At 65.8% G+C, this 442,453-nt stretch carries 423 protein-coding genes, 2 tRNA genes and 7 pseudogenes (1 of these 432 cut by a window edge); 188 read left to right on the forward strand and 244 right to left on the reverse strand.

Going from position 1 to position 442,453, the window contains the following annotated elements; all coding sequences use genetic code 11:
* The 13 genes from AC1DDA_RS08080 to AC1DDA_RS08140 all read right to left on the reverse strand — a co-directional run.
* On the reverse strand, positions 1–556 hold the 5' portion of the coding sequence (locus tag AC1DDA_RS08080; protein ID WP_476795366.1) for a glycine betaine ABC transporter substrate-binding protein. 332 nt of this gene lie to the left of the window's left edge; the window shows 556 of its 888 coding nt (coding positions 1–556); the start codon lies at positions 554–556; its stop codon lies off the left edge, out of view.
* 107 nt (positions 557–663) lie between these two features.
* Positions 664–2,178 (reverse strand): HAL/PAL/TAL family ammonia-lyase, encoded by a 1,515-nt coding sequence (locus AC1DDA_RS08085; protein WP_476795367.1) that lies wholly within the window; start codon positions 2,176–2,178, stop codon positions 664–666.
* Between the two features lie 95 nt (positions 2,179–2,273).
* Positions 2,274–3,125 carry a MaoC/PaaZ C-terminal domain-containing protein gene (locus tag AC1DDA_RS08090; RefSeq protein WP_476795368.1) on the reverse strand — a complete coding sequence of 284 codons (852 nt, stop codon included), beginning with the start codon at positions 3,123–3,125 and terminating at the stop codon, positions 2,274–2,276.
* Entirely contained in the window at positions 3,122–3,928 is an 807-nt protein-coding gene (locus AC1DDA_RS08095; RefSeq protein WP_476795369.1) for an SDR family NAD(P)-dependent oxidoreductase, read from the reverse strand. Before AC1DDA_RS08095 ends, AC1DDA_RS08090 begins: the two co-directional genes overlap by 4 nt.
* The gene (locus AC1DDA_RS08100) at positions 3,925–5,475 is read right to left on the reverse strand and encodes an acyl CoA:acetate/3-ketoacid CoA transferase (RefSeq protein ID WP_476795370.1); all 1,551 of its coding nucleotides are present in this window, start codon (positions 5,473–5,475) and stop codon (positions 3,925–3,927) included. Before AC1DDA_RS08100 ends, AC1DDA_RS08095 begins: the two co-directional genes overlap by 4 nt.
* 341 nt (positions 5,476–5,816) lie before the next feature.
* Positions 5,817–7,001: a LysR family transcriptional regulator gene (locus tag AC1DDA_RS08105; protein WP_476795371.1), complete on the reverse strand. Its 1,185-nt coding sequence runs from the start codon at positions 6,999–7,001 to the stop codon at positions 5,817–5,819.
* A gap of 314 nt (positions 7,002–7,315) precedes the next feature.
* Positions 7,316–8,131, reverse strand: a complete 816-nt coding sequence (locus tag AC1DDA_RS08110; RefSeq protein WP_441513157.1) for an ABC transporter permease — start codon at positions 8,129–8,131, stop codon at positions 7,316–7,318.
* A gap of 1 nt (position 8,132) precedes the next feature.
* Positions 8,133–9,047, reverse strand: coding sequence for an ABC transporter permease (locus AC1DDA_RS08115; RefSeq protein WP_476795372.1), 915 nt, complete (start codon positions 9,045–9,047; stop codon positions 8,133–8,135).
* Positions 9,044–10,183: an ABC transporter ATP-binding protein gene (locus tag AC1DDA_RS08120; protein ID WP_476795373.1), complete on the reverse strand. Its 1,140-nt coding sequence runs from the start codon at positions 10,181–10,183 to the stop codon at positions 9,044–9,046. Before AC1DDA_RS08120 ends, AC1DDA_RS08115 begins: the two co-directional genes overlap by 4 nt.
* Positions 10,180–11,235, reverse strand: a complete 1,056-nt coding sequence (locus AC1DDA_RS08125; RefSeq protein WP_476795374.1) for an ABC transporter substrate-binding protein — start codon at positions 11,233–11,235, stop codon at positions 10,180–10,182. The genes AC1DDA_RS08120 and AC1DDA_RS08125 overlap by 4 nt, the downstream gene beginning before the upstream one ends.
* A 171-nt stretch (positions 11,236–11,406) precedes the next feature.
* Positions 11,407–12,717 (reverse strand): NAD(P)/FAD-dependent oxidoreductase, encoded by a 1,311-nt coding sequence (locus AC1DDA_RS08130; protein ID WP_476795375.1) that lies wholly within the window; start codon positions 12,715–12,717, stop codon positions 11,407–11,409.
* A 9-nt stretch (positions 12,718–12,726) separates the two neighbouring features.
* A complete protein-coding gene (locus AC1DDA_RS08135) occupies positions 12,727–14,220 on the reverse strand; it encodes an aldehyde dehydrogenase family protein (protein ID WP_476795376.1) in 1,494 nt (497 codons plus the stop codon).
* Positions 14,217–15,323 carry a mandelate racemase/muconate lactonizing enzyme family protein gene (locus AC1DDA_RS08140; RefSeq protein WP_476795377.1) on the reverse strand — a complete coding sequence of 369 codons (1,107 nt, stop codon included), beginning with the start codon at positions 15,321–15,323 and terminating at the stop codon, positions 14,217–14,219. The genes AC1DDA_RS08135 and AC1DDA_RS08140 overlap by 4 nt, the downstream gene beginning before the upstream one ends.
* Positions 15,324–15,456: 133 nt before the next feature.
* Between AC1DDA_RS08140 and pdxR the strand changes: the two genes are divergently transcribed.
* The 5 genes from pdxR to arsB all read left to right on the forward strand — a co-directional run bounded on the left by pdxR (position 15,457) and on the right by arsB (position 20,702).
* Positions 15,457–16,998: a MocR-like pyridoxine biosynthesis transcription factor PdxR gene (gene pdxR / locus AC1DDA_RS08145; protein ID WP_476795378.1), complete on the forward strand. Its 1,542-nt coding sequence runs from the start codon at positions 15,457–15,459 to the stop codon at positions 16,996–16,998.
* Between the two features lie 57 nt (positions 16,999–17,055).
* Entirely contained in the window at positions 17,056–18,666 is a 1,611-nt protein-coding gene (locus AC1DDA_RS08150) for a GMC family oxidoreductase (protein ID WP_476795379.1), read from the forward strand.
* Between the two features lie 81 nt (positions 18,667–18,747).
* Positions 18,748–19,119, forward strand: coding sequence for an ArsR/SmtB family transcription factor (locus AC1DDA_RS08155; protein WP_476795380.1), 372 nt, complete (start codon positions 18,748–18,750; stop codon positions 19,117–19,119).
* Between the two features lie 93 nt (positions 19,120–19,212).
* Positions 19,213–19,626 carry an arsenate reductase (glutaredoxin) gene (arsC, locus tag AC1DDA_RS08160; protein WP_476795381.1) on the forward strand — a complete coding sequence of 138 codons (414 nt, stop codon included), beginning with the start codon at positions 19,213–19,215 and terminating at the stop codon, positions 19,624–19,626.
* A 5-nt stretch (positions 19,627–19,631) separates the two neighbouring features.
* Positions 19,632–20,702 carry an ACR3 family arsenite efflux transporter gene (gene arsB / locus AC1DDA_RS08165; protein WP_476795382.1) on the forward strand — a complete coding sequence of 357 codons (1,071 nt, stop codon included), beginning with the start codon at positions 19,632–19,634 and terminating at the stop codon, positions 20,700–20,702.
* A 122-nt stretch (positions 20,703–20,824) separates the two neighbouring features.
* Here the strand turns inward: arsB and AC1DDA_RS08170 are convergent, their stop codons facing one another.
* Entirely contained in the window at positions 20,825–21,733 is a 909-nt protein-coding gene (locus tag AC1DDA_RS08170) for a LysR family transcriptional regulator (RefSeq protein WP_476795383.1), read from the reverse strand.
* A 136-nt stretch (positions 21,734–21,869) separates the two neighbouring features.
* Here AC1DDA_RS08170 and AC1DDA_RS08175 point away from each other — a divergent pair, with 136 nt between their 5' ends.
* The 6 genes from AC1DDA_RS08175 to AC1DDA_RS08200 are packed head-to-tail and all read left to right on the forward strand — an operon-like array spanning position 21,870 to position 26,750.
* Positions 21,870–22,529, forward strand: a complete 660-nt coding sequence (locus tag AC1DDA_RS08175; RefSeq protein WP_476795384.1) for an RraA family protein — start codon at positions 21,870–21,872, stop codon at positions 22,527–22,529.
* On the forward strand, positions 22,526–23,746 hold the full coding sequence (locus AC1DDA_RS08180; protein ID WP_476795385.1) for an aspartate transaminase: 1,221 nt from the start codon (positions 22,526–22,528) through the stop codon (positions 23,744–23,746). The genes AC1DDA_RS08175 and AC1DDA_RS08180 overlap by 4 nt, the downstream gene beginning before the upstream one ends.
* Positions 23,747–23,761: 15 nt before the next feature.
* On the forward strand, positions 23,762–24,574 hold the full coding sequence (locus tag AC1DDA_RS08185) for an ABC transporter substrate-binding protein (RefSeq protein WP_476795386.1): 813 nt from the start codon (positions 23,762–23,764) through the stop codon (positions 24,572–24,574).
* 28 nt (positions 24,575–24,602) lie between these two features.
* Positions 24,603–25,301: an amino acid ABC transporter permease gene (locus tag AC1DDA_RS08190; RefSeq protein WP_476795387.1), complete on the forward strand. Its 699-nt coding sequence runs from the start codon at positions 24,603–24,605 to the stop codon at positions 25,299–25,301.
* On the forward strand, positions 25,301–26,011 hold the full coding sequence (locus AC1DDA_RS08195) for an amino acid ABC transporter permease (protein WP_476795388.1): 711 nt from the start codon (positions 25,301–25,303) through the stop codon (positions 26,009–26,011). Before AC1DDA_RS08190 ends, AC1DDA_RS08195 begins: the two co-directional genes overlap by 1 nt.
* 7 nt (positions 26,012–26,018) lie before the next feature.
* Positions 26,019–26,750 (forward strand): amino acid ABC transporter ATP-binding protein, encoded by a 732-nt coding sequence (locus AC1DDA_RS08200; RefSeq protein WP_476795389.1) that lies wholly within the window; start codon positions 26,019–26,021, stop codon positions 26,748–26,750.
* A gap of 203 nt (positions 26,751–26,953) precedes the next feature.
* On the opposite strand, the gene ligD is transcribed toward AC1DDA_RS08200, so the two are convergent.
* Positions 26,954–27,898 (reverse strand): non-homologous end-joining DNA ligase, encoded by a 945-nt coding sequence (gene ligD, locus AC1DDA_RS08205; protein ID WP_476795390.1) that lies wholly within the window; start codon positions 27,896–27,898, stop codon positions 26,954–26,956.
* Between the two features lie 408 nt (positions 27,899–28,306).
* On the opposite strand from ligD, the gene AC1DDA_RS08210 reads away from it, so the two are divergent.
* Complete coding sequence (locus AC1DDA_RS08210) at positions 28,307–29,005, forward strand: L,D-transpeptidase (RefSeq protein WP_441513144.1); 699 nt, start codon at positions 28,307–28,309, stop codon at positions 29,003–29,005.
* 421 nt (positions 29,006–29,426) lie between these two features.
* Here AC1DDA_RS08210 and AC1DDA_RS08215 read toward each other — a convergent pair whose 3' ends face one another.
* The 4 genes from AC1DDA_RS08215 to AC1DDA_RS08230 all read right to left on the reverse strand — a co-directional run bounded on the left by AC1DDA_RS08215 (position 29,427) and on the right by AC1DDA_RS08230 (position 42,557).
* Positions 29,427–30,773 (reverse strand): HlyD family type I secretion periplasmic adaptor subunit, encoded by a 1,347-nt coding sequence (locus AC1DDA_RS08215; protein ID WP_476795391.1) that lies wholly within the window; start codon positions 30,771–30,773, stop codon positions 29,427–29,429.
* A gap of 48 nt (positions 30,774–30,821) precedes the next feature.
* A complete protein-coding gene (locus AC1DDA_RS08220) occupies positions 30,822–32,990 on the reverse strand; it encodes a cadherin-like domain-containing protein (RefSeq protein WP_476795392.1) in 2,169 nt (722 codons plus the stop codon).
* The gene (locus AC1DDA_RS08225; protein ID WP_476795393.1) at positions 32,987–34,807 is read right to left on the reverse strand and encodes a type I secretion system permease/ATPase; all 1,821 of its coding nucleotides are present in this window, start codon (positions 34,805–34,807) and stop codon (positions 32,987–32,989) included. Before AC1DDA_RS08225 ends, AC1DDA_RS08220 begins: the two co-directional genes overlap by 4 nt.
* A 91-nt stretch (positions 34,808–34,898) precedes the next feature.
* A complete protein-coding gene (locus AC1DDA_RS08230) occupies positions 34,899–42,557 on the reverse strand; it encodes a peroxidase family protein (protein WP_476795394.1) in 7,659 nt (2,552 codons plus the stop codon).
* 262 nt (positions 42,558–42,819) lie between these two features.
* On the opposite strand from AC1DDA_RS08230, the gene AC1DDA_RS08235 reads away from it, so the two are divergent.
* On the forward strand, positions 42,820–44,229 hold the full coding sequence (locus AC1DDA_RS08235) for a sensor histidine kinase (protein WP_476795395.1): 1,410 nt from the start codon (positions 42,820–42,822) through the stop codon (positions 44,227–44,229).
* Between the two features lie 49 nt (positions 44,230–44,278).
* Here the strand turns inward: AC1DDA_RS08235 and AC1DDA_RS08240 are convergent, their stop codons facing one another.
* Together AC1DDA_RS08240 and AC1DDA_RS08245 are read right to left on the reverse strand one after the other, a co-directional pair.
* Positions 44,279–44,956 carry a response regulator gene (locus tag AC1DDA_RS08240; RefSeq protein WP_476795396.1) on the reverse strand — a complete coding sequence of 226 codons (678 nt, stop codon included), beginning with the start codon at positions 44,954–44,956 and terminating at the stop codon, positions 44,279–44,281.
* Positions 44,957–45,366: 410 nt separating this feature from the next.
* Positions 45,367–46,299 (reverse strand): LysR substrate-binding domain-containing protein, encoded by a 933-nt coding sequence (locus AC1DDA_RS08245; protein WP_476795397.1) that lies wholly within the window; start codon positions 46,297–46,299, stop codon positions 45,367–45,369.
* Positions 46,300–46,455: 156 nt separating this feature from the next.
* On the opposite strand from AC1DDA_RS08245, the gene AC1DDA_RS08250 reads away from it, so the two are divergent.
* The 8 genes from AC1DDA_RS08250 to AC1DDA_RS08285 all read left to right on the forward strand — a co-directional run bounded on the left by AC1DDA_RS08250 (position 46,456) and on the right by AC1DDA_RS08285 (position 55,078).
* Positions 46,456–47,412, forward strand: coding sequence for a hydroxymethylglutaryl-CoA lyase (locus AC1DDA_RS08250; RefSeq protein ID WP_476795398.1), 957 nt, complete (start codon positions 46,456–46,458; stop codon positions 47,410–47,412).
* Positions 47,412–48,668 carry a CaiB/BaiF CoA transferase family protein gene (locus AC1DDA_RS08255; protein ID WP_476795399.1) on the forward strand — a complete coding sequence of 419 codons (1,257 nt, stop codon included), beginning with the start codon at positions 47,412–47,414 and terminating at the stop codon, positions 48,666–48,668. Before AC1DDA_RS08250 ends, AC1DDA_RS08255 begins: the two co-directional genes overlap by 1 nt.
* Entirely contained in the window at positions 48,665–49,387 is a 723-nt protein-coding gene (locus AC1DDA_RS08260) for a PIG-L deacetylase family protein (RefSeq protein ID WP_476795400.1), read from the forward strand. Before AC1DDA_RS08255 ends, AC1DDA_RS08260 begins: the two co-directional genes overlap by 4 nt.
* Positions 49,384–50,082 carry a 4-carboxy-4-hydroxy-2-oxoadipate aldolase/oxaloacetate decarboxylase gene (locus tag AC1DDA_RS08265; protein WP_476795401.1) on the forward strand — a complete coding sequence of 233 codons (699 nt, stop codon included), beginning with the start codon at positions 49,384–49,386 and terminating at the stop codon, positions 50,080–50,082. Before AC1DDA_RS08260 ends, AC1DDA_RS08265 begins: the two co-directional genes overlap by 4 nt.
* A 52-nt stretch (positions 50,083–50,134) precedes the next feature.
* A complete protein-coding gene (locus AC1DDA_RS08270; protein ID WP_476795402.1) occupies positions 50,135–51,244 on the forward strand; it encodes an ABC transporter substrate-binding protein in 1,110 nt (369 codons plus the stop codon).
* Between the two features lie 28 nt (positions 51,245–51,272).
* Positions 51,273–53,030, forward strand: a complete 1,758-nt coding sequence (locus tag AC1DDA_RS08275) for an ABC transporter permease (RefSeq protein ID WP_476795403.1) — start codon at positions 51,273–51,275, stop codon at positions 53,028–53,030.
* Positions 53,023–54,108 carry an ABC transporter ATP-binding protein gene (locus AC1DDA_RS08280; RefSeq protein WP_441513130.1) on the forward strand — a complete coding sequence of 362 codons (1,086 nt, stop codon included), beginning with the start codon at positions 53,023–53,025 and terminating at the stop codon, positions 54,106–54,108. Before AC1DDA_RS08275 ends, AC1DDA_RS08280 begins: the two co-directional genes overlap by 8 nt.
* A gap of 79 nt (positions 54,109–54,187) precedes the next feature.
* Positions 54,188–55,078 (forward strand): type 2 periplasmic-binding domain-containing protein, encoded by an 891-nt coding sequence (locus AC1DDA_RS08285; protein ID WP_476795404.1) that lies wholly within the window; start codon positions 54,188–54,190, stop codon positions 55,076–55,078.
* A 197-nt stretch (positions 55,079–55,275) separates the two neighbouring features.
* Here the strand turns inward: AC1DDA_RS08285 and AC1DDA_RS08290 are convergent, their stop codons facing one another.
* Together AC1DDA_RS08290 and AC1DDA_RS08295 are read right to left on the reverse strand one after the other, a co-directional pair.
* A complete protein-coding gene (locus AC1DDA_RS08290; protein WP_441513128.1) occupies positions 55,276–56,268 on the reverse strand; it encodes a substrate-binding domain-containing protein in 993 nt (330 codons plus the stop codon).
* 56 nt (positions 56,269–56,324) lie between these two features.
* Positions 56,325–57,368 (reverse strand): Gfo/Idh/MocA family protein, encoded by a 1,044-nt coding sequence (locus tag AC1DDA_RS08295; RefSeq protein WP_476795405.1) that lies wholly within the window; start codon positions 57,366–57,368, stop codon positions 56,325–56,327.
* 333 nt (positions 57,369–57,701) lie between these two features.
* Between AC1DDA_RS08295 and AC1DDA_RS08300 the strand changes: the two genes are divergently transcribed.
* The 10 genes from AC1DDA_RS08300 (at position 57,702) to AC1DDA_RS08345 (ending at position 67,108) form a co-directional block, all read left to right on the forward strand.
* On the forward strand, positions 57,702–58,745 hold the full coding sequence (locus AC1DDA_RS08300) for a cupin domain-containing protein (protein ID WP_441513126.1): 1,044 nt from the start codon (positions 57,702–57,704) through the stop codon (positions 58,743–58,745).
* 45 nt (positions 58,746–58,790) lie between these two features.
* Positions 58,791–60,056 carry a flavin-dependent oxidoreductase gene (locus AC1DDA_RS08305; RefSeq protein WP_476795406.1) on the forward strand — a complete coding sequence of 422 codons (1,266 nt, stop codon included), beginning with the start codon at positions 58,791–58,793 and terminating at the stop codon, positions 60,054–60,056.
* Positions 60,057–60,203: 147 nt separating this feature from the next.
* Positions 60,204–61,172, forward strand: a complete 969-nt coding sequence (locus tag AC1DDA_RS08310) for a Bug family tripartite tricarboxylate transporter substrate binding protein (protein WP_476795407.1) — start codon at positions 60,204–60,206, stop codon at positions 61,170–61,172.
* 62 nt (positions 61,173–61,234) lie between these two features.
* Complete coding sequence (locus tag AC1DDA_RS08315) at positions 61,235–62,023, forward strand: hypothetical protein (protein ID WP_476795408.1); 789 nt, start codon at positions 61,235–61,237, stop codon at positions 62,021–62,023.
* A 2-nt stretch (positions 62,024–62,025) separates the two neighbouring features.
* Positions 62,026–62,475: a tripartite tricarboxylate transporter TctB family protein gene (locus AC1DDA_RS08320; RefSeq protein WP_476778488.1), complete on the forward strand. Its 450-nt coding sequence runs from the start codon at positions 62,026–62,028 to the stop codon at positions 62,473–62,475.
* Between the two features lie 5 nt (positions 62,476–62,480).
* A complete protein-coding gene (locus tag AC1DDA_RS08325; protein ID WP_441513121.1) occupies positions 62,481–63,980 on the forward strand; it encodes a tripartite tricarboxylate transporter permease in 1,500 nt (499 codons plus the stop codon).
* Between the two features lie 26 nt (positions 63,981–64,006).
* Positions 64,007–64,711: a protocatechuate 3,4-dioxygenase subunit beta gene (pcaH, locus tag AC1DDA_RS08330; RefSeq protein ID WP_476795409.1), complete on the forward strand. Its 705-nt coding sequence runs from the start codon at positions 64,007–64,009 to the stop codon at positions 64,709–64,711.
* Between the two features lie 18 nt (positions 64,712–64,729).
* Entirely contained in the window at positions 64,730–65,293 is a 564-nt protein-coding gene (pcaG, locus tag AC1DDA_RS08335; RefSeq protein WP_476795657.1) for a protocatechuate 3,4-dioxygenase subunit alpha, read from the forward strand.
* A 118-nt stretch (positions 65,294–65,411) separates the two neighbouring features.
* Positions 65,412–66,050 carry a MarR family winged helix-turn-helix transcriptional regulator gene (locus AC1DDA_RS08340; RefSeq protein ID WP_476795410.1) on the forward strand — a complete coding sequence of 213 codons (639 nt, stop codon included), beginning with the start codon at positions 65,412–65,414 and terminating at the stop codon, positions 66,048–66,050.
* A 182-nt stretch (positions 66,051–66,232) separates the two neighbouring features.
* On the forward strand, positions 66,233–67,108 hold the full coding sequence (locus tag AC1DDA_RS08345; protein ID WP_476795411.1) for a fumarylacetoacetate hydrolase family protein: 876 nt from the start codon (positions 66,233–66,235) through the stop codon (positions 67,106–67,108).
* Between the two features lie 265 nt (positions 67,109–67,373).
* Here AC1DDA_RS08345 and AC1DDA_RS08350 read toward each other — a convergent pair whose 3' ends face one another.
* From AC1DDA_RS08350 to AC1DDA_RS08380, 7 genes are read right to left on the reverse strand one after another with little or no spacing between them, the layout of a single operon-like run.
* Positions 67,374–68,177, reverse strand: a complete 804-nt coding sequence (locus tag AC1DDA_RS08350) for an MBL fold metallo-hydrolase (RefSeq protein WP_476795412.1) — start codon at positions 68,175–68,177, stop codon at positions 67,374–67,376.
* A gap of 9 nt (positions 68,178–68,186) precedes the next feature.
* Positions 68,187–68,987 (reverse strand): TatD family hydrolase, encoded by an 801-nt coding sequence (locus tag AC1DDA_RS08355; RefSeq protein WP_476795413.1) that lies wholly within the window; start codon positions 68,985–68,987, stop codon positions 68,187–68,189.
* Complete coding sequence (metG, locus tag AC1DDA_RS08360) at positions 68,987–70,546, reverse strand: methionine--tRNA ligase (RefSeq protein ID WP_476795414.1); 1,560 nt, start codon at positions 70,544–70,546, stop codon at positions 68,987–68,989. The genes AC1DDA_RS08355 and metG overlap by 1 nt, the downstream gene beginning before the upstream one ends.
* A gap of 21 nt (positions 70,547–70,567) precedes the next feature.
* A complete protein-coding gene (locus AC1DDA_RS08365; RefSeq protein WP_476795415.1) occupies positions 70,568–71,638 on the reverse strand; it encodes a DNA polymerase III subunit delta' in 1,071 nt (356 codons plus the stop codon).
* Positions 71,638–72,288 carry a dTMP kinase gene (tmk, locus tag AC1DDA_RS08370; protein WP_476795416.1) on the reverse strand — a complete coding sequence of 217 codons (651 nt, stop codon included), beginning with the start codon at positions 72,286–72,288 and terminating at the stop codon, positions 71,638–71,640. Before tmk ends, AC1DDA_RS08365 begins: the two co-directional genes overlap by 1 nt.
* Positions 72,289–72,298: 10 nt before the next feature.
* A complete protein-coding gene (locus tag AC1DDA_RS08375) occupies positions 72,299–73,519 on the reverse strand; it encodes a D-alanyl-D-alanine carboxypeptidase family protein (RefSeq protein ID WP_476795417.1) in 1,221 nt (406 codons plus the stop codon).
* Between the two features lie 48 nt (positions 73,520–73,567).
* Entirely contained in the window at positions 73,568–74,707 is a 1,140-nt protein-coding gene (locus AC1DDA_RS08380; protein ID WP_476795418.1) for a septal ring lytic transglycosylase RlpA family protein, read from the reverse strand.
* Between the two features lie 370 nt (positions 74,708–75,077).
* Here AC1DDA_RS08380 and AC1DDA_RS08385 point away from each other — a divergent pair.
* Positions 75,078–75,167, forward strand: a tRNA-Ser gene (locus tag AC1DDA_RS08385).
* 75 nt (positions 75,168–75,242) lie between these two features.
* On the opposite strand, the gene AC1DDA_RS08390 is transcribed toward AC1DDA_RS08385, so the two are convergent.
* From AC1DDA_RS08390 to AC1DDA_RS08400, 3 genes are all read right to left on the reverse strand, one after another.
* Positions 75,243–75,923, reverse strand: a complete 681-nt coding sequence (locus AC1DDA_RS08390) for a DUF4145 domain-containing protein (protein ID WP_476765184.1) — start codon at positions 75,921–75,923, stop codon at positions 75,243–75,245.
* Between the two features lie 417 nt (positions 75,924–76,340).
* Positions 76,341–76,691, reverse strand: coding sequence for a hypothetical protein (locus AC1DDA_RS08395; RefSeq protein WP_476778498.1), 351 nt, complete (start codon positions 76,689–76,691; stop codon positions 76,341–76,343).
* A gap of 440 nt (positions 76,692–77,131) precedes the next feature.
* On the reverse strand, positions 77,132–78,136 hold the full coding sequence (locus AC1DDA_RS08400) for an AraC family transcriptional regulator (RefSeq protein ID WP_476778499.1): 1,005 nt from the start codon (positions 78,134–78,136) through the stop codon (positions 77,132–77,134).
* 155 nt (positions 78,137–78,291) lie between these two features.
* On the opposite strand from AC1DDA_RS08400, the gene AC1DDA_RS08405 reads away from it, so the two are divergent.
* From AC1DDA_RS08405 to AC1DDA_RS08425, 5 genes are all read left to right on the forward strand, one after another.
* Positions 78,292–79,116: a hypothetical protein gene (locus tag AC1DDA_RS08405; RefSeq protein ID WP_476795419.1), complete on the forward strand. Its 825-nt coding sequence runs from the start codon at positions 78,292–78,294 to the stop codon at positions 79,114–79,116.
* A 179-nt stretch (positions 79,117–79,295) separates the two neighbouring features.
* Entirely contained in the window at positions 79,296–80,747 is a 1,452-nt protein-coding gene (locus tag AC1DDA_RS08410; protein WP_476795420.1) for a DUF1254 domain-containing protein, read from the forward strand.
* A 204-nt stretch (positions 80,748–80,951) separates the two neighbouring features.
* Entirely contained in the window at positions 80,952–81,308 is a 357-nt protein-coding gene (locus AC1DDA_RS08415) for an HdeA/HdeB family chaperone (RefSeq protein WP_476765189.1), read from the forward strand.
* Positions 81,309–81,367: 59 nt separating this feature from the next.
* The gene (locus tag AC1DDA_RS08420; protein ID WP_476765190.1) at positions 81,368–81,589 is read left to right on the forward strand and encodes a hypothetical protein; all 222 of its coding nucleotides are present in this window, start codon (positions 81,368–81,370) and stop codon (positions 81,587–81,589) included.
* Between the two features lie 112 nt (positions 81,590–81,701).
* Positions 81,702–82,427: an outer membrane protein gene (locus AC1DDA_RS08425; RefSeq protein ID WP_476765191.1), complete on the forward strand. Its 726-nt coding sequence runs from the start codon at positions 81,702–81,704 to the stop codon at positions 82,425–82,427.
* 57 nt (positions 82,428–82,484) lie between these two features.
* Here the strand turns inward: AC1DDA_RS08425 and AC1DDA_RS08430 are convergent.
* The 10 genes and pseudogenes from AC1DDA_RS08430 to AC1DDA_RS08475 form a co-directional block, all read right to left on the reverse strand.
* Positions 82,485–82,888, reverse strand: a pseudogene (locus tag AC1DDA_RS08430) (transposase); the annotation flags it as partial.
* Positions 82,889–83,467: 579 nt separating this feature from the next.
* The gene (locus AC1DDA_RS08435; protein WP_476778502.1) at positions 83,468–84,175 is read right to left on the reverse strand and encodes a hypothetical protein; all 708 of its coding nucleotides are present in this window, start codon (positions 84,173–84,175) and stop codon (positions 83,468–83,470) included.
* A 564-nt stretch (positions 84,176–84,739) separates the two neighbouring features.
* The gene (locus tag AC1DDA_RS08440; protein ID WP_476795421.1) at positions 84,740–86,404 is read right to left on the reverse strand and encodes a hypothetical protein; all 1,665 of its coding nucleotides are present in this window, start codon (positions 86,402–86,404) and stop codon (positions 84,740–84,742) included.
* Between the two features lie 97 nt (positions 86,405–86,501).
* On the reverse strand, positions 86,502–86,783 hold the full coding sequence (locus AC1DDA_RS08445; protein WP_476778504.1) for a hypothetical protein: 282 nt from the start codon (positions 86,781–86,783) through the stop codon (positions 86,502–86,504).
* A 154-nt stretch (positions 86,784–86,937) separates the two neighbouring features.
* Positions 86,938–87,297: a hypothetical protein gene (locus AC1DDA_RS08450; protein ID WP_476778505.1), complete on the reverse strand. Its 360-nt coding sequence runs from the start codon at positions 87,295–87,297 to the stop codon at positions 86,938–86,940.
* 63 nt (positions 87,298–87,360) lie between these two features.
* Positions 87,361–88,485, reverse strand: coding sequence for a hypothetical protein (locus AC1DDA_RS08455; protein ID WP_476778506.1), 1,125 nt, complete (start codon positions 88,483–88,485; stop codon positions 87,361–87,363).
* On the reverse strand, positions 88,482–88,811 hold the full coding sequence (locus AC1DDA_RS08460; protein ID WP_476778507.1) for a helix-turn-helix transcriptional regulator: 330 nt from the start codon (positions 88,809–88,811) through the stop codon (positions 88,482–88,484). Before AC1DDA_RS08460 ends, AC1DDA_RS08455 begins: the two co-directional genes overlap by 4 nt.
* 319 nt (positions 88,812–89,130) lie before the next feature.
* Entirely contained in the window at positions 89,131–90,369 is a 1,239-nt protein-coding gene (locus tag AC1DDA_RS08465; RefSeq protein ID WP_476795422.1) for a tyrosine-type recombinase/integrase, read from the reverse strand.
* 499 nt (positions 90,370–90,868) lie between these two features.
* Positions 90,869–92,101, reverse strand: a complete 1,233-nt coding sequence (locus AC1DDA_RS08470; protein ID WP_476795423.1) for an anion transporter — start codon at positions 92,099–92,101, stop codon at positions 90,869–90,871.
* A gap of 4 nt (positions 92,102–92,105) precedes the next feature.
* A complete protein-coding gene (locus AC1DDA_RS08475; RefSeq protein ID WP_476795424.1) occupies positions 92,106–93,416 on the reverse strand; it encodes an MFS transporter in 1,311 nt (436 codons plus the stop codon).
* A 357-nt stretch (positions 93,417–93,773) separates the two neighbouring features.
* On the opposite strand from AC1DDA_RS08475, the gene AC1DDA_RS08480 reads away from it, so the two are divergent.
* From AC1DDA_RS08480 to AC1DDA_RS08500, 5 genes are all read left to right on the forward strand, one after another.
* Complete coding sequence (locus tag AC1DDA_RS08480; protein WP_476778511.1) at positions 93,774–94,523, forward strand: Crp/Fnr family transcriptional regulator; 750 nt, start codon at positions 93,774–93,776, stop codon at positions 94,521–94,523.
* 33 nt (positions 94,524–94,556) lie between these two features.
* Positions 94,557–94,814, forward strand: coding sequence for a DUF6894 family protein (locus tag AC1DDA_RS08485; protein ID WP_441513108.1), 258 nt, complete (start codon positions 94,557–94,559; stop codon positions 94,812–94,814).
* A 168-nt stretch (positions 94,815–94,982) separates the two neighbouring features.
* Entirely contained in the window at positions 94,983–96,479 is a 1,497-nt protein-coding gene (locus AC1DDA_RS08490) for a sensor histidine kinase (protein WP_476795425.1), read from the forward strand.
* A 26-nt stretch (positions 96,480–96,505) separates the two neighbouring features.
* Complete coding sequence (locus tag AC1DDA_RS08495) at positions 96,506–96,919, forward strand: response regulator (protein WP_441513506.1); 414 nt, start codon at positions 96,506–96,508, stop codon at positions 96,917–96,919.
* Between the two features lie 22 nt (positions 96,920–96,941).
* Positions 96,942–98,009: a histidine kinase dimerization/phosphoacceptor domain -containing protein gene (locus AC1DDA_RS08500; protein ID WP_476795426.1), complete on the forward strand. Its 1,068-nt coding sequence runs from the start codon at positions 96,942–96,944 to the stop codon at positions 98,007–98,009.
* A gap of 21 nt (positions 98,010–98,030) precedes the next feature.
* Here the strand turns inward: AC1DDA_RS08500 and AC1DDA_RS08505 are convergent, their stop codons facing one another.
* Both AC1DDA_RS08505 and AC1DDA_RS08510 read right to left on the reverse strand, forming a co-directional pair.
* Positions 98,031–100,565: an HWE histidine kinase domain-containing protein gene (locus tag AC1DDA_RS08505; protein ID WP_476795427.1), complete on the reverse strand. Its 2,535-nt coding sequence runs from the start codon at positions 100,563–100,565 to the stop codon at positions 98,031–98,033.
* Entirely contained in the window at positions 100,562–101,107 is a 546-nt protein-coding gene (locus AC1DDA_RS08510) for a biliverdin-producing heme oxygenase (protein ID WP_476795428.1), read from the reverse strand. Before AC1DDA_RS08510 ends, AC1DDA_RS08505 begins: the two co-directional genes overlap by 4 nt.
* Before the next feature lie 182 nt (positions 101,108–101,289).
* On the opposite strand from AC1DDA_RS08510, the gene AC1DDA_RS08515 reads away from it, so the two are divergent.
* The 13 genes and pseudogenes from AC1DDA_RS08515 (at position 101,290) to AC1DDA_RS08575 (ending at position 116,129) form a co-directional block, all read left to right on the forward strand.
* Complete coding sequence (locus AC1DDA_RS08515; RefSeq protein ID WP_476795429.1) at positions 101,290–102,522, forward strand: putative DNA modification/repair radical SAM protein; 1,233 nt, start codon at positions 101,290–101,292, stop codon at positions 102,520–102,522.
* On the forward strand, positions 102,519–103,961 hold the full coding sequence (locus AC1DDA_RS08520) for a UdgX family uracil-DNA binding protein (protein ID WP_476795430.1): 1,443 nt from the start codon (positions 102,519–102,521) through the stop codon (positions 103,959–103,961). The genes AC1DDA_RS08515 and AC1DDA_RS08520 overlap by 4 nt, the downstream gene beginning before the upstream one ends.
* A 151-nt stretch (positions 103,962–104,112) precedes the next feature.
* Positions 104,113–104,376 (forward strand): annotated as a pseudogene (locus tag AC1DDA_RS08525) (PAS domain-containing protein); the annotation flags it as partial.
* Positions 104,377–104,562: 186 nt separating this feature from the next.
* A pseudogene (locus tag AC1DDA_RS08530) lies at positions 104,563–106,455 on the forward strand (response regulator); the annotation flags it as partial.
* 98 nt (positions 106,456–106,553) lie between these two features.
* Positions 106,554–106,757: a hypothetical protein gene (locus AC1DDA_RS08535; RefSeq protein ID WP_476795431.1), complete on the forward strand. Its 204-nt coding sequence runs from the start codon at positions 106,554–106,556 to the stop codon at positions 106,755–106,757.
* Between the two features lie 9 nt (positions 106,758–106,766).
* Positions 106,767–107,636, forward strand: coding sequence for a hypothetical protein (locus tag AC1DDA_RS08540; RefSeq protein WP_476795432.1), 870 nt, complete (start codon positions 106,767–106,769; stop codon positions 107,634–107,636).
* Between the two features lie 430 nt (positions 107,637–108,066).
* Positions 108,067–109,134 (forward strand): LacI family DNA-binding transcriptional regulator, encoded by a 1,068-nt coding sequence (locus AC1DDA_RS08545; protein ID WP_476795433.1) that lies wholly within the window; start codon positions 108,067–108,069, stop codon positions 109,132–109,134.
* 79 nt (positions 109,135–109,213) lie between these two features.
* Entirely contained in the window at positions 109,214–110,089 is an 876-nt protein-coding gene (locus tag AC1DDA_RS08550; protein WP_476795434.1) for a carbohydrate ABC transporter permease, read from the forward strand.
* A complete protein-coding gene (locus tag AC1DDA_RS08555; protein WP_476795435.1) occupies positions 110,079–110,912 on the forward strand; it encodes a carbohydrate ABC transporter permease in 834 nt (277 codons plus the stop codon). The genes AC1DDA_RS08550 and AC1DDA_RS08555 overlap by 11 nt, the downstream gene beginning before the upstream one ends.
* Before the next feature lie 24 nt (positions 110,913–110,936).
* Positions 110,937–112,232, forward strand: a complete 1,296-nt coding sequence (locus AC1DDA_RS08560; protein WP_476795436.1) for an ABC transporter substrate-binding protein — start codon at positions 110,937–110,939, stop codon at positions 112,230–112,232.
* Between the two features lie 75 nt (positions 112,233–112,307).
* Positions 112,308–113,747: an FAD-dependent oxidoreductase gene (locus AC1DDA_RS08565; protein WP_476795437.1), complete on the forward strand. Its 1,440-nt coding sequence runs from the start codon at positions 112,308–112,310 to the stop codon at positions 113,745–113,747.
* A gap of 1 nt (position 113,748) precedes the next feature.
* A complete protein-coding gene (locus AC1DDA_RS08570; RefSeq protein ID WP_476795438.1) occupies positions 113,749–115,404 on the forward strand; it encodes an FGGY-family carbohydrate kinase in 1,656 nt (551 codons plus the stop codon).
* Positions 115,401–116,129 (forward strand): SDR family oxidoreductase, encoded by a 729-nt coding sequence (locus tag AC1DDA_RS08575; RefSeq protein WP_476795439.1) that lies wholly within the window; start codon positions 115,401–115,403, stop codon positions 116,127–116,129. Before AC1DDA_RS08570 ends, AC1DDA_RS08575 begins: the two co-directional genes overlap by 4 nt.
* Positions 116,130–116,228: 99 nt before the next feature.
* Here AC1DDA_RS08575 and AC1DDA_RS08580 read toward each other — a convergent pair whose 3' ends face one another.
* Entirely contained in the window at positions 116,229–117,554 is a 1,326-nt protein-coding gene (locus AC1DDA_RS08580; RefSeq protein ID WP_476795440.1) for an aspartate aminotransferase family protein, read from the reverse strand.
* Between the two features lie 131 nt (positions 117,555–117,685).
* Here AC1DDA_RS08580 and AC1DDA_RS08585 point away from each other — a divergent pair, with 131 nt between their 5' ends.
* From AC1DDA_RS08585 to AC1DDA_RS08605, 5 genes are all read left to right on the forward strand, one after another.
* The gene (locus tag AC1DDA_RS08585; protein ID WP_476795441.1) at positions 117,686–118,477 is read left to right on the forward strand and encodes an IclR family transcriptional regulator; all 792 of its coding nucleotides are present in this window, start codon (positions 117,686–117,688) and stop codon (positions 118,475–118,477) included.
* Positions 118,478–118,919: 442 nt separating this feature from the next.
* Positions 118,920–119,765: a transporter substrate-binding domain-containing protein gene (locus AC1DDA_RS08590; RefSeq protein ID WP_476795442.1), complete on the forward strand. Its 846-nt coding sequence runs from the start codon at positions 118,920–118,922 to the stop codon at positions 119,763–119,765.
* A gap of 18 nt (positions 119,766–119,783) precedes the next feature.
* A complete protein-coding gene (locus AC1DDA_RS08595) occupies positions 119,784–120,443 on the forward strand; it encodes an amino acid ABC transporter permease (RefSeq protein ID WP_476795443.1) in 660 nt (219 codons plus the stop codon).
* A gap of 7 nt (positions 120,444–120,450) precedes the next feature.
* Complete coding sequence (locus tag AC1DDA_RS08600; RefSeq protein WP_476795444.1) at positions 120,451–121,104, forward strand: amino acid ABC transporter permease; 654 nt, start codon at positions 120,451–120,453, stop codon at positions 121,102–121,104.
* Positions 121,104–121,877, forward strand: a complete 774-nt coding sequence (locus tag AC1DDA_RS08605; protein ID WP_476795445.1) for an amino acid ABC transporter ATP-binding protein — start codon at positions 121,104–121,106, stop codon at positions 121,875–121,877. The genes AC1DDA_RS08600 and AC1DDA_RS08605 overlap by 1 nt, the downstream gene beginning before the upstream one ends.
* A 125-nt stretch (positions 121,878–122,002) precedes the next feature.
* Here AC1DDA_RS08605 and AC1DDA_RS08610 read toward each other — a convergent pair whose 3' ends face one another.
* Both AC1DDA_RS08610 and AC1DDA_RS08615 read right to left on the reverse strand, forming a co-directional pair.
* Positions 122,003–122,473, reverse strand: a complete 471-nt coding sequence (locus AC1DDA_RS08610; protein ID WP_476795446.1) for a chromate resistance protein ChrB domain-containing protein — start codon at positions 122,471–122,473, stop codon at positions 122,003–122,005.
* Positions 122,470–123,441, reverse strand: a complete 972-nt coding sequence (locus AC1DDA_RS08615; RefSeq protein WP_476795447.1) for a Fe-Mn family superoxide dismutase — start codon at positions 123,439–123,441, stop codon at positions 122,470–122,472. Before AC1DDA_RS08615 ends, AC1DDA_RS08610 begins: the two co-directional genes overlap by 4 nt.
* Before the next feature lie 99 nt (positions 123,442–123,540).
* On the opposite strand from AC1DDA_RS08615, the gene AC1DDA_RS08620 reads away from it, so the two are divergent.
* Together AC1DDA_RS08620 and chrA are read left to right on the forward strand one after the other, a co-directional pair.
* Positions 123,541–124,527, forward strand: a complete 987-nt coding sequence (locus AC1DDA_RS08620; RefSeq protein WP_476795448.1) for a chromate resistance protein ChrB domain-containing protein — start codon at positions 123,541–123,543, stop codon at positions 124,525–124,527.
* A gap of 15 nt (positions 124,528–124,542) precedes the next feature.
* Positions 124,543–125,958, forward strand: coding sequence for a chromate efflux transporter (chrA, locus tag AC1DDA_RS08625; protein ID WP_476795449.1), 1,416 nt, complete (start codon positions 124,543–124,545; stop codon positions 125,956–125,958).
* A 141-nt stretch (positions 125,959–126,099) separates the two neighbouring features.
* On the opposite strand, the gene AC1DDA_RS08630 is transcribed toward chrA, so the two are convergent.
* The 8 genes from AC1DDA_RS08630 to AC1DDA_RS08665 form a co-directional block, all read right to left on the reverse strand.
* The gene (locus tag AC1DDA_RS08630; RefSeq protein WP_476795450.1) at positions 126,100–127,020 is read right to left on the reverse strand and encodes a ribokinase; all 921 of its coding nucleotides are present in this window, start codon (positions 127,018–127,020) and stop codon (positions 126,100–126,102) included.
* 17 nt (positions 127,021–127,037) lie between these two features.
* A complete protein-coding gene (gene rpiB, locus AC1DDA_RS08635) occupies positions 127,038–127,484 on the reverse strand; it encodes a ribose 5-phosphate isomerase B (RefSeq protein WP_441512569.1) in 447 nt (148 codons plus the stop codon).
* Between the two features lie 62 nt (positions 127,485–127,546).
* A complete protein-coding gene (locus AC1DDA_RS08640; RefSeq protein WP_441512570.1) occupies positions 127,547–128,335 on the reverse strand; it encodes a transporter substrate-binding domain-containing protein in 789 nt (262 codons plus the stop codon).
* A gap of 26 nt (positions 128,336–128,361) precedes the next feature.
* Complete coding sequence (locus AC1DDA_RS08645; protein WP_476795451.1) at positions 128,362–129,132, reverse strand: amino acid ABC transporter ATP-binding protein; 771 nt, start codon at positions 129,130–129,132, stop codon at positions 128,362–128,364.
* A gap of 15 nt (positions 129,133–129,147) precedes the next feature.
* Entirely contained in the window at positions 129,148–129,816 is a 669-nt protein-coding gene (locus tag AC1DDA_RS08650) for an amino acid ABC transporter permease (RefSeq protein ID WP_476795452.1), read from the reverse strand.
* 9 nt (positions 129,817–129,825) lie between these two features.
* Positions 129,826–130,509 carry an amino acid ABC transporter permease gene (locus AC1DDA_RS08655; RefSeq protein ID WP_476795453.1) on the reverse strand — a complete coding sequence of 228 codons (684 nt, stop codon included), beginning with the start codon at positions 130,507–130,509 and terminating at the stop codon, positions 129,826–129,828.
* A gap of 8 nt (positions 130,510–130,517) precedes the next feature.
* Positions 130,518–131,411 (reverse strand): NAD(P)-dependent oxidoreductase, encoded by an 894-nt coding sequence (locus AC1DDA_RS08660; RefSeq protein ID WP_476795454.1) that lies wholly within the window; start codon positions 131,409–131,411, stop codon positions 130,518–130,520.
* Positions 131,412–131,451: 40 nt separating this feature from the next.
* The gene (locus AC1DDA_RS08665) at positions 131,452–132,201 is read right to left on the reverse strand and encodes a FadR/GntR family transcriptional regulator (protein ID WP_476795455.1); all 750 of its coding nucleotides are present in this window, start codon (positions 132,199–132,201) and stop codon (positions 131,452–131,454) included.
* Between the two features lie 606 nt (positions 132,202–132,807).
* Between AC1DDA_RS08665 and AC1DDA_RS08670 the strand changes: the two genes are divergently transcribed.
* On the forward strand, positions 132,808–133,707 hold the full coding sequence (locus AC1DDA_RS08670; protein WP_476795456.1) for a LysR family transcriptional regulator: 900 nt from the start codon (positions 132,808–132,810) through the stop codon (positions 133,705–133,707).
* Between the two features lie 39 nt (positions 133,708–133,746).
* On the opposite strand, the gene AC1DDA_RS08675 is transcribed toward AC1DDA_RS08670, so the two are convergent.
* Together AC1DDA_RS08675 and AC1DDA_RS08680 are read right to left on the reverse strand one after the other, a co-directional pair.
* The gene (locus AC1DDA_RS08675) at positions 133,747–135,111 is read right to left on the reverse strand and encodes an HlyD family type I secretion periplasmic adaptor subunit (protein ID WP_441512576.1); all 1,365 of its coding nucleotides are present in this window, start codon (positions 135,109–135,111) and stop codon (positions 133,747–133,749) included.
* The gene (locus AC1DDA_RS08680; RefSeq protein WP_476795457.1) at positions 135,098–136,840 is read right to left on the reverse strand and encodes a type I secretion system permease/ATPase; all 1,743 of its coding nucleotides are present in this window, start codon (positions 136,838–136,840) and stop codon (positions 135,098–135,100) included. The genes AC1DDA_RS08675 and AC1DDA_RS08680 overlap by 14 nt, the downstream gene beginning before the upstream one ends.
* A 651-nt stretch (positions 136,841–137,491) precedes the next feature.
* Here AC1DDA_RS08680 and AC1DDA_RS08685 point away from each other — a divergent pair.
* The 16 genes and pseudogenes from AC1DDA_RS08685 to rimO all read left to right on the forward strand — a co-directional run bounded on the left by AC1DDA_RS08685 (position 137,492) and on the right by rimO (position 153,987).
* Positions 137,492–140,389 carry a hypothetical protein gene (locus AC1DDA_RS08685; RefSeq protein ID WP_476795458.1) on the forward strand — a complete coding sequence of 966 codons (2,898 nt, stop codon included), beginning with the start codon at positions 137,492–137,494 and terminating at the stop codon, positions 140,387–140,389.
* A 12-nt stretch (positions 140,390–140,401) separates the two neighbouring features.
* Positions 140,402–140,896: pseudogene (locus AC1DDA_RS08690) on the forward strand (calcium-binding protein); the annotation flags it as partial.
* Entirely contained in the window at positions 140,882–141,217 is a 336-nt protein-coding gene (locus tag AC1DDA_RS08695; RefSeq protein ID WP_476795658.1) for a calcium-binding protein, read from the forward strand. The pseudogene AC1DDA_RS08690 and the gene AC1DDA_RS08695, both read left to right, overlap by 15 nt.
* Positions 141,218–141,552: 335 nt before the next feature.
* Positions 141,553–142,527 (forward strand): Gfo/Idh/MocA family protein, encoded by a 975-nt coding sequence (locus AC1DDA_RS08700; protein ID WP_476795459.1) that lies wholly within the window; start codon positions 141,553–141,555, stop codon positions 142,525–142,527.
* A 276-nt stretch (positions 142,528–142,803) separates the two neighbouring features.
* On the forward strand, positions 142,804–143,160 hold the full coding sequence (locus AC1DDA_RS08705) for a DUF2849 domain-containing protein (protein ID WP_476795460.1): 357 nt from the start codon (positions 142,804–142,806) through the stop codon (positions 143,158–143,160).
* Between the two features lie 3 nt (positions 143,161–143,163).
* Positions 143,164–144,834, forward strand: a complete 1,671-nt coding sequence (locus AC1DDA_RS08710; protein WP_476795461.1) for a nitrite/sulfite reductase — start codon at positions 143,164–143,166, stop codon at positions 144,832–144,834.
* Complete coding sequence (locus AC1DDA_RS08715) at positions 144,821–145,345, forward strand: DUF934 domain-containing protein (RefSeq protein WP_476795462.1); 525 nt, start codon at positions 144,821–144,823, stop codon at positions 145,343–145,345. Before AC1DDA_RS08710 ends, AC1DDA_RS08715 begins: the two co-directional genes overlap by 14 nt.
* A 2-nt stretch (positions 145,346–145,347) precedes the next feature.
* Entirely contained in the window at positions 145,348–145,599 is a 252-nt protein-coding gene (locus AC1DDA_RS08720; RefSeq protein ID WP_441512582.1) for a hypothetical protein, read from the forward strand.
* Complete coding sequence (cysG, locus tag AC1DDA_RS08725) at positions 145,596–147,053, forward strand: siroheme synthase CysG (RefSeq protein ID WP_476795463.1); 1,458 nt, start codon at positions 145,596–145,598, stop codon at positions 147,051–147,053. Before AC1DDA_RS08720 ends, cysG begins: the two co-directional genes overlap by 4 nt.
* 194 nt (positions 147,054–147,247) lie before the next feature.
* Complete coding sequence (locus AC1DDA_RS08730) at positions 147,248–148,288, forward strand: sulfate ABC transporter substrate-binding protein (RefSeq protein ID WP_476795464.1); 1,041 nt, start codon at positions 147,248–147,250, stop codon at positions 148,286–148,288.
* Between the two features lie 4 nt (positions 148,289–148,292).
* A complete protein-coding gene (cysT, locus tag AC1DDA_RS08735) occupies positions 148,293–149,186 on the forward strand; it encodes a sulfate ABC transporter permease subunit CysT (RefSeq protein ID WP_476795465.1) in 894 nt (297 codons plus the stop codon).
* Positions 149,179–150,069 carry a sulfate ABC transporter permease subunit CysW gene (cysW, locus tag AC1DDA_RS08740; protein WP_476795466.1) on the forward strand — a complete coding sequence of 297 codons (891 nt, stop codon included), beginning with the start codon at positions 149,179–149,181 and terminating at the stop codon, positions 150,067–150,069. Before cysT ends, cysW begins: the two co-directional genes overlap by 8 nt.
* Positions 150,070–150,093: 24 nt before the next feature.
* Positions 150,094–151,140 carry a sulfate/molybdate ABC transporter ATP-binding protein gene (locus AC1DDA_RS08745; RefSeq protein ID WP_476795467.1) on the forward strand — a complete coding sequence of 349 codons (1,047 nt, stop codon included), beginning with the start codon at positions 150,094–150,096 and terminating at the stop codon, positions 151,138–151,140.
* 126 nt (positions 151,141–151,266) lie between these two features.
* Positions 151,267–151,704, forward strand: a complete 438-nt coding sequence (locus AC1DDA_RS08750; RefSeq protein WP_441512588.1) for an OsmC family protein — start codon at positions 151,267–151,269, stop codon at positions 151,702–151,704.
* Entirely contained in the window at positions 151,701–152,567 is an 867-nt protein-coding gene (locus AC1DDA_RS08755; RefSeq protein WP_476795468.1) for a sulfurtransferase, read from the forward strand. Before AC1DDA_RS08750 ends, AC1DDA_RS08755 begins: the two co-directional genes overlap by 4 nt.
* A gap of 100 nt (positions 152,568–152,667) precedes the next feature.
* Positions 152,668–153,987, forward strand: coding sequence for a 30S ribosomal protein S12 methylthiotransferase RimO (rimO, locus tag AC1DDA_RS08760; protein WP_476795469.1), 1,320 nt, complete (start codon positions 152,668–152,670; stop codon positions 153,985–153,987).
* Between the two features lie 12 nt (positions 153,988–153,999).
* Here rimO and AC1DDA_RS08765 read toward each other — a convergent pair whose 3' ends face one another.
* Together AC1DDA_RS08765 and AC1DDA_RS08770 are read right to left on the reverse strand one after the other, a co-directional pair.
* A complete protein-coding gene (locus tag AC1DDA_RS08765) occupies positions 154,000–154,329 on the reverse strand; it encodes a hypothetical protein (protein WP_476795470.1) in 330 nt (109 codons plus the stop codon).
* Between the two features lie 234 nt (positions 154,330–154,563).
* Entirely contained in the window at positions 154,564–155,538 is a 975-nt protein-coding gene (locus AC1DDA_RS08770) for a quinone oxidoreductase family protein (protein WP_476795471.1), read from the reverse strand.
* A 135-nt stretch (positions 155,539–155,673) separates the two neighbouring features.
* On the opposite strand from AC1DDA_RS08770, the gene AC1DDA_RS08775 reads away from it, so the two are divergent.
* Positions 155,674–156,849: a UbiH/UbiF family hydroxylase gene (locus tag AC1DDA_RS08775; protein ID WP_476795472.1), complete on the forward strand. Its 1,176-nt coding sequence runs from the start codon at positions 155,674–155,676 to the stop codon at positions 156,847–156,849.
* Between the two features lie 165 nt (positions 156,850–157,014).
* On the opposite strand, the gene AC1DDA_RS08780 is transcribed toward AC1DDA_RS08775, so the two are convergent.
* The gene (locus AC1DDA_RS08780) at positions 157,015–158,130 is read right to left on the reverse strand and encodes a CaiB/BaiF CoA transferase family protein (protein ID WP_476795473.1); all 1,116 of its coding nucleotides are present in this window, start codon (positions 158,128–158,130) and stop codon (positions 157,015–157,017) included.
* A gap of 9 nt (positions 158,131–158,139) precedes the next feature.
* Positions 158,140–159,111 (reverse strand): AEC family transporter, encoded by a 972-nt coding sequence (locus tag AC1DDA_RS08785; protein ID WP_476795474.1) that lies wholly within the window; start codon positions 159,109–159,111, stop codon positions 158,140–158,142.
* Positions 159,112–159,369: 258 nt separating this feature from the next.
* On the opposite strand from AC1DDA_RS08785, the gene AC1DDA_RS08790 reads away from it, so the two are divergent.
* Together AC1DDA_RS08790 and hspQ are read left to right on the forward strand one after the other, a co-directional pair.
* The gene (locus tag AC1DDA_RS08790; RefSeq protein WP_476795475.1) at positions 159,370–160,419 is read left to right on the forward strand and encodes an HpcH/HpaI aldolase/citrate lyase family protein; all 1,050 of its coding nucleotides are present in this window, start codon (positions 159,370–159,372) and stop codon (positions 160,417–160,419) included.
* Positions 160,420–160,532: 113 nt separating this feature from the next.
* Positions 160,533–160,862 carry a heat shock protein HspQ gene (gene hspQ / locus AC1DDA_RS08795; protein ID WP_441512597.1) on the forward strand — a complete coding sequence of 110 codons (330 nt, stop codon included), beginning with the start codon at positions 160,533–160,535 and terminating at the stop codon, positions 160,860–160,862.
* Between the two features lie 105 nt (positions 160,863–160,967).
* Here the strand turns inward: hspQ and AC1DDA_RS08800 are convergent, their stop codons facing one another.
* Positions 160,968–161,744, reverse strand: coding sequence for an invasion associated locus B family protein (locus tag AC1DDA_RS08800; protein ID WP_441512598.1), 777 nt, complete (start codon positions 161,742–161,744; stop codon positions 160,968–160,970).
* Between the two features lie 268 nt (positions 161,745–162,012).
* Between AC1DDA_RS08800 and AC1DDA_RS08805 the strand changes: the two genes are divergently transcribed.
* From AC1DDA_RS08805 to AC1DDA_RS08815, 3 genes are read left to right on the forward strand one after another with little or no spacing between them, the layout of a single operon-like run.
* On the forward strand, positions 162,013–163,839 hold the full coding sequence (locus AC1DDA_RS08805; RefSeq protein ID WP_476795476.1) for an extracellular solute-binding protein: 1,827 nt from the start codon (positions 162,013–162,015) through the stop codon (positions 163,837–163,839).
* Between the two features lie 10 nt (positions 163,840–163,849).
* A complete protein-coding gene (locus AC1DDA_RS08810) occupies positions 163,850–164,881 on the forward strand; it encodes an AMP-binding protein (RefSeq protein WP_476795477.1) in 1,032 nt (343 codons plus the stop codon).
* Positions 164,882–164,926: 45 nt separating this feature from the next.
* Positions 164,927–165,226 (forward strand): hypothetical protein, encoded by a 300-nt coding sequence (locus AC1DDA_RS08815; protein ID WP_441512601.1) that lies wholly within the window; start codon positions 164,927–164,929, stop codon positions 165,224–165,226.
* Here AC1DDA_RS08815 and AC1DDA_RS08820 read toward each other — a convergent pair.
* A complete protein-coding gene (locus AC1DDA_RS08820) occupies positions 165,198–165,872 on the reverse strand; it encodes a ceramidase domain-containing protein (protein ID WP_476795478.1) in 675 nt (224 codons plus the stop codon). The two genes, AC1DDA_RS08815 and AC1DDA_RS08820, sit on opposite strands and share 29 nt — an antisense overlap.
* Before the next feature lie 122 nt (positions 165,873–165,994).
* Between AC1DDA_RS08820 and AC1DDA_RS08825 the strand changes: the two genes are divergently transcribed.
* The 9 genes from AC1DDA_RS08825 (at position 165,995) to lexA (ending at position 174,266) form a co-directional block, all read left to right on the forward strand.
* Positions 165,995–166,276, forward strand: coding sequence for a YARHG domain-containing protein (locus AC1DDA_RS08825; RefSeq protein ID WP_476795479.1), 282 nt, complete (start codon positions 165,995–165,997; stop codon positions 166,274–166,276).
* A gap of 126 nt (positions 166,277–166,402) precedes the next feature.
* On the forward strand, positions 166,403–167,914 hold the full coding sequence (locus AC1DDA_RS08830) for a helicase HerA domain-containing protein (RefSeq protein ID WP_476795480.1): 1,512 nt from the start codon (positions 166,403–166,405) through the stop codon (positions 167,912–167,914).
* A gap of 269 nt (positions 167,915–168,183) precedes the next feature.
* Positions 168,184–169,218, forward strand: coding sequence for an aldo/keto reductase (locus AC1DDA_RS08835; RefSeq protein WP_476778564.1), 1,035 nt, complete (start codon positions 168,184–168,186; stop codon positions 169,216–169,218).
* Positions 169,219–169,298: 80 nt separating this feature from the next.
* Positions 169,299–169,916 carry an anthranilate synthase component II gene (locus AC1DDA_RS08840; RefSeq protein WP_476778565.1) on the forward strand — a complete coding sequence of 206 codons (618 nt, stop codon included), beginning with the start codon at positions 169,299–169,301 and terminating at the stop codon, positions 169,914–169,916.
* 16 nt (positions 169,917–169,932) lie between these two features.
* Positions 169,933–170,946, forward strand: coding sequence for an anthranilate phosphoribosyltransferase (gene trpD, locus AC1DDA_RS08845; protein ID WP_476778566.1), 1,014 nt, complete (start codon positions 169,933–169,935; stop codon positions 170,944–170,946).
* 7 nt (positions 170,947–170,953) lie between these two features.
* Positions 170,954–171,766: an indole-3-glycerol phosphate synthase TrpC gene (trpC, locus tag AC1DDA_RS08850; RefSeq protein ID WP_476778567.1), complete on the forward strand. Its 813-nt coding sequence runs from the start codon at positions 170,954–170,956 to the stop codon at positions 171,764–171,766.
* The gene (moaC, locus tag AC1DDA_RS08855; protein WP_476795481.1) at positions 171,763–172,245 is read left to right on the forward strand and encodes a cyclic pyranopterin monophosphate synthase MoaC; all 483 of its coding nucleotides are present in this window, start codon (positions 171,763–171,765) and stop codon (positions 172,243–172,245) included. Before trpC ends, moaC begins: the two co-directional genes overlap by 4 nt.
* Positions 172,245–173,456 (forward strand): molybdopterin molybdotransferase MoeA, encoded by a 1,212-nt coding sequence (locus AC1DDA_RS08860; protein WP_476795482.1) that lies wholly within the window; start codon positions 172,245–172,247, stop codon positions 173,454–173,456. The genes moaC and AC1DDA_RS08860 overlap by 1 nt, the downstream gene beginning before the upstream one ends.
* A gap of 99 nt (positions 173,457–173,555) precedes the next feature.
* Positions 173,556–174,266 (forward strand): transcriptional repressor LexA, encoded by a 711-nt coding sequence (lexA, locus tag AC1DDA_RS08865; RefSeq protein ID WP_441512610.1) that lies wholly within the window; start codon positions 173,556–173,558, stop codon positions 174,264–174,266.
* Here lexA and AC1DDA_RS08870 read toward each other — a convergent pair.
* Positions 174,260–176,521, reverse strand: a complete 2,262-nt coding sequence (locus AC1DDA_RS08870) for a ComEC/Rec2 family competence protein (protein ID WP_476795483.1) — start codon at positions 176,519–176,521, stop codon at positions 174,260–174,262. The genes lexA and AC1DDA_RS08870 overlap by 7 nt on opposite strands.
* Positions 176,522–176,675: 154 nt before the next feature.
* Between AC1DDA_RS08870 and gltX the strand changes: the two genes are divergently transcribed.
* The 3 genes and pseudogenes from gltX to AC1DDA_RS08885 form a co-directional block, all read left to right on the forward strand.
* Positions 176,676–178,094, forward strand: coding sequence for a glutamate--tRNA ligase (gltX, locus tag AC1DDA_RS08875; RefSeq protein ID WP_476795484.1), 1,419 nt, complete (start codon positions 176,676–176,678; stop codon positions 178,092–178,094).
* A 374-nt stretch (positions 178,095–178,468) separates the two neighbouring features.
* Positions 178,469–179,758, forward strand: coding sequence for a citrate synthase (gene gltA, locus AC1DDA_RS08880; RefSeq protein WP_149128843.1), 1,290 nt, complete (start codon positions 178,469–178,471; stop codon positions 179,756–179,758).
* A gap of 119 nt (positions 179,759–179,877) precedes the next feature.
* Positions 179,878–180,382: pseudogene (locus tag AC1DDA_RS08885) on the forward strand (Bug family tripartite tricarboxylate transporter substrate binding protein); the annotation flags it as partial.
* A gap of 2 nt (positions 180,383–180,384) precedes the next feature.
* Here AC1DDA_RS08885 and lpxB read toward each other — a convergent pair.
* The 11 genes from lpxB to frr all read right to left on the reverse strand — a co-directional run bounded on the left by lpxB (position 180,385) and on the right by frr (position 192,291).
* Positions 180,385–181,563, reverse strand: a complete 1,179-nt coding sequence (gene lpxB / locus AC1DDA_RS08890) for a lipid-A-disaccharide synthase (protein ID WP_476795485.1) — start codon at positions 181,561–181,563, stop codon at positions 180,385–180,387.
* Positions 181,563–182,414, reverse strand: a complete 852-nt coding sequence (locus tag AC1DDA_RS08895; protein WP_476795486.1) for an LpxI family protein — start codon at positions 182,412–182,414, stop codon at positions 181,563–181,565. Before AC1DDA_RS08895 ends, lpxB begins: the two co-directional genes overlap by 1 nt.
* A complete protein-coding gene (lpxA, locus tag AC1DDA_RS08900) occupies positions 182,411–183,220 on the reverse strand; it encodes an acyl-ACP--UDP-N-acetylglucosamine O-acyltransferase (RefSeq protein WP_476795487.1) in 810 nt (269 codons plus the stop codon). Before lpxA ends, AC1DDA_RS08895 begins: the two co-directional genes overlap by 4 nt.
* A gap of 34 nt (positions 183,221–183,254) precedes the next feature.
* Positions 183,255–183,713 carry a 3-hydroxyacyl-ACP dehydratase FabZ gene (fabZ, locus tag AC1DDA_RS08905; RefSeq protein WP_441512617.1) on the reverse strand — a complete coding sequence of 153 codons (459 nt, stop codon included), beginning with the start codon at positions 183,711–183,713 and terminating at the stop codon, positions 183,255–183,257.
* A 206-nt stretch (positions 183,714–183,919) separates the two neighbouring features.
* Positions 183,920–184,981: a UDP-3-O-(3-hydroxymyristoyl)glucosamine N-acyltransferase gene (gene lpxD / locus AC1DDA_RS08910; protein WP_476795488.1), complete on the reverse strand. Its 1,062-nt coding sequence runs from the start codon at positions 184,979–184,981 to the stop codon at positions 183,920–183,922.
* A gap of 36 nt (positions 184,982–185,017) precedes the next feature.
* The gene (gene bamA / locus AC1DDA_RS08915) at positions 185,018–187,516 is read right to left on the reverse strand and encodes an outer membrane protein assembly factor BamA (protein WP_476795489.1); all 2,499 of its coding nucleotides are present in this window, start codon (positions 187,514–187,516) and stop codon (positions 185,018–185,020) included.
* Between the two features lie 216 nt (positions 187,517–187,732).
* On the reverse strand, positions 187,733–188,881 hold the full coding sequence (gene rseP / locus AC1DDA_RS08920) for an RIP metalloprotease RseP (RefSeq protein WP_441512620.1): 1,149 nt from the start codon (positions 188,879–188,881) through the stop codon (positions 187,733–187,735).
* Between the two features lie 22 nt (positions 188,882–188,903).
* The gene (gene dxr, locus AC1DDA_RS08925; protein ID WP_476795490.1) at positions 188,904–190,085 is read right to left on the reverse strand and encodes a 1-deoxy-D-xylulose-5-phosphate reductoisomerase; all 1,182 of its coding nucleotides are present in this window, start codon (positions 190,083–190,085) and stop codon (positions 188,904–188,906) included.
* 4 nt (positions 190,086–190,089) lie between these two features.
* Positions 190,090–190,920: a phosphatidate cytidylyltransferase gene (locus tag AC1DDA_RS08930; protein WP_476795491.1), complete on the reverse strand. Its 831-nt coding sequence runs from the start codon at positions 190,918–190,920 to the stop codon at positions 190,090–190,092.
* Positions 190,917–191,675: an isoprenyl transferase gene (locus AC1DDA_RS08935; protein ID WP_476778580.1), complete on the reverse strand. Its 759-nt coding sequence runs from the start codon at positions 191,673–191,675 to the stop codon at positions 190,917–190,919. The genes AC1DDA_RS08930 and AC1DDA_RS08935 overlap by 4 nt, the downstream gene beginning before the upstream one ends.
* A gap of 52 nt (positions 191,676–191,727) precedes the next feature.
* A complete protein-coding gene (frr, locus tag AC1DDA_RS08940) occupies positions 191,728–192,291 on the reverse strand; it encodes a ribosome recycling factor (RefSeq protein ID WP_441512624.1) in 564 nt (187 codons plus the stop codon).
* Positions 192,292–192,536: 245 nt separating this feature from the next.
* Between frr and AC1DDA_RS08945 the strand changes: the two genes are divergently transcribed.
* A complete protein-coding gene (locus AC1DDA_RS08945; protein ID WP_476795492.1) occupies positions 192,537–192,950 on the forward strand; it encodes a VOC family protein in 414 nt (137 codons plus the stop codon).
* A 7-nt stretch (positions 192,951–192,957) separates the two neighbouring features.
* On the opposite strand, the gene pyrH is transcribed toward AC1DDA_RS08945, so the two are convergent.
* The 4 genes from pyrH to AC1DDA_RS08965 all read right to left on the reverse strand — a co-directional run bounded on the left by pyrH (position 192,958) and on the right by AC1DDA_RS08965 (position 196,543).
* On the reverse strand, positions 192,958–193,665 hold the full coding sequence (gene pyrH / locus AC1DDA_RS08950) for a UMP kinase (RefSeq protein WP_441512626.1): 708 nt from the start codon (positions 193,663–193,665) through the stop codon (positions 192,958–192,960).
* A gap of 109 nt (positions 193,666–193,774) precedes the next feature.
* Positions 193,775–194,698 carry a translation elongation factor Ts gene (gene tsf, locus AC1DDA_RS08955; RefSeq protein WP_476795493.1) on the reverse strand — a complete coding sequence of 308 codons (924 nt, stop codon included), beginning with the start codon at positions 194,696–194,698 and terminating at the stop codon, positions 193,775–193,777.
* A gap of 197 nt (positions 194,699–194,895) precedes the next feature.
* Positions 194,896–195,897: a 30S ribosomal protein S2 gene (locus AC1DDA_RS08960; protein ID WP_441512628.1), complete on the reverse strand. Its 1,002-nt coding sequence runs from the start codon at positions 195,895–195,897 to the stop codon at positions 194,896–194,898.
* A gap of 256 nt (positions 195,898–196,153) precedes the next feature.
* A complete protein-coding gene (locus AC1DDA_RS08965; RefSeq protein WP_476795494.1) occupies positions 196,154–196,543 on the reverse strand; it encodes a pore-forming ESAT-6 family protein in 390 nt (129 codons plus the stop codon).
* A gap of 196 nt (positions 196,544–196,739) precedes the next feature.
* Between AC1DDA_RS08965 and AC1DDA_RS08970 the strand changes: the two genes are divergently transcribed.
* Positions 196,740–197,909: a GGDEF domain-containing protein gene (locus AC1DDA_RS08970; protein ID WP_441512630.1), complete on the forward strand. Its 1,170-nt coding sequence runs from the start codon at positions 196,740–196,742 to the stop codon at positions 197,907–197,909.
* A gap of 19 nt (positions 197,910–197,928) precedes the next feature.
* Here AC1DDA_RS08970 and AC1DDA_RS08975 read toward each other — a convergent pair whose 3' ends face one another.
* From AC1DDA_RS08975 to coaD, 8 genes are all read right to left on the reverse strand, one after another.
* Positions 197,929–198,312: a VOC family protein gene (locus AC1DDA_RS08975; RefSeq protein WP_476795495.1), complete on the reverse strand. Its 384-nt coding sequence runs from the start codon at positions 198,310–198,312 to the stop codon at positions 197,929–197,931.
* Positions 198,313–198,381: 69 nt separating this feature from the next.
* The gene (locus tag AC1DDA_RS08980; RefSeq protein WP_441512632.1) at positions 198,382–199,077 is read right to left on the reverse strand and encodes a helix-turn-helix transcriptional regulator; all 696 of its coding nucleotides are present in this window, start codon (positions 199,075–199,077) and stop codon (positions 198,382–198,384) included.
* 11 nt (positions 199,078–199,088) lie between these two features.
* Positions 199,089–199,817 (reverse strand): bifunctional nicotinamidase/pyrazinamidase, encoded by a 729-nt coding sequence (gene pncA, locus AC1DDA_RS08985; RefSeq protein WP_476795496.1) that lies wholly within the window; start codon positions 199,815–199,817, stop codon positions 199,089–199,091.
* A 77-nt stretch (positions 199,818–199,894) separates the two neighbouring features.
* Positions 199,895–203,368, reverse strand: a complete 3,474-nt coding sequence (gene dnaE, locus AC1DDA_RS08990; RefSeq protein ID WP_476795497.1) for a DNA polymerase III subunit alpha — start codon at positions 203,366–203,368, stop codon at positions 199,895–199,897.
* A gap of 549 nt (positions 203,369–203,917) precedes the next feature.
* The gene (locus AC1DDA_RS08995; protein WP_441512635.1) at positions 203,918–204,607 is read right to left on the reverse strand and encodes an ABC transporter ATP-binding protein; all 690 of its coding nucleotides are present in this window, start codon (positions 204,605–204,607) and stop codon (positions 203,918–203,920) included.
* 4 nt (positions 204,608–204,611) lie between these two features.
* Positions 204,612–205,904, reverse strand: a complete 1,293-nt coding sequence (locus tag AC1DDA_RS09000; protein WP_441512636.1) for a lipoprotein-releasing ABC transporter permease subunit — start codon at positions 205,902–205,904, stop codon at positions 204,612–204,614.
* 43 nt (positions 205,905–205,947) lie between these two features.
* Positions 205,948–207,279 (reverse strand): proline--tRNA ligase, encoded by a 1,332-nt coding sequence (proS, locus tag AC1DDA_RS09005; RefSeq protein ID WP_441512637.1) that lies wholly within the window; start codon positions 207,277–207,279, stop codon positions 205,948–205,950.
* A gap of 173 nt (positions 207,280–207,452) precedes the next feature.
* Positions 207,453–207,953 carry a pantetheine-phosphate adenylyltransferase gene (gene coaD / locus AC1DDA_RS09010; RefSeq protein WP_441512638.1) on the reverse strand — a complete coding sequence of 167 codons (501 nt, stop codon included), beginning with the start codon at positions 207,951–207,953 and terminating at the stop codon, positions 207,453–207,455.
* 373 nt (positions 207,954–208,326) lie between these two features.
* On the opposite strand from coaD, the gene AC1DDA_RS09015 reads away from it, so the two are divergent.
* Positions 208,327–210,201: an ABC-F family ATP-binding cassette domain-containing protein gene (locus AC1DDA_RS09015; RefSeq protein ID WP_476795659.1), complete on the forward strand. Its 1,875-nt coding sequence runs from the start codon at positions 208,327–208,329 to the stop codon at positions 210,199–210,201.
* Between the two features lie 155 nt (positions 210,202–210,356).
* Positions 210,357–211,043: a DUF2161 domain-containing phosphodiesterase gene (locus AC1DDA_RS09020; protein WP_476795498.1), complete on the forward strand. Its 687-nt coding sequence runs from the start codon at positions 210,357–210,359 to the stop codon at positions 211,041–211,043.
* 177 nt (positions 211,044–211,220) lie between these two features.
* Here AC1DDA_RS09020 and AC1DDA_RS09025 read toward each other — a convergent pair whose 3' ends face one another.
* Genes AC1DDA_RS09025 through AC1DDA_RS09035 form a run of 3 tightly spaced genes read right to left on the reverse strand, consistent with a single transcriptional unit; the run spans position 211,221 to position 213,623 of the window.
* Positions 211,221–211,631, reverse strand: coding sequence for a hypothetical protein (locus AC1DDA_RS09025; protein WP_476795499.1), 411 nt, complete (start codon positions 211,629–211,631; stop codon positions 211,221–211,223).
* A complete protein-coding gene (locus AC1DDA_RS09030) occupies positions 211,628–212,080 on the reverse strand; it encodes a DNA polymerase III subunit chi (RefSeq protein ID WP_441512641.1) in 453 nt (150 codons plus the stop codon). Before AC1DDA_RS09030 ends, AC1DDA_RS09025 begins: the two co-directional genes overlap by 4 nt.
* Before the next feature lie 49 nt (positions 212,081–212,129).
* The gene (locus AC1DDA_RS09035) at positions 212,130–213,623 is read right to left on the reverse strand and encodes a leucyl aminopeptidase (RefSeq protein WP_476795500.1); all 1,494 of its coding nucleotides are present in this window, start codon (positions 213,621–213,623) and stop codon (positions 212,130–212,132) included.
* Between the two features lie 155 nt (positions 213,624–213,778).
* On the opposite strand from AC1DDA_RS09035, the gene lptF reads away from it, so the two are divergent.
* Genes lptF through rsmA form a run of 5 tightly spaced genes read left to right on the forward strand, consistent with a single transcriptional unit; the run spans position 213,779 to position 220,580 of the window.
* Positions 213,779–214,972 (forward strand): LPS export ABC transporter permease LptF, encoded by a 1,194-nt coding sequence (gene lptF, locus AC1DDA_RS09040; protein WP_441512643.1) that lies wholly within the window; start codon positions 213,779–213,781, stop codon positions 214,970–214,972.
* Entirely contained in the window at positions 214,972–216,063 is a 1,092-nt protein-coding gene (gene lptG, locus AC1DDA_RS09045) for an LPS export ABC transporter permease LptG (protein WP_476795501.1), read from the forward strand. The genes lptF and lptG overlap by 1 nt, the downstream gene beginning before the upstream one ends.
* 49 nt (positions 216,064–216,112) lie before the next feature.
* Entirely contained in the window at positions 216,113–218,662 is a 2,550-nt protein-coding gene (locus AC1DDA_RS09050) for an LPS-assembly protein LptD (RefSeq protein ID WP_476795502.1), read from the forward strand.
* Positions 218,663–218,715: 53 nt separating this feature from the next.
* Positions 218,716–219,735 carry a 4-hydroxythreonine-4-phosphate dehydrogenase PdxA gene (gene pdxA / locus AC1DDA_RS09055; RefSeq protein ID WP_476795503.1) on the forward strand — a complete coding sequence of 340 codons (1,020 nt, stop codon included), beginning with the start codon at positions 218,716–218,718 and terminating at the stop codon, positions 219,733–219,735.
* Complete coding sequence (rsmA, locus tag AC1DDA_RS09060) at positions 219,732–220,580, forward strand: 16S rRNA (adenine(1518)-N(6)/adenine(1519)-N(6))-dimethyltransferase RsmA (protein WP_476795504.1); 849 nt, start codon at positions 219,732–219,734, stop codon at positions 220,578–220,580. The genes pdxA and rsmA overlap by 4 nt, the downstream gene beginning before the upstream one ends.
* A gap of 43 nt (positions 220,581–220,623) precedes the next feature.
* Here rsmA and gmk read toward each other — a convergent pair whose 3' ends face one another.
* From gmk to fabD, 7 genes are all read right to left on the reverse strand, one after another.
* Positions 220,624–221,271: a guanylate kinase gene (gmk, locus tag AC1DDA_RS09065; RefSeq protein ID WP_476795505.1), complete on the reverse strand. Its 648-nt coding sequence runs from the start codon at positions 221,269–221,271 to the stop codon at positions 220,624–220,626.
* Between the two features lie 6 nt (positions 221,272–221,277).
* Positions 221,278–222,159, reverse strand: a complete 882-nt coding sequence (locus tag AC1DDA_RS09070; protein WP_476795506.1) for a YicC/YloC family endoribonuclease — start codon at positions 222,157–222,159, stop codon at positions 221,278–221,280.
* Positions 222,160–222,372: 213 nt separating this feature from the next.
* On the reverse strand, positions 222,373–223,701 hold the full coding sequence (gene mltG, locus AC1DDA_RS09075; protein ID WP_476778597.1) for an endolytic transglycosylase MltG: 1,329 nt from the start codon (positions 223,699–223,701) through the stop codon (positions 222,373–222,375).
* 200 nt (positions 223,702–223,901) lie between these two features.
* The gene (gene fabF / locus AC1DDA_RS09080; protein ID WP_476795660.1) at positions 223,902–225,173 is read right to left on the reverse strand and encodes a beta-ketoacyl-ACP synthase II; all 1,272 of its coding nucleotides are present in this window, start codon (positions 225,171–225,173) and stop codon (positions 223,902–223,904) included.
* 55 nt (positions 225,174–225,228) lie between these two features.
* The gene (locus AC1DDA_RS09085) at positions 225,229–225,465 is read right to left on the reverse strand and encodes an acyl carrier protein (RefSeq protein ID WP_149128804.1); all 237 of its coding nucleotides are present in this window, start codon (positions 225,463–225,465) and stop codon (positions 225,229–225,231) included.
* Between the two features lie 259 nt (positions 225,466–225,724).
* Positions 225,725–226,462, reverse strand: a complete 738-nt coding sequence (fabG, locus tag AC1DDA_RS09090) for a 3-oxoacyl-[acyl-carrier-protein] reductase (protein WP_476795507.1) — start codon at positions 226,460–226,462, stop codon at positions 225,725–225,727.
* Between the two features lie 53 nt (positions 226,463–226,515).
* Positions 226,516–227,460, reverse strand: a complete 945-nt coding sequence (gene fabD / locus AC1DDA_RS09095; RefSeq protein ID WP_476795508.1) for an ACP S-malonyltransferase — start codon at positions 227,458–227,460, stop codon at positions 226,516–226,518.
* A 335-nt stretch (positions 227,461–227,795) separates the two neighbouring features.
* Between fabD and rpsF the strand changes: the two genes are divergently transcribed.
* The 10 genes from rpsF (at position 227,796) to AC1DDA_RS09145 (ending at position 237,427) form a co-directional block, all read left to right on the forward strand.
* The gene (gene rpsF / locus AC1DDA_RS09100) at positions 227,796–228,227 is read left to right on the forward strand and encodes a 30S ribosomal protein S6 (RefSeq protein ID WP_441512653.1); all 432 of its coding nucleotides are present in this window, start codon (positions 227,796–227,798) and stop codon (positions 228,225–228,227) included.
* Positions 228,228–228,229: 2 nt separating this feature from the next.
* A complete protein-coding gene (gene rpsR, locus AC1DDA_RS09105; RefSeq protein ID WP_038367644.1) occupies positions 228,230–228,475 on the forward strand; it encodes a 30S ribosomal protein S18 in 246 nt (81 codons plus the stop codon).
* A gap of 180 nt (positions 228,476–228,655) precedes the next feature.
* Positions 228,656–229,603, forward strand: coding sequence for a DUF2232 domain-containing protein (locus tag AC1DDA_RS09110; RefSeq protein WP_441512654.1), 948 nt, complete (start codon positions 228,656–228,658; stop codon positions 229,601–229,603).
* Positions 229,604–229,635: 32 nt separating this feature from the next.
* Positions 229,636–230,199, forward strand: a complete 564-nt coding sequence (rplI, locus tag AC1DDA_RS09115) for a 50S ribosomal protein L9 (RefSeq protein ID WP_441512655.1) — start codon at positions 229,636–229,638, stop codon at positions 230,197–230,199.
* Between the two features lie 220 nt (positions 230,200–230,419).
* Entirely contained in the window at positions 230,420–231,907 is a 1,488-nt protein-coding gene (locus AC1DDA_RS09120) for a replicative DNA helicase (protein WP_441512656.1), read from the forward strand.
* Positions 231,907–233,034, forward strand: a complete 1,128-nt coding sequence (alr, locus tag AC1DDA_RS09125) for an alanine racemase (protein WP_476795509.1) — start codon at positions 231,907–231,909, stop codon at positions 233,032–233,034. The genes AC1DDA_RS09120 and alr overlap by 1 nt, the downstream gene beginning before the upstream one ends.
* Positions 233,034–234,434, forward strand: a complete 1,401-nt coding sequence (gene radA / locus AC1DDA_RS09130) for a DNA repair protein RadA (protein ID WP_476795510.1) — start codon at positions 233,034–233,036, stop codon at positions 234,432–234,434. Before alr ends, radA begins: the two co-directional genes overlap by 1 nt.
* A gap of 106 nt (positions 234,435–234,540) precedes the next feature.
* The gene (locus tag AC1DDA_RS09135; RefSeq protein ID WP_476795511.1) at positions 234,541–235,158 is read left to right on the forward strand and encodes a CvpA family protein; all 618 of its coding nucleotides are present in this window, start codon (positions 234,541–234,543) and stop codon (positions 235,156–235,158) included.
* Between the two features lie 39 nt (positions 235,159–235,197).
* Positions 235,198–236,670 carry an amidophosphoribosyltransferase gene (gene purF, locus AC1DDA_RS09140; RefSeq protein ID WP_441512659.1) on the forward strand — a complete coding sequence of 491 codons (1,473 nt, stop codon included), beginning with the start codon at positions 235,198–235,200 and terminating at the stop codon, positions 236,668–236,670.
* Positions 236,671–236,686: 16 nt separating this feature from the next.
* Positions 236,687–237,427, forward strand: coding sequence for an SDR family NAD(P)-dependent oxidoreductase (locus AC1DDA_RS09145; protein WP_441512660.1), 741 nt, complete (start codon positions 236,687–236,689; stop codon positions 237,425–237,427).
* A gap of 10 nt (positions 237,428–237,437) precedes the next feature.
* Here the strand turns inward: AC1DDA_RS09145 and AC1DDA_RS09150 are convergent, their stop codons facing one another.
* The 30 genes from AC1DDA_RS09150 to AC1DDA_RS09295 all read right to left on the reverse strand — a co-directional run bounded on the left by AC1DDA_RS09150 (position 237,438) and on the right by AC1DDA_RS09295 (position 264,708).
* Positions 237,438–237,842 carry an NUDIX hydrolase gene (locus AC1DDA_RS09150; protein ID WP_476795512.1) on the reverse strand — a complete coding sequence of 135 codons (405 nt, stop codon included), beginning with the start codon at positions 237,840–237,842 and terminating at the stop codon, positions 237,438–237,440.
* Between the two features lie 16 nt (positions 237,843–237,858).
* Positions 237,859–238,956, reverse strand: coding sequence for an NAD(P)/FAD-dependent oxidoreductase (locus tag AC1DDA_RS09155; RefSeq protein WP_476795513.1), 1,098 nt, complete (start codon positions 238,954–238,956; stop codon positions 237,859–237,861).
* Entirely contained in the window at positions 238,956–240,344 is a 1,389-nt protein-coding gene (der, locus tag AC1DDA_RS09160; protein ID WP_476795514.1) for a ribosome biogenesis GTPase Der, read from the reverse strand. Before der ends, AC1DDA_RS09155 begins: the two co-directional genes overlap by 1 nt.
* An 82-nt stretch (positions 240,345–240,426) precedes the next feature.
* Positions 240,427–241,089, reverse strand: a complete 663-nt coding sequence (locus tag AC1DDA_RS09165; protein WP_476795515.1) for a tetratricopeptide repeat protein — start codon at positions 241,087–241,089, stop codon at positions 240,427–240,429.
* A gap of 254 nt (positions 241,090–241,343) precedes the next feature.
* Positions 241,344–242,435 carry a tRNA preQ1(34) S-adenosylmethionine ribosyltransferase-isomerase QueA gene (queA, locus tag AC1DDA_RS09170; protein WP_476795516.1) on the reverse strand — a complete coding sequence of 364 codons (1,092 nt, stop codon included), beginning with the start codon at positions 242,433–242,435 and terminating at the stop codon, positions 241,344–241,346.
* 155 nt (positions 242,436–242,590) lie between these two features.
* Positions 242,591–243,061: a peptidylprolyl isomerase gene (locus AC1DDA_RS09175; RefSeq protein WP_441512666.1), complete on the reverse strand. Its 471-nt coding sequence runs from the start codon at positions 243,059–243,061 to the stop codon at positions 242,591–242,593.
* Entirely contained in the window at positions 243,061–243,711 is a 651-nt protein-coding gene (locus AC1DDA_RS09180; RefSeq protein ID WP_441512667.1) for a hypothetical protein, read from the reverse strand. The genes AC1DDA_RS09175 and AC1DDA_RS09180 overlap by 1 nt, the downstream gene beginning before the upstream one ends.
* Before the next feature lie 25 nt (positions 243,712–243,736).
* Positions 243,737–244,285: a peptidylprolyl isomerase gene (locus AC1DDA_RS09185; RefSeq protein WP_441512668.1), complete on the reverse strand. Its 549-nt coding sequence runs from the start codon at positions 244,283–244,285 to the stop codon at positions 243,737–243,739.
* A gap of 521 nt (positions 244,286–244,806) precedes the next feature.
* Positions 244,807–245,037, reverse strand: coding sequence for a DUF1467 family protein (locus AC1DDA_RS09190; protein ID WP_441512669.1), 231 nt, complete (start codon positions 245,035–245,037; stop codon positions 244,807–244,809).
* Positions 245,034–245,426 (reverse strand): RidA family protein, encoded by a 393-nt coding sequence (locus AC1DDA_RS09195; protein WP_476795517.1) that lies wholly within the window; start codon positions 245,424–245,426, stop codon positions 245,034–245,036. The genes AC1DDA_RS09190 and AC1DDA_RS09195 overlap by 4 nt, the downstream gene beginning before the upstream one ends.
* Before the next feature lie 5 nt (positions 245,427–245,431).
* Positions 245,432–245,836 carry a methylmalonyl-CoA epimerase gene (gene mce / locus AC1DDA_RS09200; protein WP_441512671.1) on the reverse strand — a complete coding sequence of 135 codons (405 nt, stop codon included), beginning with the start codon at positions 245,834–245,836 and terminating at the stop codon, positions 245,432–245,434.
* 36 nt (positions 245,837–245,872) lie between these two features.
* The gene (locus tag AC1DDA_RS09205) at positions 245,873–247,543 is read right to left on the reverse strand and encodes a ribonuclease J (RefSeq protein ID WP_476795518.1); all 1,671 of its coding nucleotides are present in this window, start codon (positions 247,541–247,543) and stop codon (positions 245,873–245,875) included.
* Positions 247,544–247,802: 259 nt separating this feature from the next.
* Complete coding sequence (locus AC1DDA_RS09210; protein ID WP_476795519.1) at positions 247,803–248,558, reverse strand: biotin--[acetyl-CoA-carboxylase] ligase; 756 nt, start codon at positions 248,556–248,558, stop codon at positions 247,803–247,805.
* A gap of 11 nt (positions 248,559–248,569) precedes the next feature.
* On the reverse strand, positions 248,570–249,997 hold the full coding sequence (nuoN, locus tag AC1DDA_RS09215) for an NADH-quinone oxidoreductase subunit NuoN (protein WP_441512674.1): 1,428 nt from the start codon (positions 249,995–249,997) through the stop codon (positions 248,570–248,572).
* A 9-nt stretch (positions 249,998–250,006) separates the two neighbouring features.
* Positions 250,007–251,521, reverse strand: a complete 1,515-nt coding sequence (locus AC1DDA_RS09220; protein WP_441470614.1) for an NADH-quinone oxidoreductase subunit M — start codon at positions 251,519–251,521, stop codon at positions 250,007–250,009.
* Positions 251,522–251,525: 4 nt separating this feature from the next.
* Positions 251,526–253,568: an NADH-quinone oxidoreductase subunit L gene (gene nuoL, locus AC1DDA_RS09225; RefSeq protein WP_476795520.1), complete on the reverse strand. Its 2,043-nt coding sequence runs from the start codon at positions 253,566–253,568 to the stop codon at positions 251,526–251,528.
* 29 nt (positions 253,569–253,597) lie between these two features.
* Positions 253,598–253,906 carry an NADH-quinone oxidoreductase subunit NuoK gene (gene nuoK / locus AC1DDA_RS09230; protein WP_061968159.1) on the reverse strand — a complete coding sequence of 103 codons (309 nt, stop codon included), beginning with the start codon at positions 253,904–253,906 and terminating at the stop codon, positions 253,598–253,600.
* Positions 253,906–254,529 (reverse strand): NADH-quinone oxidoreductase subunit J, encoded by a 624-nt coding sequence (locus AC1DDA_RS09235; RefSeq protein ID WP_476795521.1) that lies wholly within the window; start codon positions 254,527–254,529, stop codon positions 253,906–253,908. Before AC1DDA_RS09235 ends, nuoK begins: the two co-directional genes overlap by 1 nt.
* Positions 254,530–254,784: 255 nt before the next feature.
* A complete protein-coding gene (gene nuoI, locus AC1DDA_RS09240; RefSeq protein ID WP_038367698.1) occupies positions 254,785–255,273 on the reverse strand; it encodes an NADH-quinone oxidoreductase subunit NuoI in 489 nt (162 codons plus the stop codon).
* 19 nt (positions 255,274–255,292) lie between these two features.
* Complete coding sequence (locus tag AC1DDA_RS09245; protein WP_476795522.1) at positions 255,293–255,523, reverse strand: hypothetical protein; 231 nt, start codon at positions 255,521–255,523, stop codon at positions 255,293–255,295.
* 2 nt (positions 255,524–255,525) lie between these two features.
* Complete coding sequence (locus tag AC1DDA_RS09250; protein ID WP_476795523.1) at positions 255,526–255,690, reverse strand: hypothetical protein; 165 nt, start codon at positions 255,688–255,690, stop codon at positions 255,526–255,528.
* Between the two features lie 32 nt (positions 255,691–255,722).
* On the reverse strand, positions 255,723–256,775 hold the full coding sequence (nuoH, locus tag AC1DDA_RS09255; protein ID WP_441512679.1) for an NADH-quinone oxidoreductase subunit NuoH: 1,053 nt from the start codon (positions 256,773–256,775) through the stop codon (positions 255,723–255,725).
* A gap of 6 nt (positions 256,776–256,781) precedes the next feature.
* Positions 256,782–258,860, reverse strand: coding sequence for an NADH-quinone oxidoreductase subunit NuoG (nuoG, locus tag AC1DDA_RS09260; protein ID WP_476795524.1), 2,079 nt, complete (start codon positions 258,858–258,860; stop codon positions 256,782–256,784).
* Between the two features lie 4 nt (positions 258,861–258,864).
* Positions 258,865–260,169 (reverse strand): NADH-quinone oxidoreductase subunit NuoF, encoded by a 1,305-nt coding sequence (gene nuoF / locus AC1DDA_RS09265; protein WP_476795525.1) that lies wholly within the window; start codon positions 260,167–260,169, stop codon positions 258,865–258,867.
* 11 nt (positions 260,170–260,180) lie between these two features.
* Positions 260,181–261,401 (reverse strand): NADH-quinone oxidoreductase subunit NuoE, encoded by a 1,221-nt coding sequence (gene nuoE / locus AC1DDA_RS09270; RefSeq protein WP_476795526.1) that lies wholly within the window; start codon positions 261,399–261,401, stop codon positions 260,181–260,183.
* On the reverse strand, positions 261,401–262,591 hold the full coding sequence (locus tag AC1DDA_RS09275) for an NADH-quinone oxidoreductase subunit D (RefSeq protein ID WP_476795527.1): 1,191 nt from the start codon (positions 262,589–262,591) through the stop codon (positions 261,401–261,403). Before AC1DDA_RS09275 ends, nuoE begins: the two co-directional genes overlap by 1 nt.
* On the reverse strand, positions 262,588–263,031 hold the full coding sequence (locus AC1DDA_RS09280; RefSeq protein ID WP_476795528.1) for a GFA family protein: 444 nt from the start codon (positions 263,029–263,031) through the stop codon (positions 262,588–262,590). Before AC1DDA_RS09280 ends, AC1DDA_RS09275 begins: the two co-directional genes overlap by 4 nt.
* Complete coding sequence (locus tag AC1DDA_RS09285; RefSeq protein WP_476795529.1) at positions 263,031–263,636, reverse strand: NADH-quinone oxidoreductase subunit C; 606 nt, start codon at positions 263,634–263,636, stop codon at positions 263,031–263,033. Before AC1DDA_RS09285 ends, AC1DDA_RS09280 begins: the two co-directional genes overlap by 1 nt.
* Before the next feature lie 41 nt (positions 263,637–263,677).
* Positions 263,678–264,262, reverse strand: a complete 585-nt coding sequence (locus AC1DDA_RS09290) for a NuoB/complex I 20 kDa subunit family protein (RefSeq protein WP_441470626.1) — start codon at positions 264,260–264,262, stop codon at positions 263,678–263,680.
* Between the two features lie 65 nt (positions 264,263–264,327).
* On the reverse strand, positions 264,328–264,708 hold the full coding sequence (locus AC1DDA_RS09295; RefSeq protein WP_441512687.1) for an NADH-quinone oxidoreductase subunit A: 381 nt from the start codon (positions 264,706–264,708) through the stop codon (positions 264,328–264,330).
* Positions 264,709–265,116: 408 nt separating this feature from the next.
* On the opposite strand from AC1DDA_RS09295, the gene AC1DDA_RS09300 reads away from it, so the two are divergent.
* Positions 265,117–265,755 (forward strand): YcbK family protein, encoded by a 639-nt coding sequence (locus AC1DDA_RS09300; protein ID WP_476795530.1) that lies wholly within the window; start codon positions 265,117–265,119, stop codon positions 265,753–265,755.
* Between the two features lie 72 nt (positions 265,756–265,827).
* Here AC1DDA_RS09300 and AC1DDA_RS09305 read toward each other — a convergent pair whose 3' ends face one another.
* Entirely contained in the window at positions 265,828–268,389 is a 2,562-nt protein-coding gene (locus AC1DDA_RS09305) for a bifunctional acetate--CoA ligase family protein/GNAT family N-acetyltransferase (protein ID WP_476795531.1), read from the reverse strand.
* A gap of 179 nt (positions 268,390–268,568) precedes the next feature.
* On the reverse strand, positions 268,569–269,342 hold the full coding sequence (gene pcaD / locus AC1DDA_RS09310; RefSeq protein ID WP_476795532.1) for a 3-oxoadipate enol-lactonase: 774 nt from the start codon (positions 269,340–269,342) through the stop codon (positions 268,569–268,571).
* Positions 269,343–269,459: 117 nt separating this feature from the next.
* Between pcaD and AC1DDA_RS09315 the strand changes: the two genes are divergently transcribed.
* From AC1DDA_RS09315 to AC1DDA_RS09345, 7 genes are all read left to right on the forward strand, one after another.
* Positions 269,460–270,128 carry a TetR/AcrR family transcriptional regulator gene (locus AC1DDA_RS09315; RefSeq protein WP_476795533.1) on the forward strand — a complete coding sequence of 223 codons (669 nt, stop codon included), beginning with the start codon at positions 269,460–269,462 and terminating at the stop codon, positions 270,126–270,128.
* On the forward strand, positions 270,125–271,363 hold the full coding sequence (locus AC1DDA_RS09320) for a metal-dependent hydrolase family protein (protein WP_476795534.1): 1,239 nt from the start codon (positions 270,125–270,127) through the stop codon (positions 271,361–271,363). The genes AC1DDA_RS09315 and AC1DDA_RS09320 overlap by 4 nt, the downstream gene beginning before the upstream one ends.
* An 18-nt stretch (positions 271,364–271,381) precedes the next feature.
* Positions 271,382–272,602 (forward strand): ABC transporter substrate-binding protein, encoded by a 1,221-nt coding sequence (locus AC1DDA_RS09325; RefSeq protein WP_476778626.1) that lies wholly within the window; start codon positions 271,382–271,384, stop codon positions 272,600–272,602.
* Between the two features lie 74 nt (positions 272,603–272,676).
* Complete coding sequence (locus AC1DDA_RS09330; RefSeq protein ID WP_441512694.1) at positions 272,677–273,540, forward strand: branched-chain amino acid ABC transporter permease; 864 nt, start codon at positions 272,677–272,679, stop codon at positions 273,538–273,540.
* Positions 273,540–274,424 (forward strand): branched-chain amino acid ABC transporter permease, encoded by an 885-nt coding sequence (locus AC1DDA_RS09335; protein ID WP_476795535.1) that lies wholly within the window; start codon positions 273,540–273,542, stop codon positions 274,422–274,424. The genes AC1DDA_RS09330 and AC1DDA_RS09335 overlap by 1 nt, the downstream gene beginning before the upstream one ends.
* Positions 274,421–275,179 (forward strand): ABC transporter ATP-binding protein, encoded by a 759-nt coding sequence (locus AC1DDA_RS09340; protein ID WP_476795536.1) that lies wholly within the window; start codon positions 274,421–274,423, stop codon positions 275,177–275,179. The genes AC1DDA_RS09335 and AC1DDA_RS09340 overlap by 4 nt, the downstream gene beginning before the upstream one ends.
* Positions 275,176–275,877: an ABC transporter ATP-binding protein gene (locus AC1DDA_RS09345; protein WP_476795537.1), complete on the forward strand. Its 702-nt coding sequence runs from the start codon at positions 275,176–275,178 to the stop codon at positions 275,875–275,877. Before AC1DDA_RS09340 ends, AC1DDA_RS09345 begins: the two co-directional genes overlap by 4 nt.
* A 66-nt stretch (positions 275,878–275,943) precedes the next feature.
* Here the strand turns inward: AC1DDA_RS09345 and AC1DDA_RS09350 are convergent, their stop codons facing one another.
* From AC1DDA_RS09350 to AC1DDA_RS09360, 3 genes are read right to left on the reverse strand one after another with little or no spacing between them, the layout of a single operon-like run.
* Complete coding sequence (locus AC1DDA_RS09350; RefSeq protein ID WP_476795538.1) at positions 275,944–277,416, reverse strand: protein adenylyltransferase SelO; 1,473 nt, start codon at positions 277,414–277,416, stop codon at positions 275,944–275,946.
* A 40-nt stretch (positions 277,417–277,456) separates the two neighbouring features.
* Positions 277,457–278,773 (reverse strand): MFS transporter, encoded by a 1,317-nt coding sequence (locus AC1DDA_RS09355; protein WP_476795539.1) that lies wholly within the window; start codon positions 278,771–278,773, stop codon positions 277,457–277,459.
* 45 nt (positions 278,774–278,818) lie between these two features.
* Entirely contained in the window at positions 278,819–279,181 is a 363-nt protein-coding gene (locus AC1DDA_RS09360) for a MarR family winged helix-turn-helix transcriptional regulator (protein ID WP_441512700.1), read from the reverse strand.
* Positions 279,182–279,451: 270 nt separating this feature from the next.
* On the opposite strand from AC1DDA_RS09360, the gene AC1DDA_RS09365 reads away from it, so the two are divergent.
* The 6 genes and pseudogenes from AC1DDA_RS09365 to AC1DDA_RS09390 form a co-directional block, all read left to right on the forward strand.
* Positions 279,452–280,297, forward strand: coding sequence for a VOC family protein (locus tag AC1DDA_RS09365; RefSeq protein ID WP_476795540.1), 846 nt, complete (start codon positions 279,452–279,454; stop codon positions 280,295–280,297).
* Positions 280,298–280,356: 59 nt separating this feature from the next.
* Positions 280,357–281,961 (forward strand): ABC transporter substrate-binding protein, encoded by a 1,605-nt coding sequence (locus tag AC1DDA_RS09370; RefSeq protein WP_476795541.1) that lies wholly within the window; start codon positions 280,357–280,359, stop codon positions 281,959–281,961.
* A gap of 57 nt (positions 281,962–282,018) precedes the next feature.
* Positions 282,019–282,996 (forward strand): ABC transporter permease, encoded by a 978-nt coding sequence (locus AC1DDA_RS09375; protein ID WP_441512703.1) that lies wholly within the window; start codon positions 282,019–282,021, stop codon positions 282,994–282,996.
* A gap of 3 nt (positions 282,997–282,999) precedes the next feature.
* The gene (locus AC1DDA_RS09380) at positions 283,000–283,830 is read left to right on the forward strand and encodes an ABC transporter permease (RefSeq protein ID WP_476778634.1); all 831 of its coding nucleotides are present in this window, start codon (positions 283,000–283,002) and stop codon (positions 283,828–283,830) included.
* The gene (locus AC1DDA_RS09385) at positions 283,827–285,461 is read left to right on the forward strand and encodes an ABC transporter ATP-binding protein (RefSeq protein ID WP_476795542.1); all 1,635 of its coding nucleotides are present in this window, start codon (positions 283,827–283,829) and stop codon (positions 285,459–285,461) included. Before AC1DDA_RS09380 ends, AC1DDA_RS09385 begins: the two co-directional genes overlap by 4 nt.
* A pseudogene (locus tag AC1DDA_RS09390) lies at positions 285,461–286,549 on the forward strand (NAD(P)-binding domain-containing protein); the annotation flags it as partial. The gene AC1DDA_RS09385 and the pseudogene AC1DDA_RS09390, both read left to right, overlap by 1 nt.
* 405 nt (positions 286,550–286,954) lie before the next feature.
* Here AC1DDA_RS09390 and AC1DDA_RS09395 read toward each other — a convergent pair.
* The gene (locus AC1DDA_RS09395; RefSeq protein WP_476795543.1) at positions 286,955–288,241 is read right to left on the reverse strand and encodes an NAD(P)/FAD-dependent oxidoreductase; all 1,287 of its coding nucleotides are present in this window, start codon (positions 288,239–288,241) and stop codon (positions 286,955–286,957) included.
* A 190-nt stretch (positions 288,242–288,431) separates the two neighbouring features.
* Positions 288,432–289,616: a MalY/PatB family protein gene (locus tag AC1DDA_RS09400; RefSeq protein WP_476795544.1), complete on the reverse strand. Its 1,185-nt coding sequence runs from the start codon at positions 289,614–289,616 to the stop codon at positions 288,432–288,434.
* Positions 289,617–289,941: 325 nt separating this feature from the next.
* On the opposite strand from AC1DDA_RS09400, the gene AC1DDA_RS09405 reads away from it, so the two are divergent.
* A complete protein-coding gene (locus AC1DDA_RS09405) occupies positions 289,942–291,321 on the forward strand; it encodes a M20/M25/M40 family metallo-hydrolase (RefSeq protein ID WP_476795545.1) in 1,380 nt (459 codons plus the stop codon).
* 11 nt (positions 291,322–291,332) lie between these two features.
* On the opposite strand, the gene AC1DDA_RS09410 is transcribed toward AC1DDA_RS09405, so the two are convergent.
* The 5 genes from AC1DDA_RS09410 to cyoA are packed head-to-tail and all read right to left on the reverse strand — an operon-like array spanning position 291,333 to position 296,267.
* A complete protein-coding gene (locus AC1DDA_RS09410) occupies positions 291,333–292,082 on the reverse strand; it encodes an SURF1 family protein (RefSeq protein WP_476795546.1) in 750 nt (249 codons plus the stop codon).
* Positions 292,083–292,090: 8 nt separating this feature from the next.
* Positions 292,091–292,465: a cytochrome o ubiquinol oxidase subunit IV gene (gene cyoD / locus AC1DDA_RS09415; RefSeq protein ID WP_476795547.1), complete on the reverse strand. Its 375-nt coding sequence runs from the start codon at positions 292,463–292,465 to the stop codon at positions 292,091–292,093.
* Complete coding sequence (gene cyoC, locus AC1DDA_RS09420) at positions 292,462–293,097, reverse strand: cytochrome o ubiquinol oxidase subunit III (protein WP_476795548.1); 636 nt, start codon at positions 293,095–293,097, stop codon at positions 292,462–292,464. The genes cyoD and cyoC overlap by 4 nt, the downstream gene beginning before the upstream one ends.
* A 9-nt stretch (positions 293,098–293,106) precedes the next feature.
* Positions 293,107–295,107, reverse strand: a complete 2,001-nt coding sequence (gene cyoB / locus AC1DDA_RS09425) for a cytochrome o ubiquinol oxidase subunit I (RefSeq protein WP_441512712.1) — start codon at positions 295,105–295,107, stop codon at positions 293,107–293,109.
* A gap of 29 nt (positions 295,108–295,136) precedes the next feature.
* Positions 295,137–296,267, reverse strand: a complete 1,131-nt coding sequence (cyoA, locus tag AC1DDA_RS09430; RefSeq protein ID WP_441512713.1) for a ubiquinol oxidase subunit II — start codon at positions 296,265–296,267, stop codon at positions 295,137–295,139.
* Between the two features lie 136 nt (positions 296,268–296,403).
* Between cyoA and AC1DDA_RS09435 the strand changes: the two genes are divergently transcribed.
* Positions 296,404–297,729 carry an MFS transporter gene (locus AC1DDA_RS09435; RefSeq protein ID WP_476778643.1) on the forward strand — a complete coding sequence of 442 codons (1,326 nt, stop codon included), beginning with the start codon at positions 296,404–296,406 and terminating at the stop codon, positions 297,727–297,729.
* 131 nt (positions 297,730–297,860) lie between these two features.
* Here the strand turns inward: AC1DDA_RS09435 and AC1DDA_RS09440 are convergent, their stop codons facing one another.
* Both AC1DDA_RS09440 and AC1DDA_RS09445 read right to left on the reverse strand, forming a co-directional pair.
* Positions 297,861–298,655 (reverse strand): enoyl-CoA hydratase/isomerase family protein, encoded by a 795-nt coding sequence (locus AC1DDA_RS09440; protein WP_476795549.1) that lies wholly within the window; start codon positions 298,653–298,655, stop codon positions 297,861–297,863.
* Positions 298,655–299,848 (reverse strand): CaiB/BaiF CoA transferase family protein, encoded by a 1,194-nt coding sequence (locus AC1DDA_RS09445; RefSeq protein WP_476795550.1) that lies wholly within the window; start codon positions 299,846–299,848, stop codon positions 298,655–298,657. The genes AC1DDA_RS09440 and AC1DDA_RS09445 overlap by 1 nt, the downstream gene beginning before the upstream one ends.
* A 244-nt stretch (positions 299,849–300,092) precedes the next feature.
* Here AC1DDA_RS09445 and AC1DDA_RS09450 point away from each other — a divergent pair, with 244 nt between their 5' ends.
* Positions 300,093–302,471 (forward strand): heavy metal translocating P-type ATPase, encoded by a 2,379-nt coding sequence (locus tag AC1DDA_RS09450; protein WP_476795551.1) that lies wholly within the window; start codon positions 300,093–300,095, stop codon positions 302,469–302,471.
* 78 nt (positions 302,472–302,549) lie between these two features.
* Here the strand turns inward: AC1DDA_RS09450 and AC1DDA_RS09455 are convergent, their stop codons facing one another.
* Positions 302,550–302,903 (reverse strand): hypothetical protein, encoded by a 354-nt coding sequence (locus tag AC1DDA_RS09455; protein ID WP_476795552.1) that lies wholly within the window; start codon positions 302,901–302,903, stop codon positions 302,550–302,552.
* Positions 302,904–303,464: 561 nt separating this feature from the next.
* Between AC1DDA_RS09455 and AC1DDA_RS09460 the strand changes: the two genes are divergently transcribed.
* Both AC1DDA_RS09460 and trmFO read left to right on the forward strand, forming a co-directional pair.
* Positions 303,465–303,620, forward strand: coding sequence for a DUF1127 domain-containing protein (locus AC1DDA_RS09460; protein ID WP_441512719.1), 156 nt, complete (start codon positions 303,465–303,467; stop codon positions 303,618–303,620).
* 234 nt (positions 303,621–303,854) lie between these two features.
* Entirely contained in the window at positions 303,855–305,261 is a 1,407-nt protein-coding gene (gene trmFO / locus AC1DDA_RS09465; protein ID WP_476795553.1) for a methylenetetrahydrofolate--tRNA-(uracil(54)-C(5))-methyltransferase (FADH(2)-oxidizing) TrmFO, read from the forward strand.
* Between the two features lie 114 nt (positions 305,262–305,375).
* On the opposite strand, the gene AC1DDA_RS09470 is transcribed toward trmFO, so the two are convergent.
* From AC1DDA_RS09470 to yajC, 5 genes are all read right to left on the reverse strand, one after another.
* Complete coding sequence (locus AC1DDA_RS09470) at positions 305,376–306,263, reverse strand: phytoene/squalene synthase family protein (RefSeq protein ID WP_476795554.1); 888 nt, start codon at positions 306,261–306,263, stop codon at positions 305,376–305,378.
* Positions 306,264–306,363: 100 nt separating this feature from the next.
* The gene (locus AC1DDA_RS09475) at positions 306,364–306,741 is read right to left on the reverse strand and encodes an Mth938-like domain-containing protein (RefSeq protein WP_476778649.1); all 378 of its coding nucleotides are present in this window, start codon (positions 306,739–306,741) and stop codon (positions 306,364–306,366) included.
* An 8-nt stretch (positions 306,742–306,749) separates the two neighbouring features.
* Positions 306,750–307,709 carry a protein translocase subunit SecF gene (gene secF, locus AC1DDA_RS09480; protein ID WP_441513075.1) on the reverse strand — a complete coding sequence of 320 codons (960 nt, stop codon included), beginning with the start codon at positions 307,707–307,709 and terminating at the stop codon, positions 306,750–306,752.
* A gap of 33 nt (positions 307,710–307,742) precedes the next feature.
* The gene (gene secD / locus AC1DDA_RS09485) at positions 307,743–309,353 is read right to left on the reverse strand and encodes a protein translocase subunit SecD (RefSeq protein WP_441512723.1); all 1,611 of its coding nucleotides are present in this window, start codon (positions 309,351–309,353) and stop codon (positions 307,743–307,745) included.
* Positions 309,354–309,441: 88 nt separating this feature from the next.
* A complete protein-coding gene (gene yajC / locus AC1DDA_RS09490) occupies positions 309,442–309,768 on the reverse strand; it encodes a preprotein translocase subunit YajC (protein WP_441512724.1) in 327 nt (108 codons plus the stop codon).
* Between the two features lie 272 nt (positions 309,769–310,040).
* Between yajC and AC1DDA_RS09495 the strand changes: the two genes are divergently transcribed.
* Positions 310,041–310,925, forward strand: coding sequence for an ATP-binding protein (locus tag AC1DDA_RS09495; protein ID WP_476778650.1), 885 nt, complete (start codon positions 310,041–310,043; stop codon positions 310,923–310,925).
* A 223-nt stretch (positions 310,926–311,148) separates the two neighbouring features.
* On the opposite strand, the gene AC1DDA_RS09500 is transcribed toward AC1DDA_RS09495, so the two are convergent.
* The 15 genes from AC1DDA_RS09500 to AC1DDA_RS09570 form a co-directional block, all read right to left on the reverse strand.
* Complete coding sequence (locus tag AC1DDA_RS09500; protein WP_476795555.1) at positions 311,149–312,513, reverse strand: peptidoglycan DD-metalloendopeptidase family protein; 1,365 nt, start codon at positions 312,511–312,513, stop codon at positions 311,149–311,151.
* A 169-nt stretch (positions 312,514–312,682) separates the two neighbouring features.
* Entirely contained in the window at positions 312,683–313,345 is a 663-nt protein-coding gene (locus AC1DDA_RS09505) for a protein-L-isoaspartate O-methyltransferase family protein (protein ID WP_476795556.1), read from the reverse strand.
* A 19-nt stretch (positions 313,346–313,364) separates the two neighbouring features.
* Positions 313,365–314,126, reverse strand: a complete 762-nt coding sequence (gene surE / locus AC1DDA_RS09510) for a 5'/3'-nucleotidase SurE (RefSeq protein ID WP_476795557.1) — start codon at positions 314,124–314,126, stop codon at positions 313,365–313,367.
* Between the two features lies 1 nt (position 314,127).
* Positions 314,128–315,687 carry a serine--tRNA ligase gene (gene serS / locus AC1DDA_RS09515; RefSeq protein ID WP_476795558.1) on the reverse strand — a complete coding sequence of 520 codons (1,560 nt, stop codon included), beginning with the start codon at positions 315,685–315,687 and terminating at the stop codon, positions 314,128–314,130.
* Positions 315,688–315,888: 201 nt separating this feature from the next.
* Positions 315,889–316,701: a twin-arginine translocase subunit TatC gene (tatC, locus tag AC1DDA_RS09520; RefSeq protein WP_476795559.1), complete on the reverse strand. Its 813-nt coding sequence runs from the start codon at positions 316,699–316,701 to the stop codon at positions 315,889–315,891.
* A complete protein-coding gene (gene tatB, locus AC1DDA_RS09525; RefSeq protein ID WP_476795560.1) occupies positions 316,698–317,399 on the reverse strand; it encodes a Sec-independent protein translocase protein TatB in 702 nt (233 codons plus the stop codon). Before tatB ends, tatC begins: the two co-directional genes overlap by 4 nt.
* 99 nt (positions 317,400–317,498) lie before the next feature.
* A complete protein-coding gene (locus AC1DDA_RS09530; protein ID WP_441470671.1) occupies positions 317,499–317,744 on the reverse strand; it encodes a twin-arginine translocase TatA/TatE family subunit in 246 nt (81 codons plus the stop codon).
* Between the two features lie 81 nt (positions 317,745–317,825).
* A complete protein-coding gene (locus AC1DDA_RS09535; protein WP_476795661.1) occupies positions 317,826–318,866 on the reverse strand; it encodes an ABC transporter ATP-binding protein in 1,041 nt (346 codons plus the stop codon).
* Between the two features lie 230 nt (positions 318,867–319,096).
* The gene (scpB, locus tag AC1DDA_RS09540) at positions 319,097–319,795 is read right to left on the reverse strand and encodes an SMC-Scp complex subunit ScpB (protein ID WP_476795561.1); all 699 of its coding nucleotides are present in this window, start codon (positions 319,793–319,795) and stop codon (positions 319,097–319,099) included.
* Positions 319,792–320,622 carry a segregation and condensation protein A gene (locus AC1DDA_RS09545; RefSeq protein WP_441512732.1) on the reverse strand — a complete coding sequence of 277 codons (831 nt, stop codon included), beginning with the start codon at positions 320,620–320,622 and terminating at the stop codon, positions 319,792–319,794. Before AC1DDA_RS09545 ends, scpB begins: the two co-directional genes overlap by 4 nt.
* A 184-nt stretch (positions 320,623–320,806) precedes the next feature.
* Positions 320,807–321,817 carry a beta-N-acetylhexosaminidase gene (gene nagZ, locus AC1DDA_RS09550; protein ID WP_476795562.1) on the reverse strand — a complete coding sequence of 337 codons (1,011 nt, stop codon included), beginning with the start codon at positions 321,815–321,817 and terminating at the stop codon, positions 320,807–320,809.
* 60 nt (positions 321,818–321,877) lie between these two features.
* A complete protein-coding gene (locus AC1DDA_RS09555) occupies positions 321,878–322,972 on the reverse strand; it encodes a TRAP transporter substrate-binding protein (protein ID WP_441470675.1) in 1,095 nt (364 codons plus the stop codon).
* Between the two features lie 187 nt (positions 322,973–323,159).
* Entirely contained in the window at positions 323,160–324,743 is a 1,584-nt protein-coding gene (locus tag AC1DDA_RS09560; protein WP_476795563.1) for an SPOR domain-containing protein, read from the reverse strand.
* 96 nt (positions 324,744–324,839) lie between these two features.
* On the reverse strand, positions 324,840–326,606 hold the full coding sequence (gene argS, locus AC1DDA_RS09565; RefSeq protein WP_476795564.1) for an arginine--tRNA ligase: 1,767 nt from the start codon (positions 326,604–326,606) through the stop codon (positions 324,840–324,842).
* 34 nt (positions 326,607–326,640) lie between these two features.
* A complete protein-coding gene (locus AC1DDA_RS09570) occupies positions 326,641–327,894 on the reverse strand; it encodes a deoxyguanosinetriphosphate triphosphohydrolase (protein ID WP_476795565.1) in 1,254 nt (417 codons plus the stop codon).
* A gap of 86 nt (positions 327,895–327,980) precedes the next feature.
* Here AC1DDA_RS09570 and AC1DDA_RS09575 point away from each other — a divergent pair, with 86 nt between their 5' ends.
* Positions 327,981–328,331 (forward strand): HesB/IscA family protein, encoded by a 351-nt coding sequence (locus AC1DDA_RS09575; protein WP_441512737.1) that lies wholly within the window; start codon positions 327,981–327,983, stop codon positions 328,329–328,331.
* Between the two features lie 4 nt (positions 328,332–328,335).
* Here the strand turns inward: AC1DDA_RS09575 and AC1DDA_RS09580 are convergent, their stop codons facing one another.
* From AC1DDA_RS09580 to AC1DDA_RS09590, 3 genes are all read right to left on the reverse strand, one after another.
* Entirely contained in the window at positions 328,336–329,217 is an 882-nt protein-coding gene (locus AC1DDA_RS09580) for an HD-GYP domain-containing protein (RefSeq protein ID WP_476795566.1), read from the reverse strand.
* 379 nt (positions 329,218–329,596) lie between these two features.
* Complete coding sequence (locus AC1DDA_RS09585; RefSeq protein WP_476795567.1) at positions 329,597–330,211, reverse strand: cold-shock protein; 615 nt, start codon at positions 330,209–330,211, stop codon at positions 329,597–329,599.
* A gap of 182 nt (positions 330,212–330,393) precedes the next feature.
* Positions 330,394–331,149, reverse strand: a complete 756-nt coding sequence (locus AC1DDA_RS09590; protein WP_476795568.1) for an SIR2 family NAD-dependent protein deacylase — start codon at positions 331,147–331,149, stop codon at positions 330,394–330,396.
* A 107-nt stretch (positions 331,150–331,256) separates the two neighbouring features.
* Here AC1DDA_RS09590 and AC1DDA_RS09595 point away from each other — a divergent pair, with 107 nt between their 5' ends.
* Positions 331,257–332,441 (forward strand): aminotransferase, encoded by a 1,185-nt coding sequence (locus AC1DDA_RS09595; RefSeq protein ID WP_476795569.1) that lies wholly within the window; start codon positions 331,257–331,259, stop codon positions 332,439–332,441.
* Between the two features lie 156 nt (positions 332,442–332,597).
* Here AC1DDA_RS09595 and AC1DDA_RS09600 read toward each other — a convergent pair whose 3' ends face one another.
* Positions 332,598–332,990: a hypothetical protein gene (locus AC1DDA_RS09600; protein ID WP_476795570.1), complete on the reverse strand. Its 393-nt coding sequence runs from the start codon at positions 332,988–332,990 to the stop codon at positions 332,598–332,600.
* A 239-nt stretch (positions 332,991–333,229) separates the two neighbouring features.
* Here AC1DDA_RS09600 and AC1DDA_RS09605 point away from each other — a divergent pair, with 239 nt between their 5' ends.
* Positions 333,230–334,204: a VOC family protein gene (locus AC1DDA_RS09605; RefSeq protein ID WP_476795571.1), complete on the forward strand. Its 975-nt coding sequence runs from the start codon at positions 333,230–333,232 to the stop codon at positions 334,202–334,204.
* A gap of 22 nt (positions 334,205–334,226) precedes the next feature.
* Here AC1DDA_RS09605 and AC1DDA_RS09610 read toward each other — a convergent pair whose 3' ends face one another.
* Positions 334,227–335,756, reverse strand: a complete 1,530-nt coding sequence (locus AC1DDA_RS09610; RefSeq protein WP_476795572.1) for a UxaA family hydrolase — start codon at positions 335,754–335,756, stop codon at positions 334,227–334,229.
* 305 nt (positions 335,757–336,061) lie between these two features.
* On the opposite strand from AC1DDA_RS09610, the gene AC1DDA_RS09615 reads away from it, so the two are divergent.
* Positions 336,062–336,448 (forward strand): ACT domain-containing protein, encoded by a 387-nt coding sequence (locus AC1DDA_RS09615; RefSeq protein ID WP_476795573.1) that lies wholly within the window; start codon positions 336,062–336,064, stop codon positions 336,446–336,448.
* A gap of 145 nt (positions 336,449–336,593) precedes the next feature.
* Here the strand turns inward: AC1DDA_RS09615 and AC1DDA_RS09620 are convergent, their stop codons facing one another.
* Positions 336,594–336,941 carry a phasin family protein gene (locus tag AC1DDA_RS09620; protein ID WP_441512746.1) on the reverse strand — a complete coding sequence of 116 codons (348 nt, stop codon included), beginning with the start codon at positions 336,939–336,941 and terminating at the stop codon, positions 336,594–336,596.
* A gap of 295 nt (positions 336,942–337,236) precedes the next feature.
* Here AC1DDA_RS09620 and AC1DDA_RS09625 point away from each other — a divergent pair, with 295 nt between their 5' ends.
* The gene (locus tag AC1DDA_RS09625; RefSeq protein WP_476795574.1) at positions 337,237–338,892 is read left to right on the forward strand and encodes a D-alanyl-D-alanine carboxypeptidase; all 1,656 of its coding nucleotides are present in this window, start codon (positions 337,237–337,239) and stop codon (positions 338,890–338,892) included.
* Between the two features lie 157 nt (positions 338,893–339,049).
* Here AC1DDA_RS09625 and AC1DDA_RS09630 read toward each other — a convergent pair whose 3' ends face one another.
* Positions 339,050–339,769, reverse strand: coding sequence for a DnaJ domain-containing protein (locus tag AC1DDA_RS09630; RefSeq protein WP_476795575.1), 720 nt, complete (start codon positions 339,767–339,769; stop codon positions 339,050–339,052).
* Positions 339,766–340,506: a VWA domain-containing protein gene (locus AC1DDA_RS09635; protein ID WP_476795576.1), complete on the reverse strand. Its 741-nt coding sequence runs from the start codon at positions 340,504–340,506 to the stop codon at positions 339,766–339,768. The genes AC1DDA_RS09630 and AC1DDA_RS09635 overlap by 4 nt, the downstream gene beginning before the upstream one ends.
* Positions 340,507–340,755: 249 nt before the next feature.
* On the opposite strand from AC1DDA_RS09635, the gene panC reads away from it, so the two are divergent.
* Both panC and AC1DDA_RS09645 read left to right on the forward strand, forming a co-directional pair.
* Complete coding sequence (panC, locus tag AC1DDA_RS09640; RefSeq protein WP_476795577.1) at positions 340,756–341,604, forward strand: pantoate--beta-alanine ligase; 849 nt, start codon at positions 340,756–340,758, stop codon at positions 341,602–341,604.
* 117 nt (positions 341,605–341,721) lie between these two features.
* The gene (locus AC1DDA_RS09645) at positions 341,722–342,816 is read left to right on the forward strand and encodes a linear amide C-N hydrolase (protein ID WP_476795578.1); all 1,095 of its coding nucleotides are present in this window, start codon (positions 341,722–341,724) and stop codon (positions 342,814–342,816) included.
* Between the two features lie 9 nt (positions 342,817–342,825).
* Here the strand turns inward: AC1DDA_RS09645 and AC1DDA_RS09650 are convergent, their stop codons facing one another.
* Together AC1DDA_RS09650 and AC1DDA_RS09655 are read right to left on the reverse strand one after the other, a co-directional pair.
* Positions 342,826–343,263 (reverse strand): DUF1489 family protein, encoded by a 438-nt coding sequence (locus AC1DDA_RS09650; protein ID WP_441512752.1) that lies wholly within the window; start codon positions 343,261–343,263, stop codon positions 342,826–342,828.
* Between the two features lie 65 nt (positions 343,264–343,328).
* Positions 343,329–343,685: a VOC family protein gene (locus AC1DDA_RS09655; RefSeq protein WP_476795579.1), complete on the reverse strand. Its 357-nt coding sequence runs from the start codon at positions 343,683–343,685 to the stop codon at positions 343,329–343,331.
* 33 nt (positions 343,686–343,718) lie between these two features.
* Between AC1DDA_RS09655 and AC1DDA_RS09660 the strand changes: the two genes are divergently transcribed.
* Both AC1DDA_RS09660 and AC1DDA_RS09665 read left to right on the forward strand, forming a co-directional pair.
* Positions 343,719–344,486 (forward strand): SDR family NAD(P)-dependent oxidoreductase, encoded by a 768-nt coding sequence (locus tag AC1DDA_RS09660; RefSeq protein ID WP_441512754.1) that lies wholly within the window; start codon positions 343,719–343,721, stop codon positions 344,484–344,486.
* On the forward strand, positions 344,483–345,328 hold the full coding sequence (locus tag AC1DDA_RS09665; RefSeq protein ID WP_476795580.1) for an aminoglycoside phosphotransferase family protein: 846 nt from the start codon (positions 344,483–344,485) through the stop codon (positions 345,326–345,328). Before AC1DDA_RS09660 ends, AC1DDA_RS09665 begins: the two co-directional genes overlap by 4 nt.
* 150 nt (positions 345,329–345,478) lie before the next feature.
* Here AC1DDA_RS09665 and AC1DDA_RS09670 read toward each other — a convergent pair whose 3' ends face one another.
* From AC1DDA_RS09670 to AC1DDA_RS09680, 3 genes are all read right to left on the reverse strand, one after another.
* Positions 345,479–347,464, reverse strand: coding sequence for an acetyl/propionyl/methylcrotonyl-CoA carboxylase subunit alpha (locus AC1DDA_RS09670; RefSeq protein WP_476795581.1), 1,986 nt, complete (start codon positions 347,462–347,464; stop codon positions 345,479–345,481).
* A 36-nt stretch (positions 347,465–347,500) separates the two neighbouring features.
* Positions 347,501–348,187: a cation efflux transmembrane domain-containing protein gene (locus AC1DDA_RS09675; protein WP_476795582.1), complete on the reverse strand. Its 687-nt coding sequence runs from the start codon at positions 348,185–348,187 to the stop codon at positions 347,501–347,503.
* Between the two features lie 142 nt (positions 348,188–348,329).
* Entirely contained in the window at positions 348,330–349,091 is a 762-nt protein-coding gene (locus tag AC1DDA_RS09680; protein ID WP_476795583.1) for an SDR family oxidoreductase, read from the reverse strand.
* A 153-nt stretch (positions 349,092–349,244) separates the two neighbouring features.
* On the opposite strand from AC1DDA_RS09680, the gene AC1DDA_RS09685 reads away from it, so the two are divergent.
* Entirely contained in the window at positions 349,245–350,330 is a 1,086-nt protein-coding gene (locus AC1DDA_RS09685) for a Kelch repeat-containing protein (RefSeq protein WP_476795584.1), read from the forward strand.
* 184 nt (positions 350,331–350,514) lie between these two features.
* Positions 350,515–351,180 (forward strand): hypothetical protein, encoded by a 666-nt coding sequence (locus tag AC1DDA_RS09690; protein WP_476795585.1) that lies wholly within the window; start codon positions 350,515–350,517, stop codon positions 351,178–351,180.
* A 120-nt stretch (positions 351,181–351,300) separates the two neighbouring features.
* Here AC1DDA_RS09690 and AC1DDA_RS09695 read toward each other — a convergent pair whose 3' ends face one another.
* Positions 351,301–351,693 carry a GFA family protein gene (locus AC1DDA_RS09695; RefSeq protein ID WP_476795586.1) on the reverse strand — a complete coding sequence of 131 codons (393 nt, stop codon included), beginning with the start codon at positions 351,691–351,693 and terminating at the stop codon, positions 351,301–351,303.
* A gap of 159 nt (positions 351,694–351,852) precedes the next feature.
* Here AC1DDA_RS09695 and AC1DDA_RS09700 point away from each other — a divergent pair, with 159 nt between their 5' ends.
* Positions 351,853–352,323 (forward strand): hypothetical protein, encoded by a 471-nt coding sequence (locus tag AC1DDA_RS09700; RefSeq protein ID WP_476795587.1) that lies wholly within the window; start codon positions 351,853–351,855, stop codon positions 352,321–352,323.
* Between the two features lie 15 nt (positions 352,324–352,338).
* Here AC1DDA_RS09700 and AC1DDA_RS09705 read toward each other — a convergent pair whose 3' ends face one another.
* The 3 genes from AC1DDA_RS09705 to lipB form a co-directional block, all read right to left on the reverse strand.
* Positions 352,339–353,946: a carboxyl transferase domain-containing protein gene (locus tag AC1DDA_RS09705; RefSeq protein WP_441512763.1), complete on the reverse strand. Its 1,608-nt coding sequence runs from the start codon at positions 353,944–353,946 to the stop codon at positions 352,339–352,341.
* Positions 353,947–354,057: 111 nt separating this feature from the next.
* Positions 354,058–354,258, reverse strand: a complete 201-nt coding sequence (locus AC1DDA_RS09710; RefSeq protein WP_441512764.1) for a hypothetical protein — start codon at positions 354,256–354,258, stop codon at positions 354,058–354,060.
* A gap of 70 nt (positions 354,259–354,328) precedes the next feature.
* Positions 354,329–355,033, reverse strand: coding sequence for a lipoyl(octanoyl) transferase LipB (lipB, locus tag AC1DDA_RS09715; protein ID WP_476778684.1), 705 nt, complete (start codon positions 355,031–355,033; stop codon positions 354,329–354,331).
* 135 nt (positions 355,034–355,168) lie between these two features.
* Between lipB and AC1DDA_RS09720 the strand changes: the two genes are divergently transcribed.
* From AC1DDA_RS09720 to AC1DDA_RS09740, 5 genes and pseudogenes are all read left to right on the forward strand, one after another.
* Positions 355,169–355,438 (forward strand): FliM/FliN family flagellar motor switch protein, encoded by a 270-nt coding sequence (locus tag AC1DDA_RS09720; protein ID WP_149128694.1) that lies wholly within the window; start codon positions 355,169–355,171, stop codon positions 355,436–355,438.
* 126 nt (positions 355,439–355,564) lie between these two features.
* Positions 355,565–355,649: transfer RNA gene (locus tag AC1DDA_RS09725), tRNA-Leu, on the forward strand.
* 218 nt (positions 355,650–355,867) lie between these two features.
* Positions 355,868–356,641 (forward strand): annotated as a pseudogene (locus AC1DDA_RS09730) (glycoside hydrolase family 25 protein); the annotation flags it as partial.
* Between the two features lie 353 nt (positions 356,642–356,994).
* Positions 356,995–357,933, forward strand: a complete 939-nt coding sequence (locus AC1DDA_RS09735) for a glycoside hydrolase family 25 protein (RefSeq protein WP_441512766.1) — start codon at positions 356,995–356,997, stop codon at positions 357,931–357,933.
* A gap of 89 nt (positions 357,934–358,022) precedes the next feature.
* The gene (locus tag AC1DDA_RS09740; RefSeq protein ID WP_441512767.1) at positions 358,023–359,015 is read left to right on the forward strand and encodes a CorA family divalent cation transporter; all 993 of its coding nucleotides are present in this window, start codon (positions 358,023–358,025) and stop codon (positions 359,013–359,015) included.
* 8 nt (positions 359,016–359,023) lie between these two features.
* Here the strand turns inward: AC1DDA_RS09740 and dmeF are convergent, their stop codons facing one another.
* Together dmeF and AC1DDA_RS09750 are read right to left on the reverse strand one after the other, a co-directional pair.
* Positions 359,024–360,007 carry a CDF family Co(II)/Ni(II) efflux transporter DmeF gene (gene dmeF, locus AC1DDA_RS09745; protein WP_476795588.1) on the reverse strand — a complete coding sequence of 328 codons (984 nt, stop codon included), beginning with the start codon at positions 360,005–360,007 and terminating at the stop codon, positions 359,024–359,026.
* An 18-nt stretch (positions 360,008–360,025) separates the two neighbouring features.
* Positions 360,026–360,292 (reverse strand): metal-sensing transcriptional repressor, encoded by a 267-nt coding sequence (locus AC1DDA_RS09750; protein WP_476795589.1) that lies wholly within the window; start codon positions 360,290–360,292, stop codon positions 360,026–360,028.
* A gap of 208 nt (positions 360,293–360,500) precedes the next feature.
* Between AC1DDA_RS09750 and AC1DDA_RS09755 the strand changes: the two genes are divergently transcribed.
* Positions 360,501–361,673 carry an isovaleryl-CoA dehydrogenase gene (locus tag AC1DDA_RS09755; protein ID WP_476795590.1) on the forward strand — a complete coding sequence of 391 codons (1,173 nt, stop codon included), beginning with the start codon at positions 360,501–360,503 and terminating at the stop codon, positions 361,671–361,673.
* A 134-nt stretch (positions 361,674–361,807) separates the two neighbouring features.
* Positions 361,808–362,278 carry a gamma-glutamylcyclotransferase family protein gene (locus AC1DDA_RS09760; protein ID WP_476795591.1) on the forward strand — a complete coding sequence of 157 codons (471 nt, stop codon included), beginning with the start codon at positions 361,808–361,810 and terminating at the stop codon, positions 362,276–362,278.
* Positions 362,279–362,352: 74 nt separating this feature from the next.
* Here AC1DDA_RS09760 and AC1DDA_RS09765 read toward each other — a convergent pair whose 3' ends face one another.
* The 7 genes from AC1DDA_RS09765 to AC1DDA_RS09795 all read right to left on the reverse strand — a co-directional run bounded on the left by AC1DDA_RS09765 (position 362,353) and on the right by AC1DDA_RS09795 (position 368,946).
* Positions 362,353–363,456: an ABC transporter ATP-binding protein gene (locus AC1DDA_RS09765; protein ID WP_476795592.1), complete on the reverse strand. Its 1,104-nt coding sequence runs from the start codon at positions 363,454–363,456 to the stop codon at positions 362,353–362,355.
* Between the two features lie 16 nt (positions 363,457–363,472).
* Positions 363,473–364,300: a carbohydrate ABC transporter permease gene (locus AC1DDA_RS09770; protein WP_441512773.1), complete on the reverse strand. Its 828-nt coding sequence runs from the start codon at positions 364,298–364,300 to the stop codon at positions 363,473–363,475.
* Positions 364,290–365,126, reverse strand: coding sequence for a carbohydrate ABC transporter permease (locus AC1DDA_RS09775; protein ID WP_476795593.1), 837 nt, complete (start codon positions 365,124–365,126; stop codon positions 364,290–364,292). The genes AC1DDA_RS09770 and AC1DDA_RS09775 overlap by 11 nt, the downstream gene beginning before the upstream one ends.
* Positions 365,127–365,244: 118 nt before the next feature.
* Positions 365,245–365,982, reverse strand: coding sequence for a tyrosine-protein phosphatase (locus tag AC1DDA_RS09780; protein ID WP_476795594.1), 738 nt, complete (start codon positions 365,980–365,982; stop codon positions 365,245–365,247).
* A 71-nt stretch (positions 365,983–366,053) separates the two neighbouring features.
* Positions 366,054–367,349 (reverse strand): ABC transporter substrate-binding protein, encoded by a 1,296-nt coding sequence (locus AC1DDA_RS09785; RefSeq protein WP_476795595.1) that lies wholly within the window; start codon positions 367,347–367,349, stop codon positions 366,054–366,056.
* A 31-nt stretch (positions 367,350–367,380) separates the two neighbouring features.
* Positions 367,381–368,238, reverse strand: coding sequence for a metallophosphoesterase (locus AC1DDA_RS09790; protein WP_476795596.1), 858 nt, complete (start codon positions 368,236–368,238; stop codon positions 367,381–367,383).
* Between the two features lie 78 nt (positions 368,239–368,316).
* Positions 368,317–368,946, reverse strand: a complete 630-nt coding sequence (locus tag AC1DDA_RS09795; protein WP_476795597.1) for a TetR/AcrR family transcriptional regulator — start codon at positions 368,944–368,946, stop codon at positions 368,317–368,319.
* A 378-nt stretch (positions 368,947–369,324) separates the two neighbouring features.
* On the opposite strand from AC1DDA_RS09795, the gene AC1DDA_RS09800 reads away from it, so the two are divergent.
* The 6 genes from AC1DDA_RS09800 to AC1DDA_RS09825 all read left to right on the forward strand — a co-directional run bounded on the left by AC1DDA_RS09800 (position 369,325) and on the right by AC1DDA_RS09825 (position 373,423).
* A complete protein-coding gene (locus tag AC1DDA_RS09800; protein ID WP_476795662.1) occupies positions 369,325–369,813 on the forward strand; it encodes an autotransporter outer membrane beta-barrel domain-containing protein in 489 nt (162 codons plus the stop codon).
* A 235-nt stretch (positions 369,814–370,048) separates the two neighbouring features.
* A complete protein-coding gene (locus AC1DDA_RS09805) occupies positions 370,049–370,351 on the forward strand; it encodes a hypothetical protein (RefSeq protein ID WP_476795598.1) in 303 nt (100 codons plus the stop codon).
* Positions 370,352–370,433: 82 nt separating this feature from the next.
* Positions 370,434–371,603 (forward strand): beta-keto acid cleavage family enzyme, encoded by a 1,170-nt coding sequence (locus AC1DDA_RS09810; protein WP_476795599.1) that lies wholly within the window; start codon positions 370,434–370,436, stop codon positions 371,601–371,603.
* Between the two features lie 82 nt (positions 371,604–371,685).
* Positions 371,686–372,075 (forward strand): VOC family protein, encoded by a 390-nt coding sequence (locus AC1DDA_RS09815; protein WP_441512783.1) that lies wholly within the window; start codon positions 371,686–371,688, stop codon positions 372,073–372,075.
* A gap of 12 nt (positions 372,076–372,087) precedes the next feature.
* Positions 372,088–372,849 carry a carboxymuconolactone decarboxylase family protein gene (locus AC1DDA_RS09820; RefSeq protein WP_476795600.1) on the forward strand — a complete coding sequence of 254 codons (762 nt, stop codon included), beginning with the start codon at positions 372,088–372,090 and terminating at the stop codon, positions 372,847–372,849.
* The gene (locus tag AC1DDA_RS09825; protein WP_476795601.1) at positions 372,836–373,423 is read left to right on the forward strand and encodes a hypothetical protein; all 588 of its coding nucleotides are present in this window, start codon (positions 372,836–372,838) and stop codon (positions 373,421–373,423) included. Before AC1DDA_RS09820 ends, AC1DDA_RS09825 begins: the two co-directional genes overlap by 14 nt.
* Positions 373,424–373,431: 8 nt before the next feature.
* Here AC1DDA_RS09825 and AC1DDA_RS09830 read toward each other — a convergent pair whose 3' ends face one another.
* Positions 373,432–373,983: a tetratricopeptide repeat protein gene (locus tag AC1DDA_RS09830; RefSeq protein WP_476795602.1), complete on the reverse strand. Its 552-nt coding sequence runs from the start codon at positions 373,981–373,983 to the stop codon at positions 373,432–373,434.
* Positions 373,872–375,200 (reverse strand): hypothetical protein, encoded by a 1,329-nt coding sequence (locus AC1DDA_RS09835; RefSeq protein WP_476795603.1) that lies wholly within the window; start codon positions 375,198–375,200, stop codon positions 373,872–373,874. Before AC1DDA_RS09835 ends, AC1DDA_RS09830 begins: the two co-directional genes overlap by 112 nt.
* 480 nt (positions 375,201–375,680) lie before the next feature.
* Here AC1DDA_RS09835 and AC1DDA_RS09840 point away from each other — a divergent pair, with 480 nt between their 5' ends.
* A complete protein-coding gene (locus AC1DDA_RS09840) occupies positions 375,681–376,622 on the forward strand; it encodes a LysR family transcriptional regulator (RefSeq protein WP_476795604.1) in 942 nt (313 codons plus the stop codon).
* On the opposite strand, the gene AC1DDA_RS09845 is transcribed toward AC1DDA_RS09840, so the two are convergent.
* Positions 376,573–377,310, reverse strand: a complete 738-nt coding sequence (locus AC1DDA_RS09845; RefSeq protein WP_476795663.1) for an SDR family oxidoreductase — start codon at positions 377,308–377,310, stop codon at positions 376,573–376,575. The genes AC1DDA_RS09840 and AC1DDA_RS09845 overlap by 50 nt on opposite strands.
* 336 nt (positions 377,311–377,646) lie before the next feature.
* On the opposite strand from AC1DDA_RS09845, the gene AC1DDA_RS09850 reads away from it, so the two are divergent.
* The 7 genes from AC1DDA_RS09850 (at position 377,647) to AC1DDA_RS09880 (ending at position 384,632) form a co-directional block, all read left to right on the forward strand.
* On the forward strand, positions 377,647–378,468 hold the full coding sequence (locus tag AC1DDA_RS09850) for a metallophosphoesterase family protein (protein ID WP_476795605.1): 822 nt from the start codon (positions 377,647–377,649) through the stop codon (positions 378,466–378,468).
* Between the two features lie 95 nt (positions 378,469–378,563).
* Positions 378,564–379,751, forward strand: a complete 1,188-nt coding sequence (locus AC1DDA_RS09855) for an ABC transporter ATP-binding protein (RefSeq protein WP_476795606.1) — start codon at positions 378,564–378,566, stop codon at positions 379,749–379,751.
* A 2-nt stretch (positions 379,752–379,753) separates the two neighbouring features.
* Positions 379,754–380,677, forward strand: a complete 924-nt coding sequence (locus AC1DDA_RS09860) for a carbohydrate ABC transporter permease (protein WP_476795607.1) — start codon at positions 379,754–379,756, stop codon at positions 380,675–380,677.
* Entirely contained in the window at positions 380,677–381,552 is an 876-nt protein-coding gene (locus AC1DDA_RS09865) for a carbohydrate ABC transporter permease (RefSeq protein WP_476778707.1), read from the forward strand. Before AC1DDA_RS09860 ends, AC1DDA_RS09865 begins: the two co-directional genes overlap by 1 nt.
* Before the next feature lie 90 nt (positions 381,553–381,642).
* Positions 381,643–382,914 carry an extracellular solute-binding protein gene (locus AC1DDA_RS09870; RefSeq protein ID WP_476795608.1) on the forward strand — a complete coding sequence of 424 codons (1,272 nt, stop codon included), beginning with the start codon at positions 381,643–381,645 and terminating at the stop codon, positions 382,912–382,914.
* An 87-nt stretch (positions 382,915–383,001) separates the two neighbouring features.
* Positions 383,002–383,844 (forward strand): phosphodiesterase, encoded by an 843-nt coding sequence (locus tag AC1DDA_RS09875; RefSeq protein WP_476795609.1) that lies wholly within the window; start codon positions 383,002–383,004, stop codon positions 383,842–383,844.
* Positions 383,841–384,632, forward strand: a complete 792-nt coding sequence (locus AC1DDA_RS09880) for an inositol monophosphatase family protein (RefSeq protein ID WP_476795610.1) — start codon at positions 383,841–383,843, stop codon at positions 384,630–384,632. Before AC1DDA_RS09875 ends, AC1DDA_RS09880 begins: the two co-directional genes overlap by 4 nt.
* A gap of 11 nt (positions 384,633–384,643) precedes the next feature.
* Here AC1DDA_RS09880 and AC1DDA_RS09885 read toward each other — a convergent pair whose 3' ends face one another.
* The gene (locus tag AC1DDA_RS09885; RefSeq protein ID WP_476795611.1) at positions 384,644–385,594 is read right to left on the reverse strand and encodes a sugar-binding transcriptional regulator; all 951 of its coding nucleotides are present in this window, start codon (positions 385,592–385,594) and stop codon (positions 384,644–384,646) included.
* A 196-nt stretch (positions 385,595–385,790) separates the two neighbouring features.
* Between AC1DDA_RS09885 and AC1DDA_RS09890 the strand changes: the two genes are divergently transcribed.
* The 9 genes from AC1DDA_RS09890 to AC1DDA_RS09930 all read left to right on the forward strand — a co-directional run bounded on the left by AC1DDA_RS09890 (position 385,791) and on the right by AC1DDA_RS09930 (position 395,633).
* Positions 385,791–386,831: a zinc-dependent alcohol dehydrogenase gene (locus AC1DDA_RS09890; protein ID WP_476795612.1), complete on the forward strand. Its 1,041-nt coding sequence runs from the start codon at positions 385,791–385,793 to the stop codon at positions 386,829–386,831.
* Between the two features lie 15 nt (positions 386,832–386,846).
* A complete protein-coding gene (xylB, locus tag AC1DDA_RS09895) occupies positions 386,847–388,307 on the forward strand; it encodes a xylulokinase (RefSeq protein ID WP_476795613.1) in 1,461 nt (486 codons plus the stop codon).
* Positions 388,308–388,379: 72 nt separating this feature from the next.
* Positions 388,380–389,057, forward strand: coding sequence for an HAD family hydrolase (locus AC1DDA_RS09900; RefSeq protein WP_476778714.1), 678 nt, complete (start codon positions 388,380–388,382; stop codon positions 389,055–389,057).
* A gap of 7 nt (positions 389,058–389,064) precedes the next feature.
* Positions 389,065–390,012 carry a sugar-binding transcriptional regulator gene (locus AC1DDA_RS09905; protein ID WP_476795614.1) on the forward strand — a complete coding sequence of 316 codons (948 nt, stop codon included), beginning with the start codon at positions 389,065–389,067 and terminating at the stop codon, positions 390,010–390,012.
* Positions 390,013–390,168: 156 nt separating this feature from the next.
* Positions 390,169–391,482, forward strand: coding sequence for an extracellular solute-binding protein (locus AC1DDA_RS09910; protein ID WP_476795615.1), 1,314 nt, complete (start codon positions 390,169–390,171; stop codon positions 391,480–391,482).
* A complete protein-coding gene (locus AC1DDA_RS09915; protein WP_476795616.1) occupies positions 391,466–392,473 on the forward strand; it encodes an ABC transporter permease subunit in 1,008 nt (335 codons plus the stop codon). Before AC1DDA_RS09910 ends, AC1DDA_RS09915 begins: the two co-directional genes overlap by 17 nt.
* Positions 392,474–392,480: 7 nt before the next feature.
* On the forward strand, positions 392,481–393,371 hold the full coding sequence (locus tag AC1DDA_RS09920; RefSeq protein ID WP_476795617.1) for an ABC transporter permease subunit: 891 nt from the start codon (positions 392,481–392,483) through the stop codon (positions 393,369–393,371).
* A gap of 30 nt (positions 393,372–393,401) precedes the next feature.
* Positions 393,402–394,142: a glycerophosphodiester phosphodiesterase family protein gene (locus tag AC1DDA_RS09925; protein WP_476795618.1), complete on the forward strand. Its 741-nt coding sequence runs from the start codon at positions 393,402–393,404 to the stop codon at positions 394,140–394,142.
* A 3-nt stretch (positions 394,143–394,145) separates the two neighbouring features.
* The gene (locus AC1DDA_RS09930; RefSeq protein ID WP_476795619.1) at positions 394,146–395,633 is read left to right on the forward strand and encodes a mannitol dehydrogenase family protein; all 1,488 of its coding nucleotides are present in this window, start codon (positions 394,146–394,148) and stop codon (positions 395,631–395,633) included.
* Between the two features lie 239 nt (positions 395,634–395,872).
* Here the strand turns inward: AC1DDA_RS09930 and AC1DDA_RS09935 are convergent, their stop codons facing one another.
* Complete coding sequence (locus AC1DDA_RS09935) at positions 395,873–397,327, reverse strand: aromatic amino acid lyase (RefSeq protein ID WP_476795620.1); 1,455 nt, start codon at positions 397,325–397,327, stop codon at positions 395,873–395,875.
* Between the two features lie 174 nt (positions 397,328–397,501).
* Between AC1DDA_RS09935 and AC1DDA_RS09940 the strand changes: the two genes are divergently transcribed.
* Complete coding sequence (locus AC1DDA_RS09940) at positions 397,502–398,251, forward strand: GntR family transcriptional regulator (protein WP_476778722.1); 750 nt, start codon at positions 397,502–397,504, stop codon at positions 398,249–398,251.
* Between the two features lie 3 nt (positions 398,252–398,254).
* Here the strand turns inward: AC1DDA_RS09940 and AC1DDA_RS09945 are convergent, their stop codons facing one another.
* From AC1DDA_RS09945 to AC1DDA_RS09970, 6 genes are read right to left on the reverse strand one after another with little or no spacing between them, the layout of a single operon-like run.
* Positions 398,255–399,034: an enoyl-CoA hydratase-related protein gene (locus AC1DDA_RS09945; RefSeq protein ID WP_476795621.1), complete on the reverse strand. Its 780-nt coding sequence runs from the start codon at positions 399,032–399,034 to the stop codon at positions 398,255–398,257.
* Complete coding sequence (locus AC1DDA_RS09950) at positions 399,035–399,814, reverse strand: enoyl-CoA hydratase/isomerase family protein (RefSeq protein WP_476795622.1); 780 nt, start codon at positions 399,812–399,814, stop codon at positions 399,035–399,037.
* A gap of 36 nt (positions 399,815–399,850) precedes the next feature.
* The gene (locus AC1DDA_RS09955) at positions 399,851–400,726 is read right to left on the reverse strand and encodes an amidohydrolase family protein (RefSeq protein WP_476795623.1); all 876 of its coding nucleotides are present in this window, start codon (positions 400,724–400,726) and stop codon (positions 399,851–399,853) included.
* Entirely contained in the window at positions 400,719–401,333 is a 615-nt protein-coding gene (locus AC1DDA_RS09960) for a carboxymuconolactone decarboxylase family protein (protein ID WP_476778726.1), read from the reverse strand. The genes AC1DDA_RS09955 and AC1DDA_RS09960 overlap by 8 nt, the downstream gene beginning before the upstream one ends.
* Before the next feature lie 11 nt (positions 401,334–401,344).
* Positions 401,345–402,550: a CaiB/BaiF CoA transferase family protein gene (locus AC1DDA_RS09965; protein WP_476795624.1), complete on the reverse strand. Its 1,206-nt coding sequence runs from the start codon at positions 402,548–402,550 to the stop codon at positions 401,345–401,347.
* A complete protein-coding gene (locus tag AC1DDA_RS09970; protein ID WP_441512811.1) occupies positions 402,543–403,169 on the reverse strand; it encodes a glutathione S-transferase family protein in 627 nt (208 codons plus the stop codon). Before AC1DDA_RS09970 ends, AC1DDA_RS09965 begins: the two co-directional genes overlap by 8 nt.
* A 268-nt stretch (positions 403,170–403,437) precedes the next feature.
* On the opposite strand from AC1DDA_RS09970, the gene AC1DDA_RS09975 reads away from it, so the two are divergent.
* Together AC1DDA_RS09975 and AC1DDA_RS09980 are read left to right on the forward strand one after the other, a co-directional pair.
* Positions 403,438–404,451, forward strand: a complete 1,014-nt coding sequence (locus tag AC1DDA_RS09975) for an amino acid ABC transporter substrate-binding protein (protein WP_476795625.1) — start codon at positions 403,438–403,440, stop codon at positions 404,449–404,451.
* A 131-nt stretch (positions 404,452–404,582) separates the two neighbouring features.
* Positions 404,583–405,560: a Bug family tripartite tricarboxylate transporter substrate binding protein gene (locus AC1DDA_RS09980; protein WP_476795626.1), complete on the forward strand. Its 978-nt coding sequence runs from the start codon at positions 404,583–404,585 to the stop codon at positions 405,558–405,560.
* Here the strand turns inward: AC1DDA_RS09980 and AC1DDA_RS09985 are convergent, their stop codons facing one another.
* Entirely contained in the window at positions 405,561–406,640 is a 1,080-nt protein-coding gene (locus AC1DDA_RS09985) for a mandelate racemase/muconate lactonizing enzyme family protein (RefSeq protein ID WP_476795627.1), read from the reverse strand.
* A 123-nt stretch (positions 406,641–406,763) separates the two neighbouring features.
* Here AC1DDA_RS09985 and AC1DDA_RS09990 point away from each other — a divergent pair, with 123 nt between their 5' ends.
* The 4 genes from AC1DDA_RS09990 to AC1DDA_RS10005 all read left to right on the forward strand — a co-directional run bounded on the left by AC1DDA_RS09990 (position 406,764) and on the right by AC1DDA_RS10005 (position 410,209).
* Positions 406,764–407,258, forward strand: coding sequence for a tripartite tricarboxylate transporter TctB family protein (locus AC1DDA_RS09990; RefSeq protein ID WP_476795628.1), 495 nt, complete (start codon positions 406,764–406,766; stop codon positions 407,256–407,258).
* On the forward strand, positions 407,255–408,754 hold the full coding sequence (locus AC1DDA_RS09995) for a tripartite tricarboxylate transporter permease (protein ID WP_476795629.1): 1,500 nt from the start codon (positions 407,255–407,257) through the stop codon (positions 408,752–408,754). Before AC1DDA_RS09990 ends, AC1DDA_RS09995 begins: the two co-directional genes overlap by 4 nt.
* Positions 408,755–408,888: 134 nt before the next feature.
* Positions 408,889–409,518: a protocatechuate 3,4-dioxygenase subunit alpha gene (gene pcaG, locus AC1DDA_RS10000; RefSeq protein ID WP_476795630.1), complete on the forward strand. Its 630-nt coding sequence runs from the start codon at positions 408,889–408,891 to the stop codon at positions 409,516–409,518.
* Positions 409,519–409,537: 19 nt separating this feature from the next.
* Positions 409,538–410,209 (forward strand): dioxygenase family protein, encoded by a 672-nt coding sequence (locus tag AC1DDA_RS10005; protein WP_476795631.1) that lies wholly within the window; start codon positions 409,538–409,540, stop codon positions 410,207–410,209.
* Between the two features lie 159 nt (positions 410,210–410,368).
* Here the strand turns inward: AC1DDA_RS10005 and AC1DDA_RS10010 are convergent, their stop codons facing one another.
* The 3 genes from AC1DDA_RS10010 to AC1DDA_RS10020 form a co-directional block, all read right to left on the reverse strand.
* Positions 410,369–412,162, reverse strand: a complete 1,794-nt coding sequence (locus tag AC1DDA_RS10010; protein ID WP_476795632.1) for an ABC transporter ATP-binding protein — start codon at positions 412,160–412,162, stop codon at positions 410,369–410,371.
* A gap of 317 nt (positions 412,163–412,479) precedes the next feature.
* On the reverse strand, positions 412,480–412,653 hold the full coding sequence (locus AC1DDA_RS10015) for a hypothetical protein (RefSeq protein ID WP_476778736.1): 174 nt from the start codon (positions 412,651–412,653) through the stop codon (positions 412,480–412,482).
* 10 nt (positions 412,654–412,663) lie between these two features.
* On the reverse strand, positions 412,664–413,077 hold the full coding sequence (locus AC1DDA_RS10020) for a rhodanese-like domain-containing protein (RefSeq protein ID WP_441512820.1): 414 nt from the start codon (positions 413,075–413,077) through the stop codon (positions 412,664–412,666).
* Positions 413,078–413,210: 133 nt separating this feature from the next.
* Between AC1DDA_RS10020 and AC1DDA_RS10025 the strand changes: the two genes are divergently transcribed.
* Positions 413,211–413,903 (forward strand): DUF599 domain-containing protein, encoded by a 693-nt coding sequence (locus AC1DDA_RS10025; RefSeq protein WP_441512821.1) that lies wholly within the window; start codon positions 413,211–413,213, stop codon positions 413,901–413,903.
* The gene (locus tag AC1DDA_RS10030) at positions 413,900–414,169 is read left to right on the forward strand and encodes a DUF3253 domain-containing protein (RefSeq protein WP_476795633.1); all 270 of its coding nucleotides are present in this window, start codon (positions 413,900–413,902) and stop codon (positions 414,167–414,169) included. Before AC1DDA_RS10025 ends, AC1DDA_RS10030 begins: the two co-directional genes overlap by 4 nt.
* 2 nt (positions 414,170–414,171) lie before the next feature.
* On the opposite strand, the gene AC1DDA_RS10035 is transcribed toward AC1DDA_RS10030, so the two are convergent.
* The 9 genes from AC1DDA_RS10035 to crcB form a co-directional block, all read right to left on the reverse strand.
* Positions 414,172–414,960: a YdcF family protein gene (locus AC1DDA_RS10035; protein WP_476795634.1), complete on the reverse strand. Its 789-nt coding sequence runs from the start codon at positions 414,958–414,960 to the stop codon at positions 414,172–414,174.
* Between the two features lie 137 nt (positions 414,961–415,097).
* On the reverse strand, positions 415,098–415,601 hold the full coding sequence (locus AC1DDA_RS10040) for a lysozyme inhibitor LprI family protein (RefSeq protein WP_441512824.1): 504 nt from the start codon (positions 415,599–415,601) through the stop codon (positions 415,098–415,100).
* 51 nt (positions 415,602–415,652) lie between these two features.
* Entirely contained in the window at positions 415,653–416,273 is a 621-nt protein-coding gene (locus AC1DDA_RS10045) for a glutathione S-transferase family protein (RefSeq protein WP_441512825.1), read from the reverse strand.
* Positions 416,274–416,287: 14 nt separating this feature from the next.
* Entirely contained in the window at positions 416,288–418,288 is a 2,001-nt protein-coding gene (locus AC1DDA_RS10050) for an acetyl-CoA carboxylase biotin carboxylase subunit (RefSeq protein WP_441512826.1), read from the reverse strand.
* Positions 418,289–418,503: 215 nt separating this feature from the next.
* Positions 418,504–418,953 (reverse strand): hypothetical protein, encoded by a 450-nt coding sequence (locus AC1DDA_RS10055; RefSeq protein ID WP_476795635.1) that lies wholly within the window; start codon positions 418,951–418,953, stop codon positions 418,504–418,506.
* A gap of 465 nt (positions 418,954–419,418) precedes the next feature.
* Positions 419,419–420,096 (reverse strand): HAD-IA family hydrolase, encoded by a 678-nt coding sequence (locus AC1DDA_RS10060; protein WP_476795636.1) that lies wholly within the window; start codon positions 420,094–420,096, stop codon positions 419,419–419,421.
* An 87-nt stretch (positions 420,097–420,183) separates the two neighbouring features.
* Positions 420,184–420,687 (reverse strand): hypothetical protein, encoded by a 504-nt coding sequence (locus tag AC1DDA_RS10065; protein ID WP_476795637.1) that lies wholly within the window; start codon positions 420,685–420,687, stop codon positions 420,184–420,186.
* Positions 420,688–420,779: 92 nt separating this feature from the next.
* Positions 420,780–422,054, reverse strand: coding sequence for an RluA family pseudouridine synthase (locus AC1DDA_RS10070; RefSeq protein ID WP_476795664.1), 1,275 nt, complete (start codon positions 422,052–422,054; stop codon positions 420,780–420,782).
* The gene (gene crcB / locus AC1DDA_RS10075; RefSeq protein ID WP_476795665.1) at positions 421,991–422,374 is read right to left on the reverse strand and encodes a fluoride efflux transporter CrcB; all 384 of its coding nucleotides are present in this window, start codon (positions 422,372–422,374) and stop codon (positions 421,991–421,993) included. Before crcB ends, AC1DDA_RS10070 begins: the two co-directional genes overlap by 64 nt.
* Before the next feature lie 104 nt (positions 422,375–422,478).
* Here crcB and AC1DDA_RS10080 point away from each other — a divergent pair, with 104 nt between their 5' ends.
* Complete coding sequence (locus AC1DDA_RS10080) at positions 422,479–422,853, forward strand: hypothetical protein (protein ID WP_476795638.1); 375 nt, start codon at positions 422,479–422,481, stop codon at positions 422,851–422,853.
* A 39-nt stretch (positions 422,854–422,892) separates the two neighbouring features.
* Here the strand turns inward: AC1DDA_RS10080 and AC1DDA_RS10085 are convergent, their stop codons facing one another.
* The 31 genes from AC1DDA_RS10085 to AC1DDA_RS10235 all read right to left on the reverse strand — a co-directional run.
* Complete coding sequence (locus tag AC1DDA_RS10085; RefSeq protein WP_476795639.1) at positions 422,893–424,203, reverse strand: replication-associated recombination protein A; 1,311 nt, start codon at positions 424,201–424,203, stop codon at positions 422,893–422,895.
* Positions 424,200–425,639: a DegQ family serine endoprotease gene (locus AC1DDA_RS10090; protein WP_441512833.1), complete on the reverse strand. Its 1,440-nt coding sequence runs from the start codon at positions 425,637–425,639 to the stop codon at positions 424,200–424,202. Before AC1DDA_RS10090 ends, AC1DDA_RS10085 begins: the two co-directional genes overlap by 4 nt.
* 251 nt (positions 425,640–425,890) lie before the next feature.
* Positions 425,891–426,307, reverse strand: coding sequence for a 50S ribosomal protein L17 (gene rplQ / locus AC1DDA_RS10095; RefSeq protein WP_441512834.1), 417 nt, complete (start codon positions 426,305–426,307; stop codon positions 425,891–425,893).
* A gap of 114 nt (positions 426,308–426,421) precedes the next feature.
* Positions 426,422–427,438 (reverse strand): DNA-directed RNA polymerase subunit alpha, encoded by a 1,017-nt coding sequence (locus AC1DDA_RS10100; RefSeq protein ID WP_441512835.1) that lies wholly within the window; start codon positions 427,436–427,438, stop codon positions 426,422–426,424.
* A 91-nt stretch (positions 427,439–427,529) separates the two neighbouring features.
* Complete coding sequence (rpsK, locus tag AC1DDA_RS10105; protein ID WP_043237079.1) at positions 427,530–427,919, reverse strand: 30S ribosomal protein S11; 390 nt, start codon at positions 427,917–427,919, stop codon at positions 427,530–427,532.
* A 115-nt stretch (positions 427,920–428,034) separates the two neighbouring features.
* Positions 428,035–428,403: a 30S ribosomal protein S13 gene (gene rpsM / locus AC1DDA_RS10110; protein ID WP_112581136.1), complete on the reverse strand. Its 369-nt coding sequence runs from the start codon at positions 428,401–428,403 to the stop codon at positions 428,035–428,037.
* A gap of 380 nt (positions 428,404–428,783) precedes the next feature.
* Entirely contained in the window at positions 428,784–429,983 is a 1,200-nt protein-coding gene (locus tag AC1DDA_RS10115) for an ABC transporter substrate-binding protein (RefSeq protein ID WP_476795640.1), read from the reverse strand.
* A 235-nt stretch (positions 429,984–430,218) separates the two neighbouring features.
* Positions 430,219–430,812 (reverse strand): adenylate kinase, encoded by a 594-nt coding sequence (locus AC1DDA_RS10120; RefSeq protein WP_476795641.1) that lies wholly within the window; start codon positions 430,810–430,812, stop codon positions 430,219–430,221.
* Complete coding sequence (gene secY / locus AC1DDA_RS10125; RefSeq protein ID WP_441512837.1) at positions 430,813–432,150, reverse strand: preprotein translocase subunit SecY; 1,338 nt, start codon at positions 432,148–432,150, stop codon at positions 430,813–430,815. It lies immediately after the preceding gene.
* 279 nt (positions 432,151–432,429) lie between these two features.
* Positions 432,430–432,906, reverse strand: a complete 477-nt coding sequence (rplO, locus tag AC1DDA_RS10130) for a 50S ribosomal protein L15 (protein WP_476795642.1) — start codon at positions 432,904–432,906, stop codon at positions 432,430–432,432.
* A gap of 12 nt (positions 432,907–432,918) precedes the next feature.
* Positions 432,919–433,113 (reverse strand): 50S ribosomal protein L30, encoded by a 195-nt coding sequence (gene rpmD, locus AC1DDA_RS10135; protein WP_441512839.1) that lies wholly within the window; start codon positions 433,111–433,113, stop codon positions 432,919–432,921.
* 10 nt (positions 433,114–433,123) lie between these two features.
* Positions 433,124–433,687, reverse strand: coding sequence for a 30S ribosomal protein S5 (gene rpsE / locus AC1DDA_RS10140; protein ID WP_262333094.1), 564 nt, complete (start codon positions 433,685–433,687; stop codon positions 433,124–433,126).
* 144 nt (positions 433,688–433,831) lie between these two features.
* A complete protein-coding gene (gene rplR, locus AC1DDA_RS10145; protein WP_441512840.1) occupies positions 433,832–434,194 on the reverse strand; it encodes a 50S ribosomal protein L18 in 363 nt (120 codons plus the stop codon).
* A gap of 11 nt (positions 434,195–434,205) precedes the next feature.
* Positions 434,206–434,739, reverse strand: a complete 534-nt coding sequence (gene rplF, locus AC1DDA_RS10150; protein ID WP_476795643.1) for a 50S ribosomal protein L6 — start codon at positions 434,737–434,739, stop codon at positions 434,206–434,208.
* Positions 434,740–434,774: 35 nt separating this feature from the next.
* The gene (gene rpsH / locus AC1DDA_RS10155; RefSeq protein ID WP_400506018.1) at positions 434,775–435,173 is read right to left on the reverse strand and encodes a 30S ribosomal protein S8; all 399 of its coding nucleotides are present in this window, start codon (positions 435,171–435,173) and stop codon (positions 434,775–434,777) included.
* Positions 435,174–435,186: 13 nt separating this feature from the next.
* Positions 435,187–435,492, reverse strand: coding sequence for a 30S ribosomal protein S14 (rpsN, locus tag AC1DDA_RS10160; protein WP_199085556.1), 306 nt, complete (start codon positions 435,490–435,492; stop codon positions 435,187–435,189).
* Between the two features lie 36 nt (positions 435,493–435,528).
* Complete coding sequence (gene rplE / locus AC1DDA_RS10165; RefSeq protein ID WP_476778751.1) at positions 435,529–436,095, reverse strand: 50S ribosomal protein L5; 567 nt, start codon at positions 436,093–436,095, stop codon at positions 435,529–435,531.
* A complete protein-coding gene (gene rplX / locus AC1DDA_RS10170; protein WP_377838317.1) occupies positions 436,088–436,405 on the reverse strand; it encodes a 50S ribosomal protein L24 in 318 nt (105 codons plus the stop codon). The genes rplE and rplX overlap by 8 nt, the downstream gene beginning before the upstream one ends.
* Positions 436,405–436,773 carry a 50S ribosomal protein L14 gene (gene rplN / locus AC1DDA_RS10175; protein WP_055730187.1) on the reverse strand — a complete coding sequence of 123 codons (369 nt, stop codon included), beginning with the start codon at positions 436,771–436,773 and terminating at the stop codon, positions 436,405–436,407. The genes rplX and rplN overlap by 1 nt, the downstream gene beginning before the upstream one ends.
* A 211-nt stretch (positions 436,774–436,984) precedes the next feature.
* Positions 436,985–437,227: a 30S ribosomal protein S17 gene (gene rpsQ, locus AC1DDA_RS10180; RefSeq protein WP_441512842.1), complete on the reverse strand. Its 243-nt coding sequence runs from the start codon at positions 437,225–437,227 to the stop codon at positions 436,985–436,987.
* 10 nt (positions 437,228–437,237) lie between these two features.
* Positions 437,238–437,450: a 50S ribosomal protein L29 gene (gene rpmC / locus AC1DDA_RS10185; protein WP_400506013.1), complete on the reverse strand. Its 213-nt coding sequence runs from the start codon at positions 437,448–437,450 to the stop codon at positions 437,238–437,240.
* Positions 437,451–437,461: 11 nt separating this feature from the next.
* Complete coding sequence (rplP, locus tag AC1DDA_RS10190; RefSeq protein ID WP_112581124.1) at positions 437,462–437,875, reverse strand: 50S ribosomal protein L16; 414 nt, start codon at positions 437,873–437,875, stop codon at positions 437,462–437,464.
* 18 nt (positions 437,876–437,893) lie between these two features.
* Positions 437,894–438,625, reverse strand: a complete 732-nt coding sequence (gene rpsC, locus AC1DDA_RS10195; protein WP_441512843.1) for a 30S ribosomal protein S3 — start codon at positions 438,623–438,625, stop codon at positions 437,894–437,896.
* Between the two features lie 10 nt (positions 438,626–438,635).
* Positions 438,636–439,016, reverse strand: coding sequence for a 50S ribosomal protein L22 (rplV, locus tag AC1DDA_RS10200; RefSeq protein WP_441512844.1), 381 nt, complete (start codon positions 439,014–439,016; stop codon positions 438,636–438,638).
* Positions 439,017–439,019: 3 nt separating this feature from the next.
* The gene (rpsS, locus tag AC1DDA_RS10205) at positions 439,020–439,298 is read right to left on the reverse strand and encodes a 30S ribosomal protein S19 (protein ID WP_441470739.1); all 279 of its coding nucleotides are present in this window, start codon (positions 439,296–439,298) and stop codon (positions 439,020–439,022) included.
* 8 nt (positions 439,299–439,306) lie between these two features.
* Entirely contained in the window at positions 439,307–440,149 is an 843-nt protein-coding gene (gene rplB / locus AC1DDA_RS10210) for a 50S ribosomal protein L2 (RefSeq protein WP_441512845.1), read from the reverse strand.
* Positions 440,150–440,165: 16 nt separating this feature from the next.
* Positions 440,166–440,477, reverse strand: coding sequence for a 50S ribosomal protein L23 (locus tag AC1DDA_RS10215; RefSeq protein ID WP_149128651.1), 312 nt, complete (start codon positions 440,475–440,477; stop codon positions 440,166–440,168).
* The gene (rplD, locus tag AC1DDA_RS10220; RefSeq protein WP_441512846.1) at positions 440,474–441,094 is read right to left on the reverse strand and encodes a 50S ribosomal protein L4; all 621 of its coding nucleotides are present in this window, start codon (positions 441,092–441,094) and stop codon (positions 440,474–440,476) included. The genes AC1DDA_RS10215 and rplD overlap by 4 nt, the downstream gene beginning before the upstream one ends.
* Positions 441,094–441,822, reverse strand: a complete 729-nt coding sequence (rplC, locus tag AC1DDA_RS10225; RefSeq protein WP_476795644.1) for a 50S ribosomal protein L3 — start codon at positions 441,820–441,822, stop codon at positions 441,094–441,096. Before rplC ends, rplD begins: the two co-directional genes overlap by 1 nt.
* A gap of 69 nt (positions 441,823–441,891) precedes the next feature.
* Positions 441,892–442,200 (reverse strand): 30S ribosomal protein S10, encoded by a 309-nt coding sequence (gene rpsJ, locus AC1DDA_RS10230; protein ID WP_043237115.1) that lies wholly within the window; start codon positions 442,198–442,200, stop codon positions 441,892–441,894.
* Positions 442,201–442,267: 67 nt separating this feature from the next.
* The coding region (locus tag AC1DDA_RS10235; protein ID WP_465247133.1) for an EF-Tu C-terminal domain-related protein at positions 442,268–442,453 on the reverse strand (186 nt) is incomplete at its 5' end.

The following is a 442,453-nucleotide window of genomic DNA, read 5'->3' on the forward strand; positions in this document are numbered from 1 at the left end:
TGAATTCCTTGAATACCGCACCGTAGACCAGCTTCAGGCCGGGCAGGCCGTCCTTGCGCTCGGGGAATTCGGGCCCGCCGCCGAAGACCATCGAACCGGACACCTTGGCGAGGTCGGAAAGGCTCTTGAGCTGGTTCTGCTGAGCCGTCTCGCGGCGCACGACGATGACGTAGCCGTTGTTGACCCCGGTCGGCTTCAACCAGGTGAGGTTGAATTTCTTGGCGTAGAAATCCTTGACCTCGTCATAGACCTTCTGCGGGTCGGTCGATGTCTCGCCCTTCACCACGGCCGACAGCGCCGTGCCGGTATATTCAGGATAGAGATCGATCTGACCTGTGGTCAGCGCCTGGTGGGCGATGAGGGTGCCGCCGAGATTGATCTTGCGCTCAACCTTGAAACCGGCCTTTTCCAGCACGGCGGCATACATTTCGGCCAGGATGTACTGCTCGGTGAAATTCTTGCTGCCGACTTTGATTGGTTCCGCCGCAGCCAGCTGCAGTGTCGCTGCCGCCATCGCGATGGTTGCGACGATAGCCTTCGTGGTCCACTTCTTCATTGTTGTTTCCCTCTGTATTGCAGCGTTGGGTAGGCGTCTCCATTGGACCGGCCGGCTGCGCCTGGCCGTCTTCCTCCCGGGTCTTGCGGCTTCGTTCGGCCGCCCTGTCAGTCACTCCCCGCCGGAGCGGCGTGCGAGATGGCGTCCCCGAGGCACATGAAATCCGGCCCCTGCGCCCGGTCCTCTCCCAGCGGCTCGACCAGGCTGCGCACGAAGCGGTAGGCATCGCCCGACCCGGCGCCGAGCTCGTCTTGCACGCCCCGGAGATCGACCGCCTGGGCGGAGGCTATGAGTTCGATCGCCACGAGGTAGCGCAGCCGCTCGACGATGGTCGCCGTCTTCGCCAGAACGCTCGGCGCCATCGAGGCCTGGTCCTCGACGCCGTCGGCGACAGGGATCGGCGTGAGCGAGACCGGCGCGGCAAGATGGCGGATTTCCGCCTCCAATGCCGACACGGTCTTCTGGACGGTGGCGAAGCCGGAGCGGTTCTGGCCCATCGAGGTCAGGAAGCGCGGCAAGTCCGACATGCCGGGCGACATGATCTTCATGGTCCGGTAGGCCGTCGCCGCGGCACAATGCGCCAGCGCCTGCCCCAGCCGTTCCCAGGCCAGAACGAAGGCCGTCAGGTCGAAGTTGGCGTGCGAGAGGATGAGCCCCTCCGATGTCAGGACCACGGGGTTGTCGCCCGAGCTGGAGAGCTCGATCTCGGTCGCTTCCCTGGCCTCCGCCATAGCATGCGACAGCGCCCCCCAGACCTGCGGCGCGCAGCGATAGCTGAGCGGGTCCTGCAGGCGCCGCGCCGCCCCCTCCGCGAGCAGCGAACTGCCTGAAAGGAGTTCGCGCAGGCGCGCCGCGACGGCCCGCTGGCCGAAGGCGGGCCGTGCCGCAAGGGCGCGGTCGTCGAAGGCAGTCGTATTGGCGCGAAAGCCTTCGAAGTTCAGCGCAACCGACAGCAGCGACCACTCGAACAGGCGTTCGATGTCATGGAGGACGAGGCAAGCCTGGGAGACCGACAGGCTGTTGGCGACGACGATCGCATGGCCGTCCTTCGGCCCAAGCGCGAGCGGCTCCAGGCCCGCCCTTTTCAGTGCTTCGAGGGCCGGCATCACCTCGCCGCCGAACTCCGCCTCGCCATAGCCGAGAAGCGCCCGTCCCATATGCGCGAGCGGGGCGAGGTCGGCGGCGCCGATCGACCCGAGCGAGGGAACGACCGGATGGAAGCCGGCGTTCAGCGCCGCGACCATCGATCCGACGATGCGCGGCGAGACGCCCGAGCCACCCGCCGCCATGCCGGCGACCCGGACTGCCATCATCGCCCGGACAGCCTCGCGCGGCAAAGCCGCTCCGACGCCGACGGCGCGCGCCTGCGGCACCCTGATCTGGAAAGTGACGAGATCGTCGGCCGCGAGGCGCGTGTCCACACCGGCGCCGAGCCCGGTCGTCAGCCCATAGGCGGGCAGGTTCAGCTCGGCATAACGGTCGACGACAGCCCGCGCGGCAGCCATGCGCTGCTCGACTTCGGGCGAGATTTCGATGCGGGCATCATGGCGCGCGATCGCGACGATGTCCCCGATCGTCGCCGGAGGGGTCTTCAACACCACGGTTTCGGGCGCGCTGTTCATGCTCTCGTTTCTTTCCGCCGGAGGCTGCCGCCGTCCGTCTTCGCTGAATGGGCTCGGAGGCGGCGCTTCTCGAACCGAATAGGGAAATTGGCTGGTCATGCGAGCCGCGCCACGCCGTTGTCGAGAACCGTCGCGCCGCGCGACGACGCGATGCATCGGAAGCGGATGTCCTGGCCGGAGCGCCACATCTGGAATTCCAGCGTGTCCCCCGGAAACGCCGGTGCCGTGAAGCGGGCGGCAATCGCGGCGAGCGCGGCAAGCCCGGAGCCGGAGGCCATCCGCGACAGCGCGTAGCCGGCATGTCCGAACGTGCATAGCCCGTGCAGGATGGGCCGGCGGAAACCGCCCCTTTCGGCCGCCGCGGGATCGACGTGCAAGGGATTGAGATCGCCGTTCAGCCGGTAGAGAAGCGCCGCGTCCTCGGCAACGGCCAACTGGCAGGAGACGTCGGGTTGCCGATTGGGCACCGGCGGCAGCGGTTCGGGCGGCGTACCGGCGGAGCCACAGCCGCCATCGCCCCGGCAGGCGTTGGTCTGCACGATCGACGCCACCGCCTCGCCGGTCGCCTCGTTCGACACGACGCGTTCGAATGCCGCGAACATGCCCTTGCCGGCACCCCGGTCGACCACCGACAGGCTGCTCGAATGCGACACCAGCGGCGTGTCGAGCGGCATCGGGCGATGGATGGTCAGGCGGTGCTCGGCGTGCACGACCTGGCTCCAGTCGACGCCCACCTGCTTCATCCATGGGCCCGCATGCGCCACGACGTTGGCGAGCGTCGGCGCCGTCGCCAGATCGGCCTCGTAAAGGAAGCGCAGATGCGCCGGGTCCAGCGGTGCGCCGCCGTAACCCACGGACAGGGCGTAGAGGATCGCGTCCCTCGCCGTGACCGTCTGGCGCGTCTCGGGGATGGCGAAATCCAGGATCGAGCCGGCAGGAAGGCTCACGAACCGTCACCCATGCGCGGCGCCTGCTTGCGCACGCCGCCGCCCAGCCGCACCCCGCCATCGACCGACAGCAATTCTCCGGTGACGAAGCCGGCGCCCTCGACCAGCCACACCACGGCGCCGGCGACATCGTCGGGCGTGGCGACGCGGCCCAGTGGCGCCGTCTCGGAAAACCGCTGTGCCAGCGCCGAATAGGCCTCCGTGCCGAGCGTCTGGCGCATCCAGCGCGTGTCGATCACGCCGGGGCAGACCGCGTTGACCCGGATGTCCGGCCCACAGGTGCGCGCCAGCGCCAGGGTCAGCGCATTCAGCGCACCCTTCGACGCGGTGTAGGCGAGCGAGCTGCCGCCCCCGGTGAAGGCGACATTGGAGGAGACGTTGACGATGGCGCCGCCGCCGCTGGCCCGCATCGGCGGGATCGCCGCCCTGCACATCTGGTAGGCACCGATGACGTTGACGGCGAAGACGTCGTGGAAGTCGCCGGCGGACAGGGTTTCCAGGTCGAAGGGATTCGACTTCACCGTCATGGCGGCGTTGTTGACCAGTGCGTCCAGCCGACCCCAGCGCTCTACGACCGCGCCGACCATGGCCCGGCAGGCGCCGTCATCGGCGACGTCACCCTGCACCACGATGACCTCGGAGCCGAGCGCCCGGCAGGCATCGGCGGTCTCGTCGGCCTCGGCCTTGCTGCGGTTGTAGTTGACCGCGACGCGCGCGCCCCGCTCGGCGAACTGCCGGACGGCGGCCGCGCCGACGCCCGTGGCCGAACCGGTGACGATGACAACTGCCTCGCGAATGTTCATGCGGCGAAGTCCTTCATTGCACGCGTCGAGTAGAGACGGGCATCCATCGTTGCGAGGTGATCGGCGATCGCGACGCCGTCCGGCAGCCGCTCGAGGACATGCTTCCTGACGTCGATGCCGGGCGCCACTTCGGTCAGGGTCAGCCGGCCGTCCAGGACCTTTAAGACCGCCCGTTCGGTGACGACGATCTGTGCCTGCCCGGCGGGCGCGAAGGTTGGGTCGGAGCTGACCTGCGCCACCCGGTCGACGATCTTGCACAGCCGCCCGTCGTTCACGATGGCGAGCCTGCCGTCGCGGATCTCGATCTCGGTGCCGCCGGTCGAGAACGCGCCGACATAGACGATGCGGCGCGCCGTCTGTGAAATGTTGGTGAAACCACCGACGCCGACGATCGACTTGCCGAAGCGGCTGACGTTGACCGCTCCGCGCACGTCCACTTCGGCCATGCCGAGGAAAGCGATGTCGAGGCCGCCGCCGTCGTAGAAGTCGAACTGGGATGCCTGCGGGATCACCGACGATGGATTGATCGCAGCGCCGAACGACAGTTCCTCGGCGGGCACGCCGCCGATGACACCGGATTCGATGGTGACCGTATAGCCGTCGAGCCCCTCTTCGCTGGCGATCCGTCCGATGCCAGCCGGGATGCCGATGCCGAGATTGATGACCGGGCGATCGAGCCCGAGCAGTTCCTGGAAGGCGCGGCGTTGGATGACCTTGTCCACCGACAGCGCAAGCGGCTCGAGACTGCCGGCGGCGGCTTGCAACCGGCCGGTATAGGAGGGGTTGTCGGTCTCGCCGAAGCTGATGCCGTGCTGGGCCGGATCCTCGCAAACCACGACATAGTCGACCAGGGTGCCGGGAATGCGCACATCGCCGGGCGCCAGCGAACCGCGCCGGGCGACCTGCTTGACCTGCACCATCACGACGCCGCCGGAATTGCGCCCTGCCTGGGCCATCGCCAGCACGTCGAGCGGAAACGCTTCGTCCTCCATCGTAACGTTCCCGTCCTCGTCGGCCGTCGTGCCACGCAGCATCACGCAGTCGAGTGGCATGGACGGGTAGAGCAGCCAGTCCCGGCCGCGCAGGGACACGCGCTCGACGAGGGTCTCGCGCGTCGAGGCGTTCATCCGCCCGCCGCCGCTGTTCGGGTCCATGAACGAGCCCAGCCCGATATGGGTGATGACGCCCGGCTGGCCGGCGGCAATCGCCCGATACAGCTGGGCGATGACCCCTTGGGGCCAGCAATAGGCTTCGATCTTCTCTTCGAGGGCGAGATTGCCGAGACGCGGGGTTCCGCGCCAGCCGCCGGCTATGACGCGCTTGACCAGCCCCTCATAGCCAAAATGGCCCATCCCGCGGGTCTTGCGGTCGCCGGCACTGGCGGCAAAAAGCAGGGTCAGGTTGCGAGGCGCGGCTTCGGCGAGGAACCTGTCCTCGACCGCGGCGGTGATCGCCTCGGGATGGCAGCATCCTCCGAAACCGGAGACAGCAACGCTCATCCCATCGCGCAGCCGAGCGGCCGCCTCGCGGGCAGTTATGATACGCATTGGTTCCCCTGAAGGTCTTCTTATCGGGGTAGCCAAGCACAGCTTCCGACCGCTGAGAAGGCCCCTATGACCTCGCGTCAAGGTGTATATGTTTTGGGATATCCCAGAATCTGCAGACTAGCGTACGGTATGCACCATCGCGGCCCATGTTTCGATTCATTTTCGAGCAATATCAGCTACTTAGATGAAAAGAGTATAGTTCGGCGCAGCATTGGGAAAAATTTCGAAAATCGCCAATTGGAAGGGAAGATCGTTCTAATCACTATGTCCGAACGATAGGGCGAAATGCGCAGCCGTCCGCTCCCACGGCGATGCCGATCGTACCTCCCAAACTGCTGGCGCTATTTCGCCTTGTCGCCATAGCCCAGCCCCGCGAGCACCTTCAGGATGGCGCGGGCGGTCTGGCGTCCACTCTCGTTCTTGCCGCAGACGAGCCAATAAGGCAGAGCCAATTCGGAAGGCAGCGGGATTTGGCGCAAGTCGCCGCGGATTCGGGCGACCGATTCCGACGGCAGGACCGAAACAGCCCCGTGATGCAGAACCAGATTGATGATGACGGGCATCGAATCCAGCTCGATCACCTTCAGCCTGTCGAGCTCGGTTTCGGTGAGGGTTTCAGCCAGCAGGCGATTGATGATCTGGCGTAGCCCGCTCCTTGGGCTCGGGACGGCGATGGGTGAGCCAAGCACGATCCTGGCCAGGTCGTCCCTGCCCTCCCCCAGTTCGATGACCTCCGACGGACCAACGAGCGACAGCGGCGACCGGGCGATCAGATAGCTATCGAAATCCGTCGGGACGGTGACGCTGTTCAGGAGAACCGCATCGTAGGTGCCGCTCTTCAGGCCGGCGATGAGCCCTTCGGTCGTCGTGCTGGCCACCAGCAGGGGTTGGCGGGGCTTGTCGTTCATCCAGGTCGCGACGAGCGAGGCGAGCAGCGTGGCGACGAAGCTGTCGTGGCCCATGGGGATGATCGAGCCGAGCCGGATCGTCGCGGCACTGCGGCGGGAACGTCCGGCGGCCGAATGTGCAAGTTCGCTCCATATCGCTTCGAGAGCGCGTGTCGACCTTACCAGCCGCTTTCCCGCCTCCGTCATCGTCGAGCCGGCGACGTGGCGATTGAGCAGACGACAGCCGAGCGTCGCTTCGACATGCGCGATCTGGCGGGCAAGCTGGGGTTGGCCCAGCCCAAGAGACTTGGCCGCCCGGCGGATGCTGCCGGTTTCGGCGACATGCGCAAAGCGGGTCAACGCGCTCAGGCTCAGCGAAATGTCGCGCCGATTGCCGATCGCCATGATGTCCTGGACGTGGTCGGCGAGCTGCTTGATGGCAGGAGAAAGCCTCTCAGCCTCGAGGGTCAGGACAACGCTCGTCCCGGCCTTCTGCACAAGCGGCACCGAAATCTCGCTCTCAAGCCGGTCGACCGCCGCGGCAATGCTCGAAACCGGCTTCCTCATCACCCGGGCAGTGCCCCGGATGCTCCGTTCGCTCATCACCCTATGGACAATTTGAAGCGTAGAAGTATCCATCCCTAGACCTGTCAGCGCCTGTGTTGCCGAGAATAGCCCCTGCTGCTCAATCTTGTTTTAGGCCGGACCAGGTTCTGGAATCACACTGGCGCACGAACGGGAGTGATCCGGGTTTGACCCGCCCCCCACCCGACCGGCCCGATGCGATTGTTAGTGGACGGTCTGCCTCGGCGCCAGGGCCGGTCTCGCGGCCGGCAGTTCTCGATCGAGGACGGCTTCGGAGCGAATTCTCGCCTTCCGATGGGATGACGTCGACCATGCGGATGTGAAGGGATCGCGGACAGGCATGCGGTTTCGCACGAGCCGCACGATCGCTAGACGTCCCGTTTGCCGACGAACTGCGACACGGCCAGCAGCAGCGACGTCATCACGATCATGATCGTCGAGATCGCCGCGATGGTCGGGTCGATCTGATCGCGCAGCGCCAAAAACATCATCCGCGTCAGAGTCGCATTGTCGCCGCCCGAGACGAACAGCGCAACGACGACCTCGTCGAAGGAGGTCAGGAACGACAGGACCGCGGAGGTGACGAGGGCGAAACCGATCTGGGGGGCGGTCACCTGCAGGAAGGCCTGCGTCCGCGTGGCGCCAAGACTGCGCGCGACGCGCTCCTGATCGAGATCGAAGCTCTTCAGGGCCGAGCCCACGATCATCATGACGATCGGCACCGCCAGCATCGTATGCGCCAGCACGATGCCGAGGAAAGAATTGACCATCTTGAGCTGCACATAGGCATAGAACAGCGCGATGCCGACGAGGATGACCGGCACGATCGTCGGCGTCAGCAGCGCAAGGATCGCAAGCCCGGCGAAGCGCAGTCGCGAGGCGTGCAGGCCATAGGCCGCGAGCGTGCCTAGTGGCGTCGCAAGCAGCGCCGTGCAGAAGCCGGCCTTGAAGGAGGTCGCGGTCGCCGCCATCCAGCTCGATGAGGAGAAATAAGCCTCGTACCAGCGCAGCGACCATTCCCGCGGCGGGAACTCCAGATATTGCGACTGGGAGAAGGACATCGGGATGACGATCAGCGTCGGTATGGCCAGGAAGGCCAGGACCAGCGCGCCGAGCCCATAGAGCCAGAGGCGCGCGCGATGGCTGATCTGCGTGTCGCTGGCGGGACGATCGAGCCAGCTCATCTCAGTGCCCTGCCCCGAACAGGCCGGCACCGCGCGACAGGCGCGCCGCCAGCACCAGCGCGGCGAGCGTGATCACCAGGAGCACGACGCCGAGCGCGCTCGCAGCACCCCAATTGAAGAAGAGTTCGATATCGTTGGCGATGCGGTTCGAGACCATCGTTACCTTGCCGCCGCCGAGCATGGCGGGCGTCACGTAGAAGCCGAGGCAGAGCACGAAGACGAGCGAGGCGCCAGCCGCGAGCCCCGGCAGCGAGAGCGGAAAGAACACCGTCCAGAAGCCATGGACCGGCGTCGAGCCGAGGCTGGCGGCAGCGCGCAGCAGGTTGCGGTCGATCGCGCGCATCGTGCCGTAGAGCGGCAGGACCATGAAGGGCAGCATGATATGGACCATGCCGATCAGAGTTCCGCCGAGATTGTGCACGAGTTGCAAAGGTTCGCTCCAGAGGCCGAGCTTCATGCCCCATGTGTTCACCAGCCCGCTGCGCTGGAGCAGCACGAGCCAGGCATAGGTACGCACCAGAAGCGACGTCCAGAACGGCAGGAGCACCGCGATCATGCAGAGATTGGCGGCCCGTCGCGGCAGCTGCGACAGGAAATAGGCCAGGGGATAGCCGAGCATGATGCAGATCAGCGTGGTTGCGAGGCTGATCTCGAAGGTGGTCAGGAAGGTCCGGCCATAGGAGGGCTCGGCCAGCATGCGCCGGTAATTCTCAAGGCTCAGCGCGCCGCTATCGTCGAGGAATGACAGGCCGAACAGCCAGCCGACCGGAACGAGCATGGTGATGGTGACGAGCAGGAGCGCGGGCGCGGCCAGGCCCGCCAGCCCCATGCGCTCGCGCCACTGGTCGCGCCGCAAGCCTGCGGCGTGGTCATCCCCGGCCGGGCCGGCGGACGCGAAAGTGCCAGCGGTCGTCACGGCGCGCCCCGCGCCTCGCCCGGCAGCAGCACGGTGTCGGAGACGGCGATGCCGATGCGGATGGGCGTCCCGGGTGCAGGCGGCGGCCCCTCGCCGCCGCGCGTCGTCAGGCGCAGCGCAACCGGGCTGCCGTCGCCGAGCGCCGCCTGCAGCAGCAGCGTGTCGCCTTGGTAGACGGCGCCGGTCACGCGGCCGTCGAAGCAGTTCATCCCCTCGCCCTCCCCTGGCCCCAGCCGATGCAGACGCTCCGGCCGCAGCACCATCGTGCAGCGCCCGTGCTGCATCGGCAGGTTCTTGGCGCGGATGGTCGCACCGCCGGCTCTGGCGGCGCCGTCGGTCACCGCGACGTCGAGGAAGGAGGATTCGCCGATGAACTCGGCGACGAAGCGGCTGCGGGGATCGTCATAGATCGCGCGCGGCGTATCGATGCGCGCGATGCGGCCGCGGTCGAGGATGGCGACGCGGTCCGACATGGTCAACGCCTCGCGCTGGTCGTGCGTGACATAGACGGTGGTCGTGCCAAGGCGCTCATGGAGCTGGCGCAACTCGATCTGCATGCGCTCGCGCAACTGCTTGTCCAAAGCCGAGAGCGGTTCGTCCATCAGGATGATGCGCGGCTCGAAGACGATGGCGCGGGCGAGCGCGACGCGCTGGCGCTGGCCGCCGGAGAGCTGGTCGATACGGCGGCTGCCGAAGCCCCCGAGCTGGAACATCTCCAGCGCCGCCTCGACCCGACGCGCGGTCTCGGCCGCCGGCAGGCGCCGCAGCCGCAAGGGGAAGCCGACATTACCAGCGACATCCATATGCGGGAACAGCGCGTAGTTCTGGAAGACCATGCCGATCTCGCGCTTGTGCGGCGCGAGACGAACGACCTCACGCTCGCCGAAGCGGATGCTGCCCTTGTCGGGCCGCAGGAAGCCGGCGATCGCCATCAGCAGTGTCGTCTTGCCCGAGCCGGACGGGCCGAGCAGGGTCAGGAACTCGCCGGGCCGGACATCGAGATCGATCTCGTCCAGAACCGGCACGGCGCCATAGGCCTTGCTCAACCGGCGGACCGCGATCGGCAGGGCCGTCGCGGAACCCGGTACTGGAGCGGCCGCATCGCGCGGCCGCTCGCGATCGCCGGCCAGCCTCATTCGGTCAGCATGTTCTGGTAGGCGGAGGAGGCCTGGGCTTCGTACTTGATGTACCAGTCCAGATCGATCGTCAGCTGCTTGCCGGCATTGTCTGGATGGGACGGCAGCGTCTTGGCATAGGCCGCGTCGATCGCGCCGCCCTCATAGGCCTTGTTGTTGGTCGGGCCGTAGGTGATGTATTTCGTGAACTCGGCCTGGTATTGCGGTTTGCTGATCTCGGCGAGGAATTTCATCGCCAGATTCTTGTTCGGCGCGCCTTTGGCGACCGCGAAACAGTCATAGTCGAGCAGGCCCTGGTTGAAGGTATAGGCGACCTTTGCGCCGTCCTTGGCGGCGACGTCGAAACGGCCGTTCCAGCCGGTGATCATGTCGACCTCGCCGTCCTTCATCAGCTGGGCATGCTGCGCGCCCGAACTCCACCAGACCGCAATATGGGGCTTGAGCTCGCGGATCTTCTTGATCGCGCGCTCGATGCCGCCGGGCTGGGACAGGACCTCGTAGACCTTGTCCGCGGGAACGCCATCGGCCATCAGCGCCGGCTCCAGCGCGCCGGCGACGCCCTTGCGATAGGAACGCTTGCCGGGGAATTTCTTGACGTCCCAGAAATCGGCCCAGCTCTGCGGGCCGTTCTGGCCATAGGTCTTGGTGTTCCAGGCGAGCACGGTCGAGAACACGTCACCGCCCACGCAATAATCCTGCGCCGTGCCGGGCAGGAAATTCGAGGTGTCGATCACCTTGTAGTCGAGCTTCTCCAGGATGCCCTCGGCGCCGGCGCGGGCCGCGCTGCCCGAGCCGCTGGCGACGACGTCCCAGGTCACGGCGCCGGCCTTCACCTTGAGGCGCAGATCGGCGATGCTGGTATAGGTCTCCTCCTTGATCTTGATGCCCAGCGCCTTGGCGGCGGGCTGGAACAACGCCTTGCTCTGCCCCTCCTGATAGGAGCCGCCGAAGGAGACGACGGTCAGTTCCTGCGCCAAAGCGGGCGCAGCGCTCAGCAGGCCCAGGATGAGGGCCAGGGCGGTTCTCGTCGGCGTCATCGGCTGGCGCGGCATGTGTCGGTTCTCCCTTTGAACGATGCGTTCTTGTTCAGTGCGTTCCCTGGCAATGTGAGCGCGGTTGGCCCGGCAAACGGCGTCCACCCTCCCTGCCTTATGCAGAGTTCGGCAAAATTGGTCTGGCGATAAGGTCCACTCTGAGAATTCGGGGCGGCCACTCCAGCTGCGTCAGCGGGCCATTCGATCGAGCAGGTTGTAGTAGAGCACCGAAGGCGCGAGGAACCACGGATTGCCGCTGTAGAAGGGGCGCGTCTGGAAGGGCAGGCCGTCGAAGGCGGTCTTGCCTTCGGCCAGGCCGAGCACCTGCTGGCCGAGCCGCATGCCGAGATAGCTCGCCATGCCGACGCCCGAGCCGCAATAGCCCATCGCATAGTGCATCCCGTCATGGCGGCCGATATGCATCAGCTCGTCGAAGCTGTAGGCGACGAAGCCGCACCAGGAATGGCTGATCTTGCTGACCGCGAGCTCCGGGAATATCCCGCTCATGGCGGCGTGCAATTTCGGCCCGCTGCGGCGCGGATCGGTCTCGCTCAGCGAGACGCGGCCGCCGAAGATGATCCGCCGCCTGTCCGGCGAGGCGCGATAGTAATAGACCACCTTGCGGGTGTCGCTGACGATGCGGTTGCGCGGGATCAGCCTGTCGACCAGCCCCGGATCCAGCGCCTCGGTCGCGATGACATAGCTGCCGATCGGGATGACGCGGCGGCGCAGCCAGCCGGTCAGCGGCCCCGTATACCCGTTGGTGGCGATGACGACGTCGCGGGTGCGGATCATGCCGCGCGGCGTCTGGACCAGGAAATCCTCCCCGATCCGCTCGATGCCCGTCGCCGGGCAATACGGCACGAGTTCGGCACCGGCCGCGACGACGCGCTGCAACAGCCCCTGATGGTAGCGGGCCGGGTTGATCGAGGCGTGGCTCTCATAGACGACGCCACCATGGTAGAGATCGGAGCCGATCTCCGTGCGCTGCTCTGAACGCGGCACGACATGGCAGGCGACTTCGAGCCCCTTCGGCTGGGTTGCGGCACTGCGGGCCAGCTCCTCATATTTGCCCGGCGCATGCGCCGCGTGGAAACGGCCAACGACGCCGAAATCGCAGTCGATCTCCTCGTCGCGGACGAAGTCGCCAATGAAGCGCAAGGAGTTCCGGCCCTCCTGCATGATCGCGAAGGCGCGCTTCTCGCCATGGCGCCGAACCAGCTCGGCATGGCCGGGCTTCACGCTGGTGGAGATCTGCCCGCCATTGCGGGTACTACAGCCGAAGCCGGCGGCCTCCGCGTCGAGCACGACGGTACGACGCCCGCCACGCGTCGTCTGGAGCGCCGCCTGCAGGCCGGTATAGCCGGAGCCGACGATGACGACCTCCGCCTGTGCAGGGGGCTCGGTCCGCGGCAGGTCGGGCCGGGGCACCTCATCCCACCAATAGGGCGCAGCCTTGAAATCGCTCGCGAACAGATCGCTCGGCATCGTCTTCGTCATCCCCCCGGATCAGACTCGCGCCACTACACTCTTGAGCTTGCAGTAGCTGCGCAAGCCCGCCATGCCTTTGGCGCGACCGAAGCCGGACTTGCGATTGCCGCCGAAAGGCATCGCGATGCCGCCGGCAAAGAACTCGTTGATGTAGACCTGGCCAGCATCGACCGCCCTTGCGAAACGCCAGGCCTTGGCGTGATCGCGCGTGTAGATGCCCGCCACCAGCGCATAGGAGGTGGCATTGGCGGCGGCGATCGCTGCCTCGACATCCGCAACGATCTGGACCGTCAGCACCGGGCCGAAGATTTCCTCCTGCACCAAGGGATCGTCAGGGCCATCAGCGAGCACGATGGTCGGCTGATAGAACCAGCCGCCACCGCAATCCTCCGGCGGCACTATTGCGCCTCCGGTCAGGATGCGGTTGCCGGCGGCGCGGGCGCGGCCGACATGGGCATCGACGCGCGCCAGTTGCACCGGCGAGTTGATCGGCCCGATCCCGGCATCGCTCAGGCCATGGCCCGGCCGCAACGCCTGCGCGCTTGCGACGAGGCGTTCGAGCAGGGGCTGCGCAATCGCTTCCTCGACAATCAGGCGCGAGCCGGCCGAGCAGATCTGCCCGGCATTCTCGAAGATCGCTTCCATGACCCCGGCAACGGCCGCGTCGATATCGCAATCGGCGAGCACGACGAGGGGAGACTTTCCGCCAAGCTCCAGCACGAGCCGGGTGACATGCTCGGCCGCGGCGCGCATCACGCGCTGCCCGGTCGCAACCGAGCCGGTGAAGGTGATGTGATCGATGCCGGGATGGGCGACGAGGGCTGCGCCCGCCTCAGTGCCGGTCCCGGCGACGACATTGAGCACGCCTTCCGGCAGACCGGCCTCATCAAGCAACTGCGCCAGCATGAGCGTGGTGAAAGGCGTCTGCTCGGCTGGCTTGACCACGAGTGAGCAGCCGGCGGCGAGCGCCGGCGCAATCCCGCGCGCGGCAGTCGAGAGCGGGTAGTTCCAGGGCACGATCTGGGCGGCGACGCCGACCGGCTCCTCGATCGTCAGCCCGACATGGTCGGGGCCGAGCGGCATACTCTCGCCATGCAGCTTGTCGGCCGCGCCGGCATAATAGGCGAAGGCCTTCACGACGCCGCCGACATCGCCCTCGGCCTCAACGAGCCGCTTGCCGCAATCGAGGGTCTCGACCACGGCGAAGTGGGCCGAGCTCTCCGCGATCAGGCGGCTTGCGCGCATCAGAATTTCGCCCCGCGCGGCCGGGCCGAGACGCGACCACGGGCCGGAGAGAGCCCTACGCGCCGCCGCCACCGCACGGTCGATATCCTCGGCACCACCGGCTGCGACCGAGGCGAAAACCTTGCCCCGACCGGGATCGAAGCTCTCCATCCGCCGCCCGGAGACGGACTCGGCGAAGCGCCCGGCGATGAAATGCCCGCTCGGCAGGCCGGCGAGCGTACCCGTCCGCTGGGCTTCGCCGATGAGCTCGGCGCGGTCCACGATCACGTGCCGATCTCCGTGACCTGATAGGCGGCCTTGTCGAGCCAGGACGGCTCGATCTCGACGCCCCAGCCCGGCCCGTCGGGGATCGCGACCATGCCGTCGCGCGCCTGCGGCGGGTTGCGCAGAAGGCCCTGCTCCCAGGGGTAATAATCCGGTCCCTCGATGGAGAACTCGATATAGGGCCCGGCATTGGCGAGCGCGCCCATGACGTGCAGCGTGAACACCGTCACCAGAGACTGATTGGCCGAATGCGGCGTCACCGGCAGGCCGGCGGCCTCGGCCCAGCGCGCCACTTTCAGCATCCGCCCGACGCCGCCGATATAGCAGATGTCCGGCTGCACGACGTCGACCACGCCGCCGTCGATCATGGCGCGCCAGACGGCGAGGTCGCAGTCCTGCTCGCCGCCGGTCACGTCGAGATCGAGGGCGTCGCGGACCTCGCACGTCCAGGCATGCTCCCAATAGGGGCAAGGCTCCTCGAAATGGACGATGCCGTGATCCTGCAGCATCTTGCCCACAGCAATGGCCTTGGCCGGCGAATAGCCGCTGTTGGCATCGACGAGCAGCGTCGCCTCGGCGCCGAGCGCCCGCCTGATCTGCGGCACGATCGCGTCCGTCCGCCCCGGCCATTCGTCGATATCGCGGCCGCATTCCCGCCCGACCCGGAACTTGAAGGCGCGATAGCCGTGGGCGTCGCGCAGGCGCCGGAAGCGCTCGGCCTCCGCCTCCGGCGTGATCTCGCCGCGCTTCATGCTGGAGGCGTAGACCGGGAAGGGACGCGGCGTGCCGCCGAGCAGTTCGCAGACGCTCTTCCGCTCGATCCGCCCGCGCAGGTCCCATAGGGCCGTATCGAGCCCCGTCATGGCGCGGCAAAGATAGGAGCCGGGGAACTTGTGCTCGCGCTCGCCGATGGTCGCGACGAGTTCGTCGACGGCGAAGGCGCCTTCGCCGACGGCCCAGCGCGCCACCTGCCGGTGGAAGACGGTCGCGGTGATGTCGGCATTATAGGGCGAGAACTGGCCCCAGCCCTGGCTGCCATCCTCGCATGTCGCACGGACGAAGCCGACGTCCTGGGTCGAGAAGCTTTCGAGCCGGGTGATCTTCATCGCTGCCGCTGTCCCGTTTCGCGATCGCCGACCGGCGAACCGCGGACAGCTTCGGCGCAAGGAGGGACTTGAATTGGCCTGATCCCAAGGTCCATTCTCGTCAAACTGACAGTCCACTCTCAAACGAGGCGCCATGGTCAAACGCGAGGAAGGCGCCCTGCTCCAGTCGATCGTGCTCGACCGCGCGGGCGAGCATGGGCTCAGCGTCCAGATCTGCGCGGGCTTGCGCGAACTGATCCTCGGCGGCACCCTCAAGGTCGGCGAGCGCCTGCCGGCGACGCGCACGCTGGCGCAGGAATTCAGGGTTGCCCGCACCACCATCGTCGAGAGTTTTGAGCGGCTCGCCGCCGAAGGGCTGATCGAGACTCGCGTCGGCTCCGGCACCTATGTCAGCCAGGCGCTGGCGAACGAGCGCCCTGCTCCGGCCGCCGCGGCCGTTGCGGCGCCCACCGCACGGGTCAAACTGGCGCAGGCGATGAACACGGCATCCAAGCTGTTCGGCACGCGCCTGCCGCACCAGCCGCGCGCCTTCACCACGGCGATGCCGGCCTTCGACGCCTTCCCGATGGCGCAATGGGCGCGGCTTTCCGGGAAGCACTGGCGCAAGGCGCGCCATCAGGTGCTCGGCTATCCCGATCCGCACGGTGCACGGCCCCTGCGCCAGGCCATCGCCGCGCATCTGCGGCTCAACCGCGGCATCGCCTGCGAATGGCAGCAGGTCTTCGTGGTGGCGGGAGCTCAGCAAGCTTTCCACCTGATCGCGGCCACGCTGCTCGATCCCGGCGACAAGGTCTGGTTCGAGGATCCCGGCGCGATCGGCGCGCGCAACAGCATGATCCAGTCGGGAGTCGAGATCGTGCCCGTTCCGGTCGACGAGGCCGGCCTCGTGGTCGAGGAGGGACTGCGCCGCGCGCCCGAATTCAGGCTCGCCTTCGTGACGCCTGCGCATCAGCAGCCGCTTGGCGCCAAGATGAGCCTGGAGCGGCGCCTCGCCTTGCTCGACGCCGCCGAGGCCAACGGAGCCTGGATCATCGAGGACGATTGGGACGGCGAATTCTGCTTCCAGGGCGCTCCGATGGCAACGCTGACCAGCATCGACCGGAGCGGCCGGGTGATCTATGTCGGGACCTTCTCGAAGACGCTGTTTCCCTCGCTGCGGCTCGGCTTCCTCGTCGCGCCGCCGCATCTGGTCGAGCAGATCGGCATCTGCCTCGAGGCCTTCTCGCCGGGCGTGCCGACGGCGCTGCAAGGCATCGTTGCGGACTTCATCGTCGAGGGGCATTTCGCCACGCATGTGAGACGCATGCGCAAGCTCTATCAGGAGCGCTACCAGGCGCTGGAACAAGCGGCGCGCGAATATCTGGCGCCGGACCTGCAGGTGGTGCCCACGCAGACCGGCATGCATACTGTCGCCCACCTCCGCGATGGGCTCGATGCCGTCGTACTGACACAGGCAGCGGCCCGTCGCGGCGTGACGGTCGCGCCGATCAGTCGCTTCTGCCTCGAACCCGTCGCGCGGGACGGTCTCGTGCTCGGCTTCAGCGGCTTCACGCCGGCGGAAATCCGGGCCGGTGCGCGCGACCTGCGCGGCAGCATCGACAGCCTCGCCGCAGGCGAGAACTGGACTGGCGTTTCAGCGGGAATGGCCCTTAGCGAGAGACCCAATTCTTCCTAGGAGCGGAGGCGGAAACGCTGGCCAATACGCCCTCAAAGCATCGGTAGGACGAGCATCTTGACGGAATGGGACGTGATCATCGTCGGGGCGGGCTCGGCCGGGTGCGTGCTCGCCGGCCGGCTGGCGGAGGCCGGCCAAGGTTCGGTCCTGGTGATCGAGGCCGGGCCGCGCGATCTCAGCCCCTGGGTCCATCTGCCGATCGGCTACGGCAAGACCTTCTACCATCCCCGCCTGAACTGGATGTACCGGACCACGGCGCAGCCGGAACTGAACGGACGCGAAATCTACCAGCCGCGGGGCAAGATCGTCGGCGGCTCCAGCGCGATCAATGCCATGGTCTATGCTCGTGGCCAGGCCGAGGATTTCGACGCCTGGGAACGGCTCGGCAACCCCGGCTGGGGCTGGACCGAGGTGCTCGCCGCCTACAAGCGCATCGAGGACCATGCGCTGGGCGCCTCCGACTGGCATGGCGCAGGCGGGCCGCTCCATGTCGAGGATGTCGCCGGAGAAGTCCATCCGCTCACACCCCTTTTCGTCAGGGCCGCCGGCGAAGCAGGCCTTCGCTTCAATCCGGACCTGAACGGCGCGACCAGCGAGGGCGCGGGCTTCTACCAGATCACGACGCGCGCGGGCCGACGCGAATCGGCGGCACGCGCCTTCCTGCATCCGGCGCGGCGGCGCGGGCGCGTGAAGCTGCAAACCGACACCCATGTCACGCGCATCCTGTTCGACGGCCGGCGCGCCGTCGGCGTCGAGGCCCGGCGCGGCGGCGAAACCCTGCGCTTTCGCGCCCGCCGGGAAGTCGTCCTGTCCGGCGGTGCCTTCAACACGCCGCAACTCCTGCAACTGTCGGGGATCGGCCCGGCGGAACTGTTGAAGCAAAACGGCATCATGCCGCTGCTCGACCTGCCAGCCGTCGGCCGCAACCTGCAGGACCATCTCTGCTACGATCACGTCTACCGCTCGAAGCTTCCGAGCCTGAACGACGCGCTCTTATCCTGGCCGGCCCGCATCGGCATGGCCGCGAACTACCTGCTGCGGCGGCGCGGGCCCCTCGCGCTCAGCGTCAACCAGGGCGGCGGCTTCTTCCGCACCAAACCCGAGCTGCCACGGCCGGACATGCAGCTCTATTTCTCGCCGCTGAGCTATGAGCGCGCGATCCCCGGTGTGCGCGCCCTGATGAAGCCCGACCTCTTTCCCGGTTTCAGCCTCAGCGTTTCGCCCTGCCGGCCACTCAGCCGCGGCCATGTCGCGATCCGCTCGCCCGATCCCCACGTCGCACCGGAGATCGCGCCGAACTACCTCGCCGAGCCACCGGATCTCGGCGAACTTCTTGCGGGCGCCCGCTACCTGCACCGGCTCGCGGCGACCCCCACACTCTCCGCCGTGATCGATTCCGCAATCCGGCCGGGGCCGGAGGCCATCGACGCGCAGGCGCATGTCGCCGACATCCGCGCGAACGCCTACTCGGTCTTCCACCCCTGCGGGACCTGTCGGATGGGCCCCGACCCACGCGATGCAGTCGTCGATGCCCGGTTGCGGCTGCACGGCATCGACGCCTTGCGCGTCGCGGATGCCTCGATCTTCCCGACCATCCCCTCCGGCAACATCAACGCGCCGGCCATGATGGTCGGCGAGCGCGCCGCCGCCTTGATGTCGGACGCCTGAACACGAATTCCCCTGCCCCGCCCGACCGCGGTCGAGCGGCGGCGGCTTGCAGAACATCCATATATCCACTAACCTCGATTTATGGAATCACCGCAGATCGTTCTGGCCCTTGCAGCTCTCGCGCAGCAGACCCGCCTCGACGTGTTTCGCTTGCTGGTGAAGCATGAGCCGGAAGGTCTGCCCGCGGGAGAAATAGCGCGGCGCCTTGCCGTGCCGCAGAACACCATGTCGTCGCATCTGGGTGTCCTGGCGCGGGCCGGGCTGGTCCGCACCGAACGCCGGAGCCGCTCCATCATCTATCGCGCCAACCTCGAAGCGGTGCAGCGCCTCGTCACCTTTCTGCTGCACGATTGCTGCGGCGGACGGACGGAGATCTGCGCACCGCTGGGCGCGGCGGTCTCGGCCTGCGGCGCGACCTCGCCGACGGCGAACGAAATCGAGGAAACCGCCTAGACCGCTGCGGATCGGCGCCGCTCCCTTCCCTCGCTGCACAGCTTGCGCCTTGCGGCCTGAGCACGGAAAACGTCTGTGCCGGAGTCATTTCAGATGGATGTCGTCATCTACCACAACCCGAATTGCGGGACCTCCCGCAACACGCTCGCGATGATCCGGAATGCAGGTGTCGAGCCGCACGTCATCGAGTACCTGACGACACCGCCCTCGCGCGGAATGGTGCGCGAGCTCGTCGATCGCGCCGGTCTCACGCTGCGCCAGGCGCTACGCGAAAAGGGAACGCCTTATGCCGAGCTTGGCCTGGACGATCTCTCGCTCGGCGATGAAGCCCTGCTCGACGCAATCGAAGCCCACCCCATTCTCCTGAATCGACCATTCGTCGTGACGCCGAGGGGCGTGCGGCTGTGTCGCCCGTCCGAGCGGGTGCTCGACCTCTTGTCCCCGCAGCTCGGCGAGTTCCGCAAGGAAGACGGTGAGTTGGTCGTCGATTCATCCCGCCCCGCCTGAGAGCCATGTCGACTTTCGAACGCTATCTTACCCTCTGGGTCGGCCTTTGCATCGTCGCGGGCATCGCGCTGGGCCACGCTGTGCCCGGCGTCTTCCAGGCGATCGGCGCGGCTGAGATCGCCAAGGTCAACCTGCCGGTGGCGGTGCTGATCTGGCTGATGATCGTGCCGATGCTGCTGAAGATCGATTTCGCGGCGCTGGGCGAGGTCGGGCGCCACTGGCGCGGCATCGGCGTCACCCTCTTCGTCAACTGGGCGGTCAAACCCTTCTCGATGGCCGCGCTCGGCTGGATCTTCATCTCCTGCCTCTTCCGGCCTTACCTTCCGGCGGATCAGATCAACAGCTACATCGCAGGCCTGATCATCCTCGCTGCGGCGCCCTGCACGGCGATGGTCTTCGTCTGGTCGAATCTGACAAAGGGCGAGCCCCTGTTCACGCTCAGCCAGGTGGCCCTCAACGACGCGATCATGATCGTAGCCTTCGCGCCGATCGTGGCCCTGTTGCTCGGCCTCTCGGCCATCACCGTGCCTTGGGACACCCTGCTGCTATCGGTCGCTCTCTATATCGTCATCCCGGTGATCGTGGCCCAGTTCGTGAGGCGACAGCTCCTCGCGCGCGGTGGACCGGCCACGCTAGACCGCCTCCTCGGCATTCTCGCGCCGATCTCGCTGGTGGCATTGCTGGCGACGCTGGTGCTGCTCTTCGGCTTCCAAGGCGAGCAGATCCTGGCACAGCCGCTCATCATCGCGATGCTCGCGGTGCCGATCCTGATCCAGGTGTATTTCAACTCGGGCCTGGCCTACCTGCTCAACCGAATGAGCGGCGAGGCGCATTGCGTCGCCGGACCTTCCGCGCTGATCGGCGCGAGCAACTTCTTTGAACTCGCCGTCGCAGCCGCAATCAGCCTCTTCGGCTTCAACTCGGGCGCGGCGCTCGCGACCGTCGTCGGAGTTCTCATCGAGGTGCCGGTGATGCTGTCGGTGGTCGCGATCGTCAACCGGAGCAAGGGTTGGTACGAGCGCCACCCGGCGGTCATCCGTGGGACGACCAAGCACGACGTGTCGGCGTCGGCCTGAACCGCTGGGCAGCCTCTGGCCGGCCACGCCGCTGGAATCGGCAGCAGGCGTGGTTATCGAAGCCCAGCTCAAGCCGGCCTCCGCAGGATGCGGGCACGCCATGCCGGCGCGCGGTCCAAGGGCTAATCCCTCGGCAGGCTGCGCGCCGTGAAATCGCATGACTGCTGGGCGATCGCGGCAACGCGTGCGGCGAGTGGCGAGATATCTCCCCTGCGGTGCACGGCGTAGTAGCGCAGCGGCGGGATCGGCGGCTCCGTCTTGATGATGCGCAGCCGGCCGCGAGCGATCTCCGAGCCGAAATGGCTGGCGGTCAGGAAGGTGACGCCGAGCCCGGCCGCGGCGAGCGCCGCCAGGACGTTGAGGCTGTTGCACTGGACGACCCGATTGATCGCAAGGCCGTTGGCCACCGCCCAGTCGAGGACCAGCTTCTGCAGGCCCGATCCCTGCGTCTGGGTCAGGATCGGGTACTTCGCCATCTCGCCAAGCGGGATCTCGTTCTCTTCGGGGCCGAATCCCGGCGCCGACACCCATTCGAGCTGGACGCTGTCGAGCGGAAGACCGGCAAACTCGAGGCGCTGCGGCGGGTCGAGGCCGATGACGAGGTCGAGCTCGCTATTGGCGAGCTTGCCGAACAGGTCGACGCTGGCCGCGACCTCGGGGACCGGCACGACATTGGGATACTCCCGCTTCATCGCGACGATCAGCCTGGGAAGCCACGTCAGCGCGACGAGCTCCGTCGTGCCGAACCGGAACGGCCCCGAGAAGGTCGCGGCGCCGCCCGCCGCCTCCCGGAAACGCGGCTCCAACGCCAGCATCTCGGCAGCAATCGGCAGGCTGGCCTCGCCGGCCCGCGTCAGGCGCAAGGCGTGACTGGACCGGTCGAAAAGCGGGCCGCCGACGGCGGTTTCCAGTTCGATGATGCGCTTCGACACCGTCGATTGCGCCAGATGAAGATGCCGTGACGCCTCTGTGAAGCCGCCGAGCCTGGCAGTCCAGTAGAACGCCTCGATCTGCCTCAGGCTCGCCGGCATCGCTTCCCCCTGCCCCGCCAGCTCCCTCCCTGCGTGATGAAGAAAAGCGATGGCGCGCGAGAAATATATTCGCTTTCTGTCATTGACGCCATGTCACATAATTTCTCCGCCAACGCCCTCCGAGACAGAATCTTCCATGTCGTTGATCGGTCATCGCCACAATCCAAGCAGCCCTGCCGTCCCCGGAACAGTCCTCGATGCATTCCGCAGCGCTCCGGTCTCGATCATCTCGGATGTGATGAACCGCCTGCACGGGACCCGGGCGCTGCGGCCCTATCATCGCTCCGGCCGGCTCCTCGGCACGGCGGTTACAGTGAAGACCAGGCCGGGCGACAACCAGACCCTGCATCACGCCTATGAGCTGCTGCGCGCCGGCGACGTGCTTGTGGTCGATGGCGGCGGCGACCTGACCCAGGCGCTTGTCGGCGAGATCATGATGAGCCGGGCGCGGGCGATGGGCGTGGCCGGCTTCGTCATCGACGGCGCGATCCGCGATGTCGACGCGTTCCGGCAGGCGGACTTTCCCTGCTACGCCCGCGGCGTGACCCATCGCGGCCCTTACAAGAGCGGGCCGGGCGAAATCAACGTGCCGGTCGCGGTCGACGGAATGGTTGTGATGCCGGGCGACGTCATTGTCGGCGATGCCGACGGCATCGTCGCCTTCGACCGCGCCGACGCAGCCGAGCTTCTTCAGCTGGTGCGCCAGCAGGAAGAGCGTGAGGCAAACGCCCTCGCCGCGATCGCCGAAGGCCGCGTCGACGGCTTCTACATGAACGCCGGAAAGGCTGCGTCTTGAACGCGCCCACGATCTCCCTCTCCGCTCGCGTCAGCCGGATCAAGCCTTCGCCCAGCATGATGGCGCGCCTGCGCGCCCAGGAGCTCCAGGCGCAGGGCCGCGACATCATCGACCTGACCATAGGCGAGCCGGATTTCGACACGCCGGCCCACATCCAGCAGGCGACGACCGCAGCGATGGCAGCCGGCGAGACGCGCTATGCACCGGTCAACGGCACGATGCGCTTGCGCGAGGCGATCGTCGCCAAGTTCGCGCGCGAGAATGGGGCGAGCTACGCCCTCGACGAGATCGTCGTCGGCAGCGGCGCCAAGCAGGTGATCTTCAACGCGCTGGCAGCGACGATCGGCGACGGCGACGAGGTCATCGTCCCCGCACCCTATTGGGTGTCCTATCCCGACATGGTGCTGGCCTGCGACGGCTCGCCGATTGTCGTCACCTGCGGCGAGAACGCCGGTTTCAAACTCACCGCGCAAGCGCTCGAAGGCGCGATCACGCCGCGCACGCGCTGGCTGATCCTGAACACGCCGTCAAACCCGACCGGCGCCTTCTATTCCGCCGCAGAGATGGTTGCGCTGCTTGAGGTGCTGAAGCACCATCCGCGCGTCGCACTGATGACCGACGACATCTACGAGCATATCCGGTTCGACGATGGCGCGCCGGTCTGCCCGATCGCCATCGCGCCGGAGCTGCGCGAGCGCACCCTCCTCGTCAATGGCGTCTCCAAGACCTATGCGATGACCGGCTTCCGCATCGGCTACGGCGCCGGGCCGCGGGCGCTGGTCAAGGCGATGAACATCATCCAGTCGCAGACGACGTCGGGCGCCGCGTCGATGTGCATGGCGGCCGCAGCGGCAGCGCTCGAAGGCGACCAGAGCTTCGTCGACCGGGCGCGTGCCGCCTATCGGCAGCGGCGGGACCGCGCGGTCGAACTGCTCGAAGCGATCGATGGGATGAGCTGCCGCAGGCCCGACGGCGCCTTCTATGTCTATCCGAGCTGCGCCGGGCTGATCGGCCGGCGCCGGCCGGATGGACGCGTGCTCCAGAGCGACCTCGATGTCGCGCTCTACTTTCTTGAGGAAGCGGGCGTCGCCGTCCTCGACGGCTCCGCCTATGGGCTCTCGCCCTATCTGCGCCTGTCGATCGCAACCTCGCTCGGGGCGATCGAGGAGGCCTGCGCCCGTCTGAAGCGGGCGAGCGAAGCACTCCAGCAATCATAAAAACAGGGGATATCGATGAAGCTCTTTTCGGTTCTCGGCCTGACGGCGGTCCTCGCCGCCGGCCTTTCCAACTTTGCGCAGGCCGACCAGCTCGCCGACATCAAGGCGCGCGGCAAGCTCATCTGCGGCACGCTCGGCACCTCCGAGCCGTTCTCCTTCCAGCATCCGCAGACCCGCGAGATCGTCGGCTACGATGTCGACATCTGCAAGAAGGTTGCGGAGGCGGTCGGCGTACCGCTCGAGCTGAAGACGATCGCGGTCGAGGCCCGCATCCCGGAACTGCTGCAGGGCCGGGTCGACATTCTCGCCGCCAATCTCGGCTATACGCCCGAGCGCGCCCAGCAGATCGACTTCTCCTATTCCTATTTCGTCAGCCAGCAGAAGCTGCTGACCATGAAGGAGTCGGGTATTGCGACGATCGAAGGGTTTGGGGGCAAGAAGATCACCGCGCTCAAGGGCTCCACCTCCGAGCAGGGCGTGCGTCGGCTGATCCCGACTGCCGAGACCGTGACCTTCCAGGACACCTCCGCCGCCTTCCTGGCCCTGACGCAGGACAAGGTTGACGCCTTCTGCGCCTCCGAACTGATCCTGGTGAAGCTCGCCAAGCAGTCGAAGGTGCCGATGATCGTGGTCGAGAAGTCGCTCTTCGTCGAGCCGTGGGGGCTCGGCCTGCGCAAGGGCGAGACGGCCTTCAAGGCTCTGGTCAACGAGACCCTCGCGAAGGCCACCGGGTCGGGCGAGATCGACAAGACCTTCTCGAAGTGGTTCGGACCGGACACCGCCTTCAACATCCAGCGCGACTACAAGATCGAAGAGATCAAGGGCTGATCCGAAGCGGCGCCTCGGGGACCAGTCGATGGCCTATGCTTTCGATCTCGGCAGCGTGCTGAGCGGGAAATATCTCGACTGGTTCCTGACCGGGCTTGCCACCACCCTGGCTCTGACGGCGGTGGCCTGGTGCCTCGCCATGACGATGGGGATCGTCCTTACCCTGATCAGGATGATCCCGTTCCCGCCGCTCGGCTGGTTCGTGGCGCTCTATGTCGAGTACCACCGCAACGTGCCGCTCCTGGTCCAGCTTTTCGTCTGGTATTTCGGCGTGCCTTCGCTGCTGCCACGCCCGGCCCGGCAATGGATCAACGCCCATCACGGCGAATTCCTGCTGGCTGCGATCGCCCTCGGCCTCGCCGCGGCGGCCTATGTCGCCGAGGATATCCGCAGCGGCATCCGCTCGATCCCGAAGGCGCAGTACGAGGCCGCCCGCTCGATCGGCTTCGGCTATCTCGGCGCGATGGGGTATGTCGTGCTGCCGCAGGCGCTGCGCATCGCCGTGCCGCCGCTGATCAACCAGACCCTGCTGTTGTTCAAGAACACCAGCCTCGCCATGGCGATCGGCGTCGGCGAACTGACCTATCGGACCCGCGAGGTCGACAGCTACACCTTCAAGACCTTCGAGGCATTCGCTGTCGCCACGGTGATCTATCTCGCCATCTCCTTCGGCATCATGGCGCTGGGCAGTTGGGCCGGCCGCCGCCTCAAGCTCGAGACGCGCTGATGGTCGAGATCCTGCAGAACAATTGGCTGCTCTTCCTCGTCGGGCAATATCCGCACGGGCCGATCGGCGGCCTCACCATGACGCTGTTCATGGCATCGATCTCGTTGGCACTGTGCTTTCCCTTCGCCATCGCGTTGGCGCTCGCCCGCTTGAGCCCCTATCGCTGGCTGCAGCTGCCGGCGACCGCGATCGTGCATACGGTGCGCGGCCTGCCGCTGGTCATGTTCATCTTCTGGGCCTATTTCGTCTCGCCGCTGGTCATCGGCCGTGCGGTCGGCGGCGTCGAAACGCTGGTGATCGCGCTCGTCGTCTACGAGGCCGCCTATCTCTCCGAGATCATCCGGGCGGGCATCGAGGGACTGCCCAAGGGCCAGGTCGAGGCTGCGACCTCGCTTGGCCTGCGCTACTGGCCGACGACCTTCAAGATCGTGCTTCCCCAGGCGCTGCACAACATGCTGCCGAGCATGGTCAGCCAGTTCGTCTCGACCATCAAGGAGACCTCGCTCGGCTATGTCATCAGCGCACACGAGCTCACCTTCGCGGCAGCCCAGGTCAACAACGTCCTGCTGACCCAGCCCTTCGAGGTCTACGGCATCCTGGCGCTGACCTACTTCGCCCTCTGCTTCGCGCTGACGTCGCTGGCGCGCCTGATCGAGCGGCGCATCTCCGCCGGCCGCGATGGCACGCCCGGCGTCTTGGTCGCGACGTGAGGCAAGCATGATCCGCTTCGAGAACGTCGACAAATGGTTCGGGGCACTGCAGGTCCTGGCCGATGTCTCCGGCGAAGTCCGGCGCGGCGAGGTCAAAGTCCTGGTCGGCCCGTCGGGTTCGGGCAAGTCGACCCTGATCCGCACCGTCACGCGGCTCGAGCGAATCCAGGGCGGGCGCGTGCTGATCGGCGGCGCCGATATCGCGGCCCGCAGCCTTGACATCAACCGGTTGCGCCAGCGGGTCGGCTTCGTCTTCCAGGCGTACAACCTGTTCCCGCATCTCTCCGCGCTCGATAATATCACGCTCGGCCTGACCAAGCTGCGCGGCATGTCGAAGGCGGCCGCGCGCGAGCGCGCTATGGAGGAGTTGGCCCGGGTCGGCCTGACCGAAAAGGCCAACGCGATGCCCGGCATGCTCTCGGGCGGGCAGAAGCAGCGCATCGCCATAGCGCGCTCCCTGGCCATGGATCCCGAGATGATGCTGTTCGACGAGCCGACCTCGGCGCTCGATCCGGAGATGGTCGGCGAGGTTCTGGCTGCGATGAAGCGGCTTGCGGCGGCCGGCATGACCATGATCTGCGTCACGCATGAGATCGGCTTCGCCCGCGAGGTCGCCGACGAGATCTGGTTCATGGAAGCCGGCCGGGTGATCGAGCGCGGCAGGCCAGGGGAGCTGGCGAACGCTGCGGCCCATCCAAGGCTCGCGGCCTTTCTGCGCATGGTCGGTCATCAAGCGTAGTTCGGACCTGTCCCGGGCAAAGGCGCGTGTCTCATGAGGGCAGGAGCGAACGGCCGCGAGAAACGAGGGGGCCTCATTCTTCGATGATCGGCTCCCTCATGGTGAGACGTCACCGGGCAGCGCGCTCCGACGCCGCCTCAGATCGCGGATGCGCTCGGCTCGTCGACGCGCCAGATGACCGCGCCGCCAGCGGGCCGGAGCGGCTACTGATCCGACAGCTCGTAGATCGATGCCTCGTCGGCGCGCTCACGCAACCCCTTGAACGATGCGTGGCGCAGCTTGCCATCGTCGGTCCAGGCCCGGAATTCGATCTCCGCGACCAGCTCCGGCTTGATCCAACGATATGCCTTGCTCCGGCCGGTCATGTTCACCGCTGGCTTTTCGGTGAGAATCCGGTCCATCTGCCTCCGCAGGGCCGTTGCGCTGGCTTCGGAAAAACCAGCCAGCACGCTTCCGACATAGACGAGATGGCCATCCTCGCGAGCCGCGACCAGTATGCGGCCGACGCCGCCGAGAGCCTCGTTCGAAGGCTCATAGCCGATGATGACGAAGCTCTCCGACTGGACGCACTTGATCTTGAGCCAATCTCCGCCTCGCCCGGATCGATAGGGAGCGGAGCGCCGCTTCGCAATGATGCCCTCCAGCCCCATCTCGCCGGCCAGGCGCAGCAGTGCCGGCCCATCCGCGTTGATGTCCTCGCTCAGATGGACGGAATTGTGAGGGGAATCGCCCAGAATATCCTCAAGAATGCCCCGTCGCTCCTCGCAGCTGAGCGCACGGATATCATGGCCGTTCAGATAAAGCAGGTCGAAGGCATAGAAGATTGCCCGGGAAGCGCTTTGCGTGCCGCCGAGGCTGCCAAGAGCCTTCTGCAGCGCGCCGAAATCCGGGGCGCCGCGGTCGTCGACGATGACCGCCTCCCCGTCCATGATGGCACTGCCGACACCAAGTTGCAGGGCGTCGCGAGCAATGACGGGAAAACGCGACGTCCAGTCATAACCGCCGCGCGTGATGATCCGAACCCGCTGGTCGGGCTCGATGTGGACCGCGAGGCGGTAGCCGTCCCACTTGATCTCGTAGGACCAGTCGCGCCCCGTCGGCGCCTTGCTGCTCAGCAGGGCGAGACAGGGCTCGACACGCTCAGGCATGGGATCGGTGAAGAGGCGCTCTAGCTTCCGTCGTCGGGTAAGCGGCCCCTGAAGCGTATGTCCGCTCAGTCCGGCTCTGAGAATGCGCCGCGCACACATGGCCCCAACTCCACACGCACGACTCTAAACGTGTGACGCGCGGAATCGTTCCAGGGCAACCGCCTCCCGGCGGGGCCAATCCGATCCGCCGCGGAAGGCCTCACGGGGGCACGCCGCGCTATCGCAGCCTCCTCCGATCGCGCCGGGCCGGGTGCCGCGCGGGTCGAGATTGAGCGATCGCATCGACTTTTGCGGTGCCGGCGAAAGCCCGGCGCAGCGAAAGCCACGCTTGCCAGCCGCGCCATGTGACGGCAATGTCGGGCCAGCAAGACGTTCAGCGGGTAACGGGACATGGAAAACGGCCAGATCATGATCACGCGCGGTGGGAATGCCGATGTCGGCGAGACGCGAAGGATGGCGGGGCCTGGACTTCTCGATCGCCGATCGTTTCTGGTCGGATCGGCCGTTGGCGTCGGCGCGCTCGGGCTCGGCGGTTGCGCGGTCTCTGACGGCATGAGCTTCGCCGAAGCGCAGAGACTCTACGGGCCGGCGCCTGAGGAGAAATTCCCGATCCCGGCGGCGGATATTAGCAAGGTCGATCCGAAATATTATCGCCGGACGGTGCGCTATGACACCAAGGAAGCGCCCGGCACGATTATCGTCGATCCCGGCAACTACTATGTTTACCGCGTCGAGGAGGGTGGAAACGCCACCCGCTACGGTGCGAATGTCGGCCGCGACGGGTTCCGGTGGAGCGGTGACGCCTATGTCGGGCGCAAGGCCGAATGGGCGACCTGGACACCGCCCAAGGAAATGATCAAGCGCCAGCCCGAGGCGGCAAAATACGCCCGCGGCATGCCGGGCGGCCTCGAAAATCCGCTCGGTGCCCGCACGCTCTATCTCTATCAGAACGGCGCCTATACGCTCTACACGATCTATGCCAGCAGCGAGCCCGAATCGATCGGCTCAGGCATCACGAGCGGCTGTGTCGGCCTGCTCAGCCAGGACATGATCCACCTCTATTCGCAAACGCCGGTCAAGACGAAGGTGGTCGTCCTGCCGGCCTAGGCGGCGGCATCGCCCCCCGGTCCAGGCGCTGCCCGTGCGGGCAGTCCAAAGGACAAATGGTGTCCTGGCGATTATGCGCGTGACGATATCTGGAAGGTCGATGCGACCTTCCAGGCCGGCGGCCGCCCCGGGCGACGCCGGCATCCAGATTGCTGAAGAGCGCAGTCCGGTCGGCAGGGACCTGGAAATTGGCGGCCCAGCTCGCTGCCTTGGCCAGCTTGCTCCCGGTGTCGGCCAGCCGGTGTCTCAACCTCTCGCGGCCCGCCCCGATCCCGCGCACTGGCGCACCTAACGGACCCCGAAAGCAGGCACGAACTTGACCTCGAGGCCTTCGGGCAGCGCGTGGAAGGAGACACCCGTCGACATCCGAATAGCCGGCGGCGGTTTCCAGCGCGCGCATCCGGCTCCGAATCCCGAAATCCTAGCGTTCTCGGAACACCCGTTCCGCATGGTCCATGAGTGGTTTGATCAGATATGACAATGCCGTGCGATCTCCCGTCGAAATGAAGACCTCGACAGGCATGCCGGGCAGCAATTGCCGGTCGCCGAGGGCGATCGCCGCGTCTTGGATCTGGACCTCCCCGATATAGAAGCTCTGCCCGCTCACCGGGTCCTTCGTTGTTGCCGGCGAGAGATGGACCAGCTTTCCGGACACCTCCGGCGTGGTGTTGCGATTGAAGGCGGAGAAGCGCATGCGCGCCGTCTGGCCGACATGAACCTGGTCGATATCGTTCGGCGCGACGCGCACTTCGACCATCAGCGTCGAGTTCCGTGGCACGACAGTCGCAAGCCGCGCTGCCGGCGTGATGACGCCTCCCACGGTGAAGATCATCAGCTCATTGACGGTGCCCGCGATCGGCGCCCGGATCTCCATGCGCGCGAGCCGATCCTCGTTGGCAACGCGGCGGTCGCTCAGCTCGGACAGCTTGGCCTCGACCTGGCGCAATTCGCGCTGGGCTTCAGTCCTTGCCGTCTCGTCGATCGCGATGATCTGCAGGCGGGCATCGCTGATGCGCAGCTTGGCGCGGGCGAGCGTCGCGTCGATCTCGCCGCGCTCGCCTAGCAGACGGGCCCATTCGCGGTTGATGTTGAAGACCTTCACGCCATCGATGAAACCTTTCTGGAAAAGGCTGAGATATTTGGCGCGCTCCAGCTCGACGAGGCGGATTTCCTCGACCTTCGCGACCTGGCGCGCCTCCAAGCCCCGGATCTCCTCGCCGGACTGGACGATCGAGATTTCCAGCTGTTCCTTGCGGCTGTCCCGGTTGGCCTTGTTACCGGTGAACAGACGCGTCTCGCCTTCCAGGATATGGTCGACCTCGTCGGAGAGCCGCGCGATCTCCGGCGAATAGGCGACGCTTGCAAGATTGTCGCGCTCGGCGAGCAACCTGGCCTTGCGGCCGAGATTCTCGGCGAGCTGCGAATGGATGATCGAAAGCTCGGCGCGCGTGTGGACATCGTCGAGCCGGAAAAGCACCTGGCCCTCCGCGACACGATCGCCCTGCCGCACGGCGATCGACTGGACGATGCCGCCGTCACGGTGCTGCACCTCCTTGAGATTCTGGTCGATCTTGACCGTTCCTTGCGTCACGACAGCGCCATTCAGCGCGGCAGTCGCGGCCCAGCCGCCGCAGCCGAGCACGAGAAGCAAGGCGAGCGCCGAACCGACGACGACATGGCTGCGCAGCCGGAAATTCAGGCGGGCATCCTGCGTCTCGTGCGGGGACTTTGCGAAAGCAGCGGTGAAATCGTGATTATGGGCGTTCATCGGCGCGCTCCCCACGCCGGCCGTTCAATGCGGCCGGCTATTCTGCCTTCAGACGTAATAGAGCTTGTGACTGCCGTAGATTTCGATCGAGAAATCCTTCACCTCCGCCTGCTCGACATAGACGTCGACATAGGTGCGCTCGTGCTCGCCGATCTTTTCGATGCGGAAGCGGAAGGGGCGGCTGTCGTTGCAGTCGCCATAGGCTTGGCCGAAACCGTCGCCATCCTGATCATCATCGCCGTCATCATCGTCATCGCGTGAGCGAAGCTGGTACTGCTTGATGACGATGCGGTCGCCGGCCTCGAGATCGAGGATCTGATGGACGAGATCGTCGGTCCGCTCGGGGTCGTCCTCGACCGCAAAGACGAAACGGTCATCACCATCCCCGCCGCTCAACGTGACGGCCTTTTCCCCGACGATCAGGCAATCGTTGCCGCTGCCGCCGAGAATGGTCTCGAAATCGACCACCGTGTCGGAGCCGATCTCGATGCCAAGCGCCTTGCCACGCTTCAGATCGACGGTGACGCCGTGCTCGGTGGCGGAGAGATCCAGCGTGTCCTGCCCCTCCCCGCCATCATAGCAATCGGCGGCGGCATCGCTCGTCGCCACGATCCAGTCGTTGCCCGCCCCGCCTGAGACACGATCGCTGCCGGCGCCACCGTCGAGCACGTCGTTGCCGGCGTCTCCGAATAGTTGGTCGCAGCCCTCGTCGCCGAAGACGCGATCGTCGCCGCCGCCTGCGCTGACATGGTCGTTGCCCGTCCCGGCGCGGACGACATCGTTGCCCCCACCGAGCATCACCCGGTCGTCGCCGGCTTCGGCGAGCACGATGTTGTTGCCGCCATCGGCCGTCACGATATCGTCGCCCGGCCCCGCGTGGACGGTGTTGTCGCCGGGGCCGGCATCGATCGTATCGTTGCCCGGCCCGGCATCGATGATGTCGTTGCCGGCGCCACCGGTGATCACGTCGTCACCGTCTTCGCCATAGATCGTGTCGTCGCCGTCGCCGCCGTGCAGGCTGTCGTTGCCGGCACCGCCGCGGATGACGTCGTTCCCGGCGCCACCGAAGACGATATCGTTGCCCGCTCCCGCGTCGATCTGGTCGCTGCCGGCCCCGCCGACGATGTGATCATCGCCCACTCCGGTCACGATGACGTCGTTCCCGCCGCGTGCGTCGACGATATCGTTGCCGCCGAGCCCCGTGATCCGGTCGGCACAGTCGCTGCCGAGCAGCGTGTCATCGCCGGCGGTGCCGGCCAGATCGAGGAATTCGAGCACGCGAAGCGTGGCCGTCTGCTGCACATAAGCCTCGCCGTCGCTGATCCAGTAGGTCAGCGTGACCGTGCCGTACCAGCCGGCTTGCGGCTTGAAGACCCAACCAGCTTCGGCCGCGGTGAGTTGACCATAGGAAGCCTTGAGGCCAACCACCACGAGCGGATCGGCATCGGCATCGGTCGCTCCCGCGAGCAGAGCGAGGCTCGCGATCATCAGGGTCTGGCAACCGCCGATATCGGCGAGCTGGACAGGGCCGGCTATGCGCGGGGCGCGGTTGCGCGGTTCTTCCGGCGTGTCGTCGCCGTCATCATCGCCAGGCCCGGGCTTCGGTCGCAGGTCGCCAGGCCCCTCCCAGTCCTCGGTGCCGGAGCGTGCGGATTGGCCGCCACCGTCCGTGCCCGCGCGCGCCGGCGCGCCGCCACCGGAAATCGCAGCCAACGAAAAGCTGCGCCAGCCATTGTCGTTGTTCGCAGAAAACCCCAGTCCGAACTCGAAGATCGGCGAGGGATAGCGCGGCAGGGGTAGCAGCTCGTAGTCGATCAGTCGCGAGTCGATATTGAGGAAATCGGGCAGGCCGGGCACATCAGGCCCCGCCGCCCCCGAACCGACGGCCCTGGCAGCGGCCGGCTCGTTGCCCAGCGCCCCCGTTTCGTCGACCTGCTCGCCCGAGGCCGGCGACGCCTCATCCCCTTCAGCCAGGGATGGCCTGCGGGGCGCTTCCCCAGCCTGCGCGTCATCTTTCGCAGCGGGGGGCGCCGAGGCGTCGGTTCTCGCCTCGCCTGGGAACAGGCTTTTCAGATAGAGCACGACCGCCGTCACGGCGAGAGCGAGCACGCCGGGCCAGCGCGGCGCCGCAATGGCCGCATCCTGCGCCTTGCGGTAGATCTGGGCGGAGTCGGGAAGCGGTTGTTCCGCCGGTTTTGCAGCCTTGATCGAGATCATGCCGTCACCCGTCCGTGAAGAGCTGCCGGATGTTCGCCGATCCCCACCGCCCGCGGCATGAAGGCGGCGCGCTCGGCTGTTGCCTGAACCGCAGCCGGGGCGCTGGGCGAAGCGGGGGTACGCGGCTGAGCCGGCGCGAGGATCTTGTCACGCGGGCCGAAGGCGACGAGCTTGCCGGCCTGGATCAGTCCGACATCGTCCACGGCCTGAAGCGCGCTGGGGCGGTGGGCGACGATGACGACGATCCCGCCGCGCGCCTTCACCTGCCCGATCGCGGCGGTCAAGGCGGCCTCGCCTTCCCCGTCGAGATTGGAGTTGGGCTCGTCCATGACGACAAGGAAGGGATTGCCATAGAGGGCGCGGGCAAGCCCGATGCGCTGGCGCTGGCCGGCGGATAGCGCGGTGCCCTGCGGTCCGAGCTGGGTCTTGTAGCCCTGGGGAAGACGCAGGATCATCTCGTGGATGCCAGCGGCCATCGCCGCCTCGACGACCTCTGCCGGATCGGCATTCTCGGCCAGGCGCGCGATGTTCTCCTCGACAGTGGCGTCGAGCAGCGCGACCTCCTGCGGCAGATAGCCGAGATGGCGGCCGATCGTCTCCTCCGGCCACTGCTCCAGCTCCGCGCCGTCGAGGCGCACCGCGCCGCGCAGGATCGGCCAGATGCCGGTGATCGCCCGGACGAGCGTGGTCTTGCCGCCGCCGCTCGGGCCGATGATGCCGACGGCCGTGCCGGCCTGAACATCGAAGCTCGCCTCGCTCAGCAACACCTGGCCGCTGCCCGGTGCGGCGACCGTGATCTTGTCGATCTTCAGCGTCCGGCGCGGGGCCGGCAGCTCCATCGGCTCGACCGCCTTGCTCAGCGCGGTCATGGTCTCGCGCAACCGCTGGAAGGCCATGCGCGCGGCGACGAAGGGCTTCCAGTTGGCGATTGCCTGATCGACCGGCGCAAGCGCGCGGGCCGATGCGACCGAGGCGGCGATGATGGCACCGGCGGAGAGCTCGCCCTTGATGGTGAGATAGGCGCCGAGCCCCAGCGTCGCCGATTGCAGGACCATGCGCAGTACGCGCGAGATGGCGCCGAAGGTGCCACCGAGATCGCTGGAACGGGTCTGGAGCAGCAGGTGCTCGCGATTCACTGCGTCGAAACGCTCGACTGCACGCGGCGCGAAGCCCATCGCCTTGAGCACCTCGGCGTTGCGGGCATTGCTGTCGGCGATTGCCCCGCGCGCGATCGCCGCCTGCCGGGTCTCGTTGTTGATGCGCCGGGTCGTCACCTCGCTGAGCAGCGTCAGCATCGTCAGCACGACCGCTCCCGCCAGCGTCAGCGCACCGAGCCAGGGGTGCAGCAAATAGACGAAGGCGAGGTAGAGCGGGATCCAGGGCAGGTCGAACAAGGCGCCGGGCCCCTGCCCGCCGAGGAAGCTGCGCACGGTGTCGACGTCGCGGCCCCTCTCCGTGGCCTCCACCGTCGAGAAGCCGAAGCGCGGCATATCGATCGTGACGCGATGCGCGATCGGCGCGATCTCGTTATCGAAGCGCGCACCGACACGCACCAACACCTGCGAGCGGATGATGTCGAAGCAGCCCTGGAAAAGGTAGAGTCCGATGGCGAGTGCCGAGAGCGCCGCCAGGGTCTGGATGCTGCCGCTGGTGAGCGCCCTGTCGTAGACCTGCATCATGTAGAATGAGCCGGTCAGCGCCAGCACGTTGATGAGGCCGGAGACGGCGAACAAGAAGAGCGCGACGCGGCGCAACCCGTGCGTCAGCCGGGCGGCATCGCGCTTGCGGGCGGAGGAAAGCGTCTTGGACGGTGCCATTATGGCCCCCGAAAATGCGAGTGCGAGGACTATCGAGTAAAGAAGGATCGGGCGGGCGGCCCCCCGGTCCGCCCGCCCGCCGCCGGTTCGATCAGACGATGAAGCTGCCGGCTGTCAGGTTGTGACTACCCTTCAGGTTGATCTGGAACTCGGCATCCGTCGCCGCATCGACATTGCCCTTGACGATGGTGTAGTCGCCATCCGCACGGGTCTCGTAGGTAACCGTAAGCTGGGCCGAGGCGGTGAAGCTTCCGCCGTTGGCCAGAGTGAAGCTCTGGTTGCCGGCCTGGCTCGCATCCGCGTCGATCGCGCTGAGATCGAGCCGGTCTCCGGGCTGGAAGTCGAGGATGGTGTCGCCATCCGCGCCCTGCGTGCTGAGGAAGCGGAAGGTGTCGTTGCCCGAGCCGCCTTCCATCACATTCACCGCATCGCTCGCCGTGATCGTGTCGTTGCCCGAGCCGGTCGCCACATTCTCGATGCTCCACAGCGTGTCGGTGCCGGTCTGGCTGCTGACCGCGCTGCCGCGACCAAGCGCGCCGTTCCCAAGATCGACGGTCAGATTCGCCGTGATCGTCGAGAAATCGAGCGTATCCGAACCGTTGCCGCCGTCGATCTCGTCACCGAAATAGGTGTCGTCGTCGTCGCCGGCCGTGCCGATCATGAGGTCGTCCCCACTCCCCCCGACCACGGTGTCCTTGCCGGCGCCGGCATCGATCAGGTCGTTGCCCGCCCCGCCGAAGATCCGGTCGTTGCCGGCCTCGCCATAGAGCATGTCGGCCCCGCCACCGCCGAAGACCTGATCGTCGCCCGCTCCGGCGAAGACCACGTCGCGGCCGTCGCCAGCATCGACGAAATCAGCCCCTTCCCCTGCCGAGATCGCATCGGCGCCGGCCTCGCCGGTCAGCGTGTCGTCGCCGCCGAGGCCGATGATGTTGTCGGCACCCGCCGTGCCGATCAGGACATCGGCCGCCGCTGTTCCGCTGCGCAACGTGCCGCCGCTCGCAGGGTTCGGATTGGGCGCCGGCGTCCCCGGGCCGTCGTCATCATCGTCGCAGCCGCAGGACGGATCGTCATCGTCGTCATCGTCGTCGTCATCGCCGCCGGAGCCGACAGGATCCCCATCGTCGTCTTCGTCGTCGTCGCCGGGATAGGTCGGCCCGTCGTCATCATCGTCCTCATCGTCCGGGTGATTGCCGGAGCCGAACTGGGGCAAACCCTCGTCGCCCGCCGTAAAGCAGATGCTGTGCGTCGCGCTCGTCATCGTCGTGACGCCGTTCTCGTCCGTCGCGAATTCATAGTCCTCCGGCACGGCGCCGCCGGGGAGCTCGATCACGTCCTGCGGCCGCAAAGTCCCGACAATCGTGTCGTTGCCGCCATTCGACCGGAACACGATGCGGTGTGCCGAGGCCAGCGTCGAGATGTCGACGGTGTCGTCGCCCCCGTCGCCGTTGATGGTGATCGTGTTGAAGTTGAGGCTGGTGGGCGAGAAGTCGCCGACTGCCTGGACGGTATCCGCGCCCAGGCCCGTATTGATGGTGATCTCCTCGATATTATCGAGCTCCGCGATCACCGCGCCGTTGCGCGTGATCACGATCTCGGTCTCGGGGCGCAGCGTCGCGACGATGGCGGCGGGCGCCGCAGCGCGGGCATAGACCACGAAGGTCTCGGCCAGGATGCTGCCATTGACCACGAAACGATCGAGCGTCCCGGCGCCGCCATCGACGAAATCGCGGCCGTCATTGGTGAGGACGCCCGCCGACCAATTGATCGTGTCGTTGCCTGCTCCGGCCAGGATGACGTCGTTGCCGCCGCCGCCGACGAAAGTGCTGTTGCCGCCGTCCCCGATCAGGATGTTCGCCGCAGCCGTGCCGTCGATCGTGCCGGTGGTGTCGCGGGTGATCGTGACCTGGGCGGTATCGGTCGCGGTACCGTCGCTGGCAGTATAGGTGAAGGTGCCGCCCGCCTGGGCGTTGTCCGTCACCGTGACGGAGCCAGGATTCGCCGTCAGGCTGATCGCAGCCAGGCTGGCATTGTTGATCTGGGCCGCCGTGATGTCGAGCGCAGCGCTGTCGGCATCGGTGTCGTTCGCAAGCAGCGCCCATTCGGGGATAGCGAAAGGCACGGTGGCGAAGTTGGTGATGACCGTGTCGTTCGAAGCCACGGGGGCGTCGTTGACAGGCACCACATGGATCGTGCTGACCGCGACATTGCTGCTGAGCAGCGTGTCCGTGACACTCACATGGACGACGCGGTCGACAGCGCCCGGATCCTGCGAGCTGTTGCTGAAGGTGACCATCTGAATGGCCGCCTGGTAGTTCGCGACCGAAGCGGCGCCCGTCATCCGGATCGTGACGACACCGGGAACGGAGGTGTCGATCGTGCGCGTGATGCCGCCCGGCAAGGTCGCAGGCGCGGAGAGAGAATCGCCGGCCTGCGCATTGGTGAGCGTGACTGTGGCCGCGTTGATCGTGCCGCTGTCCTCCGTGATCCCAGGCAAGGACGCGATTGCCACGCCGGCGCCACCTTCGGTGAAGGTCGCCTGGTGATTGACCGTCGGGGTGACCGCCGGGCGCTGCAGATCGATCGACAGGTTGTCGATCGACACCAGCTCGTTGGCGGCGCTGATGTTCGAGGCCACGAAGCGCAAGGCTGCCGTCGCGGTGAACGGCCCCGCCAGCTCAAAAGAGTGCTGCGTCGCGCCGCCATCGCCTGTGATGGTGGCGAGTTCGACGAAGTTGACGCCGTCAGCGGCGAAGAAGACCGCGACCTGCTCGCCCGCATCCAGATTGTCGGGATTTGCCTGGAAGCTCAGCCTGGCGAAGGAAGCCGCACTCAGGTCGACCGCACGCTCCAGCGTGGCGCCGTTTCCGGCATCGAACTGCAGGGTTCCGCCGTTGATGCGGATCTGCCCGTTCGCACTCGTCGCGCTGCCGTCATCGCCGGTCTCGACCCAGTCCGGTCCCCAGTTCAGGCTGCCATTGGAGTTGCCGTAGTTGGCGGTGCCGAAATTATCCGCGTAGTTGCCGCCGGGATCGTAGGCGTTGAGGCTCAGTTGCGGCGCCGACAGGCTGACGGTCCGATCGGCAAATCGCAGTTGCTCGATGTTCCAGAGTTTGTCCGTTCCGTCGGAGGTGAGGCCGACCGTCACTGTGTCGTGGCTGACGAGCAGAGAGCCGTCGCTGTCGCGGGTAATGGTGTAGTTGGCGAAGTTGTCGCTGAAGACCGCCGTATCGACGTCGCCCGCGCCATTCGTCGCCCGAATTTCGCGGACGATGTTGAGCTGGACCGGGTTGATCGCGCCGGACAGCATCAGCGTGTGGAGGGGCTCGCCGGCCCAGCCCTGGTAGCCGAGCGCCAGCCCGGCCTCGGTCAGCGAGATCGGCTTGGCGAGGCCGTCGGTCGTGGCGATCTCGACGCCGTTGGTGTCGCGGATCGCGATGCGCACGTTGAGCCAGGCGTCGCCGTCGATCACGTCGTTGCCGCCGCGGCCTTCGATGGTGTCGCTGCCGCCGCCGCCGAGCAGGATATTGCCGTCGTCGAAGGCGACGATCTGCTCGCGCTGCTCCGCGGTCGAGCCGGCCGGCGCGGCGGCCACCCAGTTGCCGAGCACGTCCCTCAACCCCGCGATGCGGTCGACGCCCGCCTGGGTGAGCTGGTGGCCGGTCATCGTATTCTCGGCGCCGGCAAGCCCGCCGCCCCCCTCGCCGCCCAGCGCAGGATCGGCGCGGTTGTCGCCCTTCAGCGTGTCGTTTTTGTCCCAGCCCGAAAGCGCTTCGACTGCGTCAAAGCGGTCGCGAAGGATGTCTTGCTGGTCGGTTGTGAAAATCGGGACGAGGAGATCCGATTCCGCATTCTGATTGTTGCCCTTGTGGATCGCCCAATCGAAGCCGAGCATGCCCTCGTTGCGCATGACGCTTTCGCCCTGGACCATGATGTCGTCGCCGGATTCGGCGTCGAAATCATGCTCGTCGGTCCCGGCGAACATCACGTCGTGGCCGATGATCGTCGAGTTGAAGAACAGTTCGGAGTTGTCGCCGGCTGTGGTGTCGAAGCCGCCGCCGCCTTCGATCCAGTCGTCGCCCTCGTTGCCGAGCAGGAAGTCGCCGCCCTCGCCGCCGAGAATGAAGTCGTCTCCCAGGCCGCCGAAAGCCTCCTTGCCGTCGGGCCCGGCGATGAGGACATCCTTGCCCTCGTTGCCGAAGAGCAGGGCAAGGCCGCTGCCGCCATGGATGACGTCGTTGCCGGCTTCGCCGTGCAGCATGTCGACTTCGCCGATATCGGTGCCGCTGTTGGTGATGATGTCGTCACCGTCGCCGCCATGGATCTTGTCGACGCCGTAGCCGGCCTCGATGCGGTCGTTGCCCCCACGTCCCCAGACGCTGTCGTCGCCGCCGCCCGCGATGATGACGTCGTTGCCGTTCGTGCCCTGGATGAGGACGTGGTCGTTGCTGTTGACGCGCAGATGGGCAGCGATCTGGCCGGCCCCCTGGCTCCCGGCCGCGACGATGACGTTGCCGGCCTGATCACGCACGAAGGTGCCGTCGGGGTTGCGCTCGTACTCGATCAGGTTTCCGGCGGCGTCCCGGCGCTCGACGAAGCTCGACAGCGCCTCGAGGAAGGGATCGTCGTTCTCCGGTTCGGCGATGCCGAATTTCGCCTGCTCCCTGGCGTCCAGGTAGATGACATGGTCCGGCACCGAGAAGATGTCGCCCGGCACCGCGTAGCCCTGCGCACCGAGATCGGTATTGGCGAGAACCATCTTGGCGAAGGAGTTGTTCTCCAGCTCGTTCAGGAAATTGAGCCCCTGGACGCGCGACAGGTAATAGAACCGGTCGCCATTCTGCAGGTTCTCTAGCTGCAGCTCGAAGATGAAGGAGAAGGTCGAGCCGAGCATGCCTCCGAACGCCATCTTCTTCTCGGCGAGGCCCCCGACCCAGAGATCGACATCGTTCAGGCCGCCGAGGCTGCCGCCGGCATAGGCTCCCTTTGCATTGAGGAAATCGAGCCGGTCGGCGGGAGCCCCGGTGCCGCCGAAGACCAGCTTCATCGCGGCATCGCGCTTGGCGTCCGTCGTGGTGGCGGCGACGATCGTGGAATGCGTGCCATAGGCCGCAATGAAGTTCACGATCGAGGCCGGATTCTTCAGGTTGAGCGCGAAGTCGGTCCAGCTCGTGTAGGGGTCCAGCTGGGTGTCGCCGTTGGCGACCTCCTTGAATTGTGCGCGCGCCTCGTTCAGCGATGGAATGCCGGCCTCCCGGCCGCGGGCGATGTTCAGCGCCGCCAGATCGAGCGGAATGCCGACGAGCTGGTTGCGCAGCACATGGGTGACGAATTCGTCGATCTCGTTGCCGACCTGGCTGGTCATGCCGCGCACGATCGCGCCTGCGGCAGCCGCATGATCCACCGTCGCAGAACCGAAGGCGAGCGGGTTCAGGAAGGCATCGAACAGCGCGAGACTGCCGTCCGAACCGTCGGCGTTGGTGACGGCGATCTCCTCGCGCAGCATCGAGTGGCCGAAGCGGTAAACGACATGCGCGAACTCGGCGAAGATCGCGGGATTGATATCCGTCGACGGGTTGAAGACGAAGGCGTCCACATCCGGCTGGATCTTGCGGGCGAACTCCTCGAAGACGAGGTGCTGGTACTGCATTTCCGTCGAGAAGCGGGCAGCCTGGAACAGCCGTTCGCCGTCCCACTGCAGCGCGGCGATCGCTTGCGGGTTCGTCGGCAGCGCGGCGACGTCGGTGAGCAGCMATTCGTTCAGGAAGGCAAGGTCCGCGGCGGCCAGCGCCTTCTCCTTGATCTGCTGGACCGTACGGTTGTGCTCGGAGTGGAAGATGTGGTGCACCGCCGACAGGCCGATATTCTCGTTTCCGCGCCCGTCGCCGGTGATGTAGTGCGCGTCGAGGAGTTCGTTGTCATAGGTGACGGCGACGCCGAATTCGTTCACCGGGATCTCGTTGCCCGCAGCGTTATCGGTGTCCGCCGTCTTCAGGATCATCGGGGTCGCCGGATTGCGGTCATGGTCCACCAGACCCGGYACGGCGGCGTGCGCGATGTCGTCGAGGAAGGCGTGCCCGGTGCGGACAGCGCCTGCCGTGGAGATCGGGGCGGCAGGGTTTCCTTCGACGACCGCGTCGGCATCTGCGCCGCTGCCGCCGAACTTGTTGTCGGCCCCCAGGCTCGTGACCATCTGCGGGAAGCCGTTCGGGCCACGAACGAACTGACCGTAATCGTCCATCACGAAGAGCGGCACATTGAGCACATCGCTATCGGCCAGCTCGATGCCGAGAACGGCCCTGGCCTGTGCCTTGACGTCGGCCCAGGTCGCCAGGCCGCCGTGCTCGCCCTGCGGCTGGCCACGCGTGCCTTCCAGCAGCTTGCCGGTCGCGACCGGAACCAGCCCCGGGAAATCCGGGTCCGAGACCATCGCGTATTCGCGCAGGAAGAGCTGGTGCGAGCCGGAGGAGGTGTAGGTCTGGTTCTGATCCACCCAAGGGGTCGTCAGATTGGTCGCGTTCGTCGGCGCCCTCGTGAGCACCATGAAATTGGTTTCCGGGTGCGCCGGATCATAGAGCGGGTCATCCGGCTGCAGCGGGATGTAGATCGTGCCGTTGCCGCCCTTCTGGACCAGATCGAGGCCGTGATCGAAGAACTGGCCAAACAGCGTGAACCAGGAATTGTAGGGCGCCGACAGCCCCTCGTCGGGTGCGACATTCGGGATGATGACGGTGTGGCCCTCCATCTCGACGCCATGCGTCTGGAGCAGCGTATCGAGCTGCGTCTCGGCCAACTCGACATGCTGGGCGGCCGCGAGATTGGCCTGCGCCGTGGCGAGCGCGGCCGTCGCTGCGAGCACGGCGGCATTTGCCTGAACCACGACGGATTGTGCGCCGGCCACGGCTGATGCTGCGGCATTCGCCTCGGCCTCGGCCTGATCCTCGGCGAGTTGGGCGGCCTGCCAGGCAGCCAATGCCGCCTGCTCCGCAGCCTGGCCCGCGGGCGAGTTGTCGCCATCCGCCATCAGAGCGCTGAAAGTCGCCTCCGCTTGCGCGGTGGACTGCTGTGCGGCGGCGAGTTCATCCTGCTCGACAGCGCTCGCGGCCGCAGCGGCCTGAAGAGCTGCGGCGGCATCGGCGGCATCGGCCTGGGCGTCGGTGAGCGCACCGCCAGCGGTGGTGACCTCGGCCTGGAGCGCGGCGATGGTGGCCGCCTGGCCGGGTCCAGCCGCGATCGCCGCATCGAGCGCGGCCTTGGCCTGGACGATGGCCTGGAGTGCAGCGTTGAGTGCGCCGCCGGACAGGCCGGCATAGACGAGAGCCGCATAGATGGCGGCCGGATTGTCCAGCGTCTGGTCGACGATCAGGTTGGAGATGATGCGCGGATCCGCATCGGCAACCGAACCGGTCGGACCGTAGTTCCCGCCGACGGTCGCACCAGGGCCGAAGCTGATGCTGTCATCGCCTTCGGCGCGATAGGACGGCGTCGTGATCCGCGGGAAGCTGTTGTCGGCCGCCCCCCACTCCTCGCGTCCCGCGACGAGGTTGTTGTAGCTGCCATCCACCGTCCTGAGGCCGTAGGGCGCGAGCGGATGGCTGATCGCCAGCACGGCGCCGGCCGTTCCTTCCGGAACGATATCGCCCTGATCATTGACGTAGATCTGGTCGAGCGGCGTTCCGCTCGAATGCGCCTCGGCGATCTTGATCTGCCGCAGGATGAACTCGAGATCGTGCCTGACGATATTGACCATAGCCGGGATCTCCCAAATCGGCGCGCGAAAGCCCAACTGCGGAAACCACCTTCCGCAGCGTTAACCTAAAGACAAATTTCGCGATCTAATGTAGATTTTGCCGATCGACGCCGTCTTGCCTCGCGTCTTCGTACAAAACAGACCGCAGACATCCCCGATTTAATACTTTGTTAAGCAACAGAGTGCCTGACGGATGCTCAACCCGGTAGATGGAAAGGTCGAGAAAGATTTAGGGCCCGAAGTCGGGGGCGATACATCGACCTTGGATGGCGCCGAGTACCGACGAAAGTCCGTATCCGCTCTCGACAGGCTGCGGCGGCGATGGACCGCGCAAAGCCTGGAGCGTCGCTTCACCATCGCCGCCTCGCTCGTCGTCGGGCTGTCGATGATTACCCTTGGCTATTGGGTCGAGCGCCGCATTCGCAATGGCTGGGAGCAGGGCATGGCCGAGATCGGGGCCCATTACCTCGAAGCCCTTCTCGCCCCCCATGTCCTCGAACTCGAGCATGCCGACGCGCTGACGGAAGAGAGCAAGCAGAGAATCCAGGCGTTGATCGCCGATAGCCGGCTCGGCCAGCGCGTGACCATGATCAAGATCTGGAGCCGATCCGGTCAGCTCGTCTACAGCACCGGCCAGGCGAAGGAGGCGGCGCGACTTCAACCTTCGCGGCTCGCCACGCTCCTGGAAGGCCGGGTTCTGGTGTCCATCCAGAACGACAGCCACGGCGATGGTCGGGACGACCCGGGGCTGCTCGAAAGCTACGCGCCGATCTACAAGCCCGGCACCCGGACAATCGTTGCCATCGGCGAATTCTATGAGGTGAGCCACTCGCTCGACCGCGAAGTCGTGCAGCTGCGCTACGCGACCTGGTTCTTGATTCTCAACGTCGCGATCATCATCGGTTTCCTGCTCTACCTCACGATCAGGCGCGCCAGCCGGACCATCAGCTCGCAGCAATCGCTCCTGGCAGCCAATCTGGCGCGTGCCTCCGCACTGGCCAGACGGAACAACATGCTCCGCCGTGCTGCGGACCGGGCCCGGCTCGACTCGGCCGTCTCGAACGAGGTCTATCTCGCCCGCATCGGCGCCGACCTCCATGACGGGCCGATCCAGATGCTCAGCCTGCTGATGCTCCGGCTCCCCGACAAGCCTCCGGAGCTGCGGGCACAGCTGGAGCGCCTCATCCAGCAGACGCTGGCCGAGCTGCGCAATCTTTCCGCAGGGCTGGTCCTGCCCGAAATCCGCGACCTCTCGCCGTCTGACACGATCGAGGCCGCGATCAAACGACATGAGCAGCAGACCGGTACGGCCGTCGGCCGCAACCTCGTCGATCTCCCCGAGCAGATGCCGGAGGCGATCCGCTTCTGCGCTTTCCGCGTCGTTCAGGAGGCTTTGATGAACGGATACAAGCACGCACAGGGACGCGGCCAGCATGTCGCGACGCGCTTTGCTGCCGAAACGCTGGAGATCGTGATTTCCGACGACGGTCCCGGAAGCGAGGCCCAGCAGCCCGAGCCCACCCTGCAGCGGCCGCGGCTCGGCCTGCGGGGGCTGGAAACCCGGGTGAAAGCCCTGCGCGGCAGCCTGACCATCACGCCGCAACCGCAGGGCGGACTGCAGCTCAGGGCGCTGCTGCCGGTGCGCCGGCGCTCACCGACGACGGGGCTCTAGCGGGCAGAGACGAGCAAGCTGGGTCCAAGCAAGCTCGGTCGAAGCCGCCTCAGCGCCCCGCCGAGGAGAAATCGCCCGGCTTCATCTTCTGGGCGGCGATGACGACCTCGAGCCGGTTGCGTGCCCTGAGTTTGGTCATCAGATTGGTCATGTAGCTTTTGACCGTCTTCTCGCTCAGCGCGAGGCTCCGGGCGATCTCGCGGTTCTGCTTGCCGCATAGCAGCAGGCGAACGATCTGCTCCTCGCGCACGCTCAGTTTCGTGCTGATCACCGCTTGCTTCTCGGCGGCCTTGCTGTTCAGGGCGCTGATCACCTTCGCCGCGAAGGCGGGAGTAATGTAGACTTCGCCGCGCAGTGCAGCCTCCACCGCGTCGAGCAACTCGCTCGCGCTGCTGCCCTTCAGCACATATCCGGCGGCTCCGGCACCAAGAGCCCTGACTGCATGATCGGTGTCGGTCGAGGCTGTAAAGACGACGACGCGACAAGCAGGCGCGATGTCACGCAGCGCGGCCAACGCACCGAAGACGTCGCCGGGCATGTTGAGATCGACGATCAGCACGTCGCAGATCCGCCGGTCGACGATATCAATAATGTCGGCCGCGCTCGCGCCGATCTCTGCCACGACAAAATCGTCGCGGCGCGACAGAACGGTCGCGATCCCTTCCGCCAGCAGCGGATGGTCGTCGACGATCGCTATCGATATCCGGGGACGGGACTTATCCTGCATGCCCCAATACTCTGCCAGTTTAGAGACTCAGTAAACAAGCGAATTAACATACGGTTAAATCAGCAAGACGATGCTTCCACTACGTCAGCTATGTGGGACACGAGGCGCATCGGGAGCCGGCACCTATCCAGTCTCCGGCGTTTTTTTCGATCGCTCGGTGCTCCGATCGGCCGGGGGCGTTGGTCTGCACTCTCAGGCGCCGCATTTTTAGCGGGGCTCAAGCGCATTCTGTCCGCCTCGGCCCAAAGCCGGAAGACAGCGCGTCGGCAGAGAACGCGCGCAGCGTCAGAAACGTCTTCGCGGTCCCCTTCCTCAGGGCCAAATCGGCAGAAGAGCTCCCTGAGCAGATAGCGTGGAACGTCGTGCGGATCATCCGTTTCAAAGCAAGGGTTATCGACCCGGATCGTAGCTCAGTCAGAGGGTGGCTTCACCCGATCATCCGAGCCCGCATCACGAACCTCTTCCACGAGACGAAGGAAACGCTCCGCGAGAGGCGCCGTCTTGTTCAAGGTCTTCGCCAGGGCTATTCCGGTATTCGCATCGCGCGCGCGCAACTCGCGATGGTCGATCCCCGGCAACCCTTTGGAAGCGTAAACCCGCGGCAGGATCGCGATGCCCAGGCCCGCGCCGACGAAGCCGAGCAACGCGCCGCCATCGCTGCTCTGCTGCACCACCCGGGGCACGAAACCCGCACGTCTGCAGAGTGCCAGCGTGTGCTCGAACAGGCCGCTGCCGACCTGCCGCTTGAACGCGACGAAGTCCTCATCCGCGAGGGCGTCGAGCTCGACCGGGCCGTCGCGGCGGGAAAGAGGATGATCTGCCGAGAAGAAGACCTCGAGCCGGTCGCGCCATAACTCGATCATCTGGATGCTCCGGAGCGGCGAGCTTGGCACGAGCGGGCGCAGAAAGCCGAGATCGAGCTGATCATTCGCCAGCATCTGCAGCTGGGTCCCGGTCGGCAGGTGAGACATGTCGAGCGCAACATTGGGATAGCGCTGGCGGAACGCTCTCAGAATGCGCGGGAACATCTCATGCATCGGAACCGACGCCAGAAAGCCGATGCGAAGCCGGCCGGCTTCTCCGCGGCCCGCGGATTTCGCCAAGGCGAGCGTGTCGTTGAAGCGATCGAGAAGGTCCCGGAACGGCTCGAGCAGAAACTTCCCGGAGGTCGTCAATTCCACACCATGCGTGGTGCGGTGAAACAGCGTCGTCCCGAACTCCTTCTCAAGGTCGCGGATCTGGCTGCTCAGCGGGGGCTGACTGATGTTCAGCCGCTCCGCTGCACGGCGAAAACTTGCTTCCTCCGCCACCGCCAGAAAATAGCGCACATGCCGGATTTCCATGGGAATCTGCCTCGATGATGTCGGCCCAGTGATACGTTCAGGATTTCACGGGGCCCCTTAAAATATATTGGACGATATCGCTCCCGGCACGCAACTTGGCGCCAACGAACTCGCGGCACCACTGACCGCCGAGTCTTACGGGAGGTTTCCGGGCGCATGGCTGATCTTCCAGCCTCCATCGAGATTCACGAGGAAGGCCCGCGCGAGGGCTTCCAGATCGAGCCGGGGCCGATCGCAACAGCCGATAAGGTGCGGCTGATCGAGGCGCTGGCCGAAACCGGCCTCAAGCGCATTCAGGTCTGCTCCTTCGTCAATCCACGGGTCGTTCCGGGCTGGGCCGATGCCGACGACGTCGTCGCACGGATGAAGCCCAAAGACGGCGTCAGCTATACGGCGCTGTGGTTCAACGAGAAGGGCCTCGACCGCGCCCTCGCCGCTGCCGACAAGCTCACGCTCTACGGTTCGATCTCGCTGACGGCTTCGGAAGCGTTCACGCGCAGAAATCTCAATCGCAGCCATGCCGAGCAGGTCGAGGCGAGCCGCCGGCAGACGGCTCTCCACATCGCGCGTGGCGTACCGCTCAAGCGGGTCGGCGTGATGGCCGCCTTCGGCTGCAACTATCAGGGAGACGTGCCGCGCGAGCAGGTGATCGCGACGTTGCAGGACGGCTTCGGCGTCGCCGCCGAGGCCGGTGTCGAGATCGAGCGGATCTCGCTGTCGGATACGATGGGCTGGGCGACGCCGCCGCGCGTCGAGGCGCTTGTCGGCGAGGTCCGCGCGAAATGGCCCGACAAGCGCATCACGCTGCATCTCCACGACACCCGGGGTCTCGCGGTCGCGAACGCCTATGCAGGCCTGAAAATGGGCGTCGACTTTTTCGACTCCACGGTCGGCGGGCTCGGTGGCTGCCCCTTCGCCGGCCAGAAGGGCGCGGCCGGCAACATCAGCACCGAGGAACTCGTCCTTCTCTGTCACGAAATCGGCGTCGAAACGGGCGTCGACCTGGATGCCCTGATCGAGGTGGGGCGGATGGCCGAAGCCATCGTCGGCCACACCCTCCCCAGCGAACTGATCCATGCCGGTTCGCTCGACGCCCTGCGAGGTTCCGCCTGATGTCCGCCAAGCCGTTGCGAGGGCTCAAGGTCCTCGAATTCAGCCATATGATCATGGGGCCGACGGCAGGTCTCCTGTTTGCCGACCTCGGAGCGGACGTCGTCAAGATCGAGCCCGCGCCGGAAGGCGACCACACCCGCAGCCTGCCGGGATTTGGCGCGGGGTTCTTTCCGGGCTTCAACCGCAACAAGCGCAGTCTCGCGATCGACCTGAAGAAGCCGGAGGGACGCCGGGCCGTCCACCGTCTCGTCGCCGGTGCCGATATCGTCATCGAAAACTACGGTCCCGGAACGATGGAGCGGCTGGGCTGCGGCTATGAAGAGCTGAGCGCGGTCAATCCGCGCCTGCTTTATCTCGCCTTGAAGGGCTTTCTCGGCGGCCCCTACGAGAGGCGGCCGGCACTCGACGAGGTCATCCAGTTCCAGACCGGCCTCGCCTATATGACCGGGCCGCCCGGAAGGCCGCTTCGGGCGGGATCGTCGATCACCGACATTCTTGGAGGGATCTTCGGGGTCACCGCCGTCCTCGCCGCGCTCTCGGAGCGCAATCGCACCGGCAAGGGCCAGAAGGTCGGCAGCGCCCTGTTCGAAACCGGCGCCTTCCTGATGCTGACGCATATGGCGGGTTTCGCCGCGACGGGCAACGACCCTCGCCCGATGCCGATCAGGCACGGGGCGTGGGCCATCTACAACGTGTTCGACGTCGCCCGCGGCGAGCAGGTCTTCATCGGCGTGACCAGCAACATGCAATGGAGCCGCTTCATCGAGATGTTCGGCCTGCAGGAACTCGCGGGCGATCCGCGGCTGGCGAGCAACGCGTTGCGCAACGCCGAACGGAGCTGGTTGCTGCCGCGCATCCAGGAAGCGCTGCTGCCGCTTGCGCGCGACACCGTGCAGGAGCGCTGCGTGGCCGCCTCGATTCCCTTCGCCCCGGTCGGCAAGCCCACCGATCTCTTCGATGACGCGCATCTGCTCGCAAGCGGAGGCTTGCTCGACGTGGCCGTCACCACACTCAGCGGGGATGCCAGGACCTTCGGCCTCCCTGCCCTGCCGGTCGGCTTCGATGGCGCACGCCCCGGCATCGAGCGCCAACCGCCGACGCTCGGCGAGCACACCGTCGAGATCCTGACGGAGATCGGGCACACGGCCCAGGAAATCGCCCTCATGGACAAGGCAGGCGTGATCGCGGGCCCTGACCTCAACCGGCTTTTGTCTTCGGCCGATCTCATCGGCGCAGTTTTGGAGAGCAAGACGTGACGGCACCTGCAAGCGGATTGGTGGTCAGCGCCCACCCCGGCGATTTCGTCTGGCGCGCCGGTGGCGCAATCGCCCTGCACGCCCGCCGCGGCGTGCGAATGAAGATCGTCTGCCTCTCCTTCGGCGAGCGGGGCGAGAGCCAGGGCGCATGGAAGCAGCCCGGCATGACGCTCGAAGCCTGCAAGCACGCGCGGCAGGCGGAAGCCGAGGCTGCCGCGGCCGTGCTCGGCGCCGAGATCGAGTTCTTCGACGCCGGCGATTACCCGCTGCATCTGACCTCCGCGATGCTCGACCGGATGATCGACATCTATCGCGAACTCATGCCCTCCTTCGTGCTCACGCATGCCGATGCCGACCCCTACAATGTCGACCATCCGGAGGCCGCCCGCTTTGCCCGCGAGGCACGCATCGTGGCGCAGGCGGCCGGTCACAAGCCCGGTCCGTCAGTCAGCTACAATGCGCCCCAGCTCTACGCCTTCGAACCGCATCAGCCCGAGCAATGCGGCTTCCGGCCCGACCGGATTCTCAACATCACCGAGGTCTGGGAGGTGAAGCGCAGGGCTTTCGAGGCCCTGCCGGCTCAGCGGCATCTCTGGGACTATTATGAGCGCGTGGCCCTCAACCGCGGTATGCAGGGCGGGCGCAATTCCGGGCGGCCGATGACCTATGGCGAGGCCTACAGCTCCGCCTATCCAGAGGCCGTGGAGGCCTTCGCATGAGCGAGCTCGGGATCGTCGTCACGGATATCGAGCGCGCCGCCGGAGCGATCATCGACGAGCTCGGCAAATGCGGCGTCGCGACGTCGCATGAGGCAGCCGGCCGCGCGCCGGGCTTGATGGACCCCTATCTGGGGCCGATCTTTCCGGGAGTCGCGATTGCCGGCTCGGCCGTGACGGTTCTGGCCCAGCCCGGCGACAACTGGATGCTGCATGTCGCCGTCGAGCAATGCCAGCCCGGGGACATCCTCGTGGTCGCCTGCACCGCCGCGAATAGCGATGGCATGTTCGGCGATCTGCTTGCGACCTCGCTTCAGGCGCGGGGCGTGAGAGGGCTCGTCATCGACGGCGGCGTCCGGGACGTCAGCTCGCTGACGGAGATGGGTTTCCCGGTGTGGTCCCGCGTCATCTCGGCCCGCGGCACGGTCAAGGCGACGCTGGGTTCGGTGAATGTGCCGGTGGTCTGCGCCGGAGCTCATGTGCAGCCCGGAGACGACGTCGTGGCGGATGACGACGGGGTTCTGGTGCTGCCGCTTCAGCGTGCCGAAGCGGTGCTGGCGGCGGCGCGCAAACGGATCGCCGGCGAAAGCCAGCGCCGCGCGCGCCTCGCGGCCGGCGAACTGGGTCTCGACATCTACGAGATGAGGCCGGCGCTGGCGCGGGCGGGTTTGAAATACGTTTCCGCGAAGGAGCGATGAGCTCCCGATCCTACTAAACGTCTCCAACGATAAAAAAATGGGAGGGTGACCAATGATGGACAGGCGTGGTTTCTTGCGGATGGGTGCGGCCGGACTGGCCATATCCGCGACAAGGGCTTCGGCGCAGAACATACCTGCGAACTATCCGCCCGATTACGCGAGGCTCATCGAGGCCTCGCGTGCCGAACCGGATCTCATCGCGTACTCGAACATGTCGCCGGGCCAATGGCGCCCGACGCTTGAGGCCTTCAAGGCGGCGTATCCCTGGATCTCCGTCCAGACATTGGACATCAACGCCAACGAAGCCATGGAGCGCTACTTCGCGGAATCCGCGACCGGCAGCCGCACGGCGGATCTCATCGTCACCGTGGCGCCCGACGCCTGGATCGACATGATCGATCGCAACCAGATCCTGGCTTACGCCTCGCCGGAAGCCGGTGCCTATCCGGTCTGGAGTCGTCCGAGCCCCGGACTCTACACAGCCGCTCTCGATCCGCTCGTCTTCCTCTGGAACAAGGCGCTTCTGCCGGAGAAGCTCTGGCCGACCAGTTTCGCCGATCTCGTCGAGAAGGTGAAAGCCAATCCTGGCATATTTCGCCGCAAGCTCACGAGCTACAGCGCCAACCTGACATCCTACGGCTACAACGCCCACTACTTTTTCGCCAGGCACCATGGCGACAAGGTCTGGGACTGGTACCGCACTCTCGGGCCGGAGACGCGGTTCGAGCGCTCGGCCGGTCCGATGGTCGAGAAGGTGACCACCGGCGAATACGTTCTGGCTTATTTCTGCGGATCTTCGGCCGCCCGCATGGCAGTCCGCGATCCCGCGCGCGCGCGCATCGTCGGCATGAGTTATATCAGCGACGGCACGCCGATGGTCTTCCGGGGCCTCGGCATTCCGATCAAGTCGGCGCGCCCGAATTCGGCGAAGCTGCTTCTCGACTTCATGCTGTCGGAGACCGGGCAAAAGGCGCTGGCGGCAGGCTCGCGCACGCCGGTCAGGCCATCCGTCACGTCCGAGAGCGTCGGCGGCGCCGAGACTTTCTCGCAGATCGAACGGGAAATCGGCACGGAAAATGCGATCCTGGTCAATTACGACCGCGGCCTGGTGAACGACCACGAAGCCTTCGTGCGGAAATGGCGCGAAGCCAACCGCGCCTGACCGACGGTACGAAACGAATGGAACCGTCATGAGCCAGCTGGACATCCCCGCATTCGACGCGCGCGCGATGCAGCGCCGGACCGGGCTCGCCTCGGGGCTGGCGAACCACCCCGCGCGCAGCGTCATCCTGCAATACGTCATCGCCGTCATGGCGCTGGTCCTGGTCGCAGGGCCGATCCTGCCGCTGTTGTACCAATCCGTGCTGGACCGGCCGCTCTATGACGAGCAGGCGCAGCTCAGCATCAGGAACTACTCCGATCTGTTCGGCTCGGAAGGCTTCGGCACGATCATCTACAACACGCTGGTCTTCGCCTTCATCTCGACGATCGTGTCACAGGTCCTGGGCGTGGTCAGCGCCGTCCTGATCGGCCGCACGAATGTGCCCGGGCGCCGCCTTTTCGGGAGCATGCTGCTTTGGCCCCTGTTCATCTCCCATCTGATCCTGTCGTTCGGCTGGTTCCTGATGTACGGGCCGGCCGGGTACATCACCTTGTGGGTGCAGGGGATCGTCGGCGAGCAGCCTTGGAATCTGTATTCGCTAGGCGGCATGGCGCTCGTCGCCGGCATCTCGCAATCCCCCCTGGCGGCGCTCTATTGCCTGGGCTCGACCAAGCTCGCCGATCCCGCGCTGGAAGACGCGGCACGCAGTTGCGGCGCGGGTGCGGCACGCACCCTTTTCTCGATCACATTGCCGCTGCTCACGCCGGCGATCCTCTACGGCAGCGTGCTCAACTTCACCAGCTCGCTGGAAATGCTGTCGATACCCCTGATCTTCGGCGAGCCGGGCGGCATCACGCTTCTGACGACCTATCTCTATTCCCAGGGCGTCGCGGCGCCCCGCCCGAACTACGGCCTGGTCGCGACGGCGGCGACGCTTCTGCTGGTCATCGTGTCCATCCTGGTCTTCCTTCAAGGACGGATGCTGCGCAATGCGCGGCGATACGTCACCGTCGGCGGCAAGGCCTCGCGCAAGCGGCTCTTCGATCTCGGCGCGGTGCGCTGGATCGCCTTCGGCTTCCTCTTCACCTATACGACGCTGTTCATCGTGCTTCCGCTCGGCGTGCTGGTGCTGCGTGCGTTTACGCGCTTCCTCAGCCCGCTCGTGCCGATGGCGGACGTCCTGACGCTCGACAATTTCGCCGCTGTCTTCTCGTCGGAAGCCAATCTCCGCGCGATCGGCAACACCCTCGTCATCGCGATCGTCGGCAGCGCCGTGGCGATTGCCTTCATCGCTGCATTGACCCTTGTCGTTCACCGCTCCGACTTCCGCTTCCGGCGCGCGCTTGAATATGTCGCGCTATTCCCGCGCGCGATCCCCGGCCTGATCGCCGGCATCGGCTTCTTCTATGCGATGGTCTTCATTCCGCCGCTCGGCTGGCTGCGCAACAGCATCGTCGTCCTGATGGTGGCCTACACGATGCGCTATATTCCTACGGCCTTCGCGAGCCTCTCGCCTGCCCTCCTTCAGATCGGCCCGGATCTCGATCGGGCCGCCCGCGTCGTCGGCGCGGACTGGCTGACGACGGTCCGCGCCATCGTCCTGCGCCTCATCAAGCCAGCGATGTTCTCGGGCTTCGCGATCCTCTTCATCCACTTCCTCAAGGAATACTCCATCGCCATCTTCCTGATCGCGCCCGGCAGCGAGGTCATCGGAACGACGCTCCTCCAATACTGGGTCCTCGGCGAGATGGGCACATTGTCGGCTCTGGCAACGGTCCAGATCCTGCTGACGGTGCTGTTCATCTTCGCTGCGCGGACGCTCTTCAAGGTCAAGCTTTATGACTGAGCTCATCATCCAGGGACTGACCAAGCGCTTCGGCGCCGTGACGGCCCTCAGCGACTTCGACCTTCACATTGCCGATGGCGAATTCGTGACCCTTCTCGGCCCGTCGGGCTGCGGCAAGTCGACGACCCTTGCGGCGGTTGCGGGGCTCGACCAGCCGACGGATGGTTCGATCCGCACCGGCGAGACCGTGCTGTTCGATGGACAAAACGGCTTTTCTCTGCCGGCGGAACAGCGCAATTTCGGGCTCGTCTTCCAGTCCTATGCGTTGTGGCCCCATATGAGCGTGCGCGACAACGTCGCCTTTCCGCTCAAGCTCAGGAAGGTCAAGGGCGCCGAGAAGGACCGGCGGGTGACCGAGGCGCTCGGACTCGTGGAAATGGAAAGCTATGCCGATCGCTATCCGCATGAGCTTTCCGGCGGACAGCAGCAGCGCGTCGCGCTCGCCCGCACGCTGGTCTACAAGCCGGACGTCCTGCTCCTCGACGAGCCGCTCTCCAATCTCGACGCCAAGCTGCGCGAGCGCGCTCGCGTCTGGCTCGGCCAGCTCAAGGATCAGGTTCGGCTGACCACGATCTATGTCACCCATGACCAGAGCGAGGCGCTCGCGCTCAGCGACCGCATCGTGGTCATGAACAAGGGCCGCATCGTCCAGATCGGCACCCCGCATGAGATCTACGCCAGCCCCGCCGACCCCTTCGTGGCCGACTTCATCGGCACCAGCAGCTTCTTCCCGGGCCGGGTCGTCGGAAACGACACCGCCGACGGCAACGTCGTCAGCATCGGCGAAGACCAGTTCCTGCGCCTGAAAAGCCACCGGACCCTGCCGCTGGAAAGTTCGGTTCGCATTTCGGTTCGCCCGGACAGGATGCGGTTGCTGCAGTCGAAGGAACAGCGTCCGGGAGAAGATGGCGCCGTCCTGTCGGCCCGCGTGCTGTCATGCAGCTATCTGGGCGCTCGTTTCCAATATGAACTCGACGTCGCTGGATCGATCGCGAAGGTGGAATCGCAGGCCGACGTCGCGTCCTCGCAGGTCTATCTCTGGGTCCCCTCGGAAGGAGCCGTGTTGTTCGCGGCCTAGGATCGAGCGCGACACCTGCCTCGTGCATGCGCGCAATTCGCGCTGGCAGGCCAGCGTTCAGACAGGAGTCCAAACGATCATGATCTCACAACCGCCACGGTGGCGGCCCGTCCTGCAGGCGCTGTTGGATGACACGCCGCGCACAAAGGCCCTCAAGAGCGGCGCGCTCCGCTCCGACCTGTTCGACATCTCCTATGTCCAGGCCCAACCGATCCAGGATGGCTTCAAGCAATTCCTGAACGATCCGGGCTTCGCCTTCGGCGAACTTGCGCTGGTGACCTTCCTGCAGGCGCATGAGGCCGGCCTGCCTCTCAGCCTCCTGCCGATCACGCTCAACCACCGCGTTCAGCACCCTGCCCTGGTCCATGATCCGCGCCGAGCCCAGCTGTCGCCCGGGCAACTCGCCGGCAAACGCATCGGCGTCAGAGCCTATGCGCAGACGAGCCCGGCCTGGGTCCGCGGCCTGCTTGACGAACTCTGGGATCTTCCGGCCGACGCCGTCGAATGGGTCACGGTCGAGGAGCCCCACCTGCCCTCGGCCAATCCTCCGGCGACGGTACGGCGCGCTCCCGCCACATCCGGGCTGCGGGACATGCTGCTCGCCGGAGAGCTCGATGCGGCGCTCCTCGTGCCCTCCGAGCGCGCCGGTCTCTCGGCCGTCATCGACAATGGCCTGCCTCGCGATCCCGCGGCCTGGCACCAGTGCTTCGGCCACTACCAGATCAACCATGTCGCCGTCGTATCCGACCGGCTCGTCGCGGATGAGCCGGGTGCGGTCCAGGAGATCGTGCGCCTCCTGAATCAGAGCGCGGATGCTGCGCCGGCCGACCCGAATACGCCAAACATCAATGGCGCGGAAGCGATGCGCTCATCCATCGAGAAAATGATGGAATACTGCGTTCGGCAAGGAATTATATCAAAATTACACGCGGTAGACGCTCTCTACAAGGGCGCTCTCAAGCTCATTTGAAATAAAGCCGGCGACGATGAACTGAGTGCCCCGGCCCTGTATCGTTGTTTGACATCGTCCAGCTTTCTTACCCCCGACGTGCCGCAGTTCCGCGCGCTTGATGGGAGCCTCATGCGCGCGGAACGGTGTGCTGCCCTGGCCGGGACCGGCGCAGGAGCCGATGCCGCGGCCGACCGCCGGGTAATTGCCGGTTCGGGCTAGATCTTATGGGCGTCCAGGGTCGAGGGATGGAACACCTCCTCCAGCGCTACCCGTCGCGACGAGAGCCCCTGCCTGTGGTGATGGTCGAGGAACGCCTCGATGGTAGGGCGGTTCGACGCGACGCCATAAGGCCAGAAATCCGGCCCCATCAGATCCCGCGCAGCCTTGAGCTGTTCCTCGACGAATGGCAGGGTGACTTTCGTCGCCGACGTGTCCGTCAACTTCAGGATCGCGGCATTCTTGGAGCTCTCGAAGGCCTTGAGGCAGGCCGCCGGCAACCAGGGCTGGGCCTCGACCAGCTCGCGACGGACGCCGATGACGTGCATGATCGGGAAGATGCGCGTGTGCCTGAAATAGCTGATCGCCGCGGCCGTCGGATCGGCGAACAGCCGCGTGACCAAGGGGTTCCCCTGGTCATATGACGACGGAGCGCGAGGGCCGATGAAGGCGTCGATCTCGCCGCTGAGGAGGAGACTGTTGAGCGATCGTCCTTCGGGAGCGTTCTCGATACGGATCTGCGAGGGGAGATCGAGTCTGATCTTCTCCGGCCGCCCCGGCTCTTCGATGCCTCCTCGCACCCAGACGACATCGGACGGTTTCACGCCGAAATCGTCCTCGAGGAACGCGCGGGCCCAGACGCAGGCAGTGAGCTGATACTCGGGGATGCCGATGCGGCGGCCGATCAGGTCGCGCGGTTCCCGGATGCCTCGGTCGGACCGGACGTAAATCGACGTGTGGCGAAAGGCACGCGACACGAAGGCGGGCACCCCCACATACCGGCTGGTTCCCTGAGCCAGCTTGACCACGTGGCTGCTGAAGGACAGCTCGCAGATGTCGAACTCCGTATGACGGAAAGCGCGGAAGAAGATCTCCTCCGGATCGAGCGTCATGAAGACCGGGTCCACCCCGTCAATCTTGACCTCGCCATCGATCAGGGGGCGGTTGCGATCATAACCTCCGATCGCGACGGACAATCGTAGTTTACTCAAGACATGTCTCCCGGGAACGTCTTTATGTCGTTTGGCAGGGTCGCGCCAACGGCGCGTTATCCATGCAGCTCGGCGACACGGTAAGCTTCGTCGATGAGCTTTACGGCCCGATAGCAGTCGTAGACATCCACCGAGGGACGATCGCCGGATTTCCAACGGCGGAGTGCTTCGGCAATGACCTCGTAGCTCGGATTTGTCGTCGGAGTACTCGGGGCGGTCTCTTCATCGTCCGACGTGACGAGGCGCAGCGCTCCGTCTTTCGACATGAGCAGCGCATCCCGGCCCGAAACCTTCCACTCGCCATCCGCACCGTCCAGAAACTTGTCGCGGCTCGGCCCGTTGTACGGGCCGCCTTCCGCGGTGCGACGCGGATAGGCGTTGCCGACCTCCAATGTCCCGAGCACACCGCTTTTCGAGCGAATCAGCACAGACGCGTAATCGTCGACCGAGGTTCCCAAGGCACGCCGGCTGATCTGGGCACCGGTGATCTCGGCGTCCTCCCCGGTCAGATGCAAGAAGGCATCGAAGCCATGGGCGCCCAGATTGCGCAGCGCGCCGCCGTTCGACTGGGACGGGTCGAGCATCCAGGCCGAATTCCACGCGACATAGCGAGCCGATGAGAAGCGGTTCATACGCATGTAGATATGCGACAGCGGGCCGAACCTGCCCTCGTCGATCATCCCCCTTGCCTTGCGCACGAATGCGGAATTGCGCTGCGGCATCGGCACGGCGGCAAAGCCGCCCTTCGCTCGTGTCTTCTCCGCCAGCGCAAGCACCTCCCGGGCATCGAAACCCATCGGCTTTTCCATGAGGAAAGGAAGCCCCTCGTCGAGAAGGTGATGCCCGACCTCCGCCATCGCGCTGTGGCGCCCGAGCGCGATCACGAAATCAGGCTTCACCGCGCGCAGCATCTCGCGATAGTCGGTGAAAACCAGCACTCCGCCGCCCAGTTGCGCCGCTGTCCATGCGGCGACGTTCGGGTCGGGATCCTGCAAGCCGACGAGTTGGACGTCCGGCATCTGATGAATCTGCCGCAGATAGGCGGCATCATAAAGCGCATGCCAATGACTGACTTCAATGGCGGCGACACGGATTGTCATTGCTTTGCCCCCTCAGTGCTTCCGGGCGAGATTGATTGTAGCGCGCAAGCTGTCGGCCTTCCCGCGCATGACAAGGATGCCCTGATGTGTGCCGGCCCCTCGCAGGCCGATGATCCGACATCGCTCCTGGGATTCGGCCTGCGCCCGCGAACGGTCGGCCTCCATTCGCTTCGCGGTCGGGCACCGATCGCGACTCTGTGACATTGGCGTGACCCCCAGCTTTTCTTTCGGCTCGAAGAACCGCTTGACAAATTAGTTGGTACGCCAATTATTGGTGATAGTCCATACTGAGGCAAGCCCGGCGACACAAAAAGCCGGATCGGAGGAAGAGCGATGAGCGAGCGACGTGGTTTGGCCGAGCGGCCCGATAGCGCGGACAGCAAGTCCGGTCTCCTGGAGGCGATGGAGGCTGTGAACGTTCAACCGCTTTGGGACCGCTACATGCGTCTCAACACGCGGGAGCCGCAGTACTACGAACCCATCATCTGGCCGTGGGCATCGATGTCGGAGCTGATCGAGAGGTCGGCCCGCGAGATCAGCATGCAGGAGGCTGAACGCCGGGTGCTGCTCCTCACCCACCCCGCCTTCCCGGGAACCGTATTCTCGACGCCGACGCTATCGGGCGGCCTTCAGATTCTCGAGCCGGGAGAATCGGCGCACGCTCACCGCCATACCCTCGCCGCGCTGCGGCTTGCCATGATGGGAGACGGCGCGGTCACGGTCGTGGACGGCAAGCCCTGCCCGATGGAGCCGGGCGACCTCATTCTCACGCCTGCCTGGAGCTGGCACGAGCACCATCACTCGGGAAAGACCCGGGCCGTCTGGTTCGATGGACTCGACTACCCGCTCGCGCGCCAGCTCGGCACCGTCTTCTTCGAGGTGGGGCCTGGCCCGATCCCCGATCGCGGCCTTGCACAGATGGACGATGCAAGTCTGTGCGAAGGCGGCGTGCTGCCCGAGGGCGACGTCACCGTCCCCTACTCGCCACTCTACCGTTACTCGTGGAGCCGTGTGTCGGGAGCCCTGAAGGCAATGCCGCCCGCGGCGGACGGGTCACGTCGCTTGCGTTATATCAACCCGGTCGATGGCGGTCCGATCATGCCGACCCTCGATTGCTTCGCCCTCGGCCTGACGCCGGGTAGTGCGACGGTGCCGATGCGCACGACCGCGACGGCCATGGTCGTCGTCATCGAGGGCGAGGGCGTCAGCCAGATCGGCGATACCCGCTTCGAGTGGAAACAGCATGACGTCTTCACGCTGCCGCGCTGGCAGTGGATCGAGCACAACGCCACCTCCGGCCCCGCGACACTCTTCCTGATGACGGATCGCGCGCTGACCGACCGTATTGGCCACCTGCGAGAAGAAACGCGTCGGTGAGCGCTGGTCATCACTGGCTGCTGTCGACCTGAAACGGGGGGAAGAATGGCTCAAAAACAGGATCTGGACGTCCTGATCATTGGAGCGGGCATTGGTGGGTTGACGCTCGCCTTGGCGCTGCACAGGGTGGGGATCAGGTGTCGGCTCTATGAGGGCGCACCTGAGTTCAAGCCCTTGGGCGTAGGGTTGAATTTGCTCCCGCATGCCATCCGGGAGCTGGGTGAGCTCGGGATCGTCGAGCGCCTCGTCGAAAAAGGGATTCCGACGCAGGAATACTGCTTTTACACCAGCCGCGGTCAACATGTTTACTCTGAACCTCGCGGCAAATTCGCGGGCTACGAATGGCCGCAGGTTTCCATCCATCGTGCGGATCTTCATACGGTCCTCGTAGAGGCGGTCCTGGACCGTCTCGGTCACGATGCGATCGTCTTCGGCCACCGTTGTGTCGCGGTGGATCAGGATGGTGACGAGGCCATCGTGCATTTCGGAGATGCCGCGGGGGCCATCATGAAGACGGTGCGGGCCAGCATCGCCATTGCCTGCGACGGCGTTCACTCCGTTGCGCGCAGGCAATTCCACCCGGAAGAGGCGAAGCCGCGTTATCAGGGAACCACGCAGTACCGCGGCGCAACCCGGTGGAAGCCGTTCCTGAGCGGCGCCAGCATGGTCTATATGGGGACCTATGAGACGGGCAAGCTCATTACCTATCCCATTCGCAACAACATCGACGGCGAAGGCAGGCAGCTCATCAATTGGGTGATCGAACTGTCACGCCCGAATGAGCAGACGCGCGACTGGAACCGGGAGAGCAGCGTCGAGGAATTCATAGGCCATTTCGAACATGCGCGGTTCGATTGGCTGGATATTCCCGCGATGCTCCGTGCCGCCGACGTGATCCTGGAATATCCGATGGTGGATCAGGATCCTCTGCGGTTCTGGACTGCCGGGCGCATTACCCTTCTCGGCGATGCCGCTCACCCCATGATGCCACGCGGCTCCAATGGCGCTGCCCAGGCGATCATCGACGCCAACACGATCGCCGTTCTCCTGTCCGGCGGGGACGATCCGCTCGCCGCCCTCAAGGAGTACGAGTCGAAGCGCCTGAAGGCCACCGGCGACGTCGTCATCGCCAATCGCAGCCAGGCGCCGGACGCCATCCTCCGTGTCGTCGAGGAACGGACAGGCGGAAAGCGCTTCGACCACATCAACGACGTCATATCGCAGACAGAACTCGTGGCCTGGCAGGATCGCTATCGCAAATTGGCGGGCTTCTCCGCGGAAGACCTGCAGTCGCCCCGCAAATCCGCGTGAAATCATCGCGAAAGGCAATCAGGAAGCACGACACCTCAGTTCATCTCGGGGCGATCCACTGAATGTGGCGCAAAGGATTCGAAGGCCCCGCCGGCATCGGATCGAAAAAAAAGGCGGACTTATTCCAGTTGGGAGAGAAACCACATCATGTCAAAGCATCGGGGACTAGCGCTCCTTACCACCCTTGTGCTCGCCGCAGGCATCGCCTCCGCAGCGGCACAGGATTTCCCGTCAAAGCCGATCACGATCGTCGTGCCGTTTCCTCCGGGAGGCGTCGCTGACCAAGCAACGCGGCTTGTCGCGGCCAAAGTATCCGACAGCATTGGCCAGCCGGTGGTGATCGACAACCGGCCGGGCGGCGGCGGTCAGGTCGGCGCGATGGTGGTCAAGCAGGCCAAGCCGGATGGCTATACTCTGTTCTTGGCAAATATCGGCAGCCACGCCATCAACCAATCCCTCTATGCCAAGCTCTCTTACGACCCGGTGAAGGATTTCTCGCCGGTCACTGAAATCTTCAGCATGTCGCATGTGCTGGCTGTGCCGAAAAACAGCCCGGCCAAGACACCGGCTGATCTTGTCGCGTTGTCCAAAGCGAAGCCCCTCTCCTTCGCTTCGCAAGGCATCGGCAGCGGCGGCCATTTGCTCGGAGAGATGTTCAAGTCCGGGACGGGAAGCAATGTCGTCCATGTGCCGTACAAGGGCACGGCACAGATCCTTCCCGACCTGCTGGCCGGCCGGCTCGATCTCATCTTCGACGGTATTCCCGGCTCTGGTCCGCTGGTCCGCGACGGCAATCTCAAGGGGCTGGCCGTCACCGACAGCAAGCGCTCGGCGATGCTGCCGGACGTGCCGACCATGGCCGAGGCGGGATTTCCTGGCTATGAGCTCAGTGCCTGGTTCGGCATCGCGGCGCCGGCGAATACGCCCGCGCCGGTGATCAACAAGCTCAATGCCGAATTCATCAAAGCACTGAAGCATCCCGATGTCGTCGCTCGCATGACGGAATTCGGAGTGAACATCATCGGCAACTCGCCCGAAGAGTTTGCCGCCGTCATGGCGTCTGAAACCACGCGTCTTGGCCAGGTCGTCAAGGCCTCTGGCGCGCGCGCCGAGTAACGTCTCGGCGCAGCCTGCTGCGCCGTTCTCCCAAACCTCAGCTCGATGAGATGGAGCATGTCATGCCTTTGCTGGGCAAGGGTGCGCTCGTCATGTGGTGCGACATCGCGCCGGAACACCATGCTGCGCATGACGAGTGGCATTCGAACGAACACTTCCCGGAACGCCTTGGTATTCCAGGCTTCCTGCGCGCCAGACGGGGCGTCTCGATGCGTGGCGACGCCCCGCGATACTTCGTTCTCTACGAAGTCGACCAACTCGCGACAATCGCCTCACCCGCCTATCTGGCCCGCCTGAACAATCCCTCCGTGTGGACTCGTTCCATCATGGCGTTGGTCCAACGCCTGAGCCGCACCCCGAGCCAGGTGACCGCGAGCCACGGCTCGGGAATCGGCGCCTATGTTCAGGCCGTTCGGCTGACCCCGCGCGACGATGGCGCGGGCTCAAGCGAACTTCGCCGGTGGCTCGTCGAAACCGCATTGCCGTCGCTCATGTCGCAACCAGGCGTCGTCGGCGCGCATCTCCTCGAGCATGCGCCCGCTTGGGCGCCGCAAGCTACGCATGAGCAGGCGCTGCGCGGTCGCGCCGACGACACCGCGGATTGGGTCCTTGTCGTCGAAGGCTATAGCGCCGCGAACCTGGAAAGCGCGACCGCCAGATTGCTTTCGCCGGACGAGGTGATCCGGCGCGGCGCCGCCGGTTCACCCGTCTCAGGTTTCTATCAGATCGTCCACATGGTGACGCCTGCGGATCTGCCCCCTTCGGAACCCACCGTGGGGAACGCAGACGAAGGCGAGGTCCGCAATCACCGGCGGTCCCAACAATTCGCAGCCATCGCGGAAGGAGCATGAGCATGCGGCTTCATCTGAATCAGGAAGTCCTCGCCGGCCTCATCTTCGCCTCATTGGGGGGGCTCGGCCTCTGGCTTGGAAGCAACTATCCGGTCGGCTCCGCGCTGCGCATGGGGCCGGGATATTTGCCAACGCTGTTGTGCTGGCTCCTCGTCGGATTGGGGGCGACCATCGCGATCCGCGGCGTGGCGATCGGCGGCGAACCGATTACCCATTTCAACATTCGCTCTTTGATCCTGATCGTCGCGGGTGTCCTCGCCTTCGCGGCCCTGGTCGACCGTCTCGGCCTGGCCATCGGCACAATCGCCGTGATCATGATCGGCGCCCTCGCCGGCCACGAATTCAAGTTCCGGGAGATGGCCGCCCTCTCCATCGGCCTCGCAATCGCAGCCTCGGTTCTGTTCGTCTTTGTTCTCGGGCTGCCGATCAAAATCCTTGCGGGTTGGAGGTAGAACCCATGGAAATCTTCGACAACCTGGCCCTCGGCCTCTCCGTCGCCTTCACCCCCATGAATCTTCTCTTCTGCTTCGTTGGCGTTCTGATCGGAACGCTCATCGGCGTCCTGCCGGGCATCGGCCCCGTGGCGACGATGGCGATGTTGCTGCCGATCACGTTCTATCTGACTCCGACGGCGGCGCTCATCATGCTGGCGGGGATCTACTACGGGGCTCAGTACGGCGGTTCCACCACGGCGATTCTGATCAATACGCCCGGTGAATCCACCTCGGTCGTCACCTGTCTAGACGGGCACGCCATGGCACGTCGCGGTCGCGCTGGCGCTGCGCTTGCGGTCGCCGCAATCGGCTCCTTCTTCGCCGGCACCGTCTCGACGCTGCTCATAGCGCTGGCCAGCCCGCCTCTGACCCGCGTCGCGCTGCAGTTCGGCCCGGCAGAGTACTTTTCCTTGATGGTGCTGGGTCTCGTCGGAGCCGTCGTGCTCGCGCAGGGCTCGCTCCTGAAAGCCCTCGCCATGACTTGTCTCGGCCTGCTCCTGGGACTTGTCGGAACCGACCTCAATACGGGCGACCTTCGTTACACCTTCGACATTCCCGAATTGATCGACGGCATCGGCTTCATGCCGATTGCGATGGGGCTTTTCGGCATGTTCGAGATCATCAGCAATCTCGAGCATCGGCACGACCGGTCCGCGAGCAGGGTCATCGGCTCGCTGATGCCGTCGCGCGATGAAATGCGCGCGTCGATCATGCCCATCCTGCGTGGCACGGGCATTGGCGCGATCCTCGGCGTTCTGCCTGGTGGCGGCGCCTTGCTGAGTTCCTTTGCGGCCTACGCCATCGAAAAGAAGATCGCCAAGGATCCGTCCCGTTTTGGACATGGCGCGATCGAGGGCGTCGCGAGCCCTGAATCGGCCAACAATGCCGGTGCGCAGACCTCGTTCATCCCGATGCTGACGCTCGGCATCCCTTCGAACCCCGTCATGGCGATGATGCTGGGCGCGCTGATGATCCAGGGCGTGGCACCGGGCCCGAGCGTCATGACCCAGCAGCCCAGCCTGTTCTGGGGCGTCATCGCCAGCATGTGGGTCGGAAACCTGATGCTCGTGGTGATCAATCTGCCACTCGTCGGCATCTGGGTCCGGTTGCTGACAGTTCCCTATCGCTTCCTGTTTCCCTGCATTCTCTTCTTCTGCGTCATCGGCGTCTATACCGTGAACAACTCCGCGTTCGAGGTCGTACTCGCCGCGATTTTCGCCACGCTCGGATACGTCTTCTTCAAGGTTGGCTGCGAGCCCGCGCCGATGCTGCTCGGGTTCATCCTCGGGCCGATGATGGAAGAGAATCTGCGCCGGGCGATGATCCTTTCCCACGGCGACCCGACCGTGTTCACGACCGAACCTATCAGCCTCGGTCTGTTGATCGTCTCGGCCGCGTTGCTCGCCGCCGTCGTGCTCCCCGCCCTGCGCCGGACACGAGAAGAAGCATTCAAGGAAGCCTGACGGCGCCAAGACGGAGATCACTCACAATGACCACGCTCGTCCGCTATCGCCGGCCATCGGCCGGAATTCACCCGCCTCACCTCTACCCGGACTACACATCCACCATAAAGCGGGCCCCCAAGCAGCCTCTCGTGCTGATCCCGCACCAGCTTTCGGAGATCACCGGCCCTGTCTTCGGTCATGGACGCATTCGCGCCGAAGACCACGATCTGACCCGCATGCATGCGGCCGAGCCTCTCGGAGAGCGGATCATCGTGACCGGCCGCGTGCTCGACGAGGATGGGCGCCCTGTCCCTCACACGCTCGTCGAATTGTGGCAGGCCAACGCCGCCGGCCGGTATCTCCACAAAAATGACCAGCATGCCGCACCGCTCGATCCGAATTTCAGCGGCGCCGGGCGCACGGTCACCGACGCAACTGGGCAATACCGCTTCGTGACGATCAAGCCGGGCTCCTATCCCTGGAAGAACCACGCCAATGCCTGGCGCCCCCAACATCTGCACTTCTCCGTCTTCGGGCCGAGCTTTCTCACCCGCATTGTCACGCAGATGTATTTTCCCGGTGACCCGCTGATGGCCTATGACCCGATCTACAACAGCATCCATGACGAGAAGGCGCGTGACCGCCTGATCGCGCGATTTGACCTCGACGTGACCGAACCCGACTGGGCCCTGGGCTACCGCTTCGACATCGTTCTGCGCGGGCGCGACGCGACCCCCGAGCACCACTGAAGGAAGCCGCTCGTGACCATGACGCTGACAGCATCCCAAACCGTTGGGCCGTACTTCCACATCGGGTTCGAAGCCCTTTACACGACCGACCTGACCCTTGCGGCGGCGCAGGGGCAGAGCATCACGGTGACCGGGACGATACTGGACGGAGACGGCCAACCGATTCCCGATGCGGTTCTGGAGCTCTGGCAGGCGGATGCGACCGGACGCTACCATCATCCCGAAGACCGACGAAACGAAGAGCCGGATCAGTCCTTTTTCGGGTTCGGCCGGATTCCCATGCGTGACGATGGCTCCTTCCGCTTCAAGACGATCAAGCCCGGGCGCCCAGAAAGTACCGACGGTCGCCATCAAGCTCCGCACATCAACGTGACCCTGTTCATGAGAGGGCAGCTCACGCATCTCGTGACGCGCATCTACTTCGGCGACGAGGACGCGAACGAGCAGGACCATGTTCTGGGATTGGTCGATCCACAACGGCGCCACACGCTGGTCGCGCGCCTGTCGTCAACGACGTCAGACGAGTACCGATGGGACGTTCACATGCAAGGTGCAGCAGAAACCGTCTTTTTCGATGTGTGATGGCGGCATGGCTTGACGGACCGGAGCGGGCTCGGCGCCGATTGGTCGATATCGGGCCCGAGCATAGTCCTGCCTGAGCCTAGTCCTCTGCGACGTTGAACGATAACATTCGCGATTCTTGGGTCGCCTTGAAGGCGGCTTCCGCTGCAAAGATTGTCCGAAGCTTGTTCAGGCACGTTCCGAAATGACGCTTGAAGTTTTCTACTCGCGAGCCGGCCACCTGATCCGCCGCATGAACCAGATTGCCGTCGCGATCTTTCTTGAGGAGACGAGCGAGCTCGGTCTGACAACCGTGCAATATGCAGCACTGCATATGATCGACGAGATCCCCAACGTCGATCAGGCCAGTCTGAGCAGCATGATCGCCTTCGACAAGACGACGATCGTCAAGGTCTTGGACCGCCTCGAGGAAAAAGGTCTCATCACGCGAGAGCGTTCCGAAACGGATCGACGGCGCCAGCTCCTGAACGCCACGAAGCGCGGCCAGGAGGTCGTCAGGCAGATCGAGCCCATGATCAATCGCTGCGAGGAGCGCATTCTCGCCCCTCTCAGCGCGCCGGATAAGCGCCGCTTTATGGAAATGTTGACCCAGATCGTTCGGGTCAACAACACGTTCAGCCGCGCGCCGCTCAATGACGAGCTGCTCGAGGATTTCGCGGCACGCAAGAACATCTCGCGGCCTAAAAAGCCGATCGACGTGAAGGTCGCCAAGCCGAGCAAAACCTCTCGAAAGCGCGGCGCGTCCGGGCCCGCTTGACGCTCTGATCGACGCGAGAGCGCGCCGCTCGTGCGGGGGCGGCGCACATAAGTCGCGCGCCAATTGACAGTATACCAATTATCGGTATGCTTACATTTATCCGGTTCGCCATCGCATGCGCTGAGCACCATCCTGGGCAATTTCGGCCCGGCATACGGCGGCACGCAAAGAAGAAGGGTTGAATGATGAAGCTGTGCCGCTTTAATGACGACAATGTCGGCGTGGTATCGGACGGCAGGGTTTTCGACGTTACCGAACTGGCCGAGAGCTTGTCATCCAGAATTGCCGCTGATGATTTGGGTGATCCTTTCGTATGGAGCATACGAGACCTTCGCAAAGCATTGCCGGACAGCCTGACGAGCTTTCGTTCCTTTTCGCTGGACAAGGTCGATTTCCTGTCTCCGGTGAGGTTTCCCGGCAAGATTGTCGCGGCTCCGGTCAACTACATGGCCCATATCCTGGAGATGCAGGCGAGCAACATTTCGCCAGGCCATAATATTCCCGAGATCGGAAAGGCGGGTCTCTTTCTGAAGGCAACGTCTTCTCTTGTCGGCCCCTCGCAGGGGATCGCCCTTCGTTTTCCTGATCGACGCACGGATCATGAAATCGAACTCGTCGCCATCATCGGCAAGACGGCGAGCTGTGTTTCGCGCATGGACGCTCTTGACCATGTTGCCGGATATTGTCTCGGCCTGGATATCACCGTCCGCGGAACGGAGGACCGCAGCTTCAGGAAGTCGATCGATTCCTACTCTGTTCTTGGCCCGTGGCTGACCACGGCCGACGAAATTCCCAGCCCGAACGATCTTGAACTGACCTTGCGGCGGAATGGCGATATCAAGCAGCACACTTCGACGGCCGACATGATCTACGATGTCGCGCGCATCATCGAATTCGCATCCTCATTCTATACGCTCTATCCCGGCGACATCGTTTATACCGGGACACCCCAAGGAGTTGGACCTATCGAGCCGGGCGATCGCCTCCATGCGGAATGCCCGGCTTTGGGTGCCATGAGCGTGACGGTTCGCGCATATTCGGAGCAAAGACCCGTGTAGGATAAGATGGCGCCTCGGGCTACCACGCTGCGCCGGACAATTGCGATGTGACGCTGCAGCCGAGCGCCTCCGACCTCATCTTGCCCGATGTGCAGCTTCGCCCGGTGCCGAGGCCGGCCATCGCGTGGCATTGCTGCCCCAGAAATGCCCAGCAAGCCTCGGCCATATCCTCGGCGGCCACCACGCCGCCGGGAGAGCCCGGTGTCGGCCCATTCCGAGGACGCACCTCACCATTTGGGATCGCTTGAGCGCCGGGATGATTGCCCTATTCGGCAATCGTCAGCGTCATTCCATCGAATGCCACTGCGATATTGTCCGCCAAGCGGCTGGCGAGGCTCGCATAATCCAGATCGACATGGAGATTGGTCAGGACCGCGCGTCGCGGCTTCAGCGCGGCGATGGCATCGAGCGACTGAGCCAGATGGAAATGGCTGGGATGCGGCGTCTCGCGCAGGCAGTCGAGAATCAGGATATCGAGGCCGGCCATGGCTTCCATTGCTGCCGGCGGGATCAGGCTGACATCAGGCAGATAGGCCAATGAGCCGAAACGGAAGCCGAGCGCTTCGTAATTCGGCCCGTGCTCGACCCGGAATGGCAGCGCTTCGATCAGTCCGCCGGCGCCGTCGATTGTCTGGCTACGTCCGGCAGTGATCTGGTCGAGATCGAGGATCGGCGGGTAGTAACTGCCCGCCGGCGTCTCGAAGAGATAGCCGAAGCGTGTGCGCAGCGAGGCTTGTGTGGTCGTATCGGCATAGATGCGGATGCGCTGGCGCATATGCAGGACAAGCGCGCGCAAATCGTCGATGCCATGGCTATGGTCGGCATGGTCATGCGTCATCAGCACGCCGTCGAGCGCCTCCACCTCGGCGGACAAGAGCTGTTCACGAAGGTCTGGAGAAGTATCGACGAGAACCCGGGTCGTGCCGTCCGGTCCCGAACGCGTCAGCAGAATCGAGCAGCGGCGCCGGCGATTCTTTGGATTGCTCGGGTCGCACGCACCCCAACCGGAGCCAGGCCTTGGCACACCACCCGAAGAACCGCAGCCGAGGATCGTAGCCGTCAGCGTCATGGCGCGGGATCAGGCGACCCGCGCAACCGGCGCGGCGTGGTCCATCTTCCAGTAGCAGCGCCGGGCGTTCTCGGTGGTGATCCGAGCGGCCTCGTCGAAGGGCACGCCGATCGCATCCGCCAGAACCTTCGCCGTTTCAACGACATAGGCCGGTTCATTGCGTTTGCCTCTGAACGGGACGGGAGCCAGATAGGGCGCATCCGTCTCGACCAGCAGGCGCTCGCGCGGCACCATCCGCGCGATGCGGCGCAGGTTCTCCGAGGTCTTGAAGGTCAGGATGCCGGAGAAGGATACGTAGAAGCCGAGTTCGACACCGGCCATGGCGAGCGCCTCTCCCGCCGTGAAGCAGTGCAGAATCGCCGGGAAAGCGCCCTTCTCGGTTTCCTCCCGCAGAATCGCGATCATGTCGTCATCCGCTTCGCGGGCGTGGATGACGAGCGGCAACTGCGTCATCCGGGCGGCGGCGATATGGGTGCGCAGCCCCTGCGCCTGCGCGTCGCGGGGGCTGGAATCGTAATGGTAGTCGAGGCCGGCTTCGCCGATCGCGACGCAGCGCGGATGGCCCGACAGTTCTGCCAGCCGCTCGGCCGTGATGTCGAGTTCCTCATGCGCCTGATGCGGATGGGTGCCGACCGAGAACCAGACCGACGGGAAGCGCTCCGCGATCGCAGCATAATCCGCGAAGCGCGCGACGCGGGTCGAGATCGTGACCATCCGGCCGACGCCCGCGGCTTCGGCCCGCGCGATATAGGCCGGCAGCTCCGCTGCGAAGTCCGGAAAGTCGAGATGGCAGTGTGTGTCGATGACCATCACGCCACCTGACCATCCTCGGGCTCGACATAGCGCGGGAACACCGCGCTCGGCGCCGGCAGCGGTGTCCCGCTGGCCAGACGTCCGATCTCGCCGAGCGCAGCAAAGCTGCGAGCCTCAGCAGGCACGCCGAGCAGGTCAAGCAGTTTGCCCGCTGCCTGCGGCATCACCGGCTGCACCAGGATCGCGACTTGCCGGATCACCTCGATCGTAACGTAAAGCACGGTGTCGCGGCGCGCCGGATCTGTCTTGGTCAGGCGCCAGGGCTCGTTGGCAGCGAAATAGCGGTTCGCCTCCGCCACCACCGCCCAGATATCGGCCAGCAGGCTATGCAGGGCGAAATCCTTCATCATGTCGCGGGCCTTGGCGAGCGCGCCATCGGCCATGGCGAGCATGGCTTGGTCGGCGTCGGTCAGCGTCCCGCAAGGCGGCACCCTGCCCTCGCAGTTCTTGGCGATCATCGACAGCGAGCGCTGCGCCAGATTGCCGAGGTCGTTGGCGAGGTCGGCATTGATCCGCCCGACAATGGCATCGTGGCTGTAATTGCCGTCCTGGCCGAAGGAAACCTCGCGCAGGAAGAAATAGCGCAGCTGGTCGACGCCATAGGTCTCGGCGAGGTCGAAGGGATCGACCACGTTGCCCAGCGACTTCGACATCTTCGTGCCCTTGTTCAGCAGGAAGCCGTGGCCGAAGACGCGCTTCGGCAGCGGCAGCCCCGCCGACATCAGGAAGGCCGGCCAGTAAACCGCATGGAAGCGCACGATGTCCTTGCCGATGATGTGGACATCGGCCGGCCAATAATGCGCGCGGGAACTCGCGGGATCGGGGAAGCCCGTCCCGGTGAGGTAGTTGTTGAGCGCGTCGACCCAGACATACATGACGTGCTTCGGGGCGCCCGGCACCGGCAGGCCCCAGTCGAAGGTCGTGCGGCTGATCGAGAGATCCTCGAGTCCTCCCTTGACGAAGGAGACGACCTCGTTCCTGCGCGTCTCCGGCGAAATGAAGTCCGGGACCTCATCGTAGAGCTTCAGCAGGGCGTCCTGGTACTTGGCGAGGCGGAAGAAGTAACTCTCTTCCTCCACCCACTCGACCGGCGTCCCCTGCCCCCCCAGGCGCGTGCCGTCGGGCTGGAGAGTCGTCTCCTCCTCCCCGTAGAAGGCCTCGTCGCGCACCGAATACCAGCCGGAATACTCGGCGAGATAGATGTCGCCATTGGCCTCCATGCGCCGCCAAAGCTCGTCGGTCGAGACCTCGTGGTCGGGGTCGGTCGTGCGGATGAAGCGGTCGAAAGAGCAGCCGAGGCGCTGCTCCATCTCCTGGAACCGCGCCGCGATCTTGTCGACGAACTCCTTCGCCGACAGGCCGTTCTGGGCCGCCGTGCGCTGAACCTTCTGGCCGTGCTCGTCCGTGCCGGTCATGGCGAAGACGTCGTAGCCATCCAGCCGCTTGAACCGCGCGATCGCGTCGGCCGCCACCATCTCATAGGCGTGGCCGATATGCGGCGGCCCGTTGGTGTAATGGATCGCGGTCGTCAGGTAGAATTTCGGGGCGGTTGCCATCATCTGTCCGAGAGCTTCGCTTCACGCTGCGCGCGAGCGGGAAACCGCAGCCGACAGATCATGAAACATCGTCATCACCAGCGGTCGACGGTCGAGATTGTACGTCTCGACCTCTCGCGCCTGCTGTCCAAGCTTTTCCCATACCTCCGCAAGTGGTGCAAGACGCGCCGGTTGCGCTGCAGCATGCGCGTGCAGGTGGTCGGAGATCCAGCCCTGCACCGTCTCGATCATCACCGCGAAATCGCGCTCGCCGGCCTTGCCGGCGACATCCTCGGCCAGCGTCAGCAGCGCCGGGATGTCGACATGCGGCAACGCGTCGAGGCGCGCCCTCACCGCTTCGACCAGGGCGAGCGTCTCGGGATCGACATAGGTCAGCGCCCGCCGCACCGAGCCTTCGGCAAGACTCGCGGCTCGCCGCAATGCCGAGCGGTCGAGCGGCGCCTGCATCCGCTCCAGCGCCAGGCTTCCGGCCTCCATCACTCCGGCTTCATCGAGCGGAGCGAAGGTCAGGAGGCGGCATCGCGAGCGGATCGTCGGCAGCATGCGGCCCGGCGCATGGGCGACGATCAGGAACAGCGCCCGCGGCGGCGGCTCCTCCAGCAGCTTCAGCAGCGCATTCGCGGCGGAGCGCTCCATATCCTCGGCGGAATCGACGATGCAGACGCGCCATCCGCCCTCGGCAGCGCTCGCGCCGAAGCGGTCGATGACCCGTCGCACCGCATCGACCGGGATATTGCTTGTGTAGCTCTTGCCGTCCGGCTTGGGCACCCGCCTCAGCACATGCAGATCGGGATGCGACTGCGCCATGACGCGCCGCGAGGCGGGGTCGCTCTCGGGCATGGCGAGATTGCCCTTCTGCGCGGCGCGCATCCGCGGATCGCCGGCAGCGAGCATGAAGCGCGCCGCCCGATAGGCGAAGCTCGCCTTGCCGATGCCTTCCGGCCCGCCGAGCAGCCACGCGTGATGCATCCGGCCGGAAGAGACGGCATCGAGAAAGGCCCGCTCCTGCGCCTCGTGGCCGATCAGGCTCAGCGTCTCGCGCGGATGCGGCGCGATCGGCAGCCGGTCGGGTTCGTCGCTGGTCTCTCGCATCACGCTTCCGGTCTGGTTTGCAGGCGCTCGCCCACCGCCTTCCACGCCGCTTCCGCAAGCGCCTCGGGCGGCAGCGTCGCATCGAGCAGGACGCAGCGCCGTGGCTCCCGGGCGGCAATGTCGCGATAGGCTTGGCGCAGATTGCGGTGGAAGGCCAGCGCTTCGCCCTCAAATCGATCGATCGCCTCTCCGGGCCGGCGCCGTTTTGCGGCACGGGCGAGGCCGATCTCGGGATCGAGATCGAGGATCAGGGTGAGATCCGGCATCAGCCCGGCGACGGTCACGGATTCGAGCGCGGCCAGCAGAGCTGGGTCGATCTTGCCCAGCACGCCCTGATAGACCCGCGTCGAATCGATGAAGCGATCGCAGATCACCCATTCGCCACCTTCGAGCGCAGGGCGGATCAGGCTGTCGATATGGTCGATCCGTGCTGCCGAGAACATCAGGGCCTCGGCGAAGGCGCCATAGTCCTTGGCCTGCCCCGCCAGGATCATCTCGCGAATAGCCTCGGCCTTGGGCGAGCCGCCAGGCTCGCGCGTCGTCCGGGTCGTGAAGCCGGCCTCGCCGAGCCGCCCCGCCAATGCGCGCGCCAGCGTCGATTTGCCGGCGCCCTCGCCGCCCTCGAGGGTGATGAATCGTCCCTTGTCCATGTCGATCCGCTCAGCTCCGGCCCAGCGCCTTGCGGACCCAGCCGGTCGTGGCCTCGAACAGCGCATCGAGCGCGCGGCTCTGCAGCGTGCCGGCCTGCACCGTTTCGGCTGCATAGAGGGGCACGTCCAGCGTTTTGATATCGCCGCGCGTCACGATGAGACGGCCCACCTCCGCCCCCTCCTCGACGGGAACCATAAGCGGGCCGCGATAGACGATGCGCGCGGTGAGGCGCTCTGTGCTGCCCCGCGGCAGGGGGAGGCTGATGGCCCCCTTGCTGCGCAGCGCGACGCGCCCCTTCTCGCCGCCATAGACGCTCGCCTCGCCGACGGTCTCGCCATTGGCGAAGAGCTGCCGCCGCTCGAAGGCGCGGAAGCCCCATTCCAGGAGCTTGCGGGCCTCGGCCGCCCGGTCCCGCGCTGTCTTGAGGCCGTTGACGACGACGATGAGGCGCTGGCCGTTCTGGACAGCCGAGCCGACGAGGCCAAAGCCCGACTCGTCGATATTCCCCGTCTTCAGCCCGTCGGCGCCGATATCCATCGTCAACAGCGGGTTGCGGTTCTGCTGTCTGATCTTGTTCCAGGTGAACTCGCGCTGGCCGAAGATCTTGTAGAGTTCCGGATAGGTCTTGATGATGTGGTCCGCGAGCAGGGCGAGCTCGCGCGCCGTCACCCGTTGCTGCGGATCAGCCATGCCGGTTGCATTGCGGAAGACGGATTTGGTGAGCCCCAGCGCACGCACGCGCTCCGTCATGATCCGTCCAAAGGTCGCCTCGTCGCCGGCGATCGCTTCGGCCAGGGCGATCGAAGCGTCGTTGCCGGACTGAACGATGATGCCCTGCAGGATATCGGACAGCTTGATGCGGCTGTTGACGATGGCGAACATCGCAGAGCCACCCGAAGGCGCCCCGCCCTTGCGCCAGGCGTTCTCGGAGATGCCGATCTCGCTGTCGAGCGACAGGCGGCCGGCGCTGATGTCCTGAAAGGCGACCAGCACCGTCGCGAGCTTCGCCATGCTCGCCGGGACCATCAATTCGTCGGCCGATTTCTCGTAGAGGACGGCGCCGGTATCCGAATCGAGCAAGACCGCAAAAGGCGCCTGCGACTGGAAGTTCTGGGCACGAACCGGAGCGGCAAGAATGAGAGCCCAGAGCAGGACAACCACGCCTGCTCCCCACCACCGAACCGGCGGCAGAGCCGCAGCAGACAGGTTCGCATAACGAAAGGCGCTCATGCCTCGATGTGAAGCAGAGCGCCCGGCATCAGGTCAAGAAAATTGGCTTCAGTTGCGCGTCGGCGGCAACACGGCCTGGAAAGCGAGCCGGTTGACCGGCTGGGTCCTGGCGAGCCCTTTCTCGGGCACGTTCAGCAAGCTTGCGGACGTGCCGCGCGGCGGCGGCAGCGTGGAGCGCAGCGCAGCGGGAACCGCAACCGGCTTTCCGGCGTTGGCGATGGTATCGAGATCGAAAGGCCGGCTCGGCGGCAGCGGGGCGGCACGGACCGGCGTGGCTGCGGAAGCCGCGGGACCGGCGGATGCAAGCGTCGCCATGACCGGCGACGACGGCGAGATCACACGCGTCGTTTGAGGAGCATAGGCCTGCGCGACGGGCTGGCTGACCTCGGGAGCGACGGGCTCCGGCTCCGCCACCTGGGCGGGGGCGTCGATATCGGCGCTGCGCGTGCGCGTCGTGGCGACCCCTTCTGTGCTGGCAACCATCGTCCGTGCGCTGGTGCCCGGAATCGGCGCCTGGCTGCCGTCGGTGCGGAGCGTTGCAAGCAGGAGATTGTCGTCAGAGCCGGCGAGCGAGGCCTGGCCGAGATATTCCATCTTGATGCGCGCCGTCCCGAGATGGCGGAAGGCAAGCGCATCGGCAGTCTTCTGCGAAACGTCCATCAGGCGATTGCCGTGATAGGGGCCGCGATCGTTGACGCGTACGATGATCGAGCGATTGTTCAGAAGGTTCGTGACACGCGCATAGGCCGGCAGCGGCATCGTCGGGTGCGCGGCGGAAATGCTGTTGCGGTCATAGACCTCGCCATTGGCCGTGCGGCGACCGTGGAAGGCCTCGCCATACCACGAGGCCAGGCCGACAGCGGCATAGCCGACAGGCTTTTCATAGGGCACGTAGCGTTTGCCGGCGACCGAATAGGCCTTGCCGACGAGTTGGCGACCGCCGCCCTTCGGCACCTCCTCGCCATCCGCGACCACGCGCGGGCTGGCGGGGCCGTATTTCCACTGCGGGAAAGCGCCGATCTCCTTTGAACGACGCCCGGCGGTCTGATTGCCGGCGCAGTTGGCGACGAACAGGCCAGCCAGCACGACGCAGCCGAGACGCGCAATGGACGAGACGGAAGAAGACGCTGGCGGCGATCCGGTCACGCTGGAGGAGAGCTCCTTGGCCGAAAAGCTAGCGTCCCGCATCGTTTTGCTCTTCCGCTTTCTGCGCCAAAAACCACGGCTTCGCCCAAGCCGCACGCGCGGCTTGACCGAGTTTTCGGTCAATTCCTTTAAGGGATCGTTAAACAGCGAAATACCTGCACCGAGGATTCGCCGAACAGGAGTCCCTGTCTTTGAGCGGGCACAAAGGTGTCCGAACAGTGGCGCATGTCAACCTGCGCGACAGACCTTCGCCATCTTTTCCACCGGGCGTGACCTTAACGCCACTATTGCCGCACGGAGCCAGGCGCATCGGCTTCGTCTGGGAACTATGGCTCGTTTCATCCGAAAACTGCGGTCTAAACCTGACAGCCCCCTTGCAAATCGGCGGCCCCGATTGCATTGAACCATGGCCGGAAGGGTGGCCGAGTGGTTTAAGGCAGCGGTCTTGAAAACCGCCGTGGGTGCAAGCCCACCGTGGGTTCGAATCCCACCCCTTCCGCCAGAATCCCATATTTCATAGGATTATCTGGGCATCTGACCCACGAACCCACGTTCTACCCACAACGCGAATCAGGGCCTACGGCTGGGTTTTGCCGACGATCTGCCGTGGTGGGATGGCGCTAGACAGCTTCGCAGCGCTTCGCTCGTGAAAATATATCGCTGCCACCAAGCCCTCGGTGATGTCGAGCAGGGTCGATAAATGCTCAGTGGTCGGCTTAAAGCCACGATGCATGGCGGCGTGCCCGGCTTCGATTAGCGCTGCCTTGAAGCTAGGCTGTTGATGTAGCGCGACATATCCGAGCTGAAAGAATTGAGTGATATTGCCGGTGAAAGAGCCGGTGTCGCCGCCGATTTTGTCGATCATCATTATCTCGACAACGGCGCGAATGCCCATCGCAGCTAGTCGGTTCGATCCGTTCTGAAGGGCCGTATAGACCTCGTTCAGGAGCTGACCGATGTCGGTTTCAAGCATCCAGATTGCATTCGGGAAACCCGACATCCAGTCCGGTCGTCGACGCGACAATGGCGGCGGGTAGTAGACTGTGTCGACGATCGGGTTTCCGTCGCCGTCCGACATCTGCGTATAGTCGGTTTCGTGCTGAAGATGAATTCGATCGCAACCCGCGCACTTGATGAGTCTATAGGTGGAGATCAACACCCATTCATCATCGTCACTCACGTCAACTTCGGTGTGAAGAACCAGATGGTTCTTCCTCCCGCCGCAGGTGTTGCAGTGCGCCTTGATCTTCTCGTCCATCCGACACGTGCCCTAAAGTCGATCGCCGGAAGCTATCACGCAACAATCGATCGCGACACGGCACCGATGGCGCCAACCACAAGCTATTGGATGGGCGCTCGACGTCTGCGGTTCTCCCGACTGCTCTCAGCTTTCGGAAAGCTCAGAAGGGTACCCGGCACGCCGTACTTCACCCTTTTCCACTTCCCTGTAAGACCATTGTCGATGCGAATCAGCCGCCCCTCGCTGGCGAGATATTCGCAGACGGCCAGCACGTAGGCGCGTTGACGTTCCTCGGTCAGACCGCTGTTCGTCCAAGGGATAGCGTGGCGGACGTAATCCATCGCGACAGCACCACTCTTATGCTTGGAGGCGTAGGCCAGCACTGCGGATGGCGGTCGAGTTCAACGCGGTCGATCGGGTTCATGATTCGCGCCCCTAATGACGGACGGAGCTGCCACCGGGGGCCGTCATCACAGCCGGGGGAACGCCGAGCTGCACAAGGGAGAGCGTGTCGACCGGGGGCACGAGAAACCGCTTACCGTCCGGCGACATCATCAGGAGGTTCAGCTTATCGGCGACGTAGAGAGCTTCTGGGTTCGCAGCGCCGAGGGCGTCGACCATCTGACCTAGGCTGACAGTGCGGTCCGCTGCGTCGTCACCCTTACGAGCCGACACGATCTCAAGCGCGAAGCAGTATGCTTTCAGCGCTAGCGCCTGCTGTGTGCGCAGCGTCTCTTCGGCAATCATGCTGACGAGCAGTTCGGTCCGGTCGATGTTCATGTGCATTTTCGTGCTCCTGTGGCGCTGAACGGGGTGCTTTTTCGTGGGTCATCCGGGCGGTAGTCGCCAAATCGCCTAGCGGGGATAGGCGTTCGGGCGGAGGATCACGCAGTTTTGCGGGCGAGCGAGATCAGCCACTCCAGTTCCGACAGCGGGAGGTCATTCAGGGGCGGCTGCCAGCGCTGCATTTGTGGTGAGCGCGCGGCGCTCGTGGCATGGTCTGAGCCCGGGTCAATTGTTCGCGCCGGTCAGGAGCGCCTACACACTTGCCTCCTGATGAGGTCAAGGGTGTCTGCGCCGGAGGCGAACGCCGGTTGCCTCGGTCACTTCGGTACTGTGGTGCTTGAGGCGCAAATCGTTGCAGATGGCCCAAGCGCGTAGGTCGCATACCAATCGCCGAGTTTCGGCAATGCCGGCAGGCTTGGACATGCCCGGAACTCTTTATGCTAGATTTTCGAGCGAAACGCCCGGGGTGTTCGGCCGGTCGCCTTTTGGAAGGCGCGCGCGAAATTGGCTGGAGAGGAATATCCCATCTCTGCCGACACACGGGTGATCGAGCCATTCGTGTGCCTGAGCAACTCGGTGGCCCGCTGCACCCTTGCCGCATTCGCCAGGCTGCGAAAGTCGGTGCCAGCCTGACTTAGCTCACGTTGCAGCGTTCGGACGCTGGTAGCCATCGGTCGCGCCACGCGATCGATCGATACGCTGCCGGTGAGGACCTGAGCCCGGACCTGCTCCATGACGACGTCGAGCAGATCGCGTGGAGCGCCGCCGGGCCGGTCTCGGGCCACGTCCTCGATGGTGACGATGGGCCATGCCCCACGGTTGGGAGCAGCCGACAAGAGGTCGCGTTCCATGACGATCGTCACGGCGGGCGCGTTGAACAGGACGGGGCACTGGAAGAGATCTTCGAACAGCCCGATCTGGCGCGGCCTACTGATATTGAGCTCGACGCGCAGTGGCCGCCAGTCAAAAGGCAAATAAGCCCTGAGGACGCTGAGCAGAACGCCGGCAGCCGCTCCGGCGATCATGTCGTAGCCCGCGTGGCCAGCCAAGGCAAAGACGTAGCTATAGCGTGCCTCGTCGCCGACGATGGCGACGGACATCCTGTCATGGGTGCTGTGATAAGGCAGCGCCACAATGGCCCGCTGGATGGATTGGCCGAGGGTATCGCCCCCCAGAACGTAGCGCCCGAAGCTGCCGTAATTGCCTGCGCTCATCATCGGCGCGATCAGAAGCCCGAGATTGGGCTCGCCGGCCGCCCTTGCCGCAGCATTCACGAAGCCGAGGACTGCGGCATGCGGGATGAAACAATTGCGGCCTTCGGTCAGCTCCAGATCGAAGCCTGCTGCGCGGTTTGCCCGTAGGAGCGCGCTTTCCCCGATTGCATGACGCAGGAATGCCGGCAGGCCGTGCAGGATGTGGCTCGAGATGACTGGGATCTCAGCCACGCGCTGGACGCTCCGGAATGCTTGCAAGGTTGGCGCAAAATGAGTGGTCCCGAAACCCGATTGCTGCTTTGTCGCACAGTATAAGTGCCGCCGGCAAACGGGAAAACCGGCCTTCGTCGTCGTCAATTTTATTATAGTTGGGGGAATTTCGGGCCGTGAGCGCGAGGACGTTGATCAGGCTAGCCATACTGACACTCTTCGCGACCTTGTCGTGCTCAGGAGTGGTGCTGGCGGAAGATTCAACGGGCAGCCCTGGCGATCTGGCTAAAGCAGCGCAGAACCCCGTTGCCGACATGATCAGCGTGCCGTTCCAGAACAACTTCAACTTCCATGTCGGTCCGCACAAGCAGCTGCAGAATGTCCTCAACATCCAGCCGGTGATCCCGATCACGCTCAGCAAGGATTGGAACCTGATCACGCGCTGGATCACGCCTGTGATCTCGCAGCCGGCCCTGACGGTGAATGGCGATCGCGAGTTCGGCCTGGGCGACATCAATCCCAGCTTCTTCTTCTCGCCGAAGCAGCCAACTCACGGCATCATCTGGGGCATCGGGCCGACCGTCGTACTCCCCACCGGCACCGACAAGACCCTCACGTCCGGCAAGTACTCGGCGGGGCCGGCCTTCGTAGCCTTGGCAATCGAGGGACCCTGGGTTGTCGGCGTCCTCGTCAACAATGTCTGGTCCTTCGCGGGCAAGAGTACCCGCAGCACGGTCAATGCAATGACGCTGCAGCCGTTTGTGAACTACAACTTCCACGGCGGCTGGTACCTGACATCGTCCCCCGTCATCACCGCCAACTGGGAGGCCGGCCAGGGCGACCGCTGGACGGTGCCCATCGGAGGCGGTTTTGGGCGCGTATTCAAGATTGGCCATCAGCCCGTCAATGCGCAGCTCGCAGCCTACTACAATGTCGCAAAGCCCAGCGGGGCCGCCGATTGGCAGCTGAGGGCCCAGCTCCAGTTCCTGTTCCCGAAATGATGGGCGAACAAGCCGCTCACGGGGCGCCTCTCGGATGTCGTGTTCGCGCCAAACGCCGACATAGAGGGGGCTCTGAATTGGCCGTTCCTGCATTGTCAATCATCGCCGACGTCGCGTAACTTCATCTTGCTACCTATGCGCGCTCAGCCACGAGTTGTGAACCCGAAGGAAGTGTTCAAATGATCACGAAACGCGATCTGCTTGGCTCTGCTGCGCTGGCGGCGCTCACCGCCACGATGGCAAAGGCCGACATCGTCTCCCCCCCGGTCATTGAGCAGAACAGTGTCGAATGGCCCAGCCTGTTCGAGGCCAAGGACATCGCCGAAGAAGGCTTCATCTACGGCCTGCCGCTGGTGATGTATTATGCGGTGATGCAGGAGTTCGCCGTCGACAGGAACTCGGGACAGTTCAAGGCCCCATTCAACGAAATCAAAAACCTGAACCATGTCGCCACCCCGGCGGACACGGCAATCATCACGCCCAATAGCGATACGCCTTACTCGTTCATCTGGATGGATTTGCGGGCTGAACCGATGGTGATCTCGGTGCCGGCGATCGAAAAGGAGCGCTATTACTCGGTCCAGCTCATCGACGGCAACACTTACAACTTCGGCTATATCGGCACGCGCGCCACGGGGACCGAGCCGGGCGACTATCTGGTCGTCGGGCCGGACTGGAAAGGTGGAACGCCCGCTGGGATCAAGAAGGTCTTCTCATCGACGACGCCGTTCCCGCTCGCGATTTTCCGCACCCAGCTTTTCAATCCCGGCGACATGCCGAACGTTGAGAAGGTCCAGGCCGGCTACAAGGGGCAACCGCTTTCCGCCTTCCTCAAGCAGCCCGCCCCGCCCGCCGCGCCCAAGCTCACCTTCGTTCCCGCCAGCACCGCCGGGATCAGGCATAACTTCTTCGAGTATCTCGACGCCGCCCTGCAATTCGTCCCCGAGACGGCAAGGGACAAGGCGGTTCGCGCGAAGCTTGCGAAAATAGGCATCGGCCCCGCCAAGACCTTTGCGTTCAAGGATTTGTCGTTCGAGCACAAGGCCGAAATCCTGGTGGCCATGAAGCAAGGCAATGGCAAAGTCGACAAATGGCTGGCCGGTGGAAACAAGAACATCAACGGCTGGAACATCGGCTCGTTCTTCGGCGACGAGGTCTTCTATAACGGCGATTGGGTGATGCGGGCCGGGTCTGCAAAGGGCGGTCTCCTCGGCAATGACGCTGTAGAAGCCATGTACCCCTACACGCGAACGGACGCGACCGCTGAGCCGCTCGACGGCAGCAAGCACAAATACACCATCACCTTCGCGCCTGGCCAGTTGCCGCCAGTGAATGCGTTCTGGTCGGTTACGATGTATGATGGAAAGAGCCAGTTTCTGGTGAAGAATCCGATCGATCGCTACCTAATCAACTCTCCGATGTTGTCCGCGATGAAAAAGGACGCGGATGGTTCGCTGACGCTGTACCTGCAGAAGGACAGCCCTGGCGCCGACAAGGAGGCAAACTGGCTTCCGGCGCCGGATGACAAGATCTATCTCGTGATGCGCCTCTATTGGCCGAAGCCTGCACCGCCTTCGATCCTGCCGGCGGGCACAGGAACATGGCAGCCACCGGGCGTGAAGCGGGTCTGATAGTAGACGAAAGACTTGGTGCACGCTCCCTAGTCGCAAGGTCATTGCGATAACGCGGTTGTCTACCGTGCCGTCTACAAATTTCGGCATAATATTCAATCGGAATTATCGCCAAGGCGACCCGAAACTGGGTCGCCTAATATGATCGGCTTGCCATTTTCGCTCAATACCTGCGGCTCTTACACTTTCAAACAGGAGATCATTATGTCCAAAACTTTCGCTGCCGTGGCGCTTTCGCTCGTCTGCGCAGCCTCGTCTTCGGCGACGGCCCAGGTTCCGCTCACGAGCTATGTCGACGCCAAAGGCTTCATCGATGTTCAGGCCCTGACCTGCGCGCAACTCGCCGCGACCTTCCAGGAGGACGCCGACGCACTTTCTGCCTGGTATAGCGGTTGGTATAACGGCCTCGCCAAGAAGCATTTCCTTGACCTGAAGAAGGGCAAGGTCGTCGAGCACGAGCTCATCGTCTACTGCAAAGCCAATCCCGATAAGAAGATAATCGAGGCGCTTGCGGTCGTGTTCAAGGATGAGCGCGCCAAGCTCGGAATTCACCTGAAGTAAATATTTGAAGCATCGGCAATCATTTCGGGCAGCTCCAATCTCAGCCAGGATAGAACGTCATGAGCCCATATATCTCAGTCGGGATTGCGCTATCACTCGGACTGATCCTTGCAGGCTGCCAAACTTCGCAATCAAGGCAAGAGCAGCTTGCCGCGATTTGTGCTGATCCGGCCAACCGGCAGCCCAATACCTTCTACTGGGCAGAATGTCAGTCGCTTTATCCGTCGACGAGCCGGCAGTTGCAAAAGGATTACGCGCTTGGCGCTCCGACAGGCGACTGAGGTCGGGACCGGGCCGTGCTGAAAGAGAACGAGCGCGAGCCAGAAAAACCTCGCGAGCATATCAATATTGCATAGCCCCAGTCTCTCCACCCTCTCAAAGGATTCATTCGATATGCCACTCCGCACTATAAAAATCTTTGCCGGAATTGCCTTCGCAGCATGCTCGATCACCGCGCAGGCCGCCGACCTGCCGTCTCGGCGGATCGTACCTGTTGCTCCTTTGCCGCCCGCCTTCACCTGGACCGGTTTCTATGTCGGTGCCCAGGCCGGCTGGGCGCAGACCAGAACCGAACTGACGCCGGGCGCCGTGATCGCCGGGCGGGCTGCCGTTGCTTCATTGCCGAGTCTGAACCGGGACGGCGCTGCGGTCGGCCTGCTGGCGGGCTACAACTACCAGATCGGTCAGCTGGTCCTCGGCGGCGAGATCGACGGCGCAGCCCTCATCACCGGCAAGCAGCGCTTCACCGCGCTAACCGGCGATTTCATCACCGCGCATACCAATTGGGTAGGCTCGGCCAGGCTGCGAGTCGGTTATGCCTTTGATCGCTTCATGATCTACGCAACTGGCGGCCTGGCATTGGCCGAGGCCAAGTCGACGGTGACGGGGACAGGTTATTCCTATGGCGCGGGTGACGGCGCCCGTGTTGGCTGGACGCTTGGTGCAGGCGCCGAATATGCCATCACGAACAATTGGATCGCCGGTCTGGAGTATCGGTACTCGCAGTTCGAGGAGGATACCTACACCTATCCGGTCGGCGTTGGCGGACTCGGGATCATCGGCTTCAAGCAGCAACTGAGCACCAATCAGGTTGTCGGGCGGCTGCTCTACAAGTTCTAGCCCTCTCGGACACACGGCGTCGTGCCGACCGAGCCATCGGCGGACCTTCGGACTCTAATGGGCGGCGTGGTCGTCGAGGATCACGGGGACGATATTGCCGGCCGGCCCCTCAGCCTCGATGGCGTTGAGGAAGCGGATGTACTCCTGGTGCCGATGGCGCTGCATGTTGCGGTCGACGGTGCCGTCGAGGACGTTTAACGCGGCGAACAGGTCGCGGTGCCATGGCGTTTGTATTCGTGGGTCATGGTGCCGGGCCGGCCCTTCTTCAGAGGTAGGCCCGGCTCCGTGAGGTCGAGCGCATGGATCTGGCTCTTCTCATAGACGGACATCACGATGGCATGGGCTTGCGGCTCAACGTAGAGGCCGACCACGTCGCGCAGCTTCCGCAGAAAATTCGGATCTTTGGACAGCTTGAACTGCCGACAGCGATGCGACTGCAGCCTGTGCGCCTTCCAGATGCGCGGCACCGTGCTGGCGCTGGACCATCGGTCGGAGCATGAGGCTTCAGGCGGCATCAGGGTGTGACCAATCATATCTGCCGCGCGTAATCCTTAGCGGGCGCCGGTCTCTGCTGGCAGTCCACGATCAGCGCCCCCTCGTTGACGATTACGCTCGTCTAACTCGGTAGGTTCGCCGGCCGGGCGCTTGGCGCCGAATAATCTGAACATGGTCACATCCCGTATTTGGCAAGAAAGGCGGCGTCTGGGTCTTCCGGGGGCTGCCACCGGGGCGCCTCCTGGGTGACCGCTGTCGGCGCCGAGCGTTCGGGCACCGGACTTGGCGGGGCGTCGACTAGCTTCGGGCGCCGGGGCGGGCTGATCGGACCTGACCGGGGGACCGGCTCAAGCGGCCGGAACAGGAACTTGCCTGACGGGACCGCAGCGACGGTGAGAACATGCTGCGCTGTAGCCGGGTCGCCATGTGTCGGCAGTTGCCCGCCGTCCGCACCGAAGAGCCGGATATGAACGCCGCTCGCGTTCAAGCGGGCGTGCTCAACTGCGAGACTGGTACGCAGTGACTTCTGTGCAGTAGGATTCAGGTTAATCTTCATACCCGTCAGCCTCGTAAGGGTCTTTCGCCGTCTCGGCAGGCTTCCCGGTGACGGTACCGAGATACTTGCTAGCCAGATCGACGTTGACGGCTGCTGTGCGGTAGTCGAGCGCCTTCAGGGCGTAGTCAGCCTGTTCGCGGGTCAACATACCGGTCAGTGTCAGTTCAGCGACGCGGGCGTAAGCGTCGGTCAGAGGCAAGGCCAGGATTTCGTCTGTCGTCTCTTTCGTCAGGTTCGGGTCGCGATTGCGCATGCTGTCGAGCAGCTTTTGTGCTGCCAGTTGTCTGTCGGGATCGTATACCGGGCTGATCGCCTTAATCGCCAGCAACTGCACCACGCTTGCGTTAGTGATACGCAGGGTCTTGCGTGCGAGACGCTTGCCAAGCTGTTCGGCATGCTTCGTTGCCTTGTCGAGCAACATTCGCTCAAACGGGTCGAGCACTTCGCCGTCGTCGACCTTACGCCGCACGCCAGCTAGCTTTAGCTTCTCATCAGCGGTCAGGGCATTCAGACCTTCTTCCGCCGCGACGGCCTGCCCTAACTGGCGCATACCCTGCTCGTAAATATCAAGCTCGGCCATGCGTGTCGTGAAGTACGCACGCTTGGTGCGCTCTGCCAATCGCAACTGTTCGCGAAGTTCGTCCTGCTGCTGGTGGTAATTGCGATCATGGCGCAGCGTAATGTTTGCAGGTACCATCGGGAGGTCCGTTCATAGGTTGCGACAGGCCATCTGCGAATTGTGATAGGACGGCTAAGTTGTCGGTCGGAATAGTCGTCCGCCTGTTCAGTATTCGCCTCGCGACCGTTTCGATCAATCGCGCTGGCGGACTGCCACCGGGTGGTCGCCCCCGGTGGTCAGATCACTAACAGGTCTTCACGCATCCGCCGAATAAACTCGGTGACCACTCTTTCGCTGATGTTTGTTGGTTGAAATCCTAGCGCTGCTAGGTTTTGCGGGGGTCTGGCGGGGGTCTGTCCGAGACAACCCCCGCGAGAATCTGCCTTATTTTGCAGTGACTTGCGGTGGTTAGCGGGGGTTGCGGGGGTTAGTTTTGGTGTCTTTTGCGAGCGGGAGTGTGTGCGTGTGTGCGTGTGCGCTTGCTGGCTAAGGAGGGGAACCACAACCCCCGCAACCCCCGCGAAACCCCGCGAAGGGTACCAGCGCTGGCGGTTTGGTGGCGGGTGTCCGTACGTACCGTCCCCCGCACCACCCACGCACCTACCCCCGCGAATTTCATGTCGAGCCATGTTGACGGGATCATCATGTCTCAATTTTCTCCAGTTTCCAGACTTGTGTCTTCTTGTGCGCATCCATTTTGCTTGTGATTTTCAGCTCATCCGAAGGTATATCCTTATTGCGACCAAGCCATTGCCCGAACTTCAACTTCCACTTGTCCGGATGGTCGTTTACAATCTCAGACATTGCTTCGTTGAGCTGGGGAAACATAAGTCGCCATGGCGCCGTGCTTGTCTGGTCACGCGCTTTAGTGACCAACTCGGCTGTTGACAACGACGTATCAATGCCGATGCACTCCGCCCACGCGCCGATCAACTTCTGACGCTGAATTCGCTTCGGGTCGTTACTGTGCATGCCTTCCATCGATGTTACGGGATCGGCGCAACCAAGCCAGACTAGTGCAGAACGAACGCTGTCAGACCAGCCTTCAAAACTGGCGAGGGGCGGCAATTTACCCGGCTGCCCGGCGAGCAAGTACGCCCGCACGATGATTAGGGCTGCGGTGATATATAGCTTCCGGTTGGCTAATATCGTATCGACCGGACGGCTGGCGAATTCACGCAATTCCGGGCGTTCAACCTTGGCGTCAAGGTTGCACAGAATTGAGCGTCGGATAAGGTCTTGTGAGATCGAGACGTTATTACCGTTGGCAAACATCGTTGCCCGATTGTCGATGGTGATCATTTCACTAGCGCCGAGTCGACGCACCTGAACTGTCGGGCGCTCAATGTATTGGCACAGCGACGCGCCGTTGATCATACCATTCATGTTGTCGATCGACACGATCGGCTGACCGAGCATCAGCAGGGCGCCCAGTCTCTTTTCTGCTTCCTCTTCCGTGTTGCCGTAGTTCATGACCGGACAAGCTTGTCCGCTGGCTACGGCTGTAATCGTGTCCATCAAATAGCTTTTGCCGGTACCGGGGGTAGCTGCGTTGGTGACATGCATCGGTGCTGTACTGAACAGACCGCGCACAACTGGTGTCAGGATACCAGACAGCGCTACCGACTTACTTACTTCGTCAACGAACGGAAATTCGTGCAGCAGATCGCGAAACAACTTGATCGCAAATTCCGCGTCCCAGCGGGTAGGCGCTTCTGGCATATTAGGTAGCGCGGGCGGGTTCATCAAGAACAGGCGCGTTGCTGCGTCGTAGCCGGGTTCGTTCAACAAGCTTCCGTCCGGACGCAAGGTCGGCGTGGTAAGCACACCTGACACGCGACGGAAGCGCCATTCACCGAACCGTGATTGAAGGATTTGTGCGGCCTGTATCGGCGGGTCGACAGGTTCTGCGCCCCGGTTACCGACCTTAGCCCAGGATGCAACACGAGACATATGGTCAAGCAGAACATGCATCGTCACTTCTTTAAGCTGTGCGACTTGTGTGGTGCGGCCCTTGGCTGCTTCCACTTCCTGCATGATCGGAGTAACAAGGCGCGGCCCGTTGGCATATAGCGGCGCCTCTTGTTCAATCAACACCGTCTCAACTGTCGTGGCTAGTTCGTGCAGTGGTGCCCCTACCGCAACGATCGGTCGTAGCGGGTCTGATGACTGTCCCCCGGATTCAGCCAGCGCGACCTGCTCGGCTGCTGCTGCTGCCAGATCGGCGCCCGAAGTCAGGGCCGGCTCGTGGGTTTCGGCTGGCTCGGCGCCGAGAAGATCGGCGGGGGTAAGCAGATGGGCGGTCATGACAGCAACTTTCGGGCTTGAGATATCGCCGGAAGCGCCTCAAAAGCTTGACCTGCTTGGGGTCGCTTTCGGGTGACGCACTTCCTGTTAGTACAACTCAGAGCGTCCCGCTGTCGCAAGCGGGGCGCTCTTCTCGTTTCTGGGTATCGGACGGCTGGTCCGAGACCTTGTACAGCCCGAAGGCATATCCGGGCATCACTTCAGCGACCAGCTTAGCCAAAGTATCAGCAGCTAAGTCTTCAGACTCACCGTTGATAAACCGGTGAATTGTCTGCGGAGCGCGCCCGATGTTCACAGCGATCCTATGACCCTTCAGCGGTGAATTGATGACCGCTTGCCGGATCGTCTCGATATCGGGGTGTCTCGAATTACGTTTCATTATAAGCCTCTTGCGCTGCACTTGCCCGGCGCTGGCCTTAACTTTCCGAAATCTGGCGCCACAAGCAAACGCCTAATTCTGCTAGGGAAAAACATGAGTTCGCCAGCCGGGTCAGGGCTGGCGAGAGGGCTGGTCGAGCTGCGACCGGGGGTGATCAGGGCACTAATGACAGCGCCACGGCGAAACACGCGAACCACACCAGCAACGGCGCGGAGCCAGTATTCGTCACCTTGATGCGATGAAATATGTACAGCGGGACGAAGATCAGACCGGCTACCCAATTGGGTTCAAACCCGGCCTCGCGACAGCGGCGAGTATCGGCGTAGCACAACGCCACGTATATCACCAAATTCACGACTGTTTGCAGCATAAAGAGCTTGTCGGCTGGCATACCGATGACCAGTTTTTCGGTGATCCGGTCGGCAAGGAGTCCGAAGATAGGCGATACCGCCAGTGCAAAGAAGAATGAATTGTCGATGGTGGTCGTGGTCTTGGTCTCGGTGATCGTGGTCATGGTGTGATTTCCTTGGTTGATGTTAGTTGGTTGCTTCAGGGGTCGCCCCCGGTGGTCAATTCGTCAGCACATTCCGTTTTGCCTCCGCGCTTCGCAGATCGCAGCACTAACGCGCTCGCGCTCTTCAAGTACTGGCTGATTACGTTCACGAGACAGCGTCAGTTCTTCATCAAACCGACGAATGCAGCGTTCATTGCGGTCCCTGCCCCGATCAGTAAAACCAGCGTTCTCTAAGCACGGAGACTCGATCAGGATGCGCTTTACCTGTTCCGGGTCGCCGCTGATCTTGTCTAGGTCGCCGAGTAGGTCGAGATAGTCTTCTGACCAGTTACCCTTCCGACCAGGACCGGCCATCAGGAACCGGTATGAGTGCCTGTTGATCCGCAGGAGCATGGCGACCACTTCGGCGTCAGTCAGGTCGAGCCGGCGCCCTAGCTCCGTCGTGCGGCCGAGAACGCTGAGCGCGCTGGTCAGCCGTTCAGCCTTGCCCCGCAGCACGCCGCGCCGCTCAAGATCGACCATCAGCGCAGGCAGAGCGTCGCCGACCAGCGGCAGGTCGCGGCCCGAACCGGGTAGCCGCCGACCGGTCAGCGCAACGAACTGGCGAGCACCATAAAACGACCCGCCGAACGCCAGTTCGTAACGCGGGAATGGCATGTGGCCACGTACGAAGATATGTACGCCGTTGCCGGACATGCTGGTTTCCATCCATGCGCCGACTTCGCACGCCCAGCGATAAATGCGGTTCATGAACTGATGCGCCGCTGACAGGCGCTCGGCCTGCACTTCGGGCGTAGCCTCTGCCCACCACCATGTTTTCGGTAGGGTGCGGGTCGGGTTGTCGAGGTCGATACAGACGATGTCGTCTTCGGGCGTGATGAAGAACCCCGGACCAACGAAATACTCGTTGGCTGGCGCAGCGCGTAGGTCGTCCCACGAACACCACGTTGTCGGGTCGTTGACCTTGGCCGGGTTGCGCGCGTCGGGCTGCTTGTACGGCGCCCACTTGTTACGTGCAGCGTACACCGAGAACGGGAATTTCTTCGTGGTGTAAAAGCACCACTGCGGGAGGGCACGCAGAGAAGCCGGGATGTTGTCCCACTGCGTAGCGCGCGCTGCGGCATTCACAGCGTCTTGCTCGGCTTGCGCCACCATCGCCAGCGCAGCCGCGTTCAGGTCCGTGCTCATGACTGCGGCTCGGTCCCGTCGACCTGAGCGATCAGGGCGCGGGCGGCAGCGATCAGCGCAGGCGGGACGACAGGCGCGGCGAGCGCAGCCTTAACGGTGTCCTTGATCAGGTCCGGTTGATAAGCCGCGCAAGCCCCGCGCTGCTTCTCGGCTCTGGCCGCTGACCACGCGTCAACTTCATGCTCAACCCAGCCGACCCGACGCGGCGACAAAACCACCTGTGCCGGGAATTGCTTCCGCTGCATGAGTTCGTACAGCGTGGTGCGAGTTAGCGCTGTGCGACGAAGCACTTCGGGTAAGCGAATAAAGGTATTCTGTTGCGACATGGCGTGGCTCCGTTGCGTTGGAGCCATAAATGGTCCGGGAAGGCTCGGGAAGTCAAGTTGAGTACCGGCGCTATGGAAGCAACGCGAGGTCTAATACTCTTTCTGCACTTTGCGGCGATACGTCTCTTTGCTGAAATATCGTGCCTAATACTACTTCACGGAAGCCCGATCGATACGCATCACGATGCAGGATCGAAGCGATACGCCTAAACGCAAACGGGCCGCCCGATAGGACGACCCGTGTGAATGCTGCCTCTATGTCTTCCCGGCTGATTAGCGCCGATACGTCTTCCGTGTGGTCATCATCCGAGACCCCCGTTCAAGCCCGGATCGCTACGACATTGCCACCGGGGGCAGCAGTGTCAGCCGTCGGGGCGCTAAGGAAATCTTCCCACGACTGCATCAGCCTGCGCCGCTTTTCGAGGGCGTCTGAGCGCCTGTAGGCTGCTTCAGTCTTGTCCTTCAGCCCGTGCGCCAAGGCAGCTTCGATCACTTCGCGAGGGAACGAAGTCCGGTCACCGGCCCAATCTCTGAACGACGACCGGAACCCGTGCACGGTGAGACCCGGCGCCATACCCTTCAGAAGCTCAAGCAGGGCCATGTTGCTCAGCCCGCGTGTCGCCTTCGCACCGCAGAAGAGATGCGCATTGCCGGCCTCCCTCGGGACCGTAGCCAGGATTTCGAGCGCCCGGTGGCAGAGCGGCACTCGGTGTTCCCTGCCCGCCTTCATACGGTTCGCAGGTATCACCCAGACGCTCGCGTTCCTGTCGATCTCGCTTTCCGTCGCGCCGATGACTTCGCCCGTGCGAGCGCCTGTCAGGATGCAGAATTCAAGCGCCCGCGCCGAGACGCTGGTCAGCTCTCGCAGCTTGGCGATAAACGCCGGCAGGTCGTCGACATTCATCGCCTCGTGATGCTTCACCTTCGCGATCTTCGCGCGGCTCGGCAGGATGTGGTCTAGGTGACCCTTCAGCCTCGCAGGGTTCTCGCCCGTGCGGAGATGCCTAGCCTTCGCCCAATCGAGCACCGATTCAATCCGACCCCTGACGCGTCCTGCGGTCTCGGATTTCGTCGTCCAAATCGGTTCGAGAATTTTCAGGACGTGCGACGTTTCAATATGCGCCACGTCAAGCGAACCGATCACCGGAAACGCGTAAGTGGTCAGCGTCGCTAGCCACTGCGCCCCGTGCTTCACGGATTTCCAGCCCGCCGAATGTGCGGAGATGTACTTCTCCGTCGCCTGCTTGAACGTCGTCGCCTTGATGACGTTCGCTACAGCTAGGCTGCGCGTGATCGCCCTCTCGTCAATCGGGTCAAATCCGTCTGCAACCTTCTGACGCGCCAGCCGGGCGCGCTCGCGTGCTTCTGCGAGCCCGAAGTCGATGAACCGGCCAAGCCCCATCTGACGCGCCCGGCCGTTAAGCTGGTACTTGAGTGACCATGACTTGGCGCCTGTCGGACCTACCTGTAGGTATAGTCCCGAACCGTCGTGATACATGCCCGGCTCAAGCGCCTTGGTTATCTTCGTCACTGACAGTCGATTGATTGTCTTAGCCATGTTGTCCCCCGGTCTGACCCATAAAGCACCCTCGGTTTTTGTCGGACGTTGCCGGACGACTCAAGTACTAATCTGAACCGAGAGTGCTTATGTTTGCTGGCCTTTTCAGACGTGACCGGACGTTACCGGATGAACACCATGACGCCACCCCTTCCGCCAGCACGCCTCCAGATCTTGGTGCCACCCTAAGGGTGTCGCAAGGAAAATCCCGCAGGCACGCCGATGGCAAAACGAGGTGCGTGAACGCCTCCTGGAACATCGTCGACGGCCTCCCGCCCCTCTGCCGCGCATTCTGCGGGCATGCGCGCATCTGCCCGCACTGCACCTCCCCGCATCCGCGCGAGAACCACCGGCCGGCTGGGAATGCGTCTAAGCCATCGGCAGCAGCCAAAGCGATGCTGAGTTCAGATGCGGTCCCGCGCTATGAGCGGGACCTGGTTCTCGGCCCGAAAGCAGACCTCGGCACATCGCGACGTCGGCGCTGCAGCCGGCGGCGCCGTTACGAAAGCAAGAGTATTCCAACGGTCATCGTGACGAGGGTCAGCGGCGCGCCAATTCTGAAATAGGTCCAGAAATCGATCGTGATACCCTCCTTGGCCGCGCGCTCGGCGACGATCAGGTTCGCCACGGATCCCAGCAGGGTGAAGTTGCCGGCAAGCGTCGAAGCCATTGCCACGACGATCCAGGCTCTCTGTGGCTCCTGCAACTGCTCGATGAAGGGTTTCAACACGAGCACGGCCGGAACATTGCTGACGAGATTCGACAGCACGGCAGTGACGCCGGTCAATACCGCGACATTGCCGAGGTCGAAATGCGCCGCCTGGGCGACGACATCCTTCGTCAGCACTGCATGTTCCAGCCCGCGCACGACGACGAAGAGGCCGGCGAACATAAGCAGCAGCGGACCGTCGATTTCGGCATAAACCTTTCTCGGTGCGATCCGGCGGGTGAGGAGAAGCAGCGCGGCTGCGCAGATCGCCACCTTTGCGACGGGCTGGCCCAGGAAGAACAACACGATCATCCCGAGCGCGACGAGCGCCGATTTGGCGGCCAGCCAGTTATGATAATGCGCCGGCACCGATACGCTCGGCAGCGTCTGCCTGGTGACGTATTCGCTGGGGTTGAGAGCTACGACGAGCAAGATCGTCAGGAGGAGGCCGAGCGCGGCGACCGGCGCCAACGCTCCCGCAAAAGCGCCATAGGAGATCCCCGACAGGTTGCCGATGATCATATTTTGGGGGTTGCCGGTGATCGTCGCCGTCGATCCGACATTCGAGGCGAGCGCCACGGCCACGAGATAGGGAACGGGGTTGCGGCCGAGTGCGCGTGTCAAGGTGATCACTATCGGCGTCATCACCAGGCAGATGGCGTCGTTGACCAGGAAGGCGGAGAGGACGCCCGTCGTCACCACGACCGCCGCCAGCAGCAGCGCCGGGTGGTGGGCCCTTCCGACCGCCCAGCCGGTGGCCATGCGGAAGAAGCCGGAGAGCCGCAGATTGGCGACGACGATCATCATGCCGAGGAGCAGCGCGATGGTGTCGAGATCGACGGCGCGGTAGGCCTCCTCCAAAGGGAGCACTCCGCAAGCGACCATGAGAGCGGCGCCGATGAGGGCCGCACCCGCCCGGTCGACGCGCAAGCCTGGCATCCGGCCGATGGCGATCGCGACATAGGTGACGATAAAGATCGCTATCGCTGCGATTTGCGTCGCGCCGAGGCCCCAGCCGGTCATCCGCTTACACTGCCCTTTCGCTGATCGCAGCCCCGGACGGAGCTGCGCCACGGTCGGTTGGAGGCTGATAGCTGCGTGTCTCGGGCATGGCCAGGAGATAGAGGACAAAGCCGCAACCGGCTATCGTGGCCAGCGTCAGGAAAGCTGCCGAATAGCTGGCCTCGACAATGATGACGCCCGCGAGCGAGGCCGAAAGCGAGGCGCCGACACCCTGGAACGTCGCGACCGCGCCCTGAGACACGTTGAAGCGGCCGGTACCGCGGGTGAGATCTGCCACGACGACCGGAAAGAGCGCGCCGAAGATGCCGGCTCCCACTCCATCGAGCGCCTGAACCGCGACCAGCCAGAACGGATCGTCGGAGACGACATAGAGCGCGCCGCGCAGGGCGAGAACGCCGAAAGCGGCGAGGAAGATCGGCTTGCGGCCCCAGGCGTCGGCCTTGGCGCCGACCATCATCGCCATCGGCACCATGACGCATTGCGCGATGACGATGCAGATGGCGATCAGGGACGTCGCCTGCTCCTTGCCGACCACATGTGTCAGCAACTGGCCGACGGAGGTCAGCATCGCGGCATTGGACAGGTGGAAGATGGCACAGAGCAAGGCGAACAGCATCAGGTGGCGGTTCTGCAGAAGCGCCTTCAGCCCGGAGGGCTGCTCGTCGTCGACCGTCTCGTCAAAGCCACGCGCGACATCATCGTCGATCTCTTTCTGCGGTACCAGCAGCATGGCGCCAATACTGAAGACGGCGAGCACGGCCATCAGCCAAAACACCACGATCGGGCCGAAGACATAGGCCGTCGCCCCGGCGATCGCCGCCGACACGGCGTTGCCGAGATGGTTGAAAGCTTCGTTTCGGCCGATGCGCCTGGAAAACAGCTTCGGCCCGACGAGGCCCAGCGTGATCGCGGCCAATGCTGGCGGAAAGACCGCACCCGCCACCGCCGCGACCGATTGCGTGCCGATCACGAGATAGAAATTGCCGATGAACGGCAAGGCCAGGCAAGACAGCGTCACCGCTACGGCCGAGGCGATGATGATCGCCGGCTTGTTGCGGCTACTGTCGATGAGCGCGCCAGCCGGCGTCTGAGCGATGAGCCCGACAATGCCGGCAATGGTCATGACGAGCCCGGTCGTCGCCTCGTTCCAGCCTTGTGCGGGGCCTCGCACGGCGATGAGATAGATCGCGAGATAAGGCCCCAGCCCGTCGCGCACGTCGGCGAGGAAGAAGTTCAGGGCGTCCAGGCCGAAGAGTGCCCGATGGGACGGCGAATGCTCAGCCGATTTTTCCGTATTGCCTGCCGGACTTCGCATGGGCACCGCTCGCTAGTGGAGAATCCGGGTGACAGCGCCGGCGCGAGGCGGCGATACAGCGCTCCCATCGGAAGGCGCCGCTTTAACATCGTGACCGCGCAATGGTTCCGACAGGCGCCGATATCGCTGAAAAAGCCGTCGCCGCGCCCGGTGCGAGGCCCTGATTCAGTCGTCTCGAGGCGGCGGACAGGGGACGCCGTCCGGAGGCCCCAAGGGCGGTGTGGGATCAGGATGCCGGACATGTGGCGGTGCTGGACAAGGAGTATGGTTGCGTTCCGCTAGGCGCGGAATTTGACGTGCACATGAAACTGAATGGATATGTCTTGGCATAGCGCCACCTGAAACGGCAGGGAGCGAATGGAGAAGCGGCAATATCTGGAACGGCTCGTTCTGAAGCTTGAAACGCATGTCCCCCTGCCTGCTGTCGAGAGGGAGAAGCTGCTGGATTTGCCGCTCACCTTGAAACGCTTCGAAGCCAGCCAGGACATCGTCAGTGAAGGAGAGGTCACGAAGCAGTGCTGCCTCGTCGCCGAAGGGCTCGTTTGCCGCTACAAGATTGTCGGCGATGGTGCGCGTCAGATCTTGTCGCTCCACCTCCCGGGCGACATTCCCGATATCCATTCGCTGCTCATCGAGCGCATGGATCACTGCCTGGGAGCGCTCACGCCGGCGATCGTCGGCCTGATCCCTCACGATGCCGTCCGAGCGCTCACGCGGGCATCTTATCGAATTTCCGAAGCGTTCTGGCGCGAAACGCTGATCGAAGCCTCGATTTACCGCGAATGGATGGTCGGCATTGGGCGCCGCTCGGCACCCAGCCGCATCGCCCACCTGTTCTGCGAGTTCATCACCAAGATGACAGCCATCGGCTTGTCAGACGGCGTGACCTGCAATCTGCCTTTGACGCAGCCGGAAATCGCCGATGCACTCGGCCTCTCCACAGTTCACATGAACAAGAAGCTTCGAGAAATCCGGGAGGCCAGGCTTGTCCGCATCCGGGCAAATCGCCTGACGGTTCTGGACTGGAAGGGGCTCTGCCGCTTGGCGGATTTTGATCCGGACTATCTTCATCTCCAGCCGGGCGCCGCCAAAATCGAGGGCGATTGAGGAACAGGTTGGCCTCGGCTGAATTAGGCAGGCATGCCGAGCTACTTCTTTCATACGCGCGACGGAGAGAAGCTCGAAATCGACGAGGAAGGCACCGATTTGCCCGATGACCAGTCCGCGCGAAATGCAGCCAAGGAACTGCTCGCCGCCTTGAACCGCGAAAAGCTGCCAAATGGCGACCACATGTCGCTTTCGGTCACCGTCGAGGATGCGGAGGGGACGGAAATCTACATGGCCAGTTTGCGCCTGGAGGGTCTTCCCGCGGCCTCAGATCCCAAGAGACGAGGTTGAAGGGCAGGCTCTGTACGCGGCCGCGCTCCAAGCCGATGCTCTCTTGTTGCGATCGCCACATCCACCTCTGCGCGATGCACAAGGATGAAGGCGTGGCAATGTCATTTGATATTGCTCTTGGCACTTTGATTGGCGCAGAGAGGTGAACCTCTCCCGCTGGTCCTCTGCATGCCTATCTCCCAGGCGTTCTTCCAACGCTCGAACGCCCTGCTTCTGGCCATCGGCATCGCCGTATTGGTCGTCATCGTCGCAACGTCGCTTTGGCTGACGACGGCAAGCGAGCGCTATTTCGGCGAGGTGACCGCGGCGCGCGCGGTGCGGAGCGCCACCGCCGATCTGCTGTCTCTGGTGCAGGACGCGGAGACGGGTCAGCGCGGCTACCTGCTGACGCGCGACGAGAGCTATCTTGCTCCCTACAACACGGCGTTCTCCCGGCTTCCGGACCAGCGCGCCCGGCTTGAACGGGCTGCAGCCAGGCTGCCCGAGATCGGCCCGATCCTGCAGCGGGTCGACAACGAGCTCGACCAGAAGATGACGGAACTTGCCGCCACGGTCGACGCGACCCGCAAGGGCGACACCGAGACGGCGCTGAGCCTGGTCCGCAGCGGCACGGGCAAGCGTTTGATGGATGATTTGCGCTCCGATCTCGCCGCGATTCTGGCGGTTTCGGAAACGGAACTCAGGGAGGCGATCGACGCGCAGGTCACGGCCTCGACCCGGCTGCGCTGGACCACGATCGTCGGGGCGCTTCTCATCCTGGCGATGGCTGGCGCGGCGAGCTGGACGATCATCAGCTACACGCGCGAACTTGTCGCCGCGCGCCGGGAAGTCGAGCTTCTCAATGCCGGCCTCGAGGAGCGCGTGCGCGAACGTACCGATGCGCTCGTCAAGGCGAACGAGGAGGTCCAGCGCTTCGCCTATATCGTAACGCATGACCTTCGGGCGCCACTGGTGAACATCATGGGCTTCACCAGCGAGCTGGAAGCGATGTTCAAGCCGATCGATGCCTATCTCACGGCCGGAAACGCAGCCTCCCCGGAGCAGAAGGCCGCGGCGCAAGAGGCGCTGAGCATCGATGTCGCCGAGGCGATCGGCTTCATCCGCTCATCGACGCGCAAGATGGACGGGCTCATCAACGCGATCCTCAAGATCTCGCGCGAGGGCGGGCGCGAATTGCGGGCCGAGAGCGTCGACCTCACCGCGCTCATCGAGACGGCGGCAGCCGCGGTCCACCATCAGGCCAGCGCGGAGGAAGGCGGCGGGATCGAGATCGATTCACAGGTTCCCCGCCTCGTCAGCGATCGCCTGTCGCTCGATCAGATCATGGGCAACCTTCTGGACAATGCCATCAAATACCGGGCTCCGGATCGCCCGATCCGGATATCCGTGCGGAGCCGACGGGAGCGCCGCGGCTGGGTGAAGATCGAAATCGAGGATAATGGACGCGGCATCGCGGGGACCGATCACGAGCGCATCTTTGAGCTCTTTCGCCGCTCCGGCGCGCAAAATACGGCTGGCGAAGGCATCGGCCTCGCCCATGTCCGCACGATGGTGCGCAATCTCGGCGGCGACATTGCCGTGCGCTCAGAACTTGGAAAGGGCACGACCTTTACCGTGACCCTGCCCCCCGACCTTGCGGCCTACAGACGGAGTGCCAAAGCGTGACCAATGGAACGCCCGTCTCGATCATCATGATCGAGGACGATGAAGGCCATGCCCGCCTCATCGAGAAGAACATCCGCCGCGCCGGCGTCAGCAACGAGATCATCCCCTTCGCCAACGGGACGGATGCGCTGAACTACCTGTTCGGCGCCGACGGCTCCGGCGCCGTCAGCGCCGGCCGCCAGTTGCTCATCCTGCTCGATCTCAACCTGCCGGACATGGGCGGCGTCGACATCCTCGAGAAGGTGAAGGCGAATGCCCATACCAGGCGCTCGCCGGTCGTCGTGCTCACCACCACCGACGACAGCCGCGAGATCCAGCGCTGCTACGACCTTGGCGCCAACGTCTACATCACCAAGCCCGTCGACTATGACGGCTTCGCCCATGCGATCCGCCAGCTCGGGCTGTTCTTCTCCGTAATCCAGGTTCCGGAAACACCATGACCCGCTTGCGTGGCCGCCGCTGATGCCGAACCGGCCGATCAACGTTCTCTATATCGACGACGACGCGACCCTGGGGCGGCTCGTGCAGCGAATGCTCGCGCGCCACAACTATGTCGTCGAGCATGTTGAGACTGCCGAGGCAGGCCTCTCGCGCGCAGAAGCCGGCGGGATCGATGTCATCATCCTCGACCACGATCTCGGCACGGCTTCCGGCCTCGATGTCCTCGCAGCGCTTTCCACCGACGCCGCTTCTCCGGCGATCATCTACGTTACGGCATCGTCGGAGCTGTCGATCGCGGTGACCGCGCTCAAGGCCGGCGCCATGGACTATGTCGTCAAGACGGTCGGCGATGATTTCGAGGTGCTGCTGCGGGCAGCGCTGGAACATGCCGTCGTCAAGACGCGCCTGACTCGCGCCCGCGAACAGGCGGAGCAGGAAGTCCGGGCGGCGCGCGACCGGGCGGTGACGCTGCTGGCCGAGGTCAATCACCGCGTTGCCAACAGCCTGTCATTGGTCGGCTCGCTCGTGCGGATGCAGGCCAACTCGGTCGAGGACCTCGGCGCCAAGGCAGCGCTCGCCGAGACGCAGGCCCGGATCACTGCGATCGGCAACCTCCATCGCAGCCTCTACACCTCCGACGATGTCCGCTCCGTCGATCTCGCCGGCTATCTCCGCTCCCTGCTGGAGGAATTCGCGCAGTCGCTGGCAGGCTCGGGCCAGATGCCGACGATCCGCTTCGAGGCGGAACCCGTGCTGGCGAAAACCGACAAGGCGATCTCGATCGGGCTGATCGCGACCGAGCTGGTCACCAACGCACTGAAATACGCGTATCCGAGCGGCAACGGCGAGGTTCGGGTGAGCCTCTCTGGCGACGGCGACAAGGTCACGCTCACGGTCGTCGACGACGGCGTGGGCTGGAGCGGTACGGGTCCGATCAGGGGAACCGGTCTCGGCAGCAAGATCGTCCGCGCGATGGCCAAGAGCCTCGCCACCGAGCTGCGCTACGAGGATACCGGCGGCCGTGGCACCCGTGCCGTCATGGACCTCTCGCTGGCCGAGCTGGCGCCTCCGCATTCCGACGCGGCCTGAGCCGCGCCGAACGCCCGCAAGCTAGACGCCTCCCGAAAGCTTGCGGAGCGCGGCCTCGAGCGAGGCGACATTGTACGGCTTGCGCAGCGTCGCCGCTTCGGCGACCCCGAGGGTCGCGAGATCGTCATAGCCTGTCGCGAAGAGGAAGCGCACGCCGAGCTCGCGCAGGCGATTGCCGATCGGCTCCGAGGTTTCGGAACCGAGATTGACGTCGAGGATCGCCAGATCCGGCACCGTCCGGCTCAGGAACGACAAGGCCTCGGAGACGTTCGCACAGACCTCGACCTGCCTGGCGCCCAGCCTCGCCAGCATGTCCTCGCAATCCATCGCGATGATGAACTGGTCCTCGACCAGCAGCACGCATTTGCCTTCGAGCGGCCGGCCGGGCTTGCCGCGGACAGGCGCAGGAGCATCGACCGGTACGGTCGTGTCCTCGGTCCAGCGGACGAATTTGGCGGGAATGCAGAACTTGGCCGTGATGCCCTCGGGCTCGAAGGTCAAATCGCTGCGACCGCCGAGGTCGAACGGAATGCTGCGATCGATCAGGATGCTGCCGAAGCCCTGACGCGACGGCGGCTTGACCGGCGGCCCACCGCGCTCCTTCCAGACGATCTCGCAATCGCCTCCGGCGCTGGCCGACCAATCGACGGTGAGCTCGCCGGTCTTGACGGAAAGAGCGCCATACTTCGCGGCGTTGGTGATCAATTCATGGATCACGAGAGCGACGACCGAGAAGGCGCGAGCGTCCAGGGAGGCGGCCGGACCGCGAACCGCGATCGTGCCGCCGCTTGTCCGGTAGGGCGAGGCTTCCGCATTGACGAGATCGAGCAGCACCCCTCCCCCGCTCGCTCTCATAGCCTGGTCATGGGCGATGGCGAGCGCTTCAATGCGCCCCTTCAGCGAGGTCACATAGGCTTCGATCGTCGCCCCCTCAGCGAGCGGATGGGCGACGATCGACCTGATCAGGGCGAGGATATTCTTGACCCGGTGGTTGAGCTCCTGATTGAGCATCTTCTGGCGGATCTCGGCCTTGTTCCGCTCGTCGGCGAGAAGCTCGCTCTGTCGCAATACGACTTCGATCAGGGTCCGGCGCGCCGATTCGGCCAGCTCGCGCTCGACCGGCGTCCAGACCTTGGAATGGCCGGCCACCGTCTCCTTCCAGACCGCGAAGCTCTGCCGCGGCGTCAGACGGTCGCCATGGGGGCCGGTCGTGTAGGTCTTGTTGGGGTCGCCGCCCCATTCGATCGTATGGACCAGCTCCCGGCGAAAAAAGAAGAGATAGTCGCGCGGTATCTGGGAGAGCGGAATGGCGAGAATGCCGGCAAAACGATCGGCATGGGCGCGCGCGGCGGGCAGCGCCTCGGCCAGCGCCGTCGTTGCCCAGATGCGCCCTTCGCAGACCTCGCCGGCGAAGGCTGCGAGTTCGTCCGCGAATTCGGCCGGTGGCGCGCTCCCTTCGGCACGCCACTCGCCCTGCACCCAGACACCGACGCCGTCGCTTTCCACCAGATTGCGGAATTCGGCGAGATGCTGGCCGAGGAAGCCCGAGGCGTCGGTCACATGCGCGGCGGACGAGAGCAGGCCATTGAGAAAATCCCGCGCCCGTTCAGCTGCGAGCAGCATCTGCTTCTGTGTGAGCGCACCGAGCTGGAGCGCGAAGAACTCGCCGAAGATCTCCGCCGCTATCCGGCGGTTCATCGAGAGCGAGCGCGGGCGATAATGGTGACAGGCGATCAGTCCCCAGAGCGCGCCGTCGACGATGATCGACACCGACATCGAGGCCGAGACGCCCATGTTCCGCAGGTACTCGCAATGGATCGGCGAGACGCTGCGCAGATGGGCATAGGAGAGGTCGAGCGGTTCCCCGGCCGCATCGAGCACCGGAGTGATCGGGAAGCGTTCGCCGCTCGAATCCGAAACGACGCGGATGGGATTGAGGATATAGAGCTGCCGGGCCTGCTGCGGGATGTCGCTCGCTGGGAAATGCTGGCCGAGGAAGCTCTCCAGGTCCGGTCGCTTCGCCTCGCTGACGACCTTGCCGGAACCATCGTGCGCGAACTGATAGATCATCACCCGGTCGTACTGGAGCACGGCCCTGAGCAGACGCGCCGCATTCTTGATGAGCTGGGCCGGGTTCGTGACATCGGAGAGCCGCCCGACCAATGTCCGCGCGAATTCGAGCGGCGAGCTCGGCCCGGCCGGGACGCTCGCCTCGAACTCGATGATGGCGTTGCCTTTGAAGGAATGGATCGAGATGTCCAGTTCGCGATCCAGCGCGGCCAGGCGATAGCGCGGCATCAGCCCAGCCCGCGACGGCACCCCGGAGCGGGCGAGCGCATTGCGCATCTCGTGCACGACCGGCCCACCGAGGATTTCTTCGAGCTTGCGCCCGACGAGCTCGAACTCCCTGAGGCCGAGGAAGGCGCTCGCATTGGTCGAATGGCGCCTGATCGTCACCACCTCGGCATCGCAAACGATCATGCAGCCATGAGGCTGCACGCTACCGGGAATATGGATCGGCTCGCGATCGCAGTTCGTCAGGTCAACGGTCGTCATGCGGGAGAGAGTTCTTCCGATCTGAAGGCCTGGATGGCGTGCAGGAAGACGGCTCTGGCCGATTGCGCTGCAGCACCCCATCCCTGCCGGTCGAGCCCCTCGAGCGCCGCCAAAAGTTCGCGCCAGCTATCGAGCGAGGCGGCCTGGGCCGAGAGATAGCGTGCGCCAAATTCAGGTCCGAACCCGAGGCCCTCCACTCCCTTCACGAGCACGCGAGCCCCCAGAGCCGAGCCTTCGAGAACATAGGCAGCCCCCAGGAACGCAGCCATGTCATTTGACAGATGGAAAGGTTCGGTCGTCGGCAAGGGGATGGACAGGCCGGCGAGGTCCGCCTTCAGCTCGGGCAGGAGCGTGCGGGGCCACCGGGAGGAAGGCTGCGCGGTGCAGCCTAGCAATGCGGCCTCGACCGGCGCGCGATGGCAAAACGTGCCTTGCAGGAAGCGGGCGTATTCGGCGCGGTTCGAGAATCCTCCGACGATGGCGTCGAGTTCACGATGAAGCTCGTTGGTCTCGTCGCGTAGGAAACGTCTGATCTCAATCATTCCGCGAGCATCCAGAATCGTACCGTATCGATACCGCCATAATGCAAAATCCGCGGATGCGGCGCTGCCTTCAATGCTGATTTGTTTGGCTGCCCCGATCCAGCGATACGCTCATCCGCCAGGTTGGCTTGAATCCAGATTCGGGGCACGCTAAGAACATATAGGGAACAAAAGGAAAGACGATGGCGCAGCTCTCGGTTCTGGAGAAGCTCGAAATCCTCAGCGACGCCGCGAAATATGACGCATCCTGCGCATCGAGCAGCACCACCAAACGGGATTCGCGTGACGGGAAGGGCCTGGGCTCGACCACGGGTTCCGGCATCTGCCACTCCTACGCGCCCGACGGCCGCTGCATCTCGCTGCTCAAGATCCTGCTGACGAATTTCTGCAGCTTCGACTGCGTCTTCTGCATCAACCGTTCGTCGAGCAATGTCCGCCGCGCCCGCTTTTCGGTCGAGGAAGTCGTCGCGCTGACCCTGAATTTCTACCGCCGCAATTATATCGAAGGTCTCTTTCTGTCCTCGGGCATCATCCGCTCGGCCGATTACACGATGGCGGAACTGATCCGCGTTGCCGAAACGCTGCGCCGGCGCCATGCGTTCCGCGGCTATATCCATCTCAAGCTGATCCCCGGCGCGAGCCGCGATCTGATCGAGCGCGCCGGGCTTTTCGCCGACCGGGTGTCGATCAATGTCGAATTGCCGAGCGAGGCGGCTTTGACGCGCTTCGCCCCCGAAAAGCGCGCGGCCGAGATCAAGAGTGCGATGGGCAGCCTTAAGCTGAAGATCGACGAAGCCCGCGAGGAGCGCGACAAGGGTACGAAGGCCCCGGCCTTCTCGCCTGCCGGGCAAAGCACGCAGATGATCGTCGGCGCCGACGGCGCGAGCGACGCCGCCATCCTGAAGCGCAGCGCCTGGCTCTATGGCAGCTTCGGCCTGAAGCGCGTCTATTATTCGGCCTTCAGCCCGATCCCGGACGCCTCGCGCCAATTGCCGCTCCAGCCGCCGCCCCTGATGCGGGAGCACCGGCTCTATCAGGCCGATTGGCTGACGCGATTCTATGGCTTCGAGACCGAAGAAATCCTCGGGCGCAGCGAGATGCTCGATCTCGATATCGACCCGAAGCTTGCCTGGGCGCTGCGCGAACGCGGCCGCTTCCCCGTCGATGTGAACCGGGCCGGCCGCGAAACCTTGCTGCGCGTGCCGGGGCTCGGCGCGCGCAGTGTCGATCGCATCCTGGCCTCGCGCCGTTTCCGCCGACTGCGGCTGGAGGATGTCGCGCGGCTGACGCGTTCGCTCGCGACGGTCCGGCATTTCATCCTGGCGGAGGGCTGGCAACCAAGCAGCGCGCTCGAAGCTCCCAATCTGCGCGCCCGGTTGATGCCGCCGCCGCGGCAGCTGACGCTGTTCCCGTGATCGCGGCCCGGCTGAACGGGCCTGCCGACTTTGCGGGATGGCGCCGCGAGGCGCGCCGGCTGGCGCTTGCCGGCATCCGGCCGGAGGCCGTCGCTTGGCTGACGGGTGAAGACGGTGCCGACTTGTTCGCGACGGAGCGCATCCCGCCGGCCGATGCCGAATCTGCCGCGCTTACCGTACCCCGCCGCTTCATTGAGCTTGCCGAGAGTGTCATCTGCCACCGGGATGCCGGGCGTTTCGCCCTGCTTCACCGCCTGCTGTTATGCCTGCAGCGAGAGCCGCGCCTGCTGGAAGACAGTGTCGATCCCGATGTCGCGCGCGCCGACGCGATGGCCCGTTCGGTTCGTCGTGACCTGCACAAGATGACGGCCTTCGTGCGCTTCCGCGCCGTATCGGGTGCGGGCGAGAACGGACCCTTCATCGCCTGGTTCGAGCCGGAGCACTTCATCCTCGAACGGGCGGCGGCATTCTTCACGGCGCGCTTCGGCACGATGATCTGGTCGATCATGACGCCGCAGGGATCGCTGCATTGGGATGGCACGGTCCTGCAACTCGGCGCAGCCGCCTGCAAAGCCGATGCTCCGGACGGCGATGCCATGGAGACCTACTGGCTCACCTACTACGCCAATATCTTCAACCCGGCCCGCCTCAAGCCGAAGGCGATGAAAAACGAAATGCCTGCAAAATACTGGCGGAACCTACCTGAGGCCGAACTGATTGTGCCTCTGATTGCGAGCGCAACCCGGCGAGCAGAGGATATGGTCATGCGCGCCCCGACGCAGCCACCCGAACGATATGTCAGGCAGCTTCGGCGCCGGCCCGAGCTTTCCCCCGATGAATCGGCCATCACGTCCTGGCAAGAAGCAGCCATGGCGGCGCAACGATGCAGGCGCTGCGATCTTCATTGCAACGCCACGCAGACGGTTTTCGGCGAAGGCCCGCTGGACGCGCCCGTCCTCTTCGTCGGAGAGCAGCCGGGTGACCAGGAGGACCTTGCGGGTCGTCCGTTCGTCGGGCCCGCGGGGCAGTTGTTCGATCGGGCGATGCGCGAGGCTGGCCTTGAGCGCAGCCGCGCCTACGTCACCAATGCGGTGAAGCACTTCAAATTCCAGCTGCGCGGCAAGCGCCGCATTCACGAGAAGCCCAATGTCGGGGAGATCAGCGCTTGCCGCTTCTGGCTCGATCTCGAATTGCAGTTCGTAAAGCCCCCGCTCGTCGTGGCGCTGGGCGCTACGGCTCTGCGATCGCTAACGGGGCATGCCGGCTCGCTGGCGAGCGCCCGGGATCGCGAGATCGCGCTTCAAGACGGCACGCCGCTGCTGGCGACCGTTCATCCGTCCTTTCTTCTCCGCCTGCCGGATGAGGAAGCCCGATCTCGTGAGTATGCGCGCTTCGTTGCCGATCTGGAGCGTGTCGGGCCACGGATACTCCGGCACTAGACTATCTCGATCGGGCTGAGGCGCTTTGCCGGGGCTCGCAGATACCGTACGACCGATCAACCACTCTGCTTTCAGGAAAACGGCCTTGCCCGCCAGCGACGTCAATATCGCCTCGCTCCTCTCCGAGATGTTCGATCAGGCGCCGACCTTCATGGCGCTGCTGCAGGGGCCGGACCATCGCTTTCAGCTGGCGAATCCGAGCTATCTGGAATTGGCGGGTGGTCGCGATCTTATCGGCAAGACCGTCGCCGAAGCGCTTCCCGAAGCGGACGCGCAAGGCTTCGTCCGGATCCTCGACGCGGTTTATCGATCGGGCAAGGCGTATACGGCGTCTGGCGCAAGATTCGTGATTCAGGCTCGGCCTGGCGGCCCGATTTCGGAGCGTTTTCTCGATTTCGTCTATCAGCCGCTCGTCGGTCCGCAGGGCAATGTGACCGGCATTTTCGTGCAGGGAAGCGACACGACGGAGCGAAGCCTGGCCGAGCGCCTTCTGTCCGAGAGCACTGCCCTCTACAAGGGCCTTTTCGACGCGATCGACGAAGGCTTCTGCATCATCGAGTTCTTCGATGGACCGCACGGGCCCGACAGCGACTACATTCATATCGAGGCTAATGCCGCCTATGCCCGGCATGCCGGGATTCCGAATGTCGTCGGTCAGAAGCTGCGCGAGATGGTCGGAGCTGAAGCCGATGCATGGGTGGAGCGCTATGGCGCCGTCCTCCGAACGGGCACGCCCATTCGCTTTCAGCAGGAGCTCGTCGCCACCGGACGCTTCCTGGAGCTGGCAGCGATCCGGATCGAGCCGGCCAGCAAACGACAGGTCGCGGTTCTCTTTCAGGATATTACGGCGCGTCGCCAGGCCGAGCTGGCTTTGGCCAAGCTGAACGAGACGCTCGAACAGATCGTTGCGGAACGCACGCAGAAGCTGATCGCTGCGGAAGAGGCCTTGCGCCACAGCCAGAAAATGGAAGCGATCGGCCAGCTGACCGGCGGGGTGGCGCATGACTTCAACAATCTGCTGCAGGTGATTTCGGGCAACTTGCAGCTCCTGGCCAAGGATGTCGCCGGGGACGAAAAGGCCGAGCGCCGCATCGCCAATGCCATGACGGGCGTTGCCCGCGGTTCGAAGCTCGCTTCGCAATTGCTCGCTTTCGGCCGGCGGCAGCCGCTCGAACCCAAGGTCGTCAATCTCGGGCGTCTCGTTCGCGGCATGGACGACATGCTCAGCCGCACCCTCGGCGAGGGCATCGAGGTGGAGACGGTCGTGGGCGGAGGGCTGTGGAATTCCCTGATCGACCCGACGCAGGTCGAGAACGCGCTGCTCAACCTGGCGATCAACGCCCGCGATGCCATGAACGGTTCGGGGAAGCTGACGATCGACCTTGCCAATGCGCATCTCGATGACAGCTACGCCGCCAGGCACCGCGACGTGGCGGCAGGTCAGTATGTCATGCTCGCCGTGAGCGACACCGGCTCCGGCATGTCGCCCGAGGTGTTGGCGAAAGCCTTCGACCCGTTTTTCTCGACGAAACCGGAGGGAAAAGGCACCGGGCTCGGCCTCTCGATGGTCTATGGCTTCGTCAAGCAGTCTGGCGGCCACGTCAAAATCTATTCGGAACTCGATCACGGAACCACGGTCAGGCTCTACCTGCCCCGATCGTTCCAGAAGGAGGCCGTCGAAACGGCCGTCGACAACAGCCCGATTGCCGGGGGCACCGAGACGGTTCTGGTGGTCGAGGATGACGAGCAGGTTCGCGGCACGGTGATCGAGCTGCTGACCGATCTCGGCTATCGCGTTTTGCGGGCCAGCGACGCGACAAGCGCGCTTCACGTCATCGAAAGCGGCGTCCCCATCGATCTGCTGTTCACCGATGTGGTGATGCCCGGACAATTGAAGAGCCCCGAGCTCGCCAGGCTCGCGCGCGAACGCCTTCCGCATCTCGCCGTGCTGTTCACGTCGGGCTACACGGAGAACTCCATCGTTCATGGCGGCCGTCTGGATGCGGGCGTGGAGCTCCTGTCCAAGCCGTATACGCGGGAAGCATTGGCGCGAAAGATCCGCCTGGTGCTGTCGAGCCAGAAGGCACGTACTCCACAAAAGACGGATCAGGCGCCACGTGAGGGCGGCGGAGCAGAACCTGCCGCACCGAAACCTGCGAGCGTCCTGATCGTCGAGGACGACGCGCTGATCCGCATGAACACCTCCGACATCCTTGAGGATGCTGGCTTCTCGATTCTGGAGGCGAGCAGCGCCGAAGAGGCCCTGTCCATTCTGCAGGATCGTCCGGTCGATGTGCTCGTCACCGATGTGAAGCTGCCCGGCGCGTCGGGCGTCGAACTCGCTCGAGAGGCGAGAGAGCAGATCAGCTCGCTCTGCGTGGTGTTTGCGACAGGCGACATCTCGGAGGTGGGCGCCAATGGCGAAGTGGTCGTGTCCAAGCCCTACAGTCCATCAGCAATCATCAATGCGATCGCACGGGCGCGGGGCACATAGATCTGCGCCGTGATCGGCGCAGCGATCAAATCGCATATGCAAATTCTTGGGCCTGAAGGTCGAGAGGTGGCGAGTCTCGGGCAAGGGCCCTGTCGTCGATGGCGATGCATCGCGATGCGCCACGGCTCGTCGACCACCCGACAATCCTTCCAAAGCGCGTTCTTCCGGAACCTATCCGCAGCGCCAACCGTTTCGCCCTCACTTTCGCTCGCCTGCAGGAGGGGTTCATGGATGGCATTATTTATCTCGTCGGTCTCGTGGTGGTCATCATGGCCATCCTGTCGTTCCTCGGTCTTCGATAGGAATTCGCCATGTCCATGTCTGGAACGGACGTCGTCGTCGCCCCCGTGACCGTCAACAAGGAGAACCGCTCCTATGTGCAGTGGGGGCCGATCATCGGCGGCGCGGTGATCGCGACTGCCATCTCGACCATCATGACGGTCTTCGGCTCGGCGATCGGCCTTTCGATGGTCTCCGCCGATTTCGAGAAGAGCTCCAGTGCCACCGCTCTGGCGGTCGCAGCAGCACTCTGGGCACTCTGGGTCATGGCTTCGGCGACAATGGCCGGCGGCTATCTCGCCGGCCGCATGCGCCAGCCGAGCTTCGACGCCAACGACGACGAGCGCAAGGTGCGCGACGCCACCCATGGCCTGCTCGTCTGGGCGACGGGCGCGCTCCTGATCACCTTCGTCGCGACCTCCTCGCTGTTCGGCGCCGCCAAGACGGCCGCCAGTGGCATCGCCAGCGCAAGCTCGGGCGTGGGATCGCTGGTGTCCCAGAATGTCGATCCGCTCGCGATGGCGCTCGACAACGTCATGCGCGCCAACGGTCAGCAGCAGCCGACGGCCCAGGAGCGCGACGAAGCCTCCCGGATATTCGTCAACGCGCTCAAGAACGGCAAGATCGAGCCGAGCGACCGGGACTATCTGGCATCGCGGCTGGCCGCGCGGTCGGGCATCAGCGAACAGGAGGCGCAAAAGCGCATCGACGATGCCTATACCCGGCTCTCGCAGGCCAAGGAAACGGCCAAGCAGGTGGCGGAGCACGCGCGAAAGATCGCGGTTCTGACCGCGTTCCTGACTGCGGCTGCTCTGTTGGTGGGAGCGGCCGCCGCGGCCTGGGCGGCGACGCTCGGCGGCGAACATCGGGACCAGAACCTGCGTGTCGAACCGACGCCCTGATTGATCGCAGCACGGCCCGGCTCCACTTCGGTGGGCCGGGCACTTTTTCGTGTCACCGAGACGATTGGATCGCGCGGCGGCGCTGGTCCAGCGGCACCCAGCGATATGCGACGATCGAGCCTCCAACCAGCTTGATCCAAATCGCACGCGTCACGGCGGGTGAGTACCGACCCTGGCGTCAGCCTGTCCCGCTCACCACCTAAACACGCCCTCCGGACCCCGAGCGAAACAGAGCCTCGTGCGCGTCCCATCAGGATCGTGGCAACAATCCTGGACCAGGCGCACATCATAAGTCGGCATCGCATCTGACCGCGATCCCGCCGACCGCAGCAGAAACGCTCTTGCAGTCGAGCCTCGAACCCGTTAAACGTTTTACTGTAAAACGTTTAACGGGGCGAGAATGCAAGGTGGACGCGTAACGATCCGGGAGGTGGCAGCCCGCGCTGGCGTGTCCATCGCGACCGTCTCGAACGTCTTTAGCGGCAACAAGCCGGTGAATGCCGATCTGCGCGAGCGCGTGCTGAAAGCCGCGGAAGAACTCGCCTATCAGGTCGACCGGGCAGCATCGCAATTGCGCTCGGGCCAGGCCCGCGTGGTCGGCGTGCTCGTGCCCGATCTCGACGACGTCTTCTTCACTTCGCTGGTCTCGCAGCTTGAAATTCTCGCGCAGAAAGACGGCTACGACATTCTTGTCGCGAGCTCCCGCGACGATCTCGGGCTGGAGCAATCGCGGCTGCGCACCTTGCTGGCCTGGCGCCCCTCGGGACTGATCGCAGTCCCCTGCTCCGATGCGGTTCCGGAAGTGCTGCGCAGCGAAGTCGGCCGGCTGCCGATCGTTTTCGCCGACCGCGTACAGCCAGAGGGATCGGTCGTCGATACCGTGGCGATCGACAACCGCGAGGCGGGCGAGATCGCGGCGCGGCATCTCCTCGCAAAGGGACATCGCGATATTCTCGTCGCCGCCTCCAGCCTCGGCATCTCGCCGATCCGCGAGCGTGTCCGCGGCGCCTGCGACCTGATCGGGAGCGTGCTTGGCCGAGAGCCGACGGTCGTCGAACTCGGCTCGAACGCCGACCGCGGCGCCACGGCTTTCCTGCACTGGCTCGAACGGCATGCGCAACCGAGCGCCGTCATCGCACTCACCAACGTCACCACGTTGAGCACGCTTTCGGCGCTGGCGCGGCTGCGGGTCGACATTCCCGATCCGGTCTCGGTCGTCGGCTTCGACGACTATCCCTGGATGAGCGCGCGCAAGACCGGCCTCACCGCGATCCGCCAGCCGATTGACGAGATCGCCGCAGTCGCCTGGCGGCGCCTGCGTGCACGCATGTCCGGAGACCTGGCGCCCCCCGGGCATTCGGTGTTGCAAGCCAGCCTGCAAATCCGCGACTCCGTGCGCGATCTCACCGCCCTCGCGGCGGCTGGCGGCCACGCCGGCGCTCCCGATCCACTTCCGGACACGGAGAGACCGACCGCCTCCCCAAAGCTGGTGCACTGACCGACATCCACTGCGGACGCCCCCGTCCGAGCCACCGGGCCGACAGAGCCCGGAGCGAAAAAAGTTTTGGAGGAAATGCGTGCAACTACAGAGAACGGCACGGATATTGCCGCTGCTTGCGCCGGTGCATCTGCTCATCCTGAGCGTGATCGTGCTGCCGTCGCTCTATGTCGTCTGGTTGAGCCTGAACACCTCGAGCTTCGGCCAGGCGCCGAGCTTCGTCGGTCTGCAGAACTACTGGCGCGTCCTCACCGATCCCGCCTTCCACAGCGCGTTGTTCAATACGGTCGTCCTCGTCGTCGTGGCCGTACACCTGGAACTCGCTATCGGCCTCGGCATGGCCCTGCTCTTCGCCAGCGGCCTGCCCTTTCGGCGCTTCCTGCTTGTCGCCGTGCTCGCGCCCTATGCCGTCAGCGAGGTCACCGCGGTGGTGATGTGGCGCTTCCTGTTCGATCCCGACGCCGGGCCGGTCACGCTCGCTCTCCGGGCACTTAGCCTGCCGACGCTCGATTGGTCCTTCGAGCCCTCGCACGCGATGATCCTGATCGGCCTGCTGACGATCTGGCTGCACCTGCCCTTCACTTTCGTCATCGTCTATGCGGCGCGCCTCGCCATCCCCGCCGAGCTCTACGAAGCCGCCAGGATCGACGGCGCGACGCGCTGGCAAGCCTTTCGCCGCGTGACGCTGCCGCTGCTCGGCCCTGCCATGCTGATCGCCCTGCTTTTCCGCTACATCTTCGCCTTCCGCCTGTTCTCGGAGGCCTGGCTGCTGACCAAGGGCGGCCCGGCGCGCTCGACCGAGGTGGTCGCGATCTACCTTTATCAGGAGGCCTTCAGCTTCAACGCCTTCGGCTCGGCCGCGGCGACCGCCTGGATCATGGTCGTGATCTCGCTCCTGCTCGCCGGCGCCTACGTCTTCCTGCTCAAGCGCGGAGGCGTGGCTCATGCGCACTGAGCGTCTCCTCATCGGTGGCGGCAAGGCGCTCGCCGTCGCCGCGATCCTGTTCTGGTCGCTGTTCCCGATCCTGTTCATCGCCCTGTCGTCGCTGAAGCCGGGGCAGGACATCTTCGCCGTGCCGCCAAAATGGCTGTTCACGCCGACATTCAAGCACTACGTCGAGCTCTGGCGTTCGTGGGGCGTGTTCTTCGAGGGGCTGCTCAACAGCCTGCTGATCACGGTCGGCGCGACGCTGCTCGCCATCGCCGCCAGCGCCTGCGCCGGCTATGTTTATTCGCGGAATTCCGGCCGCTGGCTCAACGCCAGCATGGGCGGCCTGATCATCGTCAGACTGATCCCGCCGATCGTAGTGACGCTGCCGCTCTTCCCGATCGTGAACTGGCTCGGGCTCAGCGACACTCATCTCGTGTTGATCCTGCTCTACGCGACCTTCTTCGTCTCGCTCGGCACGGTGCTGATGCGCACATTCATGGACCAGATCCCGCGCGAGCTGGACGAGGCGGCTTCCATCGATGGCGCCAGCCGCATGACCATCCTGCGCCAGGTCATCATGCCGCTGGCGATGCCGGGCGTGCTCGCGGTCGCGGTCTTCGTCATCGTGTTCTCGTGGAACGAATTCCTCTTCGCCTTCATCTTCACGGCGACGAAGGCCAAGACCGCCCCGCTCGTGATCTCAGAGATGATCGGCTCCATCGATGGGGTCGACTGGGGGATCCTCTTCGCGGCCGCGACGGTGCAGCTCGTGCCCGTCCTCATCTTCGTCGTCTTCATGAACCGCTACCTCGTGGCCGGACTCACAGCCGGTTCGACGAAGGGATAGCCAACCAAAAAGAGGGAGGAAAAAATGTCGAACAAGCCTGAAACCAAGCTCACACGCCGTGCCTTCGTCGCCAGCACAGCAGGTGCCGCCGCTGCGCTCGCAATCGCCCCGGCATTCGCCGTCGGCAAGACGCTGAACGTGCTCAGCCACAAGGTCCACCAGACCGTGCTCGGCAGCGGCGACGGCGACCTGATGGCGGGCTGGCGCAAGGCCAACGAGGCCGAGACCGCCTTCACGACCTTCGACTCCAATCCTTTGCAGGACCGGCTCTTCCGCGAGGCCAGCCTGAAGGAGACCGAGTACGGTGTCGGCTATCTCATCGACAACCGACCGACCCCGCAGATCGCCGCGCTGTTCGAGCCACTCGACGCCTATCAGAAACAGGACGCCATCGAGGATTTCGGCGACATCGCGCCCGGCCTCGTCCAGGGCATGACGGTCGACGGCAAGCTGATCGGCATCCCCGTCCGCCATGCGACGCAAGGCCTGTTCTACAACGAGGCGCTGCTGGAGGAGGCCGGCATTTCCGCCCCGCCAACGACTTTGGAAGAGCTGATCGAGCAGGGGAAGAAGACGAGTTTCACCTCCAAGGCCGGCACGCCTGTCACCGGCATGGTGCTGGCGAGCGACCTCGCCGTCTTCCCGGTGATGTTCGCCCGCGCCTATGGAGGCGACTTCATCAGCCCCGACCTCAAGCTGGTGCCGAACCGCGAGGCGCTGGAGCAGGGATTGGCGGCACTGCGTGGTATGTTCGAAGCCGGCAGCCTGCCGCGCAGCTATGCCACGACCAAGAACGACGATCAGGTCACATGGCTCCAGCAGGGCCGCGCCGCCTTCACCGTGCTGCCCTTCGCCCGTGGCGCGCAGCTCAACAATGCCGAGCAGAGCAAATTCCCCGGCAAGATCAAGGCCGTCCCCTTCCCCGGCTCCGCCGCGATCCAGGGCAAGATGCCAATGGCTTCCGTGGTCGAGGCCTGGGCGATGTCGATCCCGAAGAACGCCAAGGACAAGGCTCTGGCCTGGAGCTTCATCAGGGAAGTCTCCAGCAAGCGCGTGACGCTCGGCATGGCGCTCAACGGCAACGGCCCTGTGCGGGTCTCGACCTATGCCGACGAGAAGCTGAAGGCCGGCAACGCGCTCGCCGCAATCGAGGCGAAGGTGCTGGCGACGGCGCGCGGCGCCTTCCCGCCCTTCCCGGAAGCGGCCCGCGCCCAGGCGACCTTCCTCGAGGAGGTCCAGCTCGCCGTGCTCGGCCGCAAGCCGGTCAAGGATGCGGTCTCCGCCATCATCGAGCGCGTCAAGCCGATGATGCCGGCCTGATCGATCTTCCGACCTGCGGGGCAAGGCGCCCCGCAGGCGCATCGCATATCGTCGAACTCTGAAGGACATATCGTCATGTCGACCGCATCGCCCCGCTTCATCGAGGAGCCGGCCCGCTCCATCCCCGTCTCGGCCGAGTACGACGTGCTCGTCGTCGGCGGCGGCCCATCTGGAATCACCGCTGCACTGGCGGCGGCCGAGGACGGCCTGCGCGTCGGGCTGATCGAAAGCCGCAGCTTCGTCGGCGGCAACATGACGATCGGCCTGCCGGTGCTCGGTTTCCTCGGCCAGAAGGGCAACCAGATCATCGATGGGCTGCCGCAGAAATTCATCGAGCGCCTGCGCCGGAAGCGTCAGGGCGCCAGCGAGCACAGGCCCTGCCCGCTCCATATGGGCATCACGCTGGTCGAGCCCGAGGCGGTGAAGACCGTCGCGCTGGAAATGCTGACGGAAGCCGGCGTCGATGTCCTCTTCTACACCTTCTTCGCCGGGGCGCTGGTCGAGAACGACACGATCCGCGGCGTCATCGCTGAGAGCAAGAGCGGCCGTACCGCGATCCTCGCCAAGGTCGTGATCGACTGCAGCGGCGACGCCGACGTTGCCTACAGCGCCGGGGTGCCGACCGAGAAGGGCAATGCTGAAGGCGGCATGCAGCCGCCGACGCTGATGTTCTGCCTCGCCGGGGTCGACACCGATGCGCTCAGGCTCTCGATCGCCAATGCGCCACCAGCAGCGCGCACCTATCTCACCGATTTCATCCCGGCGGAATATTTCGGCCAGAACCACCAGTTCATCGTCGTCGGCATGCGCGAGCTGATGGCCAAGGCCAAGGCCGAGCGCGGCCTGAAGATCCCGAACGAGCGCACGATCATCATCACCGGCCTGAAGAAGGGCGAGGTCTGGATAAACATGACCCGCGTCAAGGGCACTGATGGCACCGACGCCCGCAGCTTGACCAAGGGCGAGATCGAGGGCCGCGCCCAGATCGACGACATCGTCACCTATCTCGTGAACTACGTGCCGGGCTTCGAGAAGGCCTATTTCACCAAGACGGCGCCCTTCCTCGGCATTCGCGAAACGCGCCGCATCCTCGGCCAATACGTGATGACGCAGGAGGATGTGCTCGCCTGCACGCATTTCGACGACGCCATCGCGGTCGCCAGCTACCCGATCGACATCCACCGCCCATCCGATGACGGCTGCACGCTGATCTGGTGCGGCGACTGCTACGACATTCCCTATCGCTCGCTGGTGCCGCAGAAGATCGGCAACCTGCTGGTGGCGGGGCGCAGCATCTCGGCGACGCATGAGGCGATGGGCGCGATCCGCGTCATGGCGACCTGCATGGCGATGGGCGAGGCCGCCGGCCGCGCCGCCAAGATTTCGGTGCGCGGCAACCGGCCGCCGGCCGATATCGATGTCGGGGAACTGCGCCGCCAGCAGCTCGAGCGCGGGGTCTATCTGCGCAATCCCGACGGCACCCGCGCCGGGCCCCCGAACTGCGCCGCCGCCTGACATGACCGGGCATTTCATCGGCATCGATGTTGGCACCGGCAGTGCCCGGGCCGGCATCTTCGACCGGGACGGGCGCATGGTCGCGACGGCCAAGCGCGACATTGCGCTCTACCGGGACGGGCCTGATATCGCCGAGCAGTCGAGCGCGGATATCTGGCAGGCCGTCTGCGCCAGTGTGCGCGAGGCTATGGGCCAAACCGGGCTTAGTCCCAACGCGATCGCCGGCATCGGCTTCGATGCGACCTGCTCGCTGGTCGTGCTGGGGCCGGGCGGCAAGCCCCTCCCCGTCGGGCCGCATGGCGACGCGAGCCGCGACATCATCGTCTGGATGGACCACCGCGCCATCGAGCAGGCCGAGCGCATCAACACGACCAAGCATCCGGTCCTCGCCTACGTCGGCGGCACGATCTCGCCGGAGATGGAGACGCCGAAGCTGCTCTGGCTCAAGGAGAACCTGCCGGCGACCTATGATGCGGCCTGGCAGTTCTTCGACCTCGCCGATTTCCTGACCTGGCGCGCGAGCGGCTCGCTCTCGCGCTCGACCTGTACCGTGACCTGCAAATGGACCTATCTCGCCCATGAGGAGCGATGGGATGCCGGCTATTTCCGCCAGATCGGCCTCAGTGACCTCCCGGATGATGAATTCAAGCGGATCGGCACCGAGATCGTTCCGGGCGGCACGGCACTCGGCAACGGGCTCACCGAACATGCCGCCGCCGAACTCGGCCTGAACGCCGGCACTGCCGTCGCGACCGGTTTGATCGACGCCCATGCCGGTGGTGTCGGTTCGGTCGGTGTGCGCTCGCCGCATGGTACGGCGCTGACGCGCATGGCCTATGTCTTCGGCACTTCTGCCTGCACCATGGCCAGCAGCCGCGAGCCGATCTTCATCCCCGGCATCTGGGGGCCGTATTTCTCGGCGATGGCGCCGGGCCTTTGGCTGAGCGAGGGTGGCCAATCCGGCGCAGGCGCCGCCATCGAGCAGCTCATCGACTTCCATCCCGCGACGCCCGAGGCACGGCACTGGGCCGAGATGCAGGGCGTCTCGCTCCCCGATTGGCTCGCCGCCCGCGTCGCGCAGCATGTCGCCAATCCCTCGGAGGCCGCACGTCTCGCCCAGGGCATCGTCGTCGTGCCGGATTTCCTCGGCAACCGCTCGCCCCATGCCGATCCCCATGCGCGAGCGCTGATCGCCGGGCTCGGCATGGAGCACGACCTCGATCATCTCGCCGCCCTCTATATCGCCGGGCTCTCCGGCATCGGCTACGGCCTGCGCCAGATCGTCGAGGCCAGCCGGGCCAAGGGCGCCGTCGTCGAGGCCATCGTGCTCAGCGGCGGCGCCGGCCGCCAACCCCTGATCCGGCAGCTCCTGGCTGATTGCGCCGGGCTGCCGGTGCTGGTGCCTGATGATGTCGACCCCGTCCTGCTCGGCTCGGCCATGCTTGCCGCAACCGCTGCCGGGGTGTTTCCCGACCTGGCTATGGCCATGACCGGAATGGCGCGCGCCGCCACCGTCTTCATGCCGGCCCGCGGTGAGATCGCACGGATTCACGATCGACGCTTCACTGCATTCGAAACGCTGCAAGGGGCCGCGCGCCAGGCTCGCGAGCTCATCTCGCCCGCCCGGACTCAAGCCTTATCGGAGACCCCGTCGTGACCCAGGAACTGACCGGACAAGTCGCCGCAATCACCGGCGCAGCCTCGGGAATCGGCCTTGCCTGCGCGAAACGGCTGCTCGCCGCCGGTGCCCGCGTCGTCCTCGTCGATCGCGACAGCAAGGCTCTCGCGCAGGTTTGCGAGCCCCTCGGCTCGGCGGCGATCCCGCTCGTCGTCGACCTCAGCGATCCCGCCTCCGTCGCCAGCATGCTGCCTGGTATCCTCGACAAGGCCGGCCCGCTCGACATCTTCCATGCCAATGCCGGCGCCTATGTCGGCGGCCCCGTCAGCGAGGGCGATCCCGATGCCTGGGACCGCATGCTGAACCTCAACGTCAATGCGGTCTTCCGCAGCATCCATGCCGTGCTGCCGCACATGATCGCGCGCAAGACCGGCGACATCCTCGTCACCAGCTCGGTGGCAGGGGTCGTGCCGGTGGTGTGGGAGCCGGTCTATACGGCCTCGAAACATGCGGTGCAGGCCTTCGTCCACACCCTACGCCGCCAGGTCATCCCGCACGGCCTGCGCGTCGGCGCGGTGCTGCCTGGCCCGGTGGTGACGGCGCTGATCGCTGACTGGCCACAGGAAAAGCTCGACGCCGAGCGCGCTCGCGGCGGGTTGATCGAAGCCGAGGAGGTGGCCGAAGCCGTGCATTTCATGCTGACGCGGCCGCGCAACGTCACGATCCGCGACCTCGTCATTCTTCCCCAGAGCACTGATCTCTAAGGGAATGCCAAGATCTGCGCGCTCCACCCCCTCGGGGCCGCGCAGCGCAGGACGCGTCGAACAAGCGCGCCACCGGCCAGCAACTCGCCAGTATCAGGCTCACTGATACTGGACGACTTCGCGCGCAGCAGCCCGGACCGCGTCCAAAGTCCGCTCGACGATCTCGTCGTCGTGCTCCGACGACACGAACCAGGCACCGCGCTCCAGCACGCGCACGCCGCGCTTGAGCAGCGCATGAGCGAAGCGGCCATAGGCCGCCTTGTCGGAGCGTGCGACGTCCCGGTAGTTCCGCGCCGGGGCATCCAGCCCGAAAGCGACGTGGAACACCAGTGGGAAGCCAGCGACCTGCGCTTTGATGCCCTCTTCCGCCAGGATCGTGCGGATGCCATCCTGCAGGCGCTGGCCATGGGCGGAGCTGCGCTCGTAGTGCTCGGGCGTCAGCGCCTGCTGTGTCGCGACCATCGCCGCCATGGCGATCGGCTGTGCGTTGAAGGTGCCACCGTGGAGCACGCCATCGGCGAAGAGGTCGAGCAGGTCGGCACGGCCCGCGACGGCCGCAACCGGGAAGCCGTTGGCGATCGCCTTCGCCATGATGGTGAGGTCCGGCGTCACGCCGAAACGCTCCTGCGCCCCGCCCCGGCCCAGCCGGAACCCCGTGATCACCTCGTCGAAGATCAGGATAGCGCCATGCTTGCGGCAGGCTGAAAGCGCGCCCTCCAGATAACCCGGCGCCGGCGCGATGGCGCCCTGGTTGCACATCGCCGGCTCCATCAACACCGCCGCGACATCGCCCTTGGCGAGCCGCTTTTCCAGCGCGGCGAGGTCGTTCCAGCCCAGGATCGAGAGCCCCTCGCCCGCTTCCGGGTCCTGCCCCCTGCTGCCGATCACCGGCGTTGGTGCCTCTTCCGGCCCGGCTGCATTCAGCCCCGGCGCGGTCGACCACAGGATGTTGTCGAACCAGCCATGATAATGCCCCTCGAATTTGACGATGATGCGCTTGCCCGTGGCAGCGCGCGCCAGCCGGATCGCTGCCTGCGCCACTTCCGAGCCAGACGAGCCGAAGCGCAGCCGCTCGGCCGACGGAATGCGCTCGCAGATCAGCTTCGCGGCCTCATATTCGATCGGCGCCTGCCCTGCGAACAGGATGCCCTTCTCCGCCTGCCGCTGGGCCGCCTCGATCACCGGCTTCGGCGAGTGGCCGAGCACGGTCGCGCCCATGCCGCAGTAGTAGTCGATGATCCGGTTGCCGTCGGAGTCGATGAGATAGGGGCCCTCGCCGCGCTCGAAGACGAGCGGCCCGGGCGCCATACCCAAGCGGAAATTGCTGTTCACACCGCCCGCGATGAAACGCGCATTCTCGGCGATCTGCCGGGCCGATTCCTCGAAGCGCAGCGTTCCCCCCTGCCGGGTGCCATCGTCTGCCACGTGCGTCGCCTCCGCTGTCATGGCCTCGACCTCACCAGACCGGCTTTACCGTGTAAAGGAACGGTGGTTTCGCCTTGCGGAATTCACTTGCAGCCGCTATGCGGCCTTGTCCTCCCGGGAACACAGCCGCCATGACCAAGAAAGCCGACAATCCCTACGTCGTGCAGCCGGTGATGAAGGCGCTGAAGGTGCTGGAGCTGGTTGCCCGTCACGGCTATGAGATGGCGCTCACCGCCGTCAGCAAGGAGCTGCGGATTCCGAAGACGACGACCTTCCGCTATCTGCAGACGTTGACGGCAGCCGGCTTCCTCGACCACAACCGCGCGACCGACCGCTACAATCTCGGCCCGCAGCTGCGCGCCATCGCCCGCGCCGATGCCAGCGTCAGCAAGGTCCGCGAACTCGCCCGGCCCGCCATGATCGAGCTGATGCACGAGTTCAACGAGACTGTGAACCTCGCCGTGAAGGGCAACGGCACGATCGTCTATATCGACCTGATCGAGGCCAATCGCTCGCTCAGGATGCAGGCGCGCATCGGCGACAGCCACCCGATGCACTCGACCGCGCTCGGCAAGGCGATCCTCGCCTTCCTGCCGGAGGGTGAGCGGCAGCGCCAGCTCGACCTGCCGCTGACCGAGCGCACTGGCCGCACGCTGCTGGCGCGCGAGGAGATCGAGCGCCAGTTGAGGCAGGTCGCGCGCAGCGGCTACGCCACCGAAATGGGCGAGAACGAGGATGGTGCGATGTGCGTTGGCGTGCCGATCCTTGACGAGGAGGGCTATCCGGTCGCGGCGTTGTCGATCTCGGCGCCGCTGATGCGCATGCCGCATTCTCTGGCGGCCAAGGCCGGCATGCGGCTGCGCGAGGTTGCAGCCGGCATCTCGGCCCAGCTTGGCTCTCCCCCCAAGGCCGGGGCACGCTGAGACCGCGCTTATCGGTATTCGATGCGCGGATCGATCCAGGCTTAGAGCATGTCGACCCGAAGGTTGATCAGCATATAGGCGACGAGCGCGCGGATCGAGCGGAAGAACCCGATGATCCGGGTCGCGAATGTCGTCGGCAGCTATTTCCCCGAAGCCCGATGACAAGGCCGACAAGGGCAGTTTCACAGTCGCGACGCCCGGCCCCTGCACCAGCAAGATCGCGGAGTGTCCTACGCGCCTTTGCGCAAGCCGGTCTTTCCGATCCACGCTGGCGAGCTGTCTCGATGATAGGGCTGCCAGTTGCGCCACGTAGAAGCGCAGCGGCGAACGGCCTGTTCCCTCTCGCGAAACAAGCGCATCTTGCTTGAGGTGATGGCGCGTCGTCTGCTTGCCGTCGCGCCGGGCAACCGAACGGTTCTCAGCAACAAGCGGAGGGGAAGCCATGTTTCAGAATCTGATCAAGATCGCCGCCGGGCTTGGCGTGGTCGCCTGCGCCCTCTTGCCCGCGACCGATGCTTCGGCCCAGGGCAAGCTTAAGGAAGTGCTGAGCCGCGGCAAGCTCGTCGTCGGCACCGGCAGCACCAATCCGCCCTGGCATTTCCGCAACGAGAAGGGCGAGCTCGTCGGCTTCGATATCGAGATTTCCAAGATCATCGCGCAGGGGCTGTTCGACGATCCCAACAAGATCGAGTTCGTCAACCAGGCGTCGGACGCCCGCATCCCGAACATCGTCACCGGAAAAGTCGATATCGCCTGCCAGTTCGTGACCGTGACGGCCGCCCGTGCCCAGCAGGTCGCCTTCACCGTGCCCTATTACCGCGAGGGCGTCAGCCTGATGCTGGTCGCCGGCGGTCCCTTCGCCGATTTTGCGGCGCTGAAGGCGGCGGGCTCCAAGGTCACGGTCTCGGTGCTGCAGAACGTCTTCGCGGAGAAGATGGTCCGGGATGCGCTGCCTGAGGCCAAGGTCGACCAGTTCGAGAGCGTCGACCTGATGTATCAGGCGCTGAACTCGGGCCGCTCCCAGGCTGCCGCCACCGACTCCTCGTCGCTGCGCTTTTACATGAAGCAGAACCCCGGCCGCTATGTGGATTCCGGCTACAGCTGGAACCCGCAGACCTATTCCTGCATCGTCAAGCAGGGCGATCCGGACTGGCTCAACTTCGTCAATGTGGCGCTGCGCGAGTCGATGACCGGCACGACCTTCCCGATCTACAAGGCCGCCTATGAGCGCTGGTTCGGCGAGACGCCGCCGGAGCCTAAGATTGGCTTCCCGCAGGAATTCCGCTGAGCTGCCTGATCGCTCCTCGTGGATTACTCGCTGCATTTCGGCGCCGTCTGGGCGAGCTTCGACAAGCTTCTGTCGGGGCTCGCCATCGGGCTGGCGCTTGCCGTCGTCGCCGTGGCGATCGGCACCGTGCTCGGCCTCCTATCGGCTTTCGCCAGCGTTGCGCCCTATCGGGCGCTGCGCAGTCTGTCGGCCCTCTATGTCGCGCTGATCCGCAACCTGCCGCTGCTCGTGCTGGTGCTGCTCGCCTACTTCGCCCTGCCCCAGGCCGGCATCACGCTCGACAAATACCAGAGCTTCGCCGGCGCGCTCGCCCTCTACTCCGGCGCCTATCTCACCGAGGTGTTCCGCGCCGGACTGGTCTCGGTGCCGAAAGGTGTGATCGAGGCGGCCCGCTCGATCGGTCTGACGCGGCTTCAGACCAATACCTCGGTGGTTGCGCCGATCATGCTGCGCAACGCCCTGCCCTCGCTCGGCAACACCTTCATCGGCATGTTTAAGGACTCGTCCATCGCCGCCGCCATCGCCGTGCCGGAACTCACCTTCGAGGCCCGCAAGATCAACGTCGACACGTTCCGCGTCATCGAAACCTGGACGGTGGCGAGCGGGCTCTACATCACCGCCTGCGTGGTCATCGCCATGCTGCTGCGTGGCCTCGAACGACGCTTCCCGAAGTTCTGAGCCGCCGATGCAAGCTTTCCTCGACCAGCTCTGGATCGCCCGCTTCGCGCTCTGCGACGGCTTCGTCCTCACCGTCGCGATCGCCGCCGCCTCGATCCTGTTCGGCACGCTGCTCGGCGGCCTCGTCGGCATCCAGCTTTCCTACGCACCCTGGTGGCTGAAGCTGCCGTTCCGGCTCTATGTCGACATCATGCGCGGCACGCCGGTGCTCGTCCTGATCCTCGCCGCCTTCTACGTCCCTTCCGTCGCGGGCCTGAGCCTGGGCCCGACGCAGGCGGGCATCCTCGCGCTGTCGCTTTTCGCGGGCGCCCATATCGGCGAATTGCTGCGCGGCTCCCTGCAGGCGATCCCGCCGGGCCAGGCCGAGGCAGGGCGCAGCATCGGCCTCACCTTCCCGCAGCTCCTCGCCTATGTGCTCCTGCCGCAGGCGGCGCGCAGCGCGCTTCCGCCGTGGATCAATACCGGCGTCGAGCTGATCAAGGGCTCGAGCCTGCTCTCGATGATCGGCGTCGGCGAACTCCTGCTCAAGACGCAGGAGATCATCGGCCGCAACTTCATGACCATCCAGTTCTATGTCTTCGCCGGCATCCTCTATCTGGCGATCAACATCGTGCTGGATCAACTGGGCAAGGCCATCGAACGGCGGGTCGGGCAGCACTGATGGACAAGAAACAGCCTCTCCTTGCGATCAGTGGCCTGACCAAGCATTTCGGGCCGCACGAAGTCCTGAAGGGCGTCGATCTCGACCTCCACCAGGGCGAGGTGGTCTCGATCATCGGCTCCAGCGGCTCGGGCAAGACGACGCTGCTGCGCTGCGTGAACCTGCTCGAGGAGTATCAGGGCGGCGACATCATTCTCGATGGCGAGACGATCGGCTACCGCTCCGCCGGGGGGCGGCGCCACCGGCTCGGGGACCGCGAGCTTTCGCGCCAGCGTGCGATGACCGGCATGGTCTTCCAGAGCTTCAACCTGTTTCCGCATCTCACCGCGGCCGGCAACGTGATGCTCGGCCTGCGCAAGGTGCTGAGGCTGCCGAAGACGGAAGCGCGAGCCATCGCGGAGAAGTGGCTGTCACGGGTCGGCCTCGCCGCGCGGGCGGACCATTTCCCCAGTCAGCTCTCCGGCGGCCAGCAGCAGCGCGTCGCGATCGCGCGGGCATTGGCGATGAACCCCAAGCTCGTACTGCTCGACGAGGTGACCTCGGCGCTCGACCCCGAACTGGTCCAGGAGGTCCTGAACACGGTGAAGAGCATCGCGGAGGACGGCGCGACGCTGCTGATCGTCACGCACGAGATGCGCTTCGCCCGGGACGTCTCGAACCGCGTCGTCTTCATGGAACAGGGGCGCATCGTCGAGGACGGCCCGCCCGCGCAGATCTTCGGCGCTCCGAAGAGCACCCGGCTTGCGGCGTTTCTGCGCAATACCCGGAGCTAGCGGTCGGCAAGGGAGCTGACAGGAAAACGCGCGCGGGTAGAAGCGCTGGCAGGTGACAGCGGCCACCAGAGCGCTGGTTCCGCCATAATGCATGGCACGGGCTCTCCGATGCCGGATGGACGACCTCAGGCCGCAGCAGCGTCCGCCGCCGGTGGCCAGCTATGGGTTTCACCCTTCCGGCGGGATGCCCAGGCATAAAGCGCGTCGTAGATGATGAAGCCGCGCCTCAGGACCTCATGATCGTCCGGAGACAAATCGCGCAGCCCCATCGAGATCGCCAGCAGCCCGGCCGATTGCGGCGTGAGATCGTGCCTGTCGGTATCGGCTCCGCGGACGATGGCTGCCACCGTGGCGATGGCCGCATCCTTGGCGAGATCGTGCTTCTCCACGAAGGCGTCGAAGCTGCATCCCTCGCCGACATGCGTGTATTCGACGCCGGGCACGTCATAGGGGATGGCTCCGGTTTCCTCGGCCACCTTCCGAACCTGGTCCGGCGGCACGAACAGGAATTCGGGTTCCTTGTCGATGAACCGCGTGATCAGCCAGGGACAGGCGATCCGATCGATGACGGGGCGTTCGCGTGTGACCCATTTCATGGCGTAGGCCTCCCTTCAGCGGTGGTGAGCGGAACGGTTGGGGCGCCGATGGCGTGCCAGGCGGCGATACCGCCCGCGAGCGCGTAAGCATCGAGGCCGCGACGGCGAAGTTCGGCGACGGCGTCGCCACTGACCTGGAAGCCGTAGACGCAGTAGGCGACGATCGGCTTACCCTTCGGCAATTCCCCGGCCCAATCGGCGATCTGTTCGGGCGCGCGCAGTTGCGCTCCCGGGATCATGTCGCCGCGCTTCGCCAGGTCATCCGCGAGGCAGACATCCAGCAGGACGAGATCGTCCTGACCCTGCAAGCGAGCCAGCAGGTCCTCTGCGGCAATGCTGTCTCCGGGAACAGCTGGTGCCGTCACGCCGATCATGCGGCCGTTCACGGCGCCTCTCCGGAAGCGGGCGCCAACCCGCTCCCAGTGGATGTTCTTCATGAAGGCATCGACATAGGCGCCGGCTTTCGCTCCGAAATCGATGTGATAGGCGTGCTCGTACATATCGAGCGCCATGATCGGGATGCTGCCGGCGAGGCAGTTCGTGTGATCCTGCCCCCATTGGATCATCAGGCGTTCGTGGCGTTCCGACCAGACCAGCAGAGTCCAGCCCGAGCCGCCTCCTTGAGCCTTCGCGCAGGCCGAGAATTTCGAGCGCCAGCCGGCGACGCTGCCGAATTCCCGCTCCAGCGCGAGGGCGAGGTCGCCCGCGGCATCGCCGCTGCCGCCGAGCCCGTCGAAATAGATCTCATGCAGGATCGCCGAATTGGCGGCGATAAGCTCTTCCCGCTTGAGACCGTTGATGTCGAAGACCGGAGCGTGGCCCCAGTCGAGCTCGTCGAGGCGGCGCTCGATGGCGTTGAGGCGTCGTACGGCACCTCCGTAATTGTTCTCGTAATGGCTCGCCAGAAGCCGCTCGGAGAGACCGTCAAGGCGCGGAGGCTTGAAGGGTAAGGGCATGATCCGATGCATGGCACGCTCTTTCGGGATACGCGACGGAAGTGGACGCTACGCCCGAATTGAAAATGATACAAATGTTGCTTTTTAAACTTGTAATGATACGGTCACGACATGAATCGTGATACAATCTTGGCTGAACAGCGCTGGCTTCTGTTGATCCATCAGTTGCCGAGCAAGCCGGCCTATTTCCGGGTGAAAATCTGGCGCCGACTGCAGGGCATCGGCGCCGTCGCGGTGAAGAGCACGGTCTATGCCCTGCCGGCGAATGTCGAGACGCAGGAGGATTTCGAGTGGCTGCTGAAGGAGATTATCGAAGGCGGCGGCGAGGCCATGATCTGCGAAGCGCGCCTCATCGACGGCCTGTCCGATGCCCAGGCGCGTGCGCTCTTCGATGCCGCTCGCGATGAAGACTACGAGGTGATCTCCAAGGAGGCGCGTTCCCTGTCAGGCCGTCTCGAGGAGGCGCCCCCCCCGGAAGGGGCCGCCGAGGTCCGTACGCAGATCAACCGCCTGCGCAAACGATTGGCGGATATCGCGGCCATCGATTTCTTCGCGGCCACGGGCCGTCTCGCGGCTGAAAGCCTGATCGCGGAGCTGGAGCGCAGGCTCGCAAAGGATAGCGCCATGACCGACACATCACCGGAAACGCCGCCGCAGACCGCGGCGGACTTCAAGGGACGCGTCTGGTTGACACGCAAGGGCGTGCATGTCGATCGCATCGCCTGTAGCTGGCTGATCCGCCGCTTCATCGACCCCAATGCTGTCATCCGCTTCGTCCCAGGCAAGGGATACGAGCCCGATCCCGGAGAGCTGCGCTTCGACATGTTCGAGGGCGAGATCACCCATGAAGGCGATCACTGCAGCTTCGAGGTTATGCTGACACGCATGGGGCTCTCCGATCCTGCGCTTCAGGCCATTGCCGAGATCGTCCACGACACCGATCTGAAGGACGGCAAGTTCGGGCGCGAGGAAACGGCAGGCATTGCGAGCTTGATTTCGGGCGTTTGCGCCGCCAACCCTCAGGACGAAGAACGCATTGCGCAAGGCGCAGCTGTCTTCGACAACCTCTACCAGTACTTCAGGTCGAAGCGCGGCTGACGGCCGGGGAACACCATGAGCAAGATCGAGACCCTCGACGCTGCGCCTTCCGCACCGAGCACAGCACCTGATCACGGGATTTCGTTCGGCGAGGCGTTGCGCGTCTGGGCGCGGGTCGCGGCGCTCAGCTTCGGCGGCCCGGCCGGGCAGATTGCGGTGATGCACCGCATTATCGTGGAGGAGAAGCGCTGGATCGGTGAGACGCGTTTCCTGCATGCGCTGAATTACTGCACGCTCCTGCCTGGCCCCGAGGCGCAGCAGCTGGCCGTCTACATCGGCTGGCTGATGCACAAGACGAAGGGCGGCCTCGTCGCCGGAACCCTGTTCGTGCTTCCCGGTCTCATCGCCATCATGGCGCTGAGCTGGATCTACGCCATCTTCGGCAATGTCGGGAGCGTGCAGGCCCTGTTCTTCGGTTTGAAGGCGGCGGTCCTGGCGATCGTGCTCGAAGCCGTGCTGCGGATCGGTCGGCGCTCCCTCAGAAACGGGGTGATGATCGGCCTCGCCGCAGCCGCCTTCCTCGCGCTGGCGCTGTTCCAGGCGCCCTTCCCGCTCGTCATTCTGGTGGCCGGCTTGATCGGCTATATCGGCGGCCGCGCCGGCTGGCCCGCCTTCCAGGTGGGAGGCGGCCATGGCAAGGCCGGGGGCAAGCAGGTCGCCGACATCGATTCAGCGCTTGGCGAAGGCATTCCGGCGCATGCCAGGCCGCCGCTGAACTGGTCGCTGAAGGTCGCCGCCATCGGCTTCTTCCTCTGGTTCGCTCCGGTCATCGCCTTGCTGGCGACGCTCGGCCGAGGCGACGTGTTCACCGAGATTTCCATCTTCTTTTCGAAGATGGCGATGGTGACCTTCGGCGGCGCCTATTCGGTCCTGTCCTATGTCGCCCAGCAGGCGGTCGAGCACTATGGCTGGCTGAAGCCGGGCGAAATGCTGGACGGCCTCGGCATGGCCGAGACCACGCCCGGTCCGCTGATCATGGTCACGCAATTCGTCGGCTTCATGGGCGCCTATCGCGCGCCGGGATCGCTGACCCCGCTGCTGGCCGGCACGCTCGGCGGCTTGCTGACGACCTGGGTAACCTTCGTTCCCTGCTTCCTCTGGATCTTCCTGGGCGCTCCGTTCATGGAGACGATGCGCAACAACAGGGCTCTTTCCGCCGCTCTCGGGGCGATCACGGCCGCCATCGTCGGCGTGATCCTGAACCTGTCGATCTGGTTCTCGTTGCATGTCCTGTTCGCCGAGGTCCGGCAAATCCGCATCTATGGCATGCAGCTCGACGTGCCCGTGCTGAGCACGGTCAACCTCGCCTCGCTGGTGCTGACGCTGGCCGCGATAATCGCGGTGTTCCGCTTCAAGGTGGGGATGATCAAGGTCATCGCCGCGTGTTCGCTTGCTGGGCTTCTCTACGGAATGTTGCACGGTCTCGCTTGATCGCGATATTGCCCGCTGACCCGATCGAACCCGCCGGACGGCATCCGGGGAATGCCAGAAAGACGTCCGGTCGTCGGGGCGAGGCTCAAGCGCAAATCCGACCTCTTCCGCGACCAGCCCCAGTCGCAGCGGCTGGACGATTCATTGACGGCGGTCCGGGCCAGCCCATCGGAGCGCGCTGCGCAAGGGCATGCCCGCTTGCGCTCCCCGCGCAAGACAGGAGAGGGCAGCGGCACTGCAGCCAATGTCGAGCGTCCGCTGCAGATCCAGGCCTTCATCGAGAGCAGCCGCGACCGCGCCGACGAAGGTATCGCCGGCGCCGGTCGTGTCGACCGGCTCGATGCGCGGGGCGGCTGCATGCAGCCTCTCGCCTTCCGGCGTATGGCCATAGGCTCCTTTGGCACCGGCCGTGACGATGCAGCGCGTCGCGGTGCCCGCGATCAGGCCTGCGATCTCGCCGCCCGGATGTCCGAGGGCGGCGGCGATATCGGCGGCCTCGTGTTCGTTGACGATCAGGACATCGCTCGCGGCAAGGAGCGCCCCCGCATCGGCCGCCGGGAAGCCGTCCGGCACCGGCGCGCAGTTCCAGATGACGCGCCCGCCCGATTTCCGGACGCGCCGCGCAAGCGCCAGCGACTGCGCGAAGGGAACCTCCATCTGGAGCACGAGCAGCGTATCGGCGCCTAGCAGCGCCTCCGGCACATCGTCCGCACCCGGTTCGAGATTGGCGCCGCTGGCAACGGTGATCGCGTTTTCTGCGCGCGCATCGACCGTGATGAAGGCACAGCCGGTCGGGTTCGCACCGATGCGGACCAGATCGACGGCGACGCCGTTGCGAGCGAGGTTGTCGATCGATTCCCGGCCAAAGCCGTCATCACCGACGCAGGCCGCCATGGCGACTCGGCCCGGCGCCGCGAGGCGCGCGGCGGCCACGGCCTGATTGGCGCCCTTGCCGCCGAAATGGCGTTCATAGGATGGCGCGAGCACCGTCTTGCCGGGTCCCGGAATGGTCGCGACCCGCGCGACCAAATCGACATTGATCGATCCGAAGACCAGGATCATCGGGCCCTACCCTCGTTTCAGCCTTCGGCATCCATCTGGTGCAGCTTCTCGACCCGACGGCGGAAATCCTCGTCGGTCGAGAACTCGGCGGAGAGATAGGACGAAATCAGGTCGCTGGCGAGCCAGGGACCAACGATCTTCGCACCGATGCACATGACGTTGACGTCGTCATGCTCGACGCTCTGATGCGCGGAATGGATGTCGTGGCAGACCGCCGCCCGGATGCCTTTCATCTTGTTGGCGGCGATCGAGGCGCCGACGCCGGTGCCGCAGACCATGATGCCGCGCTGCGCCTCGCCGGACGTGACCTTGCGGGCGACCTCGCGGGCGATATCGGGGAAATCGACCGGCTTGTCGTCATGGGAGCCGACATCGACGACCTCATGGCCCAGCGATTTGATGTGGTCGATGACGTGCTGCTTGAGGGACCAGCCGGCATGGTCGGAGCCGATAACGAGACGCATGAGATGTCCTGTTGGTTGGAGCGAAGCGCCGGCGCCCTTGTCGGACGCCGGCGAGGAATGGATCAGCCGCGCATGTTCGCGGGCAGTTCGGTGCCGTGGAACTTCTTGTAGATCGCGTTGAGCTTGCCGTTCTTGAGGTTCTGCTCGACCCAGGCGTCGAGCTTCTCCAGAAGCTTCGGCTCGCCCTTCTTCACGCCGATGGCGAGATCGAAATTGGTGATCGAGACCTTGGGCTCGAAGGGCCGCGCCGGCGCCTTGACGCCGATCTGCGAGACGATCGTCGCCGAGGTGGCGACACAGTCGGCCTGGCCGGAGATGGCGGCTGTGACCATCGTCGCATCGTCCTCGAAGCGGGCGAGCTTGAGGTCGCGCTCCTTCATGTTGGTCAGCGTCGTGTCCTGCGTCGTGCCGCGCGAGACAGCGATCGTCTTGCCCTTCAGATCGTCCCAGCTCTTCACCTCGAGCGACTTCAGGCAGCCCACCACCGACTGCAAGGCCGCATAGGGTTTGGAGAAGTCGATGACCTTGGCTCGCTCGGGCGTCACAGACAGCGTCGAGATGATGATGTCGGCCTTGTTGGTCTGGACGTTGGGGATGCGGGTCGCACCGGTCGTCTGCACGAATTCGAGCTGCAGGCCCCAATCCTTGGCGAGCAGCTCGGCGGTCTCGACATCCGAGCCCGTCGGCTTCATGGCGCCGTCGATCATGCCGGATGGCGGGATCGCGAGGTCAGTCGCAATGCGGATCTTGCCTGCCTTCATGACGTCGTCGAGCATGTCGGCGCGCGCGGCCTGGCCGGCACAGGCGAGCGCCGTCGTGCAGAGCAAGGCAATCGTGAGAAAGCGTTTCATCCTTGGTTTTCCTTCCCTTTTGGTCGTTAGAGCCCGGTTCCGACGAACTGGGCGAGTTCCGGCGTGGCCGGTGCCGACAGGATCGAGGCACTTCCGGCCTCGTGAACCCTGCCCGCGTGCATGAACACCACCTGATCGGCGATGCCCCGTGCGAACCCCATCTCATGGGTGACCATGACCATGGTCATGCCGTCCGCGGCGAGCTGCTCGATGACCTTGAGCACCTCGCCGGTCAGCTCCGGATCGAGCGCGGAGGTGACCTCGTCGAACAGCATCACCTTGGGCTGCATGGCGAGCGAGCGGGCGATCGCCGCGCGCTGCTGTTGTCCGCCGGAAAGCTGCTCAGGATAGGCGTCGAGCTTTTCGGACAAGCCCACCTTCGCCAGCATCGCCTTGGCGAGCTGGCGCGCCTCGGCCTTCTTCATGCCCTTCACCGAAACCGGCGCGAGCGTGATGTTCTGCTCGATGGTGAGATGCGGAAACAGGTTGTAGCTCTGGAAGACGATGCCGACATCCTGCCTCAGCGCCCTGAGGTCGATATCGGCCGCGTCGACGCGGTGGTCGCAGACGCGGATCTCGCCTGAATCGATCTTCTCGAAGCGGTCGATGCAGCGCAGCGCCGTGCTCTTGCCGGAGCCGGAGCGGCCGATCAGAACCAGCACTTCGCCCCGTTCGACGGTGAAGCTAACCCCGTCCAGTACCTTGAGCGCGCCGAAGCTCTTATGGACCTTGTCGAGCGCGACGATGGGGCGATCGACGATGATGCGTTCGGCGATGAGAAGTCGTTCCTGGCTCATGGCTTTCAAATCTCGTCAGGCCGGCATCAGCTTCGCGCGGCCGACGCCCATGCGGCGTTCGAGACGCCGGCTGAGGAGCGAGATCGGGAAGCAGAGCGCGAAGTAGATCAGGGCGATGATCGCGTAGATCAGGAAGGGCTCGAACAATGAGTTGTTGATGATCTGGCCGGAGCGGGCGAGCTCGACGAAGCCGACGACCGAGGCCAGCGAGGTGTTCTTGATGATCTGCACCATGAAGCCGACGGTCGGCGGCGTCGCGATCCGCATGGCCTGGGGCAGGATGACCTTGAGCATCCGCTGGGTGCGGCTCAGGCCCAACCCCTCGGCCGCCTCCCATTGCGGGCGCGGCACCGCCTGGATACAGCCGCGCCAGATCTCGCCGAAATAGGCGCCGACATAGATGGTCAGCGAGGCGCCGGCAGCCCAGAGCGGCGTGATCCGGAAGCCGAGCGCCGAAAGCCCGAAATAGCCGAGGAACATGATCACCAGCAGCGGCGTGCCCTGGATGAGCTGCACATAGGCGCCGCTGAGCAGGCGAACGGCCTTGCTTGGCGAAACGCGGGCGAGCGCTATGAGGAAGCCGACGAGGCCGCCGCCGATCAGCGCGATCGCCGACAGCCCGATCGTCCAGAGCGCGCCCTGGCCGAGGAAGAGGAGATGGTTCGCGTTGAGGGAGCCGCCCATCATCGACCTCTAGAGCGACGTGCCGAGGCGCCGGCGGCGCGGGAAGAGCACGAGCCCCAGCGCCCAGAAGGCGGCGCGCAGGACAAGCGAGAGCGCGATGTAGCCGAGCGCCACGAGGATATAGGTCTCGAAGGCGCGATAGGTGTCGGACTGCACGTAGTTGGCGACCGCGGTCAGCTCCTCCGCCGAGATCTGGGAAGTGACCGAGGAAGCCAGCATCAGCAGCACGAACTGGCTGGTCAGCGACGGATAGACCTTCTCGATCGCCGGCAGCAGGATGACGTGCCAGTAGATCTGGACGCGCGAGAGGGCGAGGCCTTCGGCTGCCTCGATCTGGCCGGGTGGGATCGCCTCGAAGCCGGCCCGCATGATCTCGGCGGTATAGGCGCCGACATTGATGGCGAGCGCGGCTGCCGCGACCGAGAAGGCCGAGAATTTGAAGCCGATGCTGGCAAGGCCGAAATAGACCAGGAAGATCTGGACCAGCAGCGGCGTGTTGCGGATCGTCTCGACATAACCCGCGCAGAGCCCGGCGATGAAGCGGTTGCTGCTGCCGCGGCCGATGGCGCAGAACGTGCCAATCGCGCCRCCGATCAGGATCGCCATGAAGGCGAGCTGCAGCGTCATCACCGCACCGTCGAGGAAGAGCGGCCAGCGCTCCAGAACGACGGAGAAGTCGAGGTCGAGACCCATCGCCGCCGTCAGGCCCGGTTCGTCATGCGGTCATAGACGCGGAACAGCGCCTGGTTGCCGTTGCCGCCTTCGCCATGGGCGCGCGCCTCGATGTACTGGCTGGTCACGAGCGCGGTGCCCGGCAGCGGCACGGAAAGCGCCTGGGCCTGCTCCTGCACGAGGCGCAGATCCTTCAGCATCAAGTCGATGCGGAAGCCCGCCCCGGCATCGCCCGCGATCATCGCGGGGCCGAGCTTGTCAAGCATCCAGGACGCGGCCGAGCCGCCGAGCAGCACGGTGCGCATCTGCTCGAGATCGACGCCGGAGGCCCGGCCGAGCGCGAGCGCCTCGCAGACCGCCTGGATGTTGATGCCGCAGATCAACTGGTTGCAGAGCTTGACCGCCTGGCCGGCGCCGGGGGCGCCGACATGGGTGATGGTCGTGCCCATGCCCCGGAAAAACGGCTCGGCCCTGGTAAAGGCTGCCGCCTCGCCGCCGGCCATGATGGTGAGCGACGCGTTCTTGGCGCCGAGTGGACCGCCCGAAACCGGCGCGTCGATGAAATCGGTGCCGGCAGCCTTGAGATCGGCATGCATTCGGCGGACAGCCACCGGCGATATCGTGCTCATATCGACGATCAGGCGCCCGCGCGGCGGCGAAGCCAGGAGCCCCCCTTCGCCATAGATGACGTCCTCGACCTGGGGCGTGTCGGGAAGCATGGTAATCGCGATATCGGCGGCGGCTGCCGCATCCGCCGGGCTCTTCGCCGGCTTCGCGCCCTCCGCCACCAACACGGCGACCGCATCGCCGATGATGTCGAAAACGGTCACCGGGTGCCCCGCCTTCATAAGGTTGCGCGCCATCTCGCGCCCCATCGTGCCGAGGCCGATGAAGCCGACGCTGCCTTTTTCGTTCCCTGCCATGCTCTGTTCTCTCGGCATCTTTCTGGTGAATGCGGAGCCTTCAGGCTCCCTGCGCGCTCAGCGTCTCCGGCCTGTCGCCCTCGCCGGTCACGGCACGGCGCCGGTATTCGTCGCCGATCGCGAAATGGCGCCGCAGCGTCACCTCGGCACGATCGGGATCGCGCCCGACGATGGTGTCGAAGGCGCGCTTGTGATCGTCGATCAGGTAGCTCTTCATCGAGCTGAACTGCTGGACGAGCTCGCGGCGGCTGCGATGCGAGCGCGCCAGCAGCGTCGACATGGATTCATGGAGCACGGCGAGCGTCGGCGACCGCGACGCCAGCACGATGGCGCGATGGAACTCGAAATCGGCAGCGCCGCCCRCATCGGCATCGTCGATCGTCTCGCCGATCCGGACCAGCGCGCGCTGCAGTCGCTCGAAATCCGCGATGGTGGCGCGCTCGCAGGCCAGGCGCACGGCTTGGCACTCGATCGCGATGCGTGCCTCCATCACGTCGTCGATGAGGTCAGCCTGCTGGGCCAACGCCAGCGTGAAGAAGTCCTTCAGCATCGAGGCATCCGGCCGCTTCACGATCGTGCCGACGCGCTCGCGGATCTCGACGATGCCGAGCATGTGCAGCGCGCGCAGCGCCTCGCGCACGATCGGCCGGCTGACGCCGAGCTGCGTGGCCAGTTCGCGTTCGGCCATGAGCCGTTCGCCCTGCTTCAGCGTGCCGTCGAGCAGCCGCTCCCGCAGATAGGCGAAGACCCGCTCGAACCCCGACGCGCTGTCGGCATCTTGAGCATCCATCCCTGAAACCATTCTTCTTCTGTTCTGGTAAGACCAGTACGATGACCAGAAAGAAAGGTCAATTGGGGGTGCAAACGAACCGGAGATCATGCCTGGGAGAGGCTCGCGGGCGGTGCCGTAGAGACATGGTGCCGGCATCGAACCAAGAACAGCGTCGGCGCTGATCCGCTGGCCGCGCTTCTCCCCGCCGCGCAATCGGGGACAACGCCGGCCCGAGAGTACCCGCGCATCGGCGTTTGAACCGGACGCGAGGATGCCGATGCCCCCCTTCTTAGGCCGATAGCCATGACCAAGGGCGGCCGACACCTCAGGTCAAGCCGCTGCTGCTGACGCCCTCCGCGATGCATGTGTCGTACGAACAAAGCCGATAACGGCAGTGCCGGCGCGAAAATAACGATACCACGAACCGGAAATCTGCTTTTAGATTTGCCAGCAAATTATACTTCGGCCCATCGATTATTCCATTTTATTCTTTAGATTTCTGGAATATGCGTCACATTCATGCAGCATCGCGTCGATAGGACGTCCGCGCGCATCGCTTTTGTTTCCGGAAGCCGCGATCGCGCGCCTGGAGCCCCCCTGGCCCCTTCCGGCACGTTGAAAGCCATGGCATCGGTCACTCAGCTTCGCGCATTCCACTTCGTCGCGACGGCGGGCGGCTATTCACAGGCCGCGCGGGAGATGGCGGTCAGCCAATCGACCTTGTCCGGTCAGGTGCGGCAGCTGGAGGCGATCTCCGGCGTCGTATTGTTCGAGCGCGGGCCGCGCGGCGCCACGCTGACGGCCGATGGCGAGGCGCTCTATGAAGTCACCTCTCGCCTGTTTTCGGCCTTCACGGAGGCCGGGCGGATGCTCAAGAGCCGCAAGGCCGACGGCGGACGCCTGCGTCTGGCCTCGGACGGCACCGTCCACTTGCTGCCGATCCTGGGCGCCCTACGCCGGCGCCGGCCCAAGCTTGTCTTCTCGATTCAGCTCCACAACTCCGACGGCGTGATCGAGCAGATCACGCAATACCGCGCCGATGTCGGCGTCACCGGGCAGATGCCGACGGATAGCCGCTTCCATGTTCGGCCGCTGGCTACGATGAAGCTCGGGGTGTTCCTGCCGAAGAGCCATTCCTGGGCTCAGCGGGAATCGGTTTCCATCCGGGATCTGCAGGACCTCCCCTTCGTGCTGCGCGAGCGTGGCTCGCGCACGCGCGAGGTCTTCGAGCAGAATCTGGCTGCCTGCGGCGTCACGCTCGGCGACATCATCGAGGTGTCGACGCGAGACGGCGTGCGCGAAACGGTCGCCGCCGGCTTCGGCATGGGCGCGATCGCCGATCTCGAATTCGGCTTCGACACGCGGCTGCATTTCCTGCCGCTGCGCGACCCGTGCATCGCGATCAACGAATACGTCGTCTGCCTCGAAGAGCGCCGGCGCGCTCCGATGATCGCCGAGTTCTTCCGCTGCGCTGGCGACGCGTTCGAGCAGCCATCAGGACGGTTCAGTCCCGAGGCCGCCTGACGACCGCGCCAACGCGGGCGCGGTGCGTCTCCGCGGACCTCAATCGTAGCGGAAGGCCCGCGCGAGCTGATCCTCGATCGGCTTGACGATATAGGCGAGCGCAGTGCGCGAACCGGTCTGAATAAAGGTCTCCACCGGCATGCCGGGCAGCAGGCTCTTGCCGCCGAGGCGGTCGATCTCCGGGCGATCGAGCGCGACGCGCGCCGTATAGAACGACACGCCGGATTGCTGGTCCGTGCTCGCATCGGCCGAGACATGGATCAGCCGCCCCTTGAGGTCCGGCGTGGTGGCGCTGTCGAAGGCCGGAAAGCGCAGCATCGCCGCCTGCCCTATCCGCAGCCGATCGATCAATGCCGGCTCGACCCGCGCCTCGACGATGAGTCCGTCGGCCTCCGGCACGATCAGCATGACCTGTTCGGCTGGGCCGATGACGCCGCCGATCGTGTGCACGGTCTGCTGATGGACGACACCATCTTGCGGCGCGCGCATCTCGATCCGCTCGAGCTGATCGCGCGCGGCGACGCGGCGCTCCGACAGATCGGCGATCTTGCCGTCGACATCGCGCAGTTCGGTCGTGACCTCGCGGCGCAGATCCTCGTCGATCTGGACGATCTGCAATTCGATCTCGGCAATGCGGCCTTTGACCCGTGCCGTGTCGGAGGTGAGGCTGCCCCGCTCGCCGATGAGGCGCGAGGCTTCGCGCTGGAGCGAGGTCAGGCGCGAGAGCGCGACGAGGTTCTGGTCGTACAGCTTCTGCACGCCCTCGAGTTCCTGCTCGATCAGCATGGCCTGCGCCCGCCGGGCTTCGATCTGGGACGACAAGCCCTTGATTTCCTCATGCGACTGCGCGATCCGCTCGCGCAGCTGGGAGCGCTGGACATCGGCCGCGGCGCGGCGGGTGCGGAAAAGCCTCAGCTCGCCGGCAACCGCCCGGATCACGCCCGGATCGCCCGCCCTGTCACGCAACTCCTGAACCAGCACCAAATCGGAGTGGCCCTCGCGCTCGGCCTCCAACCGCGCCTTGCGCGCCTGGAAACGGATGAGTTCGATCTCGATCAGCGCAAGGCTCGCCCTGGCATTGGTTTCGTCCAGGCGCACCAGCACGTCGCCGGCCTTGACGCGGTCGCCATCCTTGACCCGAATCTCCGCGACGACGCCTCCGGATGGGTGCTGCACGCGCCGGACATTGCTCTCGACGACGACCTTGCCCGAGGCGATCACCGCGCCCGAAAGCGGCGCGGTCGCCGCCCACAGCCCGACAGTGCCCAGCAGCACGGCGATGGTCGCGACCCCGAACAGCGTCGCACGCCGGATGTCGCGGCGAGGATCGGCACGCCGCCCCTCGGCCCCGGCCATGCTCGAAGACGGCTGCCCGCCGGACCTGTTCTCGTTAACCGCGCGCATCGGCCGCCACTGCAATTCGGGGATGGGACGGGTTCGGCCCGGCCGAGCCTGGTTTCGCCGCAAGGCTCTTGCGCAGCACCTCCTCCTTCGGCCCAAAGGCCTGCACCTGGCCGTCTGCCAGGATCAGGACGAGGTCGATGCCCGCCAGCGCCGAGGGGCGATGGGCGATGACGACCACGATGCCTCCGCGGGCGCGCACACCGGCGATCGCGGCGGTGAGAGCGGCGTCGCCATCCGCATCGAGGCTGGCATTGGGCTCGTCGAGCACGACGAGGAAGGGATCGCGATACAGCGCACGAGCAAGGGCGATGCGTTGCCGCTGACCGCCGGACAGGACACCGCCGGCCTCGCCGATCGGTGTCTCGAAACCTTTCGGGAGTCCGAGGATGAGGTCATAGGCGCCGGCGGCCCTGGCGGCGCCGCGGACGGCCTCCTCCGTCATCGCAGGGTCGAAGCGGGCGATATTCTCCGCAATGGTCCCGGCGAAGAGCTGCACATCCTGCGGCACATAGCCGATGATCGCGCCGCGCTCCTCCTCCGGCCACTGGTCGAGCGTCGCGCCGTCGAGGCGCAAGGACCCGCGCAGCACCGGCCAGACGCCGACCAGCGCCCGCGCGAGCGTGGACTTTCCGGAGGCGGACGGGCCGATCACGGCCAGTCCCTGTCCCGCCTGCAGCGTGAGACCGATCTCCTTGACGGTCGGTGTCGGGCTGCCGGGAGGCGCTACAAAGACCTGCTCCAGCGTGACCCGCTGCGTCGGACGCTCGGGCGAGACCGCGAGTGCCACAGGCGCTTCGCCGAGCGCCGAATGAAGCCGACGCCAGGCCTGGCGCGCACCGATGAAGGGTCGCCAGCTACCGATCGCGAGCTCGATCGGCGCCAGCGCACGGCTGCTCAGCACCGAGGAGGCGATCATCACGCCGGACGAGGCCTGATCGTGCATCACCAGCCAGGCGCCGACGCCGAGCATGGCGGATTGCAGCATGTAGCGAATGACCTTCGAGATGCCGCCGAGCCCACTGGTGATATCGGAAGCCCTGAGGCTGGCCGCGACGTGCCGGTCATTGGTCCGCTCGAACAGCCGGCCGATCCGCCCGTTCATCCCGAGCGCCGTCACTGCCTCCGCATTGCGGCGCGCGGCCTCGATCAGGGCGGCGCGCTCCCCGGACGAGCGGGCGACGTCGGCGCTCGGCCGCCGCGACAGCACTTCGGTCAGAAGCGCGAGCACGATCAGGATCGCCGCGCCGGCCACCAGCGTCCAGCCGAGATAGGGATGCAGCACGAAGCACAGCGCGCCATAGAGCGGGATCCAGGGCAGATCGAACAGCGTGGTCGGCCCCAGCCCGGACAGAAAGCCACGGACGCTGTCGAGATCGCGCGACAGCTGGCTGCCGCCCGGAGCGCCCCGCAGCTGTCCGCCAAGGATGGCGCCGAGCACCGGTCCGCCGAGCTGACGGTCGAGCTCGACACCGACACGGCTCAGAATGCGCTGGCGCAGCCAGTCGAACAGACCGAGCAGGATGTAGAGCGCAGCGACGATCAGTGAGAGGGCGACTAGCGTAGGCACGCTGCGCGAAGGCAGCACCCGGTCATAGACCTGCAACATGTAGAGCGAGCCCGTCAGCATCAGCACGTTGACGAGGGCGGAAAACAACGCCACCGCGAGGAAAGCGGAACGGCACGAGGCCAAAGCCTCGCTGGCAGCATTCTTGGATGATTTTGGGAGCAACGGCGAGTTTCCCTGACGCAAAGCAACCGGAAGAGCCGCTTGCGGGCAGAATCCGCGGCAGCCCCCGAAACCGTATGTCGGCGAGCCCGCCTGCCCACCAACCGAGCCTGCGCTCGACGATCGGCCGCAGCGATAGGAGGACGAGATGACAGCTCGGTGAAACCACCGGGGCGGCAGGCCATCGAAAATGCCCATACCCCCCATCGATGAATTGGATTCGTGCGCCCCCCCGCCCTGCCTTAGCCTGAGGTACGGGCATGGACTTCGCGGCCCGTCATGAACGGCGATCGGCTATCGACGCTCCTTGTTCTCCGCCACACGGAGAAGCGATTCTGGATGTCTTCGATCGTTTTCGAAGGCCGGTATTCCAATCTCCAGAATAAAAATTCCGATACTCTGTGTCTAAAACTCGGGCATTGCTGAGATCGACGAAATTCATTTCATGTGCGCGGCGCTAGAATAAGCCGAAATAGCAGTTTATTAAATCGTTTTAGTCGGCAAAATATCAAAAATTATTTCACTGTTGATCGGATTGTTAAACAATCGTCATCCTTACCAATTCATTAACGCGCCTCAGCTCGCCGGATGCGGGCTGTCCCCTGCTGGCGGCGGACGGGGCTCACGATGCATTGGCTAAAGGATTTGCAAACCATGACGCGCCCCGTCGGTTCGATCAGCTTCGTCGGCTATAGCCCCGACGCCGGAAACGGCATTGTCTTCAAGGTCATCGAACCCGTCCTCGCGGGCAGCGTGATCGCCATTCCCTATGACATTTCCGATATGTCGGGCGCCGAAAAGGGCGCGAGCTGGAACTGGACGGTCGATCGCGACATTCCGGTCGGGGCGACGGTCACGATCAGCGGTCTCGGCTCCGAGGCGGTTTCGGTCCAGCTCGAGACGGAAACGGATGTCGATGTCACCGGCAGCATCAAGGGTGCCCGCATCGCCCAGGGCAGCTCGACGGATCTGAGTCTATTGGGATCATCCGTCACGCCGGCCGGCTTCATCAGCCCCTCGATCGACCTCGATGTCGCTGCAGGCAGCACGGCGCCGGCACGCTCGGCCGGTCCGGTAGATGCGGCCCCGTCAGGCGGCGGCCAAGGAGCGCGCAAGTCCATGGCCTCCAGCCTGACTTTTGCCACGCAGCAGGACGTTCCGGCTGCGGAACAATCGGGGAATGCCGAGGCGCCGGCCGTCGTCGCCGTGTCCGTGTTCAGCGACGGGAGTGACAGCCTGACCAACAGCGACGAGTTGTTCAACGGCGTCTCGATGCTCGGCGGCGACGACACCCTGGTCAATTCCGGCACGATCATCAGCCAGGACGGCATTGCCGTCGATATGGGCGATGGCAATGACGAGGTCAGGCTCCTCGCGGGTTCGAAGCTCTATGGCGAGATCCGCCTCGGAGCCGGCAACGACAAGCTGACGGCGACCGGCCTCGAGGACGATCTTGTCGTCGATGCCGGGGCGGGCGACGACAACGTGCTGGCGGGCGCGGGCGACGATCTCATCCGCGGCGGCGCGGGCGACGATCAGCTCGACGGCGGCGCAGGCGACGACGTTCTCCAGGGTGGCGATGGCAACGATCGCCTGATCGGCGGAGCGGGCGATGACTTTCTGTTCGGCGGTGCTGGCAATGACAGGCTCATCGGCGGCGAAGGCAATGATCTGCTCGACGGCGGCGACGGCATCGACACCGCCGACTATGCGGCCGAGACCACCGGCGTCACCGTCGATCTCGCCGCGGGCAAGGCCAATGGAGAAGGCATCGGCCGCGACACGCTGACCGGCATCGAGAATGTCATCGGCGGCGCCGGCAACGACGTTCTGATCGGCAACGACCTGGCCAATATCCTCGACGGCGGCGCCGGAAATGACCGCATCGCCGCCGGTGCGGGCGACACGGTGCTCGGCGGCGCCGGTGACGACGTCATCGATGTCAAGGCCGGTGCAGGCGCAGCCGCCAGCATCGACGGCGGCACGGGCCGCGACACCGTAAAGCTGCTCGGAACGGGCACCGGCTCCCTCGCCGCCCCCACGGGCGTCGAGCGTCTGGAGGTCGAGAGCGGCAGCTGGTCGGTCGCCGGTAGCGCCGGCTACGACGAGATCGCCATCCGCAACGGAGGCACCGTCACCTCCGGCCTCGTTATCGACAAGGACGACAAGGTCGGCATCGATGCGGGCGGCAAGCTCACGGTTTCGAGCAATGCGGTGACCTGGGCCGGCGGCGGCAATGCCGTGCTCACCAATGGAGGCCTGATCGAGGTCGGAGCGACCAGCCGTCTGCTCCAGACAACCGCCGGCGCGACCGGTTCGCTCACCATCGACAACCAGGCGACGGGCGTCCTGCGCGGCGCGCTCAACCCGAGCCAGGCCGGTGCGGCGACAGCCCGCATCGTTATCAACAATGCCGGTCTAGTCGAGGCCGACGGCCGCGTGCTCGACTTCCGCAGCTTCGACAACAACGGCGCCAGCGCCACGATCAACAACCTCGCCGGCGGCACCATCCGCCAGTACGGCACCAACACCGATGTGATCCGCCCCGGCCAGAACGGCACCGTCAACAACTGGGGCACGATCATCACCGGCCAGGGCTTCGCTGCGGACGGCGACCTGATCGATTTCCAGAGCGATGCGGGCGGCAAGGTCAACAACTACGCCGGCGGCCTGCTCGAGGGCGCCAAGCACGCCATCACCGGCGACCGCGGCGTCGCCGTCGTGAATGACGGCACCATCATCGGCCGCAACGGCTCGGCGGTTAACATCGACAGCAACGGCTCGGAAGCCGACCTCGTCAGCATCACCAACCGCGGTACCATGCAGGGCCGGTCGGCCGGCCTCGCCGACAGCGACGGCGACGCGATCGACGTCGACGGCCTGCTCTTCCTCAACAACACCGGCACGGTCGAAGGCCTCGGCGCCAACGGATATCATGATGGCGAGCCGAACGTTTCCGAAGGCATCGCCATCGGCGGCGGCACCATCATCAACGACAGCACCGGCAGGATCTACGGCTATGGCCGGGCCATCCAGGTCGACAACTCCAGCAACCAGAATGCGCTCGGCGCCACGCTCGTCGTCAATCGCGGCCTGATCCAGGGCGATGGCCACGGGCCGGAGAACGTCGCGCCGGCAGACGCCGCCCGCTTTGATCTGCGCGGCAACGAGGCGATCAATCTTGTCGGCAACTATGCCGACGAGATCATCAACACCAGCACCGGCCGCATCATCGGCGGCGTCTCGATGGGCGGCGGCAACGACAAGCTCGGCAATTCCGGCCTGATCCAGGCGACCGGGGGCTCGGCGATCGACATGGGTGCGGGCGACGACCACCTGAATCTCTTTGTCGGCGCCTCGGTCATCGGCAAGATCCTGCTCGGCGAAGGCAATGACCTCGTCACCGCCACCTCCTGGAGCGACTTCGACATCGACGGCGAGGAAGGCGACGACCAGGTCTATCTTGGCGACGGCAACGACAGCGTCCATGGCGGCATCGGCAACGACGTCATCTATGCCGGCGGCGGCAATGATTTCATCGATGGCGGATAGGGCGATGACGCGCTCTACGGCGAGGCCGGCAACGACACGATCCATGGCGGCGCGGGCAACGACATCATTGGCGGCGGCGCCGGTGACGACATCATCGACGCCGGCACGGGCGATGACGTGATCAAGGCCGGCCCCGGCAACGACACCATCGACGGCGGCGACGGCTACGATACGCTCGACCTCTCGGCCGCGAGTGGCGCGCTCTATGTCGACATGGCCTCCGGTCGCATCGCCGGCGCCGGCATCGGCGTCCAGTCCTTCGTCAACATCGAGAACCTGTCCTTCGGTGACGGCGACAATGTCGTCACCGGCGGCAATGGCGACGACAGCTTCGACGGCGGCGCGGGCAACGATACGCTCAATGGCGGGGCGGGCGACGACAACCTGCTCGGCGGCCTCGGCAATGACGCGCTGAAGGGCGGCTCCGGCGACGACCTTCTCGACGGCGGCACGGGTGACGACAACCTCTCCGGCGGCTCGGGCGACGACATCCTGCTTGGCGGCCTCGGCAACGATGCGCTGAGCGGCGGTTCAGGCGACGACCGTCTCGAAGGCGGCGCCGGCGACGACACCCTGACCGGCGGGTCGGGCAACGACGTCTTCGTGTTCACGCCCGGCTTCGGTCGTGACACCGTCACCGATTTCGCTGGCGGGCATGAGGACGTCGTCGCGTTTGCCAGCGCGCTCTTCGCCGATTTTGATGCTGCCATGGCCCACGCCGCACAGGTGGGCTCGGACGTGGTGTTCACGGTCGACGCCGACACTTCGCTCACCCTGGCGGACGTGCAGCTCGGTTCGTTGCGCGCCGACGATTTCCGCTTCGTCTGAGCGGACATCTGCCAAAGAAACACAAGACACTGCGCAAGGGCTCCTGAAGGAGCCCTTGTTGCTTGAGCCCCCATAGTGAACGCGCCCGCAGCAGCCGAACGCCGCGGTGGCGCAAAGTTCGGCGCACTGACGGTCCCGAAACCTTCATCCTCAACCGTACTAACCCACCCTTGGGTCCGGTTCGCGCTGGCCTCATGAGGCTCTCGCTCACGGCGTGGATACGAGCCGTCTCGACGCCGACCGGGACCGCGCTGAAACGGCTTCCGCCCGACCGTCCCGGCATGCGATGCAGGGAGCAGCGTTTCTGCCCTTCACTGCCTGCCCGAGATTCCACCATGTCCCAGAATCCTATCTCCTTCGGCCTGATCGGCGCCGGCATCATGGGCGAGCGCATGCTGCGCGCGGCGCTCGACCAGCCGGCGACGGCGCTCAGCGTCTCCGGCATCTGGGATCCTTCGGCCGAAGCCATGGAGCGCATTGGTACGGCGCTGCCCGCAGTGCCACGCCAGCCGGACGCCGCAGCCCTTATCGCCGCAAGCGACTGCGTCTACATCGCCTCGCCGCCCTCCTCCCATCTCGCCCATGCCCGCGCGGCGCTCGCGGCCGGCAAGGCGGTGTTCTGCGAGAAGCCGCTGGCGGTCGACCTCGCCGATGCGCGCGCCTTCGTCACCGAAGCCGGAGATCGCGGCGCTGTGAACTTTCCCTTCGCCTCCTCGCCCGCCGTGGCACGGCTGCGGGACTGGATAGGCTCCGGCGCGGTCGGCACGCCCCAGCGCGTCTCGATCGAGGTCGCCTTCGCGACCTGGCCGCGCTCCTGGCAGGTCGATGCGGCCGGCTGGCTGGACGGGCCGGCGCAGGGCGGCTTCACACGCGAGGTCGTCTCGCATTTCCTGTTCCTGACCCGCCGTATCGCCGGCCCCTTCACCGGCCTCGCCGCCAAGGCCAGCTTCCCCGAAGCCGGCAAGAGCGAGCGCCGCATCGAGGCGACGCTGACGGCGGGCGCGCTTCCCGTCACCCTGACCGGCAGCGTCGGCACCACCGCCAAGGACGACCACAACGTCTGGACGTTCGAGGGCGATAAGGGCGCGGTGCGGCTCTGCGACTGGTCGCATGCCGAGCGCCGCCGTCCAGATGGCAGCTGGGAGCGCGACCCGGAGGCACTCTCCCAGAACGAGGCGCGTCCGCTGGCACTGCGCCGCCAGCTCGAGGGCGTGGCGAAGCTGACGCGCGGCGAGCCGCACCACCTTGCTACGCTGCGCGAAGCGTTCGATGTGCAGGAAATCGTCGAAACGATCCTGAAGAGCGCCTGACGCATCCATCGGGCCGTGGCGGCGCCCCGGGCTCACCCGGGCGCCGCCTCAATTGGCATAAATTTGCGCCGAGATGGCCCGAAACTCGCATTGCGAGATGATTTTACTCCATACTCCTGAGAATACAGAAAAACACCCTATCGGATGTGAATTGAGCTATCGCCCGCTCGTAGCGTAAAATCCCTGTTCGAAAGACCGAACAGGGATGGGTATTGCTGTGGCGATTTTGAACGTCATCGATCGGCGGGGCCTCAGCGACAAGCGGAAGGCCGCGTGATGGCCACCGCCTCGAAACGCGTTCCCCTGCCCGCGATCCTGCTCGCCAACGACCTGCTCGACGGCGATGTCGTCTTCGCGACCGCCGATGATGCCGGCACCCTCGCCTGGACGCGCGATTCGGCGCCCGCCCTTGTCGCCAATGATGACGCGGCCGCCGAGAGGCTCGAAGCCTTCGCTGCCGCAGAGCTGTGTGGCAACAAGGTCGTCGACGCCTATCTCGTCGATGTGACCATCGAGGCCGGCGGCCCGGTTCCGCGCCATTTCCGCGAGCGCTTCAAGACGCTCGGCCCCAGCAATCGTCCCGATCTCGGCAAGCAGGCCGGTGAAGGCATCGCCTCCGCGCCGAAGGGCTGATCCATGTATCGATACGACGAATTCGACGAGCGTTTCGTCCGGGAGAGGGTGGCGCAGTTCACCGATCAGGTGGCGCGCCGGCTCGACGGCTCCCTCACCGAGGATGAGTTCAAGCCGCTGCGGCTCAAGAACGGCGTCTATCTCCAGCTCCACGCCTATATGCTGCGGATCGCCGTTCCCTATGGCACGCTGAACGCGCGGCAACTGCGTCAGCTCGCCCTGATCGGCGAGCGCTACGACCGCGGCTACGGCCATTTCACCACGCGCCAGAACCTGCAGTTCAACTGGCCGAAGCTGCGCGATATCCCCGCCATCCTCGGCCTGCTCGCCGATGTCGAGATGCATTGCATCCAGACCTCCGGCAACTGCATCCGCAACGTCACCGCCGACCACTTCGCCGGCGTCGCGCAGGACGAGATCGAGGATCCGCGCCCGACGGCCGAGCTGATCCGGCAATGGTCCTCGGCCCATCCCGAGTTCAGCTACCTGCCGCGCAAGTTCAAGATCGCGGTGACGGGCGCTGAAGCTGACCGGGCGGTGATCAAGGCCCACGATATCGGGCTGCGCCTGCGCCGCCACCCCGACACGCATGAGACCTGCTACGAGATCAGCGTCGGCGGCGGCCTCGGCCGCACGCCGATGATCGGCAAGGTCGTGCGCGACTACCTGCCGAAGAAGGACCTGCTCGCCTATCTCGAGGCGATCATGCGGGTCTATAATCTCGAGGGCCGGCGCGACAACAAATACAAGGCGCGCGTCAAGATTCTCGTCCACGAGATCGGCGCCGAGGAATTCACTCGCCGCGTCGAGGCCGAATTTGCTCTGCTCGACGGCCCCTCGATCAATGCCGACGCGGAAGAGGTCGCGCGCATCGCCGCCTATTTCGCACCGCCGCGCTATGAGGTGCTGCCGGCCGTCAGCAACACGCTGGAGGCGGCCAAGGCCGCGAACCCGGCCTTCGCCCGCTGGGTCGAGGTCAACACCCACGAGCACAAGGCACCCGGATACACCGCGTTGACGATCTCGCTGAAGCCGCTCGGCCAGGCCCCAGGCGATGCGAGCAGCGAGCAGATGCGCCTCGTCGCCGATCTGGCCGAGCGCTATTCCTTCGACGAGCTGCGCGTCACCCATGCGCAGAACCTCGTGCTGCCGCATGTGCGCCAGCGTGACCTTCCCGCAATTTGGCGGCGGCTCGGAGAAGCGGGGCTGGCCGAGGCCAATATCGGCCTCGTCACCGATATCATCTCCTGCCCCGGCCTCGATTACTGCGCATTGGCGACGGCACGCTCGATCCCGATCGCCCAAGCGATCCAGCAGCGTTTCGCCGATGAAGCGCGCCAGCGCGAGATCGGGCCGCTCGGCATCAAGATCTCCGGCTGCATCAACGCCTGCGGCCACCACCATGTCGGCCATATCGGCATTCTCGGCTTGGAGAAGCGGGGCATCGAATCCTACCAGATCACGCTCGGCGGCGACGCCACCGAGAATGCCGCGATCGGCGAGATCCTCGGTCCCGGCCTTGCCGCCGAGGAGGTGCCGGATGCGATCGAGCGGATCGTCGCCGTCTATCTGGCCGAGCGGAGCGAGGGCGAAAGCTTCATCGACAATGTCCGCCGTATCGGCCTTGGGCCATTCAAGGCCGCGTTTCAGGAGACCGCCCGTGCCGCTGCTTGACCAGGACGGAGACGCCGAGGAGCGCTGGACCCGCAGCGAGGGCGCCGCGATCGGCAATATCCCCGCCGCGCTGGTGCCGTGGGAGGCTCTGGCGGAGGCGCTTGAGGCGCAGGCTCCCGATCAGCAGATCGGCGTGATTCTGCCCAACTCCGTGCCTTTCGCCTCACTCGCGCCGTTCCTGCCGCGGCTCGCGCTCGTCGCTATCGCCTTCCCCGCCTATTCGGACGGGCGCGGCTTCAGCCTCGCGCGCCAGATCCGGCGCTCCGGCTTCTACCGTGAGATCCGCGCCACCGGCCCGCTGATCGCCGACCAGTTCGCCTACGCCCTCTCCTGCGGCTTCGACACGATCGAGCTGCCGGAGGCGAGCGCCGCCCGCCAGCCGGCGCCGCAATGGCTGCATGCGCGGGAATCGTTCAGCACCACCTATCAGCGCGGCTATGGCGAGAGCGCGCGCAACATCCTCGACCGGCGCCGGGCGGCGAGAGGCACGGCCCCCACCGCAGCGGAGTGAGCATGACGATCTCGACAGCCATGCACAGCCACGTCGAGGGCCCCGGCGCCGTCAGAGATGGCGGCGAAGACAGCCTGAACGCCGAGTTCGAGGCCATGCTTCCGCGCGAGCCTGCGAGCGAGGCACGCGGGCGCTGGTTCGATCTTTGCTTTCGCCTTATCATCCTGGCACTGGCCGCGTTGTGGCTGCTGACTCCACCGGCGGGCGGCGAGCACAGTGCGGCAGATGAGAAGGCCGTAGCGACCACGCAATGACCGAGAGACAGCCCGAAACGACCGCAGCGCGGATCGAGCCGCTGGCGACGCTGCCGCTCTTCCACAAGCTGGACGGGCGCAAGGTTGTGCTCGCCGGCGGCTCCGAGGCCGCGCTGTGGAAGGCAGAGCTGCTGGCGGCCACCGGGGCGCAGCTGGATGTTTTCGCTGCTGGCGAGGCAGCGCTGTTCTCCGGGCTGGCGCAAGGCGAGACCGGCGGCCGCGTGCATGTCCACGATCGGGGCTGGCAGGCCGGCGACCTCACTGACGCGGCCATCGCCGTGGCCGACCTCGACGATGCCGAGGAGGTCCATGCCTTCGTCGCCGCCGCCCGGCAGGCAGGCACCCCGGTCAACATCGTCGACAAGCCGGAATACTGCGATTTCGCCTTCGGCGCGCTGGTCAACCGTTCGCCCCTGATCGTCGCCGTGTCCACGGATGGCGCAGCGCCAGTCTTTGGCCAGGCGATCCGCACAAAGATCGAGGCGCTGCTGCCGGCCGGGTTGAAGAATTGGGCGCAGGCCGCGGCCGATTGGCGCCCGTCGGTCCAGGCCCGCGATCTGCCCTTTGCGCTGCGGCGCGCCTTCTGGGAGCTCTTCGCCGGTAGGGCGATGGCCGAGCCCGAGCGCGCTCCAGGCCCGCAGGACGAGGCGGAGCTCTTCGCGCGTCTCGTCCAGATCGAGGCCGCGCATGACGGCAAGGGCCGTGTGACGCTGGTCGGCGCCGGCCCGGGCGACCCGGAGCTGCTCACGTTGAAGGCGATCCGCGCCCTGCAGAGCGCCGACATCATCCTCTATGACGATCTCGTCTCTCCGGGGGTGCTCGAGCTGGCGCGGCGCGAGGCCAAGCGCATGCTGGTCGGCAAGACCGGCTATGGCCCCTCGGTGAAGCAGGGCGACATCAACGCACTGATCGTCTCGCTGGCGTCGCAGGGAAAGCATGTCGTGCGGCTGAAGGGCGGCGATCCCGGCATCTTCGGCCGCGCCGGCGAGGAGATCGAGGCCTGCCAGACCGCCGGCATTCCCGTCGCGATCGTGCCCGGTATCTCGGCCGCGCAGGGCGCGGCCGCGTCGCTCGGTGTCTCGCTGACCCATCGCGACCATGCGCGGCGCCTGCAATTCGTCACCGGCCATTCGCGCAAGGGCGAGTTGCCTGATGATCTCGACTGGCGCGCGATGGCCGACCCGGCGGCCTCGACCGTGATCTATATGGCGCGTGCCACTCTGCCCGGTTTCCGCGAGCGTGCCATCGCTGCCGGCCTCAATCCGGAAACGCCGGCCGTCGCCGTGCTCTCCGCCACGCGCCCCGACGAAATCCGCGTCGCCGCCACCATTGCGACCCTGCCGGAGCGGCTAGGCGAACTGCCGGCGAGCGGGCCGGTCCTCGTCTTGCTCGGCCACGCCTTCGGCCCGGCTCTGGCAGACGCGCATCCGGCGCAGGACCGCCGCCGTGCCTGACGGCGGCCCGGCCTCGCCGCCAAGGGGGAACGCCGCCGCCAGAGAAGCGTTTTCTCCTCCGGCGGCCAAGTTTGGAAAGCGCCGATTGCGCCAGGCCATTGAGAAGAGACCGGCAATTCAGTACGTTTCGTTTGTTTTTTAGAACGGACCGAGGTTTGAACCGAGCCTCGCCGTGAATGCAACGGAGCCCTGACATGACGCGACCCGTGTTTCGCCGCCTTTTCCGGGCCGGGCTCGTTCTTGGAGCTTTCACGCTCTGCTTCGGCGTCGTTGCCGGAGCCCGCGCCCAGACCGAGCTCCTGAACGTTTCCTACGACCCCACCCGCGAGCTGTATCGCGACATCAACGCGGCCTTCATCGCCGAGTGGAACGCGAAGAACCCCGACAAGAAGATCAGCACGATCCGCCAGTCGCATGGCGGCTCCGGCGCACAGGCCCGCACCGTCATCGACGGGCTCGATGCCGATGTCGTGACGCTGGCGCTCGCCGGCGACATCGACGCCATCGCCGAGCGCTCCAAGAAGCTGGCGCTCGACTGGCAGACGCGCCTGCCGCACAACTCCTCGCCCTACACCTCGACGATCGTCTTCCTCGTCCGCAAGGGCAATCCGAAGGCGATCAAGGACTGGGGCGATCTGGTGAAGCCGGGCGTGCAGATCATCACGCCGAACCCGAAGACCTCGGGCGGGGCGCGCTGGAACTATCTCGCCGCCTGGGCCTATGCCGAAAAGGCCTTCAACAAGGACGAGGCGAAGGTGCGCGACTATATCGCCAAGCTCCTCGCCAATGTCCCGGTGCTCGACACCGGCGCGCGCGGCGCGACCACGACCTTCACCCAGCGCGGCATCGGCGATGTCTTCTTGTCCTGGGAGAACGAGGCTTTCCTCGCCCTCAAGGAGTTCGGTGCCGACAAGTTCGACATCGTGGTGCCGAGCCTCTCGATCCTGGCCGAGCCGCCGGTCGCGCTCGTCGACACCAATGTCGACGCCAAGAAGACCCGCGCGCAGGCGCAGGCCTATCTCGAATTCCTCTACACGCCGAAGGCGCAGGCGATCATCGCCAGGAACTTCTATCGCCCGCGCAATCCGGAGGCCGCCGACAGCAAGGACGTGGCCAATTTCCCGAAAATCGAGCTGGTGACCATCGATAGCGCCTTCGGCGGATGGAAAAAGGCGCAGCCGACCCATTTCGGCGATGGCGGCACCTTTGACCAGCTCTACAAGCCGGCACGCTGACGCCATGGCGGCGACGACGACCTTCCGCTGGCGCGAGCCCAGCATCCTGCCCGGCTTCGGGCTGGCGCTCGGCGTCACCGTCACGGCGTTGTCGCTGATCGTGCTGATCCCGCTGGCGGCGCTCTTCCTGAAGGCCGCCAGCGCCGGGCCCGCCGACATCTGGGCGGTGGCGACCTCGCCGCGCACGCTTGCCGCGCTCAAGCTCTCCTTCACGGCGGCGCTGTTCGCCGCGCTCGTCAACGCCGTCTTCGGCCTGATCCTCGCCTGGGTGCTGGTGCGCTACGAATTTCCGGGCCGGCGCCTGATCGATGCCGCGGTCGACCTGCCCTTCGCCCTGCCGACCGCGGTGGCCGGCATCTCGCTGGCGGCCATCTATGCGCCGAACGGCTGGGTCGGGTCGCTGCTGGCGCCGCTGGCCTTCCGCGTCGCCATCCCCTTCACCGATCTCTCCTTCGGCTTCGACGGCAAGGTCGCCTATACGCCGCTCGGCGTGATGGTGGCGCTGATCTTCATCGGCCTGCCCTTCGTGGTGCGCACCGTCCAACCGGTGCTGGAAGAGCTTCAGAGCGATGTCGAGGAGGCCGCGGCGCTGCTCGGCGCCAGCCGCTTCCGGACGATCTTCCGGGTGATCCTGCCGCAGGTGGCGCCGGCGCTGCTGACCGGCTTCGTGCTCTCCTTCGCCCGGGCCGTCGGCGAATACGGCTCGGTGATCTTCATCGCCGGCAACGTGCCGATGGTCTCGGAAATCGCGCCGCTCCTGATCGTGATCCGCCTCGAGCAGTTCGACTACGCCGGCGCGGCAGTGGTGGCGACGACGATGCTGCTGATCTCCTTCGCCTTGATCCTCATAGGCAACCTGATCCAGGCCCGCGCCCGCAGGAGGTTCGGCGATGTCTGACGCCACCCTGACCCCGGCCGTCGCGGCGCAGGCACCGCGCAGCCCCGGCCGCGCGCGCGGCGAGAGCCTCGGCGTGCAGATCGCGCTGATCGCGATCTCGCTCGCCTTCCTGCTGCTCTTCCTGCTCCTGCCGCTCGTCACCGTCTTCATCGAGGCCGGCGCCAAGGGCTGGGAAGCCTATCGCGCCGCGATCACCGAGCCCGATGCGCTTTCGGCGATCCGGCTGACCCTGCTTGTTGCGGCGATCGCCGTGCCGTTCAACGTCGTGGTCGGCATCGCGGCGGCCTGGGCCATCGCCAAATTCGAGTTCCGCGGCAAGAATCTGCTGATCAGCCTGATCGACCTGCCCTTCTCGGTCTCGCCCGTGATCTCCGGCCTCATCTTCGTGCTGCTGTTCGGCGCGCAGGGCTATTTCGGGCCGTGGCTGCAGGCCCACGACATCAAGATCGTCTTCGCGCTGCCCGGCCTGATCCTGGCGACGGTCTTCGTCACCTTCCCCTTCGTGGCGCGCGAGCTGATCCCGCACATGCAATCGCTCGGTTCGGCCGATGAGGAGGCGGCGCTGACGCTCGGCGCATCGCCCTGGCGGGTGTTCTTCGCGGTGACGCTGCCGAACGTGAAGTGGAGCCTGTTCTACGGCGTCCTGCTCTGCAACGCCCGTGCGATGGGCGAATTCGGCGCGGTCGCCGTCGTCTCGGGCAAGGTCCGTGGCATGACCAATACGATGCCGCTGCACATCGAAATCCTCTACAATGAGTATATGGGAGCCGCCGCCTTTGCGGTGGCCTCGCTGCTGGCGGGGCTGGCCCTCGTCACCCTCGTGCTCAAGACCCTGCTGGAATGGCGCTACGGCGATGCGATCGCCGCCAGCCGCCGCCACTGACCCCGCGAACGAAGGAGCTGGGCCATGTCGGTCGCCGTCACCATCGAGACCATCGAGAAGCGCTTCGAGAACTTCCCGGCGCTGCGCGGGGTCTCTCTCGATATCCAGCCGGGAGAGCTCGTCGCGCTGCTCGGCCCGTCCGGATCGGGCAAGACCACGCTGCTGCGCCTGATCGCCGGGCTGGAGCAGGCCGATCGCGGCCGCGTCCTCTTCGGCGAGACGGATACGCGCGACCTCTCCCTGCGCGACCGCCGCATCGGCTTCGTCTTCCAGCAATATGCACTGTTCAAGACGATGAACGTCGCCGAGAACATCGCCTTCGGGTTGAGGTCGCGGCCGCGCCACGAGCGCCCGAGCAACGATGAAATTCGCAGGCGTGTCAGTGTCTTGCTGGAACTCGTTCAGTTGCCGGGCCTGGAGAAGCGCTATCCGAGCCAGCTTTCCGGCGGCCAGCGCCAGCGCGTGGCGCTGGCGCGTGCGCTCGCCATCGAGCCGCGGGTGCTGCTGCTCGACGAACCCTTCGGCGCTCTCGACGCCAAGGTCCGCAAGGACCTGCGCGCCTGGCTGCGGGAGCTGCATGGCCGCACCGGCCACACCACCGTCTTCGTGACGCATGACCAGGAAGAAGCGCTGGAGCTCGCCGACCGGGTCGCCATCCTCAATGACGGGCGCATCGAGCAGGTCGGCTCGGCCGACGACGTCTACGACCACCCGGCGACGCCTTTCATCTGCGAATTCCTCGGCGAGGTGAACAAGCTGCCGGTCAAGGTCGTCGGCAGCCAGGCCTTCTTCGGCGACCGGCCGGTGCTGGGCGGGCTGACGCAGAACCAGGGTGGCCCGGCCTCGCTCTATGTCCGGCCGCAGCATCTGCGTATCGTCGACGAGACGCCGCTGGCGCTGCCCGGCGTGGTCGAGCATCTGCGCCGCAACGGGCCGCTGCGCCGGGCTGAGGTGGCGATCGAGGGGCTGAAGAAGCGCCTCGATGTCGACCTCGCCAGCCAGGTCGCGCCGGCGATCGGCGAGCGGGTCCGCCTGCGCATCACGCACGGCAACCTGTTCGCCGCCGCCTGACCAGGCATTTGTCGACATCGGACGGTGCCGAAAACCGGTTTCCACTTTTCGACCCGATGCCATAGCCTCCCCGACGAATCCCGCCGGCGCTTCGCCGACGGTCCTCGATCCGGACAGGAGATCGCGATGAAAGCACGCGCGAAATGGGTGGAAGGCATGGCCTTCATGGGCGAGGCCGGCAGCGGCCACGCCGTGATGATGGATGGCGCGCCTGAATATGGCGGCCGCAATATCGGCATCCGGCCGATGGAGATGCTGCTGATCGGGCTTGCCGGTTGCACCGGCTTCGACGTCGTCAGCATCCTCAAGAAGGGCCGCGAGGCCGTCACCGGCTGCGAGGTCGAGGTGGAGGCAGAGCGTGCCACCACCGATCCGAAGGTCTTCACCAAGATCCACCTCGCCTACCGCATCACCGGCAAGGGCCTGTCCCACGCCAAGGCTGAGCGCGCCGTCACATTGTCGAAGGAAAAGTACTGTTCGGCTTCGATCATGCTCGGGGCGACGGCCGAGATGACCTACAGCCTCGAGGTGATCGACGAGTTGCACAAGGAGGCCGCTGAATGAGCCGGGCTGAATTCGCTGGGCTGATCTCGCCGGAAGCGCTGGCCGCGCGGCTCGGCGACGAGAAGCTGGTCGTCATCGACATCCGCACCGCCGCCGATGGCGGCAGGGACGCCTTCGAGGCCGGGCATATCCCGGGAGCGGTCCATTCCGACTACGCGGCCGATGGCTGGCGGGCGAAGATCGGCAATGCGCTGGGCATGCTGCCCTCGCTCGACCATCTCGCGACGCTCGCGGGGCGGCTCGGTATCGAGCCGCACGACGACGTCGTCATCGTCCCGGCCGGCACAGCCGCGACCGACTTCGCCGCCGCGGCCCGGGTCTACTGGACGCTGAAGTTCATCGGCCACGGCCAGCAGGCGATCCTCGACGGCGGCTTCAAGGGCTGGACCGCCGATCCAGAGCGTCCGGTCGAGCGCGGCCCTTCCACGCCGAAGAGTGCAGGCGCTTATCCAGTCGTGGCGCAGCAGCGCCTGCGCAGCACGACCGACGCCACCCTCGTCGCCTCGCGCAGCAAGCAGGCGAGTCTCGTCGATGCACGCGGGCCGAGCTTCTTCGAAGGGCGTGAGAAGTCGGCCGAAGCGACTCGCGCAGGCCATATCCCCGGCGCGATCCAACGCGACTATGCCGGCGCCTTCGAGCCCGGCAGCGGCAAGCTCAAGGCGCCGGCCGAGTTGGAGAAGCTGTTCTCCGCCGTGCCGCAGGGGCCCGTCGTCTCCTACTGCAACACCGGCCATTCCGCCGCCGCGAACTGGTTCGTGCTGTCGGAGGTTCTCGGCCGCGACGAGGTGGCGCTCTACGACGGCTCGATGACCGACTGGACGCAGGACCCGGAGCGCCCGGTCGCGACCGGCAACGCGGCCTGAACCGCTTTCGATTGCAAATCAGGCTGAAAAGGTTCAAAGGAAGCGCCGATCGCGCCTGAGGCGCGGCGCTTCCTGACATATTGGACCGAGCCATCAGCCGATGAACGCCGTCGCGCCGAAAATCTCCTTCGTTTCGCTGGGCTGCCCCAAGGCGCTCGTCGATTCCGAGCGGATCATCACCTCGCTGCGCTCGGAGGGCTACGAGCTCTCCAAGAGCCATGCCGGGGCCGACCTCGTCATCGTCAACACCTGCGGCTTCCTCGATTCCGCCAAGGCGGAATCGCTTGAGGCGATCGGTTCGGCCATGGCCGAGAACGGCAAGGTCATCGTCACCGGCTGTATGGGCGCCGAGCCCGAGCAGATCCGCGACGTCTTCCCGAACGTGCTCGCGATCACCGGCCCGCAGGCCTATGAGAGCGTCGTCTCGGCCGTCCATCAGGCGGTGCCGCCGAAGCACGACCCCTTCGTCGATCTCGTGCCCGACCAGGGCGTCAAGCTGACCCCGCGACATTACGCCTATCTCAAGATCTCAGAGGGTTGCAACAATCGCTGCACCTTCTGCATCATCCCGAAGCTGCGCGGCGATCTCGTCTCGCGGCCGATCGGCGACGTGCTGCGCGAGGCCGAGAAGCTGGCCAAGGCCGGCGTCAGGGAACTGCTGGTGATCTCGCAGGACACCAGCGCCTATGGCCTCGATATCAAATATGCCCCGTCGATGTGGAAGGACCGCGAAGTCCGCACACGCTTCTTCGAACTTGCCCGCGAGCTCGGCCAGATGGGGATGTGGGTGCGTCTGCACTACGTCTATCCCTATCCGCATGTCGACGAGGTCATCCCGCTGATGCAGGAAGGGCTCGTCCTGCCCTATCTCGACATCCCCTTCCAGCACGCCTCGCCGAACGTCCTAAAGGCGATGAAGCGACCGGCCCATCAGGACCGCACGCTCGACCGCATCCGGAAATGGCGCGACATCTGCCCGGACCTCGCCATTCGCTCGACCTTCATCGTCGGCTTCCCCGGCGAGACCGAGGAAGACATGGACATCCTCGTCGACTGGCTCAAGGAAGCGAAGCTGGAGCGCGTCGGCTGCTTCAAATACGAGCCCGTGAAAGGCGCGCCCGCCAACGATCTCGGCCTTGCCCTCGTGCCGGAAGAGGTGAAGGAAGCCCGCTGGCACCGCTTCATGAAGGCGCAGGCGGAGATTTCCGCCCGCATCGTCAAGGCCAGAGTCGGCAAGCGCATCCAGGTCATCATCGACGAGGCCGGGCCGACCGTCGCCAAGGGCCGCTCGAAATGGGATGCGCCCGAGATCGACGGCAATGTCTATGTCGCCAGCCGCCGGCCGCTCAGGCCCGGCGATATCGTGACGGTGAAGATCGAGCGCGCCGACGCCTACGACCTGCACGGCATCGCGGTCTGAGATATAGCGCTCTCAGTTGAAGGCGCAGAGGCGGCGGATGGTGCGGCCGTTGCGGTCGCGCGCCGTGCCGAGGCTGCTGCAGGCGTCTCCGACCGGGGCCGCATCAACCTGCCCGGACTTCGGCGGCTCGGAGCAGATGCCGCTCGCGCAGCCGGTTGTCTCGGCATAGCGCTGGCGGGCTGCGCCGGGAATGCGGACGCGTCCCTGCTCCGCGCCCTGCAGCATCGCGTCGGTGTGCTTTGCGGATTGCCCGCCGGTTCCTCGGGCCTGCTGCGCCAGCGCGACGCCCGAAAGGGCCAGAATGCCGAAGAGGAAAACGGTGGTCCGAAACTTGGACGACATGAACGCCGGGTCCTGAATGGTCGCCAGCATGCGCTGGCCCCCATTCGTCGCGGCACTTCAGGCGTGGGTTCACGCTCGGTCAAAAAATGCGCCCGGAGGCCCTGGGCGCACGTTGTTTTCGTTTGCGGTCATGCCCGGGCTTGACCCGGGCATCTGGGAAACCAGTTCTTTCTGGTCACGAGATTTCCGGGTCAAGCCCGGGAATGACGCGAGACGACGCCGATTCCTTCTGGATCAGGGGATCAGCACCGTCGAACCCGTGGTGCCGCGCGATTCCAGCAGGCGATGAGCGTCGGCCGCATCCTTCAGCGGGAAGGTCGCGTTGACCGGCACCTTGACCTTGCCGCTCGTCACCGCCTCGAACAGATTCTGCGCCATCGCGATCATCGTCTCGCGCTTGGCCGTGTGGGTGTTGAGCGTCGGGCGGGTGACGTAAAGCGAGCCCTTGGCGGCGAGGATGCCGAGATTGAAGGCCTCGACCGCGCCCGATGCGTTGCCGAAGCTCGCCAGCAGGCCGAAGGGCTTCAGCGTGTCCAGCGACTTCATGAAGGTGTCCTTGCCGACGCCGTCATAGACCACGTCGCAAAGCTTGCCGCCGGTGATCTCCTTCACCCGCGCCGCGAAATCCTCTTCGCGATAGTTGATGACGTGGTCAGCGCCGTGAGCCTTTGCGAGTTCCGCCTTCTCCTTCGAACCGACGGTGCCGATCACGGTCGCGCCGAGCGCCTTGCCCCATTGGCAGAGGATAAGGCCGGTCGCGCCCGCCGCGGCATGGACCAGGATCGTATCGCCCGGCTTCACCTTATAGGTCCGGTGCAGCAGATACTCGGCGGTCAGGCCCTTCAGCATCATGCTGGCGGCCGCCTCATAGGAGATGCCCTCCGGCAGCGCGACGACGGAAGCCGCCGGCACGATGCGCTCCTCGGCATAGGCGCCGAGCGCCGATACGACCGCGACACGATCCCCAACCTTGAACTCGGTGACGTTCGGGCCGACGGCGAGCACCTCGCCCGCGCTCTCATTGCCGAGCACGAAGGGCAGTTGCGGCGCGGGATAGAGGCCCGAGCGGAAATAGGTGTCGATGAAGTTGAGGCCGATCGCCCGGTTCCGGATCAGGATTTCGCCGGGGCCCGGTTGCGGTAAGGTGATCTCTTCGAACTGAAGGACTTCCGGACCGCCGGTCTTGTGTGCGCGGATGGCTTTGACCATGAAACTCATCTCCCTCGGATGGATGGCCGACCATAGTTCATCACGCGGGAAAGCAGCATCCTTGCCGAACGCAGAACGCACCTTGCGACTTTGCGGACCGTGGCCAAACCGCCGCTCATCGGATAGCGAAGAGCCATGAGCACGCACACTGCCGATCCGGTCGATATCGCCGTCGTGGGCGCCGGCGCCGTCGGCCTCGCGGCCGCTTTGGCGCTGAGCCAGGAGGGACGCAGCGTAGCCCTGCTCGGCCCGGTCGCAACGCCGCGCGACGGACGCACCGTCGCCCTGCTCGACGGCTCCTGGCGCCTGCTGGCCGAACTCGGCGTGCGGGATGCCCTGGTCGCCAAGGCCGCTCCGCTCACGGTGATGCGCCTCGTCGACGACAGCGGCAGCCTGTTCCGCCAGCCGCCGGTCGAGTTCCGCGCCTCAGAGATCGGGCTCGAAGCCTTCGGCTGGAACATCGAGAATGCCGACCTGACCACGATCCTGGCCGAGAAGGCTAGTGCGACCGCCGGCCTGCGGATGATCCCCGGCTTCGTCCGCGCCATCGAACCGGAGGCAGGCGGAATCCGCCTCTCGGGCGATGATTTCGCCCTGCAGGCCCGGCTCGTCATCGGCGCTGACGGCCGCAACTCGCAGGTGCGCGTCGCAGCCGGCATCGAAAGCCGGGACTGGCGCTATCCGCAGGTGGCGCTGACGGCGATCTTCGAGCACCGCCGCGACCATCGCGAGGTCTCGACCGAATTCCACACGCGCCAGGGGCCGTGTACGCTGGTGCCCCTGCCCGGGCGCCGCTCCTCGTTGGTCTGGCTCGTCGATCCCGAGGAAGCCGACAGCATCGCCGCGCTCGACGATGCGGCCTTCGCCATGCGGGTCGAAAAGCAGGTGCAGTCGCTGCTCGGCGCCATGACGGTGAAAGGCCCGCGCGGCAAGGTGCCGATGGGCGGGCTTTCGGTCGATCGCTTCGGCGCCGACCGCATGGCGCTGATCGGCGAAGCTGCGCATGTCTTCCCGCCGATCGGCGCGCAGGGGCTCAATCTCGGGCTGCGCGACGTCGCTGCGCTTCGCGATGCGCTCGAAGGCGCCTCGGATCCCGGCAGCGATGCGGTGATCGCGGCCTATGACGCCGCCCGGCAGACCGATGTCCGGCTGCGGACCGGCGCGGTCGACGTGCTCAACCGCACGCTGCTGACCGACTTGCTGCCAGCCGACCTGATGCGCGGCGCGGGGCTGCTGGCACTGTCGCGGATCGGGCCTCTGCGGCGCTTCGTGATGCGGCAGGGGTTAGCGGGCGGCGCAACCGCCTCCTAACCCACGCCGTCATTCCGGGGCAGGCCGCAGGCCTGAGCCCGGAACCCATGAACACAGAACCCCAAAGGGAGTTGCAACGAGGCAGCCTCCCTCATCGGTACAGTGTTCATACGTTCCGGGCTCTTCGCTGACGCGAAGCCCCGGAATGACGGGGCGTGTTATTCCTCAGCCGATGATTTTCTGCGTATCGGCACCGCTTGCGGCGACCCTGCGCAACGCCGCCGCCCGCTCCCGAAACACCGGTGCGAGCGGCAACGGCGTCGAGACCAGGCGTCGGCCGCCCGCCTCCTCGACCTGCGCATCGAGCAGACCGCGGACCGTCATCTGCGGATCGGACACCGCCTCTTCCAGCGTGCGCACCACGGTGCAACAGCAATCCAACGGCTCGACCACAGCACGCCAGTAGTCGGCGCTTTCCCGCGCGATGATCTCTGCAATCGCGGCGCGGGTCGCCTCCGGATCGCGGCGGTCGTCGCGCAGCCGCTCATCGAGACCGATGCCCTCGCAGAAACTCTGCCAGAATTTGGGCTCAAGCGCCCCGACCGCGAGGAACCAGCCATCGGCGGTTGCGTAGAGCCCGTAGCGCGGGCTCGCCCCGGTCAGGAGACCCTCGCCCCCATCCGGAAACGAGCCGGTCACCTGCCCCTGGGCCAGCCCGTACCAGGCGAAGGTCGGCATGGCATCGGCCATGGCGATGTCGAGATGGCAGCCCTCGCCGCTGCGCTCACGCTGCCTGAGCGCCAGCAGGATGTTGAGCACGGCCGGCATGGTGCCGCCTGCGATATCGGCGACGAGCGGCGGCGGCAGGGGCGGCGCCTCGCCGCGCTTCAGCGACTGGCCGAGCAGGCCGCCGAGCGCCTGGTAGTTGATGTCGTGCCCGGCTTCCTGTGCGCGCGGGCCGTGCTGCCCATAACCGCTGATCGAGCAGTAGATAAGCCGCGGATTATGGGCTTTCAGCGCTTCATAGCCGAAGCCGAGCCGTTCCATCACGCCCGGTCGGAACTGCTCGATCAGAATGTCGGCCTTCGCGATCAGCGGCGTCAGCCGCGCGAGCGCCTCGGGCGCCTTCATGTCGATCTCGACGCTTTCCTTGCCGCGGTTGAGTACCGCGAAGGGCGCCGCCGTCTCGCCGAAGCGTGGCGGGAAGCCGCGCATATCCTCACCGCCCGGCCGCTCGATCTTGATCACGCGCGCCCCGGCCTCGGACAGGAAGAGGCTCGCCAGCGGGCCGGGCAGCAGCGTTGAGAAATCGAGGACCAGCAGATCGTCCAGCGGCAGCATCCGGCACCCTCAGTGGAACAGGTCGGCCGTTATCCTGCCCGTCTTCACCAGCCACAGGAAGCCCGGCAGCGTGATCATCGAAACGATGGTGCCGACGAGGATGCAGGCCGAGGCGCGCTCGACGCCGACACGATACTGGGTCGAGATCACAAAGATGTTCAGAGCCGGCGGCAGCGCCGCCATGATGATCGCGGCGTAGATCCAATGCGTCGGGATGCCGCCGAGCGCCGACAGCAGCACCCAGACCAGGAGCGGGTGCAACAGGAGCTTGATCACGACCAGTCCCGGAACCTCGGCGGGCATCGTCTTCATCGGCCTGAGCGCCACCGTGACGCCGAGCAGGAAGAGCGCGCAGGGCGCCGCAGCCTGGGAGAGCCACAGCACCATCCGGTCGACCGCGACGGGCAGTTCCAGCTTGAAATAGCTCGCCGCCACGCCGGCCAAAGTCGCGATGTTGAATGGATGCGTCAGCACCCGCCAGATCACCTCGCGCGTGGTGGCCAGCACGCTCTTCTTCTCCAAGCCCGCCAGCGCCATCAGGAAAGGCACCAGCGAGAACAGCAGGATGTTGTCGAACACGAAGATCAGGACGACCGGGGCGCTGGCGCTGGGGCCGAGCGCCGCCAGGATCAGCGGCGGGCCCATATAGCCGATATTGGAATAGGCCCCGGCAACGCCCTGCATCACCGCCTGCGGCATGTCGCCCTTATTGTGCTTCAGCCCAAGCGCGAAGGACAGGCAGAATGCGCAGAAGGTCGCCGTGGTCGTGCCGGCGATGAATTTCCAGTTGGCCAGCTCGCTCAGCGGCTTGTCCGCGATCAGCCTATAGAACAGCGGCGGCAGCGCGACATAGATCAGGAAGAACTGCAGCCAGGCGAGCCCCGCCTCCGGCAGCTGCTTGTAGCGGCCGATGGCGAAACCGAGCAGGATCAGCCCGAAGAACGGCGCGACCAGATTGAAGATATTGAGAAGGTCGGCCATCGGCGCATTCGATCCCGGGGCACCCGCCCCGGAACCGAGACGTTGACATCTGCATCTAGAGCATGATGCAGGGCGGGCAAGGTCATTCGAACCGAGGCGATCTTCCCCAGACGCAATGGGAGGATTTTGAACCTAGGCATTAATACCTATAAATCAACATAAGAAAATATACCCATAATCGACGCGTTTCATCGAAAGAACCATGGACGCAGCCTTCATGCTCCTCCACATTCGCTGCATCGCAGCATGGAGCGCCCGATGACGACAAAAACGCCGCGCCAGTTCTTTCGTCCGCTCGCGATCGGCGCGCCGGAACCCTATCGGGAGCTACCGCTCAGGCTCGAGCGCATGATCCATTTCGTGCCGCCGCATCTGGAAAAGGTCCGCGCCAAGATCGGCGAGCTGACGGGCCAGGTCGACATCGTGCTCGGCAATCTGGAGGACGCGATCCCGGTCGACGCCAAGCAGGCCGCCCGCGACGGCTTCATCGCCATGGGCAAGGCGGTCGACTTCGGCAAGACCGGCCTGTGGGCCCGGGTCAATGCGCTGAACTYGCCCTGGTTCCTCGACGATATCACAGCGATCATGGCCGAGATCGGCGGCAAGCTCGACGTGCTGATGGTGCCGAAGGTCGAAGGCCCCTGGGACATCCACTATGTCGATCAGCTCCTCGCGCAGTTCGAGGCGCGCCATGCCCTGCGCAAGCCGATCCTGATCCACGCGATCCTGGAAACGGCTGAGGGCGTGAAAAATGTCGATGCGATCGCGACTGCCTCGCCGCGCATGCACGGCATGAGCCTCGGCCCCGCCGACCTCGCCGCCTCGCGGGCCATGAAGACCACGCGCGTCGGCGGCGGGCACCCGGAATACAAGGTGATCGCGGACCCCTCCCCCGATGGCGGGCCGCGGGCCGTCGCGCAGCAGGATCTCTGGCACTACACGCTCGCCAAGATGGTCGACGCCTGCGCCGCGGCCGGGATCAAGCCGTTCTACGGCCCCTTCGGGGATTTCGCCGATGGCGCTGCCTGCGAAGCGCAATTCCGCAACGCCTTCCTGCTCGGCTGCGCCGGCGCCTGGACGCTGCATCCCTCGCAGATCGACATCGCCAAGCGCGTCTTCAGCCCTGACCCGGCCGAAGTGGCCTTCGCCAATCGCATTCTGGATGCGATGCCGGACGGCTCCGGCGCCGTGATGATCGACGGCAAGATGCAGGACGATGCCACCTGGAAGCAGGCCAAGGTGATCGTCGATCTCGCCCGCCAGGTCGCGGCCCGCGACCCCGATCTCGCAGAGCGCTACGGAATGTGATGGGACAATACGGCGAGGTCGATTGATTTCGACGCATTTACGACGCATTCCTCTCGCAAGGGCGGCGAGAACGTAAGCTGGCGGCGGATCGGCCGGCTCAGTATGGATGAGTCATGGAAGCGCGTTCGGCCAAATTCCGGATCGGGCAAGTGGTCAAGCACCGCATCTACCCATTCCGCGGCGTGATCTTCGACGTCGACCCGGTCTTCTCCAACACCGAGGAATGGTGGGAGGCGATCCCGGAGAACATGCGCCCGTCGAAGGATCAGCCGTTCTATCATCTCTTCGCCGAGAACGAGGAGACGGAATACGTCGCCTATGTTTCGGAGCAGAACCTCGTCAGCGACGATTCCGGCGCGCCCATCCGCCATCCCCGCGCCAAGGAATTCTTCCGGCGCGACCGGAAGGGGCGCTACCGGATCGACCATACCGACCTGCACTGAGGCTGCGGGGGCCTGCGCCCGGACGCGCCGGCCGTCACAACGATCAACGAAAAAGGGCCGGCTCCATTGAGCCGGCCCTTTTTCATTTGGTTCGCGTTCAGCCGATCAGGGCTTGGGCGGCGTCGCCGGAGCAGCGCCCGGAGCCGGAGCGGCACCCGGAGCCGCATTGGCGCCGCCCGCGCCAAGGCGCTGACGCAGCTCTTCCTGGCGCTTGGCCAGCTCGTCCTGAAGCTGCTTCTGCTGGTCCTCGAGCACCTTCGGATCGATCGGCGCGCCGTCGAAGCCCTTGGCGAAATCGGCGAGCGGAATGGCGAAGGTCACCTCGCGGGCGCCCTGGTTCTGGACGCTGATGTTGAGCGTCGTGCCCTTCTTCATCGCGTTGATGAAGTCCTCCTTGACCTGCGCCTCGGCGAAGCAGCCATTGGGGAAGCAGATCGCGTAGCGGCCGCCGGTCGGCTGGGCGTTGTCGACGCCGAAGCGGATGCCGGGCTGCAGCATCAGGCCGAGCGGCATGAGGAAGCGGACGATCTTGTTCGGATCGCCCTTCACGTCATAGACGGCTGCCGCCAACACCGGCTGGCCCTGATCCGAGACGAAGTCGCGGGTGGTGTAGCAAATTTCCTTGTTGGCGGCCTGGTCCTTGCCGCAGACCTTGGTCCAGCTCGTCTGGGACGGCTCGGGCTTGACCTGGACCACGGTCGGACCGGCCGGAGCGGCGCCGGGCTGCTGCGCCGGGGCCGGCTGCTGGGCCGGGGCCGCGGGACGCTGGGCCGGAGCGGCGGGGCGCTGGGCCTGCGCAAAAGCCGCGACGGGCGCGAAGCCGACCGCCGCGCTGAGAACCAGCCCTAGAGCAGACGATGACAGGCGAAACGAAGCGGACATTCTCTGTCTTTCCTTATCAGGCGAATTCGGGGATCACGACTTCGTAAGCCGCGCGTCACCACCGACGGCCCAATCGCATGACGGCGCCGGCCATAGCAAGCCGTGCACATCAAGGGTGATTGAGGCGTTTGAATGACACCCGGACTCGGCTTTAGCGACTTCGCGCGCGGGATTCCAGCCCGAATAGCTGCGTGACGACCGTCAGCCCATGCTATTCTTACGTAGGGAATCAGGTCTTACGATGGATTTTAGTCGATCGCCCTTGGCGATGAGCCGCCGCAGGGTCAACACGATGCTCGCCTTGAGCCCGCTCGCCCTGTTGGCGCGCGGCCGCTCGGCCTTGGCTGATTCGGCCTCGGTGCAGCACGCCATCGCGATGCACGGCCAGCCTGCCTTGCCCGCCGGTTTCGCCCATCTGCCCTATGCCGACTCCAAGGCTCCGCGCGGCGGGCGCATCGTCTTCGGCGTCCAGGGCACCTTCGACAGCCTGAATCCGCTGGTCGTTCTCGGCGTCGCGCCGGACGCCGTGCCGAGATATGTGCAGCAGAGCCTGCTCTTCCGCTCGGCCGACGAGCCTTTCACCAGCTATAGCCTGCTGGCCTCGCAGGTGGAACTCGACGCCGATCGCAGAAAGCTCGCCTTCGAGATCGACCCTCGGGCAACTTTCGCGGATGGCGCGCCCGTCACGGCGGCGGACGTGCTCTTCACGGTCGAGATGCTGAAGACGAAGGGCAAGCCCTTCCACCGTTCAAGCCTCGCCCGCATCACCAAGGCATCGGCGCCTTCGCCTAAACGCGTCGAGTTCGAGCTCGGCGACGGCTCCAACCGCGAATTGCCGCTGGTGATCGGCGCGCTGCCTATCTTCGCCAGGCACACGACCAATGCCGAGACCTTCGGCGATACGAGCTTCAAGCCGGCGCTCGGCTCCGGCCCCTATGCGGTCAGCGAGGTCCGGCCCGGCGAATCGCTGACGCTGAAGCGGCGGAAGGATTTCTGGGCAGAGGACCATCCGCTGACCCGCGGGCTCTTCAATGCCGACGAGATCCGCTACGATTTCTACCGGGATTCCAACGCCTTGTTCGAGGCGTTCAAGGCCGGGCTCTACGACGTCCGGCTCGAGGGCGATCCGACGCGCTGGATGACCGGCTACGACATCCCCGCGGTGCATGACGGGCGCATCATCAGACAGACCCTGCATTTCGACACGCCCAAGGGCATGACGGGGCTCGTCTTCAACACGCGCCGGCCGGTGTTCTCCGACGTCCGGGTGCGCGAGGCGCTCGGCCTGTTGTTCGATTTCGAATGGGTCAACCGCAACCTGTTCCACGCCGTCTATCGGCGTGCCGGGAGCTTCTTTTCCGATTCTCCCCTGTCCGCCCTTGGCGTCCCCGCCGATGGCCGCGAGAAGACCTTACTCGCCGCTTTTCCTGATGCGGTGCGCGAGGATATCCTTTCAGGCACCTGGAAACCCTCCGAAACAGATGGCTCTGGCCGAGACCGCGAGCAGGCGCGCAGGGCGCTCGACCTGCTCCAGGCCGCCGGCTATGCGCTGCAGGACGGCGTATTGCGCAACGGCAAGAGCGAACCCTTCGCCTTCGAGATCACCGTGACCAGCCGTCCGCAGGAGCGGCTGGCGCTGAACTATGCGCAGTCGCTCGGCCGTCTTGGCATCGCCGCCAATGTCCGGCTGATCGACGACGTTCAGTATTGGCGCCGGCTTTCGGCCTTCGATTTCGACATGATCCAGTGGACCTGGCCGGCCTCCGCTTCGCCCGGCAACGAGCAGATCGGGCGCTGGGGCGCGGCGAATGCCGAGCGCAGGGGCTCTCTCAACTACGCTGGGGTGCGATCGCCCGCCATCGATGCGGTGCTGCAGGCCCTGCTCGGCGCCCGCGAACGCGAGGATTTCGTCGCCGCCGTGCGCGCGCTCGACCGGCTGCTGCTCTCGGGCTTCTACGTCGTGCCGCTCTACTACCTGCCCGACACCTGGCTCGCCCTTGCGCGCGACGTGGTGATGGCAGGGCGCCAGCCGGCCTATTTTCTCTCCACTGAAACGCTGGCGCGCCTCCCGGCCACGCCGGCTCCGGCGAATTGAAGGGCCGTCGATGCGAGCAGAACAGGACGAGGCTTCCGCCCTGCTCGATGGGCTCGATATCGACACGCTGCTCAGGGCCCTGACGCGCAGGCGCGGCTACGAGGCAGCCCTGCGCGATCCACCGGGGCGGCGCGGCTGGAGCGACGTAGGCCCGGCCTCGATCAATTTCCTGCAGCTCGATCAACGGATCGACCAGCTTGCAAGGCTTCTTGCCGCCAACAAGGGACAGCCAGGCGCGAGCGTGGCGATCCTGGCTCCCCTGGGACCCGAGGCCGTTGTTTCCGTGCTCGCCTGCCTGCGCGCCGGCCTCTCCCCGCTGATGCTGCCGCTGCACGGCAACGAGCTTGAGCTACTGCGCCTCATTGAAGCTTCAGGCGCGGTCATGGCTCTCGGCGTCAGCCGCGTTGGACCCTTGCGACCGCTGTTGACGCTGCGCAATCTCGCGATGCGCGCCTTCAGCACCCGCTTCGTCGGCGGCTTTGGCCCGGACGTGCCAGATGGCGTCGCGCCGCTCGACGCGCTCCTGGCCAATGCGAGCCTGCATCCCCTGCCCGGTCCGGTTGAGCGGCCCTGGCTGCAGGTTGCCGATGCCATCTCGCTCCAGGGTCCGCAGCGTATCTCGGAGCGGGAGATTCTCGGAAAGGCACTCGAGATCTCGCGGGCACTGAAGCCGATGACGTCCTCGCGGATCGTCAGCACACTTGTCGGTGGTGATCTCGCGGCGCTCGCAAGCGGCCCGGGCATGGCAATGCTCACCGGCGTCGAATTGCTGCCCCTCGGCCTCTTCCACCTCGGCGATCTACAGGCCTGCATCGAAGGCGGGCGTTCCGTTCATCTCGTGCTGCCGGGCAATATGGAGCCGGCGCTCGCCCATTCGCGCCTGGCGGGGCACCCGGCGCTCGCCAGCCTCGTCTTCGTGCAGCGGACCGGCGGCGGGCTCGCCTATCCGGCAATTGATCGCCCCGATCTCGCCATCGTCGATATCGCGGCGCATAGTGCTTCGGACATCACCGTCGCGAGGCGCCAGACGCCCAGGAGTTAGAACGCGCCGGGACGATGACGGGGCGAATTCTGGGGAGTGTTCACCATGTTTTCCGTCGGTCTTGTTCTGCTCTCTCTCTCGGCGAGCCCGACTCTTCCCGTCGCCGACTCGGTGCCGCGCTTTGACATCAACGCCTCCTGCGGCAGCGCCGACAAATCGGCCACGGGTATCGGCCGCCCCGCCAGTGCCTGCCGCGACGATGAGGAAAAGGCCCGCAACGCACTGGAAGCCCGCTGGTCGGAATACCCGGCCCGAGCCCGGACAACCTGCACAGAGGGCGCGAGCCTTGGCGGCCCGCCGAGCTATGTCCAGCTCATCACCTGCCTGGAACTGACGAAGAAATAGACGTGCCGCCGGGGAGCATCGCGGCGCGCAGCAACAGGTAGAGCACCGACGCATTGAGCAAGTGCCAAAGCCAATGCGTTCCGAGCGGCAGGGCGCCGCATAGCGGGCCGTCCATGCTGCGCAACGCCAACGAGGCTGCGAAAACCACACCGGCCAACGCCATCAGTTTCCGCTGCCGCCGGAGCGCCGGATCCCGAGGCATGGCCAACGCAATGCCAACGAGCCCCAGCAGAAACGCCGCATAACCGGCAGAGCCCGCCACCATCGCTGGCAGGATTGCCCGCCCCGCCCAGGAGAGACCGAGGGCGAGGCCGAAGAAGGCCAGCGTGCCGATGGCCGCTGCCCACCCGGGCGCTCCGAGGAACCCTGCAAGAGCGAAGGCGAAATAACCGAAGGCGAACAGTTGGATCGGCAAGACATCAGCCAGCACCGTCCAGCGGTTCGGCATGGTGTGAAACAGGAAGGAACCGATCCCGATCGCGAAGACGAGAAGGATGAATGCGAGCACGATACCGTCGCGACGGCCCTGCCGGCGCCAGAGCCGGAAAGCCATCAGCGCCGCCAGAAGAAAGGCGCCATTTGTCACGGCGTTGACGGGCTCGGCCCAAAAGCTCGCATCGAGTCTTTCGCAATAGCCGAACTGCATCGATCCGCCCCTTGATCGCTCCCACCGAAGCCGGCTGTTGCGACAGCTTCATGTCGCATGCCGGCTTGCCTTGCAGCCGCCACTTCCGCAAAGCTCGCGCGCTCATTCCTGGGAAGAACACTATGCGCAGCCTTCGCCTCCCGCTTTATGTGCTCATCCTGATTGCAGCCGGAGCAACAGCACCGGCCTTTGCCAACCCCGAGACCTGCGCGAATCTCTGGACCGCCCGCAACGAGATCTACAAGGCGCAAGGCTACTGCTTCCGCACCCAGCGCGCGATCGCGGCTTTCGGCAATGCCGGCTGCCAGTACGACGCGATCGAGGACGTGCCGCTCTCGGCCAATGACCGCCGCGTGATTGCCGACATCGTTCGGCAGGAGCGGTCGTTACGCTGCCCGCGCTGACCCGAGGTCGCTGACAGCGATTGTCTGTGGAAGGCAGGGCTGCCCTGCGTCCAGCGCGAGCGAGGCCATGCTAGAAGCCCCGGTCGCGCGCCTGCGCCCGACCAAACAAGGCGATTCAAGACCGGTATGACGACAGCGATCGAGATGGGAACGACAAGGACCGGCGAGCCCGGTCTGATCGATCTCGCCGAATTGCTGGCGACGCGCCTGCTCGTCCAGGGCAATTCCGGCTCGGGCAAATCGCATCTGCTGCGCCGCCTGCTGGAGCAGAGCGCACCGCTCGTCCAGCAGGCCATCATCGATCCAGAAGGCGATTTCGTCTCGCTGGCCGACCAGTTCGGCCATGTCGTGGTCGATGCCGAATGCGGCGAGGCAGAATTGCAGCGCGTCGCGCTGCGCGTGCGCCAGCACCGCGTCTCGGTGGTGCTCAACCTTGAAAATCTCGAAGCCGACGAGCAGCTGCGCGCCACCGCCGCCTTCCTCGGCGGCCTCTTCGACGTCGACCGCTCGCTCTGGTTCCCGATGCTGATCGTCGTCGACGAAGCGCAGCTCTTCGCCCCCGTGATGGCGGGCGAGGCTTCGGACGAAGCGCGCAGGCTGTCGCTCGGCGCCATGACCAATCTGATGTGCCGGGGCCGCAAGCGCGGTCTCGCGGGCGTCATCGCGACGCAGCGCCTCGCCAAGCTCGCCAAGAACGTCGCGGCGGAAGCCTCCAACTTCCTGATGGGCCGCACCTTCCTCGACATCGACATGGCCCGCGCCGCCGATTTGCTTGGCATGGACCGCCGCCAGGCCGAGATGTTCCGCGACCTCGAACGCGGCCAGTTCGTGGCGCTGGGCCCTGCCCTGTCGAAACGACCGCTGCCGCTCAGGATCGGCGCGGTGTCTTCTGTCGATCGCGGAGGCGCACCGGGGCTGATGCCGCTGCCCGAGCAGGCGCCGGAAGAGGCCGGCAAACTGATCTTCACGCCCGGCGCGGACGAGCCGCCGCCGATGGCACGGCCGGTGCGCCCAGCACCGCGCCCGCGCCCGGACCCGAACGAGGTGCTGCGCCGGATCGAGACCTACCGCCCGGCCCCACAGCCGGAACCCGAGCCGGAGATCGAGCTCGAGCCGGAAGAGCGCGAGGCGACCATGGTCGAGATCCTGCGCGAACTGATGGCCGACCCGGAGGCCCGCTCGCGCCAGGTCGCGGTGCTCTATCAGGATTTCACCGTGCGCTGCCGCATGCGCCGGCTGGGCCGGACGAATCTGAGCCTCGAAGAGTTCCGCCGCAGGCTCGCCGTGGCACGGGCCGGTGTCAGCGACAGCGTCGCGACCAGCGAGGGCTGGCAGGCGGCATTGGCTGCCTCGGGCACGCTGCCCGAGGACCTGCAGGGGCTCTTCCTCTACATCGCCCGCACCGCGATCGAAGGCAGGCCCTGCCCCAGCGATGCCGAGCTCGCCGAAGTCTATGGCAGCCATTCGCCCAGCCGGGCGCGGCGCCTGCTCGGCTACATCGAAGAGCGCGGCCTGATCGTCTGCCATGTCGATTTCCGCGGCCTGCGAACGCTCGCCCTCCCCGCGCTGGGCGTCGAGACCGCACCGGGTCAGGCGCAGCCGCGGACGGCCGGGATGCCGCGCAGCGCCCGCGGCTAAACGCATCTCGTCTAACTCCCGAACCGCGCCGTCATCCCGGGCTTGACCCGGGATCGATGCCGGAGCGCGTCCGGCGCAGCTTGAGGCATGGACCCTGGACCTCCGCTTCGCCGCGTCCGGGATGACACGCTCCTTCTTCCGAAGTTCACTAGCTTCGGCGCCCCGCCTTTCGGCACGATGACTTCAACTCACGAATGCTGTTCCGCTCGGCGCACTAATCGCATTAGCTTCGAGCCGCCATGTTCCCGCCACCACAGGAGATCTGGATCATGGAATACCGGCGTTTAGGCCATTCGGGGCTCAAGGTTCCCGCCCTGAGTTTCGGCGCGGGCACCTTCGGCGGACAGGGGCCGCTCTTCAGTGCCTGGGGCAATACCGACGCTCGGGAGGCGCGCCGCCTCGTCGACATCTGCCTTGAAGCAGGGTTGAACCTCTTCGACACGGCGGACGTCTATTCGAGCGGCGCCTCCGAGGAGGTCCTCGGCGAGGCGATCAAGGGGCGGCGCGACAAGGTGCTGATCTCGACCAAAACCACCTTGCCGATGGGCGACGGCCCGAACGATGCCGGCTCGTCGCGCAGCCGCCTGATCAAGGCGACCGAGGACGCGCTGCGTCGGCTCGGCACCGACTATATCGACCTGCTGCAGCTGCATGCCTTCGATGCCGGCACGCCCGTCGAGGAGGTTCTCTCGACCCTCGACGCGCTCGTCAGGGCCGGGAAGCTTCGCCATGTCGGCGTCTCCAACTTTTCGGGCTGGCAGCTGATGAAGTCGCTGGCTGCCGCCGAGCGCCATGGCTGGCCGCGCTATGTCGCGCATCAGGTCTATTACTCACTCGTCGGGCGCGATTACGAATGGGAGCTGATGCCGCTCGGCATCGATCAGGGCGTCGGCGCGTTGGTCTGGAGCCCCCTCGGCTGGGGCCGCCTCACCGGCAAGATCAGGCGCGGCCAGCCGCTGCCCGCCGGCAGCCGCCTGCATGAAACCGCCGAATTCGGCCCACCGGTCGAGGACGAGCAGCTCTACGCCATCGTCGACGTGCTCGATGCCATCGCACAGGAGACCGGCAAGAGCGTGCCGCAGGTCGCGATCAACTGGCTGCTGCAGCGCCCGACGGTCTCCTCCGTCATCATCGGCGCCCGCAACGAACAGCAATTGCGCGACAATCTCGGCGCCGTCGGCTGGAACCTGACGACCGAGCAGGTCGCGCGGCTCGATGCCGCGAGCGTCCGCACGGCGCCCTACCCCTATTTCCCCTATCGGCGGCAGGAGGCCTTCGCTCGCCTCAATCCACCGGCGGTCTAAAGTCGAGCGCGGCCCGCGCAAAACTTGACCACCCCGCCTCCGAACGTGCATGACCTCAAGCCGTATTCACAGGTCCGGCCATGCGCGTTCTGTTGATCGACAACTACGACAGCTTCACCTGGAACCTGGTCCACCTCATCGGTGGCCTGGGGGCCGAGGTCGATGTCTGGCGCAACGACGCGCTGTCGGTCGAGGAAGCGCTGGGCGGCGAGCATGATGCGATCGTGCTCTCGCCCGGCCCCTGCACACCCAACGAGGCCGGAATCTGCCTCGACGTGGTCCGGCATGGTGCCGGCCGCAAGCCGATCTTCGGCGTCTGCCTTGGCCTGCAGGCGATGGGGCAGGCCTTCGGCGGCGACGTCGTGCGGGCGCCCGTGCCGATGCACGGCAAGGTCTCGCCGATCCGGCACAAATCACGCGGCCTGTTCCGCGGCATCAACGGGCCGCTGCAGGCGACCCGCTACCACTCCCTCGTGGTCGACCGCGATTCCTGCCCAACCGTCTTCGACATCGAAGCCGAGACCGATGACGGCCTGATCATGGCGCTCTCGCACCGGGAGCTCCCGGTCCACGGCGTCCAGTTCCACCCGGAGAGCATCGCCTCCGAGCATGGCGCGACGATCCTGCGGAATTTCCTCGATCTCGCCCAGCGATGGCGCAGCGAGCACGAAGCCGCCGCCCTGACCCCATCAGCCTGAATTCCGCAGAGATTCCATGGACGACTTCAAACCCTTCATCGCCAAGGTCGCGACCGGAGCGACGCTCTCGCGCGAGGAGGCGCGGGACGCCTTCGACACGATCCTCTCGGGCGAGGTCACCAATGCGCAGTCCGCCGCCTTCCTGATGGCGCTGCGCGTGCGCGGCGAGACGATCGAGGAGATCGCCGGCGCGGTCGGCGCAATGCGCGGCAAGATGCTGCCGGTGAAGGCGCCGGCCGAGGCGATCGACATCGTCGGCACCGGTGGCGATTCCTCCGGCTCCTACAATGTCTCGACGCTGGCCTCGATCATCACCGCCGCCTGCGGCGTGCCCGTCGCCAAGCATGGCAACCGCGCGGCCTCCTCGCGCTCGGGTGCCGCGGACGTGCTGACCGCGCTCGGCGTCAGGGTGGGGCTGGATTCGGCCGGCACGGAGCGCTGCATTGCCGAGGCCGGGGTCGGCTTCATGTTCGCGCCGACGCATCACGCCTCGATGCGCCATGTCGCGCCCGTGCGCACCGAACTCGGCACGCGCACGATCTTCAACCTGCTCGGCCCGCTCTCCAACCCGGCCGGCGTCAAGCGCCAGCTGATCGGCGCCTTCTCCGAGACCTGGCTCGAGCCGATGGTCAAGGTGCTGGCCTCGCTCGGCTCGACCCGCGTCTGGGCCGTGCACGGCTCCGACGGGCTCGACGAGATCACCACCACCGGCCCGACCCGCGTCGTCTCGCTCGATAGCGGCAGGATCGAGAGCTTCACGATCAGCCCCGCCGATGTCGGCCTTGAGCCGGCCAGGCCGGAGGTGCTGCGCGGCGGCACGCCCGAGCAGAACGCGGCTGCGCTGAACGCCGTGCTGGCCGGCGAGAGAACCGGCTTCCGCGACATCGCCGCCTTCAATGCGGCGGCGGCGCTGCTGGTCGCCGGCAAGGCCGCGAACCTGAAGGACGGCTTCGCCCAGGCGACGGCTGCGCTCGACTCCGGCAAGGCCAAGGCGACGCTCGCCGCGCTCGTCAAAGCCTCGAATGCGTGAGGCCGGCATGACCGACATCCTCGCCAAGATCGAAGCCTATAAGCGCCAGGAGATCGCGGCCGCCAAGGCCGCGGTGCCGCAGGCCGAGATCGAACGCCGTGCCCGCGCGGCCGCCAAACCGCGCGGCTTCGCCGATGCGCTCGCCGCCAAGCTCGCGGTCGGCAAGCCGGCCCTGATCGCCGAGATCAAGAAGGCCAGCCCGTCCAAAGGGTTGATCCGCGCCGATTTCGACCCGCCTTCGCTCGCCCGCGCCTATGCCGCCGGCGGCGCTGCCTGTCTTTCGGTACTCACCGACGCGCCCTCCTTCCAGGGCCAGCCGGAATTTCTGACGCAGGCGCGCGAGGCCTCCGGCCTGCCGGCGCTGCGCAAGGATTTCCTCTACGAGCCCTATCAGGTCTACGAAGCCCGCAGCTGGGGCGCCGACTGCATCCTGATCATCATGGCCGGCGTCGACGACGACACCGCCCGGGCGCTGAACGAAGCCGCTCGCGATCTCGGCATGGACGTGCTCGTCGAGGTGCATGACGACGCCGAGCTCGACCGGGCACTCAAGCTCGAAAGTCGGCTGCTCGGCATCAACAACCGCGACCTGCGCAGCTTCCACGTCGATCTCGCCGTGACCGAGCGGCTGGCGCCGCGCGTCCCGGCCGACCGCATCGTCATCGGCGAGAGCGGCATCTTTGCCCATGCCGACATCGCCCGTCTCAACAAGGCCGGCGTCAACAGCTTCCTCGTCGGCGAGAGCCTGATGCGGCAGGCGGACGTCACAGCGGCGACGCGGACCCTGCTGACCGGCCAGGCTCAAGAGAACGCGGCGTGAGCCGGCTCAGCCATCTCGACGCCCAAGGCCAGGCACATATGGTCGATGTCGGCGACAAGGCCGAGACGACCCGCATGGCAGTAGCCGAGGGCAGCGTCGTGATGGCGCCGGAGACGATCGCGATCGTGCGCGACGGAAATGCCAAGAAGGGCGACGTGCTCGGTACGGCGCGCCTCGCCGGCATCATGGCCGCCAAGCGCACGCATGAGCTGATCCCGCTCTGCCACCCGCTGCTGCTCAGCAAGATCGGGGTCGATCTGGAGATCGACGAGGCCTTGCCGGGTGTGCGCGTGCGCGCCGAGGTGAAGATGAAGGGCCAGACCGGCGTCGAGATGGAGGCGCTCACCGCCGTGTCCGTCGCCTGTCTCACTGTCTACGACATGGTCAAGGCCGTCGATCGGGCGATGCGGATCGAAAATATCCGGCTGCTGCACAAATCCGGCGGCCAGTCCGGCGACTACGAGGCGAAAGCCCGCTGATGGCGCTCACCCCGGTCCCCGTCGCGCGCAAGGCGCTGCTCGATAGCATTCCGGGGCCGACCGGGGCGGAAACCCTGCCGCTCGCGCAATGCGCCTGGCGGGTGCTCGCAGCCGATCTGAAGGCGCTCAGAACTCAGCCGCCCTTCGCCAACTCCGCCATGGACGGGTACGCCGTGCGCGGCGACGACATGGCTGAAGGCGCCGCCCTCTCTGTGACCGGCGAATCGGCCGCCGGGCGGGCCTTTGACGGTACGGTCGGGCCGGGCGAAGCCGTACGGATCTTCACGGGTGCGCCGATGCCTGATGGTGCCGACACCATCCTGATCCAGGAGGACGCCGACGGCGTCGGCAGCCCCACCATCCGCGTGCGGGTGCCCCCGGCCAAAGGCAAGTTCCTGCGCCGGGCGGGGCTCGATTTCCGCGAAGGCGACGCCCTGCTGTCGGCCGGACGCGTGCTCGACAGCGCCGCACTCGGGCTCGCCGCCGCGATGGGCCATCCCTCGCTGCCGGTCCGGCGCAAGCCGCGCGTCGCGATCCTGGCGACCGGCGACGAGCTGGTGGCGCCGGGCGAGCCTGTCGGGCGCGACCAGATCGTCGCCTCCAACTCCTTCGCGCTCGCCGCGCTGGTCGAAAAGGCCGGTGGCACCGTGCTCGATCTCGGTATCGCGCGCGACGACCATGCCGATCTCGCCAACAAGATCGGCATGGCGCGGGCTGCCGATGCCAACGTGCTGATCACGCTCGGCGGCGCCTCGGTGGGTGCCCACGATCTCGTACAGGAGGCGCTGACGCGGGCCGGGATGTCGCTTGGCTTCTGGAAGATCGCGATGCGACCGGGCAAGCCGATGATGACCGGCCGGCTCGGCCGGATGGTCGTGGTCGGGCTTCCCGGAAACCCGGTCTCCTCGATCGTCTGCGGCCACCTCTTCGTGCTGCCGCTGATCGAAGCCCTGCTCGGCCTGGCCGATGCGGATCGCGATCGCAGCATCCCCGCCCGCCTCGGCCGCGACCTGCCGGGCAATGACGAGCGTGAGGATTATCTGCGCTCGGAGCTGGCGCTGACGCCCGATGGTTGGGTTGCAACGCCTTTCGACCGGCAGGATTCCTCCATGCTCGGCACATTGGCGCGGGCGCAGGCGCTGACGATCCGCCCGGCCCATGCTGCGCCGGCCAGGATAGGCGACCTCTGCCGTATCCTGCCGCTGCTGTAGACAGGCGCCCTCGCGCGAACGGGTTGCGGAACACAAGGCGAACAGTTATGGTGTTCGTGATTTGTTTCGAATCTACGCTTTTCCGGGGCCGGCGGGATCATGCTGACACGCAAGCAACACGAACTCCTGCGCTTCATCCAGGAACGCTTGCGTGAGAGCGGGGTGCCGCCCTCCTTCGACGAGATGAAGGACGCGCTCGATCTGCGCTCGAAATCCGGCATCCACCGGCTGATCATGGCGCTGGAGGAGCGCGGCTTCATCCGCCGCCTGCCCAACCGGGCGCGTGCGCTCGAAGTCATCAAGATGCCCGATGGACTCGGTACGCCGCAGCAGCGGCCGCGTTTCAGCCCTGCGGTCGTCCAGGGCGGGCTCGGCACGCAGCCCAATCTCGGCAAACCCCGCCCCACCGCTGATGAGGACAGCCGTTCCTCCATCGCGATCCCGGTCATGGGCCGCATCGCCGCCGGCACACCGATTTCGGCCATTCAGAACCGCAGCCACACCGTCTCGTTGCCGCCCGACATGCTCGGCTCCGGCGAGCATTACGCGCTCGAAGTGCGCGGTGACTCGATGGTCGAAGCCGGAATCCTCGACGGCGACACCGTCATCATCCGCAAGCAGGACTCGGCCAATACCGGCGATATCGTCGTGGCACTGATCGACGACGAGGAGGCCACACTCAAGCGGCTGCGCAAACGCGGCTCCTCGATCGCGCTCGAAGCCGCCAATCCCGCCTATGAGACGCGTGTGCTTGGGCCGGACCGGGTCAAGATTCAGGGCCGCCTCGTCAATCTGATGCGGCGTTACTGAAGCCGCTCGACCTCGGCTTCGCCATCGGCGGATGCTGGCGGAATGCTGATGCTCGTTGCAGCGGGCGCCGCCAGACGCGGTTCGCGTCGGCGGCTCCACGGCCGATCGGCTGCGCTGGGCTCTGAGATGCGGCTGCTCCATCCCGACGCCGTGCGGTAGAGCGAGCTCGCGCCGTCGCGCGACAGTCCCATTCGCTCGATCAGCCGGGCCTTGCAGGCGCCGCTCCAGGGAATGGCGGTGACGACGAGGTCGGCCCGCAGGCAATCTTCGATGATCGCCAGCCGGTCGCGCGTGTAGGAAATCATGCGCTTGTCGGCCGTTTGCGCAACACAACCCAGTTGATCGCAAGCGATGCCGGCGCGCAGCGTCGGATCGTCCGGCGAGCGGCTGTCGCCGTCGGCACTCAGCCATTGCTGCAGCACGAAGCGGCTCGGCTTGCCGGCGACCGCAAGGCGTCCATCGAGGCCCCGCACCGCCAGCCCCGAACCGTCGCGTTCGATCAGGATTTCCGGCCGCTCCGGCTTTCCGGCGATGGCGACGCCGAGCACGATGGGGACCGCCGCCAGCCAGCGCCATGCCGTGGTCCAGAGCGTCAGCCAGAGCAAGGCCAGCACAAAGCAGGTCAGCACGGCCGGGCTGAAGGCGGCGATCATCACGGTGGAATGGTCGATGCTTGCGACCCAGTGCGCCACCTTGAGCACGACATCGGACGCCAGCCCCATCAGCGCCCAGGCGGGCCAGTCCAGCCCGAAGGGATAGGCCAGCACGCCGAAGACGGCGGCCGGCATGACGAAGAGCGAGACGAAGGGCAGCGCCATCGCGTTGCCGAGCAGGCCGAAGGGGTTGAAGGTCTGGAAGTGATAGGCCCCGAAGGGCGCTGTCGCCGCCGTCGCCAGCAAGGTGGTGACGATGATGCCGAGCGCCGCTGCCCAGACCGGCCCGAGCGGCCATGGCAGGCTCGGGGGCGGCTCCGTGCGTTTTCGGCTCTCCCAGCGTTCGGCAAAGGCGATCAGGGCAGCAACCGCGCCGAATGACATCTGGAAGCTCGGTCCGAGCAGCGCCTCCGGCTCGCGCAGCAGCACGATCATGGCGGCAAGAGCGAGATTGCGCATGCTCAGTGCAGCACGATCGACGAGGATCGCGCCGAGCATCACCAGCGTCATGATCAGCGAGCGTTCGGTCGCGACGTCACTGCCTGAAAAGATACAGTAGGCGGTCGCGCCGAGCATCGCCGCGACGGCCGCGATCTTCTTGATCGGCCAGCGCAGCGCGGCAGTCTGGGAGAGCGCCAGCAGGGCGCGCACCAGCCAGAAAATCGTCCCGGCCGCGAGAACCATGTGCAGGCCTGAGATCGAGACGATGTGGTAGATCCCGGCCGCGCGCAGGTCATTGTTCGTCGCCTCGGTGATCAGGCCGCGCTTCCCCGTGACAAGGGCGGCAGCGACCGCCCCCCCTTGCCCGCCGCCCGCCTCGGCGATGCGCCGGGTCAAGGCGTTGCGGGCCCGGTCGATCGTGACATCGACGGCAAGGCGCGTCGGCATTGGATGCGGCGCGGGCGCCGACGCGATCTTGCCTGCGATACTGCCGACTGCGCCGATGCCGCGGAAGAAGGCATCGCGCCCGAAATCGTAGCCGCCCGCCCGAGCCGGCCCCGGTGGAGGCAGGAGCCGCGCCGTCGCCGCGATATGATCCCCCGCAGCGACCGAGCCGGCGCGGATATTGACGCGCACTCGCCTTGGACGCTCCGCGGCCGGCATCCCGGCGAATTCAGTTACCAGCAGGACAATGCGGGCGCCGTTGTCGCGTGCCTCCACGCTCTCGACGAAACCCGTCACCTTGCCGATTCGCGGCCGTTCCAGCATCGGCGCGGCGATATCGGCCGTCCGCCAGACGCCGGCGGCAAAACCCGCGAAGGCGGCGGCCGCCGCCAGACAGGCCATCGAGGCTAACCGACGGGTTCGCAGCGCGAACGCGAAGATCGCGCTGAGCGCGAAGCCGGTCAGAGGCGCCCACAAAGCCGGCTCACGATCTGCCGCGAAATAAAGCAGGATGCCGACACCCGTCGCCACAGGCAGCCATAGGAACGGGCGGCGACGCTCCGCCTCCAATTCGAGCGCCTGACCGAACCGAGCCTGCCAGTGGTTGAACCAGGCTTTGAAGCGAACGGAGATCAGCCAGGGCGCGAGCAGGCGCAAAGGCAAGGCCTCGGCTCGCGCGCCGCGCGGCATGTCCTGCCCCGGCGGCCCCGGCTGCATTCTCCGCCCCTCCCCCGCCGGCGCAGCAATTTGACCGCTTAACCTTTCCGGCCAAGCCATGTTACAGGGCGCGCGCCGGTTGTCATGTCATGACCTGCGCCATTTCCCTGTCTTGCCCCGGGCGGCTCGTGCCGCCCGGCCGGAGTTGCCTTCCATGAGCAATGCCGTCGTCACGCGCTTTGCGCCCTCGCCCACCGGTTTCCTGCATATCGGCGGAGCCCGCACGGCACTGTTCAACTGGCTCTATGCCCGCCGCCAGGGCGGCAAGATGCTGCTGCGCATCGAGGACACCGACCGCGAACGCTCGACCGACGCAGCCATCGCCGCGATTCTCGACGGGCTGGAATGGCTCGGCCTCGATTGGGACGGCCAGACCGTCTATCAGTTCCAGCGCGCGGCGCGCCATCGCGAGATCGCCGAGCAGATGCTCGCCGCCGGCAACGCCTATTACTGCTATGCCAGCCAGGCCGAGCTCGAGGAGATGCGCGAGAAGGCGCGCGCCGAGGGCAAGCCGCTGCGCTATGACGGGCGCTGGCGTGATCGCGATCCGTCGACCGCGCCGGAAGGCGTGAAGCCGGTGATCCGCCTCAAGGCGCCGCAGACCGGCGAGACCGTGGTCAACGACGAGGTCCAGGGCCGCGTTATCTGGCAGAACGAGAATCTCGATGACCTCGTGCTGCTGCGCTCGGACGGCACGCCGACCTATATGCTCGCCGTCGTGGTCGACGACCACGACATGGGCGTGACCCATGTCATCCGCGGCGACGACCATCTCACCAATGCCGCCCGCCAGACCCAGATCTACGATGCGCTCGGCTGGGACGTACCGAGCATGTCGCATATCCCGCTGATCCACGGTCCCGACGGCGCCAAGCTCTCGAAGCGCCACGGCGCGCTCGGCATCGATGCCTATCGCTCGATGGGCTATCTGCCGGCGGCGCTGCGCAACTATCTCGTGCGGCTGGGCTGGAGCCATGGCGACCAGGAGGTCTTCTCCACGCAGGAGATGATCGACGCCTTCAATCTCTCCTCGATCGGCCGTTCGCCCGCCCGCTTCGACTACGCCAAGCTGGAGAACCTCAACGGCCTCTATATGCGCCAGTCGAGCGACCAGGAACTGCTCGACGCGCTGAAGGTGATCCTGCCGGAGATCGGCCCTGCCCGCGGACTCGGCCCAACGCTGTCGCCCGCGCTCGAAGCGCGTTTCCTCGCAGCGATGCCCGGCCTCAAGGAGCGCGCCAAGACGCTGGTCGAGCTGGTCGACAGCGCCTTCTATCTCTATGCCCCACGCCCGCTGCAGCTTGACGACAAGGCCAAGAGCCTGCTCGACGAAGCCGCGCGCCAGCGCCTGCCGCAGATCGCGGAGAAGCTCGCCGCGGTCAGCGACTGGTCGCCGGCTCCGCTCGAAGCGGCCGTGCGGGCCTATGTCGAGGAGACCGGCATCAAGCTCGGCCAGGCGGCGCAGCCGCTGCGCGCCGCGCTGACCGGCCGCGCCATGTCGCCTGGCCTGTTCGACGTGATGGCCGTGCTTGGCCGCGACGAGACGCTGGCGCGGCTCGCCGACCAGGCCTGAGCTGTCGTCAATGGGGCATCGCCGCTGCCGAGCGGTGCCCCTCTTTCAGCTTTCATGCTCGCGCATGCTGCCTCGCGATGGCGGCGTTGTCGCTGCTCGCGCAGATATGATCCGGACGCGGTTCCAATCGCCTTTAGGCTTGGTTGAATGCACTGGGCAAATGGTCTAGTGACGCGCAAGTGCGTTGCGCGGCCACCCCGCGGCGGGGCACGAATATTGCTTGTAAATCAGTCACATGGGTCTCCTTCCACCTCCCCTCCCGACATCAGCCCGTCACATCGCGGGCCGCGGATGGGAAAAGGCTGGCGCGGAAGTGCCGGCGGACAGGCGAAACAGGGGCTGAACAGCAGCGAGCCTTGAAAGGATCGGTATCGATGAGCGGAAACACGAGCCAGCTCCAGGTCGGCGACAAGACCGTCGACATGGCGATCAAGCAAGGGTCGGTCGGCCCTGCCGTCATCGACATCGGCAAGCTCTATGCCCAGACGGGCATGTTCACCTACGACCCCGGCTTCACCTCGACCGCGAGCTGCGAGTCGCAGATCACCTATATCGACGGCGACCAGGGCGTGCTGCTCTATCGCGGCTACCCGATCGAGCAGCTCGCCGAGCATGGCGACTTCCTCGAGACCTGCTATCTCCTGCTGTACGGCGAGCTGCCGACCGCCGCGCAGAAAGCGGATTTCGACTATCGCGTCACGCGCCACACAATGGTGCATGAGCAGATGGCCCGCTTCTTCCAGGGCTTCCGCCGCGACGCGCACCCGATGGCCGTCATGGTCGGCTCGATCGGCGCGATGTCCGCCTTCTATCACGACTCCACCGACATCTCGGACCCGCATCAGCGCATGATCGCCTCGATGCGCATGATCGCGAAGGTGCCGACGCTGGCGGCGATGGCGTTCAAATACACCGTCGGCCAGCCCTTCGTTTATCCGCTGAACTCGCTGGACTACACCTCGAACTTCCTGCGCATGTGCTTCGCGGTCCCGGCCGAGGAGTACAAGGTCAACCCAGTGCTGTCGCGCGCGCTCGACCGCATCTTCATCCTGCACGCCGACCACGAGCAGAACGCCTCGACCTCGACCGTGCGCCTCGCCGGCTCGTCGGGCGCCAACCCTTTCGCCTGCATCGCGGCCGGCACGGCCTGCCTGTGGGGGCCTGCCCATGGCGGCGCCAACGAGGCGGCGCTCAAGATGCTTGAGGAGATCGGGACCGTCGACAACATCCCGAAATACATCGCCAAGGCCAAGGATAAGAACGATCCGTTCCGCCTGATGGGATTCGGCCACCGGGTCTACAAGAACTACGACCCGCGCGCCAAGATCATGCAGAAGACCACGCATGAAGTGCTGAACGAGCTCGGCATCAAGGACGACCCGCTGCTGGACGTCGCTGTCGAGCTGGAGCGCATCGCGCTGCACGACGAGTACTTCATCGAGAAGAAGCTCTACCCGAATATCGATTTCTATTCGGGCATCACTCTGAAGGCGATGGGCTTCCCGACGTCGATGTTCACCGTGCTCTTCGCCGTCGCCCGCACGGTCGGCTGGATCGCGCAGTGGAAGGAGATGATCGAGGATCCCTCCCAGAAGATCGGCCGCCCGCGCCAGCTCTACACCGGCTCGCCGCAGCGCGACTATACGCCGATCGGCCGCCGCTGATCCCAGCGCAGCACGAACGCCAGCAAGGGCGCGGTGGTCTCCACCGCGCCCTTATTGTTTCGGAAGATTGATCAAAGCCATGTGGATGATCCGCGAGCGCGTCGGGGAAGGTGCTGAAGGACCCGAGGAAGTATTCTTATGCCTCCTCCGGTGTCGGCGCGCCGCTGCATCTCTCCGGCGAGCTGTTTAAATCGCTCGGCGGCGTCCAGATGAACCATGTGCCCTATCGCGGCGCCGGCCCGGCGCTGAACGACGTCGTCTCTGGCGCGGTGCCGATCATGTTCGACAACCTCCCCTAGGCCGGCTTCATCCGCGAAGGAGCGCGTCGCGTCCTTCCCGGATGTGCCGACCATCGCCGAGAGAGGCCTGCCGGGCTATGAGACCTATACCTGGAGCGCGCTGTTCGGCCCGGCCAACATGCCCCACCCTGTCGTCGAGAAGATCAATCAGGCCGCCAACCAAGCGCTCAAGGACGAGGGCGTGAAGAAAAAACTCAACGACGTCAGCGCCGACATCGTCGGCTCGACGCCCGAGCAGCTCGGCGAGCACGTCAGGACCGAACTCGCCAAATGGGCGCCGATCGCCAAGGCGTCCGGCGCGGCCGTCGAAGAAGCCGGCTTATAAACTCAAGCCTCGCGGCGAGCCTGCGAGGTGACCAAGGTCAACGCCGCTTCGACGGCGTTGGCGGCCGGACTGGGGCCCGCCGAGCGCATGATGGTCTCGACCTCGGCGAAGCCGTCGAGCTGCACCCGCCGTTCGGGCCCCTCGGCGAGCGCCGCCAGCAAATGCCGGCCCAGGGCCTCCGCCGTCGCATCGTCCTGGATGAACTCCGGGACGACGTTCCGGCCCAGAATCAGGTTCGGCAGGATCACGCTCGGCAGCTTGATGAGCCGCCGGGCCAGCACTGCCTCCCAGTCTGCCCCGCGATAGGCGGCAACCGTCGGCACGCCCGACAAGGCCAATTCGAGCGTCACGGTGCCGGAGGCGGCCAGGGCCGCGCGGGCCCCGCGGAAAGCGGCGAGCTTGGCCGCCTCGCCGCCGACGATCTCCGGCGTGACCGACCAACGCGCCGCGGCCTCGGCGATCATCGGCTGGAGCCGGGCGACGGCCGGCAGAACAAAGCGCGCGCCCGGAACAGCCGCCGCCGCCCGTGCGACCGCCTCGCCAAAAACCGGCATCAAATGATGGATTTCGGAGCGCCGGCTGCCGGGCAGGACCAGAACCAGCGGCCGCGCCGCATCGTCCCGGACAGCTTGCTCGGCCGGGCCCGGCCTGAACTCGCCGAGGCGTTCCATCAACGGATGGCCGACATAGATCGTCTCAGGACCGCGCAGCCGCGCGAGAGCAGCTGGTTCGAAAGGCAGCAGCGCCAGAATGCGGTCGACATGCGGCGCCATGCGGCGTGCCCGGCCGGAGCGCCAGGCCCAGACGCTTGGGCAAACCCAGTGCACGATCGGGATATGGGGCGCTCGCGCCCGCACCTTCTTCGCCACCCGCAGGCAAAAATCCGGGCTGTCGATGGTCAGCAGCAGATCGGGCTGAAAATCGGCAATCCCGCGTGCCGCATCCTCCATCCGTCGCAGCAGAAGCGGCAGGCGCGCGATCACCGGGCCGAAGCCCATCACCGCGATATCGGCTTGCGGAAAGAACGGCTGTAGCCCCGCTTGCGGCAGGCCGTGATCGCCGACACCGCGCAGCTCGATTGGGCGATCACCCAATCGCTCGCGCAGGGCTGCAAGAAAGCGCAGGGCGAGCGCGTCGCCAGAGGCCTCGCCCGCGATGATGGCGAGCTTGAAGGGTCGCATCAGGCGACGCCTTCGATGAACAAGCCAAGTTGGTCCGCCTGCCGTCCAAGCGCCGCGCGGTCGCCGACCAGCACCGCGCCCGCCTTGAGGCCGATGCCCGACAGGCCAGCCTCGGCGATGTTGCGCAGAGTGTCCGGGCCAATAGCCGGCATGTCGACGCGCAGATCCTGCCCCATCTTCGGGGCCTTCACGAGAACGCCATCGCCCTTGCCGATCTTGAGGCGTCCCCGCGCGACGAGATCCGCCACGCGCTTGATCATAGCGTCGGTACCCTCGGCAGCTTCGATCGCGATGATCCGGTGGTCGGCGATGACAGCCGCCTGCCCGACATCGAATGGCGACAGCGCCGCCAGCAGCGAAAACCCGCGCTCAAGCACGGCCTTCTGTCCTGCCCCCGCCTGCTTGCGGCCGAGCGGCCCCTGAGGCGCGGTCAGCTCTGGCGCGATATCCGCCGGGCCGTGGACGCGGAAGCCCTGCTCCTCGAAGAAGCGGACGACACCACGCAAGAGATGGTCGTCGCCGCCCTGGAAGGCGCGAGCGAAGTAAGGCAGATATTTCAAGGTCGAGGCTTCAGGCCGCAGCGCCCCGAAGCTGGGCCGCGGCAGGCTGCCCAGCATGACGATATCAACGATGCTGCGTCGGCGCAGCTCGCCGAGCAGGCTGCCGAGCTGCCCGAGACGGTAACTCTGCACATCGGCATCGCCGAAAGCAGCAGGGTCGGCTGCGCCCTCCAGTGCCGCGACGAAGGGGCGCTCGCCATGGTCGGCGAGATTTCGAGCCAATCGGAGCGGGTACTCGCCTGCTCCCGCGATCAGCACGAGCGGGCCGCGCGCGATTCCCGCGGAGCTCACCGCTCCGTCGGAGCGACGTCGTGCGGCATGCAGAGCGCCTTGTCGCCACCTTCCCTGATGAAATCCAGGATCTCGTGGACCAGCGGATGCGAAGCGAACTCGGCCGCGACATCCTCGACCCGCTCGGTCAACGTCCCTTCATCGGCGAAGAGCAGGCGGTAGGCGCGGCGCAGCTCGTGGATCTGCTCGCGCGTGAAGCCGCGGCGCTTGAGGCCGATGAGGTTCAACCCGACGAGGTGGGCGGGGTTGTCGCGGATGGTGCCGAAGGGAATGACATCGCTCAACACCCCGGCGCCGCCGCCGATGAAGGCATGGTCGCCGATACGGATGAATTGCTGCAAGCCGGCGCCGCCGCCGACGATGACGAAGTTGCCGATCGTGACATGACCGGCGCACATCACGTTGTTCGAGAAGATGACGTTGCTGCCGAGACGGCTGTCATGGCCGACATGCGAGTTGGCGAGAAAGAAGCAGCGGTCGCCGACGGACGTCACCATCCCCCCGCCTTCCGTGCCCGGATTCATCGTAACACCCTCGCGGATCTGGCAATCCGCGCCGATCGTGAGCGTCGAGGGTTCACCCCGGTACTTCACATCCTGCGGCGGGTGGCCGATCGAGGCGAAGGGAAAGATCTTGGTGCGCGGGCCGATCGTGGTCCGACCGGCGACGACCACATGGCTGACGAGCTCGACGCCCTCTCCCAGCACGACATCGGGACCGACGGTGCAGAATGGGCCGATCGTGACCCCCGCGCCGAGCTGCGCCTTGGGATCGATCACCGACATCGGATGGATGGAGGGGCTCATCGGGAACTGGTCCTGATCTCGCAACACCGTGGCCTCAAACGACCATCGCCGAAATTTCGGCCTCGGCCACGAGCACCCCTTCCACCCGCGCCTCGCCGCGATAGAACCAGATGTTGCGCTTGCGGGCGAGCTTCGTGAGATGGAAGCGCAGCGTGTCGCCMGGGATGACCGGCTTGCGGAATTTGGCCTTGTCGATCGTCGTGAACAGAACCGTCTTGACCTCCTGCTCACCCGCAGCCCGTGCGTTGACAACCAGAACGCCGGCGGTCTGCGCCATCGCCTCGATCATCAGCACGCCCGGAAAAACCGGGCGCTCCGGGAAATGGCCGGTGAACTGCGGTTCGTTGACGGTGACGTTCTTGATCCCCACGCCGGATTCGTCGCCGTTGATCTCGACAACGCGGTCGACCAGCAGGAATGGATAGCGGTGGGGGATGCTGGCCATGATCTTCTGGATGTCGATCACACCCAGCGTCGTCGTCGCCTCGCTCATCGTCTGTCTTCTCCTGGGCCCCGTCCCTGAGCGGCGGCTCGCATTCTCTTCAACATGGGCGACTGCGAAAACCGCTTCCGCAATCGGCAGCAATTCCAAAGCGTTCCGCCCGTTTGCCGGAAACAGGGCAGCTTCGGCAACCTAAATCTGTCGGCACTGCGACAGAAAGGTCCGGCAGCGTGTTCTCACTTTCCGGCAGGCCCGCTTCAGTCCGCGGGCGAGTCTGATTTCCGGCCGCGCTTCGCAACCAGCGTCTTGAGCAAGGCGCTCTCCCGCGCCCATGCCAGCGCCGGCTGGGCCGGATAGCCGCCATATCGCGAGCCACGCGGAACGTCGCCGGCGACCCCGCTCTGAGCGGCGATCTGGGCACCGGCCCCGATCGTGAGATGCCCTGCCAGGCCGACCTGCCCGCCGAGCACGACGAAATCCTCGAGGGTCGAGGAGCCGGCGAGGCCGGTCTGAGCACAGATCACGCAGTGGCGGCCGATGACGCAATTGTGGCCGATCTGGACGAGGTTATCGATCTTCGTACCCTCGCCGATCACCGTGTCGCGGCTGGCGCCACGGTCGATACAGCTGTTTGCGCCGATCTCGACGTCATCCTGGATGATGACGCGACCGACCTGCGGCACCTTCATGTGCCCTTTCGGGCTCATGGCGAAACCGAAGCCATCCTGCCCGATGCGGGCGCCCGGATGGATGATGACGCGGTTGCCGATCAGTGCGGATTGGATCGTGCTCCCTGCGCCGATCGAGCAATTGCGCCCAATCCGGACCTGCGGACCGATCACCGCATGCGATGCAACGACGGTGCCTGCCCCGACTTCCGCGCCGGGGCCGATGACGGCCCCCGGGTCGACCGTCACGCCGGGCTCGATAACCGCGGTGGCATGAACGATGGCGCCAGGCGCCACGCCTTGGGAAGCGAACACGGATTCAGGCCGCAACGCCGAGGGAAAGCACCGCGCCAGAACCTTGGCGAAGGCGTGATACGGCGCAGGCGAGACCAGCGCGACCGTGCCCGCGGGAACGCGGTCGGCGAAGCGCGGCGAAACCAGGCACAAGCCCGCTTTGGTCGCGGCCAGCGCCTCGGTGTATTTGGGATTGTCCATATAGGCGACGTCGGACGGGCCGGCCATTTCCAGGGCCGCCGCCCCCTCGACGCGACGCGCCGCGTCGGCGCCTGCGGGCAATTGCGAGCCCGAAATGCTTGCGACCTCGCCGAAATCGAGCGAGGTCGCGAAAGGAAAGAAAATGGGATCTGCCATGACTGGGTCCGGAGCGGGGCGCGTGGCCCCGCCGCGTCAGAAGCGGGTGCCGCCGGAGAAGCGGAAGGCCTGGAGACGGTCGCCGCCGTATTTTCCGGCCAGACCGGTGGTCGGGTTAACGCCGTACTGACCGTCGTCCTTGGTCAGAGCATAGGCGTAATCGAACCGGATCGGACCGAGCGGCGACTGCCAGAGCAAGCTGACGCCGACCGACGAACGCAGGATGTTCTTGTCGCGAATACAAGCGACGTTGCTCTGCGCGCCGCCGGTGACGACGTTGAACTGACGCGCCTCCGAACCAGCCGGGCAGTTGAAGATGACCGACTTCGAACCGCCGTCGTAATTGAACAGCGTGCCGGCGTCGGCGAAGACTGCGCCCCGCAGACCGATATCCCGCGGCAGGCCCCAGATCGGGAACTGCACCTCGACGGTGCCGCCGAAATAGGTGGTGCCACCCACGGCGTTTGCGGTCGGGTCGTTCAGCACGTCGCGCGGCCCGATGCCGGACGGCGCGAAACCGCGAACCAGTGTCGGTCCGAGGAAGTAGTGGTCGACCATGCGCAGGTTGCCGCTGGTCGCCTGAACGTGACCGCCCTGTACGCGGACGAAGCCGACGACGTCGTCGAAGATCTCGCGGTAGTAGCGCGCATCGGCCGCGACGCGGAGGAACTTGGAGTCGCCACCGAGGCCGGCGAATTCCGGCTTCAGCTCCGCGATGAAGCCGTTGCGCGGGCTCTGCACGCTGTCGAGCGAATTGTAGTTGAAGTTCAGGCCGACGAGTGAAGTCAGGGTGTCGCCCTGCGCTTCCTTGACCGCCACCGTCGCTTCGCCGTTGGTCACGCAGTTGTAGATATCGGTGGGGCCGCCCGTCGGCGTAATGCCGGGGATCGGATAGGTACAATCGTTATAGGGACGATTGACGTCGTTCGGAATGGTGATGTTGGTCTGGTAGAGCGAGTAGCGCGGCGTAATCGAGAACTCTTCCGTGATCGGGAAGGTGAAGCGCAGCTGACCGCCATTCACACGGCTCTCGAAACGGCCGGTGTTGTAGTTGTCGTTGTACTTCGAGAACAGGTCGATACCTGCCGCCACGCGATAGCCCAGGAAATAGGGCTCGGTGAACGAGAAATCGATGCCCTGCGTGCGTTGGCCGAGCGTGCCCGCGATGCGGACGAACTGACCGCGACCGAGGAAGTTCGACTCCGACAGCGAGACTTCGCCGATGACGCCGTCCGAGGTCGAATAGCCACCAGCGATGGAGAACGAACCGGTCGCCTTGTCCTCGACGTCGATATTGAGGATGACGCGATCCGGCGCCGAGCCGGGCTCGTTGGTGATCCGGACCTTGTTGAAGAAGCCGAGATTGTTGAGACGGCGCTCGGCGCGGTCGATCATCACCTTGTTGTAGGCATCGCCCTCGCCGAGATCGAGCTCGCGGCGAACCACATAGTCGCGGGTACGGGTGTTGCCGCGCACATTGATGCGCTCGACATAGACCCGCGGACCTTCGTCGACGACATAGGTGATGCCGATCGTACGGCCGGACGCATCGCGATCGCCGCGCGGACGAACCTGGGCGAAGGCATGGCCGCGACGCGCAACCTCGGTCGTCAGCGCAACCAGCGACTTCTCCACCGCTTCGGCGTTGTAGGTATCGCCCGCCGACGTCGCGACATAGCGCTGAAGCGCCGCCTGATCGACATCGCGCAACGCGGAATCGACGGCGACGTTGCCGACCTTGTATTGCGGTCCTTCCTCGATCTGGATGTCGACGACCCAGCCGCCGGCCGCGTCGTCGAAGCGAGCGGTGTTATTGACGACCTGGAAATCGGCAAAGCCGTTCTTCAGGTAGAAACGCCGGATGAGATCGAGGTCGGAGCTGATCCGGTCCGGATCGTAAACGTCGGAGGTCTTGATCCAGCTCAGGAAGTTCGACTCGGTCGAGCTCATCAAGCCGCGCAACCGGCTCGCCGAGTAAGCCTCGTTGCCAGTGAAATTGATCGACTTGATGCCGGTCTTGCCGCTCTCGTTGATCGTGAAGACCACGTCCTGGCGGCCATTCGGCAACGGCGCGATGCGGCCGGTGACCGAGGAGAGGCCATAGCCGGCGCGGCGATAGGCCTCGCGCAGGCGCTGGATGTCGGAATCGATGAGCGCCTGGCTGAGCGGACCACCGGCGCGCGACTGCACCAACGGCGCGAGCTGATCGCTCTTCAGGCGACGGTTACCCTCGAAAGCGACGCGGTTTACCGTGCCGTTCTGCTCCTGGACTGTCACGACGGTCTGCGAGCCGCGGCGCGTGACCTGGACATTGCTGAACAGGCCCGTGACGAGAAGGCTCTCGCGAATCTCCTGAGGATTCTCGCGCCCGGCCGCATAGGAGCGGATGGTCTCCGCATCGACGCGCCGGTTGCCGTGAACGACAACAGCCTGCGCGAACGCCACACCACCACTCACGGCCAGCATCAAAGCCGAAAGTCCGATCGATCGAGAGAGCCGCAGTTTGGTCGGCCGGCTCTGTTGGGTCGACGTCATCGGGTCGCCTATTCCATATCTCTGGTCACCACCCCCAAGCGGGGACCGCCGTCAGACGACGGCAGCACGGGGACATTGCGGTTCAATCGCTTCTACAAAGTTTCCAGCAGGGTGCAAACCGGGATCATCGTTAACAAAAGATTTTTAACGACCTCGTTGCGGAGAGGCCACGCGGCCTGCCGCGATTTTGCCCGAAAGTGCCGCGCCAGCCGGATTTCAGAGCATTCCACGCACGTGGACGATGTCGTTCCAGGTCACGAACAGCATCAGCATGAGCACAAGGGCAAGCCCCAGCCGGAAGCCGATTTCCTGCGCCCGCGGGCTCAGCGGACGGCCGCGCAGCGCCTCATAGAGGTAAAACATGAGGTGGCCGCCATCGAGCATCGGCACCGGGAGGAGATTCATCAGCCCGATCGAAACGGACAGGATTGCCGCGAGATTGATCAGCCCGAGCAAGCCGCCACTGGAAGCAACGAGGCCGGAAACCTGGGCGATCCGAATCGGCCCGGAGAGTTGGTCGGTGGATTCGCGCCCGCTCACCAGCTTCGCGATATAGTCATAGGTGCGGGTGACGACGAACCAGGTCTCGGTGACGCCCATCCGCAGTGAATCGATCGCGCCGAAGCGCTGGGTCGTCCAGTCCTCGGGCTTCGGCGAAGCCCTGACGCCGATGACGCCGATGCGCTGCGTCCCGACCGGCGTCTTCTGCTCCGAGAGCGCCGGCGTGACCGGCAGATCCAGCGCGCGGCCGCTGCGATCCACGGTGACGGTCAGGCGCTCCTCCGGCCTGGTCGAGATGATGCGCTGCATCTCGGAGAAGCTGTCGATCTTGTGCCCGTCGATCGCAATGACGATGTCGCCAGCCTTGAGCCCGGCGGTTTCCGCAGCGCTCCCGGCCACGACGGCATCGACGCGCGGGATCAGCACCTGCTTGCCGAACAAGAAGGTCGTGCCCGCGAAGATCAGAATCGCCAGCAGGAAATTGGCGATCGGGCCGGCGGCGACGATGGCCGCGCGTTCGGCTATCGACTGCGCCGGAAGCGAACGGGCGCGCTCCTCCGGCGTCATTCGCCGGACAGCCGCGTCATCGGGGGCGCTCGCTGCATCCGCATCGCCCGAGAATTTCACATATCCGCCAAGTGGGATGAGCGCGAAGCGCCAACGCGTACCATGTCGGTCATTGAAACCGAACAGCTCGCGGCCGAAGCCGATCGAGAAAGTCTGCACGTCGACGCCGCACCAGCGGCCGACGAGAAAATGCCCGAGTTCGTGAACGAAGACGACGAGCGTGAGAACAAACAGGAACGGCAGCAGATAGCCGAGCGCAAAATGCCCGGCATTCCAGAGTGACGCCGCAAATTCCATCGAACTCTCCCGTTCCTCGTCCTTAGGTGGCAGTGAACGGCGCTTGCGACAAGAGCGAGGCGGCTCGGCGTCTGGAATCTTGGTCAACGGCCAGCGCGGCCGCGACATCGCGTGGGGCTTCTCCTGCCGCAGGCATGGCAGCGCAGACCGCCTCGACAAGCGCCGGAATTCCCGCAAAGCGCAGCCGCCCTGCCAAAAACGCTGCAACAGCCACTTCATTTGCGGCGTTGAGCACGGCGGGCATGGCGCCCCCGTCGCGCAACGCGGCGATTGCAAGGCCGAGCGCCGGAAATCGGTCGAGATCCGGTCTCTCGAAACTCAGCGGCGCCGCAGTCGCCAAATCGAGGAACCGCGTCGGCGGCGCATCGAGGCGGCCATCGATGCCGAGACAATGGGCCGCAGCAACCCGCATGTCCGGCAAGGCCATGCCCGCACTCACCGAACCGTCCCGGAAAGTGACCAGCCCGTGGACGATCTGCTGGGGATGGACGAGCACGTCGAGCTGATCCGCTTCCAGCCCGAACAGGAAGCGGGCCTCGATCAGCTCGAGCCCCTTGTTCATCATGCTCGCCGAATCGACGGTAATCTTGGCACCCATCGCATAGTTCGGATGCTTGAGCGCATCCTCCGGTCCGGCCGCGGCGATACGCTCCGCGCTCCAGGTCCGGAAAGGACCGCCGGACGCAGTCAGTGTCATGCTGCGGATGGCGCAGAGTGGCTCGGCCCCCAGAACCTGGAACAGCGCGTTATGCTCGGAATCGAGCGGCAGCAGCCGCGCGCCGACCTGCGCGGCCCGGGCCATGACGGCCTCCCCGGCGCAAACCAGGCTCTCCTTGTTGGCGAGGGCGATCGTTCGGCCGGGCAGGAGCGCGGCGAAAGTCGCCTCCAGCCCCGCAGCGCCCGAAATCGCGCTGACGACGATATCGGCGGGACGTGCCACTGCCTCCAGCACGGCCGTCCGCCCTGCCCCGCTCGCGATACCGGTACCCGCCAGCGCCTCCCGCAATGCCGGACCGCCGGCCTCGTCCGCCAATGCGGCGAAGGAAGCCCCCGTTTCGATCGCGACTTGCGCCAGCGCCGCCGCATCCTGTCCGCCGACAACCGTTCGGATCGCCAGCCGTTCCGGGTTTTCCGCGACGATGTCGCGGACCGAACGTCCGACGGAGCCGGTGGCTCCGAGAAGGGTCACTATACGAAGCGGCATCGGCTCAGATGTTGAGATGGATCGCGAAAAGCGCAAGCCCGGCCAGTACGAGAACAGCCCAGTAGCCATCGAGCCGGTCCAGAAAGCCGCCATGCCCCGGGATCAGCTTGCTTGAATCCTTGGTGTCGAAGCGGCGTTTCAGCGCGGATTCGAACAGATCGCCTGCCTGGCTTACAATCGATCCGGCCAGCGATGCGGCAATGACCGGACCGGCCGCGGTCAGCCCTTCGAACGCCGGCGACAGCCGCCAGACCAGATAGCCGCCAACCGTCCCGGCCACGGCACCGCCGATCGCGCCGGACCACGTCTTCTTCGGGCTGACGCTCGGCATCAGCTTGGGGCCGCCGAGGCTGCGACCCGTGAAATAAGCGGCGATGTCCGTGAACCAGACCACCGCGAAGCTCCAGAGGATGAGAACCAGCCCGATGCCCGGCAGATCGCGCATGGCCGGCGTTACCAGCGCAAAAGCCAGGGCGTAGCCGACGCCGCAGAGTTCCAGCGCGAGGCGAGAGCGCACGAAAGGGGTGGCCAGCGCGCCCAGCAGCGCCGCCGCGGCTGCCGTGCCGGCCAGCGCGGCCGGGCTCGCCGGGGAGAAGGTCAGGGCCACGCCTGCGACGACCACCCCGATGCCGGCCGGAATCGCATTGGACCGGCTGACGATGGCCAGCCATTCATAGGCCACGATGCCGGCCACCAGAATCCAGATCAGGCGGAAGGGCCAGCCACCCCAGATCGTCGCGAGCAGGATCAGCGCGGCGAGGACGAGCGCCGAGACGACCCGGAGCTTCAGCTCGCCCGGGCCCGGTCGCGGCGCAGTTGGGACGGGTTCATTCACGCGACGCCCACGCTGCGGTCAGCGGGAGTGGACACGCCACCGAAGCGGCGCTCGCGCTGCCGATATTGCGCCAGAGCATCTTCGAAGACGGCGCGATCGAAATCCGGCCACATCACCGGCACGAAGACGAACTCGGCATAGGCGGCTTGCCACAGCAGGAAATTGGAGATGCGCGTCTCGCCCGAGGTGCGGATCACCAGCTCGGGATCAGGCAGGTCGTGGGTATCGAGACGGCCGGCGATCGCAGCTTCGTCGATTGCGGCCGGGTCGATGCGCCCCGCCACCGCATCGGCGGCAAGGCGCTGCGCCGCGCGCACGATCTCGTCCCGCGAGCCGTAGTTGAAAGCGATCACCAGCACGAGGCCGGTATTGGCGTGGGTGCTGGCCTCGGCATGTTCGACGAGGCGGCGCAGGTCGGCGGCAAGGTTCTCGCGATTGCCGATGATGCGGACCCTGACATTGGCCGCCGACAGCTCGGCCAGATCCTTTTCGACGAAATGCTTGAGCAGCCCCATGAGGAAGGTGACTTCCGCATAGGGGCGGCGCCAGTTCTCGGTCGAGAAGCTGTAGAGGGTCAGAACCGAAAGCCCGAGATCGCTGGCGTTGCGAACGGTGCGGCGCAAGGCCTCCAGCCCACGGCGATGACCTTCCTGCCGCGGCAGGCCGCGCATCTGCGCCCAGCGGCCGTTGCCGTCCATGATGATGGCGACATGGGCCGGGTTGGGCACATCTGCCTCGCTCTGACCGGATGACATGCGGATGAGCCTCGCTCGACCGGAAGGGCGCGGGACCGATCCCGCGCTGGGATCAGACGTGCAGGATTTCCTTTTCCTTCGCCGCGAGCGCCTGGTCGATCTCCGCGATGTGCTGGTCGGTCGCCTTCTGAACCAGATCGGAATTGCGCGCGGCATCGTCCTTGGTCATGTCGCCGTCCTTCTCGAGCTTCTTGACGACGTCGATGCCGTCGCGACGGACATGGCGCACCGAAACCTTGGCCTCCTCGGCATATTTATGCGCGACCTTGACCATCTCCTTGCGGCGCTGCTCGTTCAGCTCGGGGATGCGGATGCGCAGCACCTGGCCCTCGGTCTGGGGATTGAGGCCGAGATCGGATTCGCGGATCGCCTTGTCGACGGCGTTGACCATGCTGCGATCCCAGACCTGGACGCTGAGCAGGCGCGGCTCCGGCACGCTCACGGTAGCAAGCTGGCTGAGCGGCGTGCGGGCGCCATAGGCCTCGACCTGGATCGGGTCCAGCATGTTGGCCGAGGCGCGGCCGGAGCGCAGCGAGGCGAGATCGCCCTTGAAGGACTGCACCGCGCCGGCCATGCGGCGCTTGAGGTCGGCGAGGTCGAACGTCGTCTGGGCCATTTCAATCAGGACCTTGCAGATAATCCAAAATCGGCGCGACCATGGCGGCGAGGCCGCCCAGGGTCAAGAATTACATGCTCGAACAGCATGTTCCCCCAGGCCGGGCAAGGGGAAAGCGGCGGATCGAGCTGAATCTCCACGACGTGGCAGAACAGGTTGGTCCGCCGCCTCGGGATGCATAGATCAGTCTAGAGGCTTGCAACGCGGCAAGCCAGCACCGCCGGCAAAGAAACACGGAGAAAAACGTGCCCCGCCTGAACCGCATCGTCGAGACTGCCCTCTATGTCGACGATCTCGACCGCGCCCGCGACTTCTACGAAGCGAAGCTCGGCCTCGCACCCCTGCTCAAGACCAAGACCCTTTTCGCCTATGACGTCGGTGGCGCGAGCGTGCTGCTGCTGTTCCTGCGCGGCGCATCGTTGCAGACCCAGCGTTTCGACCATGGAAGCATTCCGCCGCATGACGGCAGCGGCTCGCTGCACATCGCCTTTGCCGTCGATGCGGACGATCTGGCGGCCTGGGAGGCCAAGCTGGATCAGCTCGGCATCCCCGTCGAGGGCCGCATGCAGTGGGATCGCGGGAGCAGGAGCCTCTATTTCCGCGACCCGGATGGGCACATGCTCGAACTGGTCACGCCCGGCCTCTGGCGGACCTACTGAAGCCCCCTCAGGGCGTCACATAGGTCGCCCTGCCCTCGCCCCGCAGGACGGCGGCGAGCATGCCGGGCTCGGCGATCGAGAAGACCACGATGGTCAGGCTCGCATCGCGGGCAAGCGCGAAGGCCGCGGTATCCATCACCTTGAGATCCCGCTTGATCGCATCCTCATGCGTGAGCGTGTCGTAGCGGGTGGCAGTCGGATCCTCCTTCGGATCGGCGCTGTAGACGCCGTCGACCTGCGTCGCCTTGAGCAGATGGCTGCAGCCGAGTTCGGCCGCGCGCAGCGCCGCTCCGGTATCGGTGGTAAAGTAGGGATTGCCGGTCCCGCCGCCGAGAATGACGACCTTGCCGTTGCTGAGATGGTCGAGCGCGCGCTTGCGGGCGTAGCTCTCGCAGAGCGACGGCATCGGCACGGCCGACATCGCACGGGCCGGCGCGCCCGCGGCTTCGATGGCGTGTTCCAGAGCCAGCGCATTCATGACTGTGCCGAGCATGCCGATCGAATCGGCGGTCGTCCGGTCGAGCCCCTTGTTGAGGCCCTGCACGCCGCGGAAGAAATTGCCGCCGCCGACGACGATGCCGATCTCGACGCCTTCGCGCGAGGCATGGGCGATGTCGGCGGCCAGCGCGGTCAGGGTGCCGCCGTCGAGCCCGTTTCCGACAGGCCCCGCAAGAGCTTCGCCGGAGAGCTTCACGAGAACGCGTTGGGGTCTCATCGATGTCTCTCCGTCCGTGTTGCGGCCCGCCTCGAATCGGAGCGGGCCTGTCTTCCTACAAAAAAGGCCGCGCGATGCGCGGCCTTTCTGTCATTCATCCGCGGAATTGTCAGCCCGTGGTGCCGCCGGCGGCAGCGACCTCGGCCGCAAAATCCTGCTCTTCCTTCTCGATGCCCTCGCCGAGCGCGAAGCGCGCGAAGCCGGTGAGCTTGACCGGAGCGCCGACCTTGCCCTCGATCTCCTTGAGGATCTGCGAGACCGACTTCGAGCCGTCATGGATATAGGCCTGCTCCAGCAGGCAGTATTCCTTGGCGTAGCTCTTCAGGCCGCTCTCGGTGATCTTGGCAAGGACATGCTCGGGCTTGCCCGCGTTCTTCTCGGCCAGGATCGCCTTCTCGCGCTCCAGGACGTCCGGGGCGACCGAAGCAAGGTCGAGCGCGACGGGGTTGGTCGCAGCGACGTGCATGGCGAGCTGGCGGCCGAGCGCAGCGAGCTCATCGGCCTTGCCGGTCGACTCGAGCGCGACGATGACGCCGATCTTGCCGAGGCCGTCGGCGATCGCGCCATGGACATAGGAGCCGATCACGCCCGAGGAGACCTTGAGCGAGGAAACGCGGCGCAAGGTCATGTTCTCGCCGATGGTGGCGATGGCGTTGGCGATGGCGTCCTGGACCGAGCCGCCGCCCGGATAGTGATGGCCGAGCAGCGCATCGACATCGCCGCCACGCTCCAGCGCGACATCGGCGATGGTCTTGGCGAGCGCCTGGAATTCAGGGTTGCGCGCGACGAAGTCGGTCTCGGAGTTGACCTCGACGACGACGCCCTCGTTGCCCTGCACCGCGACGGCGACGAGGCCCTCGGCGGCGACGCGGCCGGCCTTCTTGGCGGCCTTCGACAGGCCCTTGGCACGCAGCCAGTCGACGGCGGCTTCCATGTTGCCGTCGGTCGCCGAAAGGGCGGTCTTGCAGTCCATCATGCCCGCGCCGGTCTTGTCGCGGAGTTCCTTCACCATCGCGGCGGTGATCGCTGCCATCTGTCTTGTCCTTGCTGTCGGTGCGGCGCAGGCCCCAAGGGCCGGCCGCGGATCGGATTTAAGCGGACGCCTGCATGGGGAAACGCCGACGCTCCGTTTCCGGCCGTCGGCGCGTCCTCTCAACTTCTAAAAGCCGGCGTCAAATCGAAAGCCTGATTGCGACGCGCCGATGACGCGCCGCCATCATGCAGTCTGTATCAGGCGTCTGCGAGTTCGCGAGCCTGGGCGACCCAGCCCTCGCGCTCGATCTTGCCGCCGAGCTTCAGGTCGTGGTCGACCTTGGTCACGTCGGCCGGCGACATCGCCGCAATCTGCCAGAAGTGGTAGATGCCGCCGTCGTTCAGCTTCTGGACCGCGTCGGGGCCCATGCCCGAGAGCTTGGTCAGATCGTCCGGAGCGCCGCGCGGGGTGGTCAGCGTCTCGAAGACCTGGCCTTCGGCAGCCACCGGCTCCAGAACCTCCTCGACGACCGGCGCCTCGGCGGCGCCGACATCGATGCCCTGGTCGCCCGAGGCGCGGCCGATGCCGTCGATCGCCGAACGGGCGATCAGGTCGCAATAGAACTGGATGGCGCGGCCGGCGTCGTCATTGGCCGGAACCGGGAAGGTGATGCCGTCCGGATCCGAGTTCGAGTCGACGATAGCGGCAACCGGGATGCCGAGGCGCTGGGCCTCCTTGATCGCGAGTGCTTCCTTGTTGGTGTCGATCACGAAGATCATGTCCGGCGTGCCGCCCATGTCCTTGATGCCGCCGAGAGCCTTCTCGAGCTTGTCGCGCTCACGCGACAGCATCAGGCGCTCCTTCTTGGTCAGGCCGGAGCCGCCGCCGTTGAGCAGCTCGTCGACCTTGCGCAGGCGCTGGATCGAGGCCGAGATGGTCTTCCAGTTGGTCAGCATGCCGCCGAGCCAGCGGGAGTTGACGTAATACTGGGCCGAACGCTTGGCCGCATCGGCGATGGCGTCCTGCGCCTGGCGCTTGGTGCCGACGAAGAGGACGCGGCCGCCGCGGGCGACGGTGTCCGAGACCGCCTGCAGGGCACGATGCAGCATCGGCACCGACTGCGACAGGTCGAGGATGTGGATGTTGTTGCGGACGCCGAAGATGTACGGGGACATCTTGGGGTTCCAGCGGTGGGACTGGTGGCCGAAATGGGCACCGGCCTCGAGGAGCTGGCGCATGGAGAAATCAGGCAGAGCCATGGTGTTCTAGTCCTTCCGGTTGAGCCTCTGGAGCGCGAATGAACAAGGCATGAGCTGCCGCGTCACCGGAACGCCTCGTAGGTAAAGAGGCGATACGCTCCATGTGGGATGGCTTGCGCCTTACTAGGGATGGCGCCGCATTGCAAGCCGGAGCGGCCAAGAAAATCCGGCTCGGCTCGTGGCACCCCCGCGCGAGAACACGCGCGGGACGCTTCGTCGATCACTCCGATGCGGGCGGGAAACCCGCCCCTCGCCGCTACGGCAGCTTGGCGCCCACCTGCTTCACGAGATCGCCGATCTGCTTGCAATAGGCGGCGGGCGTGCCGCCCTGCGCCTTGGCGATCACCTCGAGATTTTGCTCCATTCCCATGACCGAGATCGAGCCCTTGCGGCCGGCGGCCTCCGCCGCATCGCCGCCGCTGGCATCGGCCGGGGCGGGAATGAGCGCGATCAGCTTCTTCTGCGCATCCACGGCGGAAGCGTCGGTATGGCCCTTTTCGGCGCAATAGCCGAGAATGCCGAGCTGGTTGCGAGCGGCCTGATAGGCGAGCTTCAACTGGTCTGCCTGCGTCTGGGCAAAGGACGGAACGGCGGACGCCAGAACAGCGACGGCCGACGCGGCGATCAACGACTTATAAAAGTTCATGCTGGATATCCTCGGGCTATTATGATCCCAAGCATGCAACCATGCTCGCCCCCATCCGCATTCTGACTAGCCCTTGCATGCCTGCTCCTCAACCCAGGACGATGCAGGCCCGGCAGGACGTGGACAGCGGTCGTTCCCGGCGCGCAAAGACGCCTGTCGCGCCCGCTCCGCCGCGGCGAGACGGGCCGGCGCGAGCATGATTCTCGACCTCAGGACGATCTTCGTCACCGGCGCGCTGACCTGCTTCATCATCGGTCTGATGCAGCTGATGACCTTCGCGACGGGGCGCTTCACCCGCAGCCCGATATGGTGGGGAACAAGCAGCCTGTGCATCGGGGCGGGCCTCCTCGCCGCAGCGTTCCGCGACGTTATTCCGGACCTGATCTCGATCGAATTCGCGAATACGGCGATGCTGGCCGGCTGCCTGCTGCTGCTGTTCGGCATCCGCCACTTCGGCGGGCGCGAATTGCACTGGTTCGGCCTCGGAGTCGTCCTGCTTGCAGTCTGGATCCTGCTCTCGCTCTCGCCGGGTGAGCAGGGCTATGCGACGCGGGTCATGATCGTTGCGGTCGTGATGGCCCTCTGCGACGCCGCGATCGTGAGGGAAGCCATTCGCCTCGGATTGGAGGAGCGGCTGCGCTCGGCATGGCTGCTCGCGGCGCTGTTTGCCCCGACAGTCGTGATCTATGTCGGCCGCATGGGGCTGGCGGCGTTCGATCGCGTCGGCACGACGCTTCTCCCACGCGATGCCGGAGCGAATGCCTGGCTCGCGGCGACCGGCGTCGCCTTCATCATCCTGCGCGGGCAGGCCTTGCTCCTGCTCGCAGCCGAACGCTCAAACCGCATGCTGGCGACACTCGCCCGGCGCGACCCGCTGACCGGCGCGATGAACCGCTCCGGGCTCGAGCAATGGCTCGACCAGCAGGTCCGGGGCGGCCAACGGGGCGAAATGCGGGTCTCCATCCTTCTCGTGGACATCGACCACTTCAAGACCCTGAACGACACGCGCGGTCACGCGGCTGGCGACGAGATCCTGCGGGTCTTCGCGCATGCCGTACAGGGGCAGTTGCGCGGCGGCGACATCCTTGCCCGGCAGGGCGGCGACGAGTTCGCGGTCGTGCTCCCCGGCGTCGGTGTGCGCGAGGCCGTCCGCGTGGCCGAGCGCATTCGCGGTGTCTTCAAGGATGCGCTTGCCGAATTCCATGATCTGGCGGGCCCGCCGACGCTCAGCATCGGCGTCGCCGAAAGCGATCTGCGCTCCCGGGGCCTTGATCAGTTGCTGGCGGAGGCCGACGAAGCACTCTACCGGGCCAAGCGCCTCGGCCGCGATCGCGTTCAGGCGCAGCTCAGGCCGCTTGAGGCCTGAGCGCCCGAACGCGACAGTCTCACCCCTGTTCGGGATCTCGAAAGGGATGGAACACCCGCAACCGGTGGCCGTCCGGGTCCTGCGCGGTGAAGGTGCGGCCGAAATCGAGGTCCGTCGGCTCCTGCAGGATGGCGATGCCGCGTTCGCGCCAATCCGAACAGGCTGCATCGACAGCCTCGGGACTCGGGACCACCATGGCGATCTCGGCCGCTCCGCCGGATCCGGTCGTTGCCGGCTCGACCGTATGGCGCGACCACAGGCCGAGTTTCGTTCCCGAGGGAAGCGCGAACATCGCGAAGGTCGGCGACTGTTCGAGCGGCTCGCTGCCGAGCAATTCCCCATAGAAGCGGGCGCTCGCTGCAGGGCTATCGACATGAAGCAGGATGAAGTGGGCGTCGAACATGATGGCCTCCCAAGGTTTCGAGATAGCGGAAGACTAGAATCGGATGCTGCCAATTTCCGGCAGCGTCGATCACACCGATGCGGCAATTCCCTCCTTCTCGCGCCAGATCTTGAGCAGCGCCTGCCGGCGATGCGGATAGCGGTTCTCCTGCGTCTCGAACCGCGTGAGCCTGTCCGTTCGAAAATGCCGGAAATCCTGCCTCAGCTCGCACCAGGCGACGAGCACGCGGACATGATCGAAGAAAGAGAGTGCGATCGGCCAGACCACGCGCTCGCTGACACGGCCCTTCTCGTCGCTATAGCCGATCGCGGCCTTGCGCCCGGCGCGGATGGCCTGACGGATCGCAGCGAGATCGATCTCGGGCGCATCGACGGCCTTTCGCCCAGGGCCAAGGATCAACGCCGCCTCCTCGACGCGACCGGCCATATCGACCGGCAGAACGGCGACGATCTTGGCCATGGCGTCGCGCGCCGCCAGCGCCAGCGCGCCGTCCGCGCGATCCGCCACCCAGCGCGAGCCGAGCACCAGCGCTTCGATCTCCTCTTCGCTGAACATCAGCGGAGGCAGCATGAAGCCCGGCTTCAGCACATAGCCGAGCCCGGGTTCGCCTTCGATCGGCGCCCCCTGCCCCTGCAAGGTGACGATGTCGCGATAGAGCGTGCGGATGCTGACACCGAGCTCGGCGGCAAGTTTGCGCCCCGAAACCGGGCGGCGGTGTCGGCGCAGCACCTGGACAAGGTCGAGCAGGCGTTGCGCGCGCGACACCGGCCTGAACCTCAGCCCGGCAGATCGCTGGCCTTGATCCGCGTCACGTCGAGCTCTGCCATCTCTGCCCAAGCTTTGGCGAGCGAGCCTTCGAGATCGATGGCGCGGCAGGCATCTTCGACGACATAGGTGTCGAAGCCGGCTCGCGCCGCATCTTGCGCCGTCCAGCTCACGCAGAAATCGGTCGCCAGGCCCGCCACGACGGCCCGCAGGATGCCGCGCTCGCGAAGATAGCCGGTCAGGCCCGTCGGCGTCCGGCGATCCGCCTCGACGAAACCCGAATAGCTGTCGATCTCGCGGCGAAAACCCTTGCGGATGACGGTCTGAGCCCGAGCCAGATCGAGATCGGCGCGGAATTCGGCCCCCTTCGTGCCCTGTACGCAGTGATCCGGCCAGAGCACCTGCGGGCCATAGGACATCTGGACCGTATCGAACGGCTTCTTCCCCTGATGGCTCGACGCGAAAGACGAATGGCCGGGCGGATGCCAATCCTGCGTCAAAACGATGTTGGAGAAGCGCTTTGCCAGCGCGTTGATGACCGGGACGACTTCATCGCCCCTGGCGACGGCGAGGCTGCCGCCGGGGCAGAAATCGTTCTGGACGTCGACGACGATGAGGACGGTCCGCTCGTCGATCACGGGTTGCTCCTGTGCCTTGCTGGCGCGCGACGCCGCCGCCGCGGTCAGGATCGTCGCTCCCGCGATCAACCCGCGCCTGTCGATCCCGCCCCGATCCGTCATGGCCCGCCTCCCACAGACATTAACCTGCGCCAGCGGCACGCCCGCGGCAAGGCGGCAACCGTGCCCGCGATGAACGCCTAACGCAGTTCGACGCTGACGACGCCCGGCGCGGCGCGCACCGCATTGGCGATCTGCTGGTTGATCGGGAATTTGCCGGGCAGCTCGATCTCGACCTCCTGCGCGCCTTCGTCGAGGATCATGACAATTGAGACCTTGCCTTCAGCCCGCACGGCTTCGCGCGGGCGGATGCGCTCGGCGATGGAAGCGACTGCTTTCTCGTCGCGCAGATAGATCAGCAAATCCTGCTTCTGCCGCGAGGCGAGGTCATCAAGCACCTCGACGTCCTCGATGCGCGGGCGCACCTCCTCGCCATCGAGCACGGCGGAGAGGCGCAGCACCAGCGCCCTGCCCGGCTCGAGCAGGTCGCGGAAGCGCATCAGCCCTTCCGAAAACAGCACCGCCTCGAACTGGCCGCTTGGATCGGACAGGTTGACGATGCCCATCTTCGAGCCCGATTTGGTGCGGCGTTCCGACTTGTCGATGACCGAGACCGCGACCTTGCCGACGCCCGTGCCGTTGGCGCGCACCGTCTGGGCGAAATCGGTGTAGCGCTGCACGCGCAGCCGCTTCAGCACATGCTCGTAGTCGTCGAGCGGGTGGCCAGAGAGGAAGAAGCCGACGGCCTCGTGTTCGCGCTTGAGTTTCTCGGCTGGCGCCCAGGGCTCGACCTGCGGAATGCGGAAGGCTTCCTGGACCACCCCGCCGCCCAGGAGATCGAACTGGCCGGCAGCCGCCTCGTCACGAATACGGTTCGAAAGCGCCAGCATCCCGTCGATCGCCGCCATGGCGCGGGCGCGATCCTCTTCGAGCTCGTCGAGCGCGCCGGCCGCGATCAGCGCTTCGAGCGTACGGCGGTTGACAAGCTTTGTGTCGATGCGGCGCGCGAGATCGGCGAGATCGCGGAAGGGACCACCTGCCGCCCGCGCCGTCACCACCGATTCCACCGCCGACCGTCCGACGCCTTTGATGGCGCCGAGCGCGTAGAAGATCTTGCCCTCGGCCACATCGAACTCGACGCCTGAGTGGTTGATCGCGGGACGCTCGACCTTGATTCCCAGACGCTCCGCATCGCGCCGGAATTCCGAGAGTTTGTCGGTGTTGCCCATGTCGAGCGTCATCGACGCGGCGAGGAATTCGACCGGGTAATTCGCCTTGAGAAAAGCGGTCTGGAAGGCGACCACCGCATAGGCCGCCGCGTGGCTCTTGTTGAAGCCATAGTCGGCGAATTTGGCGAGCAGATCGAAGATCTCGGAAGCGGTATCCTTCTTGATGCCGCCCTCGATGGCGCCCTTCACGAAACGGTCGCGCTGGGCGTCCATCTCGGCCTTGATCTTCTTGCCCATGGCGCGGCGCAGCAGGTCGGCTTCGCCGAGCGAGTAGCCCGAGAGCGCCTGCGCCACCTGCATCACCTGTTCCTGGTAGACGATGATGCCGTGGGTTTCGCGCAGATAGGGCTCCATCCCCGGATGGAGATAGGTCGGATCCTCCAGCCCGAGCTTGCGGCGGCAATAGGTCGGGATGTTGTCCATCGGACCTGGCCGGTACAGCGCCACCAGCGCGATCAGGTCCTCGATGCGGTCGGCCTTCATCTCGACCAGCGCCTTGCGCATGCCGACCGATTCCACCTGGAACACGCCGACCGTCTCGCCGCGCGCGAGCATGGCGTAGGTCGTCGGATCGTCGAAGGGCAACTGCGCGAGGTCGATATGGATATCGCGCTGGGCGATGAGCTTCACCGCCGTCGTCAGCGTCGTCAGCGTCTTCAGGCCGAGGAAGTCGAACTTCACCAGCCCGGCCTGCTCGACCCATTTCATGTTGAACTGGGTGACGCGCATTGCGGTGCGCGGATCGACCGAGAGCGCGACGAGTTGCTCCAGCGGCCGGTCGCCGATCACCACGCCTGCGGCGTGGGTCGAAGCATGGCGGTGAAGCCCTTCCAGCTTCTGGCCAATTTCGAGCAGCCGTGCGACGATCGGCTCCTCCTCAGCCGCCTGCTGCAGCTTCGGCTCGCCCTCGATCGCATCCTTCAGCGAAATCGGCTTGGCCGGGTTCTGCGGCACCAGCTTGGTCAGCTTGTCGACCTGGCCGTAGGGCATCTCCAGCACGCGGCCAACGTCGCGCAGCACGCCGCGCGCCAGCAGCGTGCCGAAGGTGATGATCTGCGCGACGCGCTCCTGCCCGTAATGGTGCTTGACGTATTCGATCACCTCTTCACGCCGGTTCTGGCAGAAGTCGATGTCGAAGTCCGGCATCGAGACGCGATCCGGGTTGAGGAAGCGCTCGAACAGCAGGCCGAAGCGCAGCGGATCGACGTCGGTGATGGTCAGCGCATAGGCGACGAGCGAGCCCGCGCCCGAACCGCGGCCGGGCCCGACCGGGATGTCCTGGTTCTTCGCCCATTTGATGAAGTCCGAGACGATCAGGAAGTAGCCCGGGAACTTCATCCGGGTGATGATCGAGAGCTCGAAATCGAGCCGCTTGTCGTAATCCTCGACGCTGAAGCCCTCGGCCGGTCCGTGCTTGGCCAGCCGCGCGGCAAGGCCGGCGCGGGCCTGTTCCTGCAGCTCCTCCGCCTCGTCACGCCCTTCCTCGCCGAAGCGCGGCAGGATCGGCTTGCGGGTCGTGACACGCCAGTGGCAGCGCATCGCGATCTCGACCGTGCTCGCCAGCGCCTCCGGCAGATCGGCGAAACGCTTCTGCATCTCGGCGCGCGAAGCGAAATAATGCTCGGGCGAGACGCGCCGGCGCGTGCCGTCCGAAACGAGCCGCCCTTCCGCCACCGCCAGCAGCGCATCATGCGCGTCGAAATCGGCAGGCTTGGCGAAGAAGGGCTCGTTGGTCGCGACGATCGGCAGATCGGCATCATAGGCAAGGCGCAGGAGATGAGCCTCCAGCCCCGCCTCCCCGTCGCCGCCATGGCGCTGGATCTCGACATAGAGCCGGTCGCCATAGATCTCGGCGAGCGTGGCGAGACGGGCCGTCGCCTGCGGGAGCTGGCCGCTGCGCAACGCCGTATCGATCGGCCCGCCATGGCCGCCGGTGAGGGCGATGAGTCCGGTATTGAAGGCGGAGAGCCGTGCGACCGTCGTCACCGGCTGACCTGCCCCGCCGGTTGCCAGAGCGGCCTCGCTGACGAGCTTCATCAGGTTGCCATAGCCGGCCTCGTCCATGGCAAGCAGCACGATATGCGGCAGGCGCTGCGGCTGAACCGGCTTGCGGCTCCCGTCGCCGTCATCGGCAAAATCGACCGAAAGCTGCACGCCGACGATAGGCTGCAAGCCGGCGCCCGCCAGCTTCTCCGAGAATTCGAGCGCGCCGAAGAGATTGTCGCTGTCGGTGAGAGCCAGCGCCGGCTGTCCATCGGCGGCCGCGAGCTTCGAGAGCGTCGCGACGGTCATCGCGCCTTCGAGCAGCGAATAGCTCGAATGGACATGAAGATGGACGAAGCCGATGTCCGAGAGGATGCGCGCCTCGCCAGCTTCCCGACCCATGTCCTTCTCCCATCGTCGCCGCCGCGCGACTCGTCTTGTCCGTTCCCCTTATGAAACCTCGGCGCAGCCGGCGTCGAGGATTCCTTCGCGGTGCTGTGGATGGCTCCTGCCGCGATCAGACATGCGGGCCGGAGAAGATCGCGGCCCAGAGCCAGATCATGCCGAGGAAGACGCCGAGCGAGGCGATCTCGGCAAGGCCGGCGGCGAATTTACGCGCTGCAGTCATGAGAACCTCCGTTGTTCTTGATGAGTTCATTCTAGTTCATGTTTTGTTCTCGTCAATTGAGGTGATCGGCCTCGGACGCTCTGGTCGCCGAGGCGGTTAACGGCTGCCTAACGGCAATGTGGACCGGTTAAGATCTGGAGAGCGCGGCAACCGCGTCGTCATTCCGGACAAGCCACTTCCGGCAGCGCCGATCCGGCACCCATCGTAAGGCTCCGCGCTCAGCGATGGATTTCGGGTCAAGCCGGGGAATGACGATGCGCTTCCGCATCGTCTCCTTCGTTGGACGCGCGAGCCTGCCATCTCCCAGGAAGACGGCGGCGCCTTCAATCCAGCGGTACGACGAGCCCGTCGCGGATCGTGACCTGCCGGTCCATCTGGCTCGCCAGCTGCAGGTTATGCGTCGCGATCAGCGCCGCGAGCCCCGAAGCCCGGGCCAGCGCCATCAGCGTGCCGAACACATGCTGCGAGGTATGCGGATCGAGATTGCCGGTCGGCTCGTCGGCCAGCAGCAGACGCGGCCCGTTGGCGACGGCGCGGCCTATGGCGACGCGCTGCTGCTCGCCTCCCGAGAGCTCTCCCGGCAGATGATCCAGCCGCTCACCGAGGCCCAGGAAGGTCAGAAGCTCCGATGCCCGCTCCTCCGCCTCATCGCGCGGCAGGCCGCGGATGCGCTGCGGCAGGACGACGTTCTCCAGCGCAGTGAACTCCGGCAGGAGATGGTGGAATTGATAGACGAAGCCGATCTCGGTGCGGCGCAGGCGCGTGCGCCCGGCATCGTCGAGCTTGGTCGTGGCGAGCCCGCCGACGAAGACCTCGCCGGCATCGGGCTTCTCCAGCAGGCCGGCGACATGCAGCAGCGTCGACTTTCCGGTGCCGCTCGGCGCGACCAGCGCGACGACCTCGCCCGGCCAGAGCGCGAAATCGGCCCGGCGCAGCACTTCGAGCGGCGCGTCGCTCTGCGGATAGAAGCGTTCGACCTGCGAGAGGAAGAGCGCGGGCATTTCTTGCGCCATCGGCTCAGCCCATCCTCAGCGCTTCGACCGGATCGAGGCGCGCCGCCTTCCAGGCCGGATAGAGCGTCGCCAGCAGCGACAGCGTCAGCGCCATCAACACGACGCTCACCACCTCCCGCCAGTCGATGACCGAGGGGATGTCGCTGAGGAAGCGCACCGTCGGGTCCCAGAGATTGGCGCCGGTGATCCAATTCAGCGCCGCCATGATCGACTTGATGTTGTTGGCGAAGAGCACGCCGAGGATGAGACCGGCGACCGTGCCGATGACGCCGATCGCCGCGCCGGTGATCAGGAAGACGCGCAGCACCGTACCGCGCGTCGCCCCCATCGTCCGCATGATCGCGATGTCGGCGGTCTTGTCCTTCACCAGCATGATCAGGCCGGAGACGATGTTCAGCGCCGCCACCAGCACGATCAGCGTCAGGATGATGAACATCACGTTCCGCTCGACTTCGAGCGCGTTGAAGAAGCTGCGATTCCTCTGGCGCCAGTCCGAAAGCACGAGCGGGCGCGGCGCATCGGCCTCGATCGCATCGCGAACGGACTGGGTCCGGTCGGGATTGTCGACGAATATCTCGATGACGTTCACGTCGCCGTCGCGGTTGAAATAGGCTTGGCTCTCGACCAGCGGCATGTAGACGAAGGTGCTGTCGAACTCGGTCATGCCGATCTCGAAGATCGCCTTGACCGGATAAGCCTTGATGCGCGGCGCCGTGCCGAAAGGCGTCGAGGCCCCCTGCGGCGAGACCAGCGTCATCGTATCGCCGACCTGGATGCCCAGCGCATTGGCGAGGCGCCGGCCGATCGCGACGCCCGGCGTCCCGCTGTCGAAGCCGTCGAGCGTGCCCGACTTGATATTGCCGCCGATGAAGGGGATCGCCTTGATGTCGACCTCGCGTACGCCGCGGACCAGTACGCCGTTATTGCCGGTCTGCGAGGAGGCCAGTGCCTGGCCTTCGACCAGCGGGATCGCAAGCTTGACGCCGGGGATCTTGGAGAGCTTCAGCGCGACGCTGTCGTAATCGTCGAGCGGCCGGTCGATCGGCGTGGCGAAGATATGCCCGTTCACGCCGACGATCTTCTCCAGCAGTTCCTTGCGGAAGCCGTTCATCACCGACATCACGATGATCAGCGTGGCGACGCCGAGCAGGATGCCGAGGAACGAGAATCCGGCGATGACCGAGACGAAGCCCTCGCGCCGGCGCGTGCGCAGATAGCGCCCGGCCAACAGCCATTCGAAGCCGGCGAAGGGCTTCGTTCCAGTCGGAATGGCGGCATTCTCGGCGACAGCGCTCATGAAGCGGCTCTGACCATGCGAGGACCTTTGGTGCGGCGCTCCGTCACGCCGTCCGGCCCTTGAAGCGGTCGAGCGCGGCTTCGAGCGAGACGAGCTCGCGCTCGCCGCCCGCGCGGCGCTTCAGCTCAACCTTGCCTTCGGCCAGGCCCTTCGGCCCGACGATGATCTGCCAGGGCACACCGATGAGGTCGGCAGTGGCGAATTTGGCGCCCGGCCGGTCGTCAGTATCGTCCAGCGCAGCATCGTAGCCCTTGGCGAGCAGGTGCTTGTAGATCTGCTCGGCCGCGCCGTCGGTCGCCGCGTCGCCGACCTTGAGGTTGATGACGGAAACATCGAAGGGCGCGATCTCGTCGGGCCAGACGATGCCGCCATCGTCATGCCCGGCTTCGATCAGCGCCGCGACGAGGCGGCTCGGGCCGATGCCGTAGGAGCCCATATGGACCGGCACCGGCTGGCCGTCCGGACCGGTCACGGTCGCGCCCATCGGGTCGGAATATTTGGTGCCGAAATAGAAGATGTGGCCGACCTCGATGCCGCGCGCCGAAAGACGCTTGCCTTCGGGGATCGCCTCGAAGGCCGGCTTGTCGTGCATCTCCTCGGTGGCGGCATAGAGGCTCGTCCACTTGTCGACGACGCCCTGCAGCCCGGAGACGCTGTCGAAGTCGGTGTCGGCCGCCGGCGTGTCGAATGTCAGATAGTCGCTATGGCAGAAGACCTCGCTCTCGCCGGTCGAGGCGAGCACGATGAACTCGTGCGAGAGATCGCCACCGATAGGGCCGGTATCGGCGCGCATCGGGATCGCCTTGAGGCCGAGCCGCGCGAAGGTGCGCAGATAGGCCGTGAACATGCGATTATAGGCGTGGCGGGCCGCGTCCTTGTCGATGTCGAAGGAGTAGGCGTCCTTCATCAGGAATTCGCGGCCGCGCATCACGCCGAAGCGCGGGCGCACCTCATCGCGGAACTTCCACTGGATGTGATAGAGATTGAGGGGCAAGTCCTTGTAGGACTTGACGTAACTCCGGAAGATGTCGGTGACCATTTCCTCATTGGTCGGGCCGTAGAGCATCTCGCGGTCATGGCGGTCCTTGATGCGCAGCATCTCCTTGCCATAGGCGTCGTAGCGCCCGCTCTCGCGCCAGAGATCGGCCGATTGGATGGTCGGCATCAGGATCTCGATGGCGCCCGAGCGATTCTGCTCCTCGCGGATCACCGCATTGATCTTGTTGAGCACCCGCAGGCCCAGCGGCAACCAGGAGTAGATGCCGGCCGACTGTTGGCGGATCATGCCGGCACGCAGCATCAGCCGGTGCGAGACGATCTCCGCCTCCTTGGGCGTATCGCGCAGGAGGGGCAGGAAATAGCGGGAGAGACGCATCGGAAAACCTGTCGGAGGGCGTCGCGCAAGAACTTGCACGACGAGTCGCTTCATCTGAGAGACACCATCGCTCTCGGCAAAATGCAAACCAAAATCAGCAGAAAGCCACGGAACGTGGCGAAGTTGTGTGCCCTTCGCCTCGATCTATTTGGCCGCCGGCCAAGAGTGCTGCTTCAGTTTTTGGCGAAGCGCGCCTTCAAAGCGGAAAGCACCGGCGCGGGCACGAAGGGCGAGACATCCCCGCCCATCGCCGCGATCTGGCGCACCAGTGTCGCAGTGATGTAGCGCACACCGGGCGACGCCGGCAGGAACACCGTCTGCACTTCGGGCGCCATCGTCCCGTTCATCCCCGCCATCTGCATCTCGTAGTCGAGATCGCTGCCGTCGCGCAGGCCGCGGATGATGAGCGAGGCCCCCGCGCGGCGTGCCGCATCGACGGCGAGATCGTCGAAGGTCACGACATCGAGCACAGCCCCCTTCGCCGCCAGCAGCGGCGTCGCGACAATGCGCACCAGTTCGGCGCGCTGCTCGACGGAGAGAAGCGGCGTCTTGCCGGGATGGACGCCGATGGCGACGACCAGCTTGTCGCAAAGCCCGGCCGCCGCGGCGATCACGTCGGCATGGCCGTTGGTCACGGGGTCGAAGGAGCCGGTGTAGAAAGCGATGCGTGCCATGATGCCAGCGTTAGCGGCTCACCCGCGGCGCGACAAGCCGCATCCCCGACCCCGGCCAGGCTCGGTCTGCCCCAAGGCAAGCCGATGCAACGTCAGGAAAACGGGACGATCGCAGTGAGCGCGGCGGCGCTGCAGAGGATGATGGACAGGCAGATCATCAGGGACGCCAGCGAGGAAACGTGGCGAGACGCGACATCGAACGGGTAGGCATGCATCGAAGACAGCCTCGCGAATCGGAAACGACTTCCGGTTCCGTTGGGTGAAGGCGAGTGCGGGCCGTCCCGTGGCAAGATTGTGACGAAACAGTGACGTCAGGCCCGATATTCCGGCCGTGCATTGCGTTTTCATGCGCAAACCGCCTAAACCGGCGGCCATGCTGACGATCAACGACATCACCTATCGCCTCGGCGAGCGCCTGCTGCTCGACCATACCGGCGCCGCGATCCCGGACGGCGCACGTGTCGGCTTCGTCGGTCGCAACGGCACCGGCAAGACCACCCTGTTCAAGATCATCACCGGCGATCTCGGCACCGAGAGCGGCAATATCAGCCTGCCGAAGGGCCGGCGCATCGGCGGCGTGGCGCAAGAGGCGCCCGGCGGCCCGGAATCGCTGATCGAGGTCGTGCTCGCCGCCGACACCGAACGCACCGCGTTGATGCAGGAAGCCGAGACCGCGACCGACCCGCACCGCATCGCCGAGATCGGAACACGGCTCGCCGATATCGACGCCCATTCCGCCCCGGCACGCGCCGCGATGGTGCTGCACGGCCTCGGCTTCAACGAGGAGGCGCAGCAGCGCCCCTGCTCCGACTTCTCGGGCGGCTGGCGCATGCGTGTCGCGCTCGCGGCCGTGCTGTTCTCGGAACCCGACCTGCTGCTGCTCGACGAGCCGACCAACTATCTCGATCTTGAAGGCACGCTCTGGCTCTACGATTATCTGGAGCGCTATCCGCATACGGTGCTGGTCATCAGCCACGATCGCGAATTGCTCGACACCAGCGTCGACCACATCCTGCATCTCGACCAGGGCAAACTCTCGTTCTACCGCGGCGGCTATTCCTCCTTCGAGAAGCAGCGCGCCGAGAAGCAGATGCAGCTCGCCCGCGCGAAGGAGAAGCAGGACGCCGAGCGCAAGCATCTCCAGGCCTTCGTCGATCGCTTCAAGGCCAAGGCCACGAAGGCGCGCCAGGCGCAGTCGCGCGTGAAGCGGCTGGAGAAGATGGAGACCATCGCCGCGATCGTCGACCGTGACGTCCAGCCCTTCGTCTTCCCGGGCCCGGAGAAGCCGCTCTCGCCGCCGATGATCGTGCTCGACGACGCCAGCGCCGGCTATGGCGAGCGCAAGGTGCTGTCACGGCTCAAGCTCAACCTCGCCCCGGACGACCGGATCGCCCTGCTCGGCTCCAACGGCAATGGCAAATCAACCTTCTGCAAGCTGATCGGCGGAAGGCTCGCCCCGCTCTCCGGCGAGATGAAGAAGTCGAGCAAGCTCGAAACCGCTTATTTCGCCCAGCACCAGCTCGACGAGCTGCGGCTGGAGGACACGCCCGTCGGCCATCTGCGCGACCTGATGCCGGATGCACCGGAGGCCAAGGTCCGCTCCAAGGCGGCGCAGATCGGCTTTCCCGCGTCCAAGGCGGATACGCCGGTGAAGCTGCTCTCGGGTGGCGAGAAGGCCCGATTGATGCTCGGGCTCGCCACCTTCCACGGCCCGCATCTGCTGATCCTCGACGAGCCGACGAACCATCTCGACATCGACAGCCGCACCGCGCTGATGACCGCGATCAACGACTATCCCGGCGCCGTCATTCTCGTCAGCCACGACCGCTTCCTGATCGAGGCCTGTGCCGACCGGCTCTGGCTGGTCGCGAACGGCACGGTGAAGAACTTCGACGGCGACATGGAGGACTACCGTGCCTTCGTGCTCGACAGCGCCAAGGCCGAACGGCGCGGCAAGCCCGCCGCTGAAGCGGGAGCCGCCAAGCCGAAGACGGACGAGCGCAAGGAGGCCGCCACGAAGCGGGCGGCGCAGGGGCCGCTCAGGCAAAAGCTCAACCTTGCGGAAGCGCGCATCGCCAAGCTGACCGGGCTGATCGAGAAGGTCGACGCGGCTCTCGCCAACGGCGCCTTCTCCCGCGAGCCGGAGAAGGCGCTGCAGATCTCGCGCCAGCGCGCTGAGCTGGCGGAGGCGCTGACCGCCGCCGAGGAGGAATGGCTGCTGCTCGGCGAGGAGTTGGAGAGCGCGTAAGGCACGGCCGAAGCGCTATCCGGATCAGGGATCGGGCCCGTCTGCCGCGCGCCCGCCGGTTCTGCTGGTGAATGCGCGGCGCCCTGCTCAGGACGGCGTTTGCCTCTCTGAAACGACTGTGAGGGCATGCTCGACGCGTTGTCTGGAGATGCGGTGTGGAAACCTCTCTTTACCTGCCCGTCAAGCGCTTCCTCGAGGGCTTGGGCTATTCCGTCAAAGGAGAGATCGGACATTGCGATCTCGTCGGGCTTCGGGATGATGATCCGGCTGTCGTGGTGATCGGCGAGCTGAAGCTGACGTTCAATCTGGAGCTCATTCTGCAGGGCGTGGAGCGAATGAGCCTTGGCGATGAAATCTGGCTGGCGGCCCAGCTCTCAGCCAAGGGCAAGGGCCGCGAGAGCGATCCGAGATATCGCAATCTCTGCCGGCGCCTCGGATTCGGTCTGCTGGGCGTCTCCATGTCCGGCCATGTCGATATCCTGGTCTCTCCGACCGCACCTACGCCGCGGAGGGATCCCCGCCGGCGCTCGAGATTGGTGGAGGAGCACAAGCGGCGCCGGGGTGACCCCGTCGCCGGCGGAGGCACGCGCAAGCCCATCATGACAGCCTATCGCCAGCAGGCGCTCGCCTGTGCCGCAGCGATGGCATCGGCGCCGCAACGCCCGCGCGATCTCAAGCCATCGCTCCCCGATGCCCAGAAGATCCTGCGCCGGAACGTCTATGGCTGGTTCGAACGCTCCGCCCGCGGCGTCTACGCGCTGACCGAGACAGGTCGCAGCGCATTGGCGACATGGCAGCCGGAGCACGCCTCAGATCGAGAAAGCAGCCAGACATCTGCCTGAGTCCCGAACCGACCTTCGGTTTCCGCCACGCGACATCCGCTTTGGAAGTCCGAGAAAACGCTGTGTCCAACGCAACGGCGGGGCCACTGGGTGTTCTTTACGGCTCGCGGCGCGACAGCATGCGTCAAAAAGGCGGCGAAGCCCGAAGCTCCGGCCGAACATGCGAATATGTGCCGTTCACCCCTGCCCCGGCTTGACGATCCGGCTCAAGCGGTTGTCGGTGAACATGTAGATCTCGCGGCCGCCGGGCTCTGCGTAGAGCACCTGCACCTCGCGCTGGCCCTTGCCGCTCTCGCCGATCAGCACGTCGGTCGGCCGCGCGCCCTTGAGCTTGACCAGCTCGCACTCGGTGATGCCGGGAGCGATCTCGCTCGGCAGCGGGCGCGTCGAGGGATCGAGCGACGCACCAACGCTGCAATCGCCCTCAGGCGTGAGCACTGGCTCCTGCGTCGAGACGCCGGCGCTGGCACTGCTCGTCCTGGTCGTGGTGATGCCGCCCTTGGTTTCGGACTGGAAGGCGAAGCCGCCCATATCGACCGAACAGCCGGCAAGGGCCGCGGTGCAGAACAACAGAACAGGCAGTCTCACGCTTTCTTCTCCCAACGGCCGGCATCGTCCTGCTGCCAGTAGCTGGCGGCATGGCCCGAGGCCCTGGCCTTTTTCCAATCCTCGCGGGCGGCAGCAAGTGCCTCGGGATCGTCTCCATCGAATATCAGGACGACGCGCTCGTAGTCCTGCATTGCGTCGGGAATGCGAACTCCGTCGGCGCAGATCCGGACCTGAGCGGCGTTCGGATTGTGGCCCTCGGTCGTGATGACCACCGGGTTCTGCGCGGCGTCCGCCTCCATCGCCGTGACATGCGGCAGGAAGCTCTCATCCGCATAGGCCCACAGGTGATCGTCGATCACGCTCAGGCGCTCCTGGCTCGAGACCTCGACGACGACCTTCTGGCCGCGCGACAGCGCCCGGTCGAGAATCGTCGGCAGGACCTGCTCCAGCGGGCGGGACTGCAGATGGAAGAACAGGATCTCGGCCATCGAAACCCTTTTGTCCTAAACCATTGCCGTTCGTACCGCAGAGATCGCTTTAGCTCTCGTAATGATCGGCCACCAGCCGGTCGAGCAGGCGCACGCCCCAGCCGGGGCCCCAGGAGCGGTTGATCTCGCTGTCTTTGGCGCCCATGCCGGTGCCGGCAATGTCGAGATGCGCCCAGGGCGTGTCGTTGACATGACGCTGCAGGAACTGCGCGGCGGTGATCGAGCCGGCATAGCGCCCGGCCGAGTTCTTCATGTCGGCGAACTTCGAATCGATCATCTTGTCATAGGCCTTGCCGAGCGGCATGCGCCAGACCGTCTCGCCCGTCGCGACGCCGGCAGCCGTCAGTCGATGCGCCAGCTCGTCGCTGTTGGTGAAGAGGCCGGCATTCTCCTGAGCCAGCGCCACCAGGATCGCGCCGGTCAGAGTCGCAAGATTGATCATGAAGCGCGGCTTGAAGCGCTCCTGCGTGTACCAGAGCACATCGGCGAGAACGAGCCGCCCTTCGGCATCCGTGTTGATGATCTCGATGGTCTGGCCCGACAGCGAGGTGACGATGTCGCCGGGGCGCTGAGCGTTCCCATCCGGCATGTTCTCGACCAGTCCGATGACGCCGATCGCATTGATTTTGGCCTTGCGGGCGGCAAGCGCGTGCATCAGTCCGACGACGCAGGCGGCGCCGGCCATGTCGCCCTTCATATCCTCCATGCCGGCTCCCGGCTTCAGCGAGATGCCGCCGGTATCGAAGGTCACACCCTTGCCGACGAAGGCGACGGGTTGCTCGTCCTTGCCGGCGCCGTTCCAGCGCATGATGGCGACGCGGCTCTCGCGCCGCGAGCCCTGGCCCACGCCGAGCAACGCGCGCATGCCGATCTTCTTCAGATCCTTCTCGTCGAGGATCTCGATCTCGACGTCGAGCTTCTTCAGCTTGGCGGCCCTATCGGCGAATTCCTCCGGATAAAGAACGTTCGGCGGCTCGTTGACGAGATCGCGCGCCAGCACGACGCCGGCGGCGACGGCATCGGCCGCTTTCAGTGCCTTCTTCAGGCCGGCAGGATCGTCCGAGCGCAACGTCACCGCGATCGGCCCGGCCTCATCCTTGTCCTTGCTCTTCGTCTTGTAGCGATCGAAGGCATAGCTGCGCAGCTTCAGGCCCAGCGCCAGTTCGGCGCCATGCTCGGCCGCGATCGGTCCCGTCGGCAGCGCCAGGATGATGTCCGCAGTGCGCCCCGCACCGAGCCGGCCGGCGATGGCGCCACCGAGCTTGACGAAATCAAGCTCGTCAATCTTGTCCGCATCCCCGATCCCGACGACGATCAGACGCTCGTACGAGGCCGCCTCGGGAGCGGGCAAGGTCAGCCCGGCATAGGCCTTGCCCTTGTAGCGCTCGGCCGCGGCGGCTCGCGCCAGCAGCCCCTGCGCAGAGCGCCCCGCCGCATTCTCGGCCGCAGACGGCAATACGAGCCGGTCCGAAACCAGGATCACGAGATCCTGCCCTTCGGCGGCATTCAGGGCTTTGACCTCGAGCTTCAGGCGCTGGGACATGATCCGCTCACAATCTTGCGACAAGTGCCGGGGAAGGACACAGGGTTGGCCGGCGAAAAACGATTCCCGTTTGCGCCGCGAACGCGCCTATACCATATGGGGTGTCCGACGAACCACCTCGGGAATCTTCGGTTCTCGACTGCCGGAAGCGCTGCGTGCTGTTCAACCGCCTCGACCGATACATCCTGAAGATCGCGGCGGGTGCGGCGATCGTACTGCTGTTGGGGCTTACGGGGGTCATCTGGGTCACGCAGGCCCTGCGCGAGGTCGATCTCATCACCGGCAAGGGCCAGACGGTCCTGATCTTCCTGACCGTCACGTTGCTGTCGCTGCCGGCGCTGATCGCGGGCATCGCGCCGGTCGCGCTGTTCATGTCGACACTCTACACCCTCAACAAGCTCAACGGCGATTCCGAGCTGATCGTGATGAACGCGGCCGGCGTGGCGCCGCACCGGATCGTCCGGCCCTTCTTCGCGCTGACCGCCATCACCGCGGTCGTTGTGGCGTGGATGACGATCTCGGTGATGCCGGCGAGCTTCCGCATGCTGCGCGATCTCATCACGCTGATCCGCGCCGATTTCGTTGCCAACGTCGTGAAGGAGGGGCAGTTCGTCTCGCTCGATTCCGGCGTGACCTTCCACTACCGCGAGAAGGCCGGCGACTCGCTGGTCGGCATCTTCATGCAGGATCGTCGCGACCCGGCGCAGCCATCGATCTATCTTGCCGAACGCGGACGAACGGTAGAAGCGGAAGGCCAGAGCTTCCTGATGCTCGAGAAGGGCACCATCCAGCGCGAGGCCAAAAACACCACCACGACCTCGATCATCTCGTTCGAGCGGTACGCGCTCAACCTCTCCGCACTGACGGGCGATTCGAGCGGCGGCCCCGGCGAAGGCGACGGCGACAAGGTGGTCTACAAGCCGCGCGAACGTTCGACCTGGCAGCTCATCAACCAGGACCCGAACGAGAGCTACTACAAGATTCAGGAAGGTCGCTTCCGCGCCGAGCTGCACAACCGCCTGTCGGCACCGCTCTACCCCTTCGCCTTCATGCTGATCGCCTTCGCGGCGATCGGCGAAGCGCGGACCACCCGCCAGGGCCGGGCTCTGGCAATCCAGGCCGCAATCATGATCGTCGGCGCAACCCGCATCGCCGCCTATGCGGCCTGGACGGCGAGCGTCCGCTCGCCCTTCGCCGCTGCCCTGCTCTACATCCTGCCAATCACGGCCATCACGCTGGCCCTCGCCCTCATCTTCTACGGTGAGCGCCTGCGCCCCGTCGTGGCGCGGTTCACTGCCCCTCTGACCATGCCGCTCGCCAATCTTGCGGCCCGTTTCCGGCGCGCCTGATGCTCCTATTCTCGACCTTCGGGCGCTATCTGACCAAGCGCTTCGCCCGCGCGATCCTCAGCGTCTTCAGCACCTTCTTCTTCCTCATCGGCACGCTCGATTTCGTCGAGCTGATGCGCCGGGCCGGCGATTCCCCGATCGCGACGACCCCGCGGATCGTGCAGCTCGCACTCTTCCGGGCACYGGCGGTGGCCGAACAGATCTTCCCCTTCGCCGCACTCTTCGGCGGCATGTTCGCGCTGCTGACGCTAAGCCGTAAGCTGGAACTGGTGGTCGCGCGCTCGGTCGGCGTTTCCGCCTGGCAGTTCCTTCAGCCCGCCGCAGCCGTCGCAGGCGTCATCGGCCTGATCTCGATCATGGTCTACAACCCGCTCGCGGCTGATCTGAAACGCAAGGCCACCGCGCTCGAAACCCGGCTGTTCGTCCGCGCGAGCGGCAAGACGGGAGCCGCGCAAGATATCTGGTTGAGACAGCGCAGCGTCGATGGTCAGGCGATCATCCGCGCCGCCGGCGCCCTGCCAGACGAGGATGGCCTGTCTCAGGTGACGTTCTTCATGTTCAACCACGACGGATCCTTCAAGGAACGGGTCGATGCGAAGCAGGCTGTGTTGCGCCCGGGAAACTGGGAGCTCGCCGAGGCGCGCATCACCTCCGCCACGCAAGAGCCACAGAGTTTTCTAAGCTACATGGTCGCGACGACCCTGGAGCCGGAACAGATGCGACAGAGCTTCACTCCACCTGATGCGGTGGGGTTCTGGTCCATGCCCACAGTCATCGATCGTACCCAGCGTGCCGGCCTCGATACGACACCCTATGAGCTGCGATATCAAGCACTTATGGCGCGACCGCTGCTGCTCATCGCCATGGTGCTGGTAGCCGCATCGGTTTCCTTAAGATTTTTCCGCTTTGGTGGCGTGACTAAGTTGGTGATAGGTGGCGTCGCGGCCGGGTTCGTGCTCTATGTTGCGACGCAGCTGTCGGAGGAACTCGGATCGTCGGGAATCGTCAATCCGATCGTCGCGGCGTGGTTGCCCGCAGCATTGGGGACGATGCTGGGCACCCTTGCCCTTCTCCATCAGGAAGACGGGTGAATCGTACTGTGCCTATGGTTAATTTTGGGTTTAACGGATGGTTTCGGGCGTGACTCGCGCGGCTCGCTTTGCTGCGGCGACTGCTCTCGCCTCCAGCTTGGCCTACCTGCTGGCCGGGCCGGCCTATGCCCAGAATCGGGCGGCCGGTTCTAAGCCTGCGCCCGCCGCTGCCGCCGCCAAGCCGCAGGAGCGGATGGTCGTCGATGCGCGCGAACTCGTCTACGACAACGACAAGAAGACGGTCGCAGCCGTCGGCGACGTCCAGATTCTCTATCAGGGTCGGACGATCGAAGCCGATCGGGTCATCTACGACCAGGCCAACAAGCGGGTCACTGCCATCGGCAACGCCCGCATCACCGAGACCAACGGCACGGTCATCACCGGCGACAGGTTCAACCTGACCGATGATTTCCGCGACGGCTTCATCGATTCCCTGCGGGTCGTGAACCCGGACCGCACGCGTTTCTCTGCTCCGCGCGCAGAGCGGACCGACGGCGAAACGTTCATTTTCGACAAGGGCATCTACACCGCCTGCGAGCCCTGCAAGGACAACCCCGAGAAGCCGCCACTCTGGCAGGTTCGCGCGGCCCGGATCATCCACAAGAAATCCGAGCAAACGATCTACTACGAGGACGCCCGGCTGGAATTCGCCGGCATCCCGATGGCCTACCTGCCGTACATGTCGGGCCCGGATTCGACGGTGAAGCGGAAATCCGGTTTCCTCTCGCCGCGATTCATCAACACCTCGGCGCTGGGTTTCGGTGTCGGCCTGCCGTATTTCCTCAATCTGGCGCCGAATTACGACCTGACGCTGACCCCGACCTTCCTCACCCGTCAGGGCGTGCTCGGGCAGGCCGAGTGGCGTCATCGCCTGGTCAACGGCTCCTATACCATCCGCGCGTCGGGCATCTTTCAGCAAGACCAGGAGGCCTTCCTCGCCAGCCCCCTCGGCCCGCGTGACAAGGAATTCCGCGGCTCGGTCGAGACGAATGGCAAGTTCTACATCAATCAGAACTGGTCGTTCGGCTGGAACGCCGCGATGTCGACGGACCGCTGGTTCTACAGGAACTACCGGATCAAGAACGAGGCCTTCAGCACCACGACCTATCTGCAGGAATCGATCTCGACAGCCTATCTGAACGGCCAGAGCGCGACCGCCTGGTTCGACCTGCGCGGCTACTATTTCCAGCCGCTGAACTACCAGGACTGGCAGAAGCAGCAGCCGATGGTGCTGCCTGTGCTGGACTACGACAAGCGCGTCCACAAGCCGTCCTTCCTCGGTGGCGAGTTGGAGTTCACCGTCAACGTCACCAGCCTGCATCGCGACACCGCCGCATTCACGGAATTGCCGCAGCAGAAGACATACCTGATCACGACGCCGAGCTACTCGCTCTATGATGGCTGCGCRGTCTACCAGAAGAGCACCTGCCTGGTGCGCGGCCTCGCCGGCAATGTCTCGCGCGCGACGGCCGAGGTTTCCTGGCGGCGCAACTTCATCGATCCGCTCGGACAGATGTGGACGCCCTACGCTTCGGTTCGCGCGGATGTCTTCTCGGTCAACCCCGACACCAGCAGCGTCATCAATTCGCGCGTCTCGACGATCGCCGACACCTCCGACGAGGTCTTCGGCCGGGTGATGCCGGCCATCGGCCTCATGTATCGCTACCCCTTCGTCGCCAAGACCGACTGGGGCACCCATATCATCGAGCCGGTCGCCCAGATCGTGGGGCGCCCGAACGAGACGCACAGCGTGCGCCTCGCCAACGAGGATGCTCAAAGCCTCGTCTTCGATGCCACGAACCTGTTCGAATGGAGCGGCAAATTCTCCGGCTATGACCGCGTCGAAGGGGGCACCCGCGCCAATGTCGGCGCGCTCTATACCGGCCRGTTCGGCAAGGAAGCCTTTGCCAACCTCCTTCTCGGTCAGTCGTTCCAGCTCGGCGGACGCAACTCCTTTGCCACCGGCGACCTCGTCAATACCGGCCTCAACTCCGGCCTCGACACGAACAGCTCTGACATCGTCACCCGTGCGCAGCTTTCGCCGCTCAAGGGCTTATTCCTGACCGGGGCCGCGCGCCTGAACTCGACGACCTTCGAAGCGCAGCGGATCGACGCCGCCGCGACCTATGCGAACAGCGTTATCACAGCCTCGGTCGGCTACGGCCGCTACGAGCCGCAGCCCGAGCTCGGCATCTCGCGCCGGCGAGAAGGCCTGTCGCTCAACGGCTCGCTGCGTGTTGCCGACAACTGGCGGCTGCGGGCCGGCGTGCTGTTCGATCTCGACAAGTACAAATACGACCGCGAACGCTATCGCGATGCCTATGTCGCCTATCTCGCGGCACCTGCGGTCACCGCGGTCCCCGTCTATCCCAACACGGGACCGTTCCAGACTGCCTCGACCTCGTTTGGCGTCAACTATACCGACGAGTGCACGATTTTCGACATCAGCTATTCGCAAAGCAATGCCGACCGCCAGTCGGGCGCGACCAAGGATACCCGCACGGTCATGTTCCGTCTCGAGCTGCGCACGTTGGGCGAACTTGCCTACTCGCAGAATCTTGGCGGCAGCGCCTCATCGGCTGACGGCGTCAGTCAGTGACGATATCCGGGCCGCCGAGGCGGCCCGTTTCCTTTTCGACGCGGAGTTCCGCCTTGCCGCTATTGCCGCTTGCGCTGACACAGGGCGATCCGGCTGGCATCGGCCCTGAGCTCGCTTTGCGCGCTTGGCTCGAGCGCCAGGAGCGCGATCTGCCGGCCTTCGCCTGCATCGCCAGCCCCGGCAATCTTGCCGGGTTGGCGAACCGATTGGGATGGCGCGTCCCGCTACGCATCTGCGACTGGGGCGATGTCGAGAATACATTTCCGGAAGCCTTGCCCTGCATCGCCCTCGCAGCTGCCGCCACAGCCGAACCCGGCCGGCCCAACCCGGCCACGGCGCCCTCGACAATCGCTGCGATCGACACGGCGGTGGCCGCCGTCATGGCTGGTCGGGCAGCCGCCGTCGTGACCAACCCGATCGCGAAATCCGTGCTCTACCAGTCCGGCTTCCGGCATCCCGGCCACACCGAATACCTTGCCCATCTCGCAGCGGCCGGCGGCGACGCGCCGCGACCTGTGATGATGCTATGGTGCGACGAGCTCGCGGTCGTGCCGATCACGATCCATGAGCCGCTGCGCCGCGTGCCGGAGCTGTTGACGACCGATCTCATCGTGGACACCGCGCGCATCGTCGCAGCCGAGCTGAAAGTCCGCTTCGGCATCGCCGCGCCGCGCCTCGCCTTCAGCGGCCTCAATCCCCATGCCGGCGAAAGTGGCGCAATGGGCGGCGAGGAGATGGCGGTCATTGCCCCCGCGATCGCCGCGCTGCAGGCGGAAGGCATCGATGCGCGCGGTCCCTATCCGGCGGACACGATGTTCCACGCCCGGGCGCGGGCTGGATACGACGTGGCGCTGGCGATGTATCATGATCAGGCGCTGATCCCGATCAAGACCATCGCCTTCGACGAAGGCGTCAACGTTACGCTCGGCCTGCCCTTCATTCGGACTTCTCCGGACCATGGCACGGCCTTCGACATCGCCGGCAAGGGCATCGCGCGGCCCGATAGCCTCTGCGCCGCATTGAAGCTTGCGGCACGCATGGCCGAGGGTCCGATGCAGGTGGCCGCATCATGAGTCAGATCGACGATCTGCCACCACTGCGCGAGGTGGTCGAACGCCATGGCCTGATGGCACAGAAGGCGCTCGGCCAGAATTTTCTGTTCGACCTCAACCTGACCAGCCGCATCGCGAGGGCTGCCGGCCCTCTCGAAGGCGAGACAATCGTGGAAATTGGTCCGGGCCCCGGGGGATTGACACGGGCCCTGCTCGCCAACGGTGCCGGGAGGGTGATTGCGATCGAGCGCGACCGGCGCTGCCTGCCCGCGCTGGCTGAGATCGCGGCACACTATCCCGGGCGATTGGAAATCATCGACGGCGATGCGCTCGCCGTGGATTTGTCCCCCCATCTCAAGGGCGAGCATGCGAAGATCGTCGCCAACCTGCCGTACAATATCGGCACGCCGCTGCTGGTCGGTTGGCTCAGCCTCGAACCCTGGCCGTCCTGGTGGAGTTCGCTGACACTCATGTTCCAGCGCGAGGTGGCCGAGCGGATCGTCGCGACGCCGGAGCAGCGAGCGGATTACGGCCGGCTAGCCGTGCTGTCGAACTGGCGCTGCGAGACGCGGATCCTGTTCGACGTGCCGCGCAGCGCGTTTGTGCCGCCGCCGAAGATCACCTCCTCGATCGTCCAGCTCGTCCCGCGCGAGCAGCCGGAACCCTGCGATCGACGCCTGCTCGAACGGGTGACGCTCGCGGCCTTCGGACAGCGGCGCAAGATGCTGCGGCAGAGCCTGAAGGCGGTGCTGTCGGACCCTGCGCCGATCATCGCCGATGCCGGCCTCCTCGAGACGGCACGAGCCGAAGAAATCCCGGTTTCCGGCTTCGTCGCGCTGGCCAACGCGCTCGGCGCCGGGCGGTAGAGGCGATCTCGGTCAGCCGGCCGCCAGGCCGGCTGCGCCGCGTTCAGGGCGTCGGCTCGTCGAGCAGAGTCTCGACGAAATCGGCGAGGCCGATCGCCCGGCTGCGCTTGAGCCGCTCGGCGGTGAGGATGGCCTTGATCGAGTCATAGGCGTCGTTCAGATCGTCATTGACGATGACGTAGTCGTACTTCTCCCAGCGCGCGATCTCGGAACGAGCATTTGCGAGTCGCTTGGCGATGATCTCCTGAGCATCCTCGGCGCGGCGCACCAGCCGCGAGCGCAGCTCCGCCATCGAGGGCGGCAGGATGAAGATCGTCACGACATCCTCGCGCGCCTTCTCGACGATCTGCATCGTGCCCTGCCAGTCGATGTCGAACAGCACGTCGCGCCCGCGCGCCAGCGCCGCCTCGACCGGCTTGCGCGGCGTACCGTAGCAATTGCCATGGACCTCGGCCCATTCCAGCAGATCATCATGATCGCGCAGCGCCTCGAAGGTGTCGCGGTCGATGAAGCGGTAGTGGACACCATCGATCTCCGAGGGCCGCCGCTCCCGGGTGGTGACCGAGACGGACAGGTCGATATTGGTCTCGCGCTGGCAGAGATTGCGTGTCAGCGTCGATTTGCCGGCGCCTGACGGCGACGAGAGGATCAGCATCAGGCCGCGCCGGGCCGGACGGGTCGTTTCGGCCATCAAGGCTCACTCCACGTTCTGAACTTGCTCACGCAACTGGTCGACGACGGTGCGGAGCTCCAGCCCGATACGCGACAGGCCGGGGTCGTTGGCCTTGGCGCAGAGCGTCGACGCCTCGCGCCCGAATTCCTGCGCCAGGAAATCGAGCTTGCGGCCGATCGGCCCGCCTTTGGCCAGGAGCTCGCGCAGCGCGCCCACATGGGCCTGCAGCCGGTCGATCTCCTCGCGGATATCGGCACGCACCGCAAGCAGCGCCGCCTCCTGATGCAGGCGCTGCGGATCGAAACCGTTATTGGCGCCGAGCAGGGTGTCGACCTGCGCGGCAATGCGCGCCCGGATGGCCTCGCTGCTGCGCGCCGGATGCTGCTCAGCTTCGCCGGCGAGCCGCGCAATGGTTTCAAGGTGGCCGAGAAGGATCGCCGCCAAAGCGCGCCCCTCGGCGGAACGGGCCTCCTTGAGAGCGAGAGCCGCTGCCTCCAGGCCAGCGAGCGCCGGGGCCTCCACAGTCCCCAGGATATCCTGCGCTTCGTCAGCGAATTCGACGACGCCGCGAATGCCGAGCAAGCCATCATAGGATGGCGGGTTGATCCCTGCCGCTGGTGGCAGCCGCTCGACCGCCTGAAGCAAGGCAACGAGAACGGCCTCGTTGATGCGCGGACGCGGCGGGCCGGCGTCACTGGTGACGGCCAGATTGACGTGCAGTGTGCCGCGGGCGAAGGCCCCGGCCAGATGCTTGCGCGCGGCTTCGGCGAGCGCCTCGAAGCCGGGAGGCACGCGGACGCGCAGATCGAGCCCGCGTCCGTTGACGCTGCGAATCTCCCACGCCCAGCCATGGATGCCGGCGGTTCCCGCGGCGCGGGCAAAGCCCGTCATGCTTTCGATGGCCATGGCCCTGCCGCTCCTCTGGAGCATCGGACCAAAAAGTGGGATCCACTTTTCGGACCAATCCGATGCTGAAACAAACAGCTAGATCGCCACTTCGCGTCCAAAAGGACGCGCGGCGATCTAGTGATGCGGCGGGACCGTAGTGGCGCGCTCCGGCCGCGGCAAGCGCCGCAACAGCGGAAAATGGGGATGACCCGCGCGGCGATGGGCAGCCGCTCAGGGCTTGAGCTGCGGAACCTGCTTGGGCGAGTTCAGGTCGAAGGTCTTGTTGAGCAGGGGATCGCGCGCTGTCCCTTCGGAGGCATCGAATGCGCGGGCGCGGGTGCCCGCCACAGTGCCGGCCGGCTGGGCCAAGGGCACGCCGTTGTTGTCGGTGGCCGGAGCTTCGGTCCGGTTGTCGGGGCCTGCCGGAGGCTCGATCTTGTCGACCACGTCGCCTGAGGGCTTTCCGCCCTGCTGCTGGCTGCGCGTCGTCTCGATCTGGCGCCAACGACCGACATTGCGGTTGTGCTGATCGAGCGTCTCGGCGAAGGCATGACCGCCGCTGCCATCGGCGACGAAGTAGAGTTCCTTCGTCCGCGAATGGTTGACCACGGCCTCCATCGCAGCGCGGCCGGGGTTGGCGATCGGCCCCGGGGGCAGGCCGGTGATGACATAGGTGTTGTAGGGCGTCGCCTGCGTGATCTCGTTGCGCTGGATCGGGCGGCCGAGCGTGCCCTTGCCGCCGACGAGGCCGTAGACGATCGTCGGGTCGGACTGCAGCTTCATCTTCTGGTTCAGGCGGTTGATGAAGACGCCGGCGACGCGCGGGCGCTCATCCGCGCGGCCGGTCTCCTTCTCGACGATCGAGGCGAGGATCACGAGCTCCTGCGGCGTCTTGACCGGCAGGTCGGCCGGACGACGCTCCCAGATCCGCGCAAGGATCACGCGCTGATCGCGCGCCATGCGATCGATGATCGCCTGCCGCGAGAAGCCACGCGGGAACCGATAGGTGTCCGGCAGGATCGAGCCTTCCTTTGGCGCCTGGGCGATCTCGCCGGTCAAAAGCTCGTTGTTGCGCAGACGCTCGACGATCTGCTCGCTCGTCAGCCCTTCCGGTACGGTGATCGAATGCTCGACCACCTTGCCGCTGGAAATGATGTCGAGAATCTCCTTCGGGCTGACGCGCGCCTTGAACAGGTACTCGCCGGCCTGAAGCTTGTGCCAGTCGCCGCCGACGATCGCCGCGATGCGGAAGCTCAGCGGATGCTCGACCAGCCCCTCGCGCTGCAGCAGCTCCGCGATCTCTGTCAGCCCGCTTTCCTTCGGAATGATGAGGACGCGGTCACTCGCAAGCGGGCCCGGCGACTTGCTCTGGCTGGAGACCACGGCGATTCCCGCGCCGACGACACCGGCGCCGACGAGCGCGATCGTGAAAAGACCGCTCAGCATCGACAGGAAGGGACTGCGGCGACGCCGACGCGCCTTCGGCGGCGGCGCCGGAGGCGCTACGGGCTTGAGGGCCTCGCTCGGACTCTTCGGGGCGACGCGGGGCGTATCATTCACGATCAAGACGCTCGCAGCATAAAATAGAATGTCTCGGTACGGCCGGGCGCCGGGGCGCTTCCGGCCTGAGGCGCATCAAATTTGAAACCGCCCCATTAGAGCCGGTTTCTCTATGGCTGTGAACGCGGAATCATGCATTCGCCAACGCTGGCGCCAAACTCTACCCAACATTATGGCAAAACGGCGCTGACCCTTTTGGATCAATTGCCGGGGCGGTAGCGCCGCAGGACCAGCGAAGCGTTGGTGCCGCCGAAGCCGAAGGAGTTGGACAGGGCGTAGTCGATCTCGCGCTTGCGCGCGACATGCGGGACGAGATCGATATCCGTCTCGACGGAGGGGTTGTCGAGATTGATGGTCGGCGGAGCGATCTGATCGCGGATCGCCAGCACCGTGAAGATCGCCTCGATCGCTCCGGCTGCGCCCAGCAGATGGCCGGTCGCCGATTTGGTCGAGGACATCGACGGTCGCTTCGGAGCGTTGGCGAGCAGGCGCTCGACGGCGCGCAGTTCGATCTCGTCGCCGAGAGGCGTCGAGGTGCCGTGCGCATTGATGTAGTCGAGATCCGCCGCCGCGATACCGGCCCGTCCGAGCGCGGCCTGCATGCAGCGATAGGCGCCATCGCCATCCTCGGCCGGCGAGGTGATGTGATAGGCGTCGCCGGACATGCCGTAGCCGAGGATCTCGGCATAGATGTGCGCGCCACGGGCCAGCGCGTGTTCGAGTTCCTCGAGCACGACGACCCCGGCGCCCTCGCCCATGACGAAGCCGTCACGGTCCTTGTCGTAAGGACGCGACGCTTTCTCCGGCGTATCGTTGAAACCGGTAGACAGCGCCCGGCAGGCGCAGAAGCCGGCAATACCGATGCGGTTGACGGCAGATTCGGCGCCGCCCGCAACCATGACGTCCGCATCGCCCAGCGCGATCATGCGCGAGGCGTCGCCGATGGCATGCGCACCGGTCGAGCAGGCCGTCACAGCCGCGTGGTTCGGGCCCTTAAGCCCATGCTCGATCGAGACATAGCCGGAAGCCAGATTGATGAGGCGCCCGGGAATGAAGAAGGGCGAGAGCCGGCGCGGCCCCCGCTCCTTGAGCAGCAGGGAGGCTTCATAGATGCCTCCCAGCCCGCCGATGCCGGACCCGATGGCGACACCGGTCCGGATCTGGTCCTCATAGTTTTCCGGCTTCCAGCCGGCGTCCTTCAGCGCCTGGGTGGCCGCGGCCATCGCAAAGACGATGAATTCGTCGACCTTGCGCTGTTCCTTCGGCTCCATCCAGTCATCGGGATTATATGTCCCGTCGCTGCCGTCACCCCGCGGGATGTTGCAGGCGATCTGCGCCGGCAGGTCGCTGGCATCGAAGCTGGTGATGGGGCCGGCGCCGCTGGCTCCGGCCAGAAGACGCGCCCAGGTCGGCTCGACGCCGCAAGCGAGCGGCGTCACCATGCCGAGCCCGGTCACGACGACGCGCCGCATCGGAAAACTGCGAGAAGCCATGATGTTTTCTGTGTCGATCAGCCTGAAAGGCCGATCACGCGCTCTTCGCCGAGAGGAACTTCACAGCGTCGCCGACCGTCACGATCGTCTCGGCCGCATCGTCCGGGATCTCGACGCCGAACTCTTCCTCGAAGGCCATCACGAGCTCGACGGTGTCGAGGCTGTCCGCACCCAGGTCTTCGATGAAGTTGGCGCCATCGACAACCTTCTCGGGCTCGACGCCGAGGTGCTCGACCACGATCTTCTTCACGCGCTCGGCGACATCGCTCATGAGTCTCTTCCTTAGAAACTGAAAACGCATCGCAGAGCGCGACGCGCGTTATGGACTTTCATTCCGAGCCGCCGCGCCATCGTGACGATGTCCGCGATCCGGAAAGCTCGAAGCCTGCAAAAACGCAACAACCGAGGTTTCGTCAAGTCCCCTCGGCTCGCTCGCCAGCAGCGCGACGGCGCTAGTTAACATAACCTTTCAAGGCTGGCGAGAGCGCCGCGACGTTATCAAAACTAAACTGGAAATGGCGCTAACGCCCTTAGATCATTGCCATTCCGCCGTTCACGTGCAGCGTCTGGCCGGTGACATAACCCGCCTCGGCGCTAGCGAGAAAGGCGACGGCGGCGGCAATGTCGGCGCCCGCACCTAGCCGGCCCATCGGCACATCGGAGAGAATGCTCTCGCGCTGCTTCTCGTTCAGGGCTTGCGTCATCGGCGACTCGATGAATCCGGGAGCGACCACATTGACCGTGATATTCCGGCTGGCGACCTCGGCGGCGAGCGCCTTCGACATGCCGATCAGGCCGGCCTTGGCGGCGGCGTAGTTGCCCTGCCCCGGATTGCCCATCGTGCCGACGACGGAGCCGATCGAGACGATTCGGCCGTAACGCTTACGCATCATCGACTTCACGGCCGCGCGCGAGAGGCGGAAGGCGGCCGTCAGGTTGACGGCGAGAACGCTGTCCCAGTCCTCGTCCTTCAGGCGCATGAACAGGTTGTCGCGGGTGATGCCGGCATTGTTCACGAGGATGTCGAGTCCGCCGAGCTTGTCCTCGGCCGCCGGCACCAGCGCCTCGACCGATTCCTTGTCCGACAGGTTGCAGGGCGCAACGACGACGCGCTCGCCGAGTTCGGCCGCGAGCGCCTCCAGCGCCTCGGCCCGCGTGCCGGAGATCGCGACACTCGCACCCTGCGCATGCAGGGTCCGTGCGATGGCTCCGCCAAGGCCGCCGGTCGCGCCGGTGACCAGGGCCTTGCGGCCGGTCAGATCAAACATGTTCGCTCCCTTTTTGGCGTTCTGCCGTTCTTGCCCGCTCCGGGCCCGCGCCGTCAGGCGCCGCGGGCCTTGTAGGCGGCGATATCCTCTGCCGTGCCGATCGACACCGGCGACGAACCGGCGACGATACGCTTCACCAGGCCGGCGAGCACCTTGCCGCTGCCGAGTTCGACGAAATCGGTGACGCCGGCGGCTGCCATCGCCTGGACGCATTCGCGCCAGCGCACGGTACCGGTGACCTGTGCCACGAGCGAATCCCGAATCGCCTCCGGAGCGCTGAGGGGCGCGGCGCCGACATTGGCCATCACCGGCACGACCGGGGCCTGCATCGTAACCTTCGCCAGCGCCTCGCGCATCGCATCGGCGGCCGGCTGCATCAGGGCGCAATGGAACGGAGCGGAGACCGGCAGCAGCATGGCGCGCTTGACGCCGCGCTCGCCCGCGAGCGCGATCGCCCGCTCGACCGCCGCCCTCGCACCGGACAGGACCACCTGGCCGCCGCCATTGTCGTTCGCAGCCTCGCAGACCTCGCCCTGCGCCGCATCGGCGGCGATCGCACGGGCCTGGTCCAGCTCGGCCCCGAGAAGGGCCGCCATCGCGCCCTGCCCGGCCGGAACCGCCTTCTGCATGGCGTCGCCGCGGATGCGCAGCAGCCGGGCGGCGTCCGCGATGGAGAAGGTGCCGGCAGCGGCAAGCGCCGAATACTCACCGAGCGAATGGCCGGCGACGAAGGCGGCGTCGCGCTTCAGATCGAGTCCGGCTTCGGCCTCGAGCACGCGCACCACCGCGAGGCTGACCGCCATCAGCGCCGGCTGGGCGTTGGCGGTAAGGGTCAACTCCTCCGAGGGGCCTTCCCACATCACCGCAGAGAGCTTCTGCGACAGCGCCGCATCGACCTCGTCGAAGACCGACTTCGCGACGGGAAAGTTCTCGGCCAGGCTCTTGCCCATACCGACCGCCTGCGAGCCCTGGCCCGGAAAGATGAACGCTGTCGTCATGCTATGAAACGCCCCGATCTTCACCATTCGTCTTATATGACGCGGCTGTCACATCGGTTCTGCCGCCAAGTCAAGCGCGGAGGCCAAGTTTTCCGCATACGCCAGGCCGTTTGGGCGAGATTCCGATTGCCATGATGCCGCGAACGCTGTAACGACCGCCTCCTGTTTGTTCGGCCGGAGGCTGAACGGATGGCGCACGCCCGCAAGGGTTCAGCGCAGGCTCCGATGGAGTCGTCATCCCGTGTCTCCGCCTTCGAAGAAATCCTGTCGGGCCTTATCCAGGGCTCGGAGGGCTCCGCGCCGGGCGAAGCAGGGTGAAACAAGGAAGGCCACATATGGCATTGTACGAGCATGTGCTGCTCGCGCGGCAGGATGTCAGCGCGCAGCAGGTTGAAGCTCTTGTCGAGCAGTTCAAGGGCGTGATCGAAGCGAATGGCGGCGCCATCCGCAAGGTCGAGTATTGGGGCGTCAAGTCCCTCGGCTACCGCATCAAGAAGAACCGCAAGGCGCACTACACGCTGCTGAACATCGAGGCTCCCTCCGCCGCCGTGCTGGAGATGGAGCGCCAGATGCGCATCAACGAAGACATCCTGCGCTTCCTGACCGTCCGCGTCGAGGAACTGGAGGAAGCTCCGTCGGCCATGCTCCAGAAGCGTGACCGCGACGACCGTCCGGAGCGCGGCGGCGACCGTTTCGAGCGCGGCCCGCGCCGTGATCGTCCGCGTCGTGAAGACGAAGCGACCGAAACCGCCGAAGCGGAGGCCTGAGAATGTCGACTGCATCCGCTGGCGCTCGCCGCCCCTTCTTCCGCCGCCGCAAGTCCTGCCCCTTCTCGGGCGAGGGCGCCCCGAAGATCGACTACAAGGACGTGCGTCTGCTCTCGCGCTACATCTCCGAGCGCGGCAAGATCGTTCCGTCCCGCATCACGGCGGTCTCCGCCAAGAAGCAGCGCGAGCTCGCCCAGGCGATCAAGCGCGCCCGCTTCCTCGGCCTGCTGCCCTACGTCATCCGCTGATCCGTTCGATCGGTTCCGGATATCGATAATGCCCGGAGGCGCCTCCCGCGCCTCCGGTTCTCGCTTTCAAGATCAACCAGTCGCCTGGCGGTGAAACTCCACCGGGTTCGTTGAGGCCCAAGCGCCTCTCACCCTGCCGAGCCGGAAGGCTTGCGAGCAGCGGGACAGCAGGACGGACGTATGATTCCGATAGTCGGCATCGGCGCGGGCCTCGTTTCGGCCCTGCTCTTCTCAGTGGTGATCACCGGATCGCCGCTGGCAGCTTTGCTGTATTCCGCCGCCCCCCTCCCGATCTTCATTGCCTCGCTCGGCTGGAACCACCGTTCCGGGCTGTTCGCCACGGCTGCCGGCGCGCTCGCCGTTGCGGTGGCGCTGGCCCCGACGGGCGGCATCGCCTTCGCCCTGATCATCGGCCTGCCGGCCTGGTGGATCGCCTATCTCGCCTTGCTCGCCCGCGGCAACGCCCAGGGCGGAATCGAGTGGTATCCGCTCGGCAATCTGCTGCTCTGGATCGCCGCTACTGCCGCGATCGCCACCGTCGGCAGCGCGCTGGTGATGACCACCGACTACGAGACCTATCGCTCGGTGATTGCGCGCATGATCGAGAACCTGCTGAACGAGATGGTGCGCGGCAAGCTGGTCGCACTGCCTGCCGACGTCCAGGTGAAGGAGCTCGCGCAGAGCCTCGCGCCGGCCGTGCCGCTCGGCATTGGCGCCTCCTTCGTCACCACCATCACCGCCAATCTCTGGCTCGCGGCGCGGACCGTGAAGATGTCCGACCGCCTGCCGCGGCCCTGGCCCTTCATTCCGTCGGCCTCCCTGCCGCGCCAGGCGCTGCTGCTCCTGGCCGCCGCTGCCGTGGTCGCGGCGATGGGCGGCTTCATCGGCGTCGCCGCGACCGCCATGGTCGGCGCGCTGTTCGCCGCCTTCATGTTCAGCGGGCTCTGCCTGTTGCACGACATCTCGCGCGGCCGCTCCTGGCGGCTGCCGATGCTGGTCTCGGTCTATGTCGCGCTCATCGTGATGCAGGCCGTGCTGACGCCGCTGCTGGCGCTCGCCGGCCTCGCCGATACGCTCTTCGGCCTGCGCAAGCGGGTCGCGCTGCCGCCTCCGCCTACCCATTCCTGAAACCCAGACCTAAGACATCAAGGAGAAGACCCATGGAAGTGATCCTGCTCGAGCGCGTCGCCAAGCTTGGCCAGATGGGCGACATCGTCCGCGTCCGCGACGGCTTCGGCCGCAACTACCTGCTCGCCCGCGGCAAGGCGCTGCGCGCCACCGAGGACAACAAGAAGCGCTTCGAGAGCCAGAAGCTCGAGCTCGAGACCCGCAACCTCGAGCTTAAGTCGGAGGCCGATTCGGTCGCCGAGCGCCTGAACGGCCAGAGCGTCACCATCCTGCGCCAGTCCGGCGAGTCCGGCGTGCTCTACGGTTCGGTCTCGACCCGTGACATCGCCGAGGCGCTGACCAAGGACGGCTTCCACGTCTCGCGCGGCCAGGTGACGCTGAACACCCCGATCAAGACCCTCGGCCTGCACACCGTGCCGGTCGTGCTGCATCCGGAAGTCTCGGTCACGATCACCGTCAACATCGCCCGCTCGGCCCAGGAAGCCGACCGCCAGGCTGCCGGCGAGAACGTCACGGCCCAGGAGAAGTTCGATCTCGACGATCTCGGCCTCGAGGTCGGCGCGGCGCTGGCCGAGGCCGGCGACGACGATCGCTGAGCCTTACAGCTCCCCAAACGAGTCAAGGGCGCCGTGGCAACACGGCGCCTTTTTCGTTCTGTCGCCTGTGCAAAGGCGTGGATCGCGCAGCGTCCTACTGGCAGGTGTTGTCGGGATGCTAAGCTAGATGTCTTCCGACTCAGCAGCCGCCTTGCGTTCCGTGTACCGCGGCCGAATGTCGGCTTGAAACGTAAGCCCGCCCCTACCTATCAAGGCAGCCATGGCCTCCGCGACAGCCCTCGTCACCCGCCTCGAAAACCGTGAGCCGGACTATCGCGTCCAGCCTCACAACATCGAGGCCGAGCAGGCGCTGCTGGGCGCGATCCTGGTCAACAACGACGCCTTCTATCGCGTCTCCGACTTCCTGCTGCCGGACCACTTCTTCGAGCCGATCCACCAGCGCGTCTTCGAGCTGGTGGCGAGCCTGATCCGGGCCGGCAAGATCGCGACGCCGATCACGCTCAAGACCTTCGTCAACGACCTCGATCTCGGCGAGATCACGCCGAGCCAGTATCTCGCCCGCCTCGCCGCCGAGGCGACGACCGTCATCAATGCCGGCGACTACGGCCGCACGATCTATGACCTGGCGGTGCGCCGGCAGCTCATCGGCGTCGGCGAGGATCTCGTCAACGTCGCCTATGACGCGCCCGTCGAGATGCCCCCGCGCGAGCAGATCGAGGAAGCCGAGCGCAAGCTCTACGAATTGGCGGAAAAGGGCCGCTACGAAGGCGGCTTCCAGAAGTTCGACGGGGCGCTTCGCCTCGCCATCGATATGGCGGCGAGCGCCTATCAGCGCGCCGGCGGCCTCTCCGGCATCTCCACCGGCCTGCGCGACGTCGACCAGCGCATGGGCGGCCTGCAGCGCTCCGACCTGCTCGTGCTCGCCGGCCGGCCCGCCATGGGCAAGACCTCGCTTGCCACCAACATCGCCTTCAACATCGCCAAGGCGTGGCGCGGCGAGCGGCAGGAAGACGGCACGATCAAGAGCGTCGACGGTGGCATCGTCGGCTTCTTCTCGCTCGAAATGTCGGCGGATCAGCTCGCGACCCGTATCGTCGCCGAACAATCCAGCATCTCGTCCTACAAGATCAGGCAGGGCCGCATCACCGAGGGCGATTTCGCCCGGCTGACCGACGTCGCCGCGCAAATCGAGAAACTGCCGCTCTATATCGACCAGACCGGCGGCATTTCGATCGCGCAGTTGATGGCGCGAGCCCGCCGCCTCAAGCGCCAGAAGGGGCTCGACGTCCTGTTCATCGACTATCTCCAGCTTCTCTCCGGTTCGTCCAAGGCGGGACAGAACCGCGTGCAGGAGCTGACCGAGATCACGACGAGCCTGAAGGCGCTGGCAAAGGAACTGAACGTCCCGATCATCGCCCTTTCCCAGCTCTCGCGTCAGGTCGAAAGCCGCGACGACAAGCGCCCGCAGCTCTCGGACCTGCGCGAATCCGGCTCGATCGAGCAGGACGCCGACGTTGTGATGTTCGTCTACCGCGAGGAATATTACCTCAAGGGCAAGGAGCCGCGCCCCGGCACCGAAGAACACAACAAGTGGCAAATCGAGATGGAGGCCATGCACGGCGTCGCCGAGCTGATCATCGGCAAGCAGCGCCATGGCCCGACCGGGGCCGTGGCCTTGCAGTTCGACGCCGATGTGACGCGCTTCTCCGACCGCGCCGACGACCTCCGCCTCCCGGACCGTGAATGATGTCTGCAGGACAACCTGATACCGGCGCCTTTGGCGCGACGCTGACGATCGACCTCGACGCGCTGGTGGCGAACTGGCGCCTTCTCGGCAAGCGGGCCGGTGCCGAGGCAGGCGCCGTCGTCAAGGCCGATGCCTATGGGCTGGGCATCGAGCCGGTCGTGACGGCGCTGGCGAAGGCCGGCTGCAAGAGCTTGTTCGTCGCGCATGTCTCGGAGGGCATTCGCGCTCGCAAGGCCGCGCCCGGAGCGGCGATCTATGTGCTGAACGGGCTCTTGCCCGGCACCTGCGGCGCCTATGCCGAGCATGCGCTCTCGCCCGTCCTCGGCTCGCATGAGGAATTGCTGGAATGGGCCTCGTTCCGGCAGAGCGGCGCCAGGACGCGCCCTGCCGCATTGCATGTCGACACCGCGATGAACCGGCTCGGGCTCTGGCCCGGCGAAGGGCTCAATCTCGCCCGCGAGAAATCCGGCGTGATCGCAGCGGCCGATATCGGCCTGGTGATGAGCCATTTCGCGTCGTCGGAGGACAAGACCGATCCGGCCAATGCCCGCCAGATCGCGGCCTTCGGTGAGATCGCGGCGGCTCTCCCCGGTCTTCCGGCGTCGCTTAAGAACTCTTCGGGCCATTTTCTTGAGGATTGCCCGTCCTACCAGCTCACCCGGCCGGGCTATGCGCTCTATGGCGGCAACCCGACGCCTGGCAGGCCGAATCCGATGCAGCCCGTCATCGGGCTGGAAGCGCGGATCATCCAGGTCCGTGACGTCGAGGGCGGCACTCAGGTCGGCTATAACGGCCGCTGGACCGCCAAGGGCAAGCGCAAGCTCGCGACGATCAACCTGGGCTATGCCGATGGCTATCCGCGCAACGGCAGCTGGACCGATGCAACGACCGGCGGCTCGGCCCTGCTGGACGGCGTCCTCTGCCCCTTCGTCGGCACCGTCTCGATGGACCTGATCATCATCGACGTGACCGATGCTCCGGCAGACGCCGCCCAGCGCGGGGCAAGCGTGACGCTAATCGGCGATCGGCTCGACCTCGAAGCGGTCGGCGCCGGCGCCAAGACGATCGGCTACGAGATCCTGACCAGCCTCGGACGGCGCTACGAGCGCCGCTATATCGGCGGCTGATGGCAAAGCGGGCCCCAACCTATCGCTGCCAGGCCTGCGGCGCGGTCTATCACCGCTGGCAGGGCAAGTGCGACGCCTGCGGGACATGGTCCTCGCTGGTCGAGGACGCGCAGGTTGCACCCGTCCCGGGCGGCGGCAGGCCGTCCTCGAACGGGCGGGCGCGCGGCCGCGTCTTCGCGCTGGAAACGCTGAAGGGCGAGACGCAGGATGCCCCGCGCATCATCTCCGGCATTGGCGAGCTCGACCGGGTCACCGGCGGCGGCTTCGTGCCGGGTTCGGTGCTGCTGATCGGCGGCGACCCCGGCATCGGCAAGTCGACGCTGCTGATGCAGGCCTGCGCCGCGCTCGCCAATTCCGGCCGGCGCGTCGTCTATGTCTCGGGCGAGGAATCGACCGGGCAAGTTCGGCTGCGCGCCGAGCGCATGGGGCTGGCGGAGGCGCCGGTCGATCTTGCGGCCGAGACCAATGTCGAGGACATCATCGCGACGCTCGGCCAGGGCGAGCGCCCTGCCCTCGTCGTCATCGACTCGATCCAGACCATGTGGTCGGGCGAGGTCGAGAGCGCGCCCGGCACGGTGACGCAGGTGCGCGGCTCGGCGCAGGCGCTGATCCGCTATGCCAAGACCAGCGGCGTCTGCCTGATCCTCGTCGGCCACGTCACCAAGGACGGCCAGATCGCCGGCCCGCGCGTGGTCGAGCACATGGTCGATGCGGTGCTCTCCTTCGAGGGCGAAGGGGCCCATGCCTTCCGCATCCTGCGCGGCCAGAAGAACCGCTTCGGCGCTACAGACGAGATCGGCGTCTTCGAGATGACCGGCAAGGGGCTGTCGGAGGTCACCAATCCCTCCGCACTCTTCCTCGCGGGGCGTGACCAGCCGGCGCCGGGCGCAGCGGTCTTCGCTGGCATCGAAGGCACGCGGCCGGTCCTGGTCGAGATCCAGGCGCTGGTCGCGCCGACGGCGCTCGGCACGCCGCGCCGCGCCGTGGTCGGCTGGGAGAACAGCCGTCTTGCCATGGTGCTCGCCGTGCTCGAAACGCATGGCGGCCTGCGGCTCGGGCAGCACGACGTCTATCTCAACGTCGCTGGCGGCCTGCGCGTCAACGAGCCGGCGGCCGATGTCGCGGTCGCGGCCGCGCTGGTGTCCTCGCTCAGCGGCGCGACCTTGCCGCCGCACGGAGTGTACTTCGGCGAAATCGCGCTCTCAGGCGCGATTCGGCCGGTTTCGGTGACGCCGGCCCGCCTGCGGGAGGCCGCCAAGCTCGGTTTCGAGGCCGCGCTGATGCCTGCCGGCGGCGCGGATCACGGCGATGGCGGCGGACTCAATCTGCGCCGTTTCGGCCATGTCACGGAACTCGTTGCCGATATTGCCGCGCGCGCGCCTCGCAGAGATGTGAAATGACTTCCCCGGAAGGGTGACGCAGACGGCGGGAACGCGTATAGCAAAGCCGAAACGGTCACCCTATTTGCGGCCGGCCGGCACCAGACCACAGCAAAGCGGCCCTCCCATGCCTGTAACCATTCTCGATCTCGTCGTCATCGGCGTGGTTCTGATCTCGGCTTTGCTCGCTGCCGTCCGCGGCTTTACGCGCGAGGTGCTTGCGATCGCCTCCTGGGTCGCCGCCGCCGCGGTCGCCTGGGTGTTCCACCCGCAGCTCCTGCCCTTCGTCAAGCAATACATCCCGGCAAGCTCAGCGCAGGACACGATCGCCCTCGTCGCCTCGATCGCCGCGCTGTTTCTCGCCACACTGATCGTGGTCTCGATCGTGACGGCCAAGATTTCCGACTTCGTGCTCGACTCGCGCATCGGTGCGCTCGACCGCACGCTCGGTTTCGTCTTCGGCGCCGCGCGCGGCCTGCTGCTGGCGGTGATCGGCTACCTGTTCTTCACCGGTCTGGTCGGCAACGAGAAGATGCCGACCTGGGCCAAGGACGCCAAGGCCAAGCCTGTGCTGGAGGAGACCGGGCGCTCGCTGCTCGCGATGCTGCCGCAGGATGTGAATGCCGATTTCATCAAGAATCTGCTGAAAAAGCAGAAGCCGGAGGAAACCACCGAGGCCCCGGCGGAGGAACCGCGTAGCCCGGCGACGCCGGCACCGGTTGCGCCCGCCCCAACCCGTCCCTAATTGACGCGTAGAGTCACCTCCCCACGCGTGGAGCTCGCCATGATCTCGCAGACCGAGACTGAGACCGCCTTCGACCCCAATGCCGACCGGCTGCGGGAGGAATGCGGTGTCTTCGGCATTTACGGCCACGCGGACGCGGCGGCGCTGACGGCGCTCGGCCTGCACGCGCTCCAGCATCGCGGCCAGGAGGCGGCGGGCATCGTCTCCTTCGACGGCAACCGCTTCCATTCGGAGCGGCGCCTCGGCCTCGTCGGCGACGCCTTCTCGGAAGCGAGTGTCATCGACAAGCTGAAGGGCAAGCAGGCCATCGGCCACGTCCGCTACTCGACGACGGGCGAGACCATCCTGCGCAACGTGCAGCCGCTCTTCTCCGAGCTGCATGGCGGCGGTTTCGCGGTGGCGCATAACGGCAACCTCACCAACGGCCTGACGCTGCGGCGCAATCTCGTCCGCGACGGCGCGATCTATCAGTCGACCTCCGACACCGAGGTCCTGCTCCATCTCGTCGCCCGCAGTCGCAAGCAGCAATTCGTCGACCGCTTCATCGAGGCAATCCGCCAGATCGAGGGTGCCTATGCCTTCGTCGGCATCACCAACAAGAAGCTGATCGGCGCGCGCGATCCACTCGGCATCCGCCCGCTCGTGCTGGGCGAGCTCGACGGCTGCCCGATCCTGACCTCGGAGACCTGCGCGCTCGACATCATCGGCGCCAAGTTCATCCGCGAGGTCGAGAACGGTGAGGTCGTGATCGTCTCCGAGAGCGGCATCGAGAGCCACAAGCCCTTCCCGCCGGTTCCCGAGCGGCCCTGCATCTTCGAGTACATCTACTTCGCCCGCCCCGATTCCATCGTGAAGGGCCGCAGCATCTATGAGCGCCGCAAGGCCATGGGCGCGGTTCTGGCGCAGGAATCGCCGGCCGATGCCGACGTCGTTGTGCCCGTGCCGGATTCCGGCGTGCCGGCCGCGCTCGGCTACGCGCAGGCAAGCGGCATCCCCTTCGAGCTCGGCATCATCCGCAACCATTATGTCGGCCGCACCTTCATCGAGCCGACGCAGAAGGTGCGCGAGCTCGGCGTCAAGCTGAAGCATTCGGCCAACCGCTCGGTGGTCGAGGGCAAGCGCGTCGTGCTGGTCGACGATTCGATCGTGCGCGGCACCACCTCCTTCAAGATCGTGAAGATGATGCGCGAGGCCGGCGCCCGCGAGGTGCATTTCCGCATCTCCTCGCCGCCGATCACCCATCCCGACTATTACGGCATCGACACGCCGGATCGCGAGAAGCTGCTCGCCGCCACGCATTCGCTGGAGGAGATGCGGCAGTTCGTCGGCGCGGATTCGCTGGCGTTCATATCGGTGGACGGGCTCTACCGGGCCATGGGCCATGAAGGGCGCGATCCCGCCCGGCCGCAATTCACCGACCACTGCTTCACCGGCGACTACCCGACCTCGCTGACCGACGTGATCGGCGAGAGCGCCAAACAGCGGATCTCCCTGCTGGCCGAAGCCGGCTGAGCAACCGGAAGCGACAATGACCAAGCCTCTCGAGGGGCGCCTTGCCCTCGTCACCGGCGCCTCGCGCGGCATTGGCCGCGCCGCCGCGCTCGCCTTCGCCCGCGCCGGCGCCCATGTGGTGGCGCTTGCCCGCACGGCCGGCGCGCTGGAGGAACTCGACGACGAGATCCGCGCGATCGGCGGCAATGCGACACTGGTGCCGCTCGACCTCAGCGATGCCGGCGGCATCGAAAAGCTCGGCCCGGCCGTACTGGAGCGCTGGGGCAAGCTCGACATCCTGCTTGCAAATGCCGGCATCCTCGGCTCCCTCACGCCGCTCAGCCATGAGACCGAGAAGGAGTGGGCGAAGGTGCTGGACATCAACGTCACCGCCAATTGGCGGCTGATCAAATCGCTCGATCCCGCGCTCCGCGCTTCGGATGCGGGCCGCGCCCTGCTGATGTCCTCCGGCGCCGCCCATAAATGCACCGCCTATTGGGGACCCTACTCGATCTCCAAGGCCGCCGTGGAGGCGCTGGGGCGCACCTACGCAGCCGAAACCGCCACGACGCCGGTCAAGGTCATGCTGGTCAATCCGGGGCCGCTGCGCACCCGCATGCGCGCCGAGGCGATGCCGGGCGAGGACCCGATGACGCTGAGGACGCCGGAGGATCTGGCGCCGCATCTGGTCCGGCTCGCTTCGCCGGACTGGACCGAGAGCGGCAAGATCTTCGACTTCCCGCAGGGCAAGGTGCTGAGCCCGCAACTGCCGGCCTGAGCCGGCTGCGTCAGCCCTGCGAGGCCCGCGCGAGCGTGATCAGGTCGGGAATGGTCAGGTTCGGGAGAGCCGCCATTTCCTCCAGGCTGAACCAGCGGATCTCGTCATGCTCGTCGACGAGATTGGCAGCCTCGCCGCCCTCCCAGGCGCTGACGACATAGATGTGGTGCAGCGCCGCGCCGTTGCGCGCGGGAAAGCGCTCCGCTTCCCACAGCACGAGTTCATAGCGGGTGGGCGTCAGCCCGACCTCCTCGCGACACTCGCGGATCAAAGCGCGCTCCAGCGCCTCTCCGGGCTCCACGCGCCCGCCGATCGCATCCCAATGGCCGGGCCAGGCCTGCTTCCAGACGGCGCGCAGTCCGAGCAGCACCTTCCGGTCCGGGTCGACGAAGAGCGCGCTCACGGTTTCGAGCATGCGCGCCCCGCCGTACTCACTCGGCCCTGAGCCAGCGCAGCAGCCCGGCCTGATCGCCGCTCTCGACCGCCGCCGCGACGCGCCGGCCGACCGAGGCTCCGAACTTATAGCCATGGCCGGAGCAGGCCGAGACGGCCGTCACCCGGCCGATCTGCCGTGAGAGGAATTTGCGGTCCGCGGTGAAGGTGTAGGCGCAGGTCACGACGCGATCGACCCGGTACTCGGCGATGCGCGCGAAGGGGGGAGAGAAATAGTCGCGCAGCATCTCGCCCTCGCCCAGGCGCGGCTCGCGCTCCTCGGCCGGCTGGCGCGGGCGCTTGTGGATGCCGGCGCCGAACTTGAGACCGGTGCCATCGACCGGCGGCAGGACGTAGCCGTCGATCGCGCCGCCGACATCGACGATGACCGGCGCCGCCTGCCAGGCTGCCTTGAGATCCTCCGGCGGATCGAGATAGACCACTGCGGTGCGATAGGTGGTCAGGTTCTCGGCGAGATCGGGCAGCAGTTTCAGTACCCAGGCCCCCGCCGACACCACGACGCGGTCGAAGCTCGCCTGCTCGCCATCGGCCAGGGTGAGCCTGCCGGCCTCCGGGTCGATGGCGGCAACCTCCACGCCCTCACGAATCGCAACTCCGCGCTCGCGCAGCAGGCGCACCAGCCCGGCCGCGATGCGGGCCGGAAACAGCGCGCCGCCCTCCCGGTTGATGTAGGCGTAGCGGATCGCAGCGGCGTCGAGGAAGGGGTAGCGCCGGGATGCTTCAGCCGGCTCATAGAGCTCGTAGGGTGAGCCGACTCGGTCGAACCCCTGCAGATAGGCGTCGCCTTCGTCATCCGGCGTCTGCGAGACGCCAAGCGTGCCGCAGGGTGCGTAATGGCTCGTGCCCAGATCGGCCCAGAGCTCCTCCCAGGCCTCGAACGCCTCGCTGATGGTGCGGGCATAGCCGTCTGCGCCGGCGTAGGCACGGCGGATGATGCGATGCTGATCGCCGGAGGCAGCGTAGGGGTTGGGGATCTGCGGCGCCTGCTCGAAGAGCGTGACGTCATGCCCGCGCTTGTTCAGCGACCAGGCGGTGGAAAGCCCGGCGATTCCGGCGCCGACGACCGCGATCCGCATCAGCCCTTGCGCTCCTTGTCGTAGGGGTTCTGGCCACCGCGGCGGTGCAGCCGGATCGGCGTGCCCGGCAGATCGAAGCCTTCCCGCAGGTTGTTCACGAGATAGCGGACATAGGAGATCGGCAGATGCTCGAGCTGGTTGCCGAACAGCGCGAAGGTCGGCGGGCGCGCCTTGGCCTGCGTCATGTAGCGAATCTTGATGCGCCGCCCAGCCACGGCCGGCGGCGGATGAGCCGAGAGCACGCCTTCCAGCCAGCGGTTGATGCGCGCGGTCGAGACGCGGCGATTCCAGACCTCATAGGCCGAGAACACCGCCTGCATCAGCCGGTCGATCCCCTCACCGGCCAGACCGGACAGCGGCACGATCGGCACGCCGCGCACCTGCGCCAGCAGATGGTTGGCTTTCTCCTTGAGCTCCGCAAGCAGGCCCTGCTTGTCGGCGACGAGGTCCCATTTGTTGAGGCCGATCACCACGGCCCGTCCCTCGCGCTCGGTCAGGTCGACCAGCGTCAGGTCCTGCTTCTCGAAGGGGATGGTGGCGTCGAGCAGCACGACCACGACCTCGGCGAAGCGGATGGCACGCAGCGAATCCGCGACGGAGAGCTTCTCCAGCTTCTCCTCGATGCGGGCACGCTTGCGCATGCCGGCCGTGTCGAAGAGCTTGACCTTACGGCCGCGCCATTCCCAATCGACCGAGATGGTGTCGCGGGTAATGCCGGCCTCGGGGCCGGTCAGCAGACGCTCCTCGCCGATGATGCGGTTGACCAGCGTCGACTTGCCGGCGTTCGGACGGCCGATGATGGTGACACGCAGCGGCCGGTCGGGATTGTCGTCCTCGTCCGCCTCAGCCGCCGGGACATCCTCCCAAGCGTCGTCCTCTTCTTCCTCGGGCTCGTCCGGGATGAAGGGCACCAGCGCTTCAAGCAGATCGGCTGTGCCCTCGCCATGCTCGGCCGAGAACGGCACGGGGTCGCCAAGGCCGAGCGAATAGGAATCGATGATGCCCTCCGTGCCCTTCTTTCCCTCCGCCTTGTTGGCGAGCAGGATGACGGGCTTACCGGAGCGGCGCACCAGATCGGCGAAGGGCTGGTCCATCGGCGTCAGGCCGAGGCGCGCATCGATCATGAACACCACGACATCCGCCTGAGCGATCGCCGTCTCGGTCTGGGCGCGCATGCGGCCGGCGAGCGATTCCTTGTCCGCTTCTTCCAGACCGGCGGTGTCGATCACCTTGAAGCGCAGATGGCCAAGCGTGGCGTCGCCCTCGCGGCGATCGCGCGTGACGCCCGGCCGGTCATCGACCAGCGCGAGCTTCTTGCCGACGAGCCGGTTGAACAGCGTCGACTTGCCGACATTGGGCCGGCCGATGAGGGCGACGATGGCTGTCATCAGACTTTACATTCCATCGTCACTCCGGCCCGGCCGCAAGGCCGGAACGGGGTGACGGAAGCGTTGGGAGCCAGGCTCCGGTTCAGTTCTTCACCGTGACGGGCCCGCCGCGGACAAGGGCGAGATACAGTTCCACGCGCTGGCGCAGGGCCTGCGGCGCCTGCGGATCGGTGATCGCGGCATCGAACCAGCGGCCGGCCTCGTCGAACTGATTGGCCTTCAGCGCGGAGATGCCAAGGAATTCGCGGGCAGAATGACGCCAGACACCCTGCGGGCTCGCCAGCGGCTCCAGTGCCGTCTTGACCTCCGCATAGGGCGAGAGATCGACGCGCAGGATGCCGGCACGCAGCTTGGCGAGGTCGCGATAGATCGCGTCCAGCGTAGCGTCGTTGGCGAGCGCATCGAAGGCGGCGATACCGGCAGCAGCATCGCCCTTGGCGGTTTCGGCGGCGAGGCGGAAACGGGCGATGAGGCGATAGCCTGCAGGCGCACTGCTGGCGAGCTCCTTCAGGATTGCCTCGGCCTGCGTGCTGTCACCGTCGCGGGAGGATTTCAGGGCCGCTTCGAGGCGCGCGCCCACGGCCTGCGAGGCTTGGATCTCGCGATGCTGCCAGAATTGCCAGCCCGCTACCGCAACGACGGCCAGCACCGCGAGGCCGGTGACGAGCCAGCCATATTTCTTCCAAAGCTCCGCCGCCTTGTCGCGCCGGACTTCCTCATCGATCTCGCGAAAAATATCGGCCATTTGACTGTCAAAATCCCTGTTGGGAGCCCGGTAGCATTTTCAGACCGGGAAGGCGAGCCGGTTCAGCGAATGGATCGTCATGCCCATGACAAAGGCGCGTTGGCCAACTTGTCATTCCGGGGCTTCGCGAAGCGAAGAATCCGGAAACCACGATCGGGCGCGACGTTTAGGCAATCCGATCGGGCCAGGGCTCGCCCGGTTGGGGTTCCGGGTTCGCGCCTATGGCACGCCCCGAAATGACAGCGTGCTTCGCTCTACGATCGACCCGCCCGGAAGAGCAGGCTGCCGTCGCCGTAGGAATAGAAGCGATAATTCGCCGCGATCGCATGGGCATAGGCGCGTTTCATCATGTCGAGCCCGCAGAAGGCGGAGACGAGCATGAACAGCGTCGAGCGCGGCAGGTGGAAATTCGTCATCAGCAGGTCAACCGCCCGGAAGCGATAGCCCGGCGCGATGAAGATCGCGGTGTCGCCCGAGAAGGGGCGGATGGTGCCGTCCTCATCAGCCGCGCTCTCGATCAGGCGCAGCGAGGTGGTGCCGACGCAGACGATCCGCCCGCCCTTCGCCTTGACGGCGTTGAGGGCAGCCGCAGTCTCAGCCGAGACCGTGCCCCATTCGGCATGCATGCGATGCTCGTCGGTATCCTCCGCCTTCACCGGCAGGAAGGTCCCGGCGCCGACATGCAGCGTCACGAAATGGCGGGAGACGCCGAGTGCCTCCAGCTCGGCCAGGAGCTCCGGCGTGAAATGCAGGCCCGCGGTCGGCGCCGCCACGGCGCCGTCGTTGCGGGCGAAATTGGTCTGGTAGTCGGTGGTGTCGGCGCTGTCGGTCGGGCGCTTGCCGGCGATGTAGGGCGGCAGCGGCAATTCTCCGAGCCGCGCGATCGCCTCGTCGAGATAGGCGCTGGTCAGGCTGAACCGCAGCTCGACCTCGCCGCCCTCGCTTTTGCCAACAACCTCGGCCTGCAGGCGGCCGAGCTCGCAGGCATTGCTGGCCCCCTCGGAATCGAAGACCACGGTCTCGCCCAGCGCCAGCTTCTTGGCCGGCCGGGCGAAGGCGAGCCAGCGATCGTCGCTCTCGCGCTTGTGCAGCATGATCTCGATGCGGGCTGAATCCGCGCCGCGATAGCGCCGTCCGCGCAGGCGGGAGGGAATGACGCGCGTGTCGTTGAGGACGAGCGTGTCGCCCGGCCGGAGCAGCGAGACGAGATCGCGGATGCCGCGATCCTCCAGCGGTTCGGGCGCGTCAGGGCGCACCACGAGCAGCCGCGCGGCGTCGCGCGGACTGACGGGCCTGAGTGCGATCCGGTCTTCCGGCAGCTCGAAATCGAAGAGGCCGACATCCATGGCGAGCGAGTCTCGTCCAAAAACAGCGAGCCCTCATCCTGAGCAACGAGCGAAGCTCGTGTCTCGAAGGATGTTCCAGCGCCCGCTGGAACCGCCCTTCGAGACGCCGCGCAGGCGCGGCTCCTCAGGACGAGGGCTCGCCCTTCTTCAAAACCTCAGGCCGCGTCGGCCATCACCTTCAGCGAGACAATCGAGTCGGGATCGCGTACCGGCTCACCGCGCTTGATCTTGTCGACATTGTCCATGCCTTCCACGACCTCGCCCCAGACGGTGTACTGCTTGTCGAGGAAGCGCGCGTCGTCGAACACGATGAAGAACTGGCTGTTGGCCGAGTTCGGGTTCTGGGCACGGGCCATCGAGCAGACGCCGCGCACATGCGGCTCGGCATTGAACTCCTGCTTCAGGTCGGGGTAGCTCGAGCCGCCGGTGCCGGTGCCGTGCGGGCAGCCGACCTGCGCCATGAAGCCGTCGATGACGCGATGGAAGACGATGCCATCATAAAAGCCCTCGCGGGCGAGCAGCTTGATGCGTTCGACATGGCCGGGAGCGAGGTCGGGGCGCAGCTTGATGACCACGCGGCCCTTGGTGGTTTCCATCACGATGGTGTTTTCGGGATCGAGCGACATTAGCTCTGCCTTTCGTTAGGCGGCACACGGCCGTGGAAACGGATGATGAAGGGTCGCCCCGCGATACTCGCTCCGAGGCCCTTCGACAACCTCATCGGCGTGCAGGAATGGATGGCGGCAACAGCGGAATCGCTGAAGCGCCGCTGAAACGCGGGATCGCCGCGTCGCGTCTCCCAGGTCACGCGCGGCTGCCCGAAGAGGCTGCCGTCGCGGCGCAGGCTGAAGCGAAGCGAGACCATCGCGCCGGTCAGGTCGCCCGGCAGCGGCGGAGGCGTCCAGCAACGCCGCAGCGCCGGCGCAATATCGGCCAGAGTGGCGACGGTCTCCCCTTCCTCCGGCCGCGTCTCCGGCGAAACCGAACCGATCAGGCCGATCTCGCCATTGCGGCGCAGCAGGCTCTGCGAGCCGATGCGGCGCTGCTGCATGCCAGGAATATCGTTGTCGCCGCCGAAGGGGCCGCCGATACCGGGGTTGTAGCGCTGGCCGCTCTGCGGCGGCAGGATCGGGTTCTGCGAGCCGGATGGCGGAGGCAGAACAGGGTTCTGCGAGCCGGAGGCAGGCGGCAGGCCGAGATCGCGTGTATCCTGCGCGAGCGCCACGCCGCCGAGCAAAAGCACCGCGAGAGTGCCGGTGAGGATCGTCCGCAACATGGTCCCGCCCCTCCCCGGCTTCATCTCACTTGGCGTCGGAAGCCATCCGCATGCGAACGATCTTGTCCGGATTGGTGACCTGACCGCTGCCCTGGGCGCCCTTCTTGATCTTGCGCACGGCATCCATGCCGGAGACCACCTCGCCGAAGAGCGTGTAGCTGCCGGTCAGCGAGCCGCAGCCTTCATAGCAGATGAAGAATTGCGAATTGGCGGAGTTCGGCGACTGGGAGCGCGCCATGCCGACGGAGCCGACCTTGTAGGGCGTCTGGCTGAACTCGGCGGGAATGTTCGGCAGGTCCGAGCCGCCGGTGCCGGTGCCGGTCGGGTCGCCGGTCTGGGCCATGAAGCCGTCGATGACGCGATGGAACACGACGCCGTCATAGAAGCCGCGCTTCACCAGCGCCTTGATCTGGGCGACATGCTTCGGCGCAAGGTCCGGCCGCAGGCGGATCGTCACCGGGCCGTCCTTGGTCTCGAGAATGACCGTGTTCTCGGGATCGGGCTTGGGGCTCTGGGCTTGGGCGAAACCGAGCGAGGCGACGACGGCAAGGGCGGCGAGCGAGCTGCGCAGCATGAAAATCTCCATGGCCACCGGCAAGTCCGGCGGATGGCCGTAGGTAGCGATATCCTTTGACCGGAACAAGGCACCTGCCCTAACGGCCGCCGCCAGGGGACCGGCAGAAAAAACCATTGTTGCACTGCACAAGTGCAATGGAGATCAAACTTGCAAAAATTTAAGGCTGCATTTGTCTAAACTGATGACAGAGCCGTCACAATCAGCTAAGTCATCTCCCGCTGGGAGCGCCTTGCTAGCCATGGCGCTGCGGACCAGGTCTCGGGAGGACAAACGCCCGCCTAGTATCCGAGTCGCACGCAACCAGACGCGCGCCGATACTGCGGTAAAAAAAGACTATCCAAGGCAAGGCATCGGCCTTGCCTTTTTCTTTGCCGGCTGCCCCGCCGCTCTACCTGCCGAAGCTTTTCCTCATCCCACAGCGATCGGAAGCGTCCTGCCCTAGCATGGCGCGCGTCTGCCGGACACGGCAGCGCCTTCCGATCCCTATCCTGCCGGCAGAGCCCTGCGAGTGCGCCGTTTCAGATGTCGTAGGTCACCCAGACGTACCAGACGCCGGCGAAAATCACCGCGGCGACGACCGAGGTGATCGCGGCTTTCTTGAGCAGCCCCGGCAGGATCGGCGCACCCGGCTCGGTTCCCTCGACGACGTCACCCGTCTCGTGCTGGCTGCGGATGCCGAAGGGCAGCACGGCGAAGAGCGTGATCCACCAGATCACGAAATAGAGCGCGAGCCCGCCAACGATGTTCATGCGCCGCTCCCCGCGAGGGCGATGCAGGCGAAAGCGACCCGGGCCTCGGTCGGCACGCCGAAGCGTGCGGTATGGCGCGCCGGCAAGCCGTTGGGAAAATGCCTGACATACTCCGCGTTGCAGGCAGCGTAGTCGGCGGGATCGGTGATCAGCATGGTCATCTGCACGACGCGATCGAGCGAGCTGCCGGCCTCCTTCAGGATCTCCCCGATGCGAAGCAAGGCATTGCGTACTTGCTCCGCGGCCGTGTCGCCCCGGAAGATACCGAGAGCGGGATCGTGCGGCGCCGACTGGCCGGAAACGAAGACCATCCCACCAGCGACGGTCGCCGCGCTGAAGGGGCGTGGCGAGCCGGGCTCCGGCTGGCCGAGGAAAGCAATCTCGGTCATGACTGTCAGGCCTGTTCCAGTTCGACCAGCGTGCCGAGGAAATCCTTGGGATGCAGGAAGAGCACGGGCTTGCCATGGGCGCCGATGCGTGGCTCGCCGGAGCCGAGGACCCGCGCGCCCTGCGCCTTCAGCCGGTCGCGAGCGGCGAGGATATCGTCGACCTCGTAGCAGATGTGATGGACGCCGCCATCGGCATTGCGCTCGAGGAACTTCGCGATCGGCGAGTCGGCGCCAAGCGGCTCCAGCAGTTCCACCTTGGTATTGGGCAGCTCGACGAAGACCACGGTGACGCCATGTTCCGGCTGCGGCAGCGGCTGCGAGACGCGCGCACCCAGCGTGTCGCGATAGAGCGCCGTCGAGGCCGCGAGATCCTTCACCGCGATGGCGACATGGTTGAGGCGTCCGATCATCTTCGTCTTCTCCAGCCCGGCGGCGCTGCGCCTGTTCTACACCTCGACCACCAGCGCATGCACCAGTGGCTTCTTGCCCCACTCCTCGTTGACAGCGCTGCGCACGCCGCGCTCCAGCGCGTTGCGAAGGGCCTCGGGGTCACGGCGGCGGGCCTTGGGGATGCCGTCGAGCAGTTCACTGACGGTATCGGCGACGTACTCGTCGAAATCCGTGCCATCGCGGGTGCGTGGCGGCAGGCCGAGGACCGCGATTTCCGGCTCGCCCGCGATGCCGCCCTTCTCGTCGACGGCAACCGCGATCGAGACGATGCCGGCGAAGGAGAGCCTCCGGCGCTCCTGCAGCGTCTTCTCAAGGGCGTTCACCAGCAAGGAGCCGTCCTGGTAGAGCCGGCCATGCGGGGCCTCATCGACCTTCCTCGCGCCCTCACCCGAAATCGCGACGACGTCGCCATTGCCGGCGCGCAGCACATGCTTCACGCCAAGGCTACGGGCAAAACTCTCATGCTCGGCGAGATGCAGGTCCTCGCCATGAGCGGGGATCGCGATCTGCGGCTTCAGCCAGCCATAGAGCCGCGCCAGTTCCTCACGGCGGGGATGGCCGGAGACATGCACGAGATGGGTGCGGTCCGTGATGATCTCGATATTGTCGCGGGCCAGCGCATTCAGGATGTTGCCGACCGATTTCTCGTTGCCGGGAATGGTGCGCGACGAGAAGATCACGCGGTCTCCGGCGGAAAGCGCGATCTCGGGATGGTCATCCGCGGCGATGCGCGAGAGCGCGGCGCGCGGCTCGCCCTGGCTGCCGGTCAGCAGCGCCACCACCTTGTCGCGCGGCAGGTAGCCATAGGCATCGACGGGACGGAAGGCAGGGATGCCGTCGAGATAGCCGCATTCGCGGGCCACATCGATGACGCGATCCATCGCGCGGCCGACCACCACCACCTCGCGCTCATTCGCCATGGCGGCCTCGGCGACCGCACGCAGCCGCGCCACGTTGGATGCGAAGGTGGTGACGGCGACACGACCCGGCGCGGAGGCCACCAGCTCCTTCAGCTTGGCGGCGACGTCGGCCTCGCTCGGGCTGATGCCGTCGCGCATGACATTGGTCGAATCGCAGACCAGGGCCAGCACGCCCTCCTCACCGAGTTCGCGCAGGCGCTTTTCGTCGGTCGGCAGGCCGACGCGCGGCGTCGGGTCGATCTTCCAGTCGCCGGTGTGGACGACGAGGCCGGCCGGGGTGCGGATGGCGAGCGCATTCGACTCGGGGATGGAATGCGCAACCGGCACATATTCGATGTCGAACGGCCCGAGCGTGATGCGCCCGCCCTGCGCCACGACGTTGATCTCGACATTGGGCGCGCCGGGCTCGGAGAGCCGGCGCGTCGCGAGGAGGCCTGCGGCGAAGCGCGTGCAGTAGACCGGCGCCCGCAGCGAAGGCCAGAGCGCGGCGAGCGCGCCGATATGGTCCTCATGGGCATGGGTGATGACGATGCCGAGGAGGTTCGCCCGCTCCTCGATGATGTAGCGCAGATCGGGCAGGACGATATCGACGCCCGGCGCTTCCGGGCCGGCGAAGGACAGGCCGCAATCGACCAGGATCCATTTGCGTCTCCCCTCGGGCCCGAAGCCGTAGAGGGCGGCGTTCATGCCGATCTCGCCGAGGCCGCCGAGGGGAACGAAAACGAGCTGGTCGCTGGAGCGGGTCACTGGCAATCCTGAAGGCATGGCAGTCGCCAACAGCGCATCATTGCGCGCCGATGCCGACTTGCCGGGAGATCTTGCGGGATACGCGGTGCATCCCGGACGAAGCGAAGCGGAGATCCGGGATGCATGCCGGCGCGATTCCGGCTCGCGTTCCGGCATGGATCCCGGGTCGTCCTTCGGCCGCCCGGGATGACCGCGTGGAACCGACGAATTCCTCTAGCATGGTCGTGACGCGGCAGGCCAGCATGGCCGCCCGCGCATCTCAGGCCGCTCCAAAGAAGAGATCGCCCGCATCGATGACGCGCCGGCCGGCTTCCGTTTCGAGTTCGAGACGCCCCGTCGGGTCGAGACCGATAAATCGCCCCGCCAGCGGGCCGTCTGGCAGGCGGATGGTGATGGTCTCGCCGAGAAAGGCGGCGCGCTCGAGCCAGGCGGCACGGATCGGCCCGAAGCCACCGGGCTGGGACCAGATGGCGAAGCGCTGGGCGAAGGCGTCGCTCAGCCCCGTCAGCATCGTCTCGACATTGGCCTGCGGCGCTGCCGCCTTGAGGAAGGTCGCGGGATAGGGTGTGTCGGAGGGGCAGGAAGCGATGTTCACGCCGCAGCCGACGATGACGTTGAGCCGCCCTGCCCGGCTCTCGCCTTCGAGCAGCAGGCCCGAGGTCTTGGCGCGATCGAGCAGCAGATCGTTCGGCCATTTCAGCTTCAGCCCGGACGCGGCCGGGCCGAGCAGCTTCGCCGCGGCATCGTGCAGGGCTAGGCCCACGACGAAGCCAAGCTGCGGTGCCAGCGCCGGCTCGCACGGGTCGGTCAGCAGCAGGCTCGCATAGAGATTGCCGCGCGGCGAGCCCCATTGCCGGCCATGCCGGCCTCTGCCGGCATTCTGGCTGCGGGCGACGATCCAGAGCTTGCCGGGCTCGCCCTGATCGAGCGCGCGGCGGGCCTCCTCCATGGTCGAGGCGACCTCGTCGCGGATGATCAGCCGGTAGCCCGCTGCGCGGGCGGCTTCGCCGAGCACGCGCGGTCGGCTCAGAAGAGCGACTTCGCCGCCGCCTCGGCCGCGTTGAAGAGCGGCGCCGGCAGCAACGAAAGCACCAGCACGAAGATGGTCGAGAACAGCAGCACGGTGCGCACGCCGTAATCCGCGGTCTCGAAGGCCGGCTTCGGATCGTCGAAATACATCACCTTGACGAGGCGCAGATAATAATAGGCGCCGACGACGCTGGTGATCACGCCAACGACGGCGAGAACGTAGAGCTTGGCCTCGATCGCGGCGAGGAAGACGTACCACTTCGCCCAGAAGCCGGCGAGCGGCGGGATGCCGGCAAGCGAGAACATCATCATCGACATCGCGAACGCCATCCAGCGATTGGTGCGGGACAGGCCGGCAAGCTCCGAGATGTCCTCGACCAGTTTTCCGTCACGGCGCATCATCAGCACGCAGGCGAAGGCGGCGAGCGTCGTGGCGAGATAGATCGCCATATAGGTCATCACGCCCTGCACGCCGCCGGGGGTGCCGGCGGCGAGACCGACCAGCGCGTAACCCATATTGGCGATCGAGGAATACGCGAGCAGGCGCTTGATATTGCGCTGGCCGATCGCGGCGAAGGCGCCGAGCGCCATCGAGGCGATCGAGATGAAGACGATGATCTGGCGCCAGTCCTGGATCGCGCCCGGGAAGGCGCCGACGAAGATGCGGACCACCATCGCCATGGCAGCCATCTTGGGAGCCGAGGCGAAGAAGGCGGCGACCGGGGTCGGAGCGCCCTCATAGACGTCCGGCGTCCACATGTGGAACGGCACGGCCGAGATCTTGAAGGCGACGCCGGCGGCGATGAACACGATGCCGAAGATCAGGCCGATGCCGGCATGGCCGCCCTGCGTCGCCGCGGCAATGCCGGTGAAGGTGACGGTGCCGGTGAAGCCGTAGACCAGCGAGGCGCCATAGAGCAGCATGCCGGAGGAGAGCGCGCCGAGCACGAAATACTTCAGGCCCGCCTCGGTCGACTTCGCATTGTCGCGGTCGAACGCCGCCACGACATAGAGCGCCAGCGACTGCAGCTCGAGTCCGACATAGAGGCTGATGAGATCGTTGGCCGAGATCATCATCATCATGCCGATGGTCGCGAGCACGACGAGAATGGGGAATTCGAAGCGCATCGCCCCCTCGCGCCGCAGCGTATCGGCGGAGAGAAGGATCGTGGCGCCGGCGCCGATGAGCGTCAGCACCTTCATGAAGCGGGAGAAGCCGTCGGCGATGAAGCCGTTGTTGAAGGTCAGGAGCTTGCCGCCGGCCGAGACGACCAGCACCAAGGCGACCGCGAGCAGCACGAGGGCGAGGCCTTCGAGCAGGCGCGTCGCGCGCTCACCCTGGATCGCGCCGACCAGCACCATCGCGATGGCGCCGACGGCGAGGATGATTTCCGGCAGGGCCGGGCCGAGAGCGGGCAGAGCCATGACGAGACCTTACTGCACGGCCGCCACTGCCGTCTTCGCGACAGTGAGGGCAGCCTGATAGTTCTTGATGAGCGCTTCGGTCGGCGCCGCGAAGGCGTCGAGGATCGTGTGCGGCTGCACGCCGTACCAGATGGTCAGCAGGACGAGCGGGACCAGGATCGCGATCTCGCGGCCGTTCAGGTCCTTGATGTCCTTGAGCTCCGGCTTGACGAGTTCGCCGAAGACGACCCGGCGGTAGAGCCAGAGCGCATAGGCGGCCGAGAGAATGACGCCGGAGGTCGCGAAGAAGGCAACCCAGGGATTGGCGCGGAAGGCGCCGACCAGCGTCAGGAACTCGCCGACGAAACCGGCGGTGCCCGGCAGGCCGACATTGGCCATGGTGAAGACCATGAACACCACCGCGTAGAGCGGCATGCGGTTCACCAGCCCGCCATAGGCCGCGATCTCGCGGGTGTGCATGCGGTCGTAGATCACGCCGACGCAGAGGAAGAGCGCGCCGGAGACGAGGCCATGGCTCATCATCTGGAACATCGCGCCCTGGATGCCCTGCGGCGTCAGGGTGAACAGCCCCATGGTGACGAAGCCCATATGCGCCACCGAGGAGTAGGCGATCAGCTTCTTGATATCCTCCTGCATCAGCGCCACCAGCGAGGTGTAGACGATGGCGATGACGGAGAGCGCGAAGACCAGCGGCGCGAAATAATGCGACGCCTCCGGGAACATCGGGATCGAGAAGCGGATGAAGCCGTAGCCGCCCATCTTCAGCAGAATCGCCGCCAGGATGACGGAACCAGCCGTCGGCGCCTCGACGTGCGCGTCGGGCAGCCAGGTATGGACCGGCCACATCGGCATCTTCACCGCGAAGGAGGCGAAGAAGGCGAGCCACAGCCATGTCTGCATGCCGGCAGGGAATTTGTGGGCGAGCAGCGCCGGAATGTCGGTCGTACCGGCGTTCCAGTACATCGCCATCACCGCCAGCAGCATCAGCACCGAGCCGAGCAGCGTGTAGAGGAAGAACTTGTAGGAGGCGTAGACGCGCCGCTTGCCACCCCAGATGCCGATGATCAGGAACATCGGGATCAGGCCGGCTTCGAAGAACAGGTAGAACAGCACGAGGTCGAGCGCCGCGAAGACGCCGATCATCAGCGTCTCCAGGATCAGGAAGGCGACCATGTACTCTGCCACCCGCTTCTCGACCGAGGTCCAGGAGGCGAGGATGCAGAACGGCATCAGGAACGCCGTCAGCACGATGAAGGGGAAGGAAAAGCCGTCGACGCCAAGCTTGAACTTGATGGCATCGGAGACCCAGCCATGGGTCTCGACCATCTGGAAGCCGGGGTTGGCCGTGTCGAAGCGGCTCCAGGCCACGCAGGCGAGCACGAAGGTCAGCACCGTCGTGATCAGCGCCGCCCAGCGGGCGTTGGAGTCGACCGAGGCCTGATCGCCGCGCTGCGCCAGGATGAAGGCAGCGCCGACCAGCGGCAGGACCAGAAGACCGGTGAGGATACCGAAACCGAAGGACATCATCTCACCCGCGGGTCACAAGATACCAAGTCACCAGCCCGGCGACGCCGATCAGCATCGCGAAGGCATAGTGATAGAGATAGCCGGTCTGCAGCCGGACCACCCGATTGGTCACATCGACCACGCGTGCCGAGATGCCGTCCGGTCCGAGGCCGTCGATGACCAGGCCATCGCCCTTCTTCCAGAGGAAGCGACCGAGCCATTTCGCCGGGCGCACGAACAGGAAGTCGTAGAGCTCGTCGAAGTACCACTTGTTCAGCAGGAACTGGTACAGCGCCGGGTTCGCAGCCGCGAGCTTGCCCGGAATGTCCGGCCGGCGGACATACATCCAGTAGGCGAGCACGAAGCCGATCACCATCGCCACGAACGGCGATGCCACCACCCACTTGGGCACCTCGTGCATGGTGTGCAGGATGTGGTTGTCCTTGCCCATGAACAGGGACGACTTCCAGAAATGCTCGAAGTCGTGGCCGACGAAGTACTCCTTGAAGGCGACGCCAGCGAAGATCGCACCGACCGAAAGCAGGGCGAGCGGCACCAGCATCACCCAAGGGCTCTCATGCGGCGTGTGATCATGGCCGTGGCCGTGAGCGTCATGGCCGTGCGCATGGTCGTCATGGCCGTGCGCGGCATGGGCATGGTCATCGTGACCATGCGAGTCATGGCCATGGCCCCAGCGCGGTGCGCCCTCGAAGGTCATGAAATAGAGCCGCCAGGAATAGAAGGACGTCATGCAGGCGGCGACGACCAGCAGGATGAAGGCATAGGAGCTGGCGAAGCCACCATGCTCGACCGAGGCATAGGCGCTCTCGATGATCGCATCCTTCGAGAAGAAGCCGGCGAAGCCGAAAACCGTCCCGGGGATACCGACGCCGGTCAGCGCCAGGGTGCCGATCGTCATCGCCGCCGCGGTCAGCGGGATGTGCTTACGCAGGCCGCCCATGCGGCGCATGTCCTGCTCGTGGTGCATCGCGTGGATGACCGAGCCGGCGCCCAAGAAGAGCAAGGCCTTGAAGAAGGCGTGGGTGAAGAGGTGGAAGATGCCGGCGCCGTAATTGCCGACGCCGAGCGCGACGAACATGTAGCCGAGCTGCGAGCATGTCGAATACGCGATGACGCGCTTGATGTCATTCTGCACGAGGCCGACCGTCGCGGCGAAGAAGGCCGTGGTCGCGCCGATGACGACAACGACGGTGAGCGCGACGGGAGCATACTCGAAGAGCGGCGACAGGCGCGCCACCATGAAGACACCGGCAGTGACCATGGTCGCGGCATGGATGAGGGCCGAGACCGGGGTCGGGCCTTCCATCGCGTCCGGCAGCCAGGTGTGGAGCAGGAACTGGGCCGACTTGCCCATCGCGCCGACGAACAGCAGCAGGCAGGTCAGGGTCAGCGCGTTCCAGTCATAGCCGAGGAAGCGGAAGCCCTGGTTCACGAACTCGCCGGCGCGCGGGAAGATGGCGTCGAAGGCGACCGAGCCGAACAGCACGAAGACCAGGAACATGCCGAGCGAGAAGCCGAAGTCGCCGACGCGGTTGACGATGAAGGCCTTCATCGCCGCGGCGTTGGCCGAAGGCTTCTGGTACCAGAAGCCGATCAGCAGATAGGAGGCGAGACCGACGCCCTCCCAGCCGAAGAACATCTGGACGAGATTATCCGCCGTCACCAGCATCAGCATCGCGAAGGTGAACAGCGAGAGATAGGCGAAGAAGCGCGGCCGGTGCGGATCCTCGTGCATGTAGCCGATCGAGTAGAGGTGCACGAGCGACGACACGGTGTTGACGACGACCAGCATCACGGCGGTCAGCGTGTCCACGCGGAAGGCCCAGTCGACCTGCAGGCTGCCGGAGGAAATCCAGCTCGCAACCTGGATGCGCGTCGTGCCGGAGCCGAAGCCGACCTGGACGAGGGCGACCCAGGACAGGATTGCCGAGACGATGAGCAGCGAGGTCGTGACGATCTCGGAGCCGCGCGCGCCGATCAGCCGGCCGAACAGGCCGGCGATCAGGAAGCCGATCAGGGGGAGGAAGACGATCAGGTGATACATGGTCGTGAGGTCCAGGCGCCAGGCAGCGCTCAGCCTTTCATCATGTTGATGTCTTCCACCGCGATCGTGCCGCGGTTGCGGAAGTAGACGACGAGAATGGCGAGGCCGATCGCGGCCTCAGCCGCCGCCACCGTGAGCACCAGCAGCGCGAAGACCTGTCCGACGATATCGTTCAGGAAGCTCGAGAAGGCGACGAAGTTCAGGTTGACCGAGAGCAGGATGAGCTCGACCGACATCAGGATGACGATGACGTTCTTGCGGTTGATGAAGATGCCGAGCACGCCGAGCGTGAACAGGATGGCGCTGACGGCGAGATAATGGCCCAGTCCGATCGTCATCATGCCATCTCCTCGGGAACGCCGGCGTGCGAGGGCACCTGCTTGACCTCCATCGCCGCGTCCTTGGTCCGGGCGTTCTGGGTCGGGACGTGCTGGCGCTTGATGCCGTGGCGCTCGCGCAGCGTCAGCACGATCGCGCCGATCATGGCGACCAGCAGCACGAGACCCGCCGCCTGGAAGTAGTAGACATACTGGGTGTAGAGCACGCGGCCGAGCGCCTCGGTATTGGTCATGCCGGCGGGGATCGCGGCGACCGGCGCCTTGACGATCTGCGGGTCGATCACCCAGGCGCCGACGACCAGCAGCAGTTCGACGGCGAAGATGAAGCCGATCAGCGCCCCCACCGGCAGATAGTTCAGAAACCCCTGGCGGAACTCGGCGAAATCGACGTCGAGCATCATCACCACGAAGAGGAAGAGCACCGCGACCGCGCCGACATAGACGACGACCAGCAGCATCGCGAGGAACTCGGCGCCGAGCAGCATGAACAGCCCGGCCGCGTTGACGAAGGCCAGGATCAGGAACAGCACCGAGTGCACGGGATTGCGCGAGGTCACCACCATGAAGGCGGATGCCACGGTAACGCCTGCAAAGAGATAGAAGAAAGCCGCTGCGGCATTCATCTCGGCCAGCCCTTCCCGCCCCTTTTCGGCGCGGTCCTCGTTTGGTTCGTGCGCCGGGACTCAAGGAGCCCGGAGCAATTTGGAGCGTCTATAAACAGGCCCTCCGAACGCGACAACCGCGCGGCGGGTCTGGTCTCGTTCTAGGACGTCATTCTCGGGCGAAGCGAAGCGCAGACCCGAGAATCTCTGGCAGAACGAGGCGTCGGAGCCTCTTCCTGCACGAGATGCTCGGGTCAAGCCCGAGCATGACGGCAGCTACCGATACGGCGCGTCCATCGCGATGTTGCGCGCAATCTCGCGTTCCCAGCGCGCGCCGTTCGCGAGCAGCTTGTCCTTGTCGTAGAACAGCTCCTCGCGGGTTTCGGTCGCGAACTCGAAATTCGGCCCCTCGACGATGGCATCGACCGGGCAGGCCTCCTGACAGAAGCCGCAATAGATGCACTTCGTCATGTCGATGTCGTAACGGGTCGTGCGGCGCGTGCCGTCGTTGCGGCGCGGGCCGGCCTCGATGGTGATGGCCTGCGCCGGGCAGATCGCCTCGCAAAGCTTGCACGCGATGCAGCGCTCCTCGCCGTTCGGATAGCGGCGCAGCGCGTGCTCGCCACGGAAACGTGGCGAGAGCTGGCCCTTCTCGAACGGGTAGTTCAGCGTCGCCTTCGGCTTGAAGAAGTAGCGCATCGACAGGCCGATCGCCCCGACGAACTCCTTCAGCAGCAGGCCCCTTGCGGCTTGCGCGAGTGACATCGCCTTCGTCCTTCCATCCTCAGCCGAACAAAGCCCGGCCGATCACGAAACCCAGGATCGGCGTGAAGCCGATCGTGATTGCCATCAGCGCCCACCGCAGGATGCGGATGCGGCGCTCATAATCATTCTTTTCAGCCTCGGTCGTGGAGTGATCCGTGCGCCTGAGCGCCCCGATCACCACGGCCGTCATCAGCCGGTATTCTAGCAGACCCAGCCCGAAGCCGATCAAGGCACCGAGCGGGCCGGCCATATTCATGCCGTCAGCAGCCTGAGCCACTGAACGGCCTTGTATCCGCCGAAGCCACCGACAACCGCGGCGGCCACCGCCCCTCCGAGCGCCACGTCCAGCGCATCGAAGATCCGGCTTCGCCGCGCCCACCAGCACGCCGAGCCGTAAAGAACCAGTGCTGCGATCATGCCGAATGCAATTCCGGAGATCGCAGCCAAACTCATCCGCCGACCGGCCCCCAGCCAGTCAGCTGCAGCACCAGCGCCACCAGAACGACGCTCGCGATCGAGAGCGGCAGGAAGACCTTCCAGCCCAGGCGCATCAGCTGGTCGTAGCGGTAGCGCGGCACGAAGGCCTTCACCAGCGCGAACATGAAGAAGACGAGGCAGATCTTGAGCGCGAACCAGAACACGCCAGGCAGCCAGGTGAAGGGCGGCAGCGCGACCGGCGGCGCCCAGCCACCGAGGAACAGGATCGTCGTCAGCGAGCACATGGTCATGATCGCCACGTATTCGCCGAGCATGAACAGCAGGTACGGCGTCGAGGAATACTCGACCATGAAGCCCGCCACGAGCTCCGATTCCGCCTCGGCCAGATCGAAGGGCGGTCGGTTCGTCTCGGCCAGCGCCGAGACGAAGAACACGACGAACATCGGGAAGAGCGGCAGGAAGTACCAGTTCAGGATGCTGAGCCAGGGAACGCCGAGCGCATGGGCGAGCCCGCGGTTCTGCTGGGCTTCGACGATGGCCGAGAGGTTCAGCGAGCCGACGCAGAGCAGCACGGTGATGATGACGAAGCCGATCGAGACCTCATAGGACACCATCTGAGCCGCCGAGCGCAGAGCGCTCATGAACGGATATTTCGAGTTCGAGGCCCAGCCGGCCATGATGATGCCGTAGACGCCGAGCGAGGAGATCGCGAGGATATAGAGCACGCCGACATTGATGTCGGCGATGGCCCAGCCTTCCGCCACCGGGATTACCGCCCAGGCGCCGAGCGCCAGCAGGCAGGAGATGAAGGGCGCCAGCAGGAAGAGCCCCTTGTTCGCGCCGGCCGGGATAATCGGCTCCTTGAGCGCGAACTTGATCAGGTCCGCGAAGCTCTGGAACAGGCCCCAGGGACCGACCACGTTCGGGCCGCGGCGCAGTTGCACCGCCGCCCAGACCTTGCGGTCGGCGAGCAGGATATAGGCGATGAAGACCAGTAGGCAGACCAGCAGCAGCAGGCTCTTGCCGAGGATGATCGCGATATCGAGAACGAGGTCCCAGTTCATGGCCGGTTACTCCGCCGCCTGCTGGTGCCGGCCCGAAGCCAGCGCCGAGCATTCCGCCATCACGGCAGAGGCACGTGCGATCGGGTTGGTCTGATAGAAGTCGCTGACGGCCGGGGCGAAGCCCGCCTTGTCGGTCTTGCCGCCGAGGCCGGCAAGCTTGCCGATCTCCGCCGCGTCGTTGGCCGGGAGGCCGTCGAGCGCCGCGAAATGCGGGTGCGCCTCGTAGAGCGCCTTGCGCAGGCCGGACAGCGAGTCGAAGGGCAGCGTCTTGCCGAGCGCCGCGGAGAGCGCACGCAGGATCGCCCAGTCCTCGCGGGCGTCGCCCGGCGGGAAGGTGGCACGATCCGCCATCTGCACCCGGCCTTCGGTGTTCACATAGGTGCCGGACTTTTCGGTATAGGCCGCGCCCGGCAGGATGACGTCGGCGCGGTGAGCGCCCTTGTCGCCATGCGTGCCCTGATAGACCACGAAAGCGCCTTCCGGCACCTCGATCTCGTCGGCGCCGAGCAGGAAGAGCACGTCGAGCGCGCCCGGCTGGGCCATGGCCGCCGCATCCAAACCACCCGAACCCTCAGCGTTTTCTTGCGGCACGAAGCCGAGATCGAGCGCGCCGACGCGGGCGGCGGCGGTGTGGATCACACCGAAGCCGTTCCAGCCTTCGGTGATCGCGCCCAGCGACTGCGCCGCCTTGGCGGCGAGCGAGAGCACGGCCTCGCCATCGGCGCGGGCAAGAGCCCCCTGCCCGATCAGCACCATCGGCTTGCCGCCGACGGCGGCGGCCGACTTGACGATATCGGCCAGCGTCTCCGGGCCGGCGCCGAGATAGTCGTAGGTATAGGTCAGGTCGGCCTTCTCGCCGATGACACCGATCTTGAAGTCGCCGCGCAGCCAGCGCTTGCGGATGCGGGCATTCAGGATCGGCGCCTCGCGGCGCGGGTTCGAGCCGATGATCAGCAGCGAGGTCGCATCTTCGATGCCGGCGATGCCGGCGTTGAGGACGTAGGACGCGCGGCCGAACTTCGGATGGAGCTTCGTGCCATCCTGGCGCGCGTCGAGATTGGCTGAGCCGAGCGAGGCGATCAGCGCCTTCAGCGCGAACATGTCCTCGACCGCGGCGAGATCGCCGGCGATGGCGCCGATCTTCTCCGGAGCGGCAGCCTTCACCTTGGCGGCGATGGCGGCGAAAGCCTCGTTCCAGCTCGCGGGACGCAGACGGCCGTTCTCGCGGATATAGGGCCGGTCGAGACGCTGGGTCTTGAGACCGTCGGCGACGTGGCGGGTCTTGTCGGAGATCCACTCCTCGTTCACCGCCTCATTGAGGCGCGGCAGGATGCGCATCACTTCCTTGCCGCGCGAGTCGACGCGGATCGCCGAGCCGACCGCATCCATCACGTCGATGCTCTCGGTCTTGGAGAGCTCCCACGGGCGGGCCTTGTTCTGATACGGCTTCGAGGTCAGCGCGCCGACGGGGCAGAGATCGACGATATTGCTCTGCAGTTCAGAGCTCATCGCGTGCTCGAGATAGGTCGTGATCTCCATATCCTCGCCGCGGCCGATGGCGCCGAGATCGGAGGCGCCGGCGACCTCGGTGGTGAAGCGGACGCAGCGCGTGCACTGGATGCAGCGCGTCATCGTCGTCTTGACCAGCGGGCCGATATACTTGTCCTCTACCGCGCGCTTGTTCTCCGCGAAGCGCGAGGTATCCGCGCCATAGGCCATGGCCTGGTCCTGCAGGTCGCACTCGCCGCCCTGATCGCAGATCGGGCAATCCAGCGGGTGGTTGATGAGCAGGAACTCCATCACCCCCTCGCGCGCCTTCTTGACCATCGGCGACTTGGTCGAGACGACCGGCGGCTCGCCGTTCGGGCCGGGGCGCAGGTCGCGCACGCCGATGGCGCAGGAGGCCTGCGGCTTCGGCGGGCCACCCTTCACCTCGACGAGGCACATGCGGCAGTTGCCGGCGATCGAGAGCCGCTCGTGGAAGCAGAAGCGCGGCACCTCGACGCCCGCCGCCTCGCAGGCCTGGAGCACCGTGTATTCGGCGGGTACGTCGACCTCGATGCCGTCGATGAGGAGTTTCGTCATGGTCTCACTCCGCCGCCATCAGGCGCACAGGCTCGCCGTGCGGGTTGGCGGCATAGTCGTCGATGCGCTGCTCGATTTCGTGACGGAAATGCGCGATCAGGCCCTGGATCGGCCAAGCCGCGGCGTCGCCGAGCGCGCAGATCGTATGGCCCTCGATCTGCTTGGTGACGTCGAGCAGCATGTCGATCTCGCGCTTCTGGGCGCGGCCTTCGGCCATGCGCTCCATGACGCGCCACATCCAGCCCGTGCCTTCGCGGCAGGGCGTGCACTGGCCGCAGCTCTCATGCTTGTAGAAATGGCTGATGCGGGCGATGGCGCGGACGATGTCGGTCGACTTGTCCATCACGATCACCGCCGCCGTGCCGAGGCCCGAGCGCAGCTTCGAGAGAGAGTCGAAATCCATCGGCGTGTCGATGATCTGCTCGGCCGGCACCATGCGCACCGAGGAACCGCCGGGGATGACCGCCTTCAGATTGTCCCAGCCGCCGCGGATGCCGCCGCAATGCTTTTCGATCAGCTCGCGGAAGGGAATGCCCATCGCCTCTTCGACGTTGCAGGGCTTGTTCACATGGCCGGAGACGCAGAAGAGCTTGGTGCCGACATTGTTCGGCGTGCCGATCGACGAGAACCAGCTCGCGCCGCGGCGCAGGATGGTCGGAGCGACCGCGATCGACTCGACGTTGTTCACCGTGGTCGGGCAGCCATAGAGGCCCATATTGGCGGGGAATGGCGGCTTCAGCCGCGGCATGCCCTTCTTGCCCTCGAGGCTCTCCAGCAGCGCCGTCTCTTCGCCGCAGATATAGGCGCCGGCGCCATGATGCACATAGAGATCAAAGGGATAGCCGTGGACGTTGTCCTTGCCGATGAGCTTGGCCTCATAGGCCTCGTCGACGGCGCGCTGCAGCGCCTCGCGCTCGCGGATATATTCGCCGCGGATATAGATGTAGGCCGCATGCGCGCCCATGGCGAAGGAGGCGATCAGGCAGCCCTCGACCAGCGTATGCGGGTCGTTGCGCATGATCTCGCGGTCTTTGCAGGTGCCGGGCTCCGACTCGTCGGCGTTGACGACGAGGTAATGCGGACGCCCGTCGCTCTGCTTGGGCATGAACGACCATTTCAGCCCGGTCGGGAAGCCGGCGCCGCCACGGCCGCGCAGGCCGGACTTCTTCATCTCGTCGATGATCCAGTCCCGGCCCTGCTCCAGCAGGAACTTGGTGCCATCCCAGGCGCCGCGCTGGATCGCACCCTGCAGGGTACGGTCGTGCAGGCCGTAGAGATTGGTGAAGATGCGATCGCGATCTGCGAGCATGTCCTAGTGCCTCACTCTGCCGGCTTGTCGCCAAGCTTCGACTCGGGGCGCCAGCCCGTCGCGAGCTTCTTCGACTGAGCAATCCAGTCGTCGCGCACCGCCCTGCCCTTGAAGCCGGTCAGGCGTGCATCAACCCAGGCGAGCTCCGCCGGTGTCCATTTGGCGATCTGGTCGTAGTGCCAGATCCCCATCTCATTGAGCATCTCGGCGAGCTTCGGCCCGACGCCCCAGATCAGTTCGAGATCGTCGCCCTCGCCGCCGCGCGCAGCGGTCAGCAGCTCGGGCTTGCTCTCCTCGACGGCGGGCTCGGCCTTTGTCGCAACGGCAGGCTTGGCAGCCTCGGCAACATCCTTCTTCTCGACCTTGCCCTTGGCGGCCGGCGTGTCGTTGGCGGCACTGGAAGGCTGGGCCGGCTCGGACGGCTTCGGCCGGGCTGCGGCGGCCGTCTCGCTGGCGGGCTTTTCGGCAACCGCAGCCGGCGTGGCCTCGGCCTTCTTCGCCTCGGCTTCTGCAGCCTTCTTCGCTTCCGCCTCGGCGGCAGCCTTGGCGGCAGCGGCTTCGGCAGCAGCCTTGCGCTGCTCGCCAATGCGCTTCTGCCAGTCGCCGGCGCCGATCATCGAGCCGTCATAGAGGGCCTTGTCGGTCAGCGTCTGCGGGCCGCCTTCCGGCTCGGAGCCGGTGCGGCCATTCTGCGGGCCGGGCTTGACGGCGCGGCCATTGCGGAGATCGTCGAGGAGCTGGCGGAAATTCGCCGGCGTCAGGTCCTCGTAGTAGTCGACATTGATCTGCGCCATCGGCGCGTTACAGCAGGCGCCCAAGCACTCGACCTCGAGCCAGGAGAGCTTGCCGTCGGCGGTCACGGTCGATTGCGGGCCGATGACGTCCTCGCAGACCTTCTTCAGCGCCTCGGCGCCGCGCAGCGCGCAGGGCGTCGTACCGCAGAGCTGGACGAAATACTCGCCCACCGGCTGCAGGTTGAACATGGTGTAGAAGGTCGCGACCTCCAGCACCCGCATCGGCGCCATGCCCAAACGCTTGGCGACGGTCTCGATCACGGCGCGCGAGACCCAGCCCTCCTGCTCCTGTGCCTTCCACAAAAGCGGGATGACGGCGGAAGCCTGGCGGCCGGCCGGATACTTGGCGATCTGCTGGTCGATCCAGTTCTCATTCGCCGCGGTGAAGGCGAAGGAGGCCGGTTGGACAGGATCAGGCGCGAGACGACGGACGGACATTAGCGGTCCACCTCACCAAAGACGATATCGAGGGAGCCGAGGATCGCGGAGACGTCGGCTAGCATGTGCTTGCGGCACATGAAATCCATGGCCTGGAGATGGGCGAAGCCCGGGGCCTTGATCTTGCAGCGATAGGGCTTGTTGGTGCCGTCCGAGACCAGATAGACGCCGAATTCGCCCTTCGGCGCCTCGACCGCGGCATAGACCTCGCCGGCCGGGACCTTGTAGCCCTCGGTGTAGAGCTTGAAGTGGTGGATCAGCGCTTCCATCGAGCGCTTCATCTCGCCGCGCTTGGGCGGCACCATCTTGCCGTCGAGCGAGGAGACCGGGCCGCCGCCATCGGCTGCCAGCAGCTTCTCGCAGCACTGCTTCATGATGCGCACCGACTGACGCATCTCTTCCATGCGGATGTGGTAGCGGTCGTAGCAGTCGCCGTTCTTGCCGACGGGAACGTCGAATTCCATCTCCTCGTAGCACTCGTAGGGCTGCGACTTGCGCAGGTCCCATGGCGCGCCGGAGCCGCGCACCATCACGCCCGAGAAGCCCCATTTCCAGCAGGTCTCGAGATCGACCACGCCGATATCGACGTTGCGCTGCTTGAAGATGCGGTTGTCGCTGAGCAGTCCTTCAAGGTCGTCGCAGACCTTGAGGAACGGATCGCACCATTCGGCGATGTCGTGGATCAGCGAGACCGGGATGTCCTGGTGCACGCCGCCGGGCCGGACATAGGCCGCGTGCATGCGCGCACCGCAGGCCCGCTCGTAGAAGATCATCAGCTTCTCGCGTTCCTCGAAGCCCCAGAGCGGGGGCGTGAGGGCGCCGACGTCCATCGCCTGCGTGGTGACGTTCAGCAGATGCGAGAGGATGCGGCCGATCTCGGAATAGAGCACGCGGATGAGCTGGCCGCGGCGCGGCACGGTCACGCCGGCGAGACGCTCGACCGCGAGCGAATAGGCATGCTCCTGATTCATCGGCGCGACATAGTCGAGCCGGTCGAAATAGGGCAGCGCCTGCAGATAGGTCTTGGCCTCGATCAGCTTCTCGGTGCCACGATGCAGCAGGCCGATATGCGGATCGACGCGCTCGACCACCTCGCCGTCGAGTTCCAGCACGAGACGCAGCACGCCATGCGCCGCCGGGTGCTGCGGACCGAAGTTGATCGAGAAGTTGCGGATATTGTGCTCGGTCATGCCGTGCCGCCCTGCATTGCCGCGACGCGGGCCAGGAACTCGTCCCCGGTCAGCCGTGGCCGCTCGCCGGCAAACGCATAGAGCGCCGGCTTTTCATCGATGAAGATCTCCGCGACGAAGGCGAAGGACGACGGGTCGTCGAAGCTTTGGAAGGCCACCGCGACATGGCCGTCCTCGCCCTCACGCAGGCGCCAGAACAGGCTCGACCCGCAGGTCTTGCAGAAGACCCGCTCGCCCCAGTCGGAGGACGGATAGACGCTGAGTGCCTGCTCGTCCGCAACAGATACGCCGGAGCACGGCACCGCCATGAAGACGCCGCCGCTCCATTTCCGGCACATGCCGCAATGGCAGACGTCCATCTCCTGCTTCTCGGGCGTCGCGGTGAAGCGCACCGCGCCGCAAAGGCAGCCGCCGGAGAGGGTTTGGTGGCCAGCCGCCATCACGCCCCCTTCGCCTTCTCGTCACCGGGCAGCACGTAGTCCGTGCCCTCCCAAGGCGAGAGGAAATCGAAGTTGCGGAATTCCTGGTTGAGCTTCACCGGCTCGTACACGACGCGCTTCTGCTCGTCGTCGTAGCGCACCTCGACGAAGCCGGTCAGCGGGAAGTCCTTGCGCAGCGGATAACCCTCAAAGCCGTAATCGGTAAGGATGCGGCGCAAATCCGGGTGGCCGGAAAACAGGATGCCGTAGAAATCGTAGGCCTCGCGCTCGAACCAGTTTGCCGCCGGGAATACGTCGACGACAGAGGGAACGGGCGTCGCCTCGTCGGTCTGCACCTTCACGCGCACGCGGCGGTTATGGTGCGGTGCCAGCAGATGGTAGACCACGTCGAAGCGCTTCTCGCGGCCCGGATAATCGGCGCCGGCGATGTCGGTGAAATTGACGAAGCGGAAGCGCGGATCGCTGTAGAGCACCCGCAGGACCTCGACGATCGTAGCTGCCTCGGCATGAACCGTCAGCTCGTCGAAAGCGACGACCGCCTCCGTCACCGCGCCGGGCAGCGCGGCCTTGATCTCTTCGCCGAGTTTTACGAGCGCTTCGCTCATCGTCTCACCTTCATCGCCTGCAGCATCGACCGACGGAGCCCTCAGCGCTCGATCGTGCCGGTGCGCCGGATCTTCTTCTGCAGCAGCAGCACGCCGTAGAGCAGCGCCTCTGCCGTCGGCGGGCAGCCCGGGACGTAGATGTCGATCGGGACGATGCGGTCGCAGCCCCGCACCACCGAATAGCTATAGTGGTAGTACCCGCCGCCATTGGCGCAGGACCCCATCGAGATGACGTAGCGCGGCTCCGGCATCTGGTCGTAGACCTTGCGCAGGGCCGGAGCCATCTTGTTGGTCAGCGTCCCCGCAACGATCATCACGTCGGACTGGCGCGGTGAGGCGCGCGGCGCGAAGCCGAAGCGCTCGACATCGTAGCGCGGCATCGAGAGCTGCATCATCTCGACGGCGCAGCAGGCCAGACCGAAGGTCATCCACATCAGCGAGCCCGTGCGGGCCCAGTTGATCAGATCGTCGGTGGCGGTAACGAGAAAGCCCTTGTCGGCCAGCTCGTTGTTGATCTCGACGAAGAACGGATCACGCGTGCCGACCGGCTTGCCGTCCGGGCCGAGAAGCCCCCGCGGTGCCTGCGCGACGAGCGGGTCGCCGCGATCGATCGCTGTGATTGCCATGACCTAATCCTCGTGAACCTTTGCCTGCCAGATATGAAGCGGAAGTCCGCCCCGCGATCCGACAGTCAGTCCCACTCCAGCGCGCCCTTGCGCCACTCGTAGACGAACCCCACGGTCAGCACGCCGAGGAAGATCATCATCGACCAGAAGCCATACCAGCCGAGCTTGCCGAAGGCGACGGCCCAGGGGAACAGGAACGCGACCTCGAGATCGAAGATGATGAAGAGAATCGAGACCAGGTAGAACCGGACGTCGAACTTCATGCGGGCATCGTCGAAGGCGTTGAAGCCGCATTCGTAGGCCGAAAGCTTTTCCGCATCCGGCTTCGAATAGGCGATCGCGAAGGGGGCGATCAGCAGGGCCAGGCCGATGACCGCCGAGACGCCGATGAACAGCACCAGCGGGAGATAGTCGGTCAGAAGAGACTGAACCGGGAGAGCTTGCATGGTCGAACTCACTTCGGACGGCCGCGTAACGGCTCGCTGCCCAGTCGCTTAGACCCTCGATTAGAATGAAGCAAGACTCCGCCGCGCCGCACAATCGCGCGAGCGGGTTGAATGCAGCGCAGGATGGGGCAGAATTCGTCTGCGTCCGCACACTCTCTCCGCCATTCCGGGCGGAATTCCGTCGGAAACGCGTATTTTCAGCCGCTGTGACGGGCACAAGCCCGTTCGCCGTGCCGAATCGTTCCCGGCCGGTAAGCCTGCCACGCCCGAAAGGCCTTCGATGCCCAAGCCGTTTCAGCCCGCCACCATATCGAATCCGGCAGTGGCTCACGCGGCGCGATGAAGCCCGCTTGCCTGCGCGCCGGAGTCGTCCCGGCGCTTGTTCTTCTGCTTTCCGCGACGTCTGCCATGGCCCAGGAGGGCGAGCGCGTCCGCGCGCCCTTGCCACCGCAGCGGCCGTTCGATCTCGATCTGGAGGGCACGCCGAAACTGCCCAATATCGTCGTGCCCCCAGCGGCACCCGTGACGGCGCCGTCAATCCGCAGCACCGCGCAGGACACACCTCCCGCGGCTCCCGCGCCCGAAACGCCTGAGAATACCCCGGCCTCCATGACACCGCCCGCCGAAGGCACCCCGCCCGCCCCCGGCGAACCGGACGACGACGAAGGCGTGGAGTGGCCGAAGCTGACGCCGGGCCAGAAGGCCGGCGCCGAGCCCGACTTCGACCCGAACGAGAAGCCCGAGCGTCCGGGCATCTCGACCGACCCCGGCACCTCGATCACCTGCCTGCCCGACCAGTTGAAGCAGACCCTCGGCAAGATTGCCGATCGCTATGGTGCGGTGAAGGTGACCTCGACCTGGCGGCCGCCTTGGCGCGCGCGGCGCGGCTCCTATCACAAGGGCTGCCAGGCGATGGACTTCCGTGTCCCGGGCGTGCGCCCGCGCATCGTCCTGGAATGGGTGCGCAGCCTGCCGGAGGTTGGCGGGCACCATGTCTACTGGAACGGGCTGATCCACATCGACACCGGCCCGCGACGCCCCTGGTAGAGAGCGGCGCTTCGTCCGTCTCCCTAGGTTCGAGCGTCCGCAAACGCGGCCGCTCATTCCCTTCAACCGCGTTCAGGGCCTCTCCGCCGCCTCCGAAAGGCCTGGCCCATCCAAGCGCAGCGTGACCCGCTTGACCGAAACATCGTCGGGATCGAGAACGATTGCGAAGCCGAGACTGTGACAGAGAGCGAGCATAGGCCCGTTCTCCGCCAGCACCTGGCTATGGACGCGGCGGATGCCCTCTGCCCTGGCCCAGTCGATCATCAGGACCATCAAAGCGCGGCCCAGTCCCATGCCTTTCAGGTCCGAGCGAAGCAGGATCGCGTATTCGGCCTCGACATGTCCGGGGTCGGCATGCAGCCGGACCGCGCCGGCGGCGTCGCCGCTCCCATCCTCGGTCGCGATGAAGGCCATCTCCCGCGCGTAGTCGAGCTGGGTAAGGCGCGCGAGGAAGTTGTGGCTGAAGGATTTGAGCGGCGCGAAGAAGCGCAGCCTCAAATCCTCCGGGGTCACCCTGTTCAGCATCGCGCCGATCAGGAGTTCGTCCTCCGGCTTGATCGGGCGGACCGAAAAGCGCCGCTCGCCCAGCTCCAGGCGCCTCGTCCAGGCCCCGGGATAGGGGCGGATCGCCGGACGCCGGCGGCGGGCGGGGTCGGGTTCCAGCGCGATGCGCGCATCCACCACCACGGCACCATTCGCATCTGCGAGGATCGGATTGAGATCGAGTTCGCGGATCTGCGGCAGCTCGGACGCGATCTTGCCCAACGCGACCAGCAGCGTGGCGATCGCACGCCGGTCTGCCGCCGGGACATCGCGATAGGCCGCCAGGATACGCGAGACGCGGGTTCGCGAGATCAGGTTCTCCGCCGAAGCCAGATCGAGCGGCGGCAACGCGACATGCGTATCGGCTATAAGCTCCGCCGCGATTCCACCCCGGCCGAACACGATCGCCGGGCCGAAACAGGAATCGGTGGCGAATCCGGCGATCAGCTCCCGCGCCTTGGCACGGTGCGCCATCGGCTGCACCATGAAACCGGTCAGACGGGCCTGCGGACGCTGCCGGCGTAGGCGCTCCGCCATCTGCTCCGCGGCCGCGCGGACAGCGCCTTCATTGCCAAGGTCGAGTTCGACGCCGCCCACGTCCGATTTGTGCGGAACATCGGGGGAGACGATCTTGAGCGCGACCGTCCGCCCGGCCTCGAATTGCGCTCCGGCTGCTGCGACCGCCGCATCGGCATCAGGAGCGATGATGAGATCGAGCGTCGGGATTCGGAACAAGGCGAGCAGACGCGTCACCTCATCTGGCTCCAGCCAGCTTCGGCCCTCCCCGAGCGCCTGCGCGATAATCGCCTCGGCGGCAGCGACGTCGGGCGGGTCGTCATCATCGATCGATGGCGGCGTCGCCATCAGCTCCTTGATCAGCCGGGCGTGGCGGGTGAGGTGCTGGAACCCGACGACCGCCTCCTGTTCCGTGGCGAAAGAGGGAATGCCGGCGGCAGCGAAAATCGCCGCCGCGCTTTCCCCCGCTCCGACCCAGGCAGCGAGAACCGGCTTGGCTCGCGCGTCGCGGTGGGCGTCGACCACCGCGCGGGCGCAATCCAACGGATCGGATGGCGCGACCGGCGCGTTGAGCGCCAGCACCGCATCGACCGTTTCCTCCGCCAGCAGGCGCGAGACCGCTTCGTGATAATCCTGCGGGCTGCGGACGATCTCTGGCTCCCGGCGCCGTAGCTGGGAGCCAGCCGCCTGTCGCAACCGGCCGGCGGCCAAGGCGGCCAGCCCCTCCCCGTTGCTGACGATGGCGAGCCGGCCCGCATCGGCCGCCCGGGCCCGGCCGAGAGTCTCGGCGGCGGCGAAGAGCTCGTCGAGATCGTTTACGCGAAACAATCCGGCGCGATGAAAGGCCGCGTCATGCGCGGCATCGCTGGTCACGATCAGCCCCGCATGAGTCAAGGCCGACAGGCTGTCGTCGAGACGTGGCGGCTTCAGAACCAGCACGGGCTTGATCCGCGCTGCGGCGCGTGCCGAAGAGAGGAAGCGCGCGGCATCCGTGACCTCGTCGATAGCCAGCAGAATGGTCCTCGTATGCGGATCGGCGGCGAAATGATCGAGGCAATCGGCGATGTCGACATCCGCCCCCTCGCCGACCACCACGGCCCCCGACAGACCGATCTCGCGACGCCCCGCCCAGGCCAGGATGCCGGCAGCCACCGAGTTGGACTGCGCGGCCAGCGCCAGCGTGCCGACTGAAAGCTGCACGGGCACAGCGGTCGCGTTGAGGCCGAGGCGGGGGGCCGCGATCCCGAGAGACGACGGCCCGATCAATCTCACCCCGGCGGCACGGGCTGCCGCACCCAGTCGGTCGCGGTCGGCAGCGTCCCCATCCGGCACCAGCACGCCGCCGCAGCCGCGGTCCTTGGCTGCAGCCAGCGCCCGTTCCGCAGCCGCGCTGGAGGCGATGACGAGATCGGAAGGCGGCATGGACGGCAGATCGTCCTCCCCGGAGAGGACGACCAGCTTGCCCCGATAGGCGCCCGCCTGGATTTGTTTCGCCAGCTCATCCGTTTCGCCGACGCCGGCAATCACGGTGGTCGAGGCCGGCTCGAGCAGGCGCTTGATCAGGGCGAGCGTCATCGGTCGGCCATGTCCGTTTGCGATGCTGCGATCAGAAGCGATCCTGGCCGCTGGGGCCAAGCGTCATCGACAGCTTTTCACATATGATCGCGCAAATCCCGTGACGAGCCTATGCGGCCAGATGGCGGCTGACCGGATCTCCACCATGGCCGGCAGGGCCGCGACAGCCCCGCCTCCCATCAGCGGAGAAACGCATCGACCTCCGCGGCGAATTGCTCGGCCTGCTCGATGTTCGAGATATGCGCCGCATCGAGCAGGCATTTGCGCGCGCCCGGGATCGCTGCGACGATGGCCTCGCCATCGGCGGGCTTGGTCGCCGGATCCTTCGACCCGATGATGACGAGCACCGGATTGCGGATCGCCTTGATCGACTCCCGCTGATCCATGTCGCGAATCGCCAGGCACGACCCCTGATAGCCCGCGACCGGCGTCCCCAGGATCATGGCCCGCATCCGCTCGATGGTCGCGGGCGCGGCGGCGCGGAAGGGCTCCGGGAACCAGCGCGCGATCGTCGCATCGACGAGCGCCTCCATGCCCCCGCCTTCCGCTGCCGCGACCCGTCCGTTCCAGAGATCGGCCGGGCCCATGTAAGCCGCGGTGTTGGCGAGGACGGCCCGGTCGATCCGCTCCGGCGCATGCGTCAGGAGCCACATGCCGACCATGCCGCCCATCGAGAGCCCGCAGAAATGCGCGCGTTCGACGCCGAGCGCATCGAGCACGCCGAGCGCATCCCGGCCCAACTGCTCCATCGCATAGGGAGCCGGCGAAACGATGCTGCGGCCATGGCCGCGCTGATCGTAGCGGATCACCCGGAAATGCCGCGACCAAAGCGGAATCTGGTCGTCCCACATCGACATGTCCGAGCTGAGCGAATTGGACAGCAGCAACGCGGGCGCCGAGTCGGCCCCGTCGATGCGAACCTCGAATTCCTCATGGCCGATTGTAATCCGCATCGTCTTGGCTCCGTTCGCTGGCCGCATCTTTGTGTCCTCCCAATGCCGCTGTGCGCAACATCGGAAAAAACAAACATGCATGCTTGTCTGTTTGTTTCCAACTGCTAGAGTTCGGGCATGCCGCCATCAGCCGACAAACAGCGCCGGACGCAGGAGGAACGCTCGACGGAAACGCGGGCGCGCCTGATCGACGCGACGCTCGATCTGCTGGTCGAGCGGGGCTACGCGCTCGCGACGACGTCGGAGATCGCGGGGCGGGCCGGCGTCACCCGCGGCGCGCTGAATCACCATTTTTCCGGCAAGGACGATCTGATCGTCCAGTCCGTGAGCCATCTGCTCCATAGCTGGATCGGCGAGATCCGGCAGGTCGCCGAACTGGTCAAAGCCGGCAGCCTGTCCCTCTCCGACTTTGTCGATCGGATGTGGGAGCTGTTCTCCGGCAAGCTGTTCCTGGTCACGCTCGAGCATGTGACCGCCGCACGGCACAATCCCTATCTGCGTGAGCAGCTGGTCTCGGTGACGCGAGAATTTCATACGGCGCTCGACGGCACCTGGCAGGATTTCTTCGACGGAACCGGCCTGCAGAAGCCCGAGGTGGAGGCGGCCTTCAATGCCACGCTCTGCCTGATGCGCGGCATGAGCCTGCAGACCATCCTGCGCGACGACGCCGCCTACTATGCGCGCCTTCTCGGCTTCTGGAAGACGGTTCTTGCCGAGCATTCGCAGCAGGGCCGCGCAGGCGCAGGCGCCCTTTCCGATCTGACAGAACAAGGCGTGCACCCATGACACAGGCGATCATTTTCGAGAACGCAAGGCTGCTCGACGGCACCAGCGCGGAAGGCGAGCACGACCGCTTCGTGCGCGTCGAAGGCGGGTTGATCCGCGAGGTCTCGGACCGCCCCATCACCGACGGCGGCGCGCGGCGCATCGATCTCAAGGGCCGGACCCTGATGCCCGGCCTGATCGACTGCCACGTCCACGTCATCGCCAACTCCGCGAATTTCGGCCAGAACGCGCTCCTCCCGGATGCGCTCGTCGCGCTGCAGGCCGCGAAGCTGATGGGCGAGATGCTGCACCGCGGCTTCACTACCGTTCGCGACGTCGGCGGCGCGACCTACGCCCTCGTCGAGGCGCAGGAACAGGGCCTCTATGTCGGCCCGCGCCTCGTCATCTGCGGCAAGGCCCTGTCGCAGACCGGCGGCCATGCCGATTTCCGCGGCCGCTACGACAACCGCCGGCCGGATTACCAGACCCACCAGCTCGGTTCGCTCGGCCGCATCTGCGACGGTGTCGACGCCTGCCGCGCCGCGGCCCGCGACGAGATCCGCCAGGGCGCCCAGTTCGTGAAGATCATGGCCAATGGCGGCATCGCCTCGCCGACCGATCCCATCGCCTTCCTCGGCTTCAGCGACGCGGAGATCGCCGCGATCGTCGAGGAAGCCCACAACGCCCAGACCTATGTCGCTGCGCATCTCTACACCGACGAGGGCATCGCCCGCGCCGTGAAGCTTGGCGTACGCTCGATCGAGCACGCCAACCTCGTCCAGGCCGCGACCGCCCGCCTGATGCGCGAGCGGGGCGCGATCGCCTGCCCGACGCTCGTCACCTATGAGGCGCTGAACAACGAAGGCGCCTCCTACGGCCTGCCCCCCTCCTCCGTCGCCAAGATCGACGATGTCCGCTTGCGCGGTCTGGAATCGCTCGAGATCATGCGCGAGGCCGGCGTGACCATGGCCTATGGCACCGATCTGCTCGGCGCCATGCACCGGCACCAGTCGGAGGAATTCGTTATCCGCGGACGCGTTCTGCCTGCCATCGAGGTCATCCGCTCGGCGACCGTCAACGCGGCCGAGTTGATCGGGATGCCCGGCAAGATCGGCACCATCAAGCCCGATGCCTATGCCGACTTCATCGTGGTCGACGGCGATCCGCTGGCCGATCTCTCGCTCCTGACGGGACAGGGGCGCAACATGCCGGTCATCATGAAGAACGGCGACTTCATCAAGAACGAACTGAACTAACCAAAAAGGGAACAGGCCATGACCACCAACCGTCGTCAGTTCATCGGCACGCTCGGCGCCGCTTCGGCGCTGATCGCTGCGCCTTCCGTCCTGCGCGCCCAGTCGCAGGGCGTCTTCCGCATCGGCGCGCTCTGCCCGGTGACGGGTGCCGGCGCGCCCTACGGCTCCGGCATGCAGAAGATGATCATTGCCGCCGCCGAGATCGTCAACGCCGCCGGCGGCGCCGCCGGCCGCAAGCTCGAGGTCGTCTCCGAAGACACGCAGACCAGCCCGCAGGCCGGCGTCCTCGCCGCCAAGAAGCTGATCGACGTCAACAAGGTCCAGGCCATCCTCGGCACCTGGTCCTCCGGCGTTTCCCTCGCCGTCGTGCCGCTGACGAACGACGCCAACATCATCCTGATGAACACCTCCGGCGCGCCGGCGCTCTCGGTTCCGCCGGCCAATGCCAAGGGCCTGTCCTATCGCTTCCAGGCGACGAACGACCGCTTCGGCCGGGCCTTCGCGGAGATCTGCGTGAAGGAAGGCTTCAAGCGCCCGGCCACCATGGCCTTCAACAATGCCTCCGGCATCGGCAACACCGAGGGCTTCCGCAAGGCCTGGGAGGCGAAGGGCAACAAGGTCGTCGAGAGCGTCGTCTACGAGCCGAACCAGGCGTCCTATCGCTCCGAGCTGCAGAAGATCCTCGCTGCCAACCCGGACGTGATCGTCACCGGCTCCTATCTGTCGGACACCACGATCATCATGCGCGAGTGGTTCCAGACCGGTCAGCCGGTCAAGTGGATCATCCCCGGCTGGGCCGCCAACCCCGATCTGGTCAAGGCGACCGGCCCGGAGGTCGTCGAAGGCGTGATCTCGGTCGATTCGATCTCGAACGAGACGGCTCCGTCCTTCAAGGCCTATGCCGAGGTCTACGAGAAGACGACCGGGCAGTCCGGCCAGTCGAACATCTTCAGCGCCATGACCTGGGACATGGTCAATGCGCTCGCCCTGGCGATCGAAGCGGCCGGCTCCACCGAGACGGCGGCGATCAACGCCAAGATCCGCGAGGTCTCGAACCCCGGTGGCACGAAGGTCTACAGCTATGCCGAGGGCAAGGAAGCGCTGAAGAAGGGCAAGATCAACTATGAGGGCGCGTCCTCCGTGCTGGATTTCGACCAGTATGGCGATGTCTCCCCATCCTTCGGCGTCTTCTTCATCGAAGGCGGCAAGCTCAACCGGCGCTACGTCGTCAACATCTGACGCATCGCCCCTGCAGGCCATCGCCTGCAGGGGCCGCAGGCTCCGGCCGCGGCGATGCCCGACCAGGTTGCTCCATGTTCTACGCTCAGCTTTTCATAAACGGGCTATTCCAGGGCCTCGTCATCGGCCTGGCGGCACTCTCGATCACGCTCGTCTTCGGGATCGCGCGCTTCCCCAATGCCGCGACCGGTGACTCCATGACGCTCGGCGCCTATGCGGCGCTGGCGGCCCACAAGGCCAGCGGCTCCTTCATCCTCGCCGGGCTCGGCGCGGCCGGCGCGACCGGCATCGTGCTGCTGCTCGCCTATTGGAGCGTGTTCCGGAAACTCGCCAACCGCTCCGTCGTCGCGCTTCTCGTCGCCTCGATCGGCGTCGCCTTCGTGCTGCGGGCCGCGCTCGGCGTCGCCTTCGGCCATGGCCAGCAGGTCTTCCAGGTGCCGCTCTCGCGCCCCTACGTCTTCGGCGGGCTGCGCATCCTGCCGCTCGACCTGCAGATGGCGCTGGTCGCGCTCGTCACGCTGATTGCGGTCTTCGCCCTGCTCTATCTCACGGCGATCGGGCGGCAGATGCGCGCCGTCGCCGACAACCGCGATCTCGCCCGTGTCTCCGGCATCCGCCCGGGCCGCGTGATGATCGCGCTCTGGCTGCTCGCCGGCGCAGTCGCCGGCATCGCGGGCATGATGCTCGGCATGAAGACCATCGTGACGCCCGAATTCGGCTGGGAGATGCTGCTGCCGGCCTTTACCGCGGCGATCCTCGGCGGCATCGGCTCGCCGGTCGGCGCCGTCGTCGCCGGGCTCATCCTCGGCGCCATGCAGGAGGTTTCGACCCCCTTCGTCGGTTTCACCTACAAGATCGCGATCGCGTTCCTGATCATGCTCGCCGTCCTGCTGGTCAGGCCGCGCGGATTGTTCGGCCGCGTCGAGGGAGTGCGCTGATGGAAGCCTATCTCGTCGCGATCGGCATCATCGCGCTGATCTATGTCCTGCTCAGCCTCGGCCTGACGCTGCAATACGGGCTCACCGGCCTGATCAATTTCGGCCATGTCGGCTTCTTCGCGATCGGCGCCTATGCCAGCGCGCTGCTCGTGCTCAACGGCGCGCCGTTCATTGCGGGCTTCGCGGGCGCGGCCCTGTTTGCGGCCGTGGCGGCCTGGCCGATCGGGCTGGTCTCGCTGCGCCTGCGTGACGATTACTTCGCCATCGTCACGCTCGGCTTCTCGGAGGTTGTACGGATCGTCCTGACCAGCGAGCGCTGGCTGACCCAAGGCGTGCAGGGCATTCCCGGCATTCCGCGGCTCTACTCCGGCCTCGGCGGCGCCGCCGGCCAGATCGCCACCTTCGCCACCATCCTTGCCGTCACGATCGCCGCCGCCTGGATGATCCGCCGGATCGCGCGCTCGCCCTTCGGCCGCATCATCGAAGCCATCCGCGACAACGAGGAAGCCGTGCAGGCGCTGGGCAAGGACCCGCCGCGCTTCAAGATCCAGGTGCTGGTTGTCGGCGCGGCGCTCGCCGGCATCGCCGGCGCCTTCTATGCGCACTACATCACCTATATCGTGCCCGAGCAGTACATCCCGCTCGTCACCTTCTATGTCTGGATGGCGATCATCATGGGCGGCGTCGGCCGCGTTTCCGGCGCGGTGATCGGCTCGGTGATCCTGATGGCCTTCCTCGAAGGCTCGCGCTTCATCCGCGATATCGTACCGGGCATCTCAGAGGTCGACATGGCCTCGGTCCGGATCGGCCTCGTCGGCCTGCTGCTGATCCTGTTCATCATCTATCGGCCGCAGGGGCTCATGGGGGATTACACCAAGCGATGAGCCTCGAAATCCGCGACATCACCAAGTCCTTCGGCGGCTTCCAGGCCCTTGACGGCGTGCGCCTCACGATCGAGACCGACGCCCTGTTCGGCATCATCGGGCCGAACGGCGCCGGCAAGTCGACGCTGTTCTCTGTCATCTCCGGCTTCGTCCCGGCCGATGCGGGCGAGATCCGGCTCAACGGCGATCCGATCGACGCCCTCTCCCCGCCGCAGCGCGCTCGCGCCGGCATGGTCCGCACCTTCCAGGTGCCGCGCGAGTTCTCGCATCTGACCGTCCGCGAAAACCTGATGGCCTCCGCCCCGGATCAGACCGGGGAGAGCCTGCTCGGCCTGTTCTTCCGCCCCGGCCAGGTCCGCAAGGAGGAAGCCGCGATCGCCGAGAAGGTGGAGCGCACCATCGCCTTCCTCAAGCTCGGCAAGGTCGCCGACGTGCCATCGGGCAAGCTCTCCGGCGGCCAGAAGAAGCTGCTCGAACTCGGCCGCGCCTTGATGGTCGAGCCCAAGCTCATCCTGCTCGACGAGCCCTTCGCCGGCGTCAATCCCGTGCTGATCGGCGAGATCATGGAGCGAATCGAAGAGCTGAATGCACGTGGCATCGGCTTCGTCATCATCGAGCACGATCTCGAGGCGCTGACCCGCCTCGTGCCGCGGCTCGCAGTCATGGATCGCGGCAAGGTTCTGGCCGAGGGTGCCCCCGCTGCCGTGCTCGAGGATCCCGTCGTGCGCGAAGCCTATCTCGGAGGCGTGTCGTGACGCTGCTTGAAATCAAGGATGTCCGCGGCGGCTACGGCGAGGTCGACATCCTCAACGGCATCTCGCTGTCGCTGCAGAAGGGCGAGATCCTGACCGTCGCCGGCACCAACGGCGCCGGCAAGTCGACGCTGGCGAAGGCGATCGTCGACCTGCTGCCACGCGTCTCCGGCGGAATCCAGTTCGAGGGGCGCGACCTGCTGCCCCTGACGACCGAGGATCGCATCGCCGCCGGCATCGGCTACGTCCCGCAGGTCGCTAACGTCTTCGGCTCGATGAGCATCCTGGAGAACCTGCAGGTCGTCGTCGGCGTGCGCGATCAGGCACAGCGCATCCGCGAGCTCTTCGAGGCGTTTCCGCTGCTGGGCGAGCGCAAGCGTGCCCGCGCCGGGTCGCTCTCCGGCGGCGAGCGCCAGCAACTCGCCTTCGCCCGCGCGCTGATGACGCGCCCGCGGCTGATGATCCTCGACGAGCCGACGGCGGCCCTGGCCCCCGCCAAGGTTGCCGAAGCCTTCGCCCTGATCAAACGCCTGCCCGCGCTCGGCGTCTCGGTTCTGGTCGTGGAGCAGCGCGCGCGCCAATCGCTCGCGATCTCCGACAATGGCTGCATCCTCGACGGCGGCAAGGTCGCCCTCGCCGGCCTCGCCCAAAGCCTGCTCGACGATCCCAAGGCGGCCGAACTTTATCTCGGCCAGCACTGACGAAGCCGCCGCTGCCCAACCGGCAGCGGCCCGCAGATCCGGACCCACGCGGCAAGCGCAAAAACGCTAGGTACCGCAGAAGGTTGCCAGCACGCGCTCATGCACGGCGGGCGGCCGAGCGTACTCCTCCCGGCCCGGCTGCTCGTCATAGGGCTTCGCCAGGACGGCGAGCAGTTCCTCGAATGGCGCCAGATCGCCCCGCTCGGTTGCCGCCTCGATCACGGCCTCGACGCGGTGATTCCGCGGAATGAACAGCGGATTGATGCTGCGCATCGCGCGCTGCCGCTCTTCCGCGGAGAGGCTTTCCTGCTGCAGCCGCTGCTGCCAGCGCCCATGCCAATCGTCGAACTCGCCGGGATTGGTGAAGAGCTCGCGGCAGCTTTGCCCGTTGCCAACAGCGTCATCGCTGAGCCGCCGGAAGGTCAGAGTGAAGTCGGCATGGCCGCGCTGCATCGTATCGAGCAATGCCTTGATGAGCAGGACGTCATCCGGCGCTTCGGTGAAAAGGCCGAGTTTCCGGCGAAAGCCCGCGATCAGACTGGCCTGGAACAGCTCGTTGAAACGATTGACCGCCTCCTGCGCGACCGCGACCGCCTTCTCCTGGTCCTCCGCCAGCAGCGGCAGCAGCGCCTCGGCCAAGCGCGTCAGGTTCCACAGCGCGATCGGCGGCTGGTTGCCATAGGCATAGCGGCCGTGCTCGTCGATCGAGCTGAAGACCGTGGCGGGGTCGTAGCTGTCCATGAAGGCGCAGGGACCGTAGTCGATCGTCTCGCCGGCGATCGACATGTTGTCGGTGTTCATCACGCCATGGATGAAGCCGATCAGCATCCAGCGCGCGACGAGGTCGGCCTGAGCGGCAACCACCGCTTCCAGCAGAGCCAGATAAGGTGCGTCGCCATCCGCCACCTGCGGGTAGTGCCGGGCGATGACATGGTCGGCGAGGAGGCGCAGCGCCTCGACATCACGCCGGGCGGCGAAGAACTGAAATGTTCCGATCCGAATATGGCTGGCGGCGATGCGGGTCAGGATGGCGCCGGGCAGCAGCGTCTCGCGCCGGACGGCTTCGCCCGTCAGCACCGCGGCGAGTGCCCGCGTCGTCGGCACGCCGAGCGCCGCCATGGCTTCGCTGAGGACGTACTCGCGCAGCACCGGCCCCAGCGCGGCCCGGCCGTCGCCACGCCGCGAGAACGGCGTCGGGCCGGCTCCCTTGAGCTGGATGTCGCGGCGCCGGCCGTCACGGTCTACCACTTCGCCAAGCAGGATCGCCCGGCCGTCGCCGAGCTGCGGGCTGAAGCCGCCGAATTGATGCCCGGCATAGGCGGTCGCGATCGGGAGCGCCCCTTCGACCAGGCTGTTGCCGGCCAGCATCGCGACACCGTCCGGCCCCTTCAGCCAGTCCGGATCGAGGCCGAGCTGCCGGGCCAGCGCCTCGTTGAGCTTGATCAGACGAGGAGCGGCCACCGCGGTTGGGTTTACCGCGGCATAGAACCGCTCCGGCAGGCGCGCATAGGAGTTGTCGAACGGAATCGCGATCATCATCCGTAGATATGCGCGCCAGCCGGCATGGCAACGTCAACCTTCATGCGGCGGCCGGGACGAGCTCCCGTTCGCGCGGCTCGCGCACCGACACGATGGCGACCGCGGCGATCAGGCAGAGCACACCGGCGATGAAGAAGGCCGGCAGATAGCTCGCATAGACCGTGCGGCTGAAGCCCGCGCCCCAGGCGGCGGTAGCGGCGCCGAGTTGATGGCCGGCGAAGATCCAGCCGAAGACGAGGTTGGCGCGCTCGCCGAAGCGGTCGGCCGCGAGCTTCACCGTCGGCGGCACGGTCGCTACCCAGTCGAGACCGTAGAACACCGCGAAGATCGAGAGTTCGTAGAAGCTGAAGCTGGTGAAGGGCAGGTAAATCAGCGAGAGCCCGCGCAGGCCATAATACCAGAACAAGAGCTTACGGCTGTCGAAGCGGTCGGACAGCCAACCCGAGCCAACCGTGCCGGCGAAGTCGAAGATGCCGATGACCGCGAGCATGCCCGCCGCGGCGACCGGCGCCATGCCGAAATCGCCGCATAGCGAGACGAAATGGGTCTGCACCAGGCCGTTCGTGCTGGCGCCACAGACGAAGAAAGTGCCGAACAGCGCCCAGAAGATGCCAGAACGAGAGGCGTCCTTCAGCGCGACGAGCGGCGAGGCCAGCATTGCGCCCAGCGTCGCCGGTGCCGCGGGTGGCGCAGCCACCGGCAGCGTCGCGCCATAAGGCGCAAGTCCGAGGTCGGAGGGCCGGTCACGCATCAGCACCAGCACCGCGACGGCGGCCAGCAGCAGCATGCCCAGCACGAAGGCGAGCGCGCTGCGCCAGCCGAGCGTTTCCGTGAGCGAGGCGAGCAGCGGCAGGAAGACGAGCTGGCCCGTCGCCGTGCTGGCAGTCAGCAGCCCGATCACGAGGCCGCGGCGCGCCGAAAACCAGCGTGTCGCCACCGTCGCGCCCAGCACCATGGCGGTCAGCCCCGTGCCGAAGCCGACCACGACGCCCAGGAACAGCATGAGCTGCCAGAGCGTCGTCATGGCGAAGGAGCCCAGCACACCCGCGGCGATCAGCGTCAGCGCGACGGCCGCGACGCGCCGGACACCGAAGCGGTTCATGAAGGCGGCGGCGAACGGCCCGATCAGCCCGAACAGCACCAGGCGGATCGCGAAGGCGGACGAGATTTCCGCGGTCGACCAGCCGAACTCCTGATGCAGCGGGCCGATCAGGACGCCGGGCGCCCCGACGGCGCCGGCCGTCACCAGCATGGTCAGGAAGGTGACCGCCGCGACCACCCAGCCGTAGTGGATGCCCCGGCGGGCGAAGAAGCGGGGTAATGCCGAGTTCTCGGCGGAGATGGCTATCTGCGACATGAGAGCATCCAATTTATGGGTATATACCCGCTTGAGATTAAACGATCAGAGAAGATCGCTCAGCTCGTTGAGAGCCTTGAGACGCTCGGCGCCAAGACGCCCGGTGATATCCTGCTGGCACGTCTCCCAGAGCGGAGATGCCTCTTCCAGAATCGCCTCCCCCTGCGCGCTCAGCGACACGACCAGCTCGCGCTGATCTTCGCCGCGCCCAAGTTGCACAAGGCCCATCTTCTCGACCACGCGGATATTGCGCCCCATGGTCGATCGATCGAGTTCCAGAAGCCGGCCCAGTTCCGTCAGGCTGACTGGCTGATGCCTCCGGACGTTCCTGAGGATCGCGAACTGGGCAATGTTGATCCCCACCGGCGCCAAAGCGACGTCATACAGCCCCGCAATCTTGCGGGTCACGGTCTTGAGGCGTGTGCAGTAACAGGCGATGGACATAGTTGCGGGTATATGCCCGCTTTTATGCAAAATCAAGCGCGATTCGACCACCGCGCCGCAGCGTATCCAGCGCAGCCGGCCCGCATGGCGCCGACCGCGAAAAGGAGATCATTTATCTCTAAAATCGGAAAACAACGATAAGGACATTCCCCATACCGCCCGACTAGATTGCCGACCGAAGAAGGAAATTCTTCGCTTACGCCGCCGCGAGCGGCACCATATCGGACCGGCTTGATGTCTCTCAATCATGTTCTCGGCGTCGACCATGTCGTCGTCGCCGTTCGCGATCTCGCTCTCTCGGCGAAGGCCTGGGAGGGGCTAGGCTTCACGATTTCGCCTCTCGGCCTGCATTCGCCGCATATGGGCTCGGCCAACCACACGATCATGCTGCAGGAGGATTATCTCGAGCTGCTCGGGATCGTCTCCGAGACCGACCAGAACAGGCCCACCCGCGACTTCCTGGCGAAGCACGAGGGCATTGAGCGCATCGCCTTCACCACCGACGACGCCGCGGCCGGCGCGGCCGAAATCACCGCACGGGGCTTTCCTGCGATCGGCCCGGTGCATTTCGGCCGGCCGGTGCCGCTCCCCGGCGGCGGCGAGGCCGACGCCAAGTTCAATGTCTTCCGCTGGCCGCTCGAGGAGCAGCCCGGCGGCATCCGCATCTTCGCCTGCCAGCATCTGACGCGGGAGAACGTCTGGGTGCCGGTGCTGCAGCAGCACGCCAACGGCGCTGTCGCCATCCGGCGTATCGAGATCCTGTCGGCCGATCCGCAGGCGGCCGCCGAACATCTTTCGCGGCTGATCGACGAGCCGGTTCGGCAGGAAGGCACGGTCTGGCGCGTCGCTTCCGGCCGTTCGCGCGCCGACATCCTGTTCTATGCCGCCGAGACCTTTGCCGAGCGCTATCCGGATGCGGTGCGGGAAGGCGCGGCAACCTTTGGCGTCGCTGCGCTCGTGCTGGCCACGCGCGATCTCGACGCTGCCGCAGCAGCATCCGGCGCGATCCGCCACGGCGATGCCGCCAGCGTGCCCGCAGCCCGCGCCTCCGGCTCCGTGCTCAGCTTCGTGCCGGCCTGACCGGCACGGCTCCTGCATTCCGCCTTTCAGCCTCCGAGCTCAGATCGTCGAGGACCTCCATGGACTTCACCCGTCGTTCAATCCTGATGACCTCCGCCGCCATCGCGGCCAATGTCGTCAACCCGTTCAAGGCCTTCGCGCAGGAGACGCCGCGCAAGGGCGGCGTCTTCGGCGTTCACTACGGCGCCGAGCAGCGCCAACTCAATCCCAGCCTCCAGGCCTCGACCGGCGTCTACATCATCGGTGGCAAGATTCAGGAGGCGCTGGTCGATCTCGACGCCAACGGCAACCCGGTCGGCGTGCTCGCCGAAAGCTGGGAGGCGGCGCCCGACGGCAAGACCATCACCTTCAAGCTGCGCAAGGGCGTGACCTGGCATGATGGCCAGCCCTTCACCTCGGCGGACGTCCAGTTCACCGCGATGGAGATGTGGAAGAAGATCCTGAACTACGGGACGACGCTGCAGCTCTTCCTCACGGCCGTCGACACGCCCGATCCCTACACAGCGATCTTCCGCTACGAGCGGCCGATGCCGCTGAACCTCTTGCTGCGCGCCCTGCCCGACCTCGGCTACGTCTCGGCCCGCCATCTCTATGAGGGCAAGGGCGACATCCGGAACAACCCGGTCAACCTCGCACCGATCGGCACCGGCCCGTTCAAGTTCGTCACCTATGAGCGCGGCCAGCACATCATCGCCGACCGCAACCCGAACTACTGGCGCGAGAACGCGCCCTATCTCGACCGTATCATCTGGCGCGTCATCACCGACCGCTCGGCCGCCGCGGCACAGCTCGAAGCCGGCCAGCTGCACTACAGCCCGTTCTCCGGCCTGACGATCTCCGACATGGCCCGGCTGTCGCAGGACAAGCGCTTCATCGTCTCGACCAAGGGCAACGAGGGCAACGCCCGCACCAACACGATCGAGTTCAACTTCCGCCGCAAGGAACTCGCCGATATCCGCGTGCGCCGCGCCATCGCGCATGCGCTCGACATCCCCTTTTTCATCGAGAACTTCCTCGGCGACTTCGCCAAGCGCGGCACCGGGCCGATCCCCTCGGTCTCGACCGATTTCTACCCGGCCGACAACGGCCCGCAGTATCCCTTCGACAAGGCGCTCGCGGTCAAGCTGCTCGACGAGGCCGGCTACAAGCCCGGCGCCGGCGGCACGCGCTTCTCGCTCCGGCTGACCCCTGCCCCCTGGGGCGAGGACATCTCGCTGTTCTCCACCTTCATCCAGCAGTCGCTGGCGCAAATCGGCATCAAGGTCGATATCGTGCGCGTCGATGGCGGCGGCTTCCTGAAGAGCGTTTACAACGATTGGGACTTCGACCTCGCCACCGGCTGGCACCAGTACCGCAACGACCCAGCCGTCTCGACGACGGTCTGGTACCGCTCCGGCCAACCCAAGGGCGCGCCTTGGACCAACCAGTGGGATTGGAAGGACGATGCCGTCGACAAGATCATCGACGACGCCGCGACCGAGGTCGATCCCGCCAAGCGCAAGGCGCTCTACAGCGATTTCGTCCGCAAGGTGAACACCGAGCTGCCGATCTGGATGCCGATCGAGCAGATCTTCGTCACCACGATCAGCGCCAAGGCCCGCAACCACTCGAACACCCCGCGCTGGGGCTCGTCGAGCTGGCACGACCTTTGGTTGGCCGAGTAAGAACAGGAGAGCGGGCCGCCCTTCCCGTCCGGCCCGCAGCAACACGGCGCGTAGACCATGCGTATCCTCACCCTTGCGGGGCGGCGGCTCGTCGCCTCGATCCCCACGCTGTTGCTGATCCTGATCGGCATCTTCCTGCTGTTGCAGTTCGCACCCGGCGACACCGTCGATGCCATGATGGCGCAGATGGGCGGCGGTGACGCGAAACTCGCCGAAGAGCTGCGCCGCTTCTACGGGCTCGATCTCTCCACCGCCGAGCGGCTCGGCCAGTATCTCTGGCGGCTGGTCCGCTTCGACCTCGGCCACTCCGCCATCTACGGCAAGCCGGTCGCCAGCGTCATCGTCGAGCGCCTGCCGGCAACGCTGCTGCTGATGACATCCGCGCTCTCCTTCGCCTTCTTCGCGGGGATCGTGTTCGGCGTTCTCGCCGCGCGCGACGTCAATCGCTGGCAGGACACGCTGATCTCGACGCTCGGCCTGATCTTCTACGCCACACCGTCCTTCTGGTTCGGGCTGATGGCGATCGTCGTCTTCTCCGTTCATCTGCAATGGTTGCCGGCCGGCGATTTCGAGGATATCGGCGCTGGGCTGACGGGCTTCGCCCGCACGCTCGACATCGCGCGCCATCTCATCCTGCCGACATTGACGCTGGGTCTGATCTACCTCGCCATCTATCTGCGGCTGATGCGCGGTGCGATGCTGGAGGTGCTGAACCTCGATTTCGTCCGCACCGCCCGCTCGAAGGGCCTGGACGAGACCCGCGTCATCACCCGCCACGTTCTGCGCAACGCGCTGCTGCCGATGGTGACGCTGATCGGCCTGCAGGCCGGCACGATGCTCGGGGGTTCGGTCGTCGTCGAGAGTGTCTTCTCGCTGCCGGGCCTCGGCCGCCTCGCCTATGAATCGGTGATCCAGCGCGACCTCAACACGCTGCTCGGCATCGTCTTCGTCTCGGCGCTGCTGGTCATCGTCGTGAACTTTATCGTCGATCTCCTCTACGCGCGGCTCGACCCGCGCATCGCACCGGAGGGTTGAGCGATGGACGCCCTCAAGCGCTATTTCCGCAGCCCGCCAGCCGTAATCGGCCTGTTCCTTCTGCTGCTCGTCCTCGCGATGGCGGCAAGCGCAGGCTGGCTCTTCCCGCGCGACCCGCTCGCGCTCGCCGGCCGCCCGCTGCAATGGCCGCTGGCCAACCCGCGCTTCCTGTTGGGCACCGACAATTCCGGCCGCGACATCGCTGCCCAGATATTCTACGGCGCGCGCATCTCGCTGCTGATCGGGGTGATCGCCACGGTCATCGCCGTTGCGATCGGCATCGTCATCGGCGCGCTCGCCGGCTTCTACGGCGGCAAGGTCGACACGGTGCTGATGCGCATCACCGAAGCCTTCCAGACCCTGCCGAACTTCCTGCTGCTGCTGGTCCTCGTCGTCGTCTTCGGCTCGACGCTGCCGACGGTGATGGTGGCAATCGGCATCGTCTCCTGGCCGGCGCCGGCCCGCCTCACCCGCGCTGAGTTCCTCTCGCTGCGCAACCGCGAATTCGTGCAGGCCGGACGCACCATCGGCCTCTCCGACCTCAAGCTGATCTTCGGCGAGATCCTGCCCAACGCGCTGCCGCCGGTGATCGTCTATGCCAGCGTCGTCATGGCGGTCGCGATCCTGCTCGAAAGCTCGCTCGCCTTCCTCAAGCTCTCCGATCCCAATGTCGCCTCCTGGGGCAACCTGATCGGGCTCGGCCGCGACGTGCTGCGCGTGCAGTGGTACGTCTCGGCCATTCCCGGCTTCGCGATCGTGCTGACCGTGCTCGGCGTCTCGCTCGTCGGCCAGGGGCTGAACGACGCCCTCAACCCGAGGCTCAAGGGACGATGAGCGCGATCCTCACTCTCGACGGGCTGACCGTCGCCCTGCCGGAGGGAGCCGACCGCCCCTACGCGATGCAGGACGTCTCGCTGGAGCTGAAGGCGGGCGAGATCGTCTGCGTCGTCGGCGAATCCGGTTCCGGCAAGTCCATGACGGCCAATGCGATCATGCGCTTGCTTCCCACCGGCGTCGCGATCGAGCGCGGCCGCGTCCTCTTCGAGGGCCGCGACATCGCCGCGCTGGGCGAGGCCGAGATGCGCCGGATTCGCGGAGCCGGCATCGCCATGATCTTCCAGGAGCCGATGACGGCGCTGAATCCGCTGCGCAGCATCGGCGACCAGATCGGCGAGATGCTCAGCATCCATACCGACCTCGGCAAACGCGCGATCGCGGCCCGTGTCCAAGACCTGTTGACGGAAGTCCAGATCCCAGAGCCGGAGCGCGCGGCCAAGGCCTATCCGCACGAGCTCTCGGGCGGGCAGCGCCAGCGCGCCATGATCGCGATGGCGCTGGCGCTGGACCCGAAGGTGCTGATCGCGGACGAACCGACGACGGCGCTCGACGTCACCACCCAGGCGCAGATCCTGAAGCTCATCCGCGAGCTGCAGGCGCGCAAGGGCACCGCCGTGCTCTTCATCACCCATGATTTTGGCGTCGTCGCCGAGATCGCGGACCGCGTCGTAGTGATGCAGCACGGTCTCGTCGTCGAACAGGGCGAGCCCGAAGTCGTCCTGAAGCGCCCCAGCCACCCCTATACCCGCCAGCTCATCGCGGCCGTGCCGGCGCTCGAACCGCCGCCGCCGCGCCCGCTTTCGGACGAGGCGATCCTGACGATAGAGAACGTCTCGAAGACCTATCGCACCGGCGGCTTCCTCGGCCGCGGCCAGCGCGTCACCCATGCCGTGAAGGACGTATCGCTGACCCTGCCGAAGGGCGCGACGCTCGGCATCGTCGGCGAATCCGGCTCCGGCAAGTCGACGCTAGCGCGCTGCATCATCCGGCTGATCGATCCCGACACCGGCGCGATCCGTCTGAACGGCGAGGATCTGACCAAAATCTCCCGCGCCGAGATGCGGGCGCGCAGCCGGCATATCCAGATGGTGTTCCAGGATCCCTTCGCCTCGCTCAACCCGCGCCGCAAGGTGGGCGACCTCGTCGCTCAAGGCCTCGTCGTCAACGGCATGCCACGCAAGCAGGCGCTGGAGCGTGCCCGCGAGCTCTTCGGCCTCGTCGGGCTCGATCCGGCGGCGGTCGACCGCTATCCGCACGAGTTCTCCGGCGGCCAGCGCCAGCGCATCGGGCTGGCGCGCGCGCTGGCGCTCGAACCCGACGTCCTCGTCGCCGACGAACCGGTCTCGGCCCTCGACGTCTCCGTGCAGGCGCAGGTGCTGAAGCTTCTCGCCGGTCTGCGCGAACGGCTCGGGCTGTCCATCGTCTTCATCACCCACGATTTGCGCGTGGCAGCACAGGTCTGCGATCTCGTCGCGGTGATGAAGAACGGCGAAGTCGTGGAGGCCGGAACGGTGGCCGAGGTCTTCGGCCAGCGCAAGCACCCCTATACGCAGGCCCTGCTCGCCTCGATCCCCGGCCAGAGCTTCGGCACAGCGGGGGCCGTCCGCGAAGCGGCAGAGGTTCCATGATGAAGCGCATCGCCACACCGGTCCCGATCGCCGACGGCCTTGCCCGGCATGAAGCGCAGGTGAGGCGCGACCTCGCCCTGCTCGGCTTCCCTGCAAAGCCCTGGCTCCATCCGCGGACAACGGAAGCAGGTGAACCGGTCCTCGACGTCGCCATCATCGGCGCCGGCATGAACGGCATCGCCGCCGCCTCGGCTCTGCTCGCCGAGGGCATCGCCAACATCCGCCTGTTCGATGCCAACGAGCCGGGCCGCGAAGGCCCGTGGAACCGCTATGCGCGCATGGACACGCTGCGCTCGCCCAAGACGCTGACCGGGCCAGCCCTCGGCGTCCCCTCGCTGACCTTCGCCGCCTGGTACATGGCGAGCTTCGGCGAAGCGGCTTGGGACGCGCTCTACAAGATCCCCAACGCTGCCTGGGTCGACTATCTCAGCTGGCTCCAGCGGGTGCTGGCCTTGCCGGTGCAGCATCGCAGCGCGCTGACGAAGCTGCGGCCGCAGGACGGCCTGCTCGCGCTCGACATCGAGACCGCCGAAGGCTCAAAGAGCGTTTTTGCCCGCCATGTCGTCCTCGCCACCGGGCGTGGCGGTGCGGGCGGCGATGTCTGGCCGGATGTCGTGCCGCATGAGCTGAGGCCGACCGTCGCCGCCCACGGCAACGACCCAATCGATTTCGCAGGGCTCCGCGGCAAGTCGGTCGGCGTGATCGGCGGCAGCGCCTCGGCCTGGGACAATGCCGCGACGGCGCTGGAGCAAGGCGCGGCGAGCGTCGAGATGTATCTGCGCCGGCCGCATCTGCCGCAGATCAACAAGGGCCGCGGCTCGGCCAATCCCGGCTACTTCCATGGCTGGGGCGCCCTGCCCGATGCCGATCGCTGGGCGCTCGCAGCCTATCTCGATGACATGCTGGCGCCGCCGCCACACGAAACGGTGCTACGTGCCCTGAAATCCGACGGGCTCGATATTCGCTTCCGCCACAGCGTGGCGGCCGTCCGGCGCGAAGGTGGACAGGTCGTGCTCGACCTCGACACGCCGGAAGGCCGGCTCGAACGCCGGCACGACTTCCTCATCGTCGCGACCGGCTTCCAGGTCGATGCGGCCAACATCCCGGAACTGGCAGAGTTGACCCCGCATATCGCACGCTGGAGCGACCGCTACGCGCCGCCCGCCGCGCTTGCGCGCCCGGCACTAGCGCGGGCCCCTTATCTCGGCCCGGGCTTCGAATTGCAGCCGCGTGACGCCAGCGCGCCGGCCGAGCTCTCGCGTATCCATCTCGTCAACCACGGCGCCCTCGTCAGCCATGGCGCGATCGCGAGCGACATCCCCGGTGTCGCTATCGCCGGTGAGCGCGTCGCGCAGGCTATCGTTGCGGCATTCTTCCGGCAGGACATTGCCGAAATCCGCCGCGATCTCGAGGCCTTCGACGAGCCCGAGTTGAAGGATACGCCCTTCTTCAGACCGGAGGATTTCCGCTCCTGACGAGTACGAGGCGGGCCGTCAGCGAGGAGCGCCGGTTTCGCCGCCCTTCGTCGGCCCCTGCGTGATCAGGCGGGCGCTGCGGTGCCCGCTGACATAGATCCACAGCCAGTTCAGCGCGACCGCGAGGCGGTTGCGCAGGCCGATCAGGAAGAAGATGTGCGCTATGCCCCAGGTCCACCAGGCGATGCGCCCCTTCAGCTTGATCCAGCCGAAATCGACGATGGCCGCGCGCTTGCCGATGGTCGCGAGGTTGCCGGCATTGCTGTAGGCGAAGGGCGGCGGCGCGGCGGCGCCCTTCAGCCGGGCCTTGATCACCCCGGCGACGTATCGCCCTTCCTGCTTCGCCGCGGGCGCCACGCCTGGCACGGGCTTGCCGTCGGCCGAGACGACATGGGCCGTATCCCCGACCACGAAGATCTCGGGGTGGCCGGGTACGGAGAGATCGGGCTCGACCATCACCCGCCCTGCCCGGTCGGCCGGCGCTCCCAGCCATTCAGCCGCCGGCGACGCCGCAACGCCCGCCGCCCACAAAATCGTCTTCGCCGGCAGGAAGGCATCGCCAAGCGCGATACCGTCCTCGGTGCAGCGCGACACGGCGTGCCCGGTCCGGACCTCGACGCCGAGGCCGATCAGCGCCCGCTCGGCATAAGCCGAAAGGTCCTCGGTGAAGCCCGCCAGGATGCGCGGGCCCGCCTCGACCAAAACCACCCGCGCGCTGCGCGTATCGAAATTGCGAAAATCGGCGCGCAGCGTGTCATGCGCCAGCTCGGCGATCGTCCCGGCGAGCTCGACGCCTGTCGGCCCGGCGCCAATGATGACAAAGGTCAGCAGCTCGGCCCGCCGGGTCTCGTCGGTCTCCCACTCTGCCTGTTCGAAGGCTGACAATATCCGACGCCTGATCTTCGTCGCATCTTCCAGCGTCTTCAGGCCGGGCGCATAGGGCTCCCATTCGTCATGGCCGAAATAGGCGTGGCGCGCTCCGGTCGCGAGGATCAGGCTATCGAAAGCGAGCGCTGGCTCGCCATCGATCAGCACAGTCTTGGCGTCCGCATCGACGCCGACGACGCTGCCCAGCAACGTCGTGACGTTCGGATAGCGCCGCAGCAGGGAGCGCGCCGGCCACGCGATCTCCGAGGTCGGCAAAGACGCTGTCGCGACCTGATAGAGCAGCGGTTGAAAGAGGTGGTGGTTGCGCCGGTCGACCACCGTGATCCTGACCGGCGCGGCGGCAAGGTTGCGCGCCGCTTCCAGCCCGCCGAAGCCGGCCCCGACGATGACGACGTGGTGGGGAGCGTCGGCCGTCATCGGCTATCCGATGTCAGCGAGGCGGCGGCGACGGTATCCGGAGATGCGTCTCATGAGGTCTCCCGCCCCCATCAATAAGCCGGAGCGGGCTCGACGGAAAGCGGAGAGATGGATGCGGGACGCGGTCGCTGTCCCGCACCGGGCGCAATGCGCGTTCTGCCGGCCGGGCGTAGCCGCCCGTCCAGCAGCGCTACTGCAAATCGCGGAACGCTTGCTGCAGCCGCTCGACGGCCTCGACCACGGTGGCGCGCGGCGTCGCAAGATTGAAACGCAGGAAGCTGTCGCCACCGGCTCCGAAGCTCGGTCCATGATTCACCGCGATCTTCGCCTGCTTCTCGACACGGGCCGTGAACTCCGCCCGCTCCATGCCGGTTCCAGCGAGATCGACCCAGGCGAGATAGGTCGACTCAAGCGGCATCGAGCGCAGACCGGGAATGGCATTCACCCCGTCGTCGAACAGCTTCCGATTGCCGTCGATATAGGCCACGAGCCGATCGACCCAGGCCGCGCCCTCCGGGCTGTAGGCGGCCGTTGCCATCGCCATGCCGAAGGAGTTGGGCGAGATGCCATGCGCGTTCATCCGCGCGCGGAACCGTTCGCGCAGAGCCTCGTCGGGGATGATGACATTGCCGATATGGGCGCCGGCGATGTTGAAGGTCTTGGTGGTCGCCGTCATCATCACGAGCCGATCGAGGATGTCGGGAGCGGCCAGCGGCATGACGGTGTGCCGGGATCCCGGCATGACCAGATCGTGGTGGATCTCGTCGGCAACGAGAATCAGGTCGTGGCGCTTGCAGAAGGCGGCGATCTCGCGGAGTTCGTCGCCGGTCCAGACGCGCCCACCCGGATTATGCGGCGAGCACAGGATCAGCATCCGCTCACGGCCGGTCATCTGCGCATCCCAGCCAGCGATATCGAGGACGTAGCGCCCGTCCTCTGTCGCCAGCCGGCACTCCACGACATGCCGCCCGGCGGAGCGGATGATGCGGGCAAAGGCGTGGTAGACCGGCGTCATCAGCACGACGCCGTCGCCCGGCGCGGTGAAGGCATCGACGCAGAGCGCCGTGCCATTGACCAGGCCGTGGGTGGTGAAGATCGCCTCCGGCGCGACATCCCAGCCATGCCGGGTCTTCATCCACCAGCGGATGGCGTCGCTGTTCGTGCGGTCATCGCCGAAATAGCCGTAGACGCCATGGCTCGCCATGCGCTCGACCGCTTGCTGGACGCAGGCCGGTGGCCGGAAATCCATGTCCGCCACCCACATGGCGATGCCGTCGGAAGCCGACACGCCATAATTCTTCTCCATCATGTCCCATTTGGCGGAATGGGTTCCGCGGCGGTCGATCAGCTCGTCGAAGTCCGGCGTTCTAAACATTGATGATCCCCAGAAGCGGCCGCGAGGTGTTGAATACGGTCCGCTGCCACCCGTTCTGCCGCGTCGGATCGCGAACGTAAACCGGCGTAGCCGCCACGACGGCTTTCGAAAATCAGCATGACGTCGCAGGCGGAGGGCGTATGGCGGTCGACCACGCCGCCTGTCCTTGCCGCATGGCTGCTGTGGCAGGAATGGCGAGGCGCACCGGTTGAGAGCTGCAGGATCAACTTCTAGGCTGCCCGCGCCGTGCTCGGGAGCTGGCCCGACCTGCGGGGCCGCCCTTGATTCACAATCGCAACGTTCTTCTGCAAAGGCCTATAACGAAATGGCTTCCTCTGACGCCCTTGCTCCGGTCTTCGATCATATCGAAGCCAACCGCAGCGCCTTCCTCGACCGGCTGATCGCCTATCTGCGCCACCCCAGCATCAGCGCCGAGAATATCGGCATCGCCGAGGTCGGGGCGCTGCTGGTCGAGATGCTGACGGAGATCGGGCTCGAGACCGGCCTCGTGCAGACCGAAGGGCATCCCATGGTCCTCGCCCGCTGGGAGAAGGCACCGGGCAAGCCGACTGTGCTGCTCTACGGCCATTACGATGTGCAGCCACCGGACCCGCTCGACAAATGGGTTTCTCCGCCCTTCGAGCCCACGATTCGCGACGGCCGGCTCTATGCGCGCGGCGTCGGCGACAATAAGGGCCAGCACTTCGCCCAGATCCTCGCGATCGAATCCCATCTCAAGGTCTATGGCGAACTGCCCTGCAATGTCATCCTGCTGCTGGAGGGCGAGGAGGAGATCGGCAGCCCGCGCATCGCCGGCTTCGTGCGCGCCAACCAGAACAAGCTGAAGGCCGATCTCGCCGTCACCGCCGACGGCCCGCGCCATGCCAGCGGCGCGCCCACCATCAAGTTCGGCTCGCGCGGCGTCGTCTCCTTCGATTTGCGCTGTCGCCATGCCAGCCGCGACGTCCATTCCGGCAATTTCGGCGGTGTCGTGCCGAACCCGATCTGGACGCTGGTCCACCTGCTCGCCACCATGAAGAACGCCAATGGCGAGATTACCATCGAGGGCATGCACGACGACGTCCAGCCGCCGACCTCCGAGGATCTGGAGGCGATCGAGCGCCTGCCGCTCGATCTGGACGCATTCAAGCAAGGGCTCGACCTCAAGCGCCTCGACGCGCCGCTCGACCGGCCGTTCTATGATCGCCTGTGCTTCCAGCCGACGCTGACGATCAACGGCTTCCACGGCGGCTACGGCGGGCCGGGCACCAAGACCGTGCTGCCGAACGAGGCATTGGTGAAATGCGATATCCGCCTCGTCGAGGCGCAGGACCCGGAGGACATCCTGCGCAAGGTTGCGGCCCATGTCGCCAAGCATGCGCCGGAGGTCGAGTTCATCGTCGAGGAAACCGGCATGCAGCCCTCGAAGACGCAGATCGCCTCGCGCTATACGGTGCCGCTACGCCGCGCCTTCGTCGCCGCCCATGGCGAGGAGCCGCTGCTGATCCCGGCCGGTTTCGGCAGCCTGCCGAACTACGTCTTCACCAAGATCCTCGGCATCCCCGCCTATGTCACGCCCTATGCCAACCATGACGAAGCCAACCACGCCCCGAACGAGAATATGACGCTGGATTGTTTCCAGAGCGGCATCAGGACGGGCGCGGCGCTGCTGCACGAGCTCGGGCAGTTGCAGGACGAGGGCTGAGCCGGCTGGAACTATGAGGCCGGCGTTTCCTCGCCGGCCTTGCCTCTCAGCACGAAGATGAGGCCGCCGGCGCTCATCAGGGTAAGGCAGAACCAGGTCAGCGCGTAGATCAGATGCGTGTTGCGGAAGCTGACCTGGGTCATGCCGCCCTGCGGCAACGGCCCTGGTTCGCTCGCCGCGTCGGCATCGACGAAATAGGGCGCGACCTCGCCAAGCCCTCGCGCCGAGGCGATCGCGGCGACGTCGCGAGAATACCAGCGGCCCGTGGCGGGATCGTTGGCGCGCAGGAAGCCGCCGCCCGGCTCCGTGAGCCGCAACAGCCCGACCACCCTCGCCTGTTCGCCGGCCACCTTGCGCCGTTCTTCAACCCCGCGCCGATCCTCCGGCACGAAACCGCGGTTGACGAGGACCGTGAAACCCGAATCGGCGTGGAAGGGCGCGATCACCCAGAAGCCCGGGCCGCGTTCGGTCACCGCCATCGTCAGTGTTTCAGGCGTCTCAAGATAACGGCCCTGCAGGGCGACGCGGCGATACTCGGCATTGTCAGCCGCGATTGCCGGCCATTCCAGCGGGCCCGGTGCAGTCACGGGCGCGGCGTGAACCCGCGCCTCGACCCGGGCGATCAGGTCGAGCTTCCAGCTCCGCCGCTGCACCTGCCAGATGCAGAGGCCGGCGGAAACCAGCGTGACGAGGGTCAGCGCCGTAGCAAAGATGAGGCGCCCGGCGCCTGCGCGCCGCTTGGCCGTCGCGCCCGCGGGCACGAGCCGCCTCACATCTTGTGCAGCTCGGTCGGCATCATGTTGGCGTTGAGGTGGTACATCACCCACAACGAGCCGGAGAGCGCAATCGCCACGATGACGATCGTGAAGATCAGCGCCATCATCGTCCAGCCGCTCTCGGAGCGGCTGTTCATGTGCAGGAAGTAGACCATGTGGACGACGATCTGGACGGCGGCAAGGCCCATGATCACGATTGCGGTCAGCATCGAATTGCTGAGCACGTCGTTCATGACCAGCCAGAACGGGATCGCGGTCAGGACGACGGAAAGCAGGAAGCCGGTGACATAGCCGCGCAGACTGCCATGCGGCTGGCCGTCGCCGCCGTGCTCGTCGTGATGTTCGGCGTGGTTCCGGCTAGCGCTCATTTCAGCACGCCCATCAGATAGACGAAGGTGAAGACGCCGATCCAGACGACGTCGAGGAAGTGCCAGAACATGCTCAGGCACATCAGCCGGCGCCGGTTGGCCTCGATCAGCCCGCGCCGCCTGACCTGAACCATCAGCACTGTCAGCCAGATCAGGCCGAAGGTGACGTGCAGCCCATGCGTGCCGACCAGCGCGAAGAAGGAGGACAGGAAGGCGCTGCGCATCGGCGTCGCGCCCTCATGGATCATATGCGCGAACTCGTAGAGCTCGATCGCGAGGAAGGCGAGCCCGAAGAGCCCGGTCACGACCAGCCAGCCCTGCATCGCCGCCTGCCGGCCCTTTTCCATCGCCAGCATGGCAAAGCCATAGGTGATCGAGGACAGCAGCAGCATGGTGGTGTTGACCGCCACCAGCCTGAGGTCGAACAGATCGGCGCCTGATGGCCCGGCCGCATAGTTGCGCCCGAGCACGCCGAAGGTCGCGAAGAGGACCGCAAAAACCAGGCAGTCGCTCATGATGTAGAGCCAGAAGCCGAGCATGGTCGAGCCGCCGGAGTGCTCTTGCTCGTCCTCCGTCACGTAGAACGCCGGAACGCCGTTCGCAGCCTGCGCTTCCGCTATCGCCTTAGCCATCATCGCCCCTCAGGCCCGGCCGAGCAGTTCGGTGCGCGAATCCTCTTCGCGCAGAACGGCTTCGGCCGGAATGTGGAAGTCGCGGTTATAGTTGAAGGTATGCCCGATCGCCGTCGCCAGGACGCCGACGAAGCTGAGCGCCGCCAGCCACCAGATGTACCAGATCAAAGCGAAGCCGCAGATCGTCGCGAGCCCGGCGATGATCAGACCAGCACTGGTGTTCCGCGGCATGTGGATCGGCCGGAAGCCGCCGAGCGGACGCTTGTAGCCGCGCTTCTTCATGTCGGCCCAGGCGTCGAGGTCATGCACGATAGGCGTGAAGGCGAAGTTGTAGGCCGGCGGCGGCGACGAGGTCGACCATTCCAGCGTGCGCCCGTCCCAGGGGTCGCCGGTCGTATCGCGCAACTCCTCGCGGCGCATAATGCTGACACCGATCTGGATCAGGAAGCAGAGGATCCCCAGGGCGATCAGCACCGCTCCCACAGCCGCGACCACGAACCAGATTTGCAGCGAGGGATCCTCAAACCGGCTGAGGCGCCGCGTCACGCCCATCAGGCCGAGCACATATAGCGGCATGAAGGCGACGTAGAAGCCGATCACCCAGAACCAGAAGGAGAGCAGGCCCCAGAACCGGTCGAGCTTGAAGCCGAAAGCCTTGGGGAACCAGTAGGCGATGCCGGCGAAGACGCCGAAGACCACGCCGCCGATGATGACATTGTGGAAATGGGCGATCAAGAACAGGCTGTTGTGCAGCACGAAGTCGGCCGGCGGCACTGCCAGCATGACGCCGGTCATGCCGCCGATGACGAAGGTCAGCATGAACGCCAGGAGCCACATCATCGGCAGCTCGAAGCGGATGCGGCCGCGATACATCGTGAACAACCAGTTGAAGATCTTCGCCCCCGTCGGGATCGAGATGATCATCGTCGTGATCCCGAAGAACGAGTTCACGCTTGCGCCGGAGCCCATCGTGAAGAAATGGTGCAGCCAGACAAGATAGGACAGGATGGTGATGACCACCGTCGCATAGACCATCGAGGCATAGCCGAAGAGGCGCTTGCCGCAGAAGGTCGAGGCCACCTCCGAATAGACGCCGAAAATCGGCAGGATCAGGATGTAGACCTCCGGGTGGCCCCAGATCCAGATCAGGTTCACGTACATCATCGGGTTGCCGCCGAGATCGTTCGTGAAGAAGTTGGTGCCGACATAGCGGTCGAGCGTCAGCAGCGCGAGCGTCGCCGCCAGGATCGGGAAGGTCGCGACGATCAGCACGTTGGTGCACAGCGCCGTCCAGCTGAAGACCGGCATCTTCATCAAGTCCATGCCGGGAGCGCGCATCTTCACGATGGTCGCGATCAGGTTGACGCCCGACAAGGTCGTGCCGACGCCCGCAATCTGCAGCGCCCACAGGTAGTAATCCATGCCGACCCCGGGCGAGTAGGCAGCCCCCGAGAGCGGCGGATAGGCGAGCCAGCCGACCTTGGCGAATTCACCGACGAAGAGCGACATCATCACCAGCACGGCGCCGCCCACCGTCATCCAGAAGCTGAAATTATTCAGGAAGGGGAAGGCGACGTCGCGCGCGCCGATCTGCAGCGGCATGACATAGTTCATCAGACCCGTGACGAAGGGCATCGCCACGAAGAAGATCATGATCACGCCGTGGGCCGTGAAGATCTGGTCGTAATGGTGCGGCGGCAAATAGCCCTCGTTGCCGGCGAAGGCGATCGCCTGCTGGCCGCGCATCATCAGCGCGTCGGCGAAGCCGCGCAGCAGCATGATCACGCCCAGGATCATGTACATGATCCCGATCTTCTTGTGGTCCACGCTGGTGAACCACTCGTGCCAGAGATAGCCCCAGAGCTTGAAGCGGGTGATCAGCGCGATGAGCGCGAGGCCGCCGAGCGCGACCGCGGCGAACGTCCCGATCAGGATCGGCTCGTGATAGGGGATCGCCTCGAGGGTGAAGCGTCCGAACAGCAGCTTCCACCAGTCGGGATAGGAGGTCATTGTTCACTCGGCTCGCTAGCGAAAGCGCTTCAGTTGGCGACGCGGGCGGTGACGCCCGCGGTGCCGTAGACATCGGTCGGCGTGCAGATCGCCGTCACAAAGGGGCGCGGCGGCATCGGCTGCCCACCCCGGCGTACGCTCTTGTCGTATTCCAGCTGCGCAACGATATGGATGCCTTCCTTGCCGCCGCCGCCCTTGGCGTCCATCGCCATCATGTCGCGCATGCACATCTTCGCGCGGTCGACGCACATATTCAGGATGGCACCGAAGAGATCGGAGGGCACGTCGCGGAACAGGCGCGCCGGCTCGCGCTCGCTCGGCTTCTCCAGCACGAGATACTCCTCGCGCCCGAGCGGGTTGCCGTTGCGGATCGCTCCCTGCACCCACTCGCCGAAACTCTTCTCGTCGACGCCGTGGAAGCGGAAGCGCATGTCTGAGAAGCCGGCGCCGCTGTAATTGGCCGAGAAGCCCTCGAAGTCGCCGGGGTGGTTGATCACGGCGTTGAGCTTCGTCTGCATGCCCGGCATTGCGTAGATCTGGCCGGCGAGCGCGGGAATGAAGAGCGAGTTCATCACCGAGGAGGAGGTGATGCGGAACTCGATCGGCCGATCGACCGGCGCCACCACCTCGTTCAGCGAGGCGATGCCCTGCGCCGGGTAGAGGAACAGCCATTTCCAGTCGAGCGCCACGACCTGGATCACCAGCGGCTGCTTTGTCGGCCCGTTGCCACCCGCTCTCGCCTCGACGGTCGGCTTGGAAGCGCTGATGCGGTCGAGCGGCCGATAGGGGTCGAGCAGATGCGTGCCCATCCAGGTCATCGCGCCGATCACGATGATGATCAGCAGCGGCACCGACCAGATCACCACCTCGAGCGGCAGCGAATGGTTCCAATCCGGATGATAGCTGGCATTGGCCGAGGCCCGGTAGCGCCAGGCGAAGAAAATCGTCAGCGCCATCACCGGAATGATGATGAGCAACATCAGCGCCGTGGAGGCGAGCATGAGGTTTCTCTGCTGCATCGCAACATCGCCCGACGGCGACAGCAGGACCCACTGGCATCCGCCAAGCAGCGCAAAAACCGGCAAAGCCGCTAAAAAACGAAAGATGCGCAAGAGACTCGAGACCTCCCTCTTCCGGGAACCGACGTTCTCTATTCCCATTCTTTCGCACCGCACATCGGACAATCTGTCCCATTGCGGCGGTTTGACGGGTGGCTTCTATCCACCGTATCCATTTGTATGAGGTGCGGGCAAGTCCGGTTGTTCCGGTGAGCCCCCCAGCGAGGAATTCGCGGTCATGAGCGCTGACGCGGCGAGCCATTCATCGGGGCATCTGACGGACGAGCACGGGCGGGACCATGTGACGCCCGCCGATATCGCGCTCGGCGTCATCATCGGCCGGACGTCGGAATATTTCGACTTCTTCGTCTTCGGCCTCGGCTGCGTGCTGGTCTTCCCCGAACTGGTCTTCCCCTTCGTCGACCGGCTCACCGGCACGCTCTACGCCTTCGGCATATTCGCGCTGGCATTCGTGACGCGCCCCTTCGGCTCGGTGTTGTTCTTCGCGATCGACCGGCGCTACGGCCGGGCGACCAAACTCACTGCGGCGCTGTTTCTTCTCGGCGGCGCGACGGCCGCCATAGCCTTCCTGCCGGGCTACGAGACGATCGGCATCTGGTCCGTCGTCATCCTCGCCGGCTTCCGGCTGCTGCAGGGCATCGCGCTCGGCGGCGCCTGGGATGGCCTGTCCTCGCTGCTCGCCCTCAACGCACCGCCCAATCGGCGCGGCTGGTATGCCATGCTGCCGCAGCTCGGTGCCCCCTTCGGCTTCATCCTCGCTGCAGGGCTGTTCGCCTATTTCGAGGGTGCGCTGTCGAAGGCGGATTTTCTCGGCTGGGGCTGGCGCTACCCCTTCTTCGTCGCCCTGACGATCAACGTCGTGGCGCTCTTCGCCCGGCTGCGCATGGTCGCGACCCATGAATTCGCCGAGCTGATGGAAACGCGCGAGCTGATGCCGGTGCCGGTGTCCGAGCTCATCCGGGTTCATGGCCGCACGCTCGTCCTCGGCGCCTTCGTGCCGCTGGCAAGCTTCGCGCTCTTCCACCTCGTCACCATCTTCCCGGTGAGCTGGATCAACCTCTTCACCGACCGCTCGGTCTCGGAATTCCTGCTGGTCCAGGGCGCTGGCGGCGTCGTCGGAGCAGGTGCGATCGTCACCTCCGGCCTGATCGCCGACCAGATCGGCCGCCGCAACACTCTGCTCTTGTCCGGCGCCATGATCGCCCTGTTCAGCCTGTCGAGCATCGTCGCGCCGCTGCTCTTCGGCGACAGCCAAGCGGGTCAGACGATCTACGTCATCATCGGCTTCGGGCTGCTCGGTCTCTCCTACGGCCAGACCGCAGGCGCGGTCGCCTCGAGCTTCGGCACGCAGTACCGCTATACCGGCGCGGCACTGACCTCCGACTTCGCCTGGCTCATCGGCGCCGGCTTCGCGCCACTGGTGGCGCTCACCGTATCGAGCACCTTCGGCCTCGCCTGGGTCGGCGTCTATCTGCTCTCCGGCGCGCTCTGCACGCTGGCGGCGCTGGCGATCGACCGCAGGCTGGAGCGCAGCTACGGCTAAGCGGGGCCGCTCACCACCGTCATTCTCGGGCGACCGAAGGGGGACCCGAGAATCGCGCGAAGATGGGGTTCCCGACCGCGCTTGTCCCGAGATGCTCGGATCAAGCCGGGGCATGACGCTTAAGGCCGCGATCAGCGCCCCGTCCAGTTCGGCGGGCGCTTGCTGAGGAAGGCTTCCATGCCCTCGCGGAAATCGGCGCTGGTGTAGCAGAGCGTCACGAGGTCGCTGCCGTCGAGCCCTTCGGCGGTCGCGGCGGTCAAGCGGCGCATCGCTTCCTTGGTCGCGCGCATGGTCAGCGGCGCATGGCCGGCAATGGTCTGCGCAAGCGCGCTCGCGCGAGCCATCAACGCAGCATGGTCCGGCAGTAACTCGCTGTAGAGACCGATGCGATGCCCTTCCTCCGCCTCGACCAGCCGCGCGGTGAAGACGATGTCCTTGACCCTTGCCGGGCCGAGGATGGCGTAAAGCCGCGCATAATTTTCCATCGACAAGCAGTTGCCGAGCGTGCGCGCAATCGGGAAGCCGAAGCGTGCCGTCAACCCCGCGATCCTGAGATCGCAGGCGAGCGCGATGCCGGCGCCGCCGCCCGTCACGGCCCCCGAGATCGCGGCCAGTGTCGGCACCGGGCAGCGCTCGATCGACCCGATCACTTTCTCGATCCGCTCCTCATAGGCCAGCGCGTCTTCGGCGCTCTTGAAGACACGGAACTGGGCGATATCGGTGCCGGCCGCGAAGGCCTTGTCGCCGGCCCCCGTCATGATGATCACGCGCGGATCGCCATGATCAGCCGGATCACGGCAGATCTCGGCGATGCGCTCATACATGGCGAAGGTCAGCGCGTTGCGCGCCTGTGGCCGGTTGAGCGTGATCGTGCCCACCCCATTCTCGACTGCATACAGAATTTCGTCGTTCACGCCGGCCTCCATCAGATCACGCCTTCGGCCCGCAGTCTTGCGAGCCCTGCCTCGTCATAGCCGAGCCCAGCGAGGATCTCGTCATTATGCTGCCCGGCCGTCGGTGTCGGCGTCGCGACATCGGCCGGCGTGCGCGAGAGCGTCACCGGCTGGCCGACAAGGCGGATATCGCCGAGCGCGGGGTGGCTCACCGGCCTGGCGATGCCAAGATGGCGCACCTGCGGGTCCTCGAACATCTGGTCGACCGCGTAGATCGGGCCGGCCGGCACGCTGTGACGCTCCATGATCTCCAGCCACGCGGCGCTGTCAGCCTCGGCAAGCCGCTCCTCGATCACCTCCCGCAGTTCCGGACGACGCTCGAAGCGCTTCTCCGTGCTGTCGTAACGGGCATCCGTGCCCCATTCCGGCCGCCCGATCGCGCGGCAGAACGAGCGCCACTGTTCCTCGCCGCCGACGCCGAGATTGATCGCGCCATCACGCGTCCGGTAGACGCCCATCGGCGTCTGATACGGGTGGTCGTTGCCGGCCTGCGGCGGAACGGAGCCCTCGACGAGATAGCGCGCCGCCTGGAAGTCCATCATCGCGATCTGGGCTTCGAGCAGCGAGGTCTGCACCCACTGCCCCTTGCCCGAGGTGGCGCGCTCCTGCAGCGCCACCAGCGCGCCGACCGCGCCATAGAGCCCAGCCGAGGAATCGGCGAGCGCGATGCCGGCCCGGACCGGCCCCTGCCCCGGCAGGCCGGTCACCGACATCATCCCGCCCATGCCCTGTGCGATCTGATCGAAGCCCGCGCGGGTCCGGTATGGGCCGGACTGGCCGAAGCCGGAGATCGAGACCAGAATCAGCCGCCGATTGCGGGCGTGCAACGTCTCGAAATCGAGCCCGAGCCGTTCCTTCACATCGGGCCTGAAGTTCTCGACGAGCAGATCGGCATCGTCGACGAGCTTCATCAGAATCGCCTTGCCCTCCGGCGTCTTTAGATTGAGCGCGAGCGAGCGCTTGTTGCGATGCAGATTCTGCATGTCATAGCCCAGGCGCGGGCCGCTCATGTTCTCGTTGGGATCGAGCCCCGGCGGGCTTTCCACCTTGATCACGTCGGCGCCGAAATCGGCGAAGACACGCACGCAGGTCGGCCCGGCCCGCACGCGGGTCAAATCGAGCACCTTGAGCCCGGCGAGGGCCGTGGACGGTCTTGGCTGTGCCATTTTTTCGTTCGCTCCTCCCTGGAGCGAACTATCCGGTTGTCTTCGCGGGCCCGTCAATCGCCTTGCGCATACTGCATGCAGGCGCTGGGCACATAACGGGAAACGCCTGATTTTCCGCGCTCCGGCTTCTGCTTGCAGTCTTATGGCGCCGGGCACGCTGAACCCGAATTTTTCCCTTGAAGCTGAAGTGGCTACAGCTTGTAGAGAAGAAGTCCCGTAGCGAAGCCAGACGGAGACTGAAGATATGGCCGCCCCATCCCCAGCCGAAACCAAGACCCTCTCCTGGAAGGTCGGCGGCATGGATTGCGCGAGCTGCGCGACGAAGATTCGCGGCGCGGTCGAGCGCCTCCCCGGCGTCAGCGACGTCAAGCTTTCGGTGATGTCTGAGACGCTGACGCTCTCGTTGGATGCGGGCCAGACCACGCCTGAGGCGATCGAGAAGCGCGTCAACGGGCTCGGCTACACCGCCGCGGCGCTGGTGAGGGCCCCGGCTGAGAAGCCTGCCGCGAAGGGCAGTTGCTGCGGCCACGACCATCATGACCATGATCATGGCGGGCAGAATCACGGCAGGCACGAGCATGGCCATGCCGGCCATGAGCATGGCGAAGCCTGCCGCTCGGACCACGCGCACAGCCACGACCATGCTCACGGCCACGATGGACACGACCATGACCCGAAACCCGCCAAGGCAGCGCCGGCGAGCGACCATGGCCACGGCCTTCCCGGCCATGTCCATGAAGTGACGCCCGACGGCGCACGCTGGTATCAGACCGGCAAGGGACGCCTCGTCCTCGGCACCGGCCTGCTTCTCGGCGCCGCATACGCCATCCGCCTGCTTGCCGCCGATATCGGCCACTGGGCCTTCATCCTGGCCTGCGTCATCGGCGTATTCCCGGTCGCCAAGCGCGCCTTCGCGGCCGCCCGCGCCGGCATTCCCTTCACCATCGAGATGCTGATGACGATCGCCGCCGTCGGCGCGCTCTTCATCGGCGCGGCCGAGGAAGCGGCGCTGGTCGTCTTCCTCTTCGCCGTGGGCGAGGTTCTCGAGGGCGTCGCAGCCGACCGCGCCCGCGCCTCGATCCGCGCGCTCGGCGATCTCGTTCCCAAGACCGCGATCGTCGAGGAGAATGGCGCAACCCGGCAGGTCGACGCAGCGAGCCTCCGCATCGGCCAAACCGTTCTCGTCCGTCCGGGCGACCGCATCCCGGCCGATGGCGAGATCACTGACGGCATCTCCGGCATCGACGAGAGCCCGGTCACCGGCGAATCCGTGCCGAAGACCAAGGGTGTCGGCGAACCCGTCTTCGCCGGCTCGGTCAATCGCGAGGCGGCGCTGCGCGTGCGCGTCGACAAGGCGGCCGAGGACAACACCATCGCCCGCATCATCCGCCTGGTCGAGGAAGCGCAGGAGGCCCGCGCCCCGACCGAGCGCTTCATCGACCGTTTCTCGCGCTGGTACATGCCGGCGATCGTCGGGCTCGCCCTGCTGGTCGCGCTGGTGCCACCGCTTCTGCTCGGCGCCGAATGGTCGATCTGGATCTACCGCGCTCTGGCGCTGCTGCTGATCGGCTGCCCCTGCGCGCTGGTCATCTCGGTGCCGGCCGCGATCGCCGCCGCTCTTTCGGCCGGCGCCCGCCAAGGCCTGCTGATGAAGGGCGGCGTCGTCATCGAGACCGCCGCCAAGACCGGCCTCGTCGCCTTCGACAAAACCGGAACGCTGACACAGGGCAAGCCGCGCGTCACCGACATCGTCGCCCTCGCCGCCAGCGAATCGGAGGTCCTGGCGCTGGCCGCCGCCGTCGAGCACGGCTCTGCCCACCCGCTCGCCGAAGCCGTGCTCGAACGCACCCGCGCCGACGGCATCGCCTATGCGCCGGCAGCCGAGGCAGCGGCGCTCGCCGGCCAGGGCGTTACCGGCAGCGTCGGCGGCCGCGCGATCTTCGTCGGCGCGCCGCGGCACGCGGAGACGCGCGCTGCCTTCGACAAAAGGGCACGCCTCGCCGCCGAAGAACTGGAGGCAGCCGGCAAGACCGTCGCCGCGGTTGTCGTCGACGGCGCGCTCGCCGGCCTCATCGCGCTGCGTGACGAGCCGCGCGAGGACGCCGCCGCCGCAATCGCCGAACTCAAGGCGATGGGCATCCGCTCGGCCATGCTGACCGGCGACAATGCCCGCACGGGCGCCGCGATCGCAGGCAGTCTCGGCATGGAGCACAAGGCCGAATTGATGCCGGACGACAAGGTCGCAGCGATCAAGGCCTTCGCTGCCGAAGCCCCGGTGATGATGGTCGGTGACGGCATCAACGACGCGCCCGCGCTTGCAGCGGCCAGCATCGGTGTCGCCATGGGCTCCGGGACGGATGTCGCGCTAGAGACGGCCGATGGCGCGGTGCTGAAGAGCCGCGTCCGCGACGTCGCGGCGCTGATCCGGCTGGCGCGGGCGGCGATGGCCAATATCCGCGCCAACATCACGATCGCGCTCGGGCTGAAGGCCGTGTTCCTGGTCACCAGCGTGCTCGGCTACACCGGGCTCTGGGTCGCGATCCTCGCCGACACCGGCGCGACCGTCATCGTCACAGCAAACGCGCTGCGGCTGCTGCGCTTCGACGCCGGCAAGGCGAGCTGAAGGCCGACGCGGATCGGACCTTGACGAACGAGGCCGGGCGCAAGCCCGGCTTCAGCGCATCTGCCCGGCTCGGCGCACTCAGACGCTGATATCGGCGAAGGCTCCGGTCCGGCGATCGTTCTTCGCCTCCATCTGCCTGAGCATCTCGTCACGGACCTTGGCCATCACGTCGGCCTTGGCCTTCGAGTCGAGCTTGTTGAACTGCTCCTCGGTCATGCCCAGCTTGTCGAGGATCGCCTTCTGGACCCGCTCTTCGGGCGTCATCCGGGCGATCTTCAGAAACTCGGCCTCGGTCGAGGACGAGGGCGACGACGAGGAAGCGGCCTTGGACGCGGCGGAATCCTGTTGCGATTCGCCTTCCGCCGTCGGCTTGGTCGCATAGGTGGTCGGTAGATTGATCGGCCAGTTCGAGGTCGAGAACGAGACGGACATCGCGCGCTCCTTTCTGCTGGACTACGGACCTGCAATCTCCAGGCCGCTGCCAAGAATCGCATATTTATCATCTATTTCAATATGTTAGATGATAGACCGCAATAGGAGGCGCTTGCCGCGCCGGGCGGATCGGGCAATTTCTGCCCGGCAGACAGCGCCCCATCCTCACGGATTCGACGAACCGCTGTCGATCCATCTCGGCCGCTTGCTCGAGCCCAACCGCGCCCTATTTCGCAATGCAAAATTGCCGCAGGCGAACGGCGCTCGACTGAGCAAGTGCAATATGACTACCAAATAGGCAACTCTCGCAGAGCCTGTCCCAAAATGACGCCTCCGATCAATTCATAGGCAGAGAATCCACCACATTTCGGACACATCCCTTACCTCAGCGCAGGTCGATCTCACAAAAATGACCGGAAACTTAATTGGCCATGCACAAAAAGCATAACAGAGCTGAGCGACAGCCACTGTTAGAGGCAGGCCGCCTGACTTATATGCACTGCACAACGAAATTATCGCTGTGGGCACCGCCCCGCTCCGGAATACGCAAGGAAAACCACCATGTTCGTCACGATGATCGCTGCCAAAATTCGAGCCTACTTCCGCTATCGCGAGACCGTTCGTGAGCTCTCCCGCCTCACCGACCGCGAGCTCGATGACCTCGGCCTGTCGCGCTCGGAGATCACCTTCATCGCCCGCTCGCACGCGTCGGCCTGAAGATCCTGACTTCGAACCGCCGCGCATAGGGCGCCGCGCGTTCAGTGTAGTTTCTCCCGGGTTCGGGTTTCCCCTCCCCCCGAACTTGGTCGAAGAGCGAATGCCCGCCTCACGGCGGGCATTTTGCATTTCGGGTCCCGCACACCTTGGTTGGATCAGCGCCATCCGAACGATAGGAATGCGCGGAAAGTCAAAAGGCTTGACCTCAAAGCCGGCTGCGGACACATCGCAGCCATGGAACCAGTACACATCATCGGCGGCGGCCTCGCCGGCTCCGAAGCCGCCTGGCAGATTGCGCAGGCCGGCGTCCCGGTCGTCATCCACGAGATGCGCCCCGTGCGCGGCACCGACGCCCACAAGACCGAAGGGCTTGCCGAGCTCGTCTGCTCGAACTCCTTCCGCTCCGACGATTCGTCGAGCAATGCCGTCGGCCAGTTGCACTGGGAGATGCGCCGCCTCGGCTCGCTGATCATGGCCAAGGGCGATGCCCATCAGGTGCCGGCCGGCGGCGCGCTCGCGGTCGACCGTGACGGTTTCTCGCAGGCCGTCACCGCCGCGCTGGAGAGCCACCCGCTCGTCACCATCGACCGAGGCGAGATCGCCGGCCTGCCGCCGGCCGAATGGGACAATGTCATCATCGCGACTGGCCCGCTGACCTCCCCTGCCTTGGCGCAAGGCCTGCAGTCGCTCACATCAGAGGATTCGCTCGCCTTCTTCGACGCCATCGCGCCGATCGTCCATTTCGATTCGGTCGACATGGACCAGGCCTGGTTCCAGTCGCGCTACGACAAGGCCGGCCCCGGCGGCACCGGCGCCGACTACATCAACTGTCCGCTCGACCGCGACCAGTACGAGGCCTTCATCGACGCGCTGCTCGCCGCCGAAAAGACCGAGTTCAAGGAATGGGAAGGCACGCCCTATTTCGACGGCTGCCTGCCGATCGAGGTGATGGCCGAGCGCGGCCGTGAAACGTTGCGCTGGGGGCCGATGAAGCCGGTAGGGCTCACCAACAAGCACAACCCGACCGTGAAGGCCTATGCCGTGGTCCAGCTCCGGCAGGACAATGCGCTCGGCACCCTGTTCAACATGACGGGATTCCAGACCAAGCTGAAATATGGCGAGCAGGCCGCGATCTTCCGCATGATCCCCGGCCTGCAGAACGCCGAGTTCGCCCGGCTCGGCGGCATCCACCGCAACACCTATCTGAACTCGCCGAAGCTGCTGGACGAGCATCTGCGGCTGAAGGCCGATACGCGCCTGCGCTTCGCCGGCCAGATCACCGGCTGCGAGGGCTATGTCGAGAGCGCCGCCACCGGGCTTCTGGCAGGACGCATGGCCGCGGCCGAGCGTCTGGGCCGGGACCTGCCGCTCCCCCCTGCGACGACAGCGCTGGGCGCGCTGGTCAACCACATCACCGGCGGCCATATCGTCACCATCGACGAGGGGCCGCGCTCCTTCCAGCCGATGAACATCAATTTCGGGCTGTTCCCGCTGATCGAGGGCGTGGCAACCACCGGCCCCGATGGCAAGCGTCTGAAGGGGCCGGCCAAGAGCGTGGCCCGCAAGCAGGCGCTGACGGCGCGGGCGAAGGTCGAGATGGACGCCTGGGCGAGCGGCGTCGAGGCGAAGGCGGCGCAATAAGCTGGCGCCGTCATTCTCGGGCGGAGCGACGCGCAGACCCGAGAATCTCTGGCAGGATGAAGTGCCGGAACCTGTGCGTCAGGAGATACCCGGATCAGTCCCGAGCATAAACGCTCACCCTTTCCGCGCCGCCCGCCACAGGATCCACTGCCGCCGCCAGGACGGCAGGGTGATGATGCTTCGGTAGGGATCGTACCCCCTCGCCTCCATCCGCCGTAGATAGGGCTCGACCAGCGCCACCGGCAGGAAGGCTGGCCTCAGCGTCGGCGGAATCGTCTCGCTCAGGCCCGCGAGCTTCTTCAGGTGGTTGCGAGCGATCTCCCGCAGTTCCTTGAGCGTATAGAGCACGCCCGGTCCGCCACGCCCGCGCACGATATCGTCGCGCGTCACGCCGTTCCGGGAGAGAATGTCGGCCGGCAGGTAGACCTGCCCCTCCGCCGCGTGCCACGGGAAAGCGCGCATCAGCCCGGTCAGCGCATAGGCGACACCGGCATGGCCGCACGCCGTCGCCCCGCCCGGATCGCGCCCGCCTGCCAGGATCAGGCAGGCCAGCCGGATCACCGCGCTCGCGGTTTCGCCGGCATAGCCCTCCAGATCGCGCAGAGAGGGCATCGGATCGTCGTAGAGATCGAAGATGCGGGCATCGATCAGCGCCGTCAGCGGCGCAAGCGGCAGGCGGTATCGCCGGACCGTGTCGAGCAGGGCCGCGGCCACGGGATGTGCCTGCGTCTCGCTGCCCGACTGGCCTTCCAGCACGTCGCGCCACCATTGCAGCCTGACCTCGCCCGGCAGGGGCTCGCTGACCAGCGCCCTCACCCGCGCGATCTCATGGCTGAACGCATAGAGCGCGTAGAGCGCCGCCCGGCGATCGTCGGGGGCGTAGAGGCCGGCGATATAGCGATCCTGATCCTGCTCGCGCACGAGCGTCGCGCAATGGGCATAGGCGTCCGGCAGGCGCGCCGGAGCGATGTCTCTGCGATCGTCGGTTTCAGTGTGCGGCATTGTTCCGCCTCGGCCGACCTCGGCCGCTTCTAATGTAAGGCAAGCGCCCCGCCCCCGCTACGCATCGCCGGTATGATCGACATCCCGGATTGCAGGCGCCTTATTCGATCGCGATCAGCGCCGCTGCGACACGCCGATCCTCGCCAACAAGCACGTTATAGGTGCGGGCAGCCGCACCGGTCGCCATGCCCTCGACGGTGATCCCGGCCTGCCTTAGCGGATCACGCAGAGCGGGCGGAATGAAGGCAATATCGGCCCCTGTCCCGATCAACAGGAAGTCGATGCTCTCGGCCTCGTCCAGCACGGGCTGCAGGCTCTCGATCGTCACTTCGGAAAAGCGCGTCACCGGCCAGATCCGGATGCCGGCCGGCGTCGCGATGATCGAGCCCTTATGGCTCATCTCGGCGAAGCGGAAACCGCCCGCCCCGATCGCGTCGAGCGGGAAGCGGCCGGGAACGAAGCCCTCGAAGCGCGGCATGAAGCCGCTCAGGCCTTGGCCTTGGCGGCCGAAGCCTTGGCGCGCGCCGTCTCCTGCGCTTCCTCACGCGCGCCCGCCGAGCGGACATCCATGTAGAGCAGCACCGGCGTCGAGATGAACATCGCCGAATAGGTGCAGATCACCACGCCGAACAGCATGACGAGCGCGAAGCCCTCGATCGCGGTGCCGCCGAACAGCACCAGCGCGAGCAACGACAGGAAAGTCGTCGTCGCCGTCATCGCCGTGCGCGACAGCGTCGAGTTCACCGAGAGGTCGAGGAGCTCGGCAACCGGCATGGTCTTGTAGCGGCGCAGCAATTCGCGGGTGCGGTCGAACACGACCACGGTCTCGTTCAGCGAATAGCCGACGATGGTCAGGATCGCCGCGATCGAGGTCAGGTTGAATTCGAGCTGCGTGATCAGGAAGAAGCCGATGGTCAGCACGATGTCGTGCAGCGTGCCGAGGATCGCGCCGATCGCCAGCGGCATCTCGAAGCGGAACCAGAGATAGATCAGCACGCCGACGATCGCGAGCACGACGCCGAGCGTACCGGCCTGCACCAATTCGCCCGAGACGCGCGGCCCGACCGTCTCGACCCGGCGGAACTCGTACTGCGAGGCGAAAGCGTCCCGCGCCTTCACGACGACCGTCTGCTGAGCCGTCTCGCCGCCCGGCTGCATGCCGAAGCGCATCGAGACCTCGCCGCCCGAGCCGAATTCCTGCACCTCGGCATCGCCGAAGCCGAGCCCGTTCGCGGTATGGCGGATCTGGGCGATGTCGACCGCACCGGCCTTCGACTGCATCTCGATCAGCGTGCCGCCCTTGAAGTCGATGCCGAAGTTCAGGCCGACCGTCAGGAACAGCGCCAGCACCAGGACCGAATAGGCAGCCGACAGCGGATAGCTGACGCGGCGGAACCAGACGAATTTGAAGCGGGTGTTGTCGGGAACGATACGAAGCAGGCGCATGCGCATGGCCAATCTCCTAAGGGGTTGGCAGCGTCAGAACGGGAGGTGCTTGGGCTTGGCCCAGCGATACCAGAGCGCGATCAGCATCCGGGTCAGCGTCACCGCCGTGATGACGGTGGTGAGGATGCCCAGGATGAACACGACCGCAAAGCCGCGCACCGGGCCGGAGCCGAGCGAGAACAGCGCCACCGCCGCGATCAGCATGGTGACGTTGGAGTCGATGATCGTCGCGAAGGCGCGCTGGAAGCCTGCCTCGAGCGCCGAGACCAGGCTCCGCCCCTGATGCTCCTCCTCGCGCATGCGCTCGTAGATCAGCACGTTGGAGTCGACCGCCGTGCCGATGGTCAGCACGATGCCGGCGATGCCGGGCAGCGTCATCGTCGCGCCGAGGAAGGACATCAGGCCGAAGATCAGGCCGACATGGACGACGAGCGCGATACTCGCGATCAGGCCGAAGATGCCATAGGTCGCCAGCATGTAGATCACCACCATCACGGTCGCGATCAGGGTCGCCATCTTGCCGGCGCGGATCGAGTCGGCGCCGAGGCCGGGGCCGACGGTACGCTCCTCGACGATCGTCATCTTGGCGGGCAGCGCGCCGGCGCGCAGCAGGATCGAGAGGTTGTTGACCTGCTCGACCGTGAAGTTGCCGGAGATCTGGCCCGAGCCGCCCGTGATGGGCGACTGGATCACCGGCGAGGAGATCACCTTGTTGTCGAGCACGATCGCCAGAGGGCGGCCGAGATTCTCGGTGGTGATCTGGCCGAAGCGCTGTGCGCCCCGGATGTTGAAGCGGAAGTTCACGATCGGCTGGCCGCTGCGCGAATCGAAGGCCGGCTGCGCGTCGATCAGGTCGGCGCCGTCGACGGAGGGCTGGCGCAGGACCGGGACGGTCTGGCCGCCGGCATCCTGCGAGGGCAGCATGTCGACATCGCTGCTGTTGGCGTCGCCGACGAGGCGGAATTCGAGCTTGGCGGTGTCGCCGAGGATCTGCTTCAGGCGCTGCGGATCCTGAAGGCCCGGCACCTGCACCAGAATGCGGTCGAGGCCCTGGCGCTGGATGTTCGGCTCGGTGGTGCCGAGCGCGTCGACGCGGCGACGCAGAACCTCCATCGCCTGCTCGACGGCGCGGCGGATGCGCTCGTTCGAGCCGGCTTCCGTCACGGTCAGCTGAATCAGCCCGTCAGGCTGCTCGGCAATGGCGATGGACTGGTTGCCCGAGGGGCCGAAGGCGCCGAGCGTGCCGATCGGCTGAGCGAGCTCCCGCAGTTTCGGCAGCACACGCGCACGCTCGGCCGCGTCCGGGACGCGCACTTGCACGCCGCGCGTCGTGGTCTGGATGCCGCCCTGAATGCTGATGCGCTCTTCGCGCAGGACGCGGCGAACATCGTCGCGCAGCTGGGTCACCTGGCTGCGCACCAGCTCCGCCCGGTCGATCTCGAGCAGGACGTGCGAGCCGCCCTGCAGATCGAGGCCGAGCACGACCGCATGGATCGGCAGGAAGATGCGCGGAATCCAGGACGGCGCGTTGTCGGCGATGGCCTTGCGCGTCTCCGGCGAGAACAGGTTCGGCACGGCGAGCCCGCAGCCGACGATCAGCACGAGCAGGACGAGAATGACCTTGCGGGCCTGGAGACGAAGCATCTGCGTGAACAGCCTTGTTGTCGTGCCTTAGATCACGCCGCATCCGGACGATGCCGTCCGAATGCGAAAACGCGATCGATTGTCAAAGTCAGCTCTTGACCGGCTCGCTCTTCGAGCGGACGTCCTGGACCATGCCGCGCACGATGCGCACGCGCACGCCGTCGGCGATCTCGGCTTCCAGCTCGGCGTCATCGATGACCTTCGACACCTTCGCGATCAGCCCACCCGAGGTCACGATCGTGTCGCCGCGGCGCACGTTCTTGATCATCTCCTGATGCGTCTTCGCCCGCCGCTGCTGCGGCCGGATGATCAGGAACCACATGATAACGAAGATCAGCAGGAACGGCACGAGCTGGATCAGCATGTCGGTGCCGCCACCGGCTCCTGTCGCCTGGGCGAAAGCGGGGGTGATCACTGAAGAACTCCTCTCTAACGACGGCGCAGCAGGCCGCCGGCCGCAGGACACGGCAAAAGCATCGCCCGGCCTAAAATCGCGCGGACTATAGCCAGCAATGCCGTGAAATCAATCGGACACGCCCGGTTGCCCATGCGCGCTCCTCACCTATGGGCTTGCTGCCATTCGCGCAATGCCCCTTGCGCTCGATCCACGACGCGGTTTAGCTAACCACAGCAACCGTACCGGACGGTACGGTACGGTTCGGCAGGATGAAACGAAGGCGCAGAGCCATGACCACGACCGAGACCGCCCCCGACCAGACCCTCGCGACGCTACTGCGGATTGCGGATGCGCTTGAGCGGATCGCGCCACCGCGGCGCAAGTCGGCCGACCTCAAAGCCGCCGACGCCTTCGTCTGGCAGACGACGGGCTCGGAGCTTGTGCCGGTGCCGAAGGTCAACCGCGTCGCACTTTCGCTCCTGCGCGGCGTCGACCGTGTCCGCGACACGCTGGCCGAGAATACCGAGCGGTTCGCCAAGGGCCTGCCCGCCAACAACGTGCTGCTCTGGGGTGCACGCGGCATGGGCAAGTCCTCGCTGGTCAAGGCGGTGCATGCCGACACCAACCAGCATCTGCCGAAGGGCGCGCTGCCACTGAAGCTGATCGAGATCCATCGCGAGGACATCGAGAGCCTCCCTGCCCTGATGAGCCAGCTGCGCAGCGATCCTCACCGCGCGATCGTCTTCTGCGACGATCTGTCCTTCGACAGCGACGACACCTCCTACAAATCGCTGAAGGCGGTGCTGGACGGCGGCGTGGAGGGACGGCCGGACAATGTCGTGTTCTACGCCACCTCGAATCGCCGCCACTTGCTGCCGCGCGACATGATGGACAATGAGCGCTCGACCTCGATCAATCCCGGCGAGGCGATCGAGGAGAAGGTCTCGCTCTCGGATCGGTTCGGCCTCTGGCTCGGCTTCCACAAATGCAGCCAGGACGAGTATCTGGAGATGATCAACGGCTATGCCGGCCATTTCGGGCTGGCGATCGACCCGGAGGAGTTGCGCCGCGACGCACTGGAATGGGCGACGACGCGCGGCTCCCGCTCCGGACGCACCGCCTGGCAGTACATCCAGGACCTCGCCGGCCGGCTGGGCAAGCGCCTGGAGGGGTGAAGCGCCCGCGCGTCATGGCCGGACTTGTCCCGACCATCCACGTCTTCATCGATGCAGTGCGGTGTTCAAGACGTGGATGCTCGCCAAAAGGGGCAAACATGACGCTGGATCGCAAAACAAACGAAAACGGGGCGGCCCTTCCTGGGGCCGCCCCGTCCTTTTTTCGATCGGGAGGGTCTCGCGAACCGATCGAAGGCTTGCAACTTTTCGCGTCGAACGCGGCTCAGTTGTTGAGGTAGGGAGTCGGATCGACCGGGGTCGAGCCCTTGCGCAGCTCGAAGTGGAGCTGAGGCGAGGAGACGTTGCCGCTCTGGCCCGAACTGGCGACGACCTGGCCGCGCTTGACGGCGTCGCCGCGCTTCACCTTGAGCTCGCCATTATGGGCATAGGCCGAGACATATCCGTTCGGGTGACGGATCAGGACGAGGTTGCCGTAGCCCTTCAGCTCGCTGCCGGCATAGGCGACGGTGCCGCCCTCGGCCGCCTTGACGGGCGTACCCTCGGGAACCGCGATGTTGATGCCCTCATTGCCGCCCTTGCTGTAGCCGGTGATCACACGGCCGCGAGCCGGCCAGCGGAAATCGGCCTTGTCGCCCGAAGACGCTTGTTCCTCCTGCTTCGGGAGGCTGGCAGTGGTCTTCGGCTCGGCTGCGGGCTCCGCCTTCGGGATCGCGGTCGGCTTCGGCTCGGCGGCGGGTGCGCTCGCCACCACGACCGGCTTCGCCTGCTGCTGAGCGGGAGCGGCGGTCTTCACCGGCTGCGAAACGGGCGCCGGCCTCGCCTCGGCGACAGGCTTCGCCGCAGGCACGGCCGGCACGGCAGCGCCTGTCTTGCGGGCATCTGCTTTGGCCTTGGCTTCGGCAGCGAAACGGGCACGGGATTCGCGCATCGCCTGGGCGTCTGCGGCGGCCTTGGTCTTGGCTTCCGCGGCAGCGGCGGCCTTGGTATCGGCCGCGGCCTTGGCATGCGCCTTCGCATCGACGACCGGAGCGGGCTGACGGGCCGGAGCCGGACCGGCGACGAAACGCTGCGATGGGGCCGGAGCCGGCGTCGCCTGAGGGGCCGGAGCGGCGGCCGCAACCGGAGCGGAGGTGCCGCTCGCATTGTAGACCGGTACCGTGATCCGTGTGCCCGGCGGCACATTGGCGCTGCTCAGCCCGTTCGCGGACATCAGAGCGGCGCGCGGCACGCCATAGCGCGACGAGATCATGTCGAGATTCTCGCCCTGCGCGATCACGACCGGCGTGCCGCCTTGCGCCGACCAGCCGGCAGCGCTGCCGGAGACGGCCTGCGGCGGCGCCGAGTTCAGCGCAACGGCCGATTGCGGCGGCGGCAGAGGCTGCGCCCGCACGACCGGCGCGGACGGAACCGGCTGCAGCGGCGCGCTGGCAGAGCGCCCGATCGAGCCAGTGGTAGCCGGATCGCGAGCAGGCGCCGGGGCCTGTGCAGTCCTGAAGGGATTGTCGAAAGGGGTCTCGGTGAAGCGCAACGCGTCCGAGGAGCAGGCGCTGACACCGACGGCAAGCAGGCACACCGTCGAGAGACGACGGAGAGCGCGATGATTGATCGATCCGGCTTGGCTACGCATGAACAGAGTACTCGCGAACGACGCAACTCGATGACGGTCATTAAAGTCCCGTTGAGGTTACGAAAGCGTTTCGCTGGCGAAGCCGTCTTCACTTTTTTGGATTTTCGCCGGGAGGGCAGCGGCTCCATGCGGTGTCGCTGCAACCGCCGCCGGTTGCTGCGATCAGGCGTCAGAGCGCGCGCGAAATACCCGGCACCAGCGGCGGCAGGCGCAGCACCGGCCCGGTCGCGTGGTCGAACTGGTCATCGCCGACGCGCGTGACCACCACCCGCCGCGCCACCCCCTCGATTCGCAGGGCGCCGACGAGTCGTCCGCCATTCGACAGCCGCGTCAGCAGCGCCTCGGGCACCGTCTGTGTGACACCGTTGACGAGGATGCGGTCGAAGCGGCCGAGCGTGCGATCGGGCTGGAAGCCATCGGCATGGCGCAGATCGATCAGCTGGCCAAAACCGCTGCCGCTGACCCGCTCATGCGCGGCAAGCGCCAGCGAACGATAGCGCTCCAGCGAAACCACCTCGCCGCCCAGCGCCGCCAGCAGCGCCGAGACATAGCCGGAACCGGTGCCCACTTCGAGCACGCGCGCGCCCATCTGCATGTCGAGCGCGCCGAGCAAATTGGCGACGGTATGCGGCGCGGTCATCGTCTGGCCGCAGGGCAGCGGCACCGAGACGTCCTCGCGCGCGAGATCGGCAAAGCGGGCCGGCGCGAAACGATCGCGCGGCACCCGCTCCATAGCGCGCAGCAGCGTGAGGTCGCGCACCCCCCGCGCCCTCAGCGACAGCAGGAAGGCGACGGTACGTTCGCCCTCGCTGGCCGGCGCCTCCTCGCTCATGCCCCCTCCCCGCTGCCTCTCAGGCGAAGACTTGCGCGAAGCGGGTCAGCGTCGGCTCATGGGTCAGGTCGAGTTCCAGCGGAGTGACCGAGATGCGGTTCTCGGCCATGGCGCGCAGATCGGTGCCGTTTGCCGGCTCCTTGCGGCTGCGCTGGAAGGCTATCCAGAAATAGGGATTGCCGCGCCCGTCCTTGCGAGGCTCTAGCTTGACCAGTTCCTGGTCGCGCCGGCCCTGCACCGTGACGGAAACGCCCTGCACCTCGCTCGGCCCCGCATTTGGGAAGTTGAGGTTGAAGAGCACGCCCTCGGGAATGCCCTCCGCCAACAGCCGGCGGATGATGCCGGGCGCATGATGCTCGGCGCAGTCCCAGCGGATATTGCTGCGGTCGCCGGGCGTATAGGCCTGGCTGACTGCGATCGACGGGATGCCGAGCAGCGTGCCCTCCATCGCGGCCGCGATGGTCCCGGAATAGGTCACGTCCTCCGCGACGTTGGAGCCGCGGTTGACGCCAGAGAGCACGAGGTCGGGCCGCGCCTCGGCCATCACCGAGCGCACCGCCATGATGACGCAGTCGGTCGGCGTGCCCGCGACGGCGAAGCGCTTCTCGCTGATCTGGCGGAGTCTCAATGGATTCGACAGCGACAGCGAATGCGCCACGCCGGACTGGTCGCTCTCCGGCGCCACGACCCAGACATCGTCGGAGAGCTGGCGCGCGATGCGCTCCAGCACTTCCAGCCCCTCGGCATGGATGCCGTCATCATTGGTGACGAGAATACGCATCTCAGGCCGCCTTCTCGATCTTGGTCACGCCGCGCATATAGGGCACCAAAACCTCCGGCACGGTGATCGAGCCGTCGGAATTCTGGTAGTTCTCCATCACCGCGATCAGCGCCCGGCCGACCGCCGTGCCCGAGCCGTTGAGGGTGTGGACGAAGAACGGCCCCTTGCCGTCCCTGGTCTTGTAGCGCGCATTCATGCGCCGCGCCTGGAAATCGCCGCAGACCGAGCAGGATGAGATCTCGCGATAGGTCTTCTGGCCGGGCAGCCAGGCCTCGATGTCCCAGGTCTTCTGCGAGGCGAAGCCCATGTCGCCGGTGCACAGCGTCATCACGCGATAATGCAGGTCGAGCTTCTTCAGCACGTTCTCGGCGCAGGCGAGCATGCGCTCATGCTCCTCGCGCGACTTCTCCGGCGCCGTGATCGAGACCAGTTCGACCTTCTCGAACTGGTGCTGGCGCAGCATGCCGCGCGTATCGCGGCCGGCCGAGCCCGCTTCGGCCCGGAAGCAGGGCGTGAGCGCGCTGAATCGAAGCGGCAGCTCCTCCTCGGAAAGGATTGATTCCCTTGCAAGATTGGTCAGCGGAACCTCCGCGGTGGGGATCAGCCAATGCCCTCCGCCGAACGCGTCGCCCCACTGCTCGGCGCGGGCCTGACCGTGGCGCGCGATGGCGAGATCGCGGCGCAGCCCCTCGACGAAGGCGGTGATCTGGTCGCGCTCGTCCGGCGCAACCTTGCCGTCGTGGAGCGCCTGCATCACCGAGTTGAACGTCGCCTGCTCGAGCTTGCCCTCTTCGGACGCCCAGCTCTCAGCCAGCGATTCCCAAACCTCGGCCGCCGCACCGTGGTTCTTCAGATGCTCGGGCATTTCGAAGGCGACGGCGCGGAACTGGTCACCGGCGAATTTCGGCAGCTGCGCCGTGCCGAACATCGCATCGTCGCGCACCAGCAGCGGCGGGTTGACCTCCGTATAGCCATGCTCCTCCGTGTGCGTATCGAGCATGAACTGCCCGATCGCCCGCGACAGCCGCGCGACCTGGGCTTGCAGCACGACGAAGCGCGAGCCCGAGAGCTTGGCCGCCTTCTCGAAATCCATCTGGCCGAGCGCTTCGCCCAGCTCGAAATGCTGCTTGGGGTCGTTGATACCCCTCAGCAGCCCGCGCTCCTCCGGCTTCACGCCATGCATATGCAGCACGACATTGTCATGCTCGTCCGCACCATCCGGCACATCGTCGAACGGCACGTTCGGGATCGCGGCGAGCTTCTCGTCGAGCGCCTCCTTCGCGGCCTTCTCCTCGGCCTCGAGCGCCGGCTGCTCTTCCTTGAGCGCCGCGACCTCGGCCTTCAGCTTCTCGGCGAGCGCGACATCCTTCGCGCCCATCGCCTTGCCGATTTCCTTGGAAAGCGCGTTGCGGCGCTCCTGCACGCCCTGCGCCTTGGCGATGGCGGAACGGCGGACATCATCGAGCGCGAGCAGCGACGACGACAGCGGCTCCAGGCCCCGTCGCGTCAAGCCTCCATCGAACGCCGCGGCGTTCTCGCGAATCCATCTGATGTCGTACATCGTCGTCCGGCCATGCATCGCTGCGGAATGCAGCGCAGGATGCTCTAGACCGGGACGACGCGGGAGGGAACCACCGAGATCAGCATTCGACGGCACGACCACGTCATGGTCGGGCTTGTCCCGGCCATCCACGTCTTCGTTCTTCGAGAGCGAGTTTCAAGACGTGGATGCTCGCCGCAAGGGCGAGCATGACGGAAACGCCTACTCCACCGCGTCCTCAGCAGCCTTCGCCGCAGCGCTCTTCTTCTCCACCCGGCGCACCGAGAAGATCGAGAGTTCGTAGAGCAGCAGCATCGGGATCGCGAGCATGAGCTGCGAGATCACGTCCGGCGGGGTCAGCACTGCCGCCACGACGAACACGAAGACGATCGCGTAGCGGCGCTTATCCTTCAGGAACTGCGAATCGATGATGCCGGCCTGCCCGAGCAGGGTCAGGATCACCGGTAGCTGGAAGGCGATGCCGAAAGCGAAGATCAGCGTCATGATCAGCGACAGGTATTCGCTGACCTTGGGCAGCAGCGCGATGCCGGCCTGGGTCTCGGTCGCAGCCTGCTGCATGCCGAGCGAGAACTTCATCAGCACCGGCATGGCGAAGAAGAAGACCAGCAGCGCGCCCAGCGTGAAAAACACCGGCGTTGCGATCAGATACGGCGCGAACGCGGCCTTCTCGTTCTTGTAGAGGCCGGGCGCGACGAATTTGTAGACCTGCGTCGCGATCACCGGAAAGGCGAAGAAGCCGGCGCCGAAGGCGGCGACCTTGATATGGGTGAAGAGCAGCTCGAGCGGGCCGGTATAGATCAGCTGCGCATTGGCCGCGCTGCCGGCGGCCCAGACATAGGGTTTCACCAGGATGTTGTAGATCTGCGTCGAGAAGCCGAAGCAGATGAAGAACATGATGAGGAAGGCGATCAGCGACTTGATCAGCCGCGCCCTCAGCTCGATCAGATGCTCGATGAGCGGCGCGCGCGAGGCCTCGATGTCGTCCTCGCCCTCGCGAGGAGTGGCGACGCTCATGCGGAAGTCTCCTCACCCTTGGCGTCGGATGCCTTGGGCTTGCGCTTGCGGGTGGGCTTCGGCGCGTCCTGCGGCGCCTCGCTCGAAGCGGCCTCCGGGAAGGGCGTGTCGGGCTCTTCCGGCGCGTCCGCCACGACCTTGGCCCGGCGCGCGCGGGCCGGTTTCGCCTTCTCGGCGGTCTCGCCAGCTTCGGTGGCGGGCGTAGCTTCGGGAGCCGGGGCACTCTCGGCCACCAGCTCTTCCTGAGCCTTCGTCTTGCGCGTCCGCTTCGGCTTGGCCGCGGGAACAGGCTCCTCGGCGGGCGTCGGCGTCTCGGCGGCGATATCGACCGGCGGCAGCTCCGGCGTCGGCAGCGCAGCAAGCTTGGCCTCGGCCTCCTTCAGCGCCGCGTCATCGGGCTGGGTGGCTTCACCCGCGCTCGACGCCGAAAAATCCTTCGGCTCCTCGATCGGTTTGTAGTCGGTGTTGAGCGCGCTCGACACCGACCCGCCGACATCCTCGACCTGTTTCTTGAGGTCCGCGAGCTCGGCCTCGCGCATCGCCTCGTTGAACTGCCCCTGGAATTCGGTTGCCATACGCCGGATACGGCCGACCGTCTGGCCGACCGTGCGCAGGGCTTTGGGCAGATCCTTGGGGCCGATCACCACCAGCGCCACCGCGCCGATCAGCACCATCTCGCTCCAGGCGATGTCGAACATCGAGGGCTCGTCCTCTCGGCGCGCCTCCGCTCAGCCGTCAAGGCCGAGGGATCAGAAAGCGCGCATCACCAAAACCGCGTCCAGCGGACGCAAGCCGCATCAGCCCTTGTGCTCGGCCTTGGCCTGAGCCTGCGCAGCTGTGTTGCTGGCCTGGGTATGATCGATCACCTTGGGATCGACATTCGTCGCGCTCGGCGTCGGCTCATCGTCCTCCGCCATGCCCTTCTTGAACGATTTGATACCCTTGGCGACATCGCCCATCAGTTCGGACACCTTGCCGCGCCCGAACAGCAGCATCACGATGACGCCGACGACGATCCAATGCCAAATGCTCACGCCACCCATGGCGAAACTCCTCCGAAAATGCCTCGACCGGGAGAAATCCCCAACCCAATCCCTGCCCGGTCGATCGCTCGGCGGCGGAACCTATTGATCTGCCGCCGGAAACACAAGGACTTCGTCGGACGGAATCTCGACGCCGACCTCGTGGCCCACCGCGATCTCGTCCGACAGCGCGGCCCGCACCGAGAGCGCACGGTCGAACCCCTCCACGGCGATCAGCAGATGATCGACCTCGCCGAGGAAGCGCCGCGCGACGAGCCGCCCGGGCAGATAGTAGCCCTTCGGCACAATCCGCACCCGATGCGGCCGGATGCAGGCGATCGCCTCACTTCCCTCCGGCACCCCCGGCGCCGCGAAGCGCCCGAGCGGCGTACCGATCGCGCCTCCCGAGACGCGACCTTCGACCTCGGTAAAATCGCAGAAAAATCGGGCGGCAAAGAGGCTGGCGGGCCTGCGATAAAGCTCCTCCCCCGTGCCGATCTGGACGATGCGCCCGGCCCGCATCAGCACGATGCGATCGGCGATGCGCATCGCATCCTCCGGGTCATGCGTCACGATGATCGAAGTGGCGCCGGTTTCCTCCAGCAGCGCGGCGGTTTCGTCGCGGACCACGTCGCGCAGGCGCCGGTCGAGATTGGAGAAGGGCTCGTCCATCAAGAGCACGCCGGGACGCGGCGCGATGGCACGCGCCAGTGCCACGCGCTGCTGCTCGCCGCCGGAGAGCATATGCGGGTAGGCCCCGTAGAAATCGGCAAGGCCGACGCGCGCGAGCGCCCTGAGCGCGGTCGCCTCCGTCGACGCGGCGCTCTGCCCGCGCAGGCCGAAGCAGACATTCTCGCCGACGGTCAGATGCGGGAACAGCGCATAATCCTGAAAGACGAAGCCGACACCGCGATGCTCCGGCTCGACGAACCGGTCCGGTGCCGAAACATCGCGCCCTTCCAGCAGCACCCGCCCCGCGCTCGGCCGCTCGACGCCAGCAGCGAGCCTAAGCAGCGTCGTCTTGCCGCAGCCCGACTGGCCGAGCAGCGCGACGATTTCGCCCGGATCGACCATAAGTGAGACGCCGGATAGCGCCGTCACCTCGCCGAAGCGCTGCGTCACGCCCTCGAAGCCGAGCGCCATCGGAATCGCCGCGCCGGCTGTCCCGCGCCGGCCCCAGCCGAGCCACCCCGCCTTGATCTCGCTGCGTGCCAATGATTGCTCCCTGCGCGGCCCAGTTTCTCAGCCCTCATCCTGAGGAGCAGCCGTCAGGCTGCATCTCGAAGGATGCTCCGGAGCGCGCTGGACCATCCTTCGATACGTTGCTACGCGGCTCCTCAGGATGAGGGCTGAGGTACACGGCGCCGTCCGCCTCACCCCTGTTGCGGCCCGCCCTCGCCGTCGTCAAGCGGGCTGAACAGATCGCCGAGCGGGTCCTCGTCGTCGCGCAAGCCCGGGTCGTCGTCTGGAACAGGCACCTGCAAGTCGCGCGTCAGGCGGCCCTCGATGAAGCCGGTTCCCTTCAACTCCTCCAGGCCCGGCAGGTCGTCGATCCGGTCCAGGCCGAAATGATCGAGGAAGCCGGGCGTCGTGCCGTAGGTCACCGGGCGCCCCGGCGAGCGACGCCGTCCGCGCAGCCGCACCCAGCCGGCCTCCAGCAGAATATCGAGCGTGCCCTTGGCGGTGGCGACGCCGCGGATATCCTCGATCTCGGCCCGCGTCACCGGCTGGTGGTAGGCAATGATCGACAGAACCTCGAGCGCAGCGCGGGACAATTTGCGCGGCAGCTCGGCCTCGGCGGCGAGCAGATAGCCAAGGTCCGGCGCCGTCCGGAAGGCCCAACCGCCGGCAACCTGGCGCAGGTTGACGCCGCGCATGGCATAGCTCTCCACAAGCCGGGCCAGCACCTGCTCGACCACGATGCCGGCCGGGATCGCCCGGCCCAAGGCCTCCGCCGACAGGGGCACCGCCGACGCGAAAAGCAGCGCCTCGACGATGCGCTGTGCCTGGGCGAAAGCTTCGACGCCGCCGCCATCCGCAGCGTCCAGAGGTTCGGCCGTCGCGGCAGTCATGAGGCATCCTTGCCGGCGAAGGGCAGAATCTGCGGCCGTGCCGAACGACGGCGCAGCTCGATCGGCGCGAAAGCCTCGTTCTGCCGCAGGTCGAGAACCCCTTCCCTGACCATTTCGAGCATGGCCGACAGGGCCGAGGCCCTGACCGTCGCCCGCATCTCCCGCGCCGGCAGGCCATGGGAGGTCATGTATTGCGTCAGATAGCTGTCCAGTTCGGTCCAGTCCCCGGCCTCGCCGATCAATCGCTGCAACGCCTCGCGCGCCTCGACCAGCGACCAGACGACGCGATGGCCGACCGAGATATGCCCCTGCACCCGCTTCTGGCGTTGATGGGCATAGGCCGCGAGCAGATCGTAGAGCTCGGCTTCCCAGACCGGACGGGCGCCTGCGACGATCTCTTCGGGGGCGCCGCGCGCGAAGATGTCCTGGCCCAGCCGCTCGCGCGAGGCGAGCTTGCGTGCGGCGGCGCGGATCGCTTCCAGGCGGCGCAGGCGGAGCGCCAGCGCCGTGGCGAGATCGGCCGCGCTCGGCTCCTCGCCCTTGGGCGGCTCGGGCAGCAGCAGGCGCGACTTCAGATAGGCCAGCCAGGCCGCCATCACGAGGTAGTCGGCCGCGAGCTCCAGCCTGAGCGCCCGCGCCTCCTCGACGAAGGTGAGATATTGCTCCGCCAGCGCCAGGATCGAGATGCGATGAAGATCGACCTTCTGGCGGCGCGCGAGATCGAGCAACAGGTCGAGCGGCCCCTCATAGCCGTCGACATCGACAACGAGCGATGGCTCGCCTTCACGGCGCGCGGCATCCTCCTCGAATGGCAACTCGGCCGTCATGCAGCTCTGCCCTCTGCCGCGATCGAGCCTCTCGATCTCTCTGCCCTCATCCCGAGGAGCAGCCCTCAGGCTGCGTCTCGAAGGAGGATCCAGTGCGTTCTGGACCATCCTTCGAGACGCCGCTTCGCGGCTCCTCAGGATGAGGGCTGAGATCTAGGGTCGGCACCGAAGCAAATTCGGCTGTTCAGGCGCTCAGCGCAAGTGCGGCGGCCAATTCCGCGCGCGCAGCCTCGAGATCGATCGGCTCAGGCTCGTGCCGGATGCGGCCGAGTGCCGCCGCCGCGCGGCGTGCGCGGGCTCCGGTCATCTTCGGCACCGCGCCGGCGATCGCGACCATCTCCTCCATGATGCCGTGGCAGTGCAGGATCACGTCGACGCCGGCGCGAATGGCGGCGCGCGCCTTGGCCTCGAAGGAACCGGACAGCGCCTTCATCGAAATATCATCGGTCATGATCAGCCCGTCGAAGCCAATCTCGCCACGCATGACCTCGCGCACGATCTTGCGGGAGACGGTCGCCGGATGCTTCGGATCGAGCGCCGTGAACACCACATGCGCCGTCATCGCGAGCGGCATGTCGGCGAGGTGCCGGAACGGGCGGAAATCATGCGCCCTGAGTTCGTCGAGCGAAGCGTCGACGACAGGCAGGTCGTGATGGCTGTCGGCCCGCGCCCGGCCATGGCCGGGCATGTGCTTGACGACCGGCAGCACGCCGCCGGCGATCAACCCTTCGGCCGCCGCCCGGCCGAGCCGCGCCACCTGATCGGGATCATAGGCATAAGCGCGGTCGCCGATCACGTCATGGCTGCCCGCCACGGGAACGTCGAGCACCGGCAGGCAGTCCACGTCGATGCCGACGCTCTTCAGGTCGTGCGCCATCAGCCGCGCCGAAAGCCGGACGATCTCGCGCTGGCGGACGGGGTCGTTGATGGCGTGGAAAGCGCGCGCCGACGGGTATTTCGGCCAGTTCGGCGGGCCCATGCGCTGGACGCGCCCGCCCTCCTGATCGATCAGGATCGGCGCATGCCAGCCGACGGTCTCGCGCATCTCCGCCGTTAGAGCCGCAACCTGCTCGGGCGTCTGCGTGTTGCGCTTGAAGAGGATGAAGCCCCAGGGCCGTGCGTCGCGGAAGAAGGCCCGCTCGTCCGCAGTGAGGCTCGTGCCGAGGCAGCCGGCGATGAAGGCGCGCGATGTCATCGTACCGGGTTAGAAAGCGGCGCGGGCGCGGTCAAGAATGATCCGCGCCCGTCCATCGCGTTACTTCACCTGCTGGTAATTCTGCGCGTTGAACGCGTCGAACGGCAGCTCGGCGATGCGGAACCAGAGCTGCTCCTTCTTCCAGTAGGGAAGGAAGGAATCATAGAAAGTCTTGAAGTTGGGATTGCTCGCGGCAAGCTCGCCATACATCGCGAAGGCCTCCTTGAACGCAGCCGCCATCACCTCCTGCGGGAAGGGCCGCAGCTCGGCGCCAGTGCCGGCAAGGCGAATCAGCGCATCGGGATTGTTGTGGTCGTATTTGGCCACGCACAGCGCATTGGCCTCGGCGCAGGCCGCTTCGACGATCGCCTTGTAGGAGGCCGGCAGCTCGTTCCACTTGTCCTGGTTGGCGAGGAAGCTGACATTGGCGTTCCCCTCCCAGAAGCCCGGATAGTAATAGTACTTGGCGACCTTCACGAAGCCGAGCTTCTCGTCGTCATAGGGGCCGGAGAACTCGACCGCATCGAGCGTGCCGCGCTCTAGCGCCGGATAGATGTCGGCGCCGCCGATGGTCTGCGGCACGACACCGAGGCGGGCCATGATCCGGCCGCCGAGGCCGGCGATACGGAACTTCAGCCCCTTCAGATCCTCCAGCGACTTGATCTCCTTGCGGAACCAGCCGCCCATCTGCGCACCGGTGTTGCCGGACGGGATGGTGTAGATGTTGTAGTTCTTCATGAAGGCGCGGCAGAGCTCCAGCCCGCCGCCCTGATAGAGCCAGGCATTCTGCTGGCGCGTGTTGAAGCCGAAGGGCAGCGAGGTCTCGAAAGCGAAGGCCGGGTCCTTGCCGATATAAAAACTCGCCAGCGTGTGGCTGCACTCGACGGTGCCGTTCTGGACGGCGTCGAGAGCCTGCAGGGCCGGCACGATCTCGCCGGGCGCGAAGACCTGAATCTGGAAGTTGTTGTCGGTCGCCTCTGCGACGCGCTTCGCGACATGGGTCGAGATGCCGTAGAGCGTATCCAGGCTCTTCGGATAGCTCGAGGTCAGCCGCCAGTTGATCTTGGGCTGCGACTGCGCGATTGCGGGGGCAGCGATGGCCGCGCTCCCGGCCGCGCCCGCGCCCGCGACCTTGACGAAATGACGGCGATCCATGGGGTAACCTCCAGCTAGCAACGGCTGCCGTGATATCCTTGGCAGCCTTCTGTTGTTGGCAGGCTACTCGCACGGTCGGGGCGGTGAAACAAGCACGCCCCTCACCCCGCCATGCGCCGGTTTCAAAGCAGAACGGCGGCACCCTTCCGGATGCCGCCGCCCAATTCTCAACCTGTTCCGCGCGAGCTCAGTTCTTCGCGATGAAGCACTGCCCGCCCGCGGCCTGGAGCGCCGAGCACATCGTCGACGCATCCTCGCGGGAATAAGGTCCGACGCGCAGGCGATAGACGGTCTTGCCGCCGGCCAGCTCCGTCTTTCGGACGATCGGCGACTGGCCGCCGAGCTGCTGCGGATATTTGCGCTGCAGCGCGGCAAAGGTGGCCCGAGCTTCGGCCTCGCTGCCCGGCGCGCCGAGCTGCACCACGAAATCGCCGGTCCCGGCCCGTACCGCGGCCGTCGCAGGAGCAGTCTCGGGTGCAGCGGACGCCGGAGCGCTGGCAAGACGGGTCGGAGCCGCCGGCGTGGTCGCGGCAGGCGGTGTCGTCGCGCGCTCCTGAACCTTGGGCGCGGCAGGAGCGGGCGCCGCAGCTGCGGAGCGCTGCGGCGAGGGCTGCGCACTCGCCGTGGCAGTGCCGAGCGAGCGGCTCGGGGCCGAGCCCGTCGCGATCGGCTGGTCGATTCCGGCGGGAACCGGCGTTCCATCGGGACGGATCGCGACCGTGCGGACCTTGCGCGGCTCGCCCAGTCCCGGCACCGGAGGCATCGGGATCAGGCCGGGCTCGGCCGGCGTGATGCTGCGCTCCGGCGCGCTCGGCGCGGCGGCCAGAGCCGATCCGGCACCGGGCCCCGGCATGACGACGCGGGGCGGCATCGAGCGGGCGGCCTGCTGCACGTCGACCGGCTGCTCCTCATTGTTGACCAGCTTGCTCTGGCCTTGCGGAGCCTCGGCGCTGCGCTCGTAGATCTGCTTGTTCTGGTTCGGAATCTCGGCGCCGCCCGGATTGGCGGGCTCGACCTTGACCGGGCCACGGTCGGCCGCGATCATCGGCGGCTGACCGTCCTTGGTTGCCGAACCGCCGCGCATTGCGAAGGTCGCGCCGACGCCGACGAGGCCGACGGCGATGACCGCCGCGGCCGCCCAGAGCCCCTTGCGCGAGCGACGCGGTTCCAGATCCGGCAGATCGTCTTCGGCATATTCCTGAGCCTGAGCGCCGTGCTGGGCCTGGGCGTAGGAGTGCTGGGCCTGCGCATAGGAATATTGCGCCGGCTCTTCGGCATAGGCGGCCTGCATCGCATGGACGCCGCCTTGCTCATCGAGGTCGCGGGCCTGCACGCCGCCGCGCATCGGTGCCGGCTGGGCGTAAGGCAGCGGCTCGGGCAGATCATAATCGTCATACTGAGGTTCGGCGTGAACCTGCTGCGGCGCGGCCGGAGCGGCGGACGCCTGCGCCTGCCGCCTCGGCTCGGTCTGCCGCAGCAGCGCCTCGAATTCATCAAGGGCACCGCGCAGCTCGGCCGGCGGCGCAGCCTGAAGGGGCACGGCCGGCGGGGGAGCCGGCGGTACAACCTCGAAGCTCGGCTCCTGTCGCGGCGCCGCCGCACGGCGATCGGCAAAGATATCCTTCAGCGGGTCGTCCTGCCCGACGATGCGGGTCAGCTCCGCCAGCGGATCGGGCGCATGGCCGGAGCGCGGCGCCTGCCCTGCCCCGCGAAGCTGGCGCTCGAGATCTTCAAGATCGAGCGCGAAACGATTCCTAGCGGGCTCACTCATGGTACGATCCATTGCAGCACGAGCCGCCTCTCCCTATGGAAAAGGCGATATCCCGCGCGGTCAACTTGACCTCGTGCGCGCCGCCGGAAATCTCCGTCAGCGCATCTCTTCCGGCGCCGCAACTCCGGCGACAGCCAGACCGGAAGCAAGGACGCTGCGCACCGCGTGCACGAACGCCAATCTCGCCAAGGTCGACTTTCGATCAGTTTGATTAACGAATCGTAATTGCGGCGAGTCTTTGCCCTTGTTCCACAATGAGTGGAAAGCGCTCGCCAGTTCGTGGACGAAAAATGCCACGCGATGCGGCTCGTGCGCCGCGGCCGCTCCCTCGATGATTCGCGGATAGGCCGCGATCGTCTTGAGAATGCCGACTTCGGCCTCGTCGGTCAGGATCGAGAGATCGGCCCCGGCCAGCGCTGCCGGCGAGAGATCGAGATCGGGGAAAACCTCGCGCGCCTGACGGAAGATCGAAGCACAGCGCGCATGCGCGTACTGGACATAGAAGACCGGATTGTCCTTCGACTGCTCGACCACTTTGGCGAGGTCGAAATCCAGCGTCGCGTCGTTCTTGCGGAAAATCATCATGAAGCGCACGGCGTCGCGGCCGACCTCGTCGATGACCTCCCGCAGGGTGACGAAATCCCCGGAGCGCTTGGACATGCGCACCTGCTCGCCATTGCGCAGCAGGCGCACGAGCTGGCAGAGCTTGACGTCGAGCGAGCCCTGCCCGTTCGTCACCGCCTTCACCGCCGCCTGCATGCGCTTGACATAGCCGCCATGGTCGGCGCCCCAGACGTCGATCATCTCCGGGAAGCCGCGAACGAACTTCGAGCGGTGATAGGCGATGTCGTTGGCGAAATAGGTGTAGCTGCCGTCCGATTTCAGCAGCGGCCGGTCGACATCGTCGCCAAACCGGGTGGCTCGGAACAGGGTCTGCTCGCGATCCTCCCAGTCCTCGTCCTTTTGCCCCTTCGGCGGCGGCAGCCGGCCCTCATAGACCAGATCGCGCGAGCGCAGATCCTCGATGGTCTGGTGCACGGCGTTGACATCGCCGTCCCTGCCCTGCAGCGAGCGCTCCGAGAAAAAGAGGTCGTGGACGACGCCGAGCGCAGCAAGATCGCCGCGGATCATCGCCATCATGCCGTCGATCGCGGCCTGCCGGACGAGCGGGAGCCAGTCCCACTCGGCCTTGTCGCGCAGCGCCGGCCCGTATCGGTCGGCCAGCGACTGCCCGACCGAGATCAGATAATCACCGGGATAGAGCCCTTCCGGGATCGCGCCGATATCCTCGCCCAGCGCCTCGCGGTAGCGCAGGAACGCCGAACGGGCGAGCACGTCGACCTGCGCGCCTGCATCGTTGATGTAGTATTCGCGCGTGACGTCATGTCCGGCGAAGGCCAGCAGGCTCGCCAACGCGTCGCCGAACACCGCGCCGCGACCATGGCCGACATGCATCGGCCCGGTCGGGTTGGCCGAGACATACTCGACATTGACCCTGGGTTCCGGCTTCTGCGCGCCGCGCCCGTAATCCAGCCCGGCCTCGATGGCCGCCTTCAGCACCGCCGTGAACACGGCCGGCTGCAGCGTCAGGTTGATGAAGCCGGGGCCGGCGATCTCCGCCTTGGTGATCTCCGGGTCCTTCGCCAGTTCCTCGACCAGCAGCGCCGCCAGTGCGCGTGGGTTCGTGCCGGCATCCTTGGCCAGCACCATCGCGGCATTGGTGGCGAGATCGCCATGGGCCGGATCCTTGGTCGGCTCGACCACGACGCGCGCGAGATTGAGGCCGGCCGGAAGCGAGCCTCGCTCGGCGAGTGCCGAGAGCGCGGCGTGAAGACGGGCGGAATAGATCTCGAACAGGTTCATTGGGGCCACGAATGCGGAGGAAAGCCGCCCGGCCCTATCGCAGCGAGGGGGTAACGTCAAACAGGCGGCGGTGCTCGTCGAGCGCGTACCAGTCCGTCATGCCGGCAATGTAGTCGGCGATGCGGCGCATCCGGCGATGATCGTCGAGCCCGTCGCAGCCCGCCGCCCATTCCTCCGGCATTGCAGCGGGATCAGCGCTGAAACGCTCGAAAAGCTCGCGCACAACCTGCGCCGCCTGCTCCCGGATCGGCGCGATCCGCGGGTGCCGGTACATGTTGGGATAGAGGAAGCCCTTGATGTCGCGGTCGGCGGCCTCGATCGCCGGCGAGAAGGCGACGACCGGCGCGTCCGCGCGCCGGATCGCATCGGCGTCGGCCGGCGCCAGCGCAGCGAGCCGCGCCTGCGCCTCCCGGATCACGTCCTCGACGAATCGGGTGATCACCCGGCGGACGAGCTCGTTGGTCAGGCGCGGCCGTTCCAATCCCGGATGCAATCGCTCGATCTCGCCCAGCAGTTCCGCCAGGAACGGCACGGCTCTGAGTTCGGCATGGCCGAACAGCCCGGCCCGCAGGCCGTCGTCGATGTCGTGGGCGTTGTAGGCGATGTCGTCGGCCAGTGCCGCGGCCTGCGCTTCGGCCGAGGCATAGCTGTCGAGCCACAGATCCTGACGCTGCTGATACTCGACGATCGCGATGGGGATGCCGGCCTTGGCATAACGCGCCGTCGGCCTGCCCTCTCGGTCGAGCAACGGGCCGTTGTGCTTGACGAGGCCTTCCAGTGTCTCCCAGCTCAGATTGAGTCCGTCGAAATCGGCATAGCGCTGCTCCAGCCGCGTCACGATCCGGAGCGTCTGGGCGTTGTGGTCGAAACCACCGAAGCCGGTCATGCACTCTTCCAGCGCGTCCTCGCCGGTATGGCCGAAGGGCGTATGGCCAAGGTCGTGCGCCAGCGCCAGCGCCTCGGCCAGGTCCTCGTCGAGGCCGAGCGCGCGCGCCAGGGCGCGGGCGATCTGTGCGACCTCGATCGTGTGGGTCAGCCGGGTCCGGTAATGGTCGCCTTCGTGCGACACGAAGACCTGTGTCTTGTGCTTCAGCCGACGGAAGGCGGTCGAATGGATGATGCGGTCGCGATCACGTTGGAATTCGCCGCGCGTCGCGGAGGCCGGCTCGCCGACGAGCCGCCCGCGGCTCATGCTGGAGCGGCAGGCATAAGGCGCGCGCCAGCGCTCTCCCGGCTCGATGCCGGCAGCGAAGGAAAAGCCGAAGGGTGGGCTCTGTGGATCCGGCATGGCAGCCCCGTCGCGGCGCCGTGCTTGTAGAGGCGCTGCGGGGCCATTACCTTTCAGGACAACCAGGGTGCAAGGAGCATCTGCCCATGTCGACCGATCTTGCGGTCAACCCGCGCGGCATAGCGGTCACCGCAAATGCCGCGAAACGAATTCTCTCGGTGATGGCTCAGGAGCCGCCCGGCTCGATGCTGCGCGTCAGCGTCGCCGGTGGCGGCTGCTCCGGCTTCCAATATATCTTCGACGTCGACCGGGAGCGGGCGCCGGACGATCTCGTCATCGAGCGCGACGGCGCGACCGTCCTGATCGACGAGACCTCGCTCGATCTGCTGGAGGGTTGCACCATCGACTTCGTCGACGACCTGATTGGTCAGTCCTTCCGCATCACCAACCCGAATGCGACGAGTTCCTGTGGTTGCGGAACCTCCTTCGCCGTCTAGGTGCCTAGCCCGCGGTTCCGGACAGCCGCGTCGGCATCGCCCTCGTCTCGATATGCCGTCCGAGGCGGGCGGCCGAGGCGGCGACGATCACTTCGCCAAAAACCCGCACCAGATCGCGATCGAGCTTTCCCGCCATCCCGACCAGCACGGCATAGGCCTCCTCCGGGGGCATCGGCGGCTTGTAGGGGCGCCGCTCGATCAGGGCGGCATAGATGTCGCAGATCGTGATCATCCGCACCGGATCCGGAATCTGGCCAGCGTTCAGCCCGTGCGGATAACCTGATCCGTCGAGATATTCGTGGTGTGAAAGCACCACAGCCAGAATCATCGGCGCGTATCCACCCTGCGCGACCAGCATGTCATGGCCAATCTTCGGATGTTGCCAGATGGTCTCGCGCTCCTCCGCCGTCAGTCCGCCGGGCTTGCGCAGAATTGCGAGCGGAATCCGCGCCTTGCCGATGTCGTGAAGCACGGCCGCGCCGGTGATGAGCCGCCGATCGGCCTCGCCGAAGCCGAGGCGGTGCGCAAAGGCGGCTGTCAGCCCCGAGACGAGCAGGCAATGCTGATAGGTGGCGTCGTCATGTTGCCAGACGAGATCGAGCCACGCGTCGAGGTCACCGCCTTCCGCCGCGCGATTGAGCGCCTCGACGCTGCCGTTGATCGCCGCTGCCGGCAGATGTCCCCCGGTCGCAGCCGCATCGAGCAGATCGCCGAGAGCTGCCGAGGCTGCGATGAAACGGCCCTGGAGCCCGGCGCCGGTGCTCGTCGGGGCGGCCGAGCCGAGCAGATGGCCGACCCTGTCCAGCAGAACGGAGCGAGGCGCGTCGACGGACAGCACCTCCCGCGCACCGAGTGCGTGAGCCTGCGTCTGGGAACGCGGCGACATGTCTCCCAGCAAGAAAAGGCAGGGCGCTCCGGCGAGTCGATAGGGTGCGAGGATGGTACGCGCCGTCTCGATGGCGGCGCGGCTCGACAGGTCGAGATCGACGACGAGCAGCCGACCGCTTGCCGTTACGGAGCCCAGCTCGCTCGGGCCGCACGCCGAACAGGCGCCCCAGAGCGAGAGCGTACGCTGCAGTGAATGGCGCCGGCCGTCGTGATCGCTGACGAGAACGAGGATGGAGAGGCCTCCCGAGAAAGCCTCATCATAAGCGCGTCGATTGAGGAAGCGTAAAAGCGAACTGCGTGCTTAAGCCGATCGGCCGGAATGTCGCCGACAGCGGCCCGGCGACGCGCCCGATTTCGTCGTCATGCTTAGCGGTTCGTCAATGCGAGACGGCAGCACCGCCCTGCTCGAGCCTGATCTCTGCGGCCATCAACCCCTTCGGCCCGGGGCCGTAGCGCACCAGAACGGTCTGTCCCGGGATCAACTCGACGAGGCCGTAGCGCCGCAGCGTCTCCATATGCACGAAGATGTCGGGTGCGCCCTCGCCCTTTGAGACGAAGCCGAAGCCGCGCAGCCGGTTGAACCATTTCACCACCATGAGCTCGAGCCCGCTGGTCGGCGTAACCGCGACGTTCGTGCGCGCCATCGGCATCTCGGAGGGGTGGCGCCCGGAGGAGGTGTCGATCGAGAGCACCCTCACGGCCTGGCGCCCGCGGTTCTTCTCGACGGCTTCGAGCACGATGCGAGCGCCTTCCGCTATCGTATTGAAACCATCGCGCTTCAGAATGGTGACATGCACGAGGATATCGGCGCCGCCCGTTTCGGGAACGACGAAACCGTAACCTTTCGAGACGTCGAACCATTTGACGTAGCCGGCAATCTCGACCGGAACCTCGGAAGCGTGACCGCTTGGCCCATCGAGCCGCATGACGCGGTTGAGTGACTGGATGGGACCGATCGGTGGCCGCCCACTCTCACCGAATTCGTCGGACATGTGCCGCTCGCCCCCACGCACAACGCTTGATTCGTGTAGCCACGATAGCATCGCTAAGGATGCGGTATACAGCCCCCACGCCGTCGTCCACATCTCCGCGGGCTCCGATGGTGCGGAAACTGCCGCTCGCGCCCGTCCGGATGCGGGACCGGCCTCGGATCGCTCCTATCGAGCCTATCGACTCAGGGGGCGAGCCGCCCCAAGGCCGCTCCGCTTTCCGCGCGGATGACGAGATCGGCGATCGGATCGAGCTCCGTCGGCTCCCGATTGAGGATGACGAGTTTCGCGCCCTGCCGCTTCGCGATCACGGGCAGCGTCGCCGCCGGGTAGACGACCAGCGACGAGCCGACGACGAGGAAGAGGTCGCAATCCAGCGCAAGCGCCTGCGCCCGCATCATCGCCTCCTGCGGCATCGCCTGGCCGAAAGAGATCGTCGCCGATTTCACCGGCCCCGTGCACATGATGCAGCTCGGCGGCTCGCCGCTCGCCTCGAAGGCCGGGCGGATCGCTGCGAGCTCATGGCGCCAGCCGCATGTGAGGCAGGTCGCGTAGGTGCCGTTGCCGTGCAGCTCGATCACCTGATCGGCCGGCACGCCGGAGGCCTGGTGCAGCCCGTCGATGTTCTGGGTCACGATGGCGGGGGAACGCCCGTCCGCGACCAGCTTCGCCAGGGCCTGATGGCCGATATTGGGCCGGGCCTCGCGATAGTGGTCGTCCATCGTGAATTTGCGCCGCCAGGCCTCGATCCGCGCCTCGCGGCTCTGCACGAACGCCTCGAACGGGATCGGCTTGTTGACCATCCAGGGCGAACCGGGCGAACGGAAATCCGGCACGCCCGATTCCGTCGAGATGCCGGCGCCTGTGAAGCTGAGAATGCTGTCGGCCCGGTCGAGCATCGCATGAAGCTCGGCGATCGCGTCCTCGGTCTCGTCCTGCATGGCTGCGCTCACCCGGTTGAACTGGAAGCCCGCCAGATATGGGCCGCGCTTGCGACGCTTCCAAGGCGATTGACGCAACGAGGCGCAGGCAGCAAACCAGTCGGATCATGCCGACGCCCCTGCTCGCCCCGCTCAATCCCGATCTCATCGACACCGGCACCCCGCCCATCCCCGAGGCCCAGGGCTGGGCGCGCGCCTATGACGGGCGCTTCGGACCGCTGGTCGACCTGTCGCAGGCCGTCCCCGGCTCGCCGCCGCCGCAGGTGCTGCTCGACAAGCTCGCCGAGGCGGCTGCGGACGCCTCCGCCACGCGCTATGGCAGCATCACCGGTGACGCATCGCTGCGCGCAGCCTATGCGGCGGAGATTTCGCGGATCTACGGCGCCCCCTTCGCCGCCGGCGAAGTGGCCGTCACCTCGGGCTGCAATCAGGCCTATGCCGTGACCATGATGGCGCTCGCCCGAGCCGGCGACAACGTGCTGCTGCCGACGCCCTGGTACTTCAATCACGAGATGACGCTGACAATGCTCGGCATCGAGCCACGCCCGCTGCCCTGTGCACCCCAGGCCGGGTTCGTCCCCGACGCGGCGACGGCAGAGGCGCTGATCGACGATCGCACCCGCGCGATCGTGCTGGTCACGCCCAACAACCCGACGGGCGCGGTCTATCCGCCGGAAACCATCGCGGTCTTCGCCGCACTCTGTGCCCGGCGCGGCATCTGGCTGGTGCTCGACGAGACCTATCGCGATTTCCTGCCCGCAAGCGTCGCGACGCCGCATGAGGTCTTCGCCGCAAGCGGCTGGCAGGATTCAGTGATCGGTCTCTACAGCTTCTCGAAGGCCTATGCCGTTCCCGGCTGGCGGCTCGGAGCCATTACGGCAGGCGAGGCCGTCCTAACCCAGATCGGCAAGGTGCTCGACTGCGTGCAGATCAGCCCGGTTCGAGCCGGGCAGGCCGCCATCACCTGGGGCATCGACGGCATCCGCGACTGGCGCGAGCGCAACCGCGCCGAGATCAACGACCGCGCGGCATCGTTCCGCGGGGCGATGGCGCCGCTGAACGACTGGCGTGTGCTGTCGGCAGGCGCCTATTTCGCCTATGTCGCCCATCCCTTCGAAGGCGCGCCGGCAGCCGAGGTCGTGCGCCGCCTGGTCGAAGAGCGCGGCGTCCTCGCCCTGCCCGGCCCCTATTTCGGGCCTGGGCAGGAAAACCATCTGCGCATCGCGATCGCCAATGTCGCAGCCGAGCGGATCGGCCTGCTCGGCGACCGGCTCAAGGGCTTCTCGATCTGAGAGATTTGCCGGGAGCGCAGTTGCCCCGTCATGCTCGCCCTTGTGGCGAGCATCCACGTCTTGGGCACCGCATATTGTGAACGAAGACGTGGATGGTCGGGCCAAGCCCGACCATGACGCGAGAATGGGCCAGAGCTTCCGTACAGGAGACCGCTTCTACCGGAACAGCGCCCGGTAGCGGTCGCGATAGGCGAAGACCAGCAGCAAGCCCAGCACCGCCACGATGAGCGCAACGGGAAGGCCCTGCGGGTTCAGCACGAGGTGGAAGAACACGATCACCGTCATGATCGGCGCGAGCAGCGCGAGGCCCAAGGCCGGCGCCAGGTTGAACAGCAGGCTCAGTCCCCCCACCAGGTTCACCGCCTTGACCATCGGCCAGATGAAGCCCGAGTTCTGAAGGGCCGCCTCGAAGGCGAGCCCGCGTTCGCTCGTCGGCGGATGAATGAGATTGGTCCCGGTCGCCAGCCACCAAAAGCCGTCGATAGCGCTGACGAGGAAAAGCAGCCCGAGCAGAACACGCGGGATCGTTACGAGAAACACGGTCTTCATGATGTCCCCAACCGATGGCAGATAAGCCGGCCCACCTCGACTGGTCGCGCCGGCCCGCTGCTTGGTCGCAGCCAGAACCGATCCGGTTCAGGGCGTCGCGAAAAATCGCCCCAGCCCTGCTGGCAGACCTGCCGAAAATCGTCGGCGGAAAATCCGCCCACGCGCTTGTGAGATGCGCCGGGCGGAATTTCATGGCCTTGAAGCGGCACGTTTTCTCCAATGTGTGAGCATTCCGAGCGATGAACAGCGCCCACACCCGCCGCACCCTGCTTCAGCTCGCAGGAGCCTCCTCGCTCGCAGCGGCCGCAACCTTCGCCGCCCGCGCCGAGGGGGGACCGGTCGCGGCGCCGGCAGCGGGGCCGGGCTTCGGCAGCAGGACGCCGATCAGGGTGGGCGCCGCGGCGCTCAAGGTGCGCGATGTCGAGCGTGTGACCAACTACTACCGCGACGTCATCGGCCTGTCCGTGCTGGCGCGCGGCGCCGCCTCCGTCACGCTCGGCACCGGCGAAGGCGCCCTGCTCACGCTGGAGCCGCGGCCGGATGCGGCGCTGGAGCCTCCGACCGCCGCTGGGCTCTTCCACATCGCTTTCCTGATGCCGAGTCGGCGCGATCTGGCGCGCTGGCTGATCCATGTCGCGCGCAACCGCACGCCGTTGACGGGCTTCGCCGACCACAGCGTCAGCGAGGCCGTCTATCTCAACGATCCCGAAGGCAACGGCATCGAGGTCTATGCCGACCGCCCCGCCGAAGGCTGGCGCTGGGAAAACGGCCGCGTCGTGATGGGCACCCACCGGCTCGACGTCGACGGCATCCTGGCGCTCACCGATACGCGCGCAACCGACTACGCCAAGGCGCCGGACGGGCTGCGCATCGGGCACATCCACCTGCGCGTCGGCGATGTCGATGCTGGCGACCGCTTCTATCGCGATCTGCTGGGTCTGGCGCCGACGAGCCGGCGTGACACCGCGAGCTTTCTGTCCTCGGGCAGCTACCATCATCACCTGGCGCTGAACACCTGGAACAGCGCCGGCGCGGGGCCGCGCGACGAAGGCAGCACCGGCCTCGCCTGGTTCTCGCTGATGGCGGACAAGCCGGAGCTGATGGCCGCTCAGGCCGACCGCCTCACTGCAGCCGGCATCGCGACGACGCCGCTCTCCGGCGGGTTCGAGAGCCTCGACCCCTGGGGCACGCGCGTCAGGCTGCTGCAGGGCTGAGGAAAGCCCTGCCGGGCCGGCCTTACATCGTTGCGCCGATCTGCCAGGGCACGAATTCGGCGTCGCCATAGCCGAGCTGCTCGGATTTGGTCTTCTCGCCCGAGGCGACCTTGAGCAGCTTCTCGAAGATCTCGCGGCCCTTCTGCTCCAGCGAGACGCCGTCGAGCACATCGCCGCAATTGATGTCCATGTCGTCGATCATCTTCTCGTAGATCGGCATATTGGTCGCGAGCTTCATCGAGGGCGTCGGCTTGCAGCCATAGGCGGAGCCGCGGCCGGTGGTGAAGGCGAGGATATTGGCGCCGCCGGCCACCTGCCCGGTCGCCGCGACGGGGTCGTAGCCGGGCGTGTCCATGTAGACGAAGCCCTTCCCCGTCACCGGCTCGGCATAGTGATAGACGGCCGAGAGCGTCTTGGTGCCGGCCTTGGCGGCAGCGCCGAGCGACTTCTCCAGGATGGTGGTGAGCCCGCCCGCCTTGTTTCCCGGCGAGGGGTTGTTGTTCATGCTCATCCGGGCGCGCTCGGTATAATCCTCCCACCACTTGATGATGCCGACGAGCTTTTCGCCGACCTCGCGCGTCGCGGCGCGGCGCGTCAGCAGATGCTCGGCGCCGTAGATCTCGGGCGTCTCGGAGAGGATCGCCGTGCCGCCATGCTCGACGAGGATGTCGACGGCGGCCCCCAGCGCCGGGTTGGCGGTGATGCCCGAATAGCCATCCGAGCCGCCGCATTGCAGCGCAAGCATCAGCTCGGAAGCCGGCACTGTCTCGCGCGCCGCCTTGTTGGCGATCGGAAGCATGGTCTTCAGCGCGTCGATGCCGGCGGCGACGGCCTTCTTCGTCCCGCCCGTCTCCTGGATCGTCAGCGTGCGGAAGACGTCGCTCTCGGTGACGCCATAGGCCTCCTTCATGCGGCTGATCTGGAAGCCCTCGCAGCCGAGGCCCACGACCAGCACCGCCGCCATGTTGGGGTTGCAGGCATAGCCCCAGGTGGTGCGCTTCAGCACCTCGAAACTCTCGCCATTGTAGTCGATGCCGCAGCCGGTGCCGTGGGTGAGCGCGATCACCCCGTCGACATTGGGATAATCGTCGAGCAAACCGGAACGCTTCACCTCCTCGGCCATGAAGCGCGCGGCGGAGGCCGAGCAGTTCACCGAAGTGAGGATGCCGACATAGTTGCGCGTGCCGGCCTTGCCATTGGCCCGGCGGAAGCCCTCGAACGTCGCTTGCTGCTCGACCGGCAGCACGAATTCGGGCTTGGCCTCGGCGCTGAAGGCGTAGTCGCGATCGAAGGCATGGAAGCCGGTATTGTGCTCGTGCACCCATTCGCCCGGCACAATGTCGTTCGTCGCGAAGCCGATGATCTGCCCGAACTTGCGGATCGGCTGGTCCTTGGCGATCGGGGTGATCGCCATCTTGTGCCCGCGCGGGATCCGCTTCAGCGCCTCGACGCCCGCCGCCGTCACGCCGGCATCGACCGGGTCGACCGCAACGACGACATTGTCGGCGGCGTTGAGCTTGAGCGTGCGGGGCGGCACTGATTTGTCGAGCATGGCGAGAACCGAAACCTCCGGCACCGCGACGGCGGCGCATTCCCCCCTAGAGATGCGCCCAACGGGCCGCGTTTTCAATCGGTTCAAAAAGAAGGTCGGCATGCACTCCTGCGCAATCGACCGCCACTGCGAGACCGACGATGTGCCGGGATGGCCTTGCGGATTGAAATCTGTTTCGTGACAAGTCCATCGGCCTCGCCTCCCGATGTCGCGGCGAAGGGATCAAAGGGCCGGCTCAGGGGGCAACGCCGCTCCCAGGCCGGCGGACGCGCGGAAGTGAAGACCGCGCCACGGAGGGGACGACGATGTCGATTGCCGTAAAGCTGCGCAGCGTTTCCGGCGTTTACGGCGTCGCGCGGCTTGGAGCCGCATCGCCTCTTCCGAACTGGTTCGACGGCCCTGGCTTTTCCGCTGCGATACGGGCCGGCGACGAACTCACTCTTGTCTGCCTGCAGGAGCGGATTCCGGAAACAGTCGAAGCCGAGTTGAATTGGCGCTGCTTCCGCAGCATCGGCCCCATCCCCTTCAATGCGACCGGAATCGTGCGCTCGCTAATTGAGCCCCTCTCCGCCAATGGCATCGGTGTCTTCGTGATTTGCACCTTCGACGGCGAGCATATCCTCGTCCCCGGCGGCGATTGGGATAAATCCAAAAACGTGCTCGAGCGCGCTGGCCATATTTTCGAAGCTTGATGCCGGGCCTGGCGGCGAACGCCCGATATTCACACCGTAACGCCGAGCCCGTCGGCCCCAACAGAAAAGCCCGGTCTCACGACCGGGCTCCATACGCAACCGAAACTCGCTCAAGGTCAGGCCACCTTTCGGCGGCCTGCCGGCATCACGCCTTCGGAGCGGTCGGGACAGCCTTCGCGACGATGCCTTCGAACGGCTTGTAGGCGTCCTTGGCGAGAGCGGTGTAGAGCTCGCCCATCTTGGTGAGCTGGGCGACCGCGCCCTCGAACGAAGTCTTGAAGTAGTCGGCCTGGATCTCCAGGGCCTTGTCGAAAGTCTTCACGCCGGCGAGCTTCTCGAGCGTGGCGGTGCCGGCCTCGAAGGACTTCTTGGCGTAGTCGGTCGCCTCGACGGCGATCGTCTGCACGCTCTTGGAGGTGACGCCGAAAGCCTTCAGGGCGGCGTCGACGTTCTCTTTGGAAGCCTTCTGGATGGTCTCGAACTGCTGGATCATGGGTCGTCTCTCCCTGGCACCTTGGGTGCCGCCTCAGAGTGAATGGGCCCAAAGCGGCCCTACGCGTCGCCCCAAGGTCGTATGAAGAGATCACCACCGGGACTGGCGTCATATTGTGCATTGCAACATGAATGTCAACAGGACGCTGCATTGCACCAAACGCAGATCGTTCCGGTCGCAACCGTTCAAGTTTTAACGGCTCCGTAACCGCATCCTCCTAACCTCCCCCTACTGTGTCCTGCGTGCCACGAAAATGAGCGCGGGACGGGAACGACAGTGAGTTCGAGGCGAGTTCATGGTTCTGGGTTGCGTTGTGTTTCAGCGGCCGCGTCTGCGGGCCGTTGTCGGGCTGATCGGCATCGCCGCAGTCGCGGCCACGATGGCCTCCTCCCCGGCCGAGGCGCGCAAGCGCCGGCATCATGCCGCAGGCGGCGGCTACACGCCGCCCTACGCGGCGATGGTGGTCGATGCCAGGACCGGCCGCACGTTGCACGCGGTCAACGAGGATGCCGCGCGCATCCCGGCCTCGCTCACCAAGGTCATGACGCTCTACATGCTGTTCGAGCAGATGGAGCGCGGCCGCTTCTCGATGGATTCCGAGCTGAAGGTCTCGTCCTACGCCGCCTCGCAGCCGCCGACCAAGCTCGGCCTGCGCCCCGGCTCGACCATTGCGGTCGAGGATGTGATCAAGAGCATGATCACGCTCTCGGCCAACGACTCCTCTGTCGTCGTCGCCGAGAACATCGCCGGCTCCGAAGAGGCTTTCGCCGAGCAGATGACGCGCAAGGCGCGGTCGCTCGGCATGAGCTCGACGCGCTTCTACAACCCGCACGGCCTGCCGCATTCGCCGCCGAACCTGACGACCGCGCGCGACCTCACCATTCTCGCCCGCGCCATCCAGGAGCGCTTCCCGAAATACTACCCGCTCTTCTCGACGCGGGCGTTCCAGTATGGCAGCCGCACCATCCGCGGCCATAACCGCCTGCTCGGCAAGGTCGAGGGCGTCGACGGCATCAAGACCGGCTACACCCGCGCCTCCGGCTTCAACCTGATGACTTCGGCCAAGTCGGAAGGCCGGCACGTCGTCTCGGTCGTGCTCGGCGGCCGCTCCGGCGCTTCGCGCGACAAGATCATGACGGATCTTGTGCTCGCCAATCTGCCGCGCGCTGCGACCAGTGGCCGTTCCTCGGTGATGGTCGCCGAGGCGCCTGAGCCGGAGGAGCGCCCGCGCGCTGCCGCCAGCCAGCAGGCCGCTGCCGAGCCGGCGCCCATCCCGGTTCCGCGCCCGCGCCAGCAGCCGCAGGCTGAAGAGCAACAGCCTCTTCCGGCCGCCGCCCGCGCCTATGCCCCGATGCCGACCACCACGCCGATCGCGCCGCCGCGCCCGGTCGCTGTCGCCGGTGGCCAGCCGCTGCAGATCTCCGGCATGCGCCCGGTCTCCGCGACCACGACGCCGTCAGCCATGCGCTGGTCGATCGGCGCCCAGCCGGCCGACGCCAAGGTTCTGCGCCCGCCGGCGAATGTCGACGTCACCTCCTCGATCGCCAGGGCGCCCGAGCCCGTCGCCGAGCCGGTGAAGATCGCCGAGGCAAAGGCCGAAGCGCCGGCCGCCAGCATGGCCCGCAAGGCGGAAGCCGCCCCGGCCAAGGCGCAGGCCCCCGAGCCCGCTCCCGCCATGTCTCATCAGGCTGCGGTCGTGGCCTCCGGAAAATGGGTGATCCAGCTCGGTGCGACCGATGACGAGGGTAAGGCCAAGGAGATCCTGGCCCGTGCCCGCGCCAAGGCTTCCGGCTCGCTCGCCAGCGCCTCGCCCTTCACCGAGAAGGTCGAGAAGGGCGGCTCCACCCTTTTCCGCGCCCGCTTCGCCGGTTTTGAAGATCCGAAGGACGCGCAGAACGCCTGCGCGCAGCTGAAGCGCGGCGGCTTCTCCTGCTTCGCCACCCGCAGCTGAGCACTGGACCGAAAAGTGGAATCCGGTTTTCGGGAGAATCCGATGCGCAATGGCAAAGACAGATCGCCGAACCTGCGTCCGTCAGGACGCAGGGCGGGCTGACCGGCCAGGGAAAGGAGTTCACGCCATGTCGCAGACGCACTCCCCGCACCCTTCGCTATCGCTGCTTCACAAGGACGTCCTTGGCCTGGTTGACGCGAGCGGCAAGGCCGCTGGTGCCCCCGGCATCCGGGTGGATGCGCTTCATCAAAGCCCGGTGGGCTTCGCGGACCGCCTCCTCGCTCGCCCCCGGCTGAAGCCCCAGGATCTCGTAGGCCTCCTGCTGCGTCATCGCGCCCGTGCCCGGCGCGCCGCCCTGCCCCGCGTCGCGATCACGCTGAGCGTCTTCACGCCAGCCGGGCGACCGGCGGTCGAGATATGCCTCTAGCAGGCGCGCACCATCGGGATCGCGCGCCAGGCATTCGCGCATCAGCGCGCTGAGCTCGCTCATTCCCAGGCTGTCGAGCGGCCGGCCCGCGAAGGCGCCCGCCTTGACGCTGCCGGTCATCGCGCCGCTGTCGTGGTCGAGCTCCATCTCCAGCAGCGCCGAGCCGACCTTCGAGCTGGCGCCCGGGCTCGGCCCGGACCGGTCGGCCCAAGGAAAACGGATGCCGCCCGGCCCTGTCGCGCTCCAGCCGAGCAGCCAGGCGCCGATGCCGCCGAGAAAGAGCGCCATATCAAGGCGTCCGCGCACCATCAGCAGCCCGGCCACGCCGAGCGCGGCGACGCCGCCGACAGTCTTCATCAGCCGCGCAAGCATTTTAGGATTGGTCCCGGCGAAGAGCTTCGCCAGCCACCAGACCAGGATCAGGACGGCAACGCCGTAGAGCAGGCTCACTTGCGCCCTCCGTCCATGGCCGCGAGCAGGCCCTTGACCGCCGGGCTCGATCCGGCGAGCCGCAGCATTGCCTCGCGCCCGCCAGCGGCGTAAGCCGCCGCGCCGCGCAGCAGTTCCAATAGCGAAGCCGGCGCCGTCACGTCGAAGCGCGCATGCGCGCCGCCGGTCAGCCGCGCGATCGTCGCGAAGGCCGCGCTCGCGGCGGGATCGCCCCCCTCCTGGAAAACGAAGCCGCGGATGCCGCGCAGGCCGAGCTCGCCCGCCAGCGCCCCCAGCGCATCGACATCCTCTTCCATTGCGTCGCCGACAAAGACGAAAGCGCGCAACGGCACCTTTGCCGCCTCGTCGCGGACATGGCGCAGAACGCGGGCAATCTGCGTCTGCCCGCCCTCGCAGGCGATCCTGCGCATCAACCCGGTCAGTCGTTCGGGCTCGCCGACCCATCCCGAGGCGCGGCATTCGCCGATACCCCGGAAATAGACGAGCTGGACGGCAAGCCCGCCGCTCTGTCCGGCGACCTCGAACATCCGGGCCTGCAGCGAACAGGCGAGATCCCAGCTCGGCTGGCGGCTCATCGTGGCATCGAGCGCGAAGACCAGCCGTCCGGCCTGGCCCGTTGCCAGCGGCGCCAGCCGCTTCGCCGCTCCGAGGAAGCGGTCGATTTCGCCCGGCTGCGAATGCCCTGTCGGCGTGGTCGCGGCGGTCTTGCCGACAGCGCGATCGTTCTTGTCGCTCATCAACCCATCGATCCGACGGAATCGTTCTCGTTGGTTCTGATATTGGCCATCGACACCGGATTTGCTACCCGTCCCGGACGGAGATCGGCCTGTTCCTCTCAGGCTTCATCCTGAGGAGCGGACGAAGTCCGCGTCTCGAAAGCTGCTTCAGGTGGTTCCGCAACTTCCTGGGGCATCCTTCGACACGCCGCTACGCGGATCCTCAGGATGAGGGCTGCGAAGATCGACGCAGACGAGAAAGAGAAGTCCATGGCTGGGATCACGGTTTTCGAGACGGTCGCGGCGATGCGCGAAGCGGTCGCCGGCTGGCACGCGGCCGGCGAAAAGGTCGCGCTGGTGCCGACCATGGGCGCGCTGCATGCGGGCCACATGGCGCTGGTCACCGAAGGCCAACGCCACGCGAAGCGGGTGATCGTCTCGATCTTCGTCAACCCGACCCAGTTCGCTCCGCACGAGGATTTCAAGAAGTACCCGCGCACCTTCGACGACGACTGCGCCAAGCTCCTCGCTGCCGGCGCCGATGCCGTCTTCTTCCCTTCGGTCGAAGAGATGTATCCGGCGGGCTTCGCCACGCGGGTGCTGTTGCTGGGTCCGGCCGCCGTCGGCCTCGAAGACCGCTTCCGCCCGACGCATTTCGAGGGCGTCGCGACAATCTGCTGCAAGCTCTTCACGCAGTCCCGCGCCGATTGGGCGATCTTCGGCGAAAAGGACTATCAGCAGCTCAAGGTCGTCACGCGGATGGCTGGTGATCTCGATCTCGGCATCACCGTCGTTCCTCTCGCGACATTCCGCGAGGCGGACGGCCTCGCCATGTCCTCGCGCAACCGCTACCTCTCGCCCGAGCATCGGGCGTTGGCGCCGGTCCTCCACCGCGTGATGCAGGTCCTTGCCGCGCGCATCCGCAACGAGGATCCGCTGTTCCGGGCGGTCGCCGACGCGCAGAACGAGATCATCACCGCCGGCTTCGAACTCGACTATCTCGAAGCCCGCCACGCCGAGACGCTGGCCCCGATTACCGGGCTGGCGGATGGGCCGATCCGCCTGCTGCTCGCCGCCCGCATCGGCGGCACACGCCTGATCGACAACATCCCGGTCTGAAAGCCGCCGCCGCTGTGATTGCGGCGTCAAACGGAAACGCTACGCTGGCCGCATCCGGGCAGCCGTCTGGTTAGCGGTCGGCATGCTGAAAGCGCCTGCGCCAGAGGAGAGCGGTGGATGGTCCATATATCGGGGAGCGCAGCGCGCGGCCGAAACGCGTTCCTACGCCGGGGCGCCGCCATACTTCTCGCCTGCGCGCTGCTCGCCGACACGGCTGCCCAGGCCTGCACGCGCTTCGTCTATTTCGGGGCGAATGGCAGCGTTGTCACAGCGCGCTCGATGGACTGGAAGAGCGACATCGCCACCAATCTCTGGATCCTGCCGCGCGGCGTCGAGCGTACCGGCGAGACCGGCGCCAACACCGTGCGCTGGACGGCGAAACATGGCAGCGTGATCGCCTCCGCCTACGACATCTCCAGCAGCGACGGCGTCAACGAGGCCGGGCTGTCGGCCAATCTGCTCTGGCTGGTCGAATCCGAATATCCGAAGTTCGAGGCCGCCTCGAAGCCGGGGCTGAGCATCTCGCTCTGGGCGCAATACGTGCTCGACAACTTCGCCACGGTGAGCGAGGCGGTCACCGCGCTGCGCGAGGAACCTTTCACCCTCGTCACCGACATGATGCCGGGCGAGAATCGTCTCGCCACCGTGCATCTCTCGCTCTCCGACTCCAGCGGTGACAGCGCCATCATCGAGTATGTCGGCGGCAGGCAGGTCATCCATCATGACCGCGCCTATCAGGTCATGACCAACTCGCCGATCTTCGAGAAGCAGCTCGCGCTCGCCGAATACTGGAAGCAGATCGGCGGCACCGTGATGCTGCCCGGCACCAACCGCGCCTCCGATCGTTTCGTCCGCGCCGCGTTCTACGCGAACGCGATCCCGAAGGACCCCGATCCGAACCGCGCCGTCGCCAGCGTCTTCAGCGTGCTCCGCAACGTCTCGGTGCCCTATGGGCTGACGACGCCCGACCAGCCGAACATCTCCTCGACGCGCTGGCGCACGGTCTTCGACCATGCCCGCAAACTGTATTTCTTCGAGTCCGCGCTGACGCCGAACACCTTCTGGGTGGACCTCAAGAAGATCGACTTCTCGACTGCGGGCGGCACCCGCAAGCTCGATCTCGGCAAGGACCAGGACCATACCTATGCGGGGGACGCGACCGGGAGCTTCGTCCCGGCCAAGCCCTTCGCCTTCCTCGGCCTGAAGGGCTGAGCCGGTCGCCTACAGCAACCCGAGCCCCGCGAGTTCCCGCCGCAATTCCTCCGGCATCTCGCCGAGATCGCCGCCATGCTCGGATAGATCGCGCGGCGCGTCCTTGGGCTGGAGATAGCGCCAGCCCTGGAACGGGCGGAACGGGCGTGGCTCGACCGGAACCACCACGGGCTCCATGACGAGATGGCAGCGCCCGATACCCTCGGCGTCGGTGAAGGGCCGGATATCGGTCAGGCGCTGGCGCGCCGAGATCTGCCCCTTGATCACCCAGTAGAGCGAGCCGCCATCGAGGATTTCCTCGACCTTCTTCGGCACCATGCGTGTGGTGTGCAATTGTTCGGCCGGCTCGCCACGGGCACGCCGCTGCGCCTGGCGTTCGGCGATCCACTCTTCGAGGTCGCCGATCGATTCCGCGCCGACGCAGAGCTTGAGCAGGTGAAGGGACATGGCCGGCAAAATAGGCCTCGAAGCGCCCGCCGACCAGCCTCCCCGGCCCTTCTCCACAGATCGCCTCAGCCGCGATGCGCCAGCACATTGATGAGCCGTCCGAACGGGTCACGCAGGAAGAAGCGCCTGACACCCCAGGGCTCCTCGGCCGGCCCGTATTCGATCGGCAGCCCGGCCGCCTCGACCTTGCGCAGAACCTCGTCGAGGTCATCGACCTCGATCGACAGGTCCGGGACCGGCGCGCCCGAGCCGCCCTCGCTGGCGAAGCTGAGCTGCGGCCCGGCGGGGTCGCCGCCTGCCGCATAGGTCTGTATCCAGCCGTGGTCCATGACGCGGTGCATCTCAAAAATGCTGCCGTAGAAGGGTTTTGCCAGCGCCGGTTCGGCGGCTAGCATGTTCGCCACGATACGCTTCACCGTCATGCTCTTTCCCTCGACAGGCTACGGACGATCAACATGCGCGGACTTGCAGGCAAGGCCATCCTCATCACCGGTTCCTCCACCGGCATCGGCTATGCAATGGCCGAGCGCCTCATTGCCGAGGGGGCGAAGGTACTGATCCATGGCCGAGACCGGGACGAAGTCGATGCGGCGGTCGGCCGGCTCGGCACCGCCGCCAGCGGCATCACCGGCGACCTCGCCGAGCCCGCCACGGCACAGGCCATCGTCGATGCCACGGTCGGCGCCTTCGGCCGCATCGACGGGCTCGTGAACAATGCCGGCATCTATCCGCGCGGCATCCTCGGCGAGACCACCGCCGCCTTCTTCGACCATATGTTCGCGATCAACACGCGGGCGCCGCTGCTCTGCGCCGAGGCCGCGATCCACGCCTTCCGGGCCCAGAAGTCGCCGGGCGCCATCGTCACCGTCGGCTCGATCAACGCCTATTGCGGGCTGTCGAACCTGACCGTCTATTCGATGTCGAAGGGCGCGCTGATGACGATGACGCGCAATCTCGCCAACACGCTCGGCCCGGAGCGCATCCGCGCCAATCAGCTCAATGTCGGCTGGACCTGGACCGCCAACGAGGACGCGACGCAGCAGCGCGAGGGACGAAAGCCCGGCTGGCAGAACCATCTGCCGCTGCGCGACGCGCCGACCGGCCGCATCATGCAGCCGGAGGAGATTGCGGCCCATACAGCCTTCTGGCTTTCCGACGACAGCGCGCCCGTTTCGGGCCAGATCTACGAAGCCGAGCAGTTCCCGATCATCGGCCGCGGATGAACGCGATTTCTCCAAGCTCGTTCGAGCCCTGGCTCACACGCTGGGACCTTGTCCCGGATGGCGCGCCGATCACGACGCGCGCCAGCAGCCTCCTGCCCGTCCTGCAAGACGGCGCGCCGGTCATGCTGAAGCTGCCGGCGTGCGAGGACGAGCGGCGCGGTTACCTGCCGCTGGAATTTTGGAGCGGTGACGGCGCCGCCCGCCTCTTCGCCCGCAGCGAGAATGGCGAGGCGATGCTGATCGAGCGCGCCACGGGCCGGCGCTCGCTCGCCGCCATGGCCCGCAGCGGCGCGAAGGGCGATGACGAGGCCACCGCCATCCTCTGCGACGCCATCGCCGCCTTACAACAACCGCGCGGCCCGGCCCCCGCGGGGCTGATGCCGCTCGACATCTGGTTCAAGGACCTATTCCCGGCCGCAGCCCGGCATGGCGGCCTGCTCGCCCGCGCAGCGGCGGAGGCGAGCGCGCTCCTGCCGACCCAGCAGGAAATCCTGCCGCTCCATGCCCATCTGCATCACGACAATGTCCTCGATTTCGAAGGCCGCGGCTGGCTCGCTATCGACCCGAAATCGGTGATCGGCGACCGCGCTTTCGAATACACCATCCTGTTCTGCGACCCTGACCTCGCCGATCCCGAGCCGCCGGTCGCCGTCGCGCCCGGCATCTTCGAGCGGCGGCTGGAGATCGTGCTGGCGAAATCCGGGCTGGAGCGAAAGCGGCTGCTGCGCTGGATCGTCGCCTGGTGCGGGCTGTCGGCCAGTTGGTTCATGGCGGATGGCGACCCGCTGGCGGAGGTCAATCTCGCCGTTGCGAACCGAGCGATTGCGGCGTTGGACGGCTGAGGGCCGTCATGCTCACCCTTGTGGCGAGCATCCACGTCTTCGCCGCACGGCATCGACCAAGACTTGGATGGTCGGGACAAGTCCGACCATGACTGGAACCGCCTGAATCAGAATCAAAAGAAACGCCCGCAAGCGATTCCGCCGATTCAGCTATTCGCCGATCACAACCACCTTCGCACCTTCTGCCACCTGCGCACCGGGCTCGCCTGCGACTTCGCTGACGGTGCCGTCGCGCGGCGCGGTCAGCACATGCTCCATCTTCATCGCCTCGACGATGGCGAGCCGCTGGCCCTTGGTCACCGCCTCGCCGGGCGCCACGAAGAGAGCCACCAGCTTGCCATGCATCGGCGCCTTGACCACGCCGCCCGAACCGGCGGCCGCCTCGAGATCGACCTTGAAGGGATCGAACAGGGACACCGCCGTCTGGCGGCCGCGATGCAGCGCAAACCACGTACCGCCCTCGCCTTCGGCCAGCGCGATCTCGTGCTCGCCTTCGCCGATCTCGTGGCCCGGCAGGCTGACGCGAGCGTCCTCGCCATGCCATTCGATCTGCGCTTCGATGCGCTCGCCATCGACGAGCAAGGGCAGCCCCAGCGGCTGGCGCGGCATCAGCGAGAAGGCGTCCGGGTCAAGCCAGGGCGAGCGTGACTCGCCCTCCGCCCGTCCGGCCGCCTCGATCATGCCGGCCTCCTGCCGCTCCTCCTCGAGTTGCAGGGCGGCCGCCGCCACCGCCGCCGCATCGAGCGGCTGCGGCTCGGCGCCGAGCGCGCTGATATTGCGATCGATGAAGCCGGTATCGAACGGCCCGGCCCGGAAGCCCTGCGCCTCGGTCAATTTCTTCAAGAAGGCGAGATTGGTGCGCGGACCGGCGACGATCGTCTCGCCCAGCGCCGCACAGAGCCGGTCGAGCGCCTCGTCGCGGGTAGCGCCATGGGCGATCACCTTGGCGATCATCGGGTCGTAGAACGGCGTCACCGTATCGCCGGCCTCGACGCCGGTGTCGATGCGGATGCCCTCGCCCTCCGGGAATTGCAGCGCCCAGAGCTTTCCGGTCGAAGGCAGGAAGCCCTTCTCCGGGTCCTCCGCATAGAGCCGCGCCTCGACGGCATGTCCCTTGGCCGAGACGTCGTCCTGCGTGAAGCCGAGCGGCTCGCCCGCCGCGACCTTGAGTTGCAACTCGACCAGATCGAGCCCGGTGATCGCCTCCGTGACGGGATGCTCGACCTGCAGACGCGTATTCATCTCCATGAAATAGAAGCGATCGGCCCGGAGCCCGTCGCGGCCATCGGCGATGAACTCCACCGTGCCGGCCCCGACATAGCCGACCGCCCTCGCCGCCTCCGTCGCCGCCTTGCCCATCGCGGCACGTACCTCATCCGTCATGCCCGGCGCCGGCGCTTCCTCGATCACCTTCTGGTGGCGACGCTGCAGCGAGCAGTCGCGCTCATAGAGGTGGACGACATTGCCGTGGCCGTCGCCGAAGACCTGGATTTCGACATGGCGCGGCGAGAGCACGTATTTCTCGACCAGCACGCGCGCATCGCCGAAGGCATTCTTGCCTTCGCGCTGGGCGCTGGTCAGGGCGTCCGCAAAGTCCTCCGCCCGCTCGACCTTCTTCATGCCCTTGCCGCCGCCGCCGGCAACCGCCTTGATCAGAACGGGGTAGCCGATGCGCTCGGCCTCCTTCGCCAGAAACCCGGCATCCTGCTCGGCGCCGTGATAGCCCGGCACGACCGGCACATCGGCCTTCTCGACCAGCGCCTTGGCGGCGTCCTTCAATCCCATCGCCCGGATTGCGGAGGCGGGCGGGCCGACGAAGACGATACCGGCCTTGGCACAGGCATCCGCGAAATCGGCATTCTCCGAGAGGAAGCCGTAGCCGGGATGAATGCAGGCAGCGCTGGCCTCCTTCGCCACCGCGAGAATCTTGGCCGCGTCGAGATAGCTCTCGCCGGCTGGCGCCGGGCCGATATGGTAGACCTCATCAGCCATCTGCACGAACAGCGCCTCTTCATCGGCATCCGAGTAGACTGCGATGGTGCGTAGGCCCAGCCGCTGCGCGGTGCGGATCACCCGGCAGGCGATCTCGCCGCGATTGGCGATCAGGATGGAGGGCAGCTTGGCGGCGATCGTCATGGAAGCGTCCTCGGCAGCATCCTTGGCTTTTCGCCTTTATAGCCCGCCCGCCGCTTCTGTCTGCGCCTTGTTGTGCAAACCGGGCTGGGCCGCTTCCGACCCCGCGCGCCGCCGCAGCGAGCGCCAGATCGCCCATGTCGCCTGGAAGCAGATCCCTGCGACGACGAGATCGAACAGATATTCCGGCCAGCGCACCGGCGCGATGCGGGCGGCGAGCCCGACCAGCGCGAAGCCGGTCGTCGAGATCGCATCGTTGCGGCTCGACAGCCAGGTCGCCTTGATCACCGGATTGTCCTCGCGGCGGAACCGCCAGAGCACGGCAATGACGATGAGCGCGATGACGATGGCGCTCGCCGCCGCGAAGCCGAGCGTCCAGATCTCGATCGGTCGCGGCCGGACGATCTTGTCCCAGAGATCGTAGAGGGTGTGCAACCCGGCGACAGCCATGACGGCGCCGATCGCGATGGCCGCCAGTCGCTCGGCCCGTGCGTCCCGGCCGAAGACCAGCGCGGCGATGCCGTAAAGCGCGACATCGTAGACCCAGTCGACGCCGTCCTTGAACAGTTGGGCATTGCCGATGGCGAGCGCCCAGACGACAGTCGCCACCGCCTGCAGGAGGATGCCGAGCGCGATGCCCCAGATGGTCAGCGTATAGGCGCGAGCCACGGTGGGCTCCGTTCCGAGGCCCGCGGCGACGTCAGGGGCATTCTCGATTGCCGCCATGCGGCCTCCCGTCATTCTCGGGCGCAGCCCCTGGGTCCGACCTTTGGTCGGCCCAAGGATAAAATCCGCGGAGCCCCGAGAATCTCATCATCCATCTGGACGAGATGCTCGGGTCAAGCCCGGGCATGACGGACCTGCCCGATCACCCACGCCCGACGAGCGGCGCCTTGGTCGCCATCACCGTGACGAAGAGGATGTTCGCGTCGAGCGGCAGCCCGGCCATATGCAGTACCGTGGTCGCGACGTGGTCAACATCCATAACCGGCTCCACCTTGATCGAGCCGTCGGCCTGCGGCACGCCGGTCGTCATCTTCTTGGCCATGTCGGTCAGCGCATTGCCGATATCGACCTGGCCGACCGCGATGTCGTATTTGCGCCCATCGAGCGAGGCGGTCTTGGTCAGGCCGGAGATCGCGTGCTTGGTCGCGGTGTAGGCGGCCGAGTTCGGCCGCGGTACCTGGGCCGAGATCGAGCCGTTATTGATGATGCGCCCGCCGCGTGGCTCCTGGCTCTTCATCGCATTGAAGGCGGCCTGGGTGCATAGGAAGGGGCCGGTCAGGTTGGTGTCGACGACCTTCTGCCAGTCCTCCAGCGAGAGGTCCTCCAGCAGGACCCCGCCCGGCGCATTGACGCCGGCATTGTTGAAGAGAACGTCGACCCGGCCGAAGGCCTCCTTCGTCTTCTTGAACAAGCTCTCGACCGAGGCCTTGTCGGTCACATCGGTCGAGACCGCCAGTGCGCGGCCCTTGTCGACGCCGGAGAGCGCGATCGTCTCCTCCAGCGCATCGACCCGGCGCCCGGCCAGCACGGTGCGGTAGCCGTCCTTCAGGAAGGCGATGGCGACCGACCGCCCCACGCCCGAGCCAGCTCCGGTGATGATCGCGACCTTGTTATGCCCAGACATGCGCTTCCTCGTGTTTCCTGCGGCCTAAATCGTTTGATATGGCGCACGACCATAGCGACGGCGACGGCTCGGGGGAACTGCGCAGCCATTCGCGTTGCATGCGCTTGCCGCCCGCCGGCTCTGCCTTATCGTTGTAGTCGGGAGGACGACGCGATGACCAGCCTGAACCGCCGCCATCTGCTGGCTGCTGGCGCCGCCGCGCTCGCCGGGCCGGCGCTCGCCCAGCAGCCGGGTCATGAGCACCACGGCCCGCAATACGAGCGGCTCACCCAGCCCGGGCGGATCGAGAAGCCCGCGCTTGCCGCCGCGCAGAACGTCTTCGACTCGCCGGCACCGAAAGCCGCCTCGCCCGGCCGCTGGAGCCCGAAGGCGCCGCTGCCGCTGCCGCGCTCCGAGATGGCCTGGGCGACTGCCTTCGAGGACAAGATGCATATCGTCGGCGGCTACGCCGAGCAGCGCGTCGACCGGCCCTATCACCATGTCTACGAGGCGGTGTCCGATCACTGGAGCGACGCCGCGCCACTCCCGCTCGGCGCCAACCATGTCGGCGTCGCCTTCCTCGACGGCAAGCTCTACGCCATCGGCGGCTTCCTCGAGCAGAACCGCAAGCCGCATCCGCGCTGTTTCGTCTATGATCCTAAGACCGATCGCTGGGCCGAGATCGCCTCGTCACCGGCCGCGGTCGGCTCGGCCGCCGTCATCGGGCTGAATGGCCGGCTCCATGTCATCGGCGGCGCCATCGGCGACACCTTCGACACCAAGAAGTCGATCGACCGGCACCTGACCTACGAACCGAAAACCGATCGCTGGGACAGGCGCACGCCCATGCCCACGGCGCGCGACCACACCGGCACGCTCGCTATCGGCAAACTCATCCACGTCATCGGCGGGCGCGTCGATTCCTTCCACACCAACTCGAACCTGCACCACGCTTATGATCCGACGACGGACAAATGGGCGATGCGCTCGCCCCTGCCGACCGCCCGCTCCGGCCATGGCGCCGTGCTCTATCGCGGCAAGGTCTTCGTGATGGGCGGAGAGGGCACCAACCGCGTCTTTGGCCAGATGGAAGCGTATGATCCTGCGGCCGACAGCTGGGAGCAGTACGCGCCGATGCTGACGCCCCGCCATGGCCTCGGCGCGGCGGTGGTCGGCGATGCGATCCACGTCGCTGGCGGCGGCCCGATCATGGGCGGCGGCGTGAAGAGCGCCGTGCACGAAGCCTTCACGCTGGGCTGAAGCCCCGCAAGCGAGGCGAACCCGGCCCGAACGGCACCGTGGGTCGTTGGCGAAGCAGAATTCGGCGGGGGTTCCTCTCTCGGAATGCAGTCGTGTTAAAGTAATTTTGGACCGGCCGCGGATTTGGAGGAGCAACCGGACGACCACGTATCCAACAGCACGGAAGACGATGGGAGGACCAACCATGGGCACAAGATGCGTTACGCTTGCCGCGGCCGTCGGGCTGCTGGCACTGGCCGGCGGTGTGGCTAAAGCCCAGACAGCAGAGATGAGTTTTTTCGTCACCAGTGCGGGGTCCGGCAAGGGAGCTGATCTCGGTGGCATCGAGGGTGCAGATGCGATTTGCCAGCGCCTCGCCCAGGCGGTTGGCGCCGGCGGCAAGACTTGGCGAGCCTATTTGTCGACGCAGGCGAGTGCTGGTGTGGCTGCCGTCAATGCGCGTGATCGCATCGGCGCCGGTCCCTGGCGTAATGCCAAGGGAGCCGTCATCGCCGGCAGCGTTGCTGACCTGCATGGTGCTGCAGCGAATCTCACCAAGCAGACCGCGCTGACTGAGAAAGGCGAAATCGTAAACGGCATCGGCGACAGGCCCAATGAGCATGATATGCTGACGGGCTCGCAGGCTGACGGCACGGCATTCGGTCCGGGCGAGGACCGCACCTGCGGCAACTACACCAGGAGCGGCACGGAGGGAGCGGTGATGATGGGTCACCATGACCGCACTGGGCTCGATCAATCGCCGCCTGCGAAATCCTGGAACATGGCGCATCTCTCTCGCGGCGGCTGCAGCCAGGATGCTCTGAAAAGCACGGGCGGCGCCGGCCGCTTCTACTGCTTCGCGACCAACTGACGCGATCACGCAGCGACCGCCGAGGGTCACCACCGACGATTGGTGCCGTCGCGCGGACGGCACCGCGGAATTCGGCGCCTTCCGGGCCGCGCATCGCGCGGTCGCCTCACAGCGCGCTCGCTATTCCTCGTAGCGGCCCGTGGCATCCCGATCGCGCTCATATCGTCGCTTGAATGGAAACGGCGGCAGCCAGGATTCGCGGCGGACGGTCCAGAGCTCGTAGGTCGGCACCAGTTGGTCGGGGGCATCGAGGGATCCCAGGTTCACCTCGACTTCATCGCCGCTGCGGGCGAAAACCGGCGAGCCGCAGCGGGGACAGAAGAACCGGCCGGCATAGTCGCGGGTCTCGCCGGCAATCGTCACCGCCTCCTGAGGGAACACCGCGGAAGCGTGAAACAGCGCTCCGTGATGTTTGCGGCAATCGAAGCAGTGACAAATGCCGACCCGATAGGGGCGCCCCGAGGCCACGATGCGAACGTCTCCGCAGCGGCAACTAGCGGTGAATCGGTCCATGCCGCGCCTCCACGAAATCAGATGATCTAGATGCCGATGATCAGCATCGTCGAGCGTTGGTGCAGCTCGCGCCAGCCCTCAGCGCCAAAAGCGACAGCTATCGACAGGCGTGTCAAACGATGCCCTCGTGCTGGCGATATTCCAAGGAGGCCACCCGCCTTGCTCCGCATCCTGCTGATCCTGCTCGTCATACTGACGGCTCCGCTCGCGCGCGCTCAGGAGCCCGTCCTCGAACTCGCGGGTATCGGAGCGGCTGCGATCCGGCTCTCGCCGGGATCCCTCGCCAGCCTGCCGGCCGTGGAACGCGACGTGACGTTCGAAACCTCGAAGGGGCCGGCGACGCATCGCTACAAGGGCGTGCTGTTCTGGGATGTGCTGCAGGCGAACAAGGCACTCGACGGCCTCAAGCTCGCCGACCAGTTGAGGAAGACGTTCCTCGTGAGTGCCCAGGACGGCTATCAGATCGCCTTCTCGATCGGCGAGATCCACCCCGATTTCGGCGGCCTGCCCTTGATCCTTGTCACTGCCGTGGACGGCAGGCCGCTCGACGGAGGCTGGCGCCTCGTCGCCCCCGGTGACAAGCGCGGCGCGCGCGCCGTCTTCGAGGTCACGAAGATCGAATTGCGCTGAGGCGGGCTGCGCCCCTCACATCCGGAAAACGCCGAACTTCGTCTCGGGCACATCGGCATTGAGCGTGGCGGAGAAAGCCAACGCCAGCACCCGGCGCGTCTCCGAGGGCAGGATGATGCCGTCGTCCCAGAGCCGGGCTGTCGCGAAATAGGGCGAGCCCTCCTCCTCGTATCTGCTACGGATCGGCGCCTTGAACGCTTCCTCATCGGCCGCAGGCCAGCTCTTGCCCTCGGCCTCGATATTGTCGCGGCGCACCGTCGCAAGCACGCTCGCCGCCTGCTCGCCGCCCATCACCGATATCCGCGAATTCGGCCAGGTGAACAGGAAACGCGGCGAATAGGCCCTTCCGCACATGCCGTAATTGCCGGCACCGAAGGAGCCGCCGACCAGCACCGTGATCTTCGGCACCCGCGCCGAGGCTACCGCCGTGACAAGTTTGGCTCCGTCCTTGGCGATGCCGCGTGTCTCAACGTCGCGGCCGACCATGAAGCCGGTGATGTTCTGCAGGAAGAGCAGCGGGATGCGCCGCTGGCAGCAGAGCTCGATGAAATGCGCTCCCTTCAGCGCACTTTCCGAGAACAGGATGCCGTTATTGGCGATGATGCCGACCGGGATGCCGTGGATGCGGGCAAAGCCTGTCACCAACGTCGTGCCGTAGAGCTTCTTGAACTCGTCGAACTCCGAGCCGTCGACGAGGCGGGCGATCACCTCGCGGATATCGTACTGCTTCTTGAGGTCGGTCGGGACGACGGCTTCCAACTCGGCGGGGTCGTAGAGCGGCTCGACCGGCTCGGCGATGTCGATGTCCGGCCGCTTCACGCTGTTGAGATTGCCGGCGATGCGCCGGGCGATGGCGAGCGCATGGGTATCGTCGCCGGCATAATGGTCGGCGACACCCGACAGCCGCGCATGGACATCGGCGCCGCCCAGATCCTCGGCCGAGACGACCTCACCGGTCGCGGCCTTCACCAGCGGCGGGCCGCCCAGGAAGATCGTGCCCTGCTTCCTGACGATGACCGTCTCGTCCGACATTGCCGGCACATAGGCGCCGCCCGCGGTGCAGGAGCCCATCACGACCGCGACCTGCGGAATGCCTTCGGCCGAGAGCGTCGCCTGATTGTAGAAGATGCGGCCGAAATGCTCGCGGTCAGGAAAGACCTCGGTCTGATGCGGCAGGTTCGCGCCGCCGGAATCGACGAGGTAGATGCAGGGCAACCGGTTCTCGCGCGCGATCTCCTGCGCCCGCAGATGCTTCTTCACCGTCATCGGGTAGTAGGTGCCGCCTTTGATCGTCGCATCGTTGCAGACGATCATGCATTCCCGCCCCGCGACACGACCGATACCGGCGATCATGCCGGCGGCATGGACATCGCCCTCATACATGCCGAAGGCAGCGAGCGAGCCGATCTCGAGGAAGGCCGAGCCGGGGTCGGTCAGGCGCAGCACGCGTTCCCGAGGAAGCAGTTTTCCGCGGGAGGTATGGCGCTCGCGGGACTTGGCATTGCCGCCGAGCGCAGCCGTCGCGCGCCGCTCCTGCAGCTCGTCGCGCAGGCCGGCCCAGGCTTCGGCATTGGCGCGCGTTTCGGCCGAATTCAGATCGACCTTGCTCTCGATGACAGGCACGGGCGCGCTCCCTCACGACAATCCTTGGCCCGAGGTTATGGCGCGCCCTATCGAAAACGCCAACCGGCACGGACACCCGGACGCGGCCGGGCACGCGCCGGGCGCTTGCGTTCACTCGCTCATCTTGTTGATCGATCCGGTTACGGAAGGCGCCGCGACGGCGCCGATCGCACCTCCGGCGACCGCGCCGATCGGTCCGCCGACGATCGCCCCGGCTCCCGCTCCAGCGGCAGCGCCGGCAATGCGCTGGTCCGTCGTGTTGCAGGCTGCCAGCAACACGGCGAAGCTACCGGCGAAAAGGAAAACACGCATCAGTCGTCCCCATGCTTTTGGCCCAGTCCCCATACCGAGGATGGGTTTGGCATGGCTAACGACTGGTAAATCAGACCAAGACTGTCGGCCCGAACACCCGCTCGAAGGCTTCGCGCAGCATCGAATCGGCCTCCGGCATCGTCACCGGCAGGCCGAGATCGACGAGGGAGGTCACGCCATGCTGGCTGACGCCGCAGGGCACGATTCCGTCGAAATGGGAAAGGTCCGGCTCGACATTGAGCGAGATGCCGTGGAACGAGACCCAGCGTCGCACGCGGATGCCGATCGCGGCGATCTTGTCCTCGATATCAGCGCCCTTCTCCGGCCGGCGCACCCAGACGCCGACGCGGTCCTCGCGCCGCTCTCCGCGGATGTTGAAATCGCCGAGCGCGCCGATCAGCCAGCCTTCGAGCGCCGCGACGAAGCGGCGCAGATCCGGCTGGCGCCGCTTCAGGTCGAGCATGACATAGGCCACGCGCTGGCCGGGGCCGTGATAGGTGAACTGCCCGCCCCGCCCCGACCGAAACACCGGGAAACGCTCCGGCGCGATCAGATCCTCGTCGCGCGCCGAGGTGCCGGCCGTGTAGAGCGGCGGATGTTCGACCAGCCAGACGCGCTCGCGGGCCTTGCCGTCGGCGATCAGGCCGGCACGCAGTTCCATCTCGGCGACGGCCTCGTCATAGCCGGTCAGTCCCTCGGCCACGACCCATTCGACCGGCTCGGAGCCTGCTTCCGGCAGGAAGGAGACGGCCAGTTCCTCACGCATCTTCACCATGGCTTAACCATGTTCCGTTCAATCTTTCCAGGCTGGCGACATCCGGCGCGACCTCGGCAAGCCTGATGCGCCGAAAACCGGCAGGCAGGCAAGTTTTGCTGGTCCAATTCTGAAGTAAGGTTCCGGAGGCAGGACTTGAAGGCCGATCTCGATCTCGTTCCCGTCGAGCTCACTGTCGTGCTGGGGCAGACCCAGATGCCGATCTACAAGCTGCTGCGACTCGGCCGCGGCGCCATCATCGAGCTCAACGCCAGCGAGACCGACGAAGTCCAGATTCTCGCGAACAATCACCCCTTCGCCAAGGGAATCGTCGTCGTCAGCGGCGCGAGGATCTCCGTCGAGATCACCCAGATGCTGAAGCGCCCGACGATCTACACCCTGCAGAGCGTCGCCGAAGCCGCCTGAAGCGGCCCATTCTGGGGAAAATTCGATATCGCTCGTTTTTCCACAGTGACGCTCTTGTGGCAGCGGATTCGATTTGCTAGATCGGCGCCGCTCCCTGGTTGCACCGCCCGCAACCGGAACCGAGCTGCGGTCGTGGCGGAATTGGTAGACGCACTACCTTGAGGTGGTAGCGGGGAGACCCGTGGAGGTTCGAGTCCTCTCGACCGCACCAAATTCGGACGGTGTCCAGCGAAAGGCGACCTTCGGGTCGCCTTTTCGTGTTTCCAGGCCATCGTAAGGCGTTACCGCAAGAACCTTGCTTTCCGCGGCAACAGCGAATCGACGGCGCCGAACGGCCGGATCACGGAGCTGCCGCGGATTGGGCTGACAGACGGCGGAACTTTGGTAACGTAAACCGGCCGTCAAGCATTCTCCGCAATTCTCCCCGACATGAACTCCCATCGCATGCAGTTCTCCCGCATCCTGCCCTTTCTGGCTGCCGCCGCTGTCGCGGCCCTTGGTGGCTGCGTGGCGCTCGACAACTATCCGTCGAAGGGCGATGCGCGCCCTCATCCCGGTGTTGCCGCGGCACATAGCTATCCGATCCACGGCATCGACATCTCGCGCTGGCAGGGCGATATCGACTGGGCCTCGGTCAAGGCGGCCGGCACCCGTTTCGTCTACATGAAGGCGACAGAGGGCGGAGACCATGTCGATCCGGCCTTCCAGCGCAACTGGGAGGGTGCGCGCCGCGCCGGCATCCCCCGCGGCGCCTACCATTTCGTCTACTGGTGCCGTCCGGCGCATGAGCAGGCGGTCTGGTTCAAGCAGCAGATTCCCAACGATGCCGATGCGCTCCCGCCAGTGCTCGACGTCGAATGGAACGGGCACTCCCGCACCTGCCCACAGAAGATCGACCGCGAGCTGGCGCGCGAGAAGATCCAGCTGATGCTGCGAGAGCTGGAGCAGCTCACCGGCAAGAAGCCTGTGATCTACACGGACATCACCTTCCACCGCGAGGTGCTGGAAGGCCAGTTCAACGAGTACCCCTACTGGATCCGCTCGACCGCGGCCCTGCCGGAAGTGCGCTACAACAACCGCACCTGGGGCTTCTGGCAGTTCACCACCACCGGCCGCGTGCCCGGCATCAAGGGCGACGTCGACCGCAACGCATTCTTCGGCACAGAGAGCCAGTTCGCCGGCTGGCTGCGCGGCGAATACGACATCGGCATGCGGCGTTGGGACAAGCGGGAGGCCGCCCCGCAACCCGCGGCGGCTCCTGCGCTTCAGCAAGCCCCCTCGCCGGCTCCCGTCCCCGGCCAGGCCCCGCTGCCGGCACCGGACGTGCCGAGCGACGTGCCGGTCGCGCGCATCCCGGGCAGCGCTCCTCCAGTCGCCTCCGCCTTCCAGCCGAGCCGCATGGCTGCGAGGGCGGCTCAGGACTCCGACCTCGACGATTGAGGGCCCGCCAGCCCGGCGGTTAACCAAGGCTGAAACTCTTCGCTAGATTGCGCGGCAATTCTAACCGCTGCTTAACCACGCTCCCGCCATCTGGACCTGTGATGCGGGAGAGACACATGCCAGCGGGCAAGCTGACCAGCGGACGGACCGGGCTTGGAGCCCTTGCCCTAGCGGCGCTTCTGACCTGTTTTGTCGAGCCGGCACTGGCTCTCTATCCGAAGAAGGGCGACAGCGCCCCGCATCACGGCGTCCGCGATGCGCGGCGCAAGGTCATCCAGGGCATCGACGTCTCGCGCTGGCAGGGCGAGATCGACTGGGGCAGGGTCAAGGACGCCGGCACCCGCTTCGCCTTCATCAAGGCGACCGAGGGCGGCGACCATCTCGACCCCAACTTCAAGCGCAACTGGGCCGAGGCGAAAAAGCACGGCATTCCACGCAGCGCCTATCACTTCGTCTGGTGGTGCCGTTCCGCGAAGGACCAGGTGCGCTGGATCAAGAAGCATATCCCGCGCGACCCGGATGCCTTGCCGCCCGTCCTCGATGTCGAATGGCAGAACGACTCGCAATGCACCCGTAAGATCTCGCGCGAGCTGGCGCTCGCCAAGATCGAGGAGATGCTGAAGGGGTTGCGCGAGCACACCGGCAAGAAGCCGATCATCTATACCGACATCAATTTCCACGAGGACGTGCTGGAGGGCGAACTCAAGGATCACCCCTTCTGGCTGCGCTCGACCGCCGCGCCGCTGGCCAAGCGCTATGCCCGGGACCGTTGGGAATTCTGGCAATTCACCACCACCGGGCGCGTGCCCGGCATCTCCGGAGACGTCGATCGCAACGCCTTCTTCGGCAGCGAGCGCGAGTTCGAGGCCTGGCGCAAGGGCCACTTCGACATCGGTTCGCGCAAGTGGCACGGTGGCGAGCCGAAGGTTGCCGAACAGAGGGCACTGCCGACACCGGCCGGCGCCCGCGCGCCGAAGGCTGCGGGCGGAACGCAGCTTCAATTCGCTCCGCCGGGGCGTATCCCGCCTGCGCGCACGGCCGCCAATCGCAACTAGCCGGGGATAGCGACTGTCACGTCGCTGTCACATCCGCAGCGCCCTTAGGCGCGCCGCCGGCCAGACTGCGGCGGTAGCGGAAACAGACCATGCCCGGCGACGTGCAATCCCAATCCGGCATCATCTGGGCCTACCGCTTCGATGAGGATGGGTTGCCGAGCCGGGTTCCGCGCGACATCCTGCCGGACCTAAATCCCGCCGAGGGCTTCGTCTGGCTCCATCTCGACCTCGTCCACACGCGGGCCCAGAGCTGGATCGCCGAGCAGGCCCTGCCGGACGCGACCCAGGAAGCGTTCCTCTCGCACGAGCAGCACCAGCGGCTCGACCATTCGGCCAACCTCGCCTGGGGCGTCTCGCACGATCTGATCCGCGACATCGCCCACAAATCCGAGGATGTCGGCGCGCTGCGCTGGATCGTCGGCGACCGGTTCCTGCTGACCGGACGCCGCGAGGCGCTGCACTCGATCCGCATGACGGCGGAGGCGCTCGATCGCGGCGAGCCGGCCGCGAGCCCGGCCGGGCTGTTCGAGCAGATCATCGAATACATCATCGACGACGTCACCGACGCGGTCATCCGCCTCGTCGACGAGACCGACAGCGTCGAGGATCACATCCTGCTCGATAGGCTGCATGATGGCCCGCAGCGTGTCGGTGCAGTGCGCCGCACGGCCGTCCGCCTGCACCGGCAGCTCAGCGGCCTGCATGTGCTGTTCCGCCGCTTCGCCGAGACGCCGTCCGGCCGCAGCGCCCCGGATGCGGTCAAGGCGGCAGCCCTGCGGTTGCTCCAGCGCATCGACGGCCTGCACCACGATGTCCAGTCCGTACAGGACCGCGCCCGGCTGTTGCAGGATGAGATCGCCGCCCGCTCGGCCAGCCGCACCAACCGGCAGCTCTACGTACTCTCGCTGCTGACGGCGCTCTTCCTGCCTGCGACCTTCATCACCGGCCTGTTCGGCATCAATGTGAAGGGACTGCCCTGGGTCGAGTCGGATTTCGGCGCCGCCTTCGTGTCCCTGTCCTGCATCTGCGCCGCGCTGTTCACGCTGATCTTGCTGCGCCGCCGCGGCGTGATCGGCGACTGAGCCCGCCCCTACGCGGCGGAACGCGTGTTCACCTCGACCGTGACATGCGAGAGCGTCGGCAGATCGGCGAGCAGCGCCTTGTAGGCCGCGGGCGGCTTGGGCTGGCCGGTCACGACCGAGACGATAGCGCTGCGATGGCCCGGCCCAACCTGCCAGAGATGCAGGTCGGCGACCTCCGCGCCCTCGGCCGCGATCCGCTCTCCGATGCGCTTTGCCAGCTCCTCGTCCGGTACCGTGTCGAGCAGCACGCCTCCCGAGCTGCGCAGCAGCCCGATCGACCAATGGGCGATGACGCAGGCGCCGACGATGCCCATCGCCGGATCGAGCCAGACCCAGCCGTAGAAGCGGCCGCCGAGCAGCGCCGTGATCGCCAGGATCGAGGTGAAGGCATCCGCGAGCACATGCATGTAGGCGGCGCGCAGATTGGTATCCCCGCCATGACCGCCATGGGCGTGGTGATGGCCATGCTGGTGGTCGTCATGCCCGTGGCCGTGATGCCCGCTGCCGCCATGGCTGTGGCCGTGGTGATGGTCGTGCCCGTCGCTCAGCAGCCAGGCGCTCGCGAGATTGACCAGAAGCCCGAGCACGGCAACCGCCGTCGCCTGGGTGAAGTCGATCGCGATCGGCGTGTAGAGCCGCAGCGCCGACTCCCAGGCGACAGCCAGTGCGATGAACATCAGCAGCAACGCGCTGGCGAAGGCGGCGAGATCGCCGAGCTTGCCCGTTCCGAAGCTGAAGCGGCGGTCATGCGCATGCTGGCGCGCGAAGCGATAGGCGAAGGCAGCGATGCCGAGCGCCGCCGCATGGGTCGACATATGCCAGCCATCGGCCACGAGAGCCATCGAGCCGAAGACCGTACCGGCCACGATCTCGGCGACCATCATCACTGCCGTCAGGCCGACGACGAGCCAGGTGCGCCTCTCGTGGCGGTCATGCGCGCTGCCGAGAAAGACATGCTCGTGCTGGGCGGGAAAGCTGTTCGCATCCGACATCGGTTTACTCCGCGGCGGTCAGAGATATTTGGTGAGGGCCTTGAGCTCCTCGATCGACTTGCGCGCATCAGGCGTCGAGACCTGTGCGTGGTCGAACAGATGATGCTCGATATGATCGAAAATGAGCAGCGACTTGACCTTCTCCAGCGCCTTCTCGACCGCCTGGAGCTGCTGCACCACCTCGGGCACTGCCCTGCCCCCCTCGACCATGCCGACGACGGTGCCGAGATGCCCCTGCGCGCGGCGCAGGCGGTTGATGATGTCGGGATCCATCGTGAGGCTCATGTACATATCCTATCCCCCTGGATAGGATATGTACAAGCCTTGAATTCCGGTTGGAACGCCGCTCCGCCGATGCCGGCTGCGAGACCTGACTGTGGCGTCGACGCCAAACTGCGCCGGGCGCGGCTGCGCACTGACGCGCCGCCCCCCGGGCAGCTATAACGAAGGCAAAGGGAGCCCCGCTCCCCACGATCTGCCGGGAGGTTCCGCCATGCTTGCCAACGCGCCGCGCCCGTTCAATTTCGACCTCGGCGAGACCGCCGACGCCATCCGCGACACCGTCCACGCCTTCGCGCAGGAGAAAATCGCCCCGCGCGCCGAAGAGATCGACCGCACCAACCAGTTCCCGCGCGATCTCTGGCCGGAAATGGGCGCGCTCGGCCTGCACGGCATGACGGTCGAGGAGGAATATGGCGGCTCGGGGCTCGGCTATCTCGAACATTGCATCGCCGTGGAGGAGGTCAGCAGAGCCTCGGCCTCGGTCGGCCTCTCCTACGGCGCCCACTCGAATCTCTGCGTCAACCAGATCCGCCGCAACGGCAACGAAACGCAGAAGCGCAAATATCTGCCTGGGCTGATCTCCGGCGAGCATGTCGGCGCGCTCGCCATGTCCGAGCCCGGCTCGGGTTCCGACGTCGTCTCGATGCGCACCCGCGCCGAGAAGAAGGGCGACCGCTACGTCCTCAACGGCAACAAGATGTGGATCACCAACGGCCCGATCGCCGAAACGCTGGTCGTCTACGCCAAGACCGATCCGGAGGCCGGCTCACGCGGCATCACCGCCTTCCTGATCGAGAAGGGCATGAAGGGGTTCTCGACCCATCAGAAGCTCGACAAGCTCGGCATGCGCGGTTCCGACACCTGCGAGCTCGTCTTCCAGGATTGCGAGGTGCCGGAGGAGAACGTGCTCGGCCAGGTCGGGCGCGGCGTCAACGTGCTGATGTCCGGCCTCGACTACGAGCGCGTCGTGCTGGCGGCCGGGCCGCTCGGCATCATGCAAGCGGCACTCGACGTGGTCATGCCCTATGTCCACGAACGCAAGCAGTTCGGCCAGTCGATCGGCGAGTTCCAGCTCGTCCAGGGCAAGGTTGCCGACATGTATGTCGCGATGAACTCCTGCCGGGCCTATGTCTATTCGGTCGCCAAGGCCTGCGACCGCGGCGAGACGACCCGCGAGGATGCTGCCGGCGCCATCCTGATCGCAGCCGAGAAGGCGACGCAGGTCGCGCTCGACGCCATCCAGTTGCTCGGCGGCAACGGCTACATCAACGACTACCCGACCGGGCGATTGCTGCGCGACGCCAAGCTCTACGAAATCGGCGCCGGGACAAGCGAGATCAGGCGGATGCTGATCGGGCGGGAACTGTTCAACAAGACGAAGTAAGGGTCAAAGGCGCCGTCATGCTCGGGCTTGACCCGAGCATCTCAGGACGAGATGCCTCAACAAACAGGGCGGCTATACGTCCCGAGATTCTCGGGTCTGCGCCGCGCGCCGCCCGAGACTGACGCGAGGCCCCAATGCCCCTCTATTTCGCCTACGGCCTCAACATGGACCCGGCCGGGATGGCACAGCGCTGCCCGAACTCCCAACCGCTCGGCCCCGCTCGCCTGCCGCGCCATCGCTTCATCGTCACCCGCGACGGCTATGCCTCGGCGATCCGCGATCCGCGCGACGAAGTGCATGGCGTACTCTGGGATTGCTCGCTCAGCGACATCCGCGTGCTCGACAAGTTCGAGGATATCGCGAGCGGCCTCTATGTGAAGATCAGCCAACCGGTGATCGTGCCGGGCGGCGCCAAGCGCACGTTGATCTATATCGGTCGCTCAGCCGAGCCGGGAAAGCCGAAGCCCGGCTACATGGAGACGGTCATCGCTGGAGCAAAACACTTCGGTCTGCCAGAGACTTATATCGCCAACCTGAATCGCTTTCTGACCGAGAACCGTGGGATGGTGTTACCGCGATTGCAGGAAAAACTCCGCAAATTCTGATGCCCCTGCACCACCGCCAGAGCTATTTCGACGCCGGGAATGCTCGGATGTCGGCGGATCGTTGCGAGGTTAGACTAGACGAGTGCCGCGACAGCCCTCGTCGGAGGGGCGTAGCGGAGCTCGACCCGCAAGCCGTCTGCGTCGAAGAAGTGCCAAGCCGAGCCGTTGAAGCCAAGCCGGACGGACTTGCCTTCGATCTGTTCCGTTCCCGGCGGCAGGATGACTGCGAGGTCCCTGTCGAGCATTCTGCAATAGGCGATGCGCGAATTTCCGAGCTCCTCGACCATGTCGACGACCGCGTCGCAGCCCTCGGCCGCTTCGCTCATGACGATCTCTTCCGGACGAATCCCAGCGACCAGTTGCGTGCCGGGTCTCATGCCAGAGCGCAAAGCGATCGCCCGCTCCGGCGCGATCTCGAGCGCGACGACCCCGTCGTCGCGGACGAAAGCCGGCAGTAGGTTCATGGCGGGAGCCCCGAGGAAACCAGCCACGAACAGGGACGCCGGGCGACGATAGATCTCGGACGGCGCTCCGATTTGCTCCACCCGCCCCTTGTTCATGACGATCAGGGTGTCGGCGAGCGTCATCGCCTCGATCTGGTCATGCGTGACGAGGATGGAGGTCGTCCGCAGCCGCTTGTGCAATCGCTTGATCTCGATTCGCATCTGCACGCGCAGCAGGGCGTCCAGATTCGAGAGCGGCTCGTCGAACAGGAAGATCTGCGGCTCGCGGACGATCGCCCGGCCCATCGCCACGCGCTGGCGCTGGCCGCCGGAAAGCTGCGCGGGCTTGCGACCCAGATAGTCGCTCAGCCCGAGAAGCGCGGCGGCCTCGCGCACCTTGCGCTCCTTTTCGGCCTGCGGAACGCGGGCGATCTTCAGCGGATAGGCGATGTTCTGCGCCACCGTCATATGCGGATAGAGCGCGTAGTTCTGGAAAACCATGGCGCAGCCGCGCTCTGCCGGATCGACGAAATTCACCACCCTGTCGCCGATCACGATGGTTCCGTCGGTGACGTCCTCAAGCCCTGCGATCATCCGCAACAAGGTCGACTTGCCGCAGCCCGAGGGGCCGACGATGACCGCAAAGTCCCCGTCGGGGATCGCAACGTCGATGCCATGCAGCACCGGCTTGCCGTCATAGCTCTTGTGGAGCGCCGTGATCGAAAGAGCGGACATCAGAGACCTCTCGGCATCAGCGGATGCCCGATTTCATAAAGGATTGAACGACCTGACGCTGCAGCACGAGATAGATCGCCAGGACCGGCAGGCTCGCCATCGTCGAGGCCGCCATGAGCGGGCCCCAGGCATTGCCCTCGGCCGTCATGAACATTTGGATGCCGATCTGGATCACGCTGTTCTCGGGCGTGCGGCTCAGCAGCAACGGCCAGAAATACTCGTTCCATGTCGAGATGAAGATCAGGATGGCGAGCGAGGCGAGCGTCCCGCGCAAGCTGGGCATGACCACCTCCCACAGCACGCGCCAGTGCCCGGCGCCATCCATTCGGGCCGCCTCCAACACCTCTTTCGGAAAGCTCCGCATGGTCTGGGCCAGCAGCAGGATCGCGAGCGCGGAGGCGAAGTTCGGCAGGATCTGTGCGGCGACGCTGTCGAGCAGACCCATCCGCGCAATCAGCAGATAGTTCGGGATCATCACGACCTGGAACGGCACGAGCCAGGTCAGCGCGATCAGAGCGTAGACGAGACGATCGCCCGGGAAGCGCCAGCGCGCGAAAGCATAAGCCGCCAGCAGCCCGGTGAAGAGCTGGATCACCGTCACCGCGACGGAGATGACAAGCGTATTGGCCAGCATCCGGACGATCGGGATGGCGTCCAAGGCCGCCGCATAATTCGCGAGCGAGAGCTCGGAGGGCCAGAGGCTGGTCTCGAAGATCGCATTCTCGGGACGCAGCGAGGTGACGATCATCCAGTAGACCGGGAACAGGCAGAAGATCGACAGCAGGACCATGACGAGATGGCCCACGGCGCGGCTGCGCTGCCCCGGACGAATGTCAGTTGTCATGGATGGAACACCTGTCGATCAGCCGCAGGAGGACGAAGGCGATCGCGCTGAAGCCGAGGAAGAGGATGACGGCCGAGGCCGAGCTCCAGCCGACGGACATCGTCGAGAAGCCGAAATCCCAAAGCAGGTAGAACAGGTTCGTGGTCGAGCCGAGTGGGCCGCCGCCGGTCAGGACATGGATGTAGCTGAAGCTCCATTGCGCGCCGAGCAGCGTGGTCATCATCAGCAGGAACAGCACCGTGGAGCGCAGCAGCGGCAGGCGCACGTCGCGGATGATCTCCCAACGCGAGGCTCCGTCCATTCGCGCGGCCTCGATCAGCGCCGGATTGATGTTGGCGTTGGCGGCCGAGAGGATCAGCGTCGAGAAGCCGATCAGCTTCCAGCCTGTGATGACGATGATGGTCCAGATCGCCCAAGCGGGATCGCCCAGGAAGCGGACAGGCGCAGCGCCGGTCAGGGTAATGCCGGCATTGACCAGCCCGTGGCCGGGATCGAGCAACCAGCGCCAGACCACCGCGCCGACGACGGGGGCGATGATCATCGGGACGAAGATGATCGCGCGATAGATGTTGCGGGAGCGCGCCGGCAGGTCGTGCGTGTAGATTGCGATCGCGAGCGGCAGCAGCACGGCGAGCGGGATCAGGCCGAGCACGTAGACGCCGGTATTGGCGACTGCATCCCAGAATTTCGGCAGCGAGAATATCCGGACATAGTTGTCCCATCCGACGAAGCGCTGCGGCGCGTTGGGCAGCATGTTCCAGCGGAAGAAGCTGAGCCGCACGGCGTCGATCAGCGGCCAGTAGATCCACAGGATCAGCTTGATCATCGCGGGCGCCAGATAGAGCCACGGAGAGACGATCCATCTCGCCCTGCGCCTCGAGGCCGCCGCAGAGAGCTCGGCGAAGGGTTTCATCGCATGTGCCATGTGCCGGCTGCCGCGCGCTTCAATCGTTCAGCCGGGCCTGCAGCCGCTCGATCCGAGCGGGCGAGAGCCCGATGGCTGCGAGATAGGTGGCGATGCCGCCATGCCGCTCCCGCAGATGCGCGAGCATCGTGCGGATCGTGATCTCATCGCTCGCCAGCATGAGCGAGACCTGGGCCGGATCGGCGCCGCCCGCGAGCGCGCGCTCGCGCAGCCTTTCGAGCATCGCCTGTCCGAGTTCGGCGGTCAGGACGTAGTCGGCGGCGATCTCGTCTTCGGCGACGCCGGCGACCAGCAGCAGGAGCGCAGCAACGATGCCGGTGCGGTCTTTGCCCGCCGTGCAGTGGAAGAGCACGACCCCTTCGGGCGCCTCGGCGATGGCGGCCAGGACGTCCGCGAGCCGCGCGCCACATCGATCCAATGCCTCGCAGTAGCGTGCCGCCATATTGAGCGGCGCTGACAGCGTTCCAATCGGCTCCAACTGGTCGAAAAGCGCTATGCTGCGGTAGCGCACCGTCGGATGGGCAGCGAACGGGTTCGGCTGATGTTCAACCTCGTGGAGCCCGCGCAGATCAATCACCAAAGCCAATCCGCGGTCCACCAGCGCGTCGCGGCTGCTCTCGCTCAGATGCCAGAGGTCGTCGCCGCGCAGCAGACGCCCCCAGCCCGTGGCGACACCACCGGCGCCGGCATAGCCCCCGAGATCGCGGATATTATGGGCGTTCGGCAGTTGCCAGTGACGCAAGGGGTGAAGCGGCATCGATCGGGTGACCTGTCGGTGAACGGAAACGCGGAGGCAGCGGGCGGGGACGCCCGCTCCAGCGTCAAAGGTCAGGGCATCATCGCCTGGCCGCGGGTCTGCGCCTCGGTCAGGATCCTGGCGACGTCGCCTCGGCCGAAGACCGCTTCGATGACGGCGTCCTTCATAAGGCTTTCGACCTGGCGGTAATCGGGGCCGGGAAAGGCGACGTTCGGGGTCAGCCGCGAGAGCTGCTCCAGATTCGGGCGGATCAGCGGGTTCGCGGCGGTCCACGGGCCGAGGTAATTGGGATCGTCGACGATATCGAGACGCAGCGGCAGGTAACCGATCTTGCTGGTGATGACCGTATAGCCGCGCTTCGAGGTCATGAACTTGAGCAACTCGTAGGAGGCACGCTGCTTGGCCGGATCGGTCGAGAACGCGAACAGAGCAGAGCCGGAGTTGGTCGGCGCCGTAGGCTTGGTGCCGAAGGCCGGCATCGGCGCGACGCGCAGCTCCCATTTGCCCCTGGCCGCATTGGAGATGCTGTTTTGCAGCGCGCTCGTATAGAGGAACATGCCGAGCTTGCCTGCAGACATGGCATCGGCCGGGCCGGCCGGGTCCATGCGCGAATGCCCACCGCCCGCGACCATGTCGCGCAGCATCTGCACGGCCTCGATACCTTCGCGGCTGGCATAGGTCAGCCTGTTGCCGTCCCGGACCTTGCCACCGTTCGACATCAGGATCGCCTGGTAGACGAAGGTGCCGTCGGCCGGCCCGTAGGCGCCGGGGAAGAAGCCCTCGGCGCCGGTCTTCTTGGCGATGGCCTCGGCGGCCGTGCGCACTTCTGCCCAGGTCCGCGGCGGCTTGTCAGGGTCGAGCCCCGCCTTCCGGAACAGGTCTGCGTTGTAGTAGAGGATCGGCGTCGAGAAGGTGTAGGCAAGGCCGTAGGTCTTGCCGTCGACCTTGCCGAGCTCCAGGCCGTTCGGGATCATCCCCGCGGTGAGCTCGGCATAGCCCTTGGCGCCCGCCATGTCCTCGAGGGGCTGCGCGCCGAGATCGGTGGCCAGATAGATCAGGTCGCGGAAGACGAGCTGCGCGACGTCGGGCTGCCGCCCTGCAGCCATATCCGCCTGCAGCCGCGTCATGATCTCGTTCGGCGGCACTGGGACCGGCTGCACCTTGATCAACGGATTGGCGGCCTCGAACTCGGCGATGAGCTCGCGCGTCGCCTGCGCGCCGGCCGTGGCTGTGGCGAGGTTGTAGTTGTAGAAGGTGATCGTGACCGGCTTGCTCGGCGGGCCAGCCATCTCCGCCGCTGCCGGGTTCGACAAGACAATGCCGAGCCCGCCCGCAGCCAGCAGCCGCAACATCAAACGTTTCATCATGGGTAGACCCGTCCTTGCGGTGACTCTGGGTTCAACCCGCCGTGGCTTCGGCCAGGGCGGCTTCCTGCCGCTCGCGCAGCATCGTGAGGTCGTAGCGGTTGAGCTCGGCCCGATCGGATGGCAGCGGGACGAGCGCCATCGTCAGGCCCGATTTGCGGACCGTGCCGATGCCGAAGGAAGCGCCGCGGACCATCCGCAGGACCGAGCTTTCCAGAATGTCGGTGGCTGCATGCATTCCCATACCGACGATGACTGGGATGCCGTGCCAGACCGAAAAGCGGTCGTGATGGATATGGCCGCTCAGGATCGCGAGGATGTTCCGCCCGACGAGCATCTCGGCCAGGCGCTGCGACTGGTCGAACTCGATAGTGCGCCAATGGGCCCAGTCCGGGGCCTCGCCGAGCGCAGGCGCGTGATGGGCGACGAGCAGCTTCGGCAGCTCCGGGTGGGCGTCGAGCCTTGCTTCAAGCCAGTCGAACTGTTCGGGTTCGATCGTGCCGCCGATTTGGCCGGGCGTGCTGGTGTCCAGAACGATGACGTGCAGCCCGTCGATGACCTGATCATGGTCGTAGGACGCCGTCACCTCGTCGGCACGATCGAGCATGCCCTGATAGAAGCCCTCGCGCGTGTCATGATTGCCGAGCGCGTACAGGACCGGAACGTCCGTCGCCTGCATGAGCCGGGCGAGATGCCTGTAGTCGTCAGTGCTCCCGCGGTTGGTCAGGTCGCCACTGGCGACGATGAAGGCGGGCTTCGGCTCGATGCGGCCGATCATCGCGAGGATCGAGGTGAGCGTCTCGCTCGTATTGCTGAACAGGTGATCGTCCGAGACCGCGGGATCGCCGACATGCAGGTCGGTAATATGGACGAATGTGACGCTTGATTTCATCGGACGCTCCGCGAGTTCGGAGCCCGATAGGTCTGCCAAATGTCACTGGAATGAACGAATTCAAACGCCGTTTGACAATCAGTGCTGACGGAACATCGGCGTGGCGACAGAAACGATATGGCCGAGCAGCGCCTCGGGATCCGACATGTCGATCCGGCCCATGGTGAGGGCTTCTGTCCGCTGCCGATGCCGGATGAGCTGCGATCGGATACCGAGAAGGCAACTGATCCTGAAGCCGATCTCCGCCTCGTCGAGCCATGGCGCGACCTTCAGGAAATGCGAGATGAACAGGCGGTGAGGCTCGACCTCGTCGATCATCGCTCGGTACATCTCCGGCTTCTCCGAACCCAGGTAGTTGGAGATTACATGCCGAAGGACCGGATAAGCGGAATCCGGATCGAGCGCCCAGCGGATCGAGGGGCCGATGATAGCGCGGACCAACGCGTCGGCTGGCACCGGCTCAGGGTGGGCCGCATCAACGGCCTTTTGCAGAAGCGCCAGACGCTCTGCGTTGAGGCGTCGGTAGGTGCGCTCCGCCACCGCAATGAACAACTGTTCGAGGCCGCCGAAATGATAGTTGATTGCAGCCGGATTCGTGCCGGCGCGATCGGCGATCCGACGCGATGAGACTTCGGACGGATGTCTTGCCTGGACGAGCAGGTCCTCGCAGGCATTCAATAGGGCTGCGGCCGTAGCATTTGCTGTCATGCCCATAACCTCGCGATGTGACCTGAGCCACGCATCATTCCGGCAGAGCCGATCTTGGCGACGCCGGCCGAAGGCGCACGTCAGCGCGATGCGGTCAAATGCTTCTCATGGGCGCGCCCCTGGCCCGCTTCGCGAGCGCGTTCCGCACTATCCGGATTGGACGCCCGCGCCAGCAGCGCCTCCTCGCTGTTGCAGCGCCTTGCGCTCGACAGCGCATCATTGATGCCGACGAAGATCAGCCCGTCACCGCAGTAGCGAAGCGCAGGAAACCAACTGGGCAGCCACCGCCCGCGTCTGCCGCCACGCCATGAACTGCGGCAATAATGTACTCTGCACTTTACGGGCCGTTTTCTTTGCCAAGAGCGGAGGCGAGCCACGCTGCGCTCGGACCGCGACAGCCGGGTGGCGCAGGCCTTCGCCGAGCTCGGCTATGCGTTCACCTATGAGCGCTTCGGCATCGAACCCTTCGCCCAGCTTGCCTTGCTTCAGGTCTCGAGCGGCTCCGACGTCGAGCAAGGCGGCGCTGCGGCGCTACGCGTCTTCTCCGGCGACCAGAATCTCGGCTTCACGACATGGGGCCTGCGCGCCGAGGCGCAGCTCGGTACGATGCCGCTCTTCGCCCGGGGTCTGCTCGGCTGGCGCTATGGCTTCGGCGATCTGACGCCGAAGACCGTGACGGCCTTCGTCGCCGGCACGACGTCGGCCGGGGTCTACGCCGCGGCCATCGATCGCAATGCACTGGTCGCCGAAGCCGGGCTCGACTGGCGCACAAACGCCTCGACCACCTTCGGCATCTCCTATGTGGCCGCCGTCGGCGAGCGAACCCGCGACCAGGCCCTCAAGGGACGGCTCGACGTCAGGTTCTGAAGGCGATCACACGCCAGCAGCGACCTGCGGACATGAGGTTCAGGCACGGCAGGCGCCGCGTTCGAGCCTTTGAATGTCCGCTCGGACAACCGCCCAATGGCTGCAATTGGCGCATCCTGACAGGCGTGATGTGCCCCCTCCCCCCGTGTCTTCTGCGTAGGTTACGCAGATTTCCGACCGATCCGTCTATGGTCCGCCTCGAAGCAAGAACGACGCGATGATGGGATCGGCGTCGATGCCCGACGACGAACAAAGAAAGCCAGGCGTTTCCGCCGTGATGCAACGGCTCCCGACCGAGCGCCGGACGATCGAGCAGCTCGCGGCACGCAGCGAGGATTTTTGTGACATGTGCGAGGAACTCGCCGAGGCGGAGCGGGCGCTACTCCTGGCCCAGGCACTTCCCGCCGAGATTCGCGGTGAAAGAACGGCGGAATGGTTTGCCGTGATCGACCGCCTCATCGCCGAAATCGGCGCGGCGCTGAGGACCGTCGACCTCATCCCGATTGGCCGGGCCGACCAGCCGAAGCGCCGCTCATGAGCATGAGAGTTCCACGGCGCCGGGCGCTCCTGCCGTCAGGGGCCGCGAGAAGCCCGGAGAGCCAAAGCGAGGGAGGAAAGACATGTACTACACCGACAACTCGATATTGCCGGAGAACATGGCGCCACTCATCATCACGGCGGCGCCCTATGGCCCGGCATGGCTACCCGGCGACGCGAGCGATATCGCCCTGACCTGGGACGAACAAGTCCAGATCGCAGTCGACTGCTACAGGGCCGGCGCCACGATGCTGCACTTCCACGTCCGGAACCCGGCCACCGGCATGGGGTCGACGAACTTCGACGATTACAATTACCTGCTGAAGCGGGTGAAGGAAGCCGTGCCCGACATGATCATCCAGGTCGGCGGCTCGATCTCGTTCTCGCCGCACACGGCCGACGCCAAGGCGAAATGGCTCGACTACGATACCCGCCACATGCTCGCCGAGCTGGATCCCAAGCCGGAGTTCGTGACGGTGACGACCGGCACCACGCTCTGGGACATCGCTTCGATGTTCTCCAAGGAAGACATCAAGGGGACGCATATGGACGACCCCAAGGTGCTGGCGGCCTGGGCCGGCATGGTGGTGGATTCGACCCCCGAATTCTACGTCGAACACCTCAAGCGCCTTCGGAAGAACGGCATCCAGCCTTACTTCGTCCCCGCCCATGTCCACCAATGGGAACTCATCGAGCGGGTCATCCGGGCTGGCGTCTATATGGGGCCGTTGAACATCGCGCTCTGTGCCTATGGCGGCGGAACGCTGGGCCGGAATCCGTTCGATCTGATGCACTTCCTGCAACGCCTGCCGCAGGGGTCGGTCAATACCTTCTGGTCGAGCATGCGTGGCCTTATCTCCATCTCGGCGATGTCCATCGTGCTCGGCCAGCATGTGCGGGTCGGCAACGAAGACAATCTCTGGGGCGCCGATCGCACCCGCAAGACCACGGTGGAGCAAATTCAAGGCGCGGTGCGTCTGTGCAAGGAGTTCGGCCGCAAGGTTGCGACCGCCGAAGAGGCGCGCCGGATCATGAAGGTCGGGACCTGGTACGACAGCGTTGAAGAGACGCTGCGCAAGAACGACATGCCGCCCAGTCCGACTGACTTCAATCCGGGCTTCCTGACCTGGCCGACCGATGGAAAGGTCAAGCCGGCTGTCCTGGGCGGTGACTCGCATCCGATCGCCGCGTGCATGATCGCACCGGCGCCCGTCCTGGCCGCACAGGCAAAGCTGAAGATGGCATCGGCATAACCGATCGCGCTTCATGCGCTTTGATGGGGGCCTGCGCTCCGGCGCAGGCCGATCCTTCCAAAACGAGCTCGGGAGCGGGATCGTGACTGGCCAGTTGACCCACTTCGAAATCTATGGCGACGAGCCGGAGCAGCTCGCCAGATTCTACAGCGCCCTTTTCGGTTGGCGAATGGAGCGCGTGGAAGGCCTGGACTATTGGCGCATGCACCTCGACCCGACCGACGCAGACACGGTCGGCGGCGGCCTGACCTACAGGCCGCAGGCCGACCCGAAGGGTTGGCTGCAATTCGTGCATGTCGAGTCGATCGACGATTCCATCATCCTCGCCGAGCGAATGGGGGCCAAAGTCATGCGGCCCAAGACGGCAGTTCCGCGAACAGCATGGGTTGCCGTTCTCGCCGATCCGTCGGGGAACATGTTCGCGGTCTGGCAGCCCGATGCCACGGCCTTCCCGATGCCGGAACCGGACTAGCGGAGACCAGACATGCAACAGCTCCAGGACAGCCGTTCGCTCGGGCCGTGGGAGCGCGATGCCCTCGCTCAATTCGAGGCATGGGATCCAGGCTGGGCGCTTGCCTGCCGGGCGATGAGCACCAACCCCTGGGACGGCGCAGTCCTTCCGCGCCGTTTCGTCGAGTTGATTGCCGTTGGGATCACTGCCGCCTGCACCAATCTCGACAAGGAAGGCACGCGCCGCCACGTCGGCGCGGCCCTCGATGCGGGCGCGACACGGGCCGAACTCCTGACGGTCATCAAGATGGCGACCGTGATGTCCATTCATTCCTGCAGCCTTGGTGCGCCGATCCTCCTCGATGAAATGAAGGCGTCGGGACAGTGTTCGGCGGCGAGGGCTCCGGTCGAGACGCCCGCATGCGATAGGATTAAGGCCATCGGCCAGTGGAATGAGGCGTGGAATCCCTTCTTCGAGCTCGATCCGCAATGGACCGAGCAGTTCATGGCGACGGGCGCCGGAATCTACGGTAGCGGAATTTTCAGTGCGAAGGAGATGGAGCTTCTCAGCATCGCATTCGATGCATCTTTCACCCACATGTACGCGCCAGGGACGCGTCGGCACATCAAGGCCGCCTTGGCGCTGGGGGCGACAGCCGCGGACATCATGGAGGTCCTGAAGTCGTGCACCGCACTGGGGGTGCAGGCCTGCAACCTCGCCATTCCGATACTGGCCGAGGAACTGGCGAAGCGCTCGGGGAGCTCAAGCGGAGACTCAGGCGATGACGAAGTCTGACCCGGGGGAGCGAGGCGTCGCCGACATCGCAGTCAACGCGACTGCGCCGACGGATGGTGCGCGCAACCTTCAGACGCGCGTCCTCGACGAGGCAAGGCGGTTCGCCGTGCTGTTTCTGTATCTGTGGATATTGTTCGGGCTATTCGTGCTGAACGAGCGGATCATTCTTCGCGAACACGGCATCGGCTTTGCGTCTCAAGGTTTCGCGGTATTGAACGCGTTCATCCTCGCGAAGGTCATGCTTGTCCTGGAGGATCTCAATTTGAGCAGGTGGCTCGATCGGCGGCCGCTGATCTGTCCGATCCTGTACGAAGCCTTCCTGTTCTCGATTCTGTTCGTCGTCTTCCACGTTCTCGAAGAGATGCTGATCGGCCTGTTCAAGGGCGAATCCGCAACCACCAGCGTTCCAGCGATCGGCGGCGGCGGCCTATCCGGCGTCCTGTGCGTCGCCGTGATCCTGTTCTTCGCCCTCATCCCGCACTTCGCATTCCAGAATCTCAGTCGCGCGCTCGGTCCGGCGCACATGAAAGCGCTGCTGTTCAGGACGGTCGTTCGGGATACGGCGGAATCGTAGCGCTGCAGTCAGTCCAATTTCCTCTTGCCCTCGCCCGGCGACGCGATGCCGGCCTTGCGCAAGGACTGCAGGAACCGATCGACGTCCTCCGGGCGGACGACGCGCAGCGCCACCTCGGATCGAAGATTGGCGACGAGTTGAGGCGCATGGGCCTCGAGCCAGGCCCGCTCGCGCGCGGCCTCGATGGTTTGACCGGCCTCGCCGTACACCGCTGCGGCGATCAAGTGATAATTGGGGTTCTCCGGCGCAGGCGTCTTCGTGATCCACATCACAGCCTCGCGCAGGTCCCCCTTGAAGTAGCTGCAGAGCGCCAGGCCGGATTCGTAATAGGCGAGCGGCCCGGGATTGCGCTCGCGAGCCTCGTTCATGAGATCGCAGCCGCGCGGCCAATGGCCGGCCAAGGCGAGGCGGTAGCCATATTCGCCGACAAGCTCGGTATCGTTGGGGTTCAGCCCAAGGGCCTGCTCGCCGATCTTGAGAGCGGTCTCGACCTCGCCGTGGAAATACAAGGCAAACATCTGGGCCTGAAGTGCGCGAATGTTTTCCGGGTCGAGTTCCACCGCACGACGCGCGGCTTCGAGCGCCCTGTCGATCGAAGCCGGCGACGATTGCGGGTCGATTGGATAGCGAAAGCGGATCTCGTCGATATAGGCTTGCGAGAGGAGCGCCCAGGCGGTCGCATAGTCCGGAAAGCGCCGCACCGCGTCCTCGAGGCATTTGCGGACCGATGGATGCTTCTTGCCGTCGAGGCTGACGCGATAGGCGTAGTAGGACAGCGTGCAGGCATAGGCCTGCCAATCGTCCGGAGCGTTCTGAAGTCGCTGCGATGCGTCGGCTCGATGATCACCCCATAGGGCTGCCCTAGCGGCGTCACGACTTGCCGGGCGATGTCGGTCACGGTTTCGATGAGCTTCGAAGCCTGCAGATCGCCGGTGTAGCTGTTCGCCCAGATCACCGTGTTGTCGACACGGTTGAGGACACGGGCACGAAGCCGGAACTCGTTGTCGGTGACGTTGATGTCCCCCGCGAGAACGTAGCGCGGATCGGAGGCAGAAGAGCGTGCAGCGGAGGCGCCTTGATCATCGCGTGGATCACCGGCCACCGTCACGATGTCTTTGAACTTTGCGATCTGCCCGATGATCTCCTGCGTCAGCCCGCGCGCGATCGCTTGCGAGTTACCCGTATTGGTCAGGTCGTCGAAAGGTCTCACCAGCAGCCGAGGCAGCGCCGGAGCCTGCTGACGATCGCTTCCGATCCGATTCACGGTCGGCCAGGACAGTGTGGCAAGTGCCAACAGGCAAGCGGCGGCGATAGGAACCGCACGCCACCGGCGCGCCGGGCTGGCGACCCGGACGGGACGCATCGGCGATGGCCGCATGTCGAATTTGGGGACGTAGCTGCCTTTCGGGATCGAGATGACGATCTCGTCGGAAATGCCGGCGGTGACATAGTAGAGATTGAGTGCGCGCCGAAGATGCCCCGCCTCGATGCGGACGACCGGGTCGGAATGCGCGTCGAATGAGGCATCCCGCCCGAAGACCTCGGTCGCGATCGCATACGCCTTGATGCGGTCGGCACGGCCTGCGATTTCCTCCTCGACGACATAGCCGAGAAATCGCCGCGACCGTTCCGTAGCATCGAAGTCCGGGCTGTTCACGATGCGATGAAGCTGAGTCCTGACGCTTTCGGCTGTGAGGGTACTCGTGACCGCCCTTTCGAACGATGCGCCCGCGGTCGAAGCAACCGGCGAGGAACCCAGGATGCTCAGCTCTCGCATGATGTTCCTCCTCCGAGGACACACGCTCGAATATCGAATTGCCGACTGCAAACTATGGGATTTTCGGTCGGACGTACAAGCCGACGGAGATTCGAGCCTGAGCCCCGCTGCGGCCGTGTATCAGGCGATCGCGAAACGAGTGCCTTCGCGATCGTCGCTTCGGCGATCAGGCCGCCACCGAGCACGGCGAGGACCAGCGGGGCGACCTTGGCCGGCTCCTTGCGAACCCGTTCGGTCGCCCGATGGAAAAGCCCGACGAAGCGTTCCGCGACCTCCGCGCGGCTCTTGTTCAGAGCGCCGGAGGCAGCAACGACGACGCCGGGAATATTTGGGCACATGTCCGGCGAGTTGACGATGCACCTGGTGCGCGGATCGCAGACCAGATGTGATGGATTGTCTCAAGCTGGATACGAAGGACCGTGCCGGCAGATTGAAATTCGTGATCGCGTCGGAAAGCTGCATGATCTACGCTGACCGAACATGACCCCGCGCCTGCTACAGACTTTCCTTGCCGTCGCGCGCTGCAGGACGGCGACGCGAGCGTCTGGCGAACTCAACCTCGCTCAGTCCAGCGTGAGCGACCAGGTCCAGGCTCTCGAGGATGAACTGGGCGTCCGCCTGTTCCTGCGCTCCAGACAGGGTTTCCGGCTAACGGCAGCCGGTGAGGCGCTGGTCCCTTACGCCCAGGGCATTCTGGCCACAACAGACGACGCGCTAGCGGCAGTTAAGAGCGCAAGCCTTTTCGGCGATCAATCGGTTACCATCGGAGCGCTCGAAACCGTGGCAAGGGAGGTTTTGCCCGCACTGCTCACGGATCTGCGACAACACCAGCCCGAACTTCGAATGCGCGTCGAGGTGGCGGGCAGTGATCATCTCCTGCAGCGCCTTCTCGACGGCTCGAACGACATCGCCTTTTGCTTTCGCAAGGGTGCTCTAGATGAACGTCTGGCTCGGCGGGAATTTGCGCAAGAGCCGCTGGTCATGATCGGGCAGCCGGCAGCCCCGGGCGCCGTCGTGCGCCCGTTGACACCGGATGCCCTCGCAGCCCAGCCGTACATTGCGACCGATCCCGGCTGCGTGTACCGGCATCTGTTCGATCAGGCCTGGTGCAGGGCCGGCTTCACCCCGCCCAGGCCTGTCGCCGAGGTCGGCAGCATCGAGGCCATCGTGCGGCTGGTCGCGGCCGGCAGCGGCTATGCCCTTGTACCCCGGATCGCGACCCGGGAAGCGCTGGAACGCGGTGTCGTCGCCGCGATCCCATCTCCCGGATTCGAGCTTTCGGCGACGCTTGACATGGTATGGCGCCGCCGGCGCGTTCAACCGCCCGGCCTCAGGTTTCTCCTGGCCTCGACAGGGCGAACGCGACGTTCTCTCACACGAGGCGATGACCACCTTCGACGTGAAGAACCGTGCCTGTCGTAAAGCCATTGCCGATGAGGAAGGCCATGGCGTCGGCGATATCGTCCGGCTGACCGACTCGACCGACCGGCAGGCGTTCTGCCATTCCAGCGAGAACCTCCGCCTTTCGTTCGCCTGCCACCGCCTGCCATATCGGCGTATCGACCCAGCCCGGCGATACCGCATTCACGCGGATCGGAGCCAGTTCGACGGCCAAAGCCCGGACGAGCCCTTCGAGTGCCGCGTTGATGGTTGCGACCACCGTTCCCCTTACCATCGGCCGGTAGGCTGCGATGCCGGAGGTGAAGGTCAGCGATCCTCCGGGAGAGAGCTTTGGACTTCCGTATTTGGCGAGAAGGATGGGGCCGATGATCTTGCTGTCGATGGCGCGCCGGACTGCATCCAGGTCCAGCGCCGGAAGCCTTTCGTAAGCGCCCGTAAAATCCGCTGCCGTGCAGACGACGTGGTCGAACGGCTCGCCATGCGCGAACAGCGCCTGCATTCCTGCTTCCGAGGTGATGTCGGCTACCCGTATTTCGAGCTTTGCCGAGGCCCCGAGGTCATCCTGCGCACGCCGAAGCCGGGAAGCGTCCCTGCCAACGATCGTCACATGGTCGCCGGCTGCTGACAGCCGCCGCGCGAGGGCGAAGCCCATGCCGGAGCTACCTCCGACGATGAGGATGCGGCGCGGGTTCGTTCTCTGCTTGGTCATCTCGGTCTCCATTTTCGATCTGCCCGCCGTTTTCCGGCTTCGCGGGCTGTTTTGAAAACGGAATGATCCGATGATGTTATCGGAGATGCCGATCGAAGATGGGTGATTGCCCGGACCGATGCAGCAGGTCGCGCAGATGGTCGAATAAAGCGGGCAGCCCGCACGCCCTGCGAGTTCATGCGGCACGCGCGCAATCATCGCCGAAGAGGCGGGCGACAGCGAAAATACAATTGTGTCATCAAACATTCATTTGTATGGTCCAAGGCAAAGCCGCTGCCCGGCGCTCGCGCCGGAGACAGACGGTCGCCCGATGAAGTGGCGAATTCTGGAGGGGACATGCAGCGTATCGTGCAGATTTCCGACACCCATCTGAGCCCGACCAAGCGGCATTTCGCCGATAATTGGGCGCCGCTGACGGCGTGGCTGGCCGCCGATGCGCCGGAGCTCGTCATCCATACCGGCGACATCACCGTCGATGGCGCGGATGTCGACGAGGACATGCGCCATTGCCGCGCCCTGCTCGATACGCTGGGCGTGCCGGTGCTCAGCATCCCCGGCAACCATGACGTGGGAGAGGCCCATCATCCGCATCAGCCGGTCAATGACGCACGTCTCGCGCGCTGGCGCAGCCATATCGGCGAGGATTTCTGGGTCCGAGACCTCGAAGGCTGGCGGCTGATCGGCCTTAATTCGATGCTGTTCGGCAGCGACGAGGCCGAAGAGCAAAGGCAGCTTGCCTGGCTCGACCGGCAGATCGCCGAGGCGCAAGGCCGCCGCATCGGCTGGTTCCTGCATCGCCCGCTTTTCATCGAGGCGCCGGACGAGGGCGACAAGGGCTATTGGAGCGTGCCGCCCGAACCGCGCGCCCATCTGCTTGATCTCGTGCGCCGGCATGAGGTCGCCTTCGTCGCCAGCGGCCATCTGCACCGCGCCCATGACTTCACGGTTGCCGGCACGCGCTACATCTGGGGGCCGTCCTCCGGCTTCGTCGTCGGCCCCGAATTGCAGCCGGACATGGCCGGCACGACCACGCTCGGTGCCGTCTCCTACACATTCGACGGCCGGGACTTCTCCGCCGAGATCCGTGAAATCGCCGCGCTGAAGACACTCTGGATCGACGATGTGATCCACGAGGTCTACCCGCCGCGCGCCGCCTGAGACGCCTCCCCGGCCGCCCGCGGGCAGCACGGCAAGCCACGCCAACCAAGACACGCCCAACGACGAGCCCAGAGGGCCACAGAAAGGCGAACGCCATGGCCAAGGTCGCACTCTCCTCGATCGCCAAGTCCTTCGGACCGACGAAGGTTCTGGACGGCGTCGATCTCGACATCGCCGATGGCGAATTCCTGACTCTGGTCGGCCCGTCCGGCTGCGGGAAATCGACGCTGATCCGGATCATCGCCGGGCTTGAACATCACGACCGCGGCAGCGTCGCGATCGGCGGCAATCGCGTCGATCATCTGCGCCCGCATGAGCGGCGCGTCGCCATGGTGTTCCAGTCCTATGCGCTCTATCCGCATATGAGCGTCGGCGCGAACATCGCGCTGCCGCTGACGATGTCGCGGCTCAAGCTTTGGCAGCGCCTGCCGCTGCTGCGGCAGCTCTCCCCCCAGCGCCGCAGCGTGATGCGCGGCATCGAGGCCGATGTCGGTGCGGTCGCCGCGCAGCTCCAGCTCGAACACCTGCTCGCCCGCAAGCCGGCCCAGCTTTCCGGCGGGCAGCGCCAGCGCGTCGCGCTCGGGCGCGCCATGGTGCGCAATCCCGACGTCTTCCTGATGGACGAGCCGCTCTCGAATCTCGACGCCAAGCTGCGCGTCCATATGCGCACCGAGCTGGCCGAGCTGCACAAGCGCCTGGGCGCGACCTTCATCTATGTCACGCACGATCAGGTCGAGGCGATGACGATGTCCGACCGCGTGGCGATGATGGATTCAGGCTCCGTGCTGCAACTCGGCACGCCCTCGCAGCTCTACGAGAAGCCGGCCTCGCTCAAGGTCGCGCAGTTCATTGGCAGCCCGGCGATCAACCTGCTGCCGGCAATGGTCGCGCATGGCGGCCGCCTCGAGCTCTTCGGCCGGCCCTTGGCGCTCGCCGTTCCGCTGGCGCAAGCGCAGGCCGTGACGCTCGGCATCCGCTCCGAGGCGCTCTCGCTGGTCCATGGCGAGCCCGGCAGCAGCGGGCGCGCCTGGTTCTCGGCCCGCCTGCGGCGCAAGGAGAATCTCGGCTCCGAATACATCCTGCATTTCGACCTCGCCGGGCGCGACGCCGCAGGCGTGACGATGCGCGCGACACCGGCCGCCGCGGCCGGCGTCAACGAGGCTGCCGAAGTCACGCTTGGCTTCGACGAGGCCGCAGCCCACGTCTTCGCCGCCGATGGCGAGCGTATCGAGCCGCGCGGCCAGGGCGCTGCCACCGGCTCCGTCGTGCCGCTGAGGGCCTGAGCATGACGCTCGCCCTCGCATCCCCAACCGATTTTGCCCCCGTCGCGCGCCGCCGGCTCTGGATCGAGCGTGTCACCGGGCTCGGTTTTGCCCTGCCGGCCTTCATCCTGCTCCTGCTGACGATCCTGCTGCCGCTCGCCGTCCTGCTCTGGCTCAGCCTGACCAACTACGAGTTCGGCGGCGTCGACATTGACTGGGTCGGCCTCGCCAATTTCCAGAAGGCGCTGGCCGATCCGATCATCCGGCGCTCGCTCGTCAACACGCTGCTCTATGTCGCGATCGTCGTGCCCGGCGGCGTGTTCGGCGCGCTGCTGATCGCGGTGCTCGTGCATCGGCGTGGGCGCACGCGTTCCTTCTACGAAGTGGTCTATTTCCTGCCCGTGACCTCGACGCTGATCGCCATGGCGACGGTCTGGCAGTTCCTGCTCCATCCCTCGCTCGGTCCGGTCAACGGCCTGCTGAAATGGCTGGGCATCGGCCCTATAGCCTTCCTCAGCGAGCCTTCGACCGCGTTGGCAACGCTGGCCGTCATCGGCATCTGGCAGCTCATCGGCTTCAACATGATCCTGTTTCTCGCCGGGCTCACCGCGATCCCGCGCGATCTCTACGAAGCTGCCGATATCGACGGCTGCTCCAGCGGCATCGACCGCTTCCTGACCATCACCTGGCCGCTGCTCGGGCCAACGACGATGTTCGTGCTGGTCACCACGATGATCACGGCCTTCAAGATCTTCGATACAGTGGCGGTGATGACACGCGGAGGCCCTGTCGGCTCCACCGAGGTGCTGCTCTACAACATCTATCTCGAGGGTTTTCAGTACTTTCACACCGGCTATGCCGCGGCGCTGACCTTCATCTTCCTCGCCTTCATCCTCGTCTTCTCGGCCGTGCAGACCTTCGCCCTCGACAAGAAGGTGCACTATTGATGACCGATCTCGCGCTCCCCGCCGCCTCGGTCACGCCCGTCCATTCGGTGCTGCGCCGCTTCCTCTCGCTCGCGCTGATCCATGCCGTCTTGATCGCCGGGGCGGTCTTCATGCTGGCACCCTTCATCTGGATGCTCGTGACCTCGATCAAGCCGCCGGCCGAGATCTTCAGCGCCGAGATCTCGCTCTGGCCGAAGCAGTTCTACGGCCTGCAGAACTACGGTTTCGCGCTGGAGAAAGCACCGCTGCTGCGCTTTGCGCTGAATGGTTTCATCCTCTGCGGCGGCATCCTGATCGTCCAGCTGCTCGTCGCCATACCCTGCGCCTATGCGCTGGCGAAGCTGAACTTCCCCGGCCGCAACGCCCTCTTCGTGCTGGTTCTGCTCGGCCTGTGCATCCCCGTGCAGGTGCCGGCGATGCCGCTCTACATCGCACTCGCTCAGCTCGGGCTGCTCAACACCTATTTCTCGATGATGGTGCCGTTCTTCCTCTCGGTCTTCGCCATCTTCCTGTTCCGCCAGTTCTTCCGCAGCTTTCCCGACGACATCATCAACGCCGCCCGGCTCGACGGCATGAGCGAGTTCGAGATCGTCTGGCGGATCGTCACGCCGAGCGCCTGGCCGGCCATCGCCGCCTTCTCGGTCTTCTCGGCGGTGGCGCACTGGAACGACCTTTACTGGCCGCTGATCGTCATCTCCGACGCCAAGCTCGCGCCGCCACCGCTGGGCATGATGTTCTTCGCCGATGCCGAGACCGGATCGAACTATGGGGCGCTGACGGCCGCCGCGACGATCCTCACGGCGCCGCTCGTCATCGCATTCCTCGTCGCAAGGCGCCGGTTCATCGACGGCATCACCATGACCGGGGTGAAGTAGCCGGCTGCCGAGCCGCCCGCCCCCCAAGAGTTCAGGCCTGAAGCAACGCAACCCCTGACAGCCCCCGCTGTCCTGCCAAGGAGATCACCCATGAAACCTCTCGGCAAAGTCCTTGCCGCGGCGGCATTGACCCTTCTCGCCTCGACGGCGGCCAGGGCCGAGCAAGTCACGCTCGACGTGCTCTACGCTTTCCCCGCTTTCGCCAAGTTTCACGAGCCGATCGCCGCGGAATTCATGAAGAAGCACCCGGACATCAAGATCAATTTCCGCGCGCCGGCAGCGAGCTATGACGAAGGCCATCAGGCGATGCTGCGCCAGTCCGTCACCAACCAGTTGCCGGACGTCTACTATTCCGGCTTCCATCTACTGACCGAGTTCGTCGAAACCCTCGACAAGCGCAAGCAGCTCGTCGATCTCGGCCCTCTGCTGAAGGCCGAGCCGGAGGCCTGGCGCAAGGCCAACTATTCCGACGCCCTGCTCTCGCTCGGTCAGGTTGCCGGCAAGCAGGCGGGCCTTGCCTTCAACGCCTCGACGCCGCTGATGTATTTCAACGCCGAGCTGGTGAAGAAGGCCGGCGGCGACCCCGACAAGATGCCGGACAACTGGGCCGACACCGTCGCGCTCGCCAAGAAGATCCGCAACGGCGACACCGCCGGCATGGCCTACAACATCCATGACTGGCCGGATGACTGGCTCTGGCGCGGCGTGATCCTCCAGGGCGGCCATTCCATGCTGTCCGCAGACGGCAAGAAGGTCGCCTTCGGCGGCGAGGTTGGCGAGAAGACGCTGTCGCTGCTGCGCAGCTTCGTCACCGAAGGCGGCATGCCGCTGATCGACTGGGACCAGTCGCGCCAGCAGTTCATCGCCGGCAAGATCGGGATCTTCTTCGACACGCCCGCCCGCCTGCGCCAGGTCACCGACCTGATCGGCGACCGCTTCACACTGAAGACCGCCCTCTTCCCGGTCGACGACAAGGCCAAGGGCAGGCTGCCGACCGGCGGCAACGCCGCGCTGATCACCGCCAAGGACGCCGCCAAGCAGAAGGCGGCCTGGGAGTTCATCAAGTTCGTCACCGGGCCGGAGGCCCAGAAGATCGTCGTCGAGACCGCCGGCTACATGCCCACCAATCTGCACGCCGGCGAGGATGCCTTCCTCGGCCCGTTCTACAAGGAGAACGCCAATTTCCGCACGATCAACGGCCAGGTCTCCCGCGCCGCGCCGTGGGAAGGCTATCCGGGCGGCAACTCGGTGCGCATCTGGCGCCAGCAGCGCGAGGTCGTCGCCGGCGTGATGCGCGGCGAGATCCAGCCCAAGGCCGGCATCGAGCGCATCGTCTCCGAGACCGAAACCCTGATGAAGTAATCGGCCGCGCTGCGCCGCCCGCCCCTCGCCGCCCGGTCCTGTCATGACCGGGCGGTTTCCCTTTTCCCGACCGCCGGACGTTTCCCGATGATCATTGCCCAGCTCAGCGACTTCCATGCCCGCCCTGATGGCAACCCCGCCTATGGCATTGTCGAGACCAACCCGGCGATCGAACGGGCTGTGGACGAGATCCTGAGGCTGGAGCCGCGGCCCGACTGCGTGCTGGTCACCGGGGATCTCTCCGATTGCGGCCTGCCCGAGGAATACGGCATCGTCCGCGCGGCGCTCCGCCGCCTGCCGATGCCGGTCTACGTCATCCCCGGCAATCATGACCGCCGCGACACCTTCGCCGCGGAATTGCGTCCCGCTCACTCATACCTGCCGCCAGCGGGCTTCCTGCATTACATCATCGATGATTTTCCCGTGCGGCTGATCGGGCTCGACACCGTCGTCGCGGGCGAGGACGGCGGCGAGATCTGCGCCGCGCGCGAGGCCTGGCTCGCCGAGCAGCTCGCAGAGGGACAGGGCAAGCCGACGGTGATCTTCATGCACCATCCACCCTTCTCAGTCGGCGTCGACGGCATGGACATCATGCCGTGCAAGGTCTCGCCGGGCTTCGCCAAGCTGATCGCCGAGCATCCCGAGATCGAGCGCGTGCTCTGCGGCCATTACCACCGGCCGATCCAACTGCGCTTCGCCGGCACCATCGGCTATGTCGTGCCGGGCACCGCCCATCAGGTCGCGCTCGATCTCAGGCCCGGCACGGAAAACAAATTCGTGATGGAGCCGCCGGCGCTGGCCCTCCATGTCTGGAAGCCCGGCCTCGGCCTGGTCAGCCATCTCCAGCCGATCGGCGACTATGGTCCGCGCCGGGATTTCGTGCTCGATCCCGCCTATCCCGGAAAGCCGCAAACGGTGCCTGCCCCATGACCGAACCACGCCTTCTCGCTCTACTCGGCCAGGCCGATGCTCTCGCCCGCCGGGCCGGCGAGGTTCTCGTGCAGATGCAGGGCGCCGAGCTCGGCGTCACCCGCAAGGAATTGAATGACGTGGTCACGGCGGCCGACCTCGCCTCAGAGCGTCTCGTCATCGACGGCCTGCGCGCGCTGACGCCGGAGGCGGCGATCCTCTCCGAAGAGGCCGGCTTCTCCGGTTCGGAACAGGCGCCGCGCTGGATCATCGACCCGCTCGATGGCACGGTGAACTACGCGTCCGGCCTGCCCTGGTTTTCGGTCACCATGGCCTATCAGGAGCAGGGCCGCACGGTCCTCGGCCTGACCCATGCGCCGCTCGCCGGGCTCTCCGCGTGCTTCACTGAGGGCGGCATCGCGACGGTCGACGGCCGGCCGGCGCGCGTTTCCACCACGAAGCGCCTCAGCGACGCCACCGTCTCGATCTGCCTGACCTCGCATTACACTGCCGAGGAAGCGAGCCGGACGGCCGACGTCATCCGCCGCCTCGCCGGCCTGTGCCGGGGCGTGCGGGTCATCGTCTCCGGCGGGTTGGAAATGTCGCTGGTCGCAGCCGGCCGGCTCGACGCCTTCATCGGCCTCAAGGCCGACATCGTCTCGCATGCTGCTGCGATGCCGCTGGTGCGGGCGGCGGGTGGCCGGGTAACGACGGTCGAGAACCAGGATTCGCGCGACGAAGATCTGGAGAAGATCGTCACCAACGGCCTGATTCACGCCGAACTGCTGCAGGCAATCCGTAGCGCCTGACACCTCGGCTGTCAGGCGGACGCCGGGCCTTCCAACACGGCAGCCGCCGCATCCTCATCCGTGATCAGCACCGAGGCCAGCTTCCCGCGCAACGTGGCGGCGATAACTTCGGCCTTGTTTGTCCCGCCTGACGCCAGGATCACGGTCGGTATCCGGCGCAGGGCTTCGAGCGGCAGGGCGATGGCCCGGCGGTTGATGGGATGCGCGACAGCCTGGCCGCTGCGATCGATGAACTGACCGAGCATGTCGCCGACGGCGCCAGCTTCCGCCAGTTCCGCGACCCGGACATCGCCCGGTAGCCCGTAGCGCACCAGCAATGATCGCGCGCTGAGATCGCCGGCGCTGAGGATCGCAACATCGGTCGCTCGGATCCGGGCGAAGGCCGCCTCGAACACGTCCTGCGCCAAGATGATGTCGCGCGATTGCGGGGCCCCAGCGTAGATCGGCGCCGCCAGATAATGGCATTGCGCCTGCCAAAGCCGGGCGAAATGGCTGGCGATCTCGAAGGTGTTGATCTCGATGCCATAGGTCAGCCCGCCCATCATCGAGGTCACCGCGAGATCGCGATATTGCCCGGGACGGACATGCCGGATGGTTTCCCTGAGGGTTCCGCCCCAGCCGACGCCGAAGATGCCGGTGGGCTTCTCCTCGATGACCCGCGAGACGAACTCTCCGGCGGCCTTGCCGATCTGCATTGCGATCTGGCCGGGATCGGCGGGGCTGGGCACGACGATCGCGTCTGTCAGGCCGAATTCCGCCATCAGCGCGCGTTCAAGCCGGACGCAGCTTTCCAGCCGGGAGTTGATGGTGATGTTGACGAGCCCGCTGCTGCGCGCCTCGACCAGGAGCCGGTTGACGCGCAGGCGGGTCATCTTCAGTCGGTCCGCGATTTCCGCCTGGGTCAGCCCTTCCATGTAATAGAGCCACGCGGCTCGAACTTGCGTCTGCGGTTCCTCCGGCATGGCGGTGTCCTGATGCGATGGGAGCCGCCTATGAAGCGGTCGACAATGGTAGGCGAGGTCTTCGAAGCTGGCTTACATCGCTTTCGCAAGCGCCGACAATGCTGAGGGCCCGGGCGGTATCACGCTTGACGCAAACCAATGTAAATCACAAAATACATTTGCATAAGATTATCCGCATAGCGAGTGGCGACCACCCATGTCCCGTGCCGTCTTCCTTCACGCCGCAGGCGATGCGCGTGTCGCGCCGTTCAACCTCCGCGAGGGAGCGCCGGGCGAAACCCTGCTCGACGTGGCGGCGGTCGGCCTCTGCGGCAGCGACCTGCACTACTACAAGGATGGCGGCATCGGTTCGGCTGTGATTGCGACGCCCTTCGTCCCCGGCCATGAATTCAGCGGCTGGCTGACCGAGGATGTGCCGGAACTCGGCCTGCCGCGCGGCGCCCTGGTGGCCGTCGATCCCAACCAGGCCTGCGGCCATTGCGAGCATTGCCGGAGTGGGCATCCCAATCTCTGTCCCGACGTCGTCTTCATCGGGGCCCCGCCGCATGACGGGGCGATGACGGAACGGATCTGGGTGCCGAAATCGCAGATCGTCGCGGTTCCCGAGGCCTTCTCGCCGAGCGATGCGGTGATGCTCGAGCCGCTCGGCGTCGCGATCCATGCGGTGGATCTTGCCAAGCCGCGTCTATTGGAACGCGTGGCGCTGATCGGCTGTGGCCCGATCGGCCTCCTGATCCTGCAGGTGCTGCGCACGGCCGGGGTCGGCGAGATCCTTGCCTGTGATCCGCAGCCGCACCGCCGCGAGCTGGCGCTCAAGCTCGGCGCGAGCAGGGCTGGCGCCAGCGTCGCCGACATCGCCGAATGGACGAAGGGGGAAGGCCTGCCGCTGGTCATCGAGGCGACCAATGCGCCCGAGGGCTTTCGCGACGCGATCCGCGCCGCCCGCATCGGCGGTCGCGTCGTCCTGGTCGGCATTCCCGACGGCGACAGCTATGTGATCCCCGCCGCAGAAGCGCGCAGGCGCGGTCTCAACATCAAATTCTCGCGCCGGATGGGGCATGTCTATCCGCGGGCGATCGAACTGGTGGCGCTCGGCAAGGTCGATGTCGATGCCGTTGTCAGCCATCGCTTCCCCCTCGCCGAGGGGCCTGCCGCGTTTCGCCGCCACGCCGCCAACGAGGCTGGTATGGTGAAGAGCATGATCTATCCGGGCCGCTTGCCTGAAGAACATCGCTGAACCGCAGGCCTTGTTGTGACCTTCATCGGCGTCGATCTCGGAACGTCTTCCGTCAAGGCAGTGCTGGTCGATGACCGGCAGCACGTGCTCGCCACGGCGACGCGAGAGTTTGCCGTCGCTCGCCCCTTCCCGCTCTGGTCGGAGCAGAATCCCGCGGACTGGATCGCCGCGACGCTGGATACGCTGCGCAGCCTGAAGGGCGCTGCTCCCGAAGCCTTCCGCCGCTGCGCCGGCATCGGCCTCTCCGGACAGATGCACGGCGCGGTTCTGCTGGATAAGCATGATGAGCCACTGCGCCCATGCATGCTTTGGAACGATGGTCGCGCCTCGGCGGAATGCGCGGAGCTCGAAGCGAGCGAGCCTGATTCCCGCGTCATCACCGGCAATATCGCCATGCCCGGCTTCACCGCGCCCAAGCTTCTATGGGTGCGCAGGCACGAGCCCGACATCTTCCGGCGAACCCGCCGGATTCTCTTGCCGAAGGCCTATCTGCGGCTCGCGCTGACCGGTGAAGCGATCGAGGACATGTCCGATGCGTCCGGAACGCTCTGGCTCGATGTCGGCCGCCGCGACTGGTCGGACCGGATGCTGGCCGCGACCGAGCTCGATTGCAGCTTCATGCCTGAGCTTGTCGAAGGGTCGCAGCCGGCGGGCCGCATGCGGGCAGAGCTCAGCCGGGAGCTGGGCTTCAACGCGCCGCCCCGCTTCGCCGGGGGCGGCGGTGACAACGCCGCCGGAGCTGTCGGCCTGGGCGCCGTGGAACCCGGCAGCTGCTTCCTGTCCCTTGGCACCTCCGGCGTCTTGTGGCGCACGACGGCCGGTTTCGAACCCCGCACCGGCAGCACCGTCCATGCCTTCTGCCATGCCTTGCCGGAGCGCTGGCATCAGATGTCAGTCCATCTCTCGGCTGCCGCCAGCCTGAGCTGGTGGGCGTCGATCTCCGGGCGAACAGAGGCGGCGCTGCTGCAGGAACTCGGCCCGCAGTTGCAGCGCCCGGCACCGATGCTCTTCACGCCCTATCTGTCGGGAGAACGCACACCGCACAACGACCCGCAGATGCGCGGCAGCTTCATCGGCCTCGGCCACGAGACTGATCGCACGGCGATGACCCAGGCCGTGCTGGAGGGCGTCGCCTTTGCCTTCAAGGATGGCAAGGAGGCACTGGAAGCTGAAGCCTCGCCAATCGAGGAAGCCATGGTGATCGGAGGCGGGGCACGTTCGGATACCTGGCTGTCTATCCTCTCTGACGTGCTGAACCTGCCGCTCAAGCGCTACCACAAGGCCGAGACCGGCGCCGTCTTCGGGGCTGCGCGCCTGGCCCGCCTGGCCTGCACCGGCGAAAGCCCGGAAGCGATCTGTACGCGGCCGTCTGGCGAAGCCGCTATCTTCACGCCGCACCCCAGGAGGGCTGCGGCCTATGCCGAGCGCTACGCGGTCTGGCGGCGCGCCGTGGAGGTCAACCGCACGCTGCGCTAACGGGGGAGAGTTTGACAGGCGGTCGGGCGAATGCTCTTCATGTGAGCATTCGTTCGAACTGACTGTTGCCCGATGCCCCCTCCGCTCCCGCCCTTCGACCTTGTCATCCTCGACTGCGACGGCGTACTCGTCGACAGCGAAACCATCAGTTGCCGAACCCTCGTCGATATTCTCTCGCCCTTCGACTCGCGCTATGATTTGGAGATGGTCATGCGCCGCTATCTCGGGCGGCCGGCCAGCGCCGTTGTCGAGGATTACGAGAGAATGACCGGCCGCCCGGCCTCGGCTGACTTCACGCGGAACTGGCGGGCGCAGCTTTTCGCAGCCTTCAGGAGCGATCTCCAGCCTGTCGATGGCGTCCGCGACGCGGTCGCAGCCTTCGGCGGCGACTATTGCGTGGCTTCGTCGAGCGATGAGGAACGCATCGAGATCTGCCTGCGCCAGACCGGGCTCTGGGACCTGTTCGAGGGACGGATCTTCAGCACGACGCGCGTGCGGCGCGGCAAGCCGGCACCGGACCTCTTTCTTCTTGCCGCGAGCGAGCGCGGCGTCGCGCCGGAGCGCTGCCTGGTGATCGAGGACAGCGTCAGCGGCGTGACCGCGGCGAAAGCGGCGGGGATGACCGCCTATGGCCTCGCTGCCGGCAGCCATTTCGCCGTGCTGGATCAGCGCCAGGCACTTCTGGCAGCTGGAGCCGATCGCCTTTTCGAATCCTGGCGGGAGCTCGCGCTCGCGCCGGCGCCTCACTGAGAACGCGATGGCCGAGAACGACAACACCCGCCTCGACGACGCAGCTCGGGCCGGCTGGCTCTACTATATTGCAGGGCGCACGCAGGACGATATCGCGCAAATCCTGAACATTTCGCGCCCGGCGGCCCAGCGCCTCGTCTCGCTCTGCCGCAGCGAGGGCCTGATCAGCTTCCGCATGAATCATCCGATCAGCACCTGCATGGATCTCGCCGCCAGGCTGCGCGATCGTTTCGAATTGCTGCATTGCGATGTCGCCCCCTCCGACGGCTCCGCGGAAACCGGCGCGGCCGGCATCGCCGCGCTCGGCGGCGTGCTGATCGAGCGCTGGCTGCGCTCGCGCAAATCGCTGGTCATGGCACTCGGCACCGGCCGCTCGATGCGTGCCAGCATCGAGCGCGTCCCCCCGATGTCCTGCCCGCTCCACCGGCTGGTTTCGCTGGTCGGCACAATTTCCCCCGATGGCTCGGCCAGTCCCTTCGACACGTTGGTCAAGCTCGCCGAGATCACCAAGGCACAGCATTTCCCGATGCCGCTGCCACTTTATGTGTCGAGTCCCGAGGAGCGCGCCCAGCTCGTCGAGATCGAGTCGATCCGGCGTATCCGCACCATCGCCGGCGAGGCGGATCTCTGGCTGATGGGCATCAGCCAGATCGGCGAGGATGCCGTGCTCTATCGGGACGGCTTCATGACCCGCAGCGAATTGCTCGAAATGGTTCGCCATGGCGCCGTTGGTGAAGTGACCGGGTGGGTGTTCGACGCCGAAGGCCGCTTTCTCGACCGCGGCACCAACCTGCGCGTCACCAGCGTGCCGCCGGAGCCGGGCAGCGCCCGCCTGCGCATCTGCATCGGCCAGGGTCCGGCCAAGGTCGCGCCGCTACGGGCCGCACTGACCGGCAAGATCGTCAACGGTCTCGTTACCGACGAGGGTACCGCCCGCGCCCTGCTCGCGGACTAACTCCACTCCCCAGGCCGACCGTTCCCCGCTCGCGCGCCGGTCACCGCGCAACCGTCATCCGCTTGTCGCCAAGAGTTGACATGAGAAGCCAGTGTGCGAGCATATGCTTCAACAAAGAGCATATGCTCGCAAAAAAACTGATGAGGGAGGCTTTGCATGCGACCTTTCTATGGTGCGTTGGCGGGTGCGGGCGCTCTGCTCTTGGCAGGGCTCAGCTCGGTGCAGGCAGCGACTGAAATAGAGTTCTGGCACGCGATGAGTGGCGCGCTTGGCGAGCGGGTCGACGAGTTGGTCAAGAAGTTCAACGACTCGCAAAAGGACTATGTCGTCAAGGCTATCGCCAAGGGCACCTATGACGAGGTCCTGAACGGCACGATCGCGGCCTATCGCGCCAAGCGCCAGCCCGAGATCGTGCAGTCGAACGAGCGCTCCTTCCTGACCATGGTCAATTCCGGCGCCATCCTCCCGACCAGCGAACTGATGGCGCAGCAAGGCCATCCGATCGATACCTCGAAATTCATCGCGCCGGTCGTCAGCTACTATGCGATCGACGGCAAGCTGCAGGCGATGCCATTCAACTCCTCCACGCCGATCCTTTTCTACAACCGTGACCACTTCAAAGCCGCCGGCTTCGACAAGCCCGGCACGACCTGGCAGGAGCTGGAGCCGCAGCTCGACGCAATCAAAGCCAAGGGCGTGTCAAAATGCGCGATGGTGCTCCCCGGCGACTACGAGTGGAGCTTCCTCGAGAACTACAGCGCCGTGAACGACATCCCGTATGCGACCAACCGCAACGGCATGGACGGCCTCGACACCAATTTCGTCTTTAACAAGGGCAAGCTCGTCGGCCACGTCGAGCGCATGAAGCGCCTCGTATCGTCCGGCGTCATGCAGCTCGCCGGCCAGGGCATCATCCCGATCCAGCTCTTCACCTCCGGCGAGTGCTCGACCATCATCGCCTCTACCGCCTCGCATGCCGCCGTCGTCGCAGCTGCGAAATTCGACTGGAGCGCAGCCGAGCTGCCGTACGAGCAGGGCGTCACGCCGAAGAACAGCGTCATCGGCGGCGCCGCTCTCTGGACCCTCAAGGGCCATACGCCGGAGAAGTACAAGGCGATCGCCGCCTTCTATGACTTCCTCGCCAGGACCGACACGCAGGTCTGGTGGCACCAGGCGACGGGCTATGTCCCGGTCACGACCGCGGCTTACGAAGCTGCAAAGGCTGAGGGCTACTACCAAAAGAACCCGACGCGCGAGATCGCCGTGGTGCAGCTGATGCGCGGCACGCCCAGCGACAATTCACTCGGCTTCCGCATCGGCAACAGCAACCAGATCAATGTCGCCATCATGGAAGAGGTTTCGGCGGCATTCCTCGGCAAGAAGCCCGTGCAGCAGGCGCTCGACGATGCGGTCTCCCGCGGTAACGAGTCGCTGCGCCGCTACGAGCAGCTCAATGCTGGCAAGAAATAAGGCACCTGGCCTTCCAAAGGCAGCAGGCTTGGGCGGCCTGCGCCTCCGGTCGCCGCTGCGGCACCTGTTCCTGCAGGGCGCCGGCGATGCGCAAGGCGAAAGCGGACTGAAGCGCGCGCATTTCAAGGAATGGCGCCTGCCCTTCTGGTTGCTCGCGCCGCAGCTCTTCATCCTGCTGCTGTTCTTCTTCATCCCCTCGATCAGGGCGCTGATCCAGGCTTTCCAGCTGACGGACCCGTTCGGCGCCACGACCCAATGGGTCGGCTTCCAGAATTTTGAGCGGCTCTTCCGCAGCAACGTCTACTGGTCGTCGGCGCAGGTCACGCTGATCTTCACAATCATGCAGAGCGCGCTGACCCTGTCGGTCGCGCTGCTGCTCGCCTTCGCCTCCAACCATATCCTGCGCGGCCGCGGCGCCTATCGCACCGTGCTCCTGCTGCCTTATGCGATTGCGCCCGCGATCGCCGGCATCATGCTGGCCTTCTTGTTCAACCCCCGCGTCGGCCCCGTCGCCCACATGCTGCAGGGCCTGGGGTTGGACTGGGACCCGAACCGCAACTCCTGGCACGCTCTGGCCCTGATCGTCATGGCGGCGTCCTGGAAGCACATCTGCTACAATTACATCTTTCTGGTCGCGGCGCTGATGTCGGTGCCCCAGTCTATCCTCGAATCCGCCTATCTCGACGGCGCGGGGCCCATCCAGCGCTTCCTGCGCATCTCGCTGCCGATGATCACGCCGACGCTCTTCTTCCTGATCGTGATCAACTTCGTCTACGGGCTGTTCGAGACCTTCGCCATCGTCGACGCGACCACGCGCGGCGGCCCGGCCGGCGCTACCTCGATCCTTGTCTACAAGGTCTATCAGGACGGCTTCGTCACGCTCGATCTCGGCTCCTCCGCCGCGCAATCTGTGGTGCTGATGGCGCTAGCCCTCTTCCTGACCTTCACGCAGTTCCACTTCGTGGAGCGCCGCGTCAACTACAGCGTCTAGGGCGGCGATGAACGAGCGCACACCCGTCATCGACGCGATCTGCCACCTCATCTTGCTCGCAGGGGCCGCGCTCGTCTGCCTGCCGATCTACTTTGTCTTCGTCACCGGTTCTCTCTCGCAGGCCGAGATCATGCGTGTGCCGATGTCCTGGCTGCCTGGCAGCCAGTTCTTCGCGAACATGCAGACCGTGCTGAGCAGCGCCAATTTCGGCCGGCTGCTGCTCAACTCCTTCGTCATCGCCACCGGCATCACCGTCGGGAAGCTTGCCGTTTCGGTCATCGCGGCCTTCGCCGTCACCTATTTCCGCTTCCCCTTCCGGATGACCGCCTTCTGGCTGATCTTTATGTCGCTGATGCTGCCGATCGAGGTGCGCATCGTGCCAACCTACGAATCTGCCGCGAATGTCGCCCTGCCGCTCAACATCCTCGGCTCCTGGCTCGGCATCCGGGCGCTGGTCGACCTCGACTGGAACCTCGTCAATACCTATTCGGGCCTGATCCTGCCGCTGATCGCCTCGGCCACCGCGACCTTCCTGTTCCGCCAGTTCTTCCTCACCATCCCCGACGAGCTCTGCGAGGCCGCGCGCATCGACGGCGCGACGCCCTGGCAGTTCTTCCGGCTGATCCTGCTGCCGCTCTCGCGCTCGAACATCGTGGCGCTTGCGATCATCCTCTTCCTGATGGGTTGGAACCAGTATCTCTGGCCGCTGCTGCTCACCACCGAGCCCACCATGGCCAATGCAGTAATCGGGCTAAAGAAGCTGATGCCACAGGGCGACTCGCTGCCGACGTGGCATCTCCTCATGAATGCGGCCTTGCTAACGATGCTGCCGCCGACCCTCGTCATCCTCGCCCTCCAGCGCTGGTTCGTGAAGGGGCTGGTGGATACCGGCAAGTAACCGACCAATAGGCAAGCAGGGCTCATCGACATGCGGATCATCGGTCATCGCGGCGCGCGTAACATCTGGGCGGAGAACAGCCTGAGCGGCTTCCGCAATGTCTGCGCCTTGAGCGTCGACGCGGTCGAGCTCGACGTCCACCTGTCCAGCGATGGCGAGATCATGGTGATCCATGACCCGCTGCTCGATCGCACCACCGATCACAAGGGGCCGGTCGCGCATCTCTCGCGCGAGGCCATCGCCAAGGTGAAGCTCGGCGACACGCTCGGTGAGACGATCCCGACGCTGTCGGAGGTGCTCGACATCTTCGGTCCGACTGGGATCGAGCTCGAGATCGAGATGAAGATGGATGCCTTCGGCAATCCCTATCCCGGCCTACTCGACAAGGTCATCGCGCTGGTCGAAGCCCGCAAGATGGCGTCGCGCGTCGTGCTGACCTGCTTCGTCCCGGAGGTTATCGAGGACATCAGGGCCAAGGCGCCCGCCATGCGCAGGCTCGCCTCGGTGGACCGCCGCTCCTGCGAGGCTTTCGGCGGCGTCGATCGCACCTTGCAGCGCTTCGTCGATCTCGGCTGCATCATCGCGGTCGAGCAGTCGCTCCTGCGGCTGAGCGTCGATCGCGCCGTCGACATCGTCGGCCGCGACAAGCTCGGCGCCTGGGTGCCCAATACCGTGGGCGAACTCGATTTCTGGCTCGGCCAGCCAATCTCGCAGATCACCAGCGACCGCCCCGATCTCGCCCTGCAATTGCGCGCTGCGAGGAAGGGCTGAGAGATGGCGGTGCGCCTGTCTCGCGCCACGCTCGGACAGCTCGGGCCGTCCATACGCGTCCCCCGCTACCATGCAGACGAGTTGGGCCCCGGCATCGTCCATATCGGTGTCGGCAATTTCCACCGCGCCCATCAGGCCGCCTATCTCGACGAATTGTTCGAGTGCGGACTTGATCGTGACTGGGCGATCGTCGGCACCGGCGTGCGCGAAAGCGACGCCGAGATGGGCCGCGATCTCGCCGCGCAGGATTTCCTGACCACGGTGGTAACGCAGGAAGCCCAGCACTCGCAGGCGCGCGTCACCGGCGCGATGATCGATTTCGTGCCCCCCGGCGACAGTGCCGCGATCATAGAGCGCCTGGTCGATCCCCGCACGCGCATCGTCTCGCTGACCGTCACTGAGGGCGGCTACTACATCGACCCGGCGACGCAGGCTTTCGATCCCGGCCATCCCGATATCGTCGCCGATGCGGCGGATCGCCTGGCCTCGCCGAAGACCGCTTTCGGCCTGATCGCCGCCGGACTGCTAAGGCGGCGCGCGGCCGGCCTGCCGGCCTTCACGGTGATGTCCTGCGACAACCTGCCTGGCAACGGGCACGTCACTGTGGACGCCGTTGCCGGCCTCGTCGATCTCGTCACCCCCGGCGACGCGCGCTGGATCCGCGAGAACGTGGCCTTCCCGAATGGTATGGTCGACCGCATCACACCGGCGACGTCGGAGCGCGAACGCAAGGCGCTGCGCGACGATTTCGGCATCGACGACAGCCGCCCGGTCTTCTGCGAGGATTTCCGGCAATGGGTGCTGGAGGACAATTTCCCGGCCGGGCGCCCTCGCCTCGAAGAGGTCGGCGTGCAGTTCGTTGCCGATGTCGCGCCGTTCGAGCTGATGAAGATCCGCATCCTCAATGGCGGCCACGCAACGATCGCCTATCCCGCCGGCCTGCTCGACATCCATTTCGTCCACGATGCGATGCAGGACGCCCAGATCGCCCGCTTCCTGTCCGCACTTCTCGATGACGAAGTCATTCCCGTCGTCCCCCCTGTCCCCGATACCGATCTCGCCGATTACAAGCGCACGATCGAACGACGTTTTGCCAATCCGAAGATCGGCGACACCATCCGTCGCCTCTGCCTCGACGGCTCCAACCGCCAGCCGAAATTTATCCTGCCGACGCTGCGCGATGCCTTGCAGGCGGGGCGGCCAATTGACGGTCTCACACTGGTGAGTGCCCTGTGGTGCCGCTACTGCTTTGGCGAAACAGAAAGCGGACAAGCCATCGCGCCGAATGACCCGAGTTGGGCGCGGCTCAACGCCCAAGCACGACGAGCACGCCTCGAACCGGAAGCCTGGCTGCAGATGCCGGACATCTATGGAAACTTGCCGGACGATCAACGCTTCCGGGAAGCGTTCGGCGGAACACTGCAGAGAATCTGGCAATCAGGAACCCGCGCGAGCATCGATCACTATCTCGCATCGCGTAGTTCCCCTTAGGCACGTCCAGCTCGGGGCGAGTTTCCTTGCCGCTGCGGGCCCTGGCCTATGTCGAACTTTGAAGCCGTTTCACCCCCGCGTCGTACCTTGAGCAGATCGTCCATTCGGGCCCGGAACTGGACTTCCCAAATGTCTGAGGAGGGCACAACTGCCCTCCCCACTTCCAGACAAAATGCGCCACTTCCGAATATTGGCTGAATTCCCGAAAGCGGACATGCCCTTGCGATAACGCGCCCGAGTTAGGCCATTCCAATTAGGCGGTCGATTTCAGTATCGTTTGCAACGAGGTAGTCGATCAGTTGTCCAGCATGAGGCACGCGTTGCCCGGCGCCTGCATACGGAACGGCGCGTCTAACGAACGCAAATAGCTCAGAAGTTGCTAGGCCGAGTGGCTTGGCCCCTCGCATCTCGACGGCTTGCGCCGCCACCATGAATTCCATGCCGAAGATGGAGCGGCAGAGTGTGGCCATGTCCGCCGTACGGCGGGCTGCAAGTCCAGCCATGCTGGCGCGATCGAGATTGCCGTTGGAATGACTGGAGCTCGCGAGTTCGCTCACCACGGGAGCGCCGAGAAGCCGTGCCTCCGAGGTGATCGACTTGTGAAACTGCGCGAGGCCGTTGAAGCCCGGCAGGCCGACGCCGTCTTCCTCGATCAGGCCGACGCTCAAGCCCGACCAGAATGAGTCCGCCTGCTTGGCCAGCCGTTCGGTCGAGCTGGTCACCACCGGCACCATGGCGAGCCGGGCGGTATCCAGGGCCATCGCCAGCGCGACCATGTCGAAATTGGCGACCGAGACCAATTGGCGTTGCTCGATCGCCACGATCGGATTGTTCTGGCTAGCACTCAATTCGATGGCGAGTTGCCTGCCTGCGAAGGCGAGGCTGTCTGCAGCGTTCCCGTGAAGAAGCGGCAGCGAGCGGAAACTCAGCGGATCCTGGAGATGACGCGGCCCGCCGGGCTGCATCAGGTAGCTGCCGGCCAGATAGTTTCGGATCGCACGGCCATGATGCAGCACGCCGTCGAAGGGGCGGGAATTCAGCGCAGCCTCCGAAACGATCGAGGGATTGGCGGCAAAGCCCTCCATGCTGAACGCGCCGGCCAGCGTCGCGAAATCGAGCATGCGCGCGAGATCGTGGAAAGCGAGAGCCGCCGTACCGATCGAGAGCGCACTGGAATTCAGCAGGGCAAGGGCTTCCCCGGCGGCGAAGTCATGGTCCTTGTAAATTTCCAGCGCGAGATCGGCGATGGGCGACATGTCGCTCTGGCCCATCGAGCCCCAGAGGTGGACGTCGATCCGGCGATCCGTGTTCAGCGCATCGACCAGCATCTCGGCCATCACCGGCCTGACGCCGAGATAACCGGTCGCCATGCTGTTGAGCAGCACGACCATCATCGCCCTCACCGTCTCGTGCGCGGCAAGGGGGCCGTGCCCCATATTGTGGGTCAGGAGCAGGCGGCGATTGAATTCGGGAATCCGCTCAAGGGCGAGCACGGTGCCGGTCTTGGCTCCGACGCTGCTGGTGACGCCGTAGATTTTCTCGCCCTTGCCGACAACCTCGTCGACGACCTCCCGGGCGCGGACGATGCGTTTCATCGCCTCGCTGTCGAGAGCCACCCGCGCCCCTAACCGGGCGACCTGGACGATCCCTGCCGGATTCAGGTTTCGGCCGGAGATCTCGAGGATATTCCGCATGATGGTCCGTCCTGCATGTCAGCGACGATCAGCCATCCGGGTGCGAGCATCACACCGGGGCGAGCATCAAAAGGACAATAAGCTAGTTAATCGGATTAATATCGCGCCCCCGGCTCGTCAACTGCAGGGTATTGCGATACCCTGCCGAATATCTCAGGCCACATTGGGAGCCGCATGATCGTCCGCAGCGTTTCTTCGAAGCCGTTGGAATTCAAACGAACGGGCATTTCCCGCTATCATCAGCTCGCCACGTTGTTTCGGCGCCGGATCGAGGCCGGGCAGTGGCAGGTCGGCGCGCAGATCCCGACCGTCGACGAGCTTTCGACCGAATGCGGGGTGGCGCGGGCGACAATCCGCCAGGCGCTGGATCTGCTCGAAGACGAGCAGCTGATCGAGCGCTACCGGGCGCGGGGAACGTTCGTGCGCCGGCGTCCGGCGGAGAACCTGTGGTGTGAGGTCGGCACCGACTGGTCGGGGCTGCTGCGCCCGAACTACGACGCGACGATTGAGATTCTCCATGACGAGCCCGATGCGATCCTCCATGGCTTCGAGGGGCAGATCGGGACCCTCGCTCCGGCCTACCGGCATGTCCGGCGCCGTCATTGGCGGCATGGGCAGCCCTTCCTCCTGGCCGATCTCCATATCGATGAACGGCTTCGCGACCGCATGGCCCAGCGTGATCTCGAATCGAAGACGGCCCTGCGCCTGGTCTCCGAAGTCGAGGGGGTCGAGATCATGGATGCGCGCCAAACGCTGACCATAGGCACGGCCGATATCGAGACCAGCGAGGCGCTCGGGATTTCCCTGGATTCGCCGGTCGCCTTCGTCCATCGGCAGGCCTTGGACCAGGATGGCATGCTGGTGCTCGATGCGAAGGGCATCTATCGCGGGGATGTCGTGAAATTCGATGTGAAGCTGCGCTAGCGCTCAGCTTCCCTTGAATTGAGGTGGGCGTTTTTCCAGAAAGGCACGCATTCCCTCTTTTTGGTCCTGCGTGTCGAAAAGCTGGACGAAGGCCTTGCGCTCCAGCGCGAGCGCCGTCTCCAGGGGCACGTCCTGCCCGAGCTGCACGACCTCCTTGATCGCCAGGACGGAGAGCGGCGGCATCGCAGCTACGGTCCTGGCAAGTGTCAGAGCCTGCTCGAGGGCGCTCCCGTCGGGTACGATCTCCGAAAGCAGGCCCGCCTGGAAAGCCTCGCTCGCAGTCAGCGGCTCGCCCGTCAGAGCCAGCTTCATGGTACGGTATTTGCCGATGGTCCGCAGAAGACGCTGCGTCCCGCCGGCGCCGGGCATGACGCCGACACGGATTTCCGGCTGGCCGAAACGCGCGCCTTCGCCGGCGACGATCATGTCGCAGCACAGGGCCGTCTCGCAGCCACCGCCCAGGGCATAGCCCTCGACGGCCGCGATCAGGATCTTCGGGCATCTTCTCAGCACCGTGAACATCCGGTCTGTTTCAAGCGCCTGGTGCCGGGCCGGGCTCATCGACTCCATCTCGGCGATATCCGTGCCGGCGATGAAGTAGCCGCCCGCGCCGGTCATGACGATGACGCGCACGCCCGCATCGGCCTCAAGCCGCAGGATCGCGTCGGCAATGCGCGTCTTGATCTCGAGGTTCAGGGCGTTGCGGCGCTCCGGGCGGTTCAGCGTGACGACCGCGACGCCATCGGAGACATGCTGAACGGCGACGGCTTCGGCCGGGTCCATCTAGCGTCTCCCGAAGACCGGCTTGCGCTTCTCGGCAAAGGCGCGCTGCGCCTCCTTCGTATCCTCGGAGGAAGCCAGCGCCACAGTCTGCGACTGCTCGAAGCGATAGCCGTCGCGCAGTTCGAGGCCCTCGGTGACGTTGAAGGATCGCTTGGCAGCCTGGACGGCCGAAGGGCTCTTCGAGGCGATCTCGCGCGCAATCTCCTGTGCCAGCCCGAGCAGCCGCTCGGCCGGCACGCAATCCGAGGCGACGCCCATCCGATAGAGCTCCGAGCCGCGTACCCGGCGCGCCGTATAGACTAGCATCCGTGCGTCGGATTCCCGGAAGAATCGCCTGACATGGCTGACACCGCCCGCGAGCCCAACATCGACCTCGGTCATCGCGAAGAAGCCTTCCTCCGCCACGAGGATGATGTCGCAGCACAAGGCCAGCACGCAGCCCGCGCCTATCGCGGCACCATTGACCGCAGCGATGACGGGCTTGGAGCACTCCATCACCGTGTCGAAGGACGCGCGCACGAGGCGGTTATGGCGCGGATAGGCGCCCGGCTCCTCGGCCAGGCCGGGCCGTTCCTTCAGGTCGGCACCGGCGGAGAAGGTCTTGCCGGCGCCGGTCAGCACGATCGCCCGCACGTCGGCGCGGTCGCTGAGGCCATCGAAGACGGCGACGATCTCCTCCCGGAACTGGCGGTTCTGCGCGTTGACCGGCGGCCGGTCGATCGTCACCGTCGCGACGAATTCGCTGACGTCGACCGTCAGGCATTCAAGGGCGTTGGCCATCTGAAACTCCGTATCGAACGCGGCCGGGGGCCGGCATCAGAACCCGTAGAGCGCGCGGGGATTGTCGACGAGAATCTGGCGCCGCAATTCGGCATCCGGAACCCATTCCGCGAAGAGATCGAGCAGATGCCCGATATCGGGAGCCCGCTCGGCAAGGCGCAGATGTGGCCAGTCCGAGCCCCAGACCACACGTCCGAGGTTTGCCGCGATGAGGGCGTCATGGAACGGCCGGACATCGGCATAATCCGGAAAATCCTGCGAGCAGCGGCACAGCACGAGCTTGATCCAGAGCCAGCCCTCTTGAAGTGCGTCCAAGATCGCCCGGAACGACGGATCGCCCAGCCCGCGCGCGATCTGCAGGCCGGCCATATGGTCCAGCACGATAGGAATGCCGCTGGCGCGGTAGAGCGGCAGGTTCGCGACGTGCCGGTCTATCCCGGCCCAGATTTCCGCATGCCAGCCTCTCGCCTGCATGCCGGGCGCCATGGCTGCGAGAGCTCCGGTGCCGACCGAGCCCGGGAACGGGCCGGTGCCGCCGGGCACAATCATGTCATTGAAGCGCAGGCCGCGAATGCCCGCGGCGTGCCAGGCATCGAGATCGGCCTGCGGGACCCGCTCGCTCGCAGCAGCGATGCCGCGCAGACGCCCCTCGCCCTGCGCCAAGGCATCGAGGATCGCGGAGGGGTCTTCGCCATAGGCGCCAGGCTGGACGAGGACGCCATGGGTCAGGCCGGTGCGTTCCAGCATGTCGCTATGCGCTGCCGCCGGAGCCAGGGGCGCCGCATAATGCATCTGGTGCGATACCGGGAAACGCTCATAGGGGCCGAAGACATGCGCATGGCAGTCGTAGGCCCCGGCCGGAAGTTTCCAACCGGGGGCGCGATGCGATCTCGGAGCAACTGTTTCAGTCACGGCCGGCGTCCTCGGCCACGCGTATGGAGGCAGGCAAGCGTGTCGGTCCATCCTGCAGCTCGGGCAGAGGCGGAGCCGCTCCGTCCGGCAGCGGGATTCCATGTGCATTCAGCGTCATCGACACCATCGTGTAGTAGCCGATCACGCCCGTGAGTTCGACGGCACCACGCGGTCCCCACCGATCGACGATTGCTTCATGCACGTCGTCGGGAACGGTGCCGGTCTGCACGAGCAGGCGGGCATATTCATAGATCTCCCGCTCCTCATCCGCGACGAAGACCGGCGCCTGGCCCAGCCGGATGGCCTCGATGCAGTCCGCACCCAGGCCCGCGACCTTCGCCGCTTCCGCATGGATGTGGAATTCGAGCTGGCTGTTCCAGTGGCGGCCAACGACGATGATGGCGAGCTCGTTGAGCTTGGCCGGCAACAGCGTCGAATAGCGCAGGAACTCGCCGAGCCTGGACCAGCGCGTGGCGAGTTCCGGGCTGTGAATCACCGCTCGCAGCGGCCCGATCAATCGCCCGCGCGGCCCGGATACAACCTCGTCATAGACCTTGCGCTGATCCGTCGTCAGCTCATCGACGGCCGGGAGGTGGAGGCGCCCCATTCTGTCTTCCATCAAGCTTGTTCGGCCAGGCCGATATCGCGAAGAATCTCGTCGGTATGCTCCCCCAGCAAGGGCGGGGGGCGATCGAACGAGAGGGGTTCGTTCTCGAAGTTCAGCGGGCTGACGACCTGCGGAACCTTGCCTGCCAGCGCGTGGGGCAATTGGCGTAGCATGCCCCGATGCCTGACTTGCGGGTCGTCGAACACTTCCGGCACCGTGTTGATGGGCGCGCAAGGAACCCCGGCAGCATCGAGCATGGCGATGAGCGTGTCGCGGTTGAAACGGCCAAAGGCCGCACGCAGCAACGGATCGAGCAGGGAATGGTTGGTCACGCGGGCCGGATTGCTGGCGAAGCGCGCGTCATGCGCCCATTGCGGCTCGCCCAATGCCTCACAAAGCTTGGCGAACTGCCCATCATTGCCGACCGCCAGAACGATGAAGCCATCGGCGCAGGGAAAGACGTCCTGGGGCTGGATATTGGGGTGGCGATTGCCGCCGCGCACCGGCGCACGCCCCGAGATCAGCCAGTTCATCGCCTGGTTGGCAAGGAAGCCGGTTTGAACATCCAGCATGGCGAGATCGATATTGTCACCCTTGCCGGTCTCGTTGCGCCTGACCAGCGCCGCGAGCACGCCCACGGCCGTGTACATGCCGGTCATGATGTCGACGATGGGAACGCCGACCTTCTGCGGTCCGGCGCCGGGCATGCCGTCGCGTTCGCCGGTGACGCTCATCAGGCCGCCCATGGCCTGGATTGCGAAATCGTAGGCCGCAGCGGATTTGCGCGGGCCGCTCTGCCCGAAGCCGGTCACCGAGGCAAAGATCAGCCGCGGATTGATCGTCTTGAGTGCTTCGTAGTCGAGGCCATAACGCTTGAGCGTCCCGACCTTGTAGTTCTCGACGACGATGTCGCTCTTGGCGGCCAGCCGGCGCACGACGTCCTGCCCCTTCGGGCTGGTGATATCGACGGTAATCGAGCGCTTTCCGCGGTTCACCGAAAGATAATAGCCGGCTTCGCTGGTCGGGTTGCCGGCATCGTCCTTGAGGAAGGGCGGACCCCAGGCGCGCGTGTCGTCGCCAGCTTCCGGCCGCTCGACCTTGATGACGTCGGCGCCGAGATCGGCCAGGATCTGGGTCGCCCATGGCCCGGCCATGATCCGGCTGAGATCGAGGACACGGACATGGCTGAGAGGGCCCTGGCGCCGGGTTTCAGCCATCGTCCCTGACCTCGGTGGCGACGGCCGACGGGCGCTGGCGGAAGGCGCCATGCCATTGCGCAAGCCGGGGATGCGTCGCCCGCCAATCGAAATCCGCGTAGCGAAAGTCGAGATAGGACAGGCAGCAGCCGAGCGCGATGCCCGAAAGCGGCAGCGGTCCCGGCGCGATCGGCCCGGCTTCGCTCTCGAAACGCGCAAGAGTAGCCGCAGCCTTGGTGGCGAAGCTCGTCAGCCATTCCGCCGTCTGCCGCTCGGCAGGCTTGTTGCGCTCGTTGCGCCAGAGGATGAGCAGGTCGAGAAGCCCGGTCGCGAGCGCATGCCGGCTGAGCTCGCTCCAGCGCTCCGGCCCCTTGGCGGGAACGATGACGCCGCCACCGGCCAGTGAATCGAGATACTCGCAGATCAGGCCGGAATCGATCAGGACCGAACCATCGGCCAGGACCAGCGTCGGGATCTTGCTCAGCGGATTGTCGGGCAGCAGATCCGGGTTCGGCTTCGTCATCTGGACGACCGTGCGTCGCAGCGTCAGTCGATCGGTGAGGCCCAGCTCATGCGCGGCCACCATCACCTTTCGTACGAACGGCGATCGAGGAGACCAGTGAAGTGTCATGTCGCCCATTGCATGCTCTCGGCTCGATTGGCATCGATCTATTAAGTCAGCTTTATGGCCTATATCAACCGCGATCTTTCCTGTCGAGCGCAGCGGCGGTGTCACGCAAAGGCGGAAAAGCCAGAGAATCCAACTAAAAATCGAAACTTATATCTCCTGAACCCACCGCAATCCGGGGGCGCATCGTTCGGATTCGGCATTGGTCGCCCAGTTGACGGAGCGATAGGGTGACAATAGGCTAGTCTTATGGCCTTTTTAAAATGTTCGGGAGGAGAGAATGAAGGCACTGCAGGTTGTTCTTGGGGTAGCGGCTGCCTTGGTATCAGCTGCGGCGGCTCAGGCCGGGACGCTCGAGAAGGTCAAGGAGCGCGGCGAGCTGATCTGCGGGACGAGCCCGGGCGTTCCCGGCTTCTCGCTGCCGAATGGGCAAGGCCAGTGGGGCGGGCTCGATGTTGATCTCTGCCGTGCCGTCGCGGCGGCGGTCCTGAACGATGCCGGCAAGGTCAAGTACATCTCGCTCAACCCCAAGGATCGCTTCGCGGTCGTGCAATCCGGCGAGGTCGATGTGCTCTCGCGCCAGACCACCTGGTCGCTATCGCGCGACACGACGCTCGGCTTGTCCTTCTCGGCGATCACCTATTTCGACGGCCAGGCGCTGATGGTCAAAAAGTCGCTGGGCATCAAATCCGCGAAGGATTTGGGCGGCGCGACCGTCTGCGTCCAGGGCGGCACGACGACGGAACTGAACATCGCCGATTTCTTCCAGAAGAACGGGCTGAAATACGAGCCAGTGAGCTTCGCTTCGGGCGATGAGGCCATCAAGGCGTTTGAGGCCGGCCGCTGCGACGTCTTCACCACCGATGCATCGGCGCTCTACGCCTACCGGCTGAAAATCGCCAATGGACAGGATTTCGTGATCCTGCCGGAGCTCATCTCGAAGGAGCCGCTCGGACCGGCCGTCCGTCGCGGCGACGAAGCCTGGGCCAATATCGTCCGCTGGACGCATTACGCGATGGTCAATGCCGAGGAGCTCGGCCTGACCTCGGGCAATGTCGACGATCAGCTCAAATCGGCCAATCCGGAGATCAAGCGCTTCCTCGGCGTCGAGGGCAATCTCGGCGAGGGCCTCGGGCTGACGAAGGACTGGGCCTACCGGATCGTCAAGCAGGTCGGAAACTACGGCGAGAGCTACGAGAAATATCTCGGGCCGGCGTCGCCGCTGGGCATTCCGCGCGGCGCCAACAACCTCTGGTCGAAGGGCGGCCTGCAATACGCCCCGCCGGTTCGCTGACAGAGCAAGCTGCTTCCTGAAACGCCCTGTGAAAGGCAGGGCGCGATCACCCTTTCGCTCCTGGTGGCGACGGGGCGCCCGCGCCAAGTCGAGCGCCAAGCTAATCCAAGAACGAAAACAGGAGGGGAAACGTGAAGATCAGTGCGCCGAGCTTGAAATTCCTGGCCATCATCGCCGCCTTGCTGGGCACCGCAGCGACGGAGGCCGCCGCCCAGAGCTATCCGACGAAACCTGTCCGCATGATCGTTCCTTTCGCGCCGGGCGGGCGCGTCGAGGCCGTTGCGCGCTTGATCGCGGATGCTCTCAGCAAGGATCTGGGCCAGCCCTTCCTGGTCGAGAGCCGCCCCGGCGCCGGAGGTGCCACGGGCGCGGACTTCGTCGCGAAGGCGCAGCCCGACGGCCATGTGCTGCTCCTCTGCTCGGCCGGCGTGTTGTCGATCCTGCCCAATGTCGACAAGAAGCTGCCCTACGACCCCGTCAAGGATTTCACACCCGTGGCGCGGCTTATCGAAGGCTTTACCTTCATCGGCGTCTATCCCGGCCTCCCGGCCAAGTCGATGGCGGAACTCGTGGCGCTCGCGAAGCAAAAGCCGAACAGCATCGGCTATGCCTCCAGCGGCGTCGGAACCTATAGCCATCTGGCGGGCGAACTCGTCAGCATCGCGTCGGGCGCCGCGCTCAAGCATGTCCCCTATCGCGGCAGCGGCCCGGCATTGAACGATATCGTGGCTGGGCATATCCCGCTGATGATCGGCGGCGAACTCGGCGAACTCGCCAAGGCCGGAAAGATCCGCATCCTCGCCACCACCAACGAGAAGCGCTCGCCGGAATTCCCGGATGTCCCGACGATGAAGGAGAGCGGCTTTCCGCAGTTCGTCGCTCATTCCTGGGTTGGCCTCGTCGGCCCTGCGCACATGCCGGGGACAGTCGCAGACAAGCTCAACGTGACGCTGGCACGGGTCATGGCCGATCCTGCGACGCAGGAGAAGCTGCGCGGCCTCGGCGGCGAGCCAGCCTATCAGCCGGCTGCCGATTTCGGAAAGACGGTGGCGCAGGATCGCGACATCTATGCCGAGATCATCGCCAAGGCGGGGCTCAAATTCGATTGATCAGCCGGCGCCTCGCCCGCTGAACACGAGCCCCGTCCCGACACCATCCGGCACGGCGACTGTCCCCGCCTCCAGCTTCAGCCCCGAGAAAAGGTCGTTGTCCAGCAACGCCATCTCGGAGAATTCGTGCGGAAAGCGCGGAGGCGGCAGGCTCGCCGCGAGATGCAGCGTATGGGCATGAACGATACTCGAGCCGAAGACCGCGCCGAAGCGGAAGTCGACATTCGCGGCGCGGCAGATCGCGATCGCCTGCGCGGTGCGGCTCGGGCCACCATGGTTGAGAATGCGCAGATTGATCGACGCCACATGGCCGGCCTCGACGATCCTCAGGATCGACTGCAGATCCTGGGCGCTCTCATCAGCCTCGACCGGAATGTCGAGCGCAGAGGCCACTGCGATCAGGCTCCTGAAATCGCGGGCCGAGGTGGGCTGCTCGACGAGTTCCAGGCCGAAGCGGGCCATGGCGTTGATGGTGCGCACCGCCAGCTTGGGCGGGTAGGACTCGTTGGCATCGATCATCAGCGCGATATCCTGCCCGACCGCCGAGCGCACATCGCGGACACGTGCGATATCGAGTTCCGGCTCGCCGGAAACCTTGACCTTCAGGTGCCTGAAGCCGGCCTCCACCAACTCCACGGCAACCTCGGCCATGCGCTGCGGCGATTTCAGGGGAATGATGCGGGTATTGGCGAAGCTCTCCTGCCGCTTACCGCCATACAAATCGTGCAAGGGCACGCCGAGCGCACGGGCACGCAGGTCGAGCAAAGCGCACTCGATTCCGGCCTTTACCGGCAGCGCGCCATGCAGCCGTCGATCCAGCCCGTCCATGATGGCGCCGATCGCGGTCTCGTCCTGTCCGACCAGGCCCTCGCAGAGATGATCGAAGCTCGCCTTCACCACGGCGACGGGCTCCGTCCATGGCGGCATCGCGCGGATGTAGCCATGGCCCTCCACGCCTCGCGCGTCCGTTATGACGATGGCGAAGCCCCGTATCCCCGCGAGCGGCCCCTGCGCAAAGCGCCATTCGGGGTCCGTCAGCCGCTGGTCGATCGCGACCGTCCTGATGGTCTGGATGGGCATCTGGCCTCCCGAACGTTCCGCACGACGCATATGCCATCGACTGGCTTGCCTGCCTAGCAATAGTATATAAAACTAGTCTATAGGCACAATGAGAGCAGGCGCCTTTTCCCGGAGCGAAAGGTCATGCAAGAGCAGAACGAAGTCGCCCCGCAGAGCTTGGCAGCGGCCGGCCCGGAGGCGGCGAGCTCGGGGAGCGATCTCGCGGCTGGGCTGATGCTGGGCCTATTGGGGCTCGCGGCGCTCTTCATCGGTCGGGACTATCCGGCCGGGAGCTCGCTCGACATGGGCCCCGGCTATATTCCGCGGGCCATCGCCGCGGGTTTGCTGGTCACAGGGCTCCTGCTCGTTATCAAGGGAGCAGGATGGCGCCCGCGGCGATGGCCAGCCTTCCCGTTGCGCGCTGCGAGCGGTGTCTGCCTGGCGATTCTTCTGTTCGGCATGCTGGTGGAGCGCGCCGGCCTGTTTGTCGCCTGCCTCGCTTGCGTCCTGGCGGCTGCACTCGGTGATCCGCAAGCGCGCTGGCGGGAGGTGCCGGTCGTCGCGGTGATCTTCGCAGGCGTTGCCGCTTTGCTCTTCGGTTACGTTCTCAGGCTCTCGGTTCAGGTCTGGCCGCTGTGAGCGATATCCTTTCCTCCATCGCCGGCGGGCTGGCCGTCGCGGCAACCCCGATCAATCTCTGGTACTGCTTTCTCGGCGCGCTGATCGGAACCTTGATCGGCGTCCTGCCCGGCCTGGGGCCGATCGCCACCATGGCGATGCTGTTGCCGCTCACCTATTACCTCGAGCCGACCGGCGCCCTGATCATGCTGGCCGGCATCTATTACGGAGCGCAATATGGCGGCTCGACCACGGCCATCCTGATGCGGTTGCCGGGGGAATCGTCGTCCGTGGTCACCTGCCTCGATGGCTACGAGATGGCGCGCCGAGGCCGGGCGGGCACGGCGCTGGCCACCGCCGCGCTCTCTTCCTTCATGGCGGGGACGATCACGACGCTGCTGATCGCCTTCTTCAGCCCCGCCCTGACGACCGCTGCGCAGCGCTTCGGCCCGGCCGAATATTTCTGCCTGATGGTTCTCGGCTTGATCGCCGCCATCGTGTTCGCGCAAGGGTCGCTGCTGAAATCGATCGGGATGATCCTGCTCGGGTTGCTGCTCGGATCGGTCGGAGCCGACGTCAACACTGGCCTTGACCGCTTCACCTTCGGCGTTGGCGAGTTGCGGGACGGCATCGGCATCGCGGCGCTGTCCATGGGGGTCTTCGGCATTGCCGAGGTCGTGCTCAATCTGGCGCGGCCGCAGGAAGAGGGCGGGCGCACCCAGCCCGTCTCCGCATTGCGCCTCACCGCGGAGGATTGGCGCCGAGCCTGGCCTGCCGCCCTGCGGGGCACGGGTATCGGCGCGGTGCTCGGCATCCTCCCCGGAGGCAGCGCGATGCTGGCATCCTTCGCGGCCTATTCGGCGGAGAAGAAACTGTCGTCGTCGCCCGCGCAATTCGGCCAGGGGGCGATCGAGGGAGTGGCAGGCCCCGAGGCTGCCAATAATGCGGGCGCGCAGGCTTCGTTCATCCCGATGCTCGCGCTCGGGATCCCCAGCAATTCGGTCATGGCGATGATGGCCGGTGCCATGCTGATTCACGGTATCGCACCGAGTCCGAATCTGTCCTCAGCGCAACCCGCGTTGTTCTGGGGCTTGATAGCGTCGATGTGGGTCGGCAACCTCATGCTGCTCGTCATCAACCTGCCGCTCATCGGCCTATGGGTTCGCTTGTTGCAGGTGCCGTACCGCCTGATGTTTCCGGCGATCCTGCTGTTCTGCTGTATCGGCATCTACTCGGTGAACAGCAGCCCCTTCGAGGTCGCCATGCTGGCTGCTTTCGGCTTGGCCGGCATCGTGCTCACCCTCCTGGATTGCCCCCTTGCGCCGCTGGTGCTCGCCTTCATCCTGGGGCCCGCCATGGAGGAAAACCTGCGGCGCGCGATGCTCATATCCGGGGGAGAGGTTCAGATCTTCGCGAGCCCGATCTGCGTTGGTCTGCTTGTGGCGACTGCCACATTGCTGGTGATGATTCTCGTTCCGTCGTTCCGGCGCACGCGATCGAGAATGGTCGACGCGTAACGACGTGCGCATGCAAGGAGCGGAAACGCCAGCCGATCAATCCGTCCTCCCGAACAGCAGCAGGCTGGTTTGGAGGCTGTGGATCATCCCTCGGAAGGCGGAGGGCCGCTTTCGCCCAGATTGGAGACAACGACATGACTAGCCCGTCTCTCTCCGCCAATCGTCTGGCGCCTCTCGCAGAGGACACGGTTGGCCCCTACTATCCCTATTCCTTCGTCGACGACGATCGGAGCGATCTGACGCGGCTCCATCACGGGCTCAGCGTCGGACCGCAGGGCAAGCCGATCATCCTGCGGGGACGCCTTCTCGATTGCGAGGGACAGCCGGTCGACGACGCGCTGCTGGAATTCTGGCAGGCGAACGCGGCCGGAATTCTGCGGATGCCCGACGTGCTGGACCACCCTCTGCTCGACCCGTATTTCGACGGGTACGGCCGGCTGGTGACGACCCTGGAACCGTTCAGCTTCAAGACCATCAAGCCTGGCGCGATGGTCGCAGGAAATGGCATGGGCGCACGCGCGCCTCACATCACGCTGACGATCTTCTCCGACGGGATCACCCGGCTGGTCACACAAGTCTTCTTCGACGACGAGCCCGAAGCGAACGCTCGCGACCCCCTGCTGGAAAGCCTCCCGGCGGAGCGGCGCGACCGACTCGTCGCCAGACTGACGTCCACCCCGAATGACGGCCCCGCGATCTACGAGATCGCGATCGTGATGCGCGGTGCGGACGAGACTCCATTCTTCGACGACCTTTCGAGCTGACGAGCGGCGGAGCAAGCTCATGATCATGAACCGAGGACGCCTGATGCTGCCCGGACCGACCGACGGGGCGGCGGAACGGCGCGTGCCGATCGAACGCCTGCATCTCATTCCCGAGGCGGCGCGCCGGAGCTTCGTTCCGTGGGTCGCGGATCTGCCGGGCCTCAAGATCGGCGAGAACGATCTGAGCCGCATCGCGCCCGGTCGCCCGCAGGCCGAAGGCGAGGTCATCGAGATTTCAGGCCATGTCTTCGACGAGTTTGGACGCCCCGTCCGCAACACGCTGGTCGAGATCTGGAACGCCAACAGATGGGGTCGCTACACCCATGTGAAGGATCCCGTCCGAGAACGCCTCGATCCGAACTTCCTCGGCTTTGGCCGAACGATGACGGACGATCAGGGATGCTACCGCTTCCGCACGATTCGGCCCGGCTCCTATCTGGCGCGCCCTGACATCGACCGCTGGCGGCCGTCGCATGTCCATGTCTCGGTCCGTGGCGGCTCGGCCCGCCTGATCGCGCAAATGTATTTCGAAGGCGACCCCCACCTCGCCCGCGACCCGATGTTCATTCTGCTTGGTGAGGCGCAACCGCGACATTTCGGACAGGCCGCCGGGAAGGGCGTCGATGGCGAGGCTCTGTACCGATGGGACATCGTGATCGGTGGCCGCAACACCAGCTACTTCGAGAACTGACCATGCGGCAGATAGCGGCCTGGCCCGGCCGCAGCAGTGTCAACCGAGCTCGTGGCCGCTCGGTTGACACTGGTTTCCACGTCTTGAACGCGACACTCGCCAGCGAAGACGTGGATGGTCGGGACAAGCCCGACCCTGACGCCAGGGAACCGGCGGCGGCTACTCCGCCAGCCCCTTCGCCAATTCGCTGACCTGCTTCTCGAACAGCGCCCGATAGGCGCCGTCTTCGCGGGTCAGCAGAGCCTCGTGCGGCCCCTCCTCGACCACCTGGCCGCGATCGAAGACCAGGATGCGGTCCATGGCCCGCACAGTCGAGAGACGGTGCGCGATCACGATCGTGGTGCGGCCTTCCATCAGGCGCTCGATAGCCTGCTGGATCAGCGCCTCCGATTCCGAATCGAGGCTCGAGGTCGCCTCGTCCAGGATCAGGATCGGCGCATCGGCCAGGAAGGCGCGGGCCAGCGCGACGCGCTGGCGCTCGCCGCCCGAGAGCTTGATGCCGCGCTCGCCGACGAGCGTGGCGTACCCCTTGGGCAGGCGCATGATGAAGTCATGCGCGTTGGCGAGCCGCGCCGCCTGCTCGATCTGGGCTTGGCTGGCGCCAGGCCGTCCATAGGCGATGTTCTCCGCCAGCGAGCGGTGGAACAGCACCGGCTCCTGCTGCACGATCGCGATCTGCCGGCGCAGGCTATCCTGCGTGACATCGGCGATGTCCTGCCCATCGATCGCGATGCAGCCCGCGGTGACGTCGTAGAGCCGCTGCACCAGCTTGACGAAAGTCGTCTTGCCGGATCCGGAACGGCCGACGAGGCCGACCTTCTCGCCGCCACGGATGGTCAGCGAGAAGTCGCGGTAGAGCGGATCGTGATGGCCTCCATAGTGGAAGGTCACGTCCTCGAAGGCGATCTCACCCGCCGTCACGCCTATCTCCACCGCGCCTTTCCGGTCCGGCACGCCATAGGGAAGATCGTGCATCCAGACGAGCTCCTCCATGTCGTTGACCGAACGCTGCAGGTTGTGGACGTGCTGCCCGACGTCGCGCAAATAGCCATGCACAACCGCATAGGCCGTCAGCACGAAGGCTACATCGCCCGCGCTCGCCTGCCCGTTCAGCCAGAGCCAGATCACGAGGCCGATCACCGCAGCCCGCAGGAACAGCAGCACGATGAGCTGCCCGGTGCCGGACCAGGTGCCGCGCACCCAGGCGCGCTCCGTCCGGCGGCTCCATTTCGCCATCACGGCGGCGAGGCGATAATCCTCGCGCGCCTCCGCCCCATAGGCCTTTACCACCGGGTTGCAGGTGATGGCGTCCGCTAGCGCACCGCCAAGGCGGGTGTCCCAGGCATTGCCCAGCCGCGCTGCCGGCGCGACGAAGCGCAGCGAGAGCCCGAGCGTCAACCCGATATAGGCCAATGCTCCCAGCGCCACGACAAGCCCCATCACCGGCCAATGCCAGGCCAGCAGCGCCGTCATGCCGAGCAGGATGACGAGCGACGGCAGGAGCGCGATCAGGACGGTGTCGCTGAGCAGGTCGAGCGCCCACATGCCGCGCGTGATCTTGCGGACAGTTGAGCCGGCAAAGTTATTGGCGTGCCAGTCGGTCGAGAAGCGCTGCAGGCGCGCGAACGCCTCCTGCGCCACGTCGCGCATCGTGCGCAGCGTCATGGTGGTGATGCCGATATAGGCGAAGTGCCGCCCGAACACGGTGACCGCGGCGAGCACCATCATCGCCGCCAAGGCCCACAGCGCCGCATCGGCAGCGTCGACGCCTGTCGCCACCGCATCGACGAGACGGCCGGCATAGACCGGCGTGAACAGCTCGGCGAGCGTAGCGACCACGGTGACGCCCGCGACCCAGGCGACCTGCCCGGGCTGACGCGCCCAATGACGGAAAGTGAAGCCGAGAACGGCCCGGAACGGCTCCCGCCGCCCGGTTTGATTATCAAGAGACATAGCGTCATTCGGCACCGAGGCGGCACCGACTCCGGATCAGGCGGAGACGACGACGCGCGCCGACTCCGGCAATGAAAGAAAATAGTCTGGAAAAGGCTCAGGAGACCGCCGGTTGGCGGGCCTCGTGCAAGACCGACCTAGTGTTTAGGTGGTCGCATGGGAGTGACAGCGGTGGTGACGATTACCATTCAGCCCTCCCTTTCTTGAGTTGGAGCCAGACCGCCAAGATGCCTGATTTGTAGGCATGGCGCAAGCCGCCCTCCCATGCGCCGGCCGCACGGGGCACCCTCGCCCATTTCAAAACGGGCGCCGGGCCGTCACCAGAACAGCGCGAGGAGCCGGGCTGCGATCACCAGAAGAAAAGCGGCGATGATCGTCGCCAGCACCTGCTGGCGCTTGCCGCGATTCGGAAATTGTCGCGCGAGCAGCTTTCCGAGCGGCTTGCGGAAGATAAAAGCCGCAACCAGCAGAACGATGACGATATGGGACAAGGCTCGAGACTCAGCCCTTCCGGTCGGCGGCAGAGGTCTCGACCGGCGCACCCGCCTTCTTCCAGGCCGAGAAACCGCCGGCGACATGGGCGACCGGCTTCAGCCCCATCTCCTGCGCTGTCTTTGCCGCCAGCGCCGAACGCCAGCCGCCGCCGCAGAAGAAGACGAAGCGCTTGTCTTCCTGGAAGACCGGCTTGGCATAGGGGCTTTCCGGGTCGATCCAGAATTCGAGCATGCCGCGCGGGCAATGGAAGGCACCGGGCATGCGCCCTTCCCGCTCCAGCTCGCGTGGATCGCGCAGATCGACGAAGACCACGTCGTCGCGGCCGTGGAGTGCCTGCGCCGCCTCGATCGACAACGTCTCGACCTTGCTCTCAGCTTCTGCGACCAGGGCCTTGTAGCCCTTCGTGATGGTCTGCGGCATCGCTGCGCCCTCCCGATTCCGCGCGCACCGTGGCGGCTTGCCGCCGCAGCGTCAATGCACTGTCTCTTGTCGTCGGCGCGGCCTCGGCACAAGCTGCTTGCCTGTTTGGCAAGTGAAGTGGCAGAGCGATGGCATGCTCGGTTTCAGCAATCTGGACGTGATCGCCCTGGCGTTCTTCGCCGCCTCCTGGGTCGGCTATCACTATGCCGTCGAACTCGGCCCGCACGCGGGCAAGACGCTGAATATGCGGATGAACCTGCGCCGCGCCCGCTGGATCAACGAATCGATGGCGCGCGACAATCGCATTGTCGACACCCAGGTAATGAACGGCCTGCAAAACGGCACGGCCTTCTTCGCCTCGACCTCGCTGATCGCGATCGGCGGCACGCTCGCCCTGCTGCAGTCGACCGACCGTGTCGTCGCAATCTTTTCCGATCTCCCCTTCGTGCCGGTCACGCTGCGCGCGGTCTGGGAGATGAAGGTGATCGGGCTTGCCGGCGTCTTCGGCTACGCCTTCTTCAAATTCGCCTGGAGCTACCGGCTGTTCAACTACTGCGTCATCCTGCTCGGCGCCCTGCCGCCAAAGGACGAACCCAACGCGGTCGCGAAGGCTCATGCCGTGCATGAGGCGATCGAGATGAACATCGCTGCTGGCCGCCACTTCAACCGCGGCCAGCGCGCCTTCTTCTTCGCGCTCGCCTATCTCGGCTGGTTCCTTGGGCCGGTCACCTTCCTCGCCTTCACCGGCGCCGTGCTCGTGGCGATGTATCGCCGCCAGTTCGCCTCCGACGCCGCCCGCGTCTTCAACTATCCGAGCCAGCAATGACCTTCGAAGCAGAGGCGATCGAGCGGGCGATTCTTTCGCTGCTGACGCAGCAGGGACCGGGACGGACGGTTTCCCCCATGGACGTGGCCCGCACCCTCGGCAGCGATCACCCCGACGATTGGGGGCCGCTGATGCAGCCGGTGCGGCGCGCCGCGGTGAAGCTGATGAAGGAAGGCCAGCTCGTCATCACCCGCAAGGGGCGGCCGGTCGACCCCGACGATTTCCGTGGCGTCTACAGGCTGACGCTCCCCGCCGACGACATCTGAGTTCACGGCGCCGGAAAGAGCGCGTCGGTATAGCCCGCCAGCCGATAGGCGACGAGCCCGACCCATTCCTTGAAGCCGTTATCGGAAATCTCCAGAGCCCTGTGCGCACGGCTATAGGGCCGGATGAAGTCGTCGGGCTCGCCCTTGGTCCAGTAGTCGACCGGAAAGGCCTCGACCGGAAAGTTCGCGCTCCGGACAACGCCCATCGCGCGCGGCATATGCCAGGCTGACGTCACCAGAAGCCAGCGCTCGCCCGGCTTCGGATCGACGAGACGGCGGGTGAATGACGCATTTTCGCGGGTATTGCGCGACTTATCCTCGAGAATGAGCCGCTTTGGATCGAGTCCGAGGCCCTCGAACAGCAATTTGGCCCCGTCCGCTTCCGTCGTTGTCGCTTCCGATAGCAGGTTGGCTGAGCCGCCCGTGAAAACCACCTTGGCCTCGGGATGAAGCCTGGCGAGTTCCACCGCCTTGGTCATGCGCGCACCCGCTGAATTCAGCACCGCATCGCCCCGCGCCACACCGACTGCGCCACCGAGGACGACGATGCCGGTCACCGGCCCCTTCGCCGCCTGCTGCTGCGGGAAGCGGTCCTCCAGCGGCCGGACGATGCTCCGCGACAGCGGGCTGAAAGCCATCAGCCCGAGCGCAACCACCGACAGGAGCCCGAGCCACCTCGCCGGACGGGCAAAACGGGTGAAGGCGAGCAGTGCCGAAACGCCCGCAAGCAGGATGACGAAATTGACCGGCGAGAAGACGAACCAGACCAGTTTGGACAGGACGAAGAACATTGCTGGCTCGCGGCTTCAGGCGGATGGCGGACAACCACCGCCCTCCACCCTATAGTCGCAGGCGGACGCGGCACTCCAGCGCTTTCGGATCGCCACCATCCGCCGCCCGATGGTCACGACGGCCACGGGCGATCTGCCTAGCGGATGATCTGCGGCGGCGATTGCGGCTGGCGCCCCGCCTGCGGAAGCCCCTTGGCCAGCTCGATGGCGCGCTCGGCGACCTCGCGCAGCTCGCAACCCGCCTGCCGCCCGGCCTGCAGTTCCTCGCGCTGGCTGGCGCCATAGAGCGCGCATTTCTGCGAGACATAACTTTCCCAGGCGAGTTGCACGGCAGCAAGCCGGCTGCGCTGGCCCGCATCGAGCGAGCGACCGCTCACCTGCAACGCGAGCGTCAGACGTTCGCGCCAGACCGCTTCCTCGCGCCGGGCACAGGCTGCTTCGGCTCCGCGGGGATTACTGCTGGCCGCACGGACACAGGCGATGGCTACGGTTCCGATACAGGCCGAAGGCGACGCTCCATTGTCGCGCAGGCAGCCCGCCAGGGACAACAGGTCGCCGCGCGGCCTCGGCGCGTCCTGCGCCACAGCCGCGCTGGCCGCGCCGAGCGAACATAACAGCAGAGCGGCGCGCAGAGCGTTCATGCAGGGCATCATGACAGGGCTGCGGCGCGGATCAAGCACCGCGGTAACGCCTCACGTGATCGGCAATGGGAGCGCCGCCTGAGCTGCCGGCCGAGCAAAGAGCGCCTCGTACCAGCGACGCACCACCGGCCGCTCGGCCCGCTCGACCGGCATGTTGAACCAGCGATGCGCGCCACAACCGACGGTAATATCGGCAACGCCGAAGCGCTCGCCTGACAGGAACGGCTTGTCCGCCAGCTGCGCTTCGAGGATCGTCATCAGCGCCTCGGCCCGCTTCATGCCCTCGGCGATGACCTTGGGATCGGTATAGCCCGGTGCCTTCCGCACCACGCCCCAGAGCACCGGCGCCAGCGCCGGCTGCAGCTCGGACAGCATCCAGTCCATCCAGCGCTCGGCCTCAGCCCGCCGCACGACGTCCGCTTCCCAAATATCCGCGGCGCCGTAGCGCGCCGCCAGATAGCGCACGATGCTGTTCGACTCCCACAGGTGGAAGTCGCCGTCCTCCAGGACGGGGATCTGGCGGTTGGGGTTCATCGCGCGATATTCCGGCGTGTCGAGCCCACCGAAGGGCCCGCCCACATCGATGCGTTCGAAAGCCTTTCCCACCTCGCCGGCCGCCCAGACGACCTTCTGGACATTGATCGAGCTCAACCGCCCCCAGATCTTCAGCATGTCCCGTCTCTCTCTCAGGCGAATTCCATGATGACGGCATCGACGGCGAGCGAGTCGCCTTCCTTCGCCAGAATCTTGGCGATGGTGACGTCCTTCTCGGCGCGCAGCACGTTTTCCATCTTCATTGCCTCGACCATGGCGAGCGGCTCACCCGCCTTGACCTCCTGCCCGACGACGACCGAAATCGCCTTGACGAGGCCCGGCATCGGGCACAGCAGGAACTTGCCGGTATCGGCCGCAACCTTCTCCGGCATCAGCGCAGCGAGCTCGGCCTCGCGCTGCGTATAGACATGGGCGTTGGCATAGGCGCCGGCATGGCCGAGCGAGACGCCGTTCAGGATCGGCCGGACTTGCGCCGCGATCTTCACCCCGTCGAGCGTGCCGTGCCAGACCGGCTCGCCCGGGCGCCAATCGCTGACGACGCTGACGCTGCGGTCCGGGAAAGCGATGACCACCGCTCCGCCCTGCTCCGTGACCTCGCCCTCGAAGCGCTCCGCGCCCAGCTGGACGATGCGCTGCCGCTCGAAGGAGACCTTGCGCCAGCCTTCCATCTGCGCCGAGACATTGCGCTTGCGCTGGTTCAGCTTGTGGTCGCAGGCGATCGCGATCGCGGCCATGCGCTGCGCTGTCTCACCCTTGGGCTCGGGGAGTGAAAAGCCCTCCGGGAATTCCTCGGCGATGAAGCCGGTCGAGAGATTGCCGGCGATCCAGCGCGGGTGCTGCATCACTGCCGCGACGAAAGGGATGTTGTGGCGGATGCCGTCGATGGCGAAGGCATCGAGCGCGCGCGCCTGCGCCTTGATCGCCGCCTCGCGGGTCGGGGCATGCGTAACCAGCTTGGCGATCATCGGGTCGTAATAGATCGAGATCTCGCCGCCTTCGAAGACGCCGGTATCGTTGCGCACCGTTGCCTCGCCGTCCGGCCCCTCAGCCGGCGGCCGGTAGGTGACGAGCCGGCCGGTCGAAGGCAGGAAATTGCGGGTCGGGTCCTCGGCATAAACGCGGCTCTCCACCGCCCAGCCATCGAGCTTCACATCCTCCTGGCTGATCGCCAGCTTTTCCCCATACGCGACACGGATCATCTGCTCGACGAGGTCGATGCCGGTGACCATCTCCGTCACTGGATGCTCGACCTGGAGGCGCGTGTTCATTTCGAGGAAATAGAACGACTTGTCCTGGCCGGCGACGAATTCGACCGTCCCAGCAGAATCGTAGTGCACGGCCTTGGCCAGCGCGACCGCCTGCTCGCCCATCTTGCGCCGGGTGGCCTCGTCGAGCAGCGGCGACGGCGCCTCCTCCAGCACCTTCTGGTTGCGGCGCTGGATCGAGCATTCGCGCTCGCCGAGATAGATGACGTTGCCGTGCTTGTCGCCGAGAACCTGGATCTCGATATGGCGGGGATCGACGATGAACTTCTCGACGAAGACGCGGTCATCACCGAAGGAGGATGCCGCCTCCGACTTGGCGCGGGCAAAGCCTTCCGCGACCTCGCCGGCGGAATGGGCGATGCGCATGCCCTTGCCGCCGCCGCCGGCCGAAGCCTTGATCATCACGGGATAGCCGATCTCGTCGGCGATGGTCACCGCGTGCTCGGGGTTCTCGATGATGCCGAGGAAGCCGGGAACGGTCGAAACCTTGGCTGCAGCAGCCGCCTTCTTCGATTCGATCTTGTCGCCCATCGCGGCGATGGCGCCGGGATTGGGGCCGATGAAGACGATGCCGTTGTCCTTCAACGCCCTAGCGAAGGCCTCGCGCTCGGACAGGAAGCCGTAGCCGGGATGCACCGCCTCGGCGCCGGTCGCCTTGCAGGCGTCGATGATCCTGTCGATCAGCAGATAGGACTGCGCCGCGGGCGCCGCGCCGATATGCACGGCTTCATCCGCCATCTCGACATGCAGCGCGTCGCGGTCGGCATCCGAATAGACGGCGACCGTCTTGATGCCCATGCGCCGTGCCGTCTTGATGACACGGCAGGCGATCTCGCCGCGGTTCGCGATCAGGATCTTCGAGAACATGCGCGGCATTCCCCCGGCTTCAGACCAAACTGCAATAGCCGGGGTGTATGGGACGCCGCAACCGTCGTCCACCGATGCGAAAGTCGGCAATCGCATCGGCCCGACAGGTGGAAGCCTCGTTTCGGCCCGATGCTTTGACAAACAGATAGCTCACCGCACGCCTGGACGAGCGCGTGGTGAGCGATAGGCCAGACCGTTGTGCGCGGATGCGCAGCTCAGTTCGCGAGCAGAGCCCGCGTCGTGCTGCCGGCAGCGACCCGCGCGACCTCCTTCGCTGCGCCCTTGGCGAAGGCGAAGGCAAGCAGCGCCTCGTCGCAATGCTCGGCTTCGCGAGCGATCTCGAAGGCGATGCGCTGGGCCGTCACCGTCGGTCCCTCGCCGGCCGAGAGGGTCGTCACCAGCCAATGCGCCTTGTCGCGGTCGATCACGCCGGTCGGGCGGTTCTCCCAGACGGCGAAGTCGACGACGACAGCCACGAGGTAATCCGCATAGGCCTTGCAGCTTTGCGCCACGGCCCGGTCGAGGGCCACCAGGACATCGATGATGTCGCGCGTCACGACGATGTCGTTCAAGATGTTACGCTGAAGCATCTTGACGTCTTCATCGTCGATCGCGCGACGATCCATCACGCGATCGACGAATTCACGAAACTCATGATCCATCATGCTTGAACCCCTGTCCGGCGTTGTTCTGTGCCGGTACGTTCCTGTTGTGGGAACACCATGCACCCGCCTCCCGCATCAGGTGGTTAACGCGCAAATCTGAACGGTTATTCAGGTTAAACAGAACTGAGTCGGTTTGGTTGCGAGGATCTTACTGCCGTGCCCGGAACCGTTCCGGCAGGGCCTCCGCCGGCGATATCGTCGCCGCCCGATCAAGCGCCGGGCCTGGCACGCTCCTGGCTTACCGGTGTCCCGGCGCGGCTGCCGCGGGCGAGCGGACGCGCGGTTCCGCAGGGTCGGCGCGTCGGGATGTCCGTCGCGTATCCGCGCCGCTCCGAAAAGCGGCTTCCGCCGTCCGGTCGGATGCTAGATCGCCATGCGTCCTATCGGACGCAAAATGGCGATCTATCTCTTTGTTTGAGCATCGGATTTCTCCGAAAAGTGGATTCCACTTTTCGGTCCGATGCTTTAGGCCGAGACGGTCTTCGGCAATCCCAGCGCTCCCGGCAGTTCGGGGAACTCGCCCAGCACATGCCGGGCGCCGAGCGCGACCAGCCGGTCGACCGGCTGGAAGCCCCAGGAGACTGCGACGGGCACCACGCCGGCCGCCACCGCCATCTCGATATCGAAGGAGCTGTCACCGACCATCGCCGTGCGCGTGGGCATAGCGCCAGTCTCCGCCATCGCACGCTGGATCATCCCGGGATGCGGCTTCGAAGGTGCGTCGTCGGCCGACTGCACCGTATCGAACAGCCCCTCCCAGCCATGCCGGGCGACGATGAACTCCGCGCCCTTGCGCGACTTGCCGGTGGCGATGCCGAGCTTCAACCCGGTGTGGCGCTTCAGCTCGGCAAGAGTCTCCGCCACGCCTGGAAACAGCGGCTCATCCAGCGACGGGTCGCTCGCGGCCTGCTGGCGCATCGCACCGAAGACCTGGCGATAGGTCTCGGTGAGCACATCGTCGGGCTGGTCGAGCCCGGCGAGGCGCGCCATCGCGATATCCAGCGTCAGCCCGACGATGCCGAGCCCCGCCTCGCGCCCCGGATGCAGCCGGCCGCAGCGCCGGAACGCCTCGTACTGGGCCCCGAGGATGATCGCCTCGGAATTGATCAGCGTGCCGTCGAGATCGAAGATGATGAGATCCATGACGGCGCTTTAGCGCAACCGGGCGCTGCAAGCCATTGCAGCACCGTCATGGCATTGTCCCACCGGGCTATGCGGCCTCACTCCGGCTCAGCCCTTTGCCTCCCGTGCGCAGGCATCCACAGCCTTGCGCAGATCGGTTCCGTCCAGCCCTTTTGCCCGCGCCTCCTTGCGGCATTCGGAACGCTGGGCGAGATCGGGCCGCTTGGCGTTGAAGCAGGCCGTCAATGATGCGACTCGCTCCGATCCCTGCAGATTGCGGCCGTCGACCTCCTCCTTGCAGGCGGCCCGCGCCGCGACCGCCGTCGGCTTGCCGTCGCGGGTGACACCGTCCTGCGCGTAGAGCCGCACACCTGGAAACTTGGCCTGTAGGCACAGGCGCATGGCAGCGCGCAGATCGTCTCCCGAGAGCGCGACATTCTCGGAGAGGCAATCCTGCCGCGCCTTGGCGCGCTCCACCTGCGGGATAGGCTGGTCAGTGGCAGCAGCAGTCGTGACAGCCGGGGCCACGGGCTTGGTCGGCGCAGCCGTCTGCGCTTGCGCGACCCCGGCAAGACCGAAAAGGAACGCGGAAACAATCAAAAGCGAACGCATGGGACTCCCTTCCGATGACGAGAACATAATTAGAACAGAATGCATTTTGTTCCGCAACTGTTCTCTTACGTTTCATCACCTCGCGGAGCGCCCTATTCGTCCGGCGCTTCCACGATCGGATCGTAGGGCGCGTCGTCGAAGCCGAGCAGGTTCCAGCTCTGGCGCATATGCGGCGGTATCGGTGCGCTGACGTCGATCGTGCCCTTGCCGCGCGGGTGCGGCAGCACGATCCGCCGCGCCAGCAGGTGCAGCTTGTTCTGGATGCCGCCGGGCAGCTCCCAGTTCAGGATGTTGAAGTATTTGGGGTCGCCGACGATCGGATGGCCGATATGGGCCGCATGGGCGCGCAGCTGGTGCGTGCGTCCGGTCACCGGCTTCAGCGAGAGCCAGGCCAGTTTCTGCGCCGCCGTCTCCACCACCGCGTAATAGGTCACCGCGTGCATCGCGCCGTCCTCGCCATGCTTGGCGACAGCCATGCGCTGATCGCCGTCATAGGCCTCCTCGCGGGCGAGATAGGTCGAGATCCGGCCCTGGCGAACGCGCGGCACGCCGGCGACGAGCGCCCAGTAGACCTTGCGGGCCGAGCGCGAGCGGAAGGTCTTGGCGAGCGTCGCCGCGGCGAAGCGCGACTTGGCGATGACGAGGCAGCCGGCGGTGTCCTTATCGAGGCGGTGGACGAGGCGCGGCTTCTGCCCGTCCTTGCCGGTCAACGCGTCCAGCATGCCGTCGACATGGCGCGTCGTGCCGGAACCGCCCTGCACGGCCAGGCCCGCCGGCTTGTTCAGCACGATGACGTCGTCATCCTCGTAGAGCGTGATCGAGCGCAGGAAGCCGATCGTATCGGCATCGGCCTTGACCGAGCGCGGCCGCTCTGCCTGCTGCTCCAGCTTCAACGGCGGGATGCGCACCGTCTGCCCTTCGCTGAGCCGGTCCTTGCTGTCGGCGCGCTTGCCGTCGACGCGCAGCTCGCCCTTCCGGACGATGCGCTGGATATGGCTGAAGGAGAGCTGCGGGAAGCGCGTCTCGAGGAAGCGGTCGATCCGCATCTCGTTTTCGTCCGGCGTCACCACGAGCTGCTGCACGCCGGTCGAGAGCACCTGCGCCGTCTCGGCCTTGACTTCGGCACGCGTCGGCTTGGCGGCCGCACGGGCCGGGCGCTGAGCCCGCTCCTCGCCCTCGGCCGGCCGGGCGGCGGCGCGGCGCCTTGCGTCATGGCTCGGCCTTTTGCCGCCCGGCGCCTCCGCCGCGCGCGGCGACCTGCCGCCACGTCCGGGGCCGGTGCCCGGCCCCTTGCCACCTGTCCTCATGACAGCCCCCGCATCACCGCAAGCCCGCCGACCAGCGCCGCCAGCGACACCATCACGGATCCCAAAACATACACCATCGCCGCCATCGCCTCACCGCGGTCCCAGAGCAGCACCGCATCGAGAGAGAAGGCCGAGAAGGTCGTGAATCCACCGAGCACGCCGGTCGCCAGGAACAGGCGCAATCCGTGAGGCGTCCCCTCGCCCGCCCGGAAGGCGAACCAGCCGACGAGCACGCCCATCAGGGCCGAGCCGAGAATGTTGATCGCCATGGTCCCGTATGGAAAATCCATGCCGAACCAGCGCGGCGAGACAAGGTTCACGCCATGGCGCAGCACGCCGCCGATGCCGGCGCCCAGAAAGACGAGTGCGGTGGAAGTCATTCCTGTGAAATAGAGTGCGCCGCCGCCGCGCACAAACGAAATCCGCCGCAATTGACTGTGCTTCTGCGGAAGCCTCGCCTCGATGCCGCGAGGCGGCAGAGGCGATGACGATGAATGGACGGAATTCGGCCGCGGCACAGGCGCACCGGTCACTGCTGCGGGCAGTGGCTGCGCTCGTCTTCTTCAGCATCGGGGGCACTTTCGCGGCGGCGCAGCAAAGCCCGGCTTCGGACTGGCCGACGGAAAAATGCAACCGCTACAGAAAGGCTTACGAGCAGGCCTTGAATCGCCAAGGCAAGCAAGGGCTGGGCCCGGACTTCCTGGCCGGCCACGATGCTTTCCTCGCCTCGAACTGCCAGATCCGCGCCGAGGTCTGCGCCCGCAGCAAGGAGGAACTCGAGCTTGCCAACAAACTGGTGCTGATGGCGATGAACAGCGGCATGTCCGGCACCTTCCTGCCATTCAACTGCCGAAGCTGAGATGTCATCCGCCAGCCCATTCCGCATTGCGGGCGACGATCAGTCCTCGCCGCGCTCCCCGCGCAGCCGCTCCCAGTATTCCAGCCGCTTGCGGATCTCGCGCTCGAAGCCGCGCTCGGGCGGATCGTAGAAGCGCTGGCGGCCGAGCGCATCGGGCCAGTAGTTCTGGCCTGAAAACGCATCCGGCTGATCGTGGTCATAGGCGTAGTCGGCGCCGTAGCCCTCCTCGCGCATCAGCTTGGTCGGGGCGTTGAGGATCGTCTTCGGCGGCATCAGCGAACCGCGGTCCTTCGCCACCCGCGTCGCTGCCTTGTAGGCCATATAGGCAGCGTTCGATTTCGGCGCCGTCGCCAGATAGATCACGCAGTTGGCGAGGGCGAGTTCGCCTTCCGGCGTGCCGAGCTGCTCATAGGTCTCGGCCGCGGCCCGGGCATGGAGGAGCGCCTGCGGATCGGCGAGCCCGATATCCTCCACCGCCATGCGCACCAGCCGCCGCGCCAGGAAGCGCGGGTCCTCGCCGGCATCGAGCATGCGAGCAAAATAATACAGCGCGGCATCGGGATCCGAGCCCCTGATCGTCTTATGCAAGGCCGAGATCAGATTGTAGTGGCCGTCCTGCGCCTTGTCGTAGATCGGCGCCCGGCGCTGGATCACCTCCGAAAGGCCGAGCTCGTCAAGAATCTCGCCCGGCTTGGCCGCCCGCCAGATCTCCTCGGCCAGCGTCAGCACGGCGCGCCCGTCGCCGTCGGCGAAGCGCGCGAGCGCGAGCCGCGCCTCCGGCGTCAGCGGCAGCTCCCTACCCTCCAGCACCTCCGCCCGGCCGAGCAGGAAGAGCAGTGAGCCCTCGTCCAGCGATTTGAAGGTCAGCACCCGCGCCCGCGACAGCAACGCCGCATTCAGCGCGAAGGACGGGTTTTCGGTCGTCGCGCCGATCAGCGTGATCGTGCCGTCTTCCATAACGGGCAGGAAGGCGTCGAGCTGGGCGCGGTTGAAGCGGTGGATCTCGTCGACGAAGAGCAGAGTGCCCCGGCCGCCGAGCCGGCGCCCGCGCGCCGCCTCGAACACCTTCTTGAGGTCAGCGACGCCCGAAAAGATCGCGCTGATCTGCTCGAAGCCGAGATCGACGAGGCCGGCGAGTAGCCGCGCCACGGTTGTCTTGCCGGTGCCGGGCGGTCCCCAGAAGATCAGGCTGCCGACCGTGCCGGAGGCGACGAGCCGCGTCAGCGCACCGTCCGGTCCGGTCAGATGCTCCTGCCCGGCCACCTCTGCAAGCGTCGTCGGCCGCAAGCGGTCGGCGAGCGGGCGCGGGCCGGACTTGTCCAGCCCCGAGGCGGAGAAGAGGTCGCTCACCCCGGGAAGACCGAGGTGATCGTCTGGCCGTTGCGGGTGATCGTGACCTCCCAGGCGCGCTTGCGCTCCTTGAGGGCCGTCTCGATCTCACGCGAATTGGTCATGCGCTCGCCGTTGAGCGCCATGATGATGTCGCCCTTCTGGAAGCCGATATTCGCGGCCGTGCTGCCTTCTTCGATCTCGCTGACGACGACGCCCTCATTGCCCGTCTCGATCGACAACTCCTCGGCCAGCGCCGGTGAAAGGTTCGCGACCGTCAACCCCGAAAGCGGGGAGCGGCTCGTCAGCTTCACAGTATCGCGTGGACGCGTCTCAGGCGCCGCGACGAGCTTGACCGGAATCTCGATCTTCTTTCCGCCACGGAGCAACATGAGGACCGTCGAGCCGCCGATCGGGCGCGTCGCGAAGCGGTAGCCGAAGGCTTCGGGGTCGTCGACCGCGAGCCCGTCGACCATGAGAATCACGTCCGAGCGGCGCAGCCCAGCCTGGTCGGCCGGCCCCTTCTCGACGATGCTGGCGACGACCGAGCCCGCCGGGCGGTCCAATCCCAGGCCATCGGCGACATCGGCGGTCAGGCTCTGCAGGCGCGCCCCAAGCCAGGGGCGGCGCACGGTCTTGGCGCCGGCCTTGGCGCTGTCGACGACGAGGCGCACCATCGCGGACGGAATCGCGAATCCGATGCCGACACTGCCGCCGGAGCGGGAATAGATCGCCGTGTTGATGCCGACGACACGGCCCTTCATGTCGATCAGCGCCCCGCCGGAATTACCCGGATTGATCGCCGCATCCGTCTGGATGAAGGACTGGGCATCGCCCACGCCGATCTGCGTGCGGGCGAGCGCCGAGACGATGCCCTGCGTCACCGTCTGGCCGACACCGAAGGGATTGCCCATGGCGAGCACGATATCGCCGACCTGAAGCTCGTCCGTATCCGCGAGTTCGATCGCGGTCAGGTTCTTGGTGTCGGCGACCTTCAGAACGGCAAGATCGGTGCGCGGATCGCGCAGCAGGATCGTGGCCTCGACCTCGCGCTTGTCGGCAAAGGCAACCTTCACCTCGCTCATATTCTCGATCACGTGGTTGTTGGTCACCACGAGGCCGTTGCCGGCATCGACGACCACGCCCGATCCGAGCGAGCGCTGCACCCGCTCCCGCGGCACCCCGAAGCCGCCATCGCCGAAGAAGCGGCGGAAGAAGGGATCGTCCATGAGGGCGTTCTGCGGCCGCTTCTCGACGCGGGCGCCGTAGACGTTCACGACGGCGGCCTGCGTGCGCTTCACCAGCGGCGCGAAGGACAAGGTCACCTGCTCGCGCGATTCGGGCACCTGCCGCTGCTGGGCGACAGCCGGCAGCGTCGCGGCGCCGGCCATCAGGACGCTGGCGAGAGCAGCTGCCGCCAAAGCCGGCCTACCTGCAAAGCGATGGGTCATGCTCATCCTCGTCCTGACGGCCCGCATCACCGGGGCATCTGTGCTGCATTCTTCCGGAGCTATACCGCGCGGCGACGCTCCGGTTCCGTACCGACATGTCGTGCAATCGCGCGCCGGCGACAAGAGCCAAACCTGCCTTTCCCGAGAAGCGCCAGGATCGGGGCAGTGTTGCGGCGAAGACGGCTTCGCCGCCAAGGCAGACAAAAAAGAGGCGGCCCGGAGGCCGCCTCTTCAGAGATTCGCTTGAGCGAGGCCGATCAGGCCGCCTCGTCTTCCGCCGTGAAGACCGGGCCGGAATCCTTGCCCTTGGCCTCGACGTCGCGATCGACGAACTCGATGATCGCCATCGGGGCATTGTCGCCGAAGCGGAAGCCGGCCTTCATGATGCGCAGATAGCCGCCGTTGCGCTCCTTGTAGCGCGGGCCGAGGACCGCGAAGAGCTTGCCGACGAGCTCGACGTCCTTGATCTGCGAGATCGCCTGGCGGCGGGCATGCAGGTCGCCGCGCTTGCCGAGCGTGATGAGCTTCTCGACGACCGGACGCAGGTCCTTGGCCTTCGGCAGGGTGGTGGTGATCTGCTCGTGCTTGATCAGGGCCTGAGCCATGTTGGCGAACATCGCCTGGCGATGCTCGGCCGAGCGGTTGAAACGACGACCGCGAAAACCGTGACGCATTGTTTGGCTCCTTCGTTGCTTACGGCCGCCGTGCCACGGAACGGCCGTTCCTTATGCTCCGGCTCGGATGAGCCGGGCGGGATGGCGCGGGATGCCTCCCGCGCCGGTTGAGGCTCAGTAGTGCTCTTCGAAGCGCTTGGCCAGCTCTTCGATGTTCTCCGGCGGCCAGCCCTGGACGTCCATGCCCAGATGCAGGCCCATGGTCGCCAGCACTTCCTTGATTTCGTTCAGCGACTTGCGGCCGAAGTTCGGAGTGCGCAGCATCTCGCCCTCGGACTTCTGGATGAGGTCGCCGATATAGACGATGTTGTCGTTCTTGAGGCAGTTGGCCGAACGGACCGAGAGCTCGAGCTCGTCGACCTTCTTGAGCAGCGCCGGGTTGAAGGGCAGCTGCGGCGCGGTCGAGACGGCCTCTTCCTTGCGCGGCTCCTCGAAGGTGATGAAGACGGCGAGCTGGTCCTGCAGGATGCGGGCGGCGAGCGCCAGCGCGTCCTCGGGCGAGACCGAGCCATTGGTCTCGATCGCCAGCGTCAGCGCGTCCTTGTCGAGGTTCTGGCCCTCGCGGGTGTTCTCGACGCGGTAGGAGACCTTCTTGACCGGCGAATACAGGCTGTCGACCGGGATGAGGCCGATCGGCGCGTCCTCGGGGCGGTTCTGCTCGGCCGGAACGTAGCCCTTGCCGGTGTTGACCGTGAACTCCATGCGGATCTCGGCCCCATCGTCCAGCGTGCAGAGCACGAGGTCCGGGTTGAGGATCGAAACGTCGCCGATGGTGTTGATGTCGCCGGCGGTGACGGTGCCGGGGCCGGACTTGCGCAGTGTCATGCGCTTCGGGCCCTCGCCCTGCATCTTGACCGCGATGGCCTTGATGTTGAGGACGATATCGGTGACGTCCTCGCGAACGCCCGGGATCGAGGAGAACTCGTGCAGCACGCCGTCGATCTGGACGGCGGTGACGGCCGCGCCCTGGAGCGACGACAGGAGCACGCGACGCAGCGCATTGCCGAGCGTCATGCCGAAGCCGCGCTCGAGCGGACGCGCGATCACGGTGGCCAGACGCTTCGGGTCGTCTCCGACCTTGACTTCGAGCTTGTTCGGCTTGGAAAGATCCTGCCAGTTCTTGCTGATCACGACCGCACTCCTGGTGCTGAATTCATCTGGCGGCTTACGCCGCCCCGGACAGGCGCCCGCCCCTGCGGGCGCCTCTTGCAATGGTCAGACGTCAGACGCGACGGCGCTTGCGCGGACGGCAGCCATTGTGCGGGATCGGCGTGACGTCGCGGATCGAGGTCACGGTGAAGCCCGCGGCCTGCAGCGCGCGCAGCGCCGACTCGCGGCCCGAACCCGGACCGGTCACCTCGACCTCGAGGGTGCGCATGCCATGCTCGGCAGCCTTGCGGGCGGCATCTTCGGCGGCGACCTGAGCAGCATAGGGGGTCGACTTGCGCGAGCCCTTGAAGCCCATCGTGCCGGCCGACGACCACGAGATCGTGTTGCCCTGCGCGTCGGTGATGGTGATCATGGTGTTATTGAACGAGGCGTTCACATGCGCGACGCCGGAGACGATGTTCTTGCGTTCGCGACGACGGACGCGCTGGGCTTCCTTGGCCATATCTCTTCTTCCATCCTTCAGGCGCGCCCGTCATGCCAGGCGCTGGGGATGCCGGCGGCCCGCGAGCGGACCGGCCGGCGTATAGACAGCGGGCCGAACAAGCGGCCCGCCGAAATCACTTCTTCTTGCCGGCGATCGGCTTGGCCTTGCCCTTGCGGGTACGGGCGTTGGTGTGCGTGCGCTGACCGCGAACCGGCAGCGAGCGGCGATGACGCAGGCCGCGATAGCAGCCGAGGTCCATCAGGCGCTTGATGTTCATCGAGACCTCGCGGCGCAGATCGCCCTCGACGAGATAGTCGCGGTCGATCGTCTCGCGGATCTGCAGGACTTCGGCGTCGGTCAGCTGGTTGACGCGGCGCTCGGGCGCGATGCCGACCTTCTCGACGATCTCCTGAGCCTTGGCCGCGCCAATGCCGTGGATGTACTGAAGGCCGATGACGACGCGCTTGCCGGTCGGAATGTTAACGCCCGCGATACGAGCCATGGTCTCATCTCCATGTCGGCCGAAGCACCCGATGGCACCCCGGCGGTGAGAAAAATCCCGCGTCCGGTGGAGGCCGGCTCATGCAGGACGTTGAACGGCTCCACGCCATAACGCGACGTCGTCCCCTTTCACAAAGGCAACGGCATCGCTCGCATGAAACCGGATTGCGGCTCGTTAACGGGTTGCCCGTCCCGAGTCAACCGGTGCAACCAAGAAACATGCCAAGACTGTTGGCATCGAGGTTGGACTGGATATTCGCCGTCATGCTCGGCTTGGCCCGAGCATCTCGTGACGAAGGAGATTCGCAACCCCTCTCCCAGGGGTTTCTCGGGTCTCCGCTTCGCTGCGCCCGAGAATGACCCAGCTTCCGGTGTGCGCCCTTACTTCTTCACCAGATTGCATTTGCTCTCCGAAAGCGGGGCGATGATCTCGGCCGCGGGGATCCTGCGGACGACCTTGAAGTAGTCCCACGGCGCCTTCGAATCGGCCGGCGCCTTCACCTCAACCAGCAGCATGTCGTTCATCAGCCGGCCGTCCTCGCGGACCTTTGCACCGGGCGCGTAGAAGTCGTCGACCGGCAGCTCCTTCATCTTGGCCGCGACTGCGGGGCCTGCGGCCGTGCCCGCCGCCTTCACCGCCTTGAGATAGTGCAGCACCGAGGAATAGACGCTCGCCTGGATCATGCCCGGCATCTTCTTGGTCCGCGCCATGTAGCGGTCGGCGAAGGCGCGGCTCGGCTTGTCCGCGTCATGGTAATAGGCGGTCGTCGTGATCAACCCCTTGGCCTTGTCGAGCCCGAGGCCGTGGACGTCGCTGAGGACCACGACCATGGCGGCGAGCTTCTGGCCGCCGTCGACCAGGCCGAACTCACCGGCCTGCTTGATCGAATTGATCGTGTCCGTGCCCGCGTTGGCGAAAGCGACGATCTTGGCCTTTGAGGCCTGCGCCTGCAGCAGGAAGGAGGAGAAGTCCGGCGATCCGAGAGGTGCGCGCACCGTGCCCAGCGTCTTGCCGCCATTGGCCGCGACGATCGCCTCGATATCGGCTGTGAGCTGATGGCCGAAGGCGTAGTCGGCGGCAATGATGTACCAGCTGTTGCCGCCCTCGCGCAGGACGGACAGCGCCGTGCCCTTGGCCGAGGTCGCGGTGTCGAAAGTCCACATGAAGCCGGTCGGCGAGCAGTCCTCGTTGAACAGCCTCGTCGTCGCCGGCCCATTATAGAGCGCGACCTTCTGCCGTTCCTTGGCGATGCCCGCGACGGCGAGCGCTACAGCCGAATTGGTCAGATCCGCGATCGCGGTGACCCCGTCGGCATCGTACCAGCGCCTTGCCAGGCCGGCCGCAATGTCGGGCTTGTTCTGATGATCGGCCGCGACGATCTCGATCGGCTTGCCGAGCACGGAGCCACCGAAGTCCTCGATCGCCAGCTTCGCAGCCTCGACCGAGCCGAGACCGCCGAATTCGGCATAGTTGCCCGACTGGTCGTTGAGGATGCCGATCTTGACCGCATCCTGCGCCCGCGCCGCCGCCGGCATCAGCGCCAGCGTACTCGCGAACAGCAATGCACCCCACCTCGTCATGCGCCTGCTCCCTGTCCTGCACCGGACCGGACTGGAAGGTCGCTTCGCCTCCCGGTCGAAGGTGCTCCACGCCGCTTTTCACGACTTGTGTCCAGCACATCCGGCGGCCCGGCACCTGTCAACGCACGGGCGAAGCGAGAAAAGGCAAAGGCAGGCGCGCAAAAACGCACCGGAATCGAAAAACCCGGACGGGCATCGCCCATCCGGGTTCGAATTTCTCTTCGCTGCTTGCGGATCAGCCCTGAGCGGCCACCGACAACGCGTTCGCGATCGCTTCCGAGACGCTGTCGATCGGCTGCATTCCGTCGATCGCCGTCAGCTGGCCACGCTTCTCGTAGTAAGGCGCGACAATCGCCGTGTCGCGGTTATACGCCTCAAGCCGGGTCTTGAAGACCTCCGGATCATCGTCCTTGCGGACCGGCTGGCCAGCCGCCCTCGCCTCTGCGGCGCGACGGACGATGCGGTCCACGAGCTTGCTCTGGTCGACCGTGAGTTCGAGCACAGCGTCGAGCTTAAGCCCTTTGCCCTCGAGCATCCGGTCGAGCGCTTCGGCCTGCGCCAGCGTGCGCGGAAAGCCGTCGAGGATGAAGCCCTTCTTCGCGTCCGGCTCCTCGATGCGATCAGCGACGATGCCGATGACGATATCGTCCGAAACCAGCCCGCCCGCGTCCATCACCGCCTTGGCCTTCTGACCGATCGGCGTGCCCGCCGCGACTGCCGCGCGCAGCATGTCGCCGGTCGACAGTTGAGGAATGCCGTGCTTCGCGACGATGCGCGCCGCCTGAGTGCCCTTCCCCGCCCCCGGCGGCCCCAGGAAAATCAACCGCATTTAGCGCCTCGCTCCTCGCAATTTAGCCTTCTTGACCAGCCCCTCATATTGATGGGCCAGCAGATGTCCGTGAACTTGAGCCACGGTGTCCATCGTCGTCGTCACCACGATGAGCAGCGAAGTGCCGCCCAGCAGGATGATCGGGATCTGAGCATAGGTGATCATGAACTCGGGGATAAGGCAGACGATGGTCAGATACCCGGCGCCGAGAACAGTGATGCGGCTGAGGATGCGGTCGATATGCTCGGCGGTGCGCTCGCCCGGGCGGATGCCCGGCATGAAGCCGCCATGCTTCTTGAGGTTATCAGCCGTCTCGACCGGGTTGAACACGATCGCGGTGTAGAAGAAGCAGAAGAAGATGATCAGCGCTGCGTAGAGGACCATGAACAGCGGCCGGCCATGGGCGAGATAGGTCGCGATGATCGACAGGAAGCCCGTGCCGCCAGAGGCCTGCGAGAAGCTGGCGACCGTCGTCGGCAGCAGCAGCAGCGACGAGGCGAAGATCGGCGGAATGACGCCCGAGGTGTTCAGCTTCAGCGGCAGGAACGAGGTCTGGCCCTCATACATGCGGTTGCCGACCTGGCGCTTCGGATAGTTGATCAGCAGGCGGCGCTGCGCGCGCTCCATGAACACGCAGAAGGCGATGACGCAAACCGCCATCACCAGGATGCCGAGCAGCAGCCCGGTCGAGATCGCGCCCTGGCGGCCGAGCTCGAGAGTCTGGGCGAGCTGCGACGGGAATTCGGCGATAATGCCCCCGAAGATGATCATCGAGGTGCCGTTGCCGATGCCGCGGCTGGTGATCTGCTCGCCCAGCCACAGCAGGAACATGGTGCCGCCGACGAGCGTGAGCGTGGTCGAGAGCAGGAAGAACGGCCCGGGCTCGAGGACGAGGTTGCCCGAACCCTGCAGGCCGACGCCGATCGCATAGGCCTGGAACACCGCCAGCACCAGCGTCAGGTAGCGGGTGTACTGGTTGAGGGTCTTGCGGCCCTGCTCGCCTTCCTTCTTCAGCGCCTCGAAGCTCGGGATGACGCTGGACAGCAACTGCACGATGATCGAGGCCGAGATGTACGGCATGATCGCCAGCGCGAAAATGGCGAGGCGGCCGACGGCACCGCCGGAGAACATGTTGAACATGCCGAGCACGCCGCTCTGCGACTGGCGGAAGAGATCGGCGACCGCGTCCGGGTTCATGCCCGGCAGCGGGATGTAGGTGCCCAGCCGGTAGACGACGAGCGCGCCCAGCGTGAACCAGATTCGCTTCTTGAGTTCGTCCGCCTTGGCGAAGGCCCCGAAATTGAGGTTTGCCGCAAGCTGTTCAGCCGCCGATGCCATGCGTCCGGTCCTTGGGTCTCAAGTCAGTCAGTGAAGCACATCCCCTGCCGCGCTCGCGGTGCGTTTTCGGGTCGTGCGCTTTGCGTCAAACAGTCGAACGGCGGCCTGGGCGTTGGCCCGGCCGCCGTTCGCAAACGTCATGTAGGCGCTAGAGCCGGATGGTTCCAGATGGAAGCGCAAAGCGTTTCCATCTGGAAGCTGAATCCGTCTCTTATCAAAAAACGAGAGCAGGATTCATGCGAAAAACCGGTTCCCACTTTTTCGCATCCTGCTCGCGGATCACGCCTGCGAAGCAGCAGCCAGAATCTTGACCGTGCCGCCGGCCTTCTCGATCGCAGCGACGGCCGACTTCGACGCGCCGGCAACCTCGAAAGCGAGCTTGGTCTTGAGCTCGCCGACGCCGAGGATCTTGACGCCGTCCTTGGCCTGGCGGGTGATGACACCGGCGGCGACCAGCGCCTCGATGGTCACGGCGCCCTTGGCATCGAGCTTCCCGGCTTCCACGGCCTGCTGGATGCGACCGAGGTTGACCTCGTTCAGATCCTTGGCGAACATGTTGTTGAAGCCGCGCTTCGGCAGGCGGCGATAGAGCGGCATCTGGCCGCCTTCGAAGCCCTTGATGGCGACGCCGGCGCGCGAGGTCTGACCCTTCACGCCACGGCCGCCGGTCTTGCCCTTGCCCGAGCCGATACCACGGCCGACGCGGATGCGCTCCTTGAGAGCGCCTTCGTTGTCACGAATCTCGTTGAGTTTCATGTGTCGCCCTCCTCAGTTCGCGTCGACGACGCGCACGAGGTGCTTGACCTTCTCGACCATGCCACGCACCGCGGGGGTGTCCTGGAGGGTCGAGCGGCGGCGGATCTTGTTCAGGCCGAGACCGATGAGGGTCTGGCGCTGGGTGGCGTCGCGGCGGATCGGGGAGCCGATCTGCTCGACGGTGAAGGTCTTCTCAGCCTTTGCCATGAATCCCTCCTCACGCTTCCGCGGCCGCATCCGTGCCGGCATCGCGGCGACGGGTCTGCAGGGCCGAAACCTTGAGCGAGCGACGAGCCGCGACCGAGCGCGGGCTGTCCTCGTTCTTCAGCGCGTCGAAAGTGGCGCGCACGAGGTTGTACGGGTTGGAGGAGCCGAGCGACTTCGACACGACGTCCTGCATGCCGACCGCCTCGAAGACGGCGCGCATCGGACCGCCGGCGATGATGCCGGTACCAGCCGGAGCAGCGCGCAGCACGACCTTGCCGGCGCCGTGGCGGCCCTGCACGTCGTGATGGAGGGTGCGGCCCTCGCGCAGCGGGATGCGGACGAGGCCACGCTTGGCGGCTTCCGTCGCCTTGCGGATCGCCTCGGGAACTTCACGGGCCTTGCCGTGGCCGAAGCCGACGCGGCCCTTCTGGTCGCCGACGACGACGAGCGCAGCGAAGCCGAAGCGACGACCACCCTTCACCACCTTGGCGACGCGGTTGATGTGGACGAGCTTATCCACGAATTCGGAATCGCGATCCTCGCTATCCCGGCGCTCACGCGGCTCTCTAGCCATGTCTTTCCTCTTACTTGCGCGGACGAAGGTCTGAGCCTCACGCCGCTCGCTCGAGCCTAACCCCGTGCCTCATTGCGCGGGGGAAGCTGAAAACGGATACCGCCCGGCCGGCGCAAGCGCCGAACCGGGCGAAACCCGATAACCTCAGAACTTGAGGCCGCCCTCGCGGGCTGCATCGGCCAGCGCCTTGACGCGGCCGTGGTACATATAGGGACCGCGATCGAAGACCACGTCCGTCACGCCGGCCTTGACCGCGCGCTCGGCGACGATCTTGCCGATCTGGCCGGCCGCCTCGACATTGGCGCCCGACTTGATCTGGGCGCGCACGTCCTTGTCGAGCGACGAGGCCGAAGCGAGGGTGACCCCGTTCACGTCGTCGATGACCTGGGCGTAGATCTGCTTGCCGGTGCGATGCACCGAGAGGCGCGGGCGACCGTTGGCAACCGCCTTGATCGCGCGGCGGACGCGAGCCTTGCGGCGCGCAGTCACATCGTTCTGCTTGCTCATGGCTGGCGTCCTTACTTCTTCTTGCCTTCCTTGCGGAAGATGAACTCGCCGGCGTACTTGACGCCCTTGCCCTTGTAGGGCTCGGGGCCACGATAGTCGCGGATTTCCGCGGCGGTCTGGCCGACGATCTGCTTGTCGATACCGGTGACGACGATCTCCGTCGGCTTCGGCGTCACGATCGCGACACCAGCCGGAATTTCGTAGTCGATATCATGGCTGTAGCCGAGCGACAGCTTCAGCACCTTGCCGTTGACGGCGGCCTTGTAGCCGACGCCGTTGATCTCGAGCTTCTTCTCGAAGCCGGCGGTGGTGCCGACGACGAGATTGTTGATACGGGCGCGCGAGGTGCCCCAGAGCGCGCGGGCGCGCTTCGACTGCGAACGCGGCTGAACCGCGATCGCGCCGTCCTCCATGGCGACCGAGACGTCCTCGGGCACCTCGAAGGAGAGCTCGCCCTTCGAGCCCTTGATCTTGACGAGCTGGCCGGTGACCGTGGCGGTGACGCCCGCGGGAACCGAAACCGGCTTCTTACCGATACGAGACATTGGATCTCTCCTGAAGATGAGCGGCGCCTGTAAGGTCAGAAGACCTTGCAGAGCACTTCGCCGCCCACGTTCTGCTCGCGGGCCACATGATCAGCCATCACGCCACGCGGCGTCGAGACGATCGTCACGCCAAGGCCGTCGGCCACGCGCGGCATGGTCTCGACCGACGAGTAGACGCGGCGGCCGGGCTTCGAAACACGCGAGATCGACCGGATGACCGGCTGGCCCTCGTGATACTTCAGCTCGATATCGAACTCCGTCCGGCCATTGCCGAACTCGGTCTGGCTGTAGCCGCGGATATAACCCTCGGACTGCAGAACGTCGAGCACGCGGGCGCGCAGCTTCGAACCAGGGGTGGAAACGCGCGACTTGCGGCGCAGCTGCGCATTCCGGATGCGGGTCAGCATATCGCCGAGCGGATCAATGATCGCCATTGTCCAGTCCTCCTTACCAGCTCGACTTCACGAGGCCGGGAACCAGCCCCTTGTTGCCGAGCTCACGCAGCGCGACACGCGACATCTTCAGCTTGCGATAGAACGCACGCGGACGGCCCGTCACCTCGCAGCGATTGCGGATGCGGATCTTGGCCGAGTTGCGCGGCAGTTCGGCCAGCTTGAGGCGAGCGAGGAAACGCTCGTCCATGGGCTGGTTGTCATCATTGGCAATTGCGAGCAAACGGGCCCGGCGGCCGGCGAATTTCTTCACCAGCTTCCTGCGGCGCTCGTTGTTCTCGACGGAGCTTTTCTTAGCCATCGATCTCTCCTGGTTTCCGCGTATGAACGCTTAGGTTCACTGCCGGAACGGGAAGTTGAAGTGCTTGAGCAGAGCGCGCGCCTCGTCGTCCGACTTCGCAGTCGTGCAGACGATCACGTCCATGCCCCAGACCTGGTCGACCTTGTCGTAGTTGATCTCGGGGAACACGATGTGCTCCTTGATCCCGAGCGCGAAGTTACCGCGCCCGTCGAACGACTTGGGGTTGAGGCCCCGGAAGTCGCGCACGCGCGGCAAGGCGATGGTGACGAGCCGGTCGACGAACTCGAACATCTTGGTCTTGCGCAGCGTGACCTTGCAGCCAACCGCCATGTTCTCGCGCAGCTTGAAGCCGGCGATGGCGAGGCGGGACTTGGTGATGACCGGCTTCTGACCGGCGATCATGGCGAGATCGCCGGCGGCGTTGTCGACCTTCTTGCGGTCGGCCGTCGCTTCGCCAACGCCCATGTTGATGACGATCTTCTCGATCGTCGGCACTTCCATGACGTTCTTGTAGCCAAATTCGGCGATCATCGCGGGACGAACGACGTCCTCGTAATGCTTCTTCATGCGCGGCGAGAGAGCCGCCTGCTGAGCGTCAGCCATCGATCAGATCCCCCGAACGCTTGGCGAAACGGACCTTGCGGCCGTCATCGAGCACCTTGAAACCAACGCGGGTCGGCTTGCCGTCCTTCGGATCGGCCACGGCGATGTTCGACAGGTCGATGGTGGCCTCCTTCGAGATGATGCCACCCTCGGACGTCTGCGACTGCTTGGTGTGCTTCTTGACGAGGTTGACACCACGCACGACGGCGCGGGCATCCTTCGGCAGAACCTGCAGCACTTCGCCCGACTTACCCTTGTCGCGGCCAGCAAGCACGACGACCTTGTCGCCCTTCTTGATTTTCGCAGCCATCACAGCACCTCCGGCGCCAGCGAGATGATCTTCATGTGGTTCTTGGCGCGCAGCTCGCGCGGAACCGGTCCGAAGATACGCGTGCCGACCGGCTCCTTCTGGTTGTTGATCAGCACGGCCGCATTGCGGTCGAACCGGATCACCGAACCATCGGCGCGCTTGACGTCCTTGGCGGTGCGAACGACGACCGCCTTCATGACGTCGCCCTTCTTCACGCGACCGCGCGGAATGGCTTCCTTGATCGAAACGACGATAATGTCGCCGACACCGGCGTACTTGCGCTTCGACCCGCCGAGAACCTTGATGCACATCACGCGACGCGCGCCCGAATTGTCGGCGACGTCGAGATTCGTCTGCACCTGGATCATGGCCTTGATCCTTCCAATCTGTGTATCAGGCGGTTTCCGGAGCGGCCTCAGCGCTGCTCGGGACTACGACTGACGGGGGTCGATCGCCCCCTTGGCCTCAAAACAAAACACGATCCGCAAAAGTGGTTTCCACCTTTGCGGAGAGACATGTCCGGCTTCCTTCAGGCGCCCTGCCCGCCCCTGATTCGGGGCCGGGCAAAGCCGTCTCGCTTCACGCCTTAGGGGCGCCGTCGAGCACAACCCAGCTTTTCAGCTTGGAAATCGGCTTGGACTCCTCGATCCACACCGTATCGCCAATCTTGAACGAACCCGCCTCGTTATGGGCGTGATAGTTCTTCGTACGGCGAACCGTCTTCTTGAGGAGCGGGTGCGTATAACGCCGCTCGACCTTAACCACAACAGTTTTGTTCTGCTTGTCGCTGACGACGACGCCCTGGAGCACGCGCTTAGGCATTATCTTCTCCTCACGCGCTGGCCGCAACGGCCTTCGACCGCTGCAGCGTCTTGATGCGGGCGATATCCTTGCGCAGTTCGGTGACGCGCGCGGTGTTCTCGAGCTGGCCCGTTGCCCGCTGGAAGCGCAGGTTGAACTGCTCCTTCTTCAGCTTGAGCAACTCATCCTGGAGCTGGTCCGTGCTCATCGACTTCAGGTCGGAAAGACGCTGTGTGCTTTTCATGTCGCCCTCCCTTACTCGGCGATGCGCTGGATGAAGCGGGTCTTGATCGGCAGCTTGGCGGCGCCGAGACGGAGCGCCTCGCGGGCGATCTCCTCGGACACGCCGTCGAGCTCGAACATGATCCGGCCCGGCTTGACCTTGGCCGCCCAGAACTCGGGCGAACCCTTGCCCTTACCCATGCGGACTTCGGTCGGCTTCTTCGAAACCGGCACGTCGGGGAACACGCGGATCCAGACGCGGCCGACGCGCTTCATCGCGCGGGTGATCGCGCGGCGGGCCGCTTCGATCTGACGAGCGGTAACGCGCTCGGGCTCTTGTGCCTTCAGGCCGAACTGGCCGAAGTTGAGGTCCGTGCCGCCCTTGGCGACGCCGGAGATGCGTCCCTTGAACTGCTTACGGAACTTGGTGCGTTTTGGTTGCAGCATGGCTCTTCTCGATCAGCCTTACGCAGCCTGCTCGCGACGATCGCGATCGCGGTGATCACGGTCGCGGCCGCCGGAACGGCCGCCCTCGTCGGAGAGGCGCTTGTCCTGGGCCATCGGGTCGTGTTCCAGGATCTCGCCCTTGAAGATCCAGACCTTGATGCCGCACGTCCCGTAGGTCGTGAAGGCGGTGGCGACGCCGTAATCGACGTCGGCGCGCAGCGTATGCAGCGGCACGCGGCCCTCACGGTACCATTCGAGGCGGGCGATCTCGGCGCCGCCGAGACGGCCCGAGCAGTTGATGCGGATGCCCTCGGCGCCCAGACGCATGGCCGACTGCACGGCGCGCTTCATGGCACGACGGAAGGCGACACGGCGCTCGAGCTGCTGCGCGATCGAGTCGGCGACGAGCGTCGCGTCGATCTCGGGCTTGCGCACCTCGACGATGTTGATCGTCACATCGGCCTTGGTGAGGTTCGAGACCACCTTGCGGAGCTTCTCGATGTCGGCACCCTTCTTGCCGATCACCACGCCCGGACGAGCCGAGTGGATGGTGACGCGGCACTTCTTGTGCGGACGCTCGATGATGATCTTCGAGACAGCAGCCTGCTTCAGCAGCTTCATCAGGGCGGCGCGGATCGCCATGTCCTCATGCAGCAGCTTGCCGTACTCGCCCTTGTTGGCGAACCAACGCGAGTCCCACGTACGGTTGATGCCGAGGCGCAGGCCGATCGGATTGATTTTCTGACCCATCGTTCTCTCCTCAGGCCTGCGCTGCCTGCTCGCGCACCACGATCGTGATGTTCGAGAACGGCTTCATGATCCGGGCGCCACGGCCGCGGGCGCGGGCGTGGAAGCGCTTCATGACGAGTGCCTTGCCGACAAAGGCCTGGGCGACGACGAGATCGTCGACGTCGAGGTCGTGATTGTTCTCGGCGTTGGCGATCGCGCTCTGCAGGCACTTGCGAACATCGTTCGCGATGCGCTTGCGGGAGAACTCGAGATCGGCGAGCGCCGTCGAGACCTTCTTGCCGCGGATCAGCTGAGCGACGAGGTTCAGCTTCTGCGGCGAGACGCGCAGGTTGCGGGCGACCGCAAGCGCTTCGTTCTCGGGCAGCGCACGGGGGGCGGATGCTTTACCCATGGCTTACTTCCTCTTCGCCTTCTTGTCGGCAGCGTGGCCGTGGAAGGTGCGGGTCGGCGAGAACTCGCCGAACTTGTGACCCACCATTTCCTCGGACACGGACACCGGCACATGCTTCTGTCCGTTGTACACGCCGAACGTCAGACCGACGAACTGCGGCAGGATCGTGGAGCGACGGCTCCAGATCTTGATGACTTCATTTCGGGCCGAGGTCCGGGCGACCTCTGCCTTCTTCAGGAGGTATCCGTCGACAAACGGACCTTTCCAAAGCGAACGCGCCATGACGGACCTCAGTTCTTCTTCTTGCGGGCGTGACGGCTCGACACGATGAACGTATCGGTCCGCTTGTTCGAGCGGGTCTTCTTGCCCTTGGTCGGCAGACCCCAGGGCGTGACCGGATGACGGCCACCCGAGGTCCGGCCCTCACCACCGCCATGCGGATGGTCGACCGGGTTCATCGAGACGCCGCGGTTATGCGGACGGCGGCCGAGCCAGCGCGAGCGACCAGCCTTGCCGTCGTTCCGGTTCATGTGATCCGGGTTCGAGACGGCGCCGACAGTGGCGTAGCACAGGCCCGAGATCAGGCGCTGTTCGCCCGAATTCAGGCGGACGATGACGTAACCCTGGTCGCGACCGACGATCTGGGCGTAGTTGCCGGCGGAGCGGGCCAGAGCGCCGCCCTTGCCGATCTTGAGCTCGACATTGTGGACGATCGTGCCGATCGGCAGCGTGCCCATGGGCGCCGCGTTGCCGGGCTTCACGTCGACATTGTCACCCGCCACAACGGTGTCGCCGACTGCCAGGCGCTGCGGCGCCAGGATGTAGGCCTGCTCGCCGTCCTGATACTTGATCAGGGCGATGAACGCCGTCCGGTTCGGGTCGTACTCGAGCCGCTCGACGGTCGCCGGGATGCCGGCCTTGCCGCGACGCTTGAAGTCGACGAGGCGCAGCGTGCGCTTGTGGCCACCGCCGCGGAAGCGGACGGTGATACGGCCGAGGTTGTTGCGGCCGCCCGAGGAGCTCTTGCCCTCGGTCAGGGTCTTGACCGGCTTGCCCTTGTAGAGCTCGCTGCGGTCGACGATCACGAGCTGGCGAAGGCTCGGCGTGATCGGCTTGAAGTGTTTCAAAGCCATGATGGCGATCCTTCCCTCAGAGGCCCGTGGTCACGTCGATCGAGTGGCCCTCTTCGAGGGTCACAACGGCCTTCTTGACGTCCGAGCGCTGGCCGAGGCGGCCACGGAAGACCTTGACCTTGCCTTCGGTGACGATCGTGTTGACGCTCTTGACCTTGACGTCGAAGAGCTTCTCGATCGCCGCCTTGATCTGCGGCTTGGTCGCGGTGCGGGCAACCTTGAAGACGACCTTGTTGTGCTCAGAGAGCATCGTCGCCTTCTCGGTGATGACCGGCGCCACGATCACATCGTAGTGGCGCGGGTCGAGGTTCTTGGCGGACTGGCTCATTTGAAGCGCGCCTCCAGCGCATCGACAGCCGCACGCGTCAGGACAAGCTTGTCGCGACGCAGGATGTCATAGACGTTGATGCCCTGGACCGGCAGAACGTCGACATTCGGGATCGAGCGAGCGGCCAGGCCGAAGTTCGTATCGATCTCGGCGCCACCGATGATCAGCGCGCTCGACAGGTCGAGCTTGCCGAAGTGGCCGAGCAGCACCTTGGTCTTCGGCTCGGAGAGCGTGGCATCGTCGATCACGATGATGCCGGCATCCTTCGCCTTGGCCGAGAGCGCATGGCGCAGAGCGAGCGCGCGGACCTTCTTGGGAAGGTCGTGAGCGTGGTCGCGCAGCACCGGACCGAAGGCCTTGCCGCCGCCGCGGAACTGCGGAGCCGAAGCCGCGCCGTGGCGAGCGCCGCCGGTGCCCTTCTGCTTGTAGATCTTCTTGCGGGTGCGATCGACTTCCGAGCGGCCCTTGGACTTGTGAGTCCCGGCGCGGCGCTTGGCGAGCTGATAGCGAACCATGCGGGCGAGGAGGTCAGCGCGCGGCTCGAGGCCGAACACCGCATCCGACAGCTCGAGGGAGCCGGCGTTGCCGCCTTCAAGAGTGACGATATCGAATTTCATCACGCGTTCTCCTCAGCCTGGGCCGCAGGAGCCTCTTCCGCCTTGCTCTCGCCGGCAACCTTGAACTTGCCCGGCAGCGGCGCATCCTTCGGCAGGGCGCGTTTGACGGCGTCGCGGACATGGATCCAGCCGCCGGCAACGCCGGGAACGGCGCCCTCGACGAGGATCAGGCCACGCTCGGCATCCGTCTGGACGACGCGCAGGTTCTGCGTGGTGACGCGCTCGGCGCCAAGATGGCCCGGCATCTTCTTGTTCTTGAAGGTCTTGCCCGGGTCCTGACGGCCGCCGGTCGAACCGATCGAACGGTGCGAGACCGAGACGCCGTGGGTGGCGCGCAGACCGCCGAAGTTCCAGCGCTTCATACCGCCGGCGAAGCCCTTGCCGGTGGTGGTGCCGGAGACGTCGACGAACTGGCCGACGACGAAGTGGTCCGCGGTCAGCTCGGCGCCGACAGGGATCAGCGCGTCATCGCTGACGCGGAACTCGACCACCTTGCGCTTCGGCTCGACCGTGGCGACCGCGAAGTGACCGCGCTCAGCCTTCGAGACATTCTTCACCTTCGCCGTGCCGGAGCCCAGCTGCACGGCCACATAGCCGTTCTTCTCTTTCGTGCGATGCGCGACAACCKGGCAGCTGTCGAGCTTCAGCACGGTGACCGGGATATGCTCGCCAGCATCCGTGAAGACGCGGGTCATCCCGACTTTCTGTGCAATCACACCGGAACGCATCGGTGCACACCTTCTTCTGGGGTCATGTCCATCCGGGGTCGCCGGAAACAGAGGACCCGTTCAATCGGATCAGAGCTTGATTTCGACGTCGACGCCGGCGGCGAGATCAAGCTTCATGAGGGCGTCGACCGTCTGGGGAGTCGGATCGACAATGTCGAGGACCCGCTTGTGGGTCCGCATCTCAAACTGCTCGCGCGACTTCTTGTCGATGTGCGGCGAGCGGTTGACGGTGAACTTCTCGATGAGCGTGGGCAGCGGAATCGGTCCGCGGACCTGAGCGCCCGTCCGCTTCGCGGTCGACACGATCTCGCGCGTAGAAGCGTCGAGGATGCGGTGGTCGAACGCCTTGAGGCGGATCCGAATGTTCTGACCGTTCATGGTCTTGTTTTCTCCGTGACGTGTAGAGGCGAAGGCCCGAAGGGCCCGCGCCCCTCACGAAAACGCGTTACGCAATGATCGAAGCGACGACGCCGGCGCCGACGGTGCGGCCGCCTTCGCGGATGGCGAAGCGCAGCTTCTCTTCCATCGCGATCGGGGCGATCAGCGTCACCTCCATCGAGATGTTGTCGCCCGGCATCACCATCTCCGTGCCTTCCGGCAGGGTCACCACGCCGGTCACGTCCGTCGTGCG

The sequence above is a fragment of the Allobosea sp. 10N428 genome (assembly GCF_056394545.1).

Excerpts from the sequence above, each read along its gene's own strand:
- AC1DDA_RS08085 (WP_476795367.1), bottom strand. The coding sequence starts at position 2,178 with ATGAACAGCGCGCCCGAAACCGTGGTGTTGAAGACCCCTCCGGCGACG.
- AC1DDA_RS08095 (WP_476795369.1), bottom strand. The coding sequence starts at position 3,928 with ATGAACATTCGCGAGGCAGTTGTCATCGTCACCGGTTCGGCCACGGGC.
- AC1DDA_RS08100 (WP_476795370.1), bottom strand. The coding sequence starts at position 5,475 with ATGCGTATCATAACTGCCCGCGAGGCGGCCGCTCGGCTGCGCGATGGG.
- AC1DDA_RS08105 (WP_476795371.1), bottom strand. The coding sequence starts at position 7,001 with ATGGATACTTCTACGCTTCAAATTGTCCATAGGGTGATGAGCGAACGG.
- AC1DDA_RS08110 (WP_441513157.1), bottom strand. The coding sequence starts at position 8,131 with ATGAGCTGGCTCGATCGTCCCGCCAGCGACACGCAGATCAGCCATCGC.
- AC1DDA_RS08120 (WP_476795373.1), bottom strand. The coding sequence starts at position 10,183 with ATGAGGCTGGCCGGCGATCGCGAGCGGCCGCGCGATGCGGCCGCTCCA.
- AC1DDA_RS08125 (WP_476795374.1), bottom strand. The coding sequence starts at position 11,235 with ATGCCGCGCCAGCCGATGACGCCGACGAGAACCGCCCTGGCCCTCATC.
- AC1DDA_RS08130 (WP_476795375.1), bottom strand. The coding sequence starts at position 12,717 with ATGACGAAGACGATGCCGAGCGATCTGTTCGCGAGCGATTTCAAGGCT.
- AC1DDA_RS08140 (WP_476795377.1), bottom strand. The coding sequence starts at position 15,323 with ATGAAGATCACCCGGCTCGAAAGCTTCTCGACCCAGGACGTCGGCTTC.
- pdxR (WP_476795378.1), top strand. The coding sequence starts at position 15,457 with ATGGTCAAACGCGAGGAAGGCGCCCTGCTCCAGTCGATCGTGCTCGAC.
- AC1DDA_RS08155 (WP_476795380.1), top strand. The coding sequence starts at position 18,748 with ATGGAATCACCGCAGATCGTTCTGGCCCTTGCAGCTCTCGCGCAGCAG.
- arsC (WP_476795381.1), top strand. The coding sequence starts at position 19,213 with ATGGATGTCGTCATCTACCACAACCCGAATTGCGGGACCTCCCGCAAC.
- arsB (WP_476795382.1), top strand. The coding sequence starts at position 19,632 with ATGTCGACTTTCGAACGCTATCTTACCCTCTGGGTCGGCCTTTGCATC.
- AC1DDA_RS08170 (WP_476795383.1), bottom strand. The coding sequence starts at position 21,733 with ATGCCGGCGAGCCTGAGGCAGATCGAGGCGTTCTACTGGACTGCCAGG.
- AC1DDA_RS08175 (WP_476795384.1), top strand. The coding sequence starts at position 21,870 with ATGTCGTTGATCGGTCATCGCCACAATCCAAGCAGCCCTGCCGTCCCC.
- AC1DDA_RS08185 (WP_476795386.1), top strand. The coding sequence starts at position 23,762 with ATGAAGCTCTTTTCGGTTCTCGGCCTGACGGCGGTCCTCGCCGCCGGC.
- AC1DDA_RS08190 (WP_476795387.1), top strand. The coding sequence starts at position 24,603 with ATGGCCTATGCTTTCGATCTCGGCAGCGTGCTGAGCGGGAAATATCTC.
- AC1DDA_RS08195 (WP_476795388.1), top strand. The coding sequence starts at position 25,301 with ATGGTCGAGATCCTGCAGAACAATTGGCTGCTCTTCCTCGTCGGGCAA.
- AC1DDA_RS08200 (WP_476795389.1), top strand. The coding sequence starts at position 26,019 with ATGATCCGCTTCGAGAACGTCGACAAATGGTTCGGGGCACTGCAGGTC.
- ligD (WP_476795390.1), bottom strand. The coding sequence starts at position 27,898 with ATGCCTGAGCGTGTCGAGCCCTGTCTCGCCCTGCTGAGCAGCAAGGCG.
- AC1DDA_RS08210 (WP_441513144.1), top strand. The coding sequence starts at position 28,307 with ATGATCACGCGCGGTGGGAATGCCGATGTCGGCGAGACGCGAAGGATG.
- AC1DDA_RS08215 (WP_476795391.1), bottom strand. The coding sequence starts at position 30,773 with ATGAACGCCCATAATCACGATTTCACCGCTGCTTTCGCAAAGTCCCCG.
- AC1DDA_RS08220 (WP_476795392.1), bottom strand. The coding sequence starts at position 32,990 with ATGATCTCGATCAAGGCTGCAAAACCGGCGGAACAACCGCTTCCCGAC.
- AC1DDA_RS08225 (WP_476795393.1), bottom strand. The coding sequence starts at position 34,807 with ATGGCACCGTCCAAGACGCTTTCCTCCGCCCGCAAGCGCGATGCCGCC.
- AC1DDA_RS08240 (WP_476795396.1), bottom strand. The coding sequence starts at position 44,956 with ATGCAGGATAAGTCCCGTCCCCGGATATCGATAGCGATCGTCGACGAC.
- AC1DDA_RS08245 (WP_476795397.1), bottom strand. The coding sequence starts at position 46,299 with ATGGAAATCCGGCATGTGCGCTATTTTCTGGCGGTGGCGGAGGAAGCA.
- AC1DDA_RS08250 (WP_476795398.1), top strand. The coding sequence starts at position 46,456 with ATGGCTGATCTTCCAGCCTCCATCGAGATTCACGAGGAAGGCCCGCGC.
- AC1DDA_RS08255 (WP_476795399.1), top strand. The coding sequence starts at position 47,412 with ATGTCCGCCAAGCCGTTGCGAGGGCTCAAGGTCCTCGAATTCAGCCAT.
- AC1DDA_RS08265 (WP_476795401.1), top strand. The coding sequence starts at position 49,384 with ATGAGCGAGCTCGGGATCGTCGTCACGGATATCGAGCGCGCCGCCGGA.
- AC1DDA_RS08270 (WP_476795402.1), top strand. The coding sequence starts at position 50,135 with ATGATGGACAGGCGTGGTTTCTTGCGGATGGGTGCGGCCGGACTGGCC.
- AC1DDA_RS08275 (WP_476795403.1), top strand. The coding sequence starts at position 51,273 with ATGAGCCAGCTGGACATCCCCGCATTCGACGCGCGCGCGATGCAGCGC.
- AC1DDA_RS08280 (WP_441513130.1), top strand. The coding sequence starts at position 53,023 with ATGACTGAGCTCATCATCCAGGGACTGACCAAGCGCTTCGGCGCCGTG.
- AC1DDA_RS08285 (WP_476795404.1), top strand. The coding sequence starts at position 54,188 with ATGATCTCACAACCGCCACGGTGGCGGCCCGTCCTGCAGGCGCTGTTG.
- AC1DDA_RS08295 (WP_476795405.1), bottom strand. The coding sequence starts at position 57,368 with ATGACAATCCGTGTCGCCGCCATTGAAGTCAGTCATTGGCATGCGCTT.
- AC1DDA_RS08300 (WP_441513126.1), top strand. The coding sequence starts at position 57,702 with ATGAGCGAGCGACGTGGTTTGGCCGAGCGGCCCGATAGCGCGGACAGC.
- AC1DDA_RS08305 (WP_476795406.1), top strand. The coding sequence starts at position 58,791 with ATGGCTCAAAAACAGGATCTGGACGTCCTGATCATTGGAGCGGGCATT.
- AC1DDA_RS08310 (WP_476795407.1), top strand. The coding sequence starts at position 60,204 with ATGTCAAAGCATCGGGGACTAGCGCTCCTTACCACCCTTGTGCTCGCC.
- AC1DDA_RS08315 (WP_476795408.1), top strand. The coding sequence starts at position 61,235 with ATGCCTTTGCTGGGCAAGGGTGCGCTCGTCATGTGGTGCGACATCGCG.
- AC1DDA_RS08320 (WP_476778488.1), top strand. The coding sequence starts at position 62,026 with ATGCGGCTTCATCTGAATCAGGAAGTCCTCGCCGGCCTCATCTTCGCC.
- AC1DDA_RS08325 (WP_441513121.1), top strand. The coding sequence starts at position 62,481 with ATGGAAATCTTCGACAACCTGGCCCTCGGCCTCTCCGTCGCCTTCACC.
- pcaH (WP_476795409.1), top strand. The coding sequence starts at position 64,007 with ATGACCACGCTCGTCCGCTATCGCCGGCCATCGGCCGGAATTCACCCG.
- pcaG (WP_476795657.1), top strand. The coding sequence starts at position 64,730 with ATGACGCTGACAGCATCCCAAACCGTTGGGCCGTACTTCCACATCGGG.
- AC1DDA_RS08345 (WP_476795411.1), top strand. The coding sequence starts at position 66,233 with ATGATGAAGCTGTGCCGCTTTAATGACGACAATGTCGGCGTGGTATCG.
- AC1DDA_RS08350 (WP_476795412.1), bottom strand. The coding sequence starts at position 68,177 with ATGACGCTGACGGCTACGATCCTCGGCTGCGGTTCTTCGGGTGGTGTG.
- AC1DDA_RS08355 (WP_476795413.1), bottom strand. The coding sequence starts at position 68,987 with ATGGTCATCGACACACACTGCCATCTCGACTTTCCGGACTTCGCAGCG.
- metG (WP_476795414.1), bottom strand. The coding sequence starts at position 70,546 with ATGGCAACCGCCCCGAAATTCTACCTGACGACCGCGATCCATTACACC.
- AC1DDA_RS08365 (WP_476795415.1), bottom strand. The coding sequence starts at position 71,638 with ATGCGAGAGACCAGCGACGAACCCGACCGGCTGCCGATCGCGCCGCAT.
- tmk (WP_476795416.1), bottom strand. The coding sequence starts at position 72,288 with ATGGACAAGGGACGATTCATCACCCTCGAGGGCGGCGAGGGCGCCGGC.
- AC1DDA_RS08375 (WP_476795417.1), bottom strand. The coding sequence starts at position 73,519 with ATGAGCGCCTTTCGTTATGCGAACCTGTCTGCTGCGGCTCTGCCGCCG.
- AC1DDA_RS08380 (WP_476795418.1), bottom strand. The coding sequence starts at position 74,707 with ATGCGGGACGCTAGCTTTTCGGCCAAGGAGCTCTCCTCCAGCGTGACC.
- AC1DDA_RS08390 (WP_476765184.1), bottom strand. The coding sequence starts at position 75,923 with ATGGACGAGAAGATCAAGGCGCACTGCAACACCTGCGGCGGGAGGAAG.
- AC1DDA_RS08395 (WP_476778498.1), bottom strand. The coding sequence starts at position 76,691 with ATGCACATGAACATCGACCGGACCGAACTGCTCGTCAGCATGATTGCC.
- AC1DDA_RS08410 (WP_476795420.1), top strand. The coding sequence starts at position 79,296 with ATGATCACGAAACGCGATCTGCTTGGCTCTGCTGCGCTGGCGGCGCTC.
- AC1DDA_RS08415 (WP_476765189.1), top strand. The coding sequence starts at position 80,952 with ATGTCCAAAACTTTCGCTGCCGTGGCGCTTTCGCTCGTCTGCGCAGCC.
- AC1DDA_RS08420 (WP_476765190.1), top strand. The coding sequence starts at position 81,368 with ATGAGCCCATATATCTCAGTCGGGATTGCGCTATCACTCGGACTGATC.
- AC1DDA_RS08425 (WP_476765191.1), top strand. The coding sequence starts at position 81,702 with ATGCCACTCCGCACTATAAAAATCTTTGCCGGAATTGCCTTCGCAGCA.
- AC1DDA_RS08435 (WP_476778502.1), bottom strand. The coding sequence starts at position 84,175 with ATGGTACCTGCAAACATTACGCTGCGCCATGATCGCAATTACCACCAG.
- AC1DDA_RS08440 (WP_476795421.1), bottom strand. The coding sequence starts at position 86,404 with ATGACCGCCCATCTGCTTACCCCCGCCGATCTTCTCGGCGCCGAGCCA.
- AC1DDA_RS08445 (WP_476778504.1), bottom strand. The coding sequence starts at position 86,783 with ATGAAACGTAATTCGAGACACCCCGATATCGAGACGATCCGGCAAGCG.
- AC1DDA_RS08450 (WP_476778505.1), bottom strand. The coding sequence starts at position 87,297 with ATGACCACGATCACCGAGACCAAGACCACGACCACCATCGACAATTCA.
- AC1DDA_RS08455 (WP_476778506.1), bottom strand. The coding sequence starts at position 88,485 with ATGAGCACGGACCTGAACGCGGCTGCGCTGGCGATGGTGGCGCAAGCC.
- AC1DDA_RS08460 (WP_476778507.1), bottom strand. The coding sequence starts at position 88,811 with ATGTCGCAACAGAATACCTTTATTCGCTTACCCGAAGTGCTTCGTCGC.
- AC1DDA_RS08465 (WP_476795422.1), bottom strand. The coding sequence starts at position 90,369 with ATGGCTAAGACAATCAATCGACTGTCAGTGACGAAGATAACCAAGGCG.
- AC1DDA_RS08470 (WP_476795423.1), bottom strand. The coding sequence starts at position 92,101 with ATGACCGGCTGGGGCCTCGGCGCGACGCAAATCGCAGCGATAGCGATC.
- AC1DDA_RS08475 (WP_476795424.1), bottom strand. The coding sequence starts at position 93,416 with ATGCGAAGTCCGGCAGGCAATACGGAAAAATCGGCTGAGCATTCGCCG.
- AC1DDA_RS08480 (WP_476778511.1), top strand. The coding sequence starts at position 93,774 with ATGGAGAAGCGGCAATATCTGGAACGGCTCGTTCTGAAGCTTGAAACG.
- AC1DDA_RS08485 (WP_441513108.1), top strand. The coding sequence starts at position 94,557 with ATGCCGAGCTACTTCTTTCATACGCGCGACGGAGAGAAGCTCGAAATC.
- AC1DDA_RS08490 (WP_476795425.1), top strand. The coding sequence starts at position 94,983 with ATGCCTATCTCCCAGGCGTTCTTCCAACGCTCGAACGCCCTGCTTCTG.
- AC1DDA_RS08495 (WP_441513506.1), top strand. The coding sequence starts at position 96,506 with ATGATCGAGGACGATGAAGGCCATGCCCGCCTCATCGAGAAGAACATC.
- AC1DDA_RS08500 (WP_476795426.1), top strand. The coding sequence starts at position 96,942 with ATGCCGAACCGGCCGATCAACGTTCTCTATATCGACGACGACGCGACC.
- AC1DDA_RS08505 (WP_476795427.1), bottom strand. The coding sequence starts at position 100,565 with ATGACGACCGTTGACCTGACGAACTGCGATCGCGAGCCGATCCATATT.
- AC1DDA_RS08510 (WP_476795428.1), bottom strand. The coding sequence starts at position 101,107 with ATGATTGAGATCAGACGTTTCCTACGCGACGAGACCAACGAGCTTCAT.
- AC1DDA_RS08515 (WP_476795429.1), top strand. The coding sequence starts at position 101,290 with ATGGCGCAGCTCTCGGTTCTGGAGAAGCTCGAAATCCTCAGCGACGCC.
- AC1DDA_RS08535 (WP_476795431.1), top strand. The coding sequence starts at position 106,554 with ATGGCGATGCATCGCGATGCGCCACGGCTCGTCGACCACCCGACAATC.
- AC1DDA_RS08540 (WP_476795432.1), top strand. The coding sequence starts at position 106,767 with ATGTCCATGTCTGGAACGGACGTCGTCGTCGCCCCCGTGACCGTCAAC.
- AC1DDA_RS08555 (WP_476795435.1), top strand. The coding sequence starts at position 110,079 with ATGCGCACTGAGCGTCTCCTCATCGGTGGCGGCAAGGCGCTCGCCGTC.
- AC1DDA_RS08560 (WP_476795436.1), top strand. The coding sequence starts at position 110,937 with ATGTCGAACAAGCCTGAAACCAAGCTCACACGCCGTGCCTTCGTCGCC.
- AC1DDA_RS08565 (WP_476795437.1), top strand. The coding sequence starts at position 112,308 with ATGTCGACCGCATCGCCCCGCTTCATCGAGGAGCCGGCCCGCTCCATC.
- AC1DDA_RS08570 (WP_476795438.1), top strand. The coding sequence starts at position 113,749 with ATGACCGGGCATTTCATCGGCATCGATGTTGGCACCGGCAGTGCCCGG.
- AC1DDA_RS08585 (WP_476795441.1), top strand. The coding sequence starts at position 117,686 with ATGACCAAGAAAGCCGACAATCCCTACGTCGTGCAGCCGGTGATGAAG.
- AC1DDA_RS08590 (WP_476795442.1), top strand. The coding sequence starts at position 118,920 with ATGTTTCAGAATCTGATCAAGATCGCCGCCGGGCTTGGCGTGGTCGCC.
- AC1DDA_RS08600 (WP_476795444.1), top strand. The coding sequence starts at position 120,451 with ATGCAAGCTTTCCTCGACCAGCTCTGGATCGCCCGCTTCGCGCTCTGC.
- AC1DDA_RS08605 (WP_476795445.1), top strand. The coding sequence starts at position 121,104 with ATGGACAAGAAACAGCCTCTCCTTGCGATCAGTGGCCTGACCAAGCAT.
- AC1DDA_RS08610 (WP_476795446.1), bottom strand. The coding sequence starts at position 122,473 with ATGAAATGGGTCACACGCGAACGCCCCGTCATCGATCGGATCGCCTGT.
- AC1DDA_RS08615 (WP_476795447.1), bottom strand. The coding sequence starts at position 123,441 with ATGCATCGGATCATGCCCTTACCCTTCAAGCCTCCGCGCCTTGACGGT.
- AC1DDA_RS08620 (WP_476795448.1), top strand. The coding sequence starts at position 123,541 with ATGAATCGTGATACAATCTTGGCTGAACAGCGCTGGCTTCTGTTGATC.
- chrA (WP_476795449.1), top strand. The coding sequence starts at position 124,543 with ATGAGCAAGATCGAGACCCTCGACGCTGCGCCTTCCGCACCGAGCACA.
- AC1DDA_RS08630 (WP_476795450.1), bottom strand. The coding sequence starts at position 127,020 with ATGATCCTGGTCTTCGGATCGATCAATGTCGATTTGGTCGCGCGGGTC.
- rpiB (WP_441512569.1), bottom strand. The coding sequence starts at position 127,484 with ATGCGTCTCGTTATCGGCTCCGACCATGCCGGCTGGTCCCTCAAGCAG.
- AC1DDA_RS08640 (WP_441512570.1), bottom strand. The coding sequence starts at position 128,335 with ATGAAACGCTTTCTCACGATTGCCTTGCTCTGCACGACGGCGCTCGCC.
- AC1DDA_RS08645 (WP_476795451.1), bottom strand. The coding sequence starts at position 129,132 with ATGAGCCAGGAACGACTTCTCATCGCCGAACGCATCATCGTCGATCGC.
- AC1DDA_RS08650 (WP_476795452.1), bottom strand. The coding sequence starts at position 129,816 with ATGGGCGGCTCCCTCAACGCGAACCATCTCCTCTTCCTCGGCCAGGGC.
- AC1DDA_RS08660 (WP_476795454.1), bottom strand. The coding sequence starts at position 131,411 with ATGGCAGGGAACGAAAAAGGCAGCGTCGGCTTCATCGGCCTCGGCACG.
- AC1DDA_RS08670 (WP_476795456.1), top strand. The coding sequence starts at position 132,808 with ATGGCATCGGTCACTCAGCTTCGCGCATTCCACTTCGTCGCGACGGCG.
- AC1DDA_RS08675 (WP_441512576.1), bottom strand. The coding sequence starts at position 135,111 with ATGCGCGCGGTTAACGAGAACAGGTCCGGCGGGCAGCCGTCTTCGAGC.
- AC1DDA_RS08685 (WP_476795458.1), top strand. The coding sequence starts at position 137,492 with ATGACGCGCCCCGTCGGTTCGATCAGCTTCGTCGGCTATAGCCCCGAC.
- AC1DDA_RS08700 (WP_476795459.1), top strand. The coding sequence starts at position 141,553 with ATGTCCCAGAATCCTATCTCCTTCGGCCTGATCGGCGCCGGCATCATG.
- AC1DDA_RS08705 (WP_476795460.1), top strand. The coding sequence starts at position 142,804 with ATGGCCACCGCCTCGAAACGCGTTCCCCTGCCCGCGATCCTGCTCGCC.
- AC1DDA_RS08710 (WP_476795461.1), top strand. The coding sequence starts at position 143,164 with ATGTATCGATACGACGAATTCGACGAGCGTTTCGTCCGGGAGAGGGTG.
- AC1DDA_RS08720 (WP_441512582.1), top strand. The coding sequence starts at position 145,348 with ATGACGATCTCGACAGCCATGCACAGCCACGTCGAGGGCCCCGGCGCC.
- cysG (WP_476795463.1), top strand. The coding sequence starts at position 145,596 with ATGACCGAGAGACAGCCCGAAACGACCGCAGCGCGGATCGAGCCGCTG.
- AC1DDA_RS08730 (WP_476795464.1), top strand. The coding sequence starts at position 147,248 with ATGACGCGACCCGTGTTTCGCCGCCTTTTCCGGGCCGGGCTCGTTCTT.
- cysT (WP_476795465.1), top strand. The coding sequence starts at position 148,293 with ATGGCGGCGACGACGACCTTCCGCTGGCGCGAGCCCAGCATCCTGCCC.
- cysW (WP_476795466.1), top strand. The coding sequence starts at position 149,179 with ATGTCTGACGCCACCCTGACCCCGGCCGTCGCGGCGCAGGCACCGCGC.
- AC1DDA_RS08745 (WP_476795467.1), top strand. The coding sequence starts at position 150,094 with ATGTCGGTCGCCGTCACCATCGAGACCATCGAGAAGCGCTTCGAGAAC.
- AC1DDA_RS08750 (WP_441512588.1), top strand. The coding sequence starts at position 151,267 with ATGAAAGCACGCGCGAAATGGGTGGAAGGCATGGCCTTCATGGGCGAG.
- AC1DDA_RS08755 (WP_476795468.1), top strand. The coding sequence starts at position 151,701 with ATGAGCCGGGCTGAATTCGCTGGGCTGATCTCGCCGGAAGCGCTGGCC.
- rimO (WP_476795469.1), top strand. The coding sequence starts at position 152,668 with ATGAACGCCGTCGCGCCGAAAATCTCCTTCGTTTCGCTGGGCTGCCCC.
- AC1DDA_RS08765 (WP_476795470.1), bottom strand. The coding sequence starts at position 154,329 with ATGTCGTCCAAGTTTCGGACCACCGTTTTCCTCTTCGGCATTCTGGCC.
- AC1DDA_RS08770 (WP_476795471.1), bottom strand. The coding sequence starts at position 155,538 with ATGGTCAAAGCCATCCGCGCACACAAGACCGGCGGTCCGGAAGTCCTT.
- AC1DDA_RS08775 (WP_476795472.1), top strand. The coding sequence starts at position 155,674 with ATGAGCACGCACACTGCCGATCCGGTCGATATCGCCGTCGTGGGCGCC.
- AC1DDA_RS08780 (WP_476795473.1), bottom strand. The coding sequence starts at position 158,130 with ATGCTGCCGCTGGACGATCTGCTGGTCCTCGATTTCTCAACGCTGCTG.
- AC1DDA_RS08785 (WP_476795474.1), bottom strand. The coding sequence starts at position 159,111 with ATGGCCGACCTTCTCAATATCTTCAATCTGGTCGCGCCGTTCTTCGGG.
- hspQ (WP_441512597.1), top strand. The coding sequence starts at position 160,533 with ATGGAAGCGCGTTCGGCCAAATTCCGGATCGGGCAAGTGGTCAAGCAC.
- AC1DDA_RS08800 (WP_441512598.1), bottom strand. The coding sequence starts at position 161,744 with ATGTCCGCTTCGTTTCGCCTGTCATCGTCTGCTCTAGGGCTGGTTCTC.
- AC1DDA_RS08805 (WP_476795476.1), top strand. The coding sequence starts at position 162,013 with ATGAGCCGCCGCAGGGTCAACACGATGCTCGCCTTGAGCCCGCTCGCC.
- AC1DDA_RS08810 (WP_476795477.1), top strand. The coding sequence starts at position 163,850 with ATGCGAGCAGAACAGGACGAGGCTTCCGCCCTGCTCGATGGGCTCGAT.
- AC1DDA_RS08815 (WP_441512601.1), top strand. The coding sequence starts at position 164,927 with ATGTTTTCCGTCGGTCTTGTTCTGCTCTCTCTCTCGGCGAGCCCGACT.
- AC1DDA_RS08820 (WP_476795478.1), bottom strand. The coding sequence starts at position 165,872 with ATGCAGTTCGGCTATTGCGAAAGACTCGATGCGAGCTTTTGGGCCGAG.
- AC1DDA_RS08825 (WP_476795479.1), top strand. The coding sequence starts at position 165,995 with ATGCGCAGCCTTCGCCTCCCGCTTTATGTGCTCATCCTGATTGCAGCC.
- AC1DDA_RS08830 (WP_476795480.1), top strand. The coding sequence starts at position 166,403 with ATGACGACAGCGATCGAGATGGGAACGACAAGGACCGGCGAGCCCGGT.
- AC1DDA_RS08835 (WP_476778564.1), top strand. The coding sequence starts at position 168,184 with ATGGAATACCGGCGTTTAGGCCATTCGGGGCTCAAGGTTCCCGCCCTG.
- AC1DDA_RS08840 (WP_476778565.1), top strand. The coding sequence starts at position 169,299 with ATGCGCGTTCTGTTGATCGACAACTACGACAGCTTCACCTGGAACCTG.
- trpD (WP_476778566.1), top strand. The coding sequence starts at position 169,933 with ATGGACGACTTCAAACCCTTCATCGCCAAGGTCGCGACCGGAGCGACG.
- trpC (WP_476778567.1), top strand. The coding sequence starts at position 170,954 with ATGACCGACATCCTCGCCAAGATCGAAGCCTATAAGCGCCAGGAGATC.
- AC1DDA_RS08860 (WP_476795482.1), top strand. The coding sequence starts at position 172,245 with ATGGCGCTCACCCCGGTCCCCGTCGCGCGCAAGGCGCTGCTCGATAGC.
- lexA (WP_441512610.1), top strand. The coding sequence starts at position 173,556 with ATGCTGACACGCAAGCAACACGAACTCCTGCGCTTCATCCAGGAACGC.
- AC1DDA_RS08870 (WP_476795483.1), bottom strand. The coding sequence starts at position 176,521 with ATGCAGCCGGGGCCGCCGGGGCAGGACATGCCGCGCGGCGCGCGAGCC.
- gltX (WP_476795484.1), top strand. The coding sequence starts at position 176,676 with ATGAGCAATGCCGTCGTCACGCGCTTTGCGCCCTCGCCCACCGGTTTC.
- gltA (WP_149128843.1), top strand. The coding sequence starts at position 178,469 with ATGAGCGGAAACACGAGCCAGCTCCAGGTCGGCGACAAGACCGTCGAC.
- lpxB (WP_476795485.1), bottom strand. The coding sequence starts at position 181,563 with ATGCGACCCTTCAAGCTCGCCATCATCGCGGGCGAGGCCTCTGGCGAC.
- lpxA (WP_476795487.1), bottom strand. The coding sequence starts at position 183,220 with ATGAGCCCCTCCATCCATCCGATGTCGGTGATCGATCCCAAGGCGCAG.
- lpxD (WP_476795488.1), bottom strand. The coding sequence starts at position 184,981 with ATGGCAGATCCCATTTTCTTTCCTTTCGCGACCTCGCTCGATTTCGGC.
- bamA (WP_476795489.1), bottom strand. The coding sequence starts at position 187,516 with ATGACGTCGACCCAACAGAGCCGGCCGACCAAACTGCGGCTCTCTCGA.
- rseP (WP_441512620.1), bottom strand. The coding sequence starts at position 188,881 with ATGGAATTTGCGGCGTCACTCTGGAATGCCGGGCATTTTGCGCTCGGC.
- dxr (WP_476795490.1), bottom strand. The coding sequence starts at position 190,085 with ATGCCGCTTCGTATAGTGACCCTTCTCGGAGCCACCGGCTCCGTCGGA.
- AC1DDA_RS08935 (WP_476778580.1), bottom strand. The coding sequence starts at position 191,675 with ATGTCATCCGGTCAGAGCGAGGCAGATGTGCCCAACCCGGCCCATGTC.
- frr (WP_441512624.1), bottom strand. The coding sequence starts at position 192,291 with ATGGCCCAGACGACGTTCGACCTCGCCGACCTCAAGCGCCGCATGGCC.
- pyrH (WP_441512626.1), bottom strand. The coding sequence starts at position 193,665 with ATGAGACCCCAACGCGTTCTCGTGAAGCTCTCCGGCGAAGCTCTTGCG.
- tsf (WP_476795493.1), bottom strand. The coding sequence starts at position 194,698 with ATGGCAGCGATCACCGCCGCGATGGTGAAGGAACTCCGCGACAAGACC.
- AC1DDA_RS08960 (WP_441512628.1), bottom strand. The coding sequence starts at position 195,897 with ATGGCTCTGCCTGATTTCTCCATGCGCCAGCTCCTCGAGGCCGGTGCC.
- AC1DDA_RS08965 (WP_476795494.1), bottom strand. The coding sequence starts at position 196,543 with ATGAACTTTTATAAGTCGTTGATCGCCGCGTCGGCCGTCGCTGTTCTG.
- AC1DDA_RS08970 (WP_441512630.1), top strand. The coding sequence starts at position 196,740 with ATGATTCTCGACCTCAGGACGATCTTCGTCACCGGCGCGCTGACCTGC.
- AC1DDA_RS08975 (WP_476795495.1), bottom strand. The coding sequence starts at position 198,312 with ATGTTCGACGCCCACTTCATCCTGCTTCATGTCGATAGCCCTGCAGCG.
- pncA (WP_476795496.1), bottom strand. The coding sequence starts at position 199,817 with ATGACGGATCGGGGCGGGATCGACAGGCGCGGGTTGATCGCGGGAGCG.
- dnaE (WP_476795497.1), bottom strand. The coding sequence starts at position 203,368 with ATGGGTCGGGAAGCTGGCGAGGCGCGCATCCTCTCGGACATCGGCTTC.
- AC1DDA_RS08995 (WP_441512635.1), bottom strand. The coding sequence starts at position 204,607 with ATGGCGCAAGAAATGCCCGCGCTCTTCCTCTCGCAGGTCGAACGCTTC.
- AC1DDA_RS09000 (WP_441512636.1), bottom strand. The coding sequence starts at position 205,904 with ATGAGCGCTGTCGCCGAGAATGCCGCCATTCCGACTGGAACGAAGCCC.
- proS (WP_441512637.1), bottom strand. The coding sequence starts at position 207,279 with ATGCGTCTCTCCCGCTATTTCCTGCCCCTCCTGCGCGATACGCCCAAG.
- coaD (WP_441512638.1), bottom strand. The coding sequence starts at position 207,953 with ATGGCACGCATCGCTTTCTACACCGGCTCCTTCGACCCCGTGACCAAC.
- AC1DDA_RS09015 (WP_476795659.1), top strand. The coding sequence starts at position 208,327 with ATGCTGACGATCAACGACATCACCTATCGCCTCGGCGAGCGCCTGCTG.
- AC1DDA_RS09030 (WP_441512641.1), bottom strand. The coding sequence starts at position 212,080 with ATGGCCGAGATCCTGTTCTTCCATCTGCAGTCCCGCCCGCTGGAGCAG.
- AC1DDA_RS09035 (WP_476795500.1), bottom strand. The coding sequence starts at position 213,623 with ATGTCCCAGCGCCTGAAGCTCGAGGTCAAAGCCCTGAATGCCGCCGAA.
- rsmA (WP_476795504.1), top strand. The coding sequence starts at position 219,732 with ATGAGTCAGATCGACGATCTGCCACCACTGCGCGAGGTGGTCGAACGC.
- gmk (WP_476795505.1), bottom strand. The coding sequence starts at position 221,271 with ATGGCCGAAACGACCCGTCCGGCCCGGCGCGGCCTGATGCTGATCCTC.
- AC1DDA_RS09070 (WP_476795506.1), bottom strand. The coding sequence starts at position 222,159 with ATGGCCATCGAAAGCATGACGGGCTTTGCCCGCGCCGCGGGAACCGCC.
- fabF (WP_476795660.1), bottom strand. The coding sequence starts at position 225,173 with ATGCGGCGCGTCGTCGTGACCGGGCTCGGCATGGTGACGCCGCTCGCT.
- AC1DDA_RS09085 (WP_149128804.1), bottom strand. The coding sequence starts at position 225,465 with ATGAGCGATGTCGCCGAGCGCGTGAAGAAGATCGTGGTCGAGCACCTC.
- fabG (WP_476795507.1), bottom strand. The coding sequence starts at position 226,462 with ATGTTTGATCTGACCGGCCGCAAGGCCCTGGTCACCGGCGCGACCGGC.
- fabD (WP_476795508.1), bottom strand. The coding sequence starts at position 227,460 with ATGACGACAGCGTTCATCTTTCCGGGCCAGGGCTCGCAGGCGGTCGGT.
- rpsF (WP_441512653.1), top strand. The coding sequence starts at position 227,796 with ATGGCATTGTACGAGCATGTGCTGCTCGCGCGGCAGGATGTCAGCGCG.
- rpsR (WP_038367644.1), top strand. The coding sequence starts at position 228,230 with ATGTCGACTGCATCCGCTGGCGCTCGCCGCCCCTTCTTCCGCCGCCGC.
- AC1DDA_RS09110 (WP_441512654.1), top strand. The coding sequence starts at position 228,656 with ATGATTCCGATAGTCGGCATCGGCGCGGGCCTCGTTTCGGCCCTGCTC.
- rplI (WP_441512655.1), top strand. The coding sequence starts at position 229,636 with ATGGAAGTGATCCTGCTCGAGCGCGTCGCCAAGCTTGGCCAGATGGGC.
- AC1DDA_RS09120 (WP_441512656.1), top strand. The coding sequence starts at position 230,420 with ATGGCCTCCGCGACAGCCCTCGTCACCCGCCTCGAAAACCGTGAGCCG.
- alr (WP_476795509.1), top strand. The coding sequence starts at position 231,907 with ATGTCTGCAGGACAACCTGATACCGGCGCCTTTGGCGCGACGCTGACG.
- radA (WP_476795510.1), top strand. The coding sequence starts at position 233,034 with ATGGCAAAGCGGGCCCCAACCTATCGCTGCCAGGCCTGCGGCGCGGTC.
- AC1DDA_RS09135 (WP_476795511.1), top strand. The coding sequence starts at position 234,541 with ATGCCTGTAACCATTCTCGATCTCGTCGTCATCGGCGTGGTTCTGATC.
- purF (WP_441512659.1), top strand. The coding sequence starts at position 235,198 with ATGATCTCGCAGACCGAGACTGAGACCGCCTTCGACCCCAATGCCGAC.
- AC1DDA_RS09145 (WP_441512660.1), top strand. The coding sequence starts at position 236,687 with ATGACCAAGCCTCTCGAGGGGCGCCTTGCCCTCGTCACCGGCGCCTCG.
- AC1DDA_RS09150 (WP_476795512.1), bottom strand. The coding sequence starts at position 237,842 with ATGCTCGAAACCGTGAGCGCGCTCTTCGTCGACCCGGACCGGAAGGTG.
- AC1DDA_RS09155 (WP_476795513.1), bottom strand. The coding sequence starts at position 238,956 with ATGCGGATCGCGGTCGTCGGCGCCGGAATCGCCGGGCTTTCCACCGCC.
- der (WP_476795514.1), bottom strand. The coding sequence starts at position 240,344 with ATGACAGCCATCGTCGCCCTCATCGGCCGGCCCAATGTCGGCAAGTCG.
- AC1DDA_RS09165 (WP_476795515.1), bottom strand. The coding sequence starts at position 241,089 with ATGGCCGATATTTTTCGCGAGATCGATGAGGAAGTCCGGCGCGACAAG.
- queA (WP_476795516.1), bottom strand. The coding sequence starts at position 242,435 with ATGGATGTCGGCCTCTTCGATTTCGAGCTGCCGGAAGACCGGATCGCA.
- AC1DDA_RS09175 (WP_441512666.1), bottom strand. The coding sequence starts at position 243,061 with ATGTCGCTCGATCCCGAAAACACCATCGTGATGGAAACCACCAAGGGC.
- AC1DDA_RS09180 (WP_441512667.1), bottom strand. The coding sequence starts at position 243,711 with ATGTTGCGGACGATCCTCACCGGCACTCTCGCGGTGCTTTTGCTCGGC.
- AC1DDA_RS09185 (WP_441512668.1), bottom strand. The coding sequence starts at position 244,285 with ATGCTGCGCAGCTCGCTCGCCGCCCTTGCCGTCGTCGCCTCGCTCGGT.
- AC1DDA_RS09190 (WP_441512669.1), bottom strand. The coding sequence starts at position 245,037 with ATGAACATCGTTGGCGGGCTCGCGCTCTATTTCGTGATCTGGTGGATC.
- AC1DDA_RS09195 (WP_476795517.1), bottom strand. The coding sequence starts at position 245,426 with ATGACCGAGATTGCTTTCCTCGGCCAGCCGGAGCCCGGCTCGCCACGC.
- mce (WP_441512671.1), bottom strand. The coding sequence starts at position 245,836 with ATGATCGGACGCCTCAACCATGTCGCCATCGCGGTGAAGGATCTCGCG.
- nuoN (WP_441512674.1), bottom strand. The coding sequence starts at position 249,997 with ATGGCTCTGCCCGCTCTCGGCCCGGCCCTGCCGGAAATCATCCTCGCC.
- AC1DDA_RS09220 (WP_441470614.1), bottom strand. The coding sequence starts at position 251,521 with ATGTCCTTCGGTTTCGGTATCCTCACCGGTCTTCTGGTCCTGCCGCTG.
- nuoL (WP_476795520.1), bottom strand. The coding sequence starts at position 253,568 with ATGTATCACCTGATCGTCTTCCTCCCCCTGATCGGCTTCCTGATCGCC.
- nuoK (WP_061968159.1), bottom strand. The coding sequence starts at position 253,906 with ATGACGATCGGACTGGGCCATTATCTCGCCGTCAGCGCCATCCTGTTC.
- AC1DDA_RS09235 (WP_476795521.1), bottom strand. The coding sequence starts at position 254,529 with ATGAATGCCGCAGCGGCTTTCTTCTATCTCTTTGCAGGCGTTACCGTG.
- nuoI (WP_038367698.1), bottom strand. The coding sequence starts at position 255,273 with ATGTCACTCGCGCAAGCCGCAAGGGGCCTGCTGCTGAAGGAGTTCGTC.
- AC1DDA_RS09245 (WP_476795522.1), bottom strand. The coding sequence starts at position 255,523 with ATGGCCGGCCCGCTCGGTGCCTTGATCGGCTTCGGGCTGGGTCTGCTA.
- AC1DDA_RS09250 (WP_476795523.1), bottom strand. The coding sequence starts at position 255,690 with ATGATCGCAGCACTGGTTCTTTACGGCTCGGCGTGCTGGTGGGCGCGG.
- nuoH (WP_441512679.1), bottom strand. The coding sequence starts at position 256,775 with ATGAACTGGGACCTCGTTCTCGATATCGCGATCATCCTCGGCAAGAGC.
- nuoG (WP_476795524.1), bottom strand. The coding sequence starts at position 258,860 with ATGACGAAACTCCTCATCGACGGCATCGAGGTCGACGTACCCGCCGAA.
- nuoF (WP_476795525.1), bottom strand. The coding sequence starts at position 260,169 with ATGCTCGCAGATCGCGATCGCATCTTCACCAATCTCTACGGCCTGCAC.
- nuoE (WP_476795526.1), bottom strand. The coding sequence starts at position 261,401 with ATGTCCGTCCGTCGTCTCGCGCCTGATCCTGTCCAACCGGCCTCCTTC.
- AC1DDA_RS09275 (WP_476795527.1), bottom strand. The coding sequence starts at position 262,591 with ATGACCGAGCACAATATCCGCAACTTCTCGATCAACTTCGGTCCGCAG.
- AC1DDA_RS09280 (WP_476795528.1), bottom strand. The coding sequence starts at position 263,031 with ATGGCGGCTGGCCACCAAACCCTCTCCGGCGGCTGCCTTTGCGGCGCG.
- AC1DDA_RS09285 (WP_476795529.1), bottom strand. The coding sequence starts at position 263,636 with ATGAGCGAAGCGCTCGTAAAACTCGGCGAAGAGATCAAGGCCGCGCTG.
- AC1DDA_RS09290 (WP_441470626.1), bottom strand. The coding sequence starts at position 264,262 with ATGGCAATCACAGCGATCGATCGCGGCGACCCGCTCGTCGCGCAGGCA.
- AC1DDA_RS09295 (WP_441512687.1), bottom strand. The coding sequence starts at position 264,708 with ATGCAAGCTCTCCCGGTTCAGTCTCTTCTGACCGACTATCTCCCGCTG.
- AC1DDA_RS09300 (WP_476795530.1), top strand. The coding sequence starts at position 265,117 with ATGGCCCAGGAGGGCGAGCGCGTCCGCGCGCCCTTGCCACCGCAGCGG.
- AC1DDA_RS09305 (WP_476795531.1), bottom strand. The coding sequence starts at position 268,389 with ATGACGCTCGCCCTGATCAAGCGCCTGCTCGAGCCGGCCTCGACCACC.
- pcaD (WP_476795532.1), bottom strand. The coding sequence starts at position 269,342 with ATGCGGATTACAATCGGCCATGAGGAATTCGAGGTTCGCATCGACGGG.
- AC1DDA_RS09315 (WP_476795533.1), top strand. The coding sequence starts at position 269,460 with ATGCCGCCATCAGCCGACAAACAGCGCCGGACGCAGGAGGAACGCTCG.
- AC1DDA_RS09320 (WP_476795534.1), top strand. The coding sequence starts at position 270,125 with ATGACACAGGCGATCATTTTCGAGAACGCAAGGCTGCTCGACGGCACC.
- AC1DDA_RS09325 (WP_476778626.1), top strand. The coding sequence starts at position 271,382 with ATGACCACCAACCGTCGTCAGTTCATCGGCACGCTCGGCGCCGCTTCG.
- AC1DDA_RS09330 (WP_441512694.1), top strand. The coding sequence starts at position 272,677 with ATGTTCTACGCTCAGCTTTTCATAAACGGGCTATTCCAGGGCCTCGTC.
- AC1DDA_RS09335 (WP_476795535.1), top strand. The coding sequence starts at position 273,540 with ATGGAAGCCTATCTCGTCGCGATCGGCATCATCGCGCTGATCTATGTC.
- AC1DDA_RS09340 (WP_476795536.1), top strand. The coding sequence starts at position 274,421 with ATGAGCCTCGAAATCCGCGACATCACCAAGTCCTTCGGCGGCTTCCAG.
- AC1DDA_RS09350 (WP_476795538.1), bottom strand. The coding sequence starts at position 277,416 with ATGATGATCGCGATTCCGTTCGACAACTCCTATGCGCGCCTGCCGGAG.
- AC1DDA_RS09355 (WP_476795539.1), bottom strand. The coding sequence starts at position 278,773 with ATGTCGCAGATAGCCATCTCCGCCGAGAACTCGGCATTACCCCGCTTC.
- AC1DDA_RS09365 (WP_476795540.1), top strand. The coding sequence starts at position 279,452 with ATGTCTCTCAATCATGTTCTCGGCGTCGACCATGTCGTCGTCGCCGTT.
- AC1DDA_RS09370 (WP_476795541.1), top strand. The coding sequence starts at position 280,357 with ATGGACTTCACCCGTCGTTCAATCCTGATGACCTCCGCCGCCATCGCG.
- AC1DDA_RS09375 (WP_441512703.1), top strand. The coding sequence starts at position 282,019 with ATGCGTATCCTCACCCTTGCGGGGCGGCGGCTCGTCGCCTCGATCCCC.
- AC1DDA_RS09380 (WP_476778634.1), top strand. The coding sequence starts at position 283,000 with ATGGACGCCCTCAAGCGCTATTTCCGCAGCCCGCCAGCCGTAATCGGC.
- AC1DDA_RS09385 (WP_476795542.1), top strand. The coding sequence starts at position 283,827 with ATGAGCGCGATCCTCACTCTCGACGGGCTGACCGTCGCCCTGCCGGAG.
- AC1DDA_RS09395 (WP_476795543.1), bottom strand. The coding sequence starts at position 288,241 with ATGACGGCCGACGCTCCCCACCACGTCGTCATCGTCGGGGCCGGCTTC.
- AC1DDA_RS09400 (WP_476795544.1), bottom strand. The coding sequence starts at position 289,616 with ATGTTTAGAACGCCGGACTTCGACGAGCTGATCGACCGCCGCGGAACC.
- AC1DDA_RS09405 (WP_476795545.1), top strand. The coding sequence starts at position 289,942 with ATGGCTTCCTCTGACGCCCTTGCTCCGGTCTTCGATCATATCGAAGCC.
- cyoD (WP_476795547.1), bottom strand. The coding sequence starts at position 292,465 with ATGAGCGCTAGCCGGAACCACGCCGAACATCACGACGAGCACGGCGGC.
- cyoC (WP_476795548.1), bottom strand. The coding sequence starts at position 293,097 with ATGGCTAAGGCGATAGCGGAAGCGCAGGCTGCGAACGGCGTTCCGGCG.
- cyoB (WP_441512712.1), bottom strand. The coding sequence starts at position 295,107 with ATGACCTCCTATCCCGACTGGTGGAAGCTGCTGTTCGGACGCTTCACC.
- cyoA (WP_441512713.1), bottom strand. The coding sequence starts at position 296,267 with ATGGGAATAGAGAACGTCGGTTCCCGGAAGAGGGAGGTCTCGAGTCTC.
- AC1DDA_RS09435 (WP_476778643.1), top strand. The coding sequence starts at position 296,404 with ATGAGCGCTGACGCGGCGAGCCATTCATCGGGGCATCTGACGGACGAG.
- AC1DDA_RS09440 (WP_476795549.1), bottom strand. The coding sequence starts at position 298,655 with ATGGAGGCCGGCGTGAACGACGAAATTCTGTATGCAGTCGAGAATGGG.
- AC1DDA_RS09445 (WP_476795550.1), bottom strand. The coding sequence starts at position 299,848 with ATGGCACAGCCAAGACCGTCCACGGCCCTCGCCGGGCTCAAGGTGCTC.
- AC1DDA_RS09450 (WP_476795551.1), top strand. The coding sequence starts at position 300,093 with ATGGCCGCCCCATCCCCAGCCGAAACCAAGACCCTCTCCTGGAAGGTC.
- AC1DDA_RS09455 (WP_476795552.1), bottom strand. The coding sequence starts at position 302,903 with ATGTCCGTCTCGTTCTCGACCTCGAACTGGCCGATCAATCTACCGACC.
- AC1DDA_RS09460 (WP_441512719.1), top strand. The coding sequence starts at position 303,465 with ATGTTCGTCACGATGATCGCTGCCAAAATTCGAGCCTACTTCCGCTAT.
- trmFO (WP_476795553.1), top strand. The coding sequence starts at position 303,855 with ATGGAACCAGTACACATCATCGGCGGCGGCCTCGCCGGCTCCGAAGCC.
- AC1DDA_RS09470 (WP_476795554.1), bottom strand. The coding sequence starts at position 306,263 with ATGCCGCACACTGAAACCGACGATCGCAGAGACATCGCTCCGGCGCGC.
- AC1DDA_RS09475 (WP_476778649.1), bottom strand. The coding sequence starts at position 306,741 with ATGCCGCGCTTCGAGGGCTTCGTTCCCGGCCGCTTCCCGCTCGACGCG.
- secF (WP_441513075.1), bottom strand. The coding sequence starts at position 307,709 with ATGCGCCTGCTTCGTATCGTTCCCGACAACACCCGCTTCAAATTCGTC.
- secD (WP_441512723.1), bottom strand. The coding sequence starts at position 309,353 with ATGCTTCGTCTCCAGGCCCGCAAGGTCATTCTCGTCCTGCTCGTGCTG.
- AC1DDA_RS09495 (WP_476778650.1), top strand. The coding sequence starts at position 310,041 with ATGACCACGACCGAGACCGCCCCCGACCAGACCCTCGCGACGCTACTG.
- AC1DDA_RS09500 (WP_476795555.1), bottom strand. The coding sequence starts at position 312,513 with ATGCGTAGCCAAGCCGGATCGATCAATCATCGCGCTCTCCGTCGTCTC.
- AC1DDA_RS09505 (WP_476795556.1), bottom strand. The coding sequence starts at position 313,345 with ATGAGCGAGGAGGCGCCGGCCAGCGAGGGCGAACGTACCGTCGCCTTC.
- surE (WP_476795557.1), bottom strand. The coding sequence starts at position 314,126 with ATGCGTATTCTCGTCACCAATGATGACGGCATCCATGCCGAGGGGCTG.
- serS (WP_476795558.1), bottom strand. The coding sequence starts at position 315,687 with ATGTACGACATCAGATGGATTCGCGAGAACGCCGCGGCGTTCGATGGA.
- tatC (WP_476795559.1), bottom strand. The coding sequence starts at position 316,701 with ATGAGCGTCGCCACTCCTCGCGAGGGCGAGGACGACATCGAGGCCTCG.
- tatB (WP_476795560.1), bottom strand. The coding sequence starts at position 317,399 with ATGTTCGACATCGCCTGGAGCGAGATGGTGCTGATCGGCGCGGTGGCG.
- AC1DDA_RS09530 (WP_441470671.1), bottom strand. The coding sequence starts at position 317,744 with ATGGGTGGCGTGAGCATTTGGCATTGGATCGTCGTCGGCGTCATCGTG.
- AC1DDA_RS09535 (WP_476795661.1), bottom strand. The coding sequence starts at position 318,866 with ATGGCGCTCGGCTTCGAGGGCGTGACGCAGCGCTTCGGCGAGGTGACG.
- scpB (WP_476795561.1), bottom strand. The coding sequence starts at position 319,795 with ATGACTGCCGCGACGGCCGAACCTCTGGACGCTGCGGATGGCGGCGGC.
- AC1DDA_RS09545 (WP_441512732.1), bottom strand. The coding sequence starts at position 320,622 with ATGACGGCCGAGTTGCCATTCGAGGAGGATGCCGCGCGCCGTGAAGGC.
- nagZ (WP_476795562.1), bottom strand. The coding sequence starts at position 321,817 with ATGACATCGCGCGCCTTCATCGCCGGCTGCCTCGGCACGAGCCTCACT.
- AC1DDA_RS09555 (WP_441470675.1), bottom strand. The coding sequence starts at position 322,972 with ATGGATCGCCGTCATTTCGTCAAGGTCGCGGGCGCGGGCGCGGCCGGG.
- AC1DDA_RS09560 (WP_476795563.1), bottom strand. The coding sequence starts at position 324,743 with ATGAGTGAGCCCGCTAGGAATCGTTTCGCGCTCGATCTTGAAGATCTC.
- argS (WP_476795564.1), bottom strand. The coding sequence starts at position 326,606 with ATGAACCTGTTCGAGATCTATTCCGCCCGTCTTCACGCCGCGCTCTCG.
- AC1DDA_RS09570 (WP_476795565.1), bottom strand. The coding sequence starts at position 327,894 with ATGCCGGATCCACAGAGCCCACCCTTCGGCTTTTCCTTCGCTGCCGGC.
- AC1DDA_RS09575 (WP_441512737.1), top strand. The coding sequence starts at position 327,981 with ATGTCGACCGATCTTGCGGTCAACCCGCGCGGCATAGCGGTCACCGCA.
- AC1DDA_RS09580 (WP_476795566.1), bottom strand. The coding sequence starts at position 329,217 with ATGTCGCCGCGTTCCCAGACGCAGGCTCACGCACTCGGTGCGCGGGAG.
- AC1DDA_RS09585 (WP_476795567.1), bottom strand. The coding sequence starts at position 330,211 with ATGTCCGACGAATTCGGTGAGAGTGGGCGGCCACCGATCGGTCCCATC.
- AC1DDA_RS09590 (WP_476795568.1), bottom strand. The coding sequence starts at position 331,149 with ATGCAGGACGAGACCGAGGACGCGATCGCCGAGCTTCATGCGATGCTC.
- AC1DDA_RS09595 (WP_476795569.1), top strand. The coding sequence starts at position 331,257 with ATGCCGACGCCCCTGCTCGCCCCGCTCAATCCCGATCTCATCGACACC.
- AC1DDA_RS09600 (WP_476795570.1), bottom strand. The coding sequence starts at position 332,990 with ATGAAGACCGTGTTTCTCGTAACGATCCCGCGTGTTCTGCTCGGGCTG.
- AC1DDA_RS09605 (WP_476795571.1), top strand. The coding sequence starts at position 333,230 with ATGAACAGCGCCCACACCCGCCGCACCCTGCTTCAGCTCGCAGGAGCC.
- AC1DDA_RS09610 (WP_476795572.1), bottom strand. The coding sequence starts at position 335,756 with ATGCTCGACAAATCAGTGCCGCCCCGCACGCTCAAGCTCAACGCCGCC.
- AC1DDA_RS09615 (WP_476795573.1), top strand. The coding sequence starts at position 336,062 with ATGTCGATTGCCGTAAAGCTGCGCAGCGTTTCCGGCGTTTACGGCGTC.
- AC1DDA_RS09620 (WP_441512746.1), bottom strand. The coding sequence starts at position 336,941 with ATGATCCAGCAGTTCGAGACCATCCAGAAGGCTTCCAAAGAGAACGTC.
- AC1DDA_RS09625 (WP_476795574.1), top strand. The coding sequence starts at position 337,237 with ATGGTTCTGGGTTGCGTTGTGTTTCAGCGGCCGCGTCTGCGGGCCGTT.
- AC1DDA_RS09635 (WP_476795576.1), bottom strand. The coding sequence starts at position 340,506 with ATGAGCGACAAGAACGATCGCGCTGTCGGCAAGACCGCCGCGACCACG.
- panC (WP_476795577.1), top strand. The coding sequence starts at position 340,756 with ATGGCTGGGATCACGGTTTTCGAGACGGTCGCGGCGATGCGCGAAGCG.
- AC1DDA_RS09645 (WP_476795578.1), top strand. The coding sequence starts at position 341,722 with ATGGTCCATATATCGGGGAGCGCAGCGCGCGGCCGAAACGCGTTCCTA.
- AC1DDA_RS09650 (WP_441512752.1), bottom strand. The coding sequence starts at position 343,263 with ATGTCCCTTCACCTGCTCAAGCTCTGCGTCGGCGCGGAATCGATCGGC.
- AC1DDA_RS09655 (WP_476795579.1), bottom strand. The coding sequence starts at position 343,685 with ATGACGGTGAAGCGTATCGTGGCGAACATGCTAGCCGCCGAACCGGCG.
- AC1DDA_RS09660 (WP_441512754.1), top strand. The coding sequence starts at position 343,719 with ATGCGCGGACTTGCAGGCAAGGCCATCCTCATCACCGGTTCCTCCACC.
- AC1DDA_RS09665 (WP_476795580.1), top strand. The coding sequence starts at position 344,483 with ATGAACGCGATTTCTCCAAGCTCGTTCGAGCCCTGGCTCACACGCTGG.
- AC1DDA_RS09670 (WP_476795581.1), bottom strand. The coding sequence starts at position 347,464 with ATGACGATCGCCGCCAAGCTGCCCTCCATCCTGATCGCCAATCGCGGC.
- AC1DDA_RS09675 (WP_476795582.1), bottom strand. The coding sequence starts at position 348,187 with ATGGCGGCAATCGAGAATGCCCCTGACGTCGCCGCGGGCCTCGGAACG.
- AC1DDA_RS09680 (WP_476795583.1), bottom strand. The coding sequence starts at position 349,091 with ATGTCTGGGCATAACAAGGTCGCGATCATCACCGGAGCTGGCTCGGGC.
- AC1DDA_RS09685 (WP_476795584.1), top strand. The coding sequence starts at position 349,245 with ATGACCAGCCTGAACCGCCGCCATCTGCTGGCTGCTGGCGCCGCCGCG.
- AC1DDA_RS09690 (WP_476795585.1), top strand. The coding sequence starts at position 350,515 with ATGGGCACAAGATGCGTTACGCTTGCCGCGGCCGTCGGGCTGCTGGCA.
- AC1DDA_RS09695 (WP_476795586.1), bottom strand. The coding sequence starts at position 351,693 with ATGGACCGATTCACCGCTAGTTGCCGCTGCGGAGACGTTCGCATCGTG.
- AC1DDA_RS09710 (WP_441512764.1), bottom strand. The coding sequence starts at position 354,258 with ATGCGTGTTTTCCTTTTCGCCGGTAGCTTCGCCGTGTTGCTGGCAGCC.
- lipB (WP_476778684.1), bottom strand. The coding sequence starts at position 355,033 with ATGGTGAAGATGCGTGAGGAACTGGCCGTCTCCTTCCTGCCGGAAGCA.
- AC1DDA_RS09735 (WP_441512766.1), top strand. The coding sequence starts at position 356,995 with ATGCCAGCGGGCAAGCTGACCAGCGGACGGACCGGGCTTGGAGCCCTT.
- AC1DDA_RS09740 (WP_441512767.1), top strand. The coding sequence starts at position 358,023 with ATGCCCGGCGACGTGCAATCCCAATCCGGCATCATCTGGGCCTACCGC.
- dmeF (WP_476795588.1), bottom strand. The coding sequence starts at position 360,007 with ATGTCGGATGCGAACAGCTTTCCCGCCCAGCACGAGCATGTCTTTCTC.
- AC1DDA_RS09750 (WP_476795589.1), bottom strand. The coding sequence starts at position 360,292 with ATGAGCCTCACGATGGATCCCGACATCATCAACCGCCTGCGCCGCGCG.
- AC1DDA_RS09755 (WP_476795590.1), top strand. The coding sequence starts at position 360,501 with ATGCTTGCCAACGCGCCGCGCCCGTTCAATTTCGACCTCGGCGAGACC.
- AC1DDA_RS09760 (WP_476795591.1), top strand. The coding sequence starts at position 361,808 with ATGCCCCTCTATTTCGCCTACGGCCTCAACATGGACCCGGCCGGGATG.
- AC1DDA_RS09765 (WP_476795592.1), bottom strand. The coding sequence starts at position 363,456 with ATGTCCGCTCTTTCGATCACGGCGCTCCACAAGAGCTATGACGGCAAG.
- AC1DDA_RS09770 (WP_441512773.1), bottom strand. The coding sequence starts at position 364,300 with ATGACAACTGACATTCGTCCGGGGCAGCGCAGCCGCGCCGTGGGCCAT.
- AC1DDA_RS09775 (WP_476795593.1), bottom strand. The coding sequence starts at position 365,126 with ATGATCAAGCTGATCCTGTGGATCTACTGGCCGCTGATCGACGCCGTG.
- AC1DDA_RS09780 (WP_476795594.1), bottom strand. The coding sequence starts at position 365,982 with ATGCCGCTTCACCCCTTGCGTCACTGGCAACTGCCGAACGCCCATAAT.
- AC1DDA_RS09785 (WP_476795595.1), bottom strand. The coding sequence starts at position 367,349 with ATGATGAAACGTTTGATGTTGCGGCTGCTGGCTGCGGGCGGGCTCGGC.
- AC1DDA_RS09790 (WP_476795596.1), bottom strand. The coding sequence starts at position 368,238 with ATGAAATCAAGCGTCACATTCGTCCATATTACCGACCTGCATGTCGGC.
- AC1DDA_RS09795 (WP_476795597.1), bottom strand. The coding sequence starts at position 368,946 with ATGACAGCAAATGCTACGGCCGCAGCCCTATTGAATGCCTGCGAGGAC.
- AC1DDA_RS09805 (WP_476795598.1), top strand. The coding sequence starts at position 370,049 with ATGCCCGACGACGAACAAAGAAAGCCAGGCGTTTCCGCCGTGATGCAA.
- AC1DDA_RS09810 (WP_476795599.1), top strand. The coding sequence starts at position 370,434 with ATGTACTACACCGACAACTCGATATTGCCGGAGAACATGGCGCCACTC.
- AC1DDA_RS09820 (WP_476795600.1), top strand. The coding sequence starts at position 372,088 with ATGCAACAGCTCCAGGACAGCCGTTCGCTCGGGCCGTGGGAGCGCGAT.
- AC1DDA_RS09825 (WP_476795601.1), top strand. The coding sequence starts at position 372,836 with ATGACGAAGTCTGACCCGGGGGAGCGAGGCGTCGCCGACATCGCAGTC.
- AC1DDA_RS09835 (WP_476795603.1), bottom strand. The coding sequence starts at position 375,200 with ATGCGAGAGCTGAGCATCCTGGGTTCCTCGCCGGTTGCTTCGACCGCG.
- AC1DDA_RS09840 (WP_476795604.1), top strand. The coding sequence starts at position 375,681 with ATGACCCCGCGCCTGCTACAGACTTTCCTTGCCGTCGCGCGCTGCAGG.
- AC1DDA_RS09845 (WP_476795663.1), bottom strand. The coding sequence starts at position 377,310 with ATGACCAAGCAGAGAACGAACCCGCGCCGCATCCTCATCGTCGGAGGT.
- AC1DDA_RS09850 (WP_476795605.1), top strand. The coding sequence starts at position 377,647 with ATGCAGCGTATCGTGCAGATTTCCGACACCCATCTGAGCCCGACCAAG.
- AC1DDA_RS09855 (WP_476795606.1), top strand. The coding sequence starts at position 378,564 with ATGGCCAAGGTCGCACTCTCCTCGATCGCCAAGTCCTTCGGACCGACG.
- AC1DDA_RS09860 (WP_476795607.1), top strand. The coding sequence starts at position 379,754 with ATGACGCTCGCCCTCGCATCCCCAACCGATTTTGCCCCCGTCGCGCGC.
- AC1DDA_RS09865 (WP_476778707.1), top strand. The coding sequence starts at position 380,677 with ATGACCGATCTCGCGCTCCCCGCCGCCTCGGTCACGCCCGTCCATTCG.
- AC1DDA_RS09870 (WP_476795608.1), top strand. The coding sequence starts at position 381,643 with ATGAAACCTCTCGGCAAAGTCCTTGCCGCGGCGGCATTGACCCTTCTC.
- AC1DDA_RS09875 (WP_476795609.1), top strand. The coding sequence starts at position 383,002 with ATGATCATTGCCCAGCTCAGCGACTTCCATGCCCGCCCTGATGGCAAC.
- AC1DDA_RS09880 (WP_476795610.1), top strand. The coding sequence starts at position 383,841 with ATGACCGAACCACGCCTTCTCGCTCTACTCGGCCAGGCCGATGCTCTC.
- AC1DDA_RS09885 (WP_476795611.1), bottom strand. The coding sequence starts at position 385,594 with ATGCCGGAGGAACCGCAGACGCAAGTTCGAGCCGCGTGGCTCTATTAC.
- AC1DDA_RS09890 (WP_476795612.1), top strand. The coding sequence starts at position 385,791 with ATGTCCCGTGCCGTCTTCCTTCACGCCGCAGGCGATGCGCGTGTCGCG.
- AC1DDA_RS09900 (WP_476778714.1), top strand. The coding sequence starts at position 388,380 with ATGCCCCCTCCGCTCCCGCCCTTCGACCTTGTCATCCTCGACTGCGAC.
- AC1DDA_RS09905 (WP_476795614.1), top strand. The coding sequence starts at position 389,065 with ATGGCCGAGAACGACAACACCCGCCTCGACGACGCAGCTCGGGCCGGC.
- AC1DDA_RS09910 (WP_476795615.1), top strand. The coding sequence starts at position 390,169 with ATGCGACCTTTCTATGGTGCGTTGGCGGGTGCGGGCGCTCTGCTCTTG.
- AC1DDA_RS09915 (WP_476795616.1), top strand. The coding sequence starts at position 391,466 with ATGCTGGCAAGAAATAAGGCACCTGGCCTTCCAAAGGCAGCAGGCTTG.
- AC1DDA_RS09920 (WP_476795617.1), top strand. The coding sequence starts at position 392,481 with ATGAACGAGCGCACACCCGTCATCGACGCGATCTGCCACCTCATCTTG.
- AC1DDA_RS09925 (WP_476795618.1), top strand. The coding sequence starts at position 393,402 with ATGCGGATCATCGGTCATCGCGGCGCGCGTAACATCTGGGCGGAGAAC.
- AC1DDA_RS09930 (WP_476795619.1), top strand. The coding sequence starts at position 394,146 with ATGGCGGTGCGCCTGTCTCGCGCCACGCTCGGACAGCTCGGGCCGTCC.
- AC1DDA_RS09935 (WP_476795620.1), bottom strand. The coding sequence starts at position 397,327 with ATGCGGAATATCCTCGAGATCTCCGGCCGAAACCTGAATCCGGCAGGG.
- AC1DDA_RS09940 (WP_476778722.1), top strand. The coding sequence starts at position 397,502 with ATGATCGTCCGCAGCGTTTCTTCGAAGCCGTTGGAATTCAAACGAACG.
- AC1DDA_RS09945 (WP_476795621.1), bottom strand. The coding sequence starts at position 399,034 with ATGGACCCGGCCGAAGCCGTCGCCGTTCAGCATGTCTCCGATGGCGTC.
- AC1DDA_RS09950 (WP_476795622.1), bottom strand. The coding sequence starts at position 399,814 with ATGGCCAACGCCCTTGAATGCCTGACGGTCGACGTCAGCGAATTCGTC.
- AC1DDA_RS09960 (WP_476778726.1), bottom strand. The coding sequence starts at position 401,333 with ATGGGGCGCCTCCACCTCCCGGCCGTCGATGAGCTGACGACGGATCAG.
- AC1DDA_RS09965 (WP_476795624.1), bottom strand. The coding sequence starts at position 402,550 with ATGGCTGAAACCCGGCGCCAGGGCCCTCTCAGCCATGTCCGTGTCCTC.
- AC1DDA_RS09970 (WP_441512811.1), bottom strand. The coding sequence starts at position 403,169 with ATGGGCGACATGACACTTCACTGGTCTCCTCGATCGCCGTTCGTACGA.
- AC1DDA_RS09975 (WP_476795625.1), top strand. The coding sequence starts at position 403,438 with ATGAAGGCACTGCAGGTTGTTCTTGGGGTAGCGGCTGCCTTGGTATCA.
- AC1DDA_RS09985 (WP_476795627.1), bottom strand. The coding sequence starts at position 406,640 with ATGCCCATCCAGACCATCAGGACGGTCGCGATCGACCAGCGGCTGACG.
- AC1DDA_RS09990 (WP_476795628.1), top strand. The coding sequence starts at position 406,764 with ATGCAAGAGCAGAACGAAGTCGCCCCGCAGAGCTTGGCAGCGGCCGGC.
- pcaG (WP_476795630.1), top strand. The coding sequence starts at position 408,889 with ATGACTAGCCCGTCTCTCTCCGCCAATCGTCTGGCGCCTCTCGCAGAG.
- AC1DDA_RS10005 (WP_476795631.1), top strand. The coding sequence starts at position 409,538 with ATGATCATGAACCGAGGACGCCTGATGCTGCCCGGACCGACCGACGGG.
- AC1DDA_RS10010 (WP_476795632.1), bottom strand. The coding sequence starts at position 412,162 with ATGTCTCTTGATAATCAAACCGGGCGGCGGGAGCCGTTCCGGGCCGTT.
- AC1DDA_RS10020 (WP_441512820.1), bottom strand. The coding sequence starts at position 413,077 with ATGCCGCAGACCATCACGAAGGGCTACAAGGCCCTGGTCGCAGAAGCT.
- AC1DDA_RS10025 (WP_441512821.1), top strand. The coding sequence starts at position 413,211 with ATGCTCGGTTTCAGCAATCTGGACGTGATCGCCCTGGCGTTCTTCGCC.
- AC1DDA_RS10030 (WP_476795633.1), top strand. The coding sequence starts at position 413,900 with ATGACCTTCGAAGCAGAGGCGATCGAGCGGGCGATTCTTTCGCTGCTG.
- AC1DDA_RS10035 (WP_476795634.1), bottom strand. The coding sequence starts at position 414,960 with ATGTTCTTCGTCCTGTCCAAACTGGTCTGGTTCGTCTTCTCGCCGGTC.
- AC1DDA_RS10040 (WP_441512824.1), bottom strand. The coding sequence starts at position 415,601 with ATGAACGCTCTGCGCGCCGCTCTGCTGTTATGTTCGCTCGGCGCGGCC.
- AC1DDA_RS10045 (WP_441512825.1), bottom strand. The coding sequence starts at position 416,273 with ATGCTGAAGATCTGGGGGCGGTTGAGCTCGATCAATGTCCAGAAGGTC.
- AC1DDA_RS10050 (WP_441512826.1), bottom strand. The coding sequence starts at position 418,288 with ATGTTCTCGAAGATCCTGATCGCGAACCGCGGCGAGATCGCCTGCCGT.
- AC1DDA_RS10055 (WP_476795635.1), bottom strand. The coding sequence starts at position 418,953 with ATGATGGATCATGAGTTTCGTGAATTCGTCGATCGCGTGATGGATCGT.
- AC1DDA_RS10060 (WP_476795636.1), bottom strand. The coding sequence starts at position 420,096 with ATGGATCTCATCATCTTCGATCTCGACGGCACGCTGATCAATTCCGAG.
- AC1DDA_RS10065 (WP_476795637.1), bottom strand. The coding sequence starts at position 420,687 with ATGCGTTCGCTTTTGATTGTTTCCGCGTTCCTTTTCGGTCTTGCCGGG.
- crcB (WP_476795665.1), bottom strand. The coding sequence starts at position 422,374 with ATGACTTCCACCGCACTCGTCTTTCTGGGCGCCGGCATCGGCGGCGTG.
- AC1DDA_RS10080 (WP_476795638.1), top strand. The coding sequence starts at position 422,479 with ATGACGATGAATGGACGGAATTCGGCCGCGGCACAGGCGCACCGGTCA.
- AC1DDA_RS10090 (WP_441512833.1), bottom strand. The coding sequence starts at position 425,639 with ATGAGCATGACCCATCGCTTTGCAGGTAGGCCGGCTTTGGCGGCAGCT.
- rplQ (WP_441512834.1), bottom strand. The coding sequence starts at position 426,307 with ATGCGTCACGGTTTTCGCGGTCGTCGTTTCAACCGCTCGGCCGAGCAT.
- rpsK (WP_043237079.1), bottom strand. The coding sequence starts at position 427,919 with ATGGCCAAGGAAGCCCAGCGCGTCCGTCGTCGCGAACGCAAGAACATC.
- rpsM (WP_112581136.1), bottom strand. The coding sequence starts at position 428,403 with ATGGCTCGTATCGCGGGCGTTAACATTCCGACCGGCAAGCGCGTCGTC.
- AC1DDA_RS10115 (WP_476795640.1), bottom strand. The coding sequence starts at position 429,983 with ATGACGAGGTGGGGTGCATTGCTGTTCGCGAGTACGCTGGCGCTGATG.
- AC1DDA_RS10120 (WP_476795641.1), bottom strand. The coding sequence starts at position 430,812 with ATGCGGTTGATTTTCCTGGGGCCGCCGGGGGCGGGGAAGGGCACTCAG.
- secY (WP_441512837.1), bottom strand. The coding sequence starts at position 432,150 with ATGGCATCGGCGGCTGAACAGCTTGCGGCAAACCTCAATTTCGGGGCC.
- rplO (WP_476795642.1), bottom strand. The coding sequence starts at position 432,906 with ATGAAACTCAACGAGATTCGTGACAACGAAGGCGCTCTCAAGGAGCGC.
- rpmD (WP_441512839.1), bottom strand. The coding sequence starts at position 433,113 with ATGGCAAAGGCTGAGAAGACCTTCACCGTCGAGCAGATCGGCTCCCCG.
- rpsE (WP_262333094.1), bottom strand. The coding sequence starts at position 433,687 with ATGGCTAGAGAGCCGCGTGAGCGCCGGGATAGCGAGGATCGCGATTCC.
- rplR (WP_441512840.1), bottom strand. The coding sequence starts at position 434,194 with ATGAGCAAGCAGAACGATGTGACTGCGCGCCGCAAGGCTCGCGTCCGC.
- rplF (WP_476795643.1), bottom strand. The coding sequence starts at position 434,739 with ATGTCTCGTATCGGTAAGAAGCCGGTTTCGGTTCCCGCGGGCGTCACC.
- rpsH (WP_400506018.1), bottom strand. The coding sequence starts at position 435,173 with ATGGCGATCATTGATCCGCTCGGCGATATGCTGACCCGCATCCGGAAT.
- rpsN (WP_199085556.1), bottom strand. The coding sequence starts at position 435,492 with ATGGCTAAGAAAAGCTCCGTCGAGAACAACGAGCGCCGCAGGAAGCTG.
- rplE (WP_476778751.1), bottom strand. The coding sequence starts at position 436,095 with ATGGCTGACGCTCAGCAGGCGGCTCTCTCGCCGCGCATGAAGAAGCAT.
- rplX (WP_377838317.1), bottom strand. The coding sequence starts at position 436,405 with ATGGCTGCGAAAATCAAGAAGGGCGACAAGGTCGTCGTGCTTGCTGGC.
- rplN (WP_055730187.1), bottom strand. The coding sequence starts at position 436,773 with ATGATCCAGGTGCAGACGAATCTCGACGTCGCCGACAATTCGGGCGCG.
- rpsQ (WP_441512842.1), bottom strand. The coding sequence starts at position 437,227 with ATGCCTAAGCGCGTGCTCCAGGGCGTCGTCGTCAGCGACAAGCAGAAC.
- rpmC (WP_400506013.1), bottom strand. The coding sequence starts at position 437,450 with ATGAAAAGCACACAGCGTCTTTCCGACCTGAAGTCGATGAGCACGGAC.
- rplP (WP_112581124.1), bottom strand. The coding sequence starts at position 437,875 with ATGCTGCAACCAAAACGCACCAAGTTCCGTAAGCAGTTCAAGGGACGC.
- rpsC (WP_441512843.1), bottom strand. The coding sequence starts at position 438,625 with ATGGGTCAGAAAATCAATCCGATCGGCCTGCGCCTCGGCATCAACCGT.
- rplV (WP_441512844.1), bottom strand. The coding sequence starts at position 439,016 with ATGGGTAAAGCATCCGCCCCCCGTGCGCTGCCCGAGAACGAAGCGCTT.
- rpsS (WP_441470739.1), bottom strand. The coding sequence starts at position 439,298 with ATGGCGCGTTCGCTTTGGAAAGGTCCGTTTGTCGACGGATACCTCCTG.
- rplB (WP_441512845.1), bottom strand. The coding sequence starts at position 440,149 with ATGGCTTTGAAACACTTCAAGCCGATCACGCCGAGCCTTCGCCAGCTC.
- AC1DDA_RS10215 (WP_149128651.1), bottom strand. The coding sequence starts at position 440,477 with ATGAGCCAGTCCGCCAAGAACCTCGACCCGCGCCACTACGATGTGATC.
- rplD (WP_441512846.1), bottom strand. The coding sequence starts at position 441,094 with ATGAAATTCGATATCGTCACTCTTGAAGGCGGCAACGCCGGCTCCCTC.
- rpsJ (WP_043237115.1), bottom strand. The coding sequence starts at position 442,200 with ATGAACGGTCAGAACATTCGGATCCGCCTCAAGGCGTTCGACCACCGC.